345 protein-coding genes, 8 tRNA genes, 2 rRNA genes, 9 pseudogenes, 2 riboswitches and 1 other annotated feature (2 of these 367 only partly in view) are annotated in these 396,326 nt (G+C 40.6%); of the genes and pseudogenes, 246 read left to right on the top strand and 118 right to left on the bottom strand.

All coding sequences use genetic code 11. The features are described 5' to 3' along the window. From AC6H44_RS11595 to glsB, 4 genes are all read left to right on the top strand, one after another. Positions 1-1,008 (top strand): 23S ribosomal RNA (locus AC6H44_RS11595); it begins 1,890 nt to the left of the window's first position. 292 nt (positions 1,009-1,300) lie between these two features. Next, positions 1,301-1,415, top strand: a 5S ribosomal RNA gene (rrf, locus tag AC6H44_RS11590). Between the two features lie 779 nt (positions 1,416-2,194). Next, positions 2,195-3,469: a group II intron reverse transcriptase/maturase gene (gene ltrA, locus AC6H44_RS11585; RefSeq protein ID WP_500735645.1), complete on the top strand. Its 1,275-nt coding sequence runs from the start codon at positions 2,195-2,197 to the stop codon at positions 3,467-3,469. Between the two features lie 532 nt (positions 3,470-4,001). Further along, positions 4,002-4,925, top strand: coding sequence for a glutaminase B (glsB, locus tag AC6H44_RS11580; protein WP_500735643.1), 924 nt, complete (start codon positions 4,002-4,004; stop codon positions 4,923-4,925). Between the two features lie 18 nt (positions 4,926-4,943). On the opposite strand, the gene AC6H44_RS11575 is transcribed toward glsB, so the two are convergent. Further along, complete coding sequence (locus tag AC6H44_RS11575) at positions 4,944-6,248, bottom strand: inosine/guanosine kinase (protein ID WP_500735641.1); 1,305 nt, start codon at positions 6,246-6,248, stop codon at positions 4,944-4,946. Positions 6,249-6,425: 177 nt separating this feature from the next. Between AC6H44_RS11575 and tadA the strand changes: the two genes are divergently transcribed. Further along, positions 6,426-6,929, top strand: a complete 504-nt coding sequence (gene tadA, locus AC6H44_RS11570; protein WP_500735639.1) for a tRNA adenosine(34) deaminase TadA — start codon at positions 6,426-6,428, stop codon at positions 6,927-6,929. Here tadA and AC6H44_RS11565 read toward each other — a convergent pair. Then, entirely contained in the window at positions 6,926-7,093 is a 168-nt protein-coding gene (locus tag AC6H44_RS11565; RefSeq protein WP_500735638.1) for a hypothetical protein, read from the bottom strand. The two genes, tadA and AC6H44_RS11565, sit on opposite strands and share 4 nt — an antisense overlap. A gap of 117 nt (positions 7,094-7,210) precedes the next feature. Continuing rightward, entirely contained in the window at positions 7,211-8,656 is a 1,446-nt protein-coding gene (gene mltF, locus AC6H44_RS11560; protein ID WP_500735637.1) for a membrane-bound lytic murein transglycosylase MltF, read from the bottom strand. A 211-nt stretch (positions 8,657-8,867) separates the two neighbouring features. Between mltF and purL the strand changes: the two genes are divergently transcribed. From purL to AC6H44_RS11540, 4 genes are all read left to right on the top strand, one after another. Next, entirely contained in the window at positions 8,868-12,752 is a 3,885-nt protein-coding gene (gene purL / locus AC6H44_RS11555) for a phosphoribosylformylglycinamidine synthase (protein ID WP_500735636.1), read from the top strand. Positions 12,753-12,850: 98 nt separating this feature from the next. After that, positions 12,851-15,307 (top strand): intermembrane phospholipid transport YdbH family protein, encoded by a 2,457-nt coding sequence (locus AC6H44_RS11550; RefSeq protein ID WP_500735635.1) that lies wholly within the window; start codon positions 12,851-12,853, stop codon positions 15,305-15,307. Then, complete coding sequence (locus tag AC6H44_RS11545; RefSeq protein WP_500735634.1) at positions 15,304-15,501, top strand: YnbE family lipoprotein; 198 nt, start codon at positions 15,304-15,306, stop codon at positions 15,499-15,501. The genes AC6H44_RS11550 and AC6H44_RS11545 overlap by 4 nt, the downstream gene beginning before the upstream one ends. 11 nt (positions 15,502-15,512) lie before the next feature. Continuing rightward, on the top strand, positions 15,513-15,842 hold the full coding sequence (locus AC6H44_RS11540; protein ID WP_500735633.1) for a YdbL family probable chaperone protein: 330 nt from the start codon (positions 15,513-15,515) through the stop codon (positions 15,840-15,842). A gap of 35 nt (positions 15,843-15,877) precedes the next feature. Here the strand turns inward: AC6H44_RS11540 and AC6H44_RS11535 are convergent, their stop codons facing one another. Together AC6H44_RS11535 and waaA are read right to left on the bottom strand one after the other, a co-directional pair. Further along, positions 15,878-16,426, bottom strand: coding sequence for a DUF1415 domain-containing protein (locus AC6H44_RS11535; protein WP_500735632.1), 549 nt, complete (start codon positions 16,424-16,426; stop codon positions 15,878-15,880). After that, positions 16,423-17,706, bottom strand: a complete 1,284-nt coding sequence (gene waaA, locus AC6H44_RS11530) for a lipid IV(A) 3-deoxy-D-manno-octulosonic acid transferase (protein ID WP_500735631.1) — start codon at positions 17,704-17,706, stop codon at positions 16,423-16,425. Before waaA ends, AC6H44_RS11535 begins: the two co-directional genes overlap by 4 nt. Before the next feature lie 247 nt (positions 17,707-17,953). Here waaA and AC6H44_RS11525 point away from each other — a divergent pair, with 247 nt between their 5' ends. Together AC6H44_RS11525 and hldE are read left to right on the top strand one after the other, a co-directional pair. Beyond that, positions 17,954-18,544, top strand: coding sequence for a D-sedoheptulose-7-phosphate isomerase (locus tag AC6H44_RS11525; RefSeq protein WP_028835523.1), 591 nt, complete (start codon positions 17,954-17,956; stop codon positions 18,542-18,544). Next, complete coding sequence (gene hldE, locus AC6H44_RS11520) at positions 18,544-19,983, top strand: bifunctional D-glycero-beta-D-manno-heptose-7-phosphate kinase/D-glycero-beta-D-manno-heptose 1-phosphate adenylyltransferase HldE (protein WP_500735629.1); 1,440 nt, start codon at positions 18,544-18,546, stop codon at positions 19,981-19,983. The genes AC6H44_RS11525 and hldE overlap by 1 nt, the downstream gene beginning before the upstream one ends. Before the next feature lie 86 nt (positions 19,984-20,069). On the opposite strand, the gene AC6H44_RS11515 is transcribed toward hldE, so the two are convergent. Next, positions 20,070-21,617 carry a capsule assembly Wzi family protein gene (locus AC6H44_RS11515; protein ID WP_500735628.1) on the bottom strand — a complete coding sequence of 516 codons (1,548 nt, stop codon included), beginning with the start codon at positions 21,615-21,617 and terminating at the stop codon, positions 20,070-20,072. Between the two features lie 183 nt (positions 21,618-21,800). Between AC6H44_RS11515 and AC6H44_RS11510 the strand changes: the two genes are divergently transcribed. Together AC6H44_RS11510 and AC6H44_RS11505 are read left to right on the top strand one after the other, a co-directional pair. Continuing rightward, positions 21,801-22,874, top strand: a complete 1,074-nt coding sequence (locus tag AC6H44_RS11510; RefSeq protein WP_500735627.1) for a glycosyltransferase family 1 protein — start codon at positions 21,801-21,803, stop codon at positions 22,872-22,874. Beyond that, positions 22,871-23,956 (top strand): glycosyltransferase, encoded by a 1,086-nt coding sequence (locus AC6H44_RS11505; protein WP_500735625.1) that lies wholly within the window; start codon positions 22,871-22,873, stop codon positions 23,954-23,956. The genes AC6H44_RS11510 and AC6H44_RS11505 overlap by 4 nt, the downstream gene beginning before the upstream one ends. Before the next feature lie 6 nt (positions 23,957-23,962). On the opposite strand, the gene AC6H44_RS11500 is transcribed toward AC6H44_RS11505, so the two are convergent. After that, on the bottom strand, positions 23,963-24,682 hold the full coding sequence (locus AC6H44_RS11500) for a 3-deoxy-D-manno-octulosonic acid kinase (RefSeq protein ID WP_500735623.1): 720 nt from the start codon (positions 24,680-24,682) through the stop codon (positions 23,963-23,965). A 123-nt stretch (positions 24,683-24,805) separates the two neighbouring features. Between AC6H44_RS11500 and AC6H44_RS11495 the strand changes: the two genes are divergently transcribed. The 6 genes from AC6H44_RS11495 (at position 24,806) to glpG (ending at position 30,072) form a co-directional block, all read left to right on the top strand. Continuing rightward, positions 24,806-25,867 carry a glycosyltransferase family 9 protein gene (locus AC6H44_RS11495; RefSeq protein WP_500735621.1) on the top strand — a complete coding sequence of 354 codons (1,062 nt, stop codon included), beginning with the start codon at positions 24,806-24,808 and terminating at the stop codon, positions 25,865-25,867. Next, positions 25,864-26,433 (top strand): D-glycero-beta-D-manno-heptose 1,7-bisphosphate 7-phosphatase, encoded by a 570-nt coding sequence (gmhB, locus tag AC6H44_RS11490; protein WP_500735620.1) that lies wholly within the window; start codon positions 25,864-25,866, stop codon positions 26,431-26,433. The genes AC6H44_RS11495 and gmhB overlap by 4 nt, the downstream gene beginning before the upstream one ends. A gap of 163 nt (positions 26,434-26,596) precedes the next feature. Further along, positions 26,597-27,793, top strand: coding sequence for a glycine C-acetyltransferase (locus AC6H44_RS11485; RefSeq protein ID WP_500735618.1), 1,197 nt, complete (start codon positions 26,597-26,599; stop codon positions 27,791-27,793). Between the two features lie 51 nt (positions 27,794-27,844). Beyond that, positions 27,845-28,870: an L-threonine 3-dehydrogenase gene (tdh, locus tag AC6H44_RS11480; RefSeq protein WP_500735615.1), complete on the top strand. Its 1,026-nt coding sequence runs from the start codon at positions 27,845-27,847 to the stop codon at positions 28,868-28,870. A gap of 66 nt (positions 28,871-28,936) precedes the next feature. After that, the gene (gene glpE, locus AC6H44_RS11475; protein WP_500735614.1) at positions 28,937-29,254 is read left to right on the top strand and encodes a thiosulfate sulfurtransferase GlpE; all 318 of its coding nucleotides are present in this window, start codon (positions 28,937-28,939) and stop codon (positions 29,252-29,254) included. Further along, positions 29,251-30,072, top strand: coding sequence for a rhomboid family intramembrane serine protease GlpG (gene glpG / locus AC6H44_RS11470; RefSeq protein ID WP_500735612.1), 822 nt, complete (start codon positions 29,251-29,253; stop codon positions 30,070-30,072). Before glpE ends, glpG begins: the two co-directional genes overlap by 4 nt. Here glpG and AC6H44_RS11465 read toward each other — a convergent pair. Continuing rightward, positions 30,069-30,467 (bottom strand): flagellar basal body-associated protein FliL, encoded by a 399-nt coding sequence (locus AC6H44_RS11465; protein WP_500735610.1) that lies wholly within the window; start codon positions 30,465-30,467, stop codon positions 30,069-30,071. The two genes, glpG and AC6H44_RS11465, sit on opposite strands and share 4 nt — an antisense overlap. 254 nt (positions 30,468-30,721) lie before the next feature. Here AC6H44_RS11465 and AC6H44_RS11460 point away from each other — a divergent pair, with 254 nt between their 5' ends. Both AC6H44_RS11460 and ubiA read left to right on the top strand, forming a co-directional pair. Further along, on the top strand, positions 30,722-31,267 hold the full coding sequence (locus AC6H44_RS11460) for a chorismate--pyruvate lyase family protein (RefSeq protein WP_500735609.1): 546 nt from the start codon (positions 30,722-30,724) through the stop codon (positions 31,265-31,267). Further along, entirely contained in the window at positions 31,264-32,142 is an 879-nt protein-coding gene (ubiA, locus tag AC6H44_RS11455; protein WP_500735607.1) for a 4-hydroxybenzoate octaprenyltransferase, read from the top strand. Before AC6H44_RS11460 ends, ubiA begins: the two co-directional genes overlap by 4 nt. On the opposite strand, the gene AC6H44_RS11450 is transcribed toward ubiA, so the two are convergent. The 3 genes from AC6H44_RS11450 to AC6H44_RS11440 all read right to left on the bottom strand — a co-directional run bounded on the left by AC6H44_RS11450 (position 32,139) and on the right by AC6H44_RS11440 (position 34,340). After that, on the bottom strand, positions 32,139-32,759 hold the full coding sequence (locus AC6H44_RS11450; RefSeq protein WP_500735606.1) for a 2OG-Fe(II) oxygenase: 621 nt from the start codon (positions 32,757-32,759) through the stop codon (positions 32,139-32,141). The two genes, ubiA and AC6H44_RS11450, sit on opposite strands and share 4 nt — an antisense overlap. 95 nt (positions 32,760-32,854) lie before the next feature. Further along, positions 32,855-33,733, bottom strand: a complete 879-nt coding sequence (locus tag AC6H44_RS11445) for a LysR family transcriptional regulator (protein ID WP_500735605.1) — start codon at positions 33,731-33,733, stop codon at positions 32,855-32,857. Positions 33,734-33,896: 163 nt separating this feature from the next. Further along, complete coding sequence (locus AC6H44_RS11440) at positions 33,897-34,340, bottom strand: DUF2721 domain-containing protein (protein WP_500735604.1); 444 nt, start codon at positions 34,338-34,340, stop codon at positions 33,897-33,899. 85 nt (positions 34,341-34,425) lie between these two features. Here AC6H44_RS11440 and AC6H44_RS11435 point away from each other — a divergent pair, with 85 nt between their 5' ends. Genes AC6H44_RS11435 through tsaD form a run of 3 tightly spaced genes read left to right on the top strand, consistent with a single transcriptional unit; the run spans position 34,426 to position 36,417 of the window. Continuing rightward, positions 34,426-34,788, top strand: coding sequence for a putative signal transducing protein (locus AC6H44_RS11435; protein ID WP_500735603.1), 363 nt, complete (start codon positions 34,426-34,428; stop codon positions 34,786-34,788). After that, positions 34,772-35,362 carry a YjaG family protein gene (locus AC6H44_RS11430; protein ID WP_500735602.1) on the top strand — a complete coding sequence of 197 codons (591 nt, stop codon included), beginning with the start codon at positions 34,772-34,774 and terminating at the stop codon, positions 35,360-35,362. The genes AC6H44_RS11435 and AC6H44_RS11430 overlap by 17 nt, the downstream gene beginning before the upstream one ends. 41 nt (positions 35,363-35,403) lie before the next feature. Next, on the top strand, positions 35,404-36,417 hold the full coding sequence (tsaD, locus tag AC6H44_RS11425) for a tRNA (adenosine(37)-N6)-threonylcarbamoyltransferase complex transferase subunit TsaD (RefSeq protein WP_500735601.1): 1,014 nt from the start codon (positions 35,404-35,406) through the stop codon (positions 36,415-36,417). Positions 36,418-36,427: 10 nt separating this feature from the next. Here the strand turns inward: tsaD and plsY are convergent, their stop codons facing one another. After that, on the bottom strand, positions 36,428-37,033 hold the full coding sequence (plsY, locus tag AC6H44_RS11420) for a glycerol-3-phosphate 1-O-acyltransferase PlsY (protein ID WP_500735600.1): 606 nt from the start codon (positions 37,031-37,033) through the stop codon (positions 36,428-36,430). A 207-nt stretch (positions 37,034-37,240) separates the two neighbouring features. Here plsY and folB point away from each other — a divergent pair, with 207 nt between their 5' ends. The 8 genes from folB to trmB all read left to right on the top strand — a co-directional run bounded on the left by folB (position 37,241) and on the right by trmB (position 43,365). Continuing rightward, positions 37,241-37,600 (top strand): dihydroneopterin aldolase, encoded by a 360-nt coding sequence (gene folB / locus AC6H44_RS11415; RefSeq protein ID WP_500735599.1) that lies wholly within the window; start codon positions 37,241-37,243, stop codon positions 37,598-37,600. Then, positions 37,601-38,089, top strand: a complete 489-nt coding sequence (gene folK, locus AC6H44_RS11410; protein WP_500735598.1) for a 2-amino-4-hydroxy-6-hydroxymethyldihydropteridine diphosphokinase — start codon at positions 37,601-37,603, stop codon at positions 38,087-38,089. Beyond that, positions 38,086-38,886 (top strand): undecaprenyl-diphosphate phosphatase, encoded by an 801-nt coding sequence (locus AC6H44_RS11405; protein ID WP_500735597.1) that lies wholly within the window; start codon positions 38,086-38,088, stop codon positions 38,884-38,886. Before folK ends, AC6H44_RS11405 begins: the two co-directional genes overlap by 4 nt. 136 nt (positions 38,887-39,022) lie before the next feature. Then, positions 39,023-40,378, top strand: coding sequence for a UDP-N-acetylmuramate:L-alanyl-gamma-D-glutamyl-meso-diaminopimelate ligase (gene mpl, locus AC6H44_RS11400; protein WP_500735596.1), 1,356 nt, complete (start codon positions 39,023-39,025; stop codon positions 40,376-40,378). A 1-nt stretch (position 40,379) separates the two neighbouring features. Beyond that, on the top strand, positions 40,380-41,003 hold the full coding sequence (locus AC6H44_RS11395) for a flavin prenyltransferase UbiX (protein ID WP_500735594.1): 624 nt from the start codon (positions 40,380-40,382) through the stop codon (positions 41,001-41,003). Continuing rightward, entirely contained in the window at positions 41,000-41,929 is a 930-nt protein-coding gene (locus AC6H44_RS11390) for an ABC transporter ATP-binding protein (RefSeq protein WP_500735593.1), read from the top strand. The genes AC6H44_RS11395 and AC6H44_RS11390 overlap by 4 nt, the downstream gene beginning before the upstream one ends. Beyond that, a complete protein-coding gene (locus AC6H44_RS11385; RefSeq protein ID WP_500735591.1) occupies positions 41,930-42,697 on the top strand; it encodes an ABC transporter permease in 768 nt (255 codons plus the stop codon). It abuts the gene before it with no gap. Continuing rightward, on the top strand, positions 42,697-43,365 hold the full coding sequence (trmB, locus tag AC6H44_RS11380) for a tRNA (guanine(46)-N(7))-methyltransferase TrmB (protein WP_500735589.1): 669 nt from the start codon (positions 42,697-42,699) through the stop codon (positions 43,363-43,365). The genes AC6H44_RS11385 and trmB overlap by 1 nt, the downstream gene beginning before the upstream one ends. Before the next feature lie 10 nt (positions 43,366-43,375). Here trmB and AC6H44_RS11375 read toward each other — a convergent pair. Further along, positions 43,376-45,228 (bottom strand): annotated as a pseudogene (locus tag AC6H44_RS11375) (GGDEF domain-containing protein). A 259-nt stretch (positions 45,229-45,487) separates the two neighbouring features. Between AC6H44_RS11375 and panP the strand changes: the two are divergent. Then, positions 45,488-47,113: a pyridoxal-dependent aspartate 1-decarboxylase PanP gene (gene panP, locus AC6H44_RS11370; RefSeq protein WP_500735587.1), complete on the top strand. Its 1,626-nt coding sequence runs from the start codon at positions 45,488-45,490 to the stop codon at positions 47,111-47,113. A gap of 52 nt (positions 47,114-47,165) precedes the next feature. On the opposite strand, the gene argE is transcribed toward panP, so the two are convergent. Next, entirely contained in the window at positions 47,166-48,311 is a 1,146-nt protein-coding gene (gene argE, locus AC6H44_RS11365) for an acetylornithine deacetylase (RefSeq protein ID WP_500735585.1), read from the bottom strand. A 221-nt stretch (positions 48,312-48,532) separates the two neighbouring features. Here argE and argC point away from each other — a divergent pair, with 221 nt between their 5' ends. The 7 genes from argC to AC6H44_RS11330 all read left to right on the top strand — a co-directional run bounded on the left by argC (position 48,533) and on the right by AC6H44_RS11330 (position 55,386). Continuing rightward, complete coding sequence (gene argC, locus AC6H44_RS11360) at positions 48,533-49,546, top strand: N-acetyl-gamma-glutamyl-phosphate reductase (RefSeq protein WP_500735583.1); 1,014 nt, start codon at positions 48,533-48,535, stop codon at positions 49,544-49,546. After that, positions 49,543-50,310, top strand: a complete 768-nt coding sequence (gene argB, locus AC6H44_RS11355) for an acetylglutamate kinase (RefSeq protein WP_500735582.1) — start codon at positions 49,543-49,545, stop codon at positions 50,308-50,310. Before argC ends, argB begins: the two co-directional genes overlap by 4 nt. A 7-nt stretch (positions 50,311-50,317) precedes the next feature. Then, positions 50,318-51,250, top strand: coding sequence for an ornithine carbamoyltransferase (locus AC6H44_RS11350; RefSeq protein ID WP_500735581.1), 933 nt, complete (start codon positions 50,318-50,320; stop codon positions 51,248-51,250). After that, positions 51,247-52,449: an argininosuccinate synthase gene (locus AC6H44_RS11345; protein ID WP_500735579.1), complete on the top strand. Its 1,203-nt coding sequence runs from the start codon at positions 51,247-51,249 to the stop codon at positions 52,447-52,449. The genes AC6H44_RS11350 and AC6H44_RS11345 overlap by 4 nt, the downstream gene beginning before the upstream one ends. 53 nt (positions 52,450-52,502) lie before the next feature. Beyond that, on the top strand, positions 52,503-54,368 hold the full coding sequence (gene argH, locus AC6H44_RS11340) for an argininosuccinate lyase (RefSeq protein WP_500735578.1): 1,866 nt from the start codon (positions 52,503-52,505) through the stop codon (positions 54,366-54,368). Positions 54,369-54,633: 265 nt separating this feature from the next. Then, positions 54,634-54,834, top strand: a complete 201-nt coding sequence (locus AC6H44_RS11335) for a hypothetical protein (protein ID WP_500735577.1) — start codon at positions 54,634-54,636, stop codon at positions 54,832-54,834. An 18-nt stretch (positions 54,835-54,852) separates the two neighbouring features. Beyond that, positions 54,853-55,386 (top strand): hypothetical protein, encoded by a 534-nt coding sequence (locus AC6H44_RS11330; protein WP_500735575.1) that lies wholly within the window; start codon positions 54,853-54,855, stop codon positions 55,384-55,386. Between the two features lie 533 nt (positions 55,387-55,919). On the opposite strand, the gene coaD is transcribed toward AC6H44_RS11330, so the two are convergent. Beyond that, complete coding sequence (coaD, locus tag AC6H44_RS11325; protein ID WP_500735574.1) at positions 55,920-56,411, bottom strand: pantetheine-phosphate adenylyltransferase; 492 nt, start codon at positions 56,409-56,411, stop codon at positions 55,920-55,922. 171 nt (positions 56,412-56,582) lie between these two features. Here coaD and AC6H44_RS11320 point away from each other — a divergent pair, with 171 nt between their 5' ends. Both AC6H44_RS11320 and thiI read left to right on the top strand, forming a co-directional pair. Next, complete coding sequence (locus tag AC6H44_RS11320) at positions 56,583-57,236, top strand: TetR/AcrR family transcriptional regulator (RefSeq protein WP_500735573.1); 654 nt, start codon at positions 56,583-56,585, stop codon at positions 57,234-57,236. 99 nt (positions 57,237-57,335) lie between these two features. Next, positions 57,336-58,793 carry a tRNA uracil 4-sulfurtransferase ThiI gene (gene thiI / locus AC6H44_RS11315; RefSeq protein WP_500735572.1) on the top strand — a complete coding sequence of 486 codons (1,458 nt, stop codon included), beginning with the start codon at positions 57,336-57,338 and terminating at the stop codon, positions 58,791-58,793. An 18-nt stretch (positions 58,794-58,811) separates the two neighbouring features. Here the strand turns inward: thiI and AC6H44_RS11310 are convergent, their stop codons facing one another. Both AC6H44_RS11310 and AC6H44_RS11305 read right to left on the bottom strand, forming a co-directional pair. Then, positions 58,812-59,714: a ketopantoate reductase family protein gene (locus AC6H44_RS11310; RefSeq protein WP_500735570.1), complete on the bottom strand. Its 903-nt coding sequence runs from the start codon at positions 59,712-59,714 to the stop codon at positions 58,812-58,814. Further along, entirely contained in the window at positions 59,707-60,060 is a 354-nt protein-coding gene (locus AC6H44_RS11305; protein ID WP_500735569.1) for a VanZ family protein, read from the bottom strand. Before AC6H44_RS11305 ends, AC6H44_RS11310 begins: the two co-directional genes overlap by 8 nt. Before the next feature lie 151 nt (positions 60,061-60,211). Between AC6H44_RS11305 and AC6H44_RS11300 the strand changes: the two genes are divergently transcribed. Together AC6H44_RS11300 and AC6H44_RS11295 are read left to right on the top strand one after the other, a co-directional pair. Next, positions 60,212-60,694, top strand: coding sequence for a YajQ family cyclic di-GMP-binding protein (locus tag AC6H44_RS11300; RefSeq protein ID WP_500735567.1), 483 nt, complete (start codon positions 60,212-60,214; stop codon positions 60,692-60,694). 250 nt (positions 60,695-60,944) lie between these two features. Then, a riboswitch (cobalamin riboswitch) is annotated at positions 60,945-61,099 on the top strand. Positions 61,100-61,147: 48 nt separating this feature from the next. After that, complete coding sequence (locus tag AC6H44_RS11295; protein ID WP_500738427.1) at positions 61,148-62,971, top strand: TonB-dependent receptor domain-containing protein; 1,824 nt, start codon at positions 61,148-61,150, stop codon at positions 62,969-62,971. A gap of 60 nt (positions 62,972-63,031) precedes the next feature. Here the strand turns inward: AC6H44_RS11295 and msrA are convergent, their stop codons facing one another. The 3 genes from msrA to AC6H44_RS11280 all read right to left on the bottom strand — a co-directional run bounded on the left by msrA (position 63,032) and on the right by AC6H44_RS11280 (position 67,799). Next, positions 63,032-63,568, bottom strand: a complete 537-nt coding sequence (gene msrA, locus AC6H44_RS11290) for a peptide-methionine (S)-S-oxide reductase MsrA (protein WP_500735566.1) — start codon at positions 63,566-63,568, stop codon at positions 63,032-63,034. Positions 63,569-63,644: 76 nt separating this feature from the next. Beyond that, positions 63,645-66,743, bottom strand: a complete 3,099-nt coding sequence (locus tag AC6H44_RS11285) for an efflux RND transporter permease subunit (protein ID WP_500735564.1) — start codon at positions 66,741-66,743, stop codon at positions 63,645-63,647. 3 nt (positions 66,744-66,746) lie between these two features. Then, entirely contained in the window at positions 66,747-67,799 is a 1,053-nt protein-coding gene (locus AC6H44_RS11280) for an efflux RND transporter periplasmic adaptor subunit (protein WP_500735562.1), read from the bottom strand. Positions 67,800-68,037: 238 nt separating this feature from the next. Here AC6H44_RS11280 and AC6H44_RS11275 point away from each other — a divergent pair, with 238 nt between their 5' ends. The 6 genes from AC6H44_RS11275 to AC6H44_RS11250 all read left to right on the top strand — a co-directional run bounded on the left by AC6H44_RS11275 (position 68,038) and on the right by AC6H44_RS11250 (position 73,437). Then, entirely contained in the window at positions 68,038-68,742 is a 705-nt protein-coding gene (locus AC6H44_RS11275; protein ID WP_500735561.1) for a DUF2982 domain-containing protein, read from the top strand. Positions 68,743-68,774: 32 nt separating this feature from the next. After that, complete coding sequence (locus AC6H44_RS11270; protein WP_500735559.1) at positions 68,775-69,107, top strand: hypothetical protein; 333 nt, start codon at positions 68,775-68,777, stop codon at positions 69,105-69,107. A gap of 67 nt (positions 69,108-69,174) precedes the next feature. Further along, complete coding sequence (locus tag AC6H44_RS11265; RefSeq protein WP_500735557.1) at positions 69,175-70,821, top strand: Lcl C-terminal domain-containing protein; 1,647 nt, start codon at positions 69,175-69,177, stop codon at positions 70,819-70,821. A 10-nt stretch (positions 70,822-70,831) separates the two neighbouring features. Continuing rightward, entirely contained in the window at positions 70,832-71,347 is a 516-nt protein-coding gene (locus tag AC6H44_RS11260; RefSeq protein WP_500735555.1) for an Lcl C-terminal domain-containing protein, read from the top strand. Between the two features lie 132 nt (positions 71,348-71,479). Further along, positions 71,480-72,397: an ExeA family protein gene (locus AC6H44_RS11255; RefSeq protein ID WP_500735553.1), complete on the top strand. Its 918-nt coding sequence runs from the start codon at positions 71,480-71,482 to the stop codon at positions 72,395-72,397. 11 nt (positions 72,398-72,408) lie between these two features. Further along, entirely contained in the window at positions 72,409-73,437 is a 1,029-nt protein-coding gene (locus tag AC6H44_RS11250) for a general secretion pathway protein GspB (protein ID WP_500735552.1), read from the top strand. Positions 73,438-73,444: 7 nt separating this feature from the next. On the opposite strand, the gene AC6H44_RS11245 is transcribed toward AC6H44_RS11250, so the two are convergent. Next, positions 73,445-74,641, bottom strand: a complete 1,197-nt coding sequence (locus AC6H44_RS11245) for a cyclic di-GMP phosphodiesterase (protein WP_500735550.1) — start codon at positions 74,639-74,641, stop codon at positions 73,445-73,447. 110 nt (positions 74,642-74,751) lie between these two features. Further along, positions 74,752-78,555, bottom strand: a complete 3,804-nt coding sequence (gene putA / locus AC6H44_RS11240; RefSeq protein WP_500735549.1) for a bifunctional proline dehydrogenase/L-glutamate gamma-semialdehyde dehydrogenase PutA — start codon at positions 78,553-78,555, stop codon at positions 74,752-74,754. A 169-nt stretch (positions 78,556-78,724) separates the two neighbouring features. Here putA and AC6H44_RS11235 point away from each other — a divergent pair, with 169 nt between their 5' ends. After that, a complete protein-coding gene (locus tag AC6H44_RS11235; protein WP_500735548.1) occupies positions 78,725-79,207 on the top strand; it encodes an Lrp/AsnC ligand binding domain-containing protein in 483 nt (160 codons plus the stop codon). Positions 79,208-79,275: 68 nt separating this feature from the next. Here the strand turns inward: AC6H44_RS11235 and AC6H44_RS11230 are convergent, their stop codons facing one another. Next, positions 79,276-79,881: a TIGR04211 family SH3 domain-containing protein gene (locus AC6H44_RS11230; RefSeq protein ID WP_500735546.1), complete on the bottom strand. Its 606-nt coding sequence runs from the start codon at positions 79,879-79,881 to the stop codon at positions 79,276-79,278. A gap of 213 nt (positions 79,882-80,094) precedes the next feature. Between AC6H44_RS11230 and AC6H44_RS11225 the strand changes: the two genes are divergently transcribed. After that, a complete protein-coding gene (locus tag AC6H44_RS11225; protein WP_500735544.1) occupies positions 80,095-81,615 on the top strand; it encodes a CYTH and CHAD domain-containing protein in 1,521 nt (506 codons plus the stop codon). 70 nt (positions 81,616-81,685) lie between these two features. On the opposite strand, the gene AC6H44_RS11220 is transcribed toward AC6H44_RS11225, so the two are convergent. Continuing rightward, positions 81,686-83,203 (bottom strand): S10 family peptidase, encoded by a 1,518-nt coding sequence (locus AC6H44_RS11220; RefSeq protein WP_500735542.1) that lies wholly within the window; start codon positions 83,201-83,203, stop codon positions 81,686-81,688. Between the two features lie 362 nt (positions 83,204-83,565). On the opposite strand from AC6H44_RS11220, the gene AC6H44_RS11215 reads away from it, so the two are divergent. From AC6H44_RS11215 to AC6H44_RS11200, 4 genes are all read left to right on the top strand, one after another. After that, the gene (locus AC6H44_RS11215) at positions 83,566-83,904 is read left to right on the top strand and encodes a P-II family nitrogen regulator (protein ID WP_500735541.1); all 339 of its coding nucleotides are present in this window, start codon (positions 83,566-83,568) and stop codon (positions 83,902-83,904) included. 9 nt (positions 83,905-83,913) lie between these two features. Beyond that, on the top strand, positions 83,914-85,143 hold the full coding sequence (locus AC6H44_RS11210; protein WP_500735540.1) for an ammonium transporter: 1,230 nt from the start codon (positions 83,914-83,916) through the stop codon (positions 85,141-85,143). A 141-nt stretch (positions 85,144-85,284) separates the two neighbouring features. After that, positions 85,285-87,618, top strand: coding sequence for a penicillin-binding protein 1B (mrcB, locus tag AC6H44_RS11205; protein ID WP_500735539.1), 2,334 nt, complete (start codon positions 85,285-85,287; stop codon positions 87,616-87,618). Between the two features lie 237 nt (positions 87,619-87,855). Further along, a complete protein-coding gene (locus AC6H44_RS11200) occupies positions 87,856-90,876 on the top strand; it encodes a TonB-dependent receptor (protein WP_500735538.1) in 3,021 nt (1,006 codons plus the stop codon). Between the two features lie 919 nt (positions 90,877-91,795). Here AC6H44_RS11200 and AC6H44_RS11195 read toward each other — a convergent pair. The 7 genes from AC6H44_RS11195 to AC6H44_RS11165 form a co-directional block, all read right to left on the bottom strand. After that, positions 91,796-92,035 (bottom strand): hypothetical protein, encoded by a 240-nt coding sequence (locus tag AC6H44_RS11195; protein ID WP_500735536.1) that lies wholly within the window; start codon positions 92,033-92,035, stop codon positions 91,796-91,798. A gap of 14 nt (positions 92,036-92,049) precedes the next feature. Then, positions 92,050-96,726: an RHS repeat domain-containing protein gene (locus AC6H44_RS11190; protein ID WP_500735535.1), complete on the bottom strand. Its 4,677-nt coding sequence runs from the start codon at positions 96,724-96,726 to the stop codon at positions 92,050-92,052. Between the two features lie 357 nt (positions 96,727-97,083). Beyond that, a complete protein-coding gene (gene hemL / locus AC6H44_RS11185; RefSeq protein WP_500735534.1) occupies positions 97,084-98,364 on the bottom strand; it encodes a glutamate-1-semialdehyde 2,1-aminomutase in 1,281 nt (426 codons plus the stop codon). Between the two features lie 38 nt (positions 98,365-98,402). After that, positions 98,403-99,419, bottom strand: coding sequence for an aspartate carbamoyltransferase (locus tag AC6H44_RS11180; protein ID WP_500735533.1), 1,017 nt, complete (start codon positions 99,417-99,419; stop codon positions 98,403-98,405). A gap of 111 nt (positions 99,420-99,530) precedes the next feature. Next, on the bottom strand, positions 99,531-99,965 hold the full coding sequence (locus AC6H44_RS11175; protein ID WP_500735532.1) for a CopD family protein: 435 nt from the start codon (positions 99,963-99,965) through the stop codon (positions 99,531-99,533). A 16-nt stretch (positions 99,966-99,981) separates the two neighbouring features. Continuing rightward, complete coding sequence (locus AC6H44_RS11170) at positions 99,982-101,664, bottom strand: chloride channel protein (RefSeq protein WP_500735530.1); 1,683 nt, start codon at positions 101,662-101,664, stop codon at positions 99,982-99,984. A 545-nt stretch (positions 101,665-102,209) separates the two neighbouring features. Next, positions 102,210-104,090 carry a methyl-accepting chemotaxis protein gene (locus tag AC6H44_RS11165; protein WP_500735529.1) on the bottom strand — a complete coding sequence of 627 codons (1,881 nt, stop codon included), beginning with the start codon at positions 104,088-104,090 and terminating at the stop codon, positions 102,210-102,212. 99 nt (positions 104,091-104,189) lie between these two features. Here AC6H44_RS11165 and AC6H44_RS11160 point away from each other — a divergent pair, with 99 nt between their 5' ends. From AC6H44_RS11160 to erpA, 3 genes are all read left to right on the top strand, one after another. Next, a complete protein-coding gene (locus AC6H44_RS11160; protein ID WP_500735528.1) occupies positions 104,190-105,392 on the top strand; it encodes a porin in 1,203 nt (400 codons plus the stop codon). 1 nt (position 105,393) lies between these two features. Beyond that, the gene (locus AC6H44_RS11155; protein ID WP_500735527.1) at positions 105,394-106,173 is read left to right on the top strand and encodes a substrate-binding periplasmic protein; all 780 of its coding nucleotides are present in this window, start codon (positions 105,394-105,396) and stop codon (positions 106,171-106,173) included. Positions 106,174-106,271: 98 nt separating this feature from the next. Next, positions 106,272-106,610, top strand: coding sequence for an iron-sulfur cluster insertion protein ErpA (erpA, locus tag AC6H44_RS11150; RefSeq protein WP_500735526.1), 339 nt, complete (start codon positions 106,272-106,274; stop codon positions 106,608-106,610). A 59-nt stretch (positions 106,611-106,669) separates the two neighbouring features. Here erpA and AC6H44_RS11145 read toward each other — a convergent pair whose 3' ends face one another. Next, entirely contained in the window at positions 106,670-106,858 is a 189-nt protein-coding gene (locus tag AC6H44_RS11145) for a hypothetical protein (protein WP_500735524.1), read from the bottom strand. 361 nt (positions 106,859-107,219) lie between these two features. On the opposite strand from AC6H44_RS11145, the gene AC6H44_RS11140 reads away from it, so the two are divergent. After that, positions 107,220-107,459 (top strand): helix-turn-helix domain-containing protein, encoded by a 240-nt coding sequence (locus tag AC6H44_RS11140; RefSeq protein WP_008111877.1) that lies wholly within the window; start codon positions 107,220-107,222, stop codon positions 107,457-107,459. 68 nt (positions 107,460-107,527) lie between these two features. Here AC6H44_RS11140 and AC6H44_RS11135 read toward each other — a convergent pair whose 3' ends face one another. From AC6H44_RS11135 to AC6H44_RS11120, 4 genes are read right to left on the bottom strand one after another with little or no spacing between them, the layout of a single operon-like run. Beyond that, entirely contained in the window at positions 107,528-108,904 is a 1,377-nt protein-coding gene (locus AC6H44_RS11135) for an AmpG family muropeptide MFS transporter (RefSeq protein ID WP_500735523.1), read from the bottom strand. Positions 108,905-108,957: 53 nt separating this feature from the next. Beyond that, positions 108,958-109,578 (bottom strand): peptidylprolyl isomerase, encoded by a 621-nt coding sequence (locus AC6H44_RS11130; protein WP_500735521.1) that lies wholly within the window; start codon positions 109,576-109,578, stop codon positions 108,958-108,960. Positions 109,579-109,580: 2 nt separating this feature from the next. Further along, complete coding sequence (locus AC6H44_RS11125) at positions 109,581-110,141, bottom strand: YajG family lipoprotein (protein WP_500735519.1); 561 nt, start codon at positions 110,139-110,141, stop codon at positions 109,581-109,583. Then, positions 110,142-111,290, bottom strand: a complete 1,149-nt coding sequence (locus AC6H44_RS11120; RefSeq protein ID WP_500735517.1) for a methyltransferase — start codon at positions 111,288-111,290, stop codon at positions 110,142-110,144. It lies immediately after the preceding gene. Between the two features lie 43 nt (positions 111,291-111,333). Here AC6H44_RS11120 and AC6H44_RS11115 point away from each other — a divergent pair, with 43 nt between their 5' ends. The 18 genes from AC6H44_RS11115 (at position 111,334) to cyoE (ending at position 129,196) form a co-directional block, all read left to right on the top strand. After that, the gene (locus tag AC6H44_RS11115) at positions 111,334-111,933 is read left to right on the top strand and encodes an alpha-ketoglutarate-dependent dioxygenase AlkB family protein (RefSeq protein WP_500735516.1); all 600 of its coding nucleotides are present in this window, start codon (positions 111,334-111,336) and stop codon (positions 111,931-111,933) included. Positions 111,934-112,002: 69 nt separating this feature from the next. Beyond that, positions 112,003-112,314 carry a BolA family protein gene (locus AC6H44_RS11110; RefSeq protein ID WP_500735514.1) on the top strand — a complete coding sequence of 104 codons (312 nt, stop codon included), beginning with the start codon at positions 112,003-112,005 and terminating at the stop codon, positions 112,312-112,314. A gap of 109 nt (positions 112,315-112,423) precedes the next feature. Further along, the gene (fabV, locus tag AC6H44_RS11105; protein WP_500735512.1) at positions 112,424-113,617 is read left to right on the top strand and encodes an enoyl-ACP reductase FabV; all 1,194 of its coding nucleotides are present in this window, start codon (positions 112,424-112,426) and stop codon (positions 113,615-113,617) included. A gap of 311 nt (positions 113,618-113,928) precedes the next feature. After that, the gene (locus tag AC6H44_RS11100) at positions 113,929-115,272 is read left to right on the top strand and encodes a Na(+)-translocating NADH-quinone reductase subunit A (RefSeq protein WP_500735510.1); all 1,344 of its coding nucleotides are present in this window, start codon (positions 113,929-113,931) and stop codon (positions 115,270-115,272) included. 1 nt (position 115,273) lies between these two features. Then, on the top strand, positions 115,274-116,479 hold the full coding sequence (locus tag AC6H44_RS11095; RefSeq protein WP_500735508.1) for an NADH:ubiquinone reductase (Na(+)-transporting) subunit B: 1,206 nt from the start codon (positions 115,274-115,276) through the stop codon (positions 116,477-116,479). After that, positions 116,472-117,227 (top strand): Na(+)-translocating NADH-quinone reductase subunit C, encoded by a 756-nt coding sequence (locus AC6H44_RS11090; RefSeq protein ID WP_500735507.1) that lies wholly within the window; start codon positions 116,472-116,474, stop codon positions 117,225-117,227. Before AC6H44_RS11095 ends, AC6H44_RS11090 begins: the two co-directional genes overlap by 8 nt. Then, the gene (locus AC6H44_RS11085) at positions 117,220-117,852 is read left to right on the top strand and encodes an NADH:ubiquinone reductase (Na(+)-transporting) subunit D (protein ID WP_500735505.1); all 633 of its coding nucleotides are present in this window, start codon (positions 117,220-117,222) and stop codon (positions 117,850-117,852) included. Before AC6H44_RS11090 ends, AC6H44_RS11085 begins: the two co-directional genes overlap by 8 nt. Positions 117,853-117,862: 10 nt before the next feature. Next, complete coding sequence (nqrE, locus tag AC6H44_RS11080; RefSeq protein WP_500735504.1) at positions 117,863-118,471, top strand: NADH:ubiquinone reductase (Na(+)-transporting) subunit E; 609 nt, start codon at positions 117,863-117,865, stop codon at positions 118,469-118,471. Between the two features lie 17 nt (positions 118,472-118,488). Beyond that, the gene (gene nqrF, locus AC6H44_RS11075) at positions 118,489-119,712 is read left to right on the top strand and encodes an NADH:ubiquinone reductase (Na(+)-transporting) subunit F (RefSeq protein ID WP_500735502.1); all 1,224 of its coding nucleotides are present in this window, start codon (positions 118,489-118,491) and stop codon (positions 119,710-119,712) included. Between the two features lie 139 nt (positions 119,713-119,851). Further along, positions 119,852-120,877 carry an FAD:protein FMN transferase gene (locus tag AC6H44_RS11070; RefSeq protein WP_500735500.1) on the top strand — a complete coding sequence of 342 codons (1,026 nt, stop codon included), beginning with the start codon at positions 119,852-119,854 and terminating at the stop codon, positions 120,875-120,877. A gap of 97 nt (positions 120,878-120,974) precedes the next feature. Beyond that, positions 120,975-121,187 (top strand): (Na+)-NQR maturation NqrM, encoded by a 213-nt coding sequence (gene nqrM, locus AC6H44_RS11065; protein WP_010391098.1) that lies wholly within the window; start codon positions 120,975-120,977, stop codon positions 121,185-121,187. Between the two features lie 794 nt (positions 121,188-121,981). Then, positions 121,982-123,256, top strand: a complete 1,275-nt coding sequence (gene ltrA, locus AC6H44_RS11060; RefSeq protein WP_500734985.1) for a group II intron reverse transcriptase/maturase — start codon at positions 121,982-121,984, stop codon at positions 123,254-123,256. Between the two features lie 361 nt (positions 123,257-123,617). Then, on the top strand, positions 123,618-124,046 hold the full coding sequence (locus AC6H44_RS11055; protein WP_500738426.1) for a hypothetical protein: 429 nt from the start codon (positions 123,618-123,620) through the stop codon (positions 124,044-124,046). Positions 124,047-124,372: 326 nt separating this feature from the next. Beyond that, positions 124,373-125,326: a ubiquinol oxidase subunit II gene (gene cyoA, locus AC6H44_RS11050; protein ID WP_500735497.1), complete on the top strand. Its 954-nt coding sequence runs from the start codon at positions 124,373-124,375 to the stop codon at positions 125,324-125,326. Positions 125,327-125,328: 2 nt separating this feature from the next. Beyond that, a complete protein-coding gene (cyoB, locus tag AC6H44_RS11045; protein ID WP_500735495.1) occupies positions 125,329-127,317 on the top strand; it encodes a cytochrome o ubiquinol oxidase subunit I in 1,989 nt (662 codons plus the stop codon). Beyond that, a complete protein-coding gene (gene cyoC / locus AC6H44_RS11040; protein ID WP_500735493.1) occupies positions 127,314-127,946 on the top strand; it encodes a cytochrome o ubiquinol oxidase subunit III in 633 nt (210 codons plus the stop codon). Before cyoB ends, cyoC begins: the two co-directional genes overlap by 4 nt. Then, complete coding sequence (gene cyoD, locus AC6H44_RS11035; protein WP_500735491.1) at positions 127,946-128,302, top strand: cytochrome o ubiquinol oxidase subunit IV; 357 nt, start codon at positions 127,946-127,948, stop codon at positions 128,300-128,302. Before cyoC ends, cyoD begins: the two co-directional genes overlap by 1 nt. 9 nt (positions 128,303-128,311) lie before the next feature. Further along, a complete protein-coding gene (cyoE, locus tag AC6H44_RS11030; RefSeq protein ID WP_500735490.1) occupies positions 128,312-129,196 on the top strand; it encodes a heme o synthase in 885 nt (294 codons plus the stop codon). A 79-nt stretch (positions 129,197-129,275) separates the two neighbouring features. Here the strand turns inward: cyoE and AC6H44_RS11025 are convergent, their stop codons facing one another. From AC6H44_RS11025 to ettA, 4 genes are all read right to left on the bottom strand, one after another. Continuing rightward, positions 129,276-129,938: a hypothetical protein gene (locus AC6H44_RS11025; protein ID WP_500735488.1), complete on the bottom strand. Its 663-nt coding sequence runs from the start codon at positions 129,936-129,938 to the stop codon at positions 129,276-129,278. Between the two features lie 26 nt (positions 129,939-129,964). Continuing rightward, positions 129,965-130,873: a histone deacetylase family protein gene (locus AC6H44_RS11020; RefSeq protein WP_500735487.1), complete on the bottom strand. Its 909-nt coding sequence runs from the start codon at positions 130,871-130,873 to the stop codon at positions 129,965-129,967. Positions 130,874-130,926: 53 nt separating this feature from the next. Next, positions 130,927-131,292 (bottom strand): PilZ domain-containing protein, encoded by a 366-nt coding sequence (locus AC6H44_RS11015; RefSeq protein WP_500735486.1) that lies wholly within the window; start codon positions 131,290-131,292, stop codon positions 130,927-130,929. Positions 131,293-131,430: 138 nt separating this feature from the next. Continuing rightward, a complete protein-coding gene (gene ettA / locus AC6H44_RS11010; RefSeq protein ID WP_500735485.1) occupies positions 131,431-133,104 on the bottom strand; it encodes an energy-dependent translational throttle protein EttA in 1,674 nt (557 codons plus the stop codon). A 225-nt stretch (positions 133,105-133,329) separates the two neighbouring features. Between ettA and AC6H44_RS11005 the strand changes: the two genes are divergently transcribed. From AC6H44_RS11005 to metH, 3 genes are read left to right on the top strand one after another with little or no spacing between them, the layout of a single operon-like run. Beyond that, a complete protein-coding gene (locus AC6H44_RS11005; protein WP_500735483.1) occupies positions 133,330-134,277 on the top strand; it encodes a homoserine O-succinyltransferase in 948 nt (315 codons plus the stop codon). Further along, complete coding sequence (locus AC6H44_RS11000; protein WP_500735482.1) at positions 134,267-135,334, top strand: homocysteine S-methyltransferase family protein; 1,068 nt, start codon at positions 134,267-134,269, stop codon at positions 135,332-135,334. Before AC6H44_RS11005 ends, AC6H44_RS11000 begins: the two co-directional genes overlap by 11 nt. A 9-nt stretch (positions 135,335-135,343) precedes the next feature. After that, positions 135,344-137,974, top strand: a complete 2,631-nt coding sequence (metH, locus tag AC6H44_RS10995; RefSeq protein WP_500735480.1) for a methionine synthase — start codon at positions 135,344-135,346, stop codon at positions 137,972-137,974. 379 nt (positions 137,975-138,353) lie between these two features. On the opposite strand, the gene AC6H44_RS10990 is transcribed toward metH, so the two are convergent. Further along, the gene (locus AC6H44_RS10990) at positions 138,354-138,911 is read right to left on the bottom strand and encodes a TetR/AcrR family transcriptional regulator (protein WP_500735479.1); all 558 of its coding nucleotides are present in this window, start codon (positions 138,909-138,911) and stop codon (positions 138,354-138,356) included. A gap of 235 nt (positions 138,912-139,146) precedes the next feature. On the opposite strand from AC6H44_RS10990, the gene AC6H44_RS10985 reads away from it, so the two are divergent. The 13 genes and pseudogenes from AC6H44_RS10985 to AC6H44_RS10925 all read left to right on the top strand — a co-directional run bounded on the left by AC6H44_RS10985 (position 139,147) and on the right by AC6H44_RS10925 (position 155,112). After that, the gene (locus AC6H44_RS10985) at positions 139,147-139,620 is read left to right on the top strand and encodes a phosphopantetheine-binding protein (protein WP_500735478.1); all 474 of its coding nucleotides are present in this window, start codon (positions 139,147-139,149) and stop codon (positions 139,618-139,620) included. Between the two features lie 18 nt (positions 139,621-139,638). Beyond that, positions 139,639-140,877 (top strand): beta-ketoacyl-[acyl-carrier-protein] synthase family protein, encoded by a 1,239-nt coding sequence (locus AC6H44_RS10980; RefSeq protein ID WP_500735477.1) that lies wholly within the window; start codon positions 139,639-139,641, stop codon positions 140,875-140,877. Beyond that, a complete protein-coding gene (locus AC6H44_RS10975; protein ID WP_500735476.1) occupies positions 140,871-141,941 on the top strand; it encodes a beta-ketoacyl synthase N-terminal-like domain-containing protein in 1,071 nt (356 codons plus the stop codon). The genes AC6H44_RS10980 and AC6H44_RS10975 overlap by 7 nt, the downstream gene beginning before the upstream one ends. Continuing rightward, positions 141,934-143,208, top strand: coding sequence for a beta-ketoacyl-[acyl-carrier-protein] synthase family protein (locus tag AC6H44_RS10970; RefSeq protein WP_500735474.1), 1,275 nt, complete (start codon positions 141,934-141,936; stop codon positions 143,206-143,208). The genes AC6H44_RS10975 and AC6H44_RS10970 overlap by 8 nt, the downstream gene beginning before the upstream one ends. Continuing rightward, complete coding sequence (locus tag AC6H44_RS10965) at positions 143,201-144,187, top strand: hypothetical protein (RefSeq protein ID WP_500735472.1); 987 nt, start codon at positions 143,201-143,203, stop codon at positions 144,185-144,187. The genes AC6H44_RS10970 and AC6H44_RS10965 overlap by 8 nt, the downstream gene beginning before the upstream one ends. Next, a complete protein-coding gene (locus AC6H44_RS10960) occupies positions 144,174-147,026 on the top strand; it encodes an aminotransferase class III-fold pyridoxal phosphate-dependent enzyme (RefSeq protein WP_500735471.1) in 2,853 nt (950 codons plus the stop codon). Before AC6H44_RS10965 ends, AC6H44_RS10960 begins: the two co-directional genes overlap by 14 nt. Beyond that, on the top strand, positions 147,026-147,784 hold the full coding sequence (locus AC6H44_RS10955) for an SDR family NAD(P)-dependent oxidoreductase (protein WP_500735469.1): 759 nt from the start codon (positions 147,026-147,028) through the stop codon (positions 147,782-147,784). The genes AC6H44_RS10960 and AC6H44_RS10955 overlap by 1 nt, the downstream gene beginning before the upstream one ends. Positions 147,785-147,786: 2 nt before the next feature. Continuing rightward, positions 147,787-148,554 carry an SDR family NAD(P)-dependent oxidoreductase gene (locus AC6H44_RS10950; RefSeq protein ID WP_500735468.1) on the top strand — a complete coding sequence of 256 codons (768 nt, stop codon included), beginning with the start codon at positions 147,787-147,789 and terminating at the stop codon, positions 148,552-148,554. Further along, the gene (locus AC6H44_RS10945) at positions 148,542-149,741 is read left to right on the top strand and encodes a DUF1302 domain-containing protein (protein WP_500735466.1); all 1,200 of its coding nucleotides are present in this window, start codon (positions 148,542-148,544) and stop codon (positions 149,739-149,741) included. The genes AC6H44_RS10950 and AC6H44_RS10945 overlap by 13 nt, the downstream gene beginning before the upstream one ends. 9 nt (positions 149,742-149,750) lie before the next feature. Next, positions 149,751-150,584, top strand: coding sequence for an outer membrane lipoprotein-sorting protein (locus tag AC6H44_RS10940; RefSeq protein WP_500735465.1), 834 nt, complete (start codon positions 149,751-149,753; stop codon positions 150,582-150,584). 9 nt (positions 150,585-150,593) lie between these two features. Next, a complete protein-coding gene (locus AC6H44_RS10935; RefSeq protein ID WP_500735464.1) occupies positions 150,594-153,224 on the top strand; it encodes an efflux RND transporter permease subunit in 2,631 nt (876 codons plus the stop codon). A gap of 342 nt (positions 153,225-153,566) precedes the next feature. Next, positions 153,567-153,896, top strand: a pseudogene (locus tag AC6H44_RS10930) (FAD-dependent monooxygenase); the annotation flags it as partial. 88 nt (positions 153,897-153,984) lie between these two features. Further along, positions 153,985-155,112: a polysaccharide deacetylase family protein gene (locus tag AC6H44_RS10925; RefSeq protein ID WP_500735462.1), complete on the top strand. Its 1,128-nt coding sequence runs from the start codon at positions 153,985-153,987 to the stop codon at positions 155,110-155,112. Between the two features lie 41 nt (positions 155,113-155,153). Here AC6H44_RS10925 and AC6H44_RS10920 read toward each other — a convergent pair whose 3' ends face one another. Then, on the bottom strand, positions 155,154-156,023 hold the full coding sequence (locus AC6H44_RS10920) for an AraC family transcriptional regulator (RefSeq protein WP_500735460.1): 870 nt from the start codon (positions 156,021-156,023) through the stop codon (positions 155,154-155,156). A gap of 251 nt (positions 156,024-156,274) precedes the next feature. On the opposite strand from AC6H44_RS10920, the gene AC6H44_RS10915 reads away from it, so the two are divergent. The 6 genes from AC6H44_RS10915 (at position 156,275) to AC6H44_RS10890 (ending at position 166,172) form a co-directional block, all read left to right on the top strand. Then, a complete protein-coding gene (locus tag AC6H44_RS10915) occupies positions 156,275-158,908 on the top strand; it encodes a TonB-dependent receptor (protein WP_500735459.1) in 2,634 nt (877 codons plus the stop codon). Positions 158,909-159,124: 216 nt separating this feature from the next. Next, the gene (locus tag AC6H44_RS10910; RefSeq protein ID WP_500735457.1) at positions 159,125-160,384 is read left to right on the top strand and encodes an MFS transporter; all 1,260 of its coding nucleotides are present in this window, start codon (positions 159,125-159,127) and stop codon (positions 160,382-160,384) included. Between the two features lie 17 nt (positions 160,385-160,401). Next, complete coding sequence (locus AC6H44_RS10905) at positions 160,402-161,280, top strand: ROK family protein (RefSeq protein WP_500735456.1); 879 nt, start codon at positions 160,402-160,404, stop codon at positions 161,278-161,280. Beyond that, entirely contained in the window at positions 161,273-163,816 is a 2,544-nt protein-coding gene (locus AC6H44_RS10900) for a family 20 glycosylhydrolase (protein WP_500735455.1), read from the top strand. Before AC6H44_RS10905 ends, AC6H44_RS10900 begins: the two co-directional genes overlap by 8 nt. A 205-nt stretch (positions 163,817-164,021) precedes the next feature. Next, positions 164,022-165,371 (top strand): Fic family protein, encoded by a 1,350-nt coding sequence (locus AC6H44_RS10895; protein WP_500735454.1) that lies wholly within the window; start codon positions 164,022-164,024, stop codon positions 165,369-165,371. A gap of 33 nt (positions 165,372-165,404) precedes the next feature. Next, a complete protein-coding gene (locus tag AC6H44_RS10890; protein ID WP_500735453.1) occupies positions 165,405-166,172 on the top strand; it encodes a hypothetical protein in 768 nt (255 codons plus the stop codon). Between the two features lie 306 nt (positions 166,173-166,478). Here the strand turns inward: AC6H44_RS10890 and AC6H44_RS10885 are convergent, their stop codons facing one another. The 6 genes from AC6H44_RS10885 to flgA form a co-directional block, all read right to left on the bottom strand. Then, positions 166,479-167,234 carry a substrate-binding periplasmic protein gene (locus AC6H44_RS10885; protein WP_500735452.1) on the bottom strand — a complete coding sequence of 252 codons (756 nt, stop codon included), beginning with the start codon at positions 167,232-167,234 and terminating at the stop codon, positions 166,479-166,481. Positions 167,235-167,469: 235 nt separating this feature from the next. After that, positions 167,470-167,667: a CsbD family protein gene (locus AC6H44_RS10880; protein ID WP_500735451.1), complete on the bottom strand. Its 198-nt coding sequence runs from the start codon at positions 167,665-167,667 to the stop codon at positions 167,470-167,472. Positions 167,668-167,967: 300 nt separating this feature from the next. Continuing rightward, complete coding sequence (locus AC6H44_RS10875) at positions 167,968-169,485, bottom strand: DUF3360 family protein (RefSeq protein WP_500735450.1); 1,518 nt, start codon at positions 169,483-169,485, stop codon at positions 167,968-167,970. A 522-nt stretch (positions 169,486-170,007) separates the two neighbouring features. After that, positions 170,008-170,430: a flagellar export chaperone FlgN gene (flgN, locus tag AC6H44_RS10870; RefSeq protein WP_500735449.1), complete on the bottom strand. Its 423-nt coding sequence runs from the start codon at positions 170,428-170,430 to the stop codon at positions 170,008-170,010. Next, positions 170,427-170,717: a flagellar biosynthesis anti-sigma factor FlgM gene (gene flgM, locus AC6H44_RS10865; protein ID WP_500735448.1), complete on the bottom strand. Its 291-nt coding sequence runs from the start codon at positions 170,715-170,717 to the stop codon at positions 170,427-170,429. The genes flgN and flgM overlap by 4 nt, the downstream gene beginning before the upstream one ends. 93 nt (positions 170,718-170,810) lie before the next feature. Continuing rightward, positions 170,811-171,572, bottom strand: coding sequence for a flagellar basal body P-ring formation chaperone FlgA (flgA, locus tag AC6H44_RS10860; protein ID WP_500735447.1), 762 nt, complete (start codon positions 171,570-171,572; stop codon positions 170,811-170,813). Positions 171,573-171,631: 59 nt separating this feature from the next. Between flgA and flgB the strand changes: the two genes are divergently transcribed. The 39 genes from flgB (at position 171,632) to hrpB (ending at position 206,612) form a co-directional block, all read left to right on the top strand. After that, the gene (gene flgB / locus AC6H44_RS10855) at positions 171,632-172,051 is read left to right on the top strand and encodes a flagellar basal body rod protein FlgB (RefSeq protein WP_500735446.1); all 420 of its coding nucleotides are present in this window, start codon (positions 171,632-171,634) and stop codon (positions 172,049-172,051) included. Next, positions 172,051-172,467, top strand: coding sequence for a flagellar basal body rod protein FlgC (gene flgC, locus AC6H44_RS10850; protein ID WP_500735445.1), 417 nt, complete (start codon positions 172,051-172,053; stop codon positions 172,465-172,467). Before flgB ends, flgC begins: the two co-directional genes overlap by 1 nt. A 4-nt stretch (positions 172,468-172,471) precedes the next feature. Then, the gene (locus AC6H44_RS10845) at positions 172,472-173,125 is read left to right on the top strand and encodes a flagellar hook assembly protein FlgD (protein ID WP_500735444.1); all 654 of its coding nucleotides are present in this window, start codon (positions 172,472-172,474) and stop codon (positions 173,123-173,125) included. Positions 173,126-173,143: 18 nt separating this feature from the next. Next, entirely contained in the window at positions 173,144-174,517 is a 1,374-nt protein-coding gene (locus AC6H44_RS10840; protein WP_500735443.1) for a flagellar hook protein FlgE, read from the top strand. An 11-nt stretch (positions 174,518-174,528) separates the two neighbouring features. Then, positions 174,529-175,260, top strand: coding sequence for a flagellar basal body rod protein FlgF (locus AC6H44_RS10835; RefSeq protein WP_500735442.1), 732 nt, complete (start codon positions 174,529-174,531; stop codon positions 175,258-175,260). A gap of 14 nt (positions 175,261-175,274) precedes the next feature. After that, positions 175,275-176,060, top strand: a complete 786-nt coding sequence (gene flgG / locus AC6H44_RS10830) for a flagellar basal-body rod protein FlgG (protein WP_500735441.1) — start codon at positions 175,275-175,277, stop codon at positions 176,058-176,060. A gap of 2 nt (positions 176,061-176,062) precedes the next feature. After that, positions 176,063-176,785: a flagellar basal body L-ring protein FlgH gene (locus tag AC6H44_RS10825; protein WP_500735440.1), complete on the top strand. Its 723-nt coding sequence runs from the start codon at positions 176,063-176,065 to the stop codon at positions 176,783-176,785. Between the two features lie 18 nt (positions 176,786-176,803). Then, positions 176,804-177,913: a flagellar basal body P-ring protein FlgI gene (locus AC6H44_RS10820; RefSeq protein ID WP_500735439.1), complete on the top strand. Its 1,110-nt coding sequence runs from the start codon at positions 176,804-176,806 to the stop codon at positions 177,911-177,913. 10 nt (positions 177,914-177,923) lie between these two features. Then, complete coding sequence (locus AC6H44_RS10815; protein WP_500735438.1) at positions 177,924-178,385, top strand: rod-binding protein; 462 nt, start codon at positions 177,924-177,926, stop codon at positions 178,383-178,385. A gap of 6 nt (positions 178,386-178,391) precedes the next feature. Next, a complete protein-coding gene (gene flgK, locus AC6H44_RS10810; RefSeq protein ID WP_500735437.1) occupies positions 178,392-179,699 on the top strand; it encodes a flagellar hook-associated protein FlgK in 1,308 nt (435 codons plus the stop codon). Positions 179,700-179,710: 11 nt separating this feature from the next. Further along, the gene (gene flgL, locus AC6H44_RS10805; protein ID WP_500735436.1) at positions 179,711-180,607 is read left to right on the top strand and encodes a flagellar hook-associated protein FlgL; all 897 of its coding nucleotides are present in this window, start codon (positions 179,711-179,713) and stop codon (positions 180,605-180,607) included. A gap of 26 nt (positions 180,608-180,633) precedes the next feature. Then, positions 180,634-181,659: a flagellin gene (locus AC6H44_RS10800; protein ID WP_500735435.1), complete on the top strand. Its 1,026-nt coding sequence runs from the start codon at positions 180,634-180,636 to the stop codon at positions 181,657-181,659. Between the two features lie 227 nt (positions 181,660-181,886). After that, positions 181,887-182,726, top strand: a complete 840-nt coding sequence (locus AC6H44_RS10795) for a flagellin N-terminal helical domain-containing protein (RefSeq protein ID WP_500735434.1) — start codon at positions 181,887-181,889, stop codon at positions 182,724-182,726. A gap of 124 nt (positions 182,727-182,850) precedes the next feature. Continuing rightward, positions 182,851-184,149: a flagellar filament capping protein FliD gene (gene fliD, locus AC6H44_RS10790; protein ID WP_500735433.1), complete on the top strand. Its 1,299-nt coding sequence runs from the start codon at positions 182,851-182,853 to the stop codon at positions 184,147-184,149. Between the two features lie 6 nt (positions 184,150-184,155). Further along, positions 184,156-184,542, top strand: coding sequence for a flagellar export chaperone FliS (gene fliS, locus AC6H44_RS10785; RefSeq protein WP_500735432.1), 387 nt, complete (start codon positions 184,156-184,158; stop codon positions 184,540-184,542). Between the two features lie 243 nt (positions 184,543-184,785). Next, positions 184,786-185,103: a hypothetical protein gene (locus AC6H44_RS10780; RefSeq protein WP_500735431.1), complete on the top strand. Its 318-nt coding sequence runs from the start codon at positions 184,786-184,788 to the stop codon at positions 185,101-185,103. Then, on the top strand, positions 185,100-186,386 hold the full coding sequence (locus AC6H44_RS10775; protein ID WP_500735430.1) for a flagellar hook-length control protein FliK: 1,287 nt from the start codon (positions 185,100-185,102) through the stop codon (positions 186,384-186,386). The genes AC6H44_RS10780 and AC6H44_RS10775 overlap by 4 nt, the downstream gene beginning before the upstream one ends. 25 nt (positions 186,387-186,411) lie before the next feature. Further along, positions 186,412-186,843: a flagellar basal body-associated FliL family protein gene (locus AC6H44_RS10770; protein WP_500735429.1), complete on the top strand. Its 432-nt coding sequence runs from the start codon at positions 186,412-186,414 to the stop codon at positions 186,841-186,843. Between the two features lie 9 nt (positions 186,844-186,852). After that, positions 186,853-187,575 carry a FliA/WhiG family RNA polymerase sigma factor gene (locus AC6H44_RS10765; RefSeq protein WP_500735428.1) on the top strand — a complete coding sequence of 241 codons (723 nt, stop codon included), beginning with the start codon at positions 186,853-186,855 and terminating at the stop codon, positions 187,573-187,575. A 17-nt stretch (positions 187,576-187,592) separates the two neighbouring features. Further along, positions 187,593-188,456 carry a flagellar motor stator protein MotA gene (gene motA, locus AC6H44_RS10760; RefSeq protein WP_500735427.1) on the top strand — a complete coding sequence of 288 codons (864 nt, stop codon included), beginning with the start codon at positions 187,593-187,595 and terminating at the stop codon, positions 188,454-188,456. Further along, the gene (locus AC6H44_RS10755; RefSeq protein WP_500735426.1) at positions 188,456-189,454 is read left to right on the top strand and encodes a flagellar motor protein MotB; all 999 of its coding nucleotides are present in this window, start codon (positions 188,456-188,458) and stop codon (positions 189,452-189,454) included. Before motA ends, AC6H44_RS10755 begins: the two co-directional genes overlap by 1 nt. Beyond that, positions 189,447-189,848: a PilZ domain-containing protein gene (locus AC6H44_RS10750; RefSeq protein ID WP_500735425.1), complete on the top strand. Its 402-nt coding sequence runs from the start codon at positions 189,447-189,449 to the stop codon at positions 189,846-189,848. The genes AC6H44_RS10755 and AC6H44_RS10750 overlap by 8 nt, the downstream gene beginning before the upstream one ends. 33 nt (positions 189,849-189,881) lie before the next feature. Continuing rightward, a complete protein-coding gene (locus AC6H44_RS10745) occupies positions 189,882-190,787 on the top strand; it encodes a FliM/FliN family flagellar motor switch protein (RefSeq protein ID WP_500735424.1) in 906 nt (301 codons plus the stop codon). 3 nt (positions 190,788-190,790) lie between these two features. Further along, positions 190,791-191,123 (top strand): FliM/FliN family flagellar motor switch protein, encoded by a 333-nt coding sequence (locus tag AC6H44_RS10740; protein ID WP_500735423.1) that lies wholly within the window; start codon positions 190,791-190,793, stop codon positions 191,121-191,123. A gap of 4 nt (positions 191,124-191,127) precedes the next feature. After that, positions 191,128-191,880, top strand: a complete 753-nt coding sequence (gene fliP / locus AC6H44_RS10735) for a flagellar type III secretion system pore protein FliP (RefSeq protein ID WP_013464396.1) — start codon at positions 191,128-191,130, stop codon at positions 191,878-191,880. After that, positions 191,877-192,146 (top strand): flagellar biosynthetic protein FliQ, encoded by a 270-nt coding sequence (locus tag AC6H44_RS10730; protein WP_013464397.1) that lies wholly within the window; start codon positions 191,877-191,879, stop codon positions 192,144-192,146. The genes fliP and AC6H44_RS10730 overlap by 4 nt, the downstream gene beginning before the upstream one ends. Continuing rightward, entirely contained in the window at positions 192,143-192,922 is a 780-nt protein-coding gene (gene fliR, locus AC6H44_RS10725) for a flagellar biosynthetic protein FliR (protein WP_500735422.1), read from the top strand. Before AC6H44_RS10730 ends, fliR begins: the two co-directional genes overlap by 4 nt. A 4-nt stretch (positions 192,923-192,926) precedes the next feature. Continuing rightward, a complete protein-coding gene (flhB, locus tag AC6H44_RS10720; RefSeq protein WP_500735421.1) occupies positions 192,927-194,057 on the top strand; it encodes a flagellar biosynthesis protein FlhB in 1,131 nt (376 codons plus the stop codon). A 16-nt stretch (positions 194,058-194,073) separates the two neighbouring features. Beyond that, on the top strand, positions 194,074-196,149 hold the full coding sequence (gene flhA / locus AC6H44_RS10715) for a flagellar biosynthesis protein FlhA (RefSeq protein ID WP_500735420.1): 2,076 nt from the start codon (positions 194,074-194,076) through the stop codon (positions 196,147-196,149). A 140-nt stretch (positions 196,150-196,289) separates the two neighbouring features. Beyond that, a riboswitch (cyclic di-GMP riboswitch) is annotated at positions 196,290-196,372 on the top strand. 95 nt (positions 196,373-196,467) lie between these two features. Continuing rightward, a complete protein-coding gene (locus AC6H44_RS10710) occupies positions 196,468-197,340 on the top strand; it encodes an OmpA family protein (protein ID WP_500735419.1) in 873 nt (290 codons plus the stop codon). 20 nt (positions 197,341-197,360) lie between these two features. After that, positions 197,361-197,534: a hypothetical protein gene (locus AC6H44_RS10705; protein WP_500735418.1), complete on the top strand. Its 174-nt coding sequence runs from the start codon at positions 197,361-197,363 to the stop codon at positions 197,532-197,534. Positions 197,535-197,720: 186 nt separating this feature from the next. Next, positions 197,721-198,674 carry a sigma-54 interaction domain-containing protein gene (locus AC6H44_RS10700; protein WP_500735417.1) on the top strand — a complete coding sequence of 318 codons (954 nt, stop codon included), beginning with the start codon at positions 197,721-197,723 and terminating at the stop codon, positions 198,672-198,674. A 17-nt stretch (positions 198,675-198,691) separates the two neighbouring features. Beyond that, a complete protein-coding gene (gene fliE, locus AC6H44_RS10695) occupies positions 198,692-199,015 on the top strand; it encodes a flagellar hook-basal body complex protein FliE (protein ID WP_500735416.1) in 324 nt (107 codons plus the stop codon). A gap of 8 nt (positions 199,016-199,023) precedes the next feature. Further along, on the top strand, positions 199,024-200,751 hold the full coding sequence (fliF, locus tag AC6H44_RS10690; protein ID WP_500735415.1) for a flagellar basal-body MS-ring/collar protein FliF: 1,728 nt from the start codon (positions 199,024-199,026) through the stop codon (positions 200,749-200,751). Then, positions 200,732-201,751, top strand: coding sequence for a FliG C-terminal domain-containing protein (locus AC6H44_RS10685; RefSeq protein ID WP_500735414.1), 1,020 nt, complete (start codon positions 200,732-200,734; stop codon positions 201,749-201,751). Before fliF ends, AC6H44_RS10685 begins: the two co-directional genes overlap by 20 nt. A 2-nt stretch (positions 201,752-201,753) precedes the next feature. Beyond that, a complete protein-coding gene (locus AC6H44_RS10680; protein WP_500735413.1) occupies positions 201,754-202,386 on the top strand; it encodes a FliH/SctL family protein in 633 nt (210 codons plus the stop codon). Continuing rightward, positions 202,379-203,728 carry a FliI/YscN family ATPase gene (locus AC6H44_RS10675; RefSeq protein WP_500735412.1) on the top strand — a complete coding sequence of 450 codons (1,350 nt, stop codon included), beginning with the start codon at positions 202,379-202,381 and terminating at the stop codon, positions 203,726-203,728. Before AC6H44_RS10680 ends, AC6H44_RS10675 begins: the two co-directional genes overlap by 8 nt. Next, positions 203,721-204,137: a flagellar FliJ family protein gene (locus AC6H44_RS10670; protein WP_500735411.1), complete on the top strand. Its 417-nt coding sequence runs from the start codon at positions 203,721-203,723 to the stop codon at positions 204,135-204,137. The genes AC6H44_RS10675 and AC6H44_RS10670 overlap by 8 nt, the downstream gene beginning before the upstream one ends. Positions 204,138-204,185: 48 nt before the next feature. Further along, the gene (gene hrpB, locus AC6H44_RS10665) at positions 204,186-206,612 is read left to right on the top strand and encodes an ATP-dependent helicase HrpB (RefSeq protein WP_500735410.1); all 2,427 of its coding nucleotides are present in this window, start codon (positions 204,186-204,188) and stop codon (positions 206,610-206,612) included. A 66-nt stretch (positions 206,613-206,678) separates the two neighbouring features. Here the strand turns inward: hrpB and AC6H44_RS10660 are convergent, their stop codons facing one another. After that, complete coding sequence (locus tag AC6H44_RS10660) at positions 206,679-206,894, bottom strand: hypothetical protein (protein ID WP_500735409.1); 216 nt, start codon at positions 206,892-206,894, stop codon at positions 206,679-206,681. Positions 206,895-207,189: 295 nt separating this feature from the next. Between AC6H44_RS10660 and AC6H44_RS10655 the strand changes: the two genes are divergently transcribed. Together AC6H44_RS10655 and AC6H44_RS10650 are read left to right on the top strand one after the other, a co-directional pair. Beyond that, the gene (locus AC6H44_RS10655; protein ID WP_500735408.1) at positions 207,190-207,903 is read left to right on the top strand and encodes a DUF1499 domain-containing protein; all 714 of its coding nucleotides are present in this window, start codon (positions 207,190-207,192) and stop codon (positions 207,901-207,903) included. Between the two features lie 120 nt (positions 207,904-208,023). Continuing rightward, positions 208,024-209,070, top strand: coding sequence for an NAD(P)-dependent alcohol dehydrogenase (locus AC6H44_RS10650; protein WP_500735407.1), 1,047 nt, complete (start codon positions 208,024-208,026; stop codon positions 209,068-209,070). 42 nt (positions 209,071-209,112) lie between these two features. On the opposite strand, the pseudogene AC6H44_RS10645 reads toward AC6H44_RS10650, so the two are convergent. Continuing rightward, positions 209,113-209,346: pseudogene (locus AC6H44_RS10645) on the bottom strand (MFS transporter); the annotation flags it as partial. On the opposite strand from AC6H44_RS10645, the pseudogene AC6H44_RS10640 reads away from it, so the two are divergent. Next, positions 209,336-209,452: pseudogene (locus AC6H44_RS10640) on the top strand (helix-turn-helix transcriptional regulator); the annotation flags it as partial. The pseudogenes AC6H44_RS10645 and AC6H44_RS10640 overlap by 11 nt on opposite strands. Before the next feature lie 88 nt (positions 209,453-209,540). After that, positions 209,541-211,676 (top strand): TonB-dependent receptor, encoded by a 2,136-nt coding sequence (locus AC6H44_RS10635; protein WP_500735406.1) that lies wholly within the window; start codon positions 209,541-209,543, stop codon positions 211,674-211,676. Positions 211,677-211,983: 307 nt separating this feature from the next. Here AC6H44_RS10635 and AC6H44_RS10630 read toward each other — a convergent pair whose 3' ends face one another. Then, complete coding sequence (locus tag AC6H44_RS10630) at positions 211,984-212,154, bottom strand: DUF2986 domain-containing protein (RefSeq protein WP_500735405.1); 171 nt, start codon at positions 212,152-212,154, stop codon at positions 211,984-211,986. A 161-nt stretch (positions 212,155-212,315) separates the two neighbouring features. On the opposite strand from AC6H44_RS10630, the gene AC6H44_RS10625 reads away from it, so the two are divergent. Both AC6H44_RS10625 and AC6H44_RS10620 read left to right on the top strand, forming a co-directional pair. Beyond that, a complete protein-coding gene (locus AC6H44_RS10625) occupies positions 212,316-213,803 on the top strand; it encodes a dipeptidase (RefSeq protein WP_500735404.1) in 1,488 nt (495 codons plus the stop codon). Between the two features lie 199 nt (positions 213,804-214,002). Then, entirely contained in the window at positions 214,003-215,616 is a 1,614-nt protein-coding gene (locus AC6H44_RS10620; RefSeq protein WP_500735403.1) for an IS1634 family transposase, read from the top strand. 19 nt (positions 215,617-215,635) lie between these two features. Here AC6H44_RS10620 and AC6H44_RS10615 read toward each other — a convergent pair whose 3' ends face one another. The 8 genes from AC6H44_RS10615 to AC6H44_RS10580 form a co-directional block, all read right to left on the bottom strand. Then, a complete protein-coding gene (locus tag AC6H44_RS10615; protein ID WP_500735402.1) occupies positions 215,636-216,397 on the bottom strand; it encodes an EAL domain-containing protein in 762 nt (253 codons plus the stop codon). A 206-nt stretch (positions 216,398-216,603) separates the two neighbouring features. Next, entirely contained in the window at positions 216,604-217,032 is a 429-nt protein-coding gene (locus tag AC6H44_RS10610; protein ID WP_500735401.1) for an OsmC family protein, read from the bottom strand. Between the two features lie 152 nt (positions 217,033-217,184). Beyond that, positions 217,185-218,330, bottom strand: coding sequence for a N(5)-(carboxyethyl)ornithine synthase (locus AC6H44_RS10605; protein ID WP_500735400.1), 1,146 nt, complete (start codon positions 218,328-218,330; stop codon positions 217,185-217,187). A gap of 268 nt (positions 218,331-218,598) precedes the next feature. Further along, positions 218,599-218,733, bottom strand: coding sequence for a DUF2256 domain-containing protein (locus AC6H44_RS10600; RefSeq protein WP_500735399.1), 135 nt, complete (start codon positions 218,731-218,733; stop codon positions 218,599-218,601). Positions 218,734-218,747: 14 nt separating this feature from the next. Further along, complete coding sequence (locus AC6H44_RS10595) at positions 218,748-220,244, bottom strand: cryptochrome/deoxyribodipyrimidine photo-lyase family protein (RefSeq protein ID WP_500735398.1); 1,497 nt, start codon at positions 220,242-220,244, stop codon at positions 218,748-218,750. Positions 220,245-220,407: 163 nt separating this feature from the next. Further along, positions 220,408-221,250 carry a glutathione-dependent disulfide-bond oxidoreductase gene (yghU, locus tag AC6H44_RS10590; protein WP_500735397.1) on the bottom strand — a complete coding sequence of 281 codons (843 nt, stop codon included), beginning with the start codon at positions 221,248-221,250 and terminating at the stop codon, positions 220,408-220,410. A 19-nt stretch (positions 221,251-221,269) separates the two neighbouring features. Further along, the gene (locus tag AC6H44_RS10585; protein WP_500735396.1) at positions 221,270-221,881 is read right to left on the bottom strand and encodes a rhomboid family intramembrane serine protease; all 612 of its coding nucleotides are present in this window, start codon (positions 221,879-221,881) and stop codon (positions 221,270-221,272) included. A 111-nt stretch (positions 221,882-221,992) separates the two neighbouring features. Continuing rightward, positions 221,993-222,676: a type 1 glutamine amidotransferase domain-containing protein gene (locus AC6H44_RS10580; RefSeq protein WP_500735395.1), complete on the bottom strand. Its 684-nt coding sequence runs from the start codon at positions 222,674-222,676 to the stop codon at positions 221,993-221,995. Between the two features lie 156 nt (positions 222,677-222,832). On the opposite strand from AC6H44_RS10580, the gene AC6H44_RS10575 reads away from it, so the two are divergent. Next, positions 222,833-223,744 carry a LysR family transcriptional regulator gene (locus AC6H44_RS10575; protein WP_500735394.1) on the top strand — a complete coding sequence of 304 codons (912 nt, stop codon included), beginning with the start codon at positions 222,833-222,835 and terminating at the stop codon, positions 223,742-223,744. Here the strand turns inward: AC6H44_RS10575 and AC6H44_RS10570 are convergent. From AC6H44_RS10570 to AC6H44_RS10560, 3 genes are all read right to left on the bottom strand, one after another. After that, complete coding sequence (locus AC6H44_RS10570; protein WP_500735393.1) at positions 223,741-225,042, bottom strand: glycerophosphodiester phosphodiesterase family protein; 1,302 nt, start codon at positions 225,040-225,042, stop codon at positions 223,741-223,743. The genes AC6H44_RS10575 and AC6H44_RS10570 overlap by 4 nt on opposite strands. Positions 225,043-225,111: 69 nt before the next feature. Next, the gene (locus tag AC6H44_RS10565) at positions 225,112-225,957 is read right to left on the bottom strand and encodes a DMT family transporter (RefSeq protein WP_500735392.1); all 846 of its coding nucleotides are present in this window, start codon (positions 225,955-225,957) and stop codon (positions 225,112-225,114) included. A gap of 101 nt (positions 225,958-226,058) precedes the next feature. Then, complete coding sequence (locus tag AC6H44_RS10560; protein WP_500735391.1) at positions 226,059-228,194, bottom strand: M3 family metallopeptidase; 2,136 nt, start codon at positions 228,192-228,194, stop codon at positions 226,059-226,061. 184 nt (positions 228,195-228,378) lie between these two features. Here AC6H44_RS10560 and AC6H44_RS10555 point away from each other — a divergent pair. The 5 genes and pseudogenes from AC6H44_RS10555 to yegD form a co-directional block, all read left to right on the top strand. Continuing rightward, a pseudogene (locus tag AC6H44_RS10555) lies at positions 228,379-228,651 on the top strand (mechanosensitive ion channel domain-containing protein); the annotation flags it as partial. A 407-nt stretch (positions 228,652-229,058) separates the two neighbouring features. Beyond that, positions 229,059-231,332 carry a TonB-dependent receptor gene (locus AC6H44_RS10550; protein WP_500735390.1) on the top strand — a complete coding sequence of 758 codons (2,274 nt, stop codon included), beginning with the start codon at positions 229,059-229,061 and terminating at the stop codon, positions 231,330-231,332. Positions 231,333-231,441: 109 nt separating this feature from the next. After that, positions 231,442-231,741 carry a hypothetical protein gene (locus AC6H44_RS10545; RefSeq protein WP_500735389.1) on the top strand — a complete coding sequence of 100 codons (300 nt, stop codon included), beginning with the start codon at positions 231,442-231,444 and terminating at the stop codon, positions 231,739-231,741. A 169-nt stretch (positions 231,742-231,910) separates the two neighbouring features. Then, positions 231,911-232,747, top strand: coding sequence for a DNA ligase (locus AC6H44_RS10540; protein WP_500735388.1), 837 nt, complete (start codon positions 231,911-231,913; stop codon positions 232,745-232,747). An 84-nt stretch (positions 232,748-232,831) separates the two neighbouring features. Beyond that, positions 232,832-234,196 carry a molecular chaperone gene (gene yegD / locus AC6H44_RS10535; protein ID WP_500735387.1) on the top strand — a complete coding sequence of 455 codons (1,365 nt, stop codon included), beginning with the start codon at positions 232,832-232,834 and terminating at the stop codon, positions 234,194-234,196. An 8-nt stretch (positions 234,197-234,204) separates the two neighbouring features. Here yegD and AC6H44_RS10530 read toward each other — a convergent pair whose 3' ends face one another. Genes AC6H44_RS10530 through AC6H44_RS10520 form a run of 3 tightly spaced genes read right to left on the bottom strand, consistent with a single transcriptional unit; the run spans position 234,205 to position 236,515 of the window. Further along, positions 234,205-234,669: a methylglyoxal synthase gene (locus AC6H44_RS10530; RefSeq protein ID WP_500735386.1), complete on the bottom strand. Its 465-nt coding sequence runs from the start codon at positions 234,667-234,669 to the stop codon at positions 234,205-234,207. 17 nt (positions 234,670-234,686) lie between these two features. Beyond that, complete coding sequence (locus tag AC6H44_RS10525) at positions 234,687-235,319, bottom strand: LysE family translocator (RefSeq protein ID WP_500735385.1); 633 nt, start codon at positions 235,317-235,319, stop codon at positions 234,687-234,689. Then, positions 235,316-236,515, bottom strand: coding sequence for a multidrug effflux MFS transporter (locus AC6H44_RS10520; RefSeq protein ID WP_500735384.1), 1,200 nt, complete (start codon positions 236,513-236,515; stop codon positions 235,316-235,318). Before AC6H44_RS10520 ends, AC6H44_RS10525 begins: the two co-directional genes overlap by 4 nt. Positions 236,516-236,696: 181 nt before the next feature. Here AC6H44_RS10520 and AC6H44_RS10515 point away from each other — a divergent pair, with 181 nt between their 5' ends. Further along, positions 236,697-237,170, top strand: a complete 474-nt coding sequence (locus tag AC6H44_RS10515; protein WP_500735383.1) for a hotdog fold domain-containing protein — start codon at positions 236,697-236,699, stop codon at positions 237,168-237,170. A gap of 56 nt (positions 237,171-237,226) precedes the next feature. On the opposite strand, the gene AC6H44_RS10510 is transcribed toward AC6H44_RS10515, so the two are convergent. The 5 genes from AC6H44_RS10510 to AC6H44_RS10490 form a co-directional block, all read right to left on the bottom strand. Next, a complete protein-coding gene (locus AC6H44_RS10510; protein ID WP_500735382.1) occupies positions 237,227-237,712 on the bottom strand; it encodes a bactofilin family protein in 486 nt (161 codons plus the stop codon). Then, positions 237,702-238,865, bottom strand: coding sequence for a peptidoglycan DD-metalloendopeptidase family protein (locus tag AC6H44_RS10505; RefSeq protein WP_500735381.1), 1,164 nt, complete (start codon positions 238,863-238,865; stop codon positions 237,702-237,704). The genes AC6H44_RS10510 and AC6H44_RS10505 overlap by 11 nt, the downstream gene beginning before the upstream one ends. A gap of 143 nt (positions 238,866-239,008) precedes the next feature. After that, positions 239,009-240,322, bottom strand: a complete 1,314-nt coding sequence (gene fahA / locus AC6H44_RS10500) for a fumarylacetoacetase (protein ID WP_500735380.1) — start codon at positions 240,320-240,322, stop codon at positions 239,009-239,011. 207 nt (positions 240,323-240,529) lie between these two features. Beyond that, on the bottom strand, positions 240,530-241,576 hold the full coding sequence (gene hppD / locus AC6H44_RS10495) for a 4-hydroxyphenylpyruvate dioxygenase (RefSeq protein ID WP_500735379.1): 1,047 nt from the start codon (positions 241,574-241,576) through the stop codon (positions 240,530-240,532). Between the two features lie 502 nt (positions 241,577-242,078). After that, positions 242,079-243,578: a peptide MFS transporter gene (locus AC6H44_RS10490; RefSeq protein WP_500735378.1), complete on the bottom strand. Its 1,500-nt coding sequence runs from the start codon at positions 243,576-243,578 to the stop codon at positions 242,079-242,081. Positions 243,579-244,104: 526 nt separating this feature from the next. Here AC6H44_RS10490 and tyrR point away from each other — a divergent pair. After that, the gene (gene tyrR, locus AC6H44_RS10485; protein ID WP_500735377.1) at positions 244,105-245,661 is read left to right on the top strand and encodes a transcriptional regulator TyrR; all 1,557 of its coding nucleotides are present in this window, start codon (positions 244,105-244,107) and stop codon (positions 245,659-245,661) included. Between the two features lie 96 nt (positions 245,662-245,757). Continuing rightward, positions 245,758-246,294, top strand: a complete 537-nt coding sequence (locus AC6H44_RS10480) for a thioesterase family protein (protein ID WP_500738425.1) — start codon at positions 245,758-245,760, stop codon at positions 246,292-246,294. Between the two features lie 49 nt (positions 246,295-246,343). On the opposite strand, the gene AC6H44_RS10475 is transcribed toward AC6H44_RS10480, so the two are convergent. Then, entirely contained in the window at positions 246,344-246,997 is a 654-nt protein-coding gene (locus tag AC6H44_RS10475) for an OmpW/AlkL family protein (protein WP_500735376.1), read from the bottom strand. Between the two features lie 463 nt (positions 246,998-247,460). Continuing rightward, complete coding sequence (olsF, locus tag AC6H44_RS10470) at positions 247,461-249,191, bottom strand: bifunctional ornithine lipid synthase OlsF (protein WP_500735375.1); 1,731 nt, start codon at positions 249,189-249,191, stop codon at positions 247,461-247,463. Positions 249,192-249,350: 159 nt separating this feature from the next. Between olsF and AC6H44_RS10465 the strand changes: the two genes are divergently transcribed. Together AC6H44_RS10465 and AC6H44_RS10460 are read left to right on the top strand one after the other, a co-directional pair. Continuing rightward, a complete protein-coding gene (locus AC6H44_RS10465) occupies positions 249,351-250,271 on the top strand; it encodes a 2-hydroxyacid dehydrogenase (RefSeq protein WP_500735374.1) in 921 nt (306 codons plus the stop codon). A gap of 117 nt (positions 250,272-250,388) precedes the next feature. Continuing rightward, a complete protein-coding gene (locus tag AC6H44_RS10460; protein ID WP_500735373.1) occupies positions 250,389-250,511 on the top strand; it encodes a hypothetical protein in 123 nt (40 codons plus the stop codon). A gap of 156 nt (positions 250,512-250,667) precedes the next feature. On the opposite strand, the gene AC6H44_RS10455 is transcribed toward AC6H44_RS10460, so the two are convergent. Then, positions 250,668-250,913, bottom strand: coding sequence for a hypothetical protein (locus AC6H44_RS10455; RefSeq protein ID WP_500735372.1), 246 nt, complete (start codon positions 250,911-250,913; stop codon positions 250,668-250,670). Positions 250,914-251,421: 508 nt separating this feature from the next. On the opposite strand from AC6H44_RS10455, the gene AC6H44_RS10450 reads away from it, so the two are divergent. After that, positions 251,422-251,805 (top strand): response regulator, encoded by a 384-nt coding sequence (locus tag AC6H44_RS10450; protein WP_500735371.1) that lies wholly within the window; start codon positions 251,422-251,424, stop codon positions 251,803-251,805. Between the two features lie 67 nt (positions 251,806-251,872). Here AC6H44_RS10450 and rpsT read toward each other — a convergent pair whose 3' ends face one another. Beyond that, complete coding sequence (gene rpsT, locus AC6H44_RS10445; RefSeq protein ID WP_008114420.1) at positions 251,873-252,133, bottom strand: 30S ribosomal protein S20; 261 nt, start codon at positions 252,131-252,133, stop codon at positions 251,873-251,875. Between the two features lie 253 nt (positions 252,134-252,386). On the opposite strand from rpsT, the gene murJ reads away from it, so the two are divergent. The 13 genes and pseudogenes from murJ (at position 252,387) to AC6H44_RS10380 (ending at position 267,232) form a co-directional block, all read left to right on the top strand. Continuing rightward, on the top strand, positions 252,387-253,967 hold the full coding sequence (gene murJ, locus AC6H44_RS10440) for a murein biosynthesis integral membrane protein MurJ (RefSeq protein ID WP_500735370.1): 1,581 nt from the start codon (positions 252,387-252,389) through the stop codon (positions 253,965-253,967). A 74-nt stretch (positions 253,968-254,041) separates the two neighbouring features. Then, on the top strand, positions 254,042-254,968 hold the full coding sequence (gene ribF / locus AC6H44_RS10435; RefSeq protein ID WP_500735369.1) for a bifunctional riboflavin kinase/FAD synthetase: 927 nt from the start codon (positions 254,042-254,044) through the stop codon (positions 254,966-254,968). A 29-nt stretch (positions 254,969-254,997) separates the two neighbouring features. Further along, positions 254,998-257,826 carry an isoleucine--tRNA ligase gene (gene ileS, locus AC6H44_RS10430; protein WP_500735368.1) on the top strand — a complete coding sequence of 943 codons (2,829 nt, stop codon included), beginning with the start codon at positions 254,998-255,000 and terminating at the stop codon, positions 257,824-257,826. 12 nt (positions 257,827-257,838) lie between these two features. After that, complete coding sequence (lspA, locus tag AC6H44_RS10425; RefSeq protein ID WP_500735367.1) at positions 257,839-258,339, top strand: signal peptidase II; 501 nt, start codon at positions 257,839-257,841, stop codon at positions 258,337-258,339. Next, a complete protein-coding gene (gene fkpB, locus AC6H44_RS10420; protein ID WP_500735366.1) occupies positions 258,336-258,776 on the top strand; it encodes an FKBP-type peptidyl-prolyl cis-trans isomerase in 441 nt (146 codons plus the stop codon). Before lspA ends, fkpB begins: the two co-directional genes overlap by 4 nt. Further along, the gene (ispH, locus tag AC6H44_RS10415; protein WP_500735365.1) at positions 258,776-259,705 is read left to right on the top strand and encodes a 4-hydroxy-3-methylbut-2-enyl diphosphate reductase; all 930 of its coding nucleotides are present in this window, start codon (positions 258,776-258,778) and stop codon (positions 259,703-259,705) included. The genes fkpB and ispH overlap by 1 nt, the downstream gene beginning before the upstream one ends. A gap of 30 nt (positions 259,706-259,735) precedes the next feature. Continuing rightward, positions 259,736-260,769: pseudogene (locus tag AC6H44_RS10410) on the top strand (sensor histidine kinase). Continuing rightward, on the top strand, positions 260,766-261,467 hold the full coding sequence (locus tag AC6H44_RS10405; protein WP_500735364.1) for a LytR/AlgR family response regulator transcription factor: 702 nt from the start codon (positions 260,766-260,768) through the stop codon (positions 261,465-261,467). Before AC6H44_RS10410 ends, AC6H44_RS10405 begins: the two are co-directional and overlap by 4 nt. A 111-nt stretch (positions 261,468-261,578) precedes the next feature. Then, entirely contained in the window at positions 261,579-262,139 is a 561-nt protein-coding gene (gene pilV / locus AC6H44_RS10400) for a type IV pilus modification protein PilV (RefSeq protein WP_500735363.1), read from the top strand. Position 262,140: 1 nt separating this feature from the next. Continuing rightward, positions 262,141-263,166 carry a PilW family protein gene (locus AC6H44_RS10395; RefSeq protein WP_500735362.1) on the top strand — a complete coding sequence of 342 codons (1,026 nt, stop codon included), beginning with the start codon at positions 262,141-262,143 and terminating at the stop codon, positions 263,164-263,166. After that, on the top strand, positions 263,154-263,645 hold the full coding sequence (locus AC6H44_RS10390) for a pilus assembly PilX family protein (protein ID WP_500735361.1): 492 nt from the start codon (positions 263,154-263,156) through the stop codon (positions 263,643-263,645). Before AC6H44_RS10395 ends, AC6H44_RS10390 begins: the two co-directional genes overlap by 13 nt. A gap of 1 nt (position 263,646) precedes the next feature. After that, complete coding sequence (locus AC6H44_RS10385) at positions 263,647-266,805, top strand: pilus assembly protein (RefSeq protein WP_500735360.1); 3,159 nt, start codon at positions 263,647-263,649, stop codon at positions 266,803-266,805. A 10-nt stretch (positions 266,806-266,815) separates the two neighbouring features. Next, positions 266,816-267,232: a type IV pilin protein gene (locus tag AC6H44_RS10380; protein WP_500735359.1), complete on the top strand. Its 417-nt coding sequence runs from the start codon at positions 266,816-266,818 to the stop codon at positions 267,230-267,232. Between the two features lie 3 nt (positions 267,233-267,235). Here AC6H44_RS10380 and AC6H44_RS10375 read toward each other — a convergent pair whose 3' ends face one another. After that, the gene (locus AC6H44_RS10375) at positions 267,236-267,769 is read right to left on the bottom strand and encodes a GspH/FimT family pseudopilin (protein ID WP_500735358.1); all 534 of its coding nucleotides are present in this window, start codon (positions 267,767-267,769) and stop codon (positions 267,236-267,238) included. Between the two features lie 75 nt (positions 267,770-267,844). After that, the gene (locus AC6H44_RS10370) at positions 267,845-268,387 is read right to left on the bottom strand and encodes a GspH/FimT family pseudopilin (RefSeq protein WP_500735357.1); all 543 of its coding nucleotides are present in this window, start codon (positions 268,385-268,387) and stop codon (positions 267,845-267,847) included. Between the two features lie 247 nt (positions 268,388-268,634). On the opposite strand from AC6H44_RS10370, the gene AC6H44_RS10365 reads away from it, so the two are divergent. Next, complete coding sequence (locus tag AC6H44_RS10365) at positions 268,635-268,973, top strand: P-II family nitrogen regulator (RefSeq protein WP_008114445.1); 339 nt, start codon at positions 268,635-268,637, stop codon at positions 268,971-268,973. A gap of 57 nt (positions 268,974-269,030) precedes the next feature. On the opposite strand, the gene AC6H44_RS10360 is transcribed toward AC6H44_RS10365, so the two are convergent. Beyond that, entirely contained in the window at positions 269,031-269,795 is a 765-nt protein-coding gene (locus AC6H44_RS10360; protein WP_500735356.1) for an outer membrane protein assembly factor BamD, read from the bottom strand. A gap of 141 nt (positions 269,796-269,936) precedes the next feature. Here AC6H44_RS10360 and rluD point away from each other — a divergent pair, with 141 nt between their 5' ends. The 3 genes from rluD to clpB all read left to right on the top strand — a co-directional run bounded on the left by rluD (position 269,937) and on the right by clpB (position 274,322). Continuing rightward, positions 269,937-270,914 (top strand): 23S rRNA pseudouridine(1911/1915/1917) synthase RluD, encoded by a 978-nt coding sequence (gene rluD / locus AC6H44_RS10355; protein WP_500735355.1) that lies wholly within the window; start codon positions 269,937-269,939, stop codon positions 270,912-270,914. Positions 270,915-270,916: 2 nt separating this feature from the next. Next, a complete protein-coding gene (pgeF, locus tag AC6H44_RS10350) occupies positions 270,917-271,648 on the top strand; it encodes a peptidoglycan editing factor PgeF (RefSeq protein ID WP_500735354.1) in 732 nt (243 codons plus the stop codon). Positions 271,649-271,745: 97 nt separating this feature from the next. Further along, entirely contained in the window at positions 271,746-274,322 is a 2,577-nt protein-coding gene (clpB, locus tag AC6H44_RS10345; protein ID WP_500735353.1) for an ATP-dependent chaperone ClpB, read from the top strand. 56 nt (positions 274,323-274,378) lie between these two features. Here clpB and AC6H44_RS10340 read toward each other — a convergent pair whose 3' ends face one another. Then, complete coding sequence (locus tag AC6H44_RS10340) at positions 274,379-275,926, bottom strand: methyl-accepting chemotaxis protein (RefSeq protein WP_500735352.1); 1,548 nt, start codon at positions 275,924-275,926, stop codon at positions 274,379-274,381. A gap of 422 nt (positions 275,927-276,348) precedes the next feature. Here AC6H44_RS10340 and gshA point away from each other — a divergent pair, with 422 nt between their 5' ends. Together gshA and AC6H44_RS10330 are read left to right on the top strand one after the other, a co-directional pair. Next, a complete protein-coding gene (gshA, locus tag AC6H44_RS10335) occupies positions 276,349-277,923 on the top strand; it encodes a glutamate--cysteine ligase (RefSeq protein WP_500735351.1) in 1,575 nt (524 codons plus the stop codon). A 126-nt stretch (positions 277,924-278,049) separates the two neighbouring features. Then, on the top strand, positions 278,050-278,658 hold the full coding sequence (locus tag AC6H44_RS10330; RefSeq protein WP_500735350.1) for a transglycosylase SLT domain-containing protein: 609 nt from the start codon (positions 278,050-278,052) through the stop codon (positions 278,656-278,658). Between the two features lie 58 nt (positions 278,659-278,716). Here AC6H44_RS10330 and AC6H44_RS10325 read toward each other — a convergent pair whose 3' ends face one another. Further along, positions 278,717-279,985, bottom strand: a complete 1,269-nt coding sequence (locus AC6H44_RS10325; RefSeq protein WP_500735349.1) for an HlyC/CorC family transporter — start codon at positions 279,983-279,985, stop codon at positions 278,717-278,719. Positions 279,986-280,046: 61 nt separating this feature from the next. Further along, on the bottom strand, positions 280,047-280,853 hold the full coding sequence (locus tag AC6H44_RS10320; RefSeq protein ID WP_500735348.1) for a cytochrome C assembly family protein: 807 nt from the start codon (positions 280,851-280,853) through the stop codon (positions 280,047-280,049). A gap of 223 nt (positions 280,854-281,076) precedes the next feature. Between AC6H44_RS10320 and ffh the strand changes: the two genes are divergently transcribed. The 7 genes from ffh (at position 281,077) to tyrA (ending at position 287,077) form a co-directional block, all read left to right on the top strand. Continuing rightward, the gene (gene ffh, locus AC6H44_RS10315) at positions 281,077-282,456 is read left to right on the top strand and encodes a signal recognition particle protein (protein WP_500735347.1); all 1,380 of its coding nucleotides are present in this window, start codon (positions 281,077-281,079) and stop codon (positions 282,454-282,456) included. Positions 282,457-282,717: 261 nt separating this feature from the next. Further along, entirely contained in the window at positions 282,718-282,966 is a 249-nt protein-coding gene (gene rpsP, locus AC6H44_RS10310) for a 30S ribosomal protein S16 (RefSeq protein WP_008114468.1), read from the top strand. Between the two features lie 17 nt (positions 282,967-282,983). After that, positions 282,984-283,520, top strand: coding sequence for a ribosome maturation factor RimM (gene rimM / locus AC6H44_RS10305; RefSeq protein ID WP_500735346.1), 537 nt, complete (start codon positions 282,984-282,986; stop codon positions 283,518-283,520). Next, positions 283,520-284,287 (top strand): tRNA (guanosine(37)-N1)-methyltransferase TrmD, encoded by a 768-nt coding sequence (gene trmD, locus AC6H44_RS10300; protein ID WP_500735345.1) that lies wholly within the window; start codon positions 283,520-283,522, stop codon positions 284,285-284,287. Before rimM ends, trmD begins: the two co-directional genes overlap by 1 nt. Positions 284,288-284,320: 33 nt before the next feature. Continuing rightward, positions 284,321-284,680: a 50S ribosomal protein L19 gene (gene rplS / locus AC6H44_RS10295; protein WP_008114473.1), complete on the top strand. Its 360-nt coding sequence runs from the start codon at positions 284,321-284,323 to the stop codon at positions 284,678-284,680. A gap of 191 nt (positions 284,681-284,871) precedes the next feature. Then, on the top strand, positions 284,872-285,741 hold the full coding sequence (locus AC6H44_RS10290; protein WP_500735344.1) for an MYG1 family protein: 870 nt from the start codon (positions 284,872-284,874) through the stop codon (positions 285,739-285,741). Between the two features lie 202 nt (positions 285,742-285,943). Then, on the top strand, positions 285,944-287,077 hold the full coding sequence (gene tyrA, locus AC6H44_RS10285) for a bifunctional chorismate mutase/prephenate dehydrogenase (RefSeq protein ID WP_500735343.1): 1,134 nt from the start codon (positions 285,944-285,946) through the stop codon (positions 287,075-287,077). Between the two features lie 47 nt (positions 287,078-287,124). Here tyrA and AC6H44_RS10280 read toward each other — a convergent pair whose 3' ends face one another. Then, positions 287,125-288,282, bottom strand: a complete 1,158-nt coding sequence (locus AC6H44_RS10280) for a chorismate mutase (RefSeq protein ID WP_500735342.1) — start codon at positions 288,280-288,282, stop codon at positions 287,125-287,127. A 44-nt stretch (positions 288,283-288,326) separates the two neighbouring features. Beyond that, positions 288,327-288,442 (bottom strand) — a sequence feature (Phe leader region). Between the two features lie 196 nt (positions 288,443-288,638). On the opposite strand from AC6H44_RS10280, the gene AC6H44_RS10275 reads away from it, so the two are divergent. Continuing rightward, positions 288,639-291,635: a bifunctional diguanylate cyclase/phosphodiesterase gene (locus AC6H44_RS10275; RefSeq protein ID WP_500735341.1), complete on the top strand. Its 2,997-nt coding sequence runs from the start codon at positions 288,639-288,641 to the stop codon at positions 291,633-291,635. 13 nt (positions 291,636-291,648) lie between these two features. On the opposite strand, the gene AC6H44_RS10270 is transcribed toward AC6H44_RS10275, so the two are convergent. Then, positions 291,649-291,978: an SUI1 family translation initiation factor gene (locus AC6H44_RS10270; protein WP_500735340.1), complete on the bottom strand. Its 330-nt coding sequence runs from the start codon at positions 291,976-291,978 to the stop codon at positions 291,649-291,651. 159 nt (positions 291,979-292,137) lie between these two features. Between AC6H44_RS10270 and AC6H44_RS10265 the strand changes: the two genes are divergently transcribed. Continuing rightward, positions 292,138-292,797: a GAF domain-containing protein gene (locus tag AC6H44_RS10265; protein ID WP_500735339.1), complete on the top strand. Its 660-nt coding sequence runs from the start codon at positions 292,138-292,140 to the stop codon at positions 292,795-292,797. Positions 292,798-292,874: 77 nt separating this feature from the next. Next, positions 292,875-294,065, top strand: coding sequence for an amino acid aminotransferase (locus AC6H44_RS10260; protein WP_500735338.1), 1,191 nt, complete (start codon positions 292,875-292,877; stop codon positions 294,063-294,065). A gap of 337 nt (positions 294,066-294,402) precedes the next feature. Here AC6H44_RS10260 and AC6H44_RS10255 read toward each other — a convergent pair whose 3' ends face one another. The 8 genes from AC6H44_RS10255 to AC6H44_RS10220 all read right to left on the bottom strand — a co-directional run bounded on the left by AC6H44_RS10255 (position 294,403) and on the right by AC6H44_RS10220 (position 302,865). Further along, on the bottom strand, positions 294,403-295,155 hold the full coding sequence (locus AC6H44_RS10255) for a DUF3379 family protein (protein ID WP_500735337.1): 753 nt from the start codon (positions 295,153-295,155) through the stop codon (positions 294,403-294,405). Beyond that, complete coding sequence (locus tag AC6H44_RS10250; protein WP_500735336.1) at positions 295,155-295,670, bottom strand: sigma-70 family RNA polymerase sigma factor; 516 nt, start codon at positions 295,668-295,670, stop codon at positions 295,155-295,157. The genes AC6H44_RS10255 and AC6H44_RS10250 overlap by 1 nt, the downstream gene beginning before the upstream one ends. A 350-nt stretch (positions 295,671-296,020) precedes the next feature. Then, on the bottom strand, positions 296,021-297,667 hold the full coding sequence (locus tag AC6H44_RS10245) for a BatD family protein (protein WP_500735335.1): 1,647 nt from the start codon (positions 297,665-297,667) through the stop codon (positions 296,021-296,023). Beyond that, positions 297,661-299,547 carry a vWA domain-containing protein gene (locus tag AC6H44_RS10240; RefSeq protein ID WP_500735334.1) on the bottom strand — a complete coding sequence of 629 codons (1,887 nt, stop codon included), beginning with the start codon at positions 299,545-299,547 and terminating at the stop codon, positions 297,661-297,663. Before AC6H44_RS10240 ends, AC6H44_RS10245 begins: the two co-directional genes overlap by 7 nt. Then, positions 299,547-300,530 (bottom strand): vWA domain-containing protein, encoded by a 984-nt coding sequence (locus tag AC6H44_RS10235; RefSeq protein ID WP_500735333.1) that lies wholly within the window; start codon positions 300,528-300,530, stop codon positions 299,547-299,549. Before AC6H44_RS10235 ends, AC6H44_RS10240 begins: the two co-directional genes overlap by 1 nt. Beyond that, positions 300,523-300,957: a DUF4381 domain-containing protein gene (locus tag AC6H44_RS10230; protein ID WP_500735332.1), complete on the bottom strand. Its 435-nt coding sequence runs from the start codon at positions 300,955-300,957 to the stop codon at positions 300,523-300,525. The genes AC6H44_RS10235 and AC6H44_RS10230 overlap by 8 nt, the downstream gene beginning before the upstream one ends. 3 nt (positions 300,958-300,960) lie before the next feature. After that, positions 300,961-301,905, bottom strand: coding sequence for a DUF58 domain-containing protein (locus tag AC6H44_RS10225; protein WP_500735331.1), 945 nt, complete (start codon positions 301,903-301,905; stop codon positions 300,961-300,963). A 3-nt stretch (positions 301,906-301,908) separates the two neighbouring features. After that, entirely contained in the window at positions 301,909-302,865 is a 957-nt protein-coding gene (locus tag AC6H44_RS10220) for an AAA family ATPase (protein ID WP_500735330.1), read from the bottom strand. A 330-nt stretch (positions 302,866-303,195) separates the two neighbouring features. Between AC6H44_RS10220 and fadI the strand changes: the two genes are divergently transcribed. Further along, on the top strand, positions 303,196-304,506 hold the full coding sequence (fadI, locus tag AC6H44_RS10215; RefSeq protein WP_500735329.1) for an acetyl-CoA C-acyltransferase FadI: 1,311 nt from the start codon (positions 303,196-303,198) through the stop codon (positions 304,504-304,506). Then, the gene (fadJ, locus tag AC6H44_RS10210; RefSeq protein WP_500735328.1) at positions 304,506-306,698 is read left to right on the top strand and encodes a fatty acid oxidation complex subunit alpha FadJ; all 2,193 of its coding nucleotides are present in this window, start codon (positions 304,506-304,508) and stop codon (positions 306,696-306,698) included. Before fadI ends, fadJ begins: the two co-directional genes overlap by 1 nt. Before the next feature lie 77 nt (positions 306,699-306,775). On the opposite strand, the gene AC6H44_RS10205 is transcribed toward fadJ, so the two are convergent. Further along, the gene (locus AC6H44_RS10205; RefSeq protein WP_500735327.1) at positions 306,776-307,162 is read right to left on the bottom strand and encodes an MmcQ/YjbR family DNA-binding protein; all 387 of its coding nucleotides are present in this window, start codon (positions 307,160-307,162) and stop codon (positions 306,776-306,778) included. Positions 307,163-307,355: 193 nt separating this feature from the next. Here AC6H44_RS10205 and efpL point away from each other — a divergent pair, with 193 nt between their 5' ends. Beyond that, positions 307,356-307,928 (top strand): elongation factor P-like protein EfpL, encoded by a 573-nt coding sequence (efpL, locus tag AC6H44_RS10200; RefSeq protein WP_500735326.1) that lies wholly within the window; start codon positions 307,356-307,358, stop codon positions 307,926-307,928. An 88-nt stretch (positions 307,929-308,016) separates the two neighbouring features. Here the strand turns inward: efpL and AC6H44_RS10195 are convergent, their stop codons facing one another. Both AC6H44_RS10195 and AC6H44_RS10190 read right to left on the bottom strand, forming a co-directional pair. Next, complete coding sequence (locus AC6H44_RS10195; protein ID WP_500735325.1) at positions 308,017-310,251, bottom strand: sensor domain-containing protein; 2,235 nt, start codon at positions 310,249-310,251, stop codon at positions 308,017-308,019. 51 nt (positions 310,252-310,302) lie between these two features. Continuing rightward, positions 310,303-313,026: an insulinase family protein gene (locus tag AC6H44_RS10190; RefSeq protein ID WP_500735324.1), complete on the bottom strand. Its 2,724-nt coding sequence runs from the start codon at positions 313,024-313,026 to the stop codon at positions 310,303-310,305. Between the two features lie 184 nt (positions 313,027-313,210). Between AC6H44_RS10190 and sixA the strand changes: the two genes are divergently transcribed. Beyond that, positions 313,211-313,687, top strand: coding sequence for a phosphohistidine phosphatase SixA (gene sixA / locus AC6H44_RS10185; protein WP_500735323.1), 477 nt, complete (start codon positions 313,211-313,213; stop codon positions 313,685-313,687). Positions 313,688-313,768: 81 nt separating this feature from the next. Then, the gene (locus AC6H44_RS10180; protein ID WP_500735322.1) at positions 313,769-314,506 is read left to right on the top strand and encodes an SDR family oxidoreductase; all 738 of its coding nucleotides are present in this window, start codon (positions 313,769-313,771) and stop codon (positions 314,504-314,506) included. A 3-nt stretch (positions 314,507-314,509) separates the two neighbouring features. Here AC6H44_RS10180 and AC6H44_RS10175 read toward each other — a convergent pair whose 3' ends face one another. Further along, entirely contained in the window at positions 314,510-315,433 is a 924-nt protein-coding gene (locus AC6H44_RS10175; RefSeq protein ID WP_500735321.1) for an AEC family transporter, read from the bottom strand. A gap of 19 nt (positions 315,434-315,452) precedes the next feature. Further along, entirely contained in the window at positions 315,453-316,010 is a 558-nt protein-coding gene (smrB, locus tag AC6H44_RS10170) for an endonuclease SmrB (RefSeq protein WP_500735320.1), read from the bottom strand. 125 nt (positions 316,011-316,135) lie between these two features. On the opposite strand from smrB, the gene prmB reads away from it, so the two are divergent. Beyond that, entirely contained in the window at positions 316,136-317,080 is a 945-nt protein-coding gene (gene prmB, locus AC6H44_RS10165) for a 50S ribosomal protein L3 N(5)-glutamine methyltransferase (protein WP_500735319.1), read from the top strand. 58 nt (positions 317,081-317,138) lie between these two features. Continuing rightward, complete coding sequence (gene aroC / locus AC6H44_RS10160; RefSeq protein WP_500735318.1) at positions 317,139-318,236, top strand: chorismate synthase; 1,098 nt, start codon at positions 317,139-317,141, stop codon at positions 318,234-318,236. 220 nt (positions 318,237-318,456) lie between these two features. On the opposite strand, the gene AC6H44_RS10155 is transcribed toward aroC, so the two are convergent. Further along, a complete protein-coding gene (locus AC6H44_RS10155) occupies positions 318,457-320,280 on the bottom strand; it encodes a spermidine synthase (protein ID WP_500735317.1) in 1,824 nt (607 codons plus the stop codon). A 173-nt stretch (positions 320,281-320,453) separates the two neighbouring features. Between AC6H44_RS10155 and AC6H44_RS10150 the strand changes: the two genes are divergently transcribed. Both AC6H44_RS10150 and AC6H44_RS10145 read left to right on the top strand, forming a co-directional pair. Continuing rightward, the gene (locus AC6H44_RS10150) at positions 320,454-322,454 is read left to right on the top strand and encodes a winged helix-turn-helix domain-containing protein (protein WP_500735316.1); all 2,001 of its coding nucleotides are present in this window, start codon (positions 320,454-320,456) and stop codon (positions 322,452-322,454) included. Positions 322,455-322,510: 56 nt separating this feature from the next. Next, complete coding sequence (locus AC6H44_RS10145) at positions 322,511-322,876, top strand: DUF4112 domain-containing protein (protein ID WP_500735315.1); 366 nt, start codon at positions 322,511-322,513, stop codon at positions 322,874-322,876. A 16-nt stretch (positions 322,877-322,892) separates the two neighbouring features. Here the strand turns inward: AC6H44_RS10145 and AC6H44_RS10140 are convergent, their stop codons facing one another. Beyond that, positions 322,893-323,585 (bottom strand): 2'-5' RNA ligase family protein, encoded by a 693-nt coding sequence (locus tag AC6H44_RS10140; RefSeq protein ID WP_500735314.1) that lies wholly within the window; start codon positions 323,583-323,585, stop codon positions 322,893-322,895. Positions 323,586-323,864: 279 nt separating this feature from the next. On the opposite strand from AC6H44_RS10140, the gene AC6H44_RS10135 reads away from it, so the two are divergent. From AC6H44_RS10135 to AC6H44_RS10115, 5 genes are all read left to right on the top strand, one after another. After that, positions 323,865-324,419, top strand: a complete 555-nt coding sequence (locus AC6H44_RS10135; protein ID WP_500738424.1) for an elongation factor P hydroxylase — start codon at positions 323,865-323,867, stop codon at positions 324,417-324,419. Then, entirely contained in the window at positions 324,409-325,545 is a 1,137-nt protein-coding gene (locus AC6H44_RS10130; protein WP_500735313.1) for an ATP-NAD kinase family protein, read from the top strand. The genes AC6H44_RS10135 and AC6H44_RS10130 overlap by 11 nt, the downstream gene beginning before the upstream one ends. Positions 325,546-325,547: 2 nt before the next feature. Continuing rightward, the gene (locus AC6H44_RS10125; RefSeq protein ID WP_500735312.1) at positions 325,548-325,823 is read left to right on the top strand and encodes a YfcL family protein; all 276 of its coding nucleotides are present in this window, start codon (positions 325,548-325,550) and stop codon (positions 325,821-325,823) included. A gap of 208 nt (positions 325,824-326,031) precedes the next feature. After that, a complete protein-coding gene (locus AC6H44_RS10120; protein ID WP_500735311.1) occupies positions 326,032-327,645 on the top strand; it encodes an IS1634 family transposase in 1,614 nt (537 codons plus the stop codon). 89 nt (positions 327,646-327,734) lie between these two features. After that, complete coding sequence (locus AC6H44_RS10115; RefSeq protein ID WP_500735310.1) at positions 327,735-329,294, top strand: AbgT family transporter; 1,560 nt, start codon at positions 327,735-327,737, stop codon at positions 329,292-329,294. Between the two features lie 89 nt (positions 329,295-329,383). Here the strand turns inward: AC6H44_RS10115 and AC6H44_RS10110 are convergent, their stop codons facing one another. Beyond that, positions 329,384-329,785 carry a hypothetical protein gene (locus AC6H44_RS10110; protein ID WP_500735309.1) on the bottom strand — a complete coding sequence of 134 codons (402 nt, stop codon included), beginning with the start codon at positions 329,783-329,785 and terminating at the stop codon, positions 329,384-329,386. A gap of 251 nt (positions 329,786-330,036) precedes the next feature. Between AC6H44_RS10110 and AC6H44_RS10105 the strand changes: the two genes are divergently transcribed. After that, a complete protein-coding gene (locus AC6H44_RS10105; RefSeq protein WP_500735308.1) occupies positions 330,037-331,719 on the top strand; it encodes a putative bifunctional diguanylate cyclase/phosphodiesterase in 1,683 nt (560 codons plus the stop codon). A 92-nt stretch (positions 331,720-331,811) separates the two neighbouring features. On the opposite strand, the gene AC6H44_RS10100 is transcribed toward AC6H44_RS10105, so the two are convergent. Together AC6H44_RS10100 and AC6H44_RS10095 are read right to left on the bottom strand one after the other, a co-directional pair. After that, entirely contained in the window at positions 331,812-333,647 is a 1,836-nt protein-coding gene (locus tag AC6H44_RS10100; RefSeq protein WP_500735307.1) for a DEAD/DEAH box helicase, read from the bottom strand. Positions 333,648-333,807: 160 nt separating this feature from the next. Further along, positions 333,808-334,071, bottom strand: coding sequence for a GrxA family glutaredoxin (locus AC6H44_RS10095; protein ID WP_500735306.1), 264 nt, complete (start codon positions 334,069-334,071; stop codon positions 333,808-333,810). 286 nt (positions 334,072-334,357) lie between these two features. On the opposite strand from AC6H44_RS10095, the gene AC6H44_RS10090 reads away from it, so the two are divergent. Further along, positions 334,358-334,804, top strand: coding sequence for an Hsp20 family protein (locus AC6H44_RS10090; RefSeq protein WP_500735305.1), 447 nt, complete (start codon positions 334,358-334,360; stop codon positions 334,802-334,804). Between the two features lie 53 nt (positions 334,805-334,857). Here AC6H44_RS10090 and AC6H44_RS10085 read toward each other — a convergent pair whose 3' ends face one another. Then, complete coding sequence (locus AC6H44_RS10085) at positions 334,858-336,411, bottom strand: cryptochrome/photolyase family protein (RefSeq protein WP_500735304.1); 1,554 nt, start codon at positions 336,409-336,411, stop codon at positions 334,858-334,860. Positions 336,412-336,680: 269 nt separating this feature from the next. Between AC6H44_RS10085 and AC6H44_RS10080 the strand changes: the two genes are divergently transcribed. From AC6H44_RS10080 to AC6H44_RS09985, 20 genes are all read left to right on the top strand, one after another. Beyond that, positions 336,681-336,757 (top strand) — tRNA-Met (locus tag AC6H44_RS10080). A 277-nt stretch (positions 336,758-337,034) separates the two neighbouring features. Further along, positions 337,035-337,490, top strand: coding sequence for a ribosome maturation factor RimP (gene rimP, locus AC6H44_RS10075; protein ID WP_500735303.1), 456 nt, complete (start codon positions 337,035-337,037; stop codon positions 337,488-337,490). Positions 337,491-337,529: 39 nt separating this feature from the next. Further along, positions 337,530-339,029: a transcription termination factor NusA gene (nusA, locus tag AC6H44_RS10070; RefSeq protein ID WP_500735302.1), complete on the top strand. Its 1,500-nt coding sequence runs from the start codon at positions 337,530-337,532 to the stop codon at positions 339,027-339,029. A 25-nt stretch (positions 339,030-339,054) separates the two neighbouring features. After that, entirely contained in the window at positions 339,055-341,712 is a 2,658-nt protein-coding gene (gene infB / locus AC6H44_RS10065; protein WP_500735301.1) for a translation initiation factor IF-2, read from the top strand. 150 nt (positions 341,713-341,862) lie between these two features. After that, positions 341,863-342,270: a 30S ribosome-binding factor RbfA gene (gene rbfA / locus AC6H44_RS10060; protein ID WP_008467148.1), complete on the top strand. Its 408-nt coding sequence runs from the start codon at positions 341,863-341,865 to the stop codon at positions 342,268-342,270. Beyond that, positions 342,270-343,214, top strand: a complete 945-nt coding sequence (gene truB, locus AC6H44_RS10055) for a tRNA pseudouridine(55) synthase TruB (protein ID WP_500735300.1) — start codon at positions 342,270-342,272, stop codon at positions 343,212-343,214. The genes rbfA and truB overlap by 1 nt, the downstream gene beginning before the upstream one ends. A gap of 108 nt (positions 343,215-343,322) precedes the next feature. Next, positions 343,323-343,592 (top strand): 30S ribosomal protein S15, encoded by a 270-nt coding sequence (gene rpsO, locus AC6H44_RS10050; RefSeq protein ID WP_500735299.1) that lies wholly within the window; start codon positions 343,323-343,325, stop codon positions 343,590-343,592. Positions 343,593-343,944: 352 nt separating this feature from the next. Next, complete coding sequence (gene pnp / locus AC6H44_RS10045; protein WP_500735298.1) at positions 343,945-346,071, top strand: polyribonucleotide nucleotidyltransferase; 2,127 nt, start codon at positions 343,945-343,947, stop codon at positions 346,069-346,071. A gap of 173 nt (positions 346,072-346,244) precedes the next feature. Continuing rightward, the gene (nlpI, locus tag AC6H44_RS10040) at positions 346,245-347,117 is read left to right on the top strand and encodes a lipoprotein NlpI (RefSeq protein WP_500735297.1); all 873 of its coding nucleotides are present in this window, start codon (positions 346,245-346,247) and stop codon (positions 347,115-347,117) included. Then, positions 347,101-348,240 (top strand): hypothetical protein, encoded by a 1,140-nt coding sequence (locus tag AC6H44_RS10035; RefSeq protein ID WP_500735296.1) that lies wholly within the window; start codon positions 347,101-347,103, stop codon positions 348,238-348,240. Before nlpI ends, AC6H44_RS10035 begins: the two co-directional genes overlap by 17 nt. 252 nt (positions 348,241-348,492) lie before the next feature. Continuing rightward, positions 348,493-351,285, top strand: coding sequence for a monovalent cation/H+ antiporter subunit A (locus AC6H44_RS10030; RefSeq protein WP_500735295.1), 2,793 nt, complete (start codon positions 348,493-348,495; stop codon positions 351,283-351,285). Further along, positions 351,285-351,632 (top strand): Na+/H+ antiporter subunit C, encoded by a 348-nt coding sequence (locus AC6H44_RS10025; RefSeq protein WP_500735294.1) that lies wholly within the window; start codon positions 351,285-351,287, stop codon positions 351,630-351,632. The genes AC6H44_RS10030 and AC6H44_RS10025 overlap by 1 nt, the downstream gene beginning before the upstream one ends. Next, positions 351,629-353,146 (top strand): monovalent cation/H+ antiporter subunit D, encoded by a 1,518-nt coding sequence (locus tag AC6H44_RS10020; protein ID WP_500735293.1) that lies wholly within the window; start codon positions 351,629-351,631, stop codon positions 353,144-353,146. The genes AC6H44_RS10025 and AC6H44_RS10020 overlap by 4 nt, the downstream gene beginning before the upstream one ends. Next, a complete protein-coding gene (locus AC6H44_RS10015) occupies positions 353,146-353,682 on the top strand; it encodes a Na+/H+ antiporter subunit E (RefSeq protein WP_500735292.1) in 537 nt (178 codons plus the stop codon). The genes AC6H44_RS10020 and AC6H44_RS10015 overlap by 1 nt, the downstream gene beginning before the upstream one ends. Beyond that, the gene (locus tag AC6H44_RS10010) at positions 353,676-353,945 is read left to right on the top strand and encodes a K+/H+ antiporter subunit F (protein ID WP_500735291.1); all 270 of its coding nucleotides are present in this window, start codon (positions 353,676-353,678) and stop codon (positions 353,943-353,945) included. Before AC6H44_RS10015 ends, AC6H44_RS10010 begins: the two co-directional genes overlap by 7 nt. A 9-nt stretch (positions 353,946-353,954) precedes the next feature. Then, the gene (locus AC6H44_RS10005; protein WP_500735290.1) at positions 353,955-354,287 is read left to right on the top strand and encodes a Na+/H+ antiporter subunit G; all 333 of its coding nucleotides are present in this window, start codon (positions 353,955-353,957) and stop codon (positions 354,285-354,287) included. 301 nt (positions 354,288-354,588) lie between these two features. After that, a complete protein-coding gene (locus AC6H44_RS10000; RefSeq protein WP_500738423.1) occupies positions 354,589-355,029 on the top strand; it encodes a MerR family transcriptional regulator in 441 nt (146 codons plus the stop codon). Continuing rightward, a complete protein-coding gene (locus AC6H44_RS09995) occupies positions 355,022-357,262 on the top strand; it encodes a heavy metal translocating P-type ATPase (RefSeq protein ID WP_500735289.1) in 2,241 nt (746 codons plus the stop codon). Before AC6H44_RS10000 ends, AC6H44_RS09995 begins: the two co-directional genes overlap by 8 nt. A 22-nt stretch (positions 357,263-357,284) precedes the next feature. Further along, positions 357,285-357,638, top strand: coding sequence for a cupredoxin domain-containing protein (locus tag AC6H44_RS09990; RefSeq protein ID WP_500735288.1), 354 nt, complete (start codon positions 357,285-357,287; stop codon positions 357,636-357,638). A 69-nt stretch (positions 357,639-357,707) separates the two neighbouring features. Then, entirely contained in the window at positions 357,708-357,923 is a 216-nt protein-coding gene (locus AC6H44_RS09985; protein ID WP_500735287.1) for a TIGR02450 family Trp-rich protein, read from the top strand. A gap of 730 nt (positions 357,924-358,653) precedes the next feature. On the opposite strand, the pseudogene AC6H44_RS09980 reads toward AC6H44_RS09985, so the two are convergent. Then, positions 358,654-359,178: pseudogene (locus AC6H44_RS09980) on the bottom strand (M28 family peptidase); the annotation flags it as partial. A gap of 87 nt (positions 359,179-359,265) precedes the next feature. On the opposite strand from AC6H44_RS09980, the pseudogene AC6H44_RS09975 reads away from it, so the two are divergent. After that, positions 359,266-360,632: pseudogene (locus tag AC6H44_RS09975) on the top strand (Gfo/Idh/MocA family protein). A 70-nt stretch (positions 360,633-360,702) separates the two neighbouring features. Here AC6H44_RS09975 and AC6H44_RS09970 read toward each other — a convergent pair. Then, positions 360,703-362,280, bottom strand: coding sequence for a lytic transglycosylase (locus AC6H44_RS09970; RefSeq protein WP_500735286.1), 1,578 nt, complete (start codon positions 362,278-362,280; stop codon positions 360,703-360,705). A gap of 167 nt (positions 362,281-362,447) precedes the next feature. Next, positions 362,448-363,221, bottom strand: a complete 774-nt coding sequence (gloB, locus tag AC6H44_RS09965; protein WP_500738422.1) for a hydroxyacylglutathione hydrolase — start codon at positions 363,219-363,221, stop codon at positions 362,448-362,450. A gap of 53 nt (positions 363,222-363,274) precedes the next feature. Between gloB and AC6H44_RS09960 the strand changes: the two genes are divergently transcribed. Then, complete coding sequence (locus tag AC6H44_RS09960; RefSeq protein ID WP_500735285.1) at positions 363,275-364,036, top strand: class I SAM-dependent methyltransferase; 762 nt, start codon at positions 363,275-363,277, stop codon at positions 364,034-364,036. Positions 364,037-364,050: 14 nt separating this feature from the next. Here the strand turns inward: AC6H44_RS09960 and rnhA are convergent, their stop codons facing one another. Continuing rightward, entirely contained in the window at positions 364,051-364,515 is a 465-nt protein-coding gene (rnhA, locus tag AC6H44_RS09955; protein WP_500735284.1) for a ribonuclease HI, read from the bottom strand. A gap of 68 nt (positions 364,516-364,583) precedes the next feature. On the opposite strand from rnhA, the gene dnaQ reads away from it, so the two are divergent. From dnaQ to AC6H44_RS09895, 12 genes are all read left to right on the top strand, one after another. After that, positions 364,584-365,297: a DNA polymerase III subunit epsilon gene (gene dnaQ, locus AC6H44_RS09950; protein ID WP_500735283.1), complete on the top strand. Its 714-nt coding sequence runs from the start codon at positions 364,584-364,586 to the stop codon at positions 365,295-365,297. A gap of 9 nt (positions 365,298-365,306) precedes the next feature. Next, positions 365,307-366,686 (top strand): TIGR03503 family protein, encoded by a 1,380-nt coding sequence (locus AC6H44_RS09945; RefSeq protein ID WP_500738420.1) that lies wholly within the window; start codon positions 365,307-365,309, stop codon positions 366,684-366,686. A 98-nt stretch (positions 366,687-366,784) separates the two neighbouring features. Further along, a tRNA-Asp gene (locus AC6H44_RS09940) sits at positions 366,785-366,861 on the top strand. A gap of 27 nt (positions 366,862-366,888) precedes the next feature. After that, positions 366,889-366,965: transfer RNA gene (locus AC6H44_RS09935), tRNA-Asp, on the top strand. A 41-nt stretch (positions 366,966-367,006) separates the two neighbouring features. Beyond that, positions 367,007-367,083 (top strand) — tRNA-Asp (locus tag AC6H44_RS09930). Positions 367,084-367,114: 31 nt separating this feature from the next. Next, positions 367,115-367,191: transfer RNA gene (locus tag AC6H44_RS09925), tRNA-Asp, on the top strand. A 38-nt stretch (positions 367,192-367,229) separates the two neighbouring features. Beyond that, a tRNA-Asp gene (locus AC6H44_RS09920) sits at positions 367,230-367,306 on the top strand. A gap of 37 nt (positions 367,307-367,343) precedes the next feature. After that, a tRNA-Asp gene (locus tag AC6H44_RS09915) sits at positions 367,344-367,420 on the top strand. Between the two features lie 54 nt (positions 367,421-367,474). Then, positions 367,475-367,551, top strand: a tRNA-Asp gene (locus tag AC6H44_RS09910). 200 nt (positions 367,552-367,751) lie between these two features. Further along, complete coding sequence (locus AC6H44_RS09905; protein WP_500735282.1) at positions 367,752-368,474, top strand: helix-turn-helix domain-containing protein; 723 nt, start codon at positions 367,752-367,754, stop codon at positions 368,472-368,474. Between the two features lie 472 nt (positions 368,475-368,946). Next, positions 368,947-369,537 (top strand): ABC transporter ATP-binding protein, encoded by a 591-nt coding sequence (locus tag AC6H44_RS09900; RefSeq protein ID WP_500735281.1) that lies wholly within the window; start codon positions 368,947-368,949, stop codon positions 369,535-369,537. Continuing rightward, on the top strand, positions 369,534-370,649 hold the full coding sequence (locus AC6H44_RS09895; protein ID WP_500735280.1) for a DUF6136 family protein: 1,116 nt from the start codon (positions 369,534-369,536) through the stop codon (positions 370,647-370,649). Before AC6H44_RS09900 ends, AC6H44_RS09895 begins: the two co-directional genes overlap by 4 nt. Here AC6H44_RS09895 and fadE read toward each other — a convergent pair whose 3' ends face one another. After that, on the bottom strand, positions 370,650-373,112 hold the full coding sequence (gene fadE / locus AC6H44_RS09890; RefSeq protein ID WP_500735279.1) for an acyl-CoA dehydrogenase FadE: 2,463 nt from the start codon (positions 373,110-373,112) through the stop codon (positions 370,650-370,652). 322 nt (positions 373,113-373,434) lie between these two features. Between fadE and AC6H44_RS09885 the strand changes: the two genes are divergently transcribed. Next, complete coding sequence (locus AC6H44_RS09885; protein WP_500735278.1) at positions 373,435-375,054, top strand: IS1634 family transposase; 1,620 nt, start codon at positions 373,435-373,437, stop codon at positions 375,052-375,054. A 463-nt stretch (positions 375,055-375,517) separates the two neighbouring features. Then, the gene (locus tag AC6H44_RS09880) at positions 375,518-376,495 is read left to right on the top strand and encodes a S66 family peptidase (protein WP_500735277.1); all 978 of its coding nucleotides are present in this window, start codon (positions 375,518-375,520) and stop codon (positions 376,493-376,495) included. Between the two features lie 50 nt (positions 376,496-376,545). Here the strand turns inward: AC6H44_RS09880 and AC6H44_RS09875 are convergent, their stop codons facing one another. Next, the gene (locus AC6H44_RS09875; RefSeq protein WP_500735276.1) at positions 376,546-378,153 is read right to left on the bottom strand and encodes an IS1634 family transposase; all 1,608 of its coding nucleotides are present in this window, start codon (positions 378,151-378,153) and stop codon (positions 376,546-376,548) included. Between the two features lie 287 nt (positions 378,154-378,440). Between AC6H44_RS09875 and AC6H44_RS09870 the strand changes: the two genes are divergently transcribed. Further along, complete coding sequence (locus AC6H44_RS09870; protein WP_500735275.1) at positions 378,441-379,205, top strand: class II glutamine amidotransferase; 765 nt, start codon at positions 378,441-378,443, stop codon at positions 379,203-379,205. A 122-nt stretch (positions 379,206-379,327) separates the two neighbouring features. Here the strand turns inward: AC6H44_RS09870 and AC6H44_RS09865 are convergent, their stop codons facing one another. The 5 genes from AC6H44_RS09865 to cmoA form a co-directional block, all read right to left on the bottom strand. Then, the gene (locus tag AC6H44_RS09865; protein WP_500738419.1) at positions 379,328-380,125 is read right to left on the bottom strand and encodes a DUF3108 domain-containing protein; all 798 of its coding nucleotides are present in this window, start codon (positions 380,123-380,125) and stop codon (positions 379,328-379,330) included. Further along, positions 380,079-380,726, bottom strand: coding sequence for a phosphoribosylglycinamide formyltransferase (gene purN, locus AC6H44_RS09860; RefSeq protein ID WP_500735274.1), 648 nt, complete (start codon positions 380,724-380,726; stop codon positions 380,079-380,081). The genes AC6H44_RS09865 and purN overlap by 47 nt, the downstream gene beginning before the upstream one ends. Further along, a complete protein-coding gene (gene purM, locus AC6H44_RS09855; protein ID WP_500735273.1) occupies positions 380,726-381,778 on the bottom strand; it encodes a phosphoribosylformylglycinamidine cyclo-ligase in 1,053 nt (350 codons plus the stop codon). Before purM ends, purN begins: the two co-directional genes overlap by 1 nt. 184 nt (positions 381,779-381,962) lie before the next feature. Further along, entirely contained in the window at positions 381,963-382,931 is a 969-nt protein-coding gene (gene cmoB, locus AC6H44_RS09850; protein WP_500735272.1) for a tRNA 5-methoxyuridine(34)/uridine 5-oxyacetic acid(34) synthase CmoB, read from the bottom strand. A 15-nt stretch (positions 382,932-382,946) separates the two neighbouring features. Continuing rightward, complete coding sequence (gene cmoA, locus AC6H44_RS09845; RefSeq protein ID WP_500735271.1) at positions 382,947-383,672, bottom strand: carboxy-S-adenosyl-L-methionine synthase CmoA; 726 nt, start codon at positions 383,670-383,672, stop codon at positions 382,947-382,949. A 117-nt stretch (positions 383,673-383,789) separates the two neighbouring features. Between cmoA and AC6H44_RS09840 the strand changes: the two genes are divergently transcribed. Beyond that, complete coding sequence (locus tag AC6H44_RS09840; protein WP_500735270.1) at positions 383,790-384,482, top strand: DUF3334 family protein; 693 nt, start codon at positions 383,790-383,792, stop codon at positions 384,480-384,482. 205 nt (positions 384,483-384,687) lie between these two features. On the opposite strand, the gene AC6H44_RS09835 is transcribed toward AC6H44_RS09840, so the two are convergent. Then, entirely contained in the window at positions 384,688-385,185 is a 498-nt protein-coding gene (locus AC6H44_RS09835; protein WP_500735269.1) for a M48 metallopeptidase family protein, read from the bottom strand. A gap of 26 nt (positions 385,186-385,211) precedes the next feature. Then, a complete protein-coding gene (locus AC6H44_RS09830; RefSeq protein ID WP_500735268.1) occupies positions 385,212-386,060 on the bottom strand; it encodes a DUF72 domain-containing protein in 849 nt (282 codons plus the stop codon). A gap of 237 nt (positions 386,061-386,297) precedes the next feature. Here AC6H44_RS09830 and aspS point away from each other — a divergent pair, with 237 nt between their 5' ends. Further along, positions 386,298-388,076, top strand: coding sequence for an aspartate--tRNA ligase (gene aspS, locus AC6H44_RS09825; protein ID WP_500735267.1), 1,779 nt, complete (start codon positions 386,298-386,300; stop codon positions 388,074-388,076). Between the two features lie 87 nt (positions 388,077-388,163). On the opposite strand, the gene AC6H44_RS09820 is transcribed toward aspS, so the two are convergent. Next, a complete protein-coding gene (locus tag AC6H44_RS09820) occupies positions 388,164-388,487 on the bottom strand; it encodes a hypothetical protein (protein WP_500735266.1) in 324 nt (107 codons plus the stop codon). 214 nt (positions 388,488-388,701) lie between these two features. Next, positions 388,702-389,460: pseudogene (locus tag AC6H44_RS09815) on the bottom strand (alpha/beta hydrolase family protein); the annotation flags it as partial. 271 nt (positions 389,461-389,731) lie between these two features. Here AC6H44_RS09815 and AC6H44_RS09810 point away from each other — a divergent pair. Further along, positions 389,732-390,571: an isopenicillin N synthase family dioxygenase gene (locus AC6H44_RS09810; RefSeq protein WP_500735265.1), complete on the top strand. Its 840-nt coding sequence runs from the start codon at positions 389,732-389,734 to the stop codon at positions 390,569-390,571. Between the two features lie 168 nt (positions 390,572-390,739). Then, positions 390,740-392,137 carry a DEAD/DEAH box helicase gene (locus tag AC6H44_RS09805; protein ID WP_500735264.1) on the top strand — a complete coding sequence of 466 codons (1,398 nt, stop codon included), beginning with the start codon at positions 390,740-390,742 and terminating at the stop codon, positions 392,135-392,137. Between the two features lie 83 nt (positions 392,138-392,220). On the opposite strand, the gene AC6H44_RS09800 is transcribed toward AC6H44_RS09805, so the two are convergent. Together AC6H44_RS09800 and AC6H44_RS09795 are read right to left on the bottom strand one after the other, a co-directional pair. Further along, complete coding sequence (locus tag AC6H44_RS09800; protein ID WP_500735263.1) at positions 392,221-392,964, bottom strand: DUF3307 domain-containing protein; 744 nt, start codon at positions 392,962-392,964, stop codon at positions 392,221-392,223. Beyond that, positions 392,964-393,587: a hypothetical protein gene (locus tag AC6H44_RS09795; protein WP_500735262.1), complete on the bottom strand. Its 624-nt coding sequence runs from the start codon at positions 393,585-393,587 to the stop codon at positions 392,964-392,966. Before AC6H44_RS09795 ends, AC6H44_RS09800 begins: the two co-directional genes overlap by 1 nt. A gap of 139 nt (positions 393,588-393,726) precedes the next feature. Between AC6H44_RS09795 and AC6H44_RS09790 the strand changes: the two genes are divergently transcribed. The 3 genes from AC6H44_RS09790 to AC6H44_RS09780 all read left to right on the top strand — a co-directional run. Further along, a complete protein-coding gene (locus AC6H44_RS09790) occupies positions 393,727-394,221 on the top strand; it encodes a LabA-like NYN domain-containing protein (RefSeq protein ID WP_500735261.1) in 495 nt (164 codons plus the stop codon). A 141-nt stretch (positions 394,222-394,362) separates the two neighbouring features. Further along, complete coding sequence (nudC, locus tag AC6H44_RS09785; protein ID WP_500735260.1) at positions 394,363-395,289, top strand: NAD(+) diphosphatase; 927 nt, start codon at positions 394,363-394,365, stop codon at positions 395,287-395,289. Positions 395,290-395,292: 3 nt separating this feature from the next. Further along, positions 395,293-396,326, top strand: the 5' portion of a protein-coding gene (locus AC6H44_RS09780) for a cystathionine beta-lyase (RefSeq protein ID WP_500735259.1). The gene runs 145 nt beyond the window's last position; only the first 1,034 of its 1,179 coding nucleotides appear in the window; its start codon is at positions 395,293-395,295; its stop codon lies off the right edge, out of view.

Raw genomic sequence — 396,326 nt, 5'->3', positions numbered from 1 at the left:
TAAACGGCGGCCGTAACTATAACGGTCCTAAGGTAGCGAAATTCCTTGTCGGGTAAGTTCCGACCTGCACGAATGGTGTAACCATGGCCACGCTGTCTCCACCCGAGACTCAGTGAAATTGAAATCGCAGTGAAGATGCTGTGTACCCGCGGCTAGACGGAAAGACCCCGTGAACCTTTACTACAGCTTGGCACTGAACATTGAACCTACATGTGTAGGATAGGTGGGAGACTTAGAAGCAGAGACGCTAGTTTTTGTGGAGTCGACCTTGAAATACCACCCTTGTAGTTTTGATGTTCTAACGTTGGCCCCTGAATCGGGGTTACGGACAGTGCCTGGTGGGTAGTTTGACTGGGGCGGTCTCCTCCCAAAGAGTAACGGAGGAGCACGAAGGTTGGCTAAGTACGGTCGGACATCGTACGGTTAGTGTAATGGTAGAAGCCAGCTTAACTGCGAGACAGACACGTCGAGCAGGTACGAAAGTAGGTCATAGTGATCCGGTGGTTCCAAATGGAAGGGCCATCGCTCAACGGATAAAAGGTACTCCGGGGATAACAGGCTGATACCGCCCAAGAGTTCATATCGACGGCGGTGTTTGGCACCTCGATGTCGGCTCATCACATCCTGGGGCTGAAGTCGGTCCCAAGGGTATGGCTGTTCGCCATTTAAAGTGGTACGCGAGCTGGGTTTAGAACGTCGTGAGACAGTTCGGTCCCTATCTGCCGTGGGCGTTTGAGAATTGAGAGGGGTTGCTCCTAGTACGAGAGGACCGGAGTGAACGAACCGCTGGTGTTCGGGTTGTCATGCCAATGGCATTGCCCGGTAGCTACGTTCGGAACTGATAAGCGCTGAAAGCATCTAAGCGCGAAGCAGGCCTCGAGATGAGTTCTCACTAGACTTTTAAAGTCTCTGAAGGGCCGTTGAAGACTACAACGTTGATAGGCAAGGTGTGGAAGCATGGTGACATGTTAAGCTAACTTGTACTAATTACCCGTGAGGCTTAACCATACAACGCCAAACGCGTTTTATCATTTACGTCCATGTAAATGACTAAAGCCGCACAAGTGCGTTAAAATCTGTTCCAGACAGATTTTTATGTGATAGTGAAACAAGCGCAGAAGTTAAGATTGTAGGTCGTGATTTATCGCGACAACTAAAGTAGATATTTACTGAAAACTTTATTATCTGAATTCCAAATTTATAAGGTGACTCTTAGCGCGTAGCGTTAAAGTTGAGGCACCTTGCGCAAAGGAAATGGTAGCACTACGTGCTTTGTCATTACTCCTTTGCACCATATTTGCTTGGTGACAATAGCGTTTTGGACCCACCTGACCCCATGCCGAACTCAGTAGTGAAACGAAACAGCGCCGATGATAGTGTAGCATTTGCTATGTGAAAGTAGGACATTGCCAGGCTCCAAATAAGAGAAACCCGTTACAGCGATGTAGCGGGTTTTTTGTTTGCCCAGCGAAGCTGGCAAACCCGTCAGGTTGAAAGAAATCTGAATCACCCTGACTAAGGGGAAGATAATCTGAATGGCAAGGGCGTCACTGGCCAACGGTGGGGTCTGAAGGAAGCCATAAGAAGTTAGAGGTACACAACTAACCGTAACCTGTTTCGGCAGCATTGGTGGGTCAGCGTGCAAAATAGCGCAACGCCCTATACTTAGTCAGACCAATGCTGTGCTTGAGGGTGGAATTTCTAACAGGGAGCCAGCACAGTAACTGGGGAAGCCTGGCATCTAAACTTAGTGTAAATAAGTGGCCTAAACTCAAGGGGAAACCCAAGGTTTAACGTCGGTGTGAGGTGGCAGATGAACCCGTAGTAGTGAGTAAGGCTAGGCCGATGAAAGCCAGTAATGGTGTGGAGGGCAAAACCAAGCCGACTATCAGCAGCGTGTCTGATAGGGTCAATTTAAATCAAAAGTTTTAATTGATTGCGAAGGGGGGAAGTATTCTTTAAGAGTATGAAAATCAGGAATATCGACGTATAGGTTCACATGTATTTCGACGGAAATAGGCAAGAGATGACGGCTAAGCAGGAATGTGGACGCTGAGAATTAAAGGCCGAGCACGGGAGTAATGATTGACCACTTAGGCAGATTGCCACTGGGCTAGCACACCTAATGTCATCATGAAGGACACCACTATACATCAATGTGAAACGACAGACATACCGCAAGCAAAGGCAATTGATGACAGTTTACTACAGCTTGTATGGGCAATTATTAGATATTAATAACCTGTACAAGGGATTCAAAAAAGTGAAAGCAGCAAAAGGAGCCGCCGGAATAGATGGGCAGTTCATAGCCGCGTTCGCCTTGAATTTAGAAGAAAACTTGAAACAACTGCAACGTGAACTGCAGAGCAAGCAGTATCGCGCGCAGCCGGTCAAACGGATAGAAATACCGAAAGACGATGGCGGCGTGAGATTGCTGGGCATTCCAACAGTTCGCGATCGCATAGTACAACAAGCGCTATTGAACATTCTCCAACCGATCTTCGACATCGACTTTCACCCATCAAGTTATGGGTACAGGCCGAAACGAAGCTGCCATGATGCCATCAGCAAAGCCACGGTATTTATTCGTAAATATCAGCGTGAGTGGGTGGTTGATATGGATCTGTCGAAGTGCTTTGACCTGTTAGACCACGATTTAATTATTAGCAGCGTCAAACGTAAAGTGACAGACGGTAGCATTTTAAAGCTGCTCAATCAGTTTTTAAAAAGTGGGGTAATGATAGGCAATCACTGGGAAGCGAGTGAGGTAGGGAGTCCACAAGGAGGGGTTATTAGTCCATTGTTGGCGAATATCTACCTAGATGCGTTCGATCAAGAAATGAAAAAGCGAAATCACAGAATAGTGAGGTACGCCGACGACATTTTGATCTTATGCTGCACAGAAAAAGCAGCGAAACATGCACTCACTGTAGCAACTCAGATACTGGAGAAAGACTTGAAGTTAACAGTCAATCAAAAGAAAACCCATATAGCGCATAGCAGTGAAGGGGTAAAATTTTTGGGAGTGGAGATAGGATGTAATTGGACATGGATCCAAGGGTCAAAACTCAAAGGCTTCAAACAAAAAGTTAAACGATTAACAAAACGAAATAGCGGCATGAACTTAGTTGAAATAATAAAAAGACTAAACCCAGTGGTGCGTGGTTTTGTAAATTATTTCAGTATAGCCAATTGTAAACGAGCATTAACTCAGCTGGCGGGGTGGTTAAGACGCCGATTAAGGGCCATTCAGTTAAGGTTGTGGAAAAATCCAGCGAGATTGCATAAACGACTAAAACAATTAGGGAAAAAGCCGCCATTTAAGTTTATGAAAATGAACTCATGGCGAAACTCCCTAAGTCCATTATCGAGTGTAGCAATGCCAAACCAATGGTTTGAAGAGCTAGGTTTATATTCAATGGAAAAAGTAAGTACAGGATGGCTTGCTCAATCGGCGTTTAGTAAATAAGCCGAAGGGATAGAAGAATACAGGAGCCGTATACGAGGTCCGTACGTACGGTTCTGTGAGAGGGATGAGGCAAAAGCCTCACCCTACTCGATGTTGTCTAAAATAAAGTATCAGCGTTAAGCCGTCAGCTAGCAGTTGCACAGCGTCAACCTGACCACCGTAGCGTGGGTTGAGTATCACGAAACCCACGGGAAAAAAGAACGCGACGATCATCTCATACCAATCTGCATAAAGATTAAGTCAATTTTATCCAGTCTCTAGCGCAGATGCTTTTAACTCTATTAGGTACTGAGATGAATTTATTCCACGCTATTTATTGATAACATTATTTAATGGCTGTTTAAGCCTGCAACGCCATTGTTAAGTCCGCTGTTTGGCATCTTCTAACTTCAAATTAGCAAAAGTAGCTAAGTATCGATGCGTTAATGAGAACACTTAATTTGGCAGATTGGTATAAGCTCAACATTCCTATGCGGTTATGGAACTGACGTGTTAAAATCTGCTTTTAGTTTTTATATTATTGAGGTGTCGATTGCCTACCAGTGACTATCAACGAGTATTAGATGAAATAACTCAAGAGGTAAGGCCTTTACTAACTCAAGGAAAAGTTGCCAATTATATACCGGCATTAGCAGAGGTTGATCCTGAAAAGTTTTCTATTGCTATTTATACTACTGAAGGTGAGATTTTTTGCGCCGGTGATTATGAGCAACGTTTTACAATTCAATCTGTTTCTAAAGTCATGACTCTCACATTAGCACTACAACGTTATGGCGACGAACTATGGCATAGAGTGGGCAAAGAGCCTTCAGGTACAGCGTTTAACTCTCTTACACAGCTTGAGTTTGAAAAAGGTATTCCACGTAACCCATTTATTAATGCAGGAGCCATTGTTACCTGTGATGCTTTATATAGTCGCTTATCTGCTCCAATGCATTCTATGTTGGAGACGTTTCGTACTTTGTCTGGCAATCGCGGCATTGTAATCGATAAAAAAGTAGCTAATTCAGAGTATGAGTTTAGACATCGAAATGCGGCAATGGCGCACTTAATGAAATCATTTGGTAATTTTGAGAACGAGGTTGATGATGTGCTTTGGTCATATTTTAACTTTTGTGCAATCGAGCTTAATTGTATCGAATTATCAAAAGCGTATAGCTTTTTAGCGAATAAAGGTATTGATTACAACTCTGGTCAGCGAGTGCTTTCTAGTCGTCAAAATAAGCAATTAAACTCGCTATTATTTACCAGTGGACTATATGATGCTGCAGGTGATTTTGGCTATCGAGTCGGTATGCCAGGTAAATCGGGTGTATCAGGAACAATCCTTGCTGTATTGCCTAATAGATTTACGGTGGCTGTTTACTCTCCAGGTTTAAACTCTTTTGGTAATTCAGTAGCAGGCTTAGCAGCATTAGAGCTGCTATCTAAGAGGCTTGATATATCCATTTTTTAATTGAGTAAAGTGGGACCTTTATTGGTCCCAGTAAACCTGCTCTAGGCAATCTTCTCGCTCAGGTAAACCTCGAGATAAACGGGGAGAATGCTGCACAAGCACTTCATAGCTAGCTCTATTGGCGTATTTACTAATTTGCGCAAGTGAAGAGTAAGTAATAGCTTGTTGTTGATGTTTTGCAGAATTAGCGACATTTAATTTATGGTATACATTCGCTGATAAATCATGAAGTACTGCGGCAAGTGCACAATCACCCGCACCGTTGGTGTTTTTAATCGAATCAGGCCCCCCCATAAATGGAGCTGTATGGCTGTATGCCTTGATTGGATTGTCACACTCTACTTTGCGCATTGCACGAGAAAATTCATAACGGTTAAAATCAGCGATAGCACCTGGCAACAACGGGTACTCTGTTTCACGTTTAAAATTTTCATCCACATAGCCTGCCATGAATAAACCTTTTTCACCAGCGGTACAAATCACTAAATCAACCCAGTCCAGTGCTTTGTCAGCTGCAAGCAGTGGGTCTTCAAACCCAGTTATGGCTTGACCTTCTTCTTCGTTCATTGCAAGTATATTAACGTGTTTTTCTACAAAGTTAGCCCACCATGTGGGATCTTGCTCTATAAGAAATTTAGTACCCAGTGTTAATACAACCGGTACATCCGCGTCGTTGGCATATTTGATGGCTTGCATAGTCGCTTCGGTCATGGTTTCATCGCCTTGGGTACGCATAAGATAGGCGCTGATCACTAATGCCGATGAGCCTTCAATAAGCTCTTTATCAATTGACTCAGGCTTTAAGTAATTCATTAAACCTGAACTAATTGCAAAAGTGCGTTCTCCTGTTTCGTCAATTAATGTAAAACAGCGGCCAATTGGGCCATCTACTGGCTGTAAGTAATCCAAGTCTACGCGACTTGAGTTATTACATAAAAAGCGATAAGCGTAGCTACCAATTTTTATGTTTTCACTCATTACACCCAGTAATACTGAACGGTCATCGGCAAGTACGGAGTAATTATGCATGGTATTACCAACGGTTCCCCCTGCGAATTCGTAATCGACCATATCGTTGAGCTTTAAGCGGTCATATAAAGCATTGGTGATGTCATTATCTATGACTTGCGACATTCCTCGGCGCAACTGAAATTCATCAAGAAAAGCTTGGTCAACCTTGGCTTCTATATCAACAACGATTTGATCAATCCCTGTAATATAACTGCGGTGTAACCGTTCTGTGGCGTTAAGTTGATTGGTCAGTGGATCTTTGGCTTCCACTGGAAAGTAATGTTTATGCCTACGGCGTCCAGGAAATTTCATTTGCTACCCGTGTTGTGAGCTAAATAAAAAAAGCGTGAGATTATAGCGTAAATCTTGCCTTATGAGCCATGACAAAGCATTTAAATTTGTTTTATTTTTGCAATAAAGTGATCAATAACGCATTTTATCATGCTGAGTTGGTATAATTACCATATAAAAAATAGCTAAGTAACAATAATGACAGAGCCATTTGACGACCAATATTGGATGCAACAAGCGCTTGTATATGCAAAACAGGCAGAGAAATTAAATGAGATCCCAGTAGGAGCCATTATTGTCAAAGATAATCGGCTTATTAGCGTAGGTTATAATCGCTCAATTACTGATAATGACCCATCTGCTCATGCTGAAGTGGTAGCGGTTCGTGAAGCAGGTAAGGTGCTTAATAACTACCGATTAATTGATTGTACCTTGTATGTTACGTTAGAACCTTGCTTTATGTGCGCGGGTTTATTAGTTCATAGCCGCATTAAACGTTTAGTGTATGGCGCTGCGGACGCCAAAACAGGATCGGCTGGGTCAATTATGAATTTGTTACAAGAGCCGCGTTTAAACCATCAAGTTGAAATAACAGGCGGGATATTAAAGGAGGAATGCGCAGAAACTGTTTCTAGTTTTTTTAAGCGACGCAGGGCGCAAATAAAAGCGGCAAAGCAAGCCGCTCGTATTAACAGTGCTTAATCAGCAGCTTTTAGCGCATCTAACTCAGCCATTTGCTGCATTTCAAACATACGGCGACGCCAAATTACTTTTTTATGTAAATTTTTAAGCATTACTCGACGGCGCGTTGCCGTTGAATGTTTTATACAACGATTTAGTTGGTGTGTTCGTCTACGTTTAAGCATAACTTGTCCTTATGTGCTTGGTGATGACACAAATTTTTATATAATTAACTTAGGTTATTGAATAATTGATTACAAGTAAACTACTGTTTTATTTTTAGATAATTTAATCTATAAAATTTATTTATTCTCATTACTAGCACCACTTGTACGTTGTTTTGATTCATCCAGTTTAATGTTTTTTTCTTCTAATATGTTTGTTGAAGTTGCAGGCGCGATTGCATTATTTTCATCAAGCCAGACTAACGCATCGTAGTAGCGACGAATATTATCGACATAAGTAACGGCTACATCACCTCGTGCATAGCCGTAATGAGTATTGCGATAATAACGTTTTTTTACTAATAGTGGTAACCGCTTTTTAACATCAGCCCATTTGTCAGGACTTGCACCTTGTTGTTTTGTAATTATTCGTGCGTCGTTTACGTGTCCCCAGCCTACATTGTATGCAGCTAAAGCAAGCCATGTACGATCAGGTTGGGGGATTCTATCTGGAATACGTTTGATAAGTTTGCTGAGATACAGCGCTCCGCCGCGTATGTTCTGTTCAGGCTCCAACCTATTAGTGACTCCGACATATTTTGCTGTGCGTTGTGTGAGCATCATTATGCCGCGAACACCCGTTGGAGACTTGGCACGCGGATTCCACATCGACTCTTGATAACTCAATGCTGCGAGTAATCGCCAATCAAGACTACCGGCATATTGCTCAAACCAAGGTTGATATTTAGGCAATGTTTCTTTAATTGCATCTATATAGGCTAAAGTATTAACGTAATTAAACTGACGGACGTGGCCAAAGTATTTTTCTTCGAGGACATAGAGTTGGTTGTTTTGTTTAGCTTCACCAAAAAAAGGCACTAATAACGCGTATAAGGAATCATCATTCGATTTTCTTAATATCCATGCAATCGAATCGTTACGGGTAACTGAAAAACCAATGCTTAAATTAGGGTGGTAGCGACGAAATAACGCTAATGTGTGTGAATCCGCTAAGGTATAATCTATTTCGCCGTCAATGACCGCTTGCAAAAGTTCTTCCTCATCAAATTCTTCTGTTTCATTCCAATTTAAATTTGGATTTTTTTGTTGAATTTCTTCCAAAGTAAGCGAATGACTACTTTTAGCGATAACAGTAAAGTTTCCAGTAAGATCATCAAAATCGCGTGGGCGTTCGCGGCCTTGTTTAAATACTAATTTTTGGCTAATCGTCCTGTATGTGGGACCATAGCGATAACGCTCTGCACGTGCTTTGTTATAAGTAAGCCCTGAGGCTATTAAATCTAGATCGCCACTATCTAAGCGTACAAACATATCGGATAAATTAAAAAAGGGCACAATTTCAAGCTCTACACCTAAGTAGTCTGCGAACGCTTGAGAAAGTTCAAATTCAAACCCTTGCTCCCCTTGAACGGCTTGATAGTAATTACTTGCACTGGCAAGTGTGCCAACACGGATTTTGTTTTCAGATTTGATTTGGGCAAGCTGTGTCGATTGCTCTTGTGTATTACATGCACACAAAAGTATGACTAACGTAATAATTGTTATTAGCTTCATCTTTAACATGTTCGCCCCTTTAATATTGTATCTCTTGTTATACCAAAACTTATGGATTGCGTCACTTATCGTTTAATCGTAGTGAGTAAAAAATAGGTGTAATTAAAAACAAAAAGTTAATTTAATGAAAAGCGCATTTTTGAGTTAAATATAAGAGTAATTTGGACTATAATACGCGCCTAAAATATCGTTCAATCCCTAACCCCGGGTGAAATTACTTATGTTGATCCTTCGTGGTGCACCAGCACTTTCAGAGTTCAGAGTTAATAAAATTTTAGCGCGTTGCCAACAATTGCAACTTCCTGTCACCAATGTATATGCCGAATACGCTCACTTTGCCGATTTAACATCGCCATTAAACACTGATGAGCACACCAAACTTGAAAAGTTATTAACCTACGGGCCAACAATTGCTGAGCATGCGCCAGCGGGTCAGTTAGTATTAGTAACGCCTCGTCCTGGTACAATCTCGCCATGGGCTTCAAAAGCGACTGATATCGCTCATAACTGTGGGCTTAAGCAAGTTCATCGCGTAGAGCGTGGGATTGCTTATTATGTTGAAGGTGATTTAAGTGCAGAGCAGCTTGCACACGTTAGTGCGCTCATTCATGACCGCATGACTGAAGCAACGCATAGTAAATTAGAAGATGCAGCGCAGTTATTTAAAAGCGATGCGCCTCGGCCAATGTCATCAGTTGATATTTTAGCTGGCGGCCGCGAAGCATTAGCCGTAGCAAATATAGAGCAAGGGTTTGCACTTGCTGATGACGAAATTGACTACTTAGTTGAAAACTTTATTAAACTAGGTCGTAATCCTAACGACATCGAATTATTCATGTTTGCACAAGCAAACTCAGAGCATTGCCGTCATAAAATATTTAATGCTGATTGGACCATTGATGGCATTGAACAACCTAAGTCATTGTTCAAAATGATTAAAAATACCTTTGAACATAATCCTGAAAATGTACTGTCTGCCTACAAAGATAACGCAGCAGTAATGAAAGGTTCAAAGGCGGGTCGCTTCTTCCCGAATGCGCAAGGCGAATATGCGTATCATCAAGAAGACATTGAAATCTTAATGAAGGTTGAAACGCATAACCACCCAACCGCTATAGCGCCATTTTCTGGTGCAGCTACAGGGTCGGGCGGGGAAATTCGTGATGAAGGTGCAACTGGCCGTGGTTCAAAACCAAAAGCGGGCTTAGTGGGCTTTACTGTCTCTAATTTACGCATCCCGGGTTTTGAACAACCTTGGGAAAGTGATTTTGGTAAACCAGGGCGCATAGTGAATGCCCTAGATATTATGACTGAAGGCCCATTAGGGGGTGCTGCGTTTAATAACGAGTTTGGCCGTCCTAATTTATTAGGTTACTTCCGTACTTACGAAGAAAAAGTAACCAGCCATAATGGTGAAGAAGTACGTGGTTACCACAAGCCAATTATGCTTGCCGGTGGTTTAGGTAATATCCGTGCTGATCATGTTCAAAAAGGCGATATTCCAGTTGGTGCAAAACTCATTGCACTAGGTGGCCCTGCGATGAACATAGGTTTAGGCGGTGGCGCTGCATCAAGTATGGCGTCGGGTCAATCAAATGAAGATTTAGACTTTGCCTCTGTACAACGTGAAAACCCTGAAATGGAACGTCGTTGCCAAGAAGTCATCGACAAATGTTGGCAGCTAGGTGATGCAAATCCAATTGCGTTTATTCATGATGTGGGCGCTGGTGGTTTATCAAATGCCTTCCCTGAACTTGTTAATGATGGTGGGCGAGGTGGTAAGTTTCAGCTTCGTGATATTCCAAATGATGAACCGGGCATGGCACCACACGAAATCTGGTGTAACGAGTCTCAAGAGCGTTATGTACTTGCTGTCGCTGTTGAAGACTTTGACCGTTTTGAGGCGATTTGTAAGCGTGAAAGAGCGCAATATGCTGTTATTGGTGAAGCGACGCAAGAGTCTCATTTAACCGTCGCTGATAGCCATTTTGATAATAACCCGGTTGATTTACCGCTTGATGTATTACTAGGTAAAGCACCTAAAATGCATCGTGATGTTACATCGCAGCAAGTAGTCGGTACTGCACTTGATGTGGATGCAATTACCCCCGCTGATGCAGCGCAACGTTTATTGCGTTTACCAACCATTGCCGAAAAAACCTTCCTCATTACCATTGGCGACCGCTCAGTAACTGGCTTAGTCGCGCGCGATCAAATGGTGGGCCCGTGGCAAGTACCGGTTGCTAACTGTGCCGTAACCGCTGCTACTTACGATACCTACCATGGTGAAGCTATGTCACTGGGTGAACGCACGCCTGCCGCATTACTTAACTATGGTGCTTCAGCACGCTTGGCGGTCGCTGAATCATTGACTAATATTGCCTGTGCTAATATTGGTAGCCTAGAAAACATAAAATTGTCTGCAAACTGGATGGCCGCGGCGGGTCACCCTGGTGAAGATGCCGGTCTTTACGAAGCGGTAAAAGCCGTAGGGGAGGAGCTGTGCCCTGCACTTGGGTTAACAATTCCAGTGGGTAAAGACTCTATGTCGATGAAAACTCAGTGGGATGAAAATGGCGAGCAAAAATCTGTCACATCACCGTTATCACTTATCATCACTGCTTTTGGTCGTGTTGATGATGTACGTAAAACAGTTACGCCACAGCTACGCACTGATAAAGGCGAGACATCGCTTATATTAGTTGATTTAGGCGCGGGCAAAAACCGATTGGGCGCATCAAGCCTTGCACAGGTTTATAAGCAATTAGGTGATGTAACGCCTGATGTAGATAGCCCAGAGCTACTAAAAGGTTTTTACAATGCCATGCAGGCGCTAGTCGCTGATAGCAAGCTACTTGCTTATCATGACCGTTCAGACGGTGGCTTATTTACTACGATTGCAGAAATGGCATTTACCGGGCGCACTGGTGTAACGGTTGATTTAGCAGGTTTAACCGGCTCTGACATTGAAGCCCTTTATAACGAAGAGCTAGGCGCTGTAATTCAAGTGGCAAACAGCGATTTAGACGCAGTTAAAACAGTGTTTGAACAGCATGGTATTGCCGCAATTAGTCATGTTATTGGCTCGCTGAATAACCATGATAACATTGTGTTTAATCGTAATGAGCAAACAGTACTCAAGCATACCCGTACTGAACTTCGTACAATGTGGGCTGAAACAACCTACCAAATGCAAGCACGTCGTGATAACCCTGATTGTGCTAAGCAAGAGTTTGATGCTAAGTTTGATGCTAATGATCCAGGTCTGAATGTAAAACTCAACTTTGACTTAAATGAAGATGTTGCAGCGCCTTACATTGCAACCAGTGCTAAACCGCAAATGGCAATATTGCGTGAGCAAGGCGTAAACTCGCACCTTGAAATGGCCGCTGCGTTTAACCGTGCGGGCTTTGCAGCGGTTGATGTGCACATGAGTGATATTTTAGAAGGTCGTTTAAGCCTTGAGCAGTTTAAAGGTTTAGTGGCGTGTGGCGGTTTCTCTTATGGTGACGTATTAGGTGCGGGTGAAGGTTGGGCTAAGTCAATCTTATTTAACGATATGGCGCGCGATCAGTTCCAAAGCTTCTTCGAGCGCCAAGACTCATTTAGTTTAGGTGTTTGTAACGGTTGTCAAATGTTATCAACATTAAAAGAGTTGATCCCAGGTACTGAGCATTGGCCACGTTTTGTAACGAATAAGTCAGAGCGCTTTGAAGCACGCTTTAGCTTAGTTGAAATACAAGAGAATCCATCGGTATTCTTTAATGGCATGGCAGGCTCGCGGATGCCAATCGCGGTATCTCATGGTGAAGGTCATGCTGAGTTTGCAAGTGATGCGGCAATGAAAGCGGCGCTTGATTCAGGTACTGTAGCGGTTAAATTTGTAGATAACTACGGTAACCCAACAACGCAATACCCCGCTAACCCAAATGGCTCGCCTGAAGGAATTACTGGTATTACATCAACAGATGGTCGTGCAACTGTCATGATGCCGCACCCAGAGCGTGTATTCCGTACTGTGGCTAACTCTTGGCACCCCGATGAGTGGAAAGAGGATAGCCCGTGGATGCGTATGTTCCGTAATGCGCGTAAAAATGTAGGCTAAACTTCTATTTATACACACTAGATTTGGATGTAAAATAAAAAAGGCTGCCTTGTGCAGCCTTTTTTGATTATAGTGATTAAAAAACATGTAAGGATAATATGTTTAAGCGCATTAGTTTAATTATTGGCACTTTTTTACTGAGTCTATTATTACTCGGGTATGTATTTCGCTTGCCTTTATTACAATGGGTCATTGCCCCTGAGCTTAAAAAAGCAGGTATCACATTAAGCTGTCTCGATTTTTCAATCACCGCAAAATTAAATATTCATGCCGACACAGTGTGTTTAAATTACCAAAATCAACAATTACAGCTTTTTGATGTGACTTTAAATACAAAGCGTATACGTGTTCAAAGTGCAATATTAACGCTTAATCCATTCCCTAAAAGTGATAATGCTAATCAACCGGCTAAACAGCTTGAACTAGCGCTGCCTTTAAATCGCCCACTCATTAATATTAAACAACTTGTAGTAAACAGTTATCAGCTTAATAAACCATTAAAAATAAGTGTATTGGAGCCTGTGCTAAATCAACTTAATATAACGGGTGATATAAATGCAAGTGCCACGTTAACCCCTAATAAAATAACTGGTCAGCTTACAGTTGATGACACTTTTTTAAAACAGATAATAAACACTAAAAACACCTTACTCGATGATGTTAACTTTAATACTCAACAAGCGTTTAGTTTTGATGGGGTTGAGCTTAAGTTGAACGGGGGGATTAATGCCCAATTAGCTCATACGTTTGAGCAGTGCCAATTTAATGTATTAACCACTGGCCAGATGGCCACTCGCTTTAATTTAAATAACCAAGCGTTAATGCTAGCTACTGATTTACTTAATAACACCATTAATTTAACCCCTCGCTGTACTGAGTTAAATTCAACAAGTGAATATATAAATTTTGTAAGCGAACAAGTCCCTTTAAATTGGCAGGTTAGGCTTTCTCAAGCGATTCGTTTAGAAGAGGGAGAGCTGAGTATTCCAGCAATCAATTTGATCAGTGAAGGCAATAAACACGTTGATATTTTAGTAACAGATACCGAACTCACTATTGACGCTTTGCTTGATAATATTAAGGCAAACGTGTCTGCTCAAATAAACACGCCAGATATAAACAGCATTAATATAAACGCTCAACTAGAGGGGACTAAAGTTAAAGGTGATTACGACGTTGAGCTTGAAAAGCTACCCGCATTTATTCCTGTTACTGCCAATAAGCTTAATCTCAGTGGTCAGTTTGAATTAAGTGAATTTATTGACTCAAAACCCGTCGGGTACACACAGAGTCAATTTTCTGTTGCTAGCTTTGAAGCTTTTGATTTAAAAGCAGTGCACTATCAAGGTGGTTTAATCGCGAAAATGGATAAACAACTAAATGCAGAAATTACATTAACTAATCAGTTAAAAAATGCGGCATATAAAGAATTTAAACTTACCAATATAAGTAATAGCCTGACAGTAAAAGCAAACCTAGGTGTAGGTGAGTTATTTGCCCATTTAACTGCGAAAACGCAAATTAAGGCCGTTAATAGCCCTGATATAAAAGTGAATAATATAAAAATAGACTCCAGAGGCTTACAAAGCCGTGCACTTAAAGCGTCGCATCATGCGTTTATAGATGATATTGAGCTGGTGGTAAATCACCATATATCGCCACAGGCACATCCGTTTGAGGTAATTGTGCCAGAGCAAAGTGTGTTGCCATTAAACGCTTTTATTAATCAGTTTTATCCGCTTGCGAGGCTTACAAAAGGTACTTTTAACGGCAATATTAGTGGCGATGTCAATTTACAAAGGGCATCCTTTGATATAGATGTGAGTCAATTAAGTGGACTTTATAATGACTACCTTGCAAGTGATTTTAGTAGTGTATTTAGCGGGGAGTTTGATTCAGGTAAGCTTAATGTAAAACCCACTACTTTTAATTTAAATGAGTTTAGAGCGGGCGCAGTTATAAAAAACCTTGAAGGGCAATGGGTCGTTAATAATAACAATGCATTCGTAAATGATGTTGTAGGTAATGTGCTTGGCGGTACATTTTTATTAGACAATTATACGCTTACAAAAGAAAGCCAAGTTAGCACTGTCACGTTTAATAATATCGATGCAAGTAAGCTGATCACCTTTGATGATAAGTCGGGTATTGCTTTAACGGGGCGTTTGGCTGGTATACTGCCGGTGAACTTTGATAAAAGTGGTATGCATATTAGTCAAGGTAGTTTATTTAGCCAAGGCGAGGGCAATTTAAAAATTAGTAATAATGCTGTGTTTGATTCTGTTATGCAGCAACAACAAGAATTGCAACCTGTTCTTGGGTTATTATCTGATTTAGATATTCAAAAACTTAATAGCAGTGTTGTACTTAAAAATGATGGTTGGCTAAAGCTTGGAGTTAATTTACAAGGTTATAATCAGCAAGCGCAGCAGCAAGTTAACTTTAATTATAATCATGAAGAAAATATATTTACGCTTTTACGTGCACTGCGTTTAAGTGATGAAATTACACAAAAAGTTGAGCAACAATTTTCACAAAAAGGAAATGGGCAATGAAACAGTCGTTATCGATAAAAGTGCTGCTGGCGTTAGCAGCAATATCAGCGCTAAGTGCGTGTACGCACCGTGTTGAGGTGTCGGCTAAAGAGCCTATCACTATTAATTTAAATGTTAAAGTTGATCATGAAATTCGAGTCAAAGTAGATAAAGAACTCGATAATTTATTTAATGATGACAGTGAGTTATTTTAAGGAGCTTAAATATGAATATTAAAAATAAATTAAATATAGTAACCCTAATAAGTGCCGTTTGTATGTCGTTTTCAGTTTGGGCTATGAGCTTAGATGAGGCTAAAAGCCAAGGCTTAGTCGGTGAAAACAGCTCAGGTTACCTTGGGTTAGTTGTACAAAATACACAAGCAAAAGCGGTTGTTGATGACGTTAACGAAAAACGTAAGGCGCAGTACTTAAAATTAGCTAAAAAGAATAATTTGTCATTGGCACAAGTTGAGGCGTTGGCAGCGGCAAAAACCATCGAAAAAACCCAAAGCGGCCATTATATCGAAGTAAATGGTAGCTGGGTTAAAAAATAAAGCTATTGCATTACCTAAGGCATTGAAAGCCGAGCTTATACGCTCGGTTTTTTACAGTTTTCTAATAATTGTTGCCAAAAATCAATGCCTTTGCGGCGTGCTAAGTTTATATTATGCTCAGGAATAGACTCAGGTTCGCTATAGTTTTCCAGTGCTTCACTCATACTTGCTTCACGAATTAGGTGCAAGGTAGGAAACGGCGCTCTATTTGTGTAGTTGGCTGCATCGCTCTCATCGCTATCGGCAAATACATAATCAGGGTGAAAATTAGCAATTTGATATTTACCTTCAAAGCCTTGTGCAACCAATAGCGCATTGGCTAAATCGACTAAATCTAAAAAGTCTTCAAAATCACTAAAGCCGTTATCGAACATAATCAGCGTGGTTTCTCGCTCGTTCTCACGGTCAAGCTCGATACATTGTTCAAGCATATCCATTACTGCATCATCGATGGTCTTAGCGTTACTTACAATGTAATGAATACCGTTGGTTTCGACTTCTTTACGGGCAAACGGACAAAAGTTATATTTTACAATAACGGATGAAACCCATTCTCGGGTTTGGCTAATAGCTATGTTAGTCACTGTTTTGGCTCTAAGTATTGATTAATAATAGTGAGTGTTTTTTTTATGGCGCCTTGGTTTTTAGCAACGCATTGTGCGGCTTTAGTGCCGAGTGTTTGGCATGCCTTTGTATTTTGGCTAAAAGTAATGAGTTGTTGTGCTAGCTCATCTGCATTTTCTACCACGCACGCTCCTATGAGTTTTATTAATTCAGGGTAGACATGGTCAAAGTTATACGTGTGAGGGCCTGTTATTACACCTACCGCAAATGCGGCTGATTCAAGCGGGTTATGACCACCACGACGAATTAAACTACCGCCAATATAACTAACCCTGGCCGCGCCGTATAAGCACTGTAATTCACCTAGCGTATCGGCAAGTAAAACGGGTTCGTTTTGGTAATTATTTTGGCTACGACGACTAAAGCGTAAAGTACTTTGTGTGAGTAGTTCAGCCACTTTATCAAATTGCTCAGGGTGGCGTGGGGCAATAATCAATAAAGCATCAGGTTGCTTTTTTAACAACTGCTGGTGGGCATCGAGTATTAATTCATGCTCTATAGGGTGAGTAGAGCCTGCCACCCATATAAAACGTTGTTGGCTATTATAGCGCTGTTTGAGCGCGCTCACCTTTGTTAGTTGCTCTTGATTGGGGCTTATATCAAATTTAATTGAACCTGTCACATGGCTTTTTGCAGGCTCAAGTCCTAGCGCAATAAAACGCGCTGCATCGGTTTTGTTATGGCTGGCTAACGCAGTAATAGAGTGCATAATACTATGAGTTAACTGCGCCACTTTTTGATAGCCCTGCTGCGACTTTTCAGACAGTCTGGCATTAACAACCAATACGGGGATTTTTTTGTTATGCGCATTTGCCATGATATTTGGCCACAATTCAGTTTCTAAAATACAGAGTAACTGCGGTTTGACGCGTTTTAAAAACCGCACTGTAGCAAAAGGAAAATCGATAGGTAAATAGCTAATAGCGACGGTGTCTTTAAATTGTGCGGTTATTTGTGCGCGGCCAGTGGGGGTGTTACAAGTAAGCAAAATATTTAACTGCGGGTGTTCATTTTGCAATGCTTTAATTAATGGTGTTGCTGCTAATACTTCACCTACAGACGCACAATGAAAAACAACGGGGTTAGTGTTACTTGAAAATAAAGAGCGGCTTATAAAACCAAAGCGTTCTTGAAAATGCGCGCGATAACCCGAATTTTTTTTACCTCGTAATACATATAAATAAAATATGATCAAAGGGCTAATAATGATGAGTGCAAGTGAATAAAAAGTGCGTGCCATACTGAGCTTTATTAAAGGTAATTGTAGCTAGTTTACCGTGAAACGGCTTATTTCTAAACATACAAAGTATAAAAGTTGGTTTGAGTTCAGTTACTAGGGTATAAACTAAATGAACGTCATTCAAATCACTCTATTGCATCAGTTTCTGTGAAATAGTTAATTTAATTATATTGAGGTGATTTGGGTATAAAATTATGGAATAATGAATTAATTTTTCCTGCCATTTCAGTCCCAAGAGGAATATCTCATGTCAATTATAGATTCAGTGGCAACTAGCTACCTAGAAAGTTTAAACCGTCACCAAGTACTGTTTGAAACCATGGAGGCGTATCATCAAGAGGTAATGCAATTGCTCGAAGCATGTCATAGTGCTTTACAAGCTGGTGGCAAGGTTGTTTGGTTTGGTAATGGCGGCAGTGCTGCCGATGCTCAGCATTTAGCTGCAGAGTTTGTGGTGCGTTACAAATTAGAGCGAGGCCCATTAGCGTCTATTGCCTTAACCACAGACACGTCTATTTTAACAGCGCACAGTAATGACTATCATTTTGATACTGTGTTTGAACGCCAAGTACAGGCGCTGTGTAAACCTGAAGACATAGTGATTGGTTTAACTACATCCGGTACCAGTAAAAATATCAATTTAGCATTAGAAGCGGCGAATAAAATTGGCGCATTTACAGTTGCATTTACTGGCCGCGATGGTGGACAAGTAAAAGATATTGCCAAGTTACCTATTATTATTAAAAACGACGAAACCGCGCGTATTCAAGAGGCGCACATGTTTATTGGTCACTGGTTATGTGAAGCCATGGATATGGTTGTTGCGGAGCAGCAATAATGGATTTATCTTTACTAAAAAACTTATCAGCTGCGCGTATTTTAGTGGTGGGCGATGTGATGCTCGACCGCTATTGGTATGGTGATTCAGGGCGTATCTCACCAGAGGCACCCGTACCGGTTGTAAAAGTAAGTAAGCTTGAAGATAAAGCGGGTGGTGCCGCTAACGTGGCTAAAAATATAGCCCGTTTGGATGGTAAAGTCGGTTTACTCGGTTTAATTGGTGAGGATGAAAGCGGGCAAATCTTAGAAAATATTTTAGAAGGTGAAAAAATAAATTCACAGCTTGTCAGCGTGTGTGATTTGCCCACTATTTCTAAAATGCGGGTAATTAGTCGTCATCAGCAAGTGGTGCGTTTAGACTTAGAAGAGACCTTTAGCGAGTCTCATAGTCAACTGCTATTAAATAGATTAGAGTTAGTGATTGATAATTATGACTTTATTGTATTCTCTGATTACAATAAAGGCTCGCTTTCCTTGATTAAAAAAATGATAAGTGTGGCTAAAAAAGCAGGAAAAACCGTACTTGTTGATCCCAAATCATCGGATTTAGCGCTATACCGAGGAGCTGATTACATAACGCCTAATTTAAACGAGTTTAAATTAGCGGGTGGGCAGGTTAGCTCAGAAGAGACGCTTGCCAGTAGTGCACGCACTCTTATTAATGATGCGGGTATAAAAGCGATGTTGCTTACCCGTTCAGAGCAAGGTATGTCACTTATTAATGCCACTGAAAAATATGATTTTGCAGCCCAAGAACTTGAAGTTAGTGATGTGACGGGTGCAGGAGATACCGTTATTGCAACCCTTGCAGTAATGCTCGGTGCAGGAATGACTGCAAAGGATGCAGTGGAAGTTGCAAACTTAGCGGCAGGTATTGCAGTAAGTAAATTGGGCGCCGCTACGGTTTCCCCTGAAGAATTAAGCCGTAAACTAGGCCAATATTTACAGGCAACTGGCGAGCATTACCAAACTCCATTTGATGATGTACTGCAACACATAGAATTTGCTAAGCAAAATGGCGAAACTATTGTATTTACCAATGGTTGCTTTGATATTTTACACGCAGGGCATGTGCGCTATTTAGCACAAGCTAAAGCGCGTGGCGATAGGTTAGTGGTTGGTTTAAACAACGATGAATCTATTACGCGCTTAAAAGGTGCAGAACGTCCAATTAATCCATTAGATGAACGCGCTATGGTATTAAGTGCATTGGCCTCTGTCGATTGGGTTATCCCCTTTGGCAGTGCTGATGAAAATGACACGCCAGCAAAACTTATCGAGCAAATAAGCCCCGATATTTTAGTTAAAGGCGGTGATTACACCATTGAGCAAATAGCTGGGGCAGAGCATGTATTGCGCCATGGTGGAAAAGTAGAAGTGCTTGAATTTTTAGATGGTTGTTCGACATCAAAGGTGATCAGCAAAATAAAAAGTTAGTTCGCTAATGAAAAGCTAGTTCGCTAGGGAAATGAAAAAAGGGGATAAACGGCGGTTTATCCCCTTTTTAATTTTTATTAGCGATACTAAAAGTTGTACTCGAACTTAGCAAACGCTGAAGTGTCGTTATCAGCTTTATCGTTATTTGAGGCAAGCCCACCAAGGGTTAAACGCCCCCCCATTGCAAGCATTCTGTAACGCACTTCAAGCTGCTTAGAAGCAATTGCGGTTTTTGTGATTGAGTTACCTAAATCTGGATTATTAGGGTAACGGTCGCGGTTGTCGCTGTTGTAGTCAATATCACGCAATTTTATTTGCCAATCAGTGCCGTTAGAAAGCTGTCCTAGTATAGTGAGCACGAGTGACTGCGCGTCATTATCATAAGTAGAGCCGATAGGGCGGCCATGATAGCGATAGCCCGATTGGTAGTCAGTGTGTTCATAATAGCAATTTTCTGTTGCTGATGTGGCAGAGCACGCTACGCCGGTATCAGTGTATTCTAAGTTAAATAAAATATTCTGATCATAAATACGATGAGTAGTTTGAGCACCAAATAAATAAGCCCTATCTGCTGGTTTAAACTGAGAGCTTGCATCTTCACCAATGGTACTGGCATAAAGCGCGTAAGGTTGATTGAATAAAGTATCAGACCAACGAATATCCATACCCGCTAATTGATTACCAATTTTAGATTCTAACTGGCTATCGCAATTTGTAGTGCCATCAACACATCTTGTATCACCCGTGATCATATCAAAAAAATCACCGGCTGAATTAGGTTGTCCTTTTCCTGCCCATTGAGCTGACCAGCTAAAGCCAATTTCTAGCTGTTGAATGGGACGTAAGTTTAATCGTGTGCTCCAAAGTAAGGCATCAGGAATAACGCGGGTTGACTCAAGTTTCGCCATTTGTGCTGTAAAGCTCCACTGACCAATCCAACTTAACCAGGGCGTTTCAAAGGCACTGCTTTGCTCACGTGAAATACTAACGGCAGGTAATGGCTTTGCATTACCAGACATTATCAAGCTGTTATCAACGCCTGGGCCCCAAAATTGCTCAATGGCACCCGCTCTTACAATCCAATTGCCCATACGATACGCTAAGTAGCTGTCATCAAGTGAGGTATCATTGCAATCTGTCAGTGCCTGCTGGTTTTGAGCTATGTCATCAATTGTTTTGTCAGTAACTAAGCATTTTTTTCCATCACTTCGGTAATTAAGCGCAATTTTTGCTGCAAAGTTATGCCCTAAATAGGCATAAGCTGCAGTTAACTCTGACTCTTGGCTGTTAGTGGCTCCAAAGCTAGTGACCGTTAATGGATCTGAATTGGCAGAAGCAGAAAACTGCATACTATGAGAGCCACTATTTTCTGACTTATAACGATGTTTTACCCGTAATAGTGCATCCTGTAAGCTAGGAGATAATTGCTCTAATGTGGTGCTGTCTAAATCAGCAATAAAGCTTTTCCACATTAATGGGTAAGTTGTTACTGGGGCTAAAATAATACCCGCATCGGCGAGCTGTTGAATATCGGCTCTAAGACCGTAATCATCAGGTTTGACCCAGGGTTCAGCATTTACGGTGGTTGTTAGGGCGCAAAAAAGCGAAGAAAGTATGAAAATTTTGTTTCGCAAAGCTCAGATCCTTGTGATTGAAATTGTTGCTAAGTTTAGCAACCTAGACTCATCATTGCAGTAATTAAATCATCCCATTAAAGAGAGTTTAATGGGATGATTTTGGTTCAGATTTAAAAATAGACCCTATCGTAAAAAAGGTGTCGTTGATATACTCATCACAAAGTAGAAATTGAGATGGCAATGAGCAACAAACGACTTTTATTTATCCCTGTATCATCACCAGAAGGTATTGGTGAGTATATGCGCTCATTACAGTTAGCTCAGAGTTTAAAGGTAGAGTTTGGGAAACAGTTAGCTATTCATTTTATTTTAAATAAGCACACGCCTTACGCTAAAAGCTGCCCGTTTTCCACTCTACTTCTAAACCAATCTGCAACGAAAGAAAATTCCCAAGTATGTCAATTTATTGAACAACATAAGCCCGATGTAGTGCTATTTGATTGCGCAGGACGAGCCGAGCAAATGAAAGCAGCAAAAAAAGTGGGTGCTAAAGTTGTTTTTATTTCCCAGCACACAAAAAAACGGGCAAAAGGCTTAAAACTAAATAGAGTGGGGCTTATTGATATTCATTGGGTGGTTCAGCCTGATTATTGTGTTGACCCCCTCTCTTGGTATGAAAAACTAAAGCTCACTATGCTGCCTTTGGCGTATCCTAAAAATGTAGGGCCATTTACTGTATTTGCATCAGCGCAACAAAAATCCGATGTATTAGTGCGTTATAATTTAAAAGAAAAAGAGTTTTTTATTATTAACGCAGGCTCTGGTGGGCATAATGTTAATGGTGAAAACTGCGCAGATATTTTTTTTCAAGCAGGGCTTATCATTGCAAAACAAACGGGTTTAAAAGGGGTTGTGGTATTTGGTCCCAACTATACGAGCAAATTACCAGATACAGATGAACTTATTTGTTTATCAAGCCAACCCGGTGAAGAGTTTTTAGCCTTGCTCAGTCAAGCTAAAATCGCATTACTGAGTGCCGGCGACACCTTATTACAAGCCATTACCTTGCAAACGCCAGCTATCGCATGTGCTATTTCAAAAGATCAGAATGAGCGAGTTGCTTGTTGTGCCACCACCGGTGTTGTTAAACAGGCTGAGCTTGATATTTTAGATATTACTCAAAAAATAGCAGAGCTACTTTCTGAACCAAATTATAACAATACGCTTAGCCAATACTTGTCTTTAGAAAATGTACATAGCTTTGATATTATAACCAATGGGGTAAAAGCGTTGTTACAAGGGAGTAAGTTATGAATATTGTTATAGTTATTGACTCGCTTGTTGGTGGTGGCGCTGAAAAAGTAATGCTTACTTTGGCGCAAGAAATGGTATCAAAAAACCACAATGTGACTATTTTGTCATTGGCGCAAAATATTGAATATGACATTCCAAACACCTTATCTGTTGAAAGTTTATTTACAGGTCGAGCAACAAAAGTAGATCGATTTTGGCAGATAAAAAAGAATATTAGAGTATTAGAGGCATGGTTTGAGCAAAAGTTATTACAACTTGGCTCTATTGATTTAGTGCTTTCTAATCTAGATCGTAGTAATAACTTATTAGCAAAGAGTAAAATAAAAAATATCCATTTTGTTGTTCATAACTCAGTTAATGCAGAGCTCGCCAGACAAAAAAAACTAGGGCCGCTTTCATATTTATATCTTAAAAAGAGCAAGCAAAATTTAAATGGTAAATCACTGATTTGTGTTTCTAAAGGGGTTGAAGAAGAAATAAAACAAGGCAACTTAATAAATCCAAGTGCCATAACGACTATTTATAACCCATTCAATTTTAAAACAATCAATGAGCAAGCTAATGAGATAAATGCGAATATACCTGACTCTCCCTATCTTATTCATGTTGGGCGTTTAGCTAAACAAAAACGCCATGATATTTTATTTTCTGCATTTGCCAGGCTCGATAAAAAATATAAATTAGTACTGCTATGCAACAAAAAAGAAAAGGCACTAAAGCTGGCTAAAAAATATGGCATAGAAAGCCAGCTTATTGTTCCGGGGTTTGTACAAAACCCATACAACTGGATAAAACAGGCAAAAGCTTTATTGTTAAGCTCAGACTTTGAAGGCTTTGGTAATGTGCTAGTCGAGGCTTTAGCGGTAGGAACACCTGTTGTCAGTACTGAGTGCCCTCATGGTCCAAGTGAAATATTGACAGGTGAACTAAGCAAGTATTTAGTACCAATTGGCCAAAGTGAGCAACTTGCGCTGGCAGTGAAGCACGTGCTCGCAGATAACCCAAATGTAGCCAACGCCGCTATTTTAGGCAAAGTGTGTGCAGATAGCGTAACAGAGCAATACCTAGCATTAGCAAACTAGTTTTTATTAGGTTAACCCGTGACGGTAGTATTTATTTAAACGCTGCCAGTCGTTTTGTTGCCAATAAAAGCTGCTATTGTGGTTTTGCTCTTTTAAAAAAGAGCGCTGTAGGCGAGACATATTGCTTTGTTGCCATTTTATATTGGGTGTTTTTATTTCGCCGCGGTCAAAATCGATAATGTAAACGTCGCCAAAGTCATCAAATAAAATATTATTGATGTTTAAATCAGCGTGATACACCCCCTTATTATGAAATAGGGCAATAGTTTGTGCTATTTTTTTTATCTCAGCTTCACTTAATGCGCGTTCAATCAATATATCTAATACGCTTTTAGCACCGCTAACCGCTTCGGTAATAATATCACCTCGGTAAATAAAACCATGGCGGCTCACCTTAGCTGCAATAGGTTTTGGTACATTTAAGCCCAGCGCTATTAATTGCGTCATTAAGCTAAACTCTTGATAAACACGGGTATGCTCAAGCCCTCTATATAAATATTGGTCGCTAAGCAGTTTGCCTATGAGGCCGCCACGCCAATAATGGCGAAGCACAGCCGTTAACTCTGCGTGTTTAAAAAACCATGCGGTTGCGCGTCCTTTTTTAGCGCCAACAATTTTTTGTTGGAGCTGCCAAAAGTCGGGGTTAAACCAATCTAGCTCAATCTGTTTGCTATATTGAGGATGGCTTAAAATGACATGGTTATTTTTGATGAGTTTATTAAACATGGCTCACAATATTCGCTTTAGTGTGTGGGTATATTAACGTGTTTTAAGGCTAAGGATAAGTACTTGCAATGATGCGATTATAATTTAAGATCGGGTTTTATTATATTACCTTCAAGGATACGTGTGACTTCAGCGCCTACTTATACTTCAATTTGTATTTTACGTCTTTCTGCTATTGGTGATGTATGCCATGGCGTGAGTGCGGTACAAGCAATTCAAAAAGCGCATCCAAACGCTAAAATCACTTGGGTAATAGGGAAAGTTGAGGCGATGCTGTTAGCTAATTTACCAGGCGTTGAGCTTGTTGTATTTGATAAAAAGCAAGGTAAAGCAGCATTACAAAGTTTAAAGCAGCACTTCAAGGGGAAAAAGTTTGATGTGTTACTTAATATGCAAGTGGCGTTAAGAGCTGGTTTTGTTGCTCACTGTATTCCTGCCAAGGTTAAAATTGGTTTTGACTGGGCTCGATCTAAAGAATTACATAGTTTATTTATTAACAAACGCATTAAAGCCCAATCTCAGGCGCATGTTTTAGAGGGATTTAAAGGCTTTGCGCAAGCGATTGGTGTTGATGATTATGTGCCTGTGTGGAATATGCCCTATACCGACAAGGATCAAGCTAAAGCTGATGAGCTTTTGGGTGATGACTACTTATTAAATAAGCTATTTGTTATTTCGCCTGCAGCAAGTAAAGCACAGCGTAACTGGTTACCCGAACGCTATGCTGCGCTTGCTGATTATGGGCATGCAAAAGGGTTTAAAGTGGTGCTAACCGGTGGACCGACTGAGCTTGAAATTAATCTTGCAAATAACATAATTAACTACAGCAACGCGCCAATTTTAAACTTGGTGGGCAAAACCAAGCTTAAAGAATTGCTGTGTGTGCTTAAACGGGCAAGTTTAGTGCTTGCTCCTGATACGGGGCCAGCTCATATGGCGGTGACTGTGGGCACTCCCGTTATTGGCTTATATGCGCATTCAAATCCTGCCCGCACGGGCCCGTACTTGTATCAAGATTACGTGGTTGAGGTTTATCATCAAAATTTATTGCAGCAAACAGGTAAAACCGCCGAGCAACTGCCTTGGGGGACTCGTGTTAAAGGCGATGATTTAATGAGTCAAATAACCACAGATGCAGTAAAACAAATGTTTGATCATGTTGTTAAAAAAGAGTCGCTGTTATGAATAAAGAAAACACTAACAAGGCGCTTTTTCTTGACCGTGATGGCGTCATAAATGTTGATCATGGTTATGTGTTTAAAAGCGAAGAGTTTGAATTCATAGACGGTGTGTTTTCAACATGCAAAGCGTTTTATGACGCCGGTTATAAACTAATTGTTGTGACTAACCAATCAGGTATTGGCCGAGGTTATTATTCTGAAGCCGATTTTTTAGCGCTTAGCGAATGGATGAAAGCACAGTTTAGCAATCATCAAGTTGAAATTACGGATGTTTATTTTTGTCCTCATCATCCTAAAAATGCAGTGCCAGCGTATTTAACAGACTGCGATTGCAGAAAGCCAGCGCCTGGCATGTTACTCAAAGGCATCAAGGAGCATCATATCGACCCTGCACTTAGTGTGATGGTGGGGGATAAACTAGGTGATATGCAAGCTGCTATTAGCGCCAAAATAAACACTAAAGTACTGGTACGTTCAGGGAAAACAGTTGACGAGCAAGCCGAAAAGTCTGCTGACTATGTGTGTGACTCAATCAAGGAGCTTCCTGTTCTGCTTGCTGATCTGATTTAGTGCATGCCTCACGCCTGTAAACTGGCAGCTTTTCCTGCCAGTTAGCTAATTTGCGACGAATGACAAACAGTGCAATTTAGCGCTTAAACTTTTACAATACTCGCATTATAAATAGCAGCAACGCGTCTGCTGTTTAACCCGTTCAACCAAATGGAGATCACAGATGAAAGCATCTGCTTTTTTTAGCCAATTACAACAGCAAATTGAAGACGTTAAAGCGGAAGGTTTGTACAAAAATGAACGTATTATCACTTCACAGCAGCAAGCTCAAATTGAAGTGGCATCAGGTGATAAAGTTATTAATTTTTGTGCTAACAACTACTTAGGTTTAGCTAATAGCCCTGAGCTTATTAAAGCTGCCCAACAAGGCTTAAATGATCATGGCTTTGGTGTAGCATCTGTACGTTTTATTTGTGGTACACAAGATATTCATAAAACGCTTGAGAAAAAAATTAGTCAATTTTTAGAAACTGAAGACACGATTTTATATTCGTCATGTTTTGATGCGAATACCGGTTTGTTTGAAACTATTTTAGGTGCCGACGATGCGATTATTTCTGATTCATTAAACCATGCATCTATTATTGATGGCGTACGTTTATGTAAAGCAAAACGTTTTCGTTATGCGAATAACGACATGGCTGATTTAGAAAAGCAATTGATTGCAGCCAATGAAGCGGGTGTAAAAACTAAACTAATTGCCACAGATGGCGTGTTTTCAATGGATGGCGTTATTTGTAATTTAGAAGCAGTGTGCGATTTAGCCGACAAATACGATGCATTAGTGATGGTTGATGACTCACATGCAGTTGGTTTTGTTGGCGATAATGGTAAAGGCACACCAGAATACTGTAATGTACTTGATAGAGTTGATATTATCACCGGCACACTAGGTAAAGCACTTGGTGGCGCTTCAGGTGGTTACACATCAGGTAAAAAAGAAATTGTTGAATGGCTTCGTCAGCGTTCTCGCCCATATTTATTCTCAAACTCACTAGCGCCTTCCATTGTAACGGCGTCAATAAAAGTACTAGAAATGCTTGAAAACGGTGGCGAACTTCGCGCTAAGCTGTGGTCAAATGCGAAATACTTCCGTGAACAAATGGAAGCGGCAGGTTTTACCTGTGCAGGGAAAGATCATGCAATTATTCCGGTGATGTTAGGTGATGCGAAAGTAGCGTCACTTATGGCTGACAAGCTATTGGCTGAAGGGATTTATGTAACCGGGTTTTCATTTCCTGTTGTACCAAAAGGTCAGGCGCGTATTCGTACCCAAATTTCTGCAGCGCACAGTAAAGAACAGCTTGATATCGCCATTGCAGCATTTACCCGTATTGGTAAAGAGATTGGTGTTATTTAATTTTCTTGTTAAATCGCGGCCAAGTCGCGATTTTTTAATTGAGAGTGGATTATGAAAGCATTATCAAAATTAAAAGCAGAGCCGGGCATTTGGATGACAGATGCACCAAAGCCAGAAGTTGGTCATAACGATCTGTTAATTAAAATTCGTAAAACAGCCATTTGTGGCACCGATGTGCATATTTACAAATGGGATGAGTGGGCACAAAATACCATTCCTACGCCTATGGTGGTTGGCCACGAATACGTGGGTGAAGTAATCGACATGGGTCAAGAAGTACGTGGTTTTAAGGTTGGTGACCGTGTATCGGGTGAAGGTCATATTACCTGTGGTCATTGTCGTAACTGTCGCGCAGGGCGCGTTCACTTATGCCGAAATACAACCGGTGTAGGTGTTAACCGCGAAGGTGCATTTGCTGAGTATTTAGTGATCCCTGCATTTAATGCGTTTAAAATTCCAGATAATATTAGCGATGAACTGGCCTCTATTTTTGACCCGTTTGGTAATGCAGTACACACGGCTTTATCGTTCGACTTAGTGGGTGAAGATGTATTGATCACCGGTGCAGGCCCTATTGGTATTATGGCCGCCGCTGTTGCTAAGCATGTGGGTGCTCGCCACGTGGTTATTACTGATGTTAATGAATACCGCCTAGATTTAGCGCGTAAAATGGGCGCAACACGCGCTGTTAACGTGGCAAATGAAAAGCTTGAAGATGTGGCTAAAGAGCTGGGTATGACAGAGGGCTTTGATATCGGCCTAGAAATGTCAGGTGTACCGAGTGCATTTAATGCCATGCTTAATAACATGAATCATGGTGGCAAAATTGCTATGTTAGGTATTCCACCTTCAGATATGGCGGTCGATTGGAATCAAGTTATTTTTAAGGGCTTAGTGATCAAAGGTATTTACGGTCGTGAGATGTTTGAAACGTGGTACAAAATGGCTAGTTTGATTCAATCAGGGCTTGATTTAAAACCAATTATTACTCATCAATATTCAATTGATGACTTCCAAGCTGGCTTTGATATGATGATTTCAGGCCAATCGGGAAAAGTCATTCTTAACTGGGATTAATTATTCACCCGTTAAGAAAATTAAAGGCGGCATTTGTCGCCTTTTTTGTAATTATAAGAGAGTACTATGGCATTTAAACATATATCAATTGCACAAACCCTTGAACTACTGAATAAAGAAGATGTGGTGATTGCTGATATTCGCGATCCTAATTCTTATCAAGCAGGCCATATACCTGGCTCTGAAGCGCTTTCGAACGCCAATATAGCGCAATTTATGATGGAAAAAGAGTTTGATCAGCCTATTATTGTTGTTTGCTATCATGGTATGAGCTCACAAGGTGCTGCCAGTTATTTAGTCGAGCAAGGTTTTGAAGATGTTTATAGTATGGATGGCGGTTTTACAGCCTGGCAGGCCGCTTACAGTGAGAAAGTAGAACAATGATAGAGCTTGGTAGTTTAAATAATCCTCGTGCAGCACAAGGCTTTATAGACTATTTAAAAAGCCAAGGCTTTAGTGGCGATTTGCGCAGTGAGGATGGTCACACTATTGTCATTAGTGTCGCCCCTGAGCACTTTCATGCCGTGCAACCTTTATGGGATGAATTTGCTAAAAACCCTAATCATGAGCGCTATCTACAGGCATCATGGCAAGTGGGAAGTACACAATCACCATTAAAATATCAAGGACAGTCACTTAATTTAATCGCACGTTTTAAAGCACTAAGCTGGCTTAACCAAAGCGTCAGCATACTAAGTATTATTGTTTACATTGCCTTTTTATTGGGGGCGTTTGAACCGATATATATGGCTTTACAGTTTAATCCTGCGTCACCCCTTACATGGTTAACACCTGCCATAGTGCACTTTAGCGCTATGCATATTGTGTTTAATTTAATTTGGTGGGTATCACTGGGTGATAATATTGAAAAACAATGTGGTAAGGCGAGTTTGGTCGGGCTTTTTTTAGTAACCGCCCTAATTAGCAATTGGGCACAATACTTAATGGTCGGCCCTAATTTTGGCGGCCTTAGTGGCGTAGTCTATGGTTTATTGGGCTTTTGTTGGATTTATAGTGTGCTTAATCCAAAGCAACCTGCATTAGTAACAACAGCCATTGTTGGCTTTATGCTGGTATGGTTAGTACTTGGATTTGCAGACGTGTTATTTGTTGGAATGGCGAATTGGGCACATTTAGGTGGGCTTATTAGCGGTATGGCTTTTGCCTACACCGCTGGGCTATTTAAAACTAAAAGCGGTTAATGATATAAATACTTAGTGAATAAGAGATCACGGATGATTTCTTGACCAGTTTCTTCTTTGAGTAAACTTTTCAGTTTTTCTACGCTTTTTTGGCGTATCTGCTCTCGTCCTGTTAAAGATTTTATTTTGTTCTCTGGCTCTTTTGATAGTATTTCCACTAATGCATCGCGTAACAACGGTGTATGGTGTTCCACAATGGCAATATCTGATGTTTTATTTAACATTAAATCAACAGTGACACGCACATAGCCCATTTTTTTACTTGTTGGACCAATATAGTTAGTAATAATATCGGGCTCAAAACCAAAATAACCCACAGTAGACTCAGCGCGTGCAGATAGGCTAGTAAAGCTGACTAAAAGAAGAAAAAAGACGGTATATACTGTTTTTTGCATTTTAAAAGGGTTTCCGTAAGCTGGTTATAAATAGTGTATACTTATTGGTGATTAATACCAATTTTATTAAAAACATGATCATTCTAGCGTAATAAATAAATCGTTACCTGCTCAAGTTTGGAACAGGCAATAGCCAGAGTCAAACACCGATTAGCTATAATAATAAATGCAGAGCCTAGTTGAGGGCAAATCACGCTTTTTCAAATCCGTTGGCAATGTTATGATCTCACTGATTTTTATTAAGTAGAGTTATTGTGATTACGCATCCCCTTTGTTTATCTGCTGATTGGCAGTGCACCTCTAATGTGAGAGGTTTATCTAGCACAGAGCAAGAGTGGTTATTTGAACCGCAATCTTTAACGGCCAAATTAAAAAGTCGGTCGCAGCGCTTTGCTGTGAAAGTGCTGAGCGAGCAAAAAGTAGCCCTTTCACAATCCCAGCAAACGTTATTAAGTAATCAGATCAGCACCGCGCTAAACCGAGAGGTTTTATTGTTGTGTGATGATAAACCGATGGTGTACGCCCAAAGTTGGTTGCCAATAACCAATAACAACTCAGATAATCAATTGCATAATATGGGGGAGCGTCCGTTAGGTGACGTTATATTTCAAGACTCAGCCCTAACCCGCGCAGATATTGAAATTGCGCGCTTTGATGATAACCACCCGTTGCAATCACTAGTAAGAGAACTTAATTTACCAGTGCATTCTTTATTAGGACGACGTAGCGTATTTTCTTTGCACGACTACCAATTTTTGGTTTGTGAGGTTTTTTTACCAGGAGCCTATTTATACTCATGAAACTAGCCGCGTTGTCAGTTAATCATATTCCATACTATGTCCAGTTAATGCGAATAGATAAGCCCATAGGTACATTATTGTTACTTTGGCCTACATATTGGGCTTTATGGCTAGCGAATGAAGGCCTACCTAGCTTAACAAATTTTATTGTATTTACACTTGGGGTAATTGTTATGCGCAGCGCTGGTTGCGTTATCAATGATTTTGCTGATAGAAAAATAGATGGTTCGGTAAAGCGTACTTCTCAGCGTCCGCTAGCAACTGGGGCTGTAAGTAGTGGTGAAGCAATTAGTTTATTTTTACTACTTGTGGTTATTGCGTTTATATTAGTGCTGATGCTCAATACCAATACCATTTTATTGTCTTTTGGGGCGCTTGCGCTGGCATTTTGCTACCCTTTTATGAAACGCTATACGCAACTTCCTCAAGTTGTGTTAGGCGCTGCTTTTGGTTGGGCAATTCCCATGGCTTTTATGGCATCAACAAATAGCTTACCTGTGCAAGCTTGGTTGTTATTCATTGCTAATATTTGTTGGACGGTGGCTTATGACACTATGTATGCCATGGTTGATAGAGACGATGATTTAAAAATAGGGGTTAAATCAACCGCTATTTTGTTCGCCAGTTACGAACGTCATATTATTGGGCTACTAAACGTGAGCTTTGTTGCACTAATGGTTTTAATTGGCACTATAAGTGATGTTGGAATTAACTTTTACCTAGGGTTAGCTGTTGCTGCGGTTTTACTTATTTATCAACAGCGTTTGATTCATTTGCGCCAACGAGACAATTGTTTTACAGCATTTTTAAACAATCATTATGTGGGCTTAGCTATTTTTATTGGTTTGTCGTTTTCTTACCCCGTTTTAACTTAACGGGGAGGGTCGATAATACCACTAATTGACGCGTTCTTTCTAAACCACCCGGCAATTGAATAGCGATTGTCACAAGCGGGAAGCACTTCATGTACAAAGCGTTCGCTTTCAAATAATATCAATGTGCCTGCGGTGGGTTTTATAACGACCTCTACGTCTTTACTTTTAGGCTTGTATATAATTAACTCACCCCCTTTTTCAGGTGTGTTTAAATAAAATACGCTAGTAAAAACACGGTTTGAACGACCTTTAAATGCATCCACATGTTTTTTGTAAAAATCACCTTGTGTATATTTTGCATAGTGGCATTCATAGTCAAATAAGCCCATGAAAAAACACCGATTCAGGGTGTTTTTTATATTCTGCATTATCTCAAGATAACTAATTTGTGCCTGTGAGCTACTATCAAACCAGTAGGTTTTGTCTTTGCGAACAGTCTCATCAAATTGTAAATTGTTTAATCGTCCAATACCAGCAAGGGTAAAGTGCGGGTTTATTCTATAGCAATCTGCCATTAAATCAGTGATTAAGTCACTACTAATGGCATTTTCAATAACCGCATAGCCATGTGTTTCAATGTTATCTAGAAATGTGCCAGAAGCTAAAAAATTAATCATTAGTGCTTATCATAAATTAGGATGCGCTAGTTTAGTATAAAAATAATCAAAAGCTATAAAATTATTTTAGCGGGTTATTACAGGCTGCTTTTAGCTTATGCTTTCGCTATTTTATTGATAAGCGAAAGTAAATGCTCAACATGTTCTCCTGCTTCAATTTGCTTACTTGTTTGAACTATTAATTGCTCATGACTTATATCGTTATTGGTTTTAAGCTGGATCAGATTCTCGTTTTCAGCGACTGCATTTGTGTGTTCAATACTGGCAATTGCAAAATGATCTGACTTTTTAAGTCCTGTCATGACTTGTTCTATACTGCCCACTTTAATTGTTGAAACTTTATTTAACGAGTCAATCACTTCGTTTAGCATTAATTGCACTTGTTTTGATTGTGAAAAGCAACTAAACATCGGATAGCTTTCTAATTCTTTTTTGGTTATGTCACTTTTATTTGCTAAAGGGTGTGCTTTTGAACAGAACAAAATAAGCTGATCGGGTAACTGAATATCACTACCAATACTATTAATGACTTGTGAGCAAACACTAATATCAATTTCACCTAGCAATAGTTTTCTATTGAGTTCAGCTTTGTTTTGTAGCTGCATTTCAATTTTTATATGCGGATACTGATTAAGAAACTCGCCGCAAGTGATAGGTACTATACTACTCGTTGTTGTGGTATAGCCAATAACCAGTTTTTTTTCTTCTGTCCCATTAATTGCTTGCAAAGCACGGTGTTTTATTTGCTCTAGTTCACTGAGCGTATTTTTAGCAAAATCGAGGAATAATTCACCCGCTTGGGTTAGTTTAACTGAGCGAGTAGAGCGTTTAACAAGCTCATAGCCTAGTTCGTTTTCAAGGGTTTGAATACTTCGAGTTAAGGCTGAGGTACTAATTTGGGTTTGTTCAGCGGCTTGTCTAAAATGACGTAGTAGGCCAAGTGCTACAAATTGTTCTAATTGTTCAAATCTCACTATATAGTCCTTTTTTATAGGTAAGTTAGGGTAACAAACAGATTTTATACTGATTTTATATCCCTACATATCAGTTGAAACAAGGTTTTAAACCTTTTGTTTAGGTTAACTTTCTTTTTACTTTAATTAAAGAGAATTATTGCTAAATATCGTTATAACAATGTTAATTACTGTTTTTATTACTCGGCCCTATAAAATTTTTACTTACCCGATTACTCAGTGGTTTATTTTCAATGTGTTGCAACTCAATTTCTATGGCATCACAAGAAATGTGAATTTCAAATAAGGAGGTAAGCAACGATAAACTTAAGCAGCTTAAACTCACACCAAATAAAATAATGCCGGTAGTGTCAAATTCAATAAATAGAGCGAACATTGATAACGTACACAATAAAAAAGCAGCCACCCCGTACACTTGCATGGTTCTGATTAATTTGATTCGTTTTCTAAGGTTGGTAATTTGCGCTATAACAACAGGGCGAATAGACTCACCTTCACGTGCATTCAATTCTCTTATGAGTTGCGCAAGCACTAAAAATCGGTTTGTATAGGCAAGTAACAACAACGAAATTGCTGGGAAAAGTAAACCTGGCGTCGTTAGCGTCATAATGTGTCCTTAAATCATATTATTGGCTCTGAATTAGTATAGGTTATGCTGGTTTATTTTATAGATAAAGTAAATGGAGTAGATATTGCAGAATTTTAATAATGACGACTCAAATGTAACATCGTTTGCTTGGGTGACGCTTTATAACGCAGAAAATAGTTTAGAGGCCAATATAATAAAAGGACTCATTCTTCATGCTGGCATTGAATGTCAAATTAAAGGTGAAATGCTGCAAGGGGCAATCGGCGAGATCCCGTTTGAACAAACACAAGTCAGTGTGCAGGTTTATGCGATAAAAGAGCGCCATGCACGCGAAATATTGGTAAACTATCAGCAAGTAAAACAATCCGCTCCAGATTGGGTGTGCCCTAACTGTAATGAGCATAATGGATCAACATTTGATTTTTGTTGGTCATGTGGGACCTTAAAGAATGACAAAAGCGAATAATTTTCAGCGTATTAGAGAATTGAATTATTTACAAAAAGCGGTGTTAGCCAGTGCGTTAATAGAGCGTATGCTGCCTAATTATGGGCTATTTAGTGAAGCCACTGGTTTCGGCGATGAGGTTATTTTACGCAATGCTTTAAATGTGTGTTGGGAAAAAATATTGCTGCCTAAAAGTAAAATTGATTTAGAAAAGCAAGTAGAAAAAATTGAACCTAATGTCCCTGAACTTGCTGATTTTGATATGTTTGGTACCTATCCCGCAATTGATGCTGCAACCGCACTATTGAGTTTGATGCATGGTCTGTTGGCGCAAGATGAGCAAGAGTTTGTTAATGTAAGTAAAATATCACAGGCAACGGTAGCTCGCTTTATTGAATATCAAATGACGGTTGCAGGCGATGTTGCCGATAACAAAGCGGTACGTGAGCATCCGTTAATGCAATACGAAATGGATACATTAAGTGAACTCATCGATTTTGTAGAAGCAATGGGGCGTATCACTGCTGAAAATGTTAAAGCATTGAAAAAGCATATTGTTGCTGATGGCCAAACTAACATTGGTTTAGCACTTTAAGTCATTTGTTTTAAACACCTAAGGTGGTAGGAGAATTTACAATGCGAATTTTAGGCATCGAGTCATCATGTGACGAAACTGGCATCGCTATTTATGATGACGAAAAAGGGCTGCTAGCCCATCAACTTTATAGCCAGGTAAAAGTTCATGCTGATTATGGTGGTGTGGTCCCTGAGCTTGCTTCTCGCGATCACGTGCGTAAAACACTGCCACTCATTGATGCGGCATTTGCTCAAGCAGGCTGCGGGCCTGAAGATTTAGACGGCATTGCCTATACAGCAGGGCCAGGTTTAGTGGGGGCTTTGTTAGTAGGTACCTCAATTGGTCGCTCTTTAGCGTATGGTTGGGATATACCAGCGGTGGCAGTGCATCATATGGAAGGGCATTTATTAGCGCCAATGCTGGAGGAAAACACCCCCGCGTTTCCATTTATTGCATTGCTCGTCTCTGGCGGTCATACCATGATGGTGAAAGTTGCGGGAATTGGTCAGTATGAAGTACTGGGTGAGTCAGTGGATGATGCCGCTGGAGAAGCATTTGATAAAACGGCTAAGTTACTCGGGCTTGATTATCCAGGTGGTCCTCGTTTGGCTAAAATGGCTGAACACGGTGTGGCTAAACGGTTTGTTTTTCCGCGTCCAATGACAGACAAACCAGGCTTAGACTTTAGTTTTAGTGGTTTGAAAACGGCCGCTTCGATTGCTATTCGTGAAAACGACAGCGACGAGCAAACCAAAGCAGATATTGCACATGCATTTCAAACAGCGGTTATTGATACTTTAGTGATTAAGTGTAAACGTGCATTAAAACAAACGGGTATTAAGCGCTTAGTCATAGCCGGTGGCGTTAGTGCCAATACACAACTGCGTTTGCAACTAGAGCGTGTAATGCAGGGCATGAAAGGCGAAGTGTATTATCCGCGTACTGAATTTTGTACAGATAACGGTGCCATGATAGCGTATGCCGGCATGCAGCGTTTAAAAGCTGGGCAGTTTGCAACACTTGATATGAAAACCAAACCGCGCTGGCCAATCGATAGCCTAGACGCAATATAAATTCAGCTGATCACTTAGTTTCATCTGTGGGCGCTTTTTTTGTTCCCACTTTTGGCTCTTCCCCTTTAAATAAACGCACAATATTAGTGCGATGCCTAATAATAATCAGTAACGTAATAAATGTGACTGGTAAGGTGTACAAGGGTTTTATCCACCATGTATACAAAGGCGCTAATGTAACAGCGACTAAAGCGGCAAGGGATGAATAGCGCGTGATCACGACAATTAACAACCAAGTGCCAATTAATAACCCACCTAACGAAAGCCCTATAGGCAGTAATGCGCCAAATGCAGTGGCGACCGCTTTACCCCCTTTAAAGCTAAAAAATAACGGGTACATATGGCCTAAGCACGCCCCTACAGCGATTAAACCAAGTTCTAAAGGCTCAAGCTTTAGAAAATAAGCACCCCAAACAGGAATGGTGCCTTTTAAAATATCGAATACTAACACTAAGCAGGCTGGAAGAGTGCCCCCTAAGCGGTAAACATTGGTGGCACCTGGGTTATTAGAGCCATTGTTGCGTGGGTCGGGAAGTTTGAATAGCCGCGACACTAAAATGGCCGATGAAATCGAGCCAAGCAAATAGGCTGAAACAAACATTAAAATGACTAACACGCGCTTCCTTATTTTTTAATGATTACTTTTAAGTTATTATTGGCGATAGAATTTATGGGCTTCTAAAATTACTCGCAATTTTGTATTTGTTCTATTGTAAAAGTAATTTTAGTATATTTAAACACTGATTAAAGTATATGCAGTATTAATTTGATTGATACGCTATGTAATTAACTCAGTGACTTGTTATAGTCATTTGGAGTATCAATGGACAAGGTATTTATATCACAATTACATGTCGAAACGATTATCGGGGTGTATGACTTTGAAAAGAAAAGTAAACAAAGCCTGTACTTTGATATAGAAATGTTAAGTGACATTAAACCCGCAGCGCAAAACGACGATATTGACTTGGCACTGGATTACGCCAAGGTAAGTGAGCGAGTCATTGAGCACAGTATCGCTAAACCAGTCGAGCTTTTAGAAACGTTGGTAGAGCAATTAGCACACATTATTTTAGCCGAATTTAATACCCCACAAGTGATGATAAGGGTCAGTAAGCCAGCCGCCGTTGCACAAGCGCAAACTGTTGGGGTAGAAATAACCCGTATCAAGGCTTGCGTTTAAATGGCGCAGATATTTATTAGCTTAGGGTCAAATATAAATAAAGCCGAGCATATTAGTCGCGCTTTAGTAGCGTTAAATAAGTACTTTGATAATACACAGCACTCATCGGTATTCGAAAGTGAAGCGGTGGGGTTTGCCGGTAATAACTTTTATAATTCAGTGCTCGGCGCCACCACCGATATGGCTTTAGCCGATGTATGTGCGCTATTAAAACAAATAGAGCGCGATAATGGCCGCCAAGCGAATGACAAAAAGTATAGCCCGCGCACGCTCGATCTTGACTTACTTTTTTATGATGATGTCATTTGCGATACGCCTGCTCAGTTACCGCGTGACGAAATTACTAAAAACGCGTTTGTATTACAGCCCTTAGCTGAGATAGCGCCGGATTTTTATCATCCGGTAGCAAAACAAACGATTAGCCAAATATGGAATACATATAACAACCCTCAACAAAAACTATGGAAGGTGGAGTTTTCTAACCTATGAGTATTATAGAAATAATTGTTTTAGCCCTTATTCAGGGATTTACTGAGTTTTTACCGATATCGAGTTCTGCACACTTAATTTTACCGTCACAAATTTTAGGCTGGGAAGATCAAGGGTTAGCATTTGATGTGGCCGTTCATGTCGGCACCTTAATTGCCGTAGTCATTTATTTTCGTAAAGAAGTAACTGATATACTCAGTGCGTGGTTTAAGTCATTTGGTGCTCAGGGCACAACTGATGACAGTAAACTTGGCTGGTGGATAATTTTAGGCACCGTGCCTGCCGCTATTTTAGGATTATTGTTAAAAGACTATATTGAGCTGTATTTACGCAGTGCGTGGGTTATTGCAATTACAACGATCGTATTTGGTTTATTACTTTGGTATGCAGATGCTAAGGGTAAACAAGTAAAAACAATCTATCAGTTAAATTGGAAAACCGCACTCATTATTGGCTTTGCACAGGCCGTTGCTATGATCCCAGGTACTTCACGCTCTGGTATTACCATGACAGCCGGACTCATGTTGGGTATGAACAAGCAAAGTGCAGCGCGTTTTTCGTTTTTATTAGCCATTCCTATTATTTCCATGATGGGGCTTTATTACACCGTAGAATTGGCATTGGGCGATCATATTGTAGATTGGACTGCTTTATTTTTAGGTGTAGTGTTATCGTTTTTATCAGCTTATGCCTGTATTTTTATGTTTTTAAAAGTGATTGAACGTATGGGTATGCTGCCATTTGTTATCTATCGCTTATTGTTAGGTGTCGGTTTAATATTCTTTTTGATGTTATAAGCCATGACCTGTAAAAAGGCCTTCCAACTTGGAAGGCCTTTTTATTTGCTCAATGGTAACTTAATCATTTTTTTGGCATTATAGCGCCATTAAACTTTGCTTTAGAGCAACCCCCGCGCAGGATAAAGGACAGTAAATGCATATACATATTTTGGGTATTTGTGGCACATTTATGGGTGGTATAGCCGCTATAGCTAAATCATTAGGTCATCACGTTACCGGCTCTGATGAAAACGTTTACCCACCAATGAGTACTCAATTAGAAGAGTTGGGTATTGAACTAACGCAAGGCTATGCTGTATCTCAACTCCAACCCGCACCAGACATAGTCGTGATTGGTAACGCTATGAGCCGGGGGAACCCGTGCGTTGAATATGTTTTAAATAAAGGCCTGCCGTATACTTCGGGCCCCGAGTGGCTAAAACATAACTTATTACAAAACTCATGGGTACTGGCGGTTGCAGGCACTCACGGTAAAACAACGACTGCCAGTATGCTGGCATGGATACTTGAATATGCAGGGTTAAAACCGGGCTTTTTAATAGGCGGAATTGTACAAAATTTTGGTTTGTCGGCTCGCCTTGGACAAACGCCATTTTTTGTTATAGAAGCCGATGAGTACGACACCGCCTTTTTTGATAAACGCAGTAAGTTTGTGCATTATTTACCACGAACACTTATTTTAAATAATCTTGAATTTGATCATGCTGATATTTTTGAAGATTTAAACGCAATTAAAAAACAATTTCACCATTTGATGCGTACATTACCGCAAAGTGGCAAAGTGTTGTGGCCTAAAAATGATGACGCATTGAGCGATGTTATTGCAAAAGGGCTGTGGAGCGAAAGTGAAACTTTAGGCGATGACTGGAATTATGAATTACTCAAAGCTGATGGCTCACAATTTAATGTGTTATTAAACGCACAGTTACAGGGTGTAGTTAACTGGCAGGCAATTGGCGAGCATAATGTTAAAAATGCCATAATGGCTATTGCTGCAGCACGCCATGTGGGAGTGGCTATTGAGCATAGTATTGCAGCCTTAGGTGAATTTATTAGCCCCAAAAGGCGTATGGAGCTTAAAGCGGATATAAACAACATTAAAGTGTATGATGATTTTGCACATCACCCAACGGCAATACAAACAACGCTTGCGGGGCTACGTGCTAAAGTGGGCAATGACAAAATTATTGCGATTTTAGAGCCTCGCTCCAACACCATGAAAATGGGAGTGCATCAGTTTACACTACTCGATTCACTGCGTGATGCAGACGAGGTGCTGTTATTTGAGCCAGAAAATTTAAATTGGTCGCTTAAAGAGCAAGCAGAAAAAGCCGGTATGCAATGTTTTGATTCTACAGCCGCTATTATTACAACAGTGCTTGAGAATATTCAGCCAAATCAACATGTTTTAATTATGAGTAATGGTGGTTTTAATGGCCTTCATCAACAACTTGTTGATGGCTTGGCCGACAAATACAGCGGAGAATAATGTGCAATTTAAAGATAAAATCACTTTAGCATTTAGTGGCGCATCAGGGGCACCTTACGGGTTAAGACTATTAGAGGTGTTACTTGAACAGCAATATCAAGTGTATGTGCTTATTTCCAGTGCCGCTAGGGTGGTGTTTGATACCGAATCAAACGTTAAATTATCAGGTAATGAAGGTAAAGCTACTGAGCAATTAACGGTATTATTTAATGCAAAACCTGACCAATTAAAAGTGTTTGGTAAAGATAACTGGTTTAGTCCGGTAGCTTCAGGCTCTGCAGCACCAAAAAAAATGGTCGTGTGTCCGTGTAGTGCAGGGTCTGTGTCTGCGATTGCAATCGGTGCCTCAGATAATTTATTAGAGCGTGCCGCCGATGTGGTAATAAAAGAGCGAGGTCAGCTTATTTTAGTGCCTAGAGAAACCCCGTTTAGCGAAATTCATTTAGAAAACATGCTTAAGTTATCACGCTTAGGGGTAACCATTATGCCCGCTGCCCCCGGGTTTTATCATCAACCACAAAGCATAGAAGACTTGGTTGATTTTATGGTGGCGCGGATTTTAGATCATTTAAATATTGAACATAACCTCACCAAACGGTGGGGTTATGGTGAGGGTAAAAAATGAATAAGCAAAATATTGCTTTAAATATTAAAGGTCTTACCAAAGTTTACAAAAATGGCGTAGAGGCTATTAGGGGTGTTGATTTACAAGTGCATGAAGGTGACTTTTTTGCGCTACTTGGCCCAAATGGAGCGGGTAAATCAACCACCATTGGGGTCATTACTTCTTTGGTTAATAAAACGAAAGGTAAAGTTGAAGTGTTTGGTCATGATATTGATACAGACCTTGAAGCGGCAAAAGCAAATTTAGGCTTAGTGCCACAAGAATTTAATTTTAGTCAGTTTGAAACCCTAAGCCAAATATTAGTTAATCAAGCAGGTTATTATGGTGTACCGCGTACTGAGGCACACAAACGAGCAGATAAATATTTAGCACAGCTTGGATTACTTGAAAAAAAAGATAAACAAGCACGTACGCTATCAGGCGGTATGAAGCGCCGTTTAATGATTGCACGTGCCTTAATGCATGAGCCTAAACTGCTTATTTTAGATGAACCAACGGGGGGGGTTGATATAGAGCTTCGCCGTTCAATGTGGGATTTTTTAAGGCAAATTAACGAGCAAGGTGTGACCATTATTTTAACCACACACTACCTTGAAGAAGCCGAGTTACTTTGTAAAAATATCGCCATTATTGATACCGGTCGGATTGTTGAAAACACCACCATTAAAGCCTTGCTTGCTAAATTAGACAAAGAAACCTTTATACTCGATTTAAAAAAGCCAGCCAATCCAGTGACGCTTGAGGGGTATAATTTTACCATGACGGATGAGCACACCATTGAAGTTGAAGTGGCTAAATCTCAAGGGTTAAACGCGGTGTTTAGTGCATTGACTGAGCAAGGCAATACCGTACTGAGCATGCGCAACAAAGCAAATCGCTTAGAAGAATTATTTGTAGGTTTATTAGAGCAAGGGCGGGGCGAGTAAATGTTTAAATATGGCATAGCCTTAAAAAGTATTTGGATTAAAGAGTGCATTCGTTTTTTACGTATTTGGATACAAACCTTAGTGCCGCCAGCCATTACTATGAGTTTATATTTTGTTATTTTTGGTAACTTAATTGGCTCGCGTATTGGCGACATGGGTGGTTTTAGCTACATGGAATTTATTGTTCCTGGGCTTATTATGATGTCGGTTATTACAAACTCTTACTCTAATGTGGCCTCAAGCTTTTATTCAACTAAGTTTCAAAAAAGTATTGAAGAGTTATTGGTTGCACCTGTGCCTAATTACATCATTGTGTTGGGTTATATGGGCGGCGGCATGACGCGTGGCATTATGGTTGGCTTTATAGTCACCTGTGTTTCTTTATTTTTTGTGGATATTCAAATTCATAATATATTTGTGATTATAGCCACGGTTATTCTCACTTCGGCGGTGTTTGCCTTAGGTGGGTTAATTAACGCTATTTATGCAAATAGCTTTGATGACATAAGTATTATCCCTACCTTTATTTTAACGCCCTTGACTTACTTAGGCGGGGTGTTTTATTCAATTACTTTATTGCCTGATTTTTGGCAAATGGTGTCGCAAATAAATCCAATTATTTATATGGTTAACGCATTTAGATACGGGTTTTTAGGTGTGTCGGATGTCGATTTAACAGTCGCAATGGGGGTGTTGTTGGTGTTTATTAGCGTACTATTTACTGTCGCCCTTACGCTGATTAAAAAAGGTGTGGGGTTAAGACACTAATGAGCGATGCAAATTCACGTAGTATTGTATCTAATCAAGGCGCAGTGCATGAAAAGCTTGATGAAATAGTTAATAAGCATTTACAGGCTGAGTTTAAAAAACCAATTGCAACCCATACACAAACCGCATTTGATGAAGTTAACGCTAAAGTGCATGCTTTTGATGGCCCGCTTATTTTAGACTCCTGTTGCGGGGTCGGCGAAAGCACCGCTAATTTAGCTAAGCGTCATCCTAATGCATTAGTTATAGGTATTGATAAGTCATCTCATCGACTGGATAAGCATGAGGTTGAATATAAACAAACCGAAAGTGGCCAATACATTTTAGTACAAGCTGATCTAAATGACTTTTGGCGTTTAGCCGTTAGCGCTAATTGGCAGCCTAGCCATCACTATCTGTTATACCCAAATCCATGGCCTAAGTCTAAGCATATACAAAGGCGCTGGCATGGGGCGGCTATATTCCCGTTTATTGTAAAGTTAGGTGGTTTACTCGAAGTACGCAGTAATTGGGATATTTACGTTAAAGAGTTTGCCAGAGCGCTTGAATTAGCGGGTCACCCATGTGATACCGAATTGTTTGAGTCAGCGCAAGCAATCACGCCTTTTGAACGTAAGTATTGGGCTAGTGGCCAACAAAGCCACCGGCTTATTATAAATCTTAGATAGCTAGTTGCTGTTAAAAGTGAGTTACATGTGGCGTTGGTTTACCAAGGTAATTGCCTTGCATCAGCGTCACATTTAATGTGTTGAGTAACTCAGCAACTGTATTATTTTCTACCGCTTCAACAACCAATTCAAGTTTAAGTTGCTGGGTTATATCGGCTATATACTTTATAAATAGCGACGTGTTTTCATCATTTATCAACTGCTTTGTGATTGCGCCGTCGAGTTTAATGCCATCGACTTCAATTTTTAAGGTGTTGAGAGTATTAATAAACTCATTCCCCCAGCAGTTCATCACGACTTTTGCCCCTTTACTTTTCACCATACCAATAAATGACTTTATTTCGTAGTAGTGTGTAACAACCTGAGATTCTATTATTGAAATAGTAATGTTTTCAGGGTTGGGGTAGCGATGAAGCTCATAGGCTAAGTAGTCATAAATAGTAGGATCTGCAATATCTTCAGCGGATATGGTTACTCCCCAACTGACTGCTGATTTACGAAAACGCGAAATGCATTGAGCAAACATTGTTCGAGTTAACATTGGGTCCATGCGTAGCCTTTTTACTACATTAATGAACGCCTCTGGAGAAAGAATTTCTCCTTGCTTGGTTACTATTCGAGGTGTGCAATCGTACCTAACTATCGCCTGGGTATTCGTATTTATTACTGGTTGAAAGTAAGGAACAACAAGATGTGCATCAAACGCCTCGCGTATTTCTTTTGCTATTTCTACATTATACAAATACAAAGATTTAGTGTCGTTAACTGCTTCTGAATAATTAACGATGGGTTGTTCGCCTTGCCTTGATTGCAATAATGCAATGTGGGCATTTTTTTGCAGTAACGACTTATTCCCTCTTGCAACGCCTGCATTGAGCGTAATATAGATAAATGGGTCTGTAAAAAAAGGCGTGTTTTTATTATAAGATTGAATAATGCTGTAAAGCTCGTCAACCGGCGTTTCTTTACTAGTTAAAATGGCCAGTTTGTTGGTAGCAATGCGGTAAATGCGTAAATGGGAACGATTTTGTTGCTTGAAATGCGTGAGCAACTTTTTCATCACTTCATCGGCTGTTTTTGTGCCAAAAAAGCGATTGATGCTATCAACTTCGTTAACCAAAATAATCGCGATTTGTAGATGGTGTTCATTACTTTTTGTTAGCTGTTTTTCTAAGGCAATATGATTTGCAAACCCCGTAGCATGGTCACTTTGTAGTGAACGGCGTACCCCATAAAAATAAAGAATATAAACCAATAATGATATGAGCAGTACACAGCTAAAATGCAGCAAGGCTTGATTTAAGCGTGTTATTAAAGCCATATTGATTTTATCAACACTAATATCGGCAGCAGTTAAATAGGTTCTGCCATTTTTTGCTATATGGGGAATATACACCGTTTTAGAGCGACCACGATGTGCCGTTGAAACTTCAAAAATAGGCGCTGTTGATAAAAATGCGGCCATATTGACTGGCGTCGCTTCAGGGTAAAGATCTAAAAACTGGGTAACTTTACCGTTATTTTGATCATCTTGGGTGTAACTGGAGGCAGTAAAATAAATATTCTCATCAATCAGTATCATTGAATACAGATAATCAATATTTAAATCGTTGGCTAAGGCTGAAAGCGCTCGGCTTTATTTTGATAGCTTGCAAAGCTGATTTTTTGAGCTGCTTTGTCGTGGTAATCACTGCCTAAAATATACTTTACGCTGGTGGCGGCATTTAACAAACGATTATCAATGCTGCGAACTACATCATTGTGGATGTTGATGTAAGTGTAGTAACTATAAATTATTAAGCTTACCAAAAAAAAGACGGTCCCGAGTACTATCCGTGTTAATTTTAGATTTCCTTTTAGCATGTATTATCCTTACTTTTAATGGGCTTATTATACTTAAAAAATATAAATGCCCAATATTTTAATTCACCTTTGTACTAAATTTAGAAAATAGCGAAATGTTATCTATTTTGTATTGTCTTTTATGGCTTAAAACGAGACATTCTTATCATATTACAGTAAAGTTAGCGCAATTTCTTAGGAATGCCGTTACTTAAAAATACGTTTAAATTAACGTGTTTTTTATGTTAACAGGTATTTTAGCTACACATTAGGTATAAAGATGGATCAAAAGCGTTGTGCCGTCGCCTCAAAGGAAAGCCTTAAACGAATATTTACTGTTCCAGAGGCTCCAGACTCAACTTTAAGCAAAATAGAGCTTGAAATTTCGAGTAATTTAGCAGGTTTCTTAAACGAAAATATCGCGGCAATTGAAAAACCATTACATGAAATAGAAAAAGACTTTCAATCGGCGGTTATTCCTGAAGAGCCGACGTTTGTCTCTTGCTATGCCCAAGATATTATGGAACAGCTGGTTGCTCATTCTGTTCATACCGCAGCGCCAAGCTTTATTGGTCATATGACATCAGCGCTTCCGCATTTTTTACTACCGTTATCTAAGTTAATGGTAGGGCTGAATCAAAACCTGGTAAAAATAGAAACCTCAAAAGCATTTACTCCCCTTGAGCGTCAAGTTTTAGGAATGATGCATCATTTGGCTTATGGGCAAAGTGATGGGTTTTATTCTAAATGGATGCACAGTGCAAAAACGTCTTTGGGGGCATTTTGCTCCGGTGGTACAGTTGCTAATATTACAGCGCTTTGGATCGCCCGCAATCGCTTATTAAAAGCAGATGGCAACTTTAAAGGCATTGCTGCACAAGGTTTAGTGGCGGGAATGCTGCATTACGGTTACAAAGGGCTCGCGGTTTTAATTTCTGAGCGAGGGCATTATTCGCTAGGTAAGTCGGTTGATTTACTAGGCATTGGTCGAGAGAATTTAATTGGTATAAAAACATCACCTGATAATAAAGTGGACGTTAATGCGATGCGAGCAAAAGCCTTAGAGCTTGAAGCGCAAGGCATTAAAGTAATGGCAATTGTTGGCGTTGCAGGCACCACTGAAACCGGTAATATTGACCCACTTGAAGACTTAGCTGAATTAGCAACAGAGATTAATTGTCATTTTCATGTTGATGCAGCGTGGGGCGGGGCAACTTTATTGTCAAGCACCCATCGGCATTTATTAACAGGGATTGAGCAGGCTGATTCAATTACTATCGATGCACATAAACAAATGTATGTGCCTATGGGTGCGGGGCTAGTATTATTTAAAGACCCAGCCGCAACGGATGCCATAGAGCATCATGCTGAGTATATTTTACGTAAAGGCTCTAAAGATTTAGGTAGCCATACGCTAGAGGGAAGCCGCCCAGGAATGGCAATGTTAGTACATGCTTGTTTACGTGTTATTGGGCGTAAAGGCTATGAAATGCTTATTGACCGTAGCATTAAAAAAGCGCATTACTTTGCTAATTTAATAAAAGCCAATGACGATTTTGAGCTAATATCAGAACCTGAGCTGTGTTTATTAACTTATCGTTATGTGCCAAAACAAATCAAACAAGCAATAGCCCAGGCTGATGAGCAAACTCGTTTAGATATTTTTGCCGCACTTAACCGTTTTACTGCCAGTATGCAAAAACGCCAACGTGAATCAGGACGCTCGTTTGTATCGCGTACGCGTTTAACGCCAGTGCAATATGATAATCAACCAACCGTAGTATTTAGAGTGGTACTTGCAAACCCGCTTACATCGGGTGCTATTTTAAAAGAGATATTAGAAGAGCAAAAAGAACTGGCAAAAACCGATCCGGTGTTTAAAAAGTATTTACGTAAATATATGTAGCCATAAATACTATGACAAAAAAGACGCGACTAAGCGTCTTTTTTGTTACTTATTAAAAGCAACTGGCTTTTATAAGATTGCTGATAATTTGTTGTGAAGGCTTTATTTTTTCCATTGCTAAAAATTCATCAGGTTGGTGCGCTTGATTAATAGAGCCTGGCCCCATAACAATGGTTTCACAGCCTAGCTGTTGTATAAAAGGGGCTTCAGTACAGTAATTAACAGCGACCGCTTTTTGCCCGGCTATATTTTCTGCTAATTTAACCAGTGCGCTATCTGTGCTTCCCGTAAATGCTGGAATTGGCTGATGCAAATCAATTACGCTCACTGAGTTAGGGTATTGCTGGTTTATATCGTAGGTTGCATCAATCACCATTGCTTGCAGCTCTTGCACGCTTAAACCAGGGAGTGGGCGCATATCAATGTGCATTTCGCAGCAGCTGCAAATTCGGTTGGCATTATCCCCCCCATGAATATTGCCTAAATTGAGTGTTGGATAAGGAATTTCAAAGTGACTTATTGAATATTTATTCTTAAGTTGCTCTTTTAAGATCAGTAATTTTGTAATCACTTTATGCATTACTTCGATGGCGTTAAGGCCCCGTTCGGGGTTGGAGCTATGTCCAGAACGCCCCACCACTCTGATTGCTGTACTCATATGACCTTTATGGGTAAATACTGGCGTCATATCAGTCGGCTCGCCTATTATACAGCGACTTGGCTTTAAATTTGGGTGCTTACAAATTTGCTGCGCGCCAGCCATGGTGGTTTCTTCATCGGCGGTCGCTAATATTAAAATTGGTTGGGTTTGTTGCTTTTCATCAAGCTCACTAATAGCCTGCAGTACAAAAGCAAAAAAGCCTTTCATATCAATACTGCCTAAACCATATAATTTGTTATCAAGTTCGGTTAATTTAAATGGATTTTGATTCCAGCGGCTATCATCAAATGGCACCGTATCGGTGTGCCCCGCAAGCATCAACCCGCCATCGCCTTGTCCACGTTTTGCTAATAAGTTGTAGCGGCCTTTACCACCTTCTAACTCTATTATTTCACAGCTAAAACCTAAGCTTTCACACCATTGAGCGAGCAGTTCAATGACGCTTTTATTACTCATACATAAATGATCTTCAATAGCGCTAATAGAGGGGGCAGCAATTAATTGCTGATACATAGAAATAAATGACGGTAGAGACATAAAAAAATCCAAAATAAGCATTCAATTTAATTGCATAACAATATAAAAGTATTTATGATGAATATCAATTCACTTTTTAAGCATAAATATATTAAAGTTGCGACATGAAAATAATACGACGATAGTTATCACTCATAAATTTAAACAGTTTAACTCGGTTGCACTAAGTGTAAATGAGTAACATGGAATGTGATCACTAATTTTTAGATAAAGAGTAAATAATGAACGTAGTAATTATAGGTGCCAGCGGTTATAGCGGTGCAGAATTGGCAAGCTTGATAGCAAAACATCCAACTCTTTCATTGACTGGTTGTTACGTATCAGCGCAAAGCTTAGATAAACACAAGCTGCTTAGCGAATTATATCCTGAGCATTTAGGGTTACTTGATGTCTCCTTGCAACCACTTAATGAGAGTGCATTGAGTGATATAGCTCACAAGGCTGATTACGTATGTTTGTGTACAGATCATAAAGTTAGTGTCGATTTAGCGCCGCAGTTTTTAGCCATGGGCAAAAAGGTATTTGACTTGTCTGGTGGTTACCGCCTTGCCAGCAATGATGACTATGTTACATATTATGGCTTTGAACACCCACACCCAGAACTACTTAACCAAGCTGCATATGGTCTTGCCGAGTGGAATAGTGCGGCCATTACAAAAGCGCAGTTAGTTGCTGTTGCTGGATGCTACCCAACCGCCGCATTAAACGCGTTAAAGCCCCTTCAACAAGCAGGCTTATTAAGTGATGAGCGGATTATTATTAATGCCGTATCCGGTGTGACAGGCGCGGGTCGTAAGGCAAGTATTGGCACACACTTTTGCGAGGTGTCGCTTGCTCCCTATGGTTTGTTTAACCATCGTCATGGGCCTGAAATACAGCAGCACCTTGGGCACGATGTATTATTTACTCCTCATTTAGGTAATTTCCCGCGCGGTATTTTAGAAACCATTTATGTGCAGCTAAAACCGGGTGTGACCGCAGAGCAAGTAACTAAAGCGTATCAAGTATTAGCGGATGAGCCGTTAATTCGATTGCTTGGTAATAAAATCCCCTCAATTAAAGGGGTAGCAAAACAACCCTATGTCGATATTGCTTGGCAGCAGCAAGGCGCGCAGTTAATTGTGATGGCGGCAATTGACAACTTACTCAAAGGCGCGGCAGGTCAGGCGTTGCAATGTATTAATTTATCTATGGGTTTACCCCATACTACAGGTCTAGTAGGAGCGTTTAAATGAGCAGTAAAACGTGGGTTATTAAACTTGGTGGTGCAGTACTTAACACTGAAAATGCCGCTAAAGCGCTATTTGAAATACTTAATGAGCAACATGATGCACAGTTTGTGATTGTGCATGGCGGCGGCTCATTAGTTGATAGTTGGCTAAAAGAAGCCGGATTTGCCAGCGCTAAACACCAAGGCTTGCGTATTAGCCCCAAAGAGCAAATGCCTTACATTGTAGGTGCATTAGCGGGAGCGGCGAATAAACAACTGATGGCGCAAGCAATAGGTGTAGGACATAAGCCGGTGGGGTTAAGTTTATATGAAGCAGGGATCACCGCATCGCAAAAATTAAAAGCGCTTGGTCAAGTAGGTCAATGTCACAACAATGCAGATTCTATTATTAATGATTTACTCAGTGCTGGCCGGTTACCGATCGTTAGTTCTATCGGCTTTGATGAGCAAGGCTTGTTATATAACGTTAATGCCGATGAAGCCGCCGCTGCGATTGCTAATAATTTGAATGCCGAACTTATATTTATGACAGATGTAGAGGCCGTATTTGATGCGAATAAGCAGCCATTACATCAAATTGACACAAAACACATTGATACTTTAATTGCAGAGGGAGTAATTGTGGGCGGGATGGAGGTCAAAGTTAAGACCAGTCTTCACGCTGCCCAACACTTACGACGCGGTGTGTACATTTCCAGCTGGCAAAAGCCAGAAAACTTAACGGCTTTGCTGCAAGGCGAGCACGTCGGAACTAAAGTAACACCATAGGTTGAATATGTTTAAAGATTTTTTAACGGGTCTGGAATTAGACCAACAAGGCGCACTTAACTTACTAACATTAGCGCAAGATATTAAAGAAAACCCTGCAACATATAGTCAAGTTCTGGCAGGTAAGTCAGTGGTTACTTTGTTCGAAAAGCAAAGTTTACGTACTCGCCTATCGTTTGATATTGGTATAAACCGTTTAGGCGGTCATGCGGTTTACCTTGACCAACAAAACGGGGCGATGGGGGCGCGTGAATCGATAAAAGATTTTGCCTTAAATATCTCAACTTGGGCCGATGGTATCGTTGCCCGGGTTAATCAGCACAGTACCTTAACCACACTCGGTGAGTATTCGTCTGTTCCGGTGATTAATAGTTTGTGTGATTTATATCACCCATGCCAAGCATTAGCTGATTTTTTAACACTTCAAGAAGTGCATGGTGATGTAAGCCAGCTGAAACTTGCTTATTTAGGTGAGGGCAATAACGTAACGCATTCATTGATGCTACTTGCAGCTACTTTAGGAACCGATTTTGTCGCTGTAACGCCAAAAGGCAGTTCGCCAGATTCGCAAATTCTGAAAAAAGCAGAACAAATTGCGGCCATGAATGGTGCATCAGTTATGGTCAGTGACCGAGTTGAAGCCGCTGTTGGTGCTAATGTTGTTTACGCCGACACCTGGGTATCTATGGGGGATACCACGCCGCTTGAGCAAGTAAAAGAAAAATACATGCCTTATCAATTAAATCAGGCATTACTTAAAAAAACCGGTGCTACCACGGTATTACATTGCCAACCGGCACACCGTGAGTTTGAAATTACCTCTGAGGTAATGGATGGCCCCGCATCAAAAATTATACAGCAAGCAGAAAACCGCATGCATGCGCAAAATGCGCTATTAGTTACATTGTTAAATCCAAATTTTGTTAAGGAACACCTATGAGTTCAATTAAAAAAGTCGTTTTAGCCTATTCAGGTGGTCTTGATACATCGGCGATTGTGCCATGGTTAAAAGAAAACTACGGCTGTGAAGTTATTGCCTTTGTGGCCGATGTAGGCCAAGGCGCAGAAGAACTTGAAGGCGTAGAAGCTAAAGCCATAGCATCGGGGGCATCAGAATGTTACATCGTTGATTTAAAAGATGAGATGGTCAGTGATTACATTTACCCAACCCTTAAAACAGGCTCTATATACGAAGGCACTTATTTATTGGGCACCTCTATGGCCCGGCCAATTATTGCTAAAGCGCAAGTTGAAATTGCCCGTAAAGTAGGAGCGGATGCACTTTCTCATGGCTGTACAGGTAAAGGTAACGACCAGGTACGTTTTGAATCATGCTTTGCAGCACTTGCACCCGACTTAACAGTGATTGCGCCATGGCGTGAGTGGGATTTATCAAGTCGTGAATCATTGCTTGATTACCTAGCTGAGCGTGATATTCCGTGTTCTGCATCAGCAACTAAAATTTACAGTCGTGATGCTAACGCATGGCATATTTCACATGAAGGCGGCGAGCTTGAAGACCCATGGTGTGAACCAAGTGAGCAAGTATGGACCTGGACTAATTCACCAGAGCAAGCGCCTGATAAAGCTGAGCATGTCACCTTATCAGTGGTAGAAGGTGAAGTGGTTGCTGTTAATGGCGAGCAATTAAAGCCTTACGATTGTTTAGTTAAATTAAACGACATTGCAGCACCACATGGAGTTGGTCGTGTTGATATTGTAGAAAACCGTTTAGTGGGTATGAAATCACGTGGCTGTTACGAAACACCGGGCGGTACTGTGATCATGGCAGCGCTGCAAGCCATTGATGAACTAGTGCTTGATAAAGCCAGCCGTAAATGGAAAGAAGTACTAGGCGGTGAATTTTCGCACTTAGTTTACGACGGTCGTTGGTTTACGCCACTTAAAGAGTCTATTTTAGCCGGTGCGCAAGCGCTTTCTGTGTTAGCAACGGGTGAAGTAGTACTTAAACTCTACAAAGGGCAAGTAACCGCGGTTCAGAAAAAATCACCTAACAGCTTATACAGCGCAGATTTTGCTACCTTTGGTGAGGACGATGTGTACGACCAATCACACGCTGAAGGATTTATTCGTTTATTCTCGCTTTCAAGCAGAATTTCAGCATTAAATAAAAAATAATTTTTTATGCCCCGTAACTAAAACGGGGCAATTTCAGGGTTTGGAGAGATTTCATGGCATTATGGGGCGGGCGTTTTTCTACGGGTCCAGATGAGGCGTTTAAACAATTTAACGATTCACTTCCCTTTGATTATCAATTAGCAGAGCAAGATATTATTGGCTCTGTGGCATGGGCGGGGGCGCTTGAACAAGTAAATGTGTTATCTAATATCGAGCATCAAAAACTGGTATCGGCACTTTATGAGTTACTTGAAGAAGTAAAAGCAGATCCACACGCCGTTGCCACCTCAGGGGCTGAAGATATTCACTCACATGTTGAAGTGGCGCTGATTGAAAAAGTCGGTGATTTAGCTAAAAAATTACATACAGGGCGAAGCCGCAACGACCAAGTGGCGACCGATTTTAGACTCTGGTGCCGCGATACCGCCGATCATATTTTAAAGGCAATTGCGCAGCTAAAAGCGGAATTTGTTGCTCTTGCTGAGCGAGAGCTAGGCACAATATTGCCAGGCTATACACATTTACAGCGTGCTCAACCGGTGTTATTTAGTCACTGGTGCATGGCGTATGTGGAAATGCTAGAGCGTGATGAAAGCCGACTGCAAGACGCCCAAGCACGCATGAACTATTGCCCACTTGGCAGTGGTGCGCTTGCAGGCACTGCCTATCCGATTGATCGCCATGCACTTGCGCAAGGGTTAGGGTTTACTGGTGCGACCAAAAACAGCCTTGATGGCGTCTCTGATCGTGACTTTGTAGTTGAGCTATTAAGTTGTGCGTCTATTTCCATGATCCACTTATCGCGAATGGCTGAAGATCTGATTTTTTATAACTCAGGCGAGGCCGGGTTTATTGAACTGGCCGATAATGTGACCTCGGGATCATCGTTAATGCCACAGAAAAAAAACCCAGATGCCCTAGAGCTCATTCGTGGTAAAACAGGGCGAGTGTTTGGTGCGTTCAGTGCAATGATGATGACCTTAAAAGCATTGCCACTTGCCTACAATAAAGACATGCAAGAAGACAAAGAAGGTATTTTTGATGCCATGCCAACCTGGCTTGCGTGTATTCATATGGCACAAGCGTGTATTAAGGGCATAAAAGTTAACGCAGATAAAACCTTGGCAGCGGCAAAAGGTGGCCACGCGAATGCAACAGAGCTTGCCGATTACTTGGTTGCTAAAGGGGTTCCGTTTAGAGAAGGGCACCATATTGTAGGGGTTTTAGTGCAATTAGCCATTAGTGAAGGTAAAACGTTAGAAGCGCTTTCACTTGCGCAGTATAAATCAGTAAACCCCGTGTTTGAAGATGATGTATACCCGGTACTTGAAATTGATGCCTGTATTAAAGCACGTCAAGCACTTGGCGGCACCTCATTAGCGCAAGTAAGTAACGCGGTGAAAGACGCGAAAAAAAAACAGCAAATAACCGTTCGTGATGCAACCCTAGATGACGTAGAAGCAATCGCCAAACTCGTACAACACTGGGCTACCGTCGGTGAAAACCTACCACGTGCTAAAAGTGATATGGTGCACTCAATTAATGAGTTTGCTGTAACCGAGATAAACGGGCAGGTGTCGGGCTGTGCGTCATTGTACATTTACGATACCGGATTAGCTGAAATACGTTCGTTAGGTATTGACCCTAAAAGTGCGGTTACAGGGCAAGGGCGAGAGCTGGTTGAGCATTTATTAATAAAAGCCAAAAAATTGGCACTTAATCGTGTCATCGTTTTGACCCGTGTCCCTGGATTTTTTGAAAATCAGCGCTTTAGCTTTTGTAGTAAAGACAGTTTGCCAGAAAAAGTCATGAAAGATTGCGAACTCTGTTTACGCAAAGAAAACTGCGATGAAGTCGCGATGGAATATATGTTAAAGCCAAGTAACAGCATGGCGATCCCTTGTAAAAACGTGGCTTAAGCTCTCCCTAAAATGAAAAACGCACGCTGATCTCGCTGCGTTTTTTTTTGAGTAAAATAAAATGATTTTTAAATTAATATGCTGTTAATTAAAAGTTGGCATACCGGTTGCAATATTATTTTTGTAATGTGCTGTTGAGCCAATTAATTAACATAAGCAACACGTTACAGCAGTTATGTAGTAACTGCCTTAGGTGGTGTGATTTAAATTTGCGCCAATAATAAACTTAATACTTAATACTTAATACTTAATAAGGATTAATCACATGCAAATTTCAGCGAATAACCAAGTACAAATGCAAGCATACAATAAAACGCAACAATTAAAGCCTGCAATCGAACAAACTGCTAGCCCTAAAACCCTGCAATCTGATACAGTCAGTATTTCTCAAGCAGCGATGGCGGCTGCAAGTGGTTCAGACCTTCAGCGTGGTGGGGTCGTAATCGTTCGACCAAAAATTGCGTAATACTATACAGGGTAATAGATGTTTATAACTGAGTTTTTTGGATTTTTTTCGCTGTCAGCGTTTGCCTCTTGGGGTTTTTTGATGGCGTTTTTCTTTAATGCTTTTGTATTTACCCTTGATATAAAAAGAAATACAACCCTATTGCTCAGTTCATTTATAATGATGTTGTCATACACAATATCGAACTATTTTTTTACATGGGTGTCCGTTGAAAATTCAATTTATTTAGACTGGGCGCTTTATGATTACGCCACTATTGTCATACTAGCTTTATCTTTTTTTATTTTAAAAAAAACAACCCCATCTTTTTTGTATCTTATAACTGGTTTAGCACTTAATTCAATTTTTAGCTTATCTATGTATTTGGATATTTACATAAATGAAAATAGGAATGCATGGTTTCTATGGGATTTTTATGCGTTCTCTGTAAATATCATAGATTTTATGATGATTGTAGTTTTAATCGTCGATCGTGATTTACTAGGTCTTCACAGACTGAAAAATAAACTTTTCAAAAAATCAAATCCTCAGCCTGAAAACAACTTTTCATAACCATGTACGTAAGTTACATTTTGAGTGAATATGTAAGCGCATTCATACAGTGGTGCTTTTTGATGGTTTTTCTGTATTGTTTAGTCAAAAGTATAAATACTCCCTATAAATCCTCCGCATATTTAGCTGCAATAATGCTTTGCTCATATGTGCTAAGCGATTATGTATACATATTAAATAATGTATATCTTAATTAGATATTGTACGACTTTTTATCTGTCGCTATTATTATTTTTTTTCATTAAACGCTCAGTAGTAATTCCTCCTGTGCCTGCGTATTTTATAATGATTGGCTTAGCTATAAATAGCTTATTAGTTAGCCTGATTTATTATTATTTACATAAGGTTGGCAATACAGGAGAGTAGTGGTTTTGGAGTTTGTATTCTATGGGTGTCAATATTATTGATTTGTTGATGATAACTATTCTATTTATCAATAAAGACTTTTTAGGCTTAGTGAAGCTTAAAAACACCCTCTTAACCAGCAAGAGCAAAACAACCTAGCGCAATGTAAATATACGCTAGGTAAACGTTTAATGTTTGGTTTTCCCGAGTCTTGACTGCAGTGCTTTCATGACTATAGCATCAACAAACTCACTCACGTCGCCATTATGGCGCGCAACTTCTTTTACAAGCGTTGATGATATAAAGGTATTGCGCTCGGCAGGGGTTAAAAATATGCTTTCTAAGTCAGGGTTTAAACGGCGGTTCATATTTGCGAGCTGAAATTCATAATCAAAATCAGAAACAGCTCTAATGCCTCTAATTAGCACATTTGCGTTATGGTCGCGGGCAAGATCGGCAAGTAGCCCTGAAAAGCCAACCACTTTTACATTGTCTAAATGGCTTAAAAGCTCATGAGCTAAATCAACGCGCTCTTCTAATGTAAAACACGGTTTTTTATTTGGGTTATGCGCAATAGCAACAATAACGGTGTCGAACATTTTAGCCGCACGCTGAATTAAATCAGTGTGGCCGTTGGTAAGGGGATCAAATGTGCCAGGGTAGATTGCGGTCACTTTCATAATAGTTACTGTGTTATTATTTTTAACCCTAGTGTAGCAGTGTTTATGATACAAAGCAGCCTTGTGAGTAAATTGTAAATCACCTAGAGTGTTTTAACGCTGACTATTTGTTTATACTAGGCGGATTATTTTAATGCAGTGTCGCCTTTTTTAAAATTGAGTAGTGAGTATATGAATACCAAGGATAAAATAATTCAAACCAGTATTTCGTTATTTAATGAACATGGTGAAAGAGCAATATCTACCAATCATATTGCATCGAGTTTGGGCATGAGTCCGGGTAATCTTTACTACCATTTTAAAAACAAAGAAGACATTATTCGTCATATATTTGCTCTTTATCGTGAGCATTTAAGCACCCACTTTAAACCAATAAATAAAGACGATGATGCTTTTAGTCATTTAACTGCGTACCTAGATTCATTGTTTGAACTGATGTGGCGTTATCACTTTTTTTACGACAATCTCGGCGATATTTTGGCACGCGATAGCCATTTAAAACAAAGTTATATTGATTTTCAGCAAGAGCTGCTTGAGCAGGTACGTAACATAATACTGGGCTTACGCGACAGTGAAATGATTGCCATTGATGAACAAGATACCATTGAGCTTGCTCATACGCTTAAATTAACAGTCAGTTTTTGGACATCGTATATGAAAGCCAGGCGGTTGAGCGGTTTGTTGGTTGAGCAAGATATTTACCCCGGCATTGTAAAAGTGCTGACATTATTTAAAGCATACAGCACTGATAAAAGCAGATGTAAAATTAATCAGTTAACAGAAGAGTACCGACTTTTAGCCTCTGCGGTTCCTTTGAATCCTTAGCCCCGTTGGGTCGGTTAGTTCCTAGGCATGCATTTTTTTGCTATACTGCGCGCGCCCAATACTTGGGCGCGCGAATTCCCGCAGTCTAAGAGTTAAATTATGCTTAAATTTATCGTCAAACTACATCCTGAAATAGTCATTAAAAGCCGTTCAGTGCGTAAACGTTTTACTAAAGTGTTAGAAAATAACATTAAGATTGTATTGCGTCGTGTTGACGAAAAAGTTCAAGTGCATAACAACTGGGATAACATTTCAGTCGTTACAAAGCTAGATGACGCCCAAACCCGTCTTAATTTCATTGATAGCTTGCAGCGCGTCCCCGGGATAGTGCAGTTTATTGAAGTAACCGAAATAGAATTTAAAACGCTTGATGATATTTATCAAAAAACCATTGAACTGGTTGGTCACACTATTGTTGGTAAAACTTTTTGTGTGCGCGCCAAGCGTATAGGTCAGCACAATTTTACTTCAACAGAGTTAGAGCGTTACGTTGGTGGTGGGCTTAATCAACATGTTGAGGGGGCGCGCGTAAAACTAAGCCGCCCAGAGGTGACTATTCGTCTAGAAATTAAAGATGAAAAAGCCTACATTGTTTCGCAAACACATTTAGGTATGGCGGGCTTTCCACTGCCAACACAAGACGATGTGCTGTCATTGATGTCGGGTGGCTTTGACTCGGGCGTTGCTAGTTATCAAATGATCCGTAAGGGTGCGCGCACGCACTTTTTATTCTTTAACTTAGGCGGCGCAGCTCACGAAATTGGCGTTAAACAGGCAAGTTACTACCTATGGAAGCAATACAGTTCAACGCACAAAGTTAAGTTTATTACCGTTGATTTTGAACCCGTGGTTGCAGAAATTTTAGAGAATATTGAAAACAGCCAAATGGGTGTTGTGCTTAAACGTATGATGATGCGCGCAGGCAGTGTCGTTGCCGAAAAACTAAATATTCAAGCTTTAGTGACTGGTGAAAGTATTGGTCAGGTATCTAGTCAAACACTAGCGAATTTAAGCGTGATTGATAGGGTAACCGACACCCTGATTTTACGCCCCCTTATTCAGCATGACAAACAAGAAATTATTAATATTGCGCGCCAAATAGGCACTGCAGAAATGGCTGAAACCATGCCAGAATACTGTGGGGTGATCTCTAAAAAGCCGACAGTTAAAGCTAAAATTGAAGTAATTAAAGCAGAAGAAGAAAAGTTTGATTTTGATGTTTTAGACACCGTAATCGATAACGCCCGCGTTATGGATATACGCGATATTGATGTTGAAGCTAAGCAAGAACTCAAAGAAGCAGAGTCAGTTACACAACTACCTAAAGGGGCTGTTGTTGTTGATATTCGCTCACCTGAAGAAGAAGATGCCGCACCGCTGGAAATTGAAGGTATCGAAGTTATTCATTTACCGTTTTTCCGCTTAGCAACAAAGTTTGGCGATTTACCTAAAGGCAAAGACTATTATTTATATTGCCAAAAAGGAGTAATGAGCCAGTTACAAGCGCTTATTCTTCATGAAGAAGGTTTTACCACGGTTAAGGTATATCGTCCTTAATTTATTAAGTGCGCGGATTTAGTCCGCGCTTTTTTTTGCTAAAATCTCAGCAAGTAAGGCGTCATTATAAGGTGTTGCAATGTGATGTTGTTTTCCTTGTTCACTAATATACCCACAGATTGCCATGATCTCAGTTTGCCTATTGTGCATAACATCTTGTTGCATAGACGAGTAATTTTCCGCGGTCAAACTCATTACTTTATAGGCACGCTCAAGCGCATCAATAAGCTTAATGTTGAGTTTAAGAGCCTTTGCAACATAACACCCCTCGGTTAATAAATTAATAATTGCGCTGTTGTATTGTGGTGCACGTAACTGGCCATTTTTTATGTTGTAATGCGCGGTTAATGGATTTATGGCTATATTAACCAGTAACTTCTCAAAACGGAGTTGTTCAATATTATTGCTGATAATTAACTGCGGAATAGCGTTTAATTGCTCACGCAGTTTATGGCTATTTTCAATAGCCAGCGCGTTACAGCCACCCAATACGCTTTGCCCATTGCCCGTATGCTGGACTATATTAGGGTTTGATTTGAACCCTGCCATGCTGGTGGTTAAAAAGTACAGTGCTTGCTGCTTTTTTAGTTGTGCACTTAATTGTTCAACATTACCCATGCCATTATGGCTAAGCACAATATGGGCATTACTGGCTAAATAAGGGTGTACATGTGCAAACGCCGCTTGTACCGCAAATGCTTTTACCGCAAATAATACAATATCAAATTGAGCTTTGTGCGCTAACTGCTGTTGAGTGATGAAAGTGGCATTGATTTTTTCAGATGCATTATTATTATGGCTATAAAAACGCGTATTAATTGTGCCTTTTCGGGTCAGTACATAAACAGTGTGATGCCTAGCTAAAAAATGACTAAATAATAAGCCCATAGCGCCATCACCAATAACAAGTAAGTTAGCCATTTTGATTATTTTTACGCATTTTTAATAAAGGTTTAGCTAAAAAGTAGCTAGCTGCGCCAATAAAATCGGCAATGAAATCGGCCAGCGATGCTTGCCTGTATGGTAGCGTATCTTGCATAATCTCTATGGCCGCGCCGTAACCTGCGAGTAGCAGTATTTGTGTATATAAAGGGAGCTTAAACGCTTTATCCATGATCATGGCTAACAAAAAGAAAATACCAAAGTGTGCCACTTTATCAACATGGGGAAATAGGTTCGTCACACTCCCTTTAACTTCTTTTGCGAATAAAAAAGTAAATGCAACAATACAAATCAGAAAAATAGCTTGGTAAACACGCCTTGCCACGAAAAATCCTAAAGTCGTATAAAAAAGAATCCTCAGTATATCAAACTAATTTAGTATCGCACCTGAACAAGATGCAGAAAAATGTAAAGATTTATCATTTTAACGTTATAATTGCCGCATAAAATTAAGATTAGATAGTTAGGAGAACGCCATGCCTTCATTTGATATTGTATCTGAAGTAGAAATGAACGAAGCAAAAAACGCGGTTGATAACGCCAACCGTGAACTTGAAACGCGATTTGATTTTAGAGGCGTTGATGCCTCAATAGAGCTAAACGATAAAACAATTAAATTAAAAGCTGAAGCCGATGCTCAGGTTATGCAATTGTTTGATATTTTAGCGAACAAAATCTCTAAGCGTGGGATGGATGTGGCAAGCCTTGAGCTACAAGATATTTCACGCGCAGGTAAAAATGTGTTTCGAAACGTTGCTCTTAAACAGGGTATCGAAAAAGACATGGCTAAAAAAGTAGTTAAAGCCATTAAAGATTCTAAAGTAAAAGTACAAGCGGCTATTCAAGGTGAAGAGGTTCGTGTTACTGGCAAAAAACGTGATGACTTACAAGAAGCTATGCAAGTTGTACGCACGGCAGATTTAGGTCAGCCATTTCAGTTTAAAAACTTCCGTGATTAATTTATTGCTTCGAACTTGGCACTATAGGCGCTAAGTTCAAAGGAACATGTATAAAGCCAAACACGTTATATTGTTTGGCTTCTCTATTTTAGAATGTATGATAGTTCCGAACTCCGAACTCCGAACTCCGAACTCCGAACTCCGAACTCCGAACCCCGAACCCCGAACCCCGAACCCCGAACCCCGAGCTTATAGATGTATAGCCGTCTATTGACTTTTATGCTTAAAATAACCACAATAGCGGCCTGTTTTCAAGGTGCTTGCTAAACACTTCAATGGTGTGATTTTTTTAGCAAGATAATCGGGAAGTTGGTGCGTTTTCATTGACGAAATCAATCCCAACACTGCCCCCGCAACGGTAAAGTTTATCCTTACGGTAACTGAGTCCGGAGACCGGCCTTGAATTAATCTTACTTACTAACATCTTTGCGGTGGGCAAAGGTAGGGGACATGATGTTAAATAAAACCGCACTGGGTGTGGCCATTTCGGCTGCGCTGTCTTTTTCTGCATCTGCAGAGCAACCAATCGAAACAATAACAGTAACTGCTAATAAATTTGAGCAACCTGTGAATAATGTATTAGCGAGTGTAAACGTTATAAACCGTAGTGATATTGAGGCCAGTAATGTTCGCGATTTACCCACTTTATTAAACTCATACGTTGGTTTTCAAATTAACCCTAATGGTGGTTTTGGACAAAATGCCGGCGTATCATTACGTGGAATGGGATCGGGCGATACCTTAATTTTAATTGATGGGGTGCGTACCGGCTCTGCAACGCTTGGTCAAAAAGCACTGAGTAACGTGCCTTTAAATAGCATTGAACGTATCGAAATTATTAAAGGCTCACGAGCCGCGGTTTACGGCTCTGATGCATTAGCGGGTGTTATTAATATTATTACTCGCGAAGCGAATAACTTATCGCTTGATGTCACTTTTGGTTCAGACGCTTACCAAGATTATCAAGTGGCAGGCGCGGTTAAATCCGGCGATGTAACTACTGCATTTAATGCAGGCTTTGAAAAAACCGATAACTTTGACGTACTTCAAGGTGTAGCTTCGGATGACGATGGTTATGAAAATAAAAATGTTGGCTTTAAAGTAAATTATACACAGAGTAATTACGGTAGTTTTAAGTTGTTAGGTCAATACAGCGAGGGCTTTGCTGATTATGATAGTCCCTCTAGTCCGGCCGATAGCACGATTGAACGCAATGACTTTAAAAATTATCAATTGTCTGCTGGTTGGAATAAAAACTATAACAACCAAACGCACAGTATTGATATTGCTTTTGCAACCGATGATTCAGGCAACGATTATGTTGATGCGACAAAAGGGCCTACAACAAGTACGTTTATTACTAAACGTTCACAGATTGACTATAACGGACAATACCGTTTCAGCGACACCTTAAATTTTAGCGGGGGTGTTAATTGGTATAACGACGATGTATCGCAAAGTTCAATTATTTTTGAAGTGCAAGAGCGTGATGTGCTAGCTGTATTTGCTGGGGCATATTATAACTCAGATGCACTGCTTGCAAATTTAACAGTTCGTCAAGATGATGATGAACAGTTTGGCGATGAAACAACTTATACAGCCGCTGCAGGTTATCATTTATCTAACAACGCGACATTTCGTTTAAGTCAAAATACGGGCTTTAAAGCACCTACATTTAATGATTTATATTACCCACTATATGGTAATCCAGATCTTCAGCCAGAGACGTCGGTAAATCGTGAGCTGGGTCTGAATGTTGACTTTGAAACTGCACGTGTAGATGTGGCCGTATTTAGAAATGAGATTAAAGATCAAATTGCCTACGATACTAATTTCTCACTGACCAATATTAATGAGGCACGTTATGAAGGGATTGAGGTGAGCTTTGCAAACCAAATTTTTGGCTTTGATAATAATCTTAATTTTGCTTATTTAAGTGCCGAAGACAAAGAAACTGGCGAGGCTTTAAGAAATGTGGCCAGACGCACGTTTAGCTGGGAGCTTAAAAGGCAATTTGGTGGGTTTGACGCACGTATTGATATGCAATATCGCAGCGACCGTCAGGGAGTTGTAACACATTTAGGTTCTTATACACTTTGGAATTTAGCGGGTAACTACCAAGTAAACGAACAAATTACAGTATCCCTTCGTGTAGAGAATTTATTTGACAAAGACTATAACGTGATAGATTCTCACCTAGACTCTACAACGACAGAAGTATATTACTATAATGCGCCCGAACGCCGGTTTTTTGCAGGTGTAAATTACCAGTTTTAATTACTAATACGATATTAATTAATATACAAAAGCCCGATTTAAATCGGGCTTTTTAATACATTACTTATCTAAAAACTCTTCAAACTCAGTTTCAAACTTATGCAGCTTAGGGGCAATTAAAATACTACAATAGCCTTGCTCGGGGTTTTCATTGTAGTAGTCTTGATGAAAACTCTCAGCAGGGTAGAAGGTTGTTGCTGGGCTGAGCTCTGTTACTATCGGTTCGCTAACATGTGTTTGCAGCGCAGCAATAACAGCTTGCGTTTGCGCTTGTTGCTGCTCATTGTGGTAATACACAACGCTGCGATACTGAGTGCCAATGTCGTTACCTTGGCGATTTAATTGAGTGGCATCGTGCAGAGTAAAAAACATCGCGAGTAAGGTTTCAAAACTTATAATACTCGAATCAAACTCAACCCTAACCACTTCTGCATGGCCGCTGTTACCCGTGCAAATGACTTTGTAGGTTGGGTTATCAATATGCCCACCCGTGTAGCCAGAACAAACGCTCAGTACACCGTTAACACGTCTAAATGCTGCATCAATGCACCAAAAACAGCCGCCGCCGAGTGTTGCTGCTTGTGTGGTCGAACTCATAGATAGTTCCTCAATTGTATGGAATGCGCGCATCAAATATGACGCAGTAGCAACTAGTTACGACGCCTTGAGTCACTTAGATCTCTTTTTGCGGTTTTTCAGCGGCTTGTTTATCAAGTTTTTGTTGTAAAAACTCTGGTGATTGTGTATTGCGTGCAAGTGCGTAATACGCGGCTGGTACCACAAACAATGTGAGTATGGTTGCAATAGTCACACCTGTAAATACCACCACACCAATAACCATGCGGCTTTCCGAACCCGGGCCTGAGGCCAGCACTAAAGGCACGGCGCTCATAACTGTGGTTAGTGAAGTCATTATTATCGGGCGCAAACGCTGTGTAGCGGCTTGTAAAATTGCCTCACTAAACTCCATGCCTTTGTCGCGTAGTTGATTAGTAAACTCAACGATAAGGATACCGTTTTTAGCACTTAACCCGATAAGCATAACAATGCCTATTTGGCTGTATATGTTAAGGGTTAGTCCCATACTCCAAAGTCCAAACATAGCCCCCATTAAGCCAAGTGGTACGGTTAGCATGATAACGAGTGGGTGTACAAAACTTTCAAATTGAGCGGCAAGTACTAAGAAGGTCACCGTTAAGGCCAGTACAAACACATAGGTCATGGCAGAGGCGCCCTCATAAAACAGCTCCGACTCACCTTTATAAGCAATCGCACCATCAATATCGTTTTCCTGTGCGGCAACTTCATTTAAAAAGTTTAACGCTTGCTCTAATGTATAACCCTCTGCAAGGTTAGCGCTTAGCGTAATTGCACGCATACGGTTGTAACGATTTAAGCGCGAAGCAGTTGCTTCCTCTTTTAAGCTAATAAGGCTATCAAGAGGAACAAGTTCACTGCTGCGTGATTTAAGATAAATGTTTGAAATATCAGTAGGATTGACAAAGTCTTCTTTGGTTCCTTTTAATATTACATCGTACTCTTCACCACGATCGATAAAAGTGGTTACCCTACGTTGCCCTAGCATGGTTTCTAGGGTTCGGCCTACATCGGATAGCGAAACGCCTAAATCGGCGGCCTTGTTTTTATCAATACTGACTAAAAATTGTGGGAAGGTTTCTTTGTAATCATGATCAATACGAACAAGCCCTGGGTTTTTCTCGGCGCGCTCAATGATTCTATCGCGCCAATCTGCAAGTTGTGCATAATCGTTACCTTGTAATACAAACTCGATGGGGCGCGATGATCCGCCACCGCCAATACCTCTGCGCATAATGGCAAAAGCACGCACATCAGTGACTTCTTGCATTTTGCCACTTATTTCATCCATGACTTCCCATGTTGAGCGTTTGCGTTTATCCCAATCAGCCATTCCGACAATAGCAACACCGCCACTGCCACCCCAGCCAGGCACGCGAACTAACACACGACTAAGCTCGCCAGATTCTGAGTAAGGCATCAAGCGCTCTTCAATTTTTGCCATGTTAGCAGCATTATTCTCATAACTGGCTCCTTCAGGGCCATTCATTAGCACAAAAAATGTACCGCGGTCTTCTTTTGGGGTTAATTCCGATGGTATTTGTAAAAATAATGAGTAACTAACAAATCCAGCTAGCACTAAACACAGCATTAAGCCCCATTTACGGGTCATGTTTGACGCTAAAGAATGACGGTATCCATTTTCTAATTTTGTGAAAAAGCGATCCATGACTTGGCTAAACTTACTTTCTTTTTCTGAGGCTTTAAGTACTTTTGAACACAGTGCCGGAGAAAGAGTCAGTGCCGTTATACTGGAGAAAAACACCGCAGCACTGACCGCCATTGCAAATTCTGTAAATAGTGCGCCAATTCGCCCATCCATAAAAACCAATGGCACAAATACCGAAATTAGCACTAGCGTAGTGGCGATGATTGCAAAACCAACCTCGCGTGCACCGCGATAAGATGCAAGTAAAGGCGGCTCACCAAGTTCAATACGCCGGTGAATGTTTTCTAGCATGACAATGGCGTCATCCACCACCAAGCCTATTGCCAATACCAGTGCCAGTAATGTTAATAGGTTAATTGAATAGCCCATTGCTAATAAAAACATAAAACTGCTGACTAAAGCGACCGGTACAGTGACCGCAGGGATAAGAGTGGCACGAATGTTACCTAAGAATATGAAGATAATTAGTACGACTAATCCCATAGAAATTGCTAAGGTTTTATAAACCTCGTTAATCGACTCCTTAATAAATATTGAAGAGTCGTAACTGTCTTCTATGGTGGTACCTTGTGGTAAATTGCGTTTAATTTTTTCAAGTTCACTGCGTGCGTTATCTACCACAGTTAAAGTGTTGGCCTTGGCTTGCTTGACTATGCCCATGCCTATCATGTTGCGGCCATTACCCCGAAATAAACTTTCGTCATCGGCGGCTTCTAATTTAACGTCGGCTACTTCACCTAAACGCACCAAATAGCCATCTTCGCCTCGCTTTATAACAAGGTTATGAAAATCTTGTTGGCTTTTGTAACTGCGTGCGGTTCGTACAGTAAAGTCACGATCGACCGATTCAATTTCACCCGCAGGAAGCTCCACATTTTCACTACGCAGCGTTTGCTCTATATCGCTCGATGTTATGCCTCTTGCTGCCATAGCTTGACGGTTTAGCCATACTTTCATAGCATATTTACGCTCACCGCCAATACGTACATTAGATACACCATCAACAACAGCTAAACGGTCCACAATAAAGCGCTGTGCATAATCAGAAAGTTGTAATGAATCCATAGTTTCACTATTAAGTACAAACCAAGCAATCGGGCTGTCATCACTGTCTGATTTTGATACTTCCGGCGGGCGAACTTGCTCAGGAAGGCTATCGAGTGCACGTGCTACTCGTTCACGCACATCATTTGAGGCTGCGTCTATGTCTCGGTTGATATTAAACTCAATGGTAATATTTGAGCGACCGTTTCGGCTCGACGAGTTAATACTTTTAATCCCTTCAATGCCTGATATACGATTTTCGATAACTTGGGTTATTTTAGTTTCAATGATTTCCGCTGATGCACCTGTGTATTCGGTGCTAATATTAACAATAGGTGTTTCAATATCAGGATACTCACGCAGCGGCAGCATGCTAAAAGCGACCAGACCAAAAGTGAGTAACAGTAAGTTAATAACAATCGCAAAAACGGGGCGTTTAACGCTAGTATCGGTAATTTTCACGTGTTACCCCTTAACGCTAACTTTGCTACCAGAGCGAATTTTAATAATTCCCTCGGTTACTATTTGCTCGCCATCGTTTAGCCCACTGTCTATAGCTACCCAGCCATTATTTCTACTGGCCACATGTACTTCAACACGCTTGGCGATACCATCTTCAATTTGAAAAACATAGTGTTTATCTTGTAATGGGATAATGGCTTTTTCAGGCACCATAAGTGCTTGATTGCTGCTTAGTTCTAATGCGGTATTAAGTAACATTCCCGGACGCAGTAAACCAGATTTGTTTGCAAAACTGGCGGTAACTTCGACACTGCGTGTCACTGAGTCGATGCGCGAACTAATATGAGTTACTTTACCGCTAAACGTTTGATCTGGGTAAGCGTCATTTTGAGTGATAACCGTCATGCCGTTTTTCAGTTGAGCCAGGTATTTTTCAGGTACTTTAAAGTCAACTTTAATAATGCTTATGTCATCAAGGGTGGTAATAATCGTACTGTTATTAACATAAGCGCCTACTGATATTTCTCGTTTTCCCAATAACCCAGAAAAAGGCGCGGTAATCGTCATTTCATTAAGTTTGGTTTTAGCGCTTTCTAATTGTGCTTCGGTGGCATCAACCCGAGCGAGTTGTTCTTCAAGCAACGATTTTGCTGTAGCCTGTGATCGAGAAAGTTCGGTGAGCCTAGCTAATTGACGTTTTTCTTCTTGTAAATTAATGCTAAGTTCTTTAATGGCAAATTGTTCTTGCAGGTTTTGCAATTGCACTAATTTTTGCCCTTTACTGACTAAATCGCCGTCTTCAAAGTAAATACTAGTGACATAATCGTTTTGAGCGCTTTTGATATAAATAGCCTGATTAGCACGGGCACTGCCGATAGCCTCAATCATAATCGCATTTTCTTGCGATTTTACGGTGTGAGCCGTAACTTGGGTTGTCGTTGGTGAGTAATCAGCTTGTTCGCCCTGCGATACTGGAAAATATAAATAAACACTAAATATTATTAGCAACGAAATAATAAATGGAAATAAGGCTTTACCTGATTGTCTTGAGTACATTGTTTTCATACCTGAAAATAGATTATAACCATTGTACGAAATCAGGAGAAAAAAAGGCGGTTATGTATCTCGTTAATTTGTGCGTTAGGCGTAAAAATAAATAATACTATTGCAAATAGGGTCGATAATGGGAATAACTAAGTGAATTTTAAAACCACATGCAAAAGCTGTTTAATGTTAAGAAGGTTGGTATTGTGGGCTATTATTATGTTTATATTCTACATGGCGTTTTTTCAGTATGGTTGATATAAAAAATACAACCCTTAAATACCGAGCTCAAGGTGCTAAAAATGGTATAGAAATACTCACTGTGGGAAGTATCGGGTTAATTTTCATTATGGTGTTTAACCTATTGCGCCCAGGTCACATCAGTATTATTGAGATTTTTTTAGTAAGTTTGTGTATTGCAGCTATTTTAATCGGTTTTTTAAAAACACAGGAACCTTTTTATAGTATCATTTTAACTGAGCAGCAATTAACATATCAGCATAAATATGGACATTGGGATTTGATTCAAGAAAATTTTCACCATTGTGGTATTCCTACTGTTGAAAATGGGGTTGATTACCTTGAGCTTAACGCGATTGGTATTAAACTAAATGATATAGATGCGTTTTTAACTGCTTTAGCACCAAGAATAGCGGGTAAATTATTGATAGAGCAGCGACATTTTTTTATGCAAGTTGTTCAAAAAAATTGCAAAAATGGGCATTGCCCATCACAATGGTTAGTTGAAGATAATAAATTTAGGTCAAAAAAAGGAATTGATTATAATGGGCTAATAGCAATGTTTGCTAATAGAGCCAAGCATCTTCAGCTTCTAACAGGGTATGACTTATTATTGCCCGCAAGTGCGATAGAAAGTGATATTTGGGAATTTAGCGCAAACTTAAATAAATGGAAGCGCAATCCCTCTGCGTTTATAAAGTCGCAGTTTGAATAATATAATCACTCACTGCGGAATTAGGAATAATTATGAGCCAAGATAGATCTTTTATTAAAAGTGGCCGAAATACCATAATACACAAAGACAGAAAGCTAGATTTAGTGATTGTTAATGGTGACGATCATCCTCGAATCAAAGTAACAGGTCATGGCCTTGAGCCATTTAAAGAAGAGCTGCCAAAAAATCGTCGCGACGCTAAAGAGCGTTATTTAGATGTCGTTTATATAACGAGTGCCGATGTGTTTAGTGAAGAAAAACAATTATTATTTGTTCAAGCATTAGATGGCCGCGAATATAAAATAGATTATAGTAAAATTGGCACTAGATTGTTTGTGCGTATTCATCAAGATAGTTACATGTAGCCGTACTTTGGCACTTTTTTTGCTTGTTTATCTTTTTAGATAATTTTAAAAGACAAGGGTGCTGTGTATGAAAGCAATGTCGTTAATATCGCTGATGTCATGTTTGCTTTTAGCAGCATGTGGAGGGGGAGGTGGCGCAAATAATGATGTTATTAAAACGTCTGTATTTGCAGGAAACGATGTTCAAATCGTAGAAAAATCAGAATTCACTATTGCTGCGAAAGGCTCTCCCGTTGATGGAACATTTACATGGCAACGAGTCAGCGGCCCTATAATAGATACTTTTCCGCTTGAAGGCGCTGAACACACTCTGACCGCGCCAGATGTGAAATCTGACAGCGAACTAGTATTAAGGGTGAGTTATCAAACTGTAGATGGAAGTTTAGTGACCGATGACTTGAGCGTTTATATTACCTCTAACAATCAAATCCCTATTGCAGTTGTTACTCAGATTGCTCCTGCAAATTTACCCTCAGTCTATAACGACATTGTGACTCTTAGCGGTTTAGAGTCAATCGATCCAGACGAAAATGGTGAAGTCAGCAGTTACTTATGGCAATTATTATCAGGGCCTGACTTAGCAATAGGCAGTTATATCAATCCAACGCTTAACTTCCCTCATCCACTTTTAGAAAATAACAGCAGTTTAAAATGGCAGCTCACTGTTACTGATGATGAAGGCGGGGTGTCAACATCGCACTATGATATGACCCTTGATAAAACAGCAAAGGTGATAATTGCCAATGCAGGCGCTGATCAAACAGTAGAAGAGTTTGATCAGGTTATTTTAGATGCAACCAAAAGTGAAGCAGCAACCGAGCCTTATCAGTGTCAGTGGCAGCAACTTAATGGTAACACAGAGGTTCTTGCGAATTCACAATCTTGCATAACCAGCTTTGTTGCCTCTGATATTGATTTAAATGCGACTTTGAGCTTTGAAGTTCAAGTTATGGACTCAAAAGGACGCACTGATACCGATACTGTATTTATTGATGTAACACCTAAAGCGCTTGGGTTAATTAACGATACAGGGGTTGGGGAGTGTTATAATAATACCCAACGAATTAATTGTAATAATGATGATTTTCCTGCTCAAGATGCTGAGCTTGGACGAGATAGCTTTGCTAATAGGTTAGGCAAAGTAGGCAAAGGTAATCTTGCCTTTGACTACACTAAACTCGATGAGTTTGCTGATGAACTATTAGATGACGCCCAAAATTTCAGTTGTATACGAGATAATACAACGGGCCTGGTTTGGGAAGTAAAAAGTCCTTATTCCGGCGTGTTACCTAACACCACACTGCGTGATGGGCAAAATCGCTATATTTGGCAAGGCACGGTTAACAGTGCTGATGTAACTGGAACGGCTAATACCACATGCCCCAGCAATGTTGATTGCGGGCTGCAAACCTATATTGATGAAGTCAATGCACTTGATTTTTGTGGTGGCAGTAACTGGCGTTTACCTAGTTACACTGAGTTATTAAGTTTAATTGACTACGGTAAACAAGGGCAAAATACATTAATAGATACTGCCTTTTTTCCACATACACCACCGGCTAATACTCTAAAACATTTACGTTATTGGACCTCGCAAACAGCGGTTGATGGCGGCAGTTTATCGCAAGCTTATATCATCGACATGAGTAATGGTAACGACTTAGCTTATCCAAAAAATAATACCGCTTATGTGCGCTTAGTTAGAAATCGTTAAGGGGATTGTGATGAAATTTATTAAGATTTCTGTGTTATTTGCTGTAGGATTGAGCTCATCACTGGCAGCCCAACAGTGTTATGAAGAAGTTGGGACTACAGACGACACGGAACGATTTGCAACTAACATAGATGGCACTGTATTAGATATTGAAACAGGGCTAATGTGGCAGCGTTGTAATTATGGGCAAGTTTACAATGGCCAAACAAACAGTTGCGATGGTGAAACCCAGTCATTGAATTGGCAGGCTTCGCTCAAAGGCGCGCTTGACGATACCACCGCAGGGTATAATGACTGGCAAGTCCCTAATATTAAGGAATTGGCCAGTATTGTTGACCATCGTTGTGTAGAACCAAGTATTGATGAAAGCGTATTTTTGGCAACTAAATTACAAAATTATTGGTCTAATACCTCAGGTATTAACAATATGAATTCGGCATGGGTTTATCAGTTTGCCAGCGGTTTAAACAGCTTGCATGCTAAAACAAGCAACGTGTATTTACGCCTAGTGCGTTATGAAAAATAACGGTAACGGATAAAAATCTGCCCCCAAATTCTCTGTTTTACAGTATTTTTATATTAAAGCCTGAATGTAGTTGTCACTCAGGCTCTTTTTTTGACATGATAGAGCGTGAATTAACGACCAAGGACTATTAAGGTGTATTTAAGCTATTTTGGTTTACAAGAAAAGCCATTCTCAATTTCGCCTAATCCCCACTATTTATTTTTAAGTGAGCGTCATAAAGAAGCGTTAGCGCATCTTACTTATGGGTTAGGTGAAGATGGTGGTTTTGTGCTGTTAACCGGTGAAGTGGGCACGGGTAAAACCACCATAACGCGCAGTATGTTAGAGCGCCTACCTGAAAACACCCAAGTAGCGATGATCCACAATCCCGCTTTATCTGAGCTAGAGTTGCTAGCCAGCATTTGTGATGAGCTAAAAATTAGTGCTGATGTGCAAAATCCAACGCTGAAAAGTTTAACGGATGTCATTAAAAAGCAGCTTGAATTTAATAATAAAGCAGGTGGTCATACTATTTTAATTATTGACGAAGCTCAGCTACTTGCCCCCGACGTGCTCGAACAGTTACGGTTATTAACCAATATTGAAACAAATCATAAAAAATTATTACAGATAGTATTAGTCGGTCAGCCTGAATTACAGCTGCTTTTGAAGCGCAACGAGTTAAGGCAATTAGCACAGCGAATTACTGCCAGATACCATTTGTTAGCGCTAACCGAGGGGCAAACCATTGCCTATATTCAACACCGATTGCACATAGCGGGCTGCGATGAAAAAATTTTTTCAATGCAAGCCATGCAAATGGTGCATCAGCTCACCGGCGGTGTGCCACGATTAATGAATCTTGTTTGTGAGCGCGCGTTAGTGGGGGCTTTTTCTAAACAACAAAAGGTTGTTGGCAGTGATATTGTTAAGCAAGCGGCGAGTGAGTCTTTACCTATCGACTTTATTGCAACCAATAACAAGCCTCACAAAACTCGGTTTATTTGGCCTTATGCTGTTGCTGCGTTAACGCTTTTTAGTGCAGGGATTGGCCTGTCATTTGTTTTTTAGTTAGGTGATTCATGTCTTATTTATTAGATGCATTAAAGCAGTCAAAACACGATACCATGAGCGCAGAGCAGTATGACTTACAAGCGCAAAAATTAAAACAACAGCGTCAGTTGATGACTTATCGTCGCATTAGCTTTTTACTTGCAGGAAGTTTATTTGCAACGGGTATATTGGCCAGTGGTTTTTTTGTTGGTGAGTGGTTACAAAAAGAAAACATAGAAATAAAAAATGATGTTGTTCAAAATGATGTTGTTCAAAATGATGTTGTTCAAAATGATGTTACTGAAAAAAAGTCAGCATCAGTTGTAGAAAAAACCGTTAACGCTGAGGAAGAACAAACGGCTGTTCACGCTGTGATAACCCCTCAAGCAACGCCCGCGCTTAACAGTATCCCTGCTTTAGCTGGGCAGCTAGTATATGTACAAACCCCAACGGGTGTGCAGCAAATGCTGCTTACGCCCCAAGGGCAGTATTTATCTATGAACACTAATCAGGCTATTCAGGGGCAAACGCAAAATTATTCAGCTCAAAATAACCCTGTATCAGGTTTGCAATCTTTATCTGTTCAGCCGCAACTGGCGCAAACTCAAACCACAAAAAAAACACTCAGTGCTGATGAGTTGAGTAAATATAAAATATTAGGTAAACCGCTTAATCAAAATGTGCCTGAGCAGCAAGCATCGCCAACTGAACTTAATACTGTGGCTAACCCCCTTAAAAATGCGTTTGCGCAAGCTGTTAATGACACTGAGGCCGCAGCCAACTACGAAGTAACTCAAGGCTCCTATCATTCATCACGCGTGCAGCCTGTAGAGCTATTGCCCGACGGTTTGCAAAGTATGTTACCGAGCATTAAGTATCAGGCGCATATTTATTCTTCAACTGCGGATAAGCGTTGGATAAAACTCAACGGCAGAGAGTTATACGAGGGGGAGTCCATCGGGGCGCTGAAAGTGCTAGAAATAACGCCCGATCAGAGCGTACTTGATTTTGATGGTTATGAATTTAGCTTAAAAGCATTGCAGGATTGGCCGCAATAGTGGCCAATTAATTAAAAATAGAGTGCTTATAAAAGCCCTCTAAGTCTATGTTGTATTCTTTTGGTTTTACTGCTGATTCGAGGGTGTCTTGGGTTCTTTTATTTGATAAATCGATATCTTTAACTTCAATGTAACGCCCATGTTTTGCATTAAAAAACGTTTTTACAACTGGTTTTAATGGGCTGGCGGGGTTACTTTGGGTCACTAGCCCCACTTTTTGGCTAGACAGTTTCACGAGTGTACCTACAGGATGAATGCCAATACACCGAATAAACTTGTTAAGTAGTTCAGCGTCAAAGCTGTCTGGGCAACCTTGTTTTAATATTTTAAATGCTTTAATCGGCTCCATGCCGGCTTTGTATACACGCTCTGCTGTGAGCGCATCGTAAACATCAACAATTGAGGCCATACGAACGTACTGGCTTATTTCATCGCCTTTTTTACCAAAGGGGTAGCCTTTACCGTCTAAGCGCTCATGGTGCATGCCCGCAATATCAACGGCTATTCCTGTTAATCCTGCGTCCTCTAAAATTTCTTTACTGAAAAGGGCATGATTTTGCATCACTTTAAATTCTTCATCACTGTAGCGACCTGGTTTATTTAAAATAGCGTCAGGTATTTTTATTTTTCCCATATCATGTAACAGGGCACCGGTTGCAAGTTGTTCAATGATTGGTTTTTCAATATCAAGGTGTTTTGCAAAAATACTCATCAAAATAGACACATTTATTGAGTGCTCTAATAAATAAGCGTCTTTTTGGCGCATTTGAGTAATACAGGCAAGTGCATCTTGGTTTCTAAATACTGAGTCTATAAACCCGCTAGCCAGCTCTTTAAAGGGGGCAACATCCACAGTTTTGCCAGATTCTATATCGCCAAATGCTTTTTTTTGCAGATTTTTTGCTTCATCGTACAGCTTTTTAGCTTTACTCATTTCTTGTTCAGCGCTGTGGGTTATTGACCAAGGGTTGCGCTTTTTGTCTTCAATTTTTATATTTTGAGGAAGTTGTTGCTCAGAACCTTCAGGGTAAAACATTTTATCTGGGTCGATTTCAACCTCTAAAATCCCTGATTTTATTAATTTATTAATGCCGCTTTGTGTTTTTACCCAGCCTTGGTTTTTTATTTTAATGCTGCCGGTTTGTTTAATTACCTTTTGTACAAACATGCCAGGCTTTAGCTGTGTAATAGTAATGGTTTTCAAATTAGGCTCTAATTAACAAGTGCTAATAAAGAATCTAACAAATAAATTCACATTTAGAAATAAAAAAAGACATCAAATTGATGTCTTTTTTGTTACTCGATAATTATATTTTATTCATCATCTTCAACAAGCGTCATTAATGAGGTGTTACCCCCTGACGCGGTTGTATCAATACTGATTGTTTTTTCAGTAATAAGGCGCTTAATAAGCGTATCGTAATACTCGGAGCTTATCACTGGCAGTATTGCACCTTTACGTTGTGCAAGCTGTTGGCTGAAGTAGCCTAAGCGAGAAGAACGCGCAGCAACGACCGCCCCTGCTAAATGAGGGTGCGCTAATAAAGCCTGTAACTGGTTTGGTTTAGCTACTTGGAACACGCCTTCAGCAACACCGGTTGCAATAAATTTATCTTTAAAGGCAACCGCTTCCTCATAAAATATTTCAGACGCTACAGTGATTACCGTATTACCTGCGGCAAGTGCAGTAATAATCGATAGTGCCCAGAAGTTAAACGAGGTGCTCTTATCGGCATAACAAACCACACAGCCACGCGCTTCAAGGTGCAGTGTATTCGACTCACCGGTAGGCCCAGGTAATGTTGTGTATTTACGCATGTGCTTTTCTAAGCGGTTTAATTGCGCCCGTGCATCGGCAAGCGTTAAGGCTAAATCATCCGCAAGGTCGTCAATAATTTCAACCGTTGCCACTTTTGCCAATAACTGACGTACTGCAGAAACACGATCGTTAAGTGGTGTTGCACGCCAAATTTTTTCGTCGCGCATTGAATTAACCATCAGTTTTTCTACTTGCTCATTTGCCCCACTGTAATGGTGTAAATCAAGCTCGTCTGGCGTAAGGTTGGTCATTTGCACATTTTCTGGTGAAGCTTTTTCTTTCACTAAACGTTGCAGATAGTTTGGTCCACCGGCTTTAGGGCCAGTACCAGAAAGTCCACGGCCACCAAACGGTTGCACACCAACAATCGCACCAATCATATTACGGTTAACGTACACATTACCCGCACGCGACATTTTAGCTAAATATTCACAACGTTCTTCAATACGTGAGTGAATACCCATTGTTAGGCCGTAACCAGTATTGTTTATTTGATCAACAACGCTATCAAGCTCTTTCGCTTTAAAGCGAATAACATGAACACATGGGCCAAACACTTCACGTTTTAATACTGATAAGTCTTTAATCTCGTATAAACGAGGGGCAAAGAAAAATGCGCCATTTTCACTGTTATCAGGGATTTTACATTCATAATGCAATGTTGCATTACCCTTTAAATACTCAACGTGCTCGTTAAGCGTTTTCAATGCTTTTTCGTCTATTACAGGCCCTACATCAGTAGAGAGTAATGAAGGGTCGCCAATGTGTAACTCAGCCAGTGCGCCTTTAAGCATTTCAATGATGCCGTCAGCCACATCTTCTTGAATAAATAAAACACGAAGGGCTGAACAACGCTGACCCGCACTTTGAAAGCCAGAGCTAATAACGTCGTCAACAACCTGCTCAGGAAGCGCTGTTGAATCAACAATCATACAGTTTTGACCACCAGTTTCTGCAATTAATGGCACTTGAAAATCATTACGTGCCGCTAATGTTTGCGAGATAAGCGTGCCAGTTTCAGTTGAACCTGTAAACATCACCGCTTGAATGCGCTCATCAGGGACAATGGTTTTACCTACTTCGCTGCCACGAGCAATCACAGGCTGTACAACATGCTCTGGTAAGCCAACAGAGAGCATTAACTCAATGGCACGCAGTGCAATTAAGCTTGTTTGTTCTGCGGGTTTTGCAATAACCGTGTTACCAGTCACAATTGCTGCAGCTACTTGGCCTAAGAAAATAGCCAGTGGGAAGTTCCATGGGCTAATACATAAAATAACGCCACGCGCTTCAAAGCGTTCATCTTGCGCAAGTTCTTCAGCACGGGCTGCGTAGTAACGGCAAAAATCAACCGCTTCACGTACTTCGTCAATGCCATCTTGTGCTACTTTACCCGCTTCTTTGATACAGATGGCAACAAGTTCATCGTGATGGCGCTCTAAGATGTCGGCAACACGACGTAATAAGTTTGCCCGCTCTTTTATTGGCGTTTGTGACCATGACTCAAATGCGGCATCAGCGTTGGCGAGCAACACCTTCATTTCGTCGCTATTTTGTAACTTAACATGGCCAATAATTTCTTTATGGTTTGCAGGATTTTTCACTGCCAGTGCACCTTCTGGCACTTGGCTTTGATTAATTAAGTGTTCTTCAAACCAGGTATCTAAATTTTCTTTAAATGGCGTAATAACGTTAATATCTGTTAAATCCATACCTTTTGAGTTAGCGCGTTCTTCTCCGTACAAATCAATCGCCATTTTTATTTGCGTATTGTATTTGTTACGTAAGCCTTGCAGTGTTTCAACAGGGTCTGGTAGTAATGCTTCTACTGGTTGCGTGGTATCAACAATGGCGTTTACGAAAGATGAGTTAGCCCCATTTTCCAATAATCGACGTACAAGATAAGCAAGTAGGTCTTCATGTTGGCCTACCGGCGCGTATACGCGACACTGAATTTTTTCTTCATTAACGATTTGGTCAAATAAAGATTCACCCATACCGTGAAGTCGTTGAAATTCAAAACCGTGGTTATCCCCTTTAGCCACTTCTAAAATAGTCGCTGCGGTGTAGGCATTGTGAGTTGCAAATTGCGGATATAATACATCACGTGCCTCAAGCATTTTAATTGCACACGCTTTGTATGATACATCGGTGGTTGCTTTACGTGTAAACACAGGGAAAAAATCTAAGCCATCTTGTTGTGTGGTTTTAATTTCTGTATCCCAGTATGCACCTTTTACCAAACGCACCATCATTTTACGACCCACACGATTTGCAAGGTCGGTTAGCCACTCAATCACAAAAATAGCGCGCTTTTGATAAGCTTGAACCGCTAAGCCAAAGCCTTGCCAATCACCAAGATCTTTATCGCTAAATACCGCTTCAATAACATCTAAAGAAATATCTAAACGGTCTGCTTCTTCTGCATCAACAGTAAACCCGATGTCATATTTTTTAGCAGCAAGGGCAAGCTCTTTCAGTTTAGGTACAATCTCTTCCATGACACGCTTTCTATGAGTAAATTCATAGCGTGGATGAATAGCCGATAATTTAACTGAAATACCTGGACTTTTTATTGGACCGCGGCCATTTGCCGCTTTACCAATGGCATGAATGGCGTTCATGTAGCTATCAAAGTAACGCTGGGCGTCTTTCATTGTACGCGCGCCTTCGCCTAGCATATCGTATGAATATACATACCCTTTTTTTTCTGTATCGGCAGCACGCTCAATTGCTTCGTTAATGGTCCGCCCCATTACGAATTGCTTGCCCATAATTTTCATTGCAAAATTTACAGACTTGCGAATAACAGGTTCACCTAAGCGGCCAATCGTCTTTTTGAGCATACCAAACTGTTGCTCTTTGGTTTTATCGTTATAGTTAACCATTTTACCGGTTACTAATAATCCCCAAGACGAGGCATTAACGAATAAAGAGTCACTACTTCCTAAGTGAGAGCTCCAATCGCCATTAGCTAATTTATCACGTATTAATGTTTCTTGAGTTGCTTTATCAGGAACACGAAGCAGTGCTTCGGCTAAACACATTAATACCACACCTTCTTCACTCGAGAGTGAAAATTCATTTAACAGCGCATCAACGCCACTTTGACCGTCTTGGTCTTTGCGAATATTGTGCACCATTTGGCGAGCTCTTTCCCATGCACGACTTCGTGCTTTAACACCGACTTCAGCAAGTGGTAAAATATGATCAATAACCGCATTTTCATCAATACGGTAAAAGTCACGAATTCTTTGTCTGATTGGACAAGTCGTTGTTAAATCGCCATTGAATAACATAAGCAACCCTCAAGAGTGTTAAAACTTAGAGTAATGATTAATTACCGCTAAATATTGTTGGTATAAGGTGTGCATTCTAATTAAAATTCAGCAGAATATGCTGGTTAATTTTGCCATTTTACGATAATTTACAGGGCATATTGTTAACTTATCCATATATAATACTGACATGACAAATCCGAATAGATTACGCCTGCTTGATCGTATCGATATATCAATTTTAGACGTGTTGCAGCGCAATGGAAGAATTTCAAATGTTAACCTAGCAAAGCAGGTGAGTTTAAGCCCCAGCCCCTGTTTAGATCGGGTTAAACGCTTAGAGCAGGAAGGTTACATTGAGGGGTATTTTGCAAAGCTAAGTGAAGAAAAGCTCAATCAAAGCTTAATTGCGCATGTACAAGTATCGTTGGTGACCTCAAATACCGCAGTATTTAAAGTGTTTCGCGAGCATATTCTTAAAATTAAGCAGGTTATTGAATGTGACATGGTCGCGGGTGGCTATGACTATTTATTAAAAATTCGTGTTTCAAATATGGATGAATACAGAGAAGTATTAGGTGATTTGGTAGATATTCCAGGAGTGGGTACTCATCATACTTACATGGTGATAGAAAAAATAAAGCAAGATACAGGGCTACGCTTAGATTTTTAGCTAATCCTAACAGGCATAAAAAAAGCATCTTTAGATGCTTTTTTTATGCCTGTTACTTTAGCGTGTGCTTATGCCCAACCTTCGTAGCGTTTTCTGCGAGATAACACTATGGTTAAAATAATACCTATAAACAAGCCTAAAAATGCAATTGCACCACCGTAGGTAAGTAGCTGGCGCTTTTCCTTGGCAGTGGTGGCTTGTTTAAGCTGCTGCTCTTGGTTAAGTGAGTCTTGCAATTGAGCAATTTGTGCTAAAAGTTGAGTATTTTGCTCGGTTAGCTGTGCGTTTTGCTGTTGCAACTCTGGGAGTTCTATCTGCGCTTGACGAAGCCTGTTTTGTATCGTGCTTACTTCGTTATTAAGGGCCTGGTACTGTTGTTTTAAACCAGATGTTTCACTGATAAATTTAGACTCTACCCAACCCTCGCGGCCTTTATCATCTTTAACTTTTATAAAACCGTTTTGTTCATCAGATAATAAAGTCAGTTGCGAGCCGGCATCTATCGAACCAAGCAAGCGGTAGTCTTTACTCGCGCCTGAACGCATAAAAGTATACAAACTATCGATTATATAAGCTGTTTTAGCATTAGCGGGCGACGTTGATTGAGCTTCTTCTGCTTGGCTTATAAACGGGGCGGCTGTAAAAAGCAGCCATAGTAAACAGTGTTTTAGCATTTATCTACCTTGTTAATCTAGCTGTGTCCGTTGTGAACGTGATTTTTTATTTCGCATAAGTATATAGATAGTATGGATTTAATAGCTCAATAGCAAGATAGATATTGTAATCGATATTTTTTGTGTCGGTATTTATGACTAAAAAATTTGCAATATAGGCCTGCTTTGTTTATTTTGAGCCCCTATTTATTTTAAGGGTAATTCGCAAACCTAATGGATACTGAGATAGAATTAAAGTTTCTGGTATCAGATGACGTCATTCCACTGATCCCCTCATTAATTACTCAATTTGCAAAAACAGTTACAAACAAGCCATCGAAAAATTTGCAAAATGCCTATTACGATACGCCAAGCAGAGAGCTTAGAGCGCTTGATATCGGCTTTAGAACGCGCTGCATAGATGAGCGCTGCGAGCAAACAATTAAACTGGCCGGTGAGGTCGTTGGTGGATTGCATCAACGCCCAGAATATAATCTTCCTATAGAAACAAATCGACCTCAGTTAATGGCTTTTGACTCATCAATTTGGCCTCATGGCGTACAAATTGATTCAATATCGCAAAATTTATACCCTATTTTTAGCACTCATTTTATTCGTCGAAAGTGGTTAATCGAAACGCAAACAGGCGCTAAAATTGAAGTGGTATTAGATAAAGGTGAAGTGGCTGCATCCGGTAACGTTGAAATTATTAGTGAACTTGAAATAGAGTTGATTGAGGGCAGTCGAGATGAGTTATTTGCTTTAGCCGATAAACTCGTTAGTCAAAATTGTGTTCGTTTAGGTCTTTATTCAAAAGCGGCAAGAGGCTACCGCCTTGCTGATGACACGCCGTTGCAGCCGAGTAAATCAATAGGTTTTGTTAAACTTAATAAGCAAGCGACTCAAGAACAAGCTCTTATTGACGCCATGGGTTTTGGTATTCGTTTTGTACAAAAGCATGAGCAGTGCTACTTCGATAAGCCTAGTTTAAAAACATTAAAGCGTGTGACGGACGGTATTAGTTTAATTCGCCATAACTTTTGGTTGTTTGACGATATTGTCAGTAAGGACAGCACCGAACATCTTAGAGCGGAGCTTAAGTGGTTATTAAGTGAATTAGCGTGGGTTGAAAATGCCATTCAGTTAAAAACGTATACTTCTAAACGCCATGCTTTTTATAAAAAAATAAATAGCGCTCCAGCATTAACGCAGGTTATTAACGATTTAAAAGAGTTACAACCGAGTATTGATGATATTTTTGCACTTTTTCATAGTGCCCGCTATAACCGCTTACTACTAAGCTTAACGACGTGGTTGATTGATAAACAGTGGCGTAAATACTGGAGTCAAACCGAGTTTCAGCAAGCTGAGCAGCCAGTTATTAACATTGCCCATCGTTTATTTAATAAAGATTGGAATAATTTACATCAATTATTACCAAAAGAGCAAAGCTTAACAGCCAATGATTATCTTCACTTTCGTACTCAGCTAGAAAATAGCCTGCTCAGTGGTAACTGTTTAGGTGAGCTGTTTAATAAAGATGAACGCCTGGAGTTTAGACTGCCATGGCTCGATATTTCTCATGGTATGTATGAGTTAAGTACGCTTGATTATTTAAAGCAATTATGTGGCGGGCAAGACGATCCTCACTTGGCTAAAATACAACAGTGGTTAGCGCAAAAATCTGACTTTTTAGTCAGTGCTATGGAGCAAAGTAGGCGTGCCTCATTTGATACAGAGCCTTACTGGCTTTAACGGTTAAGCTTATTTACAAATAAAAAAGTGACCAGTAAGGTCACTTTTATAAAGATGCTAAAATTTAAAGTTAGTACTTAGCCGCTTGTCCATCTTTAGGTAAAGACTGCTGTATAAACTGGCGTAAATCGTTGTTGGAGCTTTCTAAATCTGCGTGGCGTAGATACATCATGTGGCCACTGCGATAACCTTTGAAGCTCAATCTATCTTGCATTTTGCCACTTGGGTCTAATTGCCACATAGTGTACTTGGCATCAAAGTAATTGGTGGCCCCATCAAAATAGCCAGCCTGCACCAAAACGTTCAAGTAGGGGTTCTGGGCCATCGCTAAACGAAGGTTTTCACCCGTGTTATTGCCACTTCTATCCCATGGGTGAACGTTACCAAACAAGTTATATTTGATATCTGTTTTGTAGTTAAGCTCTTCACGCAAGTAATAGTTAATAGCTGGAGTAAAAGAGTGTAACCACGATGTAAGCTCTGCCCAGTAATCTGGTGACTCACCCGCATCGCGTTTATCAATTCCTAAATAACGAGAATCGAGACGACCGACCATTTGTCCGCGTTCACGTAATAACTCTTTCCAAAAAAACTGCGTTGGAATATCTAAGTTATTTTGACTCACAAAAGTTTCAGATAAACCTGCATATTCGGCCATTTTTTTTATGATACGGCGTTTTTCATCTGCTGCAATAAAGCCGCCTTTTGCAAGGGCTGGAATGAGCTCATTAATAGTAAACTGTTCAACTTCTGGTAATAGCTCGTCTAAATCCTTAGCTTGTAAATTGGCATTGAGTGCTTTGTGGTACCACGCGGTGGCTGCAAAGTAAGGTAAGCGGTTGGCCGCTTTTATAGGGCCGTCACGTTTAATGCCAATGTCGGTAGGTGAAACGAGTACAACACCGTTAATATACATCCACTGACTATTTTGCAGTTCATGTGCTAAACCCGATACTCGCGTCGTACCGTAGCTTTCACCAATTAAAAATTTTGGTGAGCGCCAACGTTCATTACGAGATACAAACGTATTAAGCCATTCTGCTAGGTATTTTATATCGGCATTGACACCAAAAAATAACTCTTTTTGTTTATCTTTGGGCAGTAGCTTACCGTCTTTGTCTTCAACGACACGAGAATACCCGGTATTAACTGGATTAACGTAAACAATATCAGCAACATCTAACACTGAATAAGGATTATCTTTTACACCGTAAGGTTGAATTGGGTAGCCCTCGTCATCAATTTTTAATACCCGTGGTCCAGTGTATGCCAAGTGCATCCACACAGACGCTGAACCCGGGCCACCATTAAAAGAAATAAGTAATGGGCGCTTGGTTCTATCATCTACCTTATCGCGTGTATAATAAGTGTATTGAAGGGTTGCTATAGCATCCCCTTTGTCATCCCATACAGGTTGTGTGCCTGTAGCGACCGTGTACGAAAATCGCTCATTATTTATTTTTGCCTTGTGTTGGGTAACGACTTTACTGTCGATATCAATACGACGTTGATTATCAGCAAATGTAGCACTGGTAAATGTGAGTGCTATTACAGCAATAGGTAAAAATAGACTTCGACTAAATTTCATAAGTGACCCTTTTTATTTTATATACTGCAGTTATAACGATATTTTAGTAAAAAACAAAAATATTGAGATTAACTGCCGATAAAAATCGTTGAGCTTATGCGCGTTTTAAATGTTAAAGATAATATGATAGGCCGTAAATATTCAAACATGGCCTCATATTTAAAGTGGGAGTTTAAGTGTTTGTTATCTCGCACCAATGTTGTATTTTGCTCAAAAAAAGCGCACCCAAATGGTGCGTTTTTTTGTTTTGTATATTATTTATTTTAATAAGCTTATGTTTTTATTGTTAATTTAAAAATGGCACAAAGGTTGGATTGTATAGAGCAAATACAATAACAAGCTAGCGTCCTAAGGGGGCCTTTGTGAAAATGATCAGTGCAATAATAAAGCCATTCAAATTAGATGATGTGCGTGAAGCTCTCGCTGATTTAGGCATCGAAGGAATGACAGTGGTTGATGTTAAGGGGTTTGGACGTCAAAGAGGCCACACAGAGTTATACCGCGGTGCGGAGTACCAAGTTGACTTTATACCTAAAATAAAACTTGAAATTGCTACACGCAGTGAAAATTGCCAACGTGTTGTAGACACCATTACCAAAGTCGCAGGAACGGGAAAAATTGGTGACGGCAAAATTTTTGTTTACGACTTAGATCAAATCGTCCGTATTCGTACTGGCGAGCTTGATGATGATGCAATTTAAGGGGGCAATATGGAAAATACAATAATAGAGCTGAAGTTTTCGCTCGATACATTTTACTTTTTAATCTCTGGCATCTTAGTTATGTGGATGGCAGCGGGTTTTGCAATGTTAGAAGCGGGCTTAGTGCGCTCAAAAAATACCACAGAAATTCTAACTAAAAATATCGCACTGTACTCTATCGCGTGTACTATGTTTTTATTGGTGGGTTACAACATTATGTATGTCGATAATGTTGAGGGCGGTATTATCCCGTCATTTGGGGGTCTAATAGGTAGCCAAGCGGCCGATGCTGATCATTCATTAGAGTCTGACTTTTTCTTTCAAGTTGTGTTTGTCGCAACCGCAATGTCTATTGTATCTGGTGCGGTCGCTGAGCGTATGAAGTTGTGGGCATTTTTAGTGTTTACAGTGGTACTTACAGGTTTAATTTACCCAATTGAAGGGTACTGGACATGGGGCGGCGGCTTTTTATCTGAATTAGGCTTTGTTGATTTTGCCGGCTCTGCCATTGTGCATGCCACTGGTGCAGCGGCAGCACTCGCGGGTGTAATGTTACTGGGTGCTCGTAAAGGTAAGTATGGTAAAAACGGTGAAATCTATCCAATTCCAGGTTCAAATTTACCACTTGCTACATTAGGTACGTTTATATTATGGATGGGTTGGTTTGGCTTTAATGGTGGCTCACAACTATTAATTTCAGATAAAGAGAACGCAACCGCGGTAGGTCAAATATTACTTAATACCAATGCTGCTGCAGCTATGGGTGCAATTTCAGCCTTGTTTTTATGCAAATTACTATGGGGCAAAGCCGACTTAACCATGGTACTTAATGGTGCACTTGCAGGCTTAGTGGTTATTACGGCAGACCCATTATCACCCTCACCATTAATGGCATGTTTATTTGGCTTACTAGGTGGTTCATTAGTAATACTAAGCATTGTGGCGCTGGATAAAGCGAAAATTGATGACCCAGTAGGCGCTATTTCTGTTCACGGTGTATGTGGCATATTAGGCGTGGTTTTAGTGCCGGTCGCTAATGCCGAAGCCAACATTGTAACTCAGTTAATTGGTTTAATATGCATCATTGGCTTTGTATTTATAGCGTCATTTATTGTATGGGCTATTTTAAAACAAACCATGGGGATTCGTGTTACCGAGGAAGAAGAGTTAAATGGCATGGATCAGCACGACTGTGGGATTGATGCATACCCAGAGTTCGTATCAGTAAGAAGTAGTTAAAAGTAAAAAGTATTGTGTGTTCAATCAAAGCCCTACAATGTTAGGGCTTTTTTGATTTCAGGAGAGGTTAATTTTTCAGGTGCTAAAGTAATGTGATAAGCTCCCGACGTTAAATCAACCTTTGGAATATATTACACTTAAATGGCTGAAAATAAGAAAACACTAACCAGTAAACCCTCGACTAAGCGTGCTGCTAAATCAACTAAAAAACCAGTACGAAAGGCGACTGCTAAAAAATCATCAAGTAAGATAAAACGGCCATTATTTAAAACAATATTTTCTATTTTTTGGAAATTAACTTTAGCGACTTTTATTGCTGCTGCACTTTACTTTATTTACCTTGATGCAAAAATAACTCGCCAGTTTGAAGGCAATAAATGGCAACTTCCAGCACAAGTGTATGCCCGCTCAATGAGCTTTTTTCCTGGGCAGTTTTTATCAGAGCAAGAAGTACTCTGGGAGCTTAAGCGCTTAAACTACACAGCGGTTAATCGTTTAAGTCGTACTGGGCAATATAGTAAAACAGCCAATAGTATTAAGATTTTTCGTCGCGACTTTGAATTTTATGATGGCTTAGAGAGTGCCCATGTTATTGAACTGCGTTTCTCTGGGAATAAGGTCGCCAGTATTAAAGATAAGTTTGGCCGTCGTTTAAACACCGCCAGATTAGAGCCGATGCAAATAGCCCGTATTGGTAATGACTCTAGACAGGACAGAGAGTTTGTACCGTTAGCTAAATTTCCAGACATGCTTAAAAATACCTTATTAGTGGTTGAAGACCGGGAATTTTATGAGCACCACGGTGTATCGGTGTTTTCTATTTTACGCGCATTATATACTAATATTCGCGCTGGGCGCACTGTGCAAGGGGGCAGTACACTCACACAACAGCTGGCTAAAAATATTTATCTTACTCGCGAGCGTTCACTAGTGCGTAAAATAAATGAAGCGTTCATTGCACTTATTCTTGATTATCGCTATACAAAAGATCAAATACTCGAAGCTTACCTAAACGAGGTATACCTTGGGCAGTCTTACAACCAAGGCGTGCATGGTATGGGGCTGGCCGCTGATTTTTATTTTGCAAAACCAGTGGATGAACTAGAGTATGACCAAATTGCACTGCTGGTGGCTATGGTTAAAGGCCCTTCTTATTACAATCCGAGACGTTATAAAGAGCGCGCCATGGAACGCCGCGACTTAGTGCTGCGCTTAATGGTCGACAACAAGCTAATTAGCACTAAAGAATACCGAGCCTCGTTAAAACGTGCAATTGATATTGCGCCAATGAAAGCCAGCTTACAAAAATCTTACCCCGGTTACTTAGAGTTAGTTAACCGTGAACTTAAACAGTTGTTACCAGATCAAGAAGTACTTGATGCTGGCGTGCGTGTATTTACTTATTTTGATTTGCAAAAGCAAACCGCCATGGAAGAGTCGATTCAAGCCAGTTTACCGTATCTAGAAAGGCGCCCAAATACTGAACAGCTCGAAGCGGCGATGATCTCTATTAATGTTGAAAAAGCAGGGGTGTCGGCGCTGGTGTCTGGACGTGATGTGCGTTACTCAGGATTTAATCGCGTGCTCGATACCAAGCGCAATATAGGCTCACTAGTTAAACCCGCTGTGTACTTAAGTGCATTGCAGCTACCTCATTATAACTTAGCAACGCTGCTTGATGATTCACCTGTTCAAGTAACCAATGAAGAGGGAAATGTATGGCAGCCAGAAAACTTTGATCGTCAATACCGTGGAGCCGTGCCTCTTTATAAAGCATTCAGTCATAGCATTAATATTCCGGCAGTTAATTTAGGGCTTGATGTTGGAGTCGACAAAGTCGCTAACACGCTAAGAGGATTAGGTGCTAAAGGGTATATTAATGAATACCCGTCATTGTTATTAGGCGCCATTGAAATGTCGAGCTTTGAAGTGGCGCAACTTTATACCACTATTGCAGCCGATGGCGAATACAGAGAGCTTACGTCTATCTCAGCGTTAACCGACTCTGTTGGTAAGGTACTTTACAAACACAAAGTGAGTAACGAACAGCGCTTTAATAAAGATGCCATGTACATGACCAAGTATGCTATGAAGCGAGTAACCAAAGATGGCACCGCTAAGCGCTTAAACTTACATTTTCCGTCAATTCAGTTAGCAGGTAAAACAGGTACTAGTAATGACTTACGCGATAGCTGGTTTGCGGGGTTTGACCAAAATACGGTGACAGTTGCATGGATAGGGCGTGATGACAATAAAAGCACTGGTTTAACGGGAAGTGTAGGGGCGCTTGAAACCTATATTCGTTACTTAAAACCGCTTAATCCGCAAGCCATTGCTGATACGCGGCCGCCATCAATTCGCTGGGCGTTTGTTAATGAGCAAACAGGTAAGCAAGCACCACCAGGCTGTGGCAAAGTGATTCAACTACCACTTAGAGCCAGTGAGTTTAAACCAAGACCCCAATGTATTCGCTAAGTAATGCATAAAAAAAGCCCGAAAGGGCTTTTTTTATGCATTACTTTAGCTAAAAGGCTTGTGAGGTATCTGGGTTTTTATTTTCATAGTAAAAGAACTATCTAATCCTTTTTAATGTAATTTTTTTAATTTTTTATGTTAATTTTGTGTTTATTTTATTTGCAATTTTGTTTCATGAGCATATTATAAATGTGCCCCTCAAAGGCATATAATTATAATTTGAAACAGGGATAAACAATGAAATCAATATTTAGGAAAAGTATAACGGCAATTGCTGTATCAGCATCCTTAGGTTTAGCATTACCTGCTGTAGCATCTGATGTAATAGGAACTGTTAATAATATTAGTGATAATAGTTCTTACACTGTAAAAGTTAAAAACCCTGCAACTGGTTTAGAGCGTACTCTAAATATCTCCAGTGAAGGTACTTTTCGGTTTGCCTCTCTACCTACAGGGAGTTACGAAATACAAATATTAAAAGGCGATGCTGTAGTTGCTGAAGATCGCGTTCGCGTCTCTTTAGGTGCCAATTCAAAGGCTAATTTTGACCTTAACAGTTTCGACTCTTCTAGCCCTGAGGTAATTCAAGTTGTTGGTGCTCGTATTTCATCAATAGATCTTTCAACAGCAGATTCGGGTTTAGTTATTACGGATGCTGAAATTGACAGAATGCCAATAAATCGTGACTTAACATCAGTTGCTTTATTAGCTCCAGGCGCAGTAAAGGGTGATAGTGCATTTGGTAACACTGCATCATTTGGTGGTTCATCTGTAGCTGAAAATGCTTGTTATATTAATGGGTTAGAAGTTACTAACACTCGCCAAGGTTTAGGGTGTGGTGAAGTTCCATTTGAATTTTATGACCAATTCCAAGTTAAAACAGGTGGTTATTCAGCTAAGTTTGGTCGAGCTACTGGTGGTACTATTAATACAACCACAAAAGGTGGTACAAATGAATGGGAATTTTCTGCTGTAGTTCAGTACCAACCGGATTCTTTACAAGAAGAAGGCAGTATTTCTCGTGGTAATAATGGAGCAGGCCAAATCTTTAGAGATGAAAGTTATGACTCTGATAGCAAAACTGACGTAACACTCGCCGTTGGTGGTCCTCTTATTGAAGATACTCTTTTCTTTTACGGATTAATAAATCCTCGTGATACTGAGTCATCATACACTTGGGGTGGAGATGAGTTCTCACCTAATGATCAGTATAGAACAGAGTCAGCATCAGGCGGTGATAATTTATTCTGGGGTGGTAAACTTGATTGGGATATTAATGAAAACCACCGATTAAGCTACTTTGCATATTCAAACCGACGTGATATTGAACGCTCTGTTTATAAATACGACAATGGTGTAATAGGCGCTCGTAAAGATGGTGCCCTCCTTAAGCGTGGTGGTGAAGCACAAAGTCTAAGTTACACAGGTGTTTTAACTGAAAACCTAGTTGTAACAGCTATGGCTGGTACAATTGAAACAGAATACGAAACGCAATCAGAAAATCTAGTATGCCCTACTATTACAGATTCTCGTGGTACTTCAAATCCTATAACAGGCTGTGGTGCTGGTGGTAGTTTTGGGGCCAATAATGACGAAAATACTCAATATCGATTAGATATTGAATATGTTTGGAATGATCATTCAATTAGTTTTGGTATTGATTATCAAGAGCGTGAATCTGAGCGTATAGATCGCCCAATAGGTGGTCATAGCTATGATTATAAAACGCTTGCCGATAATGGTACTTTCCAAGCAGATAATGGCGCCTTAACTAACAACACTGGTAATGTATTACAATACGTTGAAGATAGAGTTTTTGATGGTGGTGGTAGTTTTAAATCAGAGCTTACAGCATATTATATTGAAGATAATTGGCAAGTATCTGACGATTTTACCGTATCAGTAGGGTTACGTATTGATGAGTTTGATAGCTGGGGCACAACTGACAAGCTACTAACTAGCTTTAAAACAGATGTAGCACCGCGCTTAGGTTTTACTTGGGATCCAACAAGTACAGGCGATACTAAAATATATGGTACATACGGTCGTTACTATTTACCGGTTGCTAATAACACTATTTTCCGTGCAGCCTCTGGTGTAAGTGATATTACTACTGCGTATACATACACGGGTGTTGATGCTACAACAGGCGCTCCAACGGGTCTTTCTCCATTAGCAGATACCATTGGTTCTGGCGGTCTTGAAAACTCTCAACAAGTTAGTGGTGTGCCAATAATTCCGGAAAAAGATATTTTTCAAGCACAAGAAGCTGATCCATTTTCAAAAGATGAATATATCTTAGGTGTACAACAAGCGCTAAACGAAGAATACACGGTAGGTGTTAAAGGTGTATATCGTGAGGTTGCTACAGCTTTAGATGACTACTGTGGTCGTTATGCATACCCATTTTGTGTAATGATTAATCCAGGCTCTTCATCTAGCTGGTATAAAGACGGTGTATATTGGAATGGTACAAGCAATGATCCAACTACTGAAGTAAACGATGGTGTACCTGATGCAAACTCACTAACTACTTACTCAGCTGAAACTATTGGTCTACCAAAAGCTAATAATGAATACACAGCGGTTGAATTTAGCTTAGATTATAAAGCCGATACTATTCGTTATCAGTTTGGTTACACTTGGGCTCGTAGTGTCGGTAATTTCGAAGGTGCCGTTAAATCTGATATTGGCCAAGCAGATGCAGGTATAACGCAAGATTTTGACTTCCCTGCAGTAATGGATGGTTCACAGGGTTACCAACCTAACGATCGCCGCCATACATTTAAATTCTTTGGTAGTTGGGAACCAATGGAAGACTTAACAGTAGGTTGGAATGCAACATTACAAAGTGGTCGTCCTAAGAGCTTATTTGGACAAGGTTACCCGTCAAATGATCCGAACCTAAATGGTGGTTGGGGTGATACATTCTACATCTATACTAACGATTGTCCTGACAACAACGATAATGATAAATGTGACCAAGATGAAAAAATCTATGAAAAGCATGCTCGTGGCACAAATGGTCGTACTCCATGGTCGTTTAATTTAGATTTATCAGCTGCATATGACTTTACTGTGTCGGATATTGATATGCGTGCATCAATCAATATTTTCAATATATTGAATACACAATCAGAGTACTCAATCAATGAACACTATGAACAAAGTGAAGGTGAAGTAAATGCTTATCATAATGCAGCATACTCTTGGCAGACACCACGTTTCATTCGTTTAGGGTTTGAAGCTCGTTTTTAAATACTGATAATTAAGAATATTGATTATTTTACAAAAAAGCCCGTAAGGGCTTTTTTTATTTTCACCTGATAATACAACTATGGTCACCATCTAGAAAAAGGCACTAACAAATAACTCCTTAAAACTATTGGTTATTTTAATCTATGAATTGATCTATACTCATTTTCTAGCTAATCACAACCCTATATCAGCAGAGTATTTAAATGGGCAGACAACACTGGTTTAAATAGGCAACGAATAACAGCAAGCCTAGGCAACTTCACTGGTGTCACCACTCAGTGGCGCTGCATCACTTTGCCCACATCGCTGGTAACACCTGCCAACGACAACCAAAATACGTTGCCTAGTCTGCTGCTAATATTGCCCATAATAAATATAGCCCTGCGTTTAAGTTAACAATTAACTACGGATGTCATATTTTCTACTCTAGTTTGCTGCTTAAAGATAGTTGACAGGCAAAAGGAAAGACGCGACCCCATTCTTCCTCGACCCCATTCTTCCTGTTCTGGGCAGGCAACACTGGTTTAAATAGGCAACGAATAACAGCAAGACTAGGCAACTTCACTGGTGTCATCAGTTAGTGGGGCTGCATCACTTTGCCTACTTCGCTGGTAGTACCTGCCAACGACAACCAAAATAAGCAGCCTAGGCTGCTGCTAATATTGCCCATAATAAATATAGCTCTGCGTTTAGTTAACAATTAACTATGGATGTCATATTTTCTACTCTAGTTTACTGCTTAAAGATAGTTGACAGGCAAAAGGCAAGACGCGACCCCATTCTTCGCGACCCCATTCTTCGCCTTAGCGCCTTAACCTCTAAAAAACCATAGCCCTGCAGTGATGCTGAGCTTTGGTTTGTGCTGTTTTTTTATTTAATAAAGAGAGAGACTAAAAGTATCAATAAGTTTATTAAATCGTTATTTATTAGTGATATTTTTGTGCTTATTTCTTTTTAATATGAAATCTTCAAGTAATATGTTTACTCTTTCGGTTGAACTAGCAAATCCAAATAAAAACTCAACAACTCCATTATTATCTCTTTGTTCGTAAAAAACATAATAACTTTCAGTTAGAAAATCATCTAACTCATCAGCAATATTTTCACAATTAACACGTAAAATAACTCCATATTTTAAATCTAATTTTAATTTAAACATAATATCCACTTTTATTATTTAACTTTATCTAAAAGTTTTTTCTCAGTTGGAGTTGGATCCCTCTTAAACCCTTTACTTCCAGCCTGTGCATTTTCAAATTTTACCTTTTGCATAGCCCCTGCGGGAGCATTAGGGTGTGAATTTGGAATTGCTTCTTTTACACGTGTCCCTGTAATATCTGTTGTTCGACCATTCGAAAAAGTTTGTTTAATTCGAGGGGCGCCTTCTTTTGTTGCTGAAATAACCTGACTAACAACAGTATCTTTCTTAGAATTTACAATACTTCTAACCACGCCAAGAACAGCACCTCTCGTTGCTAAAATAGCGACACCAGCTAATGCACCAATAGCTTCAGCTTTGTTCTCAGCAGAATACTGCTTAGCTGTAATTTCACCACTTATAAGTCTCTTAACTCTCATATCTTGTCTAATGGCAACACCTTCTTTACCATCTGGATCTGTATATTTATAAGGGTTATTACTTACGTAGGCGTAACGATTAAAACTATGCGGATTCCCAGTAAACCCAACCGGATCATTGGAGTAAAACCGCCCGATAACTGGATCATAGTATCGTGCCTGCATATAACTCAAGCCTAAGTCGGTATCAAACTTATGGCCGGTGTAACCTATGTCGTCTTTAGGTGGCTCAATGCTTTCACCAAAGGGTTGGTAGTGCATTCTTGAAGTGACCGTGCCGCTTGTATTCGATTCGGCGGCAGTGCTGCCTAAATAGTCACTGTGCAGGTAAGTTACGGTACTACCTTTTTTATTGGCTACCAGTTTGCCACCCAGGTAGTAATACTCGATATGTTGGTTATTGGCTTGGCGGTACATCAGCTTGCCGTTACTGGCATAAAAGGAGTAGCTGGTGCCGTTGGAGTCTTGTTCTTTTACCCGCTTGTTATTGCCATCATAGGTATACAGGTAACCGTCACTTTGCACCATTTGATTGGCGGCATTGTAAATAAACCCTCTGATGCCATTGTCGGTGACATTCCCTTTGTCATCGTAATTAAAATCGTAAATTTTACTGCCGGTGGTGTAGTCCAGTTGTTTAGTGCTGGTGTAAACATAGTTAATGGTTTTATTACCCAGCTTGTAATAGGTGATATTGCCCATGGCATCATAGTTCACATCCCCTGCGCCTAAATAACTGTCGGTGATTACGTCCAGGCGGTCCAGGCCATCGTAGCTCAGGCTCAGGTCATAGGCATTGTTGATTTTGTCATCCAGTACCGTCAGGTTATTGTTGGCATTGTAGCTAAAACCATGATTGATGGCGTAAGTGGTGCTGCGTTTATCGTAAAAGGTGCTGGGCAAACCGCTGTTGTTCTGACTTGAGGTATGGGCAAGGCCGTTACCGTAACTGTGCGATTTGACCATGCCATTGGCGTGATACGTGGCACTGGTGGCATAGGTGCCCGCCTTGGTGGCTTGACCCAGGGCATTGGGAGAATAGGTAATATGTACCCCACTGGGGTAAAGAGTATTAGCCAGATTGCCGTTACTGTTATACCCATAATCTAAAACGAAACTTTGCCCATCAACATATAGGGTTTCCAGTTCAATCAGGTTGGCAGAATTATATTCATAAGCCGTGACCACCGAGCCTGCGTTGAGGGTGGTTAAACGGCTATTCGCATCATAAACATAACTTTGATTTGGGCTACTATCACCAAACAGTACAGACTTGATATTTCCTAGGTTATCATAGGCAAAGGTTGCTTTGTCATTTGCATTAACGCTTGTGTCACATGCATTCGTGTTATTATCAACCGAACTCCCTGCTGCCTGCCAAGTCACTTGACCCAGCGCATCTTTAACAAAGGCGGTATTGCCTACATCCGGCTTCACCGTTTTACACAATTGCTGATAACTGTCGTATACCCGAGATTCCGTTATACCGCCCTGACTCACCGAGGTCATATTGCCGAATATATTGTAAGCCATGACGGTATTGACGCTATGAGGCGAGGCAATCAGGGTGGCCATATTTTGTTCGGGAGCACCATAAGCCAGGTAAGTGGTGTTGGTGACATTGCCTTTGTTGTCATTCACCTGCACCCGATTGTTAGATAAATAACGATAACTGATATTCCCTGATGTGGTGTTGTCATCAACTAATGTAGGGCGTCCTAAACCATCGTATTGGTGAGTAATACCATAAGGTGTGCTACTAATTGAACTGACTAAACTTTGATAAAGTGGGCGATTAAACGCATCAAACTGCTGGCGAGAATAACGTGCAGTAGATGAAAGGGTTTTATCCCATTCTTTAGTTATGACCGGACGCAGTAAACTGTCGTGATAGGTGATTTTTTGATAGTTGCCCCTAGTGACGGTTTTTTTTAGCATACCTGCTTCAACATAGCTTAAACCGTCATTGCCCACCGTAGAGGTGTAACTAATACTGGTGTTTAACCAGCTGTTATCGCAGGGATCGACTAAGGTTAATCTGCCCAGTTCATCGTATTCGTAATTAATGCAATCACCCATAAAGTCAGTTTGCTGGGTTACCCAGCCGTTATTATCAACCACTTTATAGGTATATTGCGGCGTTGCACTTAAACTTTGCGGCGTTTTAATGGTTTGCGCAATACCACGTTTGTAGTTGCTAAACTCCATCCAGCGGTTTGTTCCGTTGTAATTCACTTTGTGAGGTAAACCAGCATTCACGCCTGAGGTATGATAGCTGGTATTACGTTTATACCAGCGGCCGAAAGAACGATACTCATAGGGGAGAGATTTGTAGCTACCGTTTGCGCTGTGATAAGTAGTTTCAGATGCAGGCGTCACAGGAAAGGTGGCGGTCGAACTGATAAGCGTTTGTTTAGGCAAGCCAATTAGCCAATTTGTTGTGTCGTTATAATAAAGTTGTTTTGTATAGCGTTTTTTACTATTGAAATTATTAGACTCACTGGTAATTTGCGGATTACCGTAAATATCGAAGTTATTGTAAGAGGTGGTAAAGGTTTGTATGCCTTGGTCATAGACAGTGGTTTTTTCTTTTGAGGTGTTAATTCGATAATGCTGCGGCTGAGTATTATCACCGGTAATACCACTTAATCCAATACGTTGACCTTTTAACTGAGTAATTTCTTTTCGTCTTAATAGGGTGGAGCCGTTAGTATCAAAATTATCAATAGCTTCTAATTGCCCTTCTTTGTGGCTGGTATAGTCACGATTATAAAAATAAACGGTTTTACTACCATCAGGTGCAACGACAGATGTGGTTTTACTGTTGATGACGTGTGCCGTTGCAGGTATTCCTCTGCTGGTATTGGTATTATCCTTCGGCGAATAATACAAGTTACTCATAGTATTGCTGGCATTATCCCAATCTCCATAATTTTGAGAATAAGAGTATTGCCACGTTACGGGAGCAGTATTATCACTCGACAATGTTTTACTTTTAAGGGCTAAGGTTTGATAACAAATAGACATATCTTTTGGCGCGAGCAAGGCTTGAACCTGACGAGGAACATTGCTACGACCATGCAGTGTATTTTTGATTGTAAAACTCGCTGTCATCCCATATGGATGCGCCATTGATATAGCATAAGACCTTGAGTAAGTCGTACAGCTTGTATCAGGGCTTGGTTTTTGGTCTCCTAGTAAAGAAACAAGTAAGTCCCAATATTCACCATCCGGCCGATAGACTTTGCGTAATGATGAAGTGGCGTATGTATATTGCCATGTTTTTCCGTTAGCTGTGACTGAAGTAATACGACTTGGATGGACTCTGTCTGCATAAGAGAAATCAATACGTCGGCCATCGTTCGACGAGATATATGCCAAATTAGTCCCGTTGTAGTGATAATCAACGGTGTTGTTGAAGCGATCTTTTACTTGTGTTATCAACATATAGGTATTGTAGCGCATTAAACCACCATTTAAGGGGCGGGCTTCAACGCGCTTTAACTTACCAAAGGTATAGGTTAATCCGTCAGGCGAATTAACAATAAAGGTTTCCCCAACCGGTTGACCATTCTCAGTCCTAGAGCCACAACTGACGCGCCAGTTTGACATAGTTACCTTACCATATGACCCAGGCGCAATAACGCCGTCATTAATGAGCAGTTTTTCATCCACTTTACCGGGTACATGCAAAGTGTCACCCGTCCAATACTGCTGAGCATCGTAAGTTGTGCCTAGATAACTGACTAATCTAGGCTCTAAATACCCAGAACACTCTTTCCCTTTTGCCCATGAGCCAGAGTAGCCTGAGGAAGATAGTGATTGAATAGTGTGAATATAAGGGATGTCGAGTTGCCAGTCAGCAAACTCAAGCTCATCCGCCCACGTGAACTTGGTCCCTCGAAAGGTGCGTCTTACCGTAACTCCGATGTTGTTGTTACCCGGCAAGCTTACGTCAACATGACTAAAGCTGATTGAGCCGGTATTTAAATCAATTCGTTCACCAAATAACTCTGTCGTATGAGGAGTTACGGAGTCGGTGGTTTTGAGTTTATTAAGCTCTTCAGTGCCAAGTTCACTCGAAAAACTACTTGGCTTACTACCACCGCCGTCATCTGGTGCAGTTATTACTACTGGTTCTTTCTTGTTAACATCTTGTGTTGTATCAGAGGTAGGTGCTTCAAAAACAAGAGCATCTGATGTAGTTTTTGCAAACGGGGAAGGATTGAAAAAACATAAAGCAGCGCTTAGTAGAGCAAGAATACGAAACATACAATTTCCTTTTGTAAATAAGTTGAGGTAACTTAGTTAATAACTTACACCTAAAAAATTCAAAAGCAACCACTGTGTTTCTGATATTGGTCCTGTAATTAATTCGCAATAAATCTACATTGTTTTTGGTTAAATGGTTTTTATTTTAATTGCCTGATAATTAAAGTTTTAAGTGCTCAACTCATTAGCAATATATCCGAGTGTTAAACCAATTCAGTGCCCTGAGCATTAGTCAGTACTCAGTAATAAAGAGCATAAGCTCAACGGTAATAATAGCTTGATATTTGACCAATCAATATAAAAGGCCACCTTCTTTAGGAAGGTGGCCCTTTATATAAGCTTTATGTAGTCTAATACTTAAAGCTTAGCAAAAGCGCGCGCTGCTGCTTCAATCGTTGCTTGTACTTCTTGCTCTGTGTGCGCGGCACAAACAAAGCCGGCTTCAAATGCTGAAGGTGCTAAATACACACCTTCTTCAAGCATAAAGTGGAAAAACTTTTTAAAGCGTTCTAAATCACATTCGGTGGCTTGTTGGTAAGTGGTTACTTTTTCTACATCAGTAAAGAAAAAGCCATACATGCCGCCAGCGTAGTTAGTCGTTAACGCAATGCCTGCTTTTTTAGCGCCAGCTTCAAAGCCCTCACAAATCGCTTTACTAATGGCTTCTAGTTTATCGTGCACCCCAGGAGCGCTTAGCAGTTCAAGAGATTTTAAACCGGCAGCCATCGCTATTGGATTTCCTGAAAGCGTACCTGCTTGATAAACAGGGCCAACGGGTGCAATGTAATCCATTATTTCTGTTTTACCACCAAACGCGCCTACCGGCATGCCGCCGCCAATCACTTTACCTAAACAGGTTAAATCTGGTTTGACGTTGTAATACGATTGTGCACCACCGAGGGCTACACGAAATCCAGTCATTACTTCATCAAAAATAAGCACTGATTGGTACTGATCACAGACCTCACGTAGCCCTTCTAAAAAGCCGGGTACGGGTGGGATACAGTTCATGTTACCGGCAACAGGTTCAACAATAATACAGGCGATTTCATTGGCGTATTTAGCGAAAATCGCTTTCACTTCTTTAATATTATTAAACGACACAGTGAGTGTATGTTTAGCTAAGTCTTCAGGAATGCCCGGAGAGTTGGGTACGCCCATTGTTAATGCACCTGAGCCTGCTTTTACTAATAATGAATCTGCATGGCCGTGGTAACACCCTTCAAACTTTAAAATTTTATCACGGCCAGTAAAACCTCGGGCTAAGCGAATTGCGCTCATTGTTGCTTCAGTACCTGAGCTTACCATGCGTACTTTTTCGATTGATGGTACAAGCTCTTTAACTTTTTCAGCCATTAAAATTTCAGCTTCAGTTGGCGCGCCATAGCTCAAACCATTTTCTACCGCATCATGCACCGCTTGTTTAATTTCAGGGTGGTTATGACCCATTATCATTGGACCCCAAGAACCCACATAATCAATATAACGGTTGCCATCAGCATCATATGTAAACGGCCCCTGTGCTTTAGTGATAAACAGCGGAGTACCACCTACACCATTAAAAGCACGCACTGGTGAGTTTACCCCACCAGGAATAGAGTCTTGAGCTCGTTTAAATAAGTTTTGGCTAATTGTCATGAAAAATCCTATTGTTTTGTCACTTTAAAATTAAAAGCTTAGCTGTCGCGTTTGCGGCTAAACCAAGGAACATCTACTTCATATTGCTCAACTTTGTCGGCAACATCTAAGGTCAATGCAAACAGCGCCATGCGAATTAACACGCCATTTTGTACTTGGCGGAAAATAGCTAAGTTATCGTTACTATTTAGATCGTTATCGAGCTCATTGGCTTCTATACGACTATCTCGTGGTAATGGGTGCATTAAAATTGAATTAGGTTTGCAGTGGGTAGTGTAAATAGACTGGCTAATCCTGAATCCACCGCGGTACTTATTCGCTTCTTCTTGCGATGGAAAACGCTCTTCTTGAATACGGGTTTGATAAACGATATCGGCGGCTAAATTACCTTCCATTTTATCGACGATTTCAATTTTATGGCCAGCATTATCAACCACATCCAAAATATAACTTGGCATTTGTAAGCCATCTGGTGCCACCATCGAAAATTTTATATCTTTGTAATGACAAAGTAATTTTGATAATGAATGCACAGTACGGCCATACTTTAAATCACCTACAAGGGCGATATGCATGCCATCTATTTTTTGATCGAAGCGATGTAACTCACGCTCTATAGTTAATAAATCAAGTAATGCTTGAGTGGGGTGTTCGTTAGGGCCGTCACCGCCGTTAATTACGGGCACACTGCAGCCTGTAGCAAATTCAGCCACCGAGCCTGCATCTGGGTGGCGCATAGCGACTGCATCAGCGTAGGCTGAAATAACGCGTGCGGTATCGTAAAGTGATTCACCCTTAGACAGTGCAGAGCTTTGCATGCCGGTAGTTTCACGTACCAGTCCACCGAGTAAATTAAACGCGGTGCCAAAACTAACACGGGTACGCGTACTGGGCTCAAAAAACAGATTAGCTAAAATAGCGCCTTCAAGTACGTTGGTACGCTTTTGTTTTTTAGCGTATGGCTCCATTTTTTTTGCCACAGCAAAGATACGTTCAATACAGTCTCGGTCGAGTTGATTAACAGAGAGTATATTTTCACCTTGGAAACTGAACATGGGGTTATTCCTAGTTATTCAAAAAGGCGCGATAATCCATAAAAGGAGCACGCAATCGCACATATTATACAAATTTAGTATGTCACTTGGCAGCGTAATTTAAGCCTTTATTTAAAAGCTGGGCTTAATAATCGCTAAAGCAACGATAACAAGCAGCGCTAATACAGGCAGCTCATTGAAAATGCGATAAAACCGATCGCTTTTAGTATTTCTATCGTGTTTAAAGTCAGCGAGTAATTTGAAGCAGTAACCATGATAAATATATAAAATAATCACTAATACTAATTTGTAATGTAGCCACATGCTGTATCTAAACCACTCACGACCGTATTCAACAATGACTAATACACCAAATACGGCGGTGAGCACTGCAAAGGGGGTAACAAAATAAAGCAGTCGACGTTCCATGACTTTGAGCATTGAGTTACACGATTTTTCTTCGCTCATGGCGTGGTAAACAAAAAGCCGTGGTAGGTAAAAAATACCAGCAAACCATGCAATCATAAAAAAGACATGCAAGGTTTTGTAAATTAATAATGCGCTCATACTATTCTCGTTATTGTTAAAGTAAACTATTACGTATGGTTAAGATATGGTGGATTTGATCCCACCTTAATAGTCCCATAATTTGTTGATTATCAAGTAAATTATAAACATAGATTGCACCTCCACGTTTATCGTTTAATATTTCATATGCATCGGCAAGGGTGGCCTGGCTACTAACGCCTTGCAAACTAACATACTTAATATTGACTGTTTGATCAGACATTAAACTTAAATCATACTCAGCCAATCGATAACCATTTTCTTCATCAAACACAATGAGTGGTGTTTGACTGTCCATGGCATCAAGACTATTTTTTATTTGCTCTTTATCATCAGAGTAGAGTAGTTTGAAGTCTTCATCCATATCATTCATCACGCCGACTTTTTGTAATGCTTCAGTAGCGGGCGATACATGATAAGGCAGTCCCTGAAAATCTAACTGTTGTAAAAAAATGGAACGATTGCCAAATACTTGCAAAGCTGTAACGTAGGCGGTGGTTATGACGATCATCGCCGGTACAATAATTTCCGGCGATGAAGTTAGCTCCATAACCGTAGTTAGAGCGGCTAATGGCGAATGCAATGTGGCCGCTAGCAAGCCTGCCATGCCAAGTACGCCATAAGTGCCAGCTACATCAGTACCTGGGCTAATAAACTGAGCAAAAAATGCCATTAAAGTACCCGTTAAAACACCAAGCCCTATAACGGGGCCTATTAAACCACCCGGGATACCTAAGCCAATAGCAAATAAGGTTGCCAATAACTTAGCAATCAAAATAGTGGTAAGTAGTTGTATATTTTCAGGCGACTCAACAGCAATAGTGATAGCGCTCATACCTGAACCCATTGCTTGGGGCACTGCGTAGGCGATTAAGCTGGCAATACAGCCTGCAATAATTAAACGTGGAAACATACTCAGCGGTTTAAAGGTTTTAATAATTAGCATTAAATTTTGGTTAAAGGCATAAGCAACAGCGCCCAATCCCATACCACATAAAATCAAATAGGGATAATGCCAACCACTTAAGGGCGCAATGGTTATTAGCGCAAGTTCTGAACCTTCACCAAACACAAATTGCGTCGCTAACGCGCCTGTAACGGCTGCAAGCATTATAGGTACAAAAATATGTACTTTATATTCTCTTAGTACTACTTCCATTACAAAAATAACCGCAGCAAGCGGGGTGTTGAACGATGCTGCTATACCCGCTGCAACACCACACCCGCTCAACGTTCGCATTGCATTGTGTGGTAAATGTAGTTTATTCGCTAAAATACTCGCACCGGCTGCCCCTATATGCACTGAGGGACCTTCTCGGCCAACAGAAAAACCACTGATCAAAGCCAGCGCGCCCCCTACAAATTGGTTAACCGTATTATAAAGTGGCATTTGCCCATAATGGCGTTTTATTCTGTGTATTACAAAAGGGATACCCAAACGATAATGTTTAAAGCCTGTAAAAGCTGCAAATGTGGCTATAAGAAGCGCAGCGACTAAAGGCATGAGTACCCGTTCTAAAGTGGGTAAAGTAGTAAAGTCGTCAGGGGTTTCTAAAAATATACTTTGAAAAAATAAAATGGTTAAACGAAACAAAATAATAAAAAATGCAGCGATTAATCCAGCACTTACGCCTAATAAGCATAATTGTACGGATGTTTTTGGTTTTGCTAATCGACGTCTCAGTCGCTCAAGCCACATGCTTTATTTCCCCACAGCATTTTTAGAATTTGAGTTTACCAAAATAATTAGGGGAAGTCCTTGAACGTTAGCATTATTTTTGCTCAGTAAGTATATGTCGATGGCAAAATTTATAACGCTATGTTGGCAAAGTATCACTTGCTTGAGTGCCAGAAATACTGAGCGGAAAATAAGTTAAGCATGTAACCAAAAAATAAATGAAGGTGAGCATTCAGCCTTTTGAATCTTAACTAAGTTACTCAAAAAGCTGCTGATTTTAATACTCAAAATGCGCATACATTAGGGTCTGTTTACCTTTGCGGATTAAAATTTGTTCAAACTAGGGGCGATTTAATCGCGGCGCGAGGTTTGTAACCTAGTGGGCTAAGTAAAAACCGAGCAACAAAGAGTTAATCGCCCCTAGGCAGAACCCTACGGGCAGCGCCTGTTTGGCATTGATGCTGCGTTATCGCCTATTTATGGGGAATAACCACACCACATAGGCTCTGCCTTGCCTAAATACCAAACAGTCTGCTGCAAATTTAACCTTGAAAGGTAAACAGACCCTAAACAATAAATTTTTTGAGTAATTGCTGTTGAGCTTTTACGTTTTCTGCTAAATCAGTATTGGTTTCAAATTGCTCTTTAGCAAATTCATCAACTTGCACGCTAATATCTTTAATATTAATGGTGTTTTTGTTAATTTCTTCGATCACTGTACTTTGCTGCTCAATGGCTGCAGCAATTTGAAAGTTTCTGTCCATAATGTCTTTTATTGCTATTGATATGGCATTTAACGATTGATTGGCGGTTTCGGTCTGTTCTACACATTGCGAGGCTTTGTGTTTACTTAGCTCCATTGCTTGCTGAACTTTTGATGAAAATAACTGAATTTGCTCAATCATTGTCTTAATTTCAGTAGTAGAGCTTTGCGTTCTGGATGCGAGTGTTCTTACCTCATCGGCAACCACTGCAAACCCTCGTCCTTGCTCTCCAGCTCTTGCTGCTTCAATTGCCGCATTTAATGCCAGTAGATTGGTTTGCTCAGCAACATTATTTATAACAGAAAGTATTTGTTCAATATTATTACTGTACTGTGCTAACTGATCACTTTGTTTTTGTGAATCTGAGATGGAGTTTGCTAAATCAGTAATATCAGCGGTTGTTTTTGCAAAAAGCGCTTTGTTAGAGGTTGTAGATTGGTTAACTGAGGTAACTGATGAGGCGGCTTCTTGTGCACTCGAAGCAATTTCTGATGATGTAGTACTCATTTGATGCATTGCGGTGGCTAAGCTATCGATCAGTTGGTATTGTTCATTTAAAGAGCGACTCGATTCGGTAGCTAGCGACTTGGCTGAACTACTTTGATTTTCTACATTATTTGCTTTACTTATAACGCCAGCGACAAGTTCCTGTAATGACGATAAAAATCGGTTAAAACTTTTAGCAACGACGCCGCATTCATCCTCAGTTGAAATGGTTAATCGCTGCGTCAAATCTCCGCCGCCAGAGGCGATAAGGCTGATTGCTTCTTCTAGTTGTTCTAAAGGTCTTAAAAGTATTTTTGTTAGCCTGCGAAGGATAAGTACACAAAATGTAATACTGAGAATAGCAATAAAAATAGTGCGGGTTGTGAAGGTAGACAGTGACGCGTAAACCTTGTTTTTGTCTAGTAATATAGCAATTGACCAATTTACCCCTGTTTTGTCACTTAGGGGGTAAAAGTACAATAGCTTTACTTTATCATCATACTTTACTTCTATTATTTTGTTTTTTTGATCTGGAGATGCATTATAAACATCTTGGCTTTGCTTATTATTGAGAGAAGTTAATGGATGAGTAATTATTTTACCGGTGCTATCAACTAAAAAGGCAAGACCGTTATTATTAAAATTAACGGTATTTATACTATTTGCAATAGCATCTAAACTTAGGTCTCCGCCAATCACCCCTTTCAAACCATCAGGCGTATTGATTGCGCCAACCACAGACAATAACAGTTCATTGGTTGCTGCATCAACATATGGCGCGGTAAACAAAATGCCGTCGTTATCTTTTGCTAATTTAAACCAAGGTTTTTGCCTAAAATCTACGTCGGGCGGATTTACTCTGTTTTTGTTATTAGATCGTAGCGCTTTTTCATCACTTAAAGTACCAAACATTAACAAAAAGTCATTAGTAAAAGCGTTATTTTCTAATCCAGACTGGAACTTAGCTTTAGAAAAGTCAGTTTCAAGTTGATTTTTTAACACATTAATTTGTGATGCTCTACTTGCCAACCAATTACTAATACTTTGCGATAGTAGTGATGCATTATCTTGAACATAAGCGGCGGTGGATTTTTTAACTGTTTGTTGCACTAGTAAATATGTCGTTATTGCCAATAGTGAAATAACAATAAATACCACTACACCAGAGACAACAGAGAATTTAGTTCTAATTTTCATAAGGTTCTACTTTTGCACAATTTAATAAAATACTTTTGCTATCTAAAAATAAATATAGTCTACACTTTCAAAATAGTTTAATTGTTAGGTGTTTTTATTATGCGCACTCAGTTAATTTGTTTTTTGCTAACCAGCATTTTTACTTGCTCAGTGTTTGGACAACAAAACACTGAGCAACAAGAATTACAAAAGTTAAAAGTTGAACTTAATAAAATTAAAACCCAACTCGCTGCCTTAAAGCCCTTACATTTAGAGTTTGAAGCAATTAGTAAGCGAATTTTAATGCTTGAGAGCCAGCAAAATGACAACTTGTTAACGAGTTCTGAGCCAGCCAAATCTGAAATCATTCTATCTAAGCCTACCGATCCTGCAGATGCAAAAACAAGTGAAAAAGATGTAAAAGTATACGCGACAATAAGGCCGACTTTTGGTTATATTGATGAAAATAACCAATCACAATGGGATGTAAGAGATGCGCTATCCCATGCGGGTATAAAATCCACGGTTATGTTTAACGAGCGATGGCAAGGAGTTTTACACGCTGAATGGGGAATTGATTTATCAAACAATGGCGACTTTGGTAAAGCACGGCAAGTGTATGCTGCTATAGACAGCCCATATGGCAAAGTAGGGATTGGTAAGCAACGACCTGTACAATATACGTTCATAGCCGAATATGTCGATATTTTTAATCACAGCAATAGCCCATTTGCTTATGATATTGAAAGTATTTTTTTTGTAGATAATCTGCTTACCTACCAGATAGAGCAAGGAGACTTTACTTGGATGCTGGCGAGTCAATTTAATGGTTCACAAGGTAATAATAAAAGCGACCTTATCAACGGTGGTATAAGTTATGACAAAGGTAATTTTCATGCTGCACTGACTTACACAACTAGGGATGTTTACCAGGCAGAGCAAAAGCTAGGCGATAATAGCATTTTGGCTGGCGCATTGGCTTATTCGTTTGATAATGGTGTGTACTTTGCTGTGGCTTACCAAGATAAAAAATACAACAGAGATTTATATACCGACAGAAATGGGCATACTTTTGATATGTCGCTCGCTTATCCTTTAAGTGATCATTATAAAGTTAAATTAGGCTATTTTGATTTTAATGATGGGGATTATATTGAGCAAACTCAAAAATTTAATGGTGCAAACCTGACCTTAGAATGGCTACCGGCTGAAAATCTGCGCTTACATATTGAATATTTATATAGGGACTTTGATTATTTAGCAGATTTTAAATCATTATCAATTGGCTTTAGGTACGACTACTCGCAAGTTTGGGGTTATTAAAATGAGCGTGCAAATCTTGCTGATTAGGTATTTTACATTTTTTACCTATTTGTTTTTTTTGGTATTTTCATTAACAAGTATAAGTAGAGAGCCTGTTACTATTTTAGCAGATGATGATTATCCGCCGTATAGTTATTTAGAAAACGGTGAGTTAAAAGGGATATACATAGATTTACTAAAGCGAGCCAGTATCAACCTGCAACCCGATTACAATGTTGAGATCATACCAATGCCTTGGAAAAGAGCGCTTTTATTTGTTAAACAAGGTAATGCCATGGGAATTATTCCACCTTATCGGCATCTAAATTCAAGACCTTATATTTCATCTTACTCGGTCTCACTAGGTACTGAGTTTGTGGTTACTTTTTGTCGTGAAAATATACAGTTAAAGCAAGCTTTAGCGTTAAATGATCAAATTACAACACCTCTTCATTTAGGAATGAATGCGGGCTATTTATTGTTAGAAAAACACTACAAAAGTGCAATTACAGCAGGGCGCATTAAGCTATGGGAAAATAAAAGCACGGAGGCAAATATAATTAAGCTACTAACCAATAAAATAGACTGCTATATCAATGATAGGCAAGCGATTTTACATGAGTTAAGTAATGTAAAAAAGAATAACCCACAATATAATCAAACGGTTATTACTGAACAAGATATAGTTAGGCAGCACACTGCCCATATAGGCTACAGTAGAGATAGTTCCCAAATTTATAAAAGTGACTTCATAGAAAAAATGGATATATCTTTAATGAACGTAATTGCTAAACAGTACTAAACTGTTAGTAGAGAAGTCACAGCAAGCTTATACTTGATTAAAACACTCAGGTATTAGATAATCAATTGCATTAGTATAAAGGTATTGAGGGTTATAAGATGTCTGAAGAATTACCCATAAAGTTTAGTGACTCCGCCGCTGTGCGTGTTAAGCAATTGATTGACGAAGAAGAAAACCCAGACTTAAAACTGCGAGTTTATGTCACAGGCGGAGGGTGTTCAGGTTTTCAATACGGTTTTACTTTTGATGAAAAAGCGAATCCTGGCGATTTAGAAATTGTTAAGAACGGGGTTACCTTAGTCATTGACCCTATGAGCATCCAGTATTTAGTTGATGGCGAAGTTGACTACACTGAAGGATTAGAAGGGGCACGCTTTTTTGTCTCTAATCCTAATGCAACCACAACATGTGGCTGTGGCGCTAGTTTTAGCGTATAAAAAGTACCGTTATTTGAAAAAAAACCGCTTGATCAGCGGTTTTTTTATGTCTTTAATAATCACAACTCAGTGGGGCTATATTGGGTTATTTGCATTATTAACACAAAAAAACCAAGTACAAACGCTGAGAAAGCTAAAATATAGATAAAGCCTTTTTTACCCTGTTTTAGTGGAATTGCATAATGGCGCAAAAAAAAGTACCAGCCCAAGCACAAAATAATAGGTAGTAAAAAAAGTAGTCTAAACATGATTTAATCTTTTTTAAGCGAATATTAAGTTAATAATAAACAGCTTATATTTAAATGAAACAAAAAAGTTATAAAATATTTAATCATATTCAGAGTTAGTAAATATTTAATGTTAAACTTTAATCGTAGAATGACTAATTAATCATTCAGATCAATGGTGAATGGTATATAATGTATCCAAGAGTGAAACGGGCAAGGTTTCACTTTTACAGCAATAAAGAGTAAATACCTATTTGAGGTTTTTTTGCGTTTAATTGTAAGCGTTTACACTGCTTATTAGTCAGTGAAATTAGGTTTGCAATGTTGATGGCATTAAATCTCTTAGTTATATGTATATTTAAACAGCGAGTAGGAGTTGTATATGATGGGTAAAACTGTATCTTCGGAAGAAAATGCAAAGTTAACAAAGTGGCTTAAAACTAAGCGCCATGAGAAAGGCTATACCATGCGCAGTCTTGCGCAAATATTGGGCACGCCACATTCTTTTATTGGTAAAATTGAAAACCAAGAGCGTCGTTTAGATGTTATTGAGTTTGTTCGCTATTGTAATGCATTAGAAGTTGACCCGTATGAAGCATTAAGCTTAATTAAAGCTGATTAACGCTTTTAGACTGTAATCGTAAAGTCAACTTAACGGTTACAGACCCTAATGCAGGGAAGCATTAGGTATTACCTAGTATGATAATTTTTCTCTAGTGCATATAGTTTGTGCCTAATGAGGTATAAAAACACCAGCGAAGGCAATACCATAAGCGCTGTTAGCACAAAGAACAATGACCAATTACCAATTAGCCAATCATCAATAACCACACCACTGTAACTTGACAACAACGTACGCCCTAAGTTACCCAATGAAGCCAGTAGCGCATAATGGGTGGCGCTAAATGCTCTATCACACAGCATAGATATAAAGGCAACCATGGCCACTAAAGACCACGCTTGGGTAAAGCCATCAACCACAATTGCCATTGCATATAAGTGTTCTTGTGGACCTGCTAAGGCAATCCAAGAAAACATTAAGTTTGATGCAGCCATAGCAACGCCACTAATAAATAAACCTTTCACAATGCCATATTTGTGGTTAAAAATACTGCCTAAGAAAGCAAATACAATTGTGATTAAACCTGTGCCGATTTTAGAGTAATTTGCTATTTGCGTGTTACTAAAGCCGACCTCTTTATAAAACACAATCGACATTCTTGCTAAAAAAGCTTCACCAATTTTAAATAAAAAAATAAATGCTAGCAGCGCCAGTGCAGTTTTAACCCCATTTTTAGCAAAAAAGGTTTTAAATGGATCAACTACAGTTACCCCTAGCCATGCGAGCGTTTTTGTTAGTGGCGTTTGTTTACTGGCTGCGAGTTTTTCAAGGTAAACGCGTTCGAGTTCAGCGTGTACGGCTTCGCGATTTGATAGTGGTTCTTTTGCCCAAAAAACACAGCTCATTAATAACACCATAATGGCAGATAAAAAATAATACACGTGCGGCCAATCAATGCTTGGCATATCAGCCATGTAAAAGGGGATGGCACCTAATAATGCATAGCCAGTCCACCAACCTGAGGTCGCCATTGCAGCGGCAGCAGTGGCTTTGTGAGATTCATTTTCACTGAGGGTGTCTATTCTAAAGGCGTCTATTGCTATATCTTGGGTTGCTGAGGCAATGGCGATTAATAGACAAAGCGCGGCAGCAGTAGCAAGGTTTGCTTTTAAATCAAGTCCCGCGAGCAGCAGCGTGCCCAGTAAAATGAAACTCTGGCAAAATAGTATCCAACTTCTGCGCTGGCCAAGCCAGTTATATAGAAAGGGCAGTTTAGTGCGGTCTATTAAAGGCGACCATAAAAAGTTGATACTGTAAGCACCAAACACAATGCCAAATAAACCAATCATACTGCGGCTTAGGCCTTCATCTTTTAGCCACGCCGACATTACTGAGCCAATTAACACCCACGGAAAACCGCTGCTCATGCCAAATATAAAAACATTGATTAAACGTTTATCTTTAAAATAAGAAAAATATTCGCTAACAGAAAGTGTGTTATTCATAAGGGCTCATTGGCTTGTGCGAAGAGCAGCTCAGTGCTGCGCTTATAAAATAGTTATAAAGGAACTTGCTCAAGCACCTTGATATTTAATATAACAACCGGTTTTTCAGGTACAAAGTTATAGCCTATTTTGTCATTGAAACCGGTTTTTACAGCCATGATTTTATCGAGTGTTTCATAGCCTTTCATAACACTGCCAAACACCGCAAACCCCCAATCTCGGCCAGGATTTAAATGGTCGTTATCATCCATATTAAAGAAAAACTGGCGCGTTCCTGAGTGTGGTTCTCGGTCTTGATAAGCCATTGCAATGCTATACATATCATTGGTTAAGCCGTTGCCGCTTTCATTAAAAATTGGGTCGTTTTCGTGCAATCCGTCGTAGTCTTTATCATAACCACCGCCTTGAATGACAAAATCACGGTCATTTTCTACATCGCGTTCAACACGATGAAACACACTGCCTTGGTAGCTTTTATCCGACACATAAGTTAAAAAGTTATTCACCGTGATAGGCGCTCTTGAGCGGTCTAGTTCAACCACAATGCTGCCTAACGATGTGACAATTTCTACGCGAGGAAAAATGTTGTCTTTTTGTATAAAACGGCCCTCTTGCGCCGCTAAGCTACTAACACTAAATAATAAACTTACACAGATTAAAAAAAGTGGCTTCATTATTAACCTTCTAAAAATGCAATTAATTCAGGGTCAGATACAATGCGGGTAATTAACTGTTCAGTCAACTTATTGAGCTGACCTTCAATTTTTGCTCTGTCGTGACCTAAAGGGCCTGCTAAATTAGCATTGCCACTGTAGCGTTTACTAAAGTGACTGGTTGGGCGAATTACCCGTACTTCAAATTCTATATTGGCTGCACTGGTATGGCTCATTAGTTTTTCGGTCACGATGGCTTGCAGCACATGAATATCTAATTCAAAACGTAATTGTGCTAAATTAGAAATACTGGCACCATTTAGGCTTAATGCACTGTCTAGCACGCTTTTAACCGATTCGGTAATACCTGTACTGGCAATGGTTTTTGTTTTGCTTGATTCAATTAACCTTAACGTGGCACTGTTACCGCGTAAATCAATCACACTGGTGTTTAAGCTGCTATTTATTGCGCTTATTTGCCCGCTTTTATAAACAGGGTTAAGGATCAGTTGATTAGGCTGACTTGCACATCCGGAAAAAACAACAAAGGCACAACAGCTCAATAATGCGTTTAAGCGTTTCATTTATAAGGTTCCACTATTTTTAGTTGCGCTCAGTACCACAAACTTCTTGTTCGAGCCTAATAAAGTACAGTTACCAAACATACGGTTTAATTTGTCGTGATAATCTAGATGGCGGTTACCAATAATACGTAATTCACCCCCTTCTTTTAATGTATCTTTTGCTTGCTTAAACATTTGCCACGCTATGTGGTCGGTAACCGCTTGTGCTTGGTGAAAGGGTGGGTTACACAATACAATATCAGCACTTTGAGGTTCAAAGTCGGTTAAACAATCATTCTCTATAAAGGTACATTGTTCAAATTTGTCTTCCATGTTGAGCTCAATATTTAACCGGGCTGATTCTACCGCCATATACGACTCATCCACAAAGCTAATATGAGCATTTGGGCAGCGCGCTAATGTCATTAAACCAACCACGCCATTACCGCAGCCTAAATCAATAATATTTTTGGCTTTATTTGTTTGTGGCAAATAATTAAAAAAGAATCGTGCACCAATATCGAGTGAATCACGTGAGAACACATTGGCATGATTGCTAATTGTAAAATCAGTGCCTTCTAATGGCCAACTTACTGGAAAATCGGCATTTTTATAACCGCCAGCGGCTTGGCTAATAATTAAGCGTGATTTTTTTACCGCTAAGCTGGTTGTTGTTTCGCCAATAAACTCTTCAAACGCTTTTATGGTCGAGTTGTGCACGTCTTTCGTTTTTGCCGCGCCAATAACGGGAGTGCCCGGCGCGAGCACTTCACTTAATTCAGATAATTGATATTGTAAAAAAGCTAAGGTGCGTGGTATTTTTACCAACACTAAGTCTACTTGCTCAGGCAGAGCCGATAAACTATCGAGCTGGCTAAACGCAGTTGTCGCAATTTTGTTTTCAGTTAAGTTGTAGGCCGCTGCCTGATGACTAATATATGAGTCGTTTACTGAACAAACTGTTAATTGTTGTTTGCTAAAGTAACAGCTAAGTGCACCAAAGCTGTCGTTTAGAATTAGCAACGAGCGACAATCAGGGTAATGCTCATTTACATAATCAATGAGGTATTCGTCTGCTGAATCCCACGCTTGTAGGCTGCGGTTTTTTTGATCCAAAGGAAAGCGTTCAAGAGTAAAGGTGTTATCGCCGAGCGTAGCTTGCGTAGTCATAATAGTTTAATGATCGGTAATCAAATGATAGGTAAATTCTAACATGCAACCGCCAAACGCCAACCCCCAACTGTTACCAAATGGCTTTTCTTATCAAAGTAAAGTGCTTAGCGCGCAAAAAAGCCTCGATTTATTTTATTATTTGCAGCAAAACCTAAATTGGCAACAGCCAAACATCACGGTGTTTGGCAAAACCGGACCAATACCTAGACTGCAATGTTTTATCAGCGAAGAAAATCTTCAGTACGGTTATTCTGGGCATAAACTCGATTTAGAGCCCTGGCCAGAGGTGTTGCTTGCGATGCGAACACGCTTAGAAAGTCACTTACAGCAACCGTTTAATTCAATTTTGGTCAATTATTATCGTGATGGCCACGATTGTATGGGTTGGCATAGTGATGATGAGGCTGAACTAGGGCCAGAGCCTACAATTGCCTGTGTATCACTTGGCGCAGAACGGTTATTTAAACTTAAACACAAAGTAAGTAACAGCATTACTAGCATTAAGTTACAAAGTGGTAGCTGTTTGATAATGAGCGGGCAAAGCCAACAAAATTACCAACATGCGCTGCCCAAACAAACAACGCTTAAGCATCCTCGAATAAGTTTAACGTTTCGCTATATTAATAATAGTTTCAGTTAAATAGCATTAGCCATGCTGTAGCTGCAGTTGTTATAGTAATTGCCTAACTGAACTTTGAGGATGGTTTTTATGTCAATGCAAGAACAAATACGTAACAAGTTAGCCGATGCGATTGCGTGCAAGCATTTAAATGTGATCAACGAGAGCCATATGCACAGTGCGGGGACTGAATCACACTTTAAAGTCATTGTGGTTAGTGAAGAGTTTGCTGGTAAACGATTGTTACAGCGTCATCGTCAAATTAACGAAATTTTAAAAGATGAGCTGGCAAATCATATTCATGCGCTTGCTATGCATACTTATACCCCTGACGAATTTACAGAGTACGACAGCGAAGCACCGCAATCACCAAGTTGCATGGGCGGCTCAAAAGTTGGATAACGAATAATAGTGAGTTGGTTTGAGATGTGAGTAACTGATCAGATCAGTTTTTTTTGTTTTAGCCTTTAAACTAGCGCTAATTTTTATTGTAAAAGATATAGGATGATCAATGGTCATTAAGCCTAAAATTCGCGGATTTATCTGCACTAATGCACACCCAGTAGGCTGTGCAGAACATGTACAAGAACAAATTAATTATGTTAAGCAACAAGGGCCATTAAAAAATACGCCTAAAAATGTATTAGTTATTGGTGCATCTACAGGGTATGGCCTAGCGTCTCGCATTACTGCTGCATTTGGTGGTGGCGCTAAAACGTTAGGTGTGTTCTTTGAAAAAGAAGGCACTGAGCGTAAAACAGGCTCTGCAGGTTGGTATAATACAGCGGCGTTTCAAGCGGCAGCCGAAGCTGAAGGCTTGTGGTCTAAAAACATTAATGGTGATGCGTTTTCTAACGAAGTTAAACAAAAAACAATCGACACCATTAAAGCTGAATTAGGTAAAGTTGACTGCATTATTTACAGCTTAGCGTCACCTCGTCGTACTGATCCAAACACTGGCGAAGTATTTTCTTCAACACTTAAACCCATTGGTAATGCGGTTACCACTAAAAACTTAAATACGTCAAAGCGTGAAATCGATGAAGTAACCGTTGAAGCGGCAAATCAAGACGATATCGACAACACCATTAAAGTAATGGGTGGCGAAGATTGGGAAATGTGGATTAATGCGCTTAAAGAGGCTGATGTACTAGCAGATAACTTTAAAACCACGGCTTACACTTACATTGGCAAAGAGCTAACGTGGCCAATTTACGGGCATGCAACCATAGGGAAAGCCAAAGAAGATTTAGACCGCGCAACTGCTGCAATTAAAGCGGCTACTCAAGATTTAAACGGTGAAGCCTATGTTTCATCGCTTAATGCGGTTGTAACTCAAGCAAGCTCGGCAATTCCTATTATGCCGCTTTATATTTCTGCGTTATTTAAAGTGATGAAAGCCGATGGCACGTATGAGGGCACCATTGAGCAAATTCATGCACTCTTTCGTGAAAACTTATACGGCGATTCTCCGCGTTTTGACGAGGGGGGGCATTTATTTCAAAACTACAAAGAACTAGAAGATAATGTTCAAGCACGTGTACAAGCAATTTGGGACAATGTAGACACTGACTCAATTGATGAATTAACCGATTATACCGGCTATCACAACGAGTTTTTACGCCTATTTGGTTTTGGTATTGAATCGGTAGACTATGATCAAGATGTAAACCCCGTTGCAACCATTGCAAATATGATTGATTGATAAACAGAGGTTGATAAAAAGGTCGCATTAAGCGGCTTTTTTATTACTTTAAAACAATTGCCACTTTGGTCTAGCTTGCTTTTTACTTATTTTTAGTTATTGAACTAAATAACCGCTTCTGTCGTACTAATTTTATAAATACACTCGCATAGTCGTGCACAATAATGTTAAAATAACAGTAATATTTTAGGGGTTTTAACGCGTTGCACGTTTGGTGCTCAAAGAGTGTTACTTAAGAGCGATGAATACCAAAGTAGTTTCGTAGTTAATACAATTTTCAGTTTCTTTCCATTAATGTAGTGCAAGTGCGTATGATCAATATAAAAAAAGGTCTGGATTTACCCATAGAGGGCGCACCTCAGCAAGTTATTCATGATGGTTCAACCGTCAAACGTGTAGCTTTGCTAGGTGAAGAGTTTATCGGTATGCGTCCAACCATGCATGTTCGTGTGGATGACCAAGTAAAGAAAGGCCAGGTACTTTTTGAAGACAAAAAGAATCCAGGCGTACTTTTTACTGCGCCAGCGTCTGGTACAGTAAAAGAAATTAATCGCGGTGCTAAACGTGTGCTGCAGTCTGTTGTTATTGAAGTAAACGGCAGTGAGCAGATCACCTTTGATGCTTTCTCGGAAACTGAGCTTAGCAGCTTAGAACGTGAAAAAGTTAAAGAAGTACTCGTGCAATCGGGCCAATGGACAGCGCTTCGTGCTCGTCCTTTTAGTAAAGTGGCGGCATTGGATGCAAATCCTAGCTCTATTTTTGTCACAGCTATTGATACCAACCCTCTTGCAGCAGATCCTGCTGTGGTAATTGCCGAAAATGCAAAAGCGTTTGAAGCAGGTTTGGCGGTTGTGTCACGTTTAACCGATGGCAAAGTATTTGTTTGTAAACAAGCGAGCAGTCAAGTGCCTAGTTCACCTATTGCTCAAGTCGAAGTTCATGAGTTTGGTGGCGTGCATCCAGCTGGCCTTGTTGGCACTCATATCCATCACCTTGACCCAGTATCTGCTAGTAAGCAAGTTTGGCATATTGGTTACCAAGACGTAATTGCCTATGGTCACCTTTTCCTTAGCGGTGAAATTTATACCGATCGTGTGATTTCGCTTGCAGGTCCTCGAGTTAAGAATCCTCGTTTAGTGAAAACACAGTTAGGTGCTTCATTAGATGACTTAGTTGCAGGTGAATTAGAAGACGGTGATAACCGTGTTATCTCTGGTTCTGTACTTGCAGGCGCTACCTCTTTTGGTGTTCATGCCTTCTTAGGTCGTTACCATGTTCAAGTATCGGTTTTACTTGAAGGTCGCGAAAAAGAACTGTTTGGCTGGATAGCTCCAGGTAGTGATAAGTTTTCTGTTACGCGTACTTTTATATCTCACCTTGCGCCGAGTCGTTTATTTAAAATGACAACGTCAACAGGGGGTTCAAAACGTGCCATGGTTCCACTTGGTAGCTATGAGCGTGTAGTACCACTTGATATTTTGCCAACCCCTTTATTGCGCGATTTACTCTCTCGCGATTTAGACAGTGCAATTTCATTAGGTGCGCTTGAACTTGATGAAGAAGATTTAGCGTTATGCACCTTCGTTTGTCCTGGCAAATACGAGTATGGCGCAGCCCTACGCGATTGCTTAACTACGATCGAGAAGGAAGGCTAAAATGGGCTTAAAAACTTTTTTAGAAGATATCGAACCACATTTTGAACCCGGTGGTAAGCATGAAAAATTCTATGCGCTGTATGAAGCAGCCGCGACTATTTTTTATACGCCAGGTCACGTAAATAAAGGTTCTACTCACGTTCGTGATAACATCGACCTAAAACGTATGATGATTTTAGTGTGGATGGCGACGTTTCCTGCCATGTTTTTTGGTATGTTTAATATTGGCCATCAAGCTGCAATTGCACTTGGTAATGGTTTTGAACTTGCTAATATTTGGCAAGTTGGCTTATTCCAGTTATTAGGTGGTGAACTAACCGTTGATGCAGGCTGGGGCGCTAAAATGTTTTATGGCGCATGTTTCTTTGTGCCTATATACGCGACTACTTTTATAGTTGGTGGTTTCTGGGAAGTGATATTTGCTTCTGTGCGAAAGCACGAAATCAATGAAGGCTTTTTTGTAACGTCGGTGCTGTTTGCGTTAATTTTGCCTGCAACAATTCCTTTATGGCAAGTTGCGCTAGGTATTACTTTTGGTGTGGTTATCGCAAAAGAAATATTTGGTGGTACAGGGCGTAACTTCTTAAACCCTGCACTTGCTGGTCGTGCATTTTTATTCTTTGCATACCCTGCGCAAATTTCAGGTGACACAGTATGGACTGCCGTCGATTCGTTCTCTGGTGCAACTATGCTCGGTCAGGCGTTTGCTGGCACACTAAACTATGCTACTGACATTGAACTATGGTGGAATGCGTTTTACGGATTCATCCAAGGTTCTATGGGTGAAACGTCGACACTTGCTATATTAATTGGTGGCTTATTCCTAGTTTATGTTCGCATTGCGTCTTGGCGTATTGTATTAGGTGTATTCCTAGGTATGGTTGTAACGTCATCGTTATTAAATACAATTGGTTCAGAAACTAATGCAATGTTTGCTATGCCTTGGTACTGGCACATGGTGTTAGGTGGTTTTGCATTCGGTATGTTTTTTATGGCAACTGACCCTGTATCGGCAGCATTTACTAACAAAGGTAAATTAGCATACGGTGCGCTTATTGGCTTTATGGTTATCATGATCCGTGTTGTTAACCCTGCATACCCTGAAGGCATCATGCTAGCAATCTTATTTGCTAATTTGTTTGCGCCATTATTTGATCACTTTGTAGTACAGGCTAATATCAAGCGGAGGTTGGCACGTAATGTCTAGTAAAAATGAATCAATTAGTAAAACATTAGCTGTTGTCGTCTCGCTTTGTTTAGTGTGTGCAATTATTGTTTCGTTTGCTTCCGTGCAGCTTCGTCCGCTACAAAAAGCAAACAAGGCAAAAGATATTCAAAGTAATATTTTAGCGGCAGCAGGTATCAGTAAAGCTGATAATGTATCAGAATTGTTTGCAGCCAAAATAGAAACACGTTTTGTTGATATGCAAAGTGGTGACTTTGCTGAACCTGTAGAAGACTTTGACTTTGAAAAAAGTAAATACGATGCAGACTTAAGCATGTCACTTAAAGAAAATGGTATTAAAGACATCGCGGGTATTCAACGCATTACTAAACGTGCGCCTGTGTACATCTCTAAAAAAGAAGATGGCTCTATTGATGCTATTATTCTTCCAATTCAGGGTTATGGATTATGGGGTTTAATGTATGGTTTTCTTTCGCTTGAAAGCGATGGTGAGACTATTAAAGACATTATTTTCTACAAACATAACGAAACACCTGGCCTTGGTGGAGAAATTCAAAACCCACAGTGGACTGCTAAATGGGAAGGTAAAGAGTTACCAATTCAATTAGTAAAAGGTAATACTGAGGGTGATGAGCACAAAATAGATGGTCTTTCAGGTGCTACATTAACGTCTAACGGTGTTGATCATGCAGTTGATTTTTGGACTGGCGAAAACGGCTTTGGCCCTTTCCTTGCTAAAGTTCGTAAAGGAGCATTGAACAATGGCTGATACTAAAGAAATGAAAGGGGTCTTGTTTGGTCCTGTTTTTGCTAACAACCCAATTGCATTGCAAGTACTCGGTATTTGTTCTGCCTTAGCGGTAACGTCTAGCTTAAAAAATGCATTAATTATGTCAATTGCATTGACTTTGGTAACTGGTTTTTCGAGCTTTTTTATATCAACAATTCGTAACCATATCCCATCATCAGTGCGTATTATTGTACAGATGACGATTATTGCATCACTAGTAATCGTGGTTGACCAAGTGCTACAAGCATTTTCTTACGCTACGGCAAAAGAGCTGTCGGTATTTGTTGGCCTTATCATTACTAACTGTATTGTAATGGGTCGTGCTGAAGCGTATGCAATGAAATCACCACCAATAATGTCATTCCTTGATGGTATTGGTAATGGTTTAGGTTATTCTGTTGTGCTACTTACTGTTGGCTTTATTCGTGAGTTGTTTGGTAAAGGCACACTATTTGACGTGAGCATTATCCCACTTGTACAAGATGGTGGTTGGTATCAGCCTATGGGCTTACTAATATTACCGCCAAGTGCATTCTTTATCATTGGTTTATTTATTTGGGTACTACGTACTTTCAAAAAAGACCAAGTAGAAGCTAAAGCGTAAGGGGCAATAAGTGGAACATTATATTAGTTTATTTGTAAAAGCTGTTTTCATTGAAAACCTAGCATTAGCATTCTTTCTAGGTATGTGTACATTTTTAGCTGTGTCTAAAAAAGTAACTACTTCAATGGGCCTAGGGGTAGCAGTTATTGTTGTTTTAGGTATTTCGGTACCTGTTAATAACTTAGTTTATCATGCTGTGTTAGCACCAGGTTCACTTGAGTGGCTTGGCTACCCTGAAGCTGACCTTAGCTTTTTACGTTTCTTGACTTTTATTGGTGTTATTGCAGCACTGGTGCAAATTCTTGAGATGACATTAGATAAGTTCTTTCCACCACTTTACAACGCATTAGGTATTTTCTTGCCACTAATCACAGTGAACTGTGCGATTTTTGGTGCGGTATCTTTCATGGTTGAGCGAAACTATAACTTCGGCGAGTCAGTTGTTTATGGTTTAGGTTCTGGAGTTGGTTGGGCGCTTGCAATTACATTACTTGCAGGTATTCGTGAGAAAATGAAATACTCAGACGTGCCAGATGGTTTACGTGGTTTAGGTATTACCTTTATCACTGTTGGCTTGATGGGTCTTGGCTTTATGTCATTTTCTGGTATTTCACTGTAATAATAGCGAGGGCAATCATGGATATTTTCTTAGGCGTTGGTGTGTTTATCGCTATCGTTGTAATACTAGTTTTAATCATCATTGGTGCTAAATCTCAGTTAGTTGCAAGTGGTGATATCATCATTGGTGTTAATGGCGATCCAGACAAAGCCATTAAAACATCTGCAGGTAGTAAGTTATTAGGTGCGCTATCTGAGTCGGGTATCTTCGTATCTTCTGCATGTGGTGGCGGTGGCTCTTGTGGTCAGTGTCGTGTCCACATAAAAGAAGGTGGTGGTGATATTCTGCCAACTGAGCTTGATCATATTACTAAAGGCGAGGCCCGTGAGGGTTGTCGCTTAGCGTGTCAGGTAAACGTTAAAGGTGACATGGAAATTGAACTTGAAGAGTCAATTTTTGGTGTTAAAAAATGGGATTGTGAAGTTATCTCTAACGATAACAAAGCAACCTTCATTAAAGAACTTAAGCTACAAATTCCTGATGGTGAGTCAGTGCCTTTTCGTGCGGGTGGTTACATCCAAATTGAAGCGCCAGCTCATCATATTAAATACGCTGATTTTGATATTCCTGAAGAGTATCGTGGTGACTGGAACCATTTTGGTTTCTTTAAACTGGAGTCAAAAGTAGACGAAGAAACAATTCGTGCTTACTCAATGGCTAACTACCCAGAAGAAGAAGGCATTATTATGCTTAACGTGCGTATCGCTACGCCGCCGCCAAATAACTTAAGTCTTCCATGTGGTATAATGTCATCGTACATTTGGTCACTTAAAGAAGGCGATAAGGTGACAATTTCTGGTCCATTTGGTGAGTTCTTTGCCAAAGATACTGACGCAGAGATGATCTTTGTAGGTGGTGGTGCAGGTATGGCACCCATGCGTTCACATATCTTTGACCAACTTAAGCGTTTAAACTCTAAGCGTAAAATTAGTTTTTGGTATGGTGCACGTTCTAAGCGCGAAATGTTTTATGTTGAAGATTTTGATGGTTTAGCTGCAGAAAATGACAACTTTGTTTGGCATACAGCGCTTTCAGATCCGCAACCAGAAGATAACTGGGAAGGCTATACTGGCTTTATCCATAATGTGTTATTTGAGAACTACCTTAAAGACCATGAAGCGCCTGAAGATTGTGAGTTTTACATGTGTGGACCTCCAATGATGAATGCGGCAGTTATCACTATGCTTAAAGATTTAGGTGTAGAAGAAGAAAATATTTTATTAGATGATTTTGGTGGCTAATATCCAAACCAATTAAATTTAGTTAAAATACCAGCCTCATAGCACTTAGTGTTATGGGGCTTTTTAATATCAATTAGACTGAGTAAGATTTTCTTTTGTTTTAGTTGGTACTTTATTTAATCTTCATAGGTAAGTTAGTATGAACCGATTCACTACCGTTAAAGGCCTAGTCGCCTTATTTTTAATTATATCTACATTTATTATTACAGGGTGTGGTAACTCAAAACACAGCGAAGAGATTTACCTTAAAGGTAAAACGATGGGCACAACCTACAATATCAAATTTTACGCAGAGCAGGTTGATCCTAAAGCACTACACAGAGAAATTGATGCCGTTTTAGTTGATATTAACCAGTCTATGTCGACCTATATTGAAGATTCAGAAATAAACACGTTTAATCGTTTAGGTGCTAATCAAGTGATGCCAATCAGTGATGATTTCAGAGCGGTTATTGCTGAGTCTATGCGTATTGGCGACTCAACCCAAACACTGGATGTGACTATGGGGCCTTTGATTGATTTATGGGGATTTGGTCCGGACAAAAAGCCAACTAAGCGCCCAACTGATGAAGTGCTAGCCCACATGGTTAGTAATATTGGTTCTGATAAACTAGTGCTTAACGAGCAAGGCCTGGCTAAAACCGTGGCTGATTTGGAGCTGTCGTTTTCGGCAACTGCAAAAGGCTATGGTGTTGATAAAGTGGCAGAGCTTCTACAAAGTAAAGGCATACTAGATTACATGGTTGAAATTGGTGGAGAGCTGCGTATTGCCGGTACAAAACCGGACAATCAAGCATGGCGCATAGCGATTGAACAACCAGATGCAAATCCGGGCGAGCGAAAAGTTCACCGAGTACTAACACCGGGTAATAATGGTATTGCCACCTCAGGTGATTATAGAATATCGTATGTTATGGATGGTGAAACTTATACGCATCTTATTGATCCGATGACCGGGATGCCCATTAAGCACGACTTAGTGTCTGTTACGGTTTTACACCCTAGTGCAATGACTGCTGATGGGTTAGCAACGGCACTGACGGTAATGGGTATGGAAAAAGCACAACAGTATGCAGAGCAATACGATTTACCCGTGTATTTAATTGCTAAATCGGCACAGGGGTTAGTGACCTATTCAAGCCCTGCGTTTAAGCCTTATTTATAGTCTTTAGGTTTATATCCTTATCATCAGGGTATATAATGTAAAAAGCTCAGATATGATATTTGGGCTCATTTTATTGCTGAACAATAGGGGCTAAGCAATGTCACTTTTTTTTCTAACCTTTGGCTTACTTATTTTAATTGTCGCTGCGATGGCGATAGGCATGATAGTACAAAGAAAATCGATGGCGAGTAGCTGCGGCGGCTTAGGCTCTGTAGGTATTGATAAGGCCTGCGATTGTGATGATCCATGCGATAAACGCAAAAAGCGTCTGGCCAAAGAGCAAGTATGGAAAGAAAACCAAATTCTTTAAATAGGATTGCCTATTTAAGCAAAAAAACCTCTCGTAGATAACTGCGAGAGGTTTTTTTGTTTGCCCAGCGAAGCTGGCAAACCCGTCAGGTTGAAAGAAATCTGAATCACCCCGACTGAGGGGAAGATAATCCGAATCGTAAGGGCGTTGCTGGCCAACGGCAGGGTCTGAAGGAAGCGATAGGAAGTTAACAGTACACAACGCAAGTGAACCTGTTTCGGCAGTGTAGGTGGGTAAGCGTGCAAAATAGCGCAAAGCCCGATACTCAGTCAGACCTATACTGTGTTTGAGGGTGGGATTGTTAACAGGGAGCCAGCACAGTAACTGGGGAAGCCTGGCATCTAAACTTAGTGTAAATAAGTGGCCTAAACTCAAGGGGAAACCCAAGGTTTAACGTCGGTGTGAGGTGGCAGATGAACCCGTAGTAGTGAGTAAGGCTAGGCCGATGAAAGCCAGTAATGGTGTGGAGGGCAAAACCAAGCCGACTATCAGCAGCGTGTCTGATAGGGTCAATTTAAATCAAAAGTTTTAATTGATTGCGAAGGGGGGAAGTATTCTTTAAGAGTATGAAAATCAGGAATATCGACGTATAGGCTCACATGTATTTCGACGGAAATAGGCAAGAGATGACGGCTAAGCAGGAATGTGGACGCTGAGAATTAAAGGCCGAGCACGGGAGTAATGATTGACCACTTAGGCAGATTGCCACTGGGCTAGCACACCTAATGTCATCATGAAGGACACCACTATACATCAATGTGAAACGACAGACATACCGCAAGCAAAGGCAATTGATGACAGTTTACTACAGCTTGTATGGGCAATTATTAGATATTAATAACCTGTACAAGGGATTCAAAAAAGTGAAAGCAGCAAAAGGAGCCGCCGGAATAGATGGGCAGTCCATAGCCGCGTTCGCCTTGAATTTAGAAGAAAACTTGAAACAACTGCAACGAGAACTGCAAAGCAAGCAGTATCGCGCGCAGCCGGTCAAACGGATAGAAATACCGAAAGACGATGGCGGCGTGAGATTGCTGGGCATTCCAACAGTTCGCGATCGCATAGTACAACAAGCGCTATTGAACATTCTCCAACCGATCTTCGACATCGACTTTCACCCATCAAGTTATGGGTACAGGCCGAAACGAAGCTGCCATGATGCCATCAGCAAAGCCACGGTATTTATTCGTAAATATCAGCGTGAGTGGGTGGTTGATATGGATCTGTCGAAGTGCTTTGACCTGTTAGATCACGATTTAATTATTAGCAGCGTCAAACGCAAAGTGACAGACGGTAGCATTTTAAAGCTGCTCAATCAGTTTTTAAAAAGTGGGGTAATGATAGGCAATCACTGGGAAGCGAGTGAGGTAGGGAGTCCACAAGGAGGGGTTATCAGTCCATTGTTGGCGAATATCTACCTAGATGCGTTCGATCAAGAAATGAAAAAGCGAAATCACAGAATAGTGAGGTACGCCGACGACATTTTGATCTTATGCTGCACAGAAAAAGCAGCGAAACATGCACTCACTGTAGCAACTCAGATACTGGAGAAAGACTTGAAGTTAACAGTCAACCAAAAGAAAACCCACATAGCGCATAGCAGTGAAGGGGTAAAATTTTTGGGAGTGGAGATAGGATGTAATTGGACACGGATCCAAGGGTCAAAACTCAAAGGCTTCAAACAAAAAGTTAAACGATTAACAAAACGAAATAGCGGCATGAACTTAGTTGAAATAATAAAAAGACTAAACCCAGTGGTGCGTGGTTTTGTAAATTATTTCAGTATAGCCAATTGTAAACGAGCATTAACTCAGCTGGCGGGGTGGTTAAGACGCCGATTAAGGGCCATTCAGTTAAGGTTGTGGAAAAATCCAGCGAGATTGCATAAACGACTAAAACAATTAGGGAAAAAGCCGCCATTTAAGTTTATAAAAATGAACTCATGGCGAAACTCCCTAAGTCCATTATCGAGTGTAGCAATGCCAAACCAATGGTTTGAAGAGCTAGGTTTATATTCAATGGAAAAAGTAAGTACAGGATGGCTTGCTCAATCGGCGTTTAGTAAATAAGCCGAAGGGATAGAAGAATACAGGAGCCGTATACGAGGTCCGTACGTACGGTTCTGTGAGAGGGATGAGGCAAAAGCCTCACCCTACTCGATATAGCAGCATAAATGTAATAAAAATTAGAAGTCAAAAATAATTGTGTTTTTATCTTGAACAGAAAATTCACTTTGTTATACTCACGCACGAACTTTCAGTAAGTTTTGAAAGTTCTATTGATGCGGATCAAAACTAGCTTAGCAAAATAGTGCTAATGCGTTGAGATTGTATTACATGTCACTGTATAAGGCTTTACGGCTGCAACTGTTTCTTTGTTGCCACGGTGTATACCTAATTTGTTATTAGTCATTTTAATAGGTTAATGTCTTTGAACTCATTGTCTTTGTTTCATACCAGCGCTTTGCTTACTTTAGGTAAGTCGGTGTTGCATGGGCGCTTTAATAAAGCGAAGAAGGGCGTGAGTGTGGCGATAACATTATTAGCTTTTAATGCCGTTATGTTGCTTAGTGGCGCCATTGAGGATGCCTTTCGGCTCGAAGCATTGGTCAGTGATGGTTTATTTGTAGAGCCATTATTACTGACTATTACTCAATTTTTAGCTCATCCTATCTTATCGTGTCAGTTACTTATTGGCCTTAGTTGGCTCTTGTTCCACATGTTTCCAGCGCGTCGTGCTGGAATAATCCTCCGTAAAGCAGCCTTTGCTTTTAGCGAGGCTAAAGCTGAACAACCCGTGCAAGCTGCACATGGTTGTCGTGCTCCACCTAGCTTTACAGGTTGTCTGTTTACTCATTAATTTTATGGGTATAGGTTACACCTGTGGTATCTAATTATTTATTCTTGCTGTAAATAACGATTACTTTCATTGTAGCTTAGTGTTTTTACACACTCTCAGCCAACCACACCTCACCCAAGTTAATTTTTATTGCGTTATATTAATGTGTTTAAAAAAGCTGGGTTGGTTCTGCTAGGTAGTTTTATTAAGCCAGTGGTCAATACTTCATGCTTGCATTCGCTCTGCATTATTGTAATTCAATCTTAATTAACTTGGGTTTTTATCAAATATCGTTGCTAAATATTTTTGGCAGCTAATAAAAACTCTCTAGGTTTTAGGATAGTCCCTTGTTAATTCGTAACCTTTTTAATATTGCTTTAGCTAGTATGGCACTGATTTTATCAGGCTGTAATGGCGGGGTACTCGACCCAAAAGGGCAGATAGGTATTGATGAGAAAAATCTGATCATCATCGCCACTGTGCTTATGTTGTTAGTTGTGATCCCCGTTATTGTGATGACTTTATATTTTGCTTGGAAATACAGAGACACACAAGACCATGAAATTTACGCACCAAAATGGGCTCACTCTAATAAGATTGAGGCTGTTGTATGGGCGGTTCCTATTGTTATTGTTGTTATTTTAGGTGTGATCACCTGGCAGTCAACTCAAGAGCTTGACCCTTATAAACCGATAGAGGGCAAAGGTGAACATCTTAGCGTTGAAGTGGTGTCACTTAATTGGAAATGGTTATTTATTTATCCTGAGCAAGGTATTGCCACGGTCAACGAATTAGTATTTCCTGCTAATGTTCCGGTTGAATACAAAATCACGTCAGAAAGTACCATGAATTCGTTTTTTATTCCTCAGTTAGGTAGTCAAATTTACTCAATGGCGGGCATGGAAACTAAGCTGCATTTAATTGCCAATGAGCCTGGCACGTTTAAAGGCTTTTCGGCTAATTACAGCGGCGCGGGTTTTACTGGTATGAAATTTAATGCCATCGCAACGCCAACAAAAGCTGACTTCAACCAGTGGGTTGAACAGGTAAAAACTAACGCTAATAATCTTACTCATGCTAATTATGTAGAACTTGCAAAAGCGAGCGAAAACAACCCAGTTGCTTATTATGGCAAGGTTGATGACGGTTTATTTCATACCATAGTGATGAAATACATGCAGGCACATGGTGATATGAATAAACACCATCATGTAATGAGTAAACATCAGCAGATGAGCAATAAGCACGCTGACATGAATCATCACTCAATGCCATTATCACACAGCCAAGGCGAGGAATAATAATGTCGTTTTTAGGTAAACTTACTATAGATGCGATTCCGTTTCATGAGCCCATTATTATGGTTACCATGGCGGTGATTGCTGTTGTCGGGCTTATTATAGCTGGGTTAATAACAAAATATAAAAAATGGGGTGTGCTTTGGCGTGACTGGATCACCTCGGTTGATCATAAACGCTTAGGCGTGATGTACATTTTATTAGCGTTAATTATGCTGTTTCGTGGTTTTTCTGATGCCATTATGATGCGTGCGCAGTTAGCGCTTGCTACCAGTGGTGCGCCAGGTTACTTGCCGCCAGAACATTACGACCAAATATTCACCGCTCATGGCGTTATTATGATCATCTTTATGGCGATGCCATTTATGATTGGTTTAATGAATATTGTTGTACCACTGCAAATTGGTGCCCGCGATGTGGCTTTTCCATTTTTAAACAATTTAAGTTTTTGGTTTACTGCTAGTGGCGCCATTTTAATAAATTTATCACTTATATTTGGTGAGTTTGCTAAAACAGGCTGGGTGGCTTATCCGCCGTTGTCGGAGTTGACCTTTAGCCCTGGGGTGGGGGTCGATTATTATATTTGGGCCCTACAAATATCGGGGCTCGGTACGCTATTAACCGCCGTAAACTTTTTAGTGACTGTGTTTAAAATGCGTGCCCCTGGTATGACACTGATGAAAATGCCAATTTTTACGTGGACATGTACCTGGGCAAATATCTTAATTGCAGCATCATTTCCTATTTTAACTGCCGTGCTCGCTATGTTAACGCTAGACCGTTATTTAGACTTTCACTTCTTTACCAATGAAGCTGGCGGTAACGCCATGATGTATATCAACCTATTCTGGGCATGGGGTCATCCAGAGGTATACATATTAGTATTACCGGCATTTGGTATCTTCTCTGAAATAGTGTCGACCTTCACTGGTAAACGTTTATTTGGTTATAAATCGATGGTGTATGCCAGTGGTGCCATTTCTATTCTTGGCTTTATAGTTTGGTTACATCATTTCTTCACTATGGGCTCAAGTGCTAATGTTAATGCCTTCTTTGGAGTGATGACCATGGTCATAGCTGTGCCTACAGGGGTTAAACTATTTAGTTGGTTGTTTACTATTTATCGTGGTCGCTTGCGCATAACCGTGCCTGTACTGTGGACACTTGGATTTATGGTTACTTTCAGTGTTGGTGGTATGACAGGGGTGTTATTAGCCATCCCTGGTGCCGATTATGTATTGCACAACAGCTTATTTTTAATCGCTCATTTTCATAACACCATTATTGGTGGTGCAGTATTTGGCTACTTAGCGGGCTTTGCTTTTTGGTTCCCCAAAGCAATGGGCTTTAAACTTGATGAGCGTTGGGGTAAGGCGTCTTTCTGGTGTTGGTTAATCGGTTTCTTTGTTGCCTTTATGCCATTGTACGTACTTGGCTTTTTAGGCATGACTCGTCGCTTAAATCACTCTAATAATCCTGATTGGAATATCTGGCTATATATAGCTGCAGTGGGTGCCGTGATTATTATGTTCGGTATTATTTGCCAAGTTATTCAGCTTTATGTGAGCTTTAAAAACCGCGAAGCGCTTGATGATACTACCGGCGATCCTTGGAATGGTCATACTCTTGAGTGGTCAACGTCATCACCGCCGCAGTTCTATAACTTTGCGACTATTCCACATGTTGATGATATTGATGCATGGACCGATATGAAAGAAAAAGGCCAGGCTTATCAAGGTCAAACTAGCTATAGCCCAATCCATATGCCTAAAAATACCGCATCAGGTGTGCTTATTGCTGCAAGTTTAACCGCGTTTTGTTTTGCCATGATCTGGCATATTTGGTGGTTAGCTGGGCTTGGTTTTATTGGCGCAATTGCGCTGTTTATTAACCGCGCTTACACCAGTGATGTAGATTACTACGTGCAAAACGATGAAATATTACACATTGAAGGCGCGCATATTGCCAGTAACACGAAGGAGGTAAGCGCATGAGTACGTTATCTGCAACTCAAGGCCATGTAAATTTAGAGCCTCATAGCGTGAGTGATACGCATGAACATCACGATACCTCAGGCGATACAATCTTTGGCTTTTGGCTTTATTTAATGACCGATTGCCTGTTATTTGCCTCGTTTTTTGCAACCTACGCAGTGCTTTATATGAACACTGCCGGTGGTGTATCGGGCAAAGATATTTTTGAGCTTGATTTTGTTGCCATAGAAACCGCAGCACTACTTATAAGTAGTATCACCTTTGGTTTTGCCATGATTGCCGCTCAAGGGCAAAAAAAGGCGCTGACGCTTGGTTGGCTCGCCATCACTTTTTGTTTAGGCGCGGTGTTTATTGGCATGGAAATTTATGAATTTCATCATTTAATTGTTCATGGCAATGGCCCACAGCAAAGTGCTTTTTTAACCTCGTTTTTCTCATTAGTGGGTTTGCATGGTTTACATGTCACTGCAGGCCTTATCTGGATGGGCATAATGATGATAGAAGTGATCAAGCGCGGTTTAGGTAAACAAACTGTCACGCGCTTAAGTTGCTTAAGCTTATTTTGGCACTTTTTAGATATTGTGTGGATTTGTGTATTTACCGTTGTTTATTTAATGGGAGCAATGTAATGAGCCATAGCGAAACGCATGCTTTAGAGCAAATGCAAAGCCAGTACCATGATCAATCACACGGCAGTGTTAAAACATACCTAATTGGGTTTGTATTATCAGTGATTTTAACAGCCATTCCATTTTGGATGGTGATGGAAGGTGATTTTTCAAAAGTAACCACGCTTTGGAGTATCGTTACTTTAGCAATTGTGCAAATTTGGGTGCATCTAAAATACTTTTTACACCTTAATTTCACCACCGATGAAGGCAAAGCGAATACCTTTACCTTTTTGTTTAGCGCGCTGATCATCGTCATGGTGGTTGGACTGTCTGTTTGGATCATTTATGAATCAAACGCCATGATGATGTATTAGAGGTTTCAGATGTTTCGTCGTTATTTAGCTGTTACTAAGCCAGGTATTATTATGGGAAATTTGATCAGCGTTGCCGGTGGGTTTTTACTCGCCGCCCGCGGTGATATAAACCCATGGTTAATGTTGGTTACCTTGGTTGGTTTATCGCTTGTTGTCGCATCGGGATGTGCCATAAACAATGTTATTGATAGAGACATTGATGTTGCTATGGCGCGTACTCGCTCACGTGTGACTGTAACGGGCGAAATGTCTGCAAAAGCCGCTTTAAGCCACGGCGTGTTATTAGGGCTAATTGGCTTTGGCTTATTAATCGCCTTTACCACTCAAGCGGCGGTGTTTTTTGCCGTCTTTGGCTATGTCATTTATGTAGGGGTTTACAGCCTCTACATGAAACGCAACTCTGTTTACGGCACCTTTATTGGTAGTTTATCAGGCGCCGTTCCACCTGTTGTTGGCTATTGCGCTGTTACAGGTGTGTTTGATATGGGCGCATTAATACTGCTGGTGATGTTTAGTTTATGGCAAATGCCGCATTCATACGCGATTGCTATTTTTCGCTTTAAAGATTACCAAGCCGCTAATATTCCAGTATTGCCGGTGGCGCAAGGTGTTAACAAAGCTAAGCGGCATATTGTGCTTTATATTGCGGTATATGCGTTAGTGGTGATGCTATTGCCAATTAGTGGTTATACCGGTGCCGCCTTTATGGCCGTTGCCTGTATCACCAGTTTTTGGTGGTTATTAATGGCACTTAGAGGATATCGCTACAACATAGACACCACCCGTTGGGCACGCCAAGTGTTTGCGTTTTCAATTATTAATATTACCGCTCTGAGTATTGCCATGGCGGTGGATTATCAAGCAATTGCGCCACAACTAGTGGCGCTAAACTGATCATTCTAGATTAGTACAACCGAGTTAATTCCCAAAGTTAACCAAAGGCTCTGAGCATTGCAAGGAGCCTTTTTTCTACTTATTTCAACTTTTCTGCATCGTAATACATCGGTTTCAATGTGCCACAATTTATAAATTTATAATTGAGCTCACCAGCAGAGGGCACTTCAGTTGAGGTGCGAAACTTTTGTAAACAGGCGCCACTTAAATCAACAAACATAATATGATGATAGCTTGGTGGCTGAGTTATTTGGTGAATATAAATACGCTCGTTATTTTTTAGCGTAACCATATCGTATTGCTGCCATTTTGAGGCTTTGGTTAAATCGGTGAGTTCACGAGTAAACAACTGCTCGCTAAGTTCTATTCGTTTGTCACTGTAAACTAAACTGCCACCTTGCTTATAATCACCAAGGTAAACATCTGCAGTAATGGCAAGCTCTTCACCTCGCATCAAACGCTGAATATTAAACGGTTTTGGCTTTACTGTAACTAACTCAGCATCACGTACTAAATCTAAAAACGGAATATCCGATACATCCACCTTGTACATAACGTGCATATTATAAGGAAGTTCAAAGCTTGGAATATTAATGGCGTACACACTTGAGCCACTATTAACCAATACCATAGCATGCTCTGCCTCATATTCAGGGTTTAAAGGTGGAAGCTCGGGAGGTTCTTGAGCTTTTACCGGCATAATGCAACTAAAAAATAACAATATAAAAGTGAAAAATCGCATAATAACCTCAATCTATTTATTTTTATTTAAAAACTGGCTGCTTGTTCTATAACAATGCCATGACGTTTTGCTAGGCGCTGATGATCCCTGTCATAGCCTCCACCAATCACAGTAGCAACAGGGGTGTTATTTGCTAGGCAACGCTTAAGCACTAAGTGGTCGCGCTTTGCTATCCCTTGCCAACTAATATCCAGTTTGCCTAAGCCATCTTCTTGCCAAATATCAACCCCAGCATCATATAAAACCAGATCCGGGTTAAGCTCGTTGAGTAAAAATTGCAGGGTATCGTCTACAATACTTAAATATTCAGCGTCTTGCATATTATTGGCTAAACCAATATCTAAATCGCTAGGTGATTTTCTAAACGGAAAGTTTTTTTCACAGTGTATTGAGCAGGTAAACGCATAAGGTTGATGAGCAAGCATGGCTGCGGTGCCATCACCTTGATGAACATCTAAGTCAAAAATCAGTACGTTGGTTACTTCACGATTTTGAATTAACGTTTGTGCGGTAAAAGCTAAATCGTTCACCATGCAAAAGCCTGAGCCAAAATCATTATGAGCATGGTGAGTGCCGCCCGCTAAATGACACGCAAGGCCATGTTTAAGCGCTAAGCGCGCGGTCTGCAGTGTACCTAATGGAGCAGTGAATGTGCGGTTCATTAATGCTTGTGACCAAGGTAGGCCAATACGGCGCATGGCTTTTTCATTTAGGCGGTTATGCCATAAATCGTGAATATAGTTTTCACAGTGCACTATTTCTAAATCCTCTACACTGCCATGTGGTGGCTCTATAATATTACTGCCAGCAAGTCCAAGTGTTTTAACATATTGGTGTAGTTGCGCAAATTTACTCATTACAAAGCGGTGTTTGGGATCAAAACTAAACGAGTAATTAGGATGATAAACTAAAGGTAAATTAGGATTTAAACTCATAACTGCATCGTTTAATTATTTTAGGTTATGGTAATCAACTTCACGCAGTGCGTCTATTCTGTTTTGTAAATAAGCGTTTCAAGCTCGCGGTGTAATAATGCCTCATCGGCAAGATTTAGCTCAACCAAGCGTTTTAAATGCGTGATACTGTCTATATCAATATTATTGCATTTAAGACCAATGTGATTTTCTTCTATATGACGAATAACCACCGGCATTTTTATTTCAATATCGCTTTGTGGCAAGGTAAAACGCAAGAGTGCCTCGTCATTTTTGTTGCCTGTAAAGGCATCACTTTTAGAAATGAGTGCACCATGTAAAGACACATCCAATAGGGTGCATGCATACTGGTTGTTAGGCGTGTCTAATTGCGCTGCTGTAGAGAACATAATACGAGAAAATTGCCGACGGTTTTGCATAATAATCTTATAAAGTTGTTATTTATAATAAGCATAGTTGGTAATGCTCAACACGCCAATTTACTGCAGCTATAAATAATATCTGCATAAAAAAGCCCCGCATTTAATACAGGGCTTTTAACTTATTAACTATGGCTGTTAACCAATTTTTTTGTACTTGATTCGCTTAGGTTGTGCAGCTTCTGCGCCAAGGGTCTTTTTAAGCCACTCTTCGTATTCAGTATAGTTACCATCAAAGAAGTTAATTTGGCCTTCGTCGCGGTAATCTAAAATGTGTGTTGCAATACGGTCAAGGAACCAACGGTCATGCGAGATACACATTACACATCCTGGGAACTCTAAAATAGCATTCTCAAGGGCACGAAGTGTTTCAACGTCAAGGTCATTGGTTGGCTCATCCAGAAGTACCACGTTGCCGCCCGCTTTTAATAACTTAGCGAGGTGTAAACGGTTGCGCTCACCACCTGACAGGTCTTTAACAAACTTTTGCTGATCGTTACCTTTAAAGTTAAAGCGACTAACGTAAGCGCGGCTTTGAAATTCAAAGTTACCAATTTTTAAAACGTCTTGACCATCAGAGATTTCTTGGAATACCGTTTTGCTTTCGTCCATGTTGCCACGGAACTGATCAACAGTTGCCAGTTCTACTGTTTCACCAATACTGATGTTACCGCTATCTGGCTGTTCTTCACCGCTTAGCATTTTGAATAGGGTTGATTTACCTGCACCATTGGCACCAATAATCCCTACAATAGCGCCCTTAGGCATGCTAAAGCTTAAGTCATCAATTAAAACGCGATCGCCAAAGCTTTTACGTAAGTTGGTTACTTCTAATACTTGGTCACCCAAACGTGGGCCTGGTGGAATAAACAATTCGTTGGTTTCGTTACGTTTTTGGTAATCAGACTGCTGTAGCTCGCTAAACTGTGCCATACGTGCTTTTGACTTAGCTTGACGACCTTTAGGATTTGAACGAACCCATTCAAGTTCTTGTGCAATTGATTTTTGACGTGCTTTTTCAGATTTTTGCTCTTGCTGTAAGCGGGCATCTTTTTGCTCAAGCCAAGAAGAGTAATTACCTTCCCACGGAATACCTTCACCACGGTCAAGCTCTAAAATCCAACCTGCTACATTATCAAGGAAGTAACGGTCATGCGTTACTGCCACAACAGTGCCTTCGTAATCATGTAAGAAGCGCTCTAACCAAGCAACCGACTCAGCGTCTAAGTGGTTAGTTGGCTCATCGAGAATAAGCATGTCTGGTTTTTCAAGTAACAAACGACAAATAGCAACACGACGACGCTCACCACCCGACAGGTGCTCAATTTTAGCATCCCATTCAGGTAAACGCAGAGCATCGGCAGCACGCTCTAAAACGTTATCGATATTATGGCCATCGTGCGCTTGAATAACCGCTTCTAATTCACCTTGCTCTTTAGCCAGTGCGTCAAAGTCTGCGCCTTCCATTGCGTATTCGTTATACACTTCGTCAAGACGATTAAGGGCATGTTTTACTTCACCTACAGCTTCTTCAACAATTTCACGAACTGTTTTACTTTCGTCCAACACCGGCTCTTGCGGTAAGTAACCAATTTTAGTGCCTGGTTGAGGGCGAGCTTCACCTTCAAACTCTTCATCAACGCCCGCCATAATGCGTAATAATGATGATTTACCAGACCCATTTAAACCTAGTACACCAATTTTTGCGCCTGGGAAAAAATGCAACGAAATATCTTTTAAGATAGTGCGTTTTGGTGGCACAACCTTAGATACTCGACTCATCGAGAATATAAACTTATCAGGTAAAACCATGGAGGAAGCCTTCAAATAATAATAAAAATTTCAATGCTGTATTGTAGTGGCTCACAGGTGAAACAGTCAACGAATGGCACTGTTTTAAAGTACATATTCAATTTGTACAAACAGTGTGAATAAATTTCATTTAGACATCTATACATCTGGAGGTTGATATTTTTGGCATTCTGTTCATAATGAGAGCGTATTAACTCTCGGTTTTTATGAGCAGGAGCTTTAAGAATGCCAATTACAGTAGAAGACGAATTGCCAGCTATTGCACGTTTACGTCATGAAAACGTGTTTGTCATGCCAAAAACGCGTGCAAAAACGCAAGAAATACGCCCTATGCGTTTGGCTATTCTTAATCTTATGCCTAATAAAGTAGAAACCGAAGTGCAGTTTATTCGTTTGTTGGCTAATTCGCCGCTGCAAGTAAATGTAGAACTACTGCGTCTTGATACGCATCGCAGCAGTAGCAATTCAGAGCAACACTTAGATACTTTTTATCGTTATTTCTCAGAAGTGAAAGACAACAATTACGATGCACTATTAATTACCGGTGCGCCGCTCGCGCATTTAGAGTATGAAGAAGTAGCTTACTGGGAAGAACTCAAAGTGATTATTGATTGGGCCGAGCAACATGTAACCTCTACCTTGTTTTCGTGCTGGGCTGCCCACGCGGCTTTATACCACCGTTATAATTTAAAGCGCGATTTAAAAGACAAAAAACTATGCGGGGTGTTTACCCACCAATGCTATTTTGCACATGGTGCACTTACTCGCGGCTTTGACGATACCTTTTTAGTACCCCACTCACGCTATGGTCACATAGATATTAATAAAATAAACGCCTGTGAAGAGCTGGTGGTTTTAGCAGGCTCTGAACGAGTTGGCGCTTATTTACTTAAAAATAAATCGGGCAGCCAAGTGTTTATTACCGGCCACCCCGAGTACGATGCCGACAGTTTAAAAGCTGAATACCAGCGCGATTTACAAAAAAGCTCAAATGCGCCAAAGCCCGAAAACTATTTTCCTGATGACGATGCCAGCAAGCAACCGTCTAAAACATGGCAAAGCCACGCGTTTTTACTGTTTTCGAACTGGTTAAACTATTACGTTTACCAAACCACACCCTATGATATTAATTTAGTTAGCCAAGCCGTAAGGACTAACAACTATGCCGAATAATTTAGAAAACAAAAGCGCCGAGTTAATTGAAGCGCTAAAACAGCGCATTTTAATTCTTGATGGTGCGATGGGCACTATGATCCAAGAATACAAATTAGAAGAACAAGACTACCGTGGCGAGCGCTTTAAAGACTGGCATGTGTTAATCAAGGGTAATAATGATTTGTTAAGTCTTACTCAGCCAAAAATTATTACCGATATTCACCGTAGTTACTTAGCTGCAGGCGCCGATATTATTGAAACTAATACCTTTAATTCAACTACGATATCGATGGAAGACTATGATATGGCCAGCCTTAGCCGCGAGATCAATCTAGAGTCGGCTAAGTTAGCCCGTGCAGTATGTGACGAATTTAACGCTAAAACCCCAGAAAAACCACGCTATGTAGCAGGCGTTTTAGGGCCAACCTCAAAAACCTGTTCGTTATCGCCGGATGTAAACGACCCAGGCTATCGTAATATTACCTTTGATAAGTTAGTGACTGCGTATGTCGAATCGACCCTTGCGCTTATGGAAGGTGGTGTAGATATTATTTTAATCGAAACCATATTCGACACGCTTAATGCAAAAGCGGCATCGTTCGCGGTAGAAGAGGCATTTGAACAAGCTGGGCGTACATTGCCAGTGATGATATCAGGCACTATTACCGATGCCTCAGGCCGCACGCTTTCAGGGCAAACCACCGAAGCATTTTATAATTCGATTCGTCACATTAAGCCACTTTCAATTGGTTTAAATTGCGCTCTTGGGCCAGATTTACTGCGCCAATACGTTGAAGAGCTATCGCGGGTGTGCGAAACCTTTGTATCTGTTCACCCTAACGCGGGTTTACCCAATGAGTTTGGCGAGTATGATTTAGAAGCAGACGACATGGCAAAAGAGATCATAGATTGGGGTAAATCGGGCTTTATTAATATTGTTGGCGGTTGCTGTGGTACCACACCTGCACACATCAGGGCATTTGCCAAAGGGCTTGAAGGTGTTAAACCTCGCCCACTGCCAGAGCTGGAAGTGCGGATGCGTTTATCAGGCCTTGAAGCCTGTAACTTAAACTAGGAGCCGCCAATGACCCAACAAATTGCAGTATTTACCAATGTCGGCGAGCGTACTAACGTGACTGGCTCAGCCATGTTTAAACGTTTGATCATGGAAGAAGACTATGAAGCAGCGCTTACCGTTGCCCGCGAACAAGTAGAAAATGGCGCCCAAGTTATTGATATCAACATGGATGAAGCCATGCTGGACTCAAAGGCCGCCATGGTGAAGTTTTTAAACTTAATTGCCTCCGAGCCTGATATTTCTAAAGTACCTATTATGGTCGACTCCTCAAAGTGGGAAGTAATAGAAGCAGGCCTAAAGTGTATTCAAGGCAAGGCCATTGTTAACTCCATTTCACTCAAAGAGGGGGAAGAGCCGTTTATTCGCCAAGCTAAAATTATTAAACGCTTTGGCGCTGCCGCCGTTGTGATGGCATTTGATACCGACGGCCAAGCCGATACAGCCGATCGTAAGTTTGAAATTTGTCAGCGTAGTTACAAAATATTAGTTGATGAAATTGGCTTTGCGCCAGAAGATATTATTTTTGACCCCAACATCTTTGCGGTAGCCACCGGTATTGAAGAGCACGACAACTACGCCGTAGAATTTATTGAAGGCACCCGCCGCATTAAACAAAACTTACCGCACTGTAAAGTGTCGGGCGGGGTATCAAACGTATCGTTCTCATTTAGAGGTAATAACCCAGTACGCGAAGCAATTCACTCGGTATTTTTATACCATGCGATAAAAGCGGGTATGGATATGGGCATAGTAAACGCAGGGCAACTTGCGGTTTACGACGACATCCCCGAGGAACTTCGTAAAGCTGTAGAAGACGTAATTCTTAATACCGGTCCCGGTGCCGGTGAGCGCCTTGTTGAACTTGCGCCTAAATATTCAGGTATGGCACAAGCTGAGCGGGTAGAAGATTTAGAATGGCGCACTTGGCCTGTTGAAAAACGCCTTGAACATGCCCTTGTTAAAGGCATTACTACTTTTATAGATGAAGACACCGAAGAATGCCGCGCTGGCGCCGATAAACCGATTCATGTCATTGAAGGGCCACTCATGGATGGCATGAATGTGGTAGGAGATTTATTTGGTGCCGGTAAAATGTTTTTACCGCAAGTGGTAAAATCGGCTCGTGTTATGAAGCGCGCGGTCGCCTACCTCGACCCATTCATAGAAGCCGAAAAAGAAGAGGGCGCCACCAACGGTAAAATCGTGATGGCCACCGTAAAAGGTGACGTGCACGACATAGGTAAAAACATTGTTGGCGTAGTACTGCAATGTAATAACTACGAAGTGATCGACCTTGGTGTCATGGTACCTGCCGATAAAATACTGCAAACCGCGATTGATGAAAAAGCTGATATTATTGGTTTATCAGGGCTGATCACGCCATCGCTTGATGAAATGGTACATGTTGCCAAAGAAATGAAGCGTCGTGGCTTTGAGCTACCGTTAATGATTGGTGGGGCAACCACCTCAAAAGCGCATACCGCTGTTAAAATAGAGCCGCAGTACGACAAAGGCGTGGTGTATGTAAATAACGCCAGCCGCGCCGTGGGTGTGGTATCTAATTTACTTTCTAAAGATCATAAAGCAGAGTTTTTAGCTAAAACCACCGCCGAGTACGACAAAGTACGCGAGCAACAAGCGCGCAAAAAACCACGCTCAAAACCGGTTACCATACAGCGCGCTCGCGATAATGCTGCCCAGCTCGATTGGGATAATTACACACCACCAGTACCTAAAAAGCTGGGCGTGACCGAGTTTAAAAATGTATCAATTGCGACTTTACGTAAATACATAGACTGGACGCCATACTTTATGACGTGGTCAATCGCTGGTAAATACCCGCGCATAATGGATGATGAAGTCGTTGGCGAACAAGCACAAAGCCTATTTAAAGATGCCAACGATATGCTCGATGAGCTTGAAAAGTCAGGCAGTTTACAGCCATTAGGTGTTATTGGTTTATTCCCAGCAAACCGTGTGGGCGATGATATAGAAATATACACAGACGAAACGCGCAAAGAGCTGCTAACCACGTCGTGTCATTTACGTCAGCAAACCGCAAAAACCGACTTTGCTAACTACTGCCTAGCCGATTACATTGCACCCAAAGGCACACCGGATTACTTTGGCGCATTTGCGGTAACCGGCGGTCTAGAAGAGGATGACTTAGCCGATGCGTTTGACGCACAGCAAGATGACTATAATAAAATTATGGTAAAAGCGGTGGCTGATAGGCTCGCTGAGGCATTTGCTGAGTACTTGCACGAGCAAGTTCGTAAAGAATATTGGGGTTATGCACCCGATGAAAACCTCGCTAACGATGAACTAATTCGCGAAAACTACCAAGGTATTCGCCCAGCACCAGGTTATCCGGCGTGCCCAGAGCACACCGAGAAAAAGAAAATATGGCAACTACTCGACACTGAAAAGCGCATTGGCATGCAGCTCACCAGCTCATACGCCATGTGGCCAGGTGCCGCGGTGTCGGGTTGGTACTTCTCACACCCACAAGCTAAATACTACGCCGTAGCTGCAATACAAAAGGATCAGGTTGAAGATTACGCCAAGCGTACCAACATGACGCTTGAAGAAGCAGAGCGTTGGTTATCACCAAACTTGGGGTATGATCCGGAGTAAAAGCGAAGCGGTCAGTTTTTAGCTGTCAGCTAAAACAAGAACGAGCCAAGTTAGGCTCGTTTATTGTAGGTCAATTTTTGTTTTAATTTAACTAAAACGTAAATTTCAATTTTTACGTTGATGATTTTTTTATGGCATGTAAACTTATTATATAAAAATTAAGTTTAGGTGTTGTTATGGCAAGGTTTAGAGTTCCAAAACCCTTACAAAACACTTTTGGCCAGATAACCCCGCCACCAGCGTAGCTACCAGTAAAGTAAAAAGTAAGATGTAAAGCTGTTGGTAGTTTACTTAAAATGAAACTAAATATTGAGCTGAAAAGTCACCTCAGCTAAAGCTTAAGAGCTTTAACTCAGTGTTTGATAGCTAATCGCTCTTTTTAACCTTCAAACAGCTGATTTATAATTAGCCCTCTAACTTTTTCTTTCTCTAGCGGTAGCGAATTAGAGGTAATTGAAAAGCCCTCAATAAAAGGGATGAGCAATGATACCAACTCTTTACTTCTTTGCTCGTGAAAACCGAGTGAGATTAGGAGTGTAACGAGTTCATTACTGCATTGTTGATAGTAATTGTCGAGACTAGCTTGTATTTTTTCTGAGCGTGATGCAAGGGCCCAAATTTCTCGAAATACTTCACACCAACCTTGAACATCGTCAAAAGAAAGCAAGTTAATCATATAATTTTTTATAGCGTCAGGGTTATTTTTCACATTACTATCTTGGACTGAGCTGCGAATATGGCTGAGACAAATTTCGAGATATGAGTCAATAACACTACTAATTAAGCCGTCTCTATCACCAAAGTGATACTGTACATTACTTAGAGTAACGCCGCTTTGTTCAGCTACTTTCCTCAATGTCACACCGTGATTGCCATTGTGAGAGAGCATTTTCGTCGCGGTCTTAATAATTACTTCTTTATTCGATTTAATTTTCATCACCGCTCTTCTCTTAGTTGATTTCTATATCTTGTATTGTTGCCCAGTTGCCATTCGACAAATCATAGCATAGCGCATCAAGTAGGTTTATCACCAAGCAATATATTCTTTAGCTCGGGTAAGTAGGAAATCACCAGTGTTAAATTTTTGTTTCAGTTTTATCATCCCATTGACAATGTAGGTCACCTGACCTAATGTGTAATTACTTTTTTGTATCTCTATAAGGAAAATCACAGTGAAAATCACGTATGGTGTTGTTATTGAAATTATTGCAGAAGTGTTAGAGCTCGATAAAGAGGAGGTAGCTGTATCTAGTTCAGTGGTAGATGATTTAGGTGCTGACTCTTTAGATTTAGTGGATATTTCATTTTCATTAGGTAAGAAGCTTAAAATCAAAATGCCTACAAAAACGACCCTAATCATCGCCAATGAGCTTTGCTCAGATGAAAAGATATTTACCGAACACGGTAAATTGACGGCTACTGGTGTGGATTTATTGGTCAGTAGTCCTAGTCATTATTCTCGCGATGAGATTGACGTAAATTTGGCCATAACCGACTTACTAAGTTTAACAACAGTAGAGCACTGGTTCTCGCTCGCAAGCGAAGTTTACAATCATCCTAATCAAAACGGTGATCAATTAATACAAGAGTATATTGAGCAGTTTTGTGCCTCTAATAATATTGAACTGATTAACGTTCCAGCATAATTTTGTTAAGGAAAAACAATGCATAAGGTTGTTATTACAGGGATTGGCACGACTGTTGCCAAACATCGAAATCCACATACGCTTTTTGCCACTTTAAAATCAGGCCAGTCACTGATCAAGGAAGATCAGACTCTAGCTGCTATGGGCATTCATGGCGTAGCCAGTAGCAGCATCAGCGAGGAGGAAGTAACTTATTTGCAGCAACAATACGTATTTTTACAGCAGAGTAAAATTGCGCCATCGGGCTTTATTGGTTTTGATGCATTGAGTCAATCTATAGCAGATGCAGGCCTAAATAAAGGTCAAATCAGTCAGGCTGGTTTGTATTTTGGTACTAATAAAACACTACCGACAACAGCACTGTTACACCAATTATCCAAGCCAAATAGAGCCACTAGTCAATCAAATGAAAGTATAGCTTACTACAACCCGCAAACTGTGTTCGCAGATATGATTCAACATTTTGGTATTGCTGGCCCACATGCTTCCTGTGCTGATGCCTGTGCCGCTGGCGCATCTAGTATCATCTCAGGTTATAGAGAAATTGCCAGTGGCGCGTTAGATGTGGCTATGTGCGGTGCTGCTGACTTTGGTACGCAACCGTTAATGCAGTTACTATTTAAAAAAATAGGCGCACTTAACCAAGGCCATAGTTTTACTGATATGAGTGCAATATCACGACCTTTTGATCGTAATCGCGCTGGAGTTGTTCTCGCTGATGGCGCTGCATTTGTTGTAATTGAAAGCGAAACGTCGGCATTGAAAAGAGGCGCAAAAATTTATGCTTACATTAGTGGAGCTCATCGCTGCACTGAATCCTACAAAATGACTTCAACAGAACCCAGTGGTAAATACTATGCCGAGTGCATGGAAACAGCGCTTGCTAAAAGCGGTGTTGCAGCTAGTGATATTGATCATATTAGTGCGCACGGAACTTCCACAAAAAGTAACGATAGTGCTGAAAGCTTGTCCATAGCAAAAGTGTTTGGCAGTAATACAGCAGTTACTTCCACAAAGTCTGCATTGGGCCACTCTTTGGCGGGCAGTGGAGCTATTGAAGTTGTGTTATCTGCTTTAAGTCTAAAAAACCAAGTAATGTTACCTACTCTGAACTTTTCTGCCCTTAGCAATGATGATGGCGAGATTAATATTGTAACCAAGGCAACGGCAAAAAAAATGAATTATATACTCAGTAATTCATTTGGCTTTGGTGGAGTAAATACCAGTATTGTATTAGCGAGGGAAAGCAGATGCTAAAACCTGTTTATTTGTTTCAGGGCGAGACTCTGTTACCCCAACAGATTTCCTTAGAGTCACTTCTCAACCATACAGAAAAATTAAAAAGCGCACCCTGTAAAAGCGCTGAATTATTAAATCAAACTGTTTTCACTTCAACATTAGCTGATGAGTCTCTTAAGGATATCGGTGCTGAACGAATGGTGCGTAAAACCAGTGAGCGGCAAGCTCGATGGTTAATTGCTGCTGGAGTTAGAAGCTGGCGTCGATATATAAGTGCGCCACAGAGCAGCAAGGCTGGGTTATTTATTGGTTTAGGCACAGTTGATTGTGATGAAGAGGATAACCCAGAGCTGGTCGCAGAGCCAACTGCTGAATGTTTATCGGCAGCTATGCTTGAAGAACGGCGACCTCTAATTTGCTTAGCGTTACTCAATTCAAGTGCGACGAGCCACATTGCACAATTGGCAGGGATCACAGGCGATAATATGAGTTTTTCACCGCTGCAAAGTGCCGGCTTTAATGCTCTTTGTGAAGGCTACTTTGCAATTGCTGAAGGGCAGATAAAGCATGCTTTATGCGGTGGTGGTAGTCAAAAAATTACACCTTGGTCATTACTCGCTTACGAATCAATTTGGGCTAAGCAAGATAACTTTTGGCTAACCGAGGCTGCAGCATTTGTTGTTGCTAGTGATGAGGCGCGTTTGAATGAGCGAGTCGCTAATGGTGTTTTACGTCATATACAGCGTGCCAGCTTACAAAATAATGATGAATCACTCACTCAACAAGTTAATCACCTCATGAAATCTACATGGATAGGAACGCGTTCAATTGTCAAAGTTATACTCGTTGGTGCGTCGCCTGAACAGTGCGAAATCACTTTGCGTGTGTTAGGTGATGATCTTTCAGCTCAGGCCTTAATTTTGGACCGTTATGTCGGTGCCACAATGGCCGCATCAGCCGCTATCGCTTGTAACAGTGCATTATGTTATTTGCAAGCCTATAAGGAAGGAGTGGTTATTGCGATTACATTTGGCGATCACGCGGAGTTTGGTACTTTTATTATAGAGGCAAATAATGACTAATCGAGTAGTGGTCACCGGTTTAGGAGTGCTCAGTCCATTTGGTGTAGGAGTAGATACTTTTTGGTCCGCAATTAAAGCGGGAGAAAATGCAGTTGATGCTTGGCATCCCCCAGGGGTTAAAAACTTTCCAGTACGGCACGCAGCCACCATTAAGTCAGATACGCAATCACTTGTCGACAACGAGCTGGCCGAATTTGATTTACCTAAACATATTGAAAGGCGTGCAATTTATGCACTGATTGCAGCAAAAGAAGCCATCGCGGATGCGCAACTTTCAGAGCTGTTAGCACAGGCTGCAATAGCTGTATGCAGTGGGGTACCTGAGCTTGATGATACCTCTCTCGTAGCGCTTGCCAAGCAACCAAAAGAAAACATTATGAATCATGCGCTTGAGGAGAGAGAGCGAGCAATAGAACGCTTTTCAGGCATCCGTTGTAGTAATGATGTGCTTGCCACCACACTGGCTCAGCAGCTTAATACTTCAGGTTTTATATGTAATGTTAGTGGGGCGTGTGCGGGAGCTACTCAGGCCATTGGTCTTGCATATCGAGCAATTAAACGCGGCGAAGCTGCTGTAGTTTTGTGCGGAGGAGCGGATTCAGTATTGAGTATCCGTACTATGTCAGCGCTACATCTATTGGGGGCTACTGCAGAAACACAGCGTTTTTCAAATCAACTTTGCCGACCTTTTGATCAAGACCGAGCTGGGCTGGTTGCCGGTGAAGGGGGGGCAATGCTCGTGCTCGAAAGTGAGCAACACGCGCGCGAACGCGGCGCTAGAATTTATGCTGAAGTAACTGGCTTTGGTAGTTCTTTAGATGCTTACAAAGTGACAGCACCTCATCCGCAAGGCGAGGGTGCAATAAGCGCTATGAATGGCGCATTGCAAAGTGCAGGCTGTAATGCAAGTGATGTCCAATATATTAATGCTCATGGTACGTCGACGCCATTAAATGATGCGATCGAAACAAAGGCAATTAAAGCTGTTTTTGGTAGTCATGCGAAGTCTATTGGTGTGTCGTCTACTAAATCTATGATTGGACATTGGATTGCTGCTGCGGGTGCGCCGGAAGCAATAGCAACAGTATTGGCAATTCGCGATCAATTTATGCCAGCAACCATTAATTTAAAGCAACCTCAAGCAGAGCTTGATTTGGATTATGTTATGGGTCATGGAAGAAGCGCACAGATTGACTGCGCTTTATCAAATTCGTTTGGCTTTGGTGGAATTAATGCCTCATTGGCTATTGCGAGGTATTATGAATAATCACTCTCATTCAATAGCCTTGCTTGGTTACGCCAGCAGTTATGCTGAAAATGAGTTCGCGTTATTGTTAGATAATCAATCAGAACACATCCAAGTGCCACGAAAGTTAAAGCGTTACATGGCACCATTTGCAATCAATTCACTTACAGCCACAACTGCCGCACTTGCCGACTTAACAATTACTGAGCGAGCTAAAGATGTGGGTATTTATACTTCTCAAACAGGGTATAGCAATCCGTTTTACGCTGAATTTTCAGCAGCATTACCATCGAATTCAGAGTCTGCAGAGGAAACCTTCAAGGCACTTTGGTTAAGCGAACGGGTGAATCCGTTTTTAATTACTAATGCACTTAATAATAATTTACTCGGAGTGTCAGGGTTAAATTGGCAATTAAATGGTGATGCCTGTGCATTTATACGCGACCAGTTTGGTGCATTTGGTGCATTACAAGAAGCGATGACAGCGATTGCAACAGGTGAATGCCGGCTCGCTATTATTGCAGTCGGAGGAAGTAGTAATGATCCGCTTTCACAATGGTTTGATAGAGCAGAAAGCGATATTACGACTGCTAATTTACAAGGTGCAACGAGCTTGGTGTTAGCTAGCGATGACTGGCTTTTAGAGCACGGCAAACAAGCTTTGGCACGGTTAACTCTTGTTGCTAGTGGTTATGATCTAAATACTGAGCAATTAACATCTTTGATGACCCATTATGTTAAGCCAAGCCAGCTCTTAAGTTTTTATATTGACTCAGGTAAAGATAAAAACAGGGCTTTAATGCAAGGTTTAATGAGTTTAGATATGCCCACTCAACCCCTTAATAGTTTTACGGGTTCGGACATTTGCCCGAGCATTATTACTTCTATCGCCTGTAATTTATCCGCACTTCGCAAACAAAAACATGGTCAAGGTATCAGTGTAAATTGCGATCAGGATGGTTTTTACTCATTTGTTAGGATCGAAAATGAATCGTTATAGTCAATATTGTAAGCCTTCGCTGAATCACGGTATTTATGCAATGGGTTTAGACAAGGTTTTTTACCGTGCGGAAAAAGGCACCATGTTTTACTTAGATGAACAAGGCAATGAGTGCGCAGTCATAGATTTTCTCGGAGGTTATGGTGCTGCGTTGATTGGGCATAATAACCCGAAAATGATCCAAGCTGCGACAGCAAATTTTCAACAACAAATTGCCTTTCATAATCAGTTTTCTGTACGTGATGCTGCTAGTGAGCTAGCTGAGAGATTAAATGCAATATTAAAAACAGAAAACCAACTACATGATGATTTTTATTTTTCATTTACAAGCACAGGTGCGGAATCTATAGAGGTTGCAATTAAGCATGCAGAAATGGGACGACGCAATGAAACTCAATCTTTTGTAGAAGAAATGCAGTTTGCCATCTCGCAGCTACATCGCGCAACTAAGGTTGTTGAGCCGGTACTTAGCGATGAGCAGCGACAATTACTTGGATTGAGCATTGAAGCTAATGTCGATGAGCTTATTGCTGCGGTTCGAAGTTACAACGAGCTGCAATTGCGTTTACAGCCCTACTTTGTGGTGCTTAAAAATGCCTTTCACGGCAAATTAATGACCTCTATCCAGCTAACACATGGTGAGATGTATCGCGCACCTTTTGCCCACCTAGGTGTACAGGCTGAGTTTATCGCTGTGAATGAACTAAACACCGCTTTATCCGCACTCAATGAAAAACACAGTGCTACTTTATTAATGCCTAGGTTAAAAGGCAGCACTGTAAAACTAATCGCGCAACCACTACGCCTAGCAACGGCTATTCTTGTTGAACCTGTTCAAGGGGAGGGGGGAATTCATTGTCTGACGGTTGAACATAGTCAATATTTAAAAACTCTTAGTCAAGCTCTTGAGTGTCCAATTATTAGTGATGAAATTCAATCGGGTTCAGGTCGCTGTGGAGCGCTGACTGCGGGAAGTGAGATTGGTTTAAAAGCAGATTACTTTGTCCTATCAAAAGCCTTAGCCGGTGGCATTGCTAAACTTGGTTTGGTTGCTATCAGCAAAAATAAATATCAAGCGGGCTTTGATATTATTCAAAGCTCAACCTTTGGTGAAGATGACCACAGTGCCAGAATTGCGTTAGCATTTTTAGATGAGTTATACGATCCGCAACAGAATTTATTGGAACGTATAAAAAACCAAGGCGAGCTTATCAAAGCGCGATTGAATGAATTACAAGAGCGTTACCCAAAGCTTATTAAAGAAGTGCGCGGTAAAGGCTTATTAATTGGCATTGAATTTAATGCAGATATGGCACTTGATTCAATTTGGTTGAAGTCAATTTTATACCAAGGATTTTTAGGCTACATGATCACGGGGTATTTATTTAATAATTACCATATTCGTGTCGCTCCTTCATCGAGTGCCCCCAATGTTGTGCGCTTGGAGCCAACTATTCATGTGACTGAACACGAAATAGATCAATTAATTGCTGGCTTAAACGATGTTTGTAAGACATTGCAGTATCAAGATAGCTATCACTTTTTAAAACATCTAACGAAGGGAGCTAAAACACGCTCTTTACGTGCTGATTTGGCTGATTTTAGAGCGTATTATTCTGGCCTTCAACAGAGCGCAAGTGAAGCTGATGTTAAAGTTGCTTTTGTTAATCATTTGATTTCTGCTGACTGGATTTGGCAGGTCGACCCCGCAATGGAAGGAGTGCCCGAAGTAGAAGCTAAACTACTTATTGAGCGCCTAGGATTTGATTGGCGAGTCGCTCCTCTGCCACCTATGCGCATTACCTCGGCAGCGGGTAAAACGGTTGATTTTATTTTATATCCTTTATCAGTTACTTCTGAGCAGATCAGTGTGATGTTGCAAAACAATGAATTAGACGCCATTAGACGTGCTGTTTCAGAGCGGGCGCAAACCGCACAGAGAGACGGTTGCTCTGTTGCTGGTTTTGGTATGTTTACCTCTGTGGTTAGTAATAATTGTAAATCGATTAGAGCTACCGATATCGCATTAACGTCAGGCAATGCATTAACTGTTGGTATGACTAAGCTCGCGGTACTTAATCAAATTAAAGCGCGTAATGTGCATGTTGACAAGGTCGCAGTCATAGGATCAGCAGGGAACATAGGTTCAGTATACGCCACTGTAATGGCTGAACATTGTCAGCAATTAGTGCTCGTGGGCAGCGCCCGTATGGGCTCGAAAAAGCGCTTACTCAAAGCTGCGTATAAAATTTACAGTGATATTTGGGATAGTGTGAAGACACAAAGCTCACTCACTGGGCTGATAAAAAAAGTAGCGGAACATCCACAGTGTCAGCATTGGCTTGCAGATGAAGCACAATGCCCAAGTGATATTGCATGTGCACTATTTGAGCTATTTAGTCAAGATATGAAAGGCCCTGTTGTCATTGCAGATGAGCTCAGTGAAGCTTATGACTGCTCAATAATTGTGTGTGCAACCAATGCCTCTGAAGCTATTCTAGATGTTAGTAAACTGATGAGTAATGCGCTGATCTGCGATGTATCTATTCCTCATAACCTCAGTGATGAGGATCTTGCGCTTCGAGCGGATGTGAGCTGTATTCGGGGCGGCATAGTTGGCACCCCAAACGGCGAGTCACTCGATGCGAGGGCGAGAGCATATTTAGACCCAGGACAAATATACGCATGTATGGCCGAATCAGTGATCCTTGGTTTAGAAGATGTCCAACAGCATTACTCTTATGGCGATCTTAGTAAGTCTCAAGTCGATGAAATTTTAGTGATGGCACAAAGGCAGGGATTTTTCTTAGCGGGTAGTAAAGATAAGGGGTCGATGTAATGAGTACTCGAAGTAACCTTGATACCAAGCCCATCGCGTGTATCACTGGCGCAACGCGTGGCATTGGCCGCGAAACTGTGTTGCATTTAGCAGCGCAAGGATACGACATTGCCTTCGGTTATCGCGATGAAGTACAAGCAAGCACCTTGCGTGAAGAGCTTATTACTCTGGGTGCCCAAGTATTCTGCCAGCCTCTTGACTTGCTAGATAGCGACAGTATCAGCGGTTTTTTTGAGGCGATGAGTAATCAGAACTTAAGCTTAGATTTACTCGTAAACAATGCAGGCATAACCCAAGACAATCTGCTTGCGATGATGACTCATGAAGAGTTAGCGCAGGTAATCGCGGTTAATCTGACCGCGCCAATCTTATGTGCTCAGGCTGCGTTAAAAATAATGTTACCGCAAAAGCGTGGCTGCATTATCAATATTTCTTCTGTTTCGGCGACTAAACCCAATCCTGGTCAAACTAATTACGCCGCTGCTAAAGCGGGAATTGAAGGTTTTACCCGTGCTTTGGCGGTTGAAGTTGCGCGCAAAAATATAAGAGTAAATTGTATTGCGCCAGGGATTATTGAAACCGAGATGGTAGCAGATTTACTACGCGGAAATGAGCTCGCTGCAAAGTCAAAATTACTGTGTAAACGAATTGGCAGTCCTCGTGATATCAGTGCTTTAGTCGTTTATTTAGCGAGTCGAGACGCCGAGTTTATTACAGGCGAAATATTTGCTGTTAATGGTGGCATGTTGTTGAGGTAAAAATGGAAAAAGCAATTAATTCAGTTTTAATAAGTGGCGCAGCAAACGGTATAGGCGCGGCTTGTGTTGAAAAATTTATTGAACAAGGATGCCGCTACATTATTGCTCTTGATCGAGATGAAGCTAGCTTAAATGAAATGCAATTGCGTTATGCAGATGACGATATCATTTTTATTGCTATTGCAGCAGATTTGACCGGCCAAGTGTATTTCTCGAAGTTGGCCAGTGCGCTAGAACCTTTAACTCAATTAGAAGCTTTAGTGCTCAGTCATGGCGTGGCTGATGAAAATGACATTAGTGAACGAGAAACCTTCATGCGAGTGATGGATGTAAATGTAAATAGCTGCCAATCAATTATAGCGCAATGTGAGGCTAAGCTTAATAAAGGCAGTGCTGTACTGTTTATGTCCTCAATTTTGGGCAAGATGGGTAATCATCGCAATACGGCATATTGCAGCTCAAAGCATGCGCAACTGGGTATGATGAAAGGGCTTGCAATGGATTGGGCACGTCATGGTATTCGAGTAAATGCTATTTTACCGTGCTACGTTGATACACCTTTGCTTCGTAAAGAGTTGCAAAAGCAAGCTGACATGGTTGGTTCAACGCTTGATCAAGTAATGCGAAAAGCAAAAAAACGCATCCCTATGCGCGCTTATGTGCAAAGTAGTGATGTTGCTAATAGTGCGTATTTTTTATGTTCACAACAAGCTCGAATGATCACAGCGCAATCATTAATTATTGACGGTGGCAGCTCATGCGGAGGTTAGTATTGATTGCTGTGTGCAGTGTAAGTAGCAGTAGCTACGCCAATTTGTATGTTCAACCTAATCTAACAAGTAGCTTTGGTTACAACATTGCAGAAAATTATGCTACCGAGCAAAGAGTTGCGGTTGGGACAAAACTTGAATACAGCATTGAGCAGTTGAGCTTTACCTTTGATGGCAGGTTAGAGCATGACTTTGTTTACAGTGATAATAACCATTTTAGCATCGCAGCCGAAGATCAATATGGATCACGAGCAATTATCGAAGAAGCATATATTTCAGGGGAATTTGGCCTGAGCTTTTGGTCATTTGGTTATCAAAAGGTGGTGTGGGGGGAAGCCGACGACTTACGTATTGTTGATGTTATTAATCCTTTGGATTTTAAGAGTTTTATGCTGTTTGATATCGACGATTATCGCGTGGCTGTGCCAATGTTAAAAGTGGATTATGAGTACGACAGCGGTGATACGTTAAACTTTATTACCACTATTGAACAGCGCAGTAACGAATACCCAGCCTCGGGTGCAGAGTTTGGCAATAACTATTACCCCAATAGTGAAAACAGTGAGTGGGGGAAGTACGAACTAGGTTTGCGTTATAACATGTTTGTTTATGACACAGATATCAGCTTGTACGCATTTCACGGTTATCAAGATGATCCCGTATTGAATGCAACAATTAGTGAACGGCCTGACTATGTCTATGAAAAGTTTTCAATGCTAGGAACTAGTTTGAGCAAGCCCATAGATGCCTTCGTGCTTCGGACTGAGTTTGCTTACTTTGATAATTACACCGTTAACGATAGTGCGTTACAGCACAAAGACGTCAACAAGTTAGAAGCATTAGTGGGCTTGGATTATCGCTACAAAGATTGGACTACAACAGTTCAGTATACCAATCAATTGCTCAATGGTTGGCAATCCACGTATATGATCCCTGAATCTGCACCAATTTACACAGCCTCAGCAGAGCGGGGTTTCTTTGCTAATCAAATTTACTTACGCGCGGCATTCAGTTACGTCGATAACCAAGGTGGTGGGCTTTTATCCCAGCTAAAACTAACTTACAAGCCCAATCAAGCTTGGTTATTAAAGCTGAATCTGGATCTCATCGACGGTGAGCAAGCGAATTATTTAGGTGCACAGCAGCAGCGTGATCGCATTTGGCTTGCTGCAACATATTATTTTTAAGGAGAAAAAATGAAATTAACACATATTTTGGCCTCAGCAGGCATTTTGTTAAGTGTATTTGCAGATGCTTCGGTTAATGACGCGAATAACATTTTACAACAGGTGCGTGATCGCGATGACGGTAAAGATTACTTGTCCACGGTGACTTTGAAAACGCTAAGTGATGACAGTCTGCTTAATCAGCGACAGTTTTATATGTTGCAAAAAGATATAGAGCAAGACGAAGTCATGGTATTGGCCATTAAAGCTCCTGCTGATGTGCGAGATATTAGTTTTTTGATGCGCAGCTTTGATGAAGGTACGGCGCAGGAAGACGAGCAGTGGATGTACCTTCCGGCCTTTAGAAAAGTAAGGCGTATTTCTGCGACGGATAAACGTGGCGCTTTTATGGGCAGCGAATATTCATATTACGATTTAGATAAATTGCGCGTCACTGATTTTGACTCAAAAATTGTAAAAAGCGAAAGCGTAAATGGCGTTGCGACACATGTCATTGAACGTACTCCAAAATCACAAGATGTGATTAATAAGTCGGGATACTACAAATTAGTAACTTGGGTTGATAAAGACAGAAAGTTAATTTTGAAACAGCAATATTTTGATGCAAAAGGTATTTTATTCAAACAACTCGATATTGATAAAGTTGATAAAATTCAAGATATCTGGACGATTACGGCATCAACTATGACAAATTTTATTGAAAATAAAAAAAGCACTTTTTTGTTTCATGAGACGCTTTATGACCAAGGTATTGAAGACGCCATTTTCAGAAAGTCGAAACTTAAACGAGGCATAAAAGACAGCGATGTTGCAGAGTTAACTAAAATTTCTGAATTAGAATAAGGAATTGACATGTTAGAAAAATATCTAGATTTTGTGTTTAAGTACCCAAAATCAATATTAGCCTTGCTAGTACTAATTACAGCTTATTTTCTGGTTGCTTCTGCTAATTTGAGTGAAGATAACAACCCCTATTTTTTACCGCAGGATCACCCTGCTCGCAGTACTATTTTTGACTTAAGAGAAGAGTTTACGGGTACATACGACTCTGTAATGATCGCTCTGCATAATGACAATACAGTTTTCAACCAAGCTTCGATTAACGCTATTTTTGATCTATCACGCGCAGCTGAAAGAATGAACTATGTTGATCAAAGCGATGCACAAATGCTTAAAGAATTGCAAGCCGCCTATCCAGAAAATCGTCAATTAATAACTAGTGTTGATGCGATTTTGGCGGATGGCATGACCCCAAATGACGGTTTACTTGCCCGTGAACTTGTTAGTCAATCAGCTACTTTGCAATTAACAGACAAGCAGCAACGTAATTTACGCGTTTTTGCTGAACGCCTTGATCCAGTTAGAGAAATGGCGGGTTTGTCATCAACTGAAAATGTCTTTTTAGATGAACATGGTACTATGTTTGCGCAAGAAACGGTGAATCAGCGCAATCAAGATATCGAGTTTGTTAAAAATGCAGTCCAAGATAACGAGCTCATTGAGTATGGTCCAATTTCACCGGATGGAAAAGTTGCACTTATTGTTGTTGAGTTAAGTATTTTAGAAGATGATGCTATTGGGCAAGTGCGTGCATATGAGGCGTTTAAACAGCTCGTTAGTGATTACCAAGAGGCTCATCCTGAACTTAAAGATGATATTTATATCAGTGGAGTTCCGGTATTTTTTGCTGCACAAAAGCAAGTGATAGATCACGACTTCGCGACCTTACTGCCGATCGTTATTTTATTAATTACGGTGATTTTAGCGGTATTTTTCAAGACCATTTTAGGTGTTGTTATCCCATTGATCAACGTTGTGATGTGTACAGTGTGGACAATGGGCATGATGGCTATTGTAAATGCGCCATTAGATGTGATCACCGCTATATTGCCGGTATTTTTATTAACCATCTGCTTATCTGATGCGATACACGTTATGGCTGAGTATTACCATCAGAAGAAAATCAATAAATCTCGCTTAGTGGCTATTCGCAAAGCGATGATCTTAATGGTGTCGCCAGTTGTACTAACTACAATAACAACCTGCTTGACCTTTACGATGTCAACGTCATCCAGCATTGAAAGCTTGCGAAATTTTGGTTTGTTTATATCGTTTGGTATGTTTGTTGCGTTGATTATTTCTCTGTTATTGATCCCTGCATTACTCGCTCTGTTCCCCAATAAAGACATCATAGTGACGCCACAAACAACACAAAGTAGTGGCGATGTGAGTGAAAAATATTTTATTAGTCGCTTACTTGTGCGCACGTTAACACCTGTTATGGCTAATCGAAAAGTGTTTACAGTTGTTTTTATTGGGCTTTTTGTTAGCTCAGGCTTTTTGGCATCGCAAGTCCGTGTTGATGATATGGGATCGGGTTATTTTCCAGAGCAAAGTCATTTTAGGATCTCCGATGATTTTATAAATAATCACATAGCGGGTACCAGTCCTGGTTGGATTGAACTAGATACAGGCATAAAAAATGGTGCATTGACTCTTGAAGTTGCACATTTTATTGACCAATTAGAGCAACACATTCATCAGCACAGCACAGTGAATTACAGCTATTCTTTGGCGCGCTATGTAAGGCGTATTAATTACACATTGAATGACTTTGATCCTCAGTACAATCGTTTACCTAATGAAGTTGAGCGCTTTACTGAAATCGATGAAGATACAAAGCAAACTTATGAGATTGAAATTGCCGGCAGTGATATTATCAGGCAGTCTATTTTAATGTTTGAAAATAGTGGCGGTTCTGATGTCACAAATGTACTAAATGAAGACTTTTCTAAAACCGTGTTGCTTTACACACTGGGAACAACGGTGGCAAATGACTATCAATCTTTTTTAGATCACACATTACCGTGGATTGAAAAAAACAAACCAGAAGGAGTGATAATTACACACGCAGGTTCGCCAATAATATGGACTGCTGTGTTAGATGCGTTAGTGAAAAGTCAAACTGTGAGCGCTTCTATCGCATTATTAACTGTATTGCTTGTCATGATCACATGGTTTAAATCGATTCGTCTCGGTTTAGCGGGCACCTTGCCTTTATTATCTACAGTGATGATTTACTTTGCATTGATGACGCTATTAAACATTGAGCTAAACATCGGGACTGCCATTATTTCATTTTTAGTACTTGGCATTGTCGATTACTCCGTGCATTACATTCTGAGAATTCAACATGAAATACAAAATGGTCACAGTATTAACCACGCCTTATTAAACGCAATGAGGATAAGTGGCAGGGCGATTATAGCTAATGTCATGGTGTTCAGTATTGGATTTATTGCTTTGTTGTTTTCTCAGCACAAAGCATTGATTGATCTTGGTACATTAGTGGGGTTATCACTGCTTATTAGCGGTATGATCACGTTATTTGTCATTACTTTATTCGCGCCTTGGTTTTTCAAGGGGGAGCTTAAAGCCAGTGAATCACAAAGCGCAGCCGGGATATTGACCCCAGAAAGTTAAAATATAAAGGGGTATATATGGGAAACCATAACTAGCCTCGATAAAATAATAAAGCCGTATCGGGTGATGCGGCTTTAGATTAAAGTGAGAATAGGTAAAATACACTCAACTAAAGGTAAAATTCTGCATATTGAGGAGGCTTAGGTATAGCATCATCTCGTTTTCCTTACATACCCAAGCATTTTTCTTTGATAGCCCCATAATGAATAAAGTTGACTATAAAACAGTGCGTTATAGTTTAAAAAAAAGTGTAACTACTCAGGAGAGGTAAAAATGCTGGGCAACATGCAATTGAATAATAATGCTAATGCGGTAGATGTATTTCGGAGTTGAATCTGCCCACTGATCAATGAATTAGAACAACACAGCCAAGCAACGCTTATGTTTGCTACGCACTATCAACAAATACACCAAAGTGACAATGACGTCTTTATAACCTTAGACTCTGGTGAGCCAGTTATAGCCAAATTATTAGTGGCAGCCGATGGTGCAAATTCAGCGACTCGGAAACAGTTTAATTTGCCCATTGCGTTTAAAGATTATGATCATAACGCCATCGTTGCGACGGTAAAAACCACCGAGCCACATAATATTACTGCGCGACAAGTATTTTTACCTACTGGACCACTGGCGTTTTTACCGCTGCCCGATGCCAATACACACTCAATTGTTTGATAAATACCTAAATTGCATTGCCTCGTATCAGTTGATGGCTAAATAGTATGTAATATTGATTAGGTGTTAATTAATGGAGAACAAAATGAAAAATAAAACGGCAATGACGCTATTGTGTGCAAGTTTATGCTCAACTTACAGCTTTGCAGATGACGACAAGGTTATCTATTTAACGTTTGATGATGGCCCGATTAATGCCACCTCAGGGCTAATTGATGCTTTAGATGAGGCACAAATAAAAGCAACATTTTTTATCAATGCTTTTCACATGTATGGTGAAGGCGATGAAAATGAACAACACTCACAATTAGCATTAGCTAAGCTTTTAAATAGCGGTCACCTTTTAGCTAACCATAGTTATGACCATATGTTGCATAATTGCACGGATGGAGAGCGCTCTGGTGCTGTTTATTGTAACGAAGTTGGTTTATGGCCAGTTAAATCCTACCAAGATGTAAGCACCGATTATGATTACTTTGAGCTTAATACTCAAAAGGTCTTGGCGTTATTACCTAATGCAGAAAGCTTCCCAAACTTTAAAATGAGAACAATGGCACGCTTGCCGTATACCAATGCGTGGCGTGTGACGAAAACTTTTAAAGGTGATGGTTTATGCGCAACATCTGATAATTTACCACCTTGGGATCCAGCTTTTTCTTGTGATCCGCAGGTTTCTACCAAGAGCTCACAAGTTGCAGTAAAAATATCTGATAAATTAGCAAGCGACGACTATAAGGTTTATGGTTGGGATTTTGATTGGGGCCCAGTGAACTGGGGCGTTGATTACCCTGCAGAAACAATGGCAGATGGTATTCAAATGGTCGAAAGCATTAATCAAATCGTCAATACTTGCCCTGGCAAAACAATGGAACCTGTCAATAGCCGCACGCAAAACTTAGATTGCGGCGATGGATTAGCAGCGAATAAAGTAGTGATACTCACCCATGACTTTTTGTTTGAAGATGGTCCGCGCGGGCAAGGTGCGACGATTAACTTGCCCAAAATTAAAAGCTTTGTTGAGCACGCAAAAGCAGAAGGTTATCGATTTGATACACTTGATAATTATGCGCCTCAATGGCAACAAAACAGGCAATACGAAGCTACTAATTTTGTAAGTTATCAAGATAAAATTTATTCTGTGTTACAAGCACATTATTCCCAAAGTAATTGGCAGCCTTCCAACACGCCTGCATTGTGGTTACTTGAAAAATAACGGTATGTATAAAAGGTAGGGTGCCCTACCTTTTTACTCTTTTACACTAATGATTTTTGTTTTAAGCGTTTTCTAAATTGGCTTGGTGTTGTCCCTTTTAGTGTTAAAAAGCGGCGATTAAAGTTAGAGGTATTTTTAAACCCACATTGATCGCTGATAGCCGTAATAGCGCGGTTAGTATTGATCAATAGCTTACAAGCTTGACCAATTCTTAACTGGTTAATAAATTCTGTTAAAGTGCGTTCCATACGCTTTTTAAAAAAGCGGTGAAAGTGGTTAGTGCTCATATGCGCCATGTTAGCTAATTGTTCTGCGCTTAAGCCCTCAGTGTAATGGCGATAAATATAATCAATCACTTTATCAAATTTATCTTTTGCGGGATCAGTTTTATTAGTGTAGCAAAAACTCGCGCTAGAAAGCTGCTGAGGGACTGCTTCTTGGCTCATTAAATACAGTAATTTAAATAAACCTAAATATTGCTCAAAAGGGTTACTGACCTCGATTTTTTCAAAATATGATTTCGCTATCATCGCTGTTTTAGTCGAGAATTTAAGGCCTTGTCGCGCAGCGATTAATAACTCTTCAAGTATGGCAAATTCAGGGTGACTAGTAATTTGCTGACTAAGCCATTTTTCTGGAATTTGTGCAACGTGAACAACTTGTACGCTGTTATTTATATTCGGTGACGATTGCCAAGTATGGGGTAAATCAGCACCAAGGATCACTAAATCAAGTTCGCCATAAGGGGCAATATAATCGCCAATATGGCATACCCCTTGACTGTTTAAAGTAAGGCAAATCTCAAAGTCTGGATGGTAATGCCAATTAAATGGAATGTAATCAAGCATATATTTACAATAGCGCCACGATGAATTGGTATTAGGAATGACTTTTTCACACATTGCCCGCATGACGATCTCCTTATTTATTTTAGTTCCTATATTGAACAATATTTAGCAGTCTAAGTAATACTTTTCAATTCACTTTTAGTATTAATCTATTGCACGCGATTCTTTGCTAACAGGACATTGAACATTTTGCCATCAAAATTAACATTCCTTTGATAGGAAAGTACCGGATAAGGTGTCAATTGTACTGCTTAACACGAATGCGGCGCGATACCCTAGTAACGCTTTCAATAACAATAAATAGGGGACTAGGAATGAAAAACATCAACAAAGCATCGCTTAAATTATCGACATTGGCGATATGTATCTCAGCACTATATGTCAGTCCAATGGCATTAGCTGCAGCTCAAACTCAAGCAGACAGTGATATAGAAACCATTGAAGTGCGTGGCATTCGTCGCTCTTTAGAAGCGTCAATGAACACTAAGCGTTTTGCAGATGCAGTGGTAGATGCCATTACCGCAGAAGATATTGGTAAATTTCCGGATAAAAACATTGGTGATGCACTACAACGTATTTCAGGAGTGACGGTTGACCGCCAATATGGTGAGGTAAATGGCGTAACTATTCGTGGTACTGCACCAGAGCAATCAAGAATATTACTCAATGGTCAAACAGTAGCAAGCACCTCATGGTACGACTTAGGCCCAGCGACACGTACTTTTAATATGGAATTGTTATCAGCAGAGCAAGTGTCGGGTGTGCAAGTGTATAAAACACCGGAAGCAGATATCGAAGAAGGTGCACTGGGAGGGACCGTTAACTTAACGACTCGTAAACCTCTGGAGTTAGATGCAAATACGCTACTGCTCTCTGCGGAGTTGGCACAAAGTTCATTGTATGATGAGACTGACCCAGGTGCATCAATTCTTGCTAGTTGGAAAAATGAAGATGAAAAATTTGGTATTTTAGCTGCGTACTTTTATGAACAATTAACTTCAGGGCGCCATGTACTTGAGTCTATTGGCGGCTACTATGAGTACTTTGCAGAAAACCAAGCAACAGGACAAGAATCGACAGTCGGTGCATGGAGTTTAGGTTCGCAAGCATTTAAGTCTGAGCGTGAGCGGACCAGCGCGCAATTAACCGCGCAGTTTGCACCAACCGATAATATGGAGTTTGTGCTTGATTATTTTCGTTTTGAATTTGATAACCCGCATGTAAACCATAACTTTCTGACGGTTGGCGCCCGTGGTGCGGGTTCTACTAATGTAACCAACAATGCATTAGGCGGTACCGAGCAAGCAACTATATTACCTGCATATGCTTCTATTATTTATAATCCAGTGGTGCGTAATGCCGTTAATATGAAAGCTGATGTACTAAACCTAACTGGTAAGTTTCAAGGTGATGGCTTTGAACTCAGTGGTGTAATTGGTAAATCAACATCAGATGGCGGCACGCAATTTGGCGCATCTTCATGGTGGATCCCAGCCTCAGATGAAGGAGGTAAAATAGGTGATCCTGCATTTCCTAATGGACAAAACAGCACTGATGGTGGTTTTACTTATGATGCCACGGGTTCTTATCAAGTTTGGCTAACTTCGCTAGATGCTACCGATGCAACGCAATTTAAACATGCGCAAGAAGCAAATTTTGATACCACAGTGCAAGAGCATGATGTGAGTTATGCTCAAGCTGATGTTAAATTTGAGTTAGATGGTAATTTCTTTACTGCAATCAAGACCGGCATTAAATTTAATAGTAGTGAATTTTCGCGTATTGCATTTAACCGTAATCCAGACGAAGTACTTGGTTTTGTTCCCGATGGTAATTTATCAAATTGGAGTGATGGCGTATTAACTGGGCTGCATTCACAAAGCTCTGGTCATACGCTTGATGCATATGCCTCACTTGATACAGATAAATGGTGGGATTTCATCAGCGGTAAATATGCAGCTGGCGAACTGACCGAAGTCGCTAACTTAGGTAATACTTTTTCAGTGGATGAAGATATGATCGCCATTTACGCGAAGGCTGATTTTAGTGGCGAAAACTACCGAGGTAATATTGGATTACGTTACGTTGAGACTGAGCAAACATCGAACGGCTACGCCGACGGCGCGGTTTTCAAAGAGACGGTCGATTATAATAACTTACTCCCTAGCGTAAACTTTGCTTATGATTTATCGGATGACATTATTATTCGTGCGGCAGCATCACAAGTTATGTCTCGCGCAAACTACAGTGATTTAAAACCTGGCTTAGCAATTAATGCCAATTTTGGTAGCGCCACAGGGGGAAATCCTGATCTAAAACCCTATGAAGCTAACCAGGGCGATATTGCTATAGAGTATTACTTTACAAGCGCTTCTATGGCATCAGCAGGATTTTTCAGCAAACAAATTGATAACGTTGTCTTTTCGACTGAAGCGGTTGAATTTGTAGATGGCTGTGGCGCCAGTCCAGATCTATATGAACAATGCCGTGTTACTCGTCCTCGTAGTAACGGCGAAGGCTCTGTAAATGGTATTGAACTGCAACTACAGCATAGCTTTGCTAACGGTTTTGGGGTGGTGACTAACTATACGTACGTAGACAGTGAAACAACCACGCCAGATGGCTCAAAAGAAATGGTACCAGGTGTTTCTGAAAACAGTTTTAATGCATCAGTGTTCTTTGAGAACGATATTATCAGCACTCGTTTAGCATATAACTGGCGCAGTGAATGGATTGGTGTTGGTGCAGCCCAAGCAGTTAAAAACGATAACTATCAACAAATTGATGCGTCAATCATCTGGCATGCCATGGAAAACTTAGATGTTAGCCTTGAAGGCGTTAACTTAACCAACGAAGTGGTGCAATCGTACGATACTAACTTTGCTTTAACGCAAAATACTATCGAGTTTGGTTCACGTTATTACCTTGGTGTAAGTTATAAATTCTAATGGAGATAGGCCGCCACTTGGCGGCCTTTTTAGTTATGGCAACAATTAATAAATTAGTAATTTTAGAGCCAATTGGTATTGCTTGCTCGGTGAAAACCCCTCAGCTAAAGTGAGTTGAAAAGTACCAACAAGCCGTAGAGTAGTGCCGCATAACTCATTTTATGATGGCAGACTTAGCTAATTATTTTTAGAATGAGACTTTCAGGTAGAACAATTATGAAAAGAAATTATTTGATAGTGCTATTGGTACTGGTTACCTTTTTTGTTATTTCATTTATAACGAACTTATTAGCGCCGATATTTCCGGCTCTGATCCAAAGCTATAATATAGGCTTAACCCTTGCTGGTTTTTTCCCATTTGCATTTTTTATCGCGTATGGAGTGATGTCGATCCCTGCAGGATTGTTGGTGCAAAGCTTAGGTGAAAAAAAGGTCATGCTCATAGCATTCTCACTGGCATTATTTGGCAGTGTGTTATTTGTTAGCTTGCCGATTTTTGCTGTTGCAATGTCAGCATTATTTTTGATCGGTACCGCCATGGCTCTATTGCAAGTGGCAATTAATCCGTTACTTCGAGCCAGTGGTGGCTCTAAACATTTTGCGGTTTTTTCGGTCGCAGCCCAGTTAATGTTTGGTGGTGCAGCGACCTTATCACCGCTGGTATATAGCGCGCTTGTTAAAGCAGATTCACAAGCACAGAGCCAAAACTGGTTATTGCAATTAGTACCCGCCGATATGACTTGGCTAAGTATGTATTTATTATTTGCACTGTTATGCACAGTGATGTTGGTGGTTATTAGCGTGTTACCCATAAAACAAAACACCCAAGTAGAAAATCCGCAACAAGGCAGTATCAAACAAAGCTTACAATTATTTAAAGACCCCACCGTGATCAAGTTCTTTTTTGCTATCGTGGCTTATGTGGCGCTTGAGCAAGGAGTGGCTAATTCAATTTCAGTATTTTTACAAACCTATCACCAACTTGACCCAAATACAGGCGGAGCACAGATAGTGAGTCAGTTTTGGTTATCACTGACATTAGGCTGCTTATTGGGCATCGTATTGTTAAAACTCTTTGATGCTAAACATGTATTACTTACTTTTAGCGTTGGTGCGGTGGTTAGTCTATTTACCGCATTATTTGCACATACTGAGCTGGCATTATGGGCGTTTCCTGCGGTGGGGTTTTTCTTATCAATTATGTGGTCGGTGATATTTTCGTTGGCATTAAACTCAGTTGCAAAAGGGCATGGCACTGTATCTGGCATTTTATGCACTGGGATTGTCGGCGGTGCATTTGCCTCGCCTATTATTGGTGCGGTGAGTGAGCTTACAGGTAGCTTACAAATATCACTATTACTGTTGTTAATACCGCTTGGTTATATTTTTAGTGTCGGTATTTGGGCTAACCCACTGGTCGCTAATCACACGCTTAAAAGTAATCCACAGACAGTAAAGCTTGCTGAAAGTAACTAATGACAAAAGAGGGTGTAATGTCACAAACTTTATTATGTGTTGACCTTGGTGGCACCAAAGCGCTGGTCGCAAAAGTAACCGCAACAGGCGTAATAGAAAAACGCTATTTTGATGTGAACGGCTCAGCAAGTAAGCAGCAAACAAACGACTTTTTATGTCGAATCATCAAGCAAGTGATTGACAATACTTGCATTGGTATCTTCGTAGGTGTACCTAGCATGGTGCTGATGGAAACTGGCGAAGTGATCGAAACGGTTAATATCCCCAATTGGAAAAATGTGCAGTTAAAGCAGCTATTAAGTACACATTTTAAACTGCCCGTACGGGTGCATAATGATGCAAATTGTTTTGCTATGGGAGAATTTACTCAAGGTAATTTTAAATCAGATACCAATTTAATTGGTATTTGCCTAGGCACTGGATTTGGCGCCGGGCTGGTGCTTAATGGTCGATTATATACGGGTAAGCACGCAGCCGCAGGAGAGTTTGGCAGTTTTAGTTATTTACAAGGGATTATTGAGCACTTTACCTCTGGGCAGTTTTTTATTAATCAAGGGACAACGGGCAAGCAAGCTTACCAAGAGGCATTGGCAAATGACGCACACGCACAACATTTATTTGATGAGTTTGGCAAGCATCTCGCTCATGCAATAAACCATGTGATACTCGCGTTTGACCCTGACGTTATTGTACTTGGTGGCTCGGTTGCACAATCATCAGCGTGCTTTTTACCTAGTTTGTATATTCAGTTAGCTCAGTTAGTTAACCCCATTATTTTGCAGTCGTTAGATATTCGTATTAGTGAGCTTGGCGACGATGCGCCATTACTTGGTAGCCATGCGTTATTTATAAACGACATGGCTTATGAGCAATCAGTGGGAGCCAGCTATGCGTAGAATTATATTATTGGTGCTTGCCATATGTTCGGCTGCAGTTTTTGCTAAAGCACCATCGCAGACTGAATTAGATACCCTCGCAGAGCAGCTATCGGTAAAATATGAGTTACTTTCGGCAAAGCCCGATACTTGCCCTGCACCTCATCAAAAGCAGTGTTACTTATCGCGTTTGACGTTCAGCACACCTTTTGATGCAAACAGTCAACAGTGGTCAATTTATTTTAGTCAGCTAATGCCAATTTATAGCACTGACTCGTCGCAGTTTACCATTACGCATATCAATGGCGATTTACACCAAATAAAGCCCACCTCGGCATTTGCCGGATTTAAACAAAATACGCCGATAAGTATAGAGTTTTATAGCCAAGAATCGCAAATTACTCGCGCTGAGTTTATGCCTAATTACATGTTGGCAAGCGCGGGTTTAACAAGCCGGGTTATTAGCAGCACTCAAACCGCAATAGATCCCGACACTAAGCTAGAGTTACAACCTTATCTAGCACCATTTATGACCTATGAACAACTACACACAAGTAAAGATGATGCGACCCCATGGATGGACGCTGAGTATTTATATGAAAACGAGTCTCAACCTACATTAAGTAAGGCACCGCTGAGTTTGATCCCCAAGCCGGTCGCGTTAACTTTATTATCGGGTGAGGCGGTAGATTTAAGCCAAGGCCTAAATCTACAACTAGCGAATGATATTGATCAAGCACAATTAACAGCGGCGATAGCACGCTTAGCACGTTTTGGTATTAAGCAGCATAGCCAAGGGATTAAAACTACCCTCAAGTTAGATTTAGCAGCTGATAACCCAGAGGCTTACACGTTAAAAATTCAACATGAGCAAATAGCGATCAATGCAAAGACCAACGCAGGGATATTTTATGCGTTGCAGAGCATCGCAGGGTTAGTCAGCCTTGATAATTTAACCATCCCAGCACTTAACATTACTGATGCGCCGCGTTATGCATTTAGAGGTATGCACATTGATGTAGCACGTAATTTTCGTTCTAAAGTATTTATTTTAAACACCATAGAGCAAATGGCCGCCTATAAGCTTAATAAATTACACTTACATTTAGCGGATGACGAAGGTTGGCGATTGGCTATTAACGACTTACCAGAGCTTACGGAAGTCGGTGCCAAGCGTTGCTTAGATTTAACCGAACAGCGTTGTTTGTTACCACAGCTAGGCGCAGAACTTGATAGTCAATCAGCGGTAAATGGTTACTACAGCCAGAATGACTATATTGAAATATTAAAATATGCTCAAGCGCACTTTATTGAAGTGATCCCATCACTTGATATGCCTGGGCATTCGCGCGCGGCAATTGTCGCAATGGAAGCGCGTTTTAAGCGTTTAACTGCCCAAGGAAAAGATATACAAGCCACTCAATACAGGTTGCGAGAGCCTAGTGATAAAACGCAATACAGCTCAATCCAGCATTATAACGATAACACCTTAAATGTGTGTTTAGACTCGACTTATCAATTTATCGATAAAGTGCTCGATGCAGTAAACGCATTACATGTACAAGCAGGTGTGCCTCTTAAAACGTACCATATTGGCGCAGATGAAACCGCCGGTGCTTGGGTTGACTCTCCAAGCTGTCGGCGTTTGCAAAACCAACAACCAGCGCTGCATTCATTTAATGGCTATTTTATTGAAAAAGTGAGTAGCCTAGTTGCTAAAAAAGGCTTTAAAGTGGCCGGATGGAGCGATGGTATGAACGACGTTACGCTAAAGAGCATGCCAGCAAATGTGCAGTCAAATGCGTGGGCAACGCTGAGCGATGGTGGTCATGACATTGCGCATCGTCATGCTAACCAAGGTTGGGATGTGGTGTTATCAAGTCCGGATGTCACTTATTTTGACTTTCCATATCAGTCGCACCCGCAAGAGCCCGGGAATCACTGGGCGAGTCGTGCTATAGATAGCAAAAAAGTGTTCTCATTTATGCCTGATAATTTACCTGCGCATGCTGAAATTTGGCGCTCGGTAAACAATCATCATTACAGTAGTGATGATCGTAAAACGATGCGTACAAAACCTTTTATTGGTTTGCAAGGGCATTTGTGGTCAGAGCTCATTCGCAGTGACAGGCAAGCTGAGTACATGTTATATCCACGCTTATTAGCACTTGCAGAGCGGGCTTGGCATAAAGCGCCATGGGAGTTAGCTTATAATGGGCAAGGCGCTAAGTATGAGCAAAATACAGGCCATTTTAATACAACGCTTAAGCAACAAAAAGCAGCTGATTGGCAGCGTTTTGCGGCGTTAGTTGGCTTTAAAGAATTTGCAAAGCTAGAGCAAGCAGGACGCTTTTATCGCTTACCCAGCGTAGCTGCAAAGCAACACAATGACGGCTTAGATGCATTTACCTCGTATCCGGGGGTTGTTATCGAATATCAAAATAGCCTTGGCAATTGGCTTATTTATGATGATGAAAATAAAGCCACTAATGTACAAAAAGTTCGTACGCTTTCTCAAAGTGGTATCCGTAAAGGGCGATCATTAACGGTGAAATAAAAATCTTTTAAGCGTTATTTATTAAAACCGTACCAACATAGCCCTTACGTACGGTTCTGTGAGAGGGATGAGGCAAAAGCCTCACCCTACTCGGTGTAGGTCAATTTTTGTTTTAATTTAACTAAAACGTAAATTTCAATTTTTACGTTGATGATTTTTTATAGCATGTAAACTTATTATATAAAAATTAAGTTTAGGTGTTGTTATGGCAAGGTTTAGAGTTCCAAAACCCTTAAATGAGTTGTTATCTACTACATCCCATGAGGAATACATCCCTCTCTTAGGTCAGTTTGGCCCCACAGATGCGAAAGGAAAATACCTCCATTGGGATAAGTTTATCTGGCGCGTACCAAAAGGTACTTTGGAGCAAGGATCTTGGGTTGCTACTAAATTAGCAAGAAAAACGATATCAAAAACAATTGAGTTAGTAGCAGAGCAAGGAAAAAAATTTAGTTATTGTATCCCAGATTCACTGCATGCATTACTTCATCAGATTGATAAGTTATCAGGTGGCGGGCATGCAATTGGAGATGGTTCATTTATTACTACAAAAGAAAAAGATAGGTATTTAGTAAAAAGTTTAATGATGGAAGAGGCTATAACTTCTTCTCAACTTGAGGGGGCATCCACAACAAGGAAAATAGCTAAAGAAATGCTTGAAACTAAAAGGTTGCCAATTGATAAATCAGAAAAAATGATTTTCAACAACTACCTCTTAATGAAAAAAGCATTAGAAAGAAAAGATGAGGAGCTCTCTATTGACTTAATCCTCGAACTCCCTGCAATTGCTACTTACAAAGCTATTGATAATGATGCCACGCCTGGAGCTTTACGAGAAGATAATACAATTGCTGTTTCAAACCTTTATAATGAACTTGCGCATGTGCCACCATGTTACTCTTCATTAAAAGAAAGATTGCTTTCTTTATGCGAGTTTGCAAATGAAAAACATGATGGAAAAAATAGCGACACATTCATTCACCCATTAGTTAAAGCTATTATTTTGCATTTTATGATTGGTTATATCCATCCATTTGGAGATGGGAATGGCAGAACTGCAAGAGCTATTTTTTATTGGTATATGCTTCGTTCAGGTTATTGGCTCTTTGAATATGTATCAATTAGTAAATTGATCCAAGAAAAGAGAAGCGATTATGATGCTGCATATATTTATACAGAAACGGATGAATTTGATTTAACCTACTTTATTTATAATCAAGTTGATGTTGTTATGAAAGCAGTTAATTCATTGAACACTCATATAGAGTCTAAGAAAAGTGAATTTTATCAATTTATGGAATGGATTGAAAAAAGTCCACTATCAAAAAACTTTAAGCGTGGTCAGTTGGAGCTGCTCAAAGAGGCCGTAAAGCAGCCTGGTAGGATATTTACAGTAAAACAAGTTTCGGTTGAATTTGATATAAACGAAAACACTGCGAGGGCTTATTTAAATGGATTAGTTGATTATGACCTTTTAATCGCTACAAAGAGCAAAAAAAATAAAGCTATTAGGTATGTGTCTCCAGCAGGATTAAGAGAGAAATTAAGGTTGTAAGGGATGCTATTACATTGCAATAAAGGATTAAAAATGAAATTTATAAACTACATTATACTGTGCTTATCCCTCGTTTTCGCATCAAACACATTTGCGCTTGAGCAGCAGTATCATCAGAATATTTTACCTATTATTTCTGCGTTCAAAGCTGATGATAAAGCGGCGGTTGCTTCGCTAGTTCGCTATCCATTAAAACGTGCATTTCCAGTGCCTGCTATTAATAATAAAGCTGAGTTAGTCGAACGTTTCGAGCAAGTGTTTGATCGGCAGCTCATTGCTCAGATTGCTAGTTCAAATATAGATACTGATTGGGACAAAATGGGTTGGCGCGGCATAATGCTAAATAACGGTGTCGTTTGGGTAGATACGGATGGGAAGATCATTGCTATAAATCATCAAACAGCGAAAGAGCAGTTACTGGCTAAAAGTTTAATAGCAGTAGATAAACAAGCACTGCACCCAAGTATTAAAACTTTTCAAAAACCAATTTTAGATTGGCAAACATCTAAATACCGTATTCGAGTTGATGACTTAGGTGATGGAAATTTCCGCTATGTATCGTGGAGTATTAATAAAAAAACCAGCGATAAGCCAGATATAGTGTTATTAAAAGGTGAAATCGAATTTGACGGCAGTGGCGGTAATCATAGCTACACATTTAAAAACGGCCGTTACAGCTACGTATTACAAGTTACGGTAATTGGCAGTGATACCTCACCACCCGGTTGGCTTAATGTGTACAAAGGTGATCAACTGTTGTTATCGGAAAAGGTTGTTATTTCATTTAATAAGGTTAACTGAGCTTTAGTGAAGGCCAGTTATTTTATCTTGCGGTGAAACGTAAACTGCAATCGAAAGTGGATACTGGCTATGAGAACAATCGGCATGCTCAGTGGCATGAGTTGGGAGTTGGCAGCCAGCTATTATAAAGCGCTAAACCACGGTGTTAAATATGCGATGGGTAGGCTGCATAGCGCCAAAGTTTCATGATGGGAGTTGGTTTTGCGGAAGTTGAAACGCTGCAGCATCAAGGTGATATATTATGCATTCGCAGTTATGCCAAGGTATTATTGATGACGATTCGCGAGCTGATTATGTGCACATTTTTTATTTCCAATCGCTTAAACCGTACTTTTCCATTATTTGAGATAGCTTACCTGATTCTCTCATTGCTTTTGTGCCTTCATCTACTATTTGTGTCAGTGCTTTACCTTTGGCATTCGGTGAACAGGCTATATAAATTGGATCAGAAGAGGGGTTTTGACCGCCAAGCTTTACCTTGTTTTCTAACTGCATATCCTTAATTTTGGCTTTGCCTACGGATACAGATTCTATGACAATAGCTATTCTATTTGCGGCTAACTTTTTAAAGTTTTTTTCTAGTGCATCGTTTCCCGGGATTGATTTGAACACATCTTTTCTTGATGCGATTAATTTATCTAAATCTTCACCATACGCATAGCCTTCAATCACGCCTACTTTTTCTGTTAACAGGGAATCTAAGCCATTAAAGCTCCAAGACGATGAATTCAGGACAAAATAGCCTGTTATGTCTTGTCCCCATTGCTCTGTTGGAAAACTAAAGTCAGGCGCATCATCAGTGTAAGCGCCTACAACGCAATCAGCGTTTCCTTCTCGGGTGGATACAATAGCGCGTTCCCAAGGCATAATTTTATAATCAACTTTATATCCGGCTTCAGAAAAAACCTCGCGGGCAAAATCAATCATAAAGCCCTCTTTTTCAGAGCCAGGTTCTCCATTCATTGGGTACCAGCTATCAGCTCGAATACTGACAGTTTTAGCCATTACGTTAAATGATAAACTTACGCCGACTAATAGCGCGGGTATAGTTATGGCTTTCATATTTACGACCTTTGAGGTTTTATTCTGATAAATTATGTAAAACAATTTAAAAGATAGTTTACTTACATAAATTTGAGTTTAGGAAATTGTCAGGATTTATCAAATTAAATTGCAGATATGGGGTTGCTCTGTAATAAGGTAGATTATGATTACGTAAAGGGTGTTATTTTTTAACCCAACAAAAAACCGCTAAAAAGCGGTTTTTATTAGTAAATAAAGCTGTAAATACACGCTATTAATGACCGTTTTCAAAGTCATTTACTTCGCGCTCGGCTTCTTCTTTTGATTTACCGTACTTTTGCTGAATTTTACCAACAAGCTCGGTACGGTTACCTTCTATTTTGTCTAAATCTCCGTCGGTTAGTTCGCCCCATTTTTGTTGCGCTTTACCTTTAAGTTCTTTCCAGTTTCCTTCGAGAATATCGCTATTCATAATTTAATCCTTATTGAGAGTGATGATTTATCCATTTTAAAAACCGTTACTAATAAAATGGTTTTTAACGTTCATCTATTAATCTGCAAAGCCTGTACCAGTAAGTGCAATTTTTAATTTTAACACTATATCAGTTAGTTAAGTTTAATGATGGGCGAGAGAGTTTTAGTTACTGGTGAATTATCTAAAAAATATGCAAAGTGACTTGTAATTATTACAAAGGCGGTTTAGGAGTTTTATTAGCCAATCATGTTATAAAAAGCGAGCTATTAAAGCTCGCTTTGCTGTTTAATAAAGAAGTTAATGTCTAAAGCTTGATATAAGCGCGGGGATACCAGGTAGCATGCCTACTAGTGCCATTACACCGGTTAATAACACAAACATAATAAGTGGGATGATCCAGCGGCTCATTCGCGAAAGCTCTGCGCTTCTCTCTTTACAGCCAATTAGCCCTAGATTATCGAGTAGCATAGTTAATGACCAACCAAATGCGGGGTTTACTAAGCTTGAAGCAAACACCACAATGGCGGCGGATTGCGTCGTTTTACCTTCACGAGTCATTTCCATGCCCGCTTCTAGTAGCGGAATAAATACCCCTACAATTAAAGCTACACACAATACGGGTTGCCAAATTGCAAGGTCCATGGGGTAACCCCAAACACCCGCAATAATACAAAATAACGCAGTTAAAATAGCGCCTGCAGGAATAGGGCGCTTGGCAATAGCGGCAGGCACAATATAGGTTCCCCAAGAAGAGGTGAAATTAGCACCGCCTAGTAACGATCCAAAGGTTTGTCGTGTTGATGCACTGAGCATAGTGTCGTCAATATTCATTTGTACTTTTTCAGTACGCTCAGGGTAACTAATTTTTTGAAATACTTGATGACCCAAAAAGTCAGGTGACCACATAGCAACCGCTAATACAGCAAAAGGTAGAACAACCACAAAGCTTTCTGCGGTTGGTAAGCCTAGCATCCAACCGGTGTTTTCACCCCACCAGTACATCGGGTTCATGTTTGGTAGGCCCGGTGCGGTATTAAACTCAAACGGTGCGCCCAGAGCAAAAGCAGTAAAACCGCCAATTAAACAGCTCAGTGGTACGGCTAACCAGCGTTTTTTGTAATGTTCAAGCAAGGCGTACAGTAAAATAGTGGCTAAAATAACAATAAAAGCGATGTGGGTCATTTGAATTTCTTCAGCCCATGCAAACAGTTTTTTAACCTGCGACATAGTGCCTATAAAACCTAAATAGAGCAGTAAGCCACCGCACACCCCTTTACTGGTAAGTCGCGCAAGCATACTGCCGCCCTTACTAAACGCTAAAATTAAACCAAAAGCGCCTATAAGTAAGCCAAAAGCCATAGGATGTCCGCCTGCAGCAACCACAATCGGAATTAGAGGAATAAGTGGGCCGTGAGTCCCTGCTAAATTAGCGGTAGGTAAAATAAAACCTGAAAACAATAAGATAAACACAGAAACAATTAGCAATTCATAACGCACGTTTTCAAGTATAAAGTCATCGCTTAGTCCCAATGGGCCTGCAAAAGTCGCAGCAATGGCGGCTACCATGACTACTTTTCCTATGGTAGCCGCCATGGCTGGAATAGTATCTTCAAACTCAAAGCGATAATCTCTAAACGGTAAATTTGGACGCCAGCGTTTTGGTTGCATAATTTGTAGTTCGTGCTCAAGGTAAGCATCGCGGCTTTCAAACTCAGAGCTGGGCTTATGACGATTTTTATAGCTATCGGGCACGGTTTGAGTTTGTGCTCCTTGTGTAGCATCTGATGAATTATCATCTAGTGGCTTGGTGGTCATGACTTCTCCTGAAACTTAGTTGCTAACTCAAAATAAAAATACAGCTTTTATAAAGCAAATGAATGTTGAATAGGCAGAGTAAAACAGCTGGCAACACATTGTAATTAGGCAAAAGGTCGTGCATGACTCAGTTTAATACTTTGTAAGTGTTTATGAAAATAACAAAGGAATGTGTTGTAATTGGTTTTTTAAATTAAAAAGGTGTTTAAATTCAGTGGGTTACTGCTTTGTTTTTCATTGAGGTACTGCTATAAAAAATAAAAAAAGGTCATAAGACCAGCCGTTTTAACAGCAATCATTCTTTAGTCTAATAAGTAAGGAGGTGATCGTTTTTTGTTTAATATAAATACAATTCGCTGAAAGTTTGCATAAGGCGTAATAAAGTTGCACAAAGCGTAATAATGTTAAGCTTTAGCAAGAACGATTGTACTTCACTTAAAGGAGGGTTTTAAAAGGTAATAGCAGGGTGCAAAGTAAAAATATAGAGGGATTAAACGAAAAAAATGCCTTTATGTAACGTATTTATAAAGGCATTTCGGGGTAAGCTTGTTTGTTTTCACCGCCAGTTAGACGCTGTAACAATCGGCGTTGACTCGAAAGTAGTTGCCCTGAGCGTTCATTCATTATTTTGCAGGTTTTAGTTTTTAGCTCAAGTTGGTGCAATAACTTTGTGGTGAGCGTGTTTATGTCTGCAGGCAGTAGCGCGGTTAATTGTGCTAAGCCTGGTTTGCCACCTTGCAAGCCTACGCTCACCAAAAAGCCATCACGCTGGTTATGCGATTCATTTAAGCTTTCTAAAAAGCCGAGCATTTTTTTATTGTGTGTTTCTAGCTGCACATTACGCTGGCTCAGCAGTTCGTACTGTGTCTCAAGTAACTCAATTAGTGCATCGAGCTTGATAATGTCTTGTTGCAGACTAACAATATATTCTTTTACTGTTTTCATTTTTTATGAAATTCAACCATCGCGTTAACGGTTTTATCAATATCAATTTTAAATTCACCACTGGCAATAGCCGCTTTCATCATGGCTATTTTATTCATATCAACATCAGGTTGCGACGCTAAATCTTGAAATGTTAAATCTATTGATTTACTCAGTGCGCTCACTGAATTTACTTGCTCTTGTTTTGCTGCTATTACCTGTTGCTCGGGTGCAATATTTTGCGAAGAGCGCTGATTTGTTTTTTGGCTTTGCTCAACCGCAGTGGTTGTTATCGCGTTTATGTTCATTGTTTATTACCTAATTCGTCGATCGAATTTATAGTGCTTAGTTTATATCAGCGACCAAGCACAATCATTACTTAACTTTTATTTTGACATTTTTTAAAACGCGGCCTCTGCCACACCTTGCGCAATTACTCTACCTTGAACTACTTTTTTTGATGATAGGTTTTTTACATTAATAATCTCACCACGTTGTCCATCTTCAAGGGCGATGGCTTTAACATTGGCAGAGAAAGTCGCGGTGTTTATTTGCAGTGAAATATGCTCATTTTTATTGATTAGATACTGCTTTTCTAGGTATCGATTGGATATCACCGTGCCTTTATCAATTTTGCGCTTTACGGTAAGTCCAAGTAGCTGATCAATATGAGTTTCGCCTGCGTGGCGATACTTGCTCAAATCAACACTTTTGTATTCTAAGTCCTGCTGATTAAGCACTTTCCCTCGGTTTAAGGTGTGTTTTGCAACCACTAACTCTGTCCACACACTTACTTTAGCACTGGCCCTAAAACGCCAAGCAGGTGATGGGCAAGAAACCGAAATGCTCACTCTGCCAGCTGGTGGCGTGTGATTTTGTGAGCGGGCTATTTGTAGATCATTACAACCTAGGTTTTCGCTGCCTTTAGGAATAAATAGCGCTATGTTTTGCCGCTGGCTTTGCGAATTAATAGAGCGCAAATAGCTATTTATTTCAGCGTGTAAAAACTGCCTAATTTCTTTATCAAAATTAATCGTTTCGGCCATTACTTGAACATGTAGTAATCCAAAAGCCAAAATTAAGCGGAAAATCCAGCGCTTCCTTCGGGGAAGGTTAGCTTCCGTATGCTGGGCTGTTTTTTGCTCTTTTTTAATGTATCTCATTGAAAAAAATCGCTTTTAAAAGTTGGCATAAAGGTTGTTATATACAAGATAGAAAGTGTATGCGAAGTGCGAAAGCATACAAGAAACAAAAATTAGAGGCAACAATGGAACTATTTGATAAAGCGTTAGGTGTTCACCCTTTTTCAATGAAATTAAGGTTAGATAGAGCAGAAATTATTGCCAGTAATTTGGCCAATGTTGATACGCCAGGGTTTAAATCTCGAGATGTAGATTACCGTCAAATCATGCAAAGTGTTTCATCCAGTTTTTCGCAAAACAGAAATGTTGACTTTGCTGGCGTACAAACAGATGAACTTAAATATCGCGTTCCCTATCAGCCATCAAGCGATGGTAATACCGTTGAGTTAAATATTGAACAAGCCAAGTTTGCTAGCAACAGTATGGACTTTCAAACTAGTCTGACCTTTTTAAATATGAAAATAAATGGCTTACATAAAGTTATTTCAGGGAAATCATAATGTCTTTTAATTCAATTTATGACGCCAGTGGCAGTGCCATGCGCGCCCAAGTTATTCGCCTCGATACCATTGCATCTAATTTAGCCAATGCCGATACTGCGGCCGGTTCAGAAGCCGAGGCTTACAAGGCACTTAAACCGGTATTTTCTGCTTTGTATAAACAAACTCAAGACAGGCAATCCATTTCTGCTTCAGTTGACGTGTTAGGGATCACTGAGTCAAACCGTGCGGTAGAGCAGCGTTATGAGCCAAACAACCCAATTGCTAATAACGACGGCTATGTATTTTACTCTAACGTAAACGCACTGGAAGAAATGGCCGATATGATGTCTGCAAGTCGCAGCTATCAAACATCTGTAGAAGTTATGGGGCGTGTGAATAGCATGCAGCAAAGTATTCTTAAGTTAGGGCAATAATATTATGCAAGTAAATTCAGCCGTTCCAAGTGCTGCAGACGCCGCAAAAAATACCACTAATATTGCTGGAAACAGTTCGGCAGATGAAATGTCGACCATGTTTTTGGAGTTATTGGTTGCACAAATTAGTAATCAAAACCCTTTACAACCTATGGATGGCACTCAGTATGTGAGCCAACTTGCGGAGTTTTCTAATGTTGAGTCATTACAAAGTATTCGCCAAAACACCGCAGATGGCTTGGATTATGTTAGCAGCTTAGCGGTGCTTGAAGCCACCAATATGGTAGGCCAAACGGTTGATGTGCAAGCAAGCAGTATTGCCCTTGAGCAAGATGGCAGTGTCTCTGGCTTAGTTAATTTAAAAGAGGCCGCAGACTCAGTTACTGTGCAACTTTATAACCAAAAAGGTGAGCTTGTAGAAGAAAAACAACTGCCTTATTCAGGGGTTGGTTCGCTGCGTTTTGAGTTTGAAAATCAAGAAGCCGGTGCGTATGCAGTCAGAGCCTATGCCACAACTGCAGAGATACCAAAGCAGCTTGATACCTGGTTAAGCGGTGAAGTTGAACGTGTGTCTGTTGGTAAAGCGTTAGAAGATATTTTATTACAAGTCGATGGTTTGGGTAATTTTGGTATCACTGAAATTAATCAAGTGGCATAAATAAGAGGAATAAAAAATATGTCTATGTTCAATATTGGACTAAGTGGTCTTAAAAGTACGCAAACAGGATTAGAAGTAACCAGTAATAATATTGCTAACTCGGCAACTGCTGGTTATAAAAATAACACTGCTGAATTTGCGGCGGTCTATAACGGTAGCCAGCGTGGTGGCGTAAAAGTTGCCAACATAAAAGAAGACTTTGTCACCGGTGGTGAAATTGTGCGTACTGGTAATGCGCTGGATATTGCCATAGATGGCCAAGGTTTTTTTGCCATATCAGAAAACGGCCGAACGGCTTACACCCAAGCAGGCCAGTTTCAGTTAGATAACGACTTAAATATTGTTAATGCTAACGGCGGCAAACTGCAAGGTTTTGGTGTGTCTGAAGTTGAAGGTGGTGACCCAACGATTGTACCAGGCATACTGACAGATTTAAAAATAGAAGGGAGTAATATTGCAGCAGAGGCAACGGATGAAATCGCTTTTAATGGTAACTTAAGTTCAGCCAGTGATTTAATTCCTTATTCTGCAACAGACCCTTTTGACCCAAAAGATGGCAGCCAATATAACTTTTCTCAATCTACTGAAGTGTTTGACTCGCTCGGTAACAGCCATGTGATGACCCAGTACTTTAACAAAACAGCCGAAAATGAATGGCAAGTCATGTACTTCGTTGATGGTGATCCATTAACGAGTGCTCAAATTGGTGCTGCGGGCGGAGTAGTGGGTAATCAAAACGTTAAAGACAAAGATGGTAATACTGCCGCAGCAGGAACGGTGACTGTTGGTTTTGACTCAAAGGGTCAAATGAGCCCTTTAGGCCCAATTAACATACCTCCTTTTGATCCAATTAACCCACCAAATGACCCAGATTTGGATAATAATACTACCGATCCATTTAACTTACGTGAAATCACACTTTCATTCGGTGCAAGTGGTGGCGGTGCGCCAATGAATGTAAAGCTTGATATGGTTAAAACCACACAGTTTGGTAGTAGTTTCGCAATGTATGAAAACGATGCCAATGGTTATACATCAGGTTCTTTCTCTGGGGTTTCTGTTGAAGATGATGGCCGTGTATTTGCAACATTTACGAATGGTGAATCTAAATTACAAGGTCAGGTTGTACTTGCCTCGTTTGCTAACGTTGATGGTTTAGAGCAAGGCAGTAATACCGTGTGGTATCAAACCGAAGACTCGGGGGATGCCTTATACGGCGAGCCAGAAAGTGGCTCACTGGGTAAATTACTGTCGGGGTCATTTATGGGCTCAAATGTTGATATTAGTGAGCAGCTGGTTGGCTTAATGTCATTTCAACAAAATTATCAAGCCAATGCTAAAACCATCAGCAGCGCTGATGAAATGATGCAAATTTTATTCAGTAACACCTAAGGAAGCTGAGCGTGGAAAAGTTAATTTATACCGCCGTCTCAGGTGCTGAACTCAATAATACCGCCTTGCGGGTTGCTGCCAATAATTTAGCAAATGTTAGCACCGTAGGTTTTAAAGCAGACTTAGAGCAAGCGCAATCAATGATGGTGCAAGGCGAGGGCTTTCGTACTCGTTATCACGCGCAACTAACGCCAGTAACCACCGATTTATCGTCAGGGCCAATTATGGACACAGGCCGTAATCTTGATATTGCACTGAGCAACGGTGGTTATTTAGAAGTAATGGATGACAACGGTGAGCCTGCTTATACCCGTGCGGGTAATTTAGTGGTTGATGCCGATGGCTTTGTTACTGTTAATGGCCGACGAGTTCAAGGTGATGGCGGCGATATTCAACTCCCCGAATTTGGTGATATTGAAATTGGCTCAAATGGCATGATCAACCTAACCCCTATTGGCGGTGGTGTGATTGCAGAAGATGCGCAAATTAAATTAGCCAGTACCGATGCAAACTTAATCAAAGGTGCTGATGGGTTACTTAGAGCTAACGATTTGCAGCCGCTCGAAGCCGACGAAACAATCACAGTAAGAACCGGTGCTTTAGAAGGCTCTAACGTGAATGCGGTGGCGGAAATGATCAACACCATGAATATCAGTCGCCAATTTGAGATGAATGTAAAAATGATGAAGTCTGCTGACGAACTAGCGACCAGCGGCAATAAGCTCATCAGTGGACGTGGATAAACAGGAAGCCAAACATGAATTCAGCATTATGGGTGAGTAAAACCGGTCTTGCAGCGCAAGATTTAAGAATGACAACAATATCTAATAATCTTGCAAACGTCAGTACCGCCGGTTTTAAAAAAGACAGAGCAGTATTTGAAGACTTATTTTATCAAGTACAAAAACAGCCAGGCGCGCAGGTAGATGAGCTTAATCAGCTGCCATCTGGTATTCAGGTGGGTACCGGTGTGCGTATTAACGGCACGCAAAAGCAATTTACCGAAGGTAGTTTTGAAACAACCAGTAACCAGTTAGATGTGGCCATTGCCGGGCAAGGTTTCTTTCAAATTGAAAGCCCTGATGGCGAGTTATTGTTTACTCGTAACGGCCAGTTTCAGCTTAACGCTGAGTCATTATTGGTAAATAGCAACGGCTTACCATTGGCGCAAAATATTGCGCTACCAGAGGGCACCACTAAAGTGAGTATTGGCACCGATGGCACCGTTACTGCGGTAGTGGGTAAAGATGCCCAAGCGGTTGAGTTAGGCCAAATGCTAACGGTTAATTTTGCAAATCCTGCAGGCTTACAAAGCTTAGGTGGCAACTTGTACCGCGAAACAGCGGCATCCGGTGAACCTGTTGAGGGGATCCCCGGTGAAGATGCTTTTGGTGGCTTACAACAATTTACTATTGAAGGCTCAAACGTGAGCGTTGTTGATGAAATGGTAAGCATGATTGCCGTACAGCGCGCTTACGAGATGAACGCTAAGGTAGTCTCTGCGGCAGATGAAATGCTGCGCTTTATAAACCAAAACGTATGATTATGATGAATAAGTTAACATTATTTTTGCTGCTTTTAGGTGTTGCTGGTTGTAGCAATACCCCATCAAAAACTCAAATGGTAGAATGCGAAGTAGTGTATGGGGAAGTGAAATGCCCACAAAACACCACTCAAAAATCAGTTCAAGACTATGAAATAAGCCAAGATGCCTATGCACAGGGTTTGAATCAGCAAGATGGTAGCTTATTTCAAGATAACTATATGTTTTCTTTATATGCAGATAAACGTGCTTACCGTGTTGGCGATATTTTAACTGTGGTGCTTAACGAGCGCACACAATCGAGTAAAAGTGCCGATTCGAGTTTAGATAAAAACACCGACTTTGATGTCTCGGTGCCAGTTGCTGGCGCACTCAATGTGGGTGAACTTAATCTAGGCATTGGCTCGAGCGCAAAGTTTGACGGAGAAAGTAGCGCCAGTCAGCAAAACTTCCTCAGTGGGGCTATTACTGTTCGGGTTAATCATGTTTTATCTAATGGGTCGCTGGTGATCAAAGGACGTAAGCAAATTAAGCTTAATCAAGGTGACGAATACATTGAAATTGAAGGGCTAGTTCGCCCCGGCGATATTGATGTAAGTAACCGAGTTTCGTCGCTTCGTATTGCAGAGGCACAAATAAGCTATACCGGCAAAGGCACATTGGCAGATGCCAATCGCCCTGGTTGGTTTACCACTTTATTTACCCGATTCTTAAATCCGTTTTAAGGGATTACTGAGGTTTTAATGAAATATATAGTATTAATGCTAGTGTGCTTTTTTAGCTTATTAGCATCGGCAACTGTCACCGCGAAAGCGCGTCCATTATTAGATATTGTGGATGTGTTAGGTGTGCGAGAAAACCAACTGGTAGGTTACGGTTTAGTAGTGGGTTTGCCAGGTTCTGGCGATAAAGCCCAAGTGAAATTTGCCGGTCAATCGCTAAGTAATATGCTTAAGCAATTTGGTGTATCTGTAGATGAAGAGCGATTGCCAAAATCTAAAAATATAGCGGCTGTTGCGGTACATGCTACGTTGCCACCAATGGGAAGCCCAGGACAAGCCATTGACGTAACAGTAAACTCATTAGGCGATGCAAAAAGCTTACATGGTGGCAGTTTAATGTTAACCCCGTTAAAAGGGGTTGATGGCAAAGTGTATGCGCTAGCACAAGGTAACTTAGTGGTTGGAGGCATTAATGCCAGTGGCAAAAGTGGCTCCTCGGTGACTGTTAACGTGCCTACCTCGGGGCTTATTCCTAATGGTGCCATTATTGAACGTAGTGTCACGGCTATGTATGAAAGTCAAAGCGATGTGATTCTTAATTTAAAAAACCCTAATTATCAAACTGCCCGCAATGTCGTGCGCGCAATAAATAAAGTATTTGGACCAGATGTGGCCACTGCTGAAAACTGGGCGCGTTTAGTGGTTAGTGCGCCAAGCGATGCCAATAGTCGCAACACCTTTATGTCGATGCTACAAGACATTACCGTAGAGCAAGGCTCTGAGCGTCCTAAAATCGTATTTAATAGTCGCACCGGTACTGTGGTAATGAATAATACTGTTCGGGTAAATCAAGCGGCTGTTAATCATGGCAATTTAACCATTACCATTAGCGAACAAGAGCAAGTGTCGCAACCTGGGCCGTTTGCAAATGGTCAAACTACCGCTACGCAATCAAGTGATATTACGGTAGACCAACAACAGAAAAATATGCTGTTATGGCCTGAAGGCACCTCATTAGATGAGATAGTAAAAGCGGTTAATGCACTTGGCGCCACGCCAGCCGAGCTAATGTCGATATTAATTGCACTTGATAACGCTGGGGCACTAGAAGCCGAGCTATTAGTTATTTAAAGGAATAATCATGAAGATAGAAGCATCCCCCCTATTATCTCAGTCATTAGCGATAGACCCAACTCAGCTAGAGAATATAGCTGGCAACAGTGAAGCCGGCATTAAGCAAGCTGCGGAGCAATTTGAAGCGATTTTTTTACAACTCGTGTTAAAAAGCATGGACAGCACCACCAAAACCATGGCGGGTGACAATGGCTTTTTTAATAGTAATGAACAAGCGCAATTTAGAGACATGCATAACGCTCAAACTGCGCAGCATTTAGCTTCTACTCATCAGTTGGGTTTGGCTGAAGCGATTATTAAGCAGTTTGATGAAAAAATTACCCCGCTTGAAAATACATTTAAGAATACTGAAACCTTGGTCGCTAGTGATCAATATAAAAGTGCTGAAAAAGTTGAGCAAACCCAAAGTTACGATATTTATGCAGGGTCGGCTTTTGCTCAGCCATTGAATGCTAATACGATTAGGTAGTTAATTATGTCTATGTTAAATAACGCGTTAAGCGGCCTCAATGCAGCAAATATTGCGCTGACTGTGTCAGGGCAAAATGTGGCGAATGCAGCTGTTGAGGGTTATTCTCGTCAGCAAGCCCAATTTAAAACTTCTAATGTATATTTAGGGGGCGTTGAGGTCGCGTCTGTTGAGCGGGTTGTTAACGCTTTTTTAAATGATGATATTTGGCGCACTAATTCCGATACCCGTTATTATGAAAACAAACAGTCGTACCTAGGCTTTATTGAGCAAATAATTGGTACCGACTCATTAAATTTAAACAATTCTATTGCCGGTTTAACAAATGCACTCAATGCCGCGGCCACTAAACCAGACTCTCAAGCATTTAGACAGCAATTTTTATCCTCTGCTGAGGGCTTTATGCAAGATATTGCGCAAATTAATGGTGCACTGGCAGGCCAAGCAACAAAGTTAAATGCGCAAATGAGTAATGTAGCGCTTAATGTGTCATCTATGACGAAGCAAATAGCCGAAATTAATAGCAGTATTGGTTTGGCAACGGCAAATAATCAATCGACCGCAGAACTTAAAGACAATCGAGAGCGCCTAGTAAACCAGTTGTCAGGGCATATTGGCGTATCTATTGTTGAGCGAGATAATGGCTTTATTGATATCAGTACCTTAAGTGGTGCTCCGTTAGTGCTGGGTAATAAAGCTGCATCAATTATGGTAAATGGCACAACGGTAACGAGTCAGTTTATTGGCCAAAAATTTACCCTTGATAAAAACGTTGGTGGTCAATTTGGTGGCTTGATCAGTGTTGATAACGACGTAATTAAACCAACCCTTGCAACCTTAAACGACCTAGTTGCCGACCTTGCTGATGATATAAACAGTGCATTACAAAGTGGCTTTGATTTAAATAACGATTCCGGTGAAGCACTATTTACATACAATCCATTGAATCCATTAGGGACGATTGAGATAAACCCTGCGATCACGCCTGATAAACTTGGCTTTAAAGACAGTAGCACCTCAGGGCCAGGGGATAACTCAAACATTGCGAATATCGTTGCTTCAATGGCAGGAAAAGGCGATAAGTTTACGTTATTAGTGGGTGAGCTTGCTATTACTAGTAAGCAAAACCTAAATAGTATCACTACCACCACTAATTTGAGTGAAAACGCCATTGCAGCGCGCGATAGTTACAGTGGGGTAAACCTTGATGAAGAGGCGGCAAGCTTAATGCATTTTCAGCAAATGTACAGTGCCAATGCAAAGGTAATTAGCACTGCAGATCAAATGTTTAAATCTTTACTGCAAATGTTTTAAAGGGCAATATTATGAGAGTTAGTAGTCATCAGTTTCATTTAAATTCAATTAAAAACATTCAAAGTAATACTGAAAACTTTAACGAAAAATCAATTCAATTGGCGACTAATAAACGTATTCTTAAACCGTCAGATGATCCGCTTGGCACTGTAATGATCATGAACTTAGGTTCTGAAATTAAATCGCTAGAGCAGTACAAAACTAATATGGATGCGGTTAACTTTTCATTAGGTCAACAAGAAGTGCAGCTTTCAGCTATTGTTAATCAAATATATTCATTGCAAAGTTTAATTACCACCGCAGCCGATGGCTCTATGGGTGAGTCAGAGATTAAAGCATTAGGCCAAGAAATGAGTGTAGCCTTTCCTGCGATTGTTGATTTGCTTAATGCAACCGACAGTGATGGGAAATATTATTTTTCGGGTAGTAAAACCAGTGAAAAACCGTTTCAAATTGATGCGTCGGGTAATTACGTTTATGTCGGCGATGATATTGTCAGAGAAGTGGCTGTATCAGACGACTCAAGTGTAAAAAACAATATTGTAGGTAATGATTTAGACCCAGGTGCCAGTTTTATAAATGCCATGCAAGACTACCTGGTTGATGTAAATAATCCGCCAGCGGGGGGAGTTGGTAATCAATCTCGCGTAATGATAGATAAATTGGCGGACTTTTTAGGCACTATTAGTAGCCAAGTAACGATTATAGGTTCTACTATGGCGTCGCTTGATTCTATTACTACCAGTAATCAAGATATCACTACATTTACGGTTAATTTACAGGATGATTTGAGTGCTGTAGATTATCCAGAAGCGTTTATTTCGATGAAAGAGTCAATGGCTGCTTATGAGTCATCGATGCAGGTTTACTCAACGGTAAGTAAACTTTCACTGTTTTCATACATTTAAAATTATAATACTGTCAGGAACTAACTATGCTGGTTAAAAGTAGCGAAAAAGCGCAAGCAATTGACTTGGTCAATACCAATAAATCGGATGCGCTCGTTACATCAACAAAAGATTCGGCTAATAATTTGTGGAAAAACAAAATTGTTGCCAGAGAGGAGCAAGTTAAAGTACTGACTGATTGGGCACAGCGCGGGGCTCTCAGTCAAGCGCTGGCAAGAGCCGAGCAGAGCGAAAGCACAATACGTAATTTGTATATGGGGCTTGAAAAGTTGGCGCAGCAATTAAATACTCACGCTGCCAATACTCAGCCGCAGCCCATGCAACAACAGCAAATTAAAGTACAAATAGCGTCATTACAAAACACAGCAAATAAAAAAGGCTCGGGGCTTGATAGTCAGTTAAAAATAACTGACTCAAATCGCGCTATTAGCAAACAGCTTAATGTTAATATAGATCTATTAAGTGCACGCCCACATGAAGAAAATATCCAGTTAGTGATGGGGCGCTCGGGCAAATCGTTAAGCTTAAAATTACCCGCTTATCAGGATGAAAAAACCAATTTAACCACCATTCAAAATGCGTTTGCACCACACCATATTAATGTTGAGCTCAATCGAGAAAACCGTCTGCTTTTCAGTGCGCAAAAAAATAACGCAGGTCCACTTTTAGAGCCTTGGGTAATGAGTGGTCAAGGTGTACGTGTTGCAGCGGGTAACCCGATTTCGTTGCAGCTTAATGATTTAGATAACCCACTGAATGAACTTGCTAAAATAGCCGATAAAAATGCCACTATTGCACAGCATCGTGAGCAAATTCAGATTGCGCAGCGTCATTTAAAGGCCAACTTAATAAAAATTCAGGCACAAAGGCAACATTTACAAAGCCAGCTAGCGCAACTTGATTCTGCTAGTACATTAGCCAATACCGATGAACTGCTTGCTTTAAGTTTAGGGGTTAAACAGCAAATGCAAAACCCAGGGGTAAATAGTGTGACTACGATTATGTCGCAAGCAAACATTACTCGTAATATGGTGCAATACTCACTCACTTAATTTTTAATGCCGCGATCTAATATTGCTGCAAGTTTTTCTGCTATTTTTCTAATCTGTTTTTAGCCAACAAAAATGCCTGTTTTACCCGCTTTAATACACAACTTAAAAAAAATATAAAAATAATTAGAAAAAAGTTTAGGTAATTAAAAATATGGTCGCTCTTAGTTATTAGAAGGTGATTTAGGTTCACTGATTACTTTAGCTATTCATTTAAAGAGGAAATAAACATGGCTTTATCAATTCAATCAAACATGGCGTCAATGTCAATCCAAAACCAACTTGGTCGTAGCAATAACGATTTATCTACAGCGCTTGAGCGTTTAGGTTCTGGTTTTAAAATCAACTCTGCTAAAGATGACGCAGCGGGTCTACAAATCGCATCACGCTTGAACGCACAAGTACGTGGTCAAGATGCTGGTTTATACAACGGTAATAACGCAATGTCTATGATGCAAACAGCTGAAGGCGCGTTTGACGAAATGACTAACATTGCTTACCGTATGAAAGAGCTTGCTACCCAAGGTGCCAGTGATACCAACGGTGCAAAAGAGTGGACTGCACAAAGTGCAGAATACACAGCACTTGCTGCTGAGCTTACTAACATCATGGACAACACATCGTTTGGTGATGGCACTAAACTTTTAGAAGCTGCCGGTAAATTTGGCGCAGGTGCAGTTAACTTTCAAGTAGGTTCAAGTGCAGCTGAAACCCTTAACGTTGATATTTCTGGTGAGCTAACAGCTGTAACAGCTGCTATTGGTAATGCAGCTGCATTTACTGACGTTGCAACAGCACAAGCGCAAATTGCATTTGTTGATACTTTAGTTGGCGAAATTGGTACTGCACGTTCAACGCTTGGTGCATCAATGAATCGTTTAGACCACACTATGACCAACGTATCTAATATGAAGCAAAACACTCAAGCAGCCGTAGGTACATTAATGGATGCTGATTTTGCTGCTGAAACGTCAAACATGACTAAGCAACAGTTGCTAATGAACTCAGGTATCTCGGTACTGAGCACAGCGAACAGCACAACACAAATGATTGGTTCACTACTTCGTTAATAGTGATTAATCAATTAAGTATGCATAGCTACATCTTAGGGTGTAGCTATTGTTGTTTATAGTCATAAGTAAAAATATTTACCCTAGATTTTTTTGCTTATAACTAAAATGCTTGGAGATTAAAATGAGCTCTGCAATAGGAATCAATCCTGGGCAATTAGCCTCACAATATACACAAATTGAGCGTAGCGCTAAAGATCAGCAATTAAGTAATAAAAGTAGTTTATTTAGTAATCAAATTAAGGCGTTTGATGGCCTAAAAAGTAATTTATCAAGTTTTTTTGATGACTTACAAGCTAGCTTAAAAGACACCAGTAGTTTGTTTGCTAATACGGCTACGGTGAGCAATCCATCAGCATTAGCAGTGACAGCAAATGGCACCGCAGCCAGCGGTGAGTACGATGTATTTGTTGAGCAATTAGCTCAAGCACACCAAGTGGCATTGAGTTTTGACCCAGCAAAAGCATTAACTACCGATGGTGAGTTAAGCATTGATTTAGCAGGCAGTGCGTTTAGTGTTGATTTTGCAAGCCTTGGCGCCGATGCATCACTAACTGATGTTGCTAATGCTATCAACTCGCATGTTGATAATAGCGGTGTTAAAGCCTCTATTGTGCGCTCTGGTACAGAAACTTTTTTAACCTTAACCAGTGCTGAGTCGGGTGCTACTAATCAGGTGGGTGTGAGTTTTACTCCAGGTGCGGATGCTAATGGCAGCGATATCGCCAATGCTATAACTAACAAACAAGATTTAACCTTAGCGCAAGATGCGATTGTTAAGCTGGGCGCTAACTCAGCACTTACAATCAGCTCAAGCAGCAATAAACTTGATAGTGTGATTGATGGGGTAACGATTGATTTAACGCAGGCGCAGTCAATAGGCGAACAGCCAATTCATATATCAATTAACCAAAATCAAGAAAGCTCTAAAGAAAACATTCAAAGTTTTGTAGATAAATTTAATTCGCTCACCAATGGCATTACCAGCAACCAGTATTTAAAAAGAGATAGTATGGCCGCAGGCCTTGCTCGCTCACTACGAAATGATTTCCAGGGGACGTTTGAAGGAAAAACACTTTACTCTGTGGGGATTGAATTTGACCGCAGTGGTAACTTAAAAATCGATAGTAAAAGGCTTGAAGAAGCCATGGCGACTAATCCTGAACAGTTAACCAGCATGCTCACAGGTGAAAACGGGTTGTTATCTAAGCTGGAAACCCGCGTAGAGCCTTTTACTAAAAGTTATGGCTTAATGACTGATAAAAAGCAGTCACTGCAAGCCAGTTTAAATATAGTAAACAGACAACAAAAAGATCATGAAGTGTCGATGGAGCAAGTGTACCAACGTTACTTGTCGCAGTTTACACAAATGCAACAGACTATTGCGCAGTTAGAATCTACAATGGGTCAATTTGGAGGCTAAACATAGATGTTAGATTTAAATGATGGCTTTTCAGCCTATAAAAGTACCTCGGTAGATGCAAAAGCAGCCAGTGCCGATATTCATAAACTGGTATTAATGTTATTTGATGGTTTTTTAGATGAGCTTGAAAGAGTAACCGGCCATATAAAACAAAAAAGACATGATAAAAAAGCCGAAAGTATTGAAAAGTTGATGCGCATTTTAGGCGGGCTTGAGGCCTCATTAGATCTTGAAAAAGGCGGTGAGGTAGCGCAAAACATGCAAAACCTTTATCAGCATTGTGGACAAGCATTATTGCAAGCGAGTATAAAAAACGACTTGAGCTATATTGACTCCACTCGTGTGGTGATGACCAACCTGCAAGAAGGGTGGCAAGGGTTAGGCACACAATAAACAAATCTAAACCAGCTACCTGTAGCTGGTTTTTTTCTCTTTAACACGGCTTTTTTTATATCTCACCGACTGTTTAAATAATCACCTTATTCATTATTAATAACATATCACTTCCTTCCGATATGGAAGTTCCGCTTCCGCTTTTTTGGGAGTTTTTTTATTTTCTTTTAAAAAACAAGGGTTTAAATTTGGCTTGTTTTTTGCTAACTAAAATGTGAACTTATAATGAATTCAGTATTGCTAATGGAACACTCTCAGAAATACGCAGCGCAAAAAATGGAACAATTACTTAGCACCATGGAAGATGCTATCCATGAAAGTAATTGGTATCAAGTTAAAGCAGCCGACAAGCAGTTGCTTTCGCTTTATGCGCAGCTACAAAGTATGTCGTGGTTTAGTTCAATGAAAACTGAACAAGATAATTTAAAAACACGCTACGTTGAATTGATAGAATTAGTGAGTCAAAAACAGGCGGCTATTAAACTACAAATGCAGCGCCATCAAGAGGATAAAGAAGGCTTACTGGCATATGAAAAAGTACAACAAGGACTGTCATTATGAGTATTCAAGCGAATTCTATGACTACAAAGGCTGATTTTGGCAGTGCCGCTAATAAGCCAACAATACTAAAAAGCGCAGTATCAGCAGATACAGCGGAACAAGAGGTTGCGCTTGAGCCGTTTACGCTTTTTTCAGAGCAGCAATCAAAGCAACAAGAACTAAGTGTTGATGAAACACAAGCGAGTTCAGCTCAGTTACAGCAAAGTGAAGATACCAGTGTAGAGACGGATGAAGTAATCAATCCGTATTTTTTTAGCACCGCAAATTATAACCTTGATAGCAATAAAATAACCGCGCCGGTCAAAACCTTACTCAATCCAAATAGTAACCTTGGTGTAGATAGCGAAACCGTGGTTGTGGGTACACCAACAGCACAGCTTGTTACTAATGAACAACAGATCATACCTTTAGACACTCAGCTCGAAGACCGCTTTGTAACTCAAGAGCCAAGTAAAACTGCGCCTGTGCAAAACATTGCAATGAATATAGCCGCCACGGCTGCGCCTACTGCGACCATAAATGTAACGCCAGCGAATGCGGTAGTTAATAAAGAATTAAATACACTCGAATTAGCCAAAGCACCACAAACATTGTATTCGCAAGCGCTTTTGAATCGATTAAATCAACCTTCGGTAGTGTTGAACACTTATGGACAGGCGCAATCAAGTAGCCTAACCAGTGAGCAAGTAGCCATACAACCGAGTGTGTCGCTGAGCAAACTTGAGCTTGCGGCGTTGTCACACAGTGCGCAATCGAAAATGGTCTTTACAGAAAGTCGCGAGAGCACGGGTCAAAAATCAACATTAGTGAATGCATTTTCAGCGTCCGCACCCGCGCCAGAGAGCTTTGAGTGGCATAAAGAAAAATTAAAAGAGGCGCCCAGTGAATGGGGGCAGCGCTTATTACATGTACTTGGCGACAAGGTAAAACTGCAAATAGGCCAGCAACTACAACGCGCGCAAATTAGATTAGATCCTCCTAATTTAGGCAGTATTGAAATATCGATAAATATTGAAGGTGATAAAACCTCAGTCAGTTTAACGACGAGTAATGCGCAGGTCAGAGATGCTATAGCACAAACTTTAGATCAGTTGCGTCAGTCATTATCACAAAACTCATCCACCACAGTAGATGTTAATTTAAGTGATAAACAGCAGCAATCGCAACAGCAGTTTGAAAATAACGAGATTGCAACTAATCAAACCGAGTCGCCCTTCCATAGTGATGCTGCAAGCACCCACTCAGTAAAGTCGCCATTAGATTGGTTAGATTTATTAGTATAACTACCTTGGATTAAGAGAGATAAAAGTGAAAAAAATAATAATAGCCCTAACCATATTAGCACTTATTGCGGCTGCATTTTTTGCGGGACATTTTTTTAACAACAGCGATTCATCCCAAGAGAGTAAACAGGCTGATATCAGTAAAGTTGAATACCATGAAATGGAGCGTTTTATTATAAGCGTATCGGAGGATTCAATTGCTCGTTATTTAGTGCTCGATTTAGTACTCGTTACTTCGCCATCAGTTTACAACACTGGCACAGAGGCTATGGAGCCGCTCGTGAGAAATGTACTGGTAAAACAGTTTGCCAACATGAGCCATAGCGAAGCAAAAGCTGTTTTTAAAGATATCGATGCGGTTCAAAAAGAGTTACTCGCGCAATTTAATTTGGTTTTAGCGAATGCTGTTTCAGTTCGTCTAGATAATGTACTCATTACAAACGTCTTTATTCAATAGGTTATCGCTATGATGCTGCATGAGGAGTGGGGCGAGCTGGTAACTGAGCCGCCAGTGACATTCACACCGCAAAAAGAGACGCAACTATTATCGCAGTACTCTTTTTTAGTTAATCGAGCGGCAGCGCACATGCGCACTCAAGTAGGCGTTATTGTTGATAACGACGATATTTATCAAATAGGTATTATTGCCTTGTTGTCGTCTATTCGTCGCTATGGTCGCGACTTAGATGAAAAGTTTGCTGCATTTGCGTTTAAGCGTATTCGTGGTGCCATGCTAGATGAGTTTCGGCGTGTTGATTGGCGTCCGCGCCAGTTAAGGCAGCAGTCTCACCAGCTTCGTGATATGAGCCGCTCACTGCAAAAGCAACTTGGTCGTGACGCCACTGATACCGAAATGTGTAAGGCATTAGGCATAAGCCATAAAGAGCTTATTCAACTGCACTACAGTGAGCAAGCCGAGGCATTTGACAGCCTTGAAGCGCTATTAGAAGCAAACCCTAATTTAGCGCTTAGCAGTGCCCATACACACGATAAAGAAGAGACAGCAGCCACATTAAAAGTGGCCATGAGCAAATTAAATACCCGAGAAAAGCTGCTCTTACAATTGTATTACATGCATGAAATGAATATGAAAGAAATAGCATTAACGCTCGATTTAACAGAAGCACGTGTTTGCCAACTTCATAAACAAGCACTTGAAGCGCTCACACAAACGCTTCAACAAATCTAATACCTAAGGAATAAAGAATGCAAAGAGTTATAGGGTTAATAGTCGTACTTGCAACAGTATTAGGTGGCTTTGCGTTTGCGGGAGGCAACATTGCCACTATGTGGCAGCCATACGAATTTTTAATTATTTTTGGTGCAGGCTTAGGCGCATTAATTGTCGGTAATTCAAAATATGTACTGACAGAAATGCTATCGCAGTTAAAGTATCAATTTATTAGCGGTAAGGGAACCGATACTGCTGAGCTGTATCATGACTTGCTATTGGTTATCTACTCTTTATTAGATTTGGCCAGAGTTAAAGGCATAAAAGCGCTTGATGAGCATGTTGAAAATCCAGAAACCAGCTCTATTTTTCTTGCCTACCCAAAAGTGTACGAATTCCCTCAGTTAGTCACCTTCATTTGCGACAACTTACGTTTGTTTAGTATGGGAAAAATCAACTCACATGATTTTGACGCCATGTTAGAGCAAGAGATTTACACCATTGAAGAGCAGCGCCTTAAACCTTCCCATTCATTAGCAAACATTGCTGAAGCCATGCCTGGTTTTGGTATTTTAGCCGCTGTAGGCGGCATTATTATCACTATGCAACACCTAGATGGGCCTTTAAGTGAAATTGGCTACCATGTTGCAGCTGCGCTGGTCGGTACCTTTATTGGTATTTTTGCTTGCTATTGTTTAATTGCACCGCTTGCCTCAGCGATGGAACAGTATGTAAAAAAACAAGTGGCGATGTTTGAGTGTGTGCGTGCCATGTTAGTTGCTCATGCCAAGGGCCATGTGCCAATTGTGGCTACCGACTCAGGTAGAAAATTAATTAATGAAGAAATTAAACCGACCTTTACCACCATGGAAGAGTGGATCACTAATAAGGCGGCTTAATGATGGAAAACAAAAACCAAGAAATCATCATAAAACGCTCACGTCGACGAGCAACTGAAAAACCGCATGGTGGCGCATGGAAAGTCGCTTTTGCTGACTTTACCTTGGCGATGATGGCGTTTTTTATGGTGATGTGGATCATGGCGATCACTAATGAGTCTGAGCGCGAAGAAATAGCACATTATATGCGTACTCACTCAATTTTTGATGGTGGCCCCGCTATTTTTGATCCTCAAAATAGCCCATTCCCCGTTGATTTAGGGGGTTCTCCTTCGGTAATTAAGCACTTGCAGTCAGGGATTACACCGCCTGATTCGCCAAGGCCAGGAATAAGTGAAGTTTTACAAGTGCCCGATGGCACCGTTGAGCCCAAAGCAGGGCAAGGGGAGAAGTTAAATTCAGCGATTGATAGTCAATTTAAAGCCTCATCTGAGCTGAGCTTACTACTGGAAAGTATTGATGAACTCAGTAAAGAAGAGTTACTAAAAAATAACTTACTAGTTGAAGAAGTGCATTTAGGGCTCAGAGTGATTATTAGAGACGACAAGCACCACCAAATGTTTGAACGCTCAAAGTCGCAAATGACCCCGTTTTTTGAAGACCTATTTTTATACCTTGGCGGCTTAGTAAAAGACATCAATAACAAAATCATTATTTCTGGACACAGCGATGCCAGCCTGTTTATTGATGGTAGCTCTCGTAACTGGGATATTTCTGGTGATAGGGCGCAACAAGCCAGAAAAGTGATGACCATGGGCGGGATGCCATCAAGCCAAGTGTTGCAGGTTAATGCCTTTTCATCTAATCGACCACTTAATAAAGAAAACCAAAAAGCCAGTGAAAACAGACGGGTTGAACTACTTATTTTAACCAAAGATGCAGAGGGGAAATTTAATCAGTTATTTGATGATAGCAATATTAATAACCCAATAAAAAAATCTGCCAGTGCGGCAACTGCCAATAAACCTGTGCTACGCCTTGAAGAGAATTATGAGTAACCAATCAGACACAAAACGAAGTTACAAAAGGTGGAATTTAAACCTCAAAGATAATTACGAGCCAGAGTCAGTTCAGCTTGGCGGGGTAGGCGTACAGCTATTACGCCGGTGTTTCATTGATATTCCACTATGTCATGGCGTTGCAAAAGATATTAGCGTAGGTGGTGTGGGGTTGTTAGTACCTGCTGAAAAAACTATTCCTGACAAGTTTATCGTGGTTTTTGATAAAACCAATCGATTGACTGGCAAGGTAACGTACCGCCGCGAGGTAAGTGACAAGCTAGTGTTTTTAGGGGTTGAGTGGATCAGTAAAAATGAACGCTTACGCAACGATATTGTTAACCATTTACAGTTACAAGCCCAATTGAAAAAAGCAAAAAAAACCAATGCATAGGCAACATAGAAATGAATCAGGAAATACAATGATATGAGTAAAACGTTAAGCGCTAAAGCAAAGTTAATTAAAGCGAAAGATTCTGATCATATTACTCCATTTGCACTCACGCTAGAGCAAAGAGCGTACCAACAAGCGCAGCAAAAAGCAGCGCAAATAAACGTCAATATTCGAAAAGCATTGGAGTTAGCACTTGCGCAATTATTTAACGACAGCCGCTTTGATGTAGAGATTTCGCCTTGCTCACATTCAATAATTACGAGTTGGTTTAAAGAATCGCCAAGAATATTCCTAGCCTGTCCTGTATTTGCACCCTCTGAAAGCGAAGCTTTCTTAGCGCTTGATTATCAAAGTGCCCACAAAGCGGCCGATTTATGCTTAGGTGGGCAATTTAATAATACAGATAGCTCAAGCTCAGAGCACTTATCTGCAGTTAATGAATTAAGTGCAACAGAAAACCGAATTTGTGGTCGTTTATTACAACGCCAAGTGCAAGGCATTCAAAGTCTACTATTTAAAGAGCGCTCTGCTTTATTGGGTGAAATACAGAAGTCTCAAACCCTGCCTGATCCACTAAGGTATTTAGCCTTTAAAGTGCGATTTATATTAGAAAACCAAGTGATAAGTTGGTTTTTATGGCTGCCAATTCACTTTTTTTGCGCAACCGATAGCGAGCAAGACCCAGTAAATAGCAACACACTCAATACCGATATGTGGGCAAAGTTTGCAGTGCAAGGTCAAATTGAAATGGCGAAGAAAAAAGTCACCTTAAAACAATTAAAAGCGTGTATGGCTGGGGGCATATTACCAATTGAGCTTAATGAAGCGGCGTTATTTAACCTGGGGCATAAGCAAATATTTAAAGGCCAAGTGGTTGAGCAAGAAACTGGCCTAGCATTTCAAATCACACAATTATCAAACAATACAACGAGTAATTAAATTATGAACGAAAACCTTGATAGCGCCCTAGCGGGCTTAGAGCTGGATGCTTTTGATGGATTTGAAGATAAATCAGAGAATAAAAGTAACGAAGGCAATATGTCATTTTTTCAAGACGTTCCTTTGTTAGTGACTCTTGAAGTTGCAAGTACCGAAATTACCTTAGGCGAGCTTAGCCAAGCCAAAGAAGGCGACGTGCTTAAACTAGATAAAGTAGCCGGCGAAGCGCTTGATGTAAAAGTGAATGGGGTGTTTTTTGCTAAAGCAGAAGTGGTGATGGTTGAAGGGCAGTATGGTTTGAAATTTGCTCAAACAGATACCGCAAAGGATCAGTAAACAAATGAATAAACGCGTAATTTTTAAAGTTAGCCTACTGTTGATCATGTTATTTATACCAAGCTGGCTAAATGCAGAAGAACTTACGCTGTTTTCGCTAAAAGATACGGCTGATGGACAAGACTATAGCGTTAAATTGCAAATACTTTTGCTAATGACGGTATTGAGTTTATTGCCTGCGTTACTCATGGTTTTAACATCTTTTACGAGGATCATCATTGTATTAGCAATTTTGCGCCAAGCCATGGGGTTACAACAAAGCCCACCGAATAAAATTTTGATTGGTATCTCACTAATGCTCACCATGCTGATTATGCGACCGGTTTGGCAAGATATTTATCAAAACGCCTATACGCCTTTTCAACAGCAAACCATAGGATTAGAAGACGCTTTACTCACCGCTGAAAAGCCTTTGCGTGCTTTTATGCTCAGACAAACCCGTGAAAGTGAATTACGCCAAGTGCTGCTAATTGCCAATGAGCCAACCACACTGACCGCCGAAGAAATTCCGTTTGAGGTGTTAATGCCTGCGTTTGTACTAAGTGAGCTTACTACCGCCTTTCAAATTGGCTTTATGTTGTTTATTCCTTTTTTAATTATTGACTTAGTGGTTAGTAGTGTATTGATGTCTATGGGTATGATGATGTTATCGCCGCTGATCATTAGTTTACCGTTTAAGCTCATGGTGTTTGTACTAGCCGATGGCTGGTCAATGATAGCGGGTACACTGGCGGCTACATTTGGAATGTCGCCATGACCCCAGAAATGTCGGTAGAACTTATTTCAAGCGCAGTTTACACCATTATAAAACTCATTTTGGTGCTTATTGTACCGGGACTACTGCTGGGTATTGTGGTGGCTATTATTCAAGGTGCTACCTCTATTCAAGAACAAACCCTGACATTTTTACCGCGTATGTTATTAACTTTACTAATGGTGGTATTTGCAGGCCATTGGATGCTACAAATTTTGATTGATTGGTTTGATAAGCTCAAATTTATGCTACCAGGAGTATTTGGTTGAGCTCATTAATCTCTTTAACGTCTACTGATTTAGTTAGCTGGATGGGCACGCTTTGGTGGCCATTTGTGCGTTTTTCTGCCCTTTTATGGTCTATGCCGGTATTTGATAATCCGGCGGTAACGCCGCGCTCTCGTATTTTAGTGTCTATGATGTTGGCTTTTTTAGTCGCCCCGCAGTTACCGCTAGCGCCTGCTATTGACTTATTTTCTTTGGATGCAGTCATTTTAACGTTCGAACAAATCATTTTTGGAGTGATGATGGGGCTATCACTGCGCATCTTGTTTGAAGTGATGGCGATGATAGGGCTGATATTATCAATGCAAATGGGCTTGTCGATGGCGCTTGTTATGGATCCCGGCAGTGGTAACCAAGTGGCTTTATTAGGACAGTTGTTTTGGATTATGTGTGCGCTATTGTTTTTTGCTGCGGATGGTCACTTAATAACCCTTCAAGTCATGGTGGAGAGTTTTCATAGTTTCCCAATTGGGCGCAGTATTTATGAGTTTGATATTCAAGCGATTATTATGTTGTTTGCTTGGATGTTTTCATCAGCTTTACTGCTGTCGCTACCAGGGATAGTCGCCATGTTATTGGTTAATTTAACTTTTGGTGTGGCAAGTAGAGCGGCGCCGTCATTGAATATTTTTGTGTTGGGTTTCCCTATGTCGTTGTTAATGGGCTTTTTCTGCGTGTTTATGACCTTAGAATACACCGGAAGTGCGTTTTCAAGGCTAACGTATCATGTGCTAACAACCTTTGCACAGGCGATGAGGTAGCGATATGTCTGAAAATAGCTCGCAAGAAAAAACAGAACAGCCCACAGAAAAACGGCTAAAAAAAGCTAAGGAAGACGGCCAAGTCGCACGCTCAAAAGAGCTCAATACCGCTATTTTATTAATGGTTAGTATTGCTGGGCTATTGTGGTTTGCCAATTTATTTTACAGCTTATTTGTTAACTTAATGAACAGCACCATGGTGCTGGATCACACAATTATAAATAACAAAAAAATGATGCCCATCGCGCTGGGCGACGCCATTATGAACATGCTGTCGACCCTAGCACCGTTTTTATTATTAAGTTTTTGCGCAATGTGGATCACTGGGTGCTTACCGGGTGGGTTTGTGTTTTCAAAAAAACTGGTCGCACTAAAAATGAGCAAGCTCAACCCATTAACCGGGTTAGGCAAAATGTTTGGTAAACAGTCATTGGTAGAGCTGCTTAAATCGATATTAAAAATAACCTTACTGGCGATTTGCTTATATACCTTTTTAACTAAGCTGTGGGTGCAGCTGATGATGTTACAAAACTTAGATATCAAAGTGGCGATAGGCCAAGGCATTGAGCTGTTATTTTTATCGTTAATGATCACCGTAACTTTACTGCTTTTTATTGCTGTTATTGATGTGCCTTTTCAGCAAAAACAAATTGCCGATAAAATAAAAATGACCCATCAAGAGATAAAAGAAGAGCGTAAGTCTTCCGATGGTAGTCCTGAAATTAAAAACAAAATTAGGCAAATCCAGTATCAGCAATCTAACCGAAAAATTGAAGAACGCGTTCCCACTGCCGATGTCATTGTTACTAATCCAACTCATTATGCTGTAGCAATAAAGTACAGTGAAGAGGCAGCTAAAGCCCCTTATGTTGTCGCCAAAGGCGTGGATGAAATGGCGCTGAGAATACGCGAAGTAGCCCGTATGAATAACAAAGAAATTATAGAAATACCGGCATTAGCACGGGCTATTTATTTTTCGACTCGGGTCGACCAAGAAGTGCCTAACGGCTTGTACAGTGCGGTTGCTTATGTATTGACCTACGTATTGCAACTAAAAGCATACAAGCAAGGACGAGGGCAAGCACCCGCCGCCTTGCCTGAATTAACAATCCCTAAAAATTTACAGAAACCTTAGATGTTGGAGTTATAATTTGAACTGGCGCAGTTTTACTCAACCTTATACCGCTATTCCTATTTTGCTGTTAGCTGTTTTGTCGATGGTTATTTTGCCATTGCCTGCATGGTTATTAGATGCATTATTTACCTTTAACATTGTATTGTCAGTGATTGTATTGTTGGTAGCTGTGTCTACTAAAAAACCGCTCGATTTTTCTGTATTTCCGACTATTTTGTTAGTCGCTACCTTGATGCGTTTAACCCTAAATATTGCCTCAACACGGGTAGTACTACTGCATGGCCATGAAGGTTCTGATGTCGCTGGTCGAGTTATCCAAGCGTTTGGTGAAGTGGTTATAGGTGGTAACTACGTCGTTGGTATTGTGGTGTTTGTCATTTTAATGGTGATTAACTTTGTGGTTATTACCAAAGGTGGCGAGCGTATTTCTGAGGTGGCAGCTCGCTTTACCTTAGATGCTATGCCCGGTAAGCAAATGGCAATTGATGCCGATTTAAATGCCGGATTAATTGGACCTGAGCAAGCAAAAGAGCGACGTAGCACCATAGCCCAAGAGGCAGATTTTTATGGCTCTATGGATGGTGCCTCAAAGTTTGTGCGCGGTGATGCCATTGCCGGTTTAATTATTTTAGTGATTAACCTACTTGGCGGTGTATCAATAGGCGCTTTTCAACATGGTTTAAGTTTAGCCGAAGCGTTTCAACGTTTTGCCCTATTAACCATAGGTGATGGTTTAGTTGCACAAATCCCCTCGTTATTACTCGCGGTTGCTGCGGTTATTATTGTTACCCGAATGAACGATGAAGGCGATGTGAGTGAAGCGGTCGGTAAGCAGTTATTGGCTTCTCCGCGGGTTATTTTTACCGCCGCTTTAATCATGGTCACGCTCGGTATTGTGCCAGGTATGCCCACTGTCGCCTTTTTAGGATTTGCCGCACCACTATTTTATGTTGCTTGGCGATTACAGCGCTCACTCCCCGATAAGTCTTTAATTGAAGCAGAGCAGATGACCGACACCATTTTAAGTGAGCAGCAAGCTAACTTAGAGTGGGGAGATATTTCTCATGTTGATAAGTTGTCGGTTGAGCTTGGATTTCGTCTTGTTTATTTAGCAGATAAAGATAAAGGAGAAGAGCTGGTCAAAACCTTGCGCGGGGTGCGTAAAAACCTCTCTGAACAACTTGGTTTTTTATTACCGGAGATCAGAATAAAAGATAACCTAAAATTAAACCCGCAAGAATACAAAGTCAATTTGGCGGGTGTACCTGTTGCTAGTGCAAACGTAAACGCCAAGGAATTACTTGCATTAAATACCGGTGATGTATATGGCACGCTGGATGGTGAGTTAACTACCGACCCTGCTTATGGGCTTGAAGCCGTTTGGATAAAAGATGACAGCAAAACCCAAGCGTTGAATATGGGGTACTCAGTGGTAGATTTAGGCACTATTATTGCGACGCACACTGGTAAAGTGATCAAAGAGCATTTAGATGAGCTATTTAGTTATGAGGATGTACAAAAGCTCAATGAACGCTTAAAAGAAATCTCACCTAGCTTAGCCGAAAACTTCGAAAAAGCATTACCGACTAATTTACAGCTTAAAGTCATTCGTTTACTACTAAAAGAACACATTAGTATTAAAGACATTGTGACTATCGCGGGCACCCTCATAGACAGTGTTGAGGTGACAAAAGACCCCATTTTACTAGTTTCAGATGTACGCTGTGCTTTGCAAAAAGTGTTAGTAAAACAAGTGATGGGTAATCGCGATGAACTCAGTGCTTACAGTTTAGATGAAAAGCTAGAAAGCACCTTACAAAGCTCACTCGACCAAGCCATGCAAGCGGGTAAAGTGGTACTTGATAGCTTTGCGGTAGACCCTAATTTGCTAGGGCAATTTCAACGCACTATGCCAATGATTGTTGAAGACATGAAATCAAGAGGGGTAACGCCCACATTAATAGTGGTACCGCAATTACGACCACTGTTGGCTCGTTATGCTAAAACTTTTACTAAAGGGAGTTTAGTTGTGCTTTCTTATAATGAAATCCCAGATACTATTCGTGTTGATATTCTTGGATCTTTAGGGTGATTGAACATAAATAATACACGATGTGAACACGTTATGAATGTTATATAACAATATTTAAAATTAATGATATTTAACTATAACTTGTTGCTTTTGTAGTATATAATAACTAGAATATTTTGTGTTGGTTAAAAATACACAAGTAAATTAAATGGCAAACTATGCGAAAGCATAAGACGCAAAACTTCCAGTCTAAGGCATTAGCTATGATCGTGGGGTTACATTAACTTAGTGATATTCATTAATACGGTTTGTATTTGTTGTATTTCGCTATTTATTTAAAAAACTTAATGGTTATATTTAACTTTATACGGAATATAAATGAACGTATTACCTCAATTTATTAAATTAGCATTTCCCCTCACATTATTAATGTCGAATCAAGGGCAAGCGGTAGAGCAAAATCTAGTGCAAAGCTACGAAAATTCAAGGTGGTCAGTAAAGAGCAACCCATTTGTTTGCTCTTTACAACAGCGCTTTGAAGGTTATGCAGTACTGGAAGTTAAAACACAGCCAGCGCAAGTCCAACATATTGAATTTAAATGGCTATTAACAGATAAACCAATTACAAGTTTACAAATTTTATCACGTAAAGCGGATTGGCAGTCTGATAATACCGTTCTTAGCCCCCTTAGTTTTGTATCTACTGACATTACAGATAACAAGGTTCAATTTACAGCTGATGTAAGCGCTTTACTCCGTGTTATTAAACAAGGGGGCTGGTTAGACACGTTGGTGAGTTTTGCAGATGAGCAGTTACGGCTTACGTTTACCAACACCCATAGCGATAAAATAGTTGCAGAGTATCAACAGTGTTTAGCTAACCTATCACCGCTCTCATGGGAGCAAGCACGTGATCATCAGTTACAGTTTGTCAGCGGTCAACGCACCGTAACGGCAGCCAAAGATCTTAAATTTTTAAAAGATTTAGTGCGTTATATTTCTTTAGATAGCCGTGTTAGCAAAGTGCTTGTAGATGGTCATACCGATAATACCGGCTCGCCATTATCGAATCGACTGCTTTCAAAAGAAAGAGCGGATGACGTAGCCGCCAGACTGATTGAATTTGGTTTAGCCAAAGAGATGTTAGAAGTGAGAGCACATGGTCAACGCTACCCCATCATAAAAAATTCAAAGCAAGGCGAATCGTCTAATCGTCGTGTTTTAGTCCGTCTTTTTCGACACTCAAATTAATTGCATCGTAAAGGAATAATATGAGTCAAAGATACCTCTTATGGATCAGTGAGCAACAGCCAACGCCTGAAATTCAGCAGCTTGTTTACACCGAAAATTTTAAGTTTTTGCATACAAACTCCATCAGCGATGCGGTCAGTCACTGCCTTATTTGTAAACCTGAGCTGGTGTTTGTTGATGCTGATACCCAATAACTTGAACTGGTTGAGTTAGTCAAATTACTTCGTAAAACATGCGCAACCTCACAAATTGTTACGTTAGTAGATTCATCGCAAAGTGACATTGCTTCAAAAACAATTAATACAGGTGGCGCTGTTGATTACTTATTAAAACCTTTCTTTGCTGAGCAACTTAAAAAAACAATCAGAAATACCGATTCAATGAAGCGTGGGTTTGAAGATTTAATCGCTGTTTCTACTAAGTCACAGCAAGTATTACGTTTAGCCAATCGTGCTGCACATACTTCGGCGGGGGTGTTGATCAGCGGCGAGTCTGGAACTGGTAAAGAAAAGCTAGCACACTTTATTCATAAAGCTTCAGATCGTAAAGATAAGCCATTTATTGCCGTTAACTGTGCCGCAATTCCTGAAAATATGCTTGAAGCCATGCTATTTGGTTTTAATAAAGGTGCATTTACAGGGGCGGTTAATGCTCAGCCTGGAAAGTTTGAGCTGGCCAATGGCGGTACTATTTTACTCGATGAAATTACTGAGCTGCCACTGGATCTACAAGCTAAATTACTGCGCGTATTACAAGAGCGAGAAGTTGAGAGACTCGGTAGTCATCAAAAGATTAACTTAGACATCAGAATTATAGCTGCCTCTAATCGCGTATTGCGTGAACAGGTCGAGCAAGGGGCTTTTCGGGAAGACTTATTTTATCGCTTAGATGTATTGCCACTTAGCTGGCCCGCACTTCGAGATCGAGTTGACGATATCATTCCACTTGCTTATCACTTTATAAAAAAATATGGCACCTCTGAGTTTCATATCAGTAAAGAGGCAGAAGATGTGATGCTTTGTTATAACTGGCCAGGTAACGTGCGTGAAATTGAAAACGTCATTCAACGCGCCTTAGTTATGGCCAGAGGCGTTGAAATTCAGGTTGATGACTTAAACCTACCCGAATGCTCAAAAGCGGCGATGACATTTTGTGCCTCGCAATTAAAAGAGAATAAAAAGCAAGCAGAGTTTGATTACATATACAGTTTATTAAGCCGATTTAAAGGGCATCGTACCCAGACAGCACAGGCGCTTGGCGTAACTACCCGAGCATTAAGATATAAAATTGCCGCAATGCGTGAGTGCGGTATTGATATTGATGCAATTGCATAATTTGAAGGAAAAATAGAATGTCGCCAATTGAAAGTCAGCAAATGATGCTAGGTAAAATGATGGATATGCAAAAAATTGCAGGTCCTGAAAATATAGAGCCGGCTAGCATCAGTAATCAAAATGTAAATATTAGTGAAGACTTTAAACACGTTATTCGCTCTATCAACGCCCAACAAAATATTGCTGGTGAAATGGTTAAAGCTGTTGATACGGGTGAAAGCGAAGATGTGGTCGGCGCTATGATCGCCAGTCAAAAAGCGGGGCTTAGTTTTTCTATGCTGATGGAAATGCGCAATAAAGTGCTCAATGGCATTGATGATGTCATGCGCATGTCGCTGTAGAGGCTGATATGAAAGGAGAACTAACAAAAGTACCCGAGCAAAATGAAAGTAACCTAAAAGAAAGAGTGATCAACTTTTCGAGCAAACTAAATTTAGGCAGCTCAGGAGATAGAAGTGTTGCAACCATTGCCTTACTCGCTACTTTAGTAGCCGCTACTATAGTACTTATTTTATGGACTTCAGCTAAAAATTATGTACCTCTTTACGGTAATCAAGAAAGCTACGACAAAGCCAATATTTTAGAAATTTTAGATAAGGAACAAATCACTTTTCGTATTGATACCGATAGTGGCAATATTTTAGTACCTCAAGAAAAGCTAGCGGATGCGCGTATTACACTTGCTGCCAGAGGAATTAAAGCCTCTATGCCGCAGGGAATAGAAGGTATTGGTGACAAGGTCTCTATGGGGACTAGTCAATTTATAGAGTCAATGCAATACCAGCATGCCTTAGAAGGTGAGCTGGCGCGCACCATTATTAACATGCAAGGCATTCGTAATGCCCGTGTACACTTAGCTGTCCCCAAGCGAAGCTTGTTTGTTGGTCGTACTGAACAAAAAACCGCAGCATCGGTGATGGTGGATTTAGCGCCAGGGCATGAACTAAAACCCGAACAAGTCGAAGCGATTATTGCACTAGTGATTGGCAGTGTACCTGGGCTTGATTCACGCTCTGTGTCAGTCGTCGATCAACGGGGTAAACTTCTCAGCGGCGACTTATTCGATACTACGCCAGTGGGTAAAGAAACCGATAAAAAGCTCGCCTTTATTGAAAAAGTTGAGCGTAATATAGAGCAACGTGCTTCTATTATGCTGTTGCCTATTTTAGGTGAAGGCAACTTTAGAATTCAGGTTTCAAGTGATGTTGACTTTAGTGTGGTTGAAGAAACACGCGAAATGGTTGATCCGCAAAATGTATTAACTCAAGAGTTTATAAAAACTGACAACGCCATGGATCAGTTTGCTGCGGGTATCCCTGGGGCTTTAGCCAATGAACCTCCTGTACCCAATGAGCAAGCTGAGGAAGGAAATAACGAGCGTACCTCACAAAGAAGTGAAAGCAATCGACAGTTTGAAAATGGCCGTTCAGTCACTCATACCCAATTTGAAGTCGGTCGCATTAAAACAATGAGTTTATCGGTACTTATTAATGAACAAGCCGCAGGTACCGCCAATGGTTGGAGCGAGGAAAAGCTTGCCGCATTAGGTGAAATGGTAAAAAAAGCCACGGGATTTAGCGACGCACGCGGTGATCAATTCAATATCACTAGCTTTACTTTTGTAGAGCAAAAAATACTTGCGCCAGGTGAAGGGCTTGAGTGGTGGCAAATGCCAGAACTTAAAGAATATGCGCGTTATATTGTCGGTACTTTAATTAGTTTATTACTGATTTTATTTGGCGTGCGTCCTTTGGTTAATCACCTTATTAAAGGTAAAAATAACGAAGTAAGCAACGCCTTAGCAACTTCAGCAAATGAAGCTAAACCCACCTCTGCAACAGAAAGGCAAAGTAGCCCACTCGATGACGCGATTAATGCTAAATCGCAAATAGAAAACTTAACAACCAAAGATCGTTTAAGCGATCAGCAAAATATGTCATTACCGCAAATAGGCAATGATTTTGAAGAACAAATTGCGCACATGCAGCTGCTCGCCAGTAAAGAAACTGAGCGCGTAACATCAGTAATAAAATATTGGGTAGAACAAGGAGTTGAAATTGAATCAAGAAAAGCTTGATAAAAGCTCACAATTACCGGCATTAGATCGCGCCGCTATTTTATTACTGAGTATGGGGGAGGAAAACGCCGCCAGTGTTATTCGTAAATTAGGACGTCGCGAAGTGCAGGCTATCTCTGAGCGAATGGCCAAAATTTCAAACGTGACTCAACAGGACGTTGCAGGCACGTTAAGTGAGTTTTTTGATTGTTATCGCAATGAAAGTGGTGTGAACGGTGCATCGCGTGTGTATTTAGAGCGAGCACTCGATAAAGCTGTCGGTAGAAAGCTTGCCAAAACCATGCTGGATGATATTTATGGTGGCGCAATGAATGACGATTTACGCCGTTTAGAGTGGATCCCGCCTGAACTTATCGTGCGCTTTTTAGATCAAGAACACGTGCAAATGCAGGCGCTGTTTCTTGCTTTTTTACCGCCAGAGCAAGCCTCTGCCATTATTGTGTTGTTTCCAGAATCTAAACATGATGACTTACTTTATCGCATTGCCAGTCTTCGTGAAGTGAGTGAACACGTTATTGATGATGTGCGTTTAACCCTTGAATCATGTATTGAATTTGTAGGTCGCCAAGTAGGCGCGCAGGTCAATGGCGTCGATAAAGCAGTTGAAATTATGAATCGTTATAACGGTAATAAGAGTCAAATTATCGAATTAATGAAAAAACATAACACTAACGTGGCTGATGAAATACAAGAGAAAATGTACGACTTTGATAGCCTAATTAAGCAAACTGACGAGACATTAACCTTATTGCTTAATGACATTCCTGATGAGTTATGGACGATGTCGTTAAAAGGGGTAAACAGTGAGTTTTTAGCCCGTGTTTTAGGGGTGCTTCCTAAACGTTTGGCGCAAGTGTATCAACAGCAAATTGACGGTTTAAGTGCGCAACCTTTGAGTAAAGTGATTGCCGCCAGAAAAGAAATTATGTCGATAGTCAGAGACATGAGTAAACAAGGTGATATTGAATATCGCTTATTTGAAGAAGAGACTGCAGGCTAATTATGAGTCAGGTATTCAGGTTTCCCACTTTAAATAAAAATGAGCAACATCAAACCCTGCAAGAGCGTTTAGATGCTGCTCAGCGTGTAGGTTTACAGCAGGGCTATGAAGAGGGGCTCGCGCAAGGGGCTGCTAATAAGCAAAGCGAATTAGAGCAGCAAATGGAGCAACAAATAGAGTTGCGGGTTGCTGAGCGGCTTGAAGCGCAAAAAACTCAGCTTATAGACAGTTTTAATACTTTATTCGACAAAGCAAATAATGAATTACTTAACTTTAATGATGAGTTTAAACAAGACATTGCTTTGATGATAAGCACCTTGGCAGAGCACGTTATTGACTGTGAGCTAACAGTTCGCCCCGAAATACGCACACAGCTAATTGAAAAGGCCATTACCTTACTTAGCGACCGTGATGTGGTAACAAAAATTATGTTCTCAGGGGCTGATTGTCATTGTTTTAATGATGCGCGTTTAGCTGAATTTTCACTGCCAGTTTATTTTGATGAAGCATTGAGCAGTGGTGATGTTGAACTGGTAGCGGAGCAACAAACACATCGGTTTTCTTTTTCAGAGCGCTTACAAAGTTTATTGGATGACGTAATCCCTGAAATACTAAAAGCGCAATCGCATGATTAACCCATTACATACCTGCTTAAAGTCAGCACTGGCAGCGTTAACCCCGCCTGAGTTAGTTAAAAGCTATGGCCGTTTAACACGAGTAAATGGTTTAACGCTTACTGCGACGGGTGGGCAATTTGCTATGGGTGAAAAGTACCAAGTAGAAAGTATAGACGGGCATTGGTATGACGCAGAAGTCGTGGGCTTTAATCAAGATGAAGCCTACTTAATGCCCCTGAAGAAAATTCAAAATCTATACTCAGGGGGGCGAGTCAGACCGGTTATAAAAAACAGCCACGTGGCTATTTCTGAAAAGTTATTAGGCCGTGTAATTGATGCGCAAATGCAGCCAATTGATAACTTAGGACCACTTGAACAAGACACCGCAATGAGTACCTGTAAATTAGCCAATGATTACTCTTTAATGCCACTGGAGCGCAAAGGCGTTACCGAGCCTTTGGATGTAGGTATTCGCGCTATTAATAGCTTGTTTAGTGTCGGTAAAGGCCAGCGTTTAGGCTTATTTGCAGGCTCTGGTGTAGGTAAAAGTAAATTACTGGGTATGATGACGCGTTTTACCAGTGCCGATGTCGTCATTGTGAGTCTAGTCGGTGAGCGTGGTTGGGAGGTAAAAGACTTTATTGAGCAAAGCTTAGGTAAAGAGGGTTTAAAAAAAGCCATTGTGATTGCATCTCCAGCGGATGATTCGCCATTACTGCGCATTAAAGCGGCAGAGCTTAGCCATAAACTAGCAGCCTATTTTAGAGATAAAAATTCAAATGTATTGTTGCTAATGGATTCATTAACCCGTTATGCGCAAGCACAACGTGAAATTGGTCTATCTGTTGGCGAGTTACCAGCATCAAAAGGTTACCCGCCGTCGGTATTTAGTAAATTAACTCAATTAGTTGAAAGCTCTGGCAATAGTGAAAAAAGTAAAGGCAGCATGACCGCCATTTATACGGTATTGGCCGAAGGGGATGATCAGCAAGATCCGATAGCCGATAATGCCAGAGCGATTCTTGATGGTCACATAGTATTGGACCGCTCATTAGCCGAAAAGGGCCACTATCCGGCGATTAATATTGGTTCATCAATTAGTCGAGTGATGCCAAATATAGTCACAGATGAGCAGCTAAGTTTTTGCTATAAAATGAAAAAGCTCTACAGTCGCTACATGCAAGTACATGAGCTTATTCCTTTGGGTGCATATCAAGCTGGTAAAGATCCAGAGCTCGATAGTGCAGTAAACATGTACCCACAGATTGAGTCTTTTTTATGCCAAGGATTAAACGAACAAGTTGATTTTTCACAATCAGTCAATCAGTTAAATGCAGTGATGGGTAAACTCAATGCTTAATAAGTTTTTAGGATTACAACAGCAAAAGTTAGACAAAATGCTGGCTGAGCAAACTCAATTACAACAACAAAGTAACCTAGAGCAGCAGCGGTTATCGCAGCTACAGCAGCACATAAACAGCATGGATACCAACCAACAAATGAGCTCTGCGTTAAGTTTACAAAACTTATCGGGGATGAAACGTATTTTGTCTGGTTTGTCGGCGCAGCAGCAAGCGCGAATTAATGATTCACAGCAAGATGAGCGTCGTCAGCAGCAAGCTTGTTTTAAGCAAATGAGCTTTACTAAAGGTATAGAAGGCATTGTTAGCAACAGGCATCGCGCCTATCAAAACCAAATGCAGCAGCAAGAGGCTAAAGTTTTAGACGAAATGATCAGCCAAGCACATAGTCGCACCCTGCATAAATAACGCTTAATTTTTGCTACAATGGCGACAAAGTAATTTAGGATAAATAACGTGCTGCCGGTTCAAGCAATATTTCAGTCACTCATTGATGCATTAAAAACTAATCCAATCACCTTACTGCAAGCGCCGCCTGGTGCGGGTAAATCAACGTGGTTGCCATTACAGCTGATGCGCGAAGGACATTATAAACGTATCGTTATGCTAGAGCCACGGCGCTTAGCGGCGCGAAATATTACCAATTATTTAGCGCAATGCCAAAATGAAGCTGTGGGTCAAAGTGTCGGTTTACGCATTCGAGGTGAAAGTAAAGTAAGCGTGCACACGCGTCTTGAAATAGTCACCGAGGGCATGCTAACGCGCATGTTACAAAACGACCCTGAGCTTAGTGATGTTGATTTACTGATTTTTGATGAGTTTCATGAACGCTCCATTGCCGCCGATACCGCACTGGCATTCGCTTTAGAGTCGCAATTAGCACTGCGTGAAGATTTAACTATTTTACTTATGTCGGCCACTTTAGATACCGAGCGATACACCACATTTTTTAATTGCCCAGTGATCCAATCAAGCGGGCGAAGTTATCCGATTGACGAAATATATTATCCGATAAAAGATGAAAGCCGCTGGCTTGATGTTATTCCATCAATAATAAAACAAGCACTCGATGAGCAAACAGGCAGTGCGCTGGTATTTTTACCCGGCCAGCGAGAAATACTGCGCGTGCAACAAGCATTGAGCGACTTACCTAGCAACTGCCTAGTCGCCACTTTATTTGGTGAGCAAGATAAAGCTAAGCAACAAGCGGCGATAGCCCCTGCGCCAAAGGGAATGCGAAAAGTGGTGCTAACCACCAATGTGGCCGAAACCAGTTTAACCATCGAAGGTATTCGAATTGTAATCGATAGCGGCAAGCGCCGTGCAGCGAGCTTTAATTTAAAAACCGGCGTCACCGAGCTGACCACCCAAAGTATATCGCGCTCATCGGCGGTACAACGTGCAGGGCGTGCAGGGCGAATAGAGCCAGGTGTGGTGTACCGACTGGGCTCTAAACAAACCTTTGAGCGACGCAGCGCTCACGATAATCCCGATATTCTTACCTCAGATATTAGCCAACTGATGCTAGAGGCAAAGCAGTGGGGGGCAAGCATGGATGATCTTACTTTACTTGATAAACCCTCAGAGCAACAATGCATTCAAGCGACAAATTTATTAACCATGTTGGAGGCGATTGACAGCAGCGGCAAGCTTACTTTATTAGGTAGCAAAATACTCAGTTTTGGTACTGATATTCGCCTGGCGCATATGTTGCTAAAAGCACAAATGTTAGAGCCACAATTAAAGGGCGTTTATCGTTTGGCTATTTATTTAGTGGCCTTGCTTGAAAGCCGCATTAATACAGTCAATGAGCTTAATTTAGCATTACACAGTCAACAGCAACGGCCTCATCCTGTTTTTAAGCAGCAATTAAACTATTGGCAAAAACGCTTAAAGTTTACCGATAATCACACCGATTTAAATACCGAGCATTTAAGTTTACTGGTGGCACTTGGCTACCCAGACCGTATCGCTAAAAAACGCGGTAATGGTTACTTACTTGCTAATGGCGCAGGTGCAGAGCTTAATCTAGAGAACTGGCACAATGACGAATACCTAGCGATTGCCAGTATGGGCGGGCACAAAGGCGGGCGTATTTTTGCAGCCACGGCGCTAAATCCATTTGCGCTCAAAGACTATTTACCACATTTATTTACTGAGCTGACTCGCTGCGAGTTTGATGAAAAAACCGCCCGCTTTATCCATCAAGACGAAGTAAAGCTTGGTGCAATTACGTTAAGCAGCCAACCAAGTAAACACACGCTTGATAAAACTGAGCGTGCCAAGGCGTGGCTTAATTTGTTTGCCAAGCAGGGCTTTTCACTGTTTAACGAGCAAAAAGAAAGCGAGCAGTTACTTATTCGGATGTGCTTAGCCAGTAAATTGATGCCTGAGCAGTTTCCTGTTATTTCCCAACAACAACTCATTGCCTCAGCGAGTAGTTGGTTAGGGGTGTACCTTGAAGATATTAAAACCCTTGAGCAACTTAAAAAGTTTAATTATTTTGAGGCACTGCAACACTGTTTTAATTGGCAACAGCAAAGCGCACTAAAATCGCTACTGCCGCTGCGCTTAACGGTCCCTAGTGGCTCAAATATTAAAATAGAATATCAACTTGATGGCCCCGCCAAGCTCAGTGTGCGCATGCAAGAGGTATACGGTTTAACCAGTACGCCAACGCTTGTCAATGGTAAGCTACCTTTATTAATGGAGCTGTTATCCCCAGGTAAGCGCTCATTACAACTTACTCAAGATTTAGCGAATTTTTGGGCCACAAGTTATCGCGATGTACAAAAAGAGATGAAAGGCCGTTACCCGAAACATTTTTGGCCAGATGATCCTGCAAACAGCATAGCGACCAATAGAGTAAAAAGTAAAATGTGATAAAACAGTGAAAGCCGGTAAATCACATGTTTATAGATAATATATTAAGGCATGTCCGGTTTTATTTTAAACCTCTTTTCCACTGTGTTGCTCAGCTAAATCGTCAAGCTCAGCAAGGGTATAGTCAAATCCGCTTTCATCGTATTCATAACTTACTTTAACGCTATCACCCCCATTAAAAAGACGAGTTTTTACTGTATTAACTGGCCAGTTTTTCAATTCATGTAAAAAGCGGTTGGCCACTTGCGACGATTCAAATTGATAACTTACTTCTGTTTTCATAAATAACAATACCCCAGTAATTTTACCCCCGTAGTTTGTTGATTTTTGCCAAGGAGTCAAGCAAAGCAAGTAAAAATAACCGCACTTTAGCTGTATTACAGCATGTAACAAGTTGATCTAGTTAATAGCAATTATATCGTAGGGGATGTATCAGTATTTGGTAAGTATGTGCTATCTTAAAGTTAATAAAAATAATTATTTTTTATACACTTATCTTTAATAGTAATCTAAATTAAATGCTTGGCAGTATAAAACTGTTTGAAAATAACAATGACAAATAATAAAGGAGTAGGCAATGAAACATTTAGTCAGCTTAGTTGGGCTTATCGCCTTTTTACTGGTGGTATTACCTGGACCACTTTATAAATTTAATATGGTTGAGCTAGGCACGGCGTTTTCTGGATTTAGATTAGGCGTTTATGTAGGCGGTGCAGCATTAGCATTGCTGTTAATTCAGGTTATATTTATGCGTAAAACAGTGAGCCTAGTAAGCGCTGTAGTAACAATTATTTTTGCAGCGGTCGCTATTGCAATGCCAGTTAACATGATGAATACGGCAAAAAGTGTTCCGCCTATTCATGACATTTCGACTGATTTAGTTAACCCTCCAGCATTTGTGGCCATAGTACCTTTGCGCGCTGGTGCGCCAAACCCGGTGGCTTACGCCGGTGAAGAAACCGCAGTGCAGCAACGTAAAGCGTATCCAGAGCTAAAATCATTAGACTATAACCAAACTCAAACAGAGCTGGTGGCAGCAACGACCCAAGCAATGGAAAACTTAGGTTGGGAACTGGTTAATAGTGATGTTAATAATGGCATTGTTGAAGCGACGGACACCACCACATGGTTTGGTTTTAAAGACGATGTAGTGGTGCGTATTAACGATAAAGGCAGTAAGCGCGTGGTCGATATACGCAGTAAATCACGCATTGGAAAAAGCGATTTAGGTAAAAATGCGCAGCGCATTAAAACACTGATTGACGAGTTAAATGCTGTTGTCGTGCAATAATTGATAACAGAAAAACAGCCCCGCGTTTTTGCAGGGCTATTTGCAGTTGCACATGATCAGCTTATGTTCAGAGCTGACAGTGCATACTGCGTGTGATTTTTAATAAACTATGGAGTTATTATGAAAACAGTCGGATATGCAGCAAAAAGCCAAGGTTCTGAACTTACAGAGTTTTCTTTTGAGCGCCGCGATTTACGAAATAACGATGTAGCAATAGAAATTTTATATTGTGGCGTATGTCATTCAGACTTACATGCAGTGCGTAACGATTGGGGTGGCAGTAATTACCCACTTGTCCCAGGGCACGAAATTGTCGGTAAAGTAATATCAGTTGGTAGTGATGTAAGCAAATACCAGCTAGGCGATACTGTTGCCGTAGGCTGTATGGTTGACTCCTGCCAAAGCTGTGATCAATGTCACAACCACGAAGAGCAGTTTTGTCGTGAAGGCATGGTAGGTACTTACAGCGCTAAGGATAGAATAAACGGTGAAATGACCCAAGGCGGCTACGCTAAACATGTTGTAGTGCGCGAAGAGTTTGTGCTTTCTGTGCCTAAAAATTTAGAGCTCTCACGCGTGGCACCGTTACTGTGCGCTGGTATTACCACCTACTCTCCGCTACATAAGTGGGGCGTTAAAAAAGGTAGCCGCGTTGCTGTAGTTGGCCTTGGCGGACTGGGCCATATGGCGGTTAAAAATGCAGTTGCCATGGGTGCAGCTGTTACTGTTATTGGTCGTACTGAGTCTAAAAAAGAAGATGCAATTAAGCTCGGCGCACAGCATTATTTAGTATCAAACAACGATGATGAAATGAAAAATGCGCAGTCAGCCTTTGACGTTATTATTGATACCGTGCCGGTAAAGCATGATTTATCAATTTATACACCGCTGCTTGATATTGACGGCACGTTAGTGATTGTAGGTCAAATAGGGCCAATCGATGAAATAAACACGGTGCCGCTTTTATTGGGCCGCCGTCGTGTGGCGGGTTCGTTAATTGGTGGTATTGCAGAAACACAGCAAATGCTGGATTTTTGTGGTGAGCATAACGTTCTACCTGAGTGTGAAATGATCAACATAGATGAAATTAACACCGCTTATGAGCGCATGGAGCGCTCCGATGTGCGATACCGCTTTGTGATTGATATGGCATCAATTGAGGTGTAATTAAGCCATAAATTAGTGCAGAAGAGCCGCTATGCGGCTCTTTTATAAGTAATATACTGTCGCAGCCTGCCTGTTGTTTATTTGTATAAAGCTCAGCCACCACATTACTAGCCCAGCTAAAAATAATACTCCTGCAACATAACCGGTTTGATTCGGCTGTGCACCCTGTGCAATAGCAATGCCTCCAACCCAAGGGCCAATAGCATTAGCAATATTAAACGCACACTGCACTAATGCGCCAATCATGGCGTGGCCATTAGGTGATAAATCCATTAATGCGATTGAAAAAGATCATTTTGATCTCAGCTTGCCATTGGCTTTTAAAGCAGCAAGGCTGTTTGAGCTAACAATAGAAGATATTTTTGATGACCAACAGCGCTAAAAGTTAACAAAGTGCGACAATATGTCGCGCTTTTTATATTGCTGCAGCACGTATAATTTACCCACAAAAATTTTGTGGTAAATTAATAATGACTGATAAAAAAATCCGTTCAACTTCTTATTTATTATCGCCTTTAGCACTTGTTATAAGTAGCGTACTATCGCCTATTGCCTTTGCAGATGACACCTCAATTGAAGTAATTGAAGTGCATGGCCAAGCACAAAACAAACACCTATCGCTCGGTTCATCTGAATCGTTATTAACGGATTTAGGCGTGGACTTTTCAGCGGCTGGTGGCATGGCTAACTTGCCGGTTTTAAATGGTTTAATGGGTGATAGAGTAGCGGTATTGGTAGATGGTGCACAAATCACCGCTGCCTGTGCCAATCAAATGAACCCGCCGTTGTCGTATATTTCAGCCAATCAAATTAGTAGCTACAAAGTAATTGCGGGTATTTCTCCGGTAAGTGCCGGTGGCGATAATATTGCAGGGGTGATCGCGGTTAATTCCATCGCGCCTCAATATACTCAAAACAGCGAGCTTGCCTGGCACTCTGGTTATGTATCAGCACAGCATAATAGTATTGATAATGCTAAAAAAGTAGGCGCAGGCATGCGTGTAGCAAGTGATGTATTCAGTTTTAATTATCAGGGCGCGTTTAGTGATGCTAACAGTTATAAAGATGGTATCGGCGATTTAGTGCTCGATACCCTATACCGCGCGCAAAACCATAGTTTAAGCGCTGCCATGCGCGATGATAAGCAGCAGTTAGTGGTAAAACTAAGCCATCAAAAAATACCGTATCAAGGCTTTGCTAACCAATATATGGATATGACAGATAACACCAGCTATGGCGCTGTTGCCCAGTATAAGCGTGCTTTTACTAACAGTGAGCTTGAAGCACAATTAAATTGGCACAGCGTAAAGCATGATATGGGCTTTTTTAGCGCAGAAAAGCCCGGAAAAATGCCAATGAAAACCGACGCTGAAGATATAAGCTCACAGTTAAAGTGGCGATTAGCGATTGATAACAACAGCCAGCTATTGCTCGCGCAAGAATATCATTATATGAACCTTGATGATTGGTGGCCAGCGGTTGAAGGCTCAATGATGATGGGGCCAAATGACTATAAAAACATTAATAATGGCCGGCGTCAGCGTATTGCCTTGCTTGCTGAATATGAAAGCCAATTAAATACCCGCTGGTGGTTAAATGCAGGTATTCGGTTTGAAAACGTCTTGACTAATACTGATGACGTGCAAGCATATAACACAGGCATGGCGGCCATGAATGCTATGAGCAGCATGATGAATAACATGCCAAGTGATGCTATGGCGGCTAAAGAGTTTAATGATAAAAACAAAAAACAAACAGATAACCTACTTGATGCAAACGTGCTCATTAACTACCAACTAAGCAATAATGACGAGCTGCAAATTGGCTTAGCCCGTAAAAACCGTGCGCCTAATTTATACGAGCGTTACAGCTGGGGTGTGGGCAATATGGCCACCACTATGATTGGCTGGTTCGGTGATGGTAATGGCTATATTGGTAACATGGCTCTAAAACCTGAAACCGCGCACACGCTAAGTACAACCTATAATACCATGGCAAAAGACGACAGCTGGCGTATGAGTGCTAATGCCTGGGTGAGCGACGTGAATGACTATATTGACGCCAATATAGTAAGAAGCTTTAACCGAACAAGTCTTGCTGATAACACCCGTAATATTTTAAAGTTTGATAATGTAAATGCCACTTTGTACGGGTTAAAGCTTGATGCAGCATTAGCACTGCATGAATCTAAGCAGTATGGTAGCTGGTTGTTAAACGCTAACATTACTAACACCCGCGGTAAGCGCGACGATACCAATCAGCCTTTGTATCAAATTAAGCCGCTGCAAACCCAATTTGCCATTAACCAGCAAATTGGCCGCTTTGAAAATGCACTTACTTGGCAATGGGTCGATAGTAAAACCCGTGTAGATAGCAATCGTCTAGAAAACCAAACTGCGCAGTATCATTTACTTAATTTAAGCTCTAAAGCCAGTTGGGATGCGCTGACCGTGAGTGTTGATATTACCAACCTGCTTGATGAGTATTACCAGTTACCACTGGGCGGCGTGAGTATTGCAAAGTTTAAGCAAGACTCAACGCAAGGGTTTAATCAATTAGTAGGGCAGGGTCGCTCTATTAATTTGGCTATGAGTTACGCGTTTTAAAATAAGTGAGTAAATTAGTATGAGCTGTCAGATTCGGTTTTAGGTTAATCGAATCTGACGGTTTATTGCTAAAAGTAGCCGTATTACTTCTGTTCACAGAAATCAATAAATTGTGTTAACAACGGTTTTTTGTATTTTTTATGCGTTACTAACCAAAACTGCTGGTGCATGGGGAGGTTAAGTTGTGTAATGCGGCCATTTTTTAAAGCATATTTTGCCGCAAAAGATGCAAGCCGCTTAACCCTAAATCGTTAACGTTAAGTTACTTTGCGGCCAATGCGTAATAGTGGGCATTATTATAATGTCATTAAGCATTTGTTTGTGGCGCGTCAATGTCATCTGGTTCAATAACGTGTTCGGCAAGCTTTGCACGTTCTGCTTTGGAGATATAAGCGGGCTTATTGCTTTTATGCAGCTTGGCATTAGCGCGTTTATCTTTGCTATTAAACTTAGTGACGATCTTTTTTCTGCGATTCATGATTAACCCCGTAATTTTAAGCACCGTATTATACAGCCATCTTTAGTAAAGCTGTTAGACAAATATAGTGGCGGTTTGACGGTCAATCGCAAAGCGTTGTTTGTTATTAAGTTAGGGCGTTATAATCATGGTTCTTAGTTGTTAATTAAATGGACGCTGTTTTGAAAAAATTAGTTTTAGCGAGTATGTTCTTGTGTGCGTTTAGCGCGCAGGCCCAATTAAATAAATACAGTGAAAGCGTGGCCGAATATGCGGTAAATACCTACCAAAATGCACAGGTGCATACGCTAACTAATTTGGTGTCGTTTCCTACTGTTAATAAGTCTAGTTTAAGTGCGCCACAAAACCCCGACTTTATTGGCTTTAAAGCGCTATTAAAAATGAAAGCCGCTGAGCTTGGTTTTGATTATCAGGATTTAGGTTACACCGTGCTTATTGGTATGGGGCAACAAACTGAAAAGGTAACCATAGTCACCCATGGTGATGTACAACCTGCAAACGCCAGCAAATGGAAGCAAAGCCCATTTATTATTGATACCTCAGAACAGGGTAAATTAATTGGCCGAGGCACCGAAGACGACAAAGGCGCAATTGCTACTGCTTTATATGCCATGAAAGCGATAAAAGATAGAGGCATAGCGCTTAATAACCGCATTGAACTCATGATTTATCTAGCGGAGGAGTCTGATTGGGGGCCTTTAACCGAATTTATGAAAACCTATCAGCAACCAAAATATGCGGTAACCATTGATGCCTCTTACCCTGTGGTGGTTGCTGAAAAAGGGTGGAGCTTAATTGCGCCGACATTTGATGCAACATCACCAAAAACAGCTGTGTATGTAAGCGAGGTAACCGGCGGCGCATTTGCCAGCCAAATCCCAGAAGATGCCAGCCTATTACTACATAACGCCGATGTAACATTAATTAATCAATTAAAAGCAAAAGCGAATACACTTAAGCAAGTTGAATTTACTTTTACAGAGCAAAATAACGCACTGACCATAAGCGTTAAAGGCATGTCGGCTCACTCATCTGAGCCAGAATCAGGCGTAAATGCCATTGCTCATTTAGCTGAAATATTTAAAGACGTTGAGCTTGAAAACAACAGTGACGGCCAGTTAATTAAATTTGTAAATCAGCTTATTGGTTTAGATATTTATGGCAAACAGTTTGGTGAAATTGCTTATAAACATGATTTTATGGGGCCAATGACCGTCGCACCTACGGTGATTGAACGTCAGGGTAATGCGCTTACTTTAGCCGTTAATGCCCGCCGCCCTGTGGGTAAAGATGAGGTGTTACTTAAGCAACAAATTGATAAAGCACTTACTAATTGGCAAACGGCTAATCAGGTCACGTTAGCTAATATTAACACCACCATTGGCACACCTATGCTTTTAGATAACGCGCCGCATGCACAAAAGCTACTTGATATTTTTAAACATTTTACGGGTGATAAAAACGCGGGTTTTGTCTCTATTGGGGGCGGTACAAATGCTAAGTTATTTAATAATGCAGTATCGTTTGGCCCTTCAATGCCGGGTAAACGTTACACTGGGCACTCAGAGCATGAGTTTATTACCCTTGAACAGCTCGAGCTTAATTTGCGTATGTACACTGCAATGATGATAGAGCTGGGAAATATGTAAACTATACGGTGGGCGCCAAAACGAAAAAACCGCCTAACTGGCGGTTTTTTATAACAACTGTGTGTTATTGCTGTCATTCCGCACCCTAAATCTGAATTAAATTAGTTCATTAAATGAGCGGTTGATCGAATTTTGTTAAAAAATACTTGACGGCGATCCCCATATTTGATCTATTACTCTCTTTTGAGAGCGCGTATTTATGTCTATCCCTTATGCCCAAAAACTCGAACACCACGGCTTAGTTGCTGGATTTTGTCACGATCTAGGCTTTGTCGATATTATTGATAACGCACTCGGTGGCGTGGCGCCTGAGCGCAACATCAGTTGTGGTCAATTGGTGTTGGCCATGGTGCTAAACGGCTTAGGTTTCACTGGCCGCACACTGCATATGTACAGCGAGTATTTTCAAGGCAAGCCGCTTGATAGATTAATTGGTGAAGGCGTAAAGTCCGAGCACATCAACGACGATGCGCTTGGTCGCTGTTTAGACACCTTATATGAATACGGCGTATCGAAGCTGTATCAACAATTGGGCGAGGCGGTGGTAGAGAAATTAGGGTTGCAAACCCAAGCCTTACACCTTGATTCGACAAGCTTTCATTACGATGGCAAAGCGACAAGCGAGCCCGATGATGGTGAACCAAAACCTATCCGTATCGCCAAAGGCTATTCGCGCGACCATCGCCCTGAGCTCAACCAAGTGATACTCAATCTTATCTGTGAGAACCAATCCGGCATACCGGTTTATATGAAGCCTGCCAGTGGCAACAGTAATGACATGGAAGGCTTTAAACAGATTGTAAAGGCACATATTGGCAGTTTAAAAGCCGCGCAAGCCAGCCGCTATTTGGTGGCCGATGCCGCCTTGTATGTGCAAGAAACCATTAAAGATTTACATACTCAAGGCCAACTGTTCATTACGCGGGTACCGCAAACCCTCAAAGAAGCCAAAAGCCTCGTTAAGCAAGCGCCTAACTTGAATTTTACGCCGATTTCAGCAGGCTATGAAGGCGTGAGTTATGACAGCGAATATGGGGGGGTGAAACAAAAATGGTTGCTCATTCGCAGTGAGCAGGCGTATAAGCGAGAGCAGCATAACCTGAACAAGCGTATGCTAAAAGCCGGAGAAGTTGCCCGCAAAAGCTTTAAAAAACTGTGCCAACAACGCTTCGCTTGCGAAAAAGATGCTCAAGCAGCCCTTGTCAAATGGCGAGGTAAACAAGCGGTATGTGATGTGGATGCACATGTTGTTGAAGTAGCCATTTTTAAGGGAGCAGGACGCCCTAAACTCGGACAATCTCCTGAGCGTATCGAATACCAGATTACGGGTGCATTATGCACACCACTGGCATCCAGAAAAGCCGCTTTACAACAACTGGGTTTGTTCATTATTGCCACCAATGATGTTAGCGACCATCTTGACATGGCAAACTTGCTGAGCAGCTACAAAGCGCAGCAGAATGTAGAAAAAGGCTTTCGATTCTTGAAAAGTCCCGACTTCCTTACGAGCGCTATTTACCTGAAAAAGCCTGAGCGCATTGAAGCGTTACTCATGGTAATGACTTGCTGCCTAATGGTGTACGCGGGGTTAGAGCATCAAATTCGCAAAACCTTGGTCGAGAAAAACTGCTACTTCCCCACAATGAAATACAAGCCGGGCCAACGCCCCACGGCACGCTGGGTGTTCCAGTGCTTCGAGCATATCATCATAATGTATTGGCCTGATAAGCCACCCATGGTGGCGAATATGCAGCCGCGCAATCAAACCATTGTTGATTGCTTGGGTGAAAAATATCAGCGGATTTATTCTTAAAATGGGTGCGGAAGATCGGTTATTGAAAGCTCACTTCAGGCAAGCATTCAAACCCGGGTTTTGCAAACAAATAGCCTTGCATTAGCTCAATACCTGCATTTTTTAACCAATAATACTCTTCTACCGTTTCAATGCCTTCTGCAAGTGCTGTAATGTTAAGTTCTTTGAACATGTTTAAGCAGTTGCGCACAATTGCTTGGCGTTTCTTGTCTCGGTTAATGCTACGTATTAATGCCATATCAAGCTTGATGATGTCTGTTTGAAAATCAGCGAGTAAGTTTAACCCCGAATACCCTGAGCCAAAATCATCAACGGCGGTTTTAAAGCCTAATTTTTGATAATAATCGACAACACGTTTAACATGACTAGCATCTTCTATTTTTTCAACTTCAGTGAACTCAAACATGATGTTAGTTGTTGGGAAATTGTACTTTTTAGCAGCCTCTAATGTAGTACGAATACAGCGCTCTGGCTGATAAATTGCATTGGGTAAAAAGTTAATGCTTAGCATGCTGTCTACACCTAGTTTAGAGGCCAGCGCAATCGCTTTTATTCTACAAAGTTGGTCAAAAGTATAACGATTGTCATCGTTAACGCGAGAAATAATGGAATAGGCAGATTCATTATTCAATCCACGAACCAGCGCTTCGTATCCATAAACAGTATTGCTTTGACAATTTACAATTGGCTGAAATGCCATCGTAAAATCAAAATCTAGTTCGTTAGAATCAGCGCAATTATTACAAGACACTTTTTCACAACTTTTTGATTTTTCATTCATTCATCGACCCTTTGTAATTTGCCTATAGTTAAGTTTCTAATAAGCTTAGCAAAGTATTGAGGTTTTACATAATATAATTAGCTATTACTAATGTAACTCACAATAAAAATTTATGCTGCTTTTTTTAGTTATTTACTACTAAATAAACAATAAGGTTATATGCCTATAACCTTATTTTACACTTTAAATACCGTGAATTTACATCATTAGTTAAGCGTTGCGGTTAGCATAATCGTGGTGTTTAGTAATTTTGAAATAGGGCAGCCTTTTTTGGTGTTTTCGCAAAGGGCTTGAAATTGCTCATTGGAAATATCAGCAATTTTTGCATTAACTATTAATTCAATTTTACTGACAGCAAAGCCATCGTCTACTTCATCTAAACTTACAATAGCTTTAGTGTTTATATTCTCAGCGGTAAAGCCTGCGTCACCTAAAGCCAATGACAGCGCCATGCTAAAGCACGCACTGTGGGCTGCACCAACCAGCTCCTCTGGGTTAGAGCCGGGTTTATCTTCAAAACGAGTATTAAAACCGTACGGCTGGTTATCAAGTGCGCCACTTTGTGTTGAGATATCCCCTTTCCCACTTTTAATATCGCCAGACCAATTTGAGCTTGCCGTTTTTTTAATTGTCATTATGTTCTCCTTACCTTGTTTAGGGTGTTAGCTTTTTAGCTTAACCAGTATTAGCCTGTATTATTTGCAATAAGTTGTAAACCATACATAGCAAAACAGCTAAAAAGCGTTATTTATAAAGTAAGTTGCAAAATAGAAGCCAGGTAACTTAGTTATATCTTTTGTTGATAAGGCGGGGTATTTTCACGGTTTTGAAACGCTAAAATAGCTTTGTTTTTAATTATTCCATGTTCAATATTTATGGCGCGGCGAATGGTCTCATCTTTTTGCCATTGTTTGGGACCGGCTAAAAAAGTAGGCAGATATACAATAAGCGCAGCAGAAATAGATCGGGTTGCACTCTCCCATAAGTAGCTAGGGGTATGATCAACCGCATAATAATTTGTGGTTTTGTAGTTAAACATCGGGTTTTTAAATGTTGTTGGTTTTGCAAAAAAGAAGCCCATTCCTTCATCGCAACTTACATCAATAATTAGGCTGTTAGGCTTTAAGCAATCAGCCTCAGATTCAATCACAAAGTTAATCGGTTTAGCGGTTTCTTGGTATGTGCCATTAACAATAATATCAGCTTCGCTGATGAGTTCAGTTAGGGGACGCTGTGAGCTATCGTGCTCAACCACCATCATTCTTGCTTCGCCTTCACTTCCTTGGCGTATTTTTACATAATGACAATCCAATACTTCTTCACGTACTTCATGATCAGGGCGCTGTATGCAAATTGTAATATCTCTGAAACCACGGGCTTTAAGCGCATAAATAGCCCCTCGGCTAACAGCACCAAAACTAAAAATAATAGTTTTACGTTGTTCACCATAATGGCCGTCAATGCCTTTTAGTTGCAGTGCATGTAACACGGCACAATAACCTGCCATTTCGTTATTTTTATAAAAAGTATGACGCCCAACATTACCCTGTGGAGACCATACAAACATATCTTCAAAGGCAATTAAGGTGAGTTTTCTATCGAGTGCAGCTTGGGTAATTGCTTGCTGCTGCACGCAATGTGCATATCCCCAAATTGTGCCGCCTTCTTTTAGCTCTTTTAAATCGGCAAGTACCGGCTTTGCGATAATGGCGGTACCAATTTGGCTAAGAATATCGCTACGTGATGCAATTCCACCTGTTTGTGCTGTAATTTCTTCATCACTGATATTAAATGCGCTGCCGTAACCTTGTTCAAAAATCATTTTTTTTCTGAGTTTTTCAGGTATACGCATTAAATGAGCAGGATGTATCGGGTAGCGTCTTTCGTCTGTTTTACGTGATGTTCCAATCACGCCAATAGTTAATTCACTCATGCTATATCCTTGATTAAAGTATGCTGAGTTTATAAACGAATAATGCTACATCGCTGACAAACAAAGAGGTGTTTTACAGGCAGGCTAACGCCAAAGCTGTAAAATTGTGCTTGGTAAAAGGTGTTATTTTTATTTAGCTGTGCTTGACTGTTAAGTAGGGGGTGGTTAAGAGTGTTAACTTGCAACGAGTGGCAAGTTGAAACTCCACTCACTATAACAGGTATATAAACTATAAAGTGATATTAAAATGGATTAGCTTTTATTAAGGTTATTTATTGCGTTTACAGCGCTCGGAACAATAAATAACGTTATCCCAATCTCGTTGCCATTTTTTACGCCACGCAAAAGGCTTGTTGCACACAGGACATATTTTTTCTGGAAGGGTGAGCTTTTTATGAACCATGGTTATTTACCTGATCACTTTTTGGTTTTACGTACGGTGGGTGTTATTGCCACATGTTTTTTTAGTATGGCATGAATCGCGCGTTTAACATCGCTGCGTTCGCGGTATTGCCATAGCCTTTCACGTGCCTCTTTTGAGGCGGTGGTTAAATCAAGCATCGGCTCGGGGTAATCTTCACCTAATTTAAAGTCGTTAAAGAGTGCTTCCATGGGTGTTTGCTCCCAAGGTTGATGTAAATACTCAATGGGCAGCTTTTCAAGTTCAGGACACCATTTTTTTATAAACGCGCCGGTTGGATCCTGATCCTCTGACTGCTTTATAGGGTTGTAATGACGAATGGTATTAATGCCGGTTACAGAGGCTTGCATTTGAATTTGTGGATAATGAATACCTGGCTCAAAATCTAAAAAGTAATTAGCCAATGGTAAGCTTGCCTGTTGCCAACTAATATTTAAATGATGGGTGACAAAGCTAACTAGCATAGCGCGCATTCTAAAATTAATATAACCGGTGACTTTTAAGCAGCGCATACAAGCATCAATAATAGGAATACCTGTTAGGCCTTGTGCCCAGCGTTCAATATCGCTTGTAACTTGTGCGTCATCGCGATACGGAAATATATGGTAGCCGGGGTTGAGTGCCTTAAATTCCATGCTACATTCGCTTTCAAACTTTTGCATAAAATGACAATGCCAATGCAGCCGAGATACAAACGCGGCAAGCGGGCGCTTCCAGCCTTTTTTATCAGGATGCGTTGCATGGTAATGCTCAATCGCCATTTGATAGACTTGCCTAAGGCTAATATTACCCCAAGCTAAATAAGGCGATAGCCGTGAGCAATGGGTGCGACTTAAACTCGGACTTGATATGCCTTTTTGATAGCCTTTACCACGTTCTGCAAAAAAACTTTGCATTGTTTCACGCGCAATTCGTGGTCCACCTTGTTGAAAATTATCATCATCATTGGTGTAACTATTTGGCAGCGTTGGTGGTTCATAGTGAGTGAGCGTAACTGGTTGAATGTGTCTCCAATCTGGAATGGCAATAGGGGCTTGCATCGTTTGTTGCCAGCGCTCATTCCAATTATTGCGATTTTTTTTACCGCGTATCACAGCCCCTGTTGGCGACTCTAACCAGTTAATATGATGGTGTTGGCACCATGTTTTAATGGCTTGGTCGCGCTCGAAGGTGTTATTTAAGCCAATTTCTTGGTGACTAAATAAGTTAACTATTTCAAACTGGGTGCGCAGTAATTCAAGTAAGTCATGCATATTTTGCTTAAATACGTACACACAGGCATTAAAGCGGGCAAGTTGCTGGTTTAAATCAGTGAGCGACTGATACACAAAGCGCCAATGTCGCTCGTTGTAATGCGCATCTTCAAGTAGTAAAGGCTCGAAATTATAAATTAAGAGTGTAGGCAGGGCGCTACTAAACGCATTTTTAAGCGGTTGATGATCGCTTAAGCGTAAGTCGCGTTTAAACCAGACAACATTTATTTTTGGGCGCATAAGATCAAAATATTTTCTAACCGTGCAATTAAGACAAAGTACTTCTTATAAATACGAAGTGCTGCGGTTTTGCGATTTAGTTTTTTAAATTAAAAATGAGAAATAATGTTTTTAGATTTAATCAAAAATAGTAGCTAGTCAGTATATAACTCTATTTTGACTTTTATTTAAAATCTTGAGCACTATGACGCTCTGTCATCTGTTCTTCCTCTTTGCCCCATGTGCGATTAACACGACGGCCTCGCTTAACAGCAGGGCGTGCAGCTATCTGTTTAGCCCAGCGCACAACATAGGTATACGAGGCTACATCTAAAAACTCGCCCGCATCGTACAAATCGCCTAACACGAGTGAGCCATACCACGGCCAAATAGCAATATCGGCAATTGAATACTCATTGCCTGCCATGTATTCATGGTTGCTTAAATGGCGGTTTAATACATCCAGCTGGCGTTTAGTTTCCATGGTGAAACGGTCAATCGGGTACTGCATTTTACTTGGTGCATAACTGTAAAAATGACCAAAGCCACCACCTAAATAAGGTGCCGAACCCATTTGCCAAAACAGCCAGTTACGACACTCGGTTTTTGCGCTAAAATCTTTAGGTACAAGGGCATCAAATTTTTCGCCAAGGTATTGTAAAATTGCACCCGACTCAAATATGCGTGTTGGCGGTGTGGTTGAATGATCCATCAGTGCCGGTATTTTTGAGTTTGGGTTTATATCAACAAAGTCCGAGCTAAACTGATCGCCTTCACCAATATTAATTAAATACGCATCGTACTCAGCATCGGTTAAACCAAGCTCTAAAAGCTCTTCAAACATAATGCTAACTTTTTGACCATTGGGAGTGGCTAGCGAATAAAGTTGAAATGGATGCCCACCAATCGGCAGTGTTTTTTCATGAGTTGCGCCGGCAATGGGGCGGTTAATATTTGCAAATTTACCACCACTCTCATTGTCCCATGTCCATACTTTAGGCGGGGTGTATTCGTTGTTCTCACTCATAAATAACCTCTGTTTTTATTTAAACGCGTGTTTTAGTTGTTGCTTGCTGATCTTTTAATTTATCCGTTTTTGCTAATTTGTATCCTAAAAACAATCCACTTAATGCGCCAAATAAGTGGCTCTCAAATGAGATATGAAAACGCTGCGGTAATACGCCCCAGATAAAGCCACTGTATAAAAAGGCAACGATAACGGCAATAAAAATAGATTTAAATGAACGCCTTACAATGCCATAACTTAAAATAAAGCCCCATAAGCCATAAATAACGCCACTTAAGCCAACATGAATATTACTGCGGGCAAACACCCACACCAGTAATCCACCTACTAAAGCGGTAAATACAAATACGCTATAAAAGCGCTGTACGCTGTATTGGCAAATCAGCCAGCTTAAAACAATAAAGGGCAGCATATTACTGGCAAAATGCCACCAGCTGCCATGTAAAAACGGGGCACAAAGAATACCAACCAGCCCTTGAATACTGCGCGGATAAATACCCAAACCATTTAAATTAATGCCCGGTAGGCTATTAATAAGTTGCAACACAAAACAAATAGTAACAATGCTTATGATAGCAAAACGGGTACTACTGAGTAACGATAAAGTGGATGATTTGTTTGATGATGGCATACGGTGCCCTTATTAATGTTAACAGTGGCCAGTATAGGAATTGTGGTGGGTAATGAAAAGTAAATTAAAAAGCACAGCCATTAAACTGTGCTTTTTACTAATTAATCATAATTAACCAAGTTTGGTAATTAGTTTTTTAGCGGCCAACTCTGAACTTGCTGGGTTTTGACCGGTGATCACTAGGCCGTCTTCAAGCGCAAGTACACCCCAGTCGTCAGTTTTTTGATAATCGCCCCCTTTTTTAATGAGCTCGTCTTCAACTAAAAAGGGAACAATGTCAGTAAGTTGTACAGCAGCTTCTTCGCTGTTAGTAAAGCCGGTTACTTTTTTACCGGCAACTAATGCATTGCCATCGGCGTCTTTAACATTTAAAAATACCGCACTGGCATGACATACCGCGGCCACTGGTTTTTGTAGTTTTACAAAATCTTCAATCAACGAGATTGAATTCGTGTTATCCACTAAATCCCATAATGGGCCGTGGCCACCTGGGTAAAATACCGCATCAAAATCAGACGCATTCACTTCACTCAGTGCTTTTGTGTTTGCCATTAATGCTTGCGCTGCACTGTCGTTGTCGTAACGCTTGGTGGCATCAGTTTGAAAATCAGCCAGTGTACTGGTTGGATCGATTGGTGGTTGGCCACCGTTTGGTGAAGCCAATGTTACTTCAATACCTGCATCAACAAATGCGTAATAAGGGGCGGCAAATTCTTCTACCCAAAAACCGGTTTTTTCACCTGTGTTACCAAGCTCTGCGTGTGATGTAAGCACCATTAGTATTTTTTTAGCCATGTAAGGTATTCCTTGTGATAATTTAAATTAATTAATCTTGCTTGATAAACACTATATGCGTTAACACGCCTTTAAACAACGATGATAAATTTAACTTAATTGATTTAATAATTGATACAATAAACGAGTTGAAATCAAAACCGCACTGGAGCGCCCATGAAAGTCTCGTTTGAACAATTAAAAAGTATGGTGGTATTTGCGCAAATTGTAGAGCAGGGAAGCTTAACCGCAGCCGCAAAGCAGCTAGGTTTTACACGAGCGGTAGCGAGTTACCATTTAAAAAAGTTAGAAACACAGCTTGAGATCACTTTGCTTAATCGATCAACTCGTACCATGACACTAACCGAAGCGGGTATGGCTTACTATGAACGTTGCCGCGTTATTACCGAGCAGGCTAATGCCGCCAATCAGCAAATAGAAAATATAAAAAGTGAACCTCAAGGGTTATTAAAAATAAGTTGTCCAGTCAATGTGGGGATGCAATTAATTGTACCTGCAATTAATAACTTTAAGCGCCAGTACCCTAAAATTGATATAGATTTACAGCTCACTGACGATGTAGTGGATATTATTAAACACGGCTTTGATTTTGCAATAAGAGGGGTTGCTCTGCGTGATTCGAACTTACAAGCCACCAAGCTTACGACTATGAGTACCTGTATTTGTGGCGCACCGGATTATTTTGCGCATTTTGGTAGGCCTAATAAGCCCGATGAATTAGCACAACATCAGTGGGTGGTATATCAATTAGGCAGTAAAACGCTGACTTTACAAAAAGAAGGTAAAAAATATGCTATTACAATGCAAGGGTCGCTAAGTACCAATAATGCTGCTGCACGTACTGCGTTTGTGGAGGCTGGGCATGGCATAGGACGCGTTCCTCTTTACGATGCTTGGCCAAAAGTACAAGCAGGTTTACTGCAAATTATACTCGATGATTATAAAAGCAAAGACATTGAGCTGTTTGGTGTGTTCCCGCCAGGAGCGGCGGGTTCTAAAAAATTGCGCTTGTTTATGGATTATTTAAAAGCATATTTTGTAAAACAACACACTATGCTAAAAATTTAAATACTTGCAGGCATGTTATTACAGCTGGCATAGTAGCTAACGGTGGCTGGCCAATCAGAAAATATACCCATTACTCCCACTTCTTGTGCTAAAACATCAACCACAGTGAACATGTCGCCATCGTTATTTATAACATCATTAATAGACTGATAATACCAACCACCGCCTTCATCTAGAGGACCTGAGCGTTCAAGACTCCATGCAATAATATTAAGCCCTGCGGCTTTAGCGTCAATAGCATACTGAGACGGTACTATATTACTGTTGTTATCTATAGCCAATAGCATCCAAAGTGGTGGCGCAATAATTTTAACGCCACCGGTAGCTAGCTCTTCCATACTTGGCTGCCATGTTGCTGCGTTGTTTGGATCAAATCCTGCATTGCTGTCGCGCCCATCTAAATACACACTTTGTGCTGCAAATGCGGGATTGGTATTGATCCAGTACTTAACGTCATCTAAATTAAACGACTGTGGAAAAACACGTTCAGCGGGTACGTCCATTTGCGAATATTCATCGAGCATTTTTTGCGCGTATTGTGCTTGAGTCATACCATTAAAAGGCATGCTCACTTGTGGCGATTTAAGCTCTGGCGTCATTTTTACGCCTAGCTGTTTAAATAGCGCAATACTTTGTTTATGGGTCATGAGTGTACCGCTACTTGCGTATAAATCAGTGGGCCAACTTGGTGTTCCTTTCATGTAGTCGCTGATATTGGTTGCGCTGGTGTTCGCACCATCCATTTTGCCCTCAAGGGTTAAAAATTCAGCCAAACTAATATCACTAGTACAGCATTTAGCTGAAGCTGGCGTGCCGCGATTGAAGTTTGCTGGAGTAAATGGCTCACTGCATTTAGCAGCCAATGAGGGTATGGCTAAAATATTGGTGGTGGTGTGCAAGTCGCACTGAGAATGGCGACATACTAGCTCTTTATCATTGGTAAAGGTTACGTCGCACTCAACAATACCCGCACCCATTCGAGCAGCTGCTATGTAAGATTCTTTGGTGTGCTCAGGATATTGCATGGGGGCACCGCGATGACCAATTGAAAAATCAGTACGGTAAAAGGGGCCGTTTTTGCACGACTCTAGGTTTGTTTTTAGTGCGCTGTTAGCCATATCGTCAACTAGGTAGTCTGGTCGAGTACCTAATTGAATAGTAGCGTCTTGGGTTGCATCAACTGTTTCAGTGTTTGTGTTGGTTGCGAGCACTTTTTTATCGACTAGTTTAACATCACCATTGCAACCAGTGAGTGTGGTTATTAATAGGTAGCTTGCCAGTAAAAGGAAATGTTTCATTATTTATCCATAAATATAAAATTAAACGCCACCTTACTCATTTTTAATGACAATTTCACTACAAAGGCATTATCTGTGTTTTTTTAACATCATTTGGTTGACGACTAATGCCAATAGCATAATGGCAGCACCAGTGGTTAATCTGATTATGTCGGCATCTTTATTCCAAATAAGCACGTTAACAATAATGCCCGCTGGTATCAGCAGGTTGTTCATAACCGCGAGTGCCCCCACATTAACCAGTGTTGCGCCTTTATTCCACATAAAATAACCCAAACCAGAGGCCACAATACCTAAGTAAATAAGTATACCCCACTGAGTTAAGTTGCTGGGTAATTTACCCGTATTGCCAAACAGTGCAAAGCAGGCACTTGCTACAATGAGTGCACCGACAAAAAACCAGCCAAATACGGTTTTATCATCAAGTTGTTGATTAACCATTAAACGCTTGTAGGTTACTTGCCCTGCAGCAAAACTAATATTAGCGCCTTGTACCAGTAATAATCCGGTTAAGAAGCTACTATCTAAGTTTTCATAACGAATGGTAATAGCACCTAACACGGCAATAAAAGCGACGATAAAAAACTGTGGGTTAAACTGTTTATTCAGCGCATCGTTTAATAGGGTAATGTAAAGTGGCGTCATCACTGTAAATAGCAATACTTCTGGTACGCTTAAAAATAAAAATGAGTGATAATAAAAGCCATACATAATGCCTAATTGTAGCGCGCCTATTAGCATCAGTTTCCCCGCAAGCAGGGTGGGGGTTTTCTTTAAAAAAGGCAAAAACACCAAGGTTGCTAAGGCAACACGAATTAACACACTAAACCACGCATCAACTTGGCCTGCGAGGTACACACCAATTAAACTAAACGAAAAAGCCCACACTAAGGTTACTGCAAATAAATAGCGCATAATCATTATTTTTTAAAATTAATCGGCTAAGTCTATCTGTAATAAAGTAAGGTATAAACAATAAAAGCCCGCAAGCGGGCTTTTATATTAGTTGCTCTTAATTAGTCAACTAAACCACGGCGCTTAAGCAGTGCATCAGTGGTTGGTTTTTGGCCTCTAAATTCAATGTAACTTTGCATTAAATCACGGCTATTACCTTTTGATAGGATTTCTTTACGGAACTTATCGCCATTTTCACGCGTTAAGCCACCGTTGTTTTCCATGTGCGCAAAGGCATCAGCGGCAAACACTTCAGTCCACAGGTAAGCGTAGTAACCTGCTGAGTAACCACCTGCAAAGGTATGACTAAAGTAGTTTGATTTGTAACGTGGCGGTACAGGATAGTAATCAATACCGTGTGCTTTTAGTGCATCAGTTTCAAATTGCTGTACATCGGCTACTTTTTTATCAGAGCCAAATGAATGCCATTCCATATCCAAAAGTGCTGCGGCTAAATATTCAGTAGTACCAAAACCTTGATTGAACTTTTGCGACTCAAGTACTTTATCAAGTAATGCTTGCGGAATTGGCTCGCCTGTTTTGTAATGTTTAGCGTAGTTAGCAAGTACTGTCGGTTCAATCATCCAGTCTTCGTGTGCTTGTGATGGAAATTCAACAAAGTCACGTGCTGTTGCCGTACCCGCAAGGCTTGGGTATTTAACATCCGAGAATAAACCGTGCGCCGCATGACCAAATTCGTGGAACATAGTCGATACTTCGTCAAAGGTCATTAATGTTGGCTCGCCCTCTGCCGGCTTTGGAATGTTTTGCGCATTGTATATAACAGGTTTAGTGCCTTTTAAGCCGCTTTGGCTTACGTATGCACTCATCCATGCACCCCCACGTTTGCCTTCGCGTGCATAGGGGTCCATGTAAAATAAACCAATGGCGCTGCCATCGGCATTGAACACTTCATAGGCAGTGACATCTTCATGGTATACAGGCAAGTCTTTACGCTCTTTAAATGTAATACCGTAAAGTTTTTCCATAGCGAAAAATAAACCGTTATGAATAACCGATTGCATTTCAAAGTAAGGCTTTACTAAGGCTGGATCTAGGTCGTACTTTTCAGCGCGTACTTTTTCTGCGTAGAAAGACCAATCCCATGGTTTAAGTTCAAAGCTCTCGCCCGAATCGTTAATCACTTTTTGAATCGCTTGTGCCTCTGCCTTTGCTTTTTCAACCGCTTTAGGTGCTAAGTCATCTAAAATGCCGTACACGTTATCAGTCGTTTGCGCCATACGCGAAGTCATTACATAAGAAGCCCAATCTTTAAAGCCTAATAGTTCTGCTTTTTGTGCGCGCAAGTTAGTTTCTTTAATAATAATAGGGCCGTTTGTTTTAGCGGCACGCTTGGTTGATGCTTTAAAAATTTGCTCACGTAATTCGCGATTTTCAAGGCTTGCTAAAATTGGCTGTTGCGTGGTGTTCACTAGGGTGATCATATAGCCATCTTTACCGGCTTTTTCAGCAGCGGCTGCAAGGCCCGCAATGTCACCTTCAGATAAACCAGCAAGTTTGCTTTTATCTGTTACTAAAATCACGTCTTCTTTAAACGACTTTAATACGTTTTGAGAAAACGCCGTTGATAGCTTTGCAAGTTCAGCGTTAATTTCACGCATTTTTGCTTTTTGTGCATCGTTTAATTTAGCACCGGCTTTTACAAATTGTTTGTAATAAAAATCTACTAGGCGTTGATCTTCAGCACTTAACTTATCTTTGGTGTCGTATATTGTTTGTACACGCTCAAATAACGCGCCATTTAAGTAAATGTCATCAGAGTGAGCCGAGAAAACCGGCGCCATTTTTTTATCAATGCGCTGATATTCATTGTTAGAAATGAGACCTGATAAGTTGTAGAAAGCTGCTGATGCACGATTTAATAACTCACCAGCAAGTTCCATTGCCACTAAGGTGTTTTCAAAAGTCGCCGGTTCTGGGTTGTTGGCAATCGTTAGTATTTCAGCATTATGCTGTGCAATACCGGCATCAAATGCGGCTTCGTATTCAGTGGTGCCAAACTTATCAAATTCAGGGGCCATATATTGTAATGGGCTTGGTTTGAACAAGACATTGCTTGCGTTGATATCTTGCACTTGTGCAGCGCTTTGTTGTTTTGTGTTTTGGGTGCTTTCAGATGAGCAGGCAGATAGTAATAAGGCACTAGCAATTGTAGTGGCGATCAATGTTTTACGCATAATAACTCCATAAAATAGTAGCCGAAATAGGCTTTTTGAGTCGAAAACCCCGTTAACTTAGCAAATTCTGACGTATATACAACAACGTTTATTGGTTTAAAGTGAGTGCAACTTTAATTAACGCTATTTTTTGATATTAAAATCAGCGCAAGAAAATGACTTGAGAGCATTTTACTGAATGTTTTATTTTATTCTCAGTATCGCGATTTTACTTTTTACTTCGCTTGAGGTGCTTAATATTCCACTAACAGCGTTTGCATTTGTTTCGGGTGCCATTGCCATTGGCGTTGGTTTTGGTGCTCAAAATATTATCAATAACTTTATTAGTGGTTGGATCTTAATGTGGGAGCGGCCAATTCGTATTGGCGATTTTTTAGAAGTAGGAACTGCAAAAGGGGTGGTTGAAACCATTAATACTCGCTCAACCCGTATTCGTAGAAACGATGGTGTTCATATTGATGGTGAAATTGCTTTAACGCGCACTGTGCTCAAAAAGTAGTGCCTAAGATCTTTGTACCTTAACTGAACATACTGTGCAGGCTTTATCTTTTTTACTGCCACCATGAAAGGACATATGTCCGCATTTGTGGGTTTTTGTTGCTAAAAGTACACTAAAAGTATTGATAGTGTGGTTAAGTGTTAAAAATAAGTTTAATTTTTTAGTGCTCAGTATGCGCTAAATAAATGACAGCATGGTATAATCTTGCCCATTCAGTCAGCCTTATTTATGCCGTTTTTGTACTCTCGGTAATGAGGTCCGCGCCGCATAGAGCAAGTCGCGAAAAATTGACTGGATCCGTAATTATTTAATTGCGCAACACATCAACCGTTGAACAAGAGTGCACTAAAAAGGTTAACCCCGACATGAAAGCAATGAAAAGATCTACGTTAGCAACCCTTATCAATGCAACGTTGTTCTCTGCCGTAGCTGGTACTGCAATTTCAGCTGTAGCCGCTGAGCAAGAAACAGCCGCTAAAAAGAATCAACTAGAAGTGATTAACGTTACTGCTCGTAAACGAGTAGAAAATGCTCAAGAAGTCCCTGTTGCTGTTTCAGCCCTGCAAGGCGATAGCTTAGATGCTTACAGCGCGGCGGGTATGGATATTCGCTTTATGAATGCGAAAATCCCAAGTTTGTCTATTGAATCTTCATTTGGTCGTTCATTCCCGCGCTTTTACGTTCGTGGTTTAGGTAACACCGATTTCGATTTGAATGCGTCACAGCCTGTGTCATTGGTGGTTGATGAAATTGTACAAGAAAATGCCATTTTAAAAGGTTTCCCTGTATTTGACGTAGCCCGCGTTGAAGTATTACGTGGTCCACAAGGTACGTTATTTGGTCGTAATACGCCTGCAGGCTTAGTTAAATTTGATACCGTTAAACCAAGTCAAGAATTTGAAGGTTATGGCTCTGTATCTTACGGAAGCCGTGGTGCGGTTGATTTTGAAGGCGCTGTTGGTGGTTCATTAACAGACCGTTTATCAACGCGTGTTTCAGTACTTTGGCAAGATAAAGATGATTACATTGATAATCGCGCGCCAGGGTTTGAGCAAAAAGATGCCTTAGGTGGTTACACTGAGCAAGCCGCACGTATTCAGTTTTTATATGAAGGCAACGATTTCACTGGACTGTTTAACTACCATGTGCGTGATTTAGACGGTTCTCCAATTGCGTTTCGTGCCAATGCTATCAAGCCAGGCACTAATGAGCTAGTTGATAATTTTGAAAATGACGTGGTGTATCACGATGCCGCATCTCGCGCAACGCAACAAGTAGAATCACAAGGTGCAAGCCTTAAACTTGAGTGGGAATTAGCTGAGCATACAGTGACTTCAATTTCTGGTTGGGAAAGTGCAGAGATTTATTCTCGTGCAGATATTGATGGTGGCTACGGTGCGTCATATATTCCTGACTACATGGGCCCAGGCTTCATTCCTTTCTCTTCAGAAAGTGCTGATGGTATTCCAGACCAAGACCAATACACGCAAGAGTTACGTTTATCAAGCAACTTTGCCGGTGATGTAAACTACCAAGTCGGTGTTTTTTACTTTGACGAAGCACTGACCATTGAAAATTATAGCTACGATACTTTTTCAGCACCTGCTGGTGCGTTAAATGGTTATGTTCTGCAGCAGCAAGATACTAAAGCATGGGCTGTGTTTGGCTCAGTTGATTACACCATTACTGATGATTTAAAAGTAACAGCAGGTTTGCGTTACTCTGACGATGAGAAAAAATTCTCAGCAGATCGTACATTTGGCCCATTACCAGGTGAGCCAGGTGCTCCATTATTTATTGAGCAAAATGTAAGTGATGATCACGTAAGCTGGGATTTATCGGCTAATTACAAAATTAACGATGACGTAAACTGGTATGGCCGTATTGCTAACAGTTTCCGCGCACCAAGTATTCAGGGCCGTATCTTATTTGGTAGTGAAGTAACAGTTGCTGATTCAGAGACAGTTACCTCGTATGAAACGGGTATTAAATCTGACGTATTAGATGGCCAAGGTCGTGTAAATGCCACTATTTTTTACTACACTATGGACGACCAACAGTTAACGGCTGTAGGTGGTGGTGCTAACTTTAACCGCTTACTAAATGCAGATAAAACCACAGGCTACGGTTTCGAAATTGACTCTGAGTGGGTGTTAACGGACGAACTAAATGCCACCTTTAATTTAAGTTACAATAAAACAGAGCTAAAAGATAAAGACTTAGCCGTTGCTGTGTGTGCTCAGTGTACAGTTACGGACACAATTAACAGCAGTGGCCAAGCAATTTTAGACGGTAATAGCTTACCGCATGCACCAGAGTGGATCTCTAACATCACGCTTCGTTACACCAAAGAGTTAGCTGATGGCGAGTTTTTCACTTACGCGGATGTGTCTTATCGCAGTGAAATTGACTTTTTCTTATACGAATCAGTTGAATTTGAAGGAAAGCCTTTAACAGAAGTTGGTTTACGTGCCGGTTACGCATGGGCACAAGGCGACTACGAATATGAAGTATCTGCGTTTGTTCGTAATATGTTCGATGAACAACAAGCAATTGGCGCCGTTGATTTTAATAACAACACAGCAATGGTTAACGAAGAGCGTTACATTGGTGCTGAATTTAAAGTTAACTTTTTCTAATTTAGCTTTAAAATTGTAATGATTGTTAAAAGCCTGCCTAGCGTAGGCTTTTTCATTTTTGTAGAGCTGCTAAATTAGCGCTCAAACGTTTATTTAAAGAGAGCAAGTAATGGCTGGATTTTGGAATTACCGGGTGATTTTTTGTGAAGCAACTAAAGATGAAGTGGCGCAATATCAAATACACGAAGTGGAATATAATTTAAATGGTAAAGTAACTAACTGGTCAGAAACCGGTGCAGCGCCATTTGGCACTACCTTAGATGAGCTAAAAGATGATGCAGAGCGTTTAAAAACGGCATTTGAAAAGCCGGTACTTAAAGTGATGCGCAAAGCACGTGGTTACGAGTTAGTTGATATCGATACCGGTGAAGACGCTTACGCTGAGCCACCAGCAGGGTTGACTGAGTAACACAAATTAATCAAAGGTGCCTAAGCACCTTTTTTATTATTTAGCGTATGGAGCAATTTAGCAGCCCGACTTCAGTAAAACCTATAAATACAGTAACTATAAAACTTTTGGCACTGACTTAAATTTCAACTATAGTTTAAACTATATTTATATTTGCAAGGATGCAGTAATGATGAACATTAAAGCCTCTTTATTTATTGTGTTAATGCTTTTTAGTGTTAGCCTATTTGCGCAATTGCCAGCAGTGCAACTGGCCCATGTTTACGATGAAATAAAGCACAACGACATTCGCCAGTATTTAGTGAGTGAAAAATTTGATGGGGTTAGAGCAATCTGGACAGGGAAACAGTTTGTTACCCGCCAAGGCAACCCGATTAATCCTCCAAAATGGTTTACAGCTCCTCTACCGGATGTTTGGTTAGACGGTGAGTTATGGACCAAACGGGGTGAATTTTCTGTTCTCAGTGGTATTGTCAGAACAAAAATACCCAATGATAAGGATTGGCAAACCGTTACTTATCAAGTATTTGATATGCCTGATGAAAACACGCCTTTTTACCGTCGTTATCAAGATTACCTGTCACTCATTACAACGTTAAATAGCCCACATATTAAAGCGGTTAAACAATATCAATTTAGCGACAATCAGCAGCTCAGTGTTTACTTTAATAAAATTACCAAGCAAGGCGGGGAGGGCGTTATGCTTCATTTAGCAGACGCTAAGCATACGAGTGGCCGCTCTAGTGCATTGTTAAAACTTAAGCCTTATTTGGATGATGAAGCGTTAGTGATTGAACATTTACCAGGTAAAGGTAAATACACAGGTATGCTTGGGGCATTGAGGGTACAAACTAAGCAAGGCGTTATGTTTTCTATTGGTACTGGCTTTAGTGATGAAGAGCGAAAGCATCCGCCAGCCATCGGCTCAACAGTCACTTTTCGATATCACGGGTATACTAAAAATGGCTTACCGCGTTTTGCTAGCTTTTTACGGGAAAGACCCTAAAAACACTAACTAAAGGCAATTCAGTATATATTTTTTGGCAATTATGCTAAATTGCGCGGCCTTTTTGGTAATGTTTGGTGATCTATGTTTGTTGGTTTTGATTATGGTAGTTCTAATTGTGCTATGGGTGTTTTAAGCGATGAACGTGTTCAGCTTGTACCACTAGAGCTAGGTAAACATTACCTCCCTTCAACATTATATACCCACCACAGTGCCTTAGTTGTAGACTTTGTAGCGCAGCACTTGCAAGGTACAGCTCATGAGCACGCGTATAGAGCTGATCGCCAAGCGCTACTCAATACCCTTCCTCGGATTAAATCTGATCTAGACCTACAAGCTGGCGACGACACTTTATTTATTGGTCGAGAAGCTATTAGTGAATATGTGCAATTTCCTGAAGAAGGTTATTTTGTAAAATCGCCTAAATCATTTTTTGGTGCTATTGGCTTAAAGCAAGGGCAAATCAACTTTTTTGAAGACATTGCCACAGCAATGATTTTAAAAATAAAACAACGGGCTGAATTAGCATTAGGGTATACGCTGAGCCAAACTGTTATTGGTCGTCCAGTGAATTTTCAAGCAGTGGGTGGTGAGCAGTCAAACCAACAAGCCGTGGGCATTTTAGAACGTGCAGCAAACCGAGCAGGTTTTAAAGATGTTGAATTTTTATATGAACCACTTGCGGCTGGGATTGATTATGAAAGTGATTTAACGCAAGACCAAAAAGTGCTGGTAATTGACATTGGTGGTGGTACCAGTGACTGCTCATTTGTACAAATGGGCCCCAGCTTTAGAAATAATCAGCAACGAGAGGCTGACTTTTTAGCACATAGCGGAAAACGAGTAGGGGGCAATGATTTAGATATTGCTCTGAGCTACCATGGTTTAATGCCATTACTTGGCTTAGGCAGTACGTTTAAATCGGGTTTACCGCTACCTAATCAAGCATTTTGGCAAGCCTGTAAAATTAACGATGTGAATTTACAAAGCCAGTTTTATAGTGCCCAGCACTATCGTGAACTCAGTGCGCAATTACGTGATGTCAGCGCTCCTGAGCTTTATAAACGGCTTATTCGCTTACAGCAAAATAAGCAAGGTCACCAACTAGTGCAACAAGCTGAAGCGGCTAAAATAGCATTAACAGCAGCAAATAGTTTTAACTGCGATTTAGCTTTTTTAGATAACTCATTAAGCAAAGATATTTCAGTCGCTGATTTAGCACTTGCTGTTAACGATAGCATTAGCCAAATAGTAACGTTAGCTAAACAGGCCATTACAGATGCCAATACCACTGCCGATGTTATTTATTTAACCGGGGGCAGTGCACAGTCACCATTAATTAAAGCAGCGTTAAGTGAACATTTAGGCAATATCAAAATGGTGAACGGTGATCACTTTGGCAGTGTAACCGCTGGCCTTACTAAATGGGCCAGCCTGCTTTATAAATAAAAGTACAATTAAAGCTCTATTTGTCGGGTTGCGAGGTATTTCTCGTAATCTGGCAATGTTCGCTCAAGCTCTATATCCATTAATGGTGAGCTAAGCAGCATATCGGCACTCACTTCATTACAGGCCACCGGAATATTCCACACAGCGGCTAAGCGAAGCAGAGCTTTAACATCGGGGTCGTGAGGTTGCGAGGCTAACGGGTCCCAAAAAAAGACTAATACATGTATTTCATGCTCCGCTATTTTTGCCCCGAGTTGTTGATCGCCGCCCATAGGGCCACTTAATAATTGAATAACATCAAGCCCTGTTGTTTTCTCAATTAAATGCCCAGTAGTCCCTGTGCCATACAAAGTATGTTTACTTAAAATGGCTTTATGTTTTTCACACCAGAGTTTTAGCGCTGCTTTTTTACCGTCATGTGCAACAAGGGCTATGTTCTTTTTAGCCGGAAGTGATTGTGTTTTCTGATCCATGCTGATTCTTTTTTTAGTTAGAGTAATAGATTAATAGCCAGAGCGATAAATACAATGCCTGTTAATCTATCGATCCAAATTTGGCTATTCGGGTAGTTTCTGAAAAATTGCGCTATTTTATCGCCGAAATAAATATACGTGCAGTCAATCGGAAAAGCAAAAATTGGGTAAAGCAGGCCAAAAAAAGCCAGCTGAAAAGTCGCCGAAGATAAGCTAGGGTCAACAAACTGTGGAATAAATGCAATAAAAAACAAAGCCACTTTTGGGTTTAGCACTTCGGTGATCATAGCTTGAAACATAACATTTTTCTTTTTGCTGGTGGTTACATGCGGTTTGTCGCTTTGCTCACAAGGTGGTGGCATAAATGTGCCCTTAAGCATCATAAATCCTAAGTAACACAAATAGGCAGCACCTGCATATTGTACGCTGGCATAAGCTGTTTCAGAGGCTTTTAACAGTGCACTTAAACCCACAACCGCAAAAAATGTATGTACTACGCCACCTAAAGCAAATCCGAAAGCACTTTGCATGCCTGCTTTTCGCCCATTTGCAAAAGTTTGCGCCATTAAAAACGCGTTAGATGGCCCAGGCGCGACGGCCATTAAAAAGCTGGCGAGTAAAAATGAAAGTAAAAAGTCAGGATTGATCATTGCGAACTCTTTGAGGCCGAAGAAGAGAATGTTGGATTGCGTAGCAATAAGAATAAAAAAGGAATGAGTAACAAAAAGTGAGAGGCGATTAATATAGGGGTGCTCAAAGGTAGCAGCTGAGTAATAAAAACCAATAAGCTAGCGCCACTCATTTGCATAGCCCCAAGAAGCGCAGAAGCCGTACCTGCTTGTTTTGGAAATAAACTTAAAGCACGCCCAGCAGCGCAGCCTAGCGTTAAAGCAAAGCCAAATGCAGCAATAAACATAGGGAACATTAATGCCAATGGCGTTTTATATTTGCTTAATAACAGCATAACTAAGCCAGCACTTACTAATACTGTAAGGCCTATTTTTAATGCTCTTTTAGGTTGGCGCTTAATATAAATAGGCATAATAAAGCTCGCAATAATACTCAGTACGGCATTAAATGAAAACCAAAAAGTAAAATCGGCAACGCTGCCACCTAGCTTAGTAATGATCCAGCCGGGTGCCAATGTTACAAACACTAATATAGCTGACATAGTGACCATGCATAATAAACTATTAAACAAAAATAACGGGGTAGAAATAATAGGAATAAAGCGTCGTAAATCTAAAATATTGCCTTGGTAAACGCTATCCGCTGGTCGTGTTTCTTTAAATAAAAAAAGTGTGAGAACAAACCCTACTAATGCAAAACCAGTTAAAAATAAAAAGTTCATTTGCCAACCAAACTGTACGGTTAACCAAGCACCTAAAATGGGCGCTAATGCAGGAATAAAGCAAACAATCCCATTGAGGTAAGTAATAATTTGGCCACTGCGCTCACTACCAAACTTATCTCTTACGATTGCAAAGGCAACAACAAAAGTAGCACATGCGCCTAACCCTTGAATTGCACGCGCAAGCATTAATACCAAAAAGCTAGGCGCGTAATAGGCACCTAATGCTGCTAGCCCAAATAAGGTTATACCAGATAAAGCGACAGGTTTTCGTCCAAAGCGATCGGCGAGTGGACCTGCAATTAATTGCCCCAAACCAACAGTAAGCATAAAGATTGCAACTGTTTGTTGTACTTGCTTTTCACTCACTGAGAATTGTGCTGCAATAGTGGGAAAGGCAGGTAAATAGATATCAATGCCCATAGGACAAAAAATGACAAGTAACGCTAAGATAAGTAATAGGGTCAAGTTTGGTTTAGCGGGCTGTGTATGCATCAGATCTCCTTTTATCGGTATTTTAAGTGGCGACTGATGAAAAAGAAAGGGCTTATGACCGATGCATTTGCCGAATTAATTATTTTTTACTTGGTGATAATAATTTTTGTTGAAGTATCATACTTTTTAAAGCTGATCCGATGTGTTAGTTTGCTTTTAAGCAAAGACAATGGAAATAATAATGAGTGACGAGTCTGCATTGATAAAAACATGGCATAAATTCAAAAAGTGGCCGTTTGGTAACTGGCTCTTTAGTAAAGCCGTGTGTTTTAAGGCGCCTTATTTTGGCTCTATGAAACCGACTATTTTAGATTTAAAAGCAGGGCACTGTAGTGCGGTTGTTAAAAATACCCGCCGTGTACATAACCATATTGGGACAATTCATGCGATTGCTCAATGTAATTTGGCTGAACTGTGCGCAGGTGTCATGGTGGATGCGACGGTACCCTATAAAACCCACCGTTGGATACCTAAGGGAATGACAGTACAATATTTAGCTAAGGTAGATACAGACGTTACCGCTATTGCTGAGATTGAATTGCCTCATCAATGGATGGATAAAGAAGATTTAGTGGTACCGGTTAAACTTTACAACACCCGTAATGAACTGGTGTTTATTGCTTATATAACTATGTACATCACACAGAAGAAGTGACGGTAGGGATTGAAAATTAATTGATGGTTTAGCTAACTAAACCATTTTTGATTTAATCACTTACTTTTGGTTGTAGGTTGTTTGTTTACAAATGAAAGTCCGCTGTCTTTATCATCCACAATCACTTTTACATCGTTTACCGGCTTTGAATTATCTTTAACATGTTCAATAACTTCTTTTTCAAAGCGTTGCTTTAAACTGCCTTCAATGATTGCACCCGCCTCTATGCTAAGAGTGTCATGATATATATCACCAAGTACATGCGCATTATTTTCGATTTTTACTTCGCCTGCATTTAAAGAGCCAATAATTTTACCTTTAACAACAACATGGCTGGCTTTAACAACCCCTTCAACAACACCAGAGGTGCCAATAACCAAATGCTCAGCTTTAATATCACCATCAATACGCCCATCGAGCTGCACCTCACCTTGGCTAACTAAAGAGCCGGTTATACGAACATCATTAGAGATAATTGAAGGTGTATGACTCACGCGTTTTAGGGATGAGTCCGATTTTAGTTGTTTATTTTTACCAAACACGAGAAAGCGCCTTTGTTATTTTTAGTGGATTGACATGCTTGTCATCTATTAATACTTCATAGTGTAAATGAGTACTTGTGCTTCTTCCGGTACTGCCCATTAAACCAATGACATCGTGCTTTGTGACAACTTGACCTTTTTTAACATTAATTTTGTTTAAATGACCAAACCGCGTAACCACGCCATTTTTATGCGCTAACTCTATAAAATTACCATACCCTCCATTGCGTCCCGCTCGACGAACCGTACCATCGGCAGGGGCAAAAATTTCTGTTTTATGCCACCCAGCTAAATCGATACCTTTATGAAAGGCGCGCCTTTTATTCATTGGATCTTTTCGAAGCCCAAAGTCACTGGAAATATAATATTTTGCAGCAGGTAAAGGCAGGGTATTTGGTAGGGCTATTAAAAAGCTCTCTAGCTGATTTAATAACAAAAGTTTGTCTGCAATGGCTAAAAAGCTACTGGGGATTTTACTCTCATCGAGTATATCTAGCGGGCCACCTTGCGCCGTTGCTTGAGTGGCTAAAGCGAGATGCTGAGCAAGTGCGTTTTCAAGGCCTGTTTCTTGCAATGTTTTTAATATAGCGTCGTGGCGTTGATTAATTTGTTCAGCTAATAAGCTAAAATTAATGTCGTACTGCTGATTTAGTAACGTATAGCGCTGCTCAAAACTGACTGCATTATTTTGGGTGTGCTTATTTTGAGATTTATCTTCTTCGAGAGGCTCATGAAATTCGCTCTCGCTTTCATTAATAGGGGACGATTCAAGCTCACCCTCTAATTTTATTGTTTCTTTGCTGATTGAGGCAGGGAGCGATTCAATCATACCTTGTAATAAAGCTTGTTTTTGTTCAAGTTCAGCTAATTGCTCTTGTTGTAATGCGTAACGCGCTTGCTGCTGTGTTACTTTTTGTTGCCATTGCACTTGCTTGTCGAGCTGAGTTTGTTCGATATGAGATATTTGGTGTGTTTGCATATACACGCGAATACTAGAAACACTCATCCATGCAATCGCGATGACAATAATAGCGAGGACAAAAACTTGTAACCAAGGCGCCAAAAAAACATGCTTTACTTCACCATTTTGGCGAACAAGCAGCTGGCGAGCTGGGAAGTTTTTATGAAAAAAAGATTTTATAAATACAGGCATGTCACATAATTACTGGCTATTAACCGTTTTAAGATAGCAATTTGCACTAAAAAAGCCAGAAAAAAATTGTAACTTTGGCTTAATTAATAAAAAAGGGCGGCATATTTAGCAACCCTTTTGTTATTTGCTTATTGATTTTACAATTACTTAGCTGGCAATACAGTGCTCTCTACAGAGCCAAAGCCAATGCGTGCAAAACCTTCTTTTTCACACCAGCCACGCATGATAACGTTATCGCCGTCTTCTAAAAAGCTACGTTGTTCGCCGTTGCTTAGGGTGATTTTCTCTTTACCACCTCGAGAAAGCTCAAGTAATGAACCTGCTTCTTCATGCGTTGGGCCCGACTGCGTTCCAGAGCCCAGCATATCACCAGGTAAAAAGTTACAGCCGTTAACTGTATGGTGAGTAACCATTTGCGCGACGGTCCAGTATGAATGTCTAAAGCTAGATTTAGACACTTGTGTTGGGTTGTAGCCTTCATCACGCATTTTCTGCGTTTGAATTTTAACATCCATTTGAATATCAAATGCGCCTTGGTCACGGTTAGCCGCTGATTCTAAGTATTCTAGTGGCTGCGGATCATTTTCATCACGTGTCCAGCTTGTTCTGTATGGTGCAAGTGCTTCGGTGGTTACGATCCATGGTGATACCGTTGAGGCAAAGTTTTTTGCTAAGAATGGCCCCAGTGGTTGGTATTCCCATGCTTGTAAATCACGTGCTGACCAATCATTAAAAACACAAAAGCCAAACACATGTTTTTCAGCATTTTCAATTGCGATAGCATCGCCCAGCTGATTGCCTTTACCTAAGTAAATACCCAGTTCAAGCTCGTAATCAAGGCGTTTACATGGACCAAATGAAGGCACTTCTGCATCTGGCGCTTTAGTTTGCCCTTTAGGGCGATGGAACTGCTGACCAGACACCCCAATCGATGACGAACGACCATGGTAACCAATCGGTACCCATTTATAATTTGGCAGCAGTGGGTTATCAGGGCGGAATAAACTCCCTACGGCCGTGGCATGATAAATTGATGTGTAAAAGTCAGTGTAATCACCAATATGACAAGGTAATGCAAATTCAATCTCGCTTTGGGTAATTAGCGCCTGCTCGAGTTGCTCTTGGTGCTCAGAACCTGCACGTAATGCTTTTGAGAGCGCCAGACGAAGCGCTGACCAATATTGCTCACCCAGTCCCATAAACTCATTTAAGGTTGACTTGCTTGCAGCAGCAATGGCTACTTGGGCATCGCCACTAAAAATAGCAAGTTCATTTACTTTTGCTAAATCAATAACCTGATCGCCAATGGCAACCGCACCTCGAAATGTTTCATTCGTATTTTTGCGGCGTACTTCTGCAAAAGGGAGATTTTGAATAGGGAAGTCACAGTGTGCATCATTTGCTGATGCTACCCAGCTGGTTAGATTTATATCATGGGTTTCGTTAATTAAACTCATTACATTTCCTTTGGTTTTGTTGGTCGCGCTTAGTATAAATATCAAATTATTAAATAAGAATATAGCACCAGTGAATTTGATGTATCACCTTGCTATATGGTGATGAAAAGCGCGATTTAAACATTAAGAGGGATATAACCCCTCTCAATTGTGATTAAACGACAAAAAGCAGCGAAATACGCTGCTTTTTAAAGTTACTTCATTTGCTTATAAAACGCCGCGACGTTCTTGATCTCGTTCGATTGATTCGAATAGCGCCTGGAAGTTACCTTCACCAAAGCCACCATCGTCAACACGTTGAATCATTTCAATAAAGATAGGGCCAAATAGGTTCTTAGAGAAAATTTGCAGTAAGTAGCAATTTTCGCTTTGACTATCGACCAGAATTTGATGCTCACGAATTTTTTCTTTGTCTTCTTTAACCCATGGCACACGGTCAAAAATAGTGTCGTAGTACTCAGGAATAATGTCCAAAGTGGCAATAGTTGATTTATCAAGCTTGTCTAGTGAGCTTACTAAGTCATCAGTTAAAAAGGCTAAATGCTGTACACCTGGGCCATTGTATTCACCTAGGTATTCATCAATTTGGTTATTATCGTTACCTTTACCTTCATTAATTGGAATAGAAAAAGTACCACATGGAGACTTAAGTGCGTACGAGATCAAGGCTGTTTTTTGACCTTTAATATCAAAATAACGTACTTCCGTGAAACCAAACACGTCTTTATAAAAGTTAGCCCATGTTTCCATCGTGCCTTTATAAACGTTATTGGTTAAGTGGTCGATACGTAAAAAGCCTTTATCAGCCACTGTATTTTGCTGCGCTAAATCTTCAAAGTCATTTGCGTAGATAGAGCCTTTATCGCCAAATTGCTCAATAAAGTAAATTAAGCTGTCGCCAATACCGTAAATAGCAGGGTAAGGTAAGTCTTTATTTGCTGCATCGGTGGCAGGCTTTGCACCACGTTCAACCGCGGTTTCAAACGCCGCTTGAGCATTCTCTACACGCCAACCCATAGAACAAATTGCTGGGCCGTGGTTTTTTGCAAATTCAGCTGAAAAACCATCGCGTTCATTATTTAGTAAAAAATGAATATCGTTTTGGTTGTAATAAACAATGTCTTTACCTTTGAATTTTTTTAGTTTTGAAAAACCAAAATCGGTAAACACTTTATCCATGTAATCGGCATTCGGTGTTGCGTACTCGGTAAATTCAATACCAACCAAACCTAAAGGGTTATTTACTTCACTCATTATCATTACTCCCGCAATTAAGCACTCGCAATTAAGCACTGCGATTATTTGTTATCGTATTACGTACATCATTAACCAGTTTGGTGTTTTGGGGAAGAGGGTGTTGTTATTTAGTAAATAGCAGGTGTGTAAATCTTACGAGACGGTTAGCAAAGTATATTGTTTATTTACATGCGAGCAGATGAAAATAAACACTAGACTGGTAGGTGATTGTCTAATATTTATAATTAAGCACTTGATTATAAATGCTTTAAATTATTTTATTCATATGTTTTTCTAGTTTTTTTGTGCTAAAAAAAGTGCCGTTTTTGTATTTTATTATTTACACTTTAACTGGGTGTCGTTACCCGCGATATTACAAAAATAATGAGTAGCGATGGGTTACTGCTATAAACTGCTGGATTTAAAGGCTATGTGATTTAATGTATCGGCCATAAAAATACCCCCTGCGGTCAACTACAGAGGGTATTTAATGCGATCAAGCATTACTGATTAACTTCAATTATTGAGCCGACGGCGTTTGCTCTAATCCTTGTTTTTCCCATACTTTAGCTTTGAAACTCATCAAGACTAAAATGATACCTACACCAATACTAAATAATGCAATTTGTAGATAAAGGTTAGGAATATCTTCAACATTGTTAGGATCAAAGTTACCCGCTAGTAATCCTGAGATTACGTTACCGATTGAGTAGGTTAGTACAAATACCCCCATCATCTGACCCGTATAGCGACGAGGCGATAACTTACTTACAGCACTTAATGCAACTGGACTTAAACACAGCTCACCCACGGTATGTAAGAAATAGGTAGTAACAAGCCAATAAGGCGCTACTTTTAAGCCCTCAGCGGCGTAATGTGCCGCCATAAACATCACTAAAAAGCCTGAAGCCATAATAACGAGGCCCAACGCACATTTTACGCTGTATGTAGGCGATACCATTTTCTTTGATAAATTAATCCAAAGGGCAGCAAAAAATGGCGATAGGGCAATAATGAATAACGAATTTAAAGATTGAAACCAAGTCGTTGGAATTTCAAACGTACCAACAAGGCGGTCTGTGTAGTCGCGAGCAAATAAATTTAATGAAGAACCTGCTTGCTCAAAGCCAGACCAAAAACAGGCTGAGGCAACGCATACTAAAAATAGCGCCCACATTCTTTGTTTTTCAGCATCGGTTAGTTTGCCTTTGAAGTAAATTAAACCAAAGTAGATGAAAAAGATAACAGTAAATATAACAGCGGTGTACCCAGCAACTATAGTAGGGTTAATTACAATCGCCCCCGTCATAGCAGCAGCGGTAACACTGGCAGCAATAATTATAAACGCAGCGATACCCATCCATGCACGAGATGTGCCTTTAGGACCAAGCGGGTTAGCAGGTAATGCACTGTGTTCGGGTAAGTTATTAAGTGTACGTTTGTATTGGATTAAACCAATAGCCATACCTACCGCTGCAGCACCAAATGCCCAGTGCCAACCAACGTTTTCCATAAAGTAACCACAGACGTAGTAACCAATTAAAGAACCTAAGTTAATACCCATATAATAAATAGCATAACCGCCATCACGGCGTTCATCTTCATCGGTATAAAGTTGACCAACCATGGCGCTAATATTAGGTTTAAGTAAGCCTGTACCTATTGCTACAAAAATTAAACCAGTAAAAAATGAATATTCATGGGGGACGGCTAAAATTATATGGCCACACATGATAATGATACCGCCATACCATACGGCTTTTTGACCACCAAATAACCTATCTGCAAGCCAACCACCAGGCAGGCCTAAAAAGTAAACAGCCCCTGTGTATAAACCATAAATTGCAGCAGCAGAAGCAACGGTAAATCCTAGGCCTTCCTGTTGTAAACTTGCTGTCATAAATAATACGAGCATTGCTCGCATGCCGTAGTAACTCATTCGTTCCCACATTTCTGTGAAAAACAGGGTTGAAAGTCCTTTAGGATGGCCAAACCAGCCACTGTCAGAATTTGAACTCATATTTACTTCCTAATTCATTATTGTTTTGATGACCTTGTGGTTTTTGATTTAGCTAATTTTTTACTTCTAAGAAGTATAATAGATGCTCGATCATCAGTGTTTTTATGCAGCTAAGGTAATGGTTTGCTAAACGAAGCTATACGTTTAGGTAAGCGTCACACCCTTATCCTAGTCACAATTGCGCCTAAGTATACATAGACCTTTGTACGAGGGGAAGCGTTGAGCGCGCTATCATACATCCGTTATGTAATTGTTAAATACCCGCATATTAAATGATGTTTGTCGCGGTAAATACTTAAATTATTCAAAAAAGGTATTTAACATCATAATTAACATTACCAGTGGCAAGTTAGTTTTATTATGTGTCGGATTGTTCTAAAAACTAAATACAAGTCTTTTTACCAGATGTTATAGGTACCAAGTTATTAAAAATATTCTTCGTCCAAATTTCTTTACAATAAGCTATGCTCGTAATCATAGTTAGCGTATTATTTACATCAACTAGTTTTTCCTTACCTGAGGGTGTATGCGTTTAGATATTCACTGTGCAGACCGAGTTGGTATTGCTCAAGAGATTCTTAATATATTAGTTAGCTATAATGTTGATTTAAAAGGAATTGAAGTCGACTCAGTAAATTGCCGTATGTATGTGAGTTTTCCTGAAATTGAATTTGAACAATTTCAAAAGATCATGCCATCAATTCGATTGATAGATGGCGTGCATGATGTACGTACCACGGCGTTTTTACCGTCTGAACGTGAACACAATGAACTTAATACGTTATTAAAAGCACTTCCTGATGGCGTTATATCTATTGATGCTAAAGGTTGGGTACGTTTATGTAATGACGCCGCCTGTAAAGACTTGCAGCTTTTAGAAAAAGAAGTGATTGGCGCTAATATTAATAATCTACTTAAAGGATTTAACTTCACTCGCTGGTTAGAGGGTAAGGAAGTGCTCGGACAAACGACCCGTGTTGAAGTGGCGGGTGAAGATTTTATTGCTGATATTTTGCCTATTGCAGTGCCGCAAGGCAGTGAAGGAGATATATTAGCGGGGGCGGTGATCAATATAAAGTCACAAAGTCGTTTAGGTCAACAAGTCAGTGCTTTTAGACGCTATGGACAAGAAAGTTTTGCGACAATTCATAATTTTAGTACTGCGATGCGCCGTGTTGTCCGTGAAGCGCGAAAAATGGCGCAGCTTGAAGCGCCCATTCTCATTACGGGTGAAACTGGAACGGGTAAAGAGTTATTAGCCCGTGCCTGTCACTATGCATCTAATCGTTCAGTAAAACCGTTTATTGCGTTGTCGTGCGCTTCACTCCCTGATGATGTTGCTGAATCAGAACTATTTGGTTATGCAGGGTATGAAGAGAACGCTGCACCTAAACGCGGTGTGCTTGAACAAGCCGATGGTGGAACGGTGTTTTTAGATGAAGTGGGCGAAATGTCGACTCAGCTACAAACTAAATTACTGCGTTTTTTACAAGATGGCACGTTTAGAAAGGTAGGCGATGAAAACGAAGTTAAAGTAAATGTGCGTATTGTTGCCGCCACCCAAAAAGATTTACCTGCGATGGTGCAAGAAGGGGTCTTCAGAGAAGACTTATACTATCGTATTAATGTACTAACGCTAGAGATTGCGCCGCTTAGAGATCGCAAAGCGGATGTTGGCCCGCTTGCTGAGCATTTTATTCAAAAGTATGCACAGCAAAATGGCCACGCAGTGCCTGAGCTATCTGAAGAATGTTTAACGTTTTTACAAGACTACCCGTGGCCTGGTAATGTGCGCCAATTAGAAAATGCGATTTATCGCGCGGTATCTTTGTTAGAGGACAGTGAACTGCGAGTTGAACATTTACAGTTACCTACCTTTACCCATGATTTAGGGTATTTAGAGTCTGATTTTGAGGGCTCGCTTGATCAAGCGGTTAAGCGTTTTGAAGCCACTTTACTTCGTAAGCTTTATCCGGCCTACCCAAGCTCTCGCCAGTTAGCTAAACGCTTAGGGCTAAGTCATACTGCGGTGGCAAATAAATTGCGTGATTACGGTATCAACCGCAAAACGGTAAAAGTTTAAAGGCATATTTTTATGATTGACTTCTTGGTATAAAAATAGCCAAAGGGGTCAATTGCTATGCTACACTCACAAAAAATTACTGGTAAGACCTCTGCTGTGAACTTATATTTTAGACTGCTATTATTATTTTTTAAAATAAAACGTAATCGTGATTACCAATCGTTGTTGGACACGGTTGATATTGACTACAAAGCCTTGCCCAGTGACTGCGATATTAATTTGCATTTAACTAATTCACGTTACTTAGCAATGATGGACTTATCGCGTACCTGGATGACCGAGCGGGTTGGCTTACTTAAGCAAATAATGAAACGGCGTTGGTTTCCCATTGTTAATGCAACCGCAATCACCTATATACGTGATATTAAGCCAATGCAGCGTTTTACCATTAGCACTCGCTTAGTGGGTTGGGATCATAAATATTTTTATATTGAGCAAAAGTTTCATTCAGATCGAGGCTTACATGCAATTGCTTATGTGCGCGGCGTGTTTAAAAGTAAAAAAGCAGTGATAAGCGTTGAGCATATGCTTGAAGTGGCTGGCTTTGACGGGGTTGCCCCCATATTACCGACCGAAGTAATTCACTGGAAAGAAATGCTTGAGCAGAAAAAGGTAAACAACTTACCACGCTAAACACGCATAAAAAAAGGCCTTACGGCCTTTTTAACACACATAAACGTTATTAGAACGAGTATTTAAGGCCAAACATGGCAACAACAGGGTCAAGTGACACGGTTGAGGTTAGCGCTTTTGCGCCATTGGCATACACAGTTGCATCAGTATCAATATCCATCATCGATACCATAGCGTGTAGGCCCCATTTCTCATCAATTTTGTAGTTAGCACCCACTTGCGCAACAAAGCCAAATGAATCATCTAGTTTTACTTCTACATCGTTTGTGCCTAAAGTTGCTTTAAGGGCTGCAGAAGGCTGCTCGTCAAAGAAAGTCGTGTAGTTAATCCCTACACCAACAAAAGGACGAAATGCGTAACTGCTATCTAAAAAGTGGTATTGTGCAACCAGTGATGGTGGCAAATGTTTAATGTCTGCAATTTTATTACCCGCTAAACCGCCTGTGCCTTCTACGTCATGAGAAAACGGCGTTGCTGCAATAAGCTCTAATACCCATTGTTCGTTAAATGCGTAATCTACAGTAATACCTAGCTGAGTATTTGAATCACCTTTTAAACCAAGAGTGGGATCTTCATTAATTTTTGAGCCATCGTTATCTGGGTTTACATTAATTGCGCCAACATTAACACTAAAGTTAGCGTGTGCTGCAGGCGAAAGAGCCAATAAAGAAGTAAGTATTGCAATGCTTAATTTAGTTTTCATGTTGTTCTCCGTGAACTGCTGTGTGACTATTTGTTGATTGAGGCTATTATTACTCATGGTTAAAAATAAAAACCTGTTCTAGATCAAGGTTTCAAAATCGGACCAGCAAAGAGCCTCTATTTATTGATTTAGATTAAACTTTTAAGCAATTAGCGTTTTAAAATTAGCGATGCACTTTACAAATATAAAAACTAATTGAAGTGTTCGGAATATAACCAGCCAGTTTTGTTAAAATAAGCGTATGTGTATGGTTTAATTGCTGAGCAAATATTCTTTCTAATCACACTTCGCTTGGTGGTATGGGAATTGGATCTTTATTTGCAATGACTAAGATTACTATCGCATTGATAGCGTTTGCGTGGTTTATCTGTGGCGCTTACACACCTAGATCCGCGATTACCTCAACCTTACAGTTGGTATTAAGTGGCCTGCACACCAGCTGCTAACGTTTAAACTCTATAACTTAGCTTATTGATGTCGCGTTTTTCGCGCTTAGATAACGTTTTGCTTTACTTGGTTTTACTTTCTCTAGGTCGACTAATATTAGTCCATCAATGCAATTATTAAATTGCGGATCGATGCTAAAACTTAAAAATGCTACCCCATTTGGCTCACATAGCTCGGTGTATTGTTTAAACAGCGTCGGCACATGGGTGCCCATATTAGCCAGTAGGTGTTTAAGCTCTACAAAGTCTTCTTTTAGGTTGTCGCCAGCAAATAAATTAGCGTATTGAACGTGCTGATCCGCTGTGTGACGAAATGCATTGTTGGGCGTTGCCAGTGATTTTTTACAACCATAATAGTGCTGATAATAATGTACCAGCAATGATTTTGCTTGCGTTGGTAGTGCGTTTGACACACTCACGGCACCGAATAAGTAACGATACTGAGGGTAGCGATTAATAAAAGCACCAATGCCATGCCATAAATAGTCAAGGCTTTTCTTTCCCCAGTATTTAGGTTGTACAAAACTGCGGCCCAATTCTATGCCTTGTTTAAAGTAGGGTGCCATATTTTGGGTATAATTAAATAAGCTATCGGTATATAGACCACGTTGAGAGTGCTGCTCAATTACATCTTGTGCGCAGGCTAATCGATAAGCGCCCACCAGCTCTAGTGCTTGTTCATCCCATAAGACTAAGTGTTGATAATACATGTCGTATTTATCTATATCACGGCGGTTTCCGCTGCCTTCACCTACAGCACGAAAGGCAATTTCTCGTAAACGCCCCAGTTCGCGAAATAACGGTGAACTACCTTTATAGTGGTATAAATAAATCACCATACCATCACTGGTTTTACCTAGATGTTCGCAATTTTCTATGGCTTTTTTTAATTCTTTTTTACACTCAGGAGAGGCGATAGGGGCATACGTTTTTAGTGGCAACGTTTTTTTGGTGGTTAAACGATATAGTTGTTTTCGTATTAACTCGACGACTTCTTTGTCTTTTAAATCGGGAATTAAGTAAAACTCTGGAGCAATGGAAGCGCCAATTTCAAATTCTAATGATTTTTGACGTTGCTTAAACATCTCTTTTACTAATAATAAACTCGCAAGCGGCTTATAAAGCATTGATGCGCCGTAAAATAGCGGGCTATTTCTGGCTTTTATATGAATGGGTAAAATAGGGCTATTCGCTTTTTTAGCGATACGTAAAAATCCGCTATTCCACTGGCAGTCTTTGATCCCTGTAGGGCGAAGTCGAGAAACTTCACCGGCAGGGAAGATAAGTAACGCCCCTTCATTTTTTAAATGTTGGTGAATATTATTAAGCTCTTGTTTTTTACTTTGTCCTGATAAGTTATCAACGGGCAGCAGTAATGAATGCATAGCGTCAACGGTCATTAACATACGGTTAGCCACGACTTTTAAATCGGTTCGCACTGTTGATAACACCTTTAGTAATGCTAGTGCATCTAAAGAGCCGATAGGGTGATTTGCAATGATGACAATTTTGCCTTCACTGGGAATGTTCTCTATCTGTTTTGCTTTGTATCGGGTTTCAAAATCAAGTTCATCAAGCACTTGTTCAACAAACTCTATCCCTTGAAGATGCGGATAAGTGGTTGCAAAGTGTGTAAACTCTTGTTCATGCAATAAGTAGCTAAGGCTCTTTTTTATCAATTTTTTTATTTTAAATGAGTCAGTTAACTGTGGTAAATTAGTTGCTATTAGTTTATCTACACTGATCATACGCACCTCTTGTTTTAGGCTAAAGCCAATATGATTAGCTTAGAGTGTAGATATGACAATACGCTGTCAGTTGTGTGACTTTTTAAAACCGCACTATTTAGTGCTGTATTTAAACCGCACTGGTATTGTTATTATTGCGTTACTTTTTAAGGAATAATTATGTCAGTTTTAGTCGCTATAACAGGCCGAGATAACGCAAAGTTAATAGCAAGCATGCAATCACAATTACCCAGTATCAAAATTGAAGCGCTTGATGATTGCTCCGACTTTGCAAGTGTAGAGTTTGTACTCGCTTGGAATGCGCCTGCCTCATTATGGCCAAAGTTAGTCAATTTAAAGGCTGTGTCATCGTTTGGTGCTGGGGTTGATAGTATCGATTTAAGTATATTACCTAAAAGTGTTGAGGTGGTGCGTATTATCGATAAGCAATTAGCCTGCGATATGGCTGAATATGTACTTACCCATGTATTAGCGCAAAAATTACGATTAAAACAATATTTTATAAAACAACAGCAAAATGTATGGAAACCCAAAAGAGCGTATAAATATAACAAAGTAAGCATTTTAGGATTTGGTGAGCTTGGTCAAGCGTGTGCACAAAAGTTAATTAATAACGGCTTTAGAGTTAATGCTTGGAGCAGAACTGTAAAACAGTCATCAACCGTAGATCTTTACTTTGGTGATGATGGCTTAACACAAATGTTGGCACAAACCGATTATTTAGTGTGTTTATTACCGCTTACTGCTAATACTAAAGGCATTATTAATAAACAGCTACTCAAGCAACTACCTGAGCATAGCGTGGTGATTAATGTGGCCCGAGGTGAACATGTTGTTGAAGCTGACTTACTTGATGCCCTTAATAATGGTTATTTACGCGCGGCAACACTTGATGTGTTTGCAAATGAACCATTGCCAAACGAACACCCTTATTGGCAGCATGAAAATATAACCTTAACACCGCATTGTGCAGCGTTGTCAGACTTGGATAGTGTTATTGAACAAATAGCAGCAAACATTTTGCGTTTAAAAGCGAGACAGCCATTAATAAATAGCATTAACAAGCAGCAAGGGTATTAAGGTGTGTTGATCTTTTAGGAATAAAATTAGTTACATTTTTAATAGAAACACCTTGTTAACACTTGTAATTTTTACTATTGTTAAGATCCGTTCTAAAAAAAATAAATAGGATGAGTTATGAAACCCAGTCAAGGCGGCACAAAAATCAGTATAGTGGTTGTATCTATAATAATATTAGGGCTATCTGCGTGGTTTAATCAAGCAAGTGCCGCAGAGCTAGTCCATTCAATAATTAGCTAAAATAAATCAAAATCTGATAACGGCATCGGCATATCTCAAGTTAGACTAATTCGCGGAAAATTCTAACCTAGTTTAAACCCAGACCCAATATTTTTAATAATGCCAAATAAAAAAGCCCAGAAAAACTGGGCCATAAAATATTCTAAGGGGAAGTAATTAATGCTGAGATACAGTAAATTGCCCAAACGTGTAAACTTTGAACAAATAAAATGTGTTGATCAATACTAAACTCATATTTGAAATAACACTCGACGACATAAGATCTAAGCTAAATGATAAAAATAATAAACCACACGAACTAATCGCTGCGACGCGAAGTAATGTCAGTTGATTTATAAAGAATGCACCCAAACCTAGTGCAAGTAGTAATGTATTTAAAAGCCAATCTAGCTCGTTTAGCATGGTCGTTTCAATAGTTCAGTTGTTGAAAAAAGGAGCGCCATTATGTTGATCTTTTGCACAGCTTTCAACCAAGTAATTTTAAATTTTCAGATTAGTTTTTTTAATGCTAAAAGCAGGTGGTTAATACCGGAAGTAGCCTCACTTAGCTGTTTAGATTTACTTACAAATAACCTTGGTCGATAAATGCATTCGCTTCTGATGACTTATTTTTTTAAAGGTGAGTAAGTTAGGCTTTGGCGCTCAAGCACGTATAAGTAATAATATTGTGAAAGTAGAAAGCGTAGCCAGCGCAGTTTAGCATTTTGTTATGCAGGGTGATTTAACGGTAGGTCAATATTCGCCCTGTTATTACTTAAAGTGGTTTAATATTAGCTGCGACTTTTTTACGTTTTTCCGATATAAAGCAAATCTGGCCTTTTTGGCCTAGCTCTCTATAATAAAGTAAATAGTACTATTTTAGATAAATCATTAATTTCTCAGGCACGGTTTTAGCCTATAAGGATTATATATGAATACGCAGCTATCGATTTTAATAGTTGATGATGTTAGTACAGTGCGTAGTTTTTTAAGTCAAACCTTAATGCACTTAGGTATAGAGAATGTAACCGAGGCGTCTACGGCGGCCCAATGCATTAATGAGTGTCGTGCCGCAAACTTTAACATTATATTCTTAGATATAGAGCTGCCAGACGGGGACGGTAAGGAGCTTATTGCGCAAATCAATGAGCTATCACCTGAGACAAACGTCGTGATGGTGTCGGCGCATTCAGGCGTTGAGAATGTCAAAGATGCAATAGATAGAGGGGCGAAAGGGTTTGTAGTTAAGCCATTTTCCCCGAAGAAAATTGCGGCAATGCTGAAGAAGTTTTACCCAGAGCTTGAAAACGTCTGAATAAGGTATTTATTCTAGGTAAAAAAAAACCGGCAAAAGCCGGTTTTTTTAATCTTGCAAAAACAAATTATAGTGCTTTAATTTTAGCAGCTAAACGGCTCTTATGACGAGCAGCTTTGTTTTTGTGGATTAGACCCTTAGTTGCGTAACGGTCTAAAATAGGTGTAGCAACAGAAAAAGCTTGCTGTGCAGCTTCTTTATCACCAGCTTCAATAGCTACAATTACTTTTTTGAAGTAAGTGCGCATCATTGAACGACGGCTTGCGTTATGCTGACGGTTTTTTTCGCTTGTGATAGCGCGTTTTTTTGCAGACTTGATGTTAGCCAAGGTTTGCTCCTAACAATCTTAAATAAAGCTTAAATTAAAGGCCGTGGAATATGCCTGTTTTTATCATGAATGTCAATTTAATTTTAACAATCCAAGAAAAACTGCTCCTTATAACGAACATCAATTTGCCGCTTTAGCAGTTAATAGCGCTATTGTAACAAAGCAAGGGGTTCCAGCCTAGTGCTTTAAAGCGATTTATAAAAAAGACTATGGCATAATTAGCGTAATTGCTGATTTTTAATATGGATTTATAGTGTCAAAAGGTTTATTTCGTTCCGGGATGATTGTAAGCGCAATGACAATGATCTCGCGTATTCTAGGGCTAGTGCGTGATGCTGTGGTGGCTAATTTATTAGGGGCAGGGGCGGCTGCCGATGTATTTCTATTTGCCAATCGTATTCCTAATTTTTTACGCCGTTTGTTTGCCGAAGGGGCTTTTGCGCAAGCATTTGTACCAGTATTAAGTGAAATTAAACAGCAGCAAGGTGATGATAAAGTCAGATTATTTGTTGCCCAAGCAGCGGGTACGTTAGGCACTATTTTATTGATTGTAACATTAATAGGTGTAATAGCTTCTCCGGTTATTGCTGCGTTATTTGGCACAGGTTGGTTTATTGATTGGTGGCAAGGCGGGCCTGATGCAGAAAAGTTTGAGCTTGCCAGCTCGTTATTAAAGTTAACTTTTCCTTACTTGTTTTTTGTTAGTTTAGTTGCACTGAGCGGCGCAGTGATGAATGTATATAACCGTTTTGCGGTCGCGGCGTTTACTCCTGTGTTACTTAATGTGTCTATTATTGGTTGTGCCATTTTATTACATGACCAATTTTCTAATGGCGCTTATGCGTTAGCGATAGGCGTATTTTTAGGCGGTGTGGTACAACTATTATTCCAGTTACCATTTCTATATAAAGCAAAAATGTTGGTGCGACCGCGCTGGGGTTGGCAAGATGATAGTGTCAAAAAAGTGCGTAAATTAATGCTTCCGGCACTGTTTGGTGTATCAATTAGCCAAATTAACTTGTTGCTTGATACGGTAATAGCCTCGTTACTGATGACGGGCTCTATCGCTTGGCTATATTACTCAGATAGGCTGATTGAATTTCCACTTGGCTTGTTTGGTATTGGTATAGCAACGGTTATTTTACCGGCATTGTCAAAATTACACAGCAGTAAAAAAAGTAGCGATTTTCAACACACTCTAGACTGGGGAGTGAGATTTGTTATTTTTTTAGGGCTTCCAGCCATGATAGGGTTGATGATTATTAGCCCACTGATTATTACCGTGCTTTTTGACCATGGTGCATTTAAAGAAGCGGGAACTGATCATGTTAAGGCGGTGAGTCTTGGGGTTGTTGCCTACTCGGTGGGTTTAGTGAGCTTTATGCTCATTAAAGTCCTCGCACCTGGGTTTTATTCTCGTCAAGATATTAAAACACCAGTACGTATTGGTATTATTACTTTAGTGCTAAACATGGTGTTTAATATTATGTTAGCACCATTTATTGGTTATTTAGGTTTAGCATTGGCAACCTCTATGTCGGCTAGCTGTAATGCGTATTTATTGTACCGTCAGCTCAAAAAAGAGAATGTGTATCAGTTCTCGAGCATGAGTGGCTACTTCACCTTAAAGTGTTTACTGGCCAGCGTGACGATGGGCGCATTGGTGTGGTTTACCAGTAAACAATACGATTGGCTAAATTGGCACTTTAGTGAACAAGTTATGTTATTGAGCGTGTTATTAATTATTGCGGTTGTTAGTTACTTTTTTATGTTGTTTTTAATGGGCGTTAGACTAAATACGATAAAAAGTGTAGCAATTACTGAATCAAATTAAAAAAAAGATTATAATCGGACACTCTGCGGCCTCAGGTCGTATTTTATCAGCTCGCTGAAAAGGCATTAGGTGGCATGGAGTTAATTAGAGGTATTCACAATATACGCCCACAACACTTTGGTTGTGTGTTGACCATTGGTAATTTTGATGGTGTTCATTTGGGTCATGCTGCCGTATTAAAGGGCTTGTTAGCAGATGCTAAAGCAAATAATTTACCCAGCACTGTGATGTTATTTGAGCCTCAACCACAAGAGTTTTTTGCAAAAAACAATGCGCCTGCAAGGCTTACTCGCTTGCGTGATAAATTACTTTTGTTAAGTAACTTAGGTATTGAGCGGGTGATTTGTATTAGCTTTGATCAAGCTTTTGCTAATATGCAAGCGAAACAGTTTGTGAGCGATATTTTAATTAAAAAGCTGGGCGTTAAGGCATTAACGGTCGGTGATGATTTTAGGTTTGGTAAACAACGTCAGGGAAATTTTAGCTTATTGACCACGATGGGCAGCCAAGCAGGTATGAGGGTTAAAAGTACGGCGAGCTTTCGGCAATTAAATGCTAGAGTAAGCAGTACTCTAATTCGAGAAGCACTTGCTGAGGGTGATTTGGCGAGTGCAAAAATAATGCTTGGCCATAATTATGCGATATCTGGGCGAGTGATTCACGGCTGGAAAAAAGGCCGTGAACTGGGTTTTAGAACGGCAAATATTGCGCTAAAACGTCAAGTTTGTCCGGTTAATGGTGTGTTTGCGGTGCAAGTAATGATCGCAGGGAAACACGTTTTTGGGGTAGCTAACATTGGAAACAAACCCACATTTAATGGAACTCGTGCTTTATTAGAGGTTCATCTTTTTGATTTTGCACAAGATATTTATGGACAATTTATGCATGTGGAGTTGATTGAAAAACTCCGCAATGAGAAAAAATTCGAGACATTAACACAACTGACGGCACAAATAGCAACCGATGTTGCAGCCGCTAAGCAGTGTTTTGGTTTAAACTAGGTAGCCGATAGAGACGGAAAGTAGGATTAATGAGCGACTACAAACATACTTTGAATTTACCGGAAACAATGTTTCCAATGCGTGGCAATTTGGCACAACGTGAACCAAAAATGCTTAAAGCCTGGTACGAAGACGATCTATATGGTCAAATTCGCAGCGCAAAAAAAGGTAAAAAAACTTTTATTTTGCATGACGGCCCCCCGTATGCAAACGGCGATATCCATTTAGGCCATTCAGTAAATAAAATATTAAAAGATATTATTGTTAAGTCTAAAACCTTATCAGATTTTGATGCGCCATACGTACCTGGTTGGGACTGTCATGGTTTACCAATTGAGCTAATGGTTGAGAAAAAAGTCGGTAAACCAGGTGTTAAGGTCACTGCTGCAGAGTTTCGTGAAAAATGCCGTGCTTTTGCTAAAAAGCAAGTGGAAGGTCAAAAAGTCGACTTTAAGCGTTTAGGTGTTTTTGGTGATTGGGATAAACCTTACTTAACCATGAACTTTGATTTTGAAGCCAATGCAATTCGTGTACTGGGCCGTATTATTAAAAATGGCCACCTACACAAAGGCGCAAAACCTGTGCATTGGTGTACAGATTGTGGCTCTGCACTAGCAGAGGCAGAAGTTGAATATCAGGATAAACAATCGCCAGCGATTGATGTGCGCTTTATTTTTACAGATCAAGACGCGGTAGTGAATGCATTTGACCTAGCTGATGGCCATCAAGGTACGGGTAGTGTAGGGACTGTTATTTGGACAACCACACCGTGGACTTTACCGGCCAACCGTGCTGTTGCGGTGCATGCTGATTTAGAATACGCATTAGTTCAAGTGGAAGACGAGGGTGCTCAGCAACGTCTTATTTTAGGGTCTGATCTGGTTAAAGACGCCATGGATCGTTTTGGTTTTAACCACTTTCATACTCTTGGTTACGTTAAAGGCGCCGCACTTGAAAACTTAACGGTTGCACACCCATTCTATGACTTTAACGTCCCTGTTATTGTTGCTGAACACGTAACCACAGATTCTGGTACAGGTGTTGTACATACGGCACCAGGTCATGGTCAAGAAGATTTCGTGGCAGGCCTTGAGTACAATCTTGAAGTGGCGAACCCTGTTGGCGCAAACGGGGTGTATTTACCTGACACTGAATTATTTGCTGGCCAGCATGTTTTTAAAGCCAATGCGAGTGTGATTGAGGTACTTATTGAGCGTAATGCCTTAATGCATCATCATGCATTAACGCATAGCTACCCGCATTGCTGGCGCCATAAAACCCCTATTATTTTCCGTGCAACACCACAATGGTTTATTAGCATGGATCAGGCAAACTTACGCAAAAATTCACTGGCTGAAATCAAAAATACTCAGTGGTTACCGGAATGGGGCGAAAGCCGCATTGCCAACATGGTTGAAGGCCGCCCTGATTGGTGTATTTCACGTCAACGCACCTGGGGTGTTCCTATTGCGTTATTTGTTGATAAAGACACCGGCGCATTACACCCAAATACCCAAGAGCTGATTGAACAAGCTGCAGCGCTTGTTGAAAAGTCAGGTATTCAAGCATGGTACGATTTAGAGCCTGCTACATTACTAGGCGAAGAAGACGCCCAGCAGTACATAAAAGTGCAAGACACGCTCGATGTATGGTTTGACTCAGGTGTAACCCATGCGTGTGTTGTTGATGCGCGTGAAGATTTAACCGGTCCTGCTGATTTATACCTTGAAGGGTCTGATCAACACCGTGGTTGGTTTATGTCATCAATGATGACGTCTGTGGCAATTAATGGTCATGCACCATACAAGCAAGTACTTACCCATGGCTTTACGGTTGATGAAAATGGCCGCAAAATGTCTAAGTCATTAGGCAATGTTATTTCACCACAAAATGTGATGAATAAACTGGGCGCTGATATTTTACGTTTATGGGTAGCATCAACTGATTACACGGCAGAAATGACCGTATCAGATGAAATATTCAAACGTTCGGCAGATCGTTACCGTCGCATTCGTAACACCAGCCGTTACCTACTTGCTAACCTTAGCGGTTTTGATCCAAAAACGGATCAGGTTGCTGTTGATGATATGGTTGAGCTTGATAAGTGGATTGTGGGTCGAGCGGCACAGTTACAAGATGAAATTTTAGCAGCTTACGATAACTATCAAATGTTATTAGTGACGCAAAAACTAATGAATTTTTGCACCGGTGAACTTGGCTCGTTCTACTTAGATGTTATAAAAGATCGTCAGTACACAGCAAAAAGTGATAGCCATGCACGTCGCTCGTGTCAAACAGCGCTTTATCATATTGCTGAGGCTATGACTCGCTGGATGGCGCCAATAATGAGCTTTACTGCGCAAGAGATTTGGGAAGCGCTGCCGGGTGATCGCAGTGATTACGTGTTTACTTCAACTTGGTATGAAGGCTTACAAGCACCTACAAGCACTAAATTTAGCAATGAAGACTGGCAAGCTATTTTAAATGTACGTGACGAAGTGAACCGCCTGTTAGAAGCAGCACGTAAAGAAGAAGTGATAGGCGCTACATTACAAGCGACGGTTAACTTGTTTGCAAATAAAGAACTGGTAGCAACACTTGCGCCATTAGGCGATGAACTACGCTTTGTGTTATTAACCTCTGCGGTTAATGTTACACAGGTAGATAGTCAACCAGCAGGTTCACAAACTACTGAAATTGATGGTTTATACATTAGTGTATCAGCAACAGATGCTAAAAAATGTGAACGTTGTTGGCATTACAGTGACGATGTAGGTGTTGAGCCAGCTCACCCAGAAATTTGTGGTCGCTGTGTAAGTAACGTTGACGGCGAAGGTGAAAAGCGTCAATTCGCTTAGGAGTGTTTTTTAGTGAGCAAACTGACCCAAAAAAGTGGTTTGGTGTGGCTTTGGTTGAGTCTGTTACTGTTGGTAATAGACTTTGCCAGTAAAACACTGGTTGTAAACACGATGGCTTACGGTGAGTCAATTAACTTATTGCCTGTTTTTAGTTTTACTTATGTGCATAACTACGGTGCTGCATATAGCTTTTTAAGCGAAGCAGGGGGCTGGCAGCGCTGGTTTTTAAGTGCAATCGCAATTGCAATTAGTTGTTTGCTGGTATGGTGGTTAAAACGCCTCCCAGCGTCTAATAAAATATTGTGTGGGGCATATTCGTTAGTTTTAGCAGGCGCTATTGGTAACTTATACGATCGCATAGCCTATGGTTATGTTATTGACTTTTTACATGTGTTTTACGAAAACGCACATTTTCCTGTATTTAATATTGCCGATTGCGCTATTTGTATTGGCGCTGCATTGTTACTATTTGATGCCTTTACTGGCGAAAATCCAAAGGAGCATAAAGCATGAGCCAAGCTGTAATTGGTGAACACTCAGAGGTTATTTTTCATTTTTCTATTAAACTAGAAGATGGCTCTGCCGCTGACTCAACAAAAGTACACAATAAGCCGGCCAAGCTTACTATGGGGGATGGTAGTTTAACGCCTAACTTTGAAAAATGCTTACTTGGTTTAAGTGCCGGTGAAAGTAAAACATTTGAGCTTGAGCCAGAAGATGCTTTTGGTAAACCCAACCCCGATAATATTTATTATGTAGATCGCAGTAAATTTGGCATAGACACACCAGCAAAAGTAGGTGCGATTATTGCGTTTACACAACCTGACGGTACCGAGCTTCCGGGTCTGGTACGTGAAGTACAAGGTGAGTCAGTCACTATCGACTTTAACCATCCATTAGCAGGCCAGCGGTTAACGTTTGAAGTTGATATTATTGAGGTACAAGGTTAATGGAAATATTACTAGCTAATCCTCGAGGCTTTTGCGCGGGTGTTGACCGTGCAATCAGTATTGTTGAGCGTGCTTTAGATATTTTTGAGAAACCAATTTATGTACGCCACGAGGTAGTGCATAACCGTTACGTGGTTGATGGCTTAAAAAATCGCGGCGCTGTGTTTGTTGAAGAACTTAACCAAGTACCGGATGACAGTATTGTTATTTTCAGTGCTCATGGTGTTTCTCAGGCTGTGCGCTTAGAGGCTAAACGCCGTGAGCTTAAAGTATTTGATGCAACCTGCCCGTTAGTAACTAAAGTACATATGGAAGTCACCCGTGCGAGTAAAAAAGGCATTGAATGTATTTTAATTGGTCACCATGGGCACCCTGAGGTTGAGGGAACTATGGGCCAGTATGACAATCAACAAGGTGGCATTTACTTAGTAGAAACCGTGGATGATGTTGTTGCGCTTAATGTAAAAAATGCTGAAAATCTTTTTTATTGTAGCCAAACAACACTATCGGTAGATGACACAGCGGATGTGATTGATGCTTTACGCAGCAAGTTTCCTGCAATTGATGGCCCGCGCAAAGATGATATTTGCTATGCAACCCAAAATCGTCAAGATGCGGTACGTGATTTAGCCGACAAAGTGGATGTGTTACTGGTTGTAGGCGCTAAAAATAGCTCTAACTCAAATCGTTTACGGGAGCTTGCAGATAAAATGGGCACGCGTGCGTACTTAATTGATGATGCAAGTAATGTCGAAGCATCGTGGTTTGATGGTGTCAATAGCGTGGGGGTGACTGCCGGTGCTTCAGCCCCAGAGGTATTAGTTCAACAAGTAATTACCCGCTTAAGAGAACTCGGTGGTACGCAAGTAATCGAGAACCCAGGTGAGCAAGAGAATATTGTTTTCGCTGTTCCTGTTGAGCTGCGTTAAATTATAGATAAGTCATAAAAGGAGGGTCGAATGGGTAAGCAACTGTCACCAGATGCGCTCCTTTTTCGGCCCTTTTTAATGAGCGCGGCGTACTTGCATCTCTAATTGTGACGCAAGTTGTGGCCATTATACTTGCTTTTGCTCCTAATGCTGGCAGTGATGTTTGGTTGCATTTAGCAGAGATCAGCCTTTTGCTGCATATTACGGTGTTAACGAGTACCTGTTTTTTATATTTTTGTCGTCATGCCCTTGTAAAACGCACTCAGTATATTCAACTTGGTTTTTTTATTGCGTCATATAGCCTTTTTACAGCAATATTTAGTGTGGTGTTTTCGCGTATCGTCTTTGATATTGAAGGTGAAAAACAACTTATCTTATTTGTATTGCACAATTGTACAATCGTATTTTTACTTACATTGCTGTTTGTGCAATTTTTACTGATTCATTTTGAGAAAGAACAGCAAACCAAAGCGCTTTCTCGCGCAGAGCTTGACGCTTTGCAAGCACGAATTCGACCTCACTTTTTATATAATAGTTTAAATACCGCGGCAGAATTAACGCACCATGACGCGCCGGCTGCAGAGCAGGCCATTTTGGCGTTAGCAGCGCTGTCACAAGCGGCAATGCGAACAGGCCAAAGTGTATTACTCAGTGATGAAATAACCCTAACCAAACAATACATTGCACTTGAGTCATGGCGTTTTGGTGAGCGTTTAAAGATTCAGTGGCAACTACCTGAGCAGCTACCTGATGTATATATTCCTTATTTAACACTGCAGCCGTTGGTAGAAAATGCGGTATGTCATGGTGTGGAGCCAAGCCCCAGTGGTGCTATTATTAGTATTGAGCTGCATGTTACCACTGATTATCTAACCTTGATTGTCACCAACCCAGTGCCTACTAAAGCATCAAATTTTAGAGCGCATAACGGGATGGCACTTAACAATATTCGCTCACGATTAAGTATTTTTTATAAAGAAAAAGCAAAACTGACGCTAACCAACAAAAATAATCAGTTTAGGGTCAAGCTCGTTATTCCAAAGCAAATAGAGAATACATTATGAATGTACTCATTGTAGATGATGAACCGCTAGCAAGAGCGCGTTTAAAGCGCTTGCTTACAGCGCATCAATCTATAAAAGTTTTAGGTGAGGCCGATAATGGCAATGATGCGTTAGCGTTAATCAAAAAACAGCAGCCTGATGTTATTTTTTTAGATGTTGATATGCCAGGTTTAAATGGTATTGATGTAGCTCAGCGCCTTAATGAATTGACTGTGCCACCAGCGATTATTTTTATCACCGCTCACCCCGAACACGCGTTAGCAGCATTACAGTTAAATGCAGCAGGGTATTTGGTAAAGCCTATATCAGTACAAAGCTTGCAACATGCATTACAACAGCTGGTACGTTTAAATAAAGTGCACTTGCAACAACAGCATCCAGAAAAAATAACTTATCAATTAGCAGGCACAATAAAAAGCGTTGAAATAAACCATGTTTTTTATTTTAGTGCCGAGGAAAAATATACCAAAGTGGTGTTCGATGGTGGTGAGGCGTTAATTGAAGACAGTTTAAAACAGCTTGAAATTCAATATCCTCATTATTTATTGCGAATTCATCGCCATACCTTAGTCAATAAAAATAAAATAATTGCGCTACATACACTTAAAAACAATCATCATGTTGTTGAGCTAAAAGGTTACCCCAGCTTATTAGCAGTGAGTCGTCGTGCGCTTAAAAATGTAAAAAGTGTGCTTTAACCTTCCTTGTTTAACCGTTTATCAACATAATTAACCGTTAATCATAATACTGTTTGTATCTATTTTATTATTGCATACACTCAGTAATAGCTATTATTTATCGGGTATTTTATGTTCTCTACGGCATTTAAGTGGCAAAAAGGCTTCACACTTATTGAAGTTTTGATTGCGTTTATTATTTTAAGCTTTGGTTTATTAGGGGCGGTTGCTTTGCAAGCCAAAGCAAAACAAGCAAGTTTTGATGCAATGCAACGAGCCGCAGCTGTGGCATTAGGTAACGATATTATTCAACGTATACGTGTTAATGATACCTCAGCGCTTGTGGCTCAGTATAAAGGCAAATTTACGAGTAAAACCACTTTAAATTCATCTAATACTTGCTTTATAGGTTCGTGTAGTAGTGATCAAATTGCCGCATTAGATATAGAGCAATGGAAGCGTGCTATTCGTGCTCGTGAAAATACTGGGTCTCTTGATGATGCAACCGTGTGTGTTGATCCCCAAGCGGTAGCAGGCTCTGGCGGTAAAGCGTTTAACATTGAAGTCATTGTATCATGGCAGGGTAGACAAGAATTTACTGCAAATGAAAATACAGCAAGTGTTGATTGCGGAACAGCTGATAAAAAACGCCGTATAGTAGTACTTACCAGCTATGTTTATATTAGGAGCTAAAATGAGGCAAGTAGGGTTTACACTCATTGAAATGATGATCTCTTTGTTCATCGGCGGGCTAATTTTAGCTGGCGTTATGTTTACTTATATTGGCATGAAAACAACCACCAAAAGCACCATGGCAATAGGTGAACTGCAAGAGTCAGGACGTTTAGCGATTAATATTATGCAACGCGATATAGAACAAGTAGGCTTTTGGGGCACATTTTATGGCAATTCATTTACTGTAAAAAACACCTCATCATTAACAAGTCCAACAGGTGATTGCTTTGAAGGTCTCAACAATGGCAGCTTTCCTGATTTAACCAGCAGCAGTAACTTCAAGGCTCTTTTTGCAAAAACAGCTGCAGGTACAAGTGAGCTAAATTGTGTTAATAATTCTTTAAAAGGCACTGATATTTTACAAATTAAGTTTGTGCAAGGGCATCAACTAAATGTAACTAACGCGGTTAACGAAACAGCTAATAATGGCTATTATTTTGCGGCCGAACAAGAACTTGCTCGTTTTATCAAAGGTCAAGTTGATGCCAACACACTTAATGTTAATGCCACTGTGTGGCCTTACAGCCACCATGTTTATTATATTAGCGAGCAAACTTACACCGTAAATAATAAAAAACTAACAGTGCCCGCATTGATGCGAAAACGCCTAACCGGCAACGGTATGACCACCGAAACAATTATGGAAGGGGTTGAAAATATGCGTTTTATTTTTGGTCTTGATACTAATGGTAATGGCAAGGTTGATTCGTATCGGAGCATAAACAAGATGACTGTGGCTGAGTGGGGCAATCAACAAGGTATTTTAACTGTGCAGCTGTTTTTATTAGTTAGAACATTGCAACCCGATCCAAGCATAAATAATAAAAAGCAAATATATACACTCGGTGAAGATGAAGATGAAGGTGAAGATGAAGGTGAAGATGAAAACCCGCGTGAGATTGAAGTTACTGATAACTATAGGCGTACTGTATTTACTACCACTATTCGTTTAAATAATGTAGGGGCAAATTTATGGCGTATGTAACACACACACCTACACAGCATAAGCAAAAGGGAGTAGTGCTTATTACTGCGCTAATTATGGTAATAGCAGTAACCGGTATTGCCGTTACATTAATGAGTAGCAGCACCATTGACATTAAAATTACCAATGCAGCACAAGAGCGGGAAGTGGCAGAAAACATGCTAGTTGGCGAGGTACAACGGGTGATAGCGCAAGAGGCTAATAAAGGTGGCGCTAGTCAGTTTTTCTTGACTAAGAACGAGATCCCTGATCAATGGAAAACGATAGCTACTCATGACGGTATGCAAAGTGCCATGACCAATTTAAATAAGGGAGTAATGGAACTTAACTGCCCGCGTAGGTACAACCCTACCGAGGGAGTAGCATGTAACATGATGCAAGTGACCACTACTATAGAATATGGCTCTAAGAGCAAGCACCAGCTAACGGTTGTAACGGGTATAGCGCAAGAAATGGCCAATAAAGGTAAGGGGATTTAATATGAAACTAGCAGCAAGTATTATATTTACTTATCTTATCTGCCTTTTTTTTACAGCGCCGAGCAAAGCTGAAGACATAGAGCTGTATGTAAATAAAGATGTCAATGTAAATGAAAAACCTCGGGTATTGTTGATTTTCGATACATCAGGGAGCATGGCCTGGGATGTTACAGATGGAGAACAATGTTATAAAAGGAATTATAATGGTTTTTATCAAACTGAGTGTTTTAAAAGCCAACCAGAATATAGTTGGAATCAACAATGTTATAAAGCCGTCAATGGTTACGCTCAAGCTATATGTGAAGATAGTCGTTTAACTGTTGCGAAAGATGCAATGAAACAATTGGTTAAAGATAACGACGATATTGATTTTGGCTTAATGCGCTTTAATTACAACGCTGATAACGAACCTGGTGGTGGTTATGTACTTGCTAGAACCGGTGCAAATGAAAATACATTAATTAATAAAATTGATGGGTTACCGGCTTATGGTTCGACCCCTTTAACAGAAACTTTATGGGAAGCATATTTATACATTACAGGGCAAAACCTTAAGTTTGCAAAAAATGTTGGTGATAGAGATAAAAGCGTAGATAACAACCAAAAGTATAAGTCGCCTTTTAGAAAAAACAACGAAAATTCGCTGCGCTGTGATAATTCCATCAATATTATTTTAATGACCGACGGCGAACCTCAAAATGATGGTGAAGCCAATACCAATATTAAAGATACTTATAAAGATGTATTTAATAGTGATGCTAATTCGTTTGGTTACTACAATAGCTACTTAGTAGCTTTGGCAAAAATACTTAATGGTACAGAAGATACCCAAGTTGATTTATATAAACCTACGACAGATATTATCGATACTGCGCGCTTATTTACTATTGGCTTTGGTAATAGCATGAGAAAAGAGGCTCTTGATTTACTTGACGAAGCTGCCAGAGTAGGTGGTGGTGATTACTTTGAAGCTAAGACAGCAGAAAAACTCTCAGCTGCACTTAAAAATACCATTACCTTAATACGAGAAGAAAACAGCACCTTTACATCGCCTTCTTTTGCGAGCAACAATGTGGATCAAACCCGCAGTAAGGATGCGGTGTACCTTGCCATGTTTTATCCTGAAGTGGGCACTCGGTGGCGCGGTAATTTAAAAAAATTAAAAGTAACGGGGAGTACGCTTGTAGATTCTTCCTCAACGCTTGCATTAAATAGTGACGGATTAATTAAAAAAGACGCTAAAACATTTTGGACAAAGGGCAACTTAGCTGATGGCAACTCAGTAGAGAGCGGTGGTGTTAATGCGATGCTCGCAGAAGCTGATCCCAGTAAACGCGTATTATTTTCCGACAGGGGAATTTTCACACCATCTGAAATAGTTAAGTCATTTAACAACGAACAAGCCGCAGCGAATTTTTTTGGCGTGCCTAAAAACGATCTTAATTCAACAATAAACTGGGCACGTGGTGTTGATGTTGATAATGACAATAGTACAAGCACCCAGCGCGCTGATATTTTTGGCGATCCCCTACATTCAAAACCTGTGGCGATTGATTATGGCAATAATGATGTTCGTATACTTATTGGTACTAATGCTGGTTTTTTACACATGTTTAAAGACGATGATAGTAAGAACGAAGTAACTGAAAGCTGGGCATTTATACCTTCAGCGTTATTTAATATTATTAAGCCGCTTAGAGCCAAAGAGGCCGGAAAAAAATATGGCATGGATGGCCCTATTAGCGTGTACTCTAAAAATGACAGTTTAGATGCCGATGGTATCAATGATGGCATTGTTAATGCGGGTAAAGGTGATGCTGTATGGGCGTTTGCAGGCATGCGACGTGGCGGTCGTAACTATTATGGATTAGATATTACTAAGCCTGACTCACCTTCTTTAATGTGGAGCATTGAAGGCGGAGTAGATTCAGGTTTTGAAGAGCTTGGTCAGTCTTGGTCGAAACCACAAGTTGCGTTTATAAAGGCCTTTGGTGATAAGCCCGTTTTGATTTTTGGTGGTGGCTACGACACCATTAAAGATAAAGACAAAGGAAATAAACGCGATGCAGACTCAAAGGGTCGAGATGTGTTTATTGTTGATGCTAAAACCGGTAAAAAGCTTTGGTCACTGCGCAGTAACAATAGCTTTACTGGTAAACACAGTATTGCCGCAGACGTTACATTGCTTGACTCTAATTACGATGGCTATATTGATAGAATTTACGCAGCAGATACCGGTGGCGACATTTGGCGTGTTGATATGCCAGGCAGTCAAACAAATGAATTTAGCCATTTTAAACTTGCATCGCTTGCTGATGGTAAAGACAGGCGCTTTTTTTATAAACCAGCCATAGCGCGAACCCTATTTAGTAAAGTGACTCAAAAAGAGGGCGTTACTTCACGTGTTGAAACTCCTTACGATGCCATCGTTATTGGCAGTGGCAACCGCACTAACCCGATAAATTCAACCACAGCCGATGAGCTTTTTATGATAAGGGATGAAAATACACTCACAAAATCATTTAAAAATAATGCCCCTAACACTATTTTATTCACAGATTTAATGTCGATGAATGACGATAAATTTGGTAATGCATTAAGTAATGTTAGTGAGTTTATAAATCTAGAAGTTGAACTGACAAATAAATTTAAAGGTTGGCATTATACGTTATCGCCTGGCGAAAAATCGCTTGCTGCGGCAACCGTGGTAGGAGGCGTTGCGTATTTTACTTCATTTAGCCCTGCATCGGATGCTGGGCTAAACCAATGTTCGTTAACCGGCGGTGGCGGTTCGTTGTATGCATTTCATTTGCATTACGGCACTAAAGTGTATGATGAGTTAAAATTTGCCACCAGTTATGAAGTCCCCGATACGCCGCAACTTTATTTTGGTGCCTCATGTGTTGACGGTAATTCAGACGGTAAATGCGACGACAACACAACGGTTGACGTGCAAAGCCAATTTTATTTAATTGGCCCAGGCATAAAAGGCAAAAATGCAGAGAATCCGCTTAGACCAATCGAAATTATTGGGCCTAATTTAAAAATAGTAGATGGTAAAATTCAGTTAGTTAACGATACTCAGCCTATTGGGTTTGGCTTTAAAACCCAGCAAATGTATATTTACAAACGTGAAGAAAACGATGAAGTGAATAATTAGGAGTCATTAAATGGTTGCCAAGCACACTGGGTTTACTTTAATTGAGCTGATGATAGCCGTGGCAATTGTGGGTATTTTAGCCGCCATTGCCGTGCCTAATTACAGTGAATATGTAAAACGCGCATCACGTGCAGAAGCGGCATCTGCACTTTTAGATGCCGCAAACAAGCAAGAGCAGTACTTTGTAGATAACCGAGCGTATACCAACACGTTAACTGACTTAGGTGTTCAAAGTAAAACAGAGAACGGCCACTTTGAACTTGCAGCAGAGGTTAAAAATAATACGTTTACTATTACAGCAAAACCTATTGCGGGGGCAGTTAAAGGCGATGCCGACTGCACAGAACTGTCAATTAATGAGCTGGGGTTAAAAAGTGCTAAAGGCACAAAAGGTGACTCTGACGTTAAATATTGTTGGGGTCGATAATGTTTATTCAGTACATTTATCGGTCGATTTAATGCGGATCCTACCTGTTTGGCTTACCGATATTGAAAGACCATCAAGTTCTGCTTGATCAGAACTTGGGCAATAAATAAAGGTGCCATTTTGAAAACCATTTAGTGTACCATCTGGCCTAAATGTAATGGCATCCCGTGGGTATGTTAACGTATCGGCTTCATGTGTGTGCTCAAATGTACTGATCAGCTGCTCGTCATCGCCAAGCGACGTTGACTTGTCGTTATCAACAAATATAGCGAGCTGGTTATGCCAGTCGTCCAGTGTACATTTATTACTTTTTAATGCGCATAAAGTAACGTAACTGTTTTTTTCTATAGCGTATAAACGAGCGTAATTGATATTTTTGTGTAACAAGCTAACTTGATTGTTGACGCGGTTTAGCGCTAAAAAGTTGGGTAAATAAGACAAGGATATTTGACCTACAATGGCAATAATTGCGAGGCTAACCAGCAGTTCTATTAATGTTGTACCATGGTGAGTAGAAAAATATAAAGGTAACTTCATCCCTGAAGCCTCAATTTAAACGTTCATATTGTAAGTTTAGTAAAAACTTAAATTATGGCAAGTGTTGTTTAATTTTTAATCATCCTGTTTGCTGTTGCCTAAATAAAAAGCGGTGCCTGATTGGGAAAGTGTGAGTGCCTCGCTATTATCTTGATTACCATTAGCAGAAAAAACAAAGTTACCTGGCGCTGTAGTAATGCGGCCACTGGTATTAAAGCGGATTTGGCTACTCCCAGAAAATTTCACTTTGTCGTTGGGGTTGGTTTTTTCCATGACTCTTATTAAACTATCACCACTGTCATATTGCCCATTATTATTACCGTCGACAAAGGTGACAACAACATTATCGCCCGCCCATTCAGTGGTGCACTTAAAATTGGCGGCTGAACTTTTTACACCAGCATAAGGTGCTGGGCAAATAATAACTATTTCATCTGTACTTGCGGCTTGCGAGCGGGCAAAACTAATATTGCGTTTAAGCTCTAATAAAAAATTTTCGCTGCGGTTTTCTTCCAGCATATCGCTACTATTCCACAAAGCAATAGAGGCAATTATTGCAACAATAGCCACAGTGACCATTAATTCTAATAGGGTAAATCCACGGTACCTAGTGTTCATATATTTCTCGTTTGTAACTGCAAATTTAGCGCCTATTTATTTTTGAAAGGTTAAACATGCGCAGCCCAAGGGGCTTTTCCTTAATAGAACAAATATAATCCTTTAAAGGTCAACATTTTTTAAGTATAGTTTTTTTATTAAAAAAATTATAGCTGCAATTTTACTAATATTATTCAATCACTTTGTTTGCTATGGGCAGTATGATTGTCTAAAATCGAGGCAACTGAGGCTTTCAAAAGTAATTACTATGAAAAAAATAGAAGCAATCATTAAACCGTTTAAGCTCGATGACGTGCGTGAAGCATTATCTGATGTGGGCATTACAGGTATGACAGTAAGTGAAGTAAAAGGGTTCGGGCGTCAAAAAGGCCACACAGAACTATACCGTGGTGCTGAGTACATGGTCGATTTTTTGCCTAAGGTAAAATTAGATATTGTGCTAGGCGATGAAGATGTAGAGCGTGCTATTGATGTAATTGTTAAAACAGCACAAACAGGAAAAATTGGTGATGGTAAAATATTTGTCACCGAGGTGGAACGTGTTGTCCGTATCCGTACTGCAGAAGAAGACGAAGACGCGATATAATCGTCATAATTATAAAAAAGGCGTTACTTAGCAATAAAAAGTAACGCCTTTTTTGTTTTATTTTTGTCTGTTATTGAATTTGCGCGTTTGGGCCGCATGTTCACTTAATTGCGTTAATCCAAGTTTATCGTAACTTTTTTCCATCATGGCTAATGCTTGATCAAGGTAACTACTTTGTGAGTAATGCTCTACGACAAATTTACCGCGATTTGCGGCAGCTAAATAGGCTTCACGTTCGTAGTAGTAAGTCGCTACTTTTAACTCATAACGTGCCATACGGTTTAACAACCATACTAAACGGCGTTTAGCTTCAGGGGTGTAGCTACTTTCTGGAAAGCGTTTAACTAAGGTTGATAAGTCAGTAAATGCAACGCGGGTGCGTTTAGCATCTCTGTCGGCTCTATCTACACCAAAGTATTCTTGGAAAGCGTTTTTATCCGCTTTAATATTAACCAAGCCACGCATGTAATACATGTAATCTAAATCTTTGTGGTTTGGGTTTAAGCGTATAAAGCGGTCAATGGTTGCCAGTGCTTGTTCTGTATTACCTGATTGGTAATGTGCATACACTAAATCCATTTGTACTTGCTTTGAAAACGGGCCAAACGGGTAGCGAGAATCAATGGCCGACAATAATTCAATTGCGCGTGCATACAAACCAGAATCAAGCGTTTGTTTTGCATCTTCGTATAGTGCTTGTGCCGATCTATTGGGTACACGCTGAATATCTTCTTGATCTGGCGCTGACGAACAGGCCCCTAAACTAAGTACTGAAACTGAAAAAACAATGGCGAATGCACGTTTCCCTATTTTATTTATCATTTTATTTGTTACCTTCGATGTCTTCGGCTAGGCCAAGTGGGTAAAACCGAGTAAACTATGCGTATTATGTTATGCTTTTATTAAAAGCGATTCTAACCCAGTCAAGCTCAGCTTGCACTGGTAAATTGGGTAAAGTTACTAATGTCAGAGCAAATATCTCTCCAAGCCGAGGTCCCAACAGACTTAGGTGGTAAACGTCTAGACCAAGTATTAGCACAATTGTTCCCTGATTATTCACGATCACGGATAAAAACGTGGATTTTAGATGATAAAATCACCGTTGATGGCGAAATTTTCAACACCCCGCGTGAAAAACTATTCGGTGGTGAAGTTGTCGTTGTTGAGACAACAATAGAAGCACCGCGTGAATACGAAGCACAAGATATCAAATTAAACATTGTTTATGAAGATGATGATATTTTAGTGATTAACAAACCAATGGGATTAGTGGTACACCCTGGTGCAGGTAACCCTGATGGTACGGTGTTAAATGCATTGCTACATCACTATCCAGATATTATCAATGTGCCGCGAGCGGGTATTGTGCACCGTTTGGACAAAGACACCACAGGGTTAATGGTTGTCGCGAAAACGATTCAGGCACAAACACATTTGGTTAAAGCACTGCAAAAACGTGAAAACTTCACTCGTGAATACGAAGCGTTATGTAATGGCACAATGACTGCCGGTGGTATGGTTGAAAAACCCATTGGCCGCCACGCTACGCAGCGCACTCACATGGCAGTCCATGAAATGGGTAAACCGGCGATTACGCATTATCGCGTTGCCGAAAAGTTTCGTGCTCATACGCGTTTGCGTTTACGTCTTGAAACAGGGCGTACACATCAAATTCGTGTACATATGGCGTACTTGAATCACCCATTAATTGGCGATCAATCCTATGGCGGTCGCCCGCGTCCACCAAAAGGTGCAACCCCTGAATTATTTGAGTTGTTACGCAGCTTTAAACGCCAAGCGCTTCACGCCGTTAAACTCAGTATCGCGCACCCAATTAGTGGTGAAATGATGACATGGCAAGCCCCTATCCCTGACGATATGGTAGCGATGACGCAAGCGCTGCGTGAAGATACCAAAGCAAATCCTGATATAGCAAGCTAACAATGTATGGCTTATCAGCAACTTGGCAACCTATTCAAGGTGTAGAGACACTAAGTACTACACGAAATGGGGGGGTATCTCAGCCTCCATTTGATAGTTTGAATTTAGGATTACATGTAGGTGATAACAGCCAAAATGTATTAAATAATAGAGCGCGTGTAAATACTCACTTACCTAAGCCGGCTATTTGGTTAAACCAAGTTCACAGTGGCGATGTAATTACAGTAGATGAGCAATTTGAGCTTAGCCAAATTCTCACAGGTGATGCGCTCTATACACAATTACGTCATCAACCACTGGCCATAATGACGGCTGATTGTTTACCGATTTTACTTACATCAAGTGATGGGCAAGAGGTGGCTGCCATTCATGCCGGTTGGCGAGGATTAGAGCAAGGTGTGATTAAAAATACGCTGAGCTGTTTTAAACAGGCTTCCGCGAGCGTACATGCTTGGCTCGGTCCTGCAATAGGAGCTAATCAATTTGAAGTCGGCCAAGAGGTCGTTGAGTTATTTACTGCCAATAATTTTGCGATGCACAGCGCGTTTAAACTTCAAAATAACAAAAAATATTTAGCTGATATTTATAAAATAGCGCGTATTTTGCTAAACCAATTAGGTGTTATAAACATTAGCGGTGGTGAGCATTGTACGGTTTCTCAAGCAAATCTGTTTTTTTCTTATCGGCGAGACGGGCAAACCGGGCGTATGGCAAGTTTGATCTGGCGCAATTAAATACATATTAAGTGATTATTTTCTCCACAATAGCTTGAACAAATCTACTAACATACCCATTTATTAACTAATTAGTTTTTATTATAGGTAAACCCACATGCGTTTAGATAGATTTACAAGTAAATTACAGTCTGCGCTTTCAGATGCGCAATCGTTAGCGCTAGGTCGCGATCATCAATTTATTGAACCCGTTCACCTTATGTACGCTTTATTAAAACAAAGTGGTTCGAGTGTGCGTGCTTTATTTGCACAAATGGGGATTAGCGTTGATGAACTTAATACTAAGCTATCTCAAGAGATAGAAAAACTATTCAAGGTGGAAGGCGTTGGTGGCGATGTGCAGCTGTCCAATAACATGGTTTCGCTGATAAATTTATCTGATAAGTACGCCCAAAAACGCAAAGACAAATATATTTCTAGCGAACTGTTTGTATTAGTTGCGTGCGAAGATAAAGGGCCGCTTGGCGGCGTGTTCAAAGCACTTAATATTACAGCAAACAAAGTTGAAACGGCCATAGAGGCTATTCGTGGTGGTCAAAAGGTAGATGACCCGAATGCGGAAGAAACGCGTCAAGCACTTGAAAAGTATACGATTGATTTAACTGAGCGGGCAGAGCAGGGTAAATTAGATCCTGTGATTGGCCGTGATGATGAAATACGTCGTACTATTCAAGTACTACAGCGTCGCACTAAAAACAATCCGGTGCTAATTGGTGAACCGGGTGTGGGCAAAACAGCGATTGCTGAAGGGCTTGCGCAGCGTATTATTAACGGTGAAGTGCCTGAGGGATTAAAAAATAAACGCGTACTCTCGCTTGATTTAGGCTCTTTAGTGGCGGGCGCTAAATACCGCGGCGAATTTGAAGAGCGTTTAAAATCGGTACTTAATGAGTTGGCTAAAGAAGAAGGCCAAGTGATTTTGTTTATTGATGAAATCCATACCATTGTCGGCGCGGGCAAAAGTGATGGCGCCATGGATGCAGGTAACATGCTAAAACCCGCATTAGCGCGTGGCGAACTGCACTGTGTTGGCGCAACCACCTTAGATGAATACCGTAAGTACATTGAAAAAGATGCCGCGCTTGAGCGTCGTTTTCAAAAAGTATTAATCGAAGAGCCCTCAGTTGAAGACACTATTGCTATATTGCGCGGTCTTAAAGAGCGTTATGAATTGCATCATTCGGTAGAAATTACCGATCCCGCCATCGTCGCGGCAGCGCAGTTATCGCATCGCTATATTAGTGACCGCCAACTACCTGATAAAGCAATCGATTTAATTGACGAGGCAGGTTCATCTATTCGGCTGCAAATTGACTCAAAACCCGAAGTGCTAGACAAGCTAGAGCGTCGTATTATTCAGTTAAAAATTGAAGACAATGCCCTTGCTAAAGAAAAAGACGAGGCGAGTCAGAAACGCCGTGCTGAAATGGTTGAGCTTATTAGTGAGCTTGAGGTGCAATACCGTGAGCTCGATGAAGTATGGAATGCAGAAAAGGCCTCGTTACAAGGCACGCAAGTCATTAAGGCCGAGCTTGAACAAGCGAGACTTGATTTAGAAGTCGCACGCAGAGCGAGCGATTTACAACGTATGTCTGAGCTGCAATATGGGCGTATACCTGAGCTTGAGCGCAAACTCGATTTAGCATCGCAAGCCGAAATGCAAGAAATGAGTTTGCTTAAAAACCAAGTGGGCGAAGATGAAATTGCAGAAATCTTATCACGTTGGACCGGTATTCCAGTGGCACGCATGCTCCAAGGTGAGCGTGAAAAGCTACTGCAAATGGAGGAGCAATTGCACAGTAAAGTGATAGGTCAAGATGAAGCGGTTATTGCGGTGGCCAATGCTATACGGCGTTCGCGAGCAGGACTTGCAGATCCAAATCGCCCCATTGGCTCGTTCTTATTTTTAGGGCCTACAGGCGTAGGTAAAACAGAGCTTACAAAAGCGCTGGCAGGTTATATGTTTGACACCGAAAGTGCCATGGTGCGTATAGATATGTCTGAGTTCATGGAAAAACACTCAGTGGCACGTTTAGTGGGGGCCCCTCCAGGTTATGTAGGCTACGAAGAAGGAGGCTATTTAACCGAAGCTGTTCGTCGTAAACCTTACTCAGTTATTTTGCTCGATGAAATAGAAAAAGCGCATCCAGATGTGTTTAATATTTTATTACAAGTTCTTGATGATGGGCGTTTAACCGATGGGCAAGGCCGTACTGTCGACTTTAAAAACAGCGTGATCATTATGACCTCAAACCTAGGCTCAGACATTATTCAAGAGCAAGCAGGGAATAATGACTACGATGAGCTGAAAAATAAGGTGATGGGCGTACTTCATAACGAATTTAGACCAGAGTTTATTAACCGTATTGATGAGATTGTGGTGTTTCATTCGTTGGCGCATAGCCACATTAAAGAAATTGCAGATATTCAGTTAAGTAAACTGCGTGAGCGCTTAACGCAAATGGGCTATTTATTAGAAATGAGTGATGCCGCACTTGAGCGAATTGCAGCCAGTGGCTTCGATCCTGTTTATGGGGCACGCCCTCTTAAACGTGCAATCCAGCAAACCATTGAGAATCCATTAGCACAAAAACTGTTAAATAGTGATTTTCAACCAGGCAGTATTATTGTTATTGATGCTAACGAAGAAGGTTTAGTGTTTACTAGCCGCTAGTGACTGCCATACCACTAATAATACAAATAAAGCCGCTGTTTAAAGCGGCTTTTTTTTTAAACCTTAAAAGTGAGTAATAAATCATTCACTTTTCTTGAGCCTTCCACTAACTCAGCAGCTCCATGGGCTACGCTAAAACTCAATTGTAAGTTTTCATCACCCAAGCCTTTGATTTTTTCAACATTGCTGCTAATGTCTTTACTGACCATTTGTTGTTGCTCTGCTGCGGTTGAAATACTTGTGGCAAGTTGTGAAATTTCACTAATTTGTATAAATATACTGTCAAGCGCATGTTGGGTCTGAACTGTAGTGTTGGCACACTCGTCAGCTTGTTGTTTTGTGCTTTGCATTACTTTTGACCAACTAAACAGCGTATCTTGAATTTCTTTGATTGAGCTATGAATTTGAGCTGTGGCGTTTTGAGTACGCGACGACAACGCCCTTACTTCATCGGCTACAACAGCAAAACCCCGCCCATGTTCACCTGCTCGAGCCGCTTCTATTGCTGCATTGAGTGCGAGTAAATTAGTTTGATCAGCTATACCTTCAATTTCACTCATTACTTGGCCAATTTTATCTGCCTCAGTAGCAAGCCCTGTGGCTGTATTTGCCGCTTGCTCTACTTGCACTGCCAAGTCAGACACCATTTTACTATTATCGGCAATGTGATTTTTTATATCAGAGCAGCCTTTATAAGTAATCTCTACTTTATCGACGGTATCATTAGTGTTGTTAGATATTTCGCCAATTGTGGTGCTCATTTGCGACATCGCAGTGGCAATTTGCTCAAGCTGTGCTCCTTGAGAAGAAATACCTTGCTCGGTTAATGTCGATTGCTGATCTAAGCTTTGAGCAATATTGTTAAAACTTAAGGTTGAGTCCTTTACACGACCAAGCACTGTTTTTAGTTTAGCACTGAGCATTTGCTCTCTATAATCGCTAACGCTATGCGGGTGTGAGCCACTAAACACATAGCGAGATACAGAGTCTGCTTGGTTTTTTTGTTGCTTAAGAGTGTTGGGTGTGGCTACTAGCTCATCATAATTTAAAGCAACAACAACAATACATACTAATAAGCTAATCGCTGCAAGCATCAAAGAGCCCCAAACAGCCATACCAGCCAACCAAATTAAAATACCTACAAGGGTTAAACCTTGTCTTAGTGATGTGCGTTCACGCCAGCTAAATAGTGACTTGTTAGCATTAATTTTAGTGTAAAGTTTTTCGGCTCTGCGTTTTGCGCGTTGTGCTAATTTAATTCGCACTGACTGATAACCAATAAGTTGACCATGCTCAAAAATGGGGGTTACAAATGCATCAACCCAATAATAACGACCATCTTTACATAAATTTTTGACCGCTCCTCGCCATGAGTGGCCTTGTTTTAAGGTATCCCACATTTCTTTAAATGCAGCTTTTGGCATATCAGGATGGCGAACTATATTGTGATTTTTATTTATTAGTTCACCTTCTTCATAGCCAGCGATGTTGCAAAACTCATAGTTAGCATAAGTAATAACACCGCGTAAATCGGTTGTAGAAACCAACTCCTGATGATCCTCAAAGGTGACTTCTTCGTTTATTAAGCTTTGATTACGACGCATAGTAACTCTTTATCATTCTTTATGGTGGTGGCTATTGTAATTACTAAAACTAATGGTTGTTAGTGATATGTGTTAAATAGCAGAAGTGAGTGATTTTATTTGCTATTTTCATGATCTTTATCAACCTTAAGCGTACTTTAATATTTCAATAATGACAAACTGTTAGGTTTTTATTGTTTTTTTTAAAGTCGTTAAAACACCATGTGACGGTTTAATGGTTGCGGCAATTAATATATAAAAGAAATTGTATATTTGTGGTGGCAATGGCAAGATTATCTTTTATGGCGTGTAACAAGCGTGTTTAAAATCCAGTAAAAACTATATCGAATATATTCATGTAGTTTTTCGCTATTTAATCTTGAGTAAAGGTAATTTGACCCCATAACCTTACGATTAAGCCACTAGGCTCGAGGAAACTTTTTTTGGCAACTTATAATTTAAAGAACACGCTCACCGCGTTATCTAATGCAGATAATCAGCATGCTATTAAAGGTATTATGCGCGGTATTGAGAGAGAATCACTAAGAATTAAACCCGATGGTTCTATTTCTAAGCAGGCACACCCTAAAGGGGTGGGTTGTGCACTCACTAACGGGCATATCACCACAGATTTTTCTGAATCCTTGCTTGAGTTCATTACGCCGGTTAGTAAATCATCAAAGCAAACGTTACAACAGTTAAAAGACTTACAAAAGTTTACCTTAGAACATATGGGCGATGAACTATTATGGCCAATTAGTATGCCGTGTTTTATCAAGCATCAAGATGATATTGTGCTAGCGCAGTTTGGTGATTCTAATGTCGGCAAAATGAAAACGTTATACCGAGAAGGGTTAAAGAACCGTTACGGCAGTATGATGCAAGCGATCGCTGGCGTGCATTTTAATATTTCTTTTCCCGAAACGTTATGGCAATCACTGCATTCATTTAAGCAAAGCAAACTAAAACTTGACGATTTTATATCCGATGGTTATTTAGCGTTAATTCGTAATTTTAAGCGCGAGCTGTGGCTAATTAGCTATATGTTTGGTGCGTCTCCGGCATTATGCAGCTCATTTTTGCAAGGGCGTAAAAGTGACTTACCATTTAAAAAACTCGGCAAAGGGACTTTGTACTTAGAAGTAGGCACTGCATTAAGATTAGGTAATTTAGGCTATACCAATAGTGCACAATCATCACTGCGAGTTATGTATAACTCATTAGATGAATACGTAGCAGGGCTTAAACAGGCTATTAATACCCCTTCAGATATTTATGGCAATATTGACGATTACACGACGACAAAGCCAAAGCAATTAAATAAAAATATTTTGCAAATAGAGAACGAGTTTTACTCGCCTATTCGTCCTAAGCGAAATACTAAAAATGGTGAAACACCCACCGATGCGTTGCTTAGAACAGGTATAGAGTATGTTGAAATTCGAGCGTTAGATGTTAATCCATTTAGTGAAGTAGGCATTGATTTAGAACAAATACACTTTTTAGATGTATTTTTAACGTATTGTTTATTAAAAGATTCAGCACCTATGGGTTGGGAAGAACAAACACGTAGTACTGAAAATCTTGATACGGTGGTAAATCAAGGCCGAGAACAAGGTTTGATGCTTAATTTTAATAATGAGCCGCGCAGCCTTGAGTCATGGGGAAACGAAATTTTTAGTCAGCTGAGTGACGTTGCTCAGTGGATGGATAGCGCTTATGGTGTTGATTATTACTCAGCAACCATCAAACGCATGGCAACTTGGGTACATAAGCCTGAGTTAACCTATTCGGGTCGTTACGTAGATGAGCTAAAAGCTTCAGGGTTAGATAATGGTCACTTTGCACTGTCACTTGCTAAAAAGTATAAGCAAAACCATGTGATAACCAGTTATACTGAATTTTCAAAATCGTGGCTTGAGCAACAGGCTGCCCAGTCGTATCAAGCTCAAAAAACAATTGAGCAAGCGGATAATCAATCATTCACTGCGTTTCTAGATACCTATTTTAATAAGTAACAAGCAAAAAAAACGCAGCCTATAGTGGCTGCGTAAATATTCTTTAGGGATGAAACAATGCTGTACTGCTGCATTCATAGATTCAGACCTACACTTTTTTGAAAGGTTCAGTGAGATCTTAAAAAAATGAAAAAAAATATTATTACTTTATCCCTACTGCTGACTTTAGTGGGCTGCGCAGCGGCACCACCAAAGCAGCCAGAGGATATTTGTAAGATTTTTGAAGAGAAGTCTGACTGGTATTTTGATGCCAAAGACGCGCAAGAAAAATGGGGCTCTCCTAAGCATGTATTGATGAGTATGATGTACCAAGAAAGCTCATTTCGCCATAATGCCGCGCCGCCTATGGAGTACTTTTTATGGGTGATCCCAACGGGCCGAGCAAGTTCAGCTTATGGCTATTCTCAAGCTAAAACACCAACCTGGTCTGACTACATACATGAAACAGGCAGCAGTGGCGCTGATAGAGATAACTTTGCAGATGCTATCGATTTTATGGCATGGTTTGTTTATAAAACTAATAAAATTAATGGCGTGTCTAAATGGGATGCCTACGCACAGTATTTAAATTATCACGAGGGGTGGGGTGGTTACAAGCGCGGTACCTATCGCAACAAAAAGTGGCTAATGAGTGTGGCTAATAAAGTAAAACACCGTGCGAGCCGCTACAGTGTGCAATTGAGGCGCTGTGAAGATGAGTTAGACAAAAACTGGTTAGAGCGTTTGTTTTTTTAAGTTATTTGTTGGTAACTACTTAGCACTAAAAAAGGAGCCAATTGGCTCCTTTTTAGGATTATTTTTTTCGTTTGTTGGGCTGAATTTTAACTTGTTTAATCATGTTTTCTTTTACTTCAAGTACCTCAACGGGATACCCTGCAATACGAAGGCTTAAGTTCGCATCAGGAATATCTTCTAAATACTCAACAATGAGGCCGCTTAATGTTTTAGGGCCGTCTAATGGGAAATCCCAGCCCATTTCTTTATTTAAGTCGCGCACGTTAGCACCGCCATCCACTATATAAGAGCCGTCACTTTGAGTGGTCACTTCCTCACTCGGTGTGCGAGTTTGTGTGGTGGTAAAATCACCAACCACTTCTTCAAGAATGTCTTCAAGTGTAACTAAGCCCTGAATATCACCATACTCATCGACTACAATGCCAATACGTTCTTTCGATAACTGAAACTTAAGTAGTTGGGTGTTAAGCGAAGTACCCTCGGGAATAAAGTAAATTTCACGAACTGCACGCAATAACGACGGCTTATCGAACTGCTCTTTAGTGAGTAGGCGTAATGCATCACGAGAATGAATAAAACCGACAGCATCGTCAATATTATCTCGGTATAAAAGCACCCGAGTATGCTGGGCATGAGTAAGTTGCTTACTAATTATTTTCCAATCGTCGTTAATATCAATGGCTACAATTTCATTGCGAGGGATCATAATATCTTCGACAGTCACTTGCTCTAAATCTAAAATAGAGGTCAGCATACTTTGATGGCGAGCAGGGATTAATGCACCAGACTCATTCAGCACTGTTTTTAATTCTTCTTTACTCATGCTGTGTTCATCTATTTGTGCCGCACTAATACCAAATAAGCGCAGTATGCCGTTAGTCATCAAGTTAACAATGACAACGAACGGGAAAAGGATTTTTAATAATCCTTTTAATATAACCGAGCTTGGAAAAGCAACTCGCTCAGGATAAAGTGCAGCCAATGTTTTAGGCGTTACTTCTGCAAAAATAAGCACCACTAATGTCAGCGCCCCAGTAGCAATAGCAATACCTAAGTCACCATACAAGCGAATACCGATAATAGTAGCAACCTGTGCTGCCGCAATATTAACTAGGTTGTTACCAATTAGGATTAGCCCTATCAACCTATCAGGTCGACTGAGTAATTTACTAACGCGTTTCGCAGCACGATGATTCTCTTTAGCGAGATGTCGCAAACGAATACGATTTATTGACATGATCCCGGTTTCTGAACCGGAGAAATAAGCAGAAAAAAGTACCAATAAACCCAAAATGATAAACAGGGTACTTGTTGATATGTCGTCCAACGATGGATCCTTTTTTTATAAATCTGTGCGTATTAGGCTAGAGTGAGCTTTCAGAGTCAAGTTAAAACTTATTCAGAATAACTTCTTGTACAAAACGGCTGCCAAAATAAGCGAGTGTGAGTATAAATGCGGCAATCATAATGCCCACTACCACTATTTTCCCACGCCATCCACGTTTGATATGGCCAAGTGCAATCACAGTAAAAATCGCCCAAGCAACTAACGATAAAATAGTTTTGTGAATAAATTCTTGAGCAAACATTCCGTCCAAAAACACAAACCCAGTTAATAATGCAACAGTTAATAACACGGTGCCTAAATTTAACAGTTGGTAAAGCTGACGTTCAACCACCATTAATGGCGGCAGGTGGCTGCGAACTATGGCTAAATCTTTTCGTTTTAAACGTTTATCAATGAAATAAAACTGCACCCCATATAAGGTAGCAATAATAAGTATACAATACGCCAGTAACGACAATGAAATATGCGTAACCAGTGGCAGTTCAACATTAATGCTCTGTAATAAAACGTGATGGGGTATAAATAGACTCGCAATAGTCAGTAAAGCGGCAAAGCCATAAACAACGGGTAACAGCAGGGTTGCAGGAAACTTCAAAGAAACGGTGGTGACACAAATAACAATAACCCAGCAAGTGAGCAATGCCACATTGACAATGCTTAAATCTTGCCCATCGGCTCTAAACACTGAATTTACCAATAACAGCATGTGCGCCAAAATAGCGACAGTGCTCAATACAACAGTAACTTTTTGATTAGGTCCTTGATGATGAAACAATCGTGAAAGCACGTGAGATGTTGCTAACACATAAAAGAAACTGGCAATAATAGTTAAACTAATAATCAGCATTTTGCTTTGGCCACTTAATTGGAGTCAAATAATTCATGTTTGTTATTGAGCTATTGTATTTTATAGCAAAGCAAATGCATAGACCTTGTAAAAAGAAACTCAATAAGCAGTGCTTGAACACTATATTGTATGTGCTCATTTACGGTATACTATTTTTAATTGAATTTTAACAGCATCGACCTAATTAATAGAGTTGATATCAACGTCTTTTCGGAACCGTTACATGTTTGAGAACCTTCAAGAGCGATTAGGTAAAACCCTAAAAAATATTAGTGGCCGTGGCCGCCTAACTGAAGACAATATTAAAGATACACTTCGTGAAGTACGAATGGCATTTTTAGAAGCCGACGTGGCGTTGCCAGTCGTTCGCGATTTTGTTAAGCAAGTTAAAGAGCGCGCGGTCGGTATTGAGGTCACTAAAAGCTTAAGCCCAGGCCAAGTGTTTATAAAAATTGTCCGCGAAGAGCTTGAAAAAGCCATGGGGGAGGCCAACGAAGAGCTTAGCCTCAATGCACAGCCACCAGCTGTTGTAATGATGGCGGGCCTTCAAGGCGCGGGTAAAACGACCAGCGTAGCTAAGTTGGCTAAGTTTTTAAAAGAGCGCAAGAAAAAATCGGTGCTTGTGGTCAGCGCCGATGTTTATCGCCCTGCAGCGATAAAACAGTTAGAAACGCTAGCAACAGAAGTTGATGTAGCGTTTTTTCCAAGTGATATTTCACAAAAGCCTGTTGATATTGCCACCGCGGCAATTTCTTATGCGAAAAAGAAATTCATTGATGTGGTGCTAGTTGATACCGCAGGTCGTTTACATGTTGATAGTAACATGATGGATGAAATTAAAGCGCTGCACAGTGCAATTAACCCAATTGAAACGCTATTCGTGGTTGATGCCATGACAGGTCAAGATGCGGCAAACACAGCCAAGGCCTTTGATGAAGCATTACCACTGACCGGTGTGATACTGACCAAGACCGATGGTGATGCACGCGGTGGTGCGGCACTATCTATTCGTCATATAACCGGTAAACCAATTAAATTTATGGGTGTGGGTGAGCGTACCGATGCGCTGGAGCCTTTTCATCCTGATCGTATTGCCTCACGTATTTTAGGCATGGGTGATGTACTTTCATTAATCGAAGAAGTCGAAATGAAAGTGGATAAAGAAAAGGCGGCCAAGGTTGCTGAAAAAGTATTTAAGGGAAATGGTTTTACCCTGGATGACTTTGCAGAACAATTAAAGCAAATGAAAAACATGGGCGGTATGATGTCGATGCTTGATAAGTTACCCGGCATGTCTAACCTACCTGATGCGGTAAAGGGTCAAATGGGTGATAAAACCTTTATACAAATGGAAGCAATAATAAGTTCGATGACAAAACAAGAACGCGCCCGTCCAGAAATTATTAAAGGGTCACGTAAAAAGCGTATTGCAGCGGGTTCTGGTACACAAGTACAAGAGATCAATAAGTTGCTCAAGCAATTTACGCAAATGCAAAAAATGATGAAAAAGATGAAAGGTAAAGGCGGCATGCAAAAAATGATGCGTGGCATGAAAGGCATGCTACCACCTGGAATGATGGGTGGCGGTGGCCCGAAATTTTAATAATTGAAGCTTCAATATCTTTAATCTGAGATAAAAAGCAATCAATAAGCAGGCAAAAAGTCTGTTTATTATTGAATAAACTATGCACATAATAGTTCATTCATGTGCTTTTTTATCTTGGATCACGGTTTAATCTACTTAACTGGCTTTTTGCATCACTTCTTACTTGCATTGTTGCTAAAAACTCGTACAATTCACCGGCTCCCCATACTGGGGAGTAAATCTTATTAATGAAAACAGTCAATCTATTTAGAGGACGGTATGGTAACTATTCGTTTGCAACGTGGTGGCGCTAAAAAACGCCCTTTCTATCAAATTGTGGTTGCGGATAGCCGTTTCTCGCGTGACGGTCGCTTCATCGAGAAAGTAGGTTTCTTTAACCCTATCGCTTCAGGTCAAGAAGAAAAACTTCGTTTAGATCTTCCACGTGTTGAACACTGGTTAGGTCAAGGCGCAGGTCTTTCAGATCGTGTAGCTAAATTAGTTAAAGACGCTCGTAAAGCGGCTTAATAGGCGTAAGTGTAACCATGAGTCAAGAGAACACCTCATCAATCATTGTCGTAGGAAAGCTCGGCGCCCCATATGGTATAAAGGGCTGGCTTAAGGTGCATTCATTTACTGATGATCCCCAAGGGATCTTCGAATTCAGCCCGTGGTTGATAGGGCAGCAAGGTAAATGGCAATCCTTAGAAGTGGTCGACTGGCGTCGCCACAACAAAGGCTTTATCGCTAAATTTGCGCAAGTAAACGATAGAGACCAAGCAATGGTTTATACCAATGTAGAAGTTTCTGTTGATTCAGCGCAACTACCCGAATTACCGCAAGGTGAATTCTATTGGCGAGATCTCATTGGCATGTCGGTTGTAACTGATAAAGGTTATGATTTAGGCATTGTTGATGACTTGATGGAGACAGGCTCAAATGACGTACTGGTTGTAAAAGCAAACAGTAAAGATGCATTTGGTCAAACAGAGCGTTTAATTCCTTTTTTAACTGATTCAGTTATTCAAGAAGTTAAACATGATGTGCGAGAGATTACTGTCGATTGGGATCCAAGCTTTTAATGAGTCAAACAAATTCGTTGTGGGTAGGGGTTATTAGCCTTTTCCCTGATATGTTTGATGCTATTACAATGCAAGGTGTAACCGGTCGTGCTGTTAAAAAGGGCTTAATCGATTTTAACTGCTTCAATCCACGTGATTATGCAACTGATAAGCATAGAACCGTAGATGATCGTCCTTATGGGGGCGGGCCAGGCATGTTGATGATGGTTGAACCATTGAAACAAGCCATTCTTGACGCCAAACAGGCGGCAGGTGATGGTGCAAAAGTAATTTATATGTCGCCACAAGGGCGCAAATTAGATCAGCAAGGGGCTTGCGAACTCGCAAACTCTGAAAAACTAATTTTAATAGCCGGTCGTTATGAAGGTATAGATGAGAGAATAATAGAGTCGTACGTTGACGAAGAATGGTCAATTGGCGATTTTATTTTGAGTGGGGGTGAACTACCCGCCATGACATTAATTGACGCAGTAGCGCGATTAGTGCCTGGGGTGTTAGGACACAACCAGTCAGCAGAGCAAGATTCATTTTCTAATGGCTTGCTAGATTGTCCTCACTATACACGGCCAGAAACATTGGACGACAAACAGGTGCCTGCTGTATTACTCAGCGGAAACCATCAAGAGATAGCTAAATGGCGGCTTATGCAGTCATTAGGCAGAACTTGGCTTCGCCGTCCTGACTTGTTGCATAACCTAGCTCTGACTGAGGAGCAAGCGGTATTACTCGCGAAATTTCAGCAAGAGTACCAAAAAGCTTGTGGCTAGAAGACAGTTACACCTAGGAAAGTGAGAAACATAATGGCAAAAGTAAACCAAAATATTATTAAAGCGCTTGAAGAAGAGCAGCTTAAAACAGACGTACCTGCATTCGGCGCTGGTGATACAGTAGTTGTACAGGTAAAAGTAAAAGAAGGTGCTAAAGAGCGTCTACAGGCCTTTGAAGGTGTTGTAATCGCTAAGCGTAATCGTGGTCTTCACTCAGCATTTACAGTTCGTAAAATTTCGAACGGTGAAGGTGTTGAGCGTGTATTCCAAACGCACAGCCCTCTTATTGATAGCGTAACAGTTAAGCGTCGCGGTGCAGTTCGTCGTGCTAAGCTTTACTACCTACGTGAGCGTTCTGGTAAATCTGCACGTATTAGAGAAAAACTTAACTAATACGCGTTTTTTATCAACGCAAAAAAACGGGTTGCAACCTTTAGGTTGCAACCCGTTTTGGTTTTAATGCTATTACGGTTTTTATATTGCTACATTAAAAAACCAATACACACCTTAACCTGCATGCGTTAAAGTGTGGTTCACTTCAAAGCATAATATCTTCTCACTTCTTGCAAAAAATGATATAAAAAATGAATGATAAAACGATAGTAACCCACAATGGTAATTTTCATGCAGATGACGTTTTTAGTATCGCTGCACTGAAAATTATTTTCCCTTCTTTTACCCTGATCCGCACACGTGATAATGCAATTATTAATGACGCCGATGTGGTTATTGATGTTGGCGGTCAATATGACCCGCAAACTGACCGATTTGATCACCATCAGCGCGGCGGTGCGGGTGCTCGCGAAAATGGGATTCCTTTTTCATCATTTGGCTTGGTGTGGAAAAAATATGGTTTAGCAATATGTGATGATAATCAAGATGTGGCGAATGCGGTAGACGGGGGCCTTGTTTCTACTATTGATGCCATAGATTGTGGTCATGTTGAAGGGGTTGCCACAGGCATTAGTTTAAGCCAAACCATTTCCATGTTTAACCCAACATGGGAAGAGGAAAGTGATTTTGATGCTGCTTTTGAGCAAGCGGTCGAGTTTGCGCACACTTTACTGATTCGTTTTGTGGCTTCTGCCCGGGGTGGTTTAAATGCTAAAAAGAGTGTTGCTCAAGCAATTAAACAAGCAGACGATCCACGTTTAATCGTGCTAGAGCGCTATACACCGTGGAAAAAAACCGTCCATAGCTTATCTAAAGAGGCGTTATATGTTGTTTACCCGTCTCATTCTGGTCAGTGGATAGTGCAAACGGTGCCTGCAGAGCTAGGCTCGTTTGAAGACAGAAAACCGTTACCTGCACCGTGGGCTGGGTTATCTGATAGTGAGTTTCAAGCCGTGACCGGTATAGATGATGCTATGTTTTGCCATAATGGCCTATTTATCGCCGGTGCAGAATCATTTGAAAGTGTTATGTCGCTCGCGACTATGGCATTGGAATATTAAAGCAAAGGCGCGCTTTAATAAAAGTGGCTTCTAGCCACTTTTGTATTTAACCTTTCTCCTCATTAGTTGTATTACCCATACTGATTTTTTCACTAATTAGCCTTTTAACCCCAAACGTATCCTGTTAGTATTATCGTATTGATTAGTTTACTTTTTTGTAAGTATTAATTTACGATTTTGCTTTTTTGGATGGAATGAGAACGTGGCAGAGATAAGCGATTTAGCGCAGCTAAGAACAGCTATAGATGAGTGCGACGCACAGTTAGTTGCCTTACTTGCAAAGCGCAACAGTATTACTCAAAAAATTGGTGCAATAAAACAACAAACGGGTGCGCCACTACATGCACCCGATAGAGAAGCTGATTTATTAGCTGCACGACGCCAAGAAGCAATTAATCAAGGCGTTAACCCCGATTTAGTCGAAGATATTCTCAGGCGCATGATGCGTGAAGCCTACCAAAATCAACAAGCAAAATTAGCCTGTGTCGCCCCACAACTCTCTCCAATTGTTATTGTTGGTGGTGAGGGGGCGATGGGGCAGCTATTTGCAAAGCAATTCCAGCGCTCTGGTTACGAGGTTAAAATTTTAGATAAGGCTCAGCAAGCTCAGGCCGCAGATATTCTAAAAGGTGCAAAACTGGTGATGATCAGTGTGCCAATTAATGCCCTTGAAACGGTGGTAAACGCGTTACCTAAACTTGATGAAGACTGTTTGCTGGTTGATATTACCTCGGTTAAACAAGCGCCGTTAAATGTGCTCAAAAAAGTTCACAATGGCGCCGTTGTTGGCTTACACCCCATGTTTGGTCCTGATATTTCTCATTGGGTAAAGCAAACCGTGGTGGTATGTGAAGGACGTAACCCTGAAGTGGCGCAAGGTTTATTAAAGCAGCTGCAAATTTGGGGCTGTCAGTTAGTAGAACTTGATGCTAAAAAGCATGACGAGGCAATGCAAATTATTCAGGTAATGCGCCATCTAACCACCTTTGTTTATGGCCAGTTTTTAGCAAAACAAGGACACACACTCGCAGAGCTGCGTAGTTGCTCATCACCTATTTACCAGTTAGAGCTGATGATGGTCGGTCGTCTATTTGCACAATCTCCAGAGCTATACACCGATATTATGCTGGCACAATTTAATAATGTAGAAAGCTTATTAGCGCAGTATCAGTCATTGTTCTCAGAGACACTGCAAAAGCTAAAAGCAGGCGATAAGCCTGCCTTAATCGATGCATTTGCTGATGCAAAAGCCTATTTTTCTGATTCTACAGCGCACTTTTTAACACAAAGTCGCAGTTTATTAAATAAAGCAAATGATGCGAAAGTACTCGATTAATTAAAACTATAAAGGGCTCGCAGGCCCTTTTTTAATACTAGTGTGGGCTAACTTTCTACGCTCACTGCTTGCAGTGATTCGCTTTGATAACAACCTAATACGCGCACGTATTGAGTGTGCTCTTTAAGCTCATCTAACGCATGCTTTACTTGATTATCAGCAAGGTTAGCTTCTAAATCCACATAAAATACTTCCTCCCATGGGTTTCCTGGTACAGGGCGAGATTCTAATTTTACTAAGTTTATATTATGCTGCTTAAAAATCATCAGCGCATCAGCGAGTGAGCCTGCTTGTTGCTTAGTTGCCATAATTAAACTGGTTTTAGTCGGGATCTGTTTAGATACGTGCAAAGGTTTTCGTGCAACAACAATGAAACGACTGTGGTTTTCTTTTTGGTTTGCAAGATTGGATTTAATCACTTCTAGGCCAACATTTTTACCTGCTTGTGCAGAGCCAATAGCAGCACTGTTTGGTGTTTCAAGTGCTGATTTTAATGCGCTTGATGTTGAATCACAGGTTTCGTGTTGTAATTCGCCAAGCCCTTGCAAAAAACGGCTACATTGAGCAAATGGTTGTGGATGAGCAAATACTTTAGTTAATTGGCTAAGCGCTGTGTTTGGAGTGGCTAATAAACAATGCTCTACGCTGTGAGTGACTTCACCGACAATAGAGACTTGTGCATGTTGGAGTAAATCAAATACTTCATTAATACTGCCTGAGCTAGTATTTTCAATCGGCAACAAGCCAAAGTCGGCTTGGCCATTTTCAACTTTACCAGTGATCTCATCAAAAGAGCTGCAACCTATTTCAATTAACTTGCCTGGTCGGCGGCTAAAGTATTTATGACACGCAAGTTGACTGTAAGAGCCTTGTCCGCCTAAGTAGGTTACCCGATGAGTTTCACTTAGCGCATCAGGGTTGAGGGTTTTTTGCAGCATAGCTTGTTGATGTAATACTGAGTCTTCTAAAATAGTTTGAAAAACATTGTTAACGTAATAGGCATCTAAGCCTAGTGATTTACCATAGCCGATGAGTTTTTCGAGTAAAGCAAGTTCACGCGCTTCATCCCGAATAGGTTTGTTGTTGGCTATTTTATACTCTACAACACCGTGGCTAATACGCCGCCGTTTTGCTAATAACACCAGTAGGTCTGAATCAATTTCATTTATATCGCGCCTAAGCGTGTCTAAAACATCGTTACTCATTTGGTTTTCCTCATTCCAAAAATATCACTGTGTTTAACAGCGTAAACAAAAAAGCCTCCCAGTTGGGAGGCTTTACTATTCGATTGATTTTATCTCACAAACAGAGCAGCCTCTTCTAAATAAAGAAGCTAAAAAAAGAGAAAAAGATTTGTGAGTCATTTATTTGCATGTCTTTAATGTATGAAGTGTCACCCGTAATGTCAACAAGCACTTACATTAAATAGGTTCTTTACCTGATATATATACAAAACATAGTGTTTTTTTAAAACTTTACAAATAATTTATAATAATGATTTAAGATCTGGTATATTTCTACGATAAACAAAAATAATAATTATTAATAAGGTTGGTCCTTTGTGTATCGACGCCCTCCATCTCGATTTGGAATAAACTCACTTAGTGTAAAGTTATCATTATTAATCTCTGGCATTTGTTTAGTGGCTGGAATTTGTGCCGCTGCGCTAATGCTTAAATCTGAAGAAAAACAACTGGTTTTTGAAGATCATGAAATATTAAAGCAGTCGAATCAATTATTAATAAAGCAATTTAATAATTTTATAGCAACGAAGGTTAAAATAGCAGAGCAGGCTAATATTGTGGTTAGCGAGCAGCTATTTGAGGGGCAACTATTATTTAAAAATAACACGCCCCCCACCATGCAGGTGACTACTGACGGTTCAGTGCGCAGTGTATCGGTTGATGGACTCTCGGGTGCATTTATGCCTAAACAGGCCCTTTCTCCTTTTTATAATCAGTTAATTGCAGATTCAGAATCTCTTTGGAAAGTAATTGCGCCAACACTAATACAAGATTTCTATAATTTTTACCTGATCACAAAAGACAATTTCATTCGCGTTGCTCCTCCAAATTGGGCGCTCAATGTGCCCAGCAATTATATTTTTAACCAAAGCGATAGTTTCAACTATGCTAAATCGCTGACTAATCCGCAGCGTGAGCCACTTTGGTCGAAAGTTTATTATGATGACATTTGGAATAAGTGGGTCATAAGCTTAATTGTACCTATATATAAAAATGATGAGTTTTTAGGGGTGACAGGCAGTGATATTTTACTTGAGTCACTTATAACGCAATTACCCGTAGGTGGAAAAGAAAAACACCTAGTGGTGTTTGATGAACAAGGCCAGATACTGGCACACCCAGATATAGGGCCTGACAGTTATCAACAATACGGTGAGGAAAATAAAAAGCTGTTAGCGGGTGATTTTCTCTCTGCTGAGCTAAAACAGATTATAGACAATACTACCCAAATACAATTACCGGAATACGCCGATTCATTTTCATTAAATGATGAAGAGTATATTATAAATATTCATAAAGTAGCCGGTGTAAATTGGTATGTTGGCGTATATAAAAAGCGCTCTTCCACGTTATCAGCACTTAAAGATTTAAAAGTTAAATTTTTTGGTTTGTTTATTTTGTATGCCATATTGGTGGCCTTGCTATTACACCAAGCATTATACCAACTGGTATTAAGACGCTTGCATTCACTCGTTTATGCCGTTACCCACTTTGGTAAAGGCCAGTTAGAAATTGATTTTCCAAAAGAAAATAAAGATGAAATTGGCACACTCAATGGCTCATTTAAAGATATGACCATTGAAATTCGCAAACTCATCGATGGTTTAAATCAGCGTATAATAGAAAAAGAAATTGCAGAGAAAGCAGCAAATCGTTTATCTAAAGCGGTTGCTTTTTCAGGCACTGGCGTGGTTATAACAGATGAAAATTTTGTGATTGAGTACGTTAACCCCAAAATGTTAGAGATGACAGACTTTGCTGAAAATGATTTTCTTTGCCAGCCATTACTCACCATTATTGCTAATGAAATGACAATATTAGTAGAGGATATCGATCTTGATTTGCGTAACCGCAATTACTGGCGAGGAGATACACTGATTGAAGTACAAAATAAGTCGCCAATATGGGTATCGTTGAGTGTATCCCCTATTCGTGAAGACGGTGGAAAAATTACCAGTTACGTTGCATCGGCGCAAGATATTTCATTTGTTAAAGAAAGTCAGCGAAAGATGGAGCAGCTGGCTTACTTTGATACCCTAACAGGGCTTGCTAATCGTACCTTTTTTAGAATGCAGCTTAGAAAGTCGATGGCACTAGCCGAAAGAGGGCGTTATTCATTTGCATTGTTTTATTTTGATCTGGATGAATTTAAACGTATAAACGATACCCTAGGGCACGATGCTGGCGATCAGTTATTGGTTGAAGTTGCTAATCGGTTAAAATTTCGCTTGCGAGCAGAAGATACCATCGCGCGTTTAGGTGGTGATGAGTTTGCCGTTCTCTTAAGTGGTATAGAGCATCAACAAGAAGCATCTGAAGTGGCAAATACTATTCAAAAAACCTTAAATCAGCCGATAAAATTAGGCAGTAATGAAGTAATTATCAGTGCCAGTATTGGTATTACCCTAGCGCCTTTTGATAGTTTAGAGGAAGATCAATTATTAAAGCATGCTGATTTAGCCATGTATGAAGCAAAAGCCAAAGGCCGCAATACGTACCATTTTTACAGCCAAGATCTTGATGCAGCGGCGAATGAAAGGCTATTTTTAGAAAATGAGTTACGCCAGGCTATAAAAGAAAAACGACTAACCTTGCATTATCAGCCACAAGTTGATTGTCGCGATAACAGTGTTGTAGGTTATGAGGCATTGCTGCGTTGGTTTCATCCTACCCAAGGGTTTATTTCGCCCACTAAGTTTATTCCTATCGCCGAGGCAACCGGTTTAATTGTGGAGCTTGGCGAATGGGTATTACTGCAAGCATGTGAGTTTACTCAGCGATTAGAACAGCAAGGGCGAGCGAGTAATATGTCGATAAATCTCTCAGCAAGACAATTTAAAGACGCAAGCTTAGTGCCTATGCTGAAAAAAATAATCAAAGAGACACAAATTAACGCTAAAAGCCTGCACCTAGAGCTCACCGAAAGTATGCTGATGGGGAATGTTGAGGCAGCCATAGAGCAGCTACATCAATTAAAAAGACTGGGTATTTCAATCTCTATTGATGATTTTGGTACCGGCTATTCTTCGCTGAGTTATCTAAAGCGTTTCCCTGTCGATATTTTAAAAATTGACCGCTCGTTTGTTAAAGATATTCCAGAGGATGAAAATGATATGGAGATCACCGCTGCAATTATTGCGATGGCACAAAAGCTAAAATTGAACGTAGTCGCTGAAGGTGTTGAAACGATAGAGCAAATTGAGTTTTTAAAGAATAATAATTGTTTTATTGTTCAGGGTTATTATTTTAGTAAACCTATTGCCGAGTCTGATATTCCTGCGTTATTCGAGCAGTTAGCGCAGCTTAAAGGATAAACTAAAATGCGGGTTAACCACCCGCAATTTTTACTTTAAATGTTAATCCTTCTAAAATCGCTTTTAGTTTATCGCGATCATCACCTTGTACTTCAATAACTCCTTCTTTTACTGCGCCACCTTGACCCATCTTACTTTTTATTGTTTTTGCTAATTTTTTTAAATCGTGTTGTTGTGGATCTAATCCGACGACGAGCATGACACCTTTGCCTTTTCGCCCTTTAGTTTGGCGCTCTATGCGAATAGAGCCGTCTTTAAATAGTTTTACATCCAGCTCTTTTTCTGGCTTGGGCTGGTCAATTCGTCCCGTGGTTGTTGAATACACTAAGTGACTATCACTCATAGTTAACCTATTTAAGATTGAAGCTAATATTGTGATAAATAATACCAAACTTGTGGCGCAAAGGCGTAATTTTTGTGTTTTAAAAAGCGCTTTAAATTGGCTAGCACTATAAAAATATCCATGCTACTATCTTGGCATTATAGATGTTTGGATGGCCAAATGGTTAATTCTTATTTAAAGCAAGCTCAGCTTAATGTAGAGCAACAGTTAATTAACGCTGAGCTAGAAAAGCTTGAGCAGTACTTAAATAGCAATGCTGCACCGGCTGTGCGTTGGCAGTATCACATTCCTGAATTAGGTGAGGGAGGGGCATGTAGTTTATTTGGCCACTTGCAAGATGAGCCGTTTAATTTAAACGACTACGTTAGCCAAAATACCCAAACAACAGCAAAGCTTGCGCAACTGCAGTTAATTGTTGACTACGTTACTGAAAACACTCAGCTTGATTGGTATGGCATTTATCAAAATACCCCCACCAACGAAGGCGAGCAGTTATTGAAACTGGCTTATTTTGGTGCGCCGAGCCGCCCATTATTTCCGCTGACAGCTGAATTTGCCACTGGCAGTAATAATGTGCAAGTGGCACTCAGTGGTAAAGGGCGAGTGATTAACAATGTTGAGCAATACCTAGCGGCAGGGGGGGAGTACTATACCTGCGACCCTAAGGTTAAAGCTGAGGCCTGTTTACCGCTATTTAACACGCAACAACACTGTATTGGCATTGTCGATGGCGAAGCCTTTAACACTGATTTTTTTGATAATGCAACGCTTGCATTATTAATTGCATGTTGCATTAAAATTCCTCACTTTTTAGTGTAAATATCACTGGTCAATCTAGTCAGTTTTTATGTTAAGCTTAGGTATAAGCCAACCCCTAAATAACGAAGAGATAGTCAATGTTCTCAGTATTAAAACCATTACCAACAGATCCTATTCTTGGCCTTATGGCAGCCTATAAACAAGATACTAACCCAAATAAGATTGACTTAGGGGTTGGTGTATACAAAGACGAGCAGGGCAATACTCCTGTATTGAAAGCAGTTAAAAAAGCTGAAGCATTTCGCCTCGAAAACGAAATGAGTAAATCGTATATTGGGCTTGCTGGTAACTTAGACTACTGTCAAAAAATGGAAAACCTGTTACTAGGTGAACACCCAGCATTACTAGCTAATCGTGTTCGTACTGCACAAGCGCCAGGTGGCACTGGTGCACTGCGAGTTGCAGCAGAATTTATTGTACGTTGTAACCCAAATGCGACGGTGTGGGTAACTAATCCAACCTGGGCAAATCACATAAGCTTATTTGAAGCTGCGGGATTAACGGTTAAAGAATACCCGTACTATGATTATGAAAACAAAGATTTATTGTTCGATGAAATGGTTGAAACCCTGACGCAAGTGCCTAAAGGCGATGTGGTTTTGTTACATGCATGTTGTCATAACCCAAGCGGAATGGACTTAAACGAAGCACAATGGAACACCATTGCTGAACTTGCTAAAGATGTCGGCTTTACGCCATTAATTGATATTGCGTATCAAGGCTTTGGTTCTTCTTTAGAAGAAGATGCTAACGGTTTACGTATTTTAGCCAAAGCGGTTGAAGAGTTGATCATTTGTTCATCATGTTCTAAAAACTTTGGTTTATACCGTGAGCGTATTGGTGCCTGTTCAATTATGGCAAAAGATAGCGCAACCGCAGATATTTCTAACTCAGTTATGTTAAGTGTGGTACGTAGTATTTATTCTATGCCCCCCGCGCACGGTGCAGATATTGTGAACACTATTTTAAGTAGCGCAGAGCTTACACAGCTATGGCACAGTGAGCTTGATGAAATGCGTAACCGTATTAACGGTCTTCGTACTTTAATAAAAGACAGCTTAGCTGCGAAAAATATCGCGCAAGATTTCTCGTTTATTGATCGCCAACACGGTATGTTTTCTTTTTTAGGCATTAATAAAGCGCAAATAGAACGGCTGCAAAAAGAATATGGTATCTATATTGTGGGTTCTAGCCGTGTGAACGTAGCAGGTATTAGCCAAGCAAATGTTGACTACTTTGCCAACGCTGTAGCTGATGTGTGTAAGTAGTAAATAATCACCTAGGGTCTGTTTACCTTTGCGGATTAAAATTTGTTCAAACTAGGGGCGATTTAATCGCGGCGCGAGGTTTGTAACCTAGTGGGCTAAGTAAAAGCCGAGCAACAAAGAGTTAATCGCCCCTAGGCAGAACCCTTCGGGCAGCGCCTGTTTGGCATTGATGCTGCGTTATCGCCTATTTATGGGGAATAACCACACCACATGGGCTCTGCCTTGCCTAAATACCAAACAGGCTGCTGCAAATTTAACCTTGAAAGGTAAACAGACCCTAGTTTATTCGCAATAAAAAACCGCACCTAAGTGCGGTTTTTTATTGCTTGCAAAACACTTACAGCCAGCGAATAGCGCCGGCAATACGCTCGTTGTACATATTAACTGGCGAGCCAAGGTTTGCAATGAGCAGGGTATCAGCTTGCTTTGTTCGATTTATATGACCAGCATAACGCGAGTCACTAAAATCATCAGAGCCTATTTCAAAGACTTTGTTATCGCTAGGTACAATAAACACTGTCATGAGGCCAAAGTCTGATTCAAACACTAAATGAATACCTTTTTCGCCTTGAAAATCGCAAAAGTTAACGTAAGTGACTTTCCCTGGTAAATCATCGAGTTGAGCGCCAAGCAAAGCGAGCTTTTCATTAACAGCTTCAATGCTAATCGGCTGGGTTTTATCTAACGCGTATATTTCACGATAAACATGCGCTAACGCATGTTCGCCAGCAGAGTTATTAATAGTGTGCTCTGAGCTAAACATAAACGCACTCACGGCAATCACAAATGAGGCTGCTAAAGCTAAATGTAATCGGTCAAACTTAAACCATGAGCGCGATTGAATGAGACTACTATTTGATTTAGGTTCATCTTTCTGCGTTTTTTCTTTTAACGACGTGTTTAAAATAATTTGCTCAGCAAGATTGTCAGGCACAGGGATATCAAGTGCATCATTGAGTTGCTTATCAAATGCTTTGCTTTCATTTAAAAACTGTTGTCTGTCGGGGTTGCTGTTTGCAAATTCTAGTAACTGTGTGTCTAGCTCGTTTGGCTGTGCAATCGTACGGCGACGAAACTCAAGTTCATCCATTATTTTGATGCCCCTTTAAGTTGTTCATCATCACGGCTTAATGCCTCTTTAAGTTGATTTTTTGCTCGAAACAAACGTGTCATCACGGTATTTTTGTTTAAATCGAGTATGTCTGCAATTTCATCGCCACTGCAGCCCATAACCACTTGTAGTAACAGGGGCTCTTTGTATTCATCGGCCAACAAAGAAATTTGCCGTTGAATAACGGTTTGCTCCATTTTATCGTCTAAGCTGTGACTGGTGCGATCCACTAGCGTGTCGTTATCTACATCACTGTAATAAAATTGCTTACGCTCAAAGCGCCTTGCATTTTCACGTCTTAAAATTGTTAGCAACCATGGCTTAGCGGCTTTTTGATCGAGCAACGAGTCGAGTGAACGCCAAGCACGTAAAAAAGTTTCTTGTACTAAGTCGTCCGCTATGTGCGGGTCGTTACATAACCAGTATGCAAAGCGATAGAGTTCTTTATGATAAATGTGAACTAGGGCTTCGTAGCGTTGTTGTTTTTCTGCCATATTTAGTAAGACCCGCCCATTCGATTTTTTATTTCCAAGCACTAGGGTCTGTTGACCTTTTAAGGTTAAATTTGCAGCAGTCTGTTTGGTATTTAGGCAAGGCAGCGCCTATGTGGTGTGGTTGTTCCCCATAAATAGGCGATAACGCAGCATCAATACCAAACAGGCGCTGCCCTTCGGGTTCTGCCTAGGGGCGATTTACTCTTTGTTGCTCGGTTTTTACTTAGCCCACTAGGTTACAAACCTCGCGCCGCGATTAAACCGCCCCTAGTTTGAACAAATTATAATCCGCAAAGGTCAACAGACCCTAGCATTTTTTAATAAAAGTTAAAAAACTGATGCGGCTTATATTAACAATACAGTTCCTTTAATGCTGATGAGGATGACTTAGCTGTAAGCGATTGGTGTTCTTTTAAGCCTCTAACAATCGCTGTTAAATCGGCATTAGCTTGTTGGTTACTATACAATTGTGCTTGGAGTTTAGTTATCTGTGCAGTTAGTTCTGGGTTGTTTATTATCGTACATAAATGGGTTAGAGCCCCCACCTTTTTGTCTGTATGGGTTAGCGCATACTGATTAAGTGCATCATAAAATGCTTTTGTATCATTGCTTTTAGCTAATATCAACAGTGTTTTTAAATGGGCCGGCTGATTCGATTTATTATTTGTTTGAGCCGCCTGTTGCGCCTCTTTAGCGGGGCGTTTAACAGTATAAAAAATCATTGTGGTAACCCATAAAACATAACCAAGCGCGGCCACAATAATGAGCCACAGTGGTGTGGCAGCTGGCTGCGCTACTTTAACAGTTTGCTCCGTTGACTCTGCCATAGTGTTATTTAGGTTGTTTTCAGTTGGCGTATTAAGCGTTTGAACTGGCGCTGTGGTACTCGGTGTTACAGTAATAGTGCGTTCAGGTAAGGTGGCGACACTGATCCGATTGATTTTGGTGTTATACCAAGGCAAGGTGATTTCAGGTAATGTATAGGTGCCAGGTGTTTGTGGCAGTAGTGCATATGAGGCAGTTTGCTGTGATACGATACGGCCATCGCGTACCGCATTATTGGTTTCTTTTTCATCGGGGTAGCTACGAATACCATTAATAGTAGGCATATCAATTTCGGGTAGCTGCTCTTTAGTCACTCCTAAAGCAGTGAGCATAATAGTACGTGTTATGGGCGTACCGGCTTCAACGGTATTATCGTCAGGCTGCCATTGTTCAGTTAAGCTCACCAATTCACTGGGTAACCAGTTCCCTTGGTAGTTTTCAGGAATTGGTTTGATGCTAATTTGCTGCTTATTACCCAGTGCAGAGACTTCCAACTGGCGATAGTTTTGCTGAACACGCCCTTGAAAAACAGGGCCTTCAATAGTGAAGTCGCCACTTTTTTGTGGTTGAATTAAATAATTACGGGTGATCACTAAATAACGCTTACCGTTAACCAGTTCATACTCTTCGCTCTGTTTTCCAAGCTGAGTGAGTTGCGCATCTTCCATACTTGGCGTACTCAAACTGCCATCAAGTAGCTCTTTAGCTAGGTAAAGCTTTATAGTGTAAACCCCCGCTTCTTGCACAAATAAGCTGTTATTTGAAAGCGAAGTTTTTAAAAATATATCGTTATTTTTGCCCGCATCGCTGCTACGCTCTTTAACCGATAAACTAATTGGCTGTGAGCTTAGCCCCGCGACATTAAAACTGGGGATGGTATATTCGCCTGCTTTACGAGTCATGAGCTTAACAGACCACGAGGTTTGCTTTTTTATACTGCCATTAATAATGTTAGTGCGGCTACTTAAGCTCATAGGGCCGACCACAAAATCTTTTAATAACGCTGAGGTGTCGGGTTGTTGCCCTTTGATTGAATCATCAACGCTAATATTAAGCATAAAAAATTCACCCGCCAGTACGGGGTTTTTATCAACGCTTGCCTCTAGGGTGGTGGCGGCCATTAATGGCATGGCAGTTAATAGCAATAAACAGCAAAATAATCGCATTACCATGATTTTTCTACTCCTGTTGGACGGCGTTGATATTGTCTTTTTTGGGCTTCTAATTGCATTTTGTTTCTTAATAAAATAGCGGGATCGTCGGGCACTTTTCTTAATAATTGATTTAGTTGCTGTGCTTTCTCTTTTTCTTCATTGGTGAGTTCAGCGGCTTGTGCCTGCATAGCTTGTTGCTGTGCCTGCTGTTTTTGCTCAGCAGAGGGCGGCTGCTCACTCATTTCATTCGGTTGATTTTGCGGCTCGTCTTGCTGCGGTTCATTCTCGTCTTTATTCTCATTTTGTTGGTTTTGTGATTGAGCTTGCATATCGGGTTCATTTTTATCATCTGATTGTTTATCAGATTGGTCTTGTTGATTTTTTGACTGATCATCAGATTGCTGCTCATTGCCATTTTGGCTGTCGTCTTTACTTTTATCAGCGCTGTTTTGCTCGCCATTTTTTTGCTGATCTTGTTTTGATTGATCTGCATCATTTTGACTTTGCTCATCTTTATTTTGCGAATCATTACCTTGCTGATTTTGTTGTTCTTGCTGTTGATTCAATAACTGCTCAACAAGCGCTTGATTATCTGCTGCTTGGGTTAAATCTGGCTGAAGAGCTAGAGCCTGTTTATACGCCTCGGCTGCCTCTTTTAATTGCCCAGCTTTAGCCAAGGCATTACCGTAATTATAATAACCGGTTGCTGACTTATCTTGGCTAAACTCACGAAGTGCAGCATCAAATTGTCCTTGTTGATAAAGCGCGGCACCTTTGAGCGCACTTGACTGCGCTTGCGCAGCTTGTTGATACTCTTTGTTGTTATAAGCCGCGAGTGCCCGTTGATCGGTGTTTTTAAACAGCGCGGGTAGCTCTGCTGCATGTGCATTTTGTTGGGATAAAAAGCTGAGCAATAACACGGCGCCAACAAACGCAGAGCGTCTAAATAAATATAAAGCCAGTGGCAGTAAAATGAGTAAGCCATAAATGCCAGCGTCGATTCGCCATAGCGCTAAATTGGGTTTTTCACTTTTTAGCACCTCACTGTTTGCTTGTGGTGAAAAAACGGCAATATCGCTATTGCTGGGTTGGTAATTGGCGTATTGACCACCGCTATTTTTTGCAAGCCCTTCAAGTAAAGGCGCATTGAGGGTGGGCACCACAATTTGGCCGTAAGTATCTTTTAAAAAACCACCTTCAGGCAGCTTTATTGGTGCTCCTTGGGCGGTGCCAATGCCGTAAATATTGAGGCGGTATTGAGTATTGTTGGTAAAGCGACTTATATCACTTTGCTGTTGTTGCTCAATTCCATCGGTAATTAAAATAATGTCACCATCTAAATAGCCTGCTTGGCTTAGTAACTCTTGTGCCATATCTAAGCCTGCAAGTACGTTTGAGCCTTTATCTGGCATAATTTCAGGAGTCAAACTAGGAATAAGGTTAGCAAGGGTTTTAGCGTCGTTGGTCAGTGGTGAAATTGTATAAGCAGTGCCTGCATAAGCCACTAACGCGGTATCGCCTTCTTTAAATAGCTCAATCATATCGAGGGCTTTAAAGCGCGATTGCATTAAGCGATTAGGCGCAATATCGGTACTGTACATGGAGTACGACATGTCCATAACAATAACGCGGGCACTTTTACTTTGAAACACCGGCACTTGTTTCTCTTCAAAGCTTGGGCCGGCACTAAAAATAATGGCTAAAGCGCAAAATAACGCTACTAGCCACAACGGCTGATGCGCTTTATTGGTTGATTCGCTCATCACAAATTGTGCTAAATGTGGCGCAATAAGTGGCGCTGACTGGTTTTTTTTATGGTTAAGTAAGGCAATAAAAAATAACCCTGATGCAGGGAGTAGCAGCCATAAAATAGCAGGACGAATAAATTCAAAATCCATTAGTTTGGCTCCTTCATTGCGCGCGCGGTTTTTATCAATGCCATCGCACTTATGAGTAAAATGGCCAGTAATAATGGGTAATAAAATAAAGCTGTTTGTGGACGAAAGGTTTGTTCATCTGCGCTGATAGGTTCAAGCTTATCAAGCTCAGCGTAAATCTGTTGCAGGCCGGCGACATCTTTTGCTCTAAAATATAAGCCACCTGTTTGCTCAGCAATTTTTTTCAATAAGTTTTCATCTATGTTACTGCCTCCAGAACCCATATTAAATAAACTAAAGCCGCGCGGGTTATCTGAGCCAACCCCGATGGTGTACACTTTAATCCCTTCTTCACGGGCAAGTAGCAGCGCATCTTCAGGGTTTAAGTTACCCGCAGTGTTTTGTCCATCTGTGAGTAACACTACAATACGGTTACTTTCTTTTTTACTGGCAAAGCGTTTAACTGATAAACCCAAGGCATCGCCAATAGCCGTTGCCCGTCCCACTAAACCAATTTGTGCTTCAGAGAGCATTTTACTGACGGTTTTTACGTCACGGGTGAGCGGCGTTTGTAAAAAAGCGGTATCACCAAACAATATTAGGCCAAGCCTGTCGCCTTGGCGCTGCTCTATAAAGTTACTTAGCACTGCTTTTACCATAGTTAAACGGTCAACATATTGGCCATTGTAAGCCATATCTTGTTCGGTCATCGAGCCTGATAAATCAACAGCAAGCATAATATCGCGACCTTCGTTAGGCAGCGATATTGGCTCATCTAACCAGGTTGGGTTAGCGGATGCGCTCACTAATAATAGCCACAGCAACCACTCGATAATAGTTAACTTACGCGCACTCGGCGCTATGCTTTGCTTAGTTAAATTATGTGATGCAAAGCTGGGAATACGTAAACGAGTAGTTGCATGACTTGGTGTGGGTTTTAATAGTAACAATATTAAAGGCAGCGGCAGCAATAAAAACAGCCATGGCCAGCTAAATTCAAACATGCAGTGGCTCCTTTAGTTTAAATTGTTTAATAGCTTGGCGAAATTTATCACTCAGCGCAGCCTGTGTTTGATTAGCGTTATATAGGCTTAAAATTTCCTCTTCTGTAAAGCTAATCGTTGAAAGTTGATTTAATGTGTTGCACCAATGCATTGTTGACTGTGCGGCTAAACGTGGATCGTAATAGGTGATCACTAAACGCTTTAAAATGATATGTAATTGCTGCGCTGATTGTTGTTGATTGGCTAATGCAATGGCATCACGTTTTGGTTTTTTAACGCGATAGTTTTTATAAATTACGACAATTAAGCTACCCAATAAACAGATAGCAATTACAATAACAACCCACCAAGCGGGGGCTAGTGGCCACCAGTCAACCTGAGTAGGAGCAATAATATCGTGTAGATTATCAAGTGGAGAGGTTTGCATGATTTATCTTCTCACTAATTGCAGTTCCAGCGCGGTGGCTGCATCGAATGATAATAGGGTAAGCCCAGACTTTGTTAAGCGATTAATACGCGCGCTAAATGCGTGCTCGGCATTTTTAGCAAATCGCTCTCTAAAGCTCTTGTCCATTAAGGGCAGGGCAAATTGCTGGTTATTAGCACTGACGGTTACCGTTTGTTTAAAAGCAGGTAATTGATGTTCAAAGGGGTCACTAATATGGCAGCCTATTAGCTCACAGTGCCGCGCAAGTAATTCAAGTTGCTTAAAGCTGGCATCATCCAAAGCGTTAAAATCAGAGACGATATAAACCAAACTACCGGGCTTGGCTAAGTGATTTAAACGTTTGAGGTTATCGCTAAAATTATTCGTACTCGGTTTATCAATGTTCTCAAGAGCCTGCTGATGCGCATCGCATAAATTATGGCATAGTTTTAATACTGCTTTTTCACGGGTGCTGGGTTTTAGCTCTAAATGCGCGTGCTGATTAAACACAATACCGCCAATTCTATCGCCTCGTTGACACGCCGACCACGCAACTAAGGCGCTAATATGTGCCGCTTGCACCGACTTTAATAATAATTGTGAGCCAAATAGCATAGAGTTTGAAAAGTCAGTAAACACAAATACAGGGCGTTCTTTTTCTTCTTGAAAGAGCTTAGTGTGGGTTTCGCCTGTGCGCGCGGTAACGCGCCAATCAATAGAGCGTATATCGTCACCGTGTTGATAATGACGCACTTCGGCAAACTCCATGCCACGGCCTTTATGCGGCGCCAGATATTGCCCCGCTAAGGTATTTTTTATTCTAACTTTCGGTGCCAGCTCAAGCAATTGCGCTTTTGCTTTGTAATACATCAGCTCTTTAAGCGATAAATTAACACCGTGGCTATGGCTTAATTTAAGCCATGCTTGAGGATCAAAATGTGTTTGCATAACTTAAGGTACTGCGACTAGTTCAACAATCCGGCTAATAACCTGATCTTTAGTAATGCCATCGGCTTGTGCTTCGTAACTTAGAATAATGCGATGGCGCAATACATTATGTACTACCGCTTGTATATCGTCAGGGGATACAAAATCACGGCCGTCTAACCACGCGTTGGCACGAGCGCATTTATCTAGGGCAATAGTGGCACGAGGGCTGGCTCCGTATTCTATCCAACGACCAAGTTGTTCATCTAAGTTTGCGCCTTCACGGGTAGCAATAATTAACTGCACTAAATACTGCTCTAGAGGCTCAGCCAAATACAGGCCTAAAATCGCTTTTCGTGCAGCAAACAAATCGGTTTGTGAAATTTTCTCAAGCACTGGAGCTTCATCATTAAGTGCTTCCCCACGGGTTAAACGTAAAATATCAAGTTCATGCTCAGCACCCGGGTAATTAATACTTAAATGCATTAAAAAACGGTCTAATTGCGCCTCTGGCAGCGGGTAAGTGCCTTCTTGCTCCAGCGGGTTTTGTGTCGCCATCACTAAAAACAAATCACTCAGCGGGTATGTGTTTTTGCCTACCGTTATTTGGCGCTCGGCCATGGCTTCTAATAATGCCGATTGAACTTTTGCCGGCGCACGATTTATTTCGTCCGCTAAAATGAGGTTGTGAAACAAAGGGCCTTTTTCAAATACAAACTCACTGGTTTGTTGGCGATAAATATCGGTGCCGGTTACATCGGCGGGTAGTAAATCTGGGGTAAACTGAACACGCTGAAATGAGCCCTCAATACCTTTTGCCAAGGCATTAACCGCACGTGTTTTTGCAAGCCCCGGAGGGCCTTCAACGAGTAAATGACCATCGGCCAAAATAGCAATTAAGAGTGCTTGAGTAAGCGCTGGCTGGCCAATAATTTGGGTGTCTAAATACGTTTTTAATTGTGAAAATGCGTTAGCTGCCATAATAAGTGGACTGTCCTCGTCGGCTTAAATAATACCTAAATTGGTTAGGTAACAAATACTAAGCTAGTTATAAGGTTTATAAGTGGATAACTCAAGTGTTAGACTGATTTTTTAAAAATAGTTCGTTATTTCTTAACGAATTTTTAGCTTAACATAAAACTTTGTAAAACCAGCTAAAAAAGCCTATTGTATTACCCTCATATAACGTATGTAGTGATTTACAATGGCGCTGTATGATTAATTTACCTTTATCTATTGGCTTTATTACACGGGTTGTTTAGAATCGAAGAAAATATACAGGTCAGACCTGTCAGCGGGAGAAAATAATAAATGTCTGAGCAAAACATACTTAAAACACCAAAAGGCGACCGTATTGCGATTGTAAGCGGCTTACGTACTCCTTTTGCAAAGCAAGCAACGGCGTTTCATCATGTGCCAGCACTGGATATGGGTAAATTAGTCGTTAATGAAATGCTGGAGCGATTAAACTTCGATAAATCAGAAATCGATCAACTGGTTTTTGGCCAAGTAGTACAAATGCCAGAGGCGCCAAATATTGCACGTGAAATTGTATTGGGTACGGGTATGCCCGTGTCGGTTGATGCGTATTCTGTATCACGTGCGTGTGCAACCAGCTTTCAAGCGATAGCAAACGTTGCTGAATCAATTATGGCAGGCTCTGTAAGCGTAGGTATTGCCGGTGGTGCCGATTCATCGTCTGTATTGCCGATTGGTGTAAGTAAAAAATTAGCGGGAAGTTTAGTTGATTTAAATAAAGCACGCACCCTAGGCCAGCGTTTAAAAATATTCTCAAAACTGCGTTTAAAAGATTTATTGCCCGTACCGCCAGCGGTTGCTGAGTATTCAACGGGTTTATCAATGGGGCAAACTGCTGAGCAAATGGCTAAAACGCATAACATTAGCCGTGAAGATCAAGATGCCTTAGCGCACCGCTCTCACTCACTAGCTGCTCAAGCGTGGGCTGATGGTAAGTTAAAAGATGAAGTAATGACGGCGCATTTACCGCCTTATAAAAGCTTTATTGAAGAAGATAATAATATTCGTAAAAATTCAACCGTTGAGGGTTACGCTAAGCTTAAACCGGTATTTGACCGTCAACATGGCTCTGTAACTGCGGCCAATGCCACCCCATTAACTGATGGCGCAGCCGCAGTATTAATGATGAGCGAAAGCAAAGCAAAAGCGCTGGGTTATGAAATTTTAGGTTACGTGCGCAGTTTTGCGTTCTCAGCCATTGGCGTAGAAAAAGACATGCTAATGGGACCTGCTCACTCAACGCCTATCGCGCTTGATAGAGCGGGTATAACCTTAGCCGATTTAGACCTTATTGAAATGCATGAAGCATTTGCTTCGCAAACTTTAGCGAATATGAAAATGTTTGCATCAGATAAATTTGCACAACAGCATCTAGGGCGTAATAAAGCCATAGGTGAAATTAACATGGATAAGTTTAACGTGAACGGCGGCTCATTGGCTTATGGTCACCCATTTGCTGCAACCGGCGCACGTTTAATTACACAAAGTTTATACGAGCTTAAACGTCGTGGCGGTGGTTTAGCGTTAACAACTGCCTGTGCTGCGGGTGGTTTAGGTGCAGCCTTTGTATTGGAGAGTGCGTAATGACAGAGTCAGTATTTAATTTAACGGTTGATGATAACAAAATAGCCGTGGTAACCATTGATGTGCCAGGTGAAAAAATGAACACCCTGCGAGATAGCTTTGCTGATGATTTAAAAGCATTGTTAGCACAGGCTAAAGAGCATGCAGTTAAAGGCATGGTGTTCATCAGTGGTAAAAGCGATAACTTTATTGCCGGTGCCGATGTGAAAATGCTCGACAGCGTAGAAAAACGTGAAGACGCATTGGCTATTAGCGAATTATGCCATCAGGCATTTTTTGATATGAAAACGCTTCCTTACACAACAGTCAGTGCTATTCATGGCGCAGCGCTTGGTGGCGGTTTAGAGTTTGCTTTAGCCTGTGATTACCGCGTAGGTACCGATAGCGATTTAACCAAAATTGGCTTACCAGAAGTGCAACTGGGTTTACTACCTGGTGGTGGCGGTACGCAGCGCCTAACTAAAATAGTGGGCATTCAAAAAGCCCTTGAATGGATGTTAACCGGTAAACAAATTCGTCCTAAGCAAGCTAAAAAAGCCGGTGTGCTTGATGATTGCGTGCCACACAGCGTACTGTTAAAAGTGGCCAAAGAGTTTGCTGCTAAGAAAAAGCCACAAGCCAAAGAGCCTAAACTTGATAAGATCAGTAAGTTATTAGAATCAAACCCGTTTGGGCGTAACTTCATCTTTAAAAAAGCCAAAGAAAACGTCCTTAAAAAAACCGGTGGTCATTACCCTGCGCCACTTGCGATTATCAAAGCGGTACGTGCAAGCGTCGAGCTTGATGAAATGAAAGCGTATAAAACCGAAGCCGAAGGTTTTGCCACGCTGGTAATTAGTGATGAGTCTAAGGCGCTGCGCGGTATTTTCTTTGCAACCACAGAAATGAAAAAAGAGTGGCGTAATGATGACGCCCCTGCGATTAGTAAAACGGCCGTATTAGGTGGTGGCTTAATGGGCGCAGGTATTGCCCATGTCAGTGCGGTTAAAGCTAAATTGCCGGTACGTATAAAAGATGTGGCAGAGCAGGGCATAAGTAATGCCATGCACTACACTTACAAAATTTTAGATAAGCGTCTTAAGCGCCGAATTATGTCTAAAGCCGATATGCAGTTAACGATGAACCGTATCACCGGCACTACCGATTACAGCGGTTTTAAACACATAGATTTAGTGATAGAAGCGGTATTTGAAGATTTAGAACTGAAGCAAGGTATGGTTGCTGATGTAGAGCTGCATTGCCAAGCTAACACTATTTTTGCAAGTAATACCTCGTCATTACCTATCTCGCAAATTGCAGCAAACGCAGCGCGTCCTGAAAATGTAATTGGTTTGCATTATTTTTCACCAGTAGAAAAAATGCCACTGGTAGAAATTATTCCCCACGAGGGCACCTCTGAAGAAACCATTGCCCGTGTCGTTAATTTTGCGCGTAAGCAAGGTAAAACGCCAATTGTGGTAAAAGACATGGCCGGTTTTTACGTAAACCGTATTTTAGCGCCATACCTGAATGAAGCGGCTAACTTAATGCTTGCAGGCGAACCAATCGAGAAAATTGATGCGGCATTAGTCGAGTTTGGTTTTCCGGTAGGACCGTTGGCACTGCTTGATGAAGTAGGGATTGATATAGGTTCTAAAATTGCGCCAATTCTTGAAAAAGAACTCGGTGAGCGTTTTAAAGGCCCGGATGCATTTTCTCGTATGATTGATTCAAAGCGCCTTGGTCGAAAAACCGGTCGTGGTTTTTATGAATACGACAAAAAAGGCAAAAAGGTCGATGAGTCCGTTTATGAACTACTTGGCATAACCCCAGCACCACGTTTAAATAAAAACGAAATTGCCAAGCGTTGTATCGCGCAAATGCTTAATGAGGCCGTTCGTTGTTTAGATGATGGTATTATTGCCAGCCCGCGTGATGGTGACATTGGTGCTATTTTTGGTATTGGTTTCCCACCATTTTTAGGTGGCCCGTTTAGCTACATGGATAAATTAGGCGCAGGTAAAATAAGCACTGATATGTCTACTCTGGCTAACAGTAATGCTATTTTTGCACCGTGTGATACTTTGCTTGCTATGGCTGACAAAGGCGATAAGTTTTATACTACAGCCGCTAAAAGTGATGAAGTTAAGGCTGAGCAAGCAGATGATAAATCAACTGACACTCAAGCTGAAACAGCTGACCACAAAGAGTAACACTGTATGAGTTAACCTAAAAAAAGCCGCATAATATGCGGTTTTTTCATGTTCGAGGATAAATTAGATGGGCACTTTTACAATAACGCTTCAATAGCCTTTTTATCTTTATCAGGCATGTTGTCGACCACCAAATTAAATGAGTTGTCAATCATACGCTCTATTTCACCTTGTGGCACCGTGCCATCTAAAATCACCGTATTCCATAAACGTTTGTTCATGTGATAACCAGGGATAACAGCAGGGAAAATATCCCGTAATGATTGCGCTTCATCAGGATCGCATTTTAAGTTTAGCCACCATATAGGTTCGCCATTTTCGTCAGTTTCACCCTCATTGCTAAGTGCAAGAGTGGCAAACATTTTATGATTTACTTTATAAACATCAACATCTTTAGCAAAAGGCTGAGTAAGTTTAACTAACGGCTTATTCATTAAATAGGCATGTACAGTTTGTTGGTTCATGAGCCATTCCTTGAGGTCATACTAGATAAGAAAACAATAGCAGTTTTTTACTACTACATAATACGTATTTTAGTTTAAATTACAGATTTGTAAGTTAATACGAAACAATAAGCTAATGATATCACTTTATTGTTGAACAAAATTAGTTTCATGGTATGTTTCTGGCAATCAAAATAACAATAGGAATTCACCGATGCCAAAGGCAAGTGATGTTAAAAAAGGGACGGCGATTGAATTTAATGGCCGTGTATTAGTAGTAAAAGATATTGTACGCTCAGTGCCGCAGGGGCGTGCGGGTGGTAGCTTATACCGCATGCGTTTATACGATGTAGTGACGGGTAGCAAAGTAGACGAAACCTTCAAAGACAGTGACATGTTAAACCTTGCTGATTTAACCCGCCGTGAAGCCATGTTATCGTACCTAGATGGTGACGAGTATGTGTTTATGGATAACGAAGACTACACGCCGTACAACTTAAACAAAAACGTCATAGCGGAAGAAATTCAGTTTGTTAATGAAGAAACCCAAGGCGTGCACGTTATTGTGATTGATGGCGCGCCAGTAGGTTTAGATTTACCTTCAAGCGTTGAGCTTGTCGTTGAAGAAACAGACCCTTCAATCAAAGGTGCTTCAGCCAGCGCGCGTTCAAAGCCTGCACGTTTATCAACCGGTTTAACGATTCAAGTGCCAGAGCATATTTCAACGGGTGATCGCATCCGCATTAATACTGCTGAGCATAAATTTATGGGGCGTGCTGATAAGTAATCTGCATGGATTTATAATTACAAGCCGAGTTTTTTAGTCACTCGGCTTTTTATTATATACTGACTTAAACTTAGTCAATTTGAGGCGGTTATGCACTAATCAAACTTGGCTTTGACTTGCTTTGCTGTTGTGTTAAAAATGCAGTAAATTCATCTTTTGAGAGTGGTTTAGAATAGTAATACCCCTGCAATGTTTCACAGTTTAGCTTCTCAAGTATGCCTATTTGCTCAGCCTGCTCGACTCCTTCAGCGACCACATGTAAATCAAGGTTATGCGCAATAGTAACAATAGAGTCCACCATATTACGGCCACGCTCGGTTTTCATATCATCGATAAAGGCTTTATCTATTTTTAGCGTATTGAGTGGAAACTGTTTTAAATACGCAAGCGATGAATACCCAGTACCAAAATCATCCATGGCTAAGTGTATCCCACAAGCGCTTAAAGCGCGCATAATAGCAATTGCTTCTTGCGGGTCATCCATAACGGTACCTTCGGTGATTTCAAGCTCTAAAAAGTAAGAGGGTAGTTCATTTTTTTGTAAAATTACATCTATCCGCGAAGTTAGATCAGGTAAGCTAAATTGTTTTGCTGATAAGTTAACTGCCACTCGAGCGTTAAATAAACCATCATCCAGCCACTGTTTTACATCACGGCAGGCTTTATTTAAAACGACTTCACCAATTTCAATTATTTGCCCAGTTTCTTCGGCGATTGGAATAAAGACCCCTGGGCTAATTATGCCTTTTTTAGGGGTAATAAAGCGCACCAACGCTTCCATTCCAGCAAGTTTTCCAGTGCGAATATTCATTTTAGGCTGGTAGTACACTTCAAAATGATCTTCTTTTAAACCAAAGCGCATCAGATTTTCAATCTGTAAGCGTTTAACCGCTTGGCGGTTCATGGTGTCGTTAAAAAATAGGTAACTATTCCCTTTCTTTTTAGCATGATACATTGCAGTATCAGCGTTTTTTAGCAGTAGTTCAGGCGTGTTTCCATCTTCAGGAAACAGCACAACGCCAACACTTGAGGTGATTGCAAGCTCATGACCCGCCATTTTAAAAGGGGTGGCTATTGCGGCTAAAAATTGTTTAGCCATACGGGTAATAGTATGAATATCGTTGGTATTTGACATAACCAGTGCAAATTCATCGCCACCAAGGCGATAAAACACGTCATTTTCACGGGTGAGTTTATTTAAACGCATAGCAAGTTTAGCTAATAAGCTATCGCCTAATTGATGCCCCAAAGAGTCATTTATTTTTTTAAAGTTATCTAAATCGAAGACGAGCAAGGCATGGTGAGAATGTTGCTTTGCGAGTTTTTGTAAGTCTAAAAAAAATAGATTACGGTTGGGTAGACTGGTTGTGCGATCGCGATTTGATAAGTTATTAAGTTGTGATTCGGTTTTTTTTCGCTCGGTTAAATCAGAATAAACCACCACATAGTTGGTTATTTGGTGTTGATCGTTTTTAATTTCATCAATTGAAATTTCAAATGGCAGTAAGGTATGGTCGCTATTACGTAACTTTACTTCTTCTTGAATATGTTCATGTTCTCGCACCGTGTTTTTTATTGTATCAATATAGCTTTTGTCATAGCCGGTTAAATGAAACTCTTTTTGAAGGTATTGCTCACGTACACCGCCAAATAGTGTTAAAAAACTGGGATTAACATCAACAAGCTTAAAATTCTTATCATAAATAGCCAGTGCATCCGTGAAAGACTCGACGCATTTTGCAAAAAGGTTTAAGCGCTCTTGGGTTGACTTTAACTGAGATATATCCCTGAGTGTACCTGTCATTCTTAGTGGGCTTAAATTGGTGTCTTTCTCAATGATTTTTCCACGGTCAAGCACCCAGTGCCACTTACCGAAGCTATCTTTGATGCGATAAGTCGCTTCAAAAAAAGTACTTTCTTGGGCAAAGTGCTTTTTTAATAAATAGTCTACATGGGTTAAATCGCGGGGGTGGATAAGGCTTTTATTAGGTGGAAACTCTACGAGTTCATTGTCTTTCATTACGTATTTATCATTTATACGAATAACCTTGCCGGTTTTTATATTCCAGTCCCATAGCGTATCGCCACTGCCTTCAACAGTGCTTTTTAAACGTTTTTCAGAACGTTGTAATTGAGAGTGGGCGCGTTTAAGTGAATGAATAACTGTTAATAAATACGCTAAAGTTAACGATATTATTGCAAACACGCTAACGACTAAGGCATTTAAATTCAAACTAAATGATGAATCAAATGCATTAGCAGGGCACGTTGTAGCCAAAACAACCAATAATTGAATGTGTTTTATTATTTTTATTTTTTTCATTGTCTTACTTCTTATTAACAAAAGACAATTTAAATCAAGCGCGAGTAAGAGTCAAAGAGAATGCGAATAAAGTGGTAGATTCTCTGATTGATTAATCGCTTTAGCACCTAAAAGTTCATATCTTGGGCGATTTGCAGCAAACATTTTACGGGCATATGCTTTTAAATCTTCAAGTGTTAACGTATTTAAAGCGTTTAAAAGGCGTTGCTGCATATTAAATTGATGATCGCCATTACCAATTGCAAGCCATAAACGTTGTGAGCGCAAACGTAGGTTTTTGTCTTTTTCGGCAATATGAGTGGTTAGCCCCTGCTTTTGTTGTAACCAAGTCGGCTCTGTTAATGCATCGATGGTTAATAAATACTGACTAATAAATAAATTATGCCTGTGCAGTAATGTAGTTGGTTCAAATTTAGGGGATTGTATATAAAAGGCAATGCCGGCTCTGGTGTTAAAAGGAGCATAGCCTGCACCGACTAAATAACCAAGTTGTTGAGTGGTTCTTAATTCGTTAAAGTAATCTTGATTCATTAAATGATTAAGTGCCATCATTTTCACTTTTTCATTAACGTCATCGCTTAAAGCTTGATAATAAATTACCATCGCATTATCGCTGCAGGCAAGTTCGAGTTCGTAGCGAGTCACTTTAGTGATTTCAAATAGTGGACGCTTTAAATCTTGGATAACCGCAGATTTTTTCAGATGTTTTGCTACTTTCTTTTGAAATGCAATGGCATCATTTTGCTGCCAATTACCATGTAAAAAAGATTCAACATGGAGGGCGTTAAAAAACGCATGCCTAAATTCATTAAATTGATGAAAGCACGTATCTTTTAAGGCATTTGCTAACTCGTGAGGTTGCGGGTTCCACGGCATTATTTTAGCGCCTAAAATACTAAATAGCTCACCAACAGGTTTGTTTTGGTTGCTGTTACGCCAATGCCTAACTAATTGTTTTTTATATTCGGCAAAGCGTTTGGCGCAAATTTTTACGTTAAACAAGGCATCAATAAGCTGATCGACTAACTCCAGCTGACTTGAAGAAAGCCCTGCAGTATGTAAGGTTAAGCCACCCTGATGAGAGGTTAAGTGATAACTTAAGCCTGCTAATTCCGCAGGATAAAATTGCTCGCCAACACTGTCCATAAATAAATCAGAAAACAACCGCGTCAATGCCATATGCTTTACATTTTTTATTGCAAGGTCAGAATCCATGGCTAAATAAAAGTGTCCTTTGGCTACTCTAAAAGTAGCGTCTTGTTTAAACCAAAAATCAAAGCCCGGTTCTTTTACTAATAATCTTGGATAAGGCTGCTGTGGCTCAATTGGGTATAAAACTACCTCTTTAGCTAAATAAGGATTGGCAGTGGGTAATGACATTTCCCCTTGAGGCTGGCTGATCTGTGCCAGTGCTTCAAGCCAGTGAAGTGATAGCTTTTCAATTTTATACGGTGTGTTATACCAAGCAGCGGTGTGTTCAGGCTCTACATCAGGATGAATAAGCACTAAGCGCATATTATGCGGATTTAACCATTGCATGGCCATTTCATGGGTGGTGGCTTTAAAGCCCTCCATTAAATAGTCACCTTGCAGGTAGTTAACTTCATCATAATGCTGCATGTTAATACTTAAATTACTAACCCAATCAATTAGGCGCGATTTTTCTTGATTATCAAACGCTATTTGTAACAGTTTTTGCTTATCTTGATAAAGACGAGGTAGTTTGCTGGTGTTATTATTAATCAAGCAAATATATTCAAACACCATTTCAATAATGTCTTCGTAGTATTCAATGCCTTCATCGGTTAAGGCCATACTGATATTGAAATCTTTAAAATTACTGCCGTTTATTCCTCCGCCTGCAGAGAGGGCGTTGATCCACCCTTGATCTTTAAGCACCGAGTACAGTGAACCTTGCCCTTCATAGCCTAGTAAGTGAGCAATAAAACTAACCGTTTTATGGCGGTAAAAGTCGTCAATGTTCGGCATAGCAAAACTAATAATTAGCTTTTGTACATGTTTATGCGGCTCGATATGCAGTAACTTACCTAGGTCTTGATTACGATAAAGCGGCGCTTTTATTGGGGGTTTTAGCTGGTTTTTAACCCCTTTAATTTGTGAAAAATATTGGGCAACCCATGCTTGTAATGTGTCAAGTGGTTCATTGGCACACACGACTAAGGTCATCCACTGGGCTTGGTAATGCTGATTGAAAAAATCGCGCAATTCATCACTTATGCAGCGCGCTCTATTTGCTAAGGTTTGTAAGTTACCCACTGAGAACTTGGCAAACGGATGTTCTGGGTTGACTGTTTCTTTATGAACTTGATAGATACGCCTGCCATCGTCTTTAATTTTTAATTTAAACTCGGCTTCAATGGCATTACGTTCTTTTTCAGTTTCATCAGGGTTGAGTGAAGGGGCAATAAAAAAACGGCTAAATTGCGTTAATGCTGATTCAATATAATTATTATTTATATCAAAAAAATAGCAGGTATGCTCCGTGCCAGTCCATGCATTGGTATTGCCACCAGATTGAGAGACAAAATTATTAAAACTGCCTGATTCAGGATACAGATCAGTGCCTAAAAACAACATATGCTCTAAAAAGTGTGCTAGGCCTTGCCTATCAAGCGGATCATCGAAATGACCGGCATTAACTGCCATCGATGCGGCTGCTTTTACTGAGTCCTGATCATGCACTAAAAGTACTTTTAGACCATTGTCCAGTGTTAGTGTGCGGTAAGCTCTGTTATCATTGGTGCTGATTTTCAAATGATGCTCCTGAAACTAAACGTATAATTGTTAACGACAGATGATAACTTCAGGAAAGAGACGCTATTTACCTGAACATCGTGAAAGCACTATTTTAAGAAAATAAATAGGTTTGAGTTATTAATATAGCGGAAATTCGAGCAAATTGGCTACTGTTTTATATTCTTTAATTGGTTGATTTTTTATGAAAACAATCTTGATAATGCGTCACGGTGAAGCAATACCAGTGCAGGCTGATGATGTAAGTAGAAATTTGACTTATGAGGGGCATCAGCAGGTTGAAAAAATGGGGCGGTGGTTACAAAGAATGCATGCTCCAAATGGTTTATTGGTTAGCCCCTTCGTCAGAGCACAGCAAACTGCAGAGGGGATTAAAAAAAACAATACTTTTTTATTTGAAGAAACCTGCAAAGATATTATTCCTGCAGGTAACCCGCAAGTTGCCGCTGACTATCTAGAAACGTTAATAGCGCTACACCCAGAGTGCGACACTTGGCTTGTTGTTGCCCATATGCCAATGGTGAGCTATTTGGTCGATCAATTATGTGCTGGGCACATGCCTATTTTTAATGCTGGTGCCGTTGCCGTGATAAGTTACGACGAAAGCAATCAAAAAAGCCAATACCTCAGTATTCATGTACCAAGTAACGTTGAAGTTTAGCCTATAGCCACCCATGCTTTATTAGTTGATATTTCAGTTGTTGCTGCAATCGAGTAACACCGATAAAAACAAGGATAGACAATGAAATCTAACCCAGTAGTACTTATAACCGGAGCAAGTCGAGGAATTGGTGCTGCAACCGCAATTTATTTTGCACGCCTTGGTTATGATGTGTGTATTAATTATAAAACCAATCAACACAGCGCAGAAAAAATAGCAGAGCAAGCACGCAGCTTTGGTGTAAAAGCCGAAATAGTGCAAGCTGATGTGTCTAACGAAACGCAAGTGCTTACCCTGTTTGCAAAAGTAGACGAGTTATTTGGCAAATTAGATGTGCTCATAAATAATGCCGGTATTTTAAAGCCGCAAATACCATTGCTTGAGATGGATGCCTCGCGTATCAATGAGGTACTCACCACCAATGTAACAAGCGCTTTTTTATGTGCCCGTGAAGCGATTAAGCGATTGCCCAGTGGCGGCAGTATCGTTAATGTATCATCGGCAGCGGCTAAAACCGGTTCACCAAATGAATATATTGATTATGCCGCTTCTAAAGGGGCAATGGACACGTTAACCATTGGTTTAGCCAAAGAAGTAGCCAAGTTAAGTATTCGTGTTAACTCAGTGCGCCCAGGATTAATTTACACCGATATGCACCATGATGGCGGCGAGGCTAACCGAGTCGATCGTCTTAAATATAAATTACCTTTAGGGCGAGGTGGCCAACCTGAAGAAGTTGCTGCTGCAATTTACTTTTTAGCCTCAACACAAGCTTCGTTTACGACTGGTGGTTTTATAGACGTAGCTGGTGGTTTGTAAAGGTTACAGCAATACCGTTAACCAAATACTAAAACTGACGACGCTTAAGACTGTTGACAGTACAACCGTACTGGCAAGTGTCGCTTGATGTTGTTTTATTTGATTAGCAATAAGGTAGGCGTTGACACCTAATGGGGAGGCACTTAATAGCACTAATACATTGCGTAGCGACTGTTTAAGTGTGAAAACATAAGTAGCAAAATAATACACTAAGCAGGGAAGCACAACTAACTTTAACAGGCTGGCAATGGCTGCTGCTTGCCAATTATCGCTAATTTTATAAAACGCTAAGTTTGCACCCAATACAAATAATGCACAGGCAATCGCGGGTTTAGCTAAAAGGGCTAAGCCATTACTTAAATCAGCAAACAACGTGATGCCTGCTAAATTTATTAACAGGCCTGTGCTAATACTTAATACCACAGGGTTGAGCAGCATATTTTTAAAAAATGTTGACCACGAAAACACATGATTGGCACTGTTTGCACTAATTAAAAAGGTAAGGGTAAACAATAACGCGCTATGAAAAGTGATGATCATAAAAATAATGCCCATCATTTGCTCGCCTAATGCAGCAATAATAATGGGTAAACCCACCAATACCGTATTCGAGTAACTACTGCCAAGTGCAAATACGCTGTGGCGCTCGTATTGCAGATGTTTAGAAAGGCAGTAGCGGTCAATAATGAGCGCAAAAAAGTAAATTAAAATAACGGGAATATAAAAACTTAAAAAGCCATTCAAGCTTACACTGGTTTGTAAGTCTGCTTGGGCCATATTTAAAAATAAAAATGCGGGAACGCTAATATAAAAAGTAAATTTGCTCAGACCTGCTATGTGCACGCGCTCTAAAAATTCACTCCGGCTAGCAATGTAGCCAAATAACACAATAAATATAAGCGGAAATATAATCGAAAAAATATGCACTCAAAAGCGCCCTTATTGCTTAACGTCTAAACTCATCACTTTGCGGTAAGTTAATTAGTATTAGCACGGCACCTTTGCCACCAAACTCAAGGGGGGCTTGATGCATGGCAATAACATCGGGATGTTGCACTAAATATTGCGGTACTTTGTGTTTGAGTATACGACCACCAATACCATGAATAACGCAGGCACAATAGTAGTGCTTTTTTTTGCACTCATGAATAAGCCCAGCAAGTTCATCTTTAGCTGTTTCCTTATTTAAGCCGTGTAAATCAAGGGTTAAGTCAGGTATAAAGTCACCTCTACGAAGCTGTTTTGCTAAAAAGCGATCGTGGCCGTCTTGCACATAATTAACAGTACCGTGAGTGTCTATATCGGGCACATATTCATCAGAAAAGAAAAATTCTGATTGTTGCTGCTTTTTTTGCTGGGCAAATAGCTTAGTTTGTGACACTTTAGGCGTGTTAGTAAAACGGTGAGTATCTTGTTTAAATACACGCGAACCGCTGATACTTTGACGAAACAAGTCAATGTCGTCAGGGCTGATCAGGCTATTGGAATAAGGATTCTTTTTCATAGCGGCAGTCTAAACAATAAAGCGCTAAAAATCGAGTTAAAAAGCGTTACAATAGGGCAATCATGGGGCCAATGATGCGCCCCGATTGAGTTTATAATTTTGAAAGTAGCAGGCAGACAAAACAGATGAGTGATTTATTAATAGAAGAAGCAACCCTAGATGAAGCTGTTGCAGAACTTTCAACCTTACATGATTGGCTTCGTTGGACAACCAGTCAATTTGCAAGCAGTGGTATTTTCTTTGGCCATGGTACTGATAATGCGTGGGATGAAGCGGTTAGCTTATTGTTACCGGCACTCAGCTTACCTATCGATGCGCCAAAAGAGTTAATGCATGCGCGTTTAACCAGTACAGAGAAAACGCGTTTAGCTGGACTTATTTCAGAGCGTGTCAACGATTTCACGCCAGTGCCTTATTTAACTAATATTGCATGGTTTGCCAACATGCCATTTTACGTCGATGAACGGGTATTAATTCCTCGCTCGCCTTTTGCTGAGCTTATTACTAACCGTTTTACTCCTTGGCTTGAACAGCCAGAGTCAGTAGAGCAGATACTTGATTTATGTACTGGGTCGGGTTGTATTGCTATTGCCTTGGCACAAGCATTTGACAATGCGCAAATTGACGCTGTTGATATTTCTTATGAAGCGCTAGAAGTGGCTGATATTAATATTACCGACTATCAACTCAGTGACCGCGTATTACCAATTCAGTCGGATGTATTTAGTGGTGTACCAGGACAAAAATACGACTTAATAGTGGCCAATCCACCGTATGTTGATGCTGAAGATATGGCTGATCTTCCACGTGAGTTTCATCATGAGCCAGAACTAGGCTTAGCATCGGGTCACGATGGTTTAGATGTAACCCGTACTATTTTAAGCGAAGCGGCAGAACATCTAACTGATAACGGTTTGTTATTTGTCGAAGTTGGTAACTCTATGGTACACATGGATGCGCTTTATCCAGACGCGCCATTTGAATGGATTGAGTTTGAGCAAGGTGGTTTAGGGGTGTTTGTTATTAGCAAGCAACAGCTAGACGCCTATTTTGCAGACTCAGCAGCATAAAAATTAAAGCCGAGCCTTAGGCTCGGTACTTAGTGGTCATTAGGAATGAGGAAAGTTAATGGCAGGTAATAGCATTGGGCAGTTATTTAAAGTGTCCACCTTTGGCGAAAGCCACGGCGTCGCCCTCGGCGGTGTTGTGGATGGTACGCCCGCAGGTCTTGAAATTAGTGAGGCCGATATACAAATCGATTTAGATCGTCGCAAGCCTGGGCAAAGCCGTTATACCACGCAGCGCCGTGAGAGCGACCAAATAAAAATTTTAGCTGGCGTTTTTGAAGGTAAAACCACCGGTACCAGCATTGGTTTACTGATTGAAAACACCGATCAACGCTCACAAGATTACGGCAAAATTAAAGACGTATTTCGTCCAGGTCATGGTGATTACACTTACTGGCATAAATATGGTTTACGTGATTATCGCGGGGGTGGCCGCTCATCTGCCCGCGAAACCGCTATTCGCGTTGCCGCAGGTAGCATTGCCAAAAAGTATTTAAAGCAGTTTCATGGTATTGAAGTTCGTGCGTGTTTGAGCCAATTAGGGCCAATTAAAGCCCAAAGTTACGATTGGGATGAAGTAGAAAAGAACTTATTTTTTTTCCCTGATGCTAGCAAGCTTGAAGCCCTCGATGAATATATGCGTGAGCTAAAAAAGCAAGGCGATTCAGTCGGTGCAAAAGTAAAAGTAGTAGCGAAAAATGTCCCTGTAGGGCTTGGTGAGCCGGTATTTGACCGCCTCGATGCAGAGCTTGCGCACTCACTTATGAGTATCAACGCAGTAAAAGGCGTTGAAATTGGTGATGGCTTTGATGTAGTAGAGCAAAAAGGCTCAGAGCACCGTGATGAGTTAACACCGGATGGCTTTACTTCAAATCATGCCGGTGGCGTACTTGCGGGTATTTCGACGGGGCAAGATATTATTGCCTCAATCGCGCTCAAGCCAACGTCAAGCATTACCATTGCTGGCAACAGTATTAACACTGAAAACGAAGCAGTGGAAATGATCACTAAAGGCCGCCACGATCCCTGTGTTGGCATTCGCGCAGTCCCAATTGCCGAAGCGATGATGGCGATTACCTTAATGGACCATTTACTGCGCCAACGCGGGCAAAACCCCCATGTTCATCATCAGCATGGGCCAATAAAAGGCGCTGTTTAGGGTTTAGTTAAAAGCAACCAAAGTTGTTTAAAGCGCGATTTTAATCGCGCTTTTTGTTGTGGTCATTTTAAGATAGACATCAAAGTTTCAGAAGCGGGATCAGGCTGTGCTTTTGATCTGTCCATTGCGTCAAATGTACTGTTGAATAAGGTGTTATCGGTGATAAGTCTGTTATGGCTATCGAATTTAAAAATGCTTGGTTATTCGTCATGACGACCCATTATGAGCCTAACTGCGTACCCGTATAGTTAAATTTGATCAGAGATTTATCGAAGCGCTTACTGTGAGCTTGGAGTACGGGCATCAAATCAATATGATTATTGGATATATGGATAATTAATAAGCCGCTTTTTGTTAGTCGCTGCCAATATAACTGAAAAGCCTCTTCAGTTAGTAAGTGGCTAGGGATCACATCACTTGAAAAAGCATCAATAATTAACGCATTCATTAATGGGGCATTATTTTTTTGCTCTGCAGTTAAAGTGATCCTGCCATCACCAATGACAACATCAATACGTGCAGGGCTATCTGTTAAATATGAAAAATAATTGCGCGCCATACTATAAACCGCAGGGTTAAGCTCATAAAAGCGGATTTTATCGAACTTATCGCCAAACTTTGCTAATACGCCTGCACCTAAACCAATAATACCGATATTTAAATCTTGTTGCTTTTTTAGCGCTGACAGTGATTTAGCGATACCAGTATGGTGATGATAATAGCTGTTTGTCAGTTCAGTTTGTTTATTAAGCGACTGCGAGCCATGAATCGTTGTGCCGTCGATTAAACGTCTTTCAGCGAGGTTTTCGGTGGTGATGTCTTTTACAGTGACATAACCGTAAAAATTTCTTTCAGAGGCTAAGTTGTATTGATTAAAATTAATAAAAAGATAGCCATAGCTTGTGCTCCAAATAACCAGCGTAGCCAGTAAAGCTATTTTATAGCAAGAGGACATTTTCGTCGTCTGAGTGAATAACGTGTATATAAATAATGAAAGCGCTAAAGCTAACGCCACAATGAATTCTGTTATTTGTTCAAACAGTAGCGGTGCGAGTAAGGCACTGAGTAAACTGCCGATCACACCACCTAAAGCGATATATAAATAAAATACGGTAAGTAGTGAGCCATCGGGCGCGAGTTTTCGCAGTTCACCATGACAGATCATACAAACAATCAATAAAATAAAGCTGTAGATCAGCAGTTGAGCTAACGCATTAAATTGGCTGCCAAGAAAAAACATCATCAGTCCTGCGAATGCGCTAAATATTAATAAGTAAGTCCAATGGGCACGATGATAGTTTTTTGCAGATGCAAACGCATAACTGAAGGTCAGCAAATATATTGCCAATGGCAACGCCCATATTAGCGGCATGGGCGGGATGTTGGTGCTGATCATTTGGGTTGTCGCGATCAACATCATTGAACTGGTTGCTGAGAACGCAATCCACAGCCAGTTAGGTTTGACCAGCAAGGTCATTTTTGGCTTAGTCATTGCTTTATCGGCGATACTGCCATTACTAAATAATACATAAATTAAACACAATAACAGTATGCAGTATGTAAATAATCCCACTGTCCAATAGCTCTTTTGCTCATCGATTGAAAATAAAACTTCAAAAATAAATGGGTAACTCAGCAAAGCAAGTAGTGAACCCAGATTCGAAAGCGAATACCATTGATAAGGTACGGTCATAGCGGTCGATTCAATATACCAGCGCTGCAGCAGTACGCTGGTAGCACTGAGTAACATAAAGACTAAGCCAACCTGTAAAAACAATTTAGCAATCACTGACCACGCTGGTGTTAGTGATAAAAATAAACCGACTTCAATTGTGTTAAAAGTAATGATGCTCGATAAAGTCACTAACAAGGTGTGTATAAATAATTGTCGTTTGAGCTGATAACGGCTTAACAAATGAGCATATAAATAGCCGAGTAACAGCATGCTTTGATAAAAAAATAGGCTGGTTGACCAAACCGAAGCGCCACCGCCAAACTCGGGTAGTAGCTCTTTAGATAAGATAGGTTGAATTTGAAAGAGCAAAAACGCGCTCACAAAAATAATGAATGTCGATAATATCCGTTGCATCTTTTTTATTACTTAGTAAATGGTGCCTAACCATTTACTGAACTAATTAATGCGGCAATGTAATAACCCTTGAGTTTATCTTAAGAAAACCTTAATCTATGATTTGTATGAATTTATTGGAGTTGTAAGTGGGTAGGTTTCGAATCGGGAATTTTGACGTCGATGTTAGCCGTGGTAAAATTTCATCCGCTGAAGGCGTACAAATTGTCGAACCTAAGGTTATGGATGTGCTCCAATTTTTGTACTCTCATAGGGGCAATGTGGTTAGCCAGGAAGAAATTTTTGCAGCTGTGTGGCCTAATTCAGTGTTTAGCTCGAGTAATGTGCAACGCAATATTGCACTGCTGAGGAAAGCATTAAATGAAGATTCTAAAAATCCACAATTCATCATTACCCACCCGAAACGGGGTTATTGCCTTGAACTTAACGAACAAACACGTTCTCACTCTGTAAAGTGGCCGTTGTTGGCTTTTATCGCCGTGACAATTGTATGTTTGGTTGGTGGTTGGTTCACATTTGCAACGCAGGTTGCTAAAACTGATTTCTATTCTTTGGTGCCTGTAACATCAAATGAAGCCAATGAATCCTCTCAATCGCAATCTAATAACGGCAATTATTTAGCATTTGTTCGCGGTGACAATGATAATCAGCATATCTGGCTAAAAGAATTAACGACAGGTAAAGAGGTACAATTATCCCAACACCCATCGACCTACTATAGTCTAGGCTGGAGTCCGGATAATCGCGCATTGGCTTTTATAGAAAAACAAAATGATGTTAGCCAATTAGCGTATTTTAATTTAGATATGGTAACTCTAACGAGTTTAAATTACGCCAAATTACTGGAATTTAAAGGATATTTAGTTACCAGCCAGCAATTACAATGGACTAATAACAATCAGATTTATTTTATCGAGCGACGAAAACATAAAAATGATACGCAGCTTTCGACCGTCAATATAGAAACTAAACAAAAACAGGTAATCAAACCCTCAATGGGTCAAGACTGGTTAAAGTTACAGGCGTTATCGCCAGATCAAACACAATTAGCGCTTGGTTATGAAGCAGGACAAAATAACTACCGTATTGAAATACTGAATTTAACGGATAATAGCAGTAAAACAATTGCCGTTATTGAAGATGGTATTCAGGGGCTTAGTTGGCACCCAAGTGGTGAATACTTGCTGATAAGCAGCACAAATAATCTATTACTGATTGATATGCAAGGCGATTCAACTGATATCGCCTTTAATAACTATCAAGTTATTCGAGATGCTGCCTTCACGCCCTCTGGTGAGGAGATATTGATGGAGCTTGTAAATATTGATATTGATATTTTACGGGCAACGAGTACATCACCTCAGCAGTATGAAAAACTCGTCGATACCTCTTCGGTTGATTTTTTGCCGGTGTTCTCACCTGATTCAACTAAGTTTGTCTTCGAATCCCATCGCTTTGGTTTAAAGCAATTGTTTTTATATGAGCAAGGAAAACAAACGCTGATTTTTGCAAACCCTAATAATGAAGAGCTGTTTGGGGTAGTTTGGTCAAAAAATGGCGAGGAAGTGATCGCCGCAAGCAAAGATAAACTGTTTCGGATAGATTCAAATAGCGGCGACTATCAAACAATACCTCATCCACATCATTCATTTTATCTCAGAGAGAAGTTTAATAATGAAGATGCGATCTTGGTTTCATATCGCGCTGACGATGGTGTTACATTCCACCCTGCAAAACTAGACTTGCAAACATTAAGTTTAATGCCATTCACTGGCCAAGGAGAGCGATTGGCGTGTTATGCAATGGCTTTAGATAAACACGATCAGATTTACTTTTCTAACAACAAACAGCTATTTCGACTTGATAAAGATGGCAATTTTGATCAACTCTGGCGCGCTAATGACAACGATATTATCGGTCTAGCGGTAAATGAACAAATATTAAATATTACCTTAGAGCAGGAAGATGGCTATCAGCTCAATCAGCTTAATTTACAAAGTGGTCGCTCAGAAATAAGGCATATAGCAAACGAGAAGGGTAATATGCTAATTAATGCTTCGCACGATAGTACGCAGTTTTTATACCTTACTGGGCCGAAAAGAACACGCACCTTAGTACGATTGCGATGAAGCGGGAGTTGATGTTATTTAAAGTAATTTGTTAATTATTAAGTTTACGAGGATGTATGGAGCAGATTCAGTTATCACACCAAGATACATTAAAACGGCTTGAAAAGTTTAGCCGCTTTACCGACAGCAGTATTGGTATTCCATTTACTAAATTTAAATTTGGTGCCGAGTCTCTGATTGGGCTATTGCCAGTGGTAGGCGATTTAGCGGGACTTATTTTATCGGGATATGTACTAATTGAAGCGCAGCGCTTAGGCGTTAGTAAGCGAGTAAAGAGCAGAATTATTTTAAATATGCTCGTTGATTTTGTAGGCGGGCTTGTGCCATTTTTTGGTGATATTTTTGATGCTTATTTTAAAGCAAATACCCGCAATACCCGCATACTTAAAAAATATTTAACAGACAAGTCAACTACAAGCTAGATACAACTTGTTTAAGTTATTTAGTATCAAAAAAGTACTCAGCAATGACTTGTTTTTGTTGCCCAAACTGATCAGAAATGCCAATTCCAATGCCAATTATTTCACCTTGCGCTTGAGGTGGTTGAGTTTGCATGGCTTTATTAAAAGTAGCCAACGCGGGATTTTGCTCGTTTGCCAGTAAACTTAAATGTGGTTGGAAGTTTTGAAACACATTTGGGCTGCCATAACGCTCAAAAGCAATTAATTTATTAGGGTAATGCTCTACCCAACTTGGTACAGTCGTAAGCTTGTCACGAAGAGGTTCAAGAGCAAGCGTTACCTCATCTGCAAGACGTTGTAACTGATATGGTTTTTCTAAGTTTATAAACGCCCAGTTACTTGATGATACGCTAAACCCATTTGCTTTAATCTCAAAAGGTCGCTGACGTTTTGCTATTTGCTCAATCACGCGCTTAATGTTGTTTTGCGCCTCTTGCGGATAATCTGTTAAATATAATGTGGCATGCACAGGGAACCCTAGCTGGTAAAACGTGGTCATTTGTTGCTTTGCCAATTTATCACTCGTTTTAGCCATAAGATCAATAATAGGCTTAGAGGGAATCGCAAATACGTTAATACTCACGCTTTTTGCCTGGCTACTGGCACTTAATAGCGCTAAAAAAACAAGCATGCTAAATAGCCATGATCTAGAGATGTTTTGTTTAAGCATGGAAATGAATCGATTTAAGTTTATGATTTGCATATGGTAGGCGTAATTGGGTGTTGAGTAAATAAGTGTATAAAGTTTTAAATTACTCTGCTTACAACTCTAGGAGGAGCCCATTTAAAACTTTAAAGTAAAACAGTATATATTCAGACAGTTGTATTTTGTTAGCTAGCTTTTTACTTTGTGTTGAAAAGTCCGTACAATTCGCCTCGTTTTTAGTGTGCTTTATATTCGTTTTATATGGCTATAAAGCAACGGGCCAAACGAGTATCTGAAATATTTATGCATCAAATAGCCGACTTAACATCTATTTTTGAACGCACTTTTTACCACAGCCATAATACACGTTTGGTTAAAGGTGAGCATGAGCCTATTTACATTCCTGCTGATGCGCAAACGCCGTACCATCAAATTGTGTTTGCTCATGGTTTTTATGCCAGCGCTTTACATGAAATTGCACACTGGCTGGTGGCAGGTGATAAACGTCGTTTACTCGAAGATTACGGCTATTGGTATTGCCCCGATGGCCGTGATAAAGCGCAGCAAGCCAAGTTTGAAGCGGTTGAAGTAAAGCCACAAGCGATTGAATGGGCATTGAGTGTTGCTGCGGGCTTTGAGTTTAATGTTTCGGTTGATAATTTAAATGGTGAGCAAAGCTGTCGTTTTGATTTTCAGGCGCGAGTACACAAACAAGTTTTACAGTTGCTAAAAGTAGGCTTTAATCCTCGTACTACGGCACTATTAAAAGCATTAAGCGAATTTTACAGTACGCCATGGCCATTGAATGCCGGGCAGTTTGTATGGCAACACCCTCAGGAGTTTAGTGATGCAGTTTAAATTAGGACTAATAGTAAACCCAGTTGCCGGTTTAGGTGGTAGCGTAGCACTCAAAGGCAGTGATGACGTTGCGGCTAAAGCGCTGGCACTTGGTGCTCTACCAAAAGCTAATTTACGCACTAAGGCAGCGCTTGAGGTGTTATTGCCTTATCAAGACAAAATAACAATTTATACAGTTAATGACTCAATGGGTGAACGCAGCGCTAAAGAACTTGGTTTTAATACTGAAGTTGTATATCAAAGCGAGCATCAAAGTAGTGCAACGGATACTGAGCTTGCCGCTCAAGCATTACAGCAACTGGGCGTCGACTTAATTTTATTTGCAGGTGGCGATGGTACTGCCCGTAATATATGCCACGCAGTAGAAGATACCGTGCCGGTACTGGGCATTCCTGCGGGCTGCAAAATTCACTCAGGCGTGTATGCAATCACGCCAAAAGCCGCGGGGCGCGTAGTTGAAATGTTAGTTAAAGGCGAATTAGTAACCTTAGCCGATGCCGATGTAATGGATATTGACGAGGATGCGTTTCGCCAAGGCACAGTAAAAGCAAAGCGCTATGGCGAAATGCAAGTACCCAGTGAAGTACGTTATGTACAAGCAGTTAAAAACGGTGGCAAAGAAACCGATGAATTAGTACTTGCCGATATTGCCGCCTATGTCGTCAGTGAAATGGATGCCAACACGCTTTATGTCATGGGCAGTGGCTCTACGGTTGGCGCGGTGATGGAAGAGATGGGGCTTAAAAATACGTTGCTTGGTGTCGATTTAGTGGATGATCAAACCTTAGTAGGCCAAGATTTAACAGCTCAACAACTTATTGAACTTACCAAAGAGCGAGATATAAAGCTGGTGATCACCTTAATTGGCGGTCAAGGGCATATTTTTGGCCGTGGCAATCAGCAATTGAGCCCAGTACTTATCCGCACTATCGGCCGCGATAACATTATTGTGGTGGCAACGAAAAGTAAATTACAGGCTTTAAATGGCCGACCGCTGATTTGTGACACCGGCGATAGCGAATTAGATGATGAATTAAGCGGTTATATTCGGGTAACAACCGGGTTTAACGACCATGTTATGTATGCTGTGGGTCACCAAGATACCCTGCAAGCACAGGAGAAGTAAAAGTGAGTTTAGTAAATTATATTGATGCAGCCCAACAGTATTTTGATGATTTAGTGATCAAAGCCACTGATGACGAATTATTTGCCGGTGGCTATTTGCGTGGGCATTTTGACTTGGCGGTAGGGTATGCGCAAGTTGAAGAGTTAAATTTAGAAATTGCAGAGCTAAACGACACGGTTGAAAAAAGCTTAGTGAAAGCCTACCGCAATGGTGAATTGAATGAAGCTGATAAAGCCCTGGTAGTAAGGATATGGAATGAGGTAAAAGCACTCGCATAAGCTTTTTGTTCATATTGCAAATAACGCGGCCATTGAGACGCGTTTTTTTGTGCCTAAAAACGGCATTGTTTGTTTACTTCTGTCATTCCGCACCCTAAATCTGAATTAAATTAGTTCATTAAATGAGCGGTTGATCGAATTTTGTTAAAAAATACTTGACGGCGATCCCCATATTTGATCTATTACTCTCTTTTGAGAGCGCGTATTTATGTCTATCCCTTATGCCCAAAAACTCGAACACCACGGCTTAGTTGCTGGATTTTGTCACGATCTAGGTTTTGTCGATATTATTGATAACGCACTCGGTGGCGTGGCGCCTGAGCGCAACATCAGTTGTGGTCAATTAGTGTTGGCTATGGTGCTAAACGGCCTAGGTTTCACTGGCCGCACACTGCATATGTACAGCGAGTATTTTCAAGGCAAGCCGCTTGATAGATTAATTGGTGAAGGCGTAAAGTCCGAGCACATCAACGACGATGCGCTTGGTCGCTGTTTAGACACCTTATATGAATACGGCGTATCGAAGCTGTATCAACAATTGGGCGAGGCGATGGTAGAGAAATTAGGGTTACAAACCGAAGCTTTACACCTTGATTCGACAAGCTTTCATTACGATGGCAAAGCGACAAACGAGCCCGATGATGGTGAACCAAAACCTATCCGTATCGCTAAAGGTTATTCGCGCGACCATCGCCCTGAGCTCAACCAAGTGATACTCAATCTTATCTGTGAGAACCAATCTGGCATTCCGGTTTATATGAAGCCTGCCAGTGGCAACAGCAATGATATGGAAGGCTTTAAACAGATTGTAAAGGCGCATATTGGCAGTTTAAAAGCCGCGCAAGCCAGCCGCTATTTGGTGGCCGATGCCGCCTTGTATGTGCAAGAAACGATTGTAGATTTACATACTCAAGGCCAACTGTTCATTACGCGGGTACCGCAAACCCTCAAAGAAGCTAAAACCCTTGTTAAGCAAGCCCCTAACTTGAATTTTACCCCTATCTCACCAGGCTATGAAGGCGTCAGTTATGATAGTGAATACGGGGGTGTGAAACAAAAATGGCTACTCATTCGCAGTGAGCAGGCGTATAAGCGAGAGCAGCATAACCTGAACAAGCGTATGCTAAAAGCCGGAGAAGTTGCCCGCAAAAGCTTTAAAAAACTGTGCCAACAACGCTTCGCTTGCGAAAAAGACGTACAAAGCGCCCTTATAAAATGGCGAGGTAAACAAGCGGTATGTGATGTGGATGCTAGTGTTCTCGAGGTCGCTGTTTATAAAGGCGCAGGACGCCCTAAAGCAGGGCAGTTACCTGAGCGTATCGAATACCAGATTACGGGTGCATTATGCACACCACTGGCATCCAGAAAAGCCGCTTTACAACAACTGGGGTTATTTATTATTGCCACCAATGATGTTAGCGACCATCTTGATATGGCCAGCTTGCTGAGCAGATACAAAGCGCAGCAAAACGTGGAAAAAGGCTTTCGATTCTTGAAAAGTCCCGACTTCCTTACGAGCGCTATTTACCTGAAAAAGCCTGAGCGCATTGAAGCGTTACTCATGGTAATGACTTGCTGCCTAATGGTGTACGCGGGGTTAGAGCATCAAATTCGCAAAACCTTGGTCGAGAAAAACTGCTACTTCCCCACGATGAAATACAAGCCGGGCCAACGCCCCACAGCACGCTGGGTGTTCCAGTGCTTCGAGCATATCATCATCATGTACATACCAGATAAACCACCCATAGTGGCGAATATGCAACCGCGCAATCAAACCATTGTTGATTGCTTGGGTGAAAAATATCAGCGGATTTATTCTTAAAATGGGTGCGGAAGATCGGTTACTTAAAATTTACCTAACTCCCTAGATACGCTAAAGTAGCGTAGTCTAAATTTTAGGGAACAAGTGAAATGAATAACAATAATGATGCAGCAATGCCGACGGGGCTAGTTGCGCGATTTTTAAATTTTGTTGAGCGGGTCGGTAATAAACTTCCTGATCCAGCAATCATCTTTTTATTTGCCATGTTACTAATTTGGCTACTGTCTTGGTGGTTCTCAAGCGTTACTTTTGACGCAATCGATCCACGTACCGGCGAGGCTATTATTATCAATAACATGCTGGCGAGTGACTCGTTAGCGAACTTTTTATCATCTATGGTAAAAACCTTTACTGGTTTTGCGCCATTGGGTGTGGTGTTAGTGGCTATGCTCGGTGTAGGTGTGGCCGAACATTCAGGGTTTATTAATACCGGCCTTAAATTAATGCTCAAAGTGACGCCTAAAAAATTACTTACACCCTCAATTATTTTAGTGGCTATTGTGAGCCATACAGCAACTGATGCGGGTTACGTGTTAGTTATTCCTCTGGCTGGGGTTATTTTTTACGCCGCAGGACGCCATCCACTTGCAGGTATTGCGGCTGCATTTGCTGGGGTAAGTGGGGGTTTTGGGGCTAACTTTATTCCATCGGGGATTGACCCATTACTGCAAAGCTTTACCCAAAGTGCGGCGCAAATTATTAACCCAACCATGTCGATTAACCCATTAAATAACTGGGCATTTACCTCGGCATCGAGCTTATTCATTGTTTTATTGGGCTGGTATATCACCGATAAAATTATTGAACCACGCTTAAAAAACACCCCTGTTGATGGTGAAACTGAGGATTTACCTGCATTTGAAGATGCCCGTAGTGATGAAAAGCGTGCCTTTTTTATTGCCAGTAGCGTGATGATCGCAGGGCTTGCGTTATTAGCTTATGTATCTGCACCTACAGATTCAGCAATGCGCAGCGCTGATGGCTCGCTGACTAATTTTAGCTCGCCATTAATGCAATCTATTGTGCCGTTAATATTCTTATTATTTTGGATCCCAGGCGCTGTATACGGCTATGTAGTTGGCACCTTTAAAAGTTCTAAAGATATGATTGATGCGATGAGCAAAGCTATGGGCGGCATAGCGTATTACATTGTTATGGCATTCTTTTGTTCATTATTTATTGCTGCATTTAGTAACTCGAATTTAGGTGCTTTATTGGCGATTGAGGGTGCGCAAGTATTAAAAGCAATGGAGTTACCAAGCTCTGTAACGGTTGTAGGGATTATTTTCCTAACCGGTTTTGTAAACTTATTTGTTGGTTCTAGCTCTGCTAAATGGGCACTATTAGGCCCGGTATTTGTGCCGATGTTAATGCAACTTGGTATTTCGCCAGATTTAACCCAGGCGGCGTATCGTGTAGGTGATTCAAGCTCAAACATCATCACGCCGCTCATGCCGTATTTCCCGCTAGTGGTTGTGTACTGTCAAAAGTATGTTAAAGGCACGGGCATTGGTACGCTGATTGCGATGATGTTGCCATACTCAATTGCCTTTATGATTGGCTGGAGTATCTTCTTATTAGGCTACTGGGCGCTGGGTATTCCGCTTGGCTTAGATGCAAGCTATGTGTACCCAGCCGTTACACCTTAAGTAACTATCGAGCTTAGGTTTTCATAGTAAATGAAGTGCAGTAAAAGCGCGAGGTGAGCTCGCGCTTTTACTGTTTTTAACTATCTCGATTAGGTTGGCTTTTGCTCTTGTTGCAGTACAACAATTGTTAAGCCTATAATTGCTGTCAGTGCAAAACCAGACAGTAAAAAGGGATCAATAAGCAGGTTATCATTAAATTTAAACACCCCCGCAGAGATTTTCTTCCAGCCCATAAAGTGTTGATTTGCAGCAACGAGAGCGCCAAAAAAACCAATAACAATTGCTGCATATTTAGTTAGCCAATGATAAACAATAGGCACTAGTAAAATAATTCCTAATAAACCAATTACTGTGCGTTGCACACGACAGTAGGGACATATGTACACAGCCCCCATTAATTCTGCTGCCCATGCAAATACGCTTATTAGCAGTGCGAAAGTGCCGATCCAATAGCGTTTGCCAACAATATTTTGAAAAGTAATGTTATTCATATAGTTAAACTTAGATTAGCGGTAAATTGCATTGAAATATAGCATATTCTTTTTAGGTATATGTGTTTTTTTAATGCCTTTATTAGCAATTGATTTTGGCTAAAAAACGACTATTATTTGTATTAGATAGCCTGTTTGAACCCAATTCAGTACCAACTGAGATAGGCATTTAAGGCTGGTTAGGAATATACCATATACGTCAGTTAATGTATTAACATTAACACGTTAACTGATTTACAGCTGGGAACGCCATGAAGATAGACGATATTTTTTACTGGATTGAAAAGCATCGCTTAAAAGTTAAACGGCTTTTGCTCTCGACGATCATGTTTATGAGTGTTGGCGCATACCTCTTCGTCGTTATTACAGGCGGAAGCAATAATGTGCTTTCTTATACAATATATTTACCAATCGCTCTATCCGCGATTGCATTTGGCACTAGGGGAGGTATTTTAGCTGCACTGCTTGCAGGGCTGCTACTAGGCTCTGTGATGCTATTTGGTCCTTTAAATAGCGAGCAGCACGATATTATTAGTTGGCTGTATCAAATCAGCTTGTTTATAATGTTAGGCTTTATTTTAGGTACAAATAGAGACATCGCGGCCATTTATTTGAATAAAATAAAATGGTATGCCAGCCATGATAGTATGACTGGGCTTGCAAATACTTTCGCATTAGAAAAAGCGATACAAGAGCAACTAGATACACACAAGAACTTATGCCAAACTTCTTATCTTTTAGTTGCACGCCTTGGAAATCAAGCACAGATTGAAGCCAGTTTTGGTGTTCAGTGTGTCAATGGTATTATTGTGCAGTTAGCGAATATTATTCGTGATGAATTATCAGCGCCTAATGAAGTTTATAGAGTCGGGACTGAGGGGCTTGGATTTATGCACCCGGCGCAGGATGAGTTGGCTGTGAAAACCCTTGTTAGTAAACTCGGACATGTTTTTACTAAGCCGTTAGATTTCGATAAAATTCAGATCCATGCTGACGTTTATCTTGGTATTGTTGCTTTGGATGGCAAAGCCAAAGAACCCCAATTGTATATCCTCAGGGCTAACCATGCTACGCGTGAAGCCAGTAATAATAGGCAGCGTAATGGCATGCTAACCAGTATTGATGACGAGTTTAGGATGATGGAAAATTTAAAACTGCTTGGTGAATTAGGTGATGCATTGAAAAATGGCCAAGTGTTTATGCATTATCAACCTAAGATTGTTGCAGCAACGGGGGAGATTGATGGTGTTGAAGCACTAATGCGCTGGCAACATCCGGTTCGCGGCAACATCCCACCAGACAATTTTATTCCTTATGCGGAAAATAGCACACTTATCGATCAAATTACTTATTTTGCTTTAGAACAATCACTTATGCAGTTGATGAAGTGGGATAAAATGGGGTTGAAGAATATGCGTATGGCAGTGAACATATCAACCAGAAACCTGTTAAACCCAAACTTTTTTAGCACTGTGATACAGCGTCTAGAGACGCACAAAGTGGATCCGCAAAGGCTGGAGTTAGAAATTACAGAGCGTTCATTTGTAGAGGATATGGAAAATTCTATTATTGAGCTTACTAAGCTCAGCAAGGCTAATATTGTTATATCGCTGGATGATTTTGGCACCGGATATTCATCATTACAATACTTAGAGAAAATGCCAATATCAATAATTAAAATTGATCAAAGCTTTATCAAAGCAGTAATAGGCGAGTCAGGTTCGAAAAAAATAGTGAATGCGACAATTGGACTGGCGCATGAACTTGGACTAAAAGTGGTCGCGGAAGGAGTTGAGAATCAAGCAACTTACGATTTTCTTGTGGCTGCTGGTTGTGATTTAATTCAAGGGTATTATGTTAGTCGCCCGGTAGCGGCTAATGAATTAGAAAAAATATATGGGGATTATGAAAAGCATTTAATGCCAAACTACTAAACCCATTTTTCTCAAATCCGTACCTTTATATTCCAAACACAAAAAAACCTTGTCACTTTCATGACAAGGTTTTTTTATTAAAGCGTTGCTACTTATTTAGGAGTAGTAAAACTTACTGGGCGACGCTCTTTACGTGGGCCGCTACGCTTGTCAGGGCGTTGACCGTCTTTATTAAAGCTGCGCTTCTTATCAGCGGCAGGGCGTTCAGTACGCTCGCCGCGTGGCTCAGCAGGGCCTTGATCTTGCGTTAATGTTAAACCCATTGGGCGTTTACAAATAAACACTTTTTGGAAATGATCAAGCACGTCTTTAGGCATGTTTTGCGGTAATTGTACCGTACTGTGACTGTCGTGAAGACGAATGTCACCAATAAACTTGCTTGAGATATCTGCTTCGTTAGCGATAGCACCAACAATGTTCTTAACCTGAACGCCATGCTCACGACCTACTTCGATACGATACGTATCCATAGGGCCTGCATCACGGCTATTACGCTCACGAGGTTTAGCATCACGATCACGGGCTGGGCGCTCGCTGCGTTCGTTACGACGACCACGGTCATTGCTACGAGGATTGCGGTCACTACGTTCGCTACGCTCACGTTGTTGGATCTTAACTTCTTCAACCTTAATTGGTGATTGTTGCTGTGCTAAACACAGTAACGCACCCGCTAGGTCTTCAGGAGCAAGTTCAAGCTTTTGTGCCATGCTAGCAGCTACTTCATTGAAAAAAGTAATATCTTTGTTTTCAAGCGCAATAGCTAATTTAGCTTGTAATGCTTCGATACGTTTTTCTTCAACAATCTTGGCAGTAGGTAATTCAACTTGAGCAATATCTGAATTGGTATGACGCATGATATTTTTAAGTAAGTAGCGTTCATTATGCTTTACAAAAAGAATCGCTTTACCAGTACGACCAGCACGACCTGTACGACCGATACGGTGAACATAGGCTTCAGAATCTTGCGGAATATCATAGTTGATAACTAAGCTTAAACGGTCAACATCAAGACCACGTGCCGCAACATCAGTTGCAATCACAACGTTTAGCATGCCACTTTTTAAGCGCTCTACTGTACGTTCACGTGTTTGCTGATTCATATCACCGTTAAGTGGAGCTACAGAGAAGCCTTCGCGTTCTAATAACTCAGCAAGTTGCACAGTGTCATTACGTGTACGAACGAAAACAATAGCGCCTTCATATTGTTCTGCTTCTAAAAAGCGTACAATCGCTTTATTTTTGTGTACGCTGGCATTCCAAAATACTTGTTCAACCAAGGCTACCGTTGAGTTACGTGCAGAAATATGAACCTGTACAGGGTTGTTCATATATTTGCTGCTGATATTTTGAATTTGCTTAGGCATGGTCGCAGAGAAAAGACATGTTTGCTTTTCGCGCGGTGTTTTTTCCATGATGTTTTCAACATCATCGATAAAGCCCATACGTAGCATTTCATCTGCTTCATCAAGCACAAGTGCTTGTAAGCCGTCAAATTTAATAGTGCCACGGTTTATGTGGTCGATTAAACGACCCGGTGTAGCAACAATAATCTGTGCGCCACGACGAAGTGCACTTAATTGGATGCTATAGCTTTGGCCGCCATACAGTGCCAAAACTTCTACACCACGAGTGTGTTTTGCATATTGTTCAAATGCCTCAGCAACTTGGATCGCAAGCTCACGGGTTGGTGTGAGTACAAGGATCTGTGGCTGTTTCACAGACGGGTCAATATTATTTAGTAATGGCAGTGCAAATGCTGCTGTTTTACCTGTACCCGTTTGTGCTAGTCCCAGTACGTCCTTTCTTTCTAGCAATAACGGTATACATTGAGCTTGGATTTCAGATGGTGTCTTGTAACCTTGCTCTTCAACTGCTTTTAAAATTGCAGGAGAAAGATTTAGGGATTCAAACGTGACTGGTTCTGACATTAATACGCCTCAACGAATTTAAAGAGGCGCGCAGTATATAGGAAATACATGGTAAATGCTTGTATAAATTACAACTAAATTATATGTGATTGATGTTGTGTGAAATTTAACCAGCTCAAACTGTGTTTAAATTAAGCTGGTTAACAGGCTATCTACAAAATTACTGATAAAGACCTAAGTTTTCTTTGGCGTACGCTTCAAATTCGGTGAATCCACCAATATGTGTTTGGTCGACAAAAATCTGTGGCACGGTTGGGCATGGTTTTCCAGCAGACTTTTCTAAGTCTTCTTTATTAATGCCTTCTTTAATAATATCAATGTAACGGTATTTAAAATCATCGCGTTCATTACTTAGTTGTTCAGCAACGTCTTTGGCGCGAACACAAAAAGGGCAGCCATCACGGCCAAAAATTACAGTTAGCATAAATCTCTCCTCAAATTGGTTAACCCTAGTGTAACTAATCCTCTGCATTATTACAGTGTAAAAAAGCGATTAGAGCATTCGCTTTTTAGAGTTAAAAAAAATAACAGATATTTTATGGAAAAAATCTTGAAATAACATTGTCTGCCCATAAATAGTTATTTGAAGACGCCTGATGGGTCTTCAGTAAACTAAAACTATTTGAAAATTATATTATTAATTAAAATTTGCTAGCACTTGTTCAAATGAAAAGTAATAGCAATATATCGCTTAAAAAGAGGATATTATTATGCGTACAGTAGATTTATCACCCCTTTATCGTTCATTTATTGGTTTCGATCATTTAGCATCATTAATGGATGCAGCAGCGCGCACTGACAAACAGCCCAGCTTCCCTCCTTATAATATTGAAGCACTTGCCAAAGACAAGTATCGAATTACTATGGCTGTCGCTGGATTTAGTGAGGAAGAACTTAGCTTGCAATCAGAAAACAATACCCTGGTTGTGTCAGGCACTAAAGCAGAAAAAGATCACAATGATGAGCGTAACTTTATTCACCAAGGTATTGCCGAGCGCAGCTTTGAACGTAAGTTTCAGTTAGGTGACCATGTAAAGGTGTTAGCTGCAGACTTAGCTAACGGTTTACTGAGTATTGATCTTGAACGAGAAATTCCAGAAGCACTTAAGCCGCGTAAAATCGCCATTGGCTCTGGCAATATGCTAGAGAGCAAATAAGCTAGTTCAGCTATTTTCCCATTGAAAAGCCGCTATTTTGCGGCTTTTGTTGTTTATAGGGTTTCTATATTCTCAATGTAGTATTGAGCTTGTGCTAAAGTGCCTTGACGTAGTGACTCATCTTGTTTATCCCAATTACGATATACCATGCCTATTCGTGGGTTTTTTTCAAACCGCTCTCGGTGGGTTTGCATAAATTGCCAGTAAAGGCTGTTCAGCGGGCAGGCGTCTTTACCGACTTTTTCTTTTACTTTATAGTGGCAATTTTTACAGTAGTCACTCATTTTATTAATATAGTTGCCGCTAGCAGCGTAAGGTTTAGTGGCAATAATGCCATCATCGGCGAATTGACTCATTCCTCGAGTGTTGGGCATTTCCACCCATTCAATTGCATCGATATACACACCTAAATACCATTCATCCACTTCATCGGGATTAATGCCAGTTAATAAACAAAAATTACCAATTACCATTAAGCGTTGAATATGATGCGCATAGGCACTGTCTAAGCTTTGCGTTAAAGAATGACTTAGGCAATTCATTTTTGTTTTGCCATGCCAAAAATAGTCAGGCAGTGCGCGGGTTGCGTTGAGCTGATTTTTGTTAGCATAATCGGGCATATTTTTCCAATATACGCCGCGTACATATTCACGCCAGCCTAAAATTTGGCGAATAAACCCCTCAACCTGAGAAATGGTTATTTCATCAAAACGTTGTTGGTACTCTTTAACTACACGATTTATAACATACAGGGGATGTAAAATTTTGCTATTCAGCGCAAACGATAAGCGACTATGGTAGAAGGTGTTTTTATCAGGGCATTGGTCGGTCATCGCGTCTTGAAATTCACCAAAGCGGGGCAATAAATGTTGGCAAAAGTGATCAAGTGCTTCAATGGCTTGTTTACGGCTTGTTGGCCAACGTAGTTGAGAGTCTATTTGACCAAAATATTTTATTTTGTGTTTATCTAAGCGCGCAATAATGTCACTTACATCGTTACTAAATAGTGTGGGCTTAGGAATATCTGCTAAGTCGCTTTTTGAAAATTTATTACGGTTATTGGCATCATAGTTCCATTTACCGCCGAGCGGTTTGTTATCTTCCATCAGCACATTGAATTGCTTTCGCATGGCGCGATAAAAATGCTCCATAGTGACGTGTTTATCTTTTTTAAAGTATTTGTCTATATCGTTAAAAGCTAATAAAAAATGTTCGCTGTCGCAGGCGGTGACGCTAAAGTTGCTGTGGCTGGCAAAATCTTGTAATTGTTTTTTTAAACGGTATTCATCGGGGTATTGGTATTCAATGTGGGTGCATTGATACTGCTTGGCTAAACGATTTAATAATGCGGGTAGGTCATCATCACCTTGAGTGTCATCTAAGGTTAAATGTAGAACGTTAAAACCTGCGTCAGTTAACGCGCTTGCAAAATTTTCCATTGCTTTAAAAAAAGCCGTTATTTTTTGTACGTGATGTTTTACATACTGCGCTTCTTGCATCAGTTCAGCAATGACAAATACCGTGTCACTAGATTTATCTTTAAACCAAGAATGAGATGGATTGAGTTGATCACCTAAAACTAATTTTAGGGTTTTGAATTTTTTCATATTTTAGCCAAATTATTGTTGTACGTTACATTTAAAAAAGCGATCGATATTCGAGGTTATTTAAAATTTATATATCTTTATTAAACATATTGGGCATGATCAGCAAAATCATCAAATATAAACCTTGTATCGAGTGTGATGAATTAAGATATCAACTTATTATTATTTATGGTTGCTAATTTAGCTACGCCTCTTTATAATTGCGCCATTGTTTAGCAGGTCAAAACCTGTTAACAGCGATATTAAGTTTTTAACTTTTTATCTGTTGGCGCGGGATGGAGCAGTCTGGTAGCTCGTCGGGCTCATAACCCGAAGGTCGTTGGTTCAAATCCGGCTCCCGCAACCAATTTTAATAGTAAGTTCAGACTTATTACTTTATATCGCGCATTCTAAGCAATGCGCGTTTTGCGTTTAAGCTAATGAAGTTTAATTTGGTCAGATACTGACTCGCAGCCAAGCTTGGCTTTAAGCCACACAGTTTTGCATTTTTTGGTGTGACGCCCCGCTTGGTTCGGGGCGTTGTTGTATCTGCACTGTTTGATTTAAGGTTATTTATTAAATCAAAATTTAAATTCAGTATTTTAGGGCTATAAGCCCTTTTTTTGTTTGTATGGAGGATTTTCGTGACAAAACTTGAGCAAGATTTAGTAACCATGTTAACGCCTGCGGTGGAAATGTTAGGCTTTGAATTACATGGTCTTGAATTTGTGCAAGCGGGTCGCCACTCTACTTTGAGAGTTTATATTGCTCATGAAGATGGGATTTCAGTTGATAACTGCGCCGATGCAAGTCGTCAAATTAGTGCGATTTTAGACGTCGAAGACCCGATTACAAATGAATATGACTTGGAAGTATCGTCTCCTGGTGTTGATCGTCCATTATTCAAACAAGATCACTACGAGCAGGCGCAAGGAGAGGAAGTACGTGTACGTACCAAACTACCACAAGATGGTCGTCGAAATTTTAAAGGCGATTTAATCGCAGTTAGCGGCGATATGATCACATTATCGAGTGATGGAACCGAGCAGTTAATTATGCTCAGTAACATTGAACGTGCAAACATAATCGCAAAGTTTTAAATTCGAGTGCGAAGGAATAGGGCAAGCGAGGCATTACCCATGGCAAAAGAGATATTATTGGTTGCTGAAGCCGTTTCCAATGAGAAAGCGGTTCCAAAAGAAAAGATTTTTGAAGCTCTAGAGTTCGCATTAGCGACAGCAACAAAGAAAAAACACGATGGCGATATTGATGTACGCGTTGCAATTGACCGTAAAACCGGCGATTACGATACATTTCGTCGCTGGCAAATTGCTGAAGTATTAGAAGATGGCTCATTAGAGCACCCATACAGCGAAATTACCTTAGAAGCTGCTCAAGTTGAAGAGCCAGACTTGAAAATGGGTGACTATGTAGAAGAGCAAATTGAATCAATTAAATTTGACCGCATAACGACGCAAATGGCTAAGCAAGTAATCGTACAAAAAGTACGTGAAGCAGAGCGTGCCTTAGTTGTTGAAGCGTACAAAGACCAAGAAGGCGAGTTGGTTACGGGTGTTGTTAAAAAAGCAACACGTGATTCAATTGTACTTGATTTAGGTAACAATGCAGAAGCGGTTATTTACCGCGATGACATGTTGCCACGTGAAAACTTCCGTCCAGGGGATCGTATCCGCGGCCTTTTATATGAAGTTAAACCAGAAGCACGTGGCGCACAATTATTTGTAACCCGTTCTAGACCAGAAATGCTGATGGAGTTATTCCGCATTGAGGTGCCAGAAATTGGCGAGGAAATGATTGAATTACGCGCGGCAGCGCGTGATCCAGGTTCACGCGCTAAAATTGCAGTTAAGTCTAATGATAAACGCATTGACCCTGTGGGTGCATGTGTTGGTATGCGTGGCGCACGTGTTCAAGCAGTATCATCAGAGCTTGGCGGTGAACGTGTTGATATCGTACTTTACGATGACAATCCAGCCCAGTTTGTTATTAACGCAATGGCACCTGCTGAGGTGGCTTCAATCGTAATGGATGAAGATACACACTCAATGGATATTGCTGTTGAGGCTGATAATTTGGCACAAGCAATTGGTCGTAATGGTCAAAACGTGCGTTTAGCGAGCCAACTTACTGGTTGGGAGCTGAATGTGATGACGGTTGATGAAATGCGCGCTAAAAATGAAGCCGAGTCAGATAAGCTCATTCACTTATTTACCGAAAATTTAGATATTGATGATGAATTTGCATCATTACTTATCAACGAAGGTTTCTCAACGCTTGAAGAAGTGGCCTATGTACCAGCTTCTGAGTTTTTAGAAATTGACGGTTTAGATGAAGAAATGGTAGACACATTACGTTTACGTGCAAAAGATGCATTAACAACGAAAGCCCTTAAAACTGAAGAAAGCTTAGAGGGGGCTCAGCCTGCTGAAGACTTACTTGCACTTGAAGGTTTAGAGCGTCATTTAGCATTTGTTATGGCAAGTAAAGGTGTGGTTACACTAGAAGATTTAGCAGAGCAAGGTATTGATGAACTTGTAGATATTACAGAGCTTTCGTCAGAGAAAGCGGGTGAGCTAATTATGGCTGCACGTAATATTTGTTGGTTTGCAAACGAGTAATTTATTAACGGAGGTATTAGAGACTATGGCAGAAGTAAATGTTGAAAAACTAGCCGGTGATATAGGTACAACTGTTGATAAATTACTACAGCAGTTTTCACAAGCCGGTATCACTAAACAATCAGGCGATAACGTAACCGAAGCTGAAAAAGCAACGTTACTTGATCACTTAAGCAAGCAACACGGCGGTACGGGTTCAGAAGGCCCGGCGCGTATGACATTGCAACGTAAGAGCAAAAGTACCCTCAGTGTGACGGGCTCTACGGGTAAAGCCAAGGCTGTACAAGTTGAAGTTCGCAAAACACGCACTTACGTGAAAAAAAGTGCCGTTGAGCAAGAACAAGAACAGCAACGTTTAGTTGCTGAGGAAAAAGCGCGTCTTGAGCAGCAGCAAAAAGCTGAACAAGAAGCTGCAGAATTGAAAGCGAAACAAGAGGCTGAACGTAAAGCAAAAGAAGACGCTGATCGTAAAGCTAAAGAAGAAGCTAAACGCAAAGCAGAAGCTGAGCGTAAGGCGAAACAACAGCAGATGACCCCTGAGCAAAGTGCTAAGTCTGAGAAAGATCGCATCGAAGCTGAGCGTCTGCAAAAAGAAGCAGAAGAGGCCGCATTGAAGAAAGCTGAAGAAGAAGCGAAACGTCAAGCAGAAGAAGCAAGAAAGCTAGCTGAAGAGAACTCAGCACGCTGGAAAAAAGAAGAAGAAGAACGTAAGAAGCGCGAAGAAACCGCCGATCACCATCTTACAACTTCAACTTATGCACGTGAGGCAGAAGATGTAGCTGATGCTCGCGAAGAGCAAGGCTCACGCCGTGCAAAGAAAAAGAAAAAAGCGCCAGCAAAAGACAGATTTGCCGCCGCTAAAGGTAGAAAAGGTAAGCTAACAGCGCCTGCATCGCTGCAACATGGTTTCCAAAAACCAACCGTTGATGTTAAAAATGAAGTGCGTATTAGTGAAACAATTACAGTAGCCGAGCTTGCATCACGTATGGCCGTTAAAGGCGCTGAAGTTGTAAAAACCATGATGAAAATGGGTGACATGGTTACTATTAACCAAGTGATAGACCAAGAAACTGCGCAACTTGTAGCAGAAGAAATGGGCCATAAAGTTATCATTGTTAAAGAAAACGAATTAGAGCAAACAGTACTTAATGACCGCCATGAAGATGGTAAGTCAGAGCCACGTGCGCCAGTAGTTACTGTGATGGGCCATGTTGACCATGGTAAAACATCAACACTTGATTATATTCGTTCAGCTAAAGTTGCCTCAGGCGAAGCGGGTGGTATTACCCAGCACATTGGTGCATACCACGTTGAAACCAACGGCCATATGATCACTTTCTTAGATACTCCGGGTCACGCCGCATTTACTTCTATGCGTGCTCGTGGTGCTAAAGCAACCGATATTGTAATTCTTGTTGTTGCAGCCGATGATGGTGTAATGCCGCAAACTAAAGAAGCGGTACAGCATGCTCGCGCCGCAGGCGTTCCTTTAATCATTGCGGTTAATAAAATGGATAAAGAGGGCGCAGATCCAGATCGCGTTAAAAATGAGCTAGCTCAGCTTGACGTTATCCCAGAAGAGTGGGGCGGTGATACGCAATATGTTCATATTTCAGCAAAAACAGGCCTTGGTATTGATGAGCTTCTTGATGCGGTATTAATGCAATCTGAGCTTTTAGAGTTAAATGCGCCGACTGTAGGGATGGCAGCAGGTGTTGTTATTGAATCTCGCCTTGATAAAGGCCGTGGTCCAGTCGCGTCTGTTCTGGTTCAATCTGGTACGCTTAATCAAGGTGACATTGTATTATGTGGTCTTGAATATGGCCGTGTTCGTGCAATGCGCGACGAAAACGGTAAAGATATTAAATCTGCGGGTCCTTCGATTCCAGTAGAAATTTTAGGTCTTTCTGGTATTCCAGCCGCGGGTGATGAAGCGACAGTTGTTAAAGATGAGCGTAAAGCTCGTGAAGTTGCCTTATATCGTCAAGGTAAATTCCGTGATGTTAAACTAGCACGTCAGCAAAAAGCCAAGCTTGAGAACATGTTTACTAATATGACTGAAGGCGATGTTTCTGAAGTAAACATCGTGCTTAAAGCGGATGTTCAAGGCTCAATTGAAGCGATTTCAGACTCACTAACTAAGCTCTCTACTGATGAAGTAAAAGTGAAGATTGTTGGCTCTGGGGTAGGTGGTATCACAGAAACTGATGCAACCCTTGCTGCGGCGTCTAATGCAATTGTGGTTGGCTTTAACGTTCGTGCGGATGCATCGGCACGCAAAGTAATCGATACTGAAAACTTAGATCTTCGTTACTACAGCGTTATTTATGCTTTAATCGAAGAAGTCAAGCAAGCCATGTCTGGTATGCTTGCGCCTGAGTTTAGACAAGAGATCATTGGTCTTGCGCAAGTGCGTGATGTCTTTAAATCTCCAAAAATTGGCGCAATTGCTGGTTGTATGGTTACTGAAGGTACCATTAAGCGCAGCGCGCCAATTCGTGTACTTCGTGATAACGTGGTTATCTATGAAGGTGAACTTGAGTCATTGCGTCGCTTTAAAGATGACGTTGCTGATGTTCGTAACGGCATGGAATGTGGTATCGGCGTTAAGAACTACAATGATGTTCGCGTTGGGGATCAAATCGAAGTATTTGAAACAGTTGAAGTACAACGTACGCTTTAATTGTTACTAGGGCGTGTTGGATATTCAAGGTCGTGCCTCGATAGCCCAACATAACCTATGCTAAGATTTTAAATGGGGGCTCAGCCCCCATTTGTGTATTCATTATTTAGTTATTATTTTTTAATAAGTTATAATTTTTAGGAAAGTGAAATGAGAGAATTTTCTCGCACTGATCGCGTAGCTCAGCAAATTCAAAAAGAAATTGCCGTGATTTTACAACGTGAAATTAAAGATCCACGCCTAGGCATGGTGACAGTGTCTGCGGTAGAAGTATCGCGCGATTTATCTTACGCCAAAGTTTTTATCACCGTGTTCAACACTGAAGATGAAAATGCAGCCAAGCAAAGTGCAAAAGTACTTAACGAAGCAACTGGTTATATTCGCTCGTTACTGGGTAAGCGTATTCGCGCACGTATTATGCCTGAGCTTAAATTTGTGGTTGATAATTCATTAATGGAAGGGATGCGAATCTCTAACTTAGTGGACTCTATCATTCGTGAAGATAATGCTAAGCATGTGGATGATGAAACAGATAGCGAAGAAGGCACTAAAGACTAATGGCAAGACGCAGTAAAGGCCGTCCAGTTGATGGTATTTTGTTGTTAAACAAACCCGCAGGCATTTCATCAAACAAAGCGCTGCAGCAAGCAAAAGGTATTTATTTTGCACAAAAAGCGGGCCACACCGGTGCGCTTGATCCGCTTGCGACCGGCATGTTGCCTATTTGTTTTGGTGAAGCGACTAAGTTTACGCAGTTTTTACTCGATACCGATAAAACTTATGTAGTGCGCGCTAAGCTAGGTGAACGAACTACCACATCAGACTCTGATGGTGAGGTTGTAGAAACGCGTGATGTGAATGTTACTGCAAAACTGCTCGCTCAAGAAATTGCCAAATTTTTAGGTGAGTCAGATCAATATCCATCAATGTATTCAGCGCTTAAATATGAAGGAAAACCTTTATATAAATACGCGCGTGAAGGCATAGAAGTTCCTCGTAAGTGTAGAAAAATCAATGTATTTAGCTTAACGCTTGATGAGTTTGATGAGCAAAATAACGTCATACAAATGACTGCGCATGTCTCTAAAGGCACCTATATTCGCACTATTGTTGATGACTTAGGTGAAAACCTCGGTTGTGGTGCACATGTGATTATGTTGCACCGCTCAGCGGTTGGTCATTACCCCACAGACAAAATGGTGTCGCTTGAGCAATTGGAAATACTATTAACTCAAGCTAAAGAGCAAGAAGTGGCTCCCTCTGCTTACCTTGACGCGCTGTTATTACCTATGGATACCGCGTTAGTTGATTTACCCATAGTGGAAATTACTAAAGAGCAAGGGATAGCATTTAGCCACGGTCAAGCCGTGGTATTAAGTAATGCATTACCTGAAGGGGCGATAAAAGTAGTTGCAGATGGAGTCTTCATCGGCACTGGTGAGCGTAACCCCGATGGCCATTTAAAATCAAAGCGCGGCTTATCGAATCAACAAGCAGAGTAAGTTTAACTTGTAGTTATGCTAATAATTGGTAGAATACGCCCGCTTAATCGTTTTGGCTGAATTAGTGATCGGCTAAAGCACCTATTAAATTTAATTTTTGGAGTTATTATGTCACTAAGCAATCAAGAAAAAATCGATATCATTGCTAAATTCGCACGCGCTGAAGGCGACACTGGTTCACCTGAAGTACAAGTAGCTTTACTTACTTTTGATATCAACAAGCTTCAAGGTCACTTTGCTGATCACAAGCATGACTTCCACTCACGTCGTGGTCTGCTTCGTAAAGTAAGCACACGCCGTAAACTGCTTGATTACCTTAAAGGTAAAGATATCACGCGTTACACAGCGTTAATCAAAGAGCTTGGCCTACGTCGCTAAGAAGTTGATTATCAAAAGGGGAGCTTTTTAGCTCCTTTTTTTGTGTCCTAATTTTCTCGCGCTCCCCAGTACTTCTCAGTAAACCCTTTGAAATATCGAATAAAAGTCATACTATTGTAATTAACAAAGCGACTATTTTTGGCATTGCTTGAAGCGCCATTTATCTCGGTGCTACGCTCGCAATTTTACATGACTTTGGTATATACTACGCTCGGCGTTAAAAAGGTTTAGCGCCATTACAAAACATCATTGCCAATTGTAGTACTTAATTGATTTTTTAATGAATACAATTAAGTACTGTAATTGGTACTTTGATGATAACTTATTAGAATACATTTAAGGAATATTTTAAGTGCAAGCAATTATAAAAGAATTTCAACTAGGTCAACACACAGTTACCCTAGAAACAGGTGCAATCGCTCGTCAAGCAGACGGCGCAGTATTAGCAAGCATTGGCGACACATCAGTATTAGTAACGGTTGTTGGTAAGCGTGAAGCACAACCAGGGCAAGATTTTTTCCCACTAACAGTTAACTACCAAGAGCGTATGTACGCTGCGGGTCGTATTCCTGGTGGTTTCTTAAAGCGTGAAGGTCGTCCTAACGATGGCGAAACACTGATTGCACGTCTTATTGACCGTCCAATTCGTCCACTTTTCCCAAGCGGCTTTGTTAACGAAGTACAAGTTATTGCGACTGTTGTTTCTGTTAATCCTGAAATCCAACCTGATATGGTTGCGATGATCGGTACCTCTGCAGCACTTGCTATCTCTGGTTTGCCATTTAACGGTCCAATTGGTGCCGCGCGTGTTGGCTATATCAACGGTGAATACGTACTTAATCCAACCCTGAAAGAGCTTGAAGAAAGCCAACTTGATTTAGTGGTTGCCGGTACTGATAACGCCGTACTTATGGTTGAATCAGAAGCAGACATACTAGCTGAAGACGTTATGTTAGGTGCGGTTGTATACGGTCATGAGCAATCTCAAGCTATTATCAACGCAATTAACGAATTTAAAGCAGTGGCTGGTAAACCTTCATGGGATTGGGCTGCACCTGCGAAAAACGTTGCTTTAGAAGACAAAGTAGCTACTTTAGCTGCTGATAAAATCGGTGAAGCTTACCGCATTACTGATAAAGTAGCGCGTAAAGAAGCATTAACGGCTGCAAAAGAGGTGGTTGTTGAAGCACTTACAAGTGAACTTGCTGAAGGCGAGTCACTAGACAAGCAAGAAGTAGGTAAAGTATTCGGTTCACTTGAGAAGAAAATTGTACGTGGCCGTATTACCGCTGGCGAAAAACGTATCGATGGTCGTGAACCTGATATGATCCGTGCATTAGATGTTATGACGGGTGTACTTCCACGTACTCACGGCTCTGCAATCTTCACACGTGGTGAAACGCAAGCATTAGTAACCGCAACACTTGGTACTGAGCGTGATTCACAGTTAATCGACGATTTAACTGGCACGCACAAAAATCACTTTATGCTTAACTACAACTTCCCTCCATTCTGTGTTGGTGAAACTGGTTTTGTAGGTACACCTAAGCGTCGTGAAATCGGCCACGGTAATCTAGCTAAGCGTGGTATTGCAGCGGTTATGCCAACACTCACTGAATTCCCGTATTCAATTCGTGTTGTATCTGAAATCACTGAATCAAATGGTTCATCTTCAATGGCATCGGTTTGTGGTACGTCTCTTGCGCTTATGAATGCGGGTGTACCAATTAAAGCCTCTGTTGCGGGTATCGCGATGGGCCTAGTTAAAGAAGAAGAAAACTTTGTTGTTCTTTCTGATATTTTAGGTGATGAAGATCACTTAGGTGACATGGACTTTAAAGTAGCGGGTACGGCTGCTGGTATTACTGCTTTGCAAATGGATATCAAGATTGAAGGTATCACGCAAGAAATCATGCAAATTGCACTTAAACAAGCTAAAGCTGCACGTTTACACATCTTAAGTGTGATGGACGAAGCGATTTCTGCCCCTTCTGAAGAGCTGTCTATGTTTGCACCGCGTATTTACACGATGCAAATTCCACAGAAGAAAATCGCTGAAGTTATCGGTAAAGGCGGCGCAACTATCCGTCAACTTACTGAAGAAACAGGGACTACGATTGAAATTGGTGATGATGGCACAATCAAAATTGCAGCAACAGACGGTGAGAGTGCAGCAAATGCAATTAGCCGCATTGAGCAATTAACGGCTGAACTTGAAGTAGGTACTATCTACGAAGGTAAAGTGGTACGTATCGTTGATTTTGGTGCGTTTGTAAACATTCTTCCTGGTAAAGATGGCCTAGTGCATATCTCACAAATCAGCACAGAGCGCGTTAACAACGTAACTGACCACCTTAGTGAGGGTCAAGAAGTGAAAGTTAAAGTACTCGAAGTTGACCGCCAAGGCCGTGTACGTTTAAGTATTAAAGAAGCAATGGAATCAGCAGCACCAGCAGCTGACGAGTCTAAAGACGCGTAATTGCTAATCTTTCATCCAGGTAATAACTGGATTGTATAAAAAGGGGCTGTTTAGCCCCTTTTTTTATGCTTTAATGGTTGCAATCAGTTGTGCTTATCACGCTAACAAAATGAACCTTACAAGACAGCTTATGTCTTATTCATTTACTACTTATCTCGGTATTAAGGATTTTAATGAGACTTAAACATTTAGCCTTGGCATCTTTTGCTATGTTGTCTTTAAGCGCTTGTCAGGCTACTACTAAGCCCACTGCTATTATTAATGTGCCATTTACGGCGCCACTTGCATCAGACTTTAGAAATGAAATTGCCATTGCTCGCTTTTCTGAATTATTAAACAGGGCAGATCTGAGTGATGAGCAACAAGCAAAGCTTTATTATGACCGCGGTGTGTTGTTTGATAGCTTAGGCATGACGACGTTATCAAGAATTGACTTTAACCGTGCGGTCCAGCTTAAGCCTGATTTAGCTGAAGTGTATAACTTTTTAGGCATTCAACATACACTCATGCAGCAATACGAAAAAGCGTATGAATATTTTGATTCAGCAATTGAGCTGAACGAAGAGCATGAATATGCTTATTTAAATCGCGGAATTGCGCTCTACTATGGTGATAGAGCGATACTGGCAAAAGATGATTTTAAGATATTTTTAGCCCGTTCGCCTAACGATCCGTATCGTGTATTGTGGCTGTATTTAGCACAAGCAGCACAAGACAAAACCCAAGCGCTAGCGAATTTAAAAGCCAATGCGGCTGCACTTGATGAAAAAGAGTGGGCGTATCAGCTTATAGCCTTGTACGTTGGTGATATGAGTGAAAAAGCGTTTTTTGCAGGTATAGCTGACGGTGTGCGCTCACAACAAGAATATGCTCAGCGTTTATGTGAGGCTTACTTTTATTTAGCAAAGCAATACCAGGCGTCTGGTGAGCTTGAAATTGCAACAGATTACTTTAGATTGGCATTGGCAACTAACGTTCATGAGTTTATTGAATATAAGTATGCACGTTTAGAGCTTGAGTTGATGGCCAGTGAAAGCGCGGGCTAATCTTTTTAAATTAACGGTTTTATTACTGTGTATAAGTTTTTTTAATGGCGCGAGTAATAAACAAAATAGCATTGGCTTTTGGCAAGTATTGCACGGTAAAGCCAATGTAATTGACAGTTATTGGCAATTTCCTGATTACTTCTCAAAGCATATTTTACAGTTACCACCTGATCAGCTATCAACGCTAGCCCGAAATGAAATAGCGCATGCGCAATACGGTTATGGTTTGGCGTTACTAGCAAATAATCAAACTGAAACTGCTAAACTATTTTGGCAGCAAAGCCTTGATAAAATATCACCACAGCAACAAGTAAAGCTGGCTAATTTGTTGCTCTGGCAACAGCGCTGGCACGATTTAGCGTTACTAAAATCTCATAATAAGCTGCCAAAAGGAGACGCTTTTTACCATTTTCAGTTACAGCACAGTGCTCCACTAGATACCTTAAGCCACTCTTTTATGAATAAATTAGGGTTTTTATTAGCGAGCACACAGATTGAGACACAAAAGCAGTGTACATTTAATGTGTTAATGCTGAGCAATCACCGCGATGGTTTATATAAGCTCAATAGCTTTAGTAAAACGTACCAACAAACCCCGGAGCCAAGCAGCAATACATTTTGTTTTTCGAAGCCAATTTATGTTGGTAATACGATTGAATGTAATGTGTCTGATACTCGCTTGTCGCAATGTGATTGGCAAAACTCATCACTTAAACACCAGCTCCCCAAAGATTTTGATTTTGCCATTATGATGCCAAAGAAAGGTCTTGCAAATGTGCATAAAGGCCTAATGCATATAAGTTCTGAGGCTAATTACGCGGTATTTTTGCACGAACTAATGCACTTTAACGGCTTTGAAGATGAATATGTTTTATCAAAAGAAAAGCAAGCTTGGCTATGTCAGCTTGAGGGGTTAGTTGCGCCAAACTTATTTATTACCCAAAGCACAAGTGCGCCAAAAGGCTGGCATAAAAGTCAAAGTTGCCAACAAGGTGGAGTCGCTTATAAGCCCAGTGCAAGGTGGTCTATTATGCAATATCAGCAGCTTGGGCTTTCACAGCAATACCGTCATTTATGGCAAACTCACATAGAGAAAAATGCTGATTTATTTACTCGTTTTTAATTAATCTTGAAAGTAATTATTTTGCTTAAAATACTCAGCCGGTTTGGTCTTATTTTATTAATTTATGGGCTTTTTTGTTTGTTTATTACCCCGTTAGAGGGGCGCTCTATAGACAAAAACCGTGTTTATCAGTATAACTGTGTGTATTAATATTAAAAAAATAGCCACAAAATGTATACCCAAGTCACTTTGATATTTAATAATAACAAGTAGCGAATTGATAAACTTTATGACTCAAAAGGGCCCTTCATTATGACTTTGCTCTGGATACCTTTGTTATCCTTATTAGGCAGTGTTATTTCTGCATGCACCGGCAAACTTTCTCGAAATCAGGCAACCAGCTTAACAGCTATTGCGCCTTTAGCTGCACTTGCGATTGCGCTTTATCATGCGCCTGCGGTTTTAGCCGGAGAGACCATTCGCTTTAGCGCGAAGTGGATACCTGCTTTAGGGCTGGATATATCTTTGCGCTTAGATGGATTGAGCTTATTGTTTTTGTTCATGATCTTAGGAATTGGGCTGTTAGTTATTTTATATGCTCGGTATTACTTAAGCCAAAATGACTCTCTCCCTAAACTGTTTAGCTATTTAATGTTATTTATGACTGCGATGCTTGGTATTGTGATGTCGAATAATGTTATTCAGTTGTGGGTATTTTGGGAGCTAACCAGTATTAGCTCATTTTTACTGATAAGTTACTGGTGGCATAAATCAGAGGCACGTAAAGGTGCACGTATGGCGTTGGCCGTTACCGGCGCTGGCGGTTTAGCGCTACTTGGTGGCTTAATGTTATTAGGCAATATTGTAGGAAGTTACGACTTAGATACTATTTTAGCCAGTAAAGCGATTATTCAATCTCACGATTTATACGAACTAGCGCTTGTATTAGTGCTACTGGGTGCATTTACCAAATCTGCACAATTTCCGTTTCATTTTTGGTTGCCACACGCCATGGCAGCACCTACCCCAGTGAGTGCTTATTTACACTCTGCTACTATGGTAAAAGCGGGTATTTTTTTACTTGCACGTTTTTATCCAGCACTTGCCGGTACCGAAACTTGGTTTTTATTGGTTGGCTTAACCGGTTTAACAACTTTATTGTTTGGCGCTTATATTGCGCTATTTAAACATGATTTAAAAGGTTTATTAGCGTATTCAACTATTAGCCACTTAGGTTTAATAACCTTATTACTAGGCTTAGATACACAGCTTGCAACCGTTGCGGCCATTTTTCATATTATTAACCATGCCACATTTAAAGCGTCGCTGTTTATGGCAACGGGTATTATTGACCATGAGACGGGCACGCGCGATATGCGTAAACTCAATGGCATGTGGCGTTACTTGCCTTATACAGCCACATTGGCGATGGTGGCCGCAGCAGCTATGGCAGGTGTACCGCTGTTAAATGGTTTTTTGTCTAAGGAAATGTTTTTTGCAGAAACCTTGCATCAGCAAGTATTAGGCTCAATGTCGTGGTTAATCCCCGTACTTGCTACAGTAGCAGGTGCTTTGTCTGTGGCTTACTCATCGCGCTTTATTCACGACGTATTTTTTAATGGAGAACCGATAGACTTACCTCGTACCCCTCATGAAGCGCCTCGCTATATGCGTGTGCCTATCGAAATTTTAGTGGTGCTGTGTATTTTAGTGGGAATTTTTCCGCATTTTGTGGTTGATGGTATTTTATCGGCAGCATCGTTAGCAGTACTTGGTGAAGCTATGCCTGAGTATAAGCTCACTATTTGGCATGGTTTTAATTTACCCCTGCTAATGAGTGGCATGGCGGTAATAGGTGGGTTATTTATTTACGTTAATCGTAAATATTTGTTCCAATTTCAAGCATCATTGCCGCCTTTTAATGCTCAAAAAATATTCGAGCGCTTTTTAGCAGTTATAGTTAAATGGTGTCAAAATAAAATTCAAATAACTGAAAATGGCTCATTGCAACGCTACGTATTTATTATGTTAGGCGTTGTATTATTGTGTGCTGGTTGGCCGCTATTTGAAATGAAACAGCTAGCAGGTAGTGTGCCTAATACGCCAGTAGATATACAAAATATTATTGGGGCAGGGCTACTTATTATTGGTGCAATTGCCACTGTTATTTGGCATCGTAATAGAATGGTGTCATTACTAATGCTTTCGATTGTAGGGCTAATGGTTTCGGTGGCGTTTACCCGTTTTTCAGCACCTGATTTAGCTTTAACACAACTTACAGTAGAAGTTGCCACTGTTATTTTATTAATGTTAGCGCTGTTTTTCTTGCCGCAAAGTACGCCAAGAGAGTCAAGTTCATTACGAATTTTACGTGATATAACAATTGCTTCCACTTTAGGGATTACTGTTGCCAGTATTTGTTATGCATTATTAACGCGTCCGCTTGATTCAATTTCTGAGTTTTTTATTGCTAATGCCAAAACGGGCGGCGGCGGTACGAACGTTGTTAATGTTATTTTAGTCGATTTTAGGGGCTTTGATACCTTAGGTGAAATTACGGTGTTGGGTATTGCTGCACTGGGTATATTTAAATTGTTATCAAGAATTCCGCTTTACATGCCGGCTAGTGATAGTGAAGGCCGTCCATGGTCTAAAGACCGTCATCCTATTTTATTGGCTTGTATTTCACAAAGCTTATTGCCATTAGCGTTACTCGTATCGGCTTATATTTTCTTACGCGGCCATAACTTACCAGGCGGTGGATTTATTGCTGGTCTCGTAACCTCTATTGCCTTTATTTTACAATATATGGCACACGGCACCGCGTGGATAAATGAGCGTTTTGATGTTAATTATCGAAAAATTATCGCATCGGGTATTGCTATCGCCATGTTTACAGGTGTAGGAAGTTGGTTCTTTGATAAACCGTTTTTAACCACATGGTTTGATTACTTTGATATTCCGTTTGTTGGTAAAACAGAGCTTGCCAGCGCCGTTGTATTTGATTTGGGCGTGTACTTAACTGTTGTTGGCGCTACGCTGATGATTTTGGCGAGCTTAGGCAATATGACTGCAAACGCTGAAAAAGAAGAGGTGAATATTTAATGGAACTGTTATACGCATCTTGCGTTGGTGTACTTATCACCTGTGGTGTGTTTCTGTTATTAAGGGCACGCACATTCCCGGTGGTATTGGGGCTAACAATGATTTCATACGCGGTTAACTTGTTTTTATTTTCATCAGGGCGATTAACTATTAATAAAGCTGTTGTACTAGGTACAAGCACCGATTACGCTGATCCACTGCCACAAGCCTTGGTTTTAACGGCCATTGTCATAGGCTTTGCCATGACTGCGTTTGTGGTTATTTTATCAATACGAGGCCGTGCCGATTTGGGTAACGACCATGTTGATGGCACGCTTACTAAAAGTAAACGCAAGGAGCAAAAATGATTCAGCATTTAGCATCTTTGCCTATTTTATTGCCTATGTTAGCAGCGATTATTCTGCTATTACCGCCATGTGGTAAAAGTTTATTTGCACGCCGATTAGTTTCAAGCCTAATGGCTATTTTAACTTTTGCTGTTACAGTAATATTGCTTGTTCAAGTAAAAGATAATGGCATTATTGTTTATGCAATAGGCAACTGGTCTGCACCATTCGGTATTGTTTTGGTTGCTGATATGCTCTCAACTTTACTGGTTAGCTTAACGGCCTTTTTGGGTATTGGTGTCGTGCTATATAGTTGTGCCGGTGATGACGAACAAGGTAGTTTTTTTCATCCCTTAGTGCATTTTTTAATACTTGGGGTAAATGGCGCGTTTTTAACGGGCGACTTGTTTAATGTATTTGTATTTTTTGAAGTGCTGTTAATAGCGTCATATGCGTTACTTATGCACGGTGGCGGAAAACCAAAAACACGTGCAGCACTGCACTATGTTATTTTAAATTTAGCGGGTTCAAGCGTATTTTTAATTGGTTTAGGTATTTTGTACGGTGTATTAGGTACCTTAAATATTGCAGATATGGCTAACAAAATACCAGCGTTAACAGGCGATGATGTTTATTTAGCCAAAGCAGGCGGTTTGTTGCTGTTGGTTGTATTTGCCCTTAAAAGTGCGTTGCTGCCTCTGCATTTATGGTTACCCAACACTTACTCTAGCGCTAAGCCAGTCGTAGCTGCATTATTTGCAATTATGACCAAAGTAGGTGTTTACGCCATATTGCGTGTGTATACCGTTATATTTGGTGAGCAAGCGGGTGAGCTTGCGTATATGGTGCAGTCGTGGCTATGGGTATTAGCTATTGCGACTATTATTATTGGCGCAATAGGCGTGTTAGCCGCCCAAGATTTACGTAAGCTTATCGCAAATTCAGTGCTTGTTTCGGTAGGGACATTGGTGGCATTGGTGGCATTGCAAAATATCAATGCAACTGCCGCGTTATTATTTTATTTGGTGCATTCAACTTTAGTAACCGCAGCGTTGTTTTTATTAGCTGATTTAATTGCCATTCAACGTGGAAAAGCTGGCGACCGATTGGTCGGGGGGCGCGCAGTAAAACAGCCATTTTTACTTGGGGCTTGTTTTATTGTTGGCGGTTTAACGGTGGTCGGAATGCCTCCATTCTCTGGATTTGTTGGCAAAATTTGGATTTTAAAAACCACGCTATACAGTGAGCAAGCGCTTATATTTTGGCCTGTTTACTTAATTATGAGCTTGGCGCTGATTGTCGCACTATCTCGTGCAGGCACGAGTTTATTTTGGGAACATAAAGACAAAGGTGGTGAAGCAGCTGATGTTGCTAATGCACATCCGTTACAAGTTATTGTTATTATTGGCTTATTAGCTAGTTCAGTACTTTTAGTCGTTTTTGGTGATATAGCAACTCAATATGCACTGGATACAGCAACTCAGCTTCACGATATTAGTGGTGGTATTAATGCGGTACTCAAGGGAGGTATGTAATGCGCTTAGAAGCTCGTTTTCGTTGGTTACCCACACCGTTTCGTAGTCTATTTTTATTTATAGTATGGCTATTATTAAATAACAGTGTCTCCGTCGGTCATATTATTTTAGGTGTTTTGTTGGCACTGCTTATTCCTCTATTTAGTATGTCATTTAGAGATCCGCAGCCACTTATACTAAGACCATGGCTTGCGTTAAAGCAGTTTTTTATTGTGCTTTTTGACATCATTGTTGCTAATTTACAAGTGGCGGTTTTAATTATGGGGCCAAGTAAAAAGTTACGCCCTGGCTTTATTAAAGTCCCGCTTGATCTTTCACATGAGCTGCCGATTACTATTTTTGCTAGTTGCTTGTCTTTAACACCTGGTACAGTCAGTGCAGAGGTGTATCCTTTAATTAAATCTTTAAATGAGGATGGTACTTCAAAACAACGTTATTTGCTCTTGCATGTACTCGACCTTGATAATGAACAAGCATTAATACAGCACATAAAGCTGCGTTACGAAGCCCCATTGAAGGAGATATTTCAATGTTAGATACCGTGTTACTTATTGTATTTTCAATGGTCGGGTTGTCGTTGCTGCTTAATTTATGGCGCCTTATTATTGGTCCATCCTTACCGGATCGTATCTTGGCGCTTGATACTATGTACATTAACGCTATTGCATTGATTATTTTATACAGTATTAGTATGGGGACGGGTATGTACTTTGAAGCCGCATTATTAATTGCAATGCTTGGTTTTGTAAGCACCGTAGCAGTATGTAAGTATTTACTTCGTGGCGATATAATTGAATAGGGTGTAACAATGATAACTGAATGGATTGTATCAATTTTACTGTTATTAGGTGGATTATTTATTTTAATTGGCTCAATTGGCTTAATTAAACTACCCGACTTTTTTATGCGTTTACATGGCCCAACTAAAGCCACTACCTTAGGAATGGCGAGTATACTCATAGCGGCGATGGTGTTTTTTGCTAATTCAGTCAGTGGCTTAAGTGTAAAAGAAATATTGATTACTATATTTTTGCTAATTACTGCGCCGATTAGTGGGTATATGTTAATTAAAACCGCTATTCATCATAAGCTCAAAGCTAAAGATGGAACGAAAGGGCTCGATAATATCGAAAAAGATTAATTGTTCGCCTAGACGATTAAAAGCCGAATAGATGCGTGTTATTCGGCTTTTTTGCTTTTTTGACTGTTCCCATTTACAACACTTATTGAACATGTGGCTATATCGTTAATTTAAATACAAAAAGGATATTAATATGGGTAAGGTATTACTTTTATCACTGCTTATTTTTTCAACTTAACTTTTTTCCAAACGCCCAGTCGCGTGTTTAATTAGTGATATTAAACGTGTGCTTAATTAATTGTTGACCTGTGTGTTACACATAGGTCTATTATATTGTCATTACATAGTCAGAGGTTTAATGATGTACGTAAAGCAATTAGCTAACACTATGGGGGTAACCCAAGACACTGTGCGCCATTACACACGAATAAAACTACTAACCCCTATTCGTAGTGAGGAAAACGGTTATCAAGTGTATACCACAGCCGATCAACAGCGTTTAAAATTTATTATGAGTGCACGGCAACTTGGTTTTTCTATTAAAGATATTCAGCAAATAGTTGCTCAGTCGGAGCAAGGGCAATGTCCGTGTCCACTGACACGACAATTAATAGCGAAGCGACTTGAAGAAACAGAGCAGCACTTTCAAGAAACACTTAAATTACGCACACGAATGCAAGCGGCAGTCAAACAATGGGAAAACTCAAGTGATGGTGTACTAAGTGGTGATATATGTAGTTTAATTGAGACTTTTGTTGACCCACTCAATGAACCTAAAAACCCAAGGAGGCGTTATGAGTAAAGATAAAGCAACGCAAAGCTTTTTGATTGAAGGCGCTAATTGCGGGAGCTGCGTGGCCAAAATAGAAAAAGCGCTAAAAAGTGTATCAGGTGCACAGCGTGTTGAAATGAATTTTGCTGATCGCAGTGTGCAAGTTGAAGGTAATGCGCCATCAGCAGAGCTAATTGAAGCAGTCGAAAATATAGGTTACAAGGCTCAGCCAATGAATAGCGAGTCGGAGCAAGACGCGCTAGATGAAAAAGCCCAAGCCGATAACGCACACTATAAAAAGCTAATGCGGAATATGGTATTAGCGCTAGGCGTTGGCGTGCCATTAATGTTTTATGGACTTATTTTTGATATGAGTGTCACCACTAACGCGCAGCGCATTGGCTGGTTTATTGTTGGTATAGTTACTTTAGTCGTTATGGCCATTGCGGGTAAACAGTTTTACAACGGCGCATGGCAGTCATTTAAAAACCACACCGCCAATATGGATACACTGATTGCGCTGGGGACAGGGACCGCGTGGTTATATTCTATGGTGGTAGTCATTGCGCCAAACGTGTTACCCGAGGTGGCTAGGCATGTTTATTTTGAAGCCTCAGCGATGATCATCGGTTTAATTAGTCTGGGCCTTGCTTTTGAAGTAAAAGCGCGAGGACGTACCTCAGAGGCGATAAAGCGTTTAATTGGCTTACAGCCAAAAACCGCTCGCGTAGTACGTGATAACAAAGAGCAAGACATAGATATAAGCGAAGTTATTAAAGGCGATGTGCTTCGGGTGCGCCCTGGTGAAAAAATCCCCGTGGATGGTGAAGTCATTGAAGGTAGCAGCTCTGTGGATGAGTCAATGCTCACGGGTGAGCCTATGCCAGTCAACAAAAGTGAGGGTGATACCCTTGTTGCAGGCAGCATTAATAAAAGTGGCACCTTGCTATTTAAAGCCACCCATATTGGCAGTGAAACCACACTTGCCAATATTATTAATATGGTTAAACGTGCACAAAATTCTAAACCTTCCATAGGGCGTTTAGCCGATGTAATATCCGGCGTATTTGTGCCTACCGTAATGATTATTGCGGTGCTCGCGGGCCTTGCTTGGCTTAACTTTGGCCCCGAGCCGAGTATTGCTTATGCGGTAGTGGCCGTGACCACTGTGCTTATCATTGCCTGTCCGTGTGCGCTGGGTTTAGCAACCCCTATGTCAATTATGGTTGGGATAGGTAAAGCCGCTGAATCGGGAATACTTATTCGTAATGGAGAAGCGCTACAAACTACCTCTAAAATAACCACCATGATTTTAGATAAGACCGGCACGATCACCGAAGGTAAACCCACTGTTACCGATATCATTAATTTTAATGACAGCGATAAAGTACACATCCTTAAGCTTGCCGCTAGTCTTGAAAGCGACTCGGAGCATCCTTTAGCGCAAGCTATTGTAACTTATGCTAAAAATGAAAATATAACGGTTGAAAAAGTCAGTAATTTTAACGCCGTCACCGGGCAAGGTGTTACAGGCACATTCAATGGACAAACTTTATTGTTTGGCAATGAAGCGCTTATGAGCCAACACAATATCAGCATTGCAGAGGCAAAAGCGCAAGCTGAGCAATTAGCCAGCGCCGCTAAAACGCCAATGTATTTTGCCATTGATACTCAACTACAAGCCATTATAGCAGTAGCCGATCCGATAAAAGACGATTCAGCAGAGGCCATTAAACGTCTGCAAAACAAAGGTATCCATGTTGTTATGCTGACCGGTGATAATCAAGCTACCGCTAAAGCCGTTGCTAACAAAGTCGGTATTAAGGACTTTATTGCCCAAGTCATGCCTGATGACAAAGCCAGTGAAGTAACCAAACGCCAAGCTAAAGGTGAAATAGTTGGTATGACCGGTGATGGTATAAACGATGCGCCGGCACTGGCACAGGCCGATGTTGGGTTCGCTATTGGCACTGGCACCGATGTGGCGATAGAGAGCGCCGATATCACCTTAATGCGTGGCTCACTACAGAGTCTTGGCGATGCCATTGCGGTTAGTAATGCCACTATCGTCAATATTAAGCAAAATTTATTTGGTGCATTTATTTACAATGTGGCAGGTATTCCAATTGCTGCCGGGCTGTTATATCCATTTTTTGGCATATTACTCAACCCGGTTGTTGCAGGCGCTGCTATGGCGCTGTCATCGCTGACGGTGGTTACAAACGCCAATCGCCTGCGCTTTTTTAAACCCAGTAAATCGTAATTTTATAAATAGGAGTCGCATTATGTTGACGATCAATCTACTCGGTGCGTTGTTAATTGCGGTTATTATTTACTGGTTTTGGCTATATAAACCTAAACAAGTACAAAGCAATAACAACACACTAACGATAGTGGTTAATAACGGTGTTTATTCTCCTGCCCATATTAAAGTGGCAGCTGATAAAAAAGTAACGCTGACGTTTAATCGACAAGACAGCGCCCCATGCGCCGAAACGGTAGTGTTTCCTACACTCGATATCAGTAAAACGCTCGCTATGGGGAAAAATAATACTGTTGAGCTGCCAGCACTTAAAGTGGGTGAATATGCTTTTCATTGCCAAATGCAAATGTATAAAGGCACGTTATTAGTGTCTTGAATATCGGATTAATAAAACTAAAAGTGGCTCTGATGCGTATGCTCAAGCAGAAAACTTAGAAGGCGTAGTATGAATAAATTAAACCCTAAAAAACTGCTCAATAGTAAATGGACAGCGATCCCCGCAATTAATAAAGAAAAACATTTTATTATTGTTGAGGTTGAGTTTGATGAAGACGGCAACGTCGTTGAATGTATCACTGAGGCGGTAATGTCAAAAAACCAATACCCAATCCAGTGGCGCGATTTAAAAGATCACCAAAAATGGCTGCAAGGTTGGAAATAAAGCAGACTGTTTAAAGCACATTACTCATGCTCATAGCCCTTATGAGTATGATCGACTAGTTTACTTATTTTTAGACCAACACCTTGTTAGCGACCCCCTCTATTACAGTTTGTTTTATCTCAATTCGCCATTTAGCAACAAAACGATAGTTTTTAAATCGTTCTTCAAAATTATTTATAAAAGTAATAGAAATTTTATTCTATTATTTATATATCAATGATTTATTTATCTTATTCTCTATCGTTAAAGTAAGCATGGCGCATGTGTTCAGAGTCGGTTTATTCACGCAATTGCTCTAAACATGATTATCTCGGTTTTTTCATTTCTGTGTCTCTTTTTATTAAAATTTAACTAATTGATTTTAAACGTTTATTTATTTAAGCCCCAGCAGCTGTTGCTAAAAAGCAACAAAATCATGGTTTATTTTTATTAATATTGTTCGAAATAATTTTAACTACATGTTTTTAAACAACTTTAAAAACATGGCACCGAAGTTGCAATACCTACGATGTATTTAGCAAAAACGTGATAAAGCACATCGCTTTTATCGCACAACCCAATGAAGGAATTACATTATGAAAACATTTTCTAGATGTTAATAGCAACGCGCAGCTTTCAAAAGAAGGGTTCGTGAAGGTTCAGTAATAAATACGCACAATGATTAACAATATAGTTAGAAGCAGCCGAGTCGTTTCTCGACTGCTTTTTTATTATCCGCAGCTTAAGTTATTTACTTATCTGCTAAACGTTTAGTTTTAAAGTCAGACTCGCTTATCCACTTAGGCCAATCGCCGTTATTCGCCAGTTGTGAGGCTATATCAACAATAAGTTCTATATCTTGTTTTACCCCGTCTAATGACCAATCAGCAGAATAGTCGTCAGCTTCTTTATGGTATTTATGAGTGATGTAGTCAGGATCGGTATCACCTAGGCTCATAAACAGTAAGCTTGGCACTCCCTGTTTTGCGAGTGAAAAATGATCCGTTCTAAAAAATAAGCCATTTTGTGGACGAGGATCCATTTTAACTTGATGTCCTTGTCCTTTAGCTGCGCGAGCTAAAAAGTTTTCCATAGTCGAGAGGTCTTTACCGTACTGTAAAATATAGTCGGTACTATCGAGTACGTTCATACCATCAATATTTAGTAGAGCAACCATGTTCTTTGTTGGCATCACCTCACCAGAGGCAAACTGCGCTGAACCCATTAAACCGGTTTATTCGGCGGTGAAGTTAGCAAAAATAATTGAGCATTTAAACTTATTTTTATGCAACTTGCCTCTTCACCTATTTACCCGTTAGCTGTCTTTAGGTAAGTTAAAAATAACAATAATAAGGATAAAGTTATGAAGCAATTTAATCGTCGGGATTTTTTAAAAGCAGCCGGTGTTGCTGCCGCAGCAGGTGTAGTGAGTGGTTGCGCATCAAGCGGTAGTGTTAATTCAAGCGCACCGATACAACAAGTGCGCAGTGTTATTGGTTTAGTTGCCCCTAAAATGGATGTGGTGAGAGTGGGTTTTATTGGTGTGGGTGAGCGCGGCTATGGCCATGTAAAGCGCATGAGCCATATTGAAGGTACGCAAATAGTCGCTATTTGTGATACGCACGCTGAGGTACTAGAGCGAGCAATTATTTAGTTGATAAAGGGGTAGCTAAACCGGCGTTATATGGTGGCAGTGAACACGCCTATCAACAAATGCTCGAACGAGAAGATATAGATATTGTTATTATTTCAACGCCGTGGGCATGGCATGCACCTATGGCTATCGATACCATGAACAGTGCAAAGCACGCGTTTGTTGAAGTGCCCTTGGCGCTAACTGTGGATGAAATGTGGCAAATTGTAGATACCGCAGAGCGTACTCAAAAAAACTGTATGATGATGGAAAACGTTAACTATGGCCGCGATGAGTTAATGGTTTTGAATATGGTACGCCAAGGTGTATTGGGTGAGTTATTGCATGGCGAAGCGGCGTATATTCATGAGCTGCGCTGGCAAATGAAAGAGCTGGAGCATAAAACGGGCTCGTGGCGTACCCAATGGCATGCAAAGCGTGACGGTAATTTATACCCGACCCATGGGTTAGGGCCAGTATCGCAATACATGAATATAAACCGGGGTGATCGGTTTGACTTTTTAACCTCGATGAGCTCTCCTTCACTAGGCAGAAGCGCTTATGCAGAGCGTGAATTTGCTGCCGACCATCCTCGCAATCAACTCAATTATATTGCCGGTGATATGAACACCACGTTGATTAAAACAGTTAAAGGGCGCAGTATAATGGTACAGCATGATACAACAACTCCTCGGCCTTACTCTCGGCATAACTTAATACAAGGCACGAATGGCGTGTTTGCCGGTTTTCCTAATCGTATTGCCCTTGAAACTGGTGGCTCAAAAAGCTTTCATGAGTGGGATTATGATATGAATGCATGGTATGAGCAGTACGACCATCCCTTATGGATAAAAATGGGTGAAGAAGCACAGCGCAATGGTGGCCATGGTGGCATGGACTTTTTAATGTTTTGGCGCATGATTTATTGCTTAAGAAACGGCGAACCGCTCGATCAGGACGTTTACGATGGCGCAGCATGGTCGGTTATTTCGCCGTTATCAGCCCAATCGGTGAGTGAGCGTAGCCGGTCAATAGATATTCCTGACTTTACTCGCGGCGCATGGCAAAGTGCAAAACCTTTGGGTATTGTAAGCTAAACCGCATTTTACTTGGAATAAAAAAAGAGCGCATGCGCTCTTTTTATTTAAGGGGTTAATGAAATAAGGATCAGCTACTTCTTATATCAATTTTTAATTTAAGCTTTTGCCCAGGCTGTAAGTATTTTTGCCCAGCAAGGTTATTCCATTTAATGATATCGCTTACCGTTAAGTTAAACTTAGACGCTATACGTGCTAAAGAATCACCTCTTCGTACTTTATAGGTAATAGTACGGTTGGTGTTATTCGCAGATTCTTTAGGTTGATTCGCTGATTTATAAACAATTAATTTTTGATTTAAGCGAAGTGTCGCATTTTTTTTCAGTTTATTCCATTTCGCTAATTCATCCATAGTGACATCGTATTCGCGGCTTATATCCCACAAAGTATCGCCACTTTTTACTGCATGTGAAAGTTTAGTTCGTAAGCGTTTATTGGCATCCGCACGTACTTGCTGAGGCAAATGTTCACTGTTAATTTTACCATCAGTAAGTGGTACTAAAATTTGTTGGCCAACACGAATCACGTTTGAATTAAGCTTATTTAACGACTTTATTGCACCTATGCTAGTGGTGAATTTATTTGCAATCACCGATAGGCTATCGCCTTGCTTTACTTTATATTGTTGCCAACGAAGGCGGTTCTTAACATCAGTAGAGGCGAGCTTTTCTGTGAACTGCTCTACTTTGTCGGTGGGAATTAACAAAAAGTGTGGACCATCAGGGTCGGTTGCCCAGCGGTTAAATCCTGGGTTTAATCGATACAGCTCGGTGAGGGTCATATCGGCCATATCGGCAGCCAGCGCTAAATCAATCTGTGATTCAATATTGACCACTTCAACCACTTGCGCGTTAATAATAGGCTTCCATGAGACATTAAAATCATCAGCGCGTTTTAATAAATCGGCTAATGCTAATAATTTTGGCACGTAGGCAGTGGTTTCACGGGGTAAATCCAGTGACCAAAAATCGGTAGGTAAATGCTTTTTACGATTCTTTTTAATCGCGCGCAGTAAGCGGCCTTCACCTGAGTTATAAGCTGCAATGGCGTTTAGCCAGTCACCCTCAAGGGTTTTGTGTAAGTACGACAGATAATCAAGTGCTGCGCGGGTTGATTGCACGATATCGCGACGGCCGTCATACCACCAGTTTTGCTTTAAATCAAAACGTTCACCGGTAGCAGGCATAAATTGCCAAATACCCGATGCGGTGCGATGCGAATAACCGTAAGGGTCAAACGCACTTTCTACTATGGGTAGAAGTGCAATTTCAATGGGCATTTCACGCTTTTCAATTTCTTCCACAATGTAATGTAAATAGGGCTCAGCACGTTTAGAAATACGATCTAGATATGCTTGATGACGCGCATAGTAATTGCGCTCTGCAACAACGGGGCGGTTTTGTGGAATATCGATTGATAATTGGTAACGAATACGCTCCCAAACATCGTCAAACACGGGGGCTTCTTCTTCGATGTCGTTCACTTTTTGATATTGCGCGTTCATCATTAGCGCCGTGCTAATATCATTTGGACTGGCGCCTTCAAGCTGATCTTGGGCGTGATTTTGTGAATCTGTGTTTAATGTTGTCAGTGTTTGACAACCGCTTAGCGACATGGCTAAGACCAATAAAAGCGGCGATTTCTTCATAAATACCAATGCATAGGGTAAAAAACTCGGCGAATACTACCCATAATGAGTCAACATTGCCACTTATGAGCGTTAAAAATACCAAACAAATACGATTAGAAAATGTTAACTTCTTGTTTGTTAACTAATCGTTTTTTTATTATTAGGAGTCCACATAAGGCCCTAGTTTAAAAATGATCTTTGAACTTCCTCAGACTAGCAAAGTTTTCCCAAGGTTCACTATTTTTTGTAACTAAACAATATTCTTTTGGTATTAATCCTGTAATGTTTGGCAAATTGCTACGCATAAAAGGGTTAATTTTAAGCTCTTGACTTAAGGTGCTTGGCAAGGTTATTTCATCGTTATTGCGTAATTTATCAACCTGCTCACTGAAGGCGAGTAGATCAGGATTTTGTGGTTCAATCGCTTTTGCAAAGGCCAAGTTCGCTTGGGTATATTCATGGGTGCAATACACTTTGCAATCACTTGGCAGGGCGCGTAATTTATTAAATGAATGCCACATTTGTTCGCCAGTGCCCTCAAATAGACGCCCACAACCACCGCTAAATAATGTGTCGCCAGTGAAAGCAAGTTCTTCATTAGTATAACAAATATGATCAAGGGTGTGGCCAGGTGTAGCAATAATTTCAAAGAGAGTGCTTAAAACGTTAATTGTTTGGCCTTCATTTAAAGGTGCTGTTATTCCCTCAAATGGGCTGTTACTTGGGCCGTAAACTGCAATGTTTGGATACTGCTTTACTAATTGAGCTACGCCATCGGTATGATCATAATGATGATGGGTAATTAAAATGCCACCAAGGGTCAAGTTATGCTGTGCTAAATGCTCTATAACCGGCGCTGACTGTCCAGGGTCAACTACCCATGCTTGATTATTTTGTTCGGTGGTTAAACACCAAATGTAGTTATCAGAAAAGGCTTTAATTGCTTTGACTTGCACCATGGCTTGTTGCTCTATAAAGTGGTATTTAATTAATATTATAACGAGCTTATACAATGAAACCAGCCCTTAGTTTTCAAGAAGGTCCTAAACCGTTGTCATGGCGACAGTTTCCGCATGGTGATTATTTACGTTGTGATATAGAACGCAAATTATCGCCTTGGTTACCGCGTATGTTTGGCTACCATATGCTCAAGCTCGGCAATTTAAGTGGCGAGTTAGACACCAGTAAAAGCACCATTAAACATCAGGTATGCGTTGCCGAGCCGGGCCCTTATACCGGCGTAGTGGCCGATATAGACGAGCTTCCTTTTTATGAGCACAGTATAGATGCGTGTATTATGAGTCATTGTTTAGAGTATCACTCAGACCCGCATCATATATTACGTGAGGCTCATCGTACGCTTATCCCTGGTGGCTACCTTGTGATTACCGGCTTTAATCCGTTTAGTTTTTGTGGGTTAGCGCAATTACTGCCATTTAGTCGACAAAAGTTACCGTGGACTGGGCGCTTTTTTACTCCTGCCCGGGTAAAAGACTGGCTCAATTTACTCGGATTTGAAATTGTTGCTGATGAACGTTTTATTTATTCGTCGTTAGCGCGAGGGAATCGGTTGTCGCGGTTTGCATTTTGGCGCAGCTTTACCAAGCAGTATTTAAAACCCATGGGCAGTGTGTATTTGCTGGTAGCCCAAAAGCGTGTTGCACCCCTTACGCCAATTAAACCTAAGTGGCATGCACGGCCACAATTTGCGCCAATTAAAGGCGTGGGATTAAGGCAAACATCAAAGCAACATTACCAGCAAAATAAAAAATAGTGTGATGTTACACTTTAGGGCTGATAACCTTCATCATCAAGTAAGTTGTCACTGCCGGCTGCATCACGGGCAAGATCATCAACGATTTCGTTATATTTGTGGCCACTGTGACCTTTTACCCATTTCCAAGTAACAGCGTGCTCGGCACAGGCTTTGTCGAGGCGCTTCCATAAATCGACATTTTTAACTGGCTTTTTAGCTGAAGTTTGCCAACCGCGCTTTTTCCAGTTAGCTATCCAAGATTCTATGCCTTGTTTCACATATTGGCTGTCAGTTGTTAAGATTACAGGACACGCGCGATTCAATGATTCTAGCGCAATAATGGCGGCTAGCATTTCCATGCGGTTGTTGGTTGTAAGCTTATAACCTTGGCTCATTTTTTTTTCATGGCCATTGTAAATCATAAAAACACCATAACCACCGGGGCCTGGATTACCTAAACACGAACCATCGGTGTAAATCTCTACGGTTTTTTGCACTGTTTTACCTTGATATTATGTACAATAAAGTAATTATAGAAAGATACCAGAGTCAGGCTTAATTCGATATGGCACGCAGACAAATAGTTTTAGATACAGAAACCACCGGCATCGACCCTAAACAAGGGCATCGTATCATTGAGATCGGCTGTGTGGAGCTAATTAATCGTCGTTTAACCGGCAATAACTTTCATGTTTATATCAATCCGCAGCGCAGCATTGAAGAAGAAGCCATCGATGTTCATGGTATTACCAATGAATTTTTACGCGACAAACCGCTTTATCGTGATATTGCCCAAGAGTTTTTTGACTATATTAAAGGGGCTGAGTTAGTTATTCATAATGCGCCGTTCGATATTGGCCATATGGATAATGAATTTTCGTTGCTTAATCAAGGATATCCCAAAACGAATGCATTTTGTGGTGTACTCGATACCCTTAAAATGGCGCGTGACTTACACCCAGGGCAAAAGAACAACCTAGATGCACTTTGTCGCCGCTATGATATTGATAACGCTAAGCGAACATTACACGGCGCCTTACTGGATTCTGAAATTTTAGCCGATGTTTACCTAGCGATGACTGGGGGGCAAGTAAAGCTAAATCTTAATCAAAATAAAGATGACTCAAGTGAAGATCAAAAGGGGAGTCTTAGGCGTTTAAATAGCGAACGCGCACCTTTAGTTGTTATTGCAGCGAGTGATGCGGAGCAAAGTGCTCACCAAGCGCGTTTAGACATTGTACAAAAGGAGGGCGGTCATTGTTTATGGCGCGCTGAATAAAACATGATGATGAAAACGCTATTATTAGTTTCACTGTTTATAACGGTCACTTTTTTTTCAGGCGACGTGCAGTGCGTTAAACAAGTAGAAGAGTTAAAAGGCATTGGTAAACAAAATGAAATCCCGCTATTAGATAATCGTTTTCGTGTTGATGATAAAATTGATGAAATTACACTGATGTTTTTTAGGCGTGCTGGCTCTCCCGCAGTCATTTTAGTCAGACCTGATGGCAGCAAGTATTATGCTACAAGCGCTGTAAGAGACACAAGCTTAGACTGGTACGATGAATTAAATTATGATCTTGTCATTATTCGTAATCCTATGGCTGGACCATGGCAAGTGATTGGCCAAATAATGCCAGAAAGTCGAATTGTGGTTGTTGGCGAACTGTCACTCAAGGTTGACCCATTACCTAATATTCTTTTTCAAGGTGAAACAGTAAAAGTAACGGGTGAAATATTAAATGATGGTAAGCCTATCCGTGCAAACCTATTTAAAGATGCGGTATCGCTCAATGTTAGTTTTGTAAGTACGAATAATGAAAAATTTGGAAATTTTGGCGCGGGGATACAGCAAGTTACAGAATTTAAAGATGATGGTTATGGGTTTGATGAAAGTGCTAAAGATGGTGTATTCACGGGGGAGTTTACTTTTAACTTTACACCAGGTGAGTGGCGTCCAGAGCTATATATTACAACAGATAATATTGAGCGGCGCGTCGTTCAAGACCCCATTGTTGTGTATGAACCGCCTTTTAGCTTTAGCTCTGTTGAAGCACTAGAGGAAGGGGATGATCATCGTATTACTATAAATATTGATGAAAAGTTACTAAAACCTGAAACTGTGATTATGCAAGGGAAAATTTATTATCCCAACAATGAAGAGCAAATTTTTTACTTAGATGCCAATAACACCGCAACTAGGGAGCTTGCTCTGCAAAATTACGGATGGGGGCGTTACAATATTGAAATATCTGTTTTTGGTTCAACAGTGAACGACAGAGAGTTTATGGCGACCTTGCCAACTTATTTGTTTGAAATTAAAAGACCGATTGAGGTTATTCCAGAAATTCCAGCTGTCCCAACTGTTATAGTAAAGGAGCCAGATAACATCCCACCTCCAATCGAAAAACCAAAAGTAATGGCCACAGGATTAATGATAGGGTTAATTATTAGTGGAAATTTAGCGATTTTATTTATTGGGTGGTTATGCATTCGTGTTTTTGTACAAAATAAACCCATAAAACTAAAACCTAATTTTGCTTTTTTAAAAAAAAAGAAAGCAGTTGAATTAAATAAACCAGACCCGCAAAAAAAGACAGAAGCAGAAAACGGCTCAAAAAATGACAAATCAGGTGAAATTTTAAACCTTTCGATGTCAGATGACTAAAAAACCGGTAAAAAAACAAAAAAGCCCTTGACGAAGTAGGGGCTGGTTCGTATTATTCACGCCGCTGTTAAGGGAGACCTAGACAGCAACGAAAATACGGAGTGGTAGTTCAGTTGGTTAGAATACCGGCCTGTCACGCCGGGGGTCGCGGGTTCGAGTCCCGTCCACTCCGCCAATTTTCGACAATTTGTAAGTATAAGCTGGAGTGGTAGTTCAGTTGGTTAGAATACCGGCCTGTCACGCCGGGGGTCGCGGGTTCGAGTCCCGTCCACTCCGCCAACGCTTACACAACATATGGTTGTAAAACATATTCTTATTATGGAGTGGTAGTTCAGTTGGTTAGAATACCGGCCTGTCACGCCGGGGGTCGCGGGTTCGAGTCCCGTCCACTCCGCCAATAAGAAAAAATAGCAGTTTAAATGTATGCTGGAGTGGTAGTTCAGTTGGTTAGAATACCGGCCTGTCACGCCGGGGGTCGCGGGTTCGAGTCCCGTCCACTCCGCCAATTATTTAAACAACGTTATATTACAAAATTTGTATACTGGAGTGGTAGTTCAGTTGGTTAGAATACCGGCCTGTCACGCCGGGGGTCGCGGGTTCGAGTCCCGTCCACTCCGCCAACAAATTAAGTAATAACAAGTAATATGATATCTCTGCGGAGTGGTAGTTCAGTTGGTTAGAATACCGGCCTGTCACGCCGGGGGTCGCGGGTTCGAGTCCCGTCCACTCCGCCACTTGATATCAGTAATAAAATTAGTAAGTGCATTACCCCATGCACATACCACTGCGGAGTGGTAGTTCAGTTGGTTAGAATACCGGCCTGTCACGCCGGGGGTCGCGGGTTCGAGTCCCGTCCACTCCGCCACTTGTTATTTCCTCATTAACAAGTAATAAATAATTTCCTTATTAATTAATCCACACATAATTTTTTATTAGCTATCAGCTATCTAATCGACTCTTTTATACTAACCTGCTAATATTCCTTGTTATTCTTCACTATTCAGCTTCATATATCTGCATGAATTAGCAAGAATCTAGTCTCACTTTAAAAAAGGAAGCACTAAGATGAGTACATTAGGTCAACAACTAAAGCAGTTAAGAAATGATAAAAAATTGAGCCAACCTGAATTTGCCCAGCAAGTGGGTATAGAGCAAAGCTATTTATCAAAACTTGAAAACGATAAATCAACTCCCTCGAATGAAATATTTAGAGCTTTATTGATAGCATTAGATCTTTCAATTGATGAATTTATGGAACCACTCTTATCCAGCCATGACAAAACAAGACTCATGCAAATACCCGATGTAGAGCTGTGGTTTAAAAGTAAAGCTGCAAAGAGCTCAGCTGCACAGCGAAAAATTATATACCTCGCTATGTTTTTGATTGCTTTTGGCTGTGCATTATTTTACGCAGGACATAAAAACTATCTGTTCAATGAACGCTTTTACGAATACAAATCACTGGGTGTGATCAAAAAAGATGAACCTCTGAATATTTATACTCATTGGAGAAATTATATTATTGAGTCAAACCGAGAGAAAAGAGAGGAAAAAAATCGGGAAATGCTGGCTAGAAGGGTACTAAGTTTTAAGTTAATGGATGAGTATGTCGGTGAATCATTTGTCGAAGAGGTTGAGGGAGGTAAACGTGTTTATAATGCAAATGAACTCTCGCAGACCATGTCACACGCGGGCAATAGTTGGCTTGAATTTATCGGTATATTTGCCACTGTATTTGGTTTGGTGTTCGCTGTATTTGAGCCAAAATTAACACGCCATCCACAATAAGTTTTAAGTTAAAATATGCAGTTTAACTTTCAGTTTAGCCCACAGCTTCGTGGGCTCTCGTTATTTTATAAGAAAAACCTTCCAAGCTTACCTATTAGGCTAGGGAGAATGTGCCCTTTTGCAAGTGCATCTGTAATTATGCTATTTACTTGAACAGGCGCTAATACATAAAATATTCAAGAGTGATATTAAAATTGCTTTTTAAAACAGTTTATATTGGCTTGAGGCTAAGTCATAACACCGCAGCTGTTAAAACTTATCTTTAGTGTAAAAACGGTAGGGTAAGTCGCTATTGATGACAAAGGTGGTTTCAGGGCTTCTTATACTGTTTCACGTTTGCTAACAAAGATCTATTGCTATTAAGGAATGTGGGGCTATTTTTATCATTAGTGTTGTTTCAAAAACGATTTCAATGGTTTTATTTTAAATAAAAGTCTACTTATAATGTCATGCAAATTCAAAGGGATATTTTATGATTGAAGTGATTGGCTTAAATAAGCAGTTTTCTTACAACGTGGTTTGCCGTGATTACAACAAAGTGTTTAGTAGCCAAAAAGTATGTATTGAAGCGCCAAACGGTCAAGGTAAAACCACGCTACTAATGATGCTTGCTGGACTTGAGCAACCACAAAGTGGAGAGATATTATTTGCAGGCAAGGTGTTGCCGGAACCTTATAAACAGGTAGCAATTGCCAGTGATCGTATCGCACTGCCTGAGTTTTTAACCGCGAAACAAATTATCAATTTAACGGTTAGCAGTTTAGACTGCAATTGGCCGTCGGCGCTTATCAGCGGCTTTAATTTTTCAGATTTTTTAGCGACCCGTTTTGATGCGTTGTCATCGGGTAATCAAAAAAAGTGCCAATTAATTTTAGCGTTAATGCGTGGTGCGCCGTATTTATTACTTGATGAGCCCAGTGCGGCGCTTGATCAAGCCAGTATCAAATACTTACTTAGCTTGCTAGATGATTATTTAGCTGATAAATCGCATGGCCAAATAATTATCACTTGCCATGAACCGTCACCGTTTATTGAGCATGGTTTTGAGTGCGTACCATTATGAGTAAACTTGGTCTCAACTCTACAATTGCACAATACCGCGCATTTATGGAATATCGTTATCAGGCCTATAAAACTGAACTGACACAATTACTACTGCAACTTAAAAACTTTGGTTTATTATTTGTAGTGGTACTTGGCTCTGCCATGCTTGGCATGATTTTGTTGTTATTTTTAGGATTGGGCAAAATTATCGATAGCAGTCATGCGCCGCAATCTGGCGCGCAAATGGCCTGGTTATATCTACTACTGCAAAGCGTGATGCTCAGTGCGATGAAGTCAGCCATTAAAAATAGTCAACAGCGGTGCTTCCAACGCACTATTTTCAGGTCAAACTGGCTTAAGTTAATGGACATAAAACTATTACTTTTAAGCAATGGCTGGTTACTAGCAAGTGCAGTTATTGCACTGGATTTAACCTATTCACAATGGCTACGAGCACCGCATTTTATGCTGTTTATGTTGTTGCAGTTTAGCCTAGGCGTTTTGTGTTTGTATAAGCCAAGAGCATTAATATATGGCTTGGTATTCACTGCCATTTTAGTCTTGCTACCAATTAATATAGCGCCGTTAGCCTATCACTGTGGCTTTATTATATTGTTTGTGTTGAGCATGTTACTGCCAGCAATTTCACTGAGTGGTCGGTTATCGGTCAATTCATTATCCACTTTTTGGCTAAGTTTTTTTATGCAATATTGCTGGGTGCTGGTATGGCGAGTGGCTTTATTGTTGTGTGTATTTATGGCTATTACTACTTTGCTCAATGAACGTGTTGATTTAGCCGCTATATTTAGCGTGATAGCTGTCGCTTTTATGGTGTTGTTTACCAGCTCACTGCAATTTGATTGTGGCAAGTTGCATGATAAATACTCGTTGTTTTTTCAAGCAAATAACCAACAGCGGCTGTTTTTTATTTGCCAATTTATACCAAGTTGCTTGTTCTTTTTGGTAACCCTGATCAGCTATCTGTTGTTCATAGCTCATATAGGCTGGTTACTGCTGGGCCTGAGTGTTGGCTGGTGTGCATTACAATTATATATAGCACAAAAAAAACCAGCGCATTATGCGCTGGTTTGGCTAATTACAACAGGGTTGCTGCTAGCTTTACTAGACTAGTTAAGCAGCATCTGCCTTTTTAGATTTAGCTTTGCTATTACGTGCTGCTTTGCCGGCAAGTAAATCTGCAGGGTCAAAGTCATCAACGTTAATCACATCTAAACGAGCTTGTTCAACAGCAGCAAGCTTGTCAGCCTCTGCTTGGCTTAAAATACCTGCTTCTAAGCCCATTTTCGCCACTTTATCAAGCTGGAAGAATGGCAATTTCACGCCTTTTTCTTTACATACACGCTCAAACAATGGCTCTACTTCTAGTACGTCTTTAAGCGTTTGCTCTTGACGGCCGACAAGATTAAGCGGCTCGTTTGTTAGGTATACATAACTTGCTAAACGATTACGTGTTTCGCTAGGTACCTGTAAAATTTGCGCTAATTTATGTTCCAGTTTGTCAGTAGGTTTACGAACTGGGCGACCAAATGGGAATAACAATACTTTTAATACGCCACGTAGTGGAGCCGACGGCATGTTATTAATTAGATCAGCAAGGGCACGTTGGCAGTGGTAAAGGTGATCCTGACAGCTCCATTTTACAAGCGCAAAATCTTCTTTTTTACGGCCTTCGTCATTGTAACGTTTTAGCGTTGCAGACACTAAGTAAAGGTAACTTAACAAGTCGCCCAAACGTGCTGAAATACGTTCTTTACGTTTAAGAGACCCCCCAAATACTGCCATGCTGATGTCTGACATAAGTGCTAAAGAGGCACTAAAGCGAGACGCAATACGGTAAAATTCAGCGGTTTCGTCTTTGTACGGTACGCTAGTAAAACGCGCACCAGTAAGCGCAAGCCATTTTGTACGTACTAAGTTAGACAGTGTGAAACCAATATGACCCATAAGTGCTTTATCAAATACATTTAGCGCTTCTTCGCGGTCTTCTATTTCACACGCACCTAGCTCGGTAAGTACAAATGGATGACAACGAATCGCACCTTGGCCATAAATAATCATATTTCGGGTTAAGATGTTTGCCCCTTCAACAGTTACAGCAATGGGAGCGCCTTGATAACCACGGCCTAAATAATTGTTTGGCCCAAGCATGATCCCTTTACCGCCAAGCACATCCATAGCGTGAATGGTTGAGTCGCGCATTTGCTCAGTTAAATGGTATTTTACAATTGCAGAGATAACGGAAGGTTTCTCGCCTAAATCTACAGCGCCGGTTGACATACTGACTGCTGCATCTGAGCTGTATGCATAGCCTGCTAATTTTGCCAATGACTCTTCAATACCTTCCATTTTACCTATAGGTAAACGGAATTGACGACGAATACGGCTGTAAGCACCTGTAGCCAACGCAATCATTTTTATGCCACCGGCTGAATTTGACGGCAATGTAATTGCACGACCAACCGATAAACACTCAACCAGCATACGCCAGCCTTGACCAGCCATTTCTGGGCCACCGATTATATAATCCAGTGGTACAAAAATATCTTTACCACGGGTAGGACCATTTTGGAACGGCACGTTAAGTGGAAAATGACGACGGCCAATTTCTACCCCAGGGGTGTCTGTTGGAATAAGCGCACAGGTAATGCCCGGCTCTTTAACATCACTTAATAATCCATCTGGGTCTTGAAGTTTAAATGCAAGGCCCAGAACCGTTGCCACAGGCGCAAGGGTTATGTAACGCTTGTTCCATGTTAGGCTTACACCCACAACTTCTTCGCCATTCCATTGGCCTTTACACACTACACCGTAGTCTGGAATTGCGCTTGCATCAGAACCCGCCTCTGGCGAGGTAAGTGCAAAACACGGGATTTCCTGACCGCTGGCTAGGCGCGGTAAGTAATGATTTTTTTGATCTTCAGTACCATAGTGCTGTAATAACTCACCTGGGCCTAACGAGTTGGGCACACCAACAATAGACGATAGCAATGTTGATTTACTAGTTAGCTTTTGCAGTACACACGATTGTGCAAATGCAGAAAATTCTAGACCGCCATATTCTTTTTTAATGATCATGGCAAAGAATTTATTATCTTTTAGGTATTGCCATACATCTTGAGGCAGATCTGTTAGTTCGTGCGTCGCTTCCCAATCGTCTAACATACTACACACAATCTCAACTGGGCCGTCAACAAATGCTTGTTCTTCAATAGTTAGCTTTGGAACCGGGTATTGGTGAAGTTTTTTCCAGTCAGGGTTACCGCAAAATAAATCGGCTTCCCACCAAGTAGTACCGGCATCAATGGCTGATTTTTCTGTCTCAGACATAGTCGGTGTAACTTTTTTAAAGACAGTGAAAATAGGCTTGATAATATATTGCTGACGAACGCCAGTAACCGAAAGAGGCACTGCGATGATTAAAAATATCACCCAGCTAATTAAACCAAAGGCACCCGCAAAGGTACCAATTAATAATGTTGCAGCAGAAACACCAAGTGCTGTGTTCCAACTTGCTCTGTGGTAAAGCGCAGCGCTAAGCAGTGCGATTAAACCAAGTGTAAATATGAGTGTCATTGCTAATTCCTTAATAGAGGTCAGACCACCTCGTTTAGAGTAGCGTTAGTAACGCTAAGTTTCAAGTACAATTACATAGATAAAATTGTAGTTACTACTGCGATTTATACAATGTACTTTTCTCTACACGTTGTATGTAGCCGTGGTGGTTTAAATCGAGTTATATCACTAAATAAAACAGGTACTAAAAAATTAATTAATCTAGTAGCAATATAACAGACATTGATTAGACCAAATTCATAAACTTTTATTTAATGTTAGGTTAAAAAAATCCTAAGTTTGCTGTAATTTGATACAATAACACCTCAACTTCGAGGTGTTTATGAACTTAAAAATCAAACGGTTAGATCATCATGGTATTGTTTCAGGTGTCATTGCAGACTTAAAAATAGTGTCCCTTTTAGACCAATATTTACCTCAAGATGAAAAGCAAGAAATTACCCCAGGTGAAGCGGTTAAAGGCATGATTATGAACGGCCTTGGGTTTGCCAATCGTCCTTTATCTCTCAGTCCTCAGTTTTTTACTAATTTGCCTCTTGAACATTTGTTCCGTAAAGGTGTTCAAGCATCGCATTTTAATCGTCATAAATTGGGAAGAACCCTCGACCAATGCTTTGATTTTGGTTGTGAAAGCTTATTTTCACTCGTCTCAGAGCAAGCATGTCAACTTGAACAGGTTGATCGTACATTTGAATCATTAGATACAACGAGTCATTCTCTTACTGGTGAATATGCCGTTGACGAAGAAAATACCGATGAAAATATAATAAGAATCACGCACGGCTATAGCAAAGCTCATCGTCCTGATTTGAAACAAGTAGTACAAGAAATTATCGTTAGCCAAGATGGTGGTGTGCCACTTGCGTGTAAAAACTGGGATGGCAATAGTGCTGATACCGCTATTTTTGAAGCACGCAGCAAAGCCCTTGTTAATGAGTTCAAGAAAAGCAAGACCCCGAAATTTCTTGTCGCTGATTGTAAATTATATCATCAAAATAACGCCGAGTTTTTATCTAAGATTCAATTTATAACACTCATTCCTTCGACAATTTCGCTCGAGAAATCCTCCATCTCAACCGCTATTAAAAATAACAGTTGGATAAAAATTGATGATAACTATCACTATGTTGTTAATAATGTTGAGCACATGGGAATAAATCAGCGATGGATGGTTGTTTACTCAAATGCAGCAAATAACCGTGCAGTAAAAAGCATCGCTCGACAAGTCGAGCGTGCGCATACCCAGATTAAAAAAGCCCTTTATCACCTACAAGCACAGCGGTTTGCATGTCAAACCGATGCACAACGTGAACTTAATAAGTTAACGAAAAAATTTAAATATCATAAAGTGGCAACGATGCAGTTCAATGAACATAAAGTATACGAAGGGAAAGGCCGACCTAAAAAAGGTGCGCCAGTGAAATGTATAGAATGGCAAATAAGCGCAGAGATTGAAGAGAATGGCACTGCAATTAAAAAGGCAATAGAGCAAAAGTCATGCTTTGTATTAGCAACAAATGCAGATGAAAAAGACCTAAGTCCAGAAGATTTACTCACACATTACAAAGCACAGTCTGAAGTAGAAAAAGGCTTTAGATTTTTAAAAGATCCGTTATTTTTTGTCTCATCATTATTTATAAAAAAGCCAAGCCGAATAGATGCACTGTTGATGATAATGACACTCTCTTTATTAGTATATTCAATAGCTCAAAGACGATTAAGGGCGAACATGGAGAAAGTAAAAGCAACCATTCCAAACCAAATTAATCAGCCAATAGAAAGACCCACATTAAGGTGGATATTTCAATGTTTTGAAGGTATCAATTTAGTTCAGCATGGAGATAAAACCTACTTAGATGGGTTTAATGAGCTACGAGAAAAAATAATAAGATTCATTGGCGGTCACGCTATGCATTTATATAAAATAGAAAAAGTGGTATAGGGGTCTGATCAATGTCTGATATAAAATCATTTAAGTAAATATACTTGTTGTTAATAAGTGTACGCTTAATAAAAATAGAACGATATTAATTGATATGGTTCGCGACACTATTTACCGCTTTTTTGGAACAAAATAGCAAGTCTGGATTTTAGTTACTTGTTTACAATAGTAATTATTGGTGAAATTACTAAAGTATGTAATATACGCTGTGTTATAAACAACCAAAGTGGTGTTCAATAAGCTGTTAGCAATTCAATGTATATTAGGAAGATAGATGCCAGATTTGCTTTGACCAACATTGTTAACAAGTACAGTTACAAACGGCCACTACGTGGCCTGGACCTGACCGCTGCGCGTGCTTCGGCCTGTACTGCGGGCGTTAAGCAACTAGGAATCGAGAAATGATACATGGCAAACTAGATAATATTGAATGGTTATTTAGTGGTATTGGGTAGGAGGCAAATTGATAATACCTAATAAATTAAAAATGAATGATGAGGTTAGGATAATTGCGCCTTCAAGAAGTTTATCAATTATTGATAAAGAGACGCGAGAAATAGCAAACAAAAGGTTTGAAGAACTTGGCCTCAAACTATCATTTTCAAAAAACTGTGAGTCATTAGATGATTTTTCGTCTTCATCTATAAAAGAAAGAATTGAAGATTTACATGAAGCATTCTTAGATAAAAAAGTAAAAGCTATCTTTACTGTTATCGGGGGCGATAATGTAAATCAATTACTAAGGTATATTGATTATAATATTGTTAAAAGAAATCCAAAAATTATCTGTGGTTACTCAGATACTACAGCTTTATCAAATGCATTATTTCATAAAACCGGACTAGTAACTTACTCAGGGCCTGCATATTCAACTTTAGGGATGCTCAAGGGGATTGATTTTTCAATAAATTATATTAAAAAGTGTTTATTCTCAAGTGATCCTTATGAAGTTATAAACCCCGCACAGTGGAGTGATGACTTATGGTTTATAGATCAGGAAAAAAGAAACTTTTATAAAGACAATGGTATAAAAGTTTTAAACCATGGCAAAGCAGAAGGAAAAATAGTTGGAGGGAATCTTTGTACTTTAAATTTGCTTCAAGGAACTGAATTTATGCCTGATTTAACAAATTCTGTATTATTTCTTGAAGATGATGAGTTAACCTCTCCTTCAAAATTTGACAGAGATCTTCAATCGTTAATTCATCAAAAACATTTCGATAGAGTTAAAGGAATAGTCATTGGGAAGTTTCAATTAAAGTCAGAACTATCTGAGGTCTTACTTAAAAAAATTATACAATCTAAACAAGAGTTAGCGTCAATCCCCGTGCTTTATAACCTAAAATTTGGACATACAACCCCCCATATATGCTTCCCGATTGGTGGATTTGTGAAAATAGATACGAAAAGCCATAAGCAAATAATAATAGAAAAACATTAGCTAAGAAATACTCGAGTCAATAGTCTTAAATCCGACATTCCGCAACGCTTTCAGGAATAAATTTCTTGATAGATACTGCCCATGCAATCAATGATTGTCCTGTTCCTCTGCTCTATATTCAATACTAATTCCTGTGTTTCACTTAGCGTTAACACATGAATACCCTGGAAACAGAAAAATACCCATCGCGCTGTTGGGTTTTGACAGGGCTTGTATTTTAAGTTGGGAAAATGAGCTTCTTGCGCTTTTAACTCAGCCCTCATTTTATGCTCCAGTGCGGCGTAAACCATTAAACAGCACGTCATTATCATTAACAGTGCCTCTATCCGCTCTGGTTTTTTCAAGTAAAGTGATGAGGTTAAAAAGTCAGGGCTCTTTAAAAATCGAAATCCTTTCTCAACACTTTGTTGGGATTTGTATAAACTGAGCATTTTTTCCATCGACAGCGAGTCGCGTAAATCATTCGTCGCCAGTATAAACATGCCTTTGTCTTGTAACCTCGTTTTTCTCGCTGCTAGTGTCCAATAAACTGTGCCTGTAATTTGATATTCAATACTATCGGGTTGTTGTGTTAGCTTTGGACGACCACTGCGTTTAAATACGCCCTGCTCAATGATTTCATGCGCATATACTTCACTGTCAGGATGCCCTTTTTGCCACGTTTTTAGTGCTTGCTCTGCATCTAAACGACACGCAAATTTTTGTTTGTTTAATTTCTTAAAGGATTTTAGCGTTTCATTGCTTTCTTTTTCCATCCGCTTAGTGAGCGTATGTTGCTCTCTATTTTTGGCTTGCTCACTTTTGAGCAATAACCAACGCTGCTTGACTTCTCCATATTCTGATGTCAACCAAGCGCCGCTATACCCATTGTCCATCTGCTCGAAATCGAGTGTATGTTGTGCCTTGATTGCTTCTTTAACCTGTTTTAATTTTTGTGGCGCACGGGAAATAAAAAGCTGCGCTTGTTCGTGAAGTGATTGGATCGTTTCTGCGGTATAAAGCGCTGCATCGCCAATAAAGTAACGGCTATTCTGTGCCGCTTTGAGACTGCTTATATGCTGTTTTACAATCTGTTTAAAGCCTTCGCTATCATTGCTATTACCGCTGGCTGCTTGCATATAAATAGGGATCCCCGCTCTGTTTTCTGTGATCAAATTCAATATAACTTGATTTAACTCAGGGCGGTGATCTCGACTATAGCCTTTGACAAGTTTGATCGCTTGGCTATCAATATCATCCTCATACTTACCATCAACATGAATACTGGTTGAGTCTAAATTGATACCTTCACAAGGAAGGTTTAAGTGCTTTACAACGTGGGCTGATAAGGTTTGATAAATACCGGAAACACCGGCGTCATACAGTTTATCAAGGCAACGACCTAATGCATCATCATTAATGTGCTCAGCTTTTATCCCTTCTCCAATAAGGCGCTCAACGGGGCGCTCTTTAAAGTATTGCGGATACATATGCAGAGTGCGGCCAACAAAACCAAGCCCATTTAAAATCATGGCTTCAACAAGTTGACCATAAGAAATCAACTTATCAGGGCTTTGCTCAGGGAGTGATTGATCAATTAACTTAGCAATACCAAGTTCTTTGTTCATACCTGCGACTAAACCTAAATGATCAAGACTTTTTGTTGAATAAGACGCCATAAATTTTACACCACTTAAAGATAAGTAATAGATCAAAAATGGAGATCGTCGTCAAGCTTTTTTATTAATTTTTTTGGGTGCGGAAAGACGGTTAAATATAATTAGCAATATAAATTTGTATTCACTTGCTAACGCTCCTTAGGTGTTTAACAATAACTCATTAAAGTGATAAAAATAAATGATATAGCACACACAAAAAGCCAAAGTGAAACCAAAACTGTGACCAAGTGCCAAGCTAAATTGTTTAGTGTAATTTAATTAATTGAGTTTAAAGGTTTATTTATTTTATGTGTGAATTACTTGGCATGTCTGCCAATGTACCTACGGATATTTGTTTTAGTTTTTCAGGGTTGCTGGAGCGTGGTGGTAATACGGGGCCGCACAAAGACGGCTGGGGCATTACTTTTTATGAAGGCAAAGGCTGCAGAACTTTTAAAGATCCCGAGCCGAGTTATCAGTCAGAAATAGCAAAATTAGTTAAAGCATACCCAATTAAAAGCGTGTCGGTAATAAGCCATATTCGCCAAGGAAACCGTGGTCGGGTGTGTCTTGAAAATACGCACCCGTTTACTCGGGAGTTGTGGGGGCGTGAAATAACCTATGCGCATAACGGACAGCTTTCAAATTATCACGACTTAAAACCCGAACATTATCGCCCTGTGGGGAACACCGACAGTGAGCTGGCATTTTGTTGGTTGCTTGACAAAATTCGTGAAAAGTATCCGCAGCGACCCAGTAATATGGCGTCTGTGTTTAGATATGCCGCTAAGCTTTCGCATACGCTGCGAGAAAAAGGCGTGTTTAATATGCTATTAACCGATGGGGTATTTGTACTTGCGTATTGTACTAATAATTTGCATTACATCACCCGCCGTGCGCCTTTTGGTAAAGCGACGCTCATTGATGCCGATATGATGGTCGATTTTCAAAAAGAAACTACACCAAACGATGTGGTAACGGTTATAGCCACTAGGCCTTTGACGAACGATGAACGCTGGCAAAAAATGCAGCCTGGGGAGTTTGCGTTGTTTAAAATGGGCGAGTTAATATAGGTTGGGTAGAGTGAAACGAAACCCAACTCAGAGTTTTAAATTAATAAACCGTATGAGCATTAAAATGAAAAGCCCAAATTATAAATACATTTGGGCTTTTTATCTTAAATACTGCAACTAATTTATTCTGGTGTTAGGTCGTGTTTAACTTCTGCAGGTAAAGCCGGTGGATTGATCACGGTAAACGAGTTCATTTGCACCTCAAATTGTTCAACGCCTTTTTCACCTTTCCACATACGTACTAGCATGTAATCCATCTCTGGGGCAAACCAAGCTAAGGCTTGGCGCTCATCATTATCGTATAAGCGTTTTACTTTTATAGCTTCAACATTGCCTATGGGTAAAGAGATTGTTTCAGTTGCGGCTACTTCAAAATCGTAGTCACGACAATTGCCTTTTTTATCAACCAAGGGAAACGAAAAGCTGGTTTTGCCTTGTTTTAGCCCTTCACGCACTTGTACTTGATAAGAAATACCATCTTGGAATTTGTCATGCCACTGACATTTTAACGGGTAGTCACTGGTGTTGCTGGTAACGGTCTTTGTTTGCTGATCAAAATTGATTATGTATTTTTTATCAGGCCCAGTACCTGTTCGAGTCATCGAATACTCAATAGGTGTAACGGTATTATTAGCAAAACTGAAGGTTGATGACTCTTGGCGAGAATCAGAGAAAATCATCCATTCAATATCGCTGTGATAAGTAACTTGGTAGGTGTTATTATCGAGCTTTTTAAGGGTCCGCTCGGCTTTGCCATGATGAGTGCCTTTGCGCAAAATATCATAACTGGCTTGATACTGGGTTAACTCGCCTGCAATCAGGCTGGTAGGAAGTAATAAAGTGCCCGCACATAGTAGCCAAGCACTTAATTTTTTATTTTGGGTAGTGCGCGCCGTGTGCAGGAAGTTGTTTTTCGTCAAGAACTGCATAATCTGCTTCCATCGTAAGTCGTTGTTCACTGAACCACTTGACCACCAAAGGATAAATTATGTGCTCTTGCGCATGCACACGTTTTGCGAGCGTGTCTGCTGTATCGTTTGCTAATACAGGCACTTTAGCTTGAAGAATAACGGGTCCGCCATCTAATTCTTCAGTAACAAAGTGCACACTCACGCCGTGGACGTCGTCTTTTGCATCAATTGCTCTTTGGTGGGTATTCAGCCCCTGGTACTTAGGCAACAAAGATGGATGAATGTTCAACATTTTTCCAACATATTTTTGCACTAAGCTTGGCGTTAGAATACGCATAAACCCAGCTAATACAACTAGAGTTGGTTTAAAAGAGTCAATTATGTGCATTAGCTGGGCATCGTACGCTTCGCGTGAGTCAAATTCTTTATGACTCAATACTTGTGTGGCAATACCTGCATTTTTTGCACGCTCTAACCCATAGGCGTCTGCTTTATTACTAATAACAGCCGCAATATGGGCGTTTATCTCGCCGCTTTCACAGGCGTCAATAATGGCTTGTAAATTAGAGCCACTGCCTGAGATTAATACTACTAGACGAGTGGGCGCCATTACGCAGCACCACCTACAATTTCAACTTGATCTTCGCCCGCAGTTGCATCTTGAATTTCACCAAGGTGCCATGCAATTTCGCCAAGTTGTTTTAAAATGTTTAAGCTGTTTTCAAGTTCATTAGCTGGAACAACTAACACCATGCCTACGCCACAGTTAAATGTACGATACATTTCGTGAGTGGTAATGTTACCGTTTTCTTGTAACCAGCTAAATATGCTCGGCCATTGCCAGCTATCGCCTTTAACAACCGCTTTAGCCGATTTAGGTAACACACGTGGGATATTTTCCCAAAAGCCGCCGCCAGTAATGTGCGAAAGAGCATGCACGTCCACTTGTTTAAACAATTCTAGTAATGGCTTAACGTAAATGCGTGTTGGTTCTAACAAGTGTTCACCGAGCGTTTTACCATCAATCACTTGGTTTGTGTCAGCGTTAGACACTTCTAATACTTTACGAATTAAAGAGAAGCCGTTTGAGTGAGGGCCACTAGATGCAAGCGCTATGAGTTGGTCGCCAGCAGCTACTTTAGTGCCATCAATAATTTTTGACTTTTCTACCACACCGGTACAAAAACCGGCCATGTCGTAGTCTTCACCTTCGTACATACCGGGCATTTCAGCTGTTTCGCCACCAATTAGAGCACAGCCTGAAATTTCACAGCCTTTACCAATACCAGTTACTACGTCGGCTGCTGTGTCTACATCTAGTTTACCCGTTGCGTAGTAATCTAGAAAAAACAGGGGTTCAGCGCCTTGTACTATTAAATCGTTTACACACATGGCTACTAAGTCAATACCTACGGTATCGTGCTTTTTAAGGTCAATCGCTAAACGTAATTTAGTGCCTACACCGTCGGTGCCCGCCACTAATACAGGTTGCTTATAACCTGCAGGAATTTCGCAAAGTGCGCCAAAACCACCAATTCCGCCCATCACTTCAGGACGACGAGTTTTCTTAACCACGCCTTTAATACGCTCAACAAGTGCATTACCAGCGTCGATATCTACGCCCGCGTCTTTATAGCTTAGAGACTGTTTTTGTTCGCTCACAGGTTTTCCTCAAAATAGTTGTTTTGATGCTTACTTAGAAACGCGCATATTTTACAACAATTGCAAGGGCGCGGCTAGTTGAAATCTGAATTTGATTTTAAAGACAAGGACAGTTGTCCGCATAATAAAGATAAGGCGTTAGGGAATAGGAAGTGTCTAACGCCTAAAACCTAGCACCTTGTTATTATGCCTTCGCCGTTAATATAGCACGCAGTGGGGCAGGGTAGCCCTCAATGGTTTTACTGGTGTCATTGGGGTCTAAAAAATCAACCAAGGATTCGTTTTCCATCCAGTGTGTTTTACGTTGCTCGTCGAGCGTTGTAATAGCGCAGTCTTTCACTTGCACATCTTTAAAACCAACCCGTTCCATCCATAGTTTTAATGCAGCGGTACTGGGAATAAACCATACATTACGCATTTTCGCGTAGCGGTCGGTAGGCACCAGTACGGTGTTTTCATCGCCTTCAATAACTAAAGTTTCTAATACCAGCTCTCCGCCTGGGCGAAGCTGCGCTTTTAATTGCGCTAAAAAGTCGATAGGGGAACGACGATGATAAAGTACCCCCATCGAAAATACCGTATCAAACGCTTTTAGCTCGGGTAGGGCTTCTACACCAAGCGGTAATAAGTGTACGTTTTCATCGGGGTTAAAATGTTTTATTGCCTGAAATTGACATAAAAATAAGTCAGATGGATCAATACCGACCACAAACTGGGCACCTTCACCGCGCATACGCCATAGGTGATAACCCGAGCCACAACCAATATCTAATACGGTACGACCTTTTAATGGCTCAATATGCGGTAGGAGTCGATCCCATTTCCAGTCACTGCGCCATTCTGTATCAATATCGATACCGTGCACATTAAATGGGCCTTTGCGCCAGGGCATCATACGCTTTAATAAGTGAGTGGTTTTCTTTCGCTCGCCTTCGCTCATTTCGCCAGGCGCACCTATTGCTACTTTGCTAACAATATCAACGTGATTTGTTGACACGTCAGGTAAGTTTTTCAGCACTTTTTGCCATTGTGGTAAATCGCCGTGGCTTGCCTCGTGTTGCCAATGCTTTAATTGTGCTGGTAAGGTTTCTAGCCAGTGGCTAAGTGGACTTTGTGCGATAGCGGCGTAAAATTGGTTAAACCATGCAGACATGTGTCACTCTCTAAATTATTTAATTGCTACCATTGAGCAAAAATTAAAACATTGATACCACACTTGCGTTTGGCTAAAGCCAATGTCGCTTAAGCGTTGTGTGTGTGTGCTTAGTGTATCGGGGCGCATTACATTTTCAATGGCGGTACGTTTTTGGCTGATTTCAAGCTCAGAGTAGCCGTTATGGCGTTTAAAGTCGTGGTGTAGGTCGATGAGTAAGTTATCGCATTGCTCGTTCTCGGCTTTAATTTTTTCACTCAATAGCAAAGCACCACCGGGCTTTAAATTAGCGTATATTTTTTCAAGCACCGCTTTGCGCTGCGCCGCTGGGATAAATTGCAGGGTAAAATTCATTGCTACTACTGATGCATCTTGTATCTCAAGCTCGTTAATATCGCCAAGGGTAACTGTCAGGGGTACGCTTGATTTAAATCCTTGTAAATGCACTTTACAGCGCTCAACCATGGCTTGTGAATTATCTACAGCAATAATGTGGCAGCTATCAATTTTTATATTACGGCGCATGCTTAAGGTAACCGCCCCTAACGAGCAGCCCAAGTCATACAGATTCGAATTTGGCTGAGCATATTCACCGGCTAATTTCCCCATGGTACTGACTATTGTGGCGTAACCTGGAACTGAGCGTTGGATCATGTCAGGAAAAACTTCAACCACGTTTTGATCAAAACTAAAGTCTTTTACTTGTTGCTCAGAGGCATAAATACTGTCTTTTATATTCACGAAGGCAGTCTCTTTGAAAATAATAGTGCTATTTTAACATTTTATGCTGGATAGTCAGTGATAAATTCAGTAGCTTGACTAGAATTATAAAGAAATAAGTACAAAAGAGATTATTAAATGAGCAAAAGAAAGGTTATTAGTACCGACGATATATTAGCAACACTCTGCCACTCAGTAACGAGTGTACTTTCATCAGCCAGCGGCAACGAGATCAGCTATTCAGCCATGGTACAAAAAATTACACGCACCTGTATGCGACCAGACATAGGCTGTTTTGTTTTATTTGACGGGGGCTTTACTGGTCTTGTAGTGACTAATTTTACAGCACAGGCGGCCATGGAGATTTACGGCGACTACATGCGTAACATGGGTATGCCAGAGGATGAAATCGCGCACAGCCACTTATCGGATGACGTTTCAAACGTAATGGGTGAGTTGATGAACCAAATAGTGGGTGACTTTACGTCAAAAGTGCGTGAGCAGCTACATACCTCGATCACCCAAAATCAGCCAAAAATGATGGCCATTAATAAACAGGTGCAAATTTCGGTTGATACCACCATGGATCGCCCACAGGCACGCCGTGTAACTTTTACTACACGTAGTCAAAATATTTTTTATTTAGAATTGGCAATGGATAAAACAGAGTTTATTAAACTTCACGATTTTGACATTATAGAGGCGATAGACCCAGATGACATTATTGAGAACGAAGCCAAACAAAAAGCTGAGAGAGCAGACATAGCAAAAGCGGCTGAAAAGAAAACAGACGACGATGATGATGATTTTATGGCTGGTTTAGGGCTTTAACCGAAGGTTGGGTTGAGTGAAACTAAACCCAACAAGTTAGTAAGCTGTCAGTTTTTAGCTATCAGCGGTCAGTAAGTTATAAATACGCGAGTTTGAATCGCGTTTTTTTATTAACAAGCACTTTAATTATGCACTAATTTGTAATTAAACTTTGGCTGACCGCTGACCGCTGACCGCTGACCGCTGACCGCTGACCGCTGACCGCTCAATTATATGGATTCTCACCCATCGCAATAGCCACACAAAAAATCCGTAAATCCAGTTCTAGCTGATGGTACTGGGGCTCCATATGGCAGCATAATTTATAAAAGCCTTTGTTATGGTCTTTTTCTTTAAAATGCGCGAGTTCGTGCACCACTAATGCTTTTAATAACGGCTCTGGGGCACGCAGCAAATCGCTGTTGATGGCTAAATCGTGTTTGCGGGTGTTACCTTGCATCCGATAAGTGTGAGTTCCGAGCGTATTGGTAACCATATCACCTTGTTTTTTAAACGCCGCACGGCCAAACGGCGGGGCGTTTTTTAAATACTGCTTTTTAAGCTCGGTGGCGTAGCTATACAACAACTTATCACTGGTAATGCGATGCGCCTGTGGGTACTTTTTAAGTAAATACTCACTTACTTTATTAGCTTTTATTAGACTTAATACTTGCTCAACGATAGTGGCAGGGTAGCCGGTAAAGTAACGTGCGTATTCACTCATTATTGTCTCTGTATTATAAATTTATTTTAAAAAAGGGCTTGCTGGTGGGCTTCTTTTTCGCCACTAAATGGATTGAGTACGCTGTGATTATACCCTAAATCTTGGCAAAACTGCCGAGCCAGCAGGGGCGCTTCGCGGTTATCAGCGGTATGAAAAAATACATAAGGGCTTTTGCCTTCATCCAGCCACTGGGTTACCTTGCTAAGCCACGGCTGATAAAAGGTCTTATAATCGTTTTCTAAATTAGCAATAACAAAACGTGCCATAGGCTGCGTGCCTGTAGCAATAGCGTGCACCGGTAAATAAGGCTTTTTTTGTTGTGCATCTATTAGCGCTTCGGTTGTGGGTTTAACCGCAAATAACGCGCGGGTATCCATAGCAATGCGGTTTATATTGTGTGTCATTAAAAGCTGATTAAGTGCGATTTCGGCCTCACCTTTTCTAAAAAACGCAGGGTGGCGTACCTCAACTCCATAGTTTAGCTCTTTAGGAAGTAACTCAATAAAAGCGGCAAGCTTAGCTAAATGCTGTGGGGCAAACGCTTTGGGTAATTGCAGCATTATTTGCCCTGTTTTTTCAAACAATGGGGTAAATAAATTAAGCCAATTGGTTAGTTCATGCTGCACATTAGTAAGCTGGAGTTCGTGACTAAAGCGCCGATGAAATTTAAAGGTAAATTTAAACGCATCAGGTACACTGGCTGCCCATCGTAAAACGGTGTCAGGCGAGGGATCGGCATAAAAACTAGTATTGCCTTCTACTGAATTAAAATGCTGCGCATATTCGCTAAGCATATCGGCATTTTTACACTGACGTGAAAATAAATTGCCTTTCCATGCGTTGCTTGACCACTGTGGGCACCCAATATATAGCATACAAACAAAAGCCTTGTTATAAAGTGCCGGTAGTGTAACAAATAACAAAACAGTGCGCTGTAAATTCAACCCTGAAAGGTAAACACGCCCTAGCATCTTCAACCTACTTGGGTATAATGCAGGGCTTAATTTGATTATTTTGAATTGCTAGCGGTTTTATTTTCATTTTGGTGTTTTTAAAAACTTTTAAAACAACGGTGTTTAACCGCTCTTTGCCTTTTATCTGACAGGAAAACTATGCGCTCTATATACTGCGGACAGCTAAATAAAACTCACGTAGATCAGGAAGTTGAACTATGTGGCTGGATCAACAAACGACGCGACCTTGGTGGACTTATCTTTGTCGATTTACGCGATAGAGAAGGCTTAGTACAAGTTGTTTTCGATCCAGAAGTTGAGGGATTAATGGAAACAGCCAACAAACTTCGTCAAGAATTTTGTGTGCAGTTAAAAGGGATTGTACGCGCTCGCCCAGACAGCCAAGTAAATAAAGACATGGCTACCGGTGAAGTAGAAATTTTAGGCACGGGTTTAACGATTATTAACCGCTCTGAGCCTATGCCACTTGATTTTAACCAAGTGAACTCAGAAGAGCGTCGCTTAAAATACCGTTACCTAGACTTACGTCGTTTAGAAATGAGCGACCGCATTAAATTACGTGCTAAAGCGAGCAGCTTTGTACGTCGCTTTTTAGATGAAAATGGCTTTTTAGATATCGAAACGCCTGTACTCACCAAAGCAACGCCAGAAGGTGCGCGCGATTACTTAGTACCGAGTCGTGTTCATAAAGGTAGCTTTTATGCATTACCGCAGTCGCCACAGTTGTTTAAGCAATTGTTGATGATGTCGGGTTTTGACCGTTACTACCAAATTGTTAAGTGTTTTCGTGATGAAGATTTACGTGCCGATCGCCAGCCTGAATTTACTCAAATAGATTTAGAAACTTCGTTCATGAGCGCTGATCAAGTACGTGGTATCACTGAAAAAATGATTCGTGAAATGTGGCAGTCATTACTAAACGTTAATTTAGGTGACTTCCCAATTATGCCGTACTCTGAGGCAATGAGCTTATATGGTTCTGATAAGCCAGACTTACGTAACCCAATGAAGTTGATTGATGTAGCCGATTTAGTAAAAGACGTAGAATTTAAAGTATTCTCAGGCCCTGCAAATGATGAAAAAGGTCGTGTTGCAGTGCTAACTGTTCCAGGTGGTGCATCACTTTCTCGTAAGCAACTAGATGATTACACCAAGTTTATTGGTATTTACGGTGCTAAAGGCTTAGCATGGATGAAAGTAAACGACCGCAGTGCAGGCGTTGAGGGCGTGCAATCGCCAATCGCTAAATTCTTAAATGAAGAGGTGATCACACAGCTACTTGAACGTACTAATGCACAAACAGGCGATATCATTTTATTTGGTGCGGATAAACGCAACACAGTAAATGAAGCCATGGGCGCACTGCGCTTAAAAATTGGTGTTGATTTAGAAATCACTAACCTTAATAGCTGGGCACCACTGTGGGTTGTTGACTTCCCAATGTTTGAAGAAGATGACGAAGGCACATTACATGCTGTACACCATCCATTTACTGCACCAAAAGATATTAGTGCAAGTGAGCTTGAAGCAAACCCAGCAGCGGCTATTTCAGATGCCTACGATATGGTATTAAACGGCTACGAAGTGGGCGGTGGCTCGGTACGTATTCACAATACAGAGATGCAAGAAGCGGCATTTAGAATTTTAGGTATTGAAGCACAAGAGCAGCAAGATAAATTTGGTTTCTTACTTGATGCACTTAAATACGGCACACCACCGCATGCAGGACTCGCATTCGGTTTAGACCGTTTAGTTATGTTGTTATGTGGTACTGATAACATTCGTGACGTGATTGCTTTCCCTAAAACCACACAAGCATCGTGTTTATTAACCGATGCGCCAAGTAAGCCTAACACTGACTCGTTAGCTGAACTGGCAATAAGCGTTGTAGAGAAAGAATTACTAAGCGCAGAGTGATGGCTAATCAGCCACAGCGCTAGGCTTAATAAAAACCCTTGAGTATTTGCTTAAGGGTTTTTAGTTTTTAAAGTCACCAGTTTCTTATTAGCAAGCAGGGCCATTTTTATTTCGTGCGCTGGCAAGTGCGCGGGCAATTTCAAGTAATGCAGGATTAATATCATCAGCGCCATCTTTGATGAGTTTTGACACATCACCTGATGAGTACAAGCTATCACGCGGTGATTTAATGCCTAATTCACGCACAAAGTCTTTGGTTTTACCTGTGCTGCCAGTTTCAATAAACTTAAAAATAATGCGTTCGTTATTATTTTTCGGCTCTGTTTCTAGCGTTTTTATTTCATCTTGATAAGCCGCAATTCGGCTTTGTAGAATGTCGATGCGCTGTTCGATGCTGTTGTATGATTTCATGGATAGGTTCTTTTCTAAATAGACGTTAATATAATTGCGTTATTATCGCATAAATTTACGATAAATAATTGTTTAGCTGTAAGTAAAATGCCCTTAATTATATTTGCATAACGCAGTAAAAACTGCGCTTTATTGTTTTAATCACTCCACTAATTCACTAACCACCAGTGGCTGTTATGTAGCGTTTTATGCACGGGGCATTTATCGGCTATTTCGAGTAATCGTATTTAACATAGCGATTAGCCCACGTAGCAATAATATCGGCTGCGTAGTTAGCATCGTCTTTGTTAGTGAGTAAATGGTCGGCGTTATCTAGGCTAATAAAACTTTTAGGGTGTTTAGCTGCGGCGTAAATTTTTTCAGCTTCACTAATATTCACGGTTTCATCAATAGGAGAGTGCATCACTAATAATGCGCGCTTTAACTTGCTAATATGGCTTTGATCGTGGCTGGTAAGATCATCAATAAATTGTTTTTTAATGGTAAATTCTCGCCCTGCTAAATTTACCTTTGCTTCGCCCTTGCTATTAATTTCATCGAGATGCGCGGCAAAGTTATGCGCCACATGCTGGGCATCTGATGGTGCGCCAATAGTGGTAATGGCGGACACTTCTGGAATATGCTGCGCTGCTGCAAGTACCGCTGCGCCCCCTAAACTATGACCGATTAATAACTGTGGTGCTTTAAAGTGTTCACGCAAGTGATCAGCGGCGGCCACTAAGTCTTGAATATTTGATGAGAAGTTACTGTTGGCAAAGTCGCCATCGCTATTACCAAGCCCTGTAAAATCAAACCGTAGTACTGCAATGCCTTGTTGAGTGAGCGCACGGCTAATGCGTGTGGCGGCCGCTATATCTTTTGAACAGGTAAAACAGTGAGCAAATAAGGCATAAAATTTAACCTCACCTGAGGGAAGTTCGAGTTGACCTGCAAGTTCGAGTTCACCACTTTTAAAAGAGACTTTTTGTCGCATAAAGGAAGACCTTAATAAGTTGATATAAATTTGTATGCTCAATAAACAAGAGATTGGTACGATGACATGCAAATTCAATGCTGTGGCTGAGTTGATTTTGATCAAGTGATAAGGTGTTGGCTATATGAATGCGGACATATGTCCTTATAATTTTAAAGGGGTTTGTCTATGCTCGCTCAGCATAAAAATGCAGCCTTTATTACTTGAATTAAGTAGTTCAGCTATATTTGAACGTAAATGGCTTCTAACAACCTACTTTTTGGAATGTACCATGCAATTACCTACAGTTGATTATAAAGCGGACGATGCGGCTGCACAGTTTGTTGAATCGTTGAGAAATACCGGTTTTGGTGTATTAAAAAACCATCCTATTCCGCAATCTTTAGTTGAGTCTATTTATAAAAATTGGCAAGACTTTTTTAACTCAGAGCAAAAGCATGCGTTTTTATTTTCTAAAGAAACGCAAGATGGCTACTTTCCACCGTCGGTATCAGAAGTGGCTAAAGGCCATTCAGTAAAAGACATTAAAGAGTACTTTCATGTTTATCCTAAAGGCCGTGTTCCTGCACAACTAGAAGCTGATGTACGTGAATACTACCGTTTAGCTAATGAATTCGCGGCAACATTATTAAGTTGGGTTCAGGCTGAAGCGCCTGAGGAAGTGCGTGCTAAGTTCTCTATCGATTTAAAAGATATGATTGCTCAGTCTGAGCAAACGTTGTTACGTATTTTACATTACCCGCCAATGACGGGTGACGAAGAACCAGGCGCTATTCGCGCTGCTGCGCACGGTGATATTAACTTATTAACCGTATTACCTGCGTCAAACGAGCCAGGCTTACAAGTGCAAAAAACTGATGGCGGTTGGTTAGACGTGCCATGTGATTTTGGTAGCTTAATTATTAATATTGGTGACATGCTGCAAGAAGCATCGGGTGGTTATTTTCCATCTACGATTCACCGTGTAATTAACCCATCGGGCAAAGCAACAACTAAATCACGTATTTCATTACCGCTATTTTTACACCCTCGTCCTGATGTGGTGTTGTCTGAGCGCTATACCGCAGATAGCTACTTACAGGAGCGTTTACGCGAATTAGGCGTAAAATAAACTTTTTGTTTTGTAATGTTGGTTCAAATAAAAAGCGGCTGTTTAGCCGCTTTTTAGTATTTGAGTGTATTGATTGGGTGCAAAGTAAATAATGGCATGCATTTTGAGCCACTAAAGGTATAATGCGCGCAACTGGCCATGTTGGCCTTATTAAAATAGAGAGTATATATGAGTTTTGATGGTTTAGGTTTATCACAGTCTTTGGTTAATGCGGTTTTAGAAAAGGGCTATGAAACGCCAACGCCTATTCAGGCTCAAGCTATCCCAGCAATTATTGCGCGCCGCGATGTGATGGCCGCAGCGCAAACCGGCACAGGTAAAACAGCCGGTTTTACCTTGCCACTAATTGAGCGTTTATCGTCGGGTACTAAAGCAAAAAGCAACCATGTCCGCGCACTTATTTTAACGCCAACCCGTGAGCTTGCCTTGCAAGTAAGCGAAAACGTTGAAGAATACGCTAAGCATTCAGATATTAGTTCGTTTGTGGTTTATGGGGGTGTTAAGATTAATCCGCAAATGCAACGCCTGCGTAAAGGGGTTGATATTTTAGTGGCCACACCAGGGCGCTTAATTGATTTACATAATCAAAATGCGGTTAAGTTTGATAGCGTCGAAGTGCTGGTTTTAGATGAAGCCGACCGTATGTTAGACATGGGCTTTATTCATGACATTAAACGCTTAATTGCTAAAATGCCTGAAAAACGCCAAAATCTGATGTTTTCGGCAACCTTTTCTGATGATATCCGCGCGCTAGCTAAAGGATTAATTAACGATCCTGTTGAAATTTCGGTAGCGGCTAAAAATACCACTGCAAAAAGTGTGACTCAGTGTGTGTATGCGGTTGATAAAGCGAAAAAAACGGCTTTATTAAGTCATTTAATTCGTAGCAACGATTGGCAACAAGTGCTGGTATTTAGCCGTACTAAACACGGTGCAAACCGTTTAGTTAAACAACTTGAGCGCGATGACATTGTGGGCGCTGCAATTCATGGTAATAAATCTCAAGGTGCGCGAGTTAAAGCACTAGAAGGGTTTAAAAATGGTGAAGTGCGGGTGTTAGTGGCAACTGATATTGTTGCCCGTGGTTTAGACATTGTTGAGCTACCACACGTAGTTAACTACGACCTCCCCAATGTCTATGAAGATTACGTTCACCGTATTGGCCGTACTGGTCGTGCGGGTGCATTTGGGCATGCTATTTCGTTTGTAACCACGGAAGATGCGGTTGATTTGTACGGTATTGAGCGCTTTATTGGCGAGCTTATTCCGCGCGCTGAAGAAGAAGGCTTTGAACCAGCTAACCCAGTTGCCGAACGAGCACTCGATGCTCGCCCGCTACCAGCTAGAAAGCCAAAGAAAAAACAACCGTTTAATAAGCCTAAATCGGATAGCAGCAAGCCTAATAGCAAAAAGCCTAATAATGGTGGCAATGGTACTGGCCCGCGTCGTGGTGGCTCTAAAAAGCCAGCAGCAAAAACTGATGATAATGCTCAGAACCCGTGGGCAAAACGCCAATCGGTCGGGGGCAGTGGTCAGCGCAGTCGTCGCCCAACAAATAACGACTAATTAGTTAATACTAATACAAAAAACGCGCTTACTTTTACTAGTAGCGCGTTTTTTAATGCCTATTTTAAACGTTTTACGCTGAATTAACTTATTAAATAATTAACTGCTAATCCTACAAATAAAGTAACACTAACGCTGAGCAATGTTCCTAACATCACATATTCTGTGAGTTGTTTGTCTTTGCTGGCACTTAAATCGCCAAATCTAAACACAGATTTGGCGGCAATTAAAAACCCCAGCCCAGCAAATTGATCCAGTAAAATAAACGTTAGCATAAGCACTCGTTCCAGCATGCCAATACTTTGCCCTGCTAATGGTAGGCTGCCATCACTTGAAAAATTGTTAGTTAAACGCTCTAGCATCATTCTTATAAATACGGCACTGGGACTTAAAATAATCAGGTAGCCCGTTATAACCCACAGTACTTTTGAGTTGGTTAACAACGCCATTGCAGAGTCTGTAAGCTGCTGATTGTCAGTTAGCCAACGACTTATCGCAATAATAACCATGATATGCGCAATTTGGTCGAGTAAAAAAGGTACCACGCCTTTATTAGAATACGATTTTGCAATATCAATAAAGTAGTGGCTAACCACAATAATACCGGAGGCAAGAAATACGCTGCTCAGTTGTTGCCAGCCAAATGTAAACTCCCAAAGCGCAATAACGACCGCACTGGTAAATCCATGAACCAATACATGAAAGTAGAGTTTTTTAGCTTTAAAATGGCGAGTGTTTCTGTCGTTTACCCAGCTCATGGGTTGCCAATAAAAATCAGCGAGTAAGTGAGCGATAATCAGGGCCACGAGCAATATTGAAAATGCCATTATTCATATCCTTGCGAGGTATTTTTTAGCAGTTGCTGTGTATGTAAAACAAAACGCTCTATTAGCTGGTAGTTAGCAAGATTAAGCAGCTTAGTTACGTTTTCACGGCTGGTATTGAGCGCTTTAGCTAAGGCTGCATGGTTGTTATTGGTATGGGTTAAATACAGATACAAAGCATTTGCTTGTTTTTGAGTTATTTTACTAAGTAATACATCAACAAACGCCAAGTTAAGTTTAAAGCTTTCATCAACATCTTGCCCTGCAATAGCAAATGTAAAGCGTTGGTTTGCCATGTTATCTAGCTCGTGTCCAGAGAGAGTAAATGCAGAGCCTGTAGCGGTTTTTATACTCGTACCAGGGTTATCTATGCGGCCTAATGCCATGCTTTGGCGCAATTCATAGCCGGCAGACTTTAGCTGTAAATATATGAGTATAGCGGTGGTAACTAACTGCTCACTTTTGTCTATTTGTAGCTGAAATGCATCCCCTCGGTAAATATCCCAAGATGTTGTTTTATTGCAATTTGCACGTAAACTTTGCGCTAGCTGGTAAAGCATGGCATCGTATTGTTGTTTAGGTATTTTTTGCGATTTAATAATATCGCCGCTGATCACACCAATCATAAAAATCCAAAAGATTATATTATATGTAACCTTATATAGTTACATTATTAAATGTAACCTAAACTGGTTACACTGTGTTGAGTAACTAATTTAGGTTACTTAACACGCAATTGCAAGTATTACTCATTAGGACATAATAATGATCTCACAACAAAGCAATAAACCTCGTGTAGGTATTTTTGTCGATGTACAAAATATTTATTACACCTGTCGCGAAAGCTACGGTAAAAACTTTGATTACAATGCCTTTTGGCAAATAATGGCGCAACAATACAATATTGAATGTGCGTTCGCTTATGCAATATACCGAGGTGATGAAAAGCAAAATCAGTTTCAAAATATTTTGCGCGCTATTGGCTTTGAAGTAAAACTTAAACCGTTTATTCAGCGTAAAGATGGCAGTGCCAAAGGAGACTGGGATGTGGGGATCACCATAGATATGTTAGAGCAGGGGAAAGACCTGGATAAAGTTATTTTACTTTCGGGTGATGGTGACTTTGCGTTATTACTCGGGCATTTAAAAAATCACTACAATGTTCCGTGTGATGTTTATGGAGCCGATAGGTTAACCGCCGAGGTACTAAAACAAAGTGCTGAGCAATTTCATTTAATAGACAACCAGTTATTACTTTAACGACGCAGCAGATTGCTAAACATCATGAATGTTTTTAAAAGAGTCTGACCACCATTAATGTAGGTTTTTTATGGCTGTAATGAATTGGGTTTAGTGCATGATTATGGTAATTTTAAGAATCAATTAGTATCAAGGAATTACATGCTTAACTACAGTAATATGCCGTTAGATAGAGGCTCAAATGCGCGCAAAGATCCAGCGTGGGTGGACGCAAAAAAAACAGCGCACAGTTTATGGCTTTTAGTTAGAGGCAATCATACACTATTTGCAAATAGCAGCCCTGAGGTGGTGTATTTAGCTTACCAACAGGTGGCGCATTTAGATTTAACCCACGCTATTTTTTTAGGTTTAAATGAGCAAGGTAATGCCATATTTGCGCTAGATGTAACCGCACTCGAAGAGTTGTTATTAACCGCTATTATTGCTGATGCGCAGTTTATGGATATTCGCCAGTTTGGAACACAAGTTGCGCTTGAAGATGGCTCAAATGCGGCGCTTGCTCGTGGGCTGTGTTATTGGCATGCAACGCATAGCTTTTGTGGCCGCTGTGGCACTAAAAATCATTTAGTGGAAGCGGGTCACTCTCGATTATGCGACAACCCTGCGTGTTTGCATCAAACATTTCCGCGTACCGATCCTGCCGTTATTATGGTGGTGACTAAAACATTTAATGATGGGATTGAACGCTGCTTATTGGGTCGTCAGGCTTCTTGGCCAAAAGGATTATATTCATCGCTTGCAGGATTTGTCGATCCTGGCGAAACGCTTGAGCAAACTGTCATCCGAGAAGTAAAAGAAGAAGCGGGTATCACTGTTGAAAAAGCCGAGTATATTGCTTCTCAACCTTGGCCGTTTCCTTCATCAATTATGCTGGGTTTTATTGCGACAGCAAGCAGTGATGAAATTAGCACAGAGCAAGATGAACTTGAAGATGCAAAGTGGTTTTCTCGTGAGGAACTCGCGCAGTTTAAAGAGTGGCACCATGATGGGGAGTATTTAAAGCTCCCTAGAGCAGATTCTATTTCACGCTATTTAATTGAATACTGGCGCACTCATAGCAAAGGATAAATTATGTCGAGCAACAATAAAAATACCCAATTAGTTTCAGCAGGGCGTAAAAAAGCGTACACCCATGGTGTGGTCAATCCGGTGGTACAACGTGCTTCAACCATTGTATTTGATTCTGTGAGTGAGCTTAAAGAAGCCGCAAAAACCCACGGCGATAAAACCTTATTTTATGGCCGCAGAGGGACAACGACTCATTTTGCCTTGCAAGAGGCTATTACGGAATTAGAGGGCGGTGAGGGCTGTGCGTTATACCCGTGCGGCGCTGCGGCGATAAGTCAAACCTTGTTGTCGTTTTTAAAATCCGGTGATCATATTTTAATGGTTGATAGCGTGTATGAACCAACTCGTGATTTTTGCGACAAAATATTAGCAGGGTTGGGCATTACAACTACTTACTACCCGCCAATGGTTGGTGGCGATATAAAAGCGTATTTTCAAAATAATACTAAAATGGTGTTTTTAGAGTCTCCAGGTTCTATTACCATGGAAATTCAAGATGTACCTGCCATGGTTAAAGTGGCAAATGATCATAATGTAATGACGGTGCTTGATAACACCTATGGCAATGGTTTGCACTATCGTCCGCTTGAACATGGCGTTGATATTAGTATTCAAGCCGCCACAAAATACATTGTTGGCCACTCAGATGTGATGATGGGCGTAGCTGTAGCGAATAAAAAATATTGGCCAACACTTCGTGAACACTCTTATTTACTCGGGCAATGCACCAGTGCAGATGATGCCTATTTAGCACTACGAGGCTTGCGGACGATGGCCGTGCGATTAAATCAGCATGAAAAAGCGGCTATTGAAGTAGCACAATGGCTTGAGCAACATGCGCTGGTGGATCATATTCGCCACCCTGCGTTTGCAACGTGCCCAGGCCACGAATTTTTTAAACGCGATTTTGATGGCAGTAATGGTTTGTTTTCTTTTGTGATGAAAAGCGGCGATCAGCACGCCATAGATGCTTTTTTAGATAGTTTACAACATTTTAAAATGGGTTTTTCGTGGGGCGGTTTTGAGAGTTTAGTAAC

The organism is Pseudoalteromonas sp. TAP-3C, from assembly GCF_059888565.1.
This window is presented reverse-complemented; position numbering and strand designations above follow the sequence as displayed.

Coding starts and splice junctions, on each gene's coding strand:
- AC6H44_RS10130 (WP_500735313.1), top strand. CDS start 324,409: ATGCAGTTTAAATTAGGACTAATAGTAAACCCAGTTGCCGGTTTAGGT.
- fliD (WP_500735433.1), top strand. CDS start 182,851: ATGAGCTCTGCAATAGGAATCAATCCTGGGCAATTAGCCTCACAATAT.
- nqrF (WP_500735502.1), top strand. CDS start 118,489: ATGGATATTTTCTTAGGCGTTGGTGTGTTTATCGCTATCGTTGTAATA.
- AC6H44_RS09870 (WP_500735275.1), top strand. CDS start 378,441: ATGTGTGAATTACTTGGCATGTCTGCCAATGTACCTACGGATATTTGT.
- AC6H44_RS10795 (WP_500735434.1), top strand. CDS start 181,887: ATGGCTTTATCAATTCAATCAAACATGGCGTCAATGTCAATCCAAAAC.
- msrA (WP_500735566.1), bottom strand. CDS start 63,568: ATGAGTTCGACCACACAAGCAGCAACACTCGGCGGCGGCTGTTTTTGG.
- flgC (WP_500735445.1), top strand. CDS start 172,051: ATGTCTTTTAATTCAATTTATGACGCCAGTGGCAGTGCCATGCGCGCC.
- cyoC (WP_500735493.1), top strand. CDS start 127,314: ATGAGTACGTTATCTGCAACTCAAGGCCATGTAAATTTAGAGCCTCAT.
- AC6H44_RS10940 (WP_500735465.1), top strand. CDS start 149,751: ATGAAATTAACACATATTTTGGCCTCAGCAGGCATTTTGTTAAGTGTA.
- AC6H44_RS10010 (WP_500735291.1), top strand. CDS start 353,676: ATGTTAGATACCGTGTTACTTATTGTATTTTCAATGGTCGGGTTGTCG.
- AC6H44_RS10460 (WP_500735373.1), top strand. CDS start 250,389: ATGAAACCCAGTCAAGGCGGCACAAAAATCAGTATAGTGGTTGTATCT.
- fkpB (WP_500735366.1), top strand. CDS start 258,336: ATGAGCCAAGCTGTAATTGGTGAACACTCAGAGGTTATTTTTCATTTT.
- AC6H44_RS10750 (WP_500735425.1), top strand. CDS start 189,447: ATGAGTAACCAATCAGACACAAAACGAAGTTACAAAAGGTGGAATTTA.
- AC6H44_RS10905 (WP_500735456.1), top strand. CDS start 160,402: ATGTCACAAACTTTATTATGTGTTGACCTTGGTGGCACCAAAGCGCTG.
- AC6H44_RS10755 (WP_500735426.1), top strand. CDS start 188,456: ATGATGGAAAACAAAAACCAAGAAATCATCATAAAACGCTCACGTCGA.
- AC6H44_RS10680 (WP_500735413.1), top strand. CDS start 201,754: ATGAGTCAGGTATTCAGGTTTCCCACTTTAAATAAAAATGAGCAACAT.
- nlpI (WP_500735297.1), top strand. CDS start 346,245: ATGAGACTTAAACATTTAGCCTTGGCATCTTTTGCTATGTTGTCTTTA.
- AC6H44_RS10230 (WP_500735332.1), bottom strand. CDS start 300,957: ATGCAAACCTCTCCACTTGATAATCTACACGATATTATTGCTCCTACT.
- AC6H44_RS10015 (WP_500735292.1), top strand. CDS start 353,146: ATGCGCTTAGAAGCTCGTTTTCGTTGGTTACCCACACCGTTTCGTAGT.
- folK (WP_500735598.1), top strand. CDS start 37,601: ATGGCGCAGATATTTATTAGCTTAGGGTCAAATATAAATAAAGCCGAG.
- AC6H44_RS09985 (WP_500735287.1), top strand. CDS start 357,708: ATGAATAAATTAAACCCTAAAAAACTGCTCAATAGTAAATGGACAGCG.
- AC6H44_RS10530 (WP_500735386.1), bottom strand. CDS start 234,669: ATGGATCAGAAAACACAATCACTTCCGGCTAAAAAGAACATAGCCCTT.
- AC6H44_RS10145 (WP_500735315.1), top strand. CDS start 322,511: ATGGAGCAGATTCAGTTATCACACCAAGATACATTAAAACGGCTTGAA.
- flgB (WP_500735446.1), top strand. CDS start 171,632: ATGCGAAGTGCGAAAGCATACAAGAAACAAAAATTAGAGGCAACAATG.
- hldE (WP_500735629.1), top strand. CDS start 18,544: ATGGATTTATCTTTACTAAAAAACTTATCAGCTGCGCGTATTTTAGTG.
- cyoD (WP_500735491.1), top strand. CDS start 127,946: ATGAGCCATAGCGAAACGCATGCTTTAGAGCAAATGCAAAGCCAGTAC.
- AC6H44_RS10600 (WP_500735399.1), bottom strand. CDS start 218,733: ATGGTTCATAAAAAGCTCACCCTTCCAGAAAAAATATGTCCTGTGTGC.
- prmB (WP_500735319.1), top strand. CDS start 316,136: ATGAGTGATTTATTAATAGAAGAAGCAACCCTAGATGAAGCTGTTGCA.
- coaD (WP_500735574.1), bottom strand. CDS start 56,411: ATGAAAGTGACCGCAATCTACCCTGGCACATTTGATCCCCTTACCAAC.
- AC6H44_RS11505 (WP_500735625.1), top strand. CDS start 22,871: ATGAATATTGTTATAGTTATTGACTCGCTTGTTGGTGGTGGCGCTGAA.
- AC6H44_RS10090 (WP_500735305.1), top strand. CDS start 334,358: ATGCGTACAGTAGATTTATCACCCCTTTATCGTTCATTTATTGGTTTC.
- olsF (WP_500735375.1), bottom strand. CDS start 249,191: ATGATCAGTGTAGATAAACTAATAGCAACTAATTTACCACAGTTAACT.
- fliS (WP_500735432.1), top strand. CDS start 184,156: ATGTTAGATTTAAATGATGGCTTTTCAGCCTATAAAAGTACCTCGGTA.
- nqrM (WP_010391098.1), top strand. CDS start 120,975: ATGTCACTTTTTTTTCTAACCTTTGGCTTACTTATTTTAATTGTCGCT.
- gmhB (WP_500735620.1), top strand. CDS start 25,864: ATGAATAAAGAAAACACTAACAAGGCGCTTTTTCTTGACCGTGATGGC.
- AC6H44_RS10120 (WP_500735311.1), top strand. CDS start 326,032: ATGTCTATCCCTTATGCCCAAAAACTCGAACACCACGGCTTAGTTGCT.
- AC6H44_RS10890 (WP_500735453.1), top strand. CDS start 165,405: ATGAAATTTATAAACTACATTATACTGTGCTTATCCCTCGTTTTCGCA.
- tadA (WP_500735639.1), top strand. CDS start 6,426: ATGACAGAGCCATTTGACGACCAATATTGGATGCAACAAGCGCTTGTA.
- AC6H44_RS10110 (WP_500735309.1), bottom strand. CDS start 329,785: ATGAATAACATTACTTTTCAAAATATTGTTGGCAAACGCTATTGGATC.
- AC6H44_RS10030 (WP_500735295.1), top strand. CDS start 348,493: ATGACTTTGCTCTGGATACCTTTGTTATCCTTATTAGGCAGTGTTATT.
- AC6H44_RS10570 (WP_500735393.1), bottom strand. CDS start 225,042: ATGAAACATTTCCTTTTACTGGCAAGCTACCTATTAATAACCACACTC.
- AC6H44_RS11345 (WP_500735579.1), top strand. CDS start 51,247: ATGAGTTCAATTAAAAAAGTCGTTTTAGCCTATTCAGGTGGTCTTGAT.
- AC6H44_RS11250 (WP_500735552.1), top strand. CDS start 72,409: ATGTCTTATTTATTAGATGCATTAAAGCAGTCAAAACACGATACCATG.
- AC6H44_RS11095 (WP_500735508.1), top strand. CDS start 115,274: ATGGGCTTAAAAACTTTTTTAGAAGATATCGAACCACATTTTGAACCC.
- AC6H44_RS10490 (WP_500735378.1), bottom strand. CDS start 243,578: ATGAGTTCAAATTCTGACAGTGGCTGGTTTGGCCATCCTAAAGGACTT.
- purL (WP_500735636.1), top strand. CDS start 8,868: ATGTTGATCCTTCGTGGTGCACCAGCACTTTCAGAGTTCAGAGTTAAT.
- mrcB (WP_500735539.1), top strand. CDS start 85,285: ATGGCTGAAAATAAGAAAACACTAACCAGTAAACCCTCGACTAAGCGT.
- AC6H44_RS10000 (WP_500738423.1), top strand. CDS start 354,589: ATGTACGTAAAGCAATTAGCTAACACTATGGGGGTAACCCAAGACACT.
- AC6H44_RS11195 (WP_500735536.1), bottom strand. CDS start 92,035: ATGTTTAAATTAAAATTAGATTTAAAATATGGAGTTATTTTACGTGTT.
- AC6H44_RS10280 (WP_500735342.1), bottom strand. CDS start 288,282: ATGAGTAACGATGTTTTAGACACGCTTAGGCGCGATATAAATGAAATT.
- AC6H44_RS10655 (WP_500735408.1), top strand. CDS start 207,190: ATGAAACATTTAGTCAGCTTAGTTGGGCTTATCGCCTTTTTACTGGTG.
- AC6H44_RS11015 (WP_500735486.1), bottom strand. CDS start 131,292: ATGCAAAACCGTCGGCAATTTTCTCGTATTATGTTCTCTACAGCAGCG.
- flgN (WP_500735449.1), bottom strand. CDS start 170,430: ATGAAAACAGTAAAAGAATATATTGTTAGTCTGCAACAAGACATTATC.
- AC6H44_RS10650 (WP_500735407.1), top strand. CDS start 208,024: ATGAAAACAGTCGGATATGCAGCAAAAAGCCAAGGTTCTGAACTTACA.
- AC6H44_RS10085 (WP_500735304.1), bottom strand. CDS start 336,411: ATGAAAAAATTCAAAACCCTAAAATTAGTTTTAGGTGATCAACTCAAT.
- tyrR (WP_500735377.1), top strand. CDS start 244,105: ATGCGTTTAGATATTCACTGTGCAGACCGAGTTGGTATTGCTCAAGAG.
- AC6H44_RS10330 (WP_500735350.1), top strand. CDS start 278,050: ATGAAAAAAAATATTATTACTTTATCCCTACTGCTGACTTTAGTGGGC.
- AC6H44_RS10950 (WP_500735468.1), top strand. CDS start 147,787: ATGGAAAAAGCAATTAATTCAGTTTTAATAAGTGGCGCAGCAAACGGT.
- AC6H44_RS09790 (WP_500735261.1), top strand. CDS start 393,727: ATGATCTCACAACAAAGCAATAAACCTCGTGTAGGTATTTTTGTCGAT.
- AC6H44_RS10205 (WP_500735327.1), bottom strand. CDS start 307,162: ATGAACCAACAAACTGTACATGCCTATTTAATGAATAAGCCGTTAGTT.
- AC6H44_RS09810 (WP_500735265.1), top strand. CDS start 389,732: ATGCAATTACCTACAGTTGATTATAAAGCGGACGATGCGGCTGCACAG.
- AC6H44_RS11020 (WP_500735487.1), bottom strand. CDS start 130,873: ATGAGTTTAAATCCTAATTTACCTTTAGTTTATCATCCTAATTACTCG.
- AC6H44_RS10195 (WP_500735325.1), bottom strand. CDS start 310,251: ATGAAAAAAATAAAAATAATAAAACACATTCAATTATTGGTTGTTTTG.
- aspS (WP_500735267.1), top strand. CDS start 386,298: ATGCGCTCTATATACTGCGGACAGCTAAATAAAACTCACGTAGATCAG.
- AC6H44_RS10370 (WP_500735357.1), bottom strand. CDS start 268,387: ATGAACACTAGGTACCGTGGATTTACCCTATTAGAATTAATGGTCACT.
- AC6H44_RS09900 (WP_500735281.1), top strand. CDS start 368,947: ATGATTGAAGTGATTGGCTTAAATAAGCAGTTTTCTTACAACGTGGTT.
- AC6H44_RS09995 (WP_500735289.1), top strand. CDS start 355,022: ATGAGTAAAGATAAAGCAACGCAAAGCTTTTTGATTGAAGGCGCTAAT.
- AC6H44_RS11125 (WP_500735519.1), bottom strand. CDS start 110,141: ATGAAACGCTTAAACGCATTATTGAGCTGTTGTGCCTTTGTTGTTTTT.
- AC6H44_RS10475 (WP_500735376.1), bottom strand. CDS start 246,997: ATGAAAACTAAATTAAGCATTGCAATACTTACTTCTTTATTGGCTCTT.
- AC6H44_RS11465 (WP_500735610.1), bottom strand. CDS start 30,467: ATGCAAAAAACAGTATATACCGTCTTTTTTCTTCTTTTAGTCAGCTTT.
- fliF (WP_500735415.1), top strand. CDS start 199,024: ATGAAAGGAGAACTAACAAAAGTACCCGAGCAAAATGAAAGTAACCTA.
- AC6H44_RS10105 (WP_500735308.1), top strand. CDS start 330,037: ATGAAGATAGACGATATTTTTTACTGGATTGAAAAGCATCGCTTAAAA.
- AC6H44_RS10675 (WP_500735412.1), top strand. CDS start 202,379: ATGATTAACCCATTACATACCTGCTTAAAGTCAGCACTGGCAGCGTTA.
- thiI (WP_500735572.1), top strand. CDS start 57,336: ATGCTTAAATTTATCGTCAAACTACATCCTGAAATAGTCATTAAAAGC.
- AC6H44_RS10270 (WP_500735340.1), bottom strand. CDS start 291,978: ATGAGTGATAGTCACTTAGTGTATTCAACAACCACGGGACGAATTGAC.
- AC6H44_RS10140 (WP_500735314.1), bottom strand. CDS start 323,585: ATGCTTAAACAAAACATCTCTAGATCATGGCTATTTAGCATGCTTGTT.
- AC6H44_RS11210 (WP_500735540.1), top strand. CDS start 83,914: ATGGAAAATACAATAATAGAGCTGAAGTTTTCGCTCGATACATTTTAC.
- AC6H44_RS11130 (WP_500735521.1), bottom strand. CDS start 109,578: ATGAAGCCACTTTTTTTAATCTGTGTAAGTTTATTATTTAGTGTTAGT.
- flgG (WP_500735441.1), top strand. CDS start 175,275: ATGAATTCAGCATTATGGGTGAGTAAAACCGGTCTTGCAGCGCAAGAT.
- AC6H44_RS10255 (WP_500735337.1), bottom strand. CDS start 295,155: ATGGATGAACTTGAGTTTCGTCGCCGTACGATTGCACAGCCAAACGAG.
- AC6H44_RS10745 (WP_500735424.1), top strand. CDS start 189,882: ATGAGTAAAACGTTAAGCGCTAAAGCAAAGTTAATTAAAGCGAAAGAT.
- AC6H44_RS10635 (WP_500735406.1), top strand. CDS start 209,541: ATGACTGATAAAAAAATCCGTTCAACTTCTTATTTATTATCGCCTTTA.
- putA (WP_500735549.1), bottom strand. CDS start 78,555: ATGTTATTCAATGGCGATTTAACAACGACTTGTCCAATCAGACAAAGA.
- folB (WP_500735599.1), top strand. CDS start 37,241: ATGGACAAGGTATTTATATCACAATTACATGTCGAAACGATTATCGGG.
- AC6H44_RS11140 (WP_008111877.1), top strand. CDS start 107,220: ATGATGGGTAAAACTGTATCTTCGGAAGAAAATGCAAAGTTAACAAAG.
- ltrA (WP_500735645.1), top strand. CDS start 2,195: ATGACAGTTTACTACAGCTTGTATGGGCAATTATTAGATATTAATAAC.
- AC6H44_RS10595 (WP_500735398.1), bottom strand. CDS start 220,244: ATGCGCCCAAAAATAAATGTTGTCTGGTTTAAACGCGACTTACGCTTA.
- hppD (WP_500735379.1), bottom strand. CDS start 241,576: ATGAGTGAAGTAAATAACCCTTTAGGTTTGGTTGGTATTGAATTTACC.
- sixA (WP_500735323.1), top strand. CDS start 313,211: ATGAAAACAATCTTGATAATGCGTCACGGTGAAGCAATACCAGTGCAG.
- AC6H44_RS10575 (WP_500735394.1), top strand. CDS start 222,833: ATGAAAGTCTCGTTTGAACAATTAAAAAGTATGGTGGTATTTGCGCAA.
- AC6H44_RS09895 (WP_500735280.1), top strand. CDS start 369,534: ATGAGTAAACTTGGTCTCAACTCTACAATTGCACAATACCGCGCATTT.
- AC6H44_RS10180 (WP_500735322.1), top strand. CDS start 313,769: ATGAAATCTAACCCAGTAGTACTTATAACCGGAGCAAGTCGAGGAATT.
- AC6H44_RS10395 (WP_500735362.1), top strand. CDS start 262,141: ATGAGGCAAGTAGGGTTTACACTCATTGAAATGATGATCTCTTTGTTC.
- ubiA (WP_500735607.1), top strand. CDS start 31,264: ATGAAACTAGCCGCGTTGTCAGTTAATCATATTCCATACTATGTCCAG.
- AC6H44_RS10540 (WP_500735388.1), top strand. CDS start 231,911: ATGATGAACATTAAAGCCTCTTTATTTATTGTGTTAATGCTTTTTAGT.
- AC6H44_RS11100 (WP_500735510.1), top strand. CDS start 113,929: ATGATCAATATAAAAAAAGGTCTGGATTTACCCATAGAGGGCGCACCT.
- AC6H44_RS11275 (WP_500735561.1), top strand. CDS start 68,038: ATGGTTGATATAAAAAATACAACCCTTAAATACCGAGCTCAAGGTGCT.
- AC6H44_RS09840 (WP_500735270.1), top strand. CDS start 383,790: ATGAGCAAAAGAAAGGTTATTAGTACCGACGATATATTAGCAACACTC.
- argE (WP_500735585.1), bottom strand. CDS start 48,311: ATGTCTCTACCGTCATTTATTTCTATGTATCAGCAATTAATTGCTGCC.
- AC6H44_RS11405 (WP_500735597.1), top strand. CDS start 38,086: ATGAGTATTATAGAAATAATTGTTTTAGCCCTTATTCAGGGATTTACT.
- rpsP (WP_008114468.1), top strand. CDS start 282,718: ATGGTAACTATTCGTTTGCAACGTGGTGGCGCTAAAAAACGCCCTTTC.
- metH (WP_500735480.1), top strand. CDS start 135,344: ATGACCCAACAAATTGCAGTATTTACCAATGTCGGCGAGCGTACTAAC.
- flgA (WP_500735447.1), bottom strand. CDS start 171,572: ATGAGATACATTAAAAAAGAGCAAAAAACAGCCCAGCATACGGAAGCT.
- AC6H44_RS11385 (WP_500735591.1), top strand. CDS start 41,930: ATGTTTAAATATGGCATAGCCTTAAAAAGTATTTGGATTAAAGAGTGC.
- AC6H44_RS11510 (WP_500735627.1), top strand. CDS start 21,801: ATGAGCAACAAACGACTTTTATTTATCCCTGTATCATCACCAGAAGGT.
- AC6H44_RS11280 (WP_500735562.1), bottom strand. CDS start 67,799: ATGTACTCAAGACAATCAGGTAAAGCCTTATTTCCATTTATTATTTCG.
- AC6H44_RS11000 (WP_500735482.1), top strand. CDS start 134,267: ATGCCGAATAATTTAGAAAACAAAAGCGCCGAGTTAATTGAAGCGCTA.
- AC6H44_RS09795 (WP_500735262.1), bottom strand. CDS start 393,587: ATGATTGGTGTGATCAGCGGCGATATTATTAAATCGCAAAAAATACCT.
- tdh (WP_500735615.1), top strand. CDS start 27,845: ATGAAAGCATTATCAAAATTAAAAGCAGAGCCGGGCATTTGGATGACA.
- AC6H44_RS11235 (WP_500735548.1), top strand. CDS start 78,725: ATGACAAATCCGAATAGATTACGCCTGCTTGATCGTATCGATATATCA.
- AC6H44_RS10615 (WP_500735402.1), bottom strand. CDS start 216,397: ATGAATGAAAAATCAAAAAGTTGTGAAAAAGTGTCTTGTAATAATTGC.
- AC6H44_RS09820 (WP_500735266.1), bottom strand. CDS start 388,487: ATGAAATCATACAACAGCATCGAACAGCGCATCGACATTCTACAAAGC.
- AC6H44_RS11335 (WP_500735577.1), top strand. CDS start 54,634: ATGCAAATTTCAGCGAATAACCAAGTACAAATGCAAGCATACAATAAA.
- AC6H44_RS10605 (WP_500735400.1), bottom strand. CDS start 218,330: ATGAGTGAATTAACTATTGGCGTGATTGGAACATCACGTAAAACAGAC.
- AC6H44_RS10895 (WP_500735454.1), top strand. CDS start 164,022: ATGGCAAGGTTTAGAGTTCCAAAACCCTTAAATGAGTTGTTATCTACT.
- AC6H44_RS10020 (WP_500735293.1), top strand. CDS start 351,629: ATGATTCAGCATTTAGCATCTTTGCCTATTTTATTGCCTATGTTAGCA.
- panP (WP_500735587.1), top strand. CDS start 45,488: ATGGATCAAAAGCGTTGTGCCGTCGCCTCAAAGGAAAGCCTTAAACGA.
- AC6H44_RS10880 (WP_500735451.1), bottom strand. CDS start 167,667: ATGAATAGCGATATTCTCGAAGGAAACTGGAAAGAACTTAAAGGTAAA.
- fadI (WP_500735329.1), top strand. CDS start 303,196: ATGTCTGAGCAAAACATACTTAAAACACCAAAAGGCGACCGTATTGCG.
- cyoB (WP_500735495.1), top strand. CDS start 125,329: ATGTCGTTTTTAGGTAAACTTACTATAGATGCGATTCCGTTTCATGAG.
- AC6H44_RS11220 (WP_500735542.1), bottom strand. CDS start 83,203: ATGAAATTTAGTCGAAGTCTATTTTTACCTATTGCTGTAATAGCACTC.
- AC6H44_RS10925 (WP_500735462.1), top strand. CDS start 153,985: ATGAAAAATAAAACGGCAATGACGCTATTGTGTGCAAGTTTATGCTCA.
- AC6H44_RS10670 (WP_500735411.1), top strand. CDS start 203,721: ATGCTTAATAAGTTTTTAGGATTACAACAGCAAAAGTTAGACAAAATG.
- AC6H44_RS09945 (WP_500738420.1), top strand. CDS start 365,307: ATGAAAACGCTATTATTAGTTTCACTGTTTATAACGGTCACTTTTTTT.
- flgM (WP_500735448.1), bottom strand. CDS start 170,717: ATGAACATAAACGCGATAACAACCACTGCGGTTGAGCAAAGCCAAAAA.
- AC6H44_RS10820 (WP_500735439.1), top strand. CDS start 176,804: ATGAAATATATAGTATTAATGCTAGTGTGCTTTTTTAGCTTATTAGCA.
- AC6H44_RS10990 (WP_500735479.1), bottom strand. CDS start 138,911: ATGAAAATTAAATCGAATAAAGAAGTAATTATTAAGACCGCGACGAAA.
- AC6H44_RS10825 (WP_500735440.1), top strand. CDS start 176,063: ATGATGAATAAGTTAACATTATTTTTGCTGCTTTTAGGTGTTGCTGGT.
- yegD (WP_500735387.1), top strand. CDS start 232,832: ATGTTTGTTGGTTTTGATTATGGTAGTTCTAATTGTGCTATGGGTGTT.
- AC6H44_RS10005 (WP_500735290.1), top strand. CDS start 353,955: ATGATAACTGAATGGATTGTATCAATTTTACTGTTATTAGGTGGATTA.
- trmB (WP_500735589.1), top strand. CDS start 42,697: ATGAGCGATGCAAATTCACGTAGTATTGTATCTAATCAAGGCGCAGTG.
- clpB (WP_500735353.1), top strand. CDS start 271,746: ATGCGTTTAGATAGATTTACAAGTAAATTACAGTCTGCGCTTTCAGAT.
- AC6H44_RS09835 (WP_500735269.1), bottom strand. CDS start 385,185: ATGAGTGAATACGCACGTTACTTTACCGGCTACCCTGCCACTATCGTT.
- AC6H44_RS11485 (WP_500735618.1), top strand. CDS start 26,597: ATGAAAGCATCTGCTTTTTTTAGCCAATTACAACAGCAAATTGAAGAC.
- hemL (WP_500735534.1), bottom strand. CDS start 98,364: ATGACAATTAGCCAAAACTTATTTAAACGAGCTCAAGACTCTATTCCT.
- AC6H44_RS11115 (WP_500735516.1), top strand. CDS start 111,334: ATGCAACCGCCAAACGCCAACCCCCAACTGTTACCAAATGGCTTTTCT.
- trmD (WP_500735345.1), top strand. CDS start 283,520: ATGAGTCAAACAAATTCGTTGTGGGTAGGGGTTATTAGCCTTTTCCCT.
- AC6H44_RS10935 (WP_500735464.1), top strand. CDS start 150,594: ATGTTAGAAAAATATCTAGATTTTGTGTTTAAGTACCCAAAATCAATA.
- AC6H44_RS11135 (WP_500735523.1), bottom strand. CDS start 108,904: ATGAATAACACACTTTCTGTTAGCGAATATTTTTCTTATTTTAAAGAT.
- AC6H44_RS10235 (WP_500735333.1), bottom strand. CDS start 300,530: ATGTTTGAATTTAGCTGGCCATGGCTGTTTTTATTGCTGCCGCTGCCT.
- AC6H44_RS10455 (WP_500735372.1), bottom strand. CDS start 250,913: ATGCTAAACGAGCTAGATTGGCTTTTAAATACATTACTACTTGCACTA.
- AC6H44_RS10320 (WP_500735348.1), bottom strand. CDS start 280,853: ATGCTGATTATTAGTTTAACTATTATTGCCAGTTTCTTTTATGTGTTA.
- AC6H44_RS10610 (WP_500735401.1), bottom strand. CDS start 217,032: ATGACAATTAAAAAAACGGCAAGCTCAAATTGGTCTGGCGATATTAAA.
- AC6H44_RS11175 (WP_500735532.1), bottom strand. CDS start 99,965: ATGAGCGCATTATTAATTTACAAAACCTTGCATGTCTTTTTTATGATT.
- AC6H44_RS10960 (WP_500735471.1), top strand. CDS start 144,174: ATGAATCGTTATAGTCAATATTGTAAGCCTTCGCTGAATCACGGTATT.
- AC6H44_RS11320 (WP_500735573.1), top strand. CDS start 56,583: ATGAATACCAAGGATAAAATAATTCAAACCAGTATTTCGTTATTTAAT.
- AC6H44_RS10980 (WP_500735477.1), top strand. CDS start 139,639: ATGCATAAGGTTGTTATTACAGGGATTGGCACGACTGTTGCCAAACAT.
- AC6H44_RS11545 (WP_500735634.1), top strand. CDS start 15,304: ATGAAACAGTCGTTATCGATAAAAGTGCTGCTGGCGTTAGCAGCAATA.
- AC6H44_RS10585 (WP_500735396.1), bottom strand. CDS start 221,881: ATGCCATCATCAAACAAATCATCCACTTTATCGTTACTCAGTAGTACC.
- smrB (WP_500735320.1), bottom strand. CDS start 316,010: ATGAAAAAGAATCCTTATTCCAATAGCCTGATCAGCCCTGACGACATT.
- AC6H44_RS11090 (WP_500735507.1), top strand. CDS start 116,472: ATGTCTAGTAAAAATGAATCAATTAGTAAAACATTAGCTGTTGTCGTC.
- AC6H44_RS11025 (WP_500735488.1), bottom strand. CDS start 129,938: ATGCGATTTTTCACTTTTATATTGTTATTTTTTAGTTGCATTATGCCG.
- AC6H44_RS11575 (WP_500735641.1), bottom strand. CDS start 6,248: ATGAAATTTCCTGGACGCCGTAGGCATAAACATTACTTTCCAGTGGAA.
- AC6H44_RS11295 (WP_500738427.1), top strand. CDS start 61,148: ATGTTAAATAAAACCGCACTGGGTGTGGCCATTTCGGCTGCGCTGTCT.
- pilV (WP_500735363.1), top strand. CDS start 261,579: ATGTTCTCTACGGCATTTAAGTGGCAAAAAGGCTTCACACTTATTGAA.
- rimM (WP_500735346.1), top strand. CDS start 282,984: ATGAGTCAAGAGAACACCTCATCAATCATTGTCGTAGGAAAGCTCGGC.
- AC6H44_RS09805 (WP_500735264.1), top strand. CDS start 390,740: ATGAGTTTTGATGGTTTAGGTTTATCACAGTCTTTGGTTAATGCGGTT.
- fahA (WP_500735380.1), bottom strand. CDS start 240,322: ATGAGTTTAATTAACGAAACCCATGATATAAATCTAACCAGCTGGGTA.
- AC6H44_RS10885 (WP_500735452.1), bottom strand. CDS start 167,234: ATGAAAGCCATAACTATACCCGCGCTATTAGTCGGCGTAAGTTTATCA.
- AC6H44_RS10290 (WP_500735344.1), top strand. CDS start 284,872: ATGAATGATAAAACGATAGTAACCCACAATGGTAATTTTCATGCAGAT.
- AC6H44_RS10520 (WP_500735384.1), bottom strand. CDS start 236,515: ATGCATACACAGCCCGCTAAACCAAACTTGACCCTATTACTTATCTTA.
- AC6H44_RS11180 (WP_500735533.1), bottom strand. CDS start 99,419: ATGTTCAGTTTCCAAGGTGAAAATATACTCTCTGTTAATCAACTCGAC.
- fadE (WP_500735279.1), bottom strand. CDS start 373,112: ATGACACTCATATTTACACTTGGTTTAATCGCACTGCTTAGCGCTGCG.
- argB (WP_500735582.1), top strand. CDS start 49,543: ATGAGCAGTAAAACGTGGGTTATTAAACTTGGTGGTGCAGTACTTAAC.
- AC6H44_RS10240 (WP_500735334.1), bottom strand. CDS start 299,547: ATGGATTTTGAATTTATTCGTCCTGCTATTTTATGGCTGCTACTCCCT.
- mltF (WP_500735637.1), bottom strand. CDS start 8,656: ATGTTAAAGATGAAGCTAATAACAATTATTACGTTAGTCATACTTTTG.
- AC6H44_RS11165 (WP_500735529.1), bottom strand. CDS start 104,090: ATGAAAATTAGAACTAAATTCTCTGTTGTCTCTGGTGTAGTGGTATTT.
- mpl (WP_500735596.1), top strand. CDS start 39,023: ATGCATATACATATTTTGGGTATTTGTGGCACATTTATGGGTGGTATA.
- ettA (WP_500735485.1), bottom strand. CDS start 133,104: ATGGTTTTACCTGATAAGTTTATATTCTCGATGAGTCGAGTATCTAAG.
- AC6H44_RS09875 (WP_500735276.1), bottom strand. CDS start 378,153: ATGGCGTCTTATTCAACAAAAAGTCTTGATCATTTAGGTTTAGTCGCA.
- rbfA (WP_008467148.1), top strand. CDS start 341,863: ATGAGAGAATTTTCTCGCACTGATCGCGTAGCTCAGCAAATTCAAAAA.
- fliE (WP_500735416.1), top strand. CDS start 198,692: ATGTCGCCAATTGAAAGTCAGCAAATGATGCTAGGTAAAATGATGGAT.
- AC6H44_RS11225 (WP_500735544.1), top strand. CDS start 80,095: ATGGATACTGAGATAGAATTAAAGTTTCTGGTATCAGATGACGTCATT.
- AC6H44_RS11160 (WP_500735528.1), top strand. CDS start 104,190: ATGCGCACTCAGTTAATTTGTTTTTTGCTAACCAGCATTTTTACTTGC.
- cyoE (WP_500735490.1), top strand. CDS start 128,312: ATGTTTCGTCGTTATTTAGCTGTTACTAAGCCAGGTATTATTATGGGA.
- tsaD (WP_500735601.1), top strand. CDS start 35,404: ATGCGAATTTTAGGCATCGAGTCATCATGTGACGAAACTGGCATCGCT.
- gloB (WP_500738422.1), bottom strand. CDS start 363,221: ATGGTGCAAGTCAAAGCAATTAAAGCCTTTTCTGATAACTACATTTGG.
- AC6H44_RS10360 (WP_500735356.1), bottom strand. CDS start 269,795: ATGATAAATAAAATAGGGAAACGTGCATTCGCCATTGTTTTTTCAGTT.
- AC6H44_RS11260 (WP_500735555.1), top strand. CDS start 70,832: ATGAAATTTATTAAGATTTCTGTGTTATTTGCTGTAGGATTGAGCTCA.
- AC6H44_RS10450 (WP_500735371.1), top strand. CDS start 251,422: ATGAATACGCAGCTATCGATTTTAATAGTTGATGATGTTAGTACAGTG.
- cmoB (WP_500735272.1), bottom strand. CDS start 382,931: ATGTCTGCATGGTTTAACCAATTTTACGCCGCTATCGCACAAAGTCCA.
- AC6H44_RS10915 (WP_500735459.1), top strand. CDS start 156,275: ATGAAAAACATCAACAAAGCATCGCTTAAATTATCGACATTGGCGATA.
- AC6H44_RS11005 (WP_500735483.1), top strand. CDS start 133,330: ATGCCAATTACAGTAGAAGACGAATTGCCAGCTATTGCACGTTTACGT.
- AC6H44_RS11085 (WP_500735505.1), top strand. CDS start 117,220: ATGGCTGATACTAAAGAAATGAAAGGGGTCTTGTTTGGTCCTGTTTTT.
- AC6H44_RS10340 (WP_500735352.1), bottom strand. CDS start 275,926: ATGCGTCGTAATCAAAGCTTAATAAACGAAGAAGTCACCTTTGAGGAT.
- AC6H44_RS09990 (WP_500735288.1), top strand. CDS start 357,285: ATGTTGACGATCAATCTACTCGGTGCGTTGTTAATTGCGGTTATTATT.
- AC6H44_RS10260 (WP_500735338.1), top strand. CDS start 292,875: ATGTTCTCAGTATTAAAACCATTACCAACAGATCCTATTCTTGGCCTT.
- AC6H44_RS10815 (WP_500735438.1), top strand. CDS start 177,924: ATGAAGATAGAAGCATCCCCCCTATTATCTCAGTCATTAGCGATAGAC.
- AC6H44_RS09885 (WP_500735278.1), top strand. CDS start 373,435: ATGAACTTAAAAATCAAACGGTTAGATCATCATGGTATTGTTTCAGGT.
- AC6H44_RS10135 (WP_500738424.1), top strand. CDS start 323,865: ATGCATCAAATAGCCGACTTAACATCTATTTTTGAACGCACTTTTTAC.
- ispH (WP_500735365.1), top strand. CDS start 258,776: ATGGAAATATTACTAGCTAATCCTCGAGGCTTTTGCGCGGGTGTTGAC.
- AC6H44_RS11500 (WP_500735623.1), bottom strand. CDS start 24,682: ATGTTTAATAAACTCATCAAAAATAACCATGTCATTTTAAGCCATCCT.
- rluD (WP_500735355.1), top strand. CDS start 269,937: ATGTCAGAGCAAATATCTCTCCAAGCCGAGGTCCCAACAGACTTAGGT.
- AC6H44_RS10405 (WP_500735364.1), top strand. CDS start 260,766: ATGAATGTACTCATTGTAGATGATGAACCGCTAGCAAGAGCGCGTTTA.
- AC6H44_RS10095 (WP_500735306.1), bottom strand. CDS start 334,071: ATGCTAACTGTAATTTTTGGCCGTGATGGCTGCCCTTTTTGTGTTCGC.
- AC6H44_RS11310 (WP_500735570.1), bottom strand. CDS start 59,714: ATGGCTAACTTACTTGTTATTGGTGATGGCGCTATGGGCTTATTATTT.
- AC6H44_RS11120 (WP_500735517.1), bottom strand. CDS start 111,290: ATGACTACGCAAGCTACGCTCGGCGATAACACCTTTACTCTTGAACGC.
- AC6H44_RS10525 (WP_500735385.1), bottom strand. CDS start 235,319: ATGATCAATCCTGACTTTTTACTTTCATTTTTACTCGCCAGCTTTTTA.
- AC6H44_RS10705 (WP_500735418.1), top strand. CDS start 197,361: ATGAGTCAAAGATACCTCTTATGGATCAGTGAGCAACAGCCAACGCCT.
- AC6H44_RS11170 (WP_500735530.1), bottom strand. CDS start 101,664: ATGTGGCTTGAGCGACTGAGACGTCGATTAGCAAAACCAAAAACATCC.
- AC6H44_RS10550 (WP_500735390.1), top strand. CDS start 229,059: ATGAAAGCAATGAAAAGATCTACGTTAGCAACCCTTATCAATGCAACG.
- efpL (WP_500735326.1), top strand. CDS start 307,356: ATGCCAAAGGCAAGTGATGTTAAAAAAGGGACGGCGATTGAATTTAAT.
- motA (WP_500735427.1), top strand. CDS start 187,593: ATGCAAAGAGTTATAGGGTTAATAGTCGTACTTGCAACAGTATTAGGT.
- nudC (WP_500735260.1), top strand. CDS start 394,363: ATGCTTAACTACAGTAATATGCCGTTAGATAGAGGCTCAAATGCGCGC.
- aroC (WP_500735318.1), top strand. CDS start 317,139: ATGGCAGGTAATAGCATTGGGCAGTTATTTAAAGTGTCCACCTTTGGC.
- AC6H44_RS10660 (WP_500735409.1), bottom strand. CDS start 206,894: ATGAAAACAGAAGTAAGTTATCAATTTGAATCGTCGCAAGTGGCCAAC.
- AC6H44_RS10385 (WP_500735360.1), top strand. CDS start 263,647: ATGAAACTAGCAGCAAGTATTATATTTACTTATCTTATCTGCCTTTTT.
- AC6H44_RS10945 (WP_500735466.1), top strand. CDS start 148,542: ATGCGGAGGTTAGTATTGATTGCTGTGTGCAGTGTAAGTAGCAGTAGC.
- AC6H44_RS10965 (WP_500735472.1), top strand. CDS start 143,201: ATGAATAATCACTCTCATTCAATAGCCTTGCTTGGTTACGCCAGCAGT.
- AC6H44_RS11155 (WP_500735527.1), top strand. CDS start 105,394: ATGAGCGTGCAAATCTTGCTGATTAGGTATTTTACATTTTTTACCTAT.
- AC6H44_RS10780 (WP_500735431.1), top strand. CDS start 184,786: ATGGAACACTCTCAGAAATACGCAGCGCAAAAAATGGAACAATTACTT.
- AC6H44_RS11300 (WP_500735567.1), top strand. CDS start 60,212: ATGCCTTCATTTGATATTGTATCTGAAGTAGAAATGAACGAAGCAAAA.
- AC6H44_RS10245 (WP_500735335.1), bottom strand. CDS start 297,667: ATGGTAATGCGATTATTTTGCTGTTTATTGCTATTAACTGCCATGCCA.
- AC6H44_RS11430 (WP_500735602.1), top strand. CDS start 34,772: ATGACAAAAGCGAATAATTTTCAGCGTATTAGAGAATTGAATTATTTA.
- yghU (WP_500735397.1), bottom strand. CDS start 221,250: ATGAGTGAGAACAACGAATACACCCCGCCTAAAGTATGGACATGGGAC.
- AC6H44_RS10910 (WP_500735457.1), top strand. CDS start 159,125: ATGAAAAGAAATTATTTGATAGTGCTATTGGTACTGGTTACCTTTTTT.
- fadJ (WP_500735328.1), top strand. CDS start 304,506: ATGACAGAGTCAGTATTTAATTTAACGGTTGATGATAACAAAATAGCC.
- AC6H44_RS11350 (WP_500735581.1), top strand. CDS start 50,318: ATGTTTAAAGATTTTTTAACGGGTCTGGAATTAGACCAACAAGGCGCA.
- flhB (WP_500735421.1), top strand. CDS start 192,927: ATGTCTGAAAATAGCTCGCAAGAAAAAACAGAACAGCCCACAGAAAAA.
- pgeF (WP_500735354.1), top strand. CDS start 270,917: ATGTATGGCTTATCAGCAACTTGGCAACCTATTCAAGGTGTAGAGACA.
- ileS (WP_500735368.1), top strand. CDS start 254,998: ATGAGCGACTACAAACATACTTTGAATTTACCGGAAACAATGTTTCCA.
- ffh (WP_500735347.1), top strand. CDS start 281,077: ATGTTTGAGAACCTTCAAGAGCGATTAGGTAAAACCCTAAAAAATATT.
- AC6H44_RS09970 (WP_500735286.1), bottom strand. CDS start 362,280: ATGAAGAAATCGCCGCTTTTATTGGTCTTAGCCATGTCGCTAAGCGGT.
- AC6H44_RS11230 (WP_500735546.1), bottom strand. CDS start 79,881: ATGCTAAAACACTGTTTACTATGGCTGCTTTTTACAGCCGCCCCGTTT.
- AC6H44_RS10630 (WP_500735405.1), bottom strand. CDS start 212,154: ATGAATCGCAGAAAAAAGATCGTCACTAAGTTTAATAGCAAAGATAAA.
- AC6H44_RS10920 (WP_500735460.1), bottom strand. CDS start 156,023: ATGCGGGCAATGTGTGAAAAAGTCATTCCTAATACCAATTCATCGTGG.
- glpG (WP_500735612.1), top strand. CDS start 29,251: ATGATAGAGCTTGGTAGTTTAAATAATCCTCGTGCAGCACAAGGCTTT.
- ribF (WP_500735369.1), top strand. CDS start 254,042: ATGGAGTTAATTAGAGGTATTCACAATATACGCCCACAACACTTTGGT.
- rplS (WP_008114473.1), top strand. CDS start 284,321: ATGGCAAAAGTAAACCAAAATATTATTAAAGCGCTTGAAGAAGAGCAG.
- fabV (WP_500735512.1), top strand. CDS start 112,424: ATGGTCATTAAGCCTAAAATTCGCGGATTTATCTGCACTAATGCACAC.
- AC6H44_RS11390 (WP_500735593.1), top strand. CDS start 41,000: ATGAATAAGCAAAATATTGCTTTAAATATTAAAGGTCTTACCAAAGTT.
- erpA (WP_500735526.1), top strand. CDS start 106,272: ATGTCTGAAGAATTACCCATAAAGTTTAGTGACTCCGCCGCTGTGCGT.
- rpsO (WP_500735299.1), top strand. CDS start 343,323: ATGTCACTAAGCAATCAAGAAAAAATCGATATCATTGCTAAATTCGCA.
- AC6H44_RS10505 (WP_500735381.1), bottom strand. CDS start 238,865: ATGCCTGTATTTATAAAATCTTTTTTTCATAAAAACTTCCCAGCTCGC.
- AC6H44_RS11565 (WP_500735638.1), bottom strand. CDS start 7,093: ATGCTTAAACGTAGACGAACACACCAACTAAATCGTTGTATAAAACAT.
- AC6H44_RS11265 (WP_500735557.1), top strand. CDS start 69,175: ATGAAAGCAATGTCGTTAATATCGCTGATGTCATGTTTGCTTTTAGCA.
- argC (WP_500735583.1), top strand. CDS start 48,533: ATGAACGTAGTAATTATAGGTGCCAGCGGTTATAGCGGTGCAGAATTG.
- AC6H44_RS10100 (WP_500735307.1), bottom strand. CDS start 333,647: ATGTCAGAACCAGTCACGTTTGAATCCCTAAATCTTTCTCCTGCAATT.
- AC6H44_RS10390 (WP_500735361.1), top strand. CDS start 263,154: ATGGCGTATGTAACACACACACCTACACAGCATAAGCAAAAGGGAGTA.
- AC6H44_RS10115 (WP_500735310.1), top strand. CDS start 327,735: ATGAATAACAATAATGATGCAGCAATGCCGACGGGGCTAGTTGCGCGA.
- AC6H44_RS09960 (WP_500735285.1), top strand. CDS start 363,275: ATGAAACCAGCCCTTAGTTTTCAAGAAGGTCCTAAACCGTTGTCATGG.
- AC6H44_RS10225 (WP_500735331.1), bottom strand. CDS start 301,905: ATGCAAACACATTTTGATCCTCAAGCATGGCTTAAATTAAGCCATAGC.
- AC6H44_RS10840 (WP_500735443.1), top strand. CDS start 173,144: ATGTCTATGTTCAATATTGGACTAAGTGGTCTTAAAAGTACGCAAACA.
- AC6H44_RS11550 (WP_500735635.1), top strand. CDS start 12,851: ATGTTTAAGCGCATTAGTTTAATTATTGGCACTTTTTTACTGAGTCTA.
- AC6H44_RS10900 (WP_500735455.1), top strand. CDS start 161,273: ATGCGTAGAATTATATTATTGGTGCTTGCCATATGTTCGGCTGCAGTT.
- AC6H44_RS10975 (WP_500735476.1), top strand. CDS start 140,871: ATGCTAAAACCTGTTTATTTGTTTCAGGGCGAGACTCTGTTACCCCAA.
- AC6H44_RS11070 (WP_500735500.1), top strand. CDS start 119,852: ATGAACCGATTCACTACCGTTAAAGGCCTAGTCGCCTTATTTTTAATT.
- argH (WP_500735578.1), top strand. CDS start 52,503: ATGGCATTATGGGGCGGGCGTTTTTCTACGGGTCCAGATGAGGCGTTT.
- AC6H44_RS10465 (WP_500735374.1), top strand. CDS start 249,351: ATGTCAGTTTTAGTCGCTATAACAGGCCGAGATAACGCAAAGTTAATA.
- AC6H44_RS10710 (WP_500735419.1), top strand. CDS start 196,468: ATGAACGTATTACCTCAATTTATTAAATTAGCATTTCCCCTCACATTA.
- AC6H44_RS10560 (WP_500735391.1), bottom strand. CDS start 228,194: ATGCGTAAAACATTGATCGCCACTACAATTGCTAGTGCCTTATTACTA.
- AC6H44_RS10875 (WP_500735450.1), bottom strand. CDS start 169,485: ATGACCACCAAGCCACTAGATGATAATTCATCAGATGCTACACAAGGA.
- AC6H44_RS10365 (WP_008114445.1), top strand. CDS start 268,635: ATGAAAAAAATAGAAGCAATCATTAAACCGTTTAAGCTCGATGACGTG.
- AC6H44_RS10380 (WP_500735359.1), top strand. CDS start 266,816: ATGGTTGCCAAGCACACTGGGTTTACTTTAATTGAGCTGATGATAGCC.
- AC6H44_RS11145 (WP_500735524.1), bottom strand. CDS start 106,858: ATGTTTAGACTACTTTTTTTACTACCTATTATTTTGTGCTTGGGCTGG.
- AC6H44_RS10775 (WP_500735430.1), top strand. CDS start 185,100: ATGAGTATTCAAGCGAATTCTATGACTACAAAGGCTGATTTTGGCAGT.
- AC6H44_RS11525 (WP_028835523.1), top strand. CDS start 17,954: ATGTCAATTATAGATTCAGTGGCAACTAGCTACCTAGAAAGTTTAAAC.
- AC6H44_RS10025 (WP_500735294.1), top strand. CDS start 351,285: ATGGAACTGTTATACGCATCTTGCGTTGGTGTACTTATCACCTGTGGT.
- AC6H44_RS10845 (WP_500735444.1), top strand. CDS start 172,472: ATGCAAGTAAATTCAGCCGTTCCAAGTGCTGCAGACGCCGCAAAAAAT.
- flgL (WP_500735436.1), top strand. CDS start 179,711: ATGAGAGTTAGTAGTCATCAGTTTCATTTAAATTCAATTAAAAACATT.
- AC6H44_RS10220 (WP_500735330.1), bottom strand. CDS start 302,865: ATGGCAGCTAACGCATTTTCACAATTAAAAACGTATTTAGACACCCAA.
- AC6H44_RS11270 (WP_500735559.1), top strand. CDS start 68,775: ATGAGCCAAGATAGATCTTTTATTAAAAGTGGCCGAAATACCATAATA.
- AC6H44_RS11200 (WP_500735538.1), top strand. CDS start 87,856: ATGAAATCAATATTTAGGAAAAGTATAACGGCAATTGCTGTATCAGCA.
- AC6H44_RS11190 (WP_500735535.1), bottom strand. CDS start 96,726: ATGTTTCGTATTCTTGCTCTACTAAGCGCTGCTTTATGTTTTTTCAAT.
- flgK (WP_500735437.1), top strand. CDS start 178,392: ATGTCTATGTTAAATAACGCGTTAAGCGGCCTCAATGCAGCAAATATT.
- AC6H44_RS10375 (WP_500735358.1), bottom strand. CDS start 267,769: ATGAAGTTACCTTTATATTTTTCTACTCACCATGGTACAACATTAATA.
- AC6H44_RS09800 (WP_500735263.1), bottom strand. CDS start 392,964: ATGGCATTTTCAATATTGCTCGTGGCCCTGATTATCGCTCACTTACTC.
- AC6H44_RS10955 (WP_500735469.1), top strand. CDS start 147,026: ATGAGTACTCGAAGTAACCTTGATACCAAGCCCATCGCGTGTATCACT.
- AC6H44_RS11450 (WP_500735606.1), bottom strand. CDS start 32,759: ATGATTAATTTTTTAGCTTCTGGCACATTTCTAGATAACATTGAAACA.
- ltrA (WP_500734985.1), top strand. CDS start 121,982: ATGACAGTTTACTACAGCTTGTATGGGCAATTATTAGATATTAATAAC.
- AC6H44_RS10565 (WP_500735392.1), bottom strand. CDS start 225,957: ATGCGCTATTTATTTGCAGTAACCTTAGTGTGGGCTTTTTCGTTTAGT.
- AC6H44_RS11440 (WP_500735604.1), bottom strand. CDS start 34,340: ATGACGCTAACGACGCCAGGTTTACTTTTCCCAGCAATTTCGTTGTTG.
- AC6H44_RS09830 (WP_500735268.1), bottom strand. CDS start 386,060: ATGCTATATATTGGGTGCCCACAGTGGTCAAGCAACGCATGGAAAGGC.
- truB (WP_500735300.1), top strand. CDS start 342,270: ATGGCAAGACGCAGTAAAGGCCGTCCAGTTGATGGTATTTTGTTGTTA.
- AC6H44_RS10700 (WP_500735417.1), top strand. CDS start 197,721: ATGAAGCGTGGGTTTGAAGATTTAATCGCTGTTTCTACTAAGTCACAG.
- AC6H44_RS11110 (WP_500735514.1), top strand. CDS start 112,003: ATGTCAATGCAAGAACAAATACGTAACAAGTTAGCCGATGCGATTGCG.
- AC6H44_RS09905 (WP_500735282.1), top strand. CDS start 367,752: ATGAGTACATTAGGTCAACAACTAAAGCAGTTAAGAAATGATAAAAAA.
- purN (WP_500735274.1), bottom strand. CDS start 380,726: ATGGCGCCCACTCGTCTAGTAGTATTAATCTCAGGCAGTGGCTCTAAT.
- AC6H44_RS10740 (WP_500735423.1), top strand. CDS start 190,791: ATGAACGAAAACCTTGATAGCGCCCTAGCGGGCTTAGAGCTGGATGCT.
- AC6H44_RS10250 (WP_500735336.1), bottom strand. CDS start 295,670: ATGGCAGAAAAACAACAACGCTACGAAGCCCTAGTTCACATTTATCAT.
- infB (WP_500735301.1), top strand. CDS start 339,055: ATGGCAGAAGTAAATGTTGAAAAACTAGCCGGTGATATAGGTACAACT.
- AC6H44_RS10730 (WP_013464397.1), top strand. CDS start 191,877: ATGACCCCAGAAATGTCGGTAGAACTTATTTCAAGCGCAGTTTACACC.
- AC6H44_RS10970 (WP_500735474.1), top strand. CDS start 141,934: ATGACTAATCGAGTAGTGGTCACCGGTTTAGGAGTGCTCAGTCCATTT.
- AC6H44_RS10545 (WP_500735389.1), top strand. CDS start 231,442: ATGGCTGGATTTTGGAATTACCGGGTGATTTTTTGTGAAGCAACTAAA.
- fliP (WP_013464396.1), top strand. CDS start 191,128: ATGAATAAACGCGTAATTTTTAAAGTTAGCCTACTGTTGATCATGTTA.
- dnaQ (WP_500735283.1), top strand. CDS start 364,584: ATGGCACGCAGACAAATAGTTTTAGATACAGAAACCACCGGCATCGAC.
- waaA (WP_500735631.1), bottom strand. CDS start 17,706: ATGGCACGCACTTTTTATTCACTTGCACTCATCATTATTAGCCCTTTG.
- AC6H44_RS11330 (WP_500735575.1), top strand. CDS start 54,853: ATGTTTATAACTGAGTTTTTTGGATTTTTTTCGCTGTCAGCGTTTGCC.
- AC6H44_RS10265 (WP_500735339.1), top strand. CDS start 292,138: ATGGTTAATTCTTATTTAAAGCAAGCTCAGCTTAATGTAGAGCAACAG.
- nusA (WP_500735302.1), top strand. CDS start 337,530: ATGGCAAAAGAGATATTATTGGTTGCTGAAGCCGTTTCCAATGAGAAA.
- AC6H44_RS10580 (WP_500735395.1), bottom strand. CDS start 222,676: ATGGCTAAAAAAATACTAATGGTGCTTACATCACACGCAGAGCTTGGT.
- AC6H44_RS11540 (WP_500735633.1), top strand. CDS start 15,513: ATGAATATTAAAAATAAATTAAATATAGTAACCCTAATAAGTGCCGTT.
- AC6H44_RS10800 (WP_500735435.1), top strand. CDS start 180,634: ATGCTGGTTAAAAGTAGCGAAAAAGCGCAAGCAATTGACTTGGTCAAT.
- AC6H44_RS10620 (WP_500735403.1), top strand. CDS start 214,003: ATGTCTATCCCTTATGCCCAAAAACTCGAACACCACGGCTTAGTTGCT.
- glpE (WP_500735614.1), top strand. CDS start 28,937: ATGGCATTTAAACATATATCAATTGCACAAACCCTTGAACTACTGAAT.
- AC6H44_RS10765 (WP_500735428.1), top strand. CDS start 186,853: ATGATGCTGCATGAGGAGTGGGGCGAGCTGGTAACTGAGCCGCCAGTG.
- AC6H44_RS10515 (WP_500735383.1), top strand. CDS start 236,697: ATGAGTGACGAGTCTGCATTGATAAAAACATGGCATAAATTCAAAAAG.